Annotated in this window: 355 protein-coding genes, 2 rRNA genes, 35 pseudogenes and 4 CRISPR repeat arrays (2 of these 396 running past the window's edge); of the genes and pseudogenes, 235 read left to right on the top strand and 157 right to left on the bottom strand. The window is 69.2% G+C overall.

The features are described 5' to 3' along the window. From QEG98_RS40430 to QEG98_RS40420, 3 genes are all read left to right on the top strand, one after another. Positions 1-2,107 (top strand): 23S ribosomal RNA (locus tag QEG98_RS40430) (it extends 855 nt beyond the left edge of the window). 161 nt (positions 2,108-2,268) lie between these two features. Next, positions 2,269-2,385, top strand: a 5S ribosomal RNA gene (gene rrf / locus QEG98_RS40425). A gap of 386 nt (positions 2,386-2,771) precedes the next feature. Beyond that, on the top strand, positions 2,772-3,215 hold the full coding sequence (locus tag QEG98_RS40420; protein ID WP_090495655.1) for a hypothetical protein: 444 nt from the start codon (positions 2,772-2,774) through the stop codon (positions 3,213-3,215). A 3-nt stretch (positions 3,216-3,218) separates the two neighbouring features. Here QEG98_RS40420 and QEG98_RS40415 read toward each other — a convergent pair whose 3' ends face one another. Further along, complete coding sequence (locus tag QEG98_RS40415; RefSeq protein WP_002640911.1) at positions 3,219-3,419, bottom strand: SlyX family protein; 201 nt, start codon at positions 3,417-3,419, stop codon at positions 3,219-3,221. Positions 3,420-3,485: 66 nt separating this feature from the next. On the opposite strand from QEG98_RS40415, the gene QEG98_RS40410 reads away from it, so the two are divergent. Beyond that, a complete protein-coding gene (locus QEG98_RS40410; RefSeq protein ID WP_090495654.1) occupies positions 3,486-3,788 on the top strand; it encodes a hypothetical protein in 303 nt (100 codons plus the stop codon). Positions 3,789-3,806: 18 nt separating this feature from the next. On the opposite strand, the gene QEG98_RS40405 is transcribed toward QEG98_RS40410, so the two are convergent. From QEG98_RS40405 to QEG98_RS40395, 3 genes are all read right to left on the bottom strand, one after another. Next, positions 3,807-4,799 (bottom strand): tetratricopeptide repeat protein, encoded by a 993-nt coding sequence (locus tag QEG98_RS40405; RefSeq protein ID WP_316565150.1) that lies wholly within the window; start codon positions 4,797-4,799, stop codon positions 3,807-3,809. 11 nt (positions 4,800-4,810) lie between these two features. Then, positions 4,811-5,155, bottom strand: coding sequence for a putative signal transducing protein (locus QEG98_RS40400; protein ID WP_090495652.1), 345 nt, complete (start codon positions 5,153-5,155; stop codon positions 4,811-4,813). A 115-nt stretch (positions 5,156-5,270) separates the two neighbouring features. Further along, positions 5,271-5,696: a hypothetical protein gene (locus QEG98_RS40395; protein ID WP_141621583.1), complete on the bottom strand. Its 426-nt coding sequence runs from the start codon at positions 5,694-5,696 to the stop codon at positions 5,271-5,273. Positions 5,697-5,907: 211 nt separating this feature from the next. Between QEG98_RS40395 and QEG98_RS40390 the strand changes: the two genes are divergently transcribed. Beyond that, entirely contained in the window at positions 5,908-6,135 is a 228-nt protein-coding gene (locus QEG98_RS40390) for a hypothetical protein (RefSeq protein WP_090495650.1), read from the top strand. A gap of 105 nt (positions 6,136-6,240) precedes the next feature. Here the strand turns inward: QEG98_RS40390 and QEG98_RS40385 are convergent, their stop codons facing one another. The 4 genes from QEG98_RS40385 to QEG98_RS40370 all read right to left on the bottom strand — a co-directional run bounded on the left by QEG98_RS40385 (position 6,241) and on the right by QEG98_RS40370 (position 10,798). Then, positions 6,241-7,080, bottom strand: coding sequence for a hypothetical protein (locus QEG98_RS40385; protein WP_316565149.1), 840 nt, complete (start codon positions 7,078-7,080; stop codon positions 6,241-6,243). Continuing rightward, entirely contained in the window at positions 7,077-7,835 is a 759-nt protein-coding gene (locus QEG98_RS40380; protein ID WP_316565148.1) for a hypothetical protein, read from the bottom strand. The genes QEG98_RS40385 and QEG98_RS40380 overlap by 4 nt, the downstream gene beginning before the upstream one ends. Further along, complete coding sequence (locus tag QEG98_RS40375; protein ID WP_316565147.1) at positions 7,832-10,240, bottom strand: TonB-dependent receptor domain-containing protein; 2,409 nt, start codon at positions 10,238-10,240, stop codon at positions 7,832-7,834. Before QEG98_RS40375 ends, QEG98_RS40380 begins: the two co-directional genes overlap by 4 nt. A gap of 144 nt (positions 10,241-10,384) precedes the next feature. Continuing rightward, positions 10,385-10,798 carry a hypothetical protein gene (locus QEG98_RS40370; RefSeq protein WP_316565146.1) on the bottom strand — a complete coding sequence of 138 codons (414 nt, stop codon included), beginning with the start codon at positions 10,796-10,798 and terminating at the stop codon, positions 10,385-10,387. A 187-nt stretch (positions 10,799-10,985) separates the two neighbouring features. Between QEG98_RS40370 and QEG98_RS40365 the strand changes: the two genes are divergently transcribed. From QEG98_RS40365 to QEG98_RS40345, 5 genes are all read left to right on the top strand, one after another. Beyond that, a complete protein-coding gene (locus QEG98_RS40365; RefSeq protein WP_316565145.1) occupies positions 10,986-11,432 on the top strand; it encodes an FAD-dependent oxidoreductase in 447 nt (148 codons plus the stop codon). Next, a complete protein-coding gene (locus QEG98_RS40360; RefSeq protein WP_316565144.1) occupies positions 11,348-12,391 on the top strand; it encodes a glycerol-3-phosphate dehydrogenase/oxidase in 1,044 nt (347 codons plus the stop codon). The genes QEG98_RS40365 and QEG98_RS40360 overlap by 85 nt, the downstream gene beginning before the upstream one ends. Further along, on the top strand, positions 12,349-12,681 hold the full coding sequence (locus QEG98_RS40355) for a glycerol-3-phosphate dehydrogenase C-terminal domain-containing protein (protein ID WP_316565143.1): 333 nt from the start codon (positions 12,349-12,351) through the stop codon (positions 12,679-12,681). The genes QEG98_RS40360 and QEG98_RS40355 overlap by 43 nt, the downstream gene beginning before the upstream one ends. A gap of 450 nt (positions 12,682-13,131) precedes the next feature. Beyond that, positions 13,132-13,356: a hypothetical protein gene (locus tag QEG98_RS40350; RefSeq protein ID WP_316565142.1), complete on the top strand. Its 225-nt coding sequence runs from the start codon at positions 13,132-13,134 to the stop codon at positions 13,354-13,356. Continuing rightward, a complete protein-coding gene (locus tag QEG98_RS40345; RefSeq protein ID WP_316565141.1) occupies positions 13,323-14,684 on the top strand; it encodes a S8 family serine peptidase in 1,362 nt (453 codons plus the stop codon). Before QEG98_RS40350 ends, QEG98_RS40345 begins: the two co-directional genes overlap by 34 nt. Positions 14,685-14,700: 16 nt before the next feature. On the opposite strand, the gene QEG98_RS40340 is transcribed toward QEG98_RS40345, so the two are convergent. Both QEG98_RS40340 and QEG98_RS40335 read right to left on the bottom strand, forming a co-directional pair. After that, entirely contained in the window at positions 14,701-15,189 is a 489-nt protein-coding gene (locus QEG98_RS40340) for an anti-sigma factor family protein (RefSeq protein WP_316565140.1), read from the bottom strand. After that, a complete protein-coding gene (locus tag QEG98_RS40335) occupies positions 15,186-15,800 on the bottom strand; it encodes an RNA polymerase sigma factor (RefSeq protein ID WP_090495643.1) in 615 nt (204 codons plus the stop codon). The genes QEG98_RS40340 and QEG98_RS40335 overlap by 4 nt, the downstream gene beginning before the upstream one ends. A 159-nt stretch (positions 15,801-15,959) precedes the next feature. Between QEG98_RS40335 and QEG98_RS40330 the strand changes: the two genes are divergently transcribed. Beyond that, complete coding sequence (locus QEG98_RS40330) at positions 15,960-17,210, top strand: acyltransferase family protein (RefSeq protein WP_090495642.1); 1,251 nt, start codon at positions 15,960-15,962, stop codon at positions 17,208-17,210. Between the two features lie 54 nt (positions 17,211-17,264). Here the strand turns inward: QEG98_RS40330 and QEG98_RS40325 are convergent, their stop codons facing one another. The 3 genes from QEG98_RS40325 to QEG98_RS40315 all read right to left on the bottom strand — a co-directional run bounded on the left by QEG98_RS40325 (position 17,265) and on the right by QEG98_RS40315 (position 21,064). Beyond that, positions 17,265-17,558: a FruA-associating protein, FapA gene (locus tag QEG98_RS40325; RefSeq protein WP_090495641.1), complete on the bottom strand. Its 294-nt coding sequence runs from the start codon at positions 17,556-17,558 to the stop codon at positions 17,265-17,267. Between the two features lie 177 nt (positions 17,559-17,735). After that, on the bottom strand, positions 17,736-18,785 hold the full coding sequence (locus QEG98_RS40320) for an NAD(P)-dependent alcohol dehydrogenase (RefSeq protein ID WP_090495640.1): 1,050 nt from the start codon (positions 18,783-18,785) through the stop codon (positions 17,736-17,738). 137 nt (positions 18,786-18,922) lie between these two features. Next, complete coding sequence (locus tag QEG98_RS40315; RefSeq protein WP_316565139.1) at positions 18,923-21,064, bottom strand: BTAD domain-containing putative transcriptional regulator; 2,142 nt, start codon at positions 21,062-21,064, stop codon at positions 18,923-18,925. Positions 21,065-21,292: 228 nt separating this feature from the next. On the opposite strand from QEG98_RS40315, the gene QEG98_RS40310 reads away from it, so the two are divergent. The 3 genes and pseudogenes from QEG98_RS40310 to QEG98_RS40300 all read left to right on the top strand — a co-directional run bounded on the left by QEG98_RS40310 (position 21,293) and on the right by QEG98_RS40300 (position 24,973). Continuing rightward, positions 21,293-22,873 carry a bifunctional 3-(3-hydroxy-phenyl)propionate/3-hydroxycinnamic acid hydroxylase gene (locus QEG98_RS40310; protein ID WP_316565138.1) on the top strand — a complete coding sequence of 527 codons (1,581 nt, stop codon included), beginning with the start codon at positions 21,293-21,295 and terminating at the stop codon, positions 22,871-22,873. An 87-nt stretch (positions 22,874-22,960) separates the two neighbouring features. Further along, positions 22,961-23,362 (top strand): BlaI/MecI/CopY family transcriptional regulator, encoded by a 402-nt coding sequence (locus tag QEG98_RS40305; protein WP_316565137.1) that lies wholly within the window; start codon positions 22,961-22,963, stop codon positions 23,360-23,362. After that, a pseudogene (locus QEG98_RS40300) lies at positions 23,359-24,973 on the top strand (transglycosylase SLT domain-containing protein). Before QEG98_RS40305 ends, QEG98_RS40300 begins: the two are co-directional and overlap by 4 nt. A 12-nt stretch (positions 24,974-24,985) precedes the next feature. On the opposite strand, the gene QEG98_RS40295 reads toward QEG98_RS40300, so the two are convergent. Together QEG98_RS40295 and QEG98_RS40290 are read right to left on the bottom strand one after the other, a co-directional pair. Further along, on the bottom strand, positions 24,986-25,705 hold the full coding sequence (locus QEG98_RS40295; protein ID WP_316565136.1) for an outer membrane beta-barrel protein: 720 nt from the start codon (positions 25,703-25,705) through the stop codon (positions 24,986-24,988). A 166-nt stretch (positions 25,706-25,871) separates the two neighbouring features. Beyond that, positions 25,872-26,291, bottom strand: coding sequence for a TetR/AcrR family transcriptional regulator (locus QEG98_RS40290; RefSeq protein ID WP_316565135.1), 420 nt, complete (start codon positions 26,289-26,291; stop codon positions 25,872-25,874). Between the two features lie 316 nt (positions 26,292-26,607). Between QEG98_RS40290 and QEG98_RS40285 the strand changes: the two genes are divergently transcribed. Both QEG98_RS40285 and QEG98_RS40280 read left to right on the top strand, forming a co-directional pair. Continuing rightward, positions 26,608-27,423 carry an alpha/beta hydrolase gene (locus tag QEG98_RS40285; RefSeq protein ID WP_316565134.1) on the top strand — a complete coding sequence of 272 codons (816 nt, stop codon included), beginning with the start codon at positions 26,608-26,610 and terminating at the stop codon, positions 27,421-27,423. A 32-nt stretch (positions 27,424-27,455) separates the two neighbouring features. Continuing rightward, positions 27,456-28,442 (top strand): PHB depolymerase family esterase, encoded by a 987-nt coding sequence (locus QEG98_RS40280; protein ID WP_316565133.1) that lies wholly within the window; start codon positions 27,456-27,458, stop codon positions 28,440-28,442. Between the two features lie 12 nt (positions 28,443-28,454). On the opposite strand, the gene QEG98_RS40275 is transcribed toward QEG98_RS40280, so the two are convergent. Next, a complete protein-coding gene (locus QEG98_RS40275) occupies positions 28,455-29,396 on the bottom strand; it encodes an MBL fold metallo-hydrolase (RefSeq protein WP_316565132.1) in 942 nt (313 codons plus the stop codon). An 88-nt stretch (positions 29,397-29,484) separates the two neighbouring features. Between QEG98_RS40275 and QEG98_RS40270 the strand changes: the two genes are divergently transcribed. The 3 genes from QEG98_RS40270 (at position 29,485) to QEG98_RS40260 (ending at position 33,026) form a co-directional block, all read left to right on the top strand. Then, a complete protein-coding gene (locus QEG98_RS40270; protein ID WP_316565131.1) occupies positions 29,485-30,369 on the top strand; it encodes a LysR family transcriptional regulator in 885 nt (294 codons plus the stop codon). 94 nt (positions 30,370-30,463) lie between these two features. Further along, on the top strand, positions 30,464-32,140 hold the full coding sequence (locus QEG98_RS40265) for an isovaleryl-CoA dehydrogenase (RefSeq protein WP_316565130.1): 1,677 nt from the start codon (positions 30,464-30,466) through the stop codon (positions 32,138-32,140). Positions 32,141-32,204: 64 nt separating this feature from the next. Then, complete coding sequence (locus QEG98_RS40260; RefSeq protein ID WP_316565129.1) at positions 32,205-33,026, top strand: NAD(P)-dependent oxidoreductase; 822 nt, start codon at positions 32,205-32,207, stop codon at positions 33,024-33,026. 32 nt (positions 33,027-33,058) lie between these two features. Here QEG98_RS40260 and QEG98_RS40255 read toward each other — a convergent pair whose 3' ends face one another. Together QEG98_RS40255 and QEG98_RS40250 are read right to left on the bottom strand one after the other, a co-directional pair. Further along, positions 33,059-34,300 (bottom strand): hypothetical protein, encoded by a 1,242-nt coding sequence (locus QEG98_RS40255; RefSeq protein ID WP_316565128.1) that lies wholly within the window; start codon positions 34,298-34,300, stop codon positions 33,059-33,061. Positions 34,301-34,302: 2 nt separating this feature from the next. Next, entirely contained in the window at positions 34,303-36,990 is a 2,688-nt protein-coding gene (locus QEG98_RS40250) for a TonB-dependent receptor domain-containing protein (RefSeq protein WP_316565127.1), read from the bottom strand. A 1,639-nt stretch (positions 36,991-38,629) separates the two neighbouring features. On the opposite strand from QEG98_RS40250, the pseudogene QEG98_RS40245 reads away from it, so the two are divergent. Further along, positions 38,630-39,864, top strand: a pseudogene (locus QEG98_RS40245) (murein transglycosylase A). Here QEG98_RS40245 and QEG98_RS40240 read toward each other — a convergent pair. Continuing rightward, entirely contained in the window at positions 39,848-40,216 is a 369-nt protein-coding gene (locus QEG98_RS40240) for an OsmC family protein (RefSeq protein ID WP_316568043.1), read from the bottom strand. The pseudogene QEG98_RS40245 and the gene QEG98_RS40240 sit on opposite strands and share 17 nt — an antisense overlap. Positions 40,217-40,593: 377 nt before the next feature. Here QEG98_RS40240 and QEG98_RS40235 point away from each other — a divergent pair, with 377 nt between their 5' ends. The 3 genes from QEG98_RS40235 to QEG98_RS40225 all read left to right on the top strand — a co-directional run bounded on the left by QEG98_RS40235 (position 40,594) and on the right by QEG98_RS40225 (position 43,736). Further along, the gene (locus QEG98_RS40235) at positions 40,594-41,673 is read left to right on the top strand and encodes a 2-oxoglutarate and iron-dependent oxygenase domain-containing protein (protein ID WP_228565136.1); all 1,080 of its coding nucleotides are present in this window, start codon (positions 40,594-40,596) and stop codon (positions 41,671-41,673) included. 40 nt (positions 41,674-41,713) lie between these two features. Then, positions 41,714-42,082, top strand: a complete 369-nt coding sequence (locus QEG98_RS40230) for a DUF2845 domain-containing protein (protein ID WP_011557225.1) — start codon at positions 41,714-41,716, stop codon at positions 42,080-42,082. 73 nt (positions 42,083-42,155) lie between these two features. Next, a complete protein-coding gene (locus QEG98_RS40225; protein ID WP_316565126.1) occupies positions 42,156-43,736 on the top strand; it encodes a carboxypeptidase-like regulatory domain-containing protein in 1,581 nt (526 codons plus the stop codon). Between the two features lie 12 nt (positions 43,737-43,748). On the opposite strand, the gene QEG98_RS40220 is transcribed toward QEG98_RS40225, so the two are convergent. Next, positions 43,749-45,002, bottom strand: a complete 1,254-nt coding sequence (locus QEG98_RS40220) for a DsbA family protein (protein ID WP_316565125.1) — start codon at positions 45,000-45,002, stop codon at positions 43,749-43,751. A gap of 690 nt (positions 45,003-45,692) precedes the next feature. Here QEG98_RS40220 and QEG98_RS40215 point away from each other — a divergent pair. Then, positions 45,693-45,983, top strand: coding sequence for a hypothetical protein (locus QEG98_RS40215; RefSeq protein ID WP_316565124.1), 291 nt, complete (start codon positions 45,693-45,695; stop codon positions 45,981-45,983). A 69-nt stretch (positions 45,984-46,052) separates the two neighbouring features. Next, the gene (locus QEG98_RS40210; RefSeq protein WP_228558450.1) at positions 46,053-46,274 is read left to right on the top strand and encodes a hypothetical protein; all 222 of its coding nucleotides are present in this window, start codon (positions 46,053-46,055) and stop codon (positions 46,272-46,274) included. Positions 46,275-46,284: 10 nt separating this feature from the next. On the opposite strand, the gene QEG98_RS40205 is transcribed toward QEG98_RS40210, so the two are convergent. Continuing rightward, entirely contained in the window at positions 46,285-46,887 is a 603-nt protein-coding gene (locus QEG98_RS40205) for a CDP-alcohol phosphatidyltransferase family protein (RefSeq protein ID WP_090495622.1), read from the bottom strand. Positions 46,888-47,004: 117 nt separating this feature from the next. Between QEG98_RS40205 and QEG98_RS42615 the strand changes: the two are divergent. Continuing rightward, positions 47,005-48,019, top strand: a pseudogene (locus QEG98_RS42615) (DUF4846 domain-containing protein). Between the two features lie 87 nt (positions 48,020-48,106). On the opposite strand, the gene QEG98_RS40190 reads toward QEG98_RS42615, so the two are convergent. The 4 genes from QEG98_RS40190 to QEG98_RS40175 all read right to left on the bottom strand — a co-directional run bounded on the left by QEG98_RS40190 (position 48,107) and on the right by QEG98_RS40175 (position 52,069). Next, positions 48,107-49,159 carry a fatty acid desaturase family protein gene (locus QEG98_RS40190; RefSeq protein WP_316565122.1) on the bottom strand — a complete coding sequence of 351 codons (1,053 nt, stop codon included), beginning with the start codon at positions 49,157-49,159 and terminating at the stop codon, positions 48,107-48,109. Between the two features lie 310 nt (positions 49,160-49,469). Then, on the bottom strand, positions 49,470-50,747 hold the full coding sequence (locus tag QEG98_RS40185) for a cytochrome P450 (RefSeq protein WP_316565121.1): 1,278 nt from the start codon (positions 50,745-50,747) through the stop codon (positions 49,470-49,472). A 394-nt stretch (positions 50,748-51,141) separates the two neighbouring features. Further along, positions 51,142-51,555, bottom strand: coding sequence for an STAS/SEC14 domain-containing protein (locus QEG98_RS40180; RefSeq protein WP_174257193.1), 414 nt, complete (start codon positions 51,553-51,555; stop codon positions 51,142-51,144). Positions 51,556-51,649: 94 nt separating this feature from the next. Then, positions 51,650-52,069 (bottom strand): STAS/SEC14 domain-containing protein, encoded by a 420-nt coding sequence (locus QEG98_RS40175; RefSeq protein ID WP_011557215.1) that lies wholly within the window; start codon positions 52,067-52,069, stop codon positions 51,650-51,652. A gap of 373 nt (positions 52,070-52,442) precedes the next feature. Here QEG98_RS40175 and QEG98_RS40170 point away from each other — a divergent pair. From QEG98_RS40170 to QEG98_RS40160, 3 genes and pseudogenes are all read left to right on the top strand, one after another. After that, positions 52,443-53,590, top strand: a pseudogene (locus QEG98_RS40170) (ABC transporter substrate-binding protein). 117 nt (positions 53,591-53,707) lie between these two features. Beyond that, a complete protein-coding gene (locus QEG98_RS40165; protein WP_090495616.1) occupies positions 53,708-54,586 on the top strand; it encodes a carbohydrate ABC transporter permease in 879 nt (292 codons plus the stop codon). Then, the gene (locus QEG98_RS40160) at positions 54,583-55,392 is read left to right on the top strand and encodes a carbohydrate ABC transporter permease (protein WP_090495615.1); all 810 of its coding nucleotides are present in this window, start codon (positions 54,583-54,585) and stop codon (positions 55,390-55,392) included. Before QEG98_RS40165 ends, QEG98_RS40160 begins: the two co-directional genes overlap by 4 nt. Positions 55,393-55,401: 9 nt before the next feature. Here QEG98_RS40160 and QEG98_RS40155 read toward each other — a convergent pair whose 3' ends face one another. Then, positions 55,402-56,115, bottom strand: coding sequence for a hypothetical protein (locus QEG98_RS40155; protein ID WP_316565120.1), 714 nt, complete (start codon positions 56,113-56,115; stop codon positions 55,402-55,404). Positions 56,116-56,384: 269 nt separating this feature from the next. Between QEG98_RS40155 and QEG98_RS40150 the strand changes: the two genes are divergently transcribed. The 25 genes and pseudogenes from QEG98_RS40150 (at position 56,385) to QEG98_RS40035 (ending at position 88,471) form a co-directional block, all read left to right on the top strand. Next, complete coding sequence (locus QEG98_RS40150) at positions 56,385-57,248, top strand: nucleotidyltransferase (RefSeq protein WP_316565119.1); 864 nt, start codon at positions 56,385-56,387, stop codon at positions 57,246-57,248. Between the two features lie 60 nt (positions 57,249-57,308). After that, entirely contained in the window at positions 57,309-59,207 is a 1,899-nt protein-coding gene (locus QEG98_RS40145) for an SAVED domain-containing protein (RefSeq protein WP_316565118.1), read from the top strand. Positions 59,208-59,310: 103 nt separating this feature from the next. Next, complete coding sequence (locus QEG98_RS40140) at positions 59,311-59,838, top strand: RNA polymerase sigma factor (RefSeq protein ID WP_225909644.1); 528 nt, start codon at positions 59,311-59,313, stop codon at positions 59,836-59,838. Positions 59,839-59,894: 56 nt separating this feature from the next. Further along, positions 59,895-62,813, top strand: a complete 2,919-nt coding sequence (locus tag QEG98_RS40135; RefSeq protein ID WP_316565117.1) for a CHAT domain-containing protein — start codon at positions 59,895-59,897, stop codon at positions 62,811-62,813. Between the two features lie 47 nt (positions 62,814-62,860). Continuing rightward, a complete protein-coding gene (locus QEG98_RS40130) occupies positions 62,861-63,193 on the top strand; it encodes a hypothetical protein (RefSeq protein WP_316565116.1) in 333 nt (110 codons plus the stop codon). A 125-nt stretch (positions 63,194-63,318) separates the two neighbouring features. Continuing rightward, positions 63,319-64,614, top strand: a complete 1,296-nt coding sequence (locus QEG98_RS40125; protein WP_316565115.1) for a hypothetical protein — start codon at positions 63,319-63,321, stop codon at positions 64,612-64,614. Positions 64,615-64,670: 56 nt separating this feature from the next. After that, positions 64,671-65,774 (top strand): SMODS domain-containing nucleotidyltransferase, encoded by a 1,104-nt coding sequence (locus QEG98_RS40120; protein ID WP_011557205.1) that lies wholly within the window; start codon positions 64,671-64,673, stop codon positions 65,772-65,774. A 61-nt stretch (positions 65,775-65,835) separates the two neighbouring features. Continuing rightward, a complete protein-coding gene (locus QEG98_RS40115; protein WP_316565114.1) occupies positions 65,836-67,599 on the top strand; it encodes a ThiF family adenylyltransferase in 1,764 nt (587 codons plus the stop codon). Next, entirely contained in the window at positions 67,517-68,110 is a 594-nt protein-coding gene (locus tag QEG98_RS42610; RefSeq protein WP_410477912.1) for a Mov34/MPN/PAD-1 family protein, read from the top strand. Before QEG98_RS40115 ends, QEG98_RS42610 begins: the two co-directional genes overlap by 83 nt. A gap of 705 nt (positions 68,111-68,815) precedes the next feature. Continuing rightward, the gene (locus tag QEG98_RS40110; protein ID WP_316565113.1) at positions 68,816-70,306 is read left to right on the top strand and encodes an RAMP superfamily CRISPR-associated protein; all 1,491 of its coding nucleotides are present in this window, start codon (positions 68,816-68,818) and stop codon (positions 70,304-70,306) included. A 4-nt stretch (positions 70,307-70,310) separates the two neighbouring features. Continuing rightward, on the top strand, positions 70,311-72,113 hold the full coding sequence (cas10, locus tag QEG98_RS40105; RefSeq protein WP_316565112.1) for a type III-B CRISPR-associated protein Cas10/Cmr2: 1,803 nt from the start codon (positions 70,311-70,313) through the stop codon (positions 72,111-72,113). Then, positions 72,110-72,796 (top strand): type III-B CRISPR module-associated Cmr3 family protein, encoded by a 687-nt coding sequence (locus tag QEG98_RS40100; protein WP_316565111.1) that lies wholly within the window; start codon positions 72,110-72,112, stop codon positions 72,794-72,796. The genes cas10 and QEG98_RS40100 overlap by 4 nt, the downstream gene beginning before the upstream one ends. Further along, entirely contained in the window at positions 72,706-73,653 is a 948-nt protein-coding gene (locus QEG98_RS40095; RefSeq protein WP_316565110.1) for a type III-B CRISPR module-associated Cmr3 family protein, read from the top strand. Before QEG98_RS40100 ends, QEG98_RS40095 begins: the two co-directional genes overlap by 91 nt. Next, on the top strand, positions 73,632-73,925 hold the full coding sequence (locus QEG98_RS40090) for a hypothetical protein (protein WP_316565109.1): 294 nt from the start codon (positions 73,632-73,634) through the stop codon (positions 73,923-73,925). Before QEG98_RS40095 ends, QEG98_RS40090 begins: the two co-directional genes overlap by 22 nt. A gap of 11 nt (positions 73,926-73,936) precedes the next feature. Beyond that, positions 73,937-74,266 (top strand): RAMP superfamily CRISPR-associated protein, encoded by a 330-nt coding sequence (locus QEG98_RS40085; RefSeq protein WP_316565108.1) that lies wholly within the window; start codon positions 73,937-73,939, stop codon positions 74,264-74,266. Next, positions 74,263-74,673 carry a type III-B CRISPR module-associated protein Cmr5 gene (locus QEG98_RS40080; RefSeq protein ID WP_316565107.1) on the top strand — a complete coding sequence of 137 codons (411 nt, stop codon included), beginning with the start codon at positions 74,263-74,265 and terminating at the stop codon, positions 74,671-74,673. Before QEG98_RS40085 ends, QEG98_RS40080 begins: the two co-directional genes overlap by 4 nt. Next, a complete protein-coding gene (gene cmr6 / locus QEG98_RS40075; RefSeq protein WP_316565106.1) occupies positions 74,666-75,736 on the top strand; it encodes a type III-B CRISPR module RAMP protein Cmr6 in 1,071 nt (356 codons plus the stop codon). Before QEG98_RS40080 ends, cmr6 begins: the two co-directional genes overlap by 8 nt. Further along, positions 75,733-76,359: a type I-MYXAN CRISPR-associated protein Cas6/Cmx6 gene (gene cas6, locus QEG98_RS40070; protein WP_316565105.1), complete on the top strand. Its 627-nt coding sequence runs from the start codon at positions 75,733-75,735 to the stop codon at positions 76,357-76,359. Before cmr6 ends, cas6 (QEG98_RS40070) begins: the two co-directional genes overlap by 4 nt. 303 nt (positions 76,360-76,662) lie before the next feature. Further along, positions 76,663-81,041: a CRISPR direct-repeat array (repeat unit 36 nt; unit sequence GTGCCGCTCGCCGTGATGCCGGAAGGCGTTGAGCAC). Between the two features lie 62 nt (positions 81,042-81,103). Next, positions 81,104-82,207 carry a hypothetical protein gene (locus tag QEG98_RS40065; RefSeq protein ID WP_410477911.1) on the top strand — a complete coding sequence of 368 codons (1,104 nt, stop codon included), beginning with the start codon at positions 81,104-81,106 and terminating at the stop codon, positions 82,205-82,207. Continuing rightward, a pseudogene (locus QEG98_RS40060) lies at positions 82,110-83,789 on the top strand (SNF2 helicase-associated domain-containing protein); the annotation flags it as partial. The gene QEG98_RS40065 and the pseudogene QEG98_RS40060, both read left to right, overlap by 98 nt. Then, positions 83,753-84,187 (top strand): annotated as a pseudogene (locus QEG98_RS42605) (SNF2-related protein); the annotation flags it as partial. The pseudogenes QEG98_RS40060 and QEG98_RS42605, both read left to right, overlap by 37 nt. A 95-nt stretch (positions 84,188-84,282) precedes the next feature. Beyond that, a complete protein-coding gene (locus QEG98_RS40050) occupies positions 84,283-85,494 on the top strand; it encodes a DEAD/DEAH box helicase (protein WP_316565103.1) in 1,212 nt (403 codons plus the stop codon). Then, complete coding sequence (locus QEG98_RS40045) at positions 85,491-86,489, top strand: SWIM zinc finger family protein (RefSeq protein ID WP_316565102.1); 999 nt, start codon at positions 85,491-85,493, stop codon at positions 86,487-86,489. Before QEG98_RS40050 ends, QEG98_RS40045 begins: the two co-directional genes overlap by 4 nt. A 138-nt stretch (positions 86,490-86,627) precedes the next feature. Beyond that, positions 86,628-87,143 carry a hypothetical protein gene (locus QEG98_RS40040; RefSeq protein ID WP_141593719.1) on the top strand — a complete coding sequence of 172 codons (516 nt, stop codon included), beginning with the start codon at positions 86,628-86,630 and terminating at the stop codon, positions 87,141-87,143. 239 nt (positions 87,144-87,382) lie between these two features. Then, a complete protein-coding gene (locus QEG98_RS40035; RefSeq protein ID WP_316565101.1) occupies positions 87,383-88,471 on the top strand; it encodes an AI-2E family transporter in 1,089 nt (362 codons plus the stop codon). Between the two features lie 12 nt (positions 88,472-88,483). On the opposite strand, the gene QEG98_RS40030 is transcribed toward QEG98_RS40035, so the two are convergent. Both QEG98_RS40030 and QEG98_RS40025 read right to left on the bottom strand, forming a co-directional pair. Continuing rightward, complete coding sequence (locus QEG98_RS40030; protein ID WP_316565100.1) at positions 88,484-90,091, bottom strand: serine/threonine protein kinase; 1,608 nt, start codon at positions 90,089-90,091, stop codon at positions 88,484-88,486. A 276-nt stretch (positions 90,092-90,367) separates the two neighbouring features. Continuing rightward, positions 90,368-91,291, bottom strand: coding sequence for a DUF2381 family protein (locus tag QEG98_RS40025; RefSeq protein WP_316565099.1), 924 nt, complete (start codon positions 91,289-91,291; stop codon positions 90,368-90,370). 323 nt (positions 91,292-91,614) lie between these two features. On the opposite strand from QEG98_RS40025, the gene QEG98_RS40020 reads away from it, so the two are divergent. The 17 genes and pseudogenes from QEG98_RS40020 (at position 91,615) to QEG98_RS39945 (ending at position 109,408) form a co-directional block, all read left to right on the top strand. Continuing rightward, positions 91,615-93,084 (top strand): SAVED domain-containing protein, encoded by a 1,470-nt coding sequence (locus QEG98_RS40020; RefSeq protein WP_316565098.1) that lies wholly within the window; start codon positions 91,615-91,617, stop codon positions 93,082-93,084. An 87-nt stretch (positions 93,085-93,171) separates the two neighbouring features. Continuing rightward, the gene (gene cas6 / locus QEG98_RS40015; RefSeq protein ID WP_090495960.1) at positions 93,172-93,783 is read left to right on the top strand and encodes a type I-MYXAN CRISPR-associated protein Cas6/Cmx6; all 612 of its coding nucleotides are present in this window, start codon (positions 93,172-93,174) and stop codon (positions 93,781-93,783) included. Further along, positions 93,780-96,019, top strand: a pseudogene (cas3, locus tag QEG98_RS40010) (CRISPR-associated helicase Cas3'). Before cas6 (QEG98_RS40015) ends, cas3 begins: the two are co-directional and overlap by 4 nt. Next, positions 95,926-96,956 (top strand): annotated as a pseudogene (gene cas8a1, locus QEG98_RS40005) (type I-MYXAN CRISPR-associated Cas8a1/Cmx1); the annotation flags it as partial. The pseudogenes cas3 and cas8a1 (QEG98_RS40005), both read left to right, overlap by 94 nt. After that, positions 96,930-97,628 carry a CRISPR-associated protein Cas8a1/Csx13 gene (gene cas8a1, locus QEG98_RS40000; protein WP_410478100.1) on the top strand — a complete coding sequence of 233 codons (699 nt, stop codon included), beginning with the start codon at positions 96,930-96,932 and terminating at the stop codon, positions 97,626-97,628. The pseudogene cas8a1 (QEG98_RS40005) and the gene cas8a1 (QEG98_RS40000), both read left to right, overlap by 27 nt. Before the next feature lie 31 nt (positions 97,629-97,659). Then, positions 97,660-98,567 (top strand): annotated as a pseudogene (gene cas7i, locus QEG98_RS39995) (type I-B CRISPR-associated protein Cas7/Cst2/DevR). Next, positions 98,564-99,208, top strand: coding sequence for a type I-MYXAN CRISPR-associated protein Cas5/Cmx5/DevS (gene cas5 / locus QEG98_RS39990; protein ID WP_090495964.1), 645 nt, complete (start codon positions 98,564-98,566; stop codon positions 99,206-99,208). Before cas7i ends, cas5 begins: the two are co-directional and overlap by 4 nt. A gap of 45 nt (positions 99,209-99,253) precedes the next feature. Then, a complete protein-coding gene (gene cas4 / locus QEG98_RS42600) occupies positions 99,254-100,273 on the top strand; it encodes a CRISPR-associated protein Cas4 (RefSeq protein ID WP_410477910.1) in 1,020 nt (339 codons plus the stop codon). Further along, complete coding sequence (cas1, locus tag QEG98_RS42595; protein ID WP_410478099.1) at positions 100,158-100,913, top strand: type I-MYXAN CRISPR-associated endonuclease Cas1; 756 nt, start codon at positions 100,158-100,160, stop codon at positions 100,911-100,913. Before cas4 (QEG98_RS42600) ends, cas1 begins: the two co-directional genes overlap by 116 nt. 3 nt (positions 100,914-100,916) lie before the next feature. Then, a complete protein-coding gene (gene cas2 / locus QEG98_RS39980) occupies positions 100,917-101,210 on the top strand; it encodes a CRISPR-associated endonuclease Cas2 (RefSeq protein WP_316565095.1) in 294 nt (97 codons plus the stop codon). 250 nt (positions 101,211-101,460) lie between these two features. After that, positions 101,461-103,279: direct repeats of the CRISPR family, unit length 36 nt; unit sequence GTCCCGCTCGCCGTGATGCCGAAAGGCGTTGAGCAC. A gap of 286 nt (positions 103,280-103,565) precedes the next feature. Further along, the gene (locus QEG98_RS39975) at positions 103,566-104,030 is read left to right on the top strand and encodes a DUF4150 domain-containing protein (protein WP_316565094.1); all 465 of its coding nucleotides are present in this window, start codon (positions 103,566-103,568) and stop codon (positions 104,028-104,030) included. Between the two features lie 3 nt (positions 104,031-104,033). Further along, positions 104,034-104,543 carry a DUF6484 domain-containing protein gene (locus QEG98_RS39970; RefSeq protein ID WP_316565093.1) on the top strand — a complete coding sequence of 170 codons (510 nt, stop codon included), beginning with the start codon at positions 104,034-104,036 and terminating at the stop codon, positions 104,541-104,543. 87 nt (positions 104,544-104,630) lie between these two features. Next, positions 104,631-105,518: an AHH domain-containing protein gene (locus tag QEG98_RS39965; protein WP_316565092.1), complete on the top strand. Its 888-nt coding sequence runs from the start codon at positions 104,631-104,633 to the stop codon at positions 105,516-105,518. A 61-nt stretch (positions 105,519-105,579) separates the two neighbouring features. After that, entirely contained in the window at positions 105,580-106,152 is a 573-nt protein-coding gene (locus tag QEG98_RS39960) for an imm11 family protein (RefSeq protein ID WP_316565091.1), read from the top strand. Positions 106,153-106,477: 325 nt separating this feature from the next. Continuing rightward, on the top strand, positions 106,478-107,482 hold the full coding sequence (locus tag QEG98_RS39955) for a hypothetical protein (RefSeq protein ID WP_316565090.1): 1,005 nt from the start codon (positions 106,478-106,480) through the stop codon (positions 107,480-107,482). Further along, complete coding sequence (locus tag QEG98_RS39950) at positions 107,479-108,606, top strand: hypothetical protein (RefSeq protein ID WP_316565089.1); 1,128 nt, start codon at positions 107,479-107,481, stop codon at positions 108,604-108,606. Before QEG98_RS39955 ends, QEG98_RS39950 begins: the two co-directional genes overlap by 4 nt. Before the next feature lie 34 nt (positions 108,607-108,640). Next, positions 108,641-109,408: an Imm49 family immunity protein gene (locus tag QEG98_RS39945; RefSeq protein ID WP_316565088.1), complete on the top strand. Its 768-nt coding sequence runs from the start codon at positions 108,641-108,643 to the stop codon at positions 109,406-109,408. A 121-nt stretch (positions 109,409-109,529) separates the two neighbouring features. On the opposite strand, the gene QEG98_RS39940 is transcribed toward QEG98_RS39945, so the two are convergent. The 4 genes from QEG98_RS39940 to QEG98_RS39925 form a co-directional block, all read right to left on the bottom strand. Continuing rightward, positions 109,530-109,898 carry a hypothetical protein gene (locus QEG98_RS39940; RefSeq protein ID WP_316565087.1) on the bottom strand — a complete coding sequence of 123 codons (369 nt, stop codon included), beginning with the start codon at positions 109,896-109,898 and terminating at the stop codon, positions 109,530-109,532. Continuing rightward, positions 109,895-110,743 (bottom strand): hypothetical protein, encoded by an 849-nt coding sequence (locus QEG98_RS39935; protein ID WP_316565086.1) that lies wholly within the window; start codon positions 110,741-110,743, stop codon positions 109,895-109,897. The genes QEG98_RS39940 and QEG98_RS39935 overlap by 4 nt, the downstream gene beginning before the upstream one ends. A 168-nt stretch (positions 110,744-110,911) precedes the next feature. Beyond that, positions 110,912-111,637: a double-CXXCG motif protein gene (locus QEG98_RS39930; protein ID WP_316565085.1), complete on the bottom strand. Its 726-nt coding sequence runs from the start codon at positions 111,635-111,637 to the stop codon at positions 110,912-110,914. A 297-nt stretch (positions 111,638-111,934) separates the two neighbouring features. After that, a complete protein-coding gene (locus QEG98_RS39925) occupies positions 111,935-112,591 on the bottom strand; it encodes an SDR family oxidoreductase (protein WP_316565084.1) in 657 nt (218 codons plus the stop codon). A gap of 279 nt (positions 112,592-112,870) precedes the next feature. Between QEG98_RS39925 and QEG98_RS39920 the strand changes: the two genes are divergently transcribed. From QEG98_RS39920 to QEG98_RS39905, 4 genes are all read left to right on the top strand, one after another. Next, positions 112,871-113,356 (top strand): TIGR02265 family protein, encoded by a 486-nt coding sequence (locus tag QEG98_RS39920; protein ID WP_316565083.1) that lies wholly within the window; start codon positions 112,871-112,873, stop codon positions 113,354-113,356. A 36-nt stretch (positions 113,357-113,392) separates the two neighbouring features. Further along, complete coding sequence (locus tag QEG98_RS39915) at positions 113,393-114,061, top strand: exopolysaccharide biosynthesis protein (RefSeq protein WP_090493938.1); 669 nt, start codon at positions 113,393-113,395, stop codon at positions 114,059-114,061. Positions 114,062-114,329: 268 nt separating this feature from the next. Continuing rightward, complete coding sequence (locus QEG98_RS39910) at positions 114,330-116,630, top strand: protein kinase domain-containing protein (protein WP_316565082.1); 2,301 nt, start codon at positions 114,330-114,332, stop codon at positions 116,628-116,630. Positions 116,631-117,735: 1,105 nt separating this feature from the next. Then, positions 117,736-118,608, top strand: a complete 873-nt coding sequence (locus QEG98_RS39905) for a class I SAM-dependent methyltransferase (RefSeq protein WP_316565081.1) — start codon at positions 117,736-117,738, stop codon at positions 118,606-118,608. A gap of 70 nt (positions 118,609-118,678) precedes the next feature. On the opposite strand, the gene QEG98_RS39900 is transcribed toward QEG98_RS39905, so the two are convergent. The 10 genes and pseudogenes from QEG98_RS39900 to QEG98_RS39855 form a co-directional block, all read right to left on the bottom strand. Continuing rightward, complete coding sequence (locus QEG98_RS39900) at positions 118,679-119,506, bottom strand: SDR family NAD(P)-dependent oxidoreductase (protein ID WP_090493926.1); 828 nt, start codon at positions 119,504-119,506, stop codon at positions 118,679-118,681. After that, the gene (locus tag QEG98_RS39895; RefSeq protein ID WP_316565080.1) at positions 119,503-120,273 is read right to left on the bottom strand and encodes a lysophospholipid acyltransferase family protein; all 771 of its coding nucleotides are present in this window, start codon (positions 120,271-120,273) and stop codon (positions 119,503-119,505) included. The genes QEG98_RS39900 and QEG98_RS39895 overlap by 4 nt, the downstream gene beginning before the upstream one ends. Continuing rightward, on the bottom strand, positions 120,270-121,238 hold the full coding sequence (locus QEG98_RS39890; protein WP_316565079.1) for a 3-oxoacyl-ACP synthase III family protein: 969 nt from the start codon (positions 121,236-121,238) through the stop codon (positions 120,270-120,272). The genes QEG98_RS39895 and QEG98_RS39890 overlap by 4 nt, the downstream gene beginning before the upstream one ends. Beyond that, positions 121,235-123,097, bottom strand: a complete 1,863-nt coding sequence (locus tag QEG98_RS39885) for a patatin-like phospholipase family protein (protein WP_316565078.1) — start codon at positions 123,095-123,097, stop codon at positions 121,235-121,237. Before QEG98_RS39885 ends, QEG98_RS39890 begins: the two co-directional genes overlap by 4 nt. 69 nt (positions 123,098-123,166) lie before the next feature. Beyond that, positions 123,167-126,327: pseudogene (locus tag QEG98_RS39880) on the bottom strand (efflux RND transporter permease subunit). 9 nt (positions 126,328-126,336) lie between these two features. Next, on the bottom strand, positions 126,337-127,494 hold the full coding sequence (locus tag QEG98_RS39875) for an efflux RND transporter periplasmic adaptor subunit (protein WP_316565077.1): 1,158 nt from the start codon (positions 127,492-127,494) through the stop codon (positions 126,337-126,339). Further along, a complete protein-coding gene (locus QEG98_RS39870) occupies positions 127,482-128,000 on the bottom strand; it encodes a TolC family protein (RefSeq protein WP_316565076.1) in 519 nt (172 codons plus the stop codon). Before QEG98_RS39870 ends, QEG98_RS39875 begins: the two co-directional genes overlap by 13 nt. Continuing rightward, a complete protein-coding gene (locus tag QEG98_RS39865; protein WP_316565075.1) occupies positions 127,952-128,761 on the bottom strand; it encodes a TolC family protein in 810 nt (269 codons plus the stop codon). The genes QEG98_RS39870 and QEG98_RS39865 overlap by 49 nt, the downstream gene beginning before the upstream one ends. Before the next feature lie 20 nt (positions 128,762-128,781). Further along, positions 128,782-128,949 (bottom strand): hypothetical protein, encoded by a 168-nt coding sequence (locus QEG98_RS39860; RefSeq protein ID WP_316565074.1) that lies wholly within the window; start codon positions 128,947-128,949, stop codon positions 128,782-128,784. 197 nt (positions 128,950-129,146) lie between these two features. Beyond that, complete coding sequence (locus QEG98_RS39855; RefSeq protein WP_316565073.1) at positions 129,147-129,323, bottom strand: hypothetical protein; 177 nt, start codon at positions 129,321-129,323, stop codon at positions 129,147-129,149. Between the two features lie 710 nt (positions 129,324-130,033). Here QEG98_RS39855 and QEG98_RS42590 point away from each other — a divergent pair. The 3 genes and pseudogenes from QEG98_RS42590 to QEG98_RS39840 form a co-directional block, all read left to right on the top strand. Continuing rightward, positions 130,034-130,111 (top strand): annotated as a pseudogene (locus QEG98_RS42590) (hypothetical protein); the annotation flags it as partial. Between the two features lie 530 nt (positions 130,112-130,641). Further along, positions 130,642-131,274 carry an AAA family ATPase gene (locus tag QEG98_RS39845; protein WP_316565071.1) on the top strand — a complete coding sequence of 211 codons (633 nt, stop codon included), beginning with the start codon at positions 130,642-130,644 and terminating at the stop codon, positions 131,272-131,274. Positions 131,275-131,391: 117 nt separating this feature from the next. Beyond that, positions 131,392-132,219, top strand: a complete 828-nt coding sequence (locus tag QEG98_RS39840) for an alpha/beta fold hydrolase (protein WP_090493910.1) — start codon at positions 131,392-131,394, stop codon at positions 132,217-132,219. A gap of 32 nt (positions 132,220-132,251) precedes the next feature. Here the strand turns inward: QEG98_RS39840 and QEG98_RS39835 are convergent, their stop codons facing one another. The 7 genes from QEG98_RS39835 to QEG98_RS39805 form a co-directional block, all read right to left on the bottom strand. Beyond that, positions 132,252-133,004: a sterol desaturase family protein gene (locus QEG98_RS39835; RefSeq protein WP_316565070.1), complete on the bottom strand. Its 753-nt coding sequence runs from the start codon at positions 133,002-133,004 to the stop codon at positions 132,252-132,254. 42 nt (positions 133,005-133,046) lie between these two features. Further along, entirely contained in the window at positions 133,047-133,238 is a 192-nt protein-coding gene (locus tag QEG98_RS39830) for a hypothetical protein (protein ID WP_316565069.1), read from the bottom strand. A 120-nt stretch (positions 133,239-133,358) separates the two neighbouring features. Further along, positions 133,359-133,538 carry a hypothetical protein gene (locus tag QEG98_RS39825; RefSeq protein ID WP_316565068.1) on the bottom strand — a complete coding sequence of 60 codons (180 nt, stop codon included), beginning with the start codon at positions 133,536-133,538 and terminating at the stop codon, positions 133,359-133,361. After that, complete coding sequence (locus QEG98_RS39820) at positions 133,510-134,634, bottom strand: hypothetical protein (RefSeq protein ID WP_316565067.1); 1,125 nt, start codon at positions 134,632-134,634, stop codon at positions 133,510-133,512. Before QEG98_RS39820 ends, QEG98_RS39825 begins: the two co-directional genes overlap by 29 nt. Further along, on the bottom strand, positions 134,577-135,590 hold the full coding sequence (locus tag QEG98_RS39815; protein WP_316565066.1) for a hypothetical protein: 1,014 nt from the start codon (positions 135,588-135,590) through the stop codon (positions 134,577-134,579). The genes QEG98_RS39820 and QEG98_RS39815 overlap by 58 nt, the downstream gene beginning before the upstream one ends. Then, positions 135,587-136,363 carry a DUF3142 domain-containing protein gene (locus QEG98_RS39810; protein ID WP_316565065.1) on the bottom strand — a complete coding sequence of 259 codons (777 nt, stop codon included), beginning with the start codon at positions 136,361-136,363 and terminating at the stop codon, positions 135,587-135,589. Before QEG98_RS39810 ends, QEG98_RS39815 begins: the two co-directional genes overlap by 4 nt. Before the next feature lie 70 nt (positions 136,364-136,433). After that, the gene (locus tag QEG98_RS39805) at positions 136,434-137,231 is read right to left on the bottom strand and encodes an ABC transporter ATP-binding protein (protein ID WP_316565064.1); all 798 of its coding nucleotides are present in this window, start codon (positions 137,229-137,231) and stop codon (positions 136,434-136,436) included. Between the two features lie 240 nt (positions 137,232-137,471). Here QEG98_RS39805 and QEG98_RS39800 point away from each other — a divergent pair, with 240 nt between their 5' ends. Continuing rightward, positions 137,472-138,485, top strand: a complete 1,014-nt coding sequence (locus QEG98_RS39800) for an ABC transporter ATP-binding protein (RefSeq protein WP_316565063.1) — start codon at positions 137,472-137,474, stop codon at positions 138,483-138,485. 6 nt (positions 138,486-138,491) lie between these two features. Here the strand turns inward: QEG98_RS39800 and QEG98_RS39795 are convergent, their stop codons facing one another. Beyond that, positions 138,492-138,689 carry a hypothetical protein gene (locus QEG98_RS39795; RefSeq protein WP_090493897.1) on the bottom strand — a complete coding sequence of 66 codons (198 nt, stop codon included), beginning with the start codon at positions 138,687-138,689 and terminating at the stop codon, positions 138,492-138,494. A gap of 51 nt (positions 138,690-138,740) precedes the next feature. On the opposite strand from QEG98_RS39795, the gene QEG98_RS39790 reads away from it, so the two are divergent. The 5 genes from QEG98_RS39790 (at position 138,741) to QEG98_RS39770 (ending at position 142,659) form a co-directional block, all read left to right on the top strand. Then, positions 138,741-139,268, top strand: coding sequence for a hypothetical protein (locus tag QEG98_RS39790; RefSeq protein ID WP_316565062.1), 528 nt, complete (start codon positions 138,741-138,743; stop codon positions 139,266-139,268). 178 nt (positions 139,269-139,446) lie between these two features. Next, positions 139,447-140,340: a Kelch repeat-containing protein gene (locus QEG98_RS39785; RefSeq protein WP_316565061.1), complete on the top strand. Its 894-nt coding sequence runs from the start codon at positions 139,447-139,449 to the stop codon at positions 140,338-140,340. Beyond that, positions 140,289-140,603: a kelch repeat-containing protein gene (locus tag QEG98_RS39780; protein ID WP_316565060.1), complete on the top strand. Its 315-nt coding sequence runs from the start codon at positions 140,289-140,291 to the stop codon at positions 140,601-140,603. The genes QEG98_RS39785 and QEG98_RS39780 overlap by 52 nt, the downstream gene beginning before the upstream one ends. Before the next feature lie 153 nt (positions 140,604-140,756). Continuing rightward, positions 140,757-141,131 (top strand): hypothetical protein, encoded by a 375-nt coding sequence (locus tag QEG98_RS39775; RefSeq protein WP_011557140.1) that lies wholly within the window; start codon positions 140,757-140,759, stop codon positions 141,129-141,131. Positions 141,132-141,252: 121 nt separating this feature from the next. Continuing rightward, positions 141,253-142,659: a M24 family metallopeptidase gene (locus QEG98_RS39770; RefSeq protein ID WP_316565059.1), complete on the top strand. Its 1,407-nt coding sequence runs from the start codon at positions 141,253-141,255 to the stop codon at positions 142,657-142,659. Positions 142,660-142,863: 204 nt separating this feature from the next. On the opposite strand, the gene QEG98_RS39765 is transcribed toward QEG98_RS39770, so the two are convergent. Beyond that, positions 142,864-144,027, bottom strand: coding sequence for a cytochrome-c peroxidase (locus QEG98_RS39765; RefSeq protein WP_090493885.1), 1,164 nt, complete (start codon positions 144,025-144,027; stop codon positions 142,864-142,866). 173 nt (positions 144,028-144,200) lie between these two features. Continuing rightward, positions 144,201-144,611 carry a hypothetical protein gene (locus QEG98_RS39760; protein ID WP_316565058.1) on the bottom strand — a complete coding sequence of 137 codons (411 nt, stop codon included), beginning with the start codon at positions 144,609-144,611 and terminating at the stop codon, positions 144,201-144,203. Between the two features lie 424 nt (positions 144,612-145,035). On the opposite strand from QEG98_RS39760, the gene QEG98_RS39755 reads away from it, so the two are divergent. Further along, complete coding sequence (locus QEG98_RS39755; RefSeq protein WP_090493880.1) at positions 145,036-145,494, top strand: DUF2267 domain-containing protein; 459 nt, start codon at positions 145,036-145,038, stop codon at positions 145,492-145,494. Between the two features lie 59 nt (positions 145,495-145,553). On the opposite strand, the gene QEG98_RS39750 is transcribed toward QEG98_RS39755, so the two are convergent. The 3 genes from QEG98_RS39750 to QEG98_RS39740 all read right to left on the bottom strand — a co-directional run bounded on the left by QEG98_RS39750 (position 145,554) and on the right by QEG98_RS39740 (position 148,074). Further along, positions 145,554-145,847 carry a hypothetical protein gene (locus QEG98_RS39750; RefSeq protein ID WP_316565057.1) on the bottom strand — a complete coding sequence of 98 codons (294 nt, stop codon included), beginning with the start codon at positions 145,845-145,847 and terminating at the stop codon, positions 145,554-145,556. Beyond that, a complete protein-coding gene (locus QEG98_RS39745) occupies positions 145,805-146,230 on the bottom strand; it encodes a hypothetical protein (RefSeq protein ID WP_316565056.1) in 426 nt (141 codons plus the stop codon). The genes QEG98_RS39750 and QEG98_RS39745 overlap by 43 nt, the downstream gene beginning before the upstream one ends. 110 nt (positions 146,231-146,340) lie before the next feature. Further along, positions 146,341-148,074 carry a S8 family serine peptidase gene (locus tag QEG98_RS39740; protein WP_316565055.1) on the bottom strand — a complete coding sequence of 578 codons (1,734 nt, stop codon included), beginning with the start codon at positions 148,072-148,074 and terminating at the stop codon, positions 146,341-146,343. A gap of 349 nt (positions 148,075-148,423) precedes the next feature. Between QEG98_RS39740 and QEG98_RS39735 the strand changes: the two genes are divergently transcribed. Continuing rightward, the gene (locus QEG98_RS39735; RefSeq protein WP_316565054.1) at positions 148,424-150,766 is read left to right on the top strand and encodes a serine/threonine protein kinase; all 2,343 of its coding nucleotides are present in this window, start codon (positions 148,424-148,426) and stop codon (positions 150,764-150,766) included. A gap of 31 nt (positions 150,767-150,797) precedes the next feature. Here the strand turns inward: QEG98_RS39735 and QEG98_RS39730 are convergent, their stop codons facing one another. Next, positions 150,798-151,469, bottom strand: a complete 672-nt coding sequence (locus tag QEG98_RS39730; RefSeq protein ID WP_316565053.1) for a hypothetical protein — start codon at positions 151,467-151,469, stop codon at positions 150,798-150,800. Positions 151,470-151,879: 410 nt separating this feature from the next. Here QEG98_RS39730 and QEG98_RS42585 point away from each other — a divergent pair. The 4 genes and pseudogenes from QEG98_RS42585 to QEG98_RS42570 all read left to right on the top strand — a co-directional run. Continuing rightward, positions 151,880-153,451: pseudogene (locus tag QEG98_RS42585) on the top strand (two-component regulator propeller domain-containing protein); the annotation flags it as partial. A gap of 428 nt (positions 153,452-153,879) precedes the next feature. Beyond that, positions 153,880-154,059 (top strand): annotated as a pseudogene (locus tag QEG98_RS42580) (hypothetical protein); the annotation flags it as partial. A 63-nt stretch (positions 154,060-154,122) separates the two neighbouring features. Beyond that, a complete protein-coding gene (locus QEG98_RS42575) occupies positions 154,123-155,601 on the top strand; it encodes an ATP-binding protein (protein WP_410478098.1) in 1,479 nt (492 codons plus the stop codon). After that, positions 155,571-155,960, top strand: a complete 390-nt coding sequence (locus QEG98_RS42570) for a response regulator (RefSeq protein ID WP_410477908.1) — start codon at positions 155,571-155,573, stop codon at positions 155,958-155,960. Before QEG98_RS42575 ends, QEG98_RS42570 begins: the two co-directional genes overlap by 31 nt. Positions 155,961-155,977: 17 nt before the next feature. Here QEG98_RS42570 and QEG98_RS39720 read toward each other — a convergent pair whose 3' ends face one another. Next, entirely contained in the window at positions 155,978-156,949 is a 972-nt protein-coding gene (locus tag QEG98_RS39720; RefSeq protein ID WP_316568042.1) for a PDR/VanB family oxidoreductase, read from the bottom strand. Between the two features lie 279 nt (positions 156,950-157,228). On the opposite strand from QEG98_RS39720, the gene QEG98_RS39715 reads away from it, so the two are divergent. Continuing rightward, complete coding sequence (locus QEG98_RS39715) at positions 157,229-157,864, top strand: hemerythrin domain-containing protein (RefSeq protein ID WP_316565052.1); 636 nt, start codon at positions 157,229-157,231, stop codon at positions 157,862-157,864. A 169-nt stretch (positions 157,865-158,033) separates the two neighbouring features. Further along, positions 158,034-158,780 (top strand): SIMPL domain-containing protein, encoded by a 747-nt coding sequence (locus QEG98_RS39710; protein WP_316565051.1) that lies wholly within the window; start codon positions 158,034-158,036, stop codon positions 158,778-158,780. 144 nt (positions 158,781-158,924) lie between these two features. On the opposite strand, the pseudogene QEG98_RS39705 reads toward QEG98_RS39710, so the two are convergent. Next, positions 158,925-159,137 (bottom strand): annotated as a pseudogene (locus QEG98_RS39705) (tyrosine-type recombinase/integrase); the annotation flags it as partial. Continuing rightward, positions 159,073-159,378, bottom strand: a complete 306-nt coding sequence (locus tag QEG98_RS39700) for a hypothetical protein (RefSeq protein ID WP_316568072.1) — start codon at positions 159,376-159,378, stop codon at positions 159,073-159,075. The pseudogene QEG98_RS39705 and the gene QEG98_RS39700, both read right to left, overlap by 65 nt. 358 nt (positions 159,379-159,736) lie before the next feature. On the opposite strand from QEG98_RS39700, the gene QEG98_RS39695 reads away from it, so the two are divergent. Genes QEG98_RS39695 through QEG98_RS39685 form a run of 3 tightly spaced genes read left to right on the top strand, consistent with a single transcriptional unit; the run spans position 159,737 to position 161,650 of the window. Next, a complete protein-coding gene (locus tag QEG98_RS39695) occupies positions 159,737-160,099 on the top strand; it encodes a metalloregulator ArsR/SmtB family transcription factor (protein WP_316565050.1) in 363 nt (120 codons plus the stop codon). A 31-nt stretch (positions 160,100-160,130) separates the two neighbouring features. Then, a complete protein-coding gene (arsB, locus tag QEG98_RS39690; RefSeq protein ID WP_316565049.1) occupies positions 160,131-161,252 on the top strand; it encodes an ACR3 family arsenite efflux transporter in 1,122 nt (373 codons plus the stop codon). Continuing rightward, positions 161,249-161,650: an arsenate reductase ArsC gene (locus tag QEG98_RS39685; RefSeq protein WP_316565048.1), complete on the top strand. Its 402-nt coding sequence runs from the start codon at positions 161,249-161,251 to the stop codon at positions 161,648-161,650. The genes arsB and QEG98_RS39685 overlap by 4 nt, the downstream gene beginning before the upstream one ends. 77 nt (positions 161,651-161,727) lie before the next feature. On the opposite strand, the gene QEG98_RS39680 is transcribed toward QEG98_RS39685, so the two are convergent. Beyond that, a complete protein-coding gene (locus tag QEG98_RS39680) occupies positions 161,728-162,021 on the bottom strand; it encodes a helix-turn-helix domain-containing protein (RefSeq protein ID WP_316565047.1) in 294 nt (97 codons plus the stop codon). A 64-nt stretch (positions 162,022-162,085) separates the two neighbouring features. On the opposite strand from QEG98_RS39680, the pseudogene QEG98_RS39675 reads away from it, so the two are divergent. The 5 genes and pseudogenes from QEG98_RS39675 to QEG98_RS39655 all read left to right on the top strand — a co-directional run. Further along, positions 162,086-162,919, top strand: a pseudogene (locus QEG98_RS39675) (hypothetical protein); the annotation flags it as partial. Positions 162,920-163,241: 322 nt separating this feature from the next. Beyond that, a complete protein-coding gene (locus QEG98_RS39670) occupies positions 163,242-164,444 on the top strand; it encodes a DUF2380 domain-containing protein (protein ID WP_316565046.1) in 1,203 nt (400 codons plus the stop codon). Beyond that, positions 164,441-164,911, top strand: a complete 471-nt coding sequence (locus tag QEG98_RS39665; protein ID WP_316565045.1) for an NUDIX hydrolase — start codon at positions 164,441-164,443, stop codon at positions 164,909-164,911. Before QEG98_RS39670 ends, QEG98_RS39665 begins: the two co-directional genes overlap by 4 nt. A gap of 258 nt (positions 164,912-165,169) precedes the next feature. Beyond that, on the top strand, positions 165,170-165,307 hold the full coding sequence (locus tag QEG98_RS39660; protein ID WP_316565044.1) for a hypothetical protein: 138 nt from the start codon (positions 165,170-165,172) through the stop codon (positions 165,305-165,307). Positions 165,308-165,771: 464 nt separating this feature from the next. Beyond that, the gene (locus QEG98_RS39655) at positions 165,772-166,302 is read left to right on the top strand and encodes a hypothetical protein (RefSeq protein WP_316565043.1); all 531 of its coding nucleotides are present in this window, start codon (positions 165,772-165,774) and stop codon (positions 166,300-166,302) included. Between the two features lie 34 nt (positions 166,303-166,336). Here QEG98_RS39655 and QEG98_RS39650 read toward each other — a convergent pair whose 3' ends face one another. From QEG98_RS39650 to QEG98_RS39630, 5 genes are all read right to left on the bottom strand, one after another. Continuing rightward, positions 166,337-169,354, bottom strand: coding sequence for a putative Ig domain-containing protein (locus QEG98_RS39650; RefSeq protein ID WP_316565042.1), 3,018 nt, complete (start codon positions 169,352-169,354; stop codon positions 166,337-166,339). A gap of 163 nt (positions 169,355-169,517) precedes the next feature. Then, positions 169,518-171,431, bottom strand: coding sequence for an Ig-like domain-containing protein (locus QEG98_RS39645; RefSeq protein WP_316568041.1), 1,914 nt, complete (start codon positions 171,429-171,431; stop codon positions 169,518-169,520). A 161-nt stretch (positions 171,432-171,592) separates the two neighbouring features. Beyond that, positions 171,593-173,011 (bottom strand): IgA Peptidase M64, encoded by a 1,419-nt coding sequence (locus QEG98_RS39640; protein WP_316565041.1) that lies wholly within the window; start codon positions 173,009-173,011, stop codon positions 171,593-171,595. Between the two features lie 156 nt (positions 173,012-173,167). Beyond that, complete coding sequence (locus QEG98_RS39635) at positions 173,168-174,685, bottom strand: PEGA domain-containing protein (RefSeq protein ID WP_410478097.1); 1,518 nt, start codon at positions 174,683-174,685, stop codon at positions 173,168-173,170. A gap of 46 nt (positions 174,686-174,731) precedes the next feature. Then, positions 174,732-176,546 (bottom strand): Ig-like domain-containing protein, encoded by a 1,815-nt coding sequence (locus QEG98_RS39630; RefSeq protein ID WP_316565039.1) that lies wholly within the window; start codon positions 176,544-176,546, stop codon positions 174,732-174,734. Between the two features lie 365 nt (positions 176,547-176,911). Here QEG98_RS39630 and QEG98_RS39620 point away from each other — a divergent pair. The 8 genes and pseudogenes from QEG98_RS39620 (at position 176,912) to QEG98_RS39585 (ending at position 185,995) form a co-directional block, all read left to right on the top strand. Beyond that, a pseudogene (locus QEG98_RS39620) lies at positions 176,912-177,915 on the top strand (SDR family NAD(P)-dependent oxidoreductase). Positions 177,916-177,998: 83 nt separating this feature from the next. Continuing rightward, positions 177,999-179,005: pseudogene (locus QEG98_RS39615) on the top strand (diacylglycerol/lipid kinase family protein). Between the two features lie 71 nt (positions 179,006-179,076). Next, positions 179,077-179,766, top strand: a complete 690-nt coding sequence (locus QEG98_RS39610) for an NUDIX hydrolase (protein WP_410477907.1) — start codon at positions 179,077-179,079, stop codon at positions 179,764-179,766. A 207-nt stretch (positions 179,767-179,973) separates the two neighbouring features. Then, positions 179,974-180,777 carry a protein phosphatase 2C domain-containing protein gene (locus QEG98_RS39605; RefSeq protein ID WP_316565036.1) on the top strand — a complete coding sequence of 268 codons (804 nt, stop codon included), beginning with the start codon at positions 179,974-179,976 and terminating at the stop codon, positions 180,775-180,777. 4 nt (positions 180,778-180,781) lie between these two features. Next, positions 180,782-182,659: a hypothetical protein gene (locus QEG98_RS39600; protein ID WP_316565035.1), complete on the top strand. Its 1,878-nt coding sequence runs from the start codon at positions 180,782-180,784 to the stop codon at positions 182,657-182,659. 58 nt (positions 182,660-182,717) lie between these two features. Further along, positions 182,718-183,782: a nicotinamidase gene (locus QEG98_RS39595; RefSeq protein WP_316565034.1), complete on the top strand. Its 1,065-nt coding sequence runs from the start codon at positions 182,718-182,720 to the stop codon at positions 183,780-183,782. A gap of 107 nt (positions 183,783-183,889) precedes the next feature. Further along, the gene (locus QEG98_RS39590) at positions 183,890-184,687 is read left to right on the top strand and encodes a hypothetical protein (RefSeq protein WP_316565033.1); all 798 of its coding nucleotides are present in this window, start codon (positions 183,890-183,892) and stop codon (positions 184,685-184,687) included. A gap of 114 nt (positions 184,688-184,801) precedes the next feature. Continuing rightward, the gene (locus tag QEG98_RS39585; protein WP_316565032.1) at positions 184,802-185,995 is read left to right on the top strand and encodes a glycosyltransferase; all 1,194 of its coding nucleotides are present in this window, start codon (positions 184,802-184,804) and stop codon (positions 185,993-185,995) included. Here the strand turns inward: QEG98_RS39585 and QEG98_RS39580 are convergent. Further along, the gene (locus tag QEG98_RS39580; RefSeq protein WP_316565031.1) at positions 185,926-187,167 is read right to left on the bottom strand and encodes a glycosyltransferase family 4 protein; all 1,242 of its coding nucleotides are present in this window, start codon (positions 187,165-187,167) and stop codon (positions 185,926-185,928) included. The genes QEG98_RS39585 and QEG98_RS39580 overlap by 70 nt on opposite strands. Before the next feature lie 113 nt (positions 187,168-187,280). Here QEG98_RS39580 and QEG98_RS39575 point away from each other — a divergent pair, with 113 nt between their 5' ends. From QEG98_RS39575 to QEG98_RS39555, 5 genes are read left to right on the top strand one after another with little or no spacing between them, the layout of a single operon-like run. After that, positions 187,281-188,195 (top strand): hypothetical protein, encoded by a 915-nt coding sequence (locus QEG98_RS39575; protein ID WP_316565030.1) that lies wholly within the window; start codon positions 187,281-187,283, stop codon positions 188,193-188,195. An 8-nt stretch (positions 188,196-188,203) separates the two neighbouring features. Further along, the gene (locus QEG98_RS39570) at positions 188,204-188,482 is read left to right on the top strand and encodes a hypothetical protein (RefSeq protein WP_316565029.1); all 279 of its coding nucleotides are present in this window, start codon (positions 188,204-188,206) and stop codon (positions 188,480-188,482) included. Beyond that, the gene (locus QEG98_RS39565) at positions 188,428-188,889 is read left to right on the top strand and encodes a hypothetical protein (RefSeq protein ID WP_316565028.1); all 462 of its coding nucleotides are present in this window, start codon (positions 188,428-188,430) and stop codon (positions 188,887-188,889) included. Before QEG98_RS39570 ends, QEG98_RS39565 begins: the two co-directional genes overlap by 55 nt. Further along, positions 188,886-189,245, top strand: a complete 360-nt coding sequence (locus QEG98_RS39560; protein WP_316565027.1) for a hypothetical protein — start codon at positions 188,886-188,888, stop codon at positions 189,243-189,245. The genes QEG98_RS39565 and QEG98_RS39560 overlap by 4 nt, the downstream gene beginning before the upstream one ends. Continuing rightward, a complete protein-coding gene (locus QEG98_RS39555) occupies positions 189,245-190,303 on the top strand; it encodes a hypothetical protein (RefSeq protein WP_316565026.1) in 1,059 nt (352 codons plus the stop codon). The genes QEG98_RS39560 and QEG98_RS39555 overlap by 1 nt, the downstream gene beginning before the upstream one ends. Here the strand turns inward: QEG98_RS39555 and QEG98_RS39550 are convergent. Then, the gene (locus tag QEG98_RS39550) at positions 190,293-190,676 is read right to left on the bottom strand and encodes a serine/threonine protein kinase (protein WP_316565025.1); all 384 of its coding nucleotides are present in this window, start codon (positions 190,674-190,676) and stop codon (positions 190,293-190,295) included. The two genes, QEG98_RS39555 and QEG98_RS39550, sit on opposite strands and share 11 nt — an antisense overlap. Before the next feature lie 274 nt (positions 190,677-190,950). On the opposite strand from QEG98_RS39550, the gene QEG98_RS39545 reads away from it, so the two are divergent. Together QEG98_RS39545 and QEG98_RS39540 are read left to right on the top strand one after the other, a co-directional pair. Next, positions 190,951-192,411, top strand: a complete 1,461-nt coding sequence (locus QEG98_RS39545) for a HAMP domain-containing sensor histidine kinase (RefSeq protein WP_316565024.1) — start codon at positions 190,951-190,953, stop codon at positions 192,409-192,411. A 121-nt stretch (positions 192,412-192,532) separates the two neighbouring features. Beyond that, entirely contained in the window at positions 192,533-193,138 is a 606-nt protein-coding gene (locus tag QEG98_RS39540; RefSeq protein WP_316565023.1) for a hypothetical protein, read from the top strand. 12 nt (positions 193,139-193,150) lie between these two features. On the opposite strand, the gene QEG98_RS39535 is transcribed toward QEG98_RS39540, so the two are convergent. The 4 genes from QEG98_RS39535 to QEG98_RS39520 form a co-directional block, all read right to left on the bottom strand. Further along, complete coding sequence (locus QEG98_RS39535) at positions 193,151-193,516, bottom strand: response regulator (RefSeq protein ID WP_316565022.1); 366 nt, start codon at positions 193,514-193,516, stop codon at positions 193,151-193,153. Then, positions 193,513-193,851: a PEGA domain-containing protein gene (locus tag QEG98_RS39530; RefSeq protein WP_316565021.1), complete on the bottom strand. Its 339-nt coding sequence runs from the start codon at positions 193,849-193,851 to the stop codon at positions 193,513-193,515. Before QEG98_RS39530 ends, QEG98_RS39535 begins: the two co-directional genes overlap by 4 nt. A 349-nt stretch (positions 193,852-194,200) precedes the next feature. Next, positions 194,201-195,724: a GspE/PulE family protein gene (locus QEG98_RS39525; RefSeq protein ID WP_316565020.1), complete on the bottom strand. Its 1,524-nt coding sequence runs from the start codon at positions 195,722-195,724 to the stop codon at positions 194,201-194,203. Positions 195,725-195,858: 134 nt separating this feature from the next. Continuing rightward, positions 195,859-196,149, bottom strand: coding sequence for a helix-turn-helix domain-containing protein (locus tag QEG98_RS39520; protein WP_316565019.1), 291 nt, complete (start codon positions 196,147-196,149; stop codon positions 195,859-195,861). Positions 196,150-197,118: 969 nt separating this feature from the next. Here QEG98_RS39520 and QEG98_RS39515 point away from each other — a divergent pair. Then, entirely contained in the window at positions 197,119-200,157 is a 3,039-nt protein-coding gene (locus QEG98_RS39515; RefSeq protein WP_316565018.1) for a serine hydrolase, read from the top strand. 38 nt (positions 200,158-200,195) lie between these two features. Here the strand turns inward: QEG98_RS39515 and QEG98_RS39510 are convergent, their stop codons facing one another. After that, positions 200,196-200,627, bottom strand: a complete 432-nt coding sequence (locus QEG98_RS39510; protein ID WP_316565017.1) for a hypothetical protein — start codon at positions 200,625-200,627, stop codon at positions 200,196-200,198. A gap of 210 nt (positions 200,628-200,837) precedes the next feature. On the opposite strand from QEG98_RS39510, the gene QEG98_RS39505 reads away from it, so the two are divergent. Beyond that, positions 200,838-201,602, top strand: a complete 765-nt coding sequence (locus QEG98_RS39505; RefSeq protein ID WP_316565016.1) for a YIP1 family protein — start codon at positions 200,838-200,840, stop codon at positions 201,600-201,602. Positions 201,603-201,617: 15 nt separating this feature from the next. On the opposite strand, the gene QEG98_RS39500 is transcribed toward QEG98_RS39505, so the two are convergent. From QEG98_RS39500 to QEG98_RS39490, 3 genes are all read right to left on the bottom strand, one after another. Next, the gene (locus QEG98_RS39500; RefSeq protein ID WP_316565015.1) at positions 201,618-202,715 is read right to left on the bottom strand and encodes a hypothetical protein; all 1,098 of its coding nucleotides are present in this window, start codon (positions 202,713-202,715) and stop codon (positions 201,618-201,620) included. Positions 202,716-202,851: 136 nt separating this feature from the next. After that, positions 202,852-204,000 carry a leucine-rich repeat domain-containing protein gene (locus QEG98_RS39495; RefSeq protein WP_316565014.1) on the bottom strand — a complete coding sequence of 383 codons (1,149 nt, stop codon included), beginning with the start codon at positions 203,998-204,000 and terminating at the stop codon, positions 202,852-202,854. A 65-nt stretch (positions 204,001-204,065) separates the two neighbouring features. Next, positions 204,066-205,412, bottom strand: a complete 1,347-nt coding sequence (locus tag QEG98_RS39490) for a nicotinate phosphoribosyltransferase (protein WP_316565013.1) — start codon at positions 205,410-205,412, stop codon at positions 204,066-204,068. 210 nt (positions 205,413-205,622) lie between these two features. On the opposite strand from QEG98_RS39490, the gene QEG98_RS39485 reads away from it, so the two are divergent. Further along, on the top strand, positions 205,623-206,681 hold the full coding sequence (locus QEG98_RS39485; protein ID WP_316565012.1) for a 2-hydroxyacid dehydrogenase: 1,059 nt from the start codon (positions 205,623-205,625) through the stop codon (positions 206,679-206,681). A 35-nt stretch (positions 206,682-206,716) separates the two neighbouring features. Next, positions 206,717-208,008: pseudogene (locus QEG98_RS39480) on the top strand (universal stress protein). 25 nt (positions 208,009-208,033) lie between these two features. Here QEG98_RS39480 and QEG98_RS39475 read toward each other — a convergent pair. The 5 genes and pseudogenes from QEG98_RS39475 to QEG98_RS39455 form a co-directional block, all read right to left on the bottom strand. Next, complete coding sequence (locus QEG98_RS39475; protein ID WP_316565011.1) at positions 208,034-208,699, bottom strand: metallophosphoesterase; 666 nt, start codon at positions 208,697-208,699, stop codon at positions 208,034-208,036. Positions 208,700-208,759: 60 nt separating this feature from the next. Further along, entirely contained in the window at positions 208,760-210,769 is a 2,010-nt protein-coding gene (locus QEG98_RS39470) for a tetratricopeptide repeat protein (protein WP_316565010.1), read from the bottom strand. Continuing rightward, positions 210,748-210,984 (bottom strand): hypothetical protein, encoded by a 237-nt coding sequence (locus QEG98_RS39465; RefSeq protein ID WP_316565009.1) that lies wholly within the window; start codon positions 210,982-210,984, stop codon positions 210,748-210,750. The genes QEG98_RS39470 and QEG98_RS39465 overlap by 22 nt, the downstream gene beginning before the upstream one ends. Before the next feature lie 104 nt (positions 210,985-211,088). Continuing rightward, positions 211,089-211,697 (bottom strand): annotated as a pseudogene (locus QEG98_RS39460) (protein kinase domain-containing protein); the annotation flags it as partial. Positions 211,698-211,748: 51 nt separating this feature from the next. Beyond that, on the bottom strand, positions 211,749-212,642 hold the full coding sequence (locus QEG98_RS39455) for a sigma-70 family RNA polymerase sigma factor (RefSeq protein ID WP_316565008.1): 894 nt from the start codon (positions 212,640-212,642) through the stop codon (positions 211,749-211,751). Between the two features lie 204 nt (positions 212,643-212,846). On the opposite strand from QEG98_RS39455, the pseudogene alr reads away from it, so the two are divergent. Beyond that, positions 212,847-214,075: pseudogene (gene alr / locus QEG98_RS39450) on the top strand (alanine racemase). Here the strand turns inward: alr and QEG98_RS39445 are convergent. Further along, positions 214,032-215,153 carry a lysophospholipid acyltransferase family protein gene (locus QEG98_RS39445; protein WP_316565007.1) on the bottom strand — a complete coding sequence of 374 codons (1,122 nt, stop codon included), beginning with the start codon at positions 215,151-215,153 and terminating at the stop codon, positions 214,032-214,034. The pseudogene alr and the gene QEG98_RS39445 overlap by 44 nt on opposite strands. Before the next feature lie 17 nt (positions 215,154-215,170). Here QEG98_RS39445 and QEG98_RS39440 point away from each other — a divergent pair, with 17 nt between their 5' ends. Next, positions 215,171-217,924: a M1 family metallopeptidase gene (locus tag QEG98_RS39440; protein ID WP_316565006.1), complete on the top strand. Its 2,754-nt coding sequence runs from the start codon at positions 215,171-215,173 to the stop codon at positions 217,922-217,924. A 63-nt stretch (positions 217,925-217,987) separates the two neighbouring features. Here the strand turns inward: QEG98_RS39440 and QEG98_RS39435 are convergent, their stop codons facing one another. Continuing rightward, positions 217,988-218,740 carry an enoyl-CoA hydratase gene (locus tag QEG98_RS39435; RefSeq protein ID WP_316565005.1) on the bottom strand — a complete coding sequence of 251 codons (753 nt, stop codon included), beginning with the start codon at positions 218,738-218,740 and terminating at the stop codon, positions 217,988-217,990. Positions 218,741-219,076: 336 nt separating this feature from the next. Between QEG98_RS39435 and QEG98_RS42565 the strand changes: the two are divergent. From QEG98_RS42565 to QEG98_RS39420, 3 genes and pseudogenes are all read left to right on the top strand, one after another. Then, positions 219,077-219,256, top strand: a pseudogene (locus QEG98_RS42565) (hypothetical protein); the annotation flags it as partial. A gap of 247 nt (positions 219,257-219,503) precedes the next feature. Further along, positions 219,504-219,743, top strand: coding sequence for a hypothetical protein (locus QEG98_RS39425; protein WP_316565003.1), 240 nt, complete (start codon positions 219,504-219,506; stop codon positions 219,741-219,743). Between the two features lie 478 nt (positions 219,744-220,221). Next, positions 220,222-222,114, top strand: coding sequence for a M12 family metallopeptidase (locus QEG98_RS39420; protein WP_316565002.1), 1,893 nt, complete (start codon positions 220,222-220,224; stop codon positions 222,112-222,114). Positions 222,115-222,368: 254 nt separating this feature from the next. Here QEG98_RS39420 and QEG98_RS39415 read toward each other — a convergent pair. Beyond that, positions 222,369-223,524, bottom strand: a pseudogene (locus QEG98_RS39415) (IS4 family transposase). 265 nt (positions 223,525-223,789) lie between these two features. Between QEG98_RS39415 and QEG98_RS39410 the strand changes: the two are divergent. Further along, positions 223,790-225,685: a M12 family metallopeptidase gene (locus tag QEG98_RS39410; RefSeq protein WP_316565001.1), complete on the top strand. Its 1,896-nt coding sequence runs from the start codon at positions 223,790-223,792 to the stop codon at positions 225,683-225,685. A 486-nt stretch (positions 225,686-226,171) separates the two neighbouring features. Here QEG98_RS39410 and QEG98_RS39400 read toward each other — a convergent pair. After that, positions 226,172-227,075: pseudogene (locus tag QEG98_RS39400) on the bottom strand (ribose-phosphate diphosphokinase). Between the two features lie 134 nt (positions 227,076-227,209). Here QEG98_RS39400 and QEG98_RS39395 point away from each other — a divergent pair. Genes QEG98_RS39395 through orn form a run of 5 tightly spaced genes read left to right on the top strand, consistent with a single transcriptional unit; the run spans position 227,210 to position 230,891 of the window. Beyond that, on the top strand, positions 227,210-227,893 hold the full coding sequence (locus QEG98_RS39395) for a phosphoribosyltransferase (protein WP_316565000.1): 684 nt from the start codon (positions 227,210-227,212) through the stop codon (positions 227,891-227,893). A 26-nt stretch (positions 227,894-227,919) separates the two neighbouring features. After that, entirely contained in the window at positions 227,920-228,612 is a 693-nt protein-coding gene (locus tag QEG98_RS39390; protein WP_316564999.1) for a dienelactone hydrolase family protein, read from the top strand. After that, positions 228,609-229,100: an archease gene (locus tag QEG98_RS39385; RefSeq protein WP_090493772.1), complete on the top strand. Its 492-nt coding sequence runs from the start codon at positions 228,609-228,611 to the stop codon at positions 229,098-229,100. Before QEG98_RS39390 ends, QEG98_RS39385 begins: the two co-directional genes overlap by 4 nt. 3 nt (positions 229,101-229,103) lie before the next feature. After that, on the top strand, positions 229,104-230,300 hold the full coding sequence (locus QEG98_RS39380; RefSeq protein WP_316564998.1) for an alpha/beta fold hydrolase: 1,197 nt from the start codon (positions 229,104-229,106) through the stop codon (positions 230,298-230,300). A gap of 39 nt (positions 230,301-230,339) precedes the next feature. Then, positions 230,340-230,891 (top strand): oligoribonuclease, encoded by a 552-nt coding sequence (gene orn, locus QEG98_RS39375; protein ID WP_090493768.1) that lies wholly within the window; start codon positions 230,340-230,342, stop codon positions 230,889-230,891. Here orn and QEG98_RS39370 read toward each other — a convergent pair. From QEG98_RS39370 to QEG98_RS39360, 3 genes are all read right to left on the bottom strand, one after another. Next, positions 230,888-231,256 (bottom strand): response regulator, encoded by a 369-nt coding sequence (locus tag QEG98_RS39370; RefSeq protein ID WP_316564997.1) that lies wholly within the window; start codon positions 231,254-231,256, stop codon positions 230,888-230,890. The genes orn and QEG98_RS39370 overlap by 4 nt on opposite strands. Next, the gene (locus QEG98_RS39365; protein WP_316564996.1) at positions 231,253-232,797 is read right to left on the bottom strand and encodes an ATPase domain-containing protein; all 1,545 of its coding nucleotides are present in this window, start codon (positions 232,795-232,797) and stop codon (positions 231,253-231,255) included. The genes QEG98_RS39370 and QEG98_RS39365 overlap by 4 nt, the downstream gene beginning before the upstream one ends. 101 nt (positions 232,798-232,898) lie before the next feature. Continuing rightward, positions 232,899-234,458 carry an AMP-binding protein gene (locus QEG98_RS39360; RefSeq protein WP_316564995.1) on the bottom strand — a complete coding sequence of 520 codons (1,560 nt, stop codon included), beginning with the start codon at positions 234,456-234,458 and terminating at the stop codon, positions 232,899-232,901. A 182-nt stretch (positions 234,459-234,640) separates the two neighbouring features. On the opposite strand from QEG98_RS39360, the gene QEG98_RS39355 reads away from it, so the two are divergent. From QEG98_RS39355 to QEG98_RS39315, 8 genes and pseudogenes are all read left to right on the top strand, one after another. Further along, the gene (locus QEG98_RS39355; RefSeq protein ID WP_316564994.1) at positions 234,641-235,885 is read left to right on the top strand and encodes an HlyD family secretion protein; all 1,245 of its coding nucleotides are present in this window, start codon (positions 234,641-234,643) and stop codon (positions 235,883-235,885) included. A 343-nt stretch (positions 235,886-236,228) separates the two neighbouring features. Further along, positions 236,229-236,534, top strand: a pseudogene (locus QEG98_RS39345) (ABC transporter permease); the annotation flags it as partial. A 124-nt stretch (positions 236,535-236,658) separates the two neighbouring features. Beyond that, a complete protein-coding gene (locus QEG98_RS39340) occupies positions 236,659-237,939 on the top strand; it encodes an FtsX-like permease family protein (RefSeq protein ID WP_316564993.1) in 1,281 nt (426 codons plus the stop codon). Beyond that, positions 237,924-238,310 carry an FtsX-like permease family protein gene (locus QEG98_RS39335; protein ID WP_316564991.1) on the top strand — a complete coding sequence of 129 codons (387 nt, stop codon included), beginning with the start codon at positions 237,924-237,926 and terminating at the stop codon, positions 238,308-238,310. The genes QEG98_RS39340 and QEG98_RS39335 overlap by 16 nt, the downstream gene beginning before the upstream one ends. Positions 238,311-238,367: 57 nt before the next feature. After that, positions 238,368-239,129, top strand: a complete 762-nt coding sequence (locus QEG98_RS39330; protein ID WP_020478064.1) for an ABC transporter ATP-binding protein — start codon at positions 238,368-238,370, stop codon at positions 239,127-239,129. Between the two features lie 7 nt (positions 239,130-239,136). After that, complete coding sequence (locus QEG98_RS39325) at positions 239,137-239,814, top strand: ABC transporter ATP-binding protein (protein WP_011557063.1); 678 nt, start codon at positions 239,137-239,139, stop codon at positions 239,812-239,814. Positions 239,815-239,876: 62 nt separating this feature from the next. Next, positions 239,877-241,310, top strand: a complete 1,434-nt coding sequence (locus QEG98_RS39320) for a sigma-54 dependent transcriptional regulator (RefSeq protein WP_316564990.1) — start codon at positions 239,877-239,879, stop codon at positions 241,308-241,310. Continuing rightward, the gene (locus QEG98_RS39315; protein WP_316564989.1) at positions 241,307-242,650 is read left to right on the top strand and encodes a sensor histidine kinase; all 1,344 of its coding nucleotides are present in this window, start codon (positions 241,307-241,309) and stop codon (positions 242,648-242,650) included. Before QEG98_RS39320 ends, QEG98_RS39315 begins: the two co-directional genes overlap by 4 nt. Positions 242,651-242,653: 3 nt before the next feature. On the opposite strand, the gene QEG98_RS39310 is transcribed toward QEG98_RS39315, so the two are convergent. Beyond that, positions 242,654-243,184, bottom strand: a complete 531-nt coding sequence (locus tag QEG98_RS39310) for a hypothetical protein (RefSeq protein WP_140869432.1) — start codon at positions 243,182-243,184, stop codon at positions 242,654-242,656. A gap of 1,139 nt (positions 243,185-244,323) precedes the next feature. Between QEG98_RS39310 and QEG98_RS42560 the strand changes: the two genes are divergently transcribed. Continuing rightward, complete coding sequence (locus QEG98_RS42560; protein WP_410477906.1) at positions 244,324-245,961, top strand: glycoside hydrolase family 15 protein; 1,638 nt, start codon at positions 244,324-244,326, stop codon at positions 245,959-245,961. Between the two features lie 97 nt (positions 245,962-246,058). On the opposite strand, the pseudogene QEG98_RS39300 reads toward QEG98_RS42560, so the two are convergent. Continuing rightward, a pseudogene (locus QEG98_RS39300) lies at positions 246,059-247,965 on the bottom strand (penicillin-binding transpeptidase domain-containing protein). A 239-nt stretch (positions 247,966-248,204) separates the two neighbouring features. Between QEG98_RS39300 and QEG98_RS39295 the strand changes: the two are divergent. The 6 genes from QEG98_RS39295 to QEG98_RS39270 all read left to right on the top strand — a co-directional run bounded on the left by QEG98_RS39295 (position 248,205) and on the right by QEG98_RS39270 (position 252,193). Next, positions 248,205-248,699, top strand: a complete 495-nt coding sequence (locus tag QEG98_RS39295) for a CinA family protein (RefSeq protein WP_316564987.1) — start codon at positions 248,205-248,207, stop codon at positions 248,697-248,699. Positions 248,700-248,770: 71 nt separating this feature from the next. Then, positions 248,771-249,328, top strand: a complete 558-nt coding sequence (locus QEG98_RS39290; protein WP_316564986.1) for a DUF6484 domain-containing protein — start codon at positions 248,771-248,773, stop codon at positions 249,326-249,328. Positions 249,329-249,345: 17 nt separating this feature from the next. Next, a complete protein-coding gene (locus QEG98_RS39285; RefSeq protein ID WP_316564985.1) occupies positions 249,346-250,032 on the top strand; it encodes an AHH domain-containing protein in 687 nt (228 codons plus the stop codon). A gap of 16 nt (positions 250,033-250,048) precedes the next feature. Then, entirely contained in the window at positions 250,049-250,651 is a 603-nt protein-coding gene (locus QEG98_RS39280; protein WP_316564984.1) for an imm11 family protein, read from the top strand. A 149-nt stretch (positions 250,652-250,800) separates the two neighbouring features. Beyond that, positions 250,801-251,403: an imm11 family protein gene (locus QEG98_RS39275; protein ID WP_316564983.1), complete on the top strand. Its 603-nt coding sequence runs from the start codon at positions 250,801-250,803 to the stop codon at positions 251,401-251,403. A 46-nt stretch (positions 251,404-251,449) separates the two neighbouring features. Then, positions 251,450-252,193, top strand: coding sequence for a hypothetical protein (locus tag QEG98_RS39270; protein WP_316564982.1), 744 nt, complete (start codon positions 251,450-251,452; stop codon positions 252,191-252,193). 8 nt (positions 252,194-252,201) lie between these two features. Here the strand turns inward: QEG98_RS39270 and QEG98_RS39265 are convergent, their stop codons facing one another. The 4 genes from QEG98_RS39265 to QEG98_RS39250 form a co-directional block, all read right to left on the bottom strand. Beyond that, positions 252,202-254,736, bottom strand: coding sequence for a TIGR02270 family protein (locus QEG98_RS39265; protein ID WP_316564981.1), 2,535 nt, complete (start codon positions 254,734-254,736; stop codon positions 252,202-252,204). Positions 254,737-254,811: 75 nt separating this feature from the next. Beyond that, on the bottom strand, positions 254,812-255,276 hold the full coding sequence (locus tag QEG98_RS39260) for a DUF4150 domain-containing protein (RefSeq protein WP_090493726.1): 465 nt from the start codon (positions 255,274-255,276) through the stop codon (positions 254,812-254,814). Positions 255,277-255,392: 116 nt separating this feature from the next. Beyond that, positions 255,393-256,385, bottom strand: a complete 993-nt coding sequence (locus QEG98_RS39255) for a DUF2169 domain-containing protein (protein WP_316564980.1) — start codon at positions 256,383-256,385, stop codon at positions 255,393-255,395. A gap of 144 nt (positions 256,386-256,529) precedes the next feature. Next, positions 256,530-257,156 carry a hypothetical protein gene (locus QEG98_RS39250; RefSeq protein WP_316564978.1) on the bottom strand — a complete coding sequence of 209 codons (627 nt, stop codon included), beginning with the start codon at positions 257,154-257,156 and terminating at the stop codon, positions 256,530-256,532. 175 nt (positions 257,157-257,331) lie between these two features. Here QEG98_RS39250 and QEG98_RS39245 point away from each other — a divergent pair, with 175 nt between their 5' ends. The 4 genes from QEG98_RS39245 to QEG98_RS39230 are packed head-to-tail and all read left to right on the top strand — an operon-like array spanning position 257,332 to position 263,822. Then, on the top strand, positions 257,332-260,199 hold the full coding sequence (locus QEG98_RS39245; RefSeq protein WP_316564977.1) for an FG-GAP-like repeat-containing protein: 2,868 nt from the start codon (positions 257,332-257,334) through the stop codon (positions 260,197-260,199). Continuing rightward, positions 260,196-260,969, top strand: a complete 774-nt coding sequence (locus tag QEG98_RS39240; protein WP_316564976.1) for a hypothetical protein — start codon at positions 260,196-260,198, stop codon at positions 260,967-260,969. The genes QEG98_RS39245 and QEG98_RS39240 overlap by 4 nt, the downstream gene beginning before the upstream one ends. A 7-nt stretch (positions 260,970-260,976) precedes the next feature. Further along, positions 260,977-262,644, top strand: coding sequence for a GH3 auxin-responsive promoter family protein (locus QEG98_RS39235; RefSeq protein WP_316564975.1), 1,668 nt, complete (start codon positions 260,977-260,979; stop codon positions 262,642-262,644). Then, positions 262,641-263,822, top strand: a complete 1,182-nt coding sequence (locus tag QEG98_RS39230; protein ID WP_316564974.1) for an aromatic ring-hydroxylating dioxygenase subunit alpha — start codon at positions 262,641-262,643, stop codon at positions 263,820-263,822. The genes QEG98_RS39235 and QEG98_RS39230 overlap by 4 nt, the downstream gene beginning before the upstream one ends. Positions 263,823-263,835: 13 nt before the next feature. Here QEG98_RS39230 and QEG98_RS39225 read toward each other — a convergent pair whose 3' ends face one another. After that, the gene (locus tag QEG98_RS39225; protein ID WP_316564973.1) at positions 263,836-265,182 is read right to left on the bottom strand and encodes an ATP-binding protein; all 1,347 of its coding nucleotides are present in this window, start codon (positions 265,180-265,182) and stop codon (positions 263,836-263,838) included. Positions 265,183-265,463: 281 nt separating this feature from the next. Between QEG98_RS39225 and QEG98_RS39220 the strand changes: the two genes are divergently transcribed. Continuing rightward, positions 265,464-265,589, top strand: coding sequence for a hypothetical protein (locus QEG98_RS39220; protein ID WP_316564972.1), 126 nt, complete (start codon positions 265,464-265,466; stop codon positions 265,587-265,589). Positions 265,590-265,635: 46 nt separating this feature from the next. Here QEG98_RS39220 and QEG98_RS39215 read toward each other — a convergent pair whose 3' ends face one another. After that, complete coding sequence (locus tag QEG98_RS39215) at positions 265,636-266,034, bottom strand: ATP-dependent DNA helicase (protein WP_316564971.1); 399 nt, start codon at positions 266,032-266,034, stop codon at positions 265,636-265,638. A 264-nt stretch (positions 266,035-266,298) separates the two neighbouring features. On the opposite strand from QEG98_RS39215, the gene QEG98_RS39210 reads away from it, so the two are divergent. Next, positions 266,299-266,718, top strand: a complete 420-nt coding sequence (locus QEG98_RS39210; protein ID WP_090493709.1) for a 2TM domain-containing protein — start codon at positions 266,299-266,301, stop codon at positions 266,716-266,718. 13 nt (positions 266,719-266,731) lie between these two features. On the opposite strand, the gene QEG98_RS39205 is transcribed toward QEG98_RS39210, so the two are convergent. After that, a complete protein-coding gene (locus tag QEG98_RS39205) occupies positions 266,732-267,709 on the bottom strand; it encodes a UDP-3-O-(3-hydroxymyristoyl) glucosamine N-acyltransferase (RefSeq protein ID WP_316564969.1) in 978 nt (325 codons plus the stop codon). Positions 267,710-268,012: 303 nt separating this feature from the next. On the opposite strand from QEG98_RS39205, the gene QEG98_RS39200 reads away from it, so the two are divergent. Beyond that, a complete protein-coding gene (locus QEG98_RS39200; RefSeq protein ID WP_316564968.1) occupies positions 268,013-269,467 on the top strand; it encodes an MATE family efflux transporter in 1,455 nt (484 codons plus the stop codon). 63 nt (positions 269,468-269,530) lie between these two features. Continuing rightward, positions 269,531-271,339 carry a hypothetical protein gene (locus QEG98_RS39195; RefSeq protein ID WP_316564967.1) on the top strand — a complete coding sequence of 603 codons (1,809 nt, stop codon included), beginning with the start codon at positions 269,531-269,533 and terminating at the stop codon, positions 271,337-271,339. A gap of 5 nt (positions 271,340-271,344) precedes the next feature. Here QEG98_RS39195 and QEG98_RS39190 read toward each other — a convergent pair whose 3' ends face one another. Further along, positions 271,345-272,451 (bottom strand): hypothetical protein, encoded by a 1,107-nt coding sequence (locus QEG98_RS39190; RefSeq protein WP_316564966.1) that lies wholly within the window; start codon positions 272,449-272,451, stop codon positions 271,345-271,347. Positions 272,452-272,661: 210 nt separating this feature from the next. Between QEG98_RS39190 and QEG98_RS39185 the strand changes: the two genes are divergently transcribed. Next, positions 272,662-272,865, top strand: coding sequence for a hypothetical protein (locus QEG98_RS39185; RefSeq protein WP_140795974.1), 204 nt, complete (start codon positions 272,662-272,664; stop codon positions 272,863-272,865). Positions 272,866-272,934: 69 nt separating this feature from the next. On the opposite strand, the pseudogene QEG98_RS39180 reads toward QEG98_RS39185, so the two are convergent. From QEG98_RS39180 to QEG98_RS39165, 4 genes and pseudogenes are all read right to left on the bottom strand, one after another. Further along, positions 272,935-274,607: pseudogene (locus QEG98_RS39180) on the bottom strand (ABC transporter permease). Continuing rightward, positions 274,604-275,649, bottom strand: a pseudogene (locus QEG98_RS39175) (ABC transporter substrate-binding protein). The pseudogenes QEG98_RS39180 and QEG98_RS39175 overlap by 4 nt, the downstream one beginning before the upstream one ends. A gap of 117 nt (positions 275,650-275,766) precedes the next feature. Next, positions 275,767-277,023 carry an SO2930 family diheme c-type cytochrome gene (locus QEG98_RS39170; RefSeq protein WP_316564965.1) on the bottom strand — a complete coding sequence of 419 codons (1,257 nt, stop codon included), beginning with the start codon at positions 277,021-277,023 and terminating at the stop codon, positions 275,767-275,769. A gap of 21 nt (positions 277,024-277,044) precedes the next feature. After that, positions 277,045-278,589 (bottom strand): parallel beta-helix domain-containing protein, encoded by a 1,545-nt coding sequence (locus QEG98_RS39165; RefSeq protein ID WP_316564964.1) that lies wholly within the window; start codon positions 278,587-278,589, stop codon positions 277,045-277,047. Between the two features lie 199 nt (positions 278,590-278,788). On the opposite strand from QEG98_RS39165, the gene QEG98_RS39160 reads away from it, so the two are divergent. The 3 genes from QEG98_RS39160 to QEG98_RS39150 all read left to right on the top strand — a co-directional run bounded on the left by QEG98_RS39160 (position 278,789) and on the right by QEG98_RS39150 (position 281,698). Beyond that, on the top strand, positions 278,789-279,730 hold the full coding sequence (locus QEG98_RS39160) for a DUF3445 domain-containing protein (protein ID WP_316564963.1): 942 nt from the start codon (positions 278,789-278,791) through the stop codon (positions 279,728-279,730). Positions 279,731-279,918: 188 nt separating this feature from the next. After that, a complete protein-coding gene (locus tag QEG98_RS39155; RefSeq protein WP_090493683.1) occupies positions 279,919-280,698 on the top strand; it encodes an FKBP-type peptidyl-prolyl cis-trans isomerase in 780 nt (259 codons plus the stop codon). A 169-nt stretch (positions 280,699-280,867) separates the two neighbouring features. Continuing rightward, entirely contained in the window at positions 280,868-281,698 is an 831-nt protein-coding gene (locus QEG98_RS39150) for a dienelactone hydrolase family protein (protein ID WP_316564962.1), read from the top strand. Here QEG98_RS39150 and QEG98_RS39145 read toward each other — a convergent pair. From QEG98_RS39145 to QEG98_RS39125, 5 genes and pseudogenes are all read right to left on the bottom strand, one after another. After that, complete coding sequence (locus QEG98_RS39145) at positions 281,692-282,267, bottom strand: CAP domain-containing protein (protein WP_316564961.1); 576 nt, start codon at positions 282,265-282,267, stop codon at positions 281,692-281,694. The genes QEG98_RS39150 and QEG98_RS39145 overlap by 7 nt on opposite strands. Before the next feature lie 90 nt (positions 282,268-282,357). Next, positions 282,358-283,035 (bottom strand): CAP domain-containing protein, encoded by a 678-nt coding sequence (locus QEG98_RS39140; protein ID WP_316564960.1) that lies wholly within the window; start codon positions 283,033-283,035, stop codon positions 282,358-282,360. Between the two features lie 77 nt (positions 283,036-283,112). Next, positions 283,113-284,453, bottom strand: a complete 1,341-nt coding sequence (locus QEG98_RS39135) for a DUF1552 domain-containing protein (RefSeq protein WP_316564959.1) — start codon at positions 284,451-284,453, stop codon at positions 283,113-283,115. Continuing rightward, positions 284,450-286,138: a DUF1592 domain-containing protein gene (locus QEG98_RS39130; RefSeq protein WP_316564958.1), complete on the bottom strand. Its 1,689-nt coding sequence runs from the start codon at positions 286,136-286,138 to the stop codon at positions 284,450-284,452. The genes QEG98_RS39135 and QEG98_RS39130 overlap by 4 nt, the downstream gene beginning before the upstream one ends. A 258-nt stretch (positions 286,139-286,396) precedes the next feature. Beyond that, positions 286,397-288,456: pseudogene (locus tag QEG98_RS39125) on the bottom strand (M3 family metallopeptidase). 133 nt (positions 288,457-288,589) lie between these two features. Here QEG98_RS39125 and QEG98_RS39120 point away from each other — a divergent pair. The 5 genes from QEG98_RS39120 to QEG98_RS39100 all read left to right on the top strand — a co-directional run bounded on the left by QEG98_RS39120 (position 288,590) and on the right by QEG98_RS39100 (position 291,379). Then, on the top strand, positions 288,590-289,411 hold the full coding sequence (locus tag QEG98_RS39120) for a CheR family methyltransferase (RefSeq protein WP_316564956.1): 822 nt from the start codon (positions 288,590-288,592) through the stop codon (positions 289,409-289,411). A 120-nt stretch (positions 289,412-289,531) separates the two neighbouring features. Then, positions 289,532-290,428, top strand: coding sequence for a hypothetical protein (locus tag QEG98_RS39115; protein WP_316564955.1), 897 nt, complete (start codon positions 289,532-289,534; stop codon positions 290,426-290,428). 3 nt (positions 290,429-290,431) lie between these two features. Next, a complete protein-coding gene (locus QEG98_RS39110; RefSeq protein WP_316564954.1) occupies positions 290,432-290,809 on the top strand; it encodes a hypothetical protein in 378 nt (125 codons plus the stop codon). 22 nt (positions 290,810-290,831) lie between these two features. Further along, on the top strand, positions 290,832-290,999 hold the full coding sequence (locus QEG98_RS39105; RefSeq protein WP_316564953.1) for a hypothetical protein: 168 nt from the start codon (positions 290,832-290,834) through the stop codon (positions 290,997-290,999). After that, on the top strand, positions 290,987-291,379 hold the full coding sequence (locus QEG98_RS39100) for a hypothetical protein (RefSeq protein ID WP_316564952.1): 393 nt from the start codon (positions 290,987-290,989) through the stop codon (positions 291,377-291,379). Before QEG98_RS39105 ends, QEG98_RS39100 begins: the two co-directional genes overlap by 13 nt. Positions 291,380-291,512: 133 nt before the next feature. On the opposite strand, the gene QEG98_RS39095 is transcribed toward QEG98_RS39100, so the two are convergent. Continuing rightward, on the bottom strand, positions 291,513-291,914 hold the full coding sequence (locus QEG98_RS39095; protein ID WP_316564951.1) for a hypothetical protein: 402 nt from the start codon (positions 291,912-291,914) through the stop codon (positions 291,513-291,515). A 163-nt stretch (positions 291,915-292,077) separates the two neighbouring features. Here QEG98_RS39095 and QEG98_RS39090 point away from each other — a divergent pair, with 163 nt between their 5' ends. Continuing rightward, complete coding sequence (locus tag QEG98_RS39090; protein ID WP_228560931.1) at positions 292,078-292,737, top strand: hypothetical protein; 660 nt, start codon at positions 292,078-292,080, stop codon at positions 292,735-292,737. Between the two features lie 60 nt (positions 292,738-292,797). On the opposite strand, the gene QEG98_RS39085 is transcribed toward QEG98_RS39090, so the two are convergent. Continuing rightward, positions 292,798-293,025, bottom strand: coding sequence for a hypothetical protein (locus QEG98_RS39085; protein ID WP_141257040.1), 228 nt, complete (start codon positions 293,023-293,025; stop codon positions 292,798-292,800). Positions 293,026-293,659: 634 nt separating this feature from the next. On the opposite strand from QEG98_RS39085, the gene QEG98_RS39080 reads away from it, so the two are divergent. From QEG98_RS39080 to fghA, 5 genes are all read left to right on the top strand, one after another. Next, positions 293,660-294,169 carry a hypothetical protein gene (locus QEG98_RS39080; RefSeq protein ID WP_316564950.1) on the top strand — a complete coding sequence of 170 codons (510 nt, stop codon included), beginning with the start codon at positions 293,660-293,662 and terminating at the stop codon, positions 294,167-294,169. Positions 294,170-295,016: 847 nt separating this feature from the next. Next, on the top strand, positions 295,017-295,919 hold the full coding sequence (locus QEG98_RS39075) for a hypothetical protein (protein ID WP_316564949.1): 903 nt from the start codon (positions 295,017-295,019) through the stop codon (positions 295,917-295,919). A 201-nt stretch (positions 295,920-296,120) separates the two neighbouring features. Continuing rightward, complete coding sequence (frmR, locus tag QEG98_RS39070; protein WP_011557014.1) at positions 296,121-296,396, top strand: formaldehyde-responsive transcriptional repressor FrmR; 276 nt, start codon at positions 296,121-296,123, stop codon at positions 296,394-296,396. A gap of 43 nt (positions 296,397-296,439) precedes the next feature. Then, positions 296,440-297,549, top strand: coding sequence for an S-(hydroxymethyl)glutathione dehydrogenase/class III alcohol dehydrogenase (locus QEG98_RS39065; protein ID WP_090493652.1), 1,110 nt, complete (start codon positions 296,440-296,442; stop codon positions 297,547-297,549). Positions 297,550-297,644: 95 nt separating this feature from the next. Next, positions 297,645-298,496 carry an S-formylglutathione hydrolase gene (gene fghA / locus QEG98_RS39060; protein WP_316564948.1) on the top strand — a complete coding sequence of 284 codons (852 nt, stop codon included), beginning with the start codon at positions 297,645-297,647 and terminating at the stop codon, positions 298,494-298,496. A gap of 62 nt (positions 298,497-298,558) precedes the next feature. Here fghA and QEG98_RS39055 read toward each other — a convergent pair whose 3' ends face one another. The 3 genes and pseudogenes from QEG98_RS39055 to QEG98_RS39045 form a co-directional block, all read right to left on the bottom strand. Further along, positions 298,559-299,056 carry a hypothetical protein gene (locus QEG98_RS39055; RefSeq protein WP_011557011.1) on the bottom strand — a complete coding sequence of 166 codons (498 nt, stop codon included), beginning with the start codon at positions 299,054-299,056 and terminating at the stop codon, positions 298,559-298,561. A gap of 148 nt (positions 299,057-299,204) precedes the next feature. After that, positions 299,205-300,711, bottom strand: a pseudogene (locus QEG98_RS39050) (HAD-IG family 5'-nucleotidase). A gap of 95 nt (positions 300,712-300,806) precedes the next feature. Continuing rightward, entirely contained in the window at positions 300,807-301,358 is a 552-nt protein-coding gene (locus tag QEG98_RS39045; protein WP_011557009.1) for a glutathione peroxidase, read from the bottom strand. Between the two features lie 132 nt (positions 301,359-301,490). Here QEG98_RS39045 and QEG98_RS39040 point away from each other — a divergent pair, with 132 nt between their 5' ends. The 6 genes from QEG98_RS39040 to map all read left to right on the top strand — a co-directional run bounded on the left by QEG98_RS39040 (position 301,491) and on the right by map (position 304,913). Continuing rightward, entirely contained in the window at positions 301,491-302,111 is a 621-nt protein-coding gene (locus QEG98_RS39040) for a hypothetical protein (protein ID WP_316564947.1), read from the top strand. Next, entirely contained in the window at positions 302,108-302,347 is a 240-nt protein-coding gene (locus QEG98_RS39035) for a hypothetical protein (protein ID WP_011557007.1), read from the top strand. The genes QEG98_RS39040 and QEG98_RS39035 overlap by 4 nt, the downstream gene beginning before the upstream one ends. A 156-nt stretch (positions 302,348-302,503) precedes the next feature. Continuing rightward, the gene (locus QEG98_RS39030) at positions 302,504-303,151 is read left to right on the top strand and encodes an START domain-containing protein (protein WP_316564946.1); all 648 of its coding nucleotides are present in this window, start codon (positions 302,504-302,506) and stop codon (positions 303,149-303,151) included. Between the two features lie 164 nt (positions 303,152-303,315). Next, positions 303,316-303,579 (top strand): TraR/DksA family transcriptional regulator, encoded by a 264-nt coding sequence (locus QEG98_RS39025; RefSeq protein WP_090493634.1) that lies wholly within the window; start codon positions 303,316-303,318, stop codon positions 303,577-303,579. A 120-nt stretch (positions 303,580-303,699) separates the two neighbouring features. Then, positions 303,700-303,921, top strand: coding sequence for a hypothetical protein (locus tag QEG98_RS39020; RefSeq protein WP_171410092.1), 222 nt, complete (start codon positions 303,700-303,702; stop codon positions 303,919-303,921). Next, positions 303,918-304,913, top strand: coding sequence for a type I methionyl aminopeptidase (map, locus tag QEG98_RS39015; RefSeq protein WP_090493632.1), 996 nt, complete (start codon positions 303,918-303,920; stop codon positions 304,911-304,913). The genes QEG98_RS39020 and map overlap by 4 nt, the downstream gene beginning before the upstream one ends. Positions 304,914-304,973: 60 nt before the next feature. Here map and QEG98_RS39010 read toward each other — a convergent pair whose 3' ends face one another. Next, positions 304,974-305,690: a class I SAM-dependent methyltransferase gene (locus QEG98_RS39010; RefSeq protein ID WP_316564945.1), complete on the bottom strand. Its 717-nt coding sequence runs from the start codon at positions 305,688-305,690 to the stop codon at positions 304,974-304,976. 197 nt (positions 305,691-305,887) lie between these two features. Continuing rightward, the gene (locus QEG98_RS39005) at positions 305,888-306,763 is read right to left on the bottom strand and encodes an AraC family transcriptional regulator (protein WP_316564944.1); all 876 of its coding nucleotides are present in this window, start codon (positions 306,761-306,763) and stop codon (positions 305,888-305,890) included. A gap of 57 nt (positions 306,764-306,820) precedes the next feature. Here QEG98_RS39005 and QEG98_RS39000 point away from each other — a divergent pair, with 57 nt between their 5' ends. Together QEG98_RS39000 and QEG98_RS38995 are read left to right on the top strand one after the other, a co-directional pair. After that, complete coding sequence (locus QEG98_RS39000) at positions 306,821-307,810, top strand: Xaa-Pro aminopeptidase (protein WP_316564943.1); 990 nt, start codon at positions 306,821-306,823, stop codon at positions 307,808-307,810. 106 nt (positions 307,811-307,916) lie between these two features. Beyond that, positions 307,917-309,218 (top strand): hypothetical protein, encoded by a 1,302-nt coding sequence (locus tag QEG98_RS38995; protein WP_316564942.1) that lies wholly within the window; start codon positions 307,917-307,919, stop codon positions 309,216-309,218. Positions 309,219-309,249: 31 nt separating this feature from the next. Here the strand turns inward: QEG98_RS38995 and QEG98_RS38990 are convergent, their stop codons facing one another. Both QEG98_RS38990 and QEG98_RS38985 read right to left on the bottom strand, forming a co-directional pair. After that, positions 309,250-310,026, bottom strand: coding sequence for a hypothetical protein (locus tag QEG98_RS38990; protein WP_316564941.1), 777 nt, complete (start codon positions 310,024-310,026; stop codon positions 309,250-309,252). A 35-nt stretch (positions 310,027-310,061) separates the two neighbouring features. Continuing rightward, positions 310,062-310,403, bottom strand: coding sequence for a DUF2917 domain-containing protein (locus QEG98_RS38985; RefSeq protein ID WP_316568040.1), 342 nt, complete (start codon positions 310,401-310,403; stop codon positions 310,062-310,064). Between the two features lie 172 nt (positions 310,404-310,575). Between QEG98_RS38985 and QEG98_RS38980 the strand changes: the two are divergent. After that, a pseudogene (locus tag QEG98_RS38980) lies at positions 310,576-312,035 on the top strand (PLP-dependent aminotransferase family protein). A gap of 8 nt (positions 312,036-312,043) precedes the next feature. Here QEG98_RS38980 and QEG98_RS38975 read toward each other — a convergent pair. Next, positions 312,044-312,760: a hypothetical protein gene (locus tag QEG98_RS38975; protein WP_316564939.1), complete on the bottom strand. Its 717-nt coding sequence runs from the start codon at positions 312,758-312,760 to the stop codon at positions 312,044-312,046. A gap of 1,482 nt (positions 312,761-314,242) precedes the next feature. Between QEG98_RS38975 and QEG98_RS38970 the strand changes: the two genes are divergently transcribed. Next, a complete protein-coding gene (locus QEG98_RS38970; protein ID WP_316564938.1) occupies positions 314,243-315,190 on the top strand; it encodes a VCBS repeat-containing protein in 948 nt (315 codons plus the stop codon). A gap of 181 nt (positions 315,191-315,371) precedes the next feature. On the opposite strand, the gene QEG98_RS38965 is transcribed toward QEG98_RS38970, so the two are convergent. Then, positions 315,372-317,207: a metallophosphoesterase gene (locus QEG98_RS38965; protein ID WP_316564937.1), complete on the bottom strand. Its 1,836-nt coding sequence runs from the start codon at positions 317,205-317,207 to the stop codon at positions 315,372-315,374. Positions 317,208-317,392: 185 nt separating this feature from the next. Between QEG98_RS38965 and QEG98_RS38960 the strand changes: the two genes are divergently transcribed. From QEG98_RS38960 to QEG98_RS38950, 3 genes are read left to right on the top strand one after another with little or no spacing between them, the layout of a single operon-like run. Then, entirely contained in the window at positions 317,393-317,857 is a 465-nt protein-coding gene (locus QEG98_RS38960) for an acyl-CoA thioesterase (RefSeq protein ID WP_194862939.1), read from the top strand. After that, positions 317,854-318,114 carry a hypothetical protein gene (locus QEG98_RS38955; RefSeq protein WP_316564935.1) on the top strand — a complete coding sequence of 87 codons (261 nt, stop codon included), beginning with the start codon at positions 317,854-317,856 and terminating at the stop codon, positions 318,112-318,114. Before QEG98_RS38960 ends, QEG98_RS38955 begins: the two co-directional genes overlap by 4 nt. An 11-nt stretch (positions 318,115-318,125) precedes the next feature. Next, positions 318,126-318,659 (top strand): class I SAM-dependent methyltransferase, encoded by a 534-nt coding sequence (locus tag QEG98_RS38950; protein ID WP_316564934.1) that lies wholly within the window; start codon positions 318,126-318,128, stop codon positions 318,657-318,659. A gap of 21 nt (positions 318,660-318,680) precedes the next feature. On the opposite strand, the gene QEG98_RS38945 is transcribed toward QEG98_RS38950, so the two are convergent. Then, a complete protein-coding gene (locus QEG98_RS38945; protein WP_316564933.1) occupies positions 318,681-319,283 on the bottom strand; it encodes a malonic semialdehyde reductase in 603 nt (200 codons plus the stop codon). Positions 319,284-319,454: 171 nt separating this feature from the next. Between QEG98_RS38945 and QEG98_RS38940 the strand changes: the two genes are divergently transcribed. Then, positions 319,455-319,808: a winged helix-turn-helix transcriptional regulator gene (locus QEG98_RS38940; RefSeq protein ID WP_141588926.1), complete on the top strand. Its 354-nt coding sequence runs from the start codon at positions 319,455-319,457 to the stop codon at positions 319,806-319,808. A gap of 3 nt (positions 319,809-319,811) precedes the next feature. Here the strand turns inward: QEG98_RS38940 and QEG98_RS38935 are convergent, their stop codons facing one another. Then, on the bottom strand, positions 319,812-320,375 hold the full coding sequence (locus tag QEG98_RS38935) for a hypothetical protein (RefSeq protein ID WP_316564932.1): 564 nt from the start codon (positions 320,373-320,375) through the stop codon (positions 319,812-319,814). Positions 320,376-320,637: 262 nt separating this feature from the next. Beyond that, entirely contained in the window at positions 320,638-320,967 is a 330-nt protein-coding gene (locus QEG98_RS38930) for a hypothetical protein (RefSeq protein ID WP_316564931.1), read from the bottom strand. A 182-nt stretch (positions 320,968-321,149) separates the two neighbouring features. Between QEG98_RS38930 and QEG98_RS38925 the strand changes: the two genes are divergently transcribed. The 3 genes from QEG98_RS38925 (at position 321,150) to QEG98_RS38915 (ending at position 323,370) form a co-directional block, all read left to right on the top strand. Then, positions 321,150-321,533, top strand: a complete 384-nt coding sequence (locus QEG98_RS38925; RefSeq protein ID WP_090495666.1) for a DUF962 domain-containing protein — start codon at positions 321,150-321,152, stop codon at positions 321,531-321,533. Between the two features lie 126 nt (positions 321,534-321,659). Beyond that, a complete protein-coding gene (locus QEG98_RS38920) occupies positions 321,660-322,526 on the top strand; it encodes a methyltransferase domain-containing protein (RefSeq protein ID WP_316564930.1) in 867 nt (288 codons plus the stop codon). Positions 322,527-322,647: 121 nt separating this feature from the next. Next, on the top strand, positions 322,648-323,370 hold the full coding sequence (locus tag QEG98_RS38915) for a YebC/PmpR family DNA-binding transcriptional regulator (RefSeq protein WP_011556981.1): 723 nt from the start codon (positions 322,648-322,650) through the stop codon (positions 323,368-323,370). Positions 323,371-323,506: 136 nt separating this feature from the next. Here the strand turns inward: QEG98_RS38915 and msrA are convergent, their stop codons facing one another. Together msrA and QEG98_RS38905 are read right to left on the bottom strand one after the other, a co-directional pair. Beyond that, on the bottom strand, positions 323,507-324,163 hold the full coding sequence (gene msrA, locus QEG98_RS38910) for a peptide-methionine (S)-S-oxide reductase MsrA (RefSeq protein ID WP_316564929.1): 657 nt from the start codon (positions 324,161-324,163) through the stop codon (positions 323,507-323,509). A 95-nt stretch (positions 324,164-324,258) separates the two neighbouring features. Then, entirely contained in the window at positions 324,259-326,304 is a 2,046-nt protein-coding gene (locus tag QEG98_RS38905; RefSeq protein WP_316564928.1) for an ATP-binding protein, read from the bottom strand. Positions 326,305-326,536: 232 nt separating this feature from the next. Between QEG98_RS38905 and QEG98_RS38900 the strand changes: the two genes are divergently transcribed. From QEG98_RS38900 to QEG98_RS38890, 3 genes are read left to right on the top strand one after another with little or no spacing between them, the layout of a single operon-like run. Continuing rightward, the gene (locus QEG98_RS38900) at positions 326,537-327,358 is read left to right on the top strand and encodes an ornithine cyclodeaminase family protein (protein ID WP_316564927.1); all 822 of its coding nucleotides are present in this window, start codon (positions 326,537-326,539) and stop codon (positions 327,356-327,358) included. Then, entirely contained in the window at positions 327,343-327,498 is a 156-nt protein-coding gene (locus tag QEG98_RS38895) for a hypothetical protein (protein ID WP_316564926.1), read from the top strand. The genes QEG98_RS38900 and QEG98_RS38895 overlap by 16 nt, the downstream gene beginning before the upstream one ends. After that, positions 327,495-328,883: an MFS transporter gene (locus QEG98_RS38890; RefSeq protein WP_316564925.1), complete on the top strand. Its 1,389-nt coding sequence runs from the start codon at positions 327,495-327,497 to the stop codon at positions 328,881-328,883. The genes QEG98_RS38895 and QEG98_RS38890 overlap by 4 nt, the downstream gene beginning before the upstream one ends. 4 nt (positions 328,884-328,887) lie before the next feature. Here the strand turns inward: QEG98_RS38890 and QEG98_RS38885 are convergent, their stop codons facing one another. Then, a complete protein-coding gene (locus QEG98_RS38885) occupies positions 328,888-329,130 on the bottom strand; it encodes a DUF2171 domain-containing protein (RefSeq protein WP_090495672.1) in 243 nt (80 codons plus the stop codon). 243 nt (positions 329,131-329,373) lie between these two features. Between QEG98_RS38885 and QEG98_RS38880 the strand changes: the two genes are divergently transcribed. Then, positions 329,374-329,667 carry a YgaP-like transmembrane domain gene (locus QEG98_RS38880; protein WP_228559447.1) on the top strand — a complete coding sequence of 98 codons (294 nt, stop codon included), beginning with the start codon at positions 329,374-329,376 and terminating at the stop codon, positions 329,665-329,667. 31 nt (positions 329,668-329,698) lie between these two features. Here the strand turns inward: QEG98_RS38880 and QEG98_RS38875 are convergent, their stop codons facing one another. Continuing rightward, positions 329,699-330,541, bottom strand: coding sequence for an NmrA/HSCARG family protein (locus QEG98_RS38875; protein ID WP_316564924.1), 843 nt, complete (start codon positions 330,539-330,541; stop codon positions 329,699-329,701). Between the two features lie 314 nt (positions 330,542-330,855). Between QEG98_RS38875 and QEG98_RS38870 the strand changes: the two genes are divergently transcribed. Continuing rightward, on the top strand, positions 330,856-331,470 hold the full coding sequence (locus QEG98_RS38870) for a hypothetical protein (RefSeq protein ID WP_026114088.1): 615 nt from the start codon (positions 330,856-330,858) through the stop codon (positions 331,468-331,470). On the opposite strand, the gene QEG98_RS38865 is transcribed toward QEG98_RS38870, so the two are convergent. The 8 genes from QEG98_RS38865 to QEG98_RS38830 form a co-directional block, all read right to left on the bottom strand. After that, positions 331,463-331,864, bottom strand: a complete 402-nt coding sequence (locus QEG98_RS38865) for a DUF2203 domain-containing protein (RefSeq protein WP_316564923.1) — start codon at positions 331,862-331,864, stop codon at positions 331,463-331,465. The genes QEG98_RS38870 and QEG98_RS38865 overlap by 8 nt on opposite strands. A gap of 623 nt (positions 331,865-332,487) precedes the next feature. Further along, positions 332,488-333,504, bottom strand: a complete 1,017-nt coding sequence (locus tag QEG98_RS38860) for a hypothetical protein (RefSeq protein ID WP_316564922.1) — start codon at positions 333,502-333,504, stop codon at positions 332,488-332,490. Between the two features lie 115 nt (positions 333,505-333,619). Further along, positions 333,620-334,114 (bottom strand): endonuclease V, encoded by a 495-nt coding sequence (locus QEG98_RS38855; RefSeq protein ID WP_316564921.1) that lies wholly within the window; start codon positions 334,112-334,114, stop codon positions 333,620-333,622. A 16-nt stretch (positions 334,115-334,130) separates the two neighbouring features. Next, the gene (locus tag QEG98_RS38850; RefSeq protein ID WP_316564920.1) at positions 334,131-335,432 is read right to left on the bottom strand and encodes a DUF1444 family protein; all 1,302 of its coding nucleotides are present in this window, start codon (positions 335,430-335,432) and stop codon (positions 334,131-334,133) included. A gap of 76 nt (positions 335,433-335,508) precedes the next feature. Beyond that, the gene (locus tag QEG98_RS38845; RefSeq protein WP_316564919.1) at positions 335,509-336,213 is read right to left on the bottom strand and encodes a c-type cytochrome; all 705 of its coding nucleotides are present in this window, start codon (positions 336,211-336,213) and stop codon (positions 335,509-335,511) included. 10 nt (positions 336,214-336,223) lie between these two features. Next, positions 336,224-337,474 (bottom strand): hypothetical protein, encoded by a 1,251-nt coding sequence (locus QEG98_RS38840; protein WP_316564918.1) that lies wholly within the window; start codon positions 337,472-337,474, stop codon positions 336,224-336,226. Continuing rightward, on the bottom strand, positions 337,471-337,635 hold the full coding sequence (locus tag QEG98_RS42555; protein WP_410477905.1) for a hypothetical protein: 165 nt from the start codon (positions 337,633-337,635) through the stop codon (positions 337,471-337,473). Before QEG98_RS42555 ends, QEG98_RS38840 begins: the two co-directional genes overlap by 4 nt. Positions 337,636-337,643: 8 nt before the next feature. Next, positions 337,644-339,422 carry a WD40/YVTN/BNR-like repeat-containing protein gene (locus QEG98_RS38830; protein ID WP_410477904.1) on the bottom strand — a complete coding sequence of 593 codons (1,779 nt, stop codon included), beginning with the start codon at positions 339,420-339,422 and terminating at the stop codon, positions 337,644-337,646. Positions 339,423-339,564: 142 nt separating this feature from the next. Here QEG98_RS38830 and QEG98_RS38825 point away from each other — a divergent pair, with 142 nt between their 5' ends. The 4 genes and pseudogenes from QEG98_RS38825 to QEG98_RS38805 all read left to right on the top strand — a co-directional run bounded on the left by QEG98_RS38825 (position 339,565) and on the right by QEG98_RS38805 (position 343,172). Beyond that, a complete protein-coding gene (locus QEG98_RS38825) occupies positions 339,565-340,605 on the top strand; it encodes an aldo/keto reductase (RefSeq protein WP_316568039.1) in 1,041 nt (346 codons plus the stop codon). Positions 340,606-340,754: 149 nt separating this feature from the next. Continuing rightward, a pseudogene (locus QEG98_RS42550) lies at positions 340,755-341,935 on the top strand (cyclic nucleotide-binding domain-containing protein). Positions 341,936-341,949: 14 nt separating this feature from the next. After that, the gene (locus QEG98_RS38810; protein WP_316564914.1) at positions 341,950-342,360 is read left to right on the top strand and encodes a tetratricopeptide repeat protein; all 411 of its coding nucleotides are present in this window, start codon (positions 341,950-341,952) and stop codon (positions 342,358-342,360) included. Then, complete coding sequence (locus QEG98_RS38805; RefSeq protein ID WP_316564913.1) at positions 342,357-343,172, top strand: cyclic nucleotide-binding domain-containing protein; 816 nt, start codon at positions 342,357-342,359, stop codon at positions 343,170-343,172. The genes QEG98_RS38810 and QEG98_RS38805 overlap by 4 nt, the downstream gene beginning before the upstream one ends. Positions 343,173-343,256: 84 nt before the next feature. Here QEG98_RS38805 and QEG98_RS38800 read toward each other — a convergent pair whose 3' ends face one another. The 4 genes and pseudogenes from QEG98_RS38800 to QEG98_RS38785 form a co-directional block, all read right to left on the bottom strand. Further along, positions 343,257-343,853, bottom strand: coding sequence for an OmpP1/FadL family transporter (locus tag QEG98_RS38800; protein ID WP_316568038.1), 597 nt, complete (start codon positions 343,851-343,853; stop codon positions 343,257-343,259). A gap of 130 nt (positions 343,854-343,983) precedes the next feature. Continuing rightward, a pseudogene (locus QEG98_RS38795) lies at positions 343,984-344,448 on the bottom strand (OmpP1/FadL family transporter); the annotation flags it as partial. 27 nt (positions 344,449-344,475) lie between these two features. Then, positions 344,476-347,469 (bottom strand): hypothetical protein, encoded by a 2,994-nt coding sequence (locus QEG98_RS38790; RefSeq protein WP_316564912.1) that lies wholly within the window; start codon positions 347,467-347,469, stop codon positions 344,476-344,478. A gap of 375 nt (positions 347,470-347,844) precedes the next feature. After that, a complete protein-coding gene (locus QEG98_RS38785; RefSeq protein ID WP_316564911.1) occupies positions 347,845-349,101 on the bottom strand; it encodes a flagellar motor protein MotB in 1,257 nt (418 codons plus the stop codon). 511 nt (positions 349,102-349,612) lie between these two features. On the opposite strand from QEG98_RS38785, the gene QEG98_RS38780 reads away from it, so the two are divergent. Continuing rightward, positions 349,613-350,302, top strand: a complete 690-nt coding sequence (locus QEG98_RS38780) for an NTP transferase domain-containing protein (RefSeq protein ID WP_316564910.1) — start codon at positions 349,613-349,615, stop codon at positions 350,300-350,302. 64 nt (positions 350,303-350,366) lie between these two features. Here the strand turns inward: QEG98_RS38780 and QEG98_RS38775 are convergent, their stop codons facing one another. Further along, the gene (locus QEG98_RS38775) at positions 350,367-351,302 is read right to left on the bottom strand and encodes a hypothetical protein (protein ID WP_316564909.1); all 936 of its coding nucleotides are present in this window, start codon (positions 351,300-351,302) and stop codon (positions 350,367-350,369) included. Between the two features lie 333 nt (positions 351,303-351,635). Here QEG98_RS38775 and QEG98_RS38770 point away from each other — a divergent pair, with 333 nt between their 5' ends. After that, positions 351,636-352,061, top strand: a complete 426-nt coding sequence (locus tag QEG98_RS38770) for a response regulator (RefSeq protein WP_316564908.1) — start codon at positions 351,636-351,638, stop codon at positions 352,059-352,061. 15 nt (positions 352,062-352,076) lie between these two features. Here QEG98_RS38770 and QEG98_RS42545 read toward each other — a convergent pair whose 3' ends face one another. The 4 genes from QEG98_RS42545 to QEG98_RS38755 form a co-directional block, all read right to left on the bottom strand. Next, complete coding sequence (locus QEG98_RS42545; protein ID WP_410477903.1) at positions 352,077-352,499, bottom strand: hypothetical protein; 423 nt, start codon at positions 352,497-352,499, stop codon at positions 352,077-352,079. After that, positions 352,484-352,936 carry a hypothetical protein gene (locus tag QEG98_RS42540; protein WP_410477902.1) on the bottom strand — a complete coding sequence of 151 codons (453 nt, stop codon included), beginning with the start codon at positions 352,934-352,936 and terminating at the stop codon, positions 352,484-352,486. The genes QEG98_RS42545 and QEG98_RS42540 overlap by 16 nt, the downstream gene beginning before the upstream one ends. A gap of 79 nt (positions 352,937-353,015) precedes the next feature. Next, a complete protein-coding gene (locus QEG98_RS38760; RefSeq protein WP_316564907.1) occupies positions 353,016-354,260 on the bottom strand; it encodes a hypothetical protein in 1,245 nt (414 codons plus the stop codon). Continuing rightward, complete coding sequence (locus QEG98_RS38755; protein WP_316564906.1) at positions 354,257-354,526, bottom strand: hypothetical protein; 270 nt, start codon at positions 354,524-354,526, stop codon at positions 354,257-354,259. The genes QEG98_RS38760 and QEG98_RS38755 overlap by 4 nt, the downstream gene beginning before the upstream one ends. An 898-nt stretch (positions 354,527-355,424) precedes the next feature. On the opposite strand from QEG98_RS38755, the gene QEG98_RS38750 reads away from it, so the two are divergent. Continuing rightward, complete coding sequence (locus QEG98_RS38750; RefSeq protein WP_316564905.1) at positions 355,425-356,273, top strand: HAD family hydrolase; 849 nt, start codon at positions 355,425-355,427, stop codon at positions 356,271-356,273. A 78-nt stretch (positions 356,274-356,351) separates the two neighbouring features. On the opposite strand, the gene atpA is transcribed toward QEG98_RS38750, so the two are convergent. The 4 genes from atpA to atpH form a co-directional block, all read right to left on the bottom strand. Beyond that, positions 356,352-357,899: a F0F1 ATP synthase subunit alpha gene (atpA, locus tag QEG98_RS38745; RefSeq protein WP_316564904.1), complete on the bottom strand. Its 1,548-nt coding sequence runs from the start codon at positions 357,897-357,899 to the stop codon at positions 356,352-356,354. A 291-nt stretch (positions 357,900-358,190) separates the two neighbouring features. After that, positions 358,191-358,691: a HAMP domain-containing sensor histidine kinase gene (locus QEG98_RS38740; protein ID WP_316564903.1), complete on the bottom strand. Its 501-nt coding sequence runs from the start codon at positions 358,689-358,691 to the stop codon at positions 358,191-358,193. A gap of 4 nt (positions 358,692-358,695) precedes the next feature. Further along, complete coding sequence (locus QEG98_RS38735) at positions 358,696-359,625, bottom strand: PAS domain-containing protein (protein ID WP_316564902.1); 930 nt, start codon at positions 359,623-359,625, stop codon at positions 358,696-358,698. 146 nt (positions 359,626-359,771) lie between these two features. Then, on the bottom strand, positions 359,772-360,320 hold the full coding sequence (gene atpH, locus QEG98_RS38730) for an ATP synthase F1 subunit delta (protein ID WP_011556945.1): 549 nt from the start codon (positions 360,318-360,320) through the stop codon (positions 359,772-359,774). A gap of 189 nt (positions 360,321-360,509) precedes the next feature. Here atpH and QEG98_RS38725 point away from each other — a divergent pair, with 189 nt between their 5' ends. The 8 genes and pseudogenes from QEG98_RS38725 to QEG98_RS42535 all read left to right on the top strand — a co-directional run bounded on the left by QEG98_RS38725 (position 360,510) and on the right by QEG98_RS42535 (position 367,370). Next, positions 360,510-360,617, top strand: coding sequence for an Hsp70 family protein (locus tag QEG98_RS38725; RefSeq protein WP_316564901.1), 108 nt, complete (start codon positions 360,510-360,512; stop codon positions 360,615-360,617). 17 nt (positions 360,618-360,634) lie between these two features. Next, on the top strand, positions 360,635-362,335 hold the full coding sequence (locus QEG98_RS38720; protein WP_316564900.1) for an Hsp70 family protein: 1,701 nt from the start codon (positions 360,635-360,637) through the stop codon (positions 362,333-362,335). 70 nt (positions 362,336-362,405) lie between these two features. Further along, positions 362,406-362,711, top strand: a pseudogene (locus QEG98_RS38715) (response regulator); the annotation flags it as partial. 116 nt (positions 362,712-362,827) lie between these two features. Continuing rightward, complete coding sequence (locus QEG98_RS38710; RefSeq protein WP_316568071.1) at positions 362,828-363,319, top strand: hypothetical protein; 492 nt, start codon at positions 362,828-362,830, stop codon at positions 363,317-363,319. Then, complete coding sequence (locus tag QEG98_RS38705) at positions 363,217-363,567, top strand: TIGR02266 family protein (RefSeq protein ID WP_316564899.1); 351 nt, start codon at positions 363,217-363,219, stop codon at positions 363,565-363,567. The genes QEG98_RS38710 and QEG98_RS38705 overlap by 103 nt, the downstream gene beginning before the upstream one ends. A gap of 155 nt (positions 363,568-363,722) precedes the next feature. Next, positions 363,723-364,352 carry a beta-propeller domain-containing protein gene (locus tag QEG98_RS38700; RefSeq protein ID WP_316564898.1) on the top strand — a complete coding sequence of 210 codons (630 nt, stop codon included), beginning with the start codon at positions 363,723-363,725 and terminating at the stop codon, positions 364,350-364,352. Beyond that, positions 364,295-365,830: a beta-propeller domain-containing protein gene (locus QEG98_RS38695; RefSeq protein ID WP_316564897.1), complete on the top strand. Its 1,536-nt coding sequence runs from the start codon at positions 364,295-364,297 to the stop codon at positions 365,828-365,830. Before QEG98_RS38700 ends, QEG98_RS38695 begins: the two co-directional genes overlap by 58 nt. Positions 365,831-365,976: 146 nt before the next feature. Continuing rightward, positions 365,977-367,370 (top strand): annotated as a pseudogene (locus QEG98_RS42535) (MATE family efflux transporter). Between the two features lie 13 nt (positions 367,371-367,383). On the opposite strand, the gene QEG98_RS38680 reads toward QEG98_RS42535, so the two are convergent. After that, complete coding sequence (locus tag QEG98_RS38680) at positions 367,384-368,097, bottom strand: esterase family protein (RefSeq protein WP_141617058.1); 714 nt, start codon at positions 368,095-368,097, stop codon at positions 367,384-367,386. A 486-nt stretch (positions 368,098-368,583) separates the two neighbouring features. Here QEG98_RS38680 and QEG98_RS38675 point away from each other — a divergent pair, with 486 nt between their 5' ends. The 8 genes from QEG98_RS38675 to cas2 (QEG98_RS38640) are packed head-to-tail and all read left to right on the top strand — an operon-like array spanning position 368,584 to position 376,180. Then, positions 368,584-369,222: a CRISPR-associated endonuclease Cas3'' gene (locus tag QEG98_RS38675; protein ID WP_316564895.1), complete on the top strand. Its 639-nt coding sequence runs from the start codon at positions 368,584-368,586 to the stop codon at positions 369,220-369,222. Further along, entirely contained in the window at positions 369,132-370,829 is a 1,698-nt protein-coding gene (locus QEG98_RS38670) for a CRISPR-associated helicase/endonuclease Cas3 (RefSeq protein WP_316564894.1), read from the top strand. Before QEG98_RS38675 ends, QEG98_RS38670 begins: the two co-directional genes overlap by 91 nt. Before the next feature lie 21 nt (positions 370,830-370,850). Then, complete coding sequence (gene cas5c, locus QEG98_RS38665; protein ID WP_316564893.1) at positions 370,851-371,507, top strand: type I-C CRISPR-associated protein Cas5c; 657 nt, start codon at positions 370,851-370,853, stop codon at positions 371,505-371,507. Then, positions 371,507-373,249 (top strand): type I-C CRISPR-associated protein Cas8c/Csd1, encoded by a 1,743-nt coding sequence (cas8c, locus tag QEG98_RS38660; protein WP_316564892.1) that lies wholly within the window; start codon positions 371,507-371,509, stop codon positions 373,247-373,249. The genes cas5c and cas8c overlap by 1 nt, the downstream gene beginning before the upstream one ends. Positions 373,250-373,287: 38 nt before the next feature. Next, a complete protein-coding gene (cas7c, locus tag QEG98_RS38655) occupies positions 373,288-374,202 on the top strand; it encodes a type I-C CRISPR-associated protein Cas7/Csd2 (protein ID WP_316564891.1) in 915 nt (304 codons plus the stop codon). Continuing rightward, the gene (gene cas4 / locus QEG98_RS38650) at positions 374,199-374,840 is read left to right on the top strand and encodes a CRISPR-associated protein Cas4 (protein WP_316564890.1); all 642 of its coding nucleotides are present in this window, start codon (positions 374,199-374,201) and stop codon (positions 374,838-374,840) included. The genes cas7c and cas4 (QEG98_RS38650) overlap by 4 nt, the downstream gene beginning before the upstream one ends. A 12-nt stretch (positions 374,841-374,852) precedes the next feature. After that, positions 374,853-375,881: a type I-C CRISPR-associated endonuclease Cas1c gene (gene cas1c, locus QEG98_RS38645; protein WP_316564889.1), complete on the top strand. Its 1,029-nt coding sequence runs from the start codon at positions 374,853-374,855 to the stop codon at positions 375,879-375,881. Further along, the gene (gene cas2, locus QEG98_RS38640) at positions 375,881-376,180 is read left to right on the top strand and encodes a CRISPR-associated endonuclease Cas2 (RefSeq protein WP_225888307.1); all 300 of its coding nucleotides are present in this window, start codon (positions 375,881-375,883) and stop codon (positions 376,178-376,180) included. The genes cas1c and cas2 (QEG98_RS38640) overlap by 1 nt, the downstream gene beginning before the upstream one ends. A gap of 182 nt (positions 376,181-376,362) precedes the next feature. Beyond that, positions 376,363-377,968: direct repeats of the CRISPR family, unit length 37 nt; unit sequence GTCGCTCCTCGTGAACGCGGGGAGCGTGGGTTGAAAC. 101 nt (positions 377,969-378,069) lie between these two features. After that, positions 378,070-380,026: direct repeats of the CRISPR family, unit length 37 nt; unit sequence GTCGCTCCTCGTGAACGCGGGGAGCGTGGGTTGAAAC. A gap of 778 nt (positions 380,027-380,804) precedes the next feature. Here cas2 (QEG98_RS38640) and QEG98_RS38635 read toward each other — a convergent pair. Together QEG98_RS38635 and QEG98_RS38630 are read right to left on the bottom strand one after the other, a co-directional pair. After that, entirely contained in the window at positions 380,805-381,521 is a 717-nt protein-coding gene (locus QEG98_RS38635; protein WP_316564888.1) for a YqiA/YcfP family alpha/beta fold hydrolase, read from the bottom strand. Between the two features lie 36 nt (positions 381,522-381,557). Then, the gene (locus tag QEG98_RS38630; RefSeq protein WP_090487099.1) at positions 381,558-382,151 is read right to left on the bottom strand and encodes a hypothetical protein; all 594 of its coding nucleotides are present in this window, start codon (positions 382,149-382,151) and stop codon (positions 381,558-381,560) included. A 204-nt stretch (positions 382,152-382,355) separates the two neighbouring features. Here QEG98_RS38630 and QEG98_RS38625 point away from each other — a divergent pair, with 204 nt between their 5' ends. From QEG98_RS38625 to QEG98_RS38605, 5 genes are read left to right on the top strand one after another with little or no spacing between them, the layout of a single operon-like run. Next, on the top strand, positions 382,356-383,651 hold the full coding sequence (locus tag QEG98_RS38625) for an AAA family ATPase (protein ID WP_316564887.1): 1,296 nt from the start codon (positions 382,356-382,358) through the stop codon (positions 383,649-383,651). A 6-nt stretch (positions 383,652-383,657) separates the two neighbouring features. After that, positions 383,658-384,161 carry a hypothetical protein gene (locus QEG98_RS38620; RefSeq protein ID WP_316564886.1) on the top strand — a complete coding sequence of 168 codons (504 nt, stop codon included), beginning with the start codon at positions 383,658-383,660 and terminating at the stop codon, positions 384,159-384,161. Further along, complete coding sequence (locus QEG98_RS38615) at positions 384,158-385,978, top strand: hypothetical protein (RefSeq protein ID WP_316564885.1); 1,821 nt, start codon at positions 384,158-384,160, stop codon at positions 385,976-385,978. The genes QEG98_RS38620 and QEG98_RS38615 overlap by 4 nt, the downstream gene beginning before the upstream one ends. Next, on the top strand, positions 385,975-386,739 hold the full coding sequence (locus QEG98_RS38610) for a bpX6 domain-containing protein (RefSeq protein WP_316564884.1): 765 nt from the start codon (positions 385,975-385,977) through the stop codon (positions 386,737-386,739). Before QEG98_RS38615 ends, QEG98_RS38610 begins: the two co-directional genes overlap by 4 nt. Next, entirely contained in the window at positions 386,736-388,745 is a 2,010-nt protein-coding gene (locus QEG98_RS38605) for a hypothetical protein (protein WP_316564883.1), read from the top strand. Before QEG98_RS38610 ends, QEG98_RS38605 begins: the two co-directional genes overlap by 4 nt. Positions 388,746-388,749: 4 nt before the next feature. Here QEG98_RS38605 and QEG98_RS38600 read toward each other — a convergent pair whose 3' ends face one another. Together QEG98_RS38600 and QEG98_RS38595 are read right to left on the bottom strand one after the other, a co-directional pair. Then, complete coding sequence (locus QEG98_RS38600) at positions 388,750-388,956, bottom strand: hypothetical protein (RefSeq protein ID WP_316564882.1); 207 nt, start codon at positions 388,954-388,956, stop codon at positions 388,750-388,752. Positions 388,957-388,964: 8 nt separating this feature from the next. After that, complete coding sequence (locus tag QEG98_RS38595) at positions 388,965-389,243, bottom strand: hypothetical protein (protein ID WP_316564881.1); 279 nt, start codon at positions 389,241-389,243, stop codon at positions 388,965-388,967. A gap of 89 nt (positions 389,244-389,332) precedes the next feature. On the opposite strand from QEG98_RS38595, the gene QEG98_RS38590 reads away from it, so the two are divergent. Next, positions 389,333-389,605: a hypothetical protein gene (locus tag QEG98_RS38590; RefSeq protein WP_316564880.1), complete on the top strand. Its 273-nt coding sequence runs from the start codon at positions 389,333-389,335 to the stop codon at positions 389,603-389,605. 332 nt (positions 389,606-389,937) lie between these two features. Here the strand turns inward: QEG98_RS38590 and QEG98_RS38585 are convergent, their stop codons facing one another. Further along, a complete protein-coding gene (locus QEG98_RS38585) occupies positions 389,938-392,346 on the bottom strand; it encodes a sensor histidine kinase (RefSeq protein ID WP_316564879.1) in 2,409 nt (802 codons plus the stop codon). Positions 392,347-392,573: 227 nt separating this feature from the next. Here QEG98_RS38585 and QEG98_RS38580 point away from each other — a divergent pair, with 227 nt between their 5' ends. Then, the gene (locus QEG98_RS38580; protein ID WP_316568037.1) at positions 392,574-394,973 is read left to right on the top strand and encodes a PAS domain S-box protein; all 2,400 of its coding nucleotides are present in this window, start codon (positions 392,574-392,576) and stop codon (positions 394,971-394,973) included. 5 nt (positions 394,974-394,978) lie between these two features. Here QEG98_RS38580 and QEG98_RS38575 read toward each other — a convergent pair whose 3' ends face one another. Beyond that, positions 394,979-395,347, bottom strand: a complete 369-nt coding sequence (locus tag QEG98_RS38575) for a response regulator (RefSeq protein WP_090487127.1) — start codon at positions 395,345-395,347, stop codon at positions 394,979-394,981. A 447-nt stretch (positions 395,348-395,794) separates the two neighbouring features. On the opposite strand from QEG98_RS38575, the gene QEG98_RS38570 reads away from it, so the two are divergent. Then, the gene (locus QEG98_RS38570) at positions 395,795-396,949 is read left to right on the top strand and encodes a CARDB domain-containing protein (protein ID WP_316564878.1); all 1,155 of its coding nucleotides are present in this window, start codon (positions 395,795-395,797) and stop codon (positions 396,947-396,949) included. An 88-nt stretch (positions 396,950-397,037) separates the two neighbouring features. Here QEG98_RS38570 and QEG98_RS38565 read toward each other — a convergent pair whose 3' ends face one another. Beyond that, the gene (locus QEG98_RS38565) at positions 397,038-397,679 is read right to left on the bottom strand and encodes a DUF2378 family protein (protein WP_090487133.1); all 642 of its coding nucleotides are present in this window, start codon (positions 397,677-397,679) and stop codon (positions 397,038-397,040) included. 614 nt (positions 397,680-398,293) lie between these two features. Here QEG98_RS38565 and QEG98_RS38560 point away from each other — a divergent pair. The 13 genes from QEG98_RS38560 (at position 398,294) to QEG98_RS38500 (ending at position 416,042) form a co-directional block, all read left to right on the top strand. Beyond that, the gene (locus tag QEG98_RS38560) at positions 398,294-398,695 is read left to right on the top strand and encodes a helix-turn-helix transcriptional regulator (protein WP_316564877.1); all 402 of its coding nucleotides are present in this window, start codon (positions 398,294-398,296) and stop codon (positions 398,693-398,695) included. Between the two features lie 351 nt (positions 398,696-399,046). Further along, a complete protein-coding gene (locus QEG98_RS38555) occupies positions 399,047-401,827 on the top strand; it encodes a TonB family protein (protein WP_316568036.1) in 2,781 nt (926 codons plus the stop codon). Positions 401,828-402,004: 177 nt separating this feature from the next. After that, positions 402,005-404,326 carry a GAF domain-containing protein gene (locus tag QEG98_RS38550; RefSeq protein WP_316564876.1) on the top strand — a complete coding sequence of 774 codons (2,322 nt, stop codon included), beginning with the start codon at positions 402,005-402,007 and terminating at the stop codon, positions 404,324-404,326. Next, a complete protein-coding gene (locus QEG98_RS38545; protein WP_316564875.1) occupies positions 404,313-404,498 on the top strand; it encodes a hypothetical protein in 186 nt (61 codons plus the stop codon). Before QEG98_RS38550 ends, QEG98_RS38545 begins: the two co-directional genes overlap by 14 nt. Before the next feature lie 243 nt (positions 404,499-404,741). Further along, positions 404,742-406,001: a HAMP domain-containing sensor histidine kinase gene (locus QEG98_RS38540; protein ID WP_316564874.1), complete on the top strand. Its 1,260-nt coding sequence runs from the start codon at positions 404,742-404,744 to the stop codon at positions 405,999-406,001. Between the two features lie 181 nt (positions 406,002-406,182). Further along, complete coding sequence (locus QEG98_RS38535) at positions 406,183-407,208, top strand: hypothetical protein (RefSeq protein WP_316564873.1); 1,026 nt, start codon at positions 406,183-406,185, stop codon at positions 407,206-407,208. Between the two features lie 1,072 nt (positions 407,209-408,280). Beyond that, entirely contained in the window at positions 408,281-408,745 is a 465-nt protein-coding gene (locus QEG98_RS38530) for an SMI1/KNR4 family protein (protein WP_244171477.1), read from the top strand. Positions 408,746-408,801: 56 nt separating this feature from the next. Beyond that, positions 408,802-409,059 carry an acyl-CoA dehydrogenase family protein gene (locus QEG98_RS38525; protein WP_316568035.1) on the top strand — a complete coding sequence of 86 codons (258 nt, stop codon included), beginning with the start codon at positions 408,802-408,804 and terminating at the stop codon, positions 409,057-409,059. Between the two features lie 30 nt (positions 409,060-409,089). Beyond that, positions 409,090-410,301: an acetyl-CoA C-acetyltransferase gene (locus QEG98_RS38520; protein WP_316564872.1), complete on the top strand. Its 1,212-nt coding sequence runs from the start codon at positions 409,090-409,092 to the stop codon at positions 410,299-410,301. A 40-nt stretch (positions 410,302-410,341) separates the two neighbouring features. Beyond that, positions 410,342-412,519: a 3-hydroxyacyl-CoA dehydrogenase NAD-binding domain-containing protein gene (locus QEG98_RS38515; protein ID WP_316564871.1), complete on the top strand. Its 2,178-nt coding sequence runs from the start codon at positions 410,342-410,344 to the stop codon at positions 412,517-412,519. Positions 412,520-412,544: 25 nt separating this feature from the next. Then, positions 412,545-413,951, top strand: a complete 1,407-nt coding sequence (locus tag QEG98_RS38510; RefSeq protein ID WP_316564870.1) for an aldehyde dehydrogenase family protein — start codon at positions 412,545-412,547, stop codon at positions 413,949-413,951. A gap of 161 nt (positions 413,952-414,112) precedes the next feature. Further along, complete coding sequence (locus QEG98_RS38505) at positions 414,113-415,624, top strand: ABC transporter substrate-binding protein (protein ID WP_316564869.1); 1,512 nt, start codon at positions 414,113-414,115, stop codon at positions 415,622-415,624. A 268-nt stretch (positions 415,625-415,892) separates the two neighbouring features. Further along, the gene (locus QEG98_RS38500; protein WP_410477901.1) at positions 415,893-416,042 is read left to right on the top strand and encodes a GNAT family acetyltransferase; all 150 of its coding nucleotides are present in this window, start codon (positions 415,893-415,895) and stop codon (positions 416,040-416,042) included. Positions 416,043-416,057: 15 nt separating this feature from the next. Here QEG98_RS38500 and QEG98_RS38495 read toward each other — a convergent pair whose 3' ends face one another. After that, the gene (locus tag QEG98_RS38495; protein WP_316564868.1) at positions 416,058-417,269 is read right to left on the bottom strand and encodes a DUF1624 domain-containing protein; all 1,212 of its coding nucleotides are present in this window, start codon (positions 417,267-417,269) and stop codon (positions 416,058-416,060) included. A 350-nt stretch (positions 417,270-417,619) separates the two neighbouring features. Further along, positions 417,620-418,099: a helix-turn-helix domain-containing protein gene (locus tag QEG98_RS38490; protein WP_316564867.1), complete on the bottom strand. Its 480-nt coding sequence runs from the start codon at positions 418,097-418,099 to the stop codon at positions 417,620-417,622. Positions 418,100-418,175: 76 nt separating this feature from the next. On the opposite strand from QEG98_RS38490, the gene QEG98_RS38485 reads away from it, so the two are divergent. Continuing rightward, positions 418,176-419,039, top strand: coding sequence for a class I SAM-dependent methyltransferase (locus tag QEG98_RS38485; protein ID WP_316564866.1), 864 nt, complete (start codon positions 418,176-418,178; stop codon positions 419,037-419,039). Between the two features lie 56 nt (positions 419,040-419,095). Here the strand turns inward: QEG98_RS38485 and QEG98_RS38480 are convergent, their stop codons facing one another. Both QEG98_RS38480 and QEG98_RS38475 read right to left on the bottom strand, forming a co-directional pair. Then, positions 419,096-419,713: a hypothetical protein gene (locus QEG98_RS38480; RefSeq protein WP_167371043.1), complete on the bottom strand. Its 618-nt coding sequence runs from the start codon at positions 419,711-419,713 to the stop codon at positions 419,096-419,098. A gap of 87 nt (positions 419,714-419,800) precedes the next feature. Then, positions 419,801-419,806: pseudogene (locus QEG98_RS38475) on the bottom strand (response regulator transcription factor); it runs 557 nt beyond the window's last position.

Below are 419,806 nucleotides of genomic sequence, written 5' to 3'. Positions count from 1 at the left end.
AGCTGGTTCTCCCCGAAAGATATTTAGGTATCGGCTCGGGCAATTCAATGCCGGAGGTAGAGCACTGGAACGGCTAGGGGTCTCACCAGATTACCAAACCGTACCAAACTCCGAATGCCGGCAATTGTTATCCCGGGACGCAGTCAGTGGGTGATAACGTCCATTGGCAAGAGGGGAATAACCCAGACCGACAGCTAAGGCCCCCAAATCTAGTCTAAGTGAACACTAGAAAGGATGTGGCAGGTCATTGACAACCAGGAGGTTGGCTTAGAAGCAGCCATCCTTTAAAGAAAGCGTAATAGCTCACTGGTCAAGACAGGCCGCGCCGAAAATGTAACGGGGCTCAAGACTAGTGCCGAAGCTTCGGGTCACACGTAAAGCGTGTGGCGGTAGGGGAGCGTCCCAGTTGCAGCGAAGGTCGACTGAAAAGGCGGCTGGAGCGGCTGGGAGTGCTGATGCCGAAATGAGTAGCGTTAAAGGGGGTGAGAAACCCCTCGCCGTAAGCCCAAGGTTTCCTGGGTCAAGTTAATCTTCCCAGGGTTAGTCGGAACCTAAGCCGAGGCCGAAAGGCGTAGGTGATGGAAAGCGGGTTAATATTCCTGCACCATCTTGTGAGCGTTGAACTAAGGGAGGACGGAGAAAGCTAGGCGAGCTGACCGGTGGTTGTGTCAGTCTAAAGGCGTAGGGGTGTCGCGTACGAATAAAGGCGCGGCAGCTATCCCCGAGACTCGATGGCGCCCCGTAAGGGGTAAGTCGCTGATGCTCTGCTTCCAAGAAAAGTCCCGTAGGGAGCTTACAGGGTGTCCGTACCGTAAACCGACACAGGTGGGCGAGGAGAAAATCCTAAGGCGCTTGAGAGAACTCTCCTCCAAGGAACTAGGCAAATTTCCACCGTAACTTCGGAAGAAGGTGGGCCTCTGGTAGGTGAAGGCGTACAGCCGGAGCTGAGAGAGGTTGCAGAGAAATGGCGGTAGCGACTGTTTACCAAAAACACAGGACTCTGCGAAGGCGACAAGCCGACGTATAGGGTCTGACTCCTGCCCGGTGCTGGAAGGTTAAGGGGATTCGTCAGCCGCAAGGTGAAGCGATGATCCGAAGCCCCAGTAAACGGCGGCCGTAACTATAACGGTCCTAAGGTAGCGAAATTCCTTGTCGGGTAAGTTCCGACCTGCACGAATGGAGTAACGACTTCCGCGCTGTCTCGGAGAGGGACTCAGCGAAATTGAAATAGCTGTGCCGATGCAGTTTACCCGCAGCAAGACGGAAAGACCCCGTGAACCTTTACTATAACTTGACAGTGACACTAGGGATTGACTGTGTAGGATAGGTGGGAGCCTTTGAAGCCGGGCCGCTAGGTTCGGTGGAGGCAACGGTGAAATACCACCCTGTTGATTTCTGGTGTCTAACCATGTCCCGTCAGCCGGGATTGGGACACTGTCTGGTGGGTAGTTTGACTGGGGCGGTCGCCTCCCAAAAAGTAACGGAGGCGCGCGATGGTTCCCTCAGCCCGATTGGAAACCGGGCGTCGAGTGCAATGGCATAAGGGAGCTTGACTGCGAGACGGACACGTCGAGCAGGTGCGAAAGCAGGTCATAGTGATCCGGTGGTCCTGAATGGAAGGGCCATCGCTCAACGGATAAAAGGTACTCCGGGGATAACAGGCTTATCTCCCCCAAGAGTTCACATCGACGGGGAGGTTTGGCACCTCGATGTCGGCTCATCGCATCCTGGGGCTGGAGCAGGTCCCAAGGGTTTGGCTGTTCGCCAATTAAAGCGGTACGCGAGCTGGGTTCAAAACGTCGTGAGACAGTTTGGTCCCTATCTGCTGTGGGCGTAGGATACTTGAGAGGCTCTGACCTTAGTACGAGAGGACCGGGTTGGAGGCACCGCTGGTGTACCAGTTGTCTCGCCAGAGGCATCGCTGGGTAGCCATGTGCCGATTGGATAACCGCTGAAAGCATCTAAGCGGGAAACCGACCTCAAGACCAGGTATCCCGGGCGCAAGCCCCTGAAGACCCGTCGAAGACTACGACGTTGATAGGCCGGGTGTGTAAGCGTGGTAACACGTTCAGCTAACCGGTACTAATTGGTCGTGAGGCTTACTTTCCCCATTCTCTTGCATGCCCCCTCAAGGGGAGTAAGGGACTCGGGGCCAAGGCCGAGGCTTGAGTGCTTTTGGCACTCGCCTGGAAGACTCACACTGCGCACAGCGAGACTTCGCTCAGCAATGAATTGAAACTTACCCTTTGTATGCACTGTCGCTTGTTTTCCGGTGGCTATGTCGGAGGGGTCCCACCCGTTCCCATCCCGAACACGGAAGTTAAGCCCTCCAGAGCCGATGGTACTTCGCGGGAAACCGCGCGGGAGAGTAGGTCGCTGCCGGATTCTTTGAGAAACCCCCGGTGTCCCTCGTGGACACCGGGGTTTTCTGTTTGGGGCCGTGTGGGGTTTCCGCGCGTCACCGCGGGCGCTGGGCCAGGCGCCGCATGCGCAGCCGGCGCACGCCCCCACCGCCAGCAGGGCCGCCGTCGTGGCCAGCACCAGCAGGTGCTCGGCTCGCGCCGCCCCTTTCGCGACCCCCAACTGGTTCCACAGCTGCGACGCGCATCCTCGAGTCACGCGTCGTGTTGCAGTGAACGTCCTCCGTCCGCTGCGAGTCGCTGCCTTCCGTTGCGACTGCCTTTGCTGATTTGGAGCTCCATGTGGCTGGCATCGACGCGCTCGGCTTGGTTGAGTGTGGGCTCCCCGCTGTGTTGAGAGGAGCCTCTCGAATGAAGCTGCTTCGTCCTTGCCTTGGCGCGCTGCTCGCGGCCGGCCTCTTCCTCGTACCCACGAACTCAGAGGCCGCTGTCCGTGTCGGGCTTGGGGCTGATTACTGGATTGATGACAGCGCGGTCTTCAACTTCACGCTGGGCGTTGAGACGCCGCTCGCGGGGCCGCTGTCTGTTGGGGCTCGGTTCGGTGCAATGCTCATCACCGAGGGCAATGACATCGGTGTTCCGTTGGACCTGGTCCTGCGCGCGAACCTCGGCAGGTCCGGCGTCTATATCGAAGGCATGGTCGGCCCCTGGCTCGTGTTTGGCCGTGGCGACACCTTCCGAGCGCATGCCGCGTTTGGCTTTGGCCTTCAGGGCAAGGCCGCGAGCATTGGTCTCGAGGTGGGTTACCTGGAGCCCAATCCGACCATTGGTCTGCGGCTCGGCTACAAGTTCTGAGCCTCAGTAATGCGGTGGACGCTCGTCATGACGGGCGTCCACCAGGCCAGGCTCGGCTTCCAGCTTCTGCTTGAGCCGGTCCACCTCTGCGCGCAGCTGGTCGATGACCTTCTGCTGTTCGTACAGCACGCCGCTGAGCTCCTGCAGCAGTTCCTGCTGGTGCATGTAGCGGATTTCCAGCTCGGCGATTCGCTTCTCGTCCATGGGCACCCACCCATATCCCGGCGAGGCGGCCTGCGTCCCTACCAGGTTGAACCTTGCTCCCTCCGCATGAACGTCGACGAACACATCCAGCGTGCTCGTGAGCTGCTCGCCCGGAACCAGCCCGAGATGGCCGAGTCCGCTCTCAGCGACGCCATTGATGCCGCTGTCGCCGCCGAGGACATCGTCCTGCTGACGCGGGCTCGCTTCGCTTTGGGGGAGTTGCTCTTCCATCAAGAGCGTGATGCGGAGGCGGTTCCTTACCTGCAGGCCGTCGTGCGCACCGAGCGCGTCGATGGCGCCGTGGACGTCGAGGTGAAGGCCTCCGCCCGCATGCTCCGACAGATCCGCGGCATCGAGCCTCGGGAGTAGGTCTCCGGCCCCTTCGCGTCAGGGGATGCTGCAGGACTTTCGAATCAGCTCCGGCTGGCCGGAAAAGCGCCGCTCAAGGTCCATTCGCGTGAGTCGGGCATCGTCGATGCGCCGCTCCTTGACCTGAATCGCGCAGAGGGCCGCCAGCGCCCTGGGGTCTGCCCGGTCCAGCCGGTCCGCTTGGCGCAAAGCCTCTTCCGCGGTGTCCACCTTGCCCAGCCGATGCCAGGCGAGCCCAAGCTCGAAGAAGCCCAGGCTGAGCTTCGGGTCCTCGGCCACCGCCGCGCGGAAGAGCTTCACCGCTTCGGCGTCGTGCCCTTCCCGGCTGTGCACCCGGCCTTGTTCCACCAGGAGCCTGGCATGCGGCAGGCGCCCTTCAAGCTTTCGGAGGACGGCCAGCGCCTCTTCGCCCCGCTTCGCGGCGCTCAGCAGGTGGACGTAACGCAGTCCGACCAGCGGGTCGCCGGGCGCCTTGCCATGCGCCCGCTCCATTGCCTCGGCCGCGCCCACGACGTCCCCGTCCTTCTCTTGGAGCTCCGCTCGGAGCAGGTCCGGCCGCGCGTCTCGTGGGGCCAGCGTCTCTGCGCGTGACAGGGCCGTGCTCACACACCGGCTCATCCGTTCGACGTCGCAGATTCTCGCCAGCAGGAGCTGGGTTTCGACCTCCTGGGGATTCCGGCGTTCCGCCTCCAAGGCCAGCGCATGGGCGTCATCTGGCGCCCCCTCCAGCAGCAGCGTCGCGGCCTCTCGCAGCTCCGCCGGCGTGGCCTTGGCGTCGTCCTTCAGCGGCCGCAGGAAAGGGACGCGCTGCGACACGCTCGACATGGCCCGTGCGATGGACAGCTGCTGCTCGGGCATGTTCCTGGAGATGAAAAGCGGAATGAGGTGGATGAGCGTCACCACGGTGCACACGATGAGCAGGCTCCGGGTCCCCCGGTTCAGCCTGCGGCGACGCGCTCCCTCTGCTTCCTGCACTTCCGATTCTCCTGGAGGCGCGCTCCGCCTCACCATGCATCCCGCTACTACACTGCCCGCAGTATTGGACGTAGCCCCGAGGGCAGCTCCAGGCCACAGCTCCAACACAGCTCGAAGTTGCCGGGGTTCTCTTCGCGGCACCGTGGACACTCCACCGACCGCTCGGCGTGCTCTTGATTCTCCTGGAGCTCCGCCAGGAGGCCTTTCGCGTGCTCGAGGTCTTGCGGCTCCACCCACAGCTCTATCCAGGTCTCCGCGCTCGGAATCTCGCCGCTCAACGGGGCAAGGGCTTCTCCGCGAACCTCTACCGCAACGCCCATGGCTTCCAGCGCACCCGCCAGAAGCCGTGCTTCTCCCACCGTGCGATGCACGGACAACTGCACGCGCCTCATGCTCCTGTCTTCACAGAAGCCGAGCTCGGCAGCAACCCCGGCTGCGGGCTCGCTCCCGCCCGCCCGATGGGCGGCTTGCCTGGGCGGGTGACACGAGGCGCCGGGCCCTGAGGCGCTACTGCTCTTCTTCGCGCAACTGGTGCGGCAGCACCGCGTGTGCGCGACGCGGTGCCCGGGCATGCAGCTCGGTCGTCAGCAGGCGGTCCAGCTCCTCGAGCAGGGCGTCATAGAGGGGGCCAGCGCCCTGGGCTGGAAGTCGCTCGGCCGCGACGCGCACGCGAGGGGATTCTTCGTCCTCGAACGCGAGCGTCACCGCGAGACCGTCTGGCCCACCTGCCTGCGGAACCATGACGACGGGGGCGGGGGCGCGGCTGGCTTGTTCGAAGAGCGGGCCCAGGCGCTGGATTTCCGCTCCCGTGAGGTCGCGCTCGCTGACCACCTCACCCTGCTCCAGCACCTTCAGGTGCTTCATTCCTTCCAGCCGGAGCGCCTGTGCGCCCGTGTTCGTTCGCCCACTGCGCTCGTACGTGACCGTCCTCACGCCGCGTCACCTCCTTGGGCACGAGGTAGGCACCCTTGCTCGCCGCCGCATCCGGCAAAGCCGCGGCTCGCGCATTCCGTGTCCGGCGCCGAGCGATGTCGTGTGCTTCCCGACACCGGACGAACACCTCCGCACGAGTGTTTCCACCTGGGCCGCTTCCTAGTTTCAGGCCTCCCCGGCACTTTCGCTTGGGGACTCCCGAGGTAGGTCCATGAGCAAGGACAGCGGCAAGAACCAGAACGACCAGCGCGCCAACTCCAAGAATCCCAACAACCCCGCGCACAAGGCGTCGCAGGACAACCGCTCCAACCAAATGAACCCCAATAGCCCTCGGCAGTCGGGCAACAACCCGAACGGCGGGAGCAACAACAGCGGGAACAACTCGACGGGGGGGAACCCCGCGGCGAACTCGTCCGGCTCCTCGCACAACAAGAGCTGAGCTTTGAAGGCTCCAGGCCCAGGGAGGGTCGGCCCCGGGCCTGGGGGCTCATGCTGGCGCGGTGGCCGGCCGTTCGTGCCACCGCGCCAGCATCCCACCGCGTGGTCAGCGCGCCCGGGGCTCGCACTCACCTTCGCCGCGGTAGTGCCCCAGGTTGCGCGTCAGCGCCGTGACGAAGTCGCGCAGCGTCTGCACGTTGCCCACGCCACCCGTGCCGTACTGCCCCGACGGCAGCTCCGTCAGGTCCACCGCCGCCAGTTCCTCGAGCGTCACCTCTCCGTCCGGACCCGCGATGCCCATGCTGTCCGCGGCGGCCAGCGCGTCGAAGCGCATCTTCGCGTCCGGCGACTGCAGGTCGTCGAAGAAGAGGTGGTCACCGTGGATGGTGAGCTGCACCGTCTCCTCGCCGTCCTTGGGCACCGTTACGCCCGCGCCCAGGCCCGGGCTCTCGCAGTGCTCGTAGACGGTGTTGGTGGTGAAGCCCCAGGCGAAGCGCTTGGTCTGCGCGCCCTTGGTCGCCGTGCCCTCCAGGTAGACGGAGTATCCGCCGTCCTTCATCCGCGTGACGTCCGCGGCGTCCGCGTTGCCAGCAACCGCGTTGGCGTTGGGCGCGATGGCGAAGCTGACGTGGTCCCACTCCTGGGCCGGCACGTCGCGGAACGTCTCCACCACCACCGGGCCGGGCTTGTGCACGTCGAAGACCCGCGCCTGCGTCATCTCGACGGCGGTCTCGTCGTGGTTGCCGACCTTCACCTCGCCGAGCACCACGAGGAACTTGCTGAAGCGCACCGTCCAGCCGTCCACGATGCCGTCCTCGTCACCCACGGCCGCGGGAATCTCCTTCTCGATGTAGTCCTCGCCATAGGTGGTGAACGTCACCGTGCCCGCGCCGTCGCTGCACGCCATCAGTCCCAGACAGGAAAGCCCCAGCATCCACTTCTTCATTGCGCAGCTCCTTCCACCCACGTCACGACGTAGGCAGTGGTGTCTTCCACGCCGCGCACCAGCGCGTTCTGCGCCTGGCTGTCGGCGGGGAAGGTGTAGACGCCATCCGCGTCCAAATCGGTCGCGGTGGCGAAGTCAATGCGGCCCAGCCACGTCCCCAGCTTCACGGCGATGCGCACACGGCCCGCCTCCATCCCCAGCGACTTCTCGAAGCGCACGCCCTGGATGGGCTTGGGCAGGCTCGTCAGCGCGTCGAAGCGCCGCTCGACGCCCTCCGCGTTGCGCGCCGTGCCGCGGACGCGCATCGCCTGGCCGCTCAGCACGCCCTGGGCGTCGGTGGCCTGCGTGGGGGCCGTCAGCGTCAACTCCAGGGAGCCGTACTCGCCCGTCACTGCGCTCGCGTCGCCCAGCGTGGCGCCGGTGAGCAGGTCCACGGTGTGGGTGGTCAGCATCTCGGCCAGCGCGTCGCCCGGTGAGTAGTGTCCGGGGTGCGCATGGGCCGTGCCGCCGATGAGCGTGTACCAGTCGAAGCGGCGGGCCGTCAGCGCGCGGCCTTCAAAAAAGCGCACCGGGCCCACGGAGAGGTGCGCGGACTCCACCGTCACCGTCCAGCCTCGCTCGTTGGCGCCCGTCATGGGCGTGGACGTCACCTCCACGGGAAAGGTGCGCCGCTCCGCTTCGCTGCCACAGCCGCTCAGGACCGTGGCAGAGGCGGCCAGGGCCAGCGCGCCGGTGAGGATGTGTCTGCGATTCATAGGTGGACCTCCAGGGAGAGCGAGGCCATTCGAGGCGACCCCGCGGTGAAATGTCTTGCCGGGACGAGGCTCGCCGCGGCGGCAGGGTCGAAGCGCGAGCCGTAGACGAACTCGCCATCCCTCCAGCGCGCGTCGAGCAGGTTCGAGACCTCCAGCCTCAGCCCCAGCTCGCCCCGGCGGATGGCGACGTGCGCATCCGCGAGGAACACGGTGGCGCTGCGCTCGCTGAAGGGCAGCGGGCGTGGACCGATGAAGGTGAGCCCCGTGCCCAGCGACAGCGTGCTGCCGCCGAACCCCGTCCAGGTCAGCGGGCCTTCCCAGCCCACGTCGGCGCGCGCGACGAATGGCGCGAAGTAGGGCAGCAGCGTGTCCGAGGCTCGCACGTAGGCGTGGGCGAACGTGGCGCTGACCGAGGTGACGAGCCCTGGCAGTGGACGGGCCTGGAGCGCGGCGGAGACGCCCGAGCGCAGCGTCTGGCCCGTGTACACAGTCGTGCCCACCGTGTGGTCGAAGAAGAAGTCGTTGTCCACCTGCGAGCCGAAGAGGCTGAGCTGCAGGGCCCAGTGCTCGCCGTCCTTGCGCGAGCCCAGCTCCGCGCCTCGGATGGAGACGAAGGGGGCGCGCTCGCCCTCCGAGAGGCTGCGTGCCTGCGGCGAGCGGAAGCCGTCACCGTAGCTGGCGAACAGGCGCCAGGCGTCCGCGTCATCTCCCAGCGCGTACTCCACGCCCGCCTTCGCGCCCAGGTGGACGCCGAAGGCACTGCGCGAATAGCCCTGTCCGTCGTAGTAGCGCGGGTCCCGGAAGGCGAGCGCGTCGAAGACCTCCACACCCAGCGCGTCCGCGCGCCCCCCCAACCGGAAGCTCCAGCGGCCCAGTGGCATGCGGGCCTCGGCCCAGCCCCAGACGTCCGTCTGGGTGAAGGTCGCGTCAATCTCGTCCGAGAAGAAAGTGCCGTCGGATTCGCGGTAGCGCCGCTGTGTCTGCTCCACGCTGTCTCGCCGTGCGCCCAATCCCAGCTCCAGCGCGACCGGGCGACCGAAGGCCGTCACCGACCTCCGATGCTCGGCGCGGGCGCCCAGCGTGGTGGCGTTGTTCGTCTGCTCCAGGCCGTCACCGCGCTCGTCGACACGGAAGCCCGTGAAGTTGTTGCGCAGCCGCAGGTCCGAGAGGATGCCGAAGACCTCCAGCTTCGTGCGCCCGTTCCCCGTGCGCGGCAGGTCCACGCCGAGCAGCAATTGGTGCCGTGACACCGAGCCGCCCTGCCGCCCCAGTGCGGCGGAGAAGAAGTCGCTGCGGCCCGAAAGCAGGTCGTCCTCGCGCACCACGCCCGGGGAGTCGAAGCGTGTGACGTAGCTGCCTGCGAGTGCGCGGACCGTCAGCCCATCTCCGAGTGTCGCATTGGCCTGCGCGAGGAGCGAGGCGCGGCCGTAGCCTCGCTGAGCGCCGAACCCTCTGCCTTCACCCAGCTCCACCGCGGCGAAGGTTCCCGCGTCGTCTCCCGGCCGCACCGTGGCCACGAGCCGACGCTGGCCGTACTGGCCGAGTGTCCCCAGGAGGTGGACGCCGGGCTCGGCGACGCCCAGGTCCATGCGGACCGTTCCCGCGACGGCGAAGTCACCCTGCGCGGCGCGGTAGGAGCCTTCCGTCACTTCGAGCGCCTGCACGACCTCTGGGATGACGAAGTTGATGTCCGCGTAGCCCAGCGCGTGGATGTGGCTCACCTCGTTCACTGGCAGGCCGCCGACGTCGAGTTCCACGTCCTGGCCGTGCAGCGCGTCGAAGCCTCGGAGGAAGAGCTGTTGGGCCTTGCCCTCTCCACTGTGCTGCGAGGCCACGAGGCCGGGAACGGCTCGCAGGAGGTCCACTGCGTTCCTGCGTGGCGCAGCGTCCAAGATGTCCCGGCGCAGTGTCACCTCGGACGCGCTTTGCGCGGGACGCGCGCCGCGCACCACCGTGGACTTTGACGGCGGTTCCTCGGCCTCGAGGTCGGATGCGCTGGTGAGGGATTCTTCCTGCTCCGAGGGGAGAGGATGGGAGCTTGCCTCCGACGAGGGGACGTCGGCGGTTTGGGTGATGGGGTGAGGGGAGGATGCTTCCTTGGGAAGCTGTCCGGGCTCGTTGGCTGGGGACGTGTCCGCTTCCGCCGGAGACTTCACGGACGTGATGGCGCTGGCTGCGGGTGGGGCTTGGCGCTCCGTGTTCACGAATGGCGGCACGTCGTCATGTGCGCTCGTGCCCGTGCCTGCCGCGGCACGCTCGGACGCGGGAGATGGCTCTCGTGCCGCATCTGGCGGCCGGTTCGAGGGCGACAGGGCGAGGACACACGACGACATTGCGGCAACGAGGAGCACGGGCACGTACGGACACACAGCGGCGCAGGCCCCATGCTGCGGCGTCTTGCTCACGCTCGGACTTCGCGCGGCGCACGACGCCCCAGGGAGTGACCCCACCGGGACGGGTTCAGAAGTGAGTCAGCAAGCAGGACACACGGACCCATGCGTGCTCCGCACGCGTGGCTCCTTGCGTTGGTTGCGCGAGGGTGATGACGGCTACGGGCCCTGGGGCATCGCCGTCGGGCGCACCGCGGAGCCGGGGACCCTCGTGGGGCCGCGCTGGAGCTCCGCCAGCCACGACACTTCACGCACGCGCGGCAGCTTCATCACCGCCCAGGTCAGCGCGACCGCTTGCAGGTGCTCCACGGAGCCCGTCAGGTGCTCGTGCTCGCTCTTCCGCTCACCGTCGGGGGCGGGTTCCCCCGCGCCCTCATCGCCACGGTGTGCGTGCTCGTTCCCCGCACCGTGCGCGTGGGCGCGCCCGTGCGGGTGTGAATGGGCATGGGAGTGGTGATGACCTCCATCGCCGTGCTCCACCACCGCGTGCAGCACCGGCGCCACCACGAGCCCGTACACCAGGACCATCAGTCCCAGGCTGGCCAGGTCGCGTCGGTCGTGGGGGTTCAACAAGGCCGTGGAGCCCGGGGTGAGGGGAGGGGTCGGTCGCCTCCTATCTGTCTTCATCCAGACGCGCAAGGCACCGTCCCCCCTCGGATGGGTGCCTCGCGGACACATGTCGCCTCGCTCCGTGTAGGGCGCTTGACGCAGCGCATTGGTTTCCGCTGCCCTCGCCGGCCAACGCCGCTACACTTATGCCGTGCGTTCTGAATCCGTCGCGCTCAGCCGTGTTGTCTCCGAAGCAGATGTGCCCCCGCCTCCGTCCCGCGCAGCACGCCTGCGGGCCCTGGCCACGGAGACCTTCGACGTCCTCATCATCGGGGGCGGTGTCACCGGCGCGGGCTCGGCGCGGGATGCCGCGCTCCGGGGCCTCAAGGTGGCGCTCGTCGAGCGTGACGACTTCGCCAGTGGCACCTCCAGCCGCTCGTCCCGGCTCATCCACGGCGGCCTGCGCTACCTGGAGCACGGCCACCTGGGCCTCGTCTTCGAATCCAGCATCGAGCGCCAACGCCTGCTGCGGCTCGCCCCGCACCGGTGCGCCCGCTCGCCTTCATCTGGCCCGTGTACGCGGGCGCCCGCGTGCCCCGCTGGAAGCTCAACGCGGGCCTCATGCTCTACGACGCCCTCTCCCTCTTCCGGAACGTGAAGGGCTACCGCCGGCTCAACGCCCGGCAGGTCCACGCGGCCGAGCCCGGCCTGCGCACCGACCACCTCAAGGGCGGTGCCCGCTACTACGACGCGGCCACGGACGACGCGCGCCTCACCCTGGCCAATGCCGTGGGCGCGTCCGAGGCGGGAGCCGTCGTCCTCAACCACGCGTCCGTGAAGGCGCTCGTCCTGGAGCAGGGACAAGCGCACGGCGCGACGGTGGTGGACCACCTCACCGGCGAGGAGGTCACCGTGCGCGCACGGGTCCTCGTCAACGCCACGGGCCCGTGGAGTGATGAAATCCGCCGGCTGGATGCACCGAATGGGGCGAGCCCGGCCGTGCGCGGCAGCAAGGGCGTCCACCTCGCCGTGCCGCGCGAGCGCATCAACCACCGCGACGCCTTCACGCTGCTGTCCCCCAAGGACGGCCGGGTGATGTTCGTGCTGCCCGCCGACAACTTCACCATCATTGGCACCACGGAGACGTCCACACGCGCGCACCCCGCGGAGGTCCGCGCCAGCGAGTCCGACGTGGCCTACCTGCTGGAGTCCGCCAACGCCTTCTTCCCCGAGGCGCGCCTCACTCGCGCGGACGTGGTGAGCGCGTGGGCCGGCATCCGTCCCCTGGTGGCCAGCGGCTACCACGGCACGCAGGCCGACGCGGGCAGTGCCAGCCGCGAGCACGCCATCGACGTGAGCCCCTCCGGCGTGCTCGCCATCAGCGGTGGCAAGCTCACCACCTATCGCGTCATGGCGCGCGACGTGGTGGACGCCGTGGAGCGCCGCCTGGGCCAGCCTCGTCGCCGCTCGCCCACGGATGTGTTGCCCCTGCCGGGGGAGACATCCGCGCGCTGGACGCCGAGTTCGCCGCGGCGCGCGCCGAGGTGGGAGACGACGCCACAGCCGTCCACCTGGTGCGCGCCTATGGCAGCCGCTGGCGCCGCGTGTGGGCCCTGACGCGAGAGGACGCCGCGTTGTCCCGGCCGCTCGCCGAGGGGCTTCCCTACCGGGCCGCCGAGGCCGCCTGGGGTGTCACCCACGAACTGGTGCACACCCTGTCGGACCTGCTCATCCGCCGCCTCAAGGTGGCGTTCGAGACGCGCGACCAGGGGCATGCGGCCGCGCGTGTGGCGGCCGAAGTCATGGCGCCCCGGTTGGGCTGGGACGCCGCGGAGACACAGCGGCAGCTGGATGTCTATGCCGCCGATGCGCTCCGCCTATTCGGCGTGGATCCAGCCGAGGCGTGAAAGGGCGAACGCTCCCCTGTCCGCTGCTCGCCGGGCACGTCCTGCCACGGACAGGGGCGCGAGCGGCCGATTCGCTGGCGTGGTTAACTTGCGCTCCGGGAACGGAATCAGGTGTCCTCCCGTTCATGCGCGTCCCTGGAAATTTATCAGCCGCGCCGTGACGTACGACGCCTGCTGGACGGGCACTCGAGGAGCGTGAAATGAAGCGTTGCGTCTGGCTGGGTCTGGTCGGGGGGCTGATGGCATGTGGCTCGGAGCAGGAGCCCAAGGCGTGCCCCGGTACCGAGGGGTCGTCCCAGTTGCCGGCGGTGGTGTCCGCGGCGCGAAGCGAGGCGGCCCTGACGGACGATGGCGGGGAGGACGTCATCATCGCCTTCCGGCAGCGCGTCTTCGCCTCCGCGCAGGCCAACACGGATGCTTTCGCCAACGAGGTGACGCGCGCTGGAGGCGGTGAAGCAGCGCGTCCCGTCGCTGAACATGCTGTCCGCCCGGGTGTCTCCCGAGGCGCGCGCGGCGCTCGCCCGGAATCCGGACGTGGTGTCGGTGTCGCCCAACCGTCCGGTGTACGCGCTCGGCATGTCGCGGCCACCGCTGCCCGCGCAGGCGTGGCTGGGCGCGGAGCCGCGGCCGCCCCCAACACCGTGGGCTCCGTGGGGGAGTACACCGACGGCCTGAAGATGGTGCGGGCCAACAAGGTCTGGGATTTCAACGACGACGGTGTCCTCGATGAGGGCCGGCCTTCGGGCACGGGCATCAAGGTGTGCGTCATCGACAGCGGTTGGGACAACCGCCACCCGGAGCTGCAGGCCGCCTTCATTGGAGGCAAGGACTTCATCAGCGGGTCCGCCAACTCGCTGGCCCTGGACGCGCAGGTGGACTCGAAGGGCAACGTGCTGCTGTGGGGCGGCGGACACGGCACGCACACCGCGGCCACCATCGCCGCGCAGCTGGGCGGGGGCGGCCGGGTGCGGCTGGGCGAGGACCCCAACGGCACGGTGGGCGTGGCCCCCACCGCGTCGCTGCTGATCGCTCGGGTGCTGAACGAGCGCGGCACGGGCGACACCCTGAATGTCATCGCCGCGCTCCAGTGGTGCCAGGAGCAGGGGGCGAACATCGTGTCGCTGTCGCTGGGCGCCGTGTCGAAGAACGAGGCCGAGGAGCTGGCCTTCAACCAGGCCAGGGCGAATGGCGTGCTGGCCATCGCGGCGACGGGCAACTCCGGCGCGGGCGAGGTGTCCTTCCCGGCCGGGTATGACTCCGTCGTGGGCGTGGGCGCGGTGACCTTCTCGGGGGAGTGGGCCAGCTTCTCCCAGTACGGCCAGGGCATCAACCTGGTGGCCCCCGGCGTGGGCGTGTTGAGCGCCACCATCATCGGCGGGGCGCCGTATGGCGAGGTGGCCGCGAGCGGCCAGCAGTTCGCGTCCAACCCCCTGGAGTTCTCGGCCGTGGGCGCCTATTCGGGGCGGATGGTGGACTGTGGCCTGGGCGGCAGCATCTCCGACTGTGGAGAGGCCGCCACCTGTGATGGCTTCGTCGCCTATGTCGACCGCGGCGGCGGCATCCTCTTCGAGGAGAAGGTGCGCAACGCCATCCGCGCCGGAGCGAAGGCCGTCATCATCGGCAACCACAACCCCGACGAGGGCACGGGCAACTTCACGCTCAACGGGCCGTCCAAGCTGTGGGTGCCCACCGTCTCCGTGTCCTTGGAGTCGGCCAACGTGCTCCGCGAGCTCATGGGGCAGGAGGTGACGTTGGACGTCGCCGGTCTGGACTACACGCTGCAGACGGGCACCTCCATGTCGACGCCGCACGTGGCCGGGGTGGCGGCCCTGGTGTGGAGCCTGAGTCCCCAGCAGCTCGATGCGGAGAAGGTCCGCAGAGCCCTGCTCGAGACGGCCCGGGATTTGGGGCCGGCTGGGTGGGATCCGAACTACGGCAACGGCCTGGTGGATGCGGTGGAGGCCGTCCAGCACGCAGAGGGCCAGCTGACCCCGGTGCCGTAGGTCACCGCGGCCGGCATCAGCGCAGGGTTATCAAGGGGGAGGCCACCAGGCACGCCCCCACGCGGGCTTCCAGCGCCGCCACGGCTTCCCGTGAAGGGTCGTCACACCAGTCGACGGCCCAGGTGGCGGTGGTGAGCGCGTCGTTCCGGGGCCAGGGCTCGTCGGCGCTTGGGAGGCGCGTCACCTGGAGCGTGGTGATGCCCACGAAGGCCACCGATGCCAGGGCCGCGGTCAGCATCTTCCCCCAGTGCATCCAGCTGACCTTCGGGGCGGCGGGCACCACGGGCTTTCGCAGCCGGGACTCCAACGCGGCGAAGTCCAGGGCGGTCCGCGCCGGCATGCGCCGCGCTCGCTGCGCCATCCACCCACGCTCCGCGCGCAGCCAGCTCAGCGCGTGCTGACAGGCGGGGCAGGCCTGGGTGTGAGCGCGGACCCGCGCGGCGTCCTCGGAGGAGAGTTCGTCGGCCAGCAGCGCGTCCAGTTCGGTTTCGCGACAAGCGCTCATGAGTGGCCTCCAACGTGTGCGGCCAGGTGCTCGCGCAGTTGGAGCCGTGCGCGGTGGATTTCGTTCTTCACCTTCTGGAGGGACCAGCCCATCACCGCTGAAATCTCCTCGTAGGGCAGGCCGTGGTCGATGCGCAGCAGCAACGCCGCGCGCCGGTCCTCGCGCAGCGTCCCCAGCGCGCCCGCCAGCAATCCTTCCAGTTCCCGGTCCAGGAGCAGGTCCTCCGGCGTGGGCGTGGGCAGCACCGCCTCCACCTGGCTGCCATGGACTTCATCGTCCATGTCCACGTGGACGCCCCGGTGCCGCAGCGACTCCAGGTACACGTGCCGGGCGATGCCCAGCAGCCACGCCCCCAGCCGGTCCTCGTCGCGAAGCGCGCCCAGCCGCGCATGGGCGCGGACGAAGGTCTCCTGCGTGGCTTCGTCCGCCGCGGCCTCGTCGCGCAGCAAGTCCTTCAAGAAGCGCCACACTCCCGCGGCGTGCCGTTCAAACAGCCAACGGAAGGCCGCGGGGTCACCCGTGCGCGCCCGGCGCAGCAACGTCCGCTCCCGGTCCGTGTCGGACGGGGGCGCACCTGCCAGCACCATTTTCATCGCGGAAAGGAGGGCCACGGCACCAAGGTGTCACGGGCGGCCCGGGAGTTTCACGCGCGCGTGCGTTTTTCCCGCGCCCGACTGCCTGGTGGCAGGACTGACACCCCGAACCGCAATCCCACGCACGCCGGGTGGTGGTCTTGTTGAATGACAGTCGTTGTTGGTAAGAGAACTTTCATGTCCTTGAACTCTGGCCGTGTGGATGCACCCACGGCGCACGCTCCGCGCCTGCAGGGTCACCTGCCCGTGCTGGACGGTGTGCGGGGCCTCGCCGTCCTGCTGGTGGTGTTCTTCCACACGACCCACCTGAGCGACCAGAGCGTGGCGGGACGCGTGACGTGGTGGCTGGCCGGCGCCGGATGGACGGGCGTGGACCTGTTCTTCGTCCTCTCCGGCTTCCTCATCACCGGCATCCTCTGGGAGGCGAAGGGACAGCCGTACTTCTTCCGCAACTTCTACATGCGCCGCTTCCTGCGCATCTTCCCGCTCTACTACCTGGCGTTGGCGGTGTCGTTCCTGGTGCTGCCATCACTGGCGGGCCGACTGGGCCTGGACGAGCGCATCACCACCGACGGCGCCGTCTGGTACCTGCTGTACTTCTCCAACTTCTACCAGCTGTGGGTGGACACCACGCACCCCATCCTCGGCGTGGTGTGGTCGCTGGCCATCGAAGAGCAGTTCTACATCGTCTGGCCCTTCCTCATCGCCGCGGTGTCGTACCGGGGCGCCATCCGGTTGTGCCTGGGCACCATCGCCCTGGCCATCCTGGTGCGCGTGGGGCTCACGCTGTACGGGGCCAGCATCGAGAGCACCTACGTGGTGACGTTCTGCCGCGTGGACTCGCTGGCGATGGGCGGCCTGCTCGCGATGGCGCTGCGCCACCCGGAAGGGCTGGGCCTGAAGGCGTTCCCGTGGATGCGCTGGGCGGTCTGGGCCTCGGTGCCGGTGGTGCTCGCGCTGGTGGTGCTGCCGGTGGGCCCCACCTTCGAGCTGGTGAAGCGCACGGGCGGCTACACCGCCATCGCCGTGCTCTACGCCGTGTGCGTGTACAAGGCGGTGGCCGTCTCCAAGGGCCATGTCCTGTACCGCTTCCTCACGACGCGGCTGCTGCTCACCTTCGGCAAGTACAGCTACGCCATCTACCTCATCCACTCGCCGCTGGACGCCATCCTGCGCCGCACGGTGCTGAAGACGCCGCTGAAGACGGTGGCGGGCTCGGACATGCCCATGCAGCTGGTGTTCTACGTGGTGGCCGCGGGGCTCTCGCTGGGGCTCGCGCTGGTGAGCTGGAACCTCTTCGAGAAGCACATGCTGAAGCTCAAGGACTACTTCCCCTACGGCCAGCGCCCCGCTCCGGTGCCGCTGCCGGTATCGCTGCCGGAGGACGCCCGGGCCGAACGGACCGAGGCTTCCGCCCGGGTGGCGTGACGTCCGCTGGGGTGCTCGGCGCCGTCGTCCAGCGCCGGGGCCCCCGGCGCGTCGTCAATCACGGCGCATGGAGAAGGCTTCCGCGACGCGCAGGGCCCACGTCTCCGCCGAGTCGAGCTCCGCGCGGGCGCTGGCATAACGGTCCAGTCCGGCCTCCGAGCCATCCCGCGCGAAGATGGCGTCGTGCAGCTCCTTCTGTGCGCGACTGAGCCAATGGCTCGCCTTCTGGCGAAGCTGGGCTGCCTTCTGGGGCGTGGGGGCGGCGAGCGCCGGATCCAACAACTCTTGCTCCTCGGGGTACGGGGACGTCACCTTCACGAAACCGGCCTGCGCAATCGTCGTAGTCATGCTCTGAGAATTCGCACCAAACGGCGAGCAGGCACCTGACCAGTGGGGCAGGACGGTGTGCAATGGCGTGCACTGTCCTGCCCTCCAGGGCCGGTGGGCGGGGCGCGACTTCGAGCCGAGGCAGTCGTTGCCTATCGGCTGTTGTCCCGCGAGGTGGGAGCCGGAGCTCCCGGGCGGCTACTTCCGCAGACTCGCGAGGTCGATGACGAACCGGTACTTCACGTCTCCCTTCAGCAGCCGCTCGTAGGCGTCATTCACCTGCTGGATGGAAATCAGCTCGATGTCGGAGACGATGTTGTGCTTGCCGCAGAAGTCTAGCATTTCCTGTGTTTCCTGGATACCCCCAATCATCGAGCCCGAGAAGCTCCGCCGCGTGGGGATGAGGGAGAAGGGGCGGACGTCGAGCGGCTTCTCCGGGGCGCCGACGAGGACCAGGTGGCCGTCCCGTCGCAGCAGCCGCAGGTACGCGTTGATGTCGTGCTGCGCGGAGACGGTGTCGAGGATGAAGTCGAACCTGCCCGTCTGCGCGGCCATCTCCTCCTTGTTCGAGGAGACCACGACGGCGTCGGCGCCCAGGCGCGCGGCGTCCTGCTTCTTGCGGTCGGTGTGGCTGAAGACGGTGACGTGGGCGCCCATGGCCTTGGCCAGCTTCACGCCCATGTGGCCCAGTCCGCCCAGGCCCACCACGCCCACGCGCTGACCCGGCTGCACCTTCCAGTGCCGCAGCGGCGAGTACGTGGTGATGCCGGCGCACAGCAGCGGCGCGGCGGCGGCCGGGTCCAGGTTCTCCGGAATCTTCAGCGTGAAGGCCTCGTCCACGACGATGGCCTCGCTGTAGCCGCCCTGGTTGAGCGTCTTCCCGTCCTTCGCCTTGGCGTTGTACGTCTGGACGTTGCCCTTCTCGCAGTACTGCTCCAGGCCTTCCTGGCAGCTGGGGCAGGTGCGGCAGGAGTCGACCATGCAGCCGACGCCGGCCATGTCACCGACCTTGACCTTCGTCACCTGGTCCCCCACGCGGACCACGCGGCCGATGATTTCGTGGCCTGGAACCATGGGGTACAGGGAGCCGCCCCATTCGTCGCGCGCCTGGTGCAGGTCGGAGTGGCAGACGCCGCAGTAGAGGATTTCAATCTGCACGTCGCTGGGGCCGGGCTCGCGGCGCTCGAACTGGAACGGGGCGAGGGGGGACTTGGCGTCCTGGGCGGCATAGCCGCGAACGGGAATCATGAGAGGTGCTCTCCTGGGCCTTGGGGTGTTGTTGTCACTGCTCGACGGAACGGAATATGCGTCTGCTCTCGCTCGCGCGTCACAGCTGAAATCGGGACGCGCTGATTAGAAAGTCTTCACAATGGCCTTGGCGCCGCTCAACGCCCTGAATGCCTTCCTGGACGTGGCGCGCGAGGTGACCGGCGGCACCTCGCTGAGCCGAGCAGACTACGCGGAGGGGATGTTGCGCACGCGGCCCCGCACGAGCGCCGCTTCGTCGGCGTTGCCCGTCTCGTCCAGCAGCGCGGCGGCTCGGTGGTAGAGCAGGGCGGCCTCCAGGTGGCGCAGGGCGGCGGCCTCCGCGTTGGCGGCGGAGACGAGGAAGGGGCCGCGCGGCGTGGCTCGTGGCCGTCCAGCCAGTGCTGGGCCACGACGACGGGCGCGGCGCCGCGCTGCTCCAGGGCCACGGCGAGCCGGCGGTGGAGCAGCGTGCCCAGCGCGCCGGGGACGCCCTGGCGCACCACCTCGAAGAGCAAGTCATTGGTGAAGCGCTCGCCCCTCAGAATCTGCGCGCCTTCCAGCTCCGCCACGTGCGTGACGAGCGCCAGCGGGTTCATCTCCAGCACCTCGCTGGCCAGCTCCAGCGTGAAGTCCGTCTTGGCCAGCGCCGCCAGCCGGGCCACCAGCAGCGCGGAGGGGGACAGCCGCTCCAGCCGCTGCTGGATGAGCTGCTGGCCCCGGCCGGAGGCGGGGACGTGTTCGGGCCAGCCGCGTTCCAGGCCGCCGGTCTCCAGCAGGTACTTCAGCGTCTCGGTGATGAAGAGCGGGTTGCCGCCGGTGTGCCGCGTCACGTCCTGCACCAGCTTCTCCGCGCCGGGAAGCTCCAGGCTCTGGAGCAGCGCGCCCACCGCCGAGGAGCCCAGGGGCTGCAACTCCACCAGGATGGCCAGCCCCGCGGTCACCAACTGCTGGACGAAGACGGTGGCCTGGGGCGACAGCTCATCCGTCCGGTAGGTGTCGATGAAGCGCGGGAAACGGCCGCCGGGCTCGGGCGCGTGGCGGCGCGACAGCATCAGCACCGCGAACTCCGCGGTGGCGCTGTCCATGAACTGGAGGTCGTCGGCCACCATGGCGTCCACGCTGGCCGCGAGCTGGTAGACGAGCTGGCACTGCGCTTCCAGGAAGCGGCTGCGATCGGCCTCATCCGCCATGGGCGGGGGCAGGCCTTCCTGCCCGGCCTGGTCCGGCAGCAGGCGAGCCAGCTCGCGCCGCACCCAGCGCGGCAGGTCCGGGTCGGGAACCCGGGCCAGCATCTGCCGCACCAGCCGCACGTGCGAGGCGTAGGGCACGCTCTGTTCGCCGGGCCGCGCCTCCAGCAGCAGGTAGTTACCCCGCGACGCCGCGAAGTCATGGGCCAGGCGCGTCTTGCCCACGCCCGGCTCGCCAGCGATGAAGATGGTCTGCCCCGCCTCCCAGGCGGCCTCCATCCGCGCCCACTCGCGCTCGCGGCCCACCAGGACCGGTGGCCGGAGCACGGAGAGGGGCAGCCGGCTCGTGGGTGGGGGCACCTGCCTGGGGGCGGGCGGGCCCCGCTCGATTTCGCGCGCGAGGGCCACCGTCTGCGGCAGCGGCGTGGTGTCCAGCTCCTCGCGCAGCAGGCGGCGGCACCGCTCGAAGGCGTTGAGCGCGGCCATGCGGTCGCCCGCCACGTAGTGCAGCCGCATCAGCCGGCGCCACGCTTCTTCCGAATACGGGTCCATGGCGAGGAGCTGCTCCGCGAGCGCCAGTGCACCCGTCAGGTCCCCTCGCTTCTCCCGCGACTCCGACTCCGCCACGGCGGCCCGGCGGCGAAGCTTGTCCAACCGCTCACGCGCGCCTTCCAACCATGTTTGGAATTCTGAGCAATCTTCGTATTCCAGGACACCCAGGAGAACGCCTTCCAGCGCGAGGGCTTCCGCGTATCGCCCCTCGAGCACGTGGGCCTGGAGTTCGGCGGCGTCCGAGACAACCCCCTCACACAGCGAGAGGACATCGGTGCCCTGGACCAGCTCCGCGCCGCAGGCGAGCCGCAGCCGGCGCAGCAGCTGGCGCATGTTGTTGCGCGCGGTCGCCTCCCCGGACTCCGCCCACAGGAGTCCGGCCAGACGGTACTTCGGGTGAGGGCCTTCCAATGCCAACCATGCGAGCACCGCCGCGGTCCGCCGCTCCAGCGGGATGCGTGTGTCGCCGACCCGGAGCCGGGCTTCGCCCAAGAGTTCCAGGCGAAAGCGTTGTGTATTTACCAGGCCGTCGGCTGCCATGTCCTCCGGGATTCCTCGCATGGGCGGGGCTCTAAGGTAACACGTCCGCCGAAAACCTCCGTAACGGGTAGGGATTGCCCCAGCAGTGACAATTTTTGCGTGTGGTTTTTCCGTCACACGGCAGCTCGCCGCTCTGAGCGGATGCTGATCCAGGCTTCCGGACCCGTCACACCGTGGTCACACCTGATTCGTTATTAAAAATGCCAGACATTGCCCCGGGAGGCATCCATGGGTTGTGACAGTCAGCAGACGGACACGCAGGTGGACGTCATCATCAGCGGGTGTGGTCCGGTGGGCGCGTTGACGGGCAACCTGCTGGGTCTCATGGGTGTGCGCACCTTGCTGCTGGAGCGGGACGTGGCGCCGCACGGCGAGCCCCGGGCCTTCTCGTGCGACGACGAGGGCCTGCGCATCTACCAGTCCACCGGACTGTTGGATTTGTTGCAAAGCGACATGCGGGAAAGCCGTTTCGCGGAGTACGTGGGCGGCACGGGCAAGCGCTTCGCGGAGATTCACACCGGCGAGACGGACTTCGGCTTCGGCCACACGCCGCTGTGGTTCTTCCACCAGCCGCTGCTGGAGGGCGCGCTGCGCGACGGGCTCAACCGCTTCGAGCATGTGGAGCTGCGCAAGGGCGTGAGCGTGGAGGCCGTGGTGCAGGACTCCGACGGGGTGACGGTGCGCTACCACGACTCGTTCACGGGCGAGCAGCGCTCCGTCCGCGCGAAGTACCTGCTGGCGTGTGACGGCGCGCGCAGCACCGTGCGCAAGGCGCTGGGCATCTCGATGTCGGGGCGGGCCTATGGCGAGCCCTGGCTGGCGGTGTCCGGCACCGTGGTGGAAGGGGAGGTGCCGGAAATCTGCCGCTTCGTGTGCGACCCGAAGCGTCCGGCCTTCGTGGCCACCGGCGCGGTGAACCAGATTCGCTGGGAGTTCATGATGATGCCCGGCGAGACGCGCGAGCACCTGGAGAAGTCGGAGACCATCTCCGAGCTCATCGCGCCGTACGTGGACCCCAAGCGCGTGCGCATCGAGCGTGCCTCGGTCTACACGTTCCACTGCCTCAACGCGGCGCGTTGGCGCCAGGGCAACGTCTTCCTGCTGGGCGACGCGGCGCACACCATGCCGCCCTTCATGGGCCAGGGCCTGGTGTCGGGGATGCGGGATGCATCCAACCTGGCGTGGAAGCTGAAGCGCGTGCTGCACGGGCAGTCCTCCGCGTCGCTGCTGGACACCTATGAGCAGGAGCGCCGGCCGCATGTGGAGGCGGTGCAGAAGCTGTGTGTGCGGGTGGGGCACCTGTTCCTGGCGCGCAACCCCCTGGTGGCCTCGGCGCGTGACGCGCTGCTGCGCACCCTTCAGCGCATCCCCCGGGTGCGCAAGTTCATCGAGGGCTTCGAGTTCAAGGAGGCCCCGGCGCACGCGAGCGGCTACTACTTCGGCGACAAGGGCGAGTACTTCATCCAGCCGCGCGTGAAGCTGCCGTCGGGTGAGGAGGTCCTGCTGGACGACACCCTGGGCAATGAATTCACGGTGCTGTGCCGGGGCAACGCGCCGTCGGCGGAGCTGGAGGCGGCGCGCGAGCTGGCCGAGTCGCTGGGTGGCCGCATGATGACGTTCCATCCTCCGGCGGAGGCGGTGGACGAGGCCTCGGAGGATGCACCCGCGGTGGTGGACGTCACCGGAAAGCTGGCGGACTGGTTCTCCAAGCACGCCGCGGACGTGGTGGTGCTGCGTCCGGACCGGTTCGTCTACGGCGCGGTGCGGTCGCGGCGTCTGCCGGAGCTGCGGGAGGCGCTGGGGGTGTAGGGGCAGGAGCTCCATTAGCGAGCAACTAAGTGGTTAGTTGATTTGGAACTAATCTCTTAGTAGATTGCGCGTCACGGAGGTTCGCTCGTGACTCGCAAGCCTGAGCCCGAAGTGGCTCCACGGCCGTTGACGCCGGTGGAGCTGGAGTTGATGCACATCGTCTGGCGCCTCGGTGAGGTGAGTGTGGCGGACGTGCTCGCCGCGCTGCCGCCGGAGCGCGAGCTGGCGTACACGTCCGTCTCCACGGTGCTGCGCATCCTGGAGCAGAAGGGCGTGGTGCACAGCCGCAAGCAGGGCCGTGGCCACCTGTACTCGGCGGTGTTGCCGCGCGACGCCTATGAGGCGCAGAGCGTGCGCCACCTGGTGGAGACGGTGTTCGACGGCACGCCCTCCGCGCTGGTGGCGCGGCTGGTGGAGGCAGTGCCCCTGTCCGCCTCGGACGTGGACCAGCTCCGCAAGCTGCTCGACGCGAAGGGGCGCAAGCCGTGAGCGCCGCGCTGCGTGGGCTCGCGTCGCTCTATCTGACGCAGGCGCTGCTGCTCGCCGTAGCGCCGCCGCTGGCCTGGCTGGCGCTGACGCTGCTGTCGCGGCTGGGCCGTCCCCTGTCGGCGCGGCAGTCCTTGAAGGTGGCGCGTGGCGTGTTGCTGCTCGCGCTGGTGCTGCCGTTGTTGGCCGCGGCCGTGCACGCGCTGGTGCCCACCGGGCCCCGCTTCACCTTCGAGCGTTCCGTGGCGCGCCACGCGGGACGGCTGCCCGCGCCCTTGTGGGAGCCGCGTCCGGTGGCGGAGCCTGCGCGGGCTCGGGAGTCCGCGCCCGCGCTGCCGCCCGTGCTGCCCGCGGCGGCGCTGGCGCTCTTGGTGGGAGGAGGCGCCTCCATCACACGGGCGCTGGTGCGGCATGCGCGCCTGCTGCGTCAGTTGGAGTCGCTGCCCCGCGTGCGCGGCGTGGGGCGCGTCGCTGTGGTGGTGGGGGAGGCGGGCATGCCGGCCTTCTCCGCGTGGTTTCCTCGCGCCGGGCGTCAGCCTTCCGCGTGGGTGGTGGTACCGCCCGCGCTGCTGGAGGACGCGGAGTCCTTCCGGCTGACGGTGCTTCACGAGCTTCAACACCACCGTCAGCGCGACACGCACCGGGCCTTCGCGCGGCTCGTCCTCACGGGCGCCTTCTTCTGGCATCCGGGCGCATATGCCCTGTCCCGGTGGATGGCCTCGCTCCAGGAGTTGGCGTGTGACGAAGCGCTGGTGGCCACTGGTCGGGCCCAGGCGCAGGCCTACGCGCGGTGCCTGCTCCAGGCGGCCTTGTCGGTGCGGCCCGAGTCCCCCTTCCCGCCGGTGTCACCGGCATGTCCCACCCCACCACCCGGAGAATCCAGATGCTCTTCCAGCCTCGTCCCGCCCGTGCCCAGGGTGTTTCCGCGCTCCTGGCCGCGCTGTGTCTCGTCCTGGTGCCGCTCGCGGCGCTGTCACAAGGCGCGGCGCAGGGCCGCGCGGTGACGCTCGCGGAGGCGCAGGCGCTCGCCCGGTCCAGCCAGCCGGAGGAGATTTGCCGGTGGTGGTGGACGCGCATGTGTTGGCGCGGCTCAACACGCTCACCGGTTCGGAGAAGGGCCGCGCGTTCATGAAGCGCGCGCTGGCGAACCTGGTGACGCAGCGGGAGGCGCTCTCCGCGCCGTTGCGCGCTCGGGGCCTGCCCGAGGGACTGCTGGCCGTGGCCGTCGTCGAATCCGCGGCGACGAACATGCCGGAGACGGATGGCCGGCCCTCGCTGGCGCCGGGCCTGCGCGGCGCTGGCGTGTGGATGTTCATCCCGGAGACGGCGCGGCGCTACGGGCTGGAGGTGAGCGACGCGCGGGACGAGCGGCTGGACGTGGCGCGTGAAACCGAGGCCGCCGCCTCGCTGCTGTCGGACCTGCACGCGCGCTATGGCGACTGGCGGCTGGCGCTCGCCGCGTACAACCAGGGGGCGAAGAAGGTGGATGCGGCGCTTGCTGCGGGCGGAAGCCGGGATGCCACGGTGCTTGTCGACGCTGGGCATCTCAACGACTACGCCGCCACCGTGCAGGCGGGGTTGCTCATCCTGCGCAACCCGCACCTGCTGGACTGAGGTGGGCGCGGCCTAGAAGCGGAACTGCGCCCGCACGCCGCCGGACAGCCAGGCGTGGACCGTCTTGTTGTCGATGCTCTCCGACTCCGACTCGGAGACATCACCAATGATGGGCACGTTCTTCATCTCCATGCTGGAGGTCGACGACTGGTAGACGCCGGCCGCCAGCGACAGGTAGGGCCCGATGGAGAACGTGTCGTTGATGCGATAGTCGGCGCCGGCCTGGAGGGCGGCGAACTCGATGCCGCGGACGCCCGTGCCAATGGTGGCCTCCACGCCGGCCTCGCTCGAGGATACTTTCAGGTTGAGCATCTCGTAGCCGATGCCCAGGCCCATCCAGGGCCTGAGCTTCTCTCCCGCCCGGAAGTGGTAGGACGCGTTGATGCCGAAGCGCATCTGATCGGCGGAGCAGCTGACGTCCGATTCGCAGTCCTCGGCGAGCAGCACGGGCGCGTACTGAAAGTAGGCCCCCAGGTAGACATTCGAGTTGAAGAAGTATCCCGCCTCCACCTGCAAGGGGATGGCGCTCTTGAACACCTCGCTCATCTTGGGGGTTTCGCCGAGGTCGGAGCCCGCGGCGTGCCCCAGTGGGACGCCGTAGCCCGCACGCAGTCCCAGCGCGAAGCCCCGGTCCTCCTGGGCCTGTTCGACATCGTCGGCGCTCTTGAAATTCTTGCGCCCGACGTTGCCGTCATCGCGCCAGTCCGCAGCGAAGGCGGGAGCGGACAACATGAGGGAGAGGGTCGTGAGCTTCCAGAGCGTGCGGGGAGTGGTCATGTGAGGGTATCCAGCGTGAGGAAGGATCCGCCGTTGCGGTGGATGCGCCTGCTGACGCGAGCGTGTTGGGAAAATTCAACGGTCGGCAACCCGCCGTGCAGACGAGCCTTGTCGCCCGGCCTCACGCGCCGGAGACACTTCCCAGCATCCGCAGCGCCAGCTCGGCGTGGGTCTTCGCCAGGGTCTCCACCGCGATGGGGCCGCCGGGTTCGAACCAGTGGGGGATGCGCGAGCCCATCCCCACAATCGCCGCGGCGGTGATTTGGGGATGGAGCGGGGAGAACTGCCCCTGGGCCATGCCGCGCTGGATGGCGTCCAGCAACATGGCGTTGGCCTTGTCCCGCAGCGCTTGCGCGGGCGCCGCCAGCTCCAGGCTCAGCGCGTAGAACTCCTCGTTCACCACCAACGCGAGCTGCGGATGCTCCGCGTGGACGCGCGTGTGCGCATGAACCAGCGCGCGCACCTGGTCCGCGGGCGTGGGCTTCGCGCCCCGGAACGCGGTCTCCAGCGCCTCGAAATGGGCCTCGTGGCCAATGCGCACCAGCTCCGCGAGGACGTGGTCCTTGGCCGCGAAGTGGGCGTACAGCGCGCTGGGCCGCAGCTCCAGGGCTGCCGCCGGTCCCGAATGGACGTGTCGTGATAGCCGCGGCTCGCGAAGAGCTGCAGGGCCGTCTCCAGGATGCGTCGGCGCGTGCCTTCGGGAGGGGCTGCCGCCGTGGGGGGGAGGCGGGCATCCGTGGCGCGCAGGCGAGAGCGGGGGGAGGTGCTCATGGGGTACTCTTGAAAAACGAACGTTCGTTCATGTAGCTTCGGACCTGCGGTTCGACACGCTTCCTACCTGAATCTGGGGTCCGAACATGCCGTTGCTCCAGCTCGAGGAGCTCTCCCTCTACTTCGAGGAATCGGGTGAGGGCACCCCCGTGCTGCTTCTTCACGGGCTTGGCTCCTCTGGCCGGGACTGGGAGTCCGTGGCACCCAGACTGACGGGCCGCCATCGCGTCATCGTTCCAGATGCGCGGGGGCATGGCCGCAGCGGAAAGCCACCGGGCGCCTATGGCGTGCCGCGCTTCGCTCAGGACATCGCCGGGCTGTGTGACGCGCTGGGGCTCACCGGCGTCCACGTGGTGGGCCTGTCCATGGGCGGGATGATGGGGTTCCAGCTCGCGGTGGATCGGCCAGAGCTGGTGCGCAGCCTGGTCATCGTCAACAGCGGGCCGGAGCTGGTGGCGCGCACGCTGCGCCGCAAGTTCGAGTTCGGCCTGCGCCTGACGCTGCTGAAGCTGCTGGGGCCCTCCGTGCTGGCGAAGGTCCTGGCGCCCAAGCTCTTCCCCAAGCCCGAGCAGGAAGCGCTTCGTCAGCGCGCGCTGGAGATATTCAGCGCCAACGACCCGGACGCGTACCTGCGCGCGACGAAGGGGCTGGTGGGGTGGAGCGTCATGCGGCACCTGGGCGGCATCACCTGCCCGGTGCTGGTGCTCGCGTCCGACAGGGACTACACGCCCGTGGCCACGAAGCAGGCCTATGTGGACCTGCTGCCGAACGCGCGGCTCCAGGTGTTGAGTGATTCCGGCCATGCGTCACCGCATGACCAGCCCGACAAGGTCGCCGACGCAGTGGAGGCCTTCCTGGCCGGAGTCGAGGACGCCGCGGCGGATGCGCGGCAGCCGGGCTGAGCGCGGTTCCCCCACCCCGAAGGAGTCAGCCAATGAAGCGGAACGCTGTCACGTGCTCGCGCACGGGGTTGTTGCTGCTCGCCGTCCTCACGCTCACCGCCGCGGCCCCCGCGCGCGCCGGCACCTGGGTCCATGGCGTCGAAGGGACCCGGGGCTTCCAGCTCTGGGTGCCCACGGGTTACCAGGCGGACACGCCGCTTCCCCTGGTGGTGGCGCTGCACGGCTGCTTCCAGAACCCGAGCCAGTTCGCCGGCCTCTCGCGTCTCAACGAAAAGGCGGACGCGGAGAAGTTCCTGGTGCTGTACCCGAACCAGGCGACGTTCGCGAACCCCACGCAGTGCTGGAACTTCATGCTGGTGCTCAACCAGACGCGGGGCCACGGGGAGCCGGCGCTCGTCGTGGGCATGGTGGAGCAGGTGAAGCGGCACTACGCGGTGGATGCGCGCCGCATCTACGTGGGCGGCGTCAGCTCCGGCGCGGTGCTCACGGGCACGCTGCTGGCCTGCTACTCGGACGTGTTCGCGGCGGGGATGATTGGCGCGGGCGCCATGTACAAGGCGGCCACCACGATTTCGGGCACGGGCTTCGCGATGCTCTTCGGCAGCATCTACCACCCGGATGACCGGGGCCGGGACGCGTGGGAGTGCTCGGGCCGTCCGCGTCACACGGTGCCGGTGCTCGTCGTGCACGGGACGAAGGACAGCGTCGTCAACATCGTCAACGGCCGGCAGGCGACGCGGCAGTTCCTCCAGACCAGCGACTACGGCGATGACGGGGTGGCCAACGACAGCATCCGTCCGGTGGCCACGCAGGTGACGCGGGCCCGTGTGCCCGGCGGGCGCGCGTATACGGTGGACGACTACGTCTACGGCGGCTCGCTGGTGGCGCGGCACATCGAAATCCAGGGGATGGACCACGCCTGGCCCGGCGGGGATTCGCGCTATCCCTTCGCAGACCCGTCCGGACCGGACGGCACCTCCATCATGTGGGACTTCTTCCGGCAGCACACCCGGAACTGAGGCCTCCGCGCGTCAGTGTTGGTGGCCCATGCGCACCTCGACCTCGGGGTGTGCCTGGGCGAACGCGCGCAGCTTCTTGAAGCTCACCGTGGCCCGGTCCGCGTCGTTGTTGAACGAGCCGGGCTCCACGTCGTGCTCCCAGCCCCAGCGGGTGTGGCTGATGTCCCCCGCGAGCAGCACCGGGCCCTTCGTGGAGCGCACCAGGTACGCGGTGGTGCCGGGCGTGTGGCCGGGCAGCCAGAGCGCCCACACGGAGCCGTCCCCGAAGATGTCCACCGCGCCGTCGAACAGGCCGGCGTCCTCCCTCGCGTAGGTCCACTCCGACAGCGGCGGCTTGCCGGCCAGGGCCCGGTCGCTGTTGCCCTGGACGACGAGGTTCACGAAGGCGCGGTCGGAGGCCTCACCCGGTCCGGTGTAGACGGGTGTCCCGGCGGGCACGTCCGCCATGCCGGTGATGTGGTCCAGATGCAGGTGCGTGAGGAACACGCCCGCCAGCGGCTGTTGCTGCTTCGCCAGCCACTCCCCCAGCGGCGCGTGCACCGTCATCTTCTCCATGTTCATGGCGCTAGCGACGAGCCCGCGCATCGCGGCCTTCTCCGGCGCGTCCCGCAGCGCCGTCTCCACGCCGGTGTCGACGATGAAGAGCCCCTTCTCCGGGTGGCGGAGGGCGTGGAAGAAGACCTGGACCGGTTCATCCCCGTCCTCCAGGCCCGCGCGCTTCGCGGTGGGGTGGTCCAGATTGATGAGGCCGCCGCGCTCCACGGCCCAGTCGCAGGAGACGACCGTCTCCAGCTCCACGGGGCCGGGTTGCGTCAGCATCGGTAGCAGCTCCGACGAAGGGCGCGCCTTGCCGAGCGCGGAGGGCTGCACGCCATGTGAGGTGACGGCGCAGCCCGTGAGGGCGGCGGTGGCGAGCACGGTGGCGAACGAGAGGGCAAGGGAACGGTTCCGCATGGTGGGGCTCCTGCACGTCGAGACAGGCGCAAGGTAGCGATGCAAGAATGGATGGAAAATGGCGATTCAGGCATGAGGTCATGCATTCATGGATATCTCCTGGGATGACGCGCGGCTGTTCCTCGCCATCGCGGAGACGGGCAGCTTCAGCGGGGCGGCGCGGCAGCTCCGCATCGGTCAGCCCACGGTGAGCCGGCGGCTGGCGGCGCTGGAGTACGCGGTGGGCGCCTCCCTGTTCCGCCGGGGCGTGGACGGGGCGGTGCTGACGGCGGCGGGCGAGCGACTGGTGCTACCGGCGAAGAAGATGGCGGAGTGGGCCGGAGAGCTGCACCGCGCGGCGGAGTCGTCGGACACGTCGCCTCGGGGGCTGGTGCGGGTGACGGCGGCGCCGTACCTGTGCTTCGACTTCCTCGCGCCTTTTTCGGGGGCGGTGGCGAAGAAGCACCCGGGGCTGCGCTTGGAGGTGCTCTCCGGGATTCAGTACCTGGACCTGGGGCGCGGCGAGGCGGACCTCGCGCTGCGAGCCCGGTGCCCGCCGAACGCGGACTTGAAGCGCGTGTATGGGGTGCAGATTCGCAACGCCGTCTTCGTGGCGAAGTCGCTCAAGGCGAAGCTGCCCAGGCGGCCCACGCTCCAGCAGATTCCGTGGGTGGCCTGGGCGCCGCCGTTCGATGCGACGCCGCCCAATCCCCAGTTGGAGTCCATCATCCCCGGCTTTTCGCCCGTGTTCACCGCCGACAACTACCTGGTGATGCTGGCCGCGGCCGAGGCGGGCGTCGGGGCCATGGTGCTGGGCGACCTGCGGCACCGCTTCGTGCGGGAGCGGAGCCTCGTGCCGCTCGACCTGGACCTGGGGCCCTATGCCACCAGCGAGCTGCATCTGGTCTGCGCGAAGTCCGCGCTCGACATACCGCGTGTGCGGAAGGTTTCGGAGCTGCTGGTCGAGGAGCTGGAGCAGGCGAAGAAGCGGTGACACGCCGCATCCGCCCCTCGGGTTGCGATGGCCTGCCGCGCGTGTTCACGGTAATTCAGGGGCACCGGGCATCGTCCCCAGGAGGACCTTCATCATGACTGAACGCAACGCCATTGCCGCCGGTTTCCTCACGCACGAAGTCACGAATCAGCCTCCGCTGCTTGAGTACGACGCGTGGACGACGGACACCGTGCTCCGCGAGGTGGTGGCCCGCGAAGGCGGCGGTTGGGCGGAGGCCGACCTGGCGAAGTACGGCCCCGTGGTGGGCGGGGAGATGCAGCAACTGGCGTTCCTCGCCAATGAGAACAAGCCCAAGTTCCGGCCCTTCGACCGCTATGGCAACCGCCGAGACGAGGTGGAGTTCCATCCCGCGTATCACCGGCTGATGGAGCTGGGCATGGCCCACGGCGTGTCCGGTTTCGCCTGGCGCAACGAGGACAAGCCCGGCGCCCACGTGGCGCGCATGGCCCTCTTCTATCTGCACAACCAGGCGGACCAGGGGACGAGCTGTCCGCTCACGATGACGTATGCGTCGGTGCCCGCGCTGCGCCACCAGCCGGAGGTGGCGATGGAGTGGCTGCCGCGCGTGAGCTCGGCGTCCTACGACAGCCGCTTCATCCCCGCCGCGCAGAAGTCAGGCGCCACCATTGGCATGGGCATGACGGAGAAGCAGGGTGGCTCCGACGTGCGCACCAACACCACCAAGGCGCACCGCTTGGGTGAAGGCCGCGGGCCCGGTCAGCCCTACGCGCTGGTGGGCCACAAGTGGTTCTTCTCCGCGCCCATGAGCGACGCCTTCCTGGTGCTGGCGCACGCGGAGGGGGGCCTGTCGTGCTTCCTGATGCCGCGCTTCACGCCGGACGGCGCGCTCAATGCCATCCGCGTCCAGCGGCTGAAGGACAAGCTGGGCGACTGGAGCAACGCCAGCTCGGAGGTGGAGCTGCACGGTGCCTACGCGGTGATGGTGGGCGCGGAGGGCCGCGGTGTCCCCACCATCCTGGAGATGGTCGCGCTGACGCGGCAGGACTGTATGATTGGCTCCAGCGGCCAGATGCGTCAGGCGCTGGTGCAGGCCATCCACCACACGCGCCACCGCGTGGCGTTCGGCAAGCGGCTCATTGACCAGCCGCTGATGCGCAACGTGCTGGCGGACCTGGCGCTGGAGCTGGAGGCCCATGTCGCGCTCACCGGGCGCGTCTCCCGCGCGGTGGACGCCACGCCTCGGGACGAGAAGGAGGCCGCGTTCTGCCGCATCGCCACGGCGGTGGGGAAGTACTGGGTGTGCAAGCGCACGCCATCCTTCGTCAACGAGGCGCAGGAGTGCCTGGGCGGCGCGGGCTACGTGGAGGAGACGAACCTGCCGCGCCTGTACCGGCAGGCCCCGCTCAACTCCATCTGGGAGGGCAGCGGCAACATCCAGTGCCTGGACGTGCTGCGCGCGGCGTCGCGCGAGCCGGCCAGCCGGGAAGCCCTCTTCGCCGAGCTCCTGGCCGCGCAGGGCGGGCACCCCGCCTACGACGAGGCCACCGCGCGGCTGGGCAAGGAGCTGGCGAACACGGACTCGCTGGAGGCGCGCTCGCGCACCATCGTGGAAGGGCTGGCGCTGGCGCTCCAGGCGTCGCTGCTGATTCGCGCGGGCAACACCGCCGTGTCGGATGCCTTCTGCGAGTCCCGCCTGGGCGGAGCGCATGGACAGACGTTTGGCACGCTACCGGCCCACGCGCCCATGCAGATGCTCATCGAGCGCGCCTTCTCCGAGGGCGCGAAGTGATGGGGCCCGTCGCCCAGGTGGCGCCTCGGAAGCCATCCTTCCGTTCGTGATAGGAGGACACCCCATGTCCAATCTCCAGGGAAAGACGCTGTTCATCACCGGTGCCAGCCGTGGCATCGGCAAGGCCATTGCCCTCCGCGCTGCCCGGGATGGCGCCAACATCATCATCGCCGCCAAGACGACGGAGCCGCACCCCAAGCTCCCCGGCACCATCTACACGGCGGCGGAGGAAATCGAGAAGGCCGGTGGCAAGGCGCTGCCCTGTGTCGTGGACATCCGCGACGAGCAGCAGATTGCCGCCGCCGTGGCCAAGGCGGTGGAGACCTTCGGCGGCATCGACATCCTGGTGAACAACGCCAGCGCCATCAGCCTCACGGGCACGCTCGAGACGCCGATGAAGCGCTTTGACCTGATGCACGGCATCAACACGCGTGGCACGTATGCGTGTTCGCAGGCGTGTATTCCGTACCTGAAGAAGGCCAGCAACCCGCACATCCTCAACAACTCGCCGCCGCTCAACATGGAGGCGCGCTGGTTCGCGCCCCACGTCGCGTACACCATGGCGAAGTTCGGCATGAGCATGTGCGTGCTGGGCATGGCGGAGGAGCTGCGCTCGGACGGCATCGCGGTGAACGCCATCTGGCCGCGCACCGTCATCGCCACCGCGGCGGTGCAGAACCTGCTGGGCGGGGATGAGACCATCCGCGGCTGCCGGACGCCGGAAATCATGGCGGACGCGGCCTACGCCATCCTCACCAAGCCGAGCCGCGAGTTCACCGGCAACTTCTGCATCGACGAGGAGGTCCTCCGCGGCGTGGGCGTGACGGACTTCGACAAGTACCAGATGGTGCCCGGGGCGGAGCTGCTCCCCGACTACTTCATCTGAGTCCCTGCTGCCCCACGTTCCCGCGCGCGGAGTCACTGGAGCCCGCGCGGGGGCGTGGCACGCGGACCAGGATGGACTGCGTCCTCCGTGGTGATGAGGGAGACCTCGCGGAGGGTGCTGAGGCTTGCCTTGAAGGGCGGCGGCTCGCCGTTCGAAAGCGGCTTCCCGAACCACACGCGCACCTCGCGGACCTCGGGCACGTCCACCGGCAACTCCAGCCGAACATAGAGTTCCTGGCTGCCCGAGTCCGAGTTCGTCTCGTCCAGGTAGGGACCTGAGGTCGGGTCGGGAAGCACGGGGCTCGTATTCAGGAGCTGCCAGTCATTCCCGTCCACCAAGCCCTCTACGTGGAGCACCTGGCCGGGGGCGCCCACCACCCGGGCGCCTCGGATGACGACCTGCCGGGGCCGCACCGGCTGCGGCAGGATGAGCGTGAGCTCCGTGGCCAGCGCTTGAGGGGGCCCTGGGACGTTGACGGCTTCGAGTCGGCCATCGGTGAAGGGGCAGGGGCTCACGACGTTCCGGCCGCCGCGGCAGTCCGCGCCCCGGCTGATGGGCACGCGTCCTGCGAAGGGCAGCCGGAAGGGCGGCGCGTCGTGGACGGCGAAGTAAGGGAGCGACGTGTGCACCCAGACGCGCGTGCCCGAGGAGAAGGCCTGGACGTGGGCGTGTCCATCCGTGAAGTCCTCGAGGATTTCCGGGCCCAGCCAGGGCGCCTCCTTCTCGCCGGTCCGGATGAGCCACGCACGGCCCGTGGGGCCGCGCGCCTCCACGAAGTAGCGGGGCTCGGGGATGTCCGCGACCTGCGGCATGTCATCCCACGCCAGCATGACGCCGCCTGGGGCCTCGGTGGTTCGCACGTTGCTGTTCCAGAGGCGCAGGGGCGGCGCGTCCGAGTCCCGGCTGAGTTCCATGGCAATCAGGTCCCTGCCACCGTCCGTGCGCGGCGGCAGCAGGAGCTGGAAGGCATTGGGGGCCGACCAGGGGATGGGACGCACAATCTCGTCCGCGCCGGTCTCCCTCGCAGTGAGGCGGTGGAGGAAGCGGCCGTCCGCGTCGGGTGTCACCTCGGCCCAGGGCTCGAAGCGCACGCGGGGTGGTGTGTTCGGCGGGACGGGAACGGGCAGTGGGCGAGTGAGGAGGAGCGGCCCTCCGCGCCAGGGCGAGCCATCCGCTTCCAGCGCGGTGCCGGAGAGGAACACGGGGTCATCCGGCTCCATCGCGCACGCCAGGAGCGACAGGCACAGGGGGAGCAGGGGCGTGAGGCGAAGCATGGTCAGAAGGTCCCCTTCGCGCCCAGGGTGGGTAGGATGACGGGCACGCCGATGGTGCTGACGCGCAGCTTGTCGATGGCCCCCGTGGAGGCCTCCTCGAAGCCGTACTTGCGGCTGATGACCTCACTGCGCGCGGTGACGTTGAAGACGTCCAGGTAGACGTCTAGCACGAAGTTGTTGAAGGCCCAGCTGTGGGAGGCGCGCACGTCCAGCCGGAAGAAGGGCGGCAGGCGCCCCACGGCGTCGCGGCTCACGGGCCGCCACTCCGGCGTGCCGTTCTCCGTGGTCCCCGGCTGCATGGTGCGGTAGCCGAACTGGCCGCTCTCCGGACGGCCAGTATTGAAGTGCGCCACCGCGCCCACCGTGACGAAGGGGAAGCGGTAGCTGAGCGCGGCCTTGAATGTGTGGGCCTGCTCGAAGGCGTAGGGCAGGTAGCCTTCGGCCTGGCCCACTTCCTCGCCGTTGGGGCCCATGCGCGCGTAGCGTTCGAAGCGCTGGCTCTGGTTGAAGCCGTAGGTGGCCCAGCCGAACCAGTTGCGTCCCAGCGGCCGGCGCACCATCAGCTCCACGCCGTAGGTGTGGCCGCGTCCCTGGATGTCGTCCGCCTCCAGGCCCCGGCGGCGCAGGTTGCTCAGGACGTCCTCGAAGTTGAACTCGAGCGTGCGCTGCAGCGGGTTGAAGTACGCCTCCGCGAGGATTTCCAGCTCCGGGCTCGGACGCCACTCCGCGCCCGCAGAGAACTGCATCGCGCGTTGCAGCCCCCGGTCCAGCGCGAGCATCTCTCCGGCGGGTACCGGCAGCAGCACGGTGGCGGGCTGGTGGTAGAGGCCCGCGCCCGTCTTGAGGGTGACAGTGTCCGTGAGGGCATGGCGCACCGCGAGCCGGGGCTCCACCGCGAGCATCGTGGGGCTTCCGAAGCCGTGGTAGCTGTCCACCCGCACGCCGGGCACCAGCGCCCAGCGCGCAGACGGTTTCAGCGTGAGCTGCGCGCCCACGCCCGCGAAGGTGGCGAGGATGTCGGGCCGGTTGTACGCGTCCGGGCCCTCCACGGGGCCGACGGGCCGGAAGATGCCGACGGCCACCACGTCCGCGCTGCGCCGTTCGAGCTGCCCGAAGAGCTCCAACCGCGCGGCGTCCGACAGCTCGCGCGTGAAGCCCGCGCGCAACGCCACGTTGCCCTGCCGCAGGATGTATTCGCCGTCGTACTTGCCGTCGTCGGCGAAGTCGATGCCCAGCTTGTCGTAGCCGAACGTCAGGCCCAACTCGGCCTCGCCGCCCGCGATGGGGTGACGGCCGCGCACGTCCAACCGATGGAACAGCAGGCCCACGCCGCCGGAGTCCTGATTGGGCGCGCGCGCCGTCAGGCCCACCGCGTCCGAGCTCCCCAGCGCGAGCATCCGGAGCTGGCCCTGTCCCACGCGCTGGTCCACGCGGGCCTGGTAGTCCCAGTAGTCCGCGTACATCTTCGGGTCGCCGCCGCTGGTGAACTGCCTGCCGTCGGATGACGTGAAGGAAGAGGGCGCGGTGATGGCGTTGGCCACGCGCGTGACGATGAGGCCCGTGTAGCTGATGCGCGCGGCGGCGGCGACCACCGTGCCCGTGTCCTTCAGCGGTACCTCGAGGAAGACGCCGCTGTGGATGAGGTCCAGGTAGGCGCTGCCGTGGATGCCGTCCTCGCGAGGCCGGCTGATGTGCGCGTCCACGGCGCCGCCCAGCAGGCTGCCGTAGCGCGCGGAGGGCACGCCGACCTGGAAGTCGAGCGTCTCGATGAGGTCCGGGTGCACCACCGCGCCGCCCACCATGAGGTGGTAGAGGAAGGGCACGCGCACGCCGTCCAAGTAGAAGGCGCTGGCGGAGGGCTGCACGCCGCGCACCACGGGGTAGGAGAGGCCGGAGGCCAGCGTCGTCACGCCGGGCATCAGCATCACCACGCGGAAGGGGTCGCCCATGGTACCGGGGACCTCGCGCAGCTCCTGGTCATGCAGGGTGATGCGGGAGACCTCGGTGCGGGGCCGGGCGCCACGCACCACCGTCTCGTAGGGATTCAGTGCGAGCGGCTCCAGGGCGTAGACGACCTCCAGGCGCTGGTCGGCTTCCAGGGTCTCCTTCAAATAGAGCAGCCGGTGTCCGGGCGAGGTGATGTGCAGCGAGTGCTCGCCGGGCGGGAGGGGCAGCTCGAAGTGGCCCTGCGGGTCGGCTTCTGCGACGTGCTCACCGCTGCGCACGACGGCGCCCGAGAGCGGCTTGCGGGTGCCCTTGGCCCGGATGCGGCCGGTGAGCACGGCGGCGCGGATGGCGGGCTCGAAGTGGTAGGTGAAGGGCAGGCGCACCGCGACCGGGGTGTCCCCGGACATGGCCGGGTGGAAGCGCAGGCCCGTGGCCGCATGCAGCGCGGCGCGGACCAGCTCGGGCGGTGCGCCGTCTCGCGCGACGCGCACGTCCGTGACCTCGCCCGCTTCGTCGAGCGTGAGCTCCAACTCCACGTCCACGGGGTGGGTGAGCGGGAAGCCTTCGGGCAGTTTCGCCGGAGAGTTCTCCAGCAGCCTGGGCGGAATGGGTGGGGCGCTCGTGGCCGGCACTTCGCCGGAGGCTGCGGCAGGGGGCGTCTCATCCGTGAGCGGGGACGCCTGGGATTGTGCAACCGGCGACAGCGCGAGCAAGGCCGATGCCGCAAGGCCAATGCCTTGCATGCGGCGGACGGACCGTGGCCAGTCCATCCACGAGCGGCGCGAAGACCGGGCTCCCACATGCGAGGCGTGCGCCGGCATTCCTCGACTGGATGACCCACCCATCTGGCCTGCTCCCACTCACCGTGGCCGGGGTCGCGCTCCATGCGCGCCGCGGGTCTGCCTACACCCTGGGACACCGTGTCATACGCGCCGAGCCTCCCATCCGGGTTGTCCCGGGCCGCAAAGACGCTCGGCCGCGCGATTTTGATCAACTCTTGAGAGGCATAGGGCCATTTGTCTGGCCTGGGTGTGAAGGGCAGTCCCTGAGCAATCCCCTCATTTGAAGATTCCCCTCGGAGAACGCATGGGCAGCCGAGCAAGCAAGCTCCGAGGGAAAATCGCAAATGAGGGGATGCTTCAGGGGCAGTCCCCCGCGGCCATGCCTGAAATTCGCCTCGCCGAGCTGCGCGCCGAGCTGTCTGGTACCTACCATGATGCTCGCGTTCGCCGGATGGTGGAGCTGGGGCACCTGGCCCTGAAGGACGCCGGTGTCCGCGAGATTCTGGGGGCGTTGTCCCGAGGTGATGCGTATGAGCGGCGCCTCGCCCTGTTCGCCCAGTTCACCTGGCGCCGCTCGTGTGCACCTGGTGCCGGGCCTGCCGGAACTCTTCGCTGCCATGCGCGATGCGTCGCCCTTGCCCTCGCAGGCGCTGGCGATGACCCAGTGGCAGTCCAATCACGACCGCGCGGGCTTCGAGTCCACCGTGGGCGCCACGGTCCGGCGTTTCCTGGACCAGGGTTGGTTCGCGGAGCTCATCACGTTGGCGCGCTCGGAGGGGAATGGGCGTCCGTTGCACACCGAGCTCGTCTTCGGTCTGGAGCGGGTCGCACGGCGCCTGGGTGAGGAGACACAGGATGCGCTGAATGTGCTCCGTCAACGCGCCTCGGCCAACTTCGCTGCGTTGCTGCCTGACCTGCTGGAGGCCGATGCCAGCGTCCTCCGCTTCTCAGTCGTGAACGAGTACCTGTACCGCTGCCGGCAGGACCTGCTGACGCCTTATCTGGACGCACCTGTCATCACCGGTCGCTTCGCGAAGGGGGAGGGGCTGGCTGATGGCGTTCGTGTCCCATGGTTCCATCGGTGGACGCCGGAGCAGAGCGTCATCTATGTGCGCGCGGTGCGGCGCCTGATGGAGCAGCCGGACCTGAACACGTGGACGGTGCTCTGGTGTGTCACGACGCTCGCGGCGCTGGATTGGGCGCCGAAGGAGGCGCTGTTCGCGCTGGTGGATGACGCCCGGCCCGTGGTGCGAGAGAAGGCCATTCGGGTCCTGGCCCGGTGCGACCAGGGCGAGGGGCTCCCCACGTTGCTCCGCTGCCTGGAGGCGGTGGAGGCCCGGCTCACCGCGAGCCGGAGCGCGGAGGCGCGGCGGGTGGCCGTCTGGTGCCTGGTGCGCGACGCGGGACCGAAGCGCGGATGGACGCCCGAACGGCTGGTGTGGCTGGTGCGGTTCCAGCAAGACGCCTCGCCTCTGGTCGCCGGCGCCGCGCTTCCGCGAAGTCGGTCGCCCAGGGCCGCTGACGCCTGGCCGCTCGCTCATCCCGGCACACGCCGTTCCCATTCGCGCACTGGGGCAGGTGCGATAGGTAGAGGAGCCACATGGACATGCGGCACCTCCGAATCCTCCTGCTGTCGGCGCTGGGGCTCCTCGCCTTGGCCTGTCCCAGCCCCACCCGCGCTCCCGTCACCAAGCCCGAGGACGCGCTCGTCGGCCTGTCTCGCAAGATGGAGCCCCGGGATGACGGTGACGTCGCGTCCCTGCGCACCGCCGTCGCGGAGAGCCTCGTGTGGCTGCGCAGCCGCCCATCCGACCACCGCTTCATCTACGGCGCGCGGCAGGTCTCCATCGCCGAGCTGCGGACCGCCCTGGAGCGCCTGCACGCGCGGCTTCGCGAGGACCTAACGCCGGAGGCGCTGTGGGCCCTGGTCCTGGAGGACTTCGAGCCGATGGAGGCCGCCGGAGGCGAGGACGGCCAGGTGCTCTTCACCGGCTACTACGAGCCGACCATCGAGGCGAGCCTGACGCGCACGGACGTGTACAACGTGCCCATCCACGGGCCTCCGTCCGATTTGATTGAGGTCCCACTGGAGCCCTTCGCGGAGCGCTTCAAGTCGGAGCGCGTCTTCGGCCGGCTCGACGGGCGGAAGGTGGTGCCGTACTGGTCGCGCGGGGACATCCGTGGGGGGCGGCTCAGCGGACGGAAGCTGGAGCTGGCATGGGCCAAGGACCCGGTGGCGCTCTTCTTCCTGGAGGTGCAGGGCAGCGGTTCGTTGCTCCTGCCGGATGGGAGCCGGCGCCGCATCGGCTACGCCGCGTCGAATGGGAAGCCGTACCGCAGCATCGGCTCGTTGCTCATCCAGGAGGGCGCCATCCCCAAGGAGGAGATGTCGATGCAGGCGCTGCGCGCGTGGCTGGCCGCGAATCCCCAGCAGTGCCACCGGGTGCTCGACCACAACGAGTCCTACGTGTTCTTCCGCTTCCTCAACACCGCGTCGGTGGGTTCGCTCGGGCGGCCGGTGACGGCGGGGCGCTCCATCGCGACGGACGCGCGGCTGTTCCCCAAGGGCGGCCTGGCCTTCATCCACACCGAGCGCCCGGTGCGCATGGCGGATGGCTCCGTGCAGTGGAAGCCGCTGTCGCGCTTCATGCTCAATCAGGACACGGGCGGGGCCATCCGGGGCGCGGGCCGGGTGGACGTCTTCTGGGGCGCGGGCCCGCAGGCGGAGCTGGCGGCGGGGATGATGAAGCAGAAGGGGCGGCTGCTCTTCCTCGTCCCCCGGCCCGGCCGCGCCGCGCCCTGGTGGCGCCGGTGCCTGTCACGCCTCCGAAGTAGCGGCCTTCAAGGTGAGGTGCACCGGCGTGGCGTTGGCGAGGTTGTCGCTCACCGGGCAGCGCGCCTCCACCTCGCGCTTGAGGAGGGCGAGTTGATCCGCATTCGCGGGCGTGTGGACCTGGAGGGTGACCTCCAGGGCCTGGTAGCCCGCGCGGGCGCCGCCACCCTTGCCGGCGAACGTCGACGGGTCCAATGCGCCGCGCACGGTGATGTCCGTGCGCGTCACCGGGATGCCCAGCTCCCGGGCGATGTAGAAGGTCATGTAGTTCAGGCAGCCCGCGTGTGCGGCCAGGATGAAGTCGAGCGGACTGGGGGCGCCATTGCGGCCACCCAACTCCACGGGCTCGTCCATGAATATCTTGAAGGCGCCCGCGTCGGTGATGCTGCGCGCCATGCTCTCTCCGACGGTACGGACCTCTCCGGTATACAGCGGGCTTTCCATCGCGGGGTTCTCCTTGTGAGAGGAAATACGACTCCCCATGTGAATCCTGGTGGGTTCCGCGCGCGACTGCCCTGGGGGACGAGGGAGCGGGGCCTGGCACGAGAGCAGGGATGGGAGCAGGGGTTTCCGCCCACCACCGAGAGACGCAGGTGGCACGCATGCGCCCAAACCGGGCAGTATGGCGCCCGTCTCCCTTGTCACGGGTGGCCTGTGCACACCCTGCCCGGCGCGGATGCCGGTGTGGCACCGTGGGGAGAAGACACGAGGCACCTGGGATGAGCAGCGACGTGGCGGAAACGAAAGACGGAGTGGTTCTTCTCGACTATGCGCAGCTCGTGGCGGGCGCGGACCTGAGCGCCGCCATCGAGCGCGCCTACGGGCATGACGGCATTGGCCTGCTCGTCGTTCGGGGCATCCCCGGGCTGTCCGAGCTGCGCGACAACCTGCTGCCCCTGGGCTTCCGCTTCGCCGCGCTGCCCACCGAGGTGAAGGACCGCTACGTCCACGCGCGCAGCAGCTACTCGTTCGGCTGGAGCCACGGGAAGGAGCTGCTGCGCCCCGGCCAGTTCGACGAGTTCAAGGGCTCGTACTACAACAACCCGCAGTACGACGTGCCGCACACCGACGCGGAGCTCATCGAGAAGCACCCGGAGAACTACCACCCCAACGTGTGGCCGGACGCGGACTTCCCGGAGCTGCGGCCCGCCTTCATGGCGCTGGGCCAGCGGATGGTGGACGTGGGCGTGCTGGTCGCCGAGCAGTGCGACAAGTACGTGCAGGCCAGGCTGGGCAGCCGCCTGGCACCGGACGCGGCGCTGGCGAAGACGATTCGTGATTCGCGCGCGTGCAAGGCGCGGCTGCTCTACTACTTCGCCATCAACGAGGACGCGACGCCGCGCACGCGCGACTCGTGGTGCGGCTGGCACAGCGACCATGGCTCGCTCACGGCGCTGTGCCCGGCCATGTACTTCGAGGCCGAGCCGGGCGCGACGGAGCCGGCGCGCAAGGACATCCCGGTGCCGGACCCGGAGGCGGGCCTGTACGTGCGCACGCGGACCGGCGAGGAGCGCAAGGTCGTCATCCCGAAGGACAGCCTGGCCTTCCAGATTGGCGAAAGCTCCCAGATTGTCACCGGCGGGCTGCTGCGGTCCACGCCGCACGCGGTGCAGGCGCTGGCCCATCCGGCCAGCCGCAACATCTCCCGCGCCACCTTCGCGGTGTTCATGCAGCCGGACAATGACATGCACCTGCGTCCGCCGGAGGGCGTGGACCCCGCCGAGCAGAAGGTGGGCGCCTTCCAGCCTGGAATGACTTTCGGCGATTTCGCCAAGGCGACGTTCGCGAAGTTCTACAACCCCTACGCGTAGCGTGCTCCGCCCACACGGACATCCTGCGCCGTTGACCTGAATGGAGAGGAGACACCCCATGCGAGCTCTTGGATTGGCGGTCGTGCTTTCAATGGCCGGGGTGCCGGTGGCGGCGGAGGCGGCCTCGCTCCGCTGTGGCCAGGCGCTGGTGGCGGATGGAGCGCTCAAGACCGAGGTGCTCGCCAAGTGTGGGGAGCCGGCGGCGAAGAACTTCCGCACGGTGACGGACTCTGCGGGCTCGGTGACGCCGGACAGGAACACGGGGGGCGTCACGACGGAGCGGCGGTCCGTCACCCGGGAGTACGAGGAGTGGACCTACAACTTCGGGCCGCGCCGCTTCATGCAGGTGGTGACGTTCGAGAACGGCCGCCTCATCGACGTGCAGAGCGCGGGCTACGGCAGCGAGTAGCCGGGCCGGGATGTGCCACCCGGACGGAGAGTGGTAGCCTCCCGGTTCCACTGCTGGAACTGGGGGCCGTTCAATGATGCACGGGTTTCGCTGGGGCATGGGGCTGAGTGCCATGGCGGCGGTGCTCGGAGGACTGGGCATGTGGCGCGCGGAGCGGGCGGCGCAGCCGGTGCTCGTGGAGGTGCCCTTTCCAGCGTTCGCGCAGCTCCCCTCCCTGCCGCCGCTTCCCCCGCCGCCGCCGACGATGGATGGCGCGGCGGACTCGATTCAGGTCCGGGCCGTCTCCCAGGGCAGCGGTGCGCCGCTGGCGGGCGCTCGGGTATCGCTCCTCCGAGGGTTGTTCGCGTCCGGCCTGGGAGCGCAGTTGCCCGACGAGACAGCGCTGACGGACGCGTCGGGCGTGGCGACCTTCATGGCGCCTGGCGCGGGCGTGATGGCCGTCTGCGCACGAGGGGCCGGTCACGCCGAGCGCTGTGAGCGGGACGTGGGCGTGGTCGCCGGGGGCTCGCTCGTCGTGGAGCTGAAGCTGCCGCCAGGGGCCTTCGTGGAAGGGCAGGTCCTCCTGCATGACGGGACGCCGGCGGAGGGTGTCCGGCTGGTCGCGCCCGGTGACCCGATGTTGCTGGAGATGACGCCCGTCTGGGCCACGACGGATGCACGGGGGCGCTACACGCTGGATGGCGTGACGCCGGGCTATCCCGTCAGCATGACGCCTTTCGCCCCCGAGGGAGAGGGGCTCAGCCGGTCCGTGGGCGCGGAGCTGACCGCCGGCGAGGTGCGGCGGTTCGACTTCCAGCTCGGGGCGTTCGTTCCCGTCACCGTCAAGCCGGTGATGGGGCGCCGGCGTGGGGCGGAGTCGGTGGAGTCCGTCCACGTGAATGTCCAGCTCCAGCCCCAGCAGGACGGCACCTTCACGGGCGTCACCGAGTCGGGGCGCCACTCCCTCTCCGTGTGGGGCCACCGGAACGGGCGGGCGGTGTCGGCACGGAAGGACGTGACGCTGGCGCCCGGTGCTCCGGCGGTCATCGCGTTCCCCTTCTCCGCGCTCGAGGAGGGCGGGAGGGTGTGGCAGCTGTACACCAGCGATCCTGGCGAGTTCGAGGTCTCCGGTCGCGTCTTCCTCCCGGACGGCACGCCGGTGAAGGGGGCCTGGATTGGGTCGCAGAAGCCCGGTCCACGGGGGCGGGGGTGTGGCAACTCGGCCGAGGACCACGCGCAGGTCCGCTTCGATGGCCCCGAATTCGTGGTGACGCCCCGGGTTGGCGCGGGGCGAATCTTCGCGTGGCTGCCGGATGGCCGCGCGGGCAGCGCCGTCGTCCGAGGCGGGAAGGGGGAGCGCGTGTCCGTCGACATCCACCTGGAGGAGACGGGCGCCGTCGCCGGGATGATGGATTTCGGGGACGACCACCCCTGGGGCTCCCGCGAGGCCATCACCGTCAACGATGAGTGGGTCGGTGCGTCGCACTACACACGGTTGGATGGCAGCATCTTCGTGCCGGGGTTGAAGCCGGGGAGACACGTGCTGCGCACCTCTCTTGGGACGGTGGAGTTCAACGTCAACGCCCGCGAGGTGACGAACGTGGGCGTGTTGAGACGGCCGCCGGAGCCGGAGGCCGCGGTCTCTGATTCAGAGGTCGCGGCCTCGGCGCCGTGAGTCGCTGCGCGACTACCGCGCCGCCTTCCGCAGCTCGTCGTCGATGATGGCGCGGAAGTGCTCCACCGGCCGGGCGCCCGTCACCGGACGGCCGTTGATGAAGAACGTGGGCGTGCCCGTGGCGCCCACGCGCATGGCCTGGGCGACGTCCGCGGACACGTGCGCGTCATGCTTGCGCGAGTCCAGCGCCGCGTTGAAGCGGCCCACGTCCAGGCCCACCTGCCGCGCGTATTCCTCCAGCGACGCCCGGTCCAGCTTGCGCTGGTTGGCGAAGAGCACGTCGTGGAACTCCCAGAACCTGCCCTGCGCGTGCGCCTCCATGGCCGCCTCCGCCGCCACCTGTGCGTTCGCGTGCTGCGCCAGGGGCTGGTGCTTGAAGACCACCCGCAGCTTGCCGGGGTACGCGGCCTCCAGCGCCTTCATCGTCGGCACCACGCGGGCGCAGAACGGGCACTCGAAGTCCGAGAACGCCACCACCGTCACCGGCGCGTTGGCCGGGCCCCGGGTCGGCGCGGTGCCCACGTCCACCTGCTGGATGGCCGGCTCCTCGGGCATCATCTGCTCCGTGGGCGGGCTGTCCTTTCCGGCGGAGATGGTGCGCGCGTAGACCTCCGTCGGCCGCACGCCCGTCCGCACCAGGGCCTCCGCCTTGCTCAGCTCCTCGTCCACCACGCCCGTGAAGACCTCCAGCGGCTGGGCCCCGCTGATGAAGCGGCCATTCACGTAGAAGGCCGGCGTGCCGGTGGCGCCCAACCGCATCGCCAGCGCTTCGTCCTGGCGGATGCGCTCCGCCAGCCGCGGGTCCGCGCGGTCCTGGTTCCAGCGCGAGATGTTCAAGCCCACCTTCATGGCGTAGCGCTCCAGGTCGGCCTCGCTCAGCGCTCGCGGGTTGGCGAAGAGCGCCTCATGCATCTCCCAGAACTTGCCCTGCTCACCCGCCGCCAGCGCCGCCAGCGCCGCCGGCCGCGCGCGAGGGTGGTTGGCCAGCGGGTGGTGCTTCATCACCACGCGCAGCTTGCGGCCATAGCGCTCCTGGAGTTGCTTCACCGTGCCGTTCGCACGTGAGCAGAACGGGCACTCGTAGTCGGAGAACTCCACCAGCGTGACGAGCGCGTCCTCCGCTCCCGCCGTCGGTGAGTCATTGACCGGCACCTTGTAGACGGTGGGCGAAATCGGCGCACGCGGACGCGCGCCGGGGGCGGGGGCCTTCGCCGCGAGGTTGGCCGCATGGGCCGTTCCCGTGGCCAGCTCCGTGGGACGCGCCACGCGCCCCCACGAAACCCAACGCCAGACCGACACTCAGGCTCACCCAGACAGACGACTTGGACATGGTGTTCTCCAGGAAAAGACACACCCGTGGCGCCGCGGTCCGCCGCGTGACACCACCGGACCAGGCTTGCTCAGGCCCGGCGCCCCAGGAGTGACGCGAGGCGATTGGGAGTTTCAGCGTGGCCTCGAAGAATTTCCGCGCAGCGGGCGCTCCCCATGGGGGCAGGCGGTGGCCCGCCGGGTGGGTGGCTCTCCCTGCGCATCCCGGCCGGGCCGGTGGTTGTCCGTCACCCGGCAGGCCCCACCTTTGAAACGGAAAGGAGGTCAGGGCCTCATGCTGCGCAGAGCAAGCTTGTGGGTGTTGGGTATCGTGGGGCTGTCCATGTTGCTCTGTGGCGGCGTGGCGACGGCGCAAGGCACGCAGCAGAGGCCCGCGCGGACGGAGCAGGCGCCAACAGGACAGGCCCTGACTTCGACGGATGCCGCGGCGCTCCAGCGTGAAGTGGACCAACTGCGCGCGGAGCTGTTGCAGCTTCGCCAGGAGGTGACGCAGCTCCGGGGGCAAGTCACGGGCACGGGCGGCGCGGGCATTCCCCCAGGCGCGAGGGTGGTGAGCCCTCGGCGGGAAACGGCTGACCAGCAGGACACAGGCACGGGCGGCACGGGGGCGCGGGCGTCGTCGATGACGTGCCACCCGAGGGCTCGGACGTGCCGTCGCCTCCGGGGACGGCCGTGGTGGACGCCGTCTATACCGGCGTGGTGCGCTCCGTGGGCGACACGGAGGTGGCCATCGCCCTCGGGGAAGGTCCGCCGCTGACGCTGCGCGTGGACCCTCGGACGCGGGTGTTTCGGGATGGGCGCAATATCGCCTTGCGGAAGCTCGAGCCCGGCGACCACGTCCGAGCAGTGGTGAACCTGCTGGATGAAGAGCGGACGATGGAGATTTCCGTGCTCCCTTCCACTCCGGCTGGGAAGTGAGGTGCCAGGCCCATCCACGCTTCGTCAGTCGCACGCCCGATGCTCGTCCCCGAGGGGGAGGTTCCCATCATGTCTGCTTACGACCGTTACCGTGCACTCCTGAACAAGCTGCGGCTCGTCCGCGTCCGGCACCCTGAAGGCGACTCACCCGAGGAGGACGGTCTGCTCGACGACATGGATGAAGTCTGGATGGAGATGAGCGAGGGCGAACGCTCCGCCATCGCCACCGAAAGGGCCCGGGTGCTGGGGCTTCCCGAAGCCCAACCCGCGGACTCGGCGGCGCAGCCCTGACGCCGCGGCCCTACTTGCGCACGGGCGGCAGGGAGGAGCCCGAGGAGGTCGCGCCGCCGGACTCCGGCTTCATCCGCCGCGGTCCGGCGTCCCGCTCCCGGGCCTTCAGCACCGCGTGGGAGTAGTCCACCACGGACGCGAAGGACAGGACGCCGATGAGCGCGACCAGGGGCACCACCGCGGGGGGAAACAGCAGCACGCACAGCAGCGTCACCAACTGCAAGGACGTGACGGCCTTGCCCAGCATCCGCGCCTTCAGTTCCACCGAGCGCAGCCTGGGCGCCAGTCGGGCGACGAAGAAGCCCACGGTGGTGCCGACGTCGCGCAGCACCAGCAGCAGCACCGCCACCCCGCTGATGAGCCCGTCGAGGTAGCAGACGAGGATGGCCGTCACCATGAAGGCGCGGTCGGCCACCGGGTCGATGAGCGCGCCCAGCCGCGTGGCGAGCCCCTTGTGCCGGGCAATCCACCCATCCAGAAAGTCCGTGAAGGCGGCCAACACCACGAGCCCCGCGCGAACCCAGGCATCCGGGACGAGGATGAAGGCCACCGCCAGGGGCAGCCGGGTCAGCGACAAGGTGTTGAGCAGCGCGAGGCTCGCCTGTCGGCGCATAAGACTCAAGGTAGTGCTCGGTCCCAGCCGCGCACGTTCCGGGGGCGGCGAGCGTTCAGCGGTAGACCCACCCCCGGGAACGCGGGGCAGTCAGGGAGCGATCGGACTCGAGCGAGCGTGAGGGAACTCCAGGCCCGTGAGAAACCTCCAACCCGCGGCGCCACCTGTCGTGCCGCCCTGACTCCTGGAGATGGCTGCTTCGTGTCCGCGTTCGACTGCTCGCCGTGCTCGTCCTCCCCGTCCTGGTCCGCCACCGAGGGCCGCTTTCGTCCGTGGGCCTGGACGCTCTTGTGGGCCTTGTGCCTGCTCCCTGTCTCCGGATGGGCCGTGGAGGAGGGGCAGCCCCGGCCCGCGACGCGAGAGGAGCTGGCGCGCTACGCATGGCTGCCGGCCCAGGCGGTGGTGCGCCCCTTGGAGGCTGCGGTGGCGCCGCCGGAGGGCTACACGCGGGTGTCGGTGGTGAAGGGCTCCTTCGGGGCCGGCTGCGAGGCCTGCCGCTGCGGCCGGACGGCACGCCGGTGCTCAGCCACCAGGGCGGGCGGATTCTGGCGCCGGAGGACGCTCGGCTGGCGGCGGTGGCGGAGCTGGACGTGGGCACCGCCAACCTCCAGCAGTGCGCGGACTCCGTCATCCGCCTCCATGCGGAGTGGCTCTGGGCCAGCGGCAAGCGGGAGCGCCTGGCCTACCGCTTCACCAGCGGGCACCGGCGGAGTGGCCTCGGTACGCGGAAGGGGACCGGGCGCGGGTATCGGGCTCGAAGGTGTCGTGGGTGCGCGGCGCGGCGCCGGATGCCTCACGCGCCAGCTTCCGCGCGTGGCTGGACCTGGTCTTCACCTACGCGGGCACGCACTCACTGGAATCCCTCAAGGGGCGGCCCTCGCGCGAGGACGTGCGGCCCGGGGACTTCTTCGTGCTGGGTGGAAGTCCCGGGCACGCGGTGCTGGTGCTGGACGTGGCGGCCAACGCGGCGGGGAAGCGGGTGGCGCTGCTGGGGCAGGGTTTCATGCCCGCGCAGGACTTCCACGTGCTCTCCGCGGGAGGCGACACCGGACCCTGGTTTCCGCTGGAGGGCGAGGACGTGGTGACGCCCTTCTGGAAGCCCTTCCCCTGGTCCTCGCTGCGGCGCTTCTGACCGCGGGCCCAGACCTCGCCGGCCATCCTGGGTGGAGCCCCCGGCTACACCTGGACGGCACGGGGCGAGGCCGGCTCGCGGCGACCACTACGAGTGGAGCGGCTGGCTCAGGCGCGACGGCTGGGCCGCGGCGGCCGCGGCGGCGGAGGCCTCCGGCTCACGCGTGAGGTACTGGATGAGGCTGTTCTCCTTGCCCAGGTACGTGTCGAACTGGTTCACGCCGTTCTCCAGCAGGCCGGCCTTGTCGAGCTGCGCGTGCATGGCGGGCAGGTTGTAGAAGGGCACGGAGGGGAAGGCGTGGTGGGTGAGGTGCAGGTTCACGTTGAGCGGCGCGATGAAGAAGTTCTCCAGCGCGGTGCCCAGGATGTCGCGCGTCTCGCGCGTCTCGTCACCGGACGTCGTCTCCTCGATGGGGTGCTCACCCAGGGCGCGCATCCGGAAGAAGGCCATCATCACCGTCGTCGTCGGCAGCACCCACAAGAGCAGCCAGTGCAGCCACGCGCCCGTCGTCACCAGCACCGTGACGAGCGTGGCCACGTACAGCCAGTAGCGCAGGTGTTCGCCCGCGGAGATGCGGGGCTGCGCGCGGCCCACCAGGCGGCCCCAGTACGTCCAGGGCAGCACCACCTTCAGGTGATTGGGGGCGTACAGGCCCAGCGCGTCCGCCAGGAAGACGGCCGTGGCGCGCATCGGCGTGCGGGGGAAGTGCCAGGAGGCGTCCACCAGCTGGCCAGCGAGGTACGGGTCCTTCGGCGTATTCACGTAGCGGTGGTGCAGCATGTGCTCGTGCCGGTAGCCCGCCGTCGTCATGTTCAGCGGGAAGGCGCAGAGCAGATCGCTGACCACGTCCGACACCTTGCGGTTGGACAGGAAGTGGTAGTGCGCCGCCTCGTGCATCAGCGCCAGCAGCGCGTGCTGCCGGGTGGCGATGAGCACCGCCGCCAGCGGCCAGGCCCACCAGCGGTCCACGAATAGAACGAAGGCAAATGCCGCCGCGATGACGAGCCACTGAGCGGCCATGGCCCACAGCGCACGACCATTGTTCACCTTCGACAGCTCCCGGGTGATGGCCGCCAGCGCCTTGCGGTCCACTCGGTGCGCGTACTGAATGTCGGCCTCATCCACCACTTGAGCGTACATGTCGGGGGGCTCCTTCTGCTTTACTCGGAAGCAGGGTGTTCCTGGACTCTTTCGCGCGGAAATGGGTGGTGAGGCAAGAAAATTCTTTCTGGAATGCACGTGTTCCAGAGTGAGCGCGCCTGTTCGGGTCATCCTGTACCCCATGGGGGTCTGATTTGTCCCGCCCATTCACTCAAAGTGGGGTGGGTTTCTACCCTTCTTTGTAGGAAATCATCCGCTTGGCGCTGGAAATCGCGGGTCTCCGGACATGACAAGGGCCTGGAGACCGGTGTCGGTCGCCAGGCCCTCGTTCACTCCCGGGTGGGTGGGCTCAGGTGGGGGTCCACTCCACTTTCAGGTGCTTCATCTGCCGCAGCACCAGGCTCTGCCAGGTGCCGAAGTCCTGGCCGGGGACGAGCTTCGGGTCCGGCAGCCGGTCCAGGAGGATGTTGGTCGTGATTTCGAACTGGAGCCGGGCCAGGGGCGCGCCCAGGCAGAAGTGGGTGCCGCGGCCGTAGGTGAGGTGCTGCGGCACTTTCTCCCGGTCCACGTCCAGCTTGCTGGAATGGGGGCAGAGGGATTCGTCCCGGCTGCCGGCGGCGAAGAGGAGCAGCAGGCGTGAGCCCTGGGGAATCTTCACCCCGCCCAGCTCCACGTCCTCCTTCGCGGTGCGAATCATGGCGTGGGAGACGGAGTCGTAGCGGCTGGACTCCTCGAGGAACTTCGGCACCAGGTCGCGGTTGTCGCGCAGCCGCTGCCACAGGCCATGCTGCAGGGCCAGCCTCCAGGCGTTGGCCATCAGCGCGGTGGTGGACTCATGGCCGGCCGACAGCATGGACGCGCCCACGGCCATGACCAGCTCGTGCATCGTCAGGGCCTCGCCGTCGCTCTCCACGGCCACCAGGTAGCTGGTGAGGTCCTCCTGCGGGTTCTTCTTCCGGTCCTCGATGAGGCGGATGCAGTACTGCTGGAACTCGATGACGCCCTTCGCCATCTCCACCTGGAGCTCGGGGGCCACGTACTCGAAGACGAGCTGCTGCCAGTCGGAGCTCCAGCGCTTGATCTTCCAGACGTCCTCTTGCGGTACGCCCATGACGCCGAGGATGACGTGGACGGGGAGCGGCCAGGCGAGCTGCTTCACCAGGTCCGCCTCACCGTCCTGGGAGAAGCGGTCCACCAGGGTGGTGGCCATCTCCCGGATGAAGGGGCCCATGCCGGCGATGCGCTGCGCGGTGAAGCCCCGGTTCATCAGGCGGCGCAGGCGGGTGTGCTCGGGGGGGTCCATGCCCAGCAGCACGTGCGCGGTGGGGAAGCCCTGGTCCAGGATGGCCTTGGCCTCGTCCGTGAGGTGGGTGCCGCTCGCCAGCATGTCCCGGTTGGAGTACTGCGCCGGGCTCTTCAGCACCTGGGAGATGTCCTCGTAGCGGCTGACCAGCCACATGTTCAGCATGGGGCTGAAGCTGACGGGCTCGTCCTTGCGCAGCTTCTCGAAGAAGGCGTGCGGGTCCTCCGCGTGGGGGCCCGTGAACGGGTTGTACTGGGCACCCAGGTGGGGACAACGGCCCGCGGACGCGTGGGCTGGGACTCCGGTCTCTTCCTGCTTTTGCACGGACACAGGCATGGCGTGGCTCGCCAGACGAGCGCGGCCCCCCGGCACGCGGTTCGTCTGCAACGGGTGAATGGCAATGGAGGGGCCAGGCCCCTACAGGCGGTGGGTCAGGGGTGTGGGGAGCCAGCGAGGAACGACCGGGCAGGGTGGGGCTCCCCTAATCCGCCTATACAACGAATTCTGGCTTTATTGCCAGCAAGGGCACACTTTTTCATCTTCACTGGTTTCCAGTACTGACGTTTGATTCCAGTAAAAATGTGGCAAGGGCCAGGCAGTGTGCAGAGGTTCACTCAGCGCGCGTCATTTGGGCGGACTGAGGGCGCACCTGGAGCGTGCCCACCGGATGGCGGTGGTCAGGACTCCAGGGCATGAGGGGGGGAAATCGGGCGGAGGCTCAGCCCAGCTTCTTCTTGTTCTTCTGGCGGTGCTGCGCCACCCAGGCGCGCGCCTCTTCGTGGTCCTTCACGAAGGTCGTCTCGAAGCGCGCCTTGCCGGTGAAGAGCATGCCCAGCGCGATGACCTTGCCGAAGGTCTGCTGCACCACGTCCGCGCCGACGTACACGGTGCCCTTGAACCAGTCCGCCTTGCCGTTCTCCGACAGGTAGCGCCGGGGCTCCGCGCCCAGCTGGGAGCGGCCGATGTCGGCGATCAGGTAGTAGGGCCCGTATTGCTGGGCAATCTCCCCGTACACGTCGACCGCGCGCTTGATTTCATCCAGGTCGATGGGGCCGACGAAGGTCGCCTGCACGACGTCGGGCGCCTCGTAGCGCACCGAGTGGGAACCGAATGTCCATTCCAGTTGCTGCATGTCACTCCCTCCAGAAACCCTGGTGAGCATAACGCCCACCAGGGAATAGCGCGAGATACATGCCTGTCAATTTGGGCGTGGATTTCCTGACCTGCTAGCCTGCCTTGCTCTTGAGCCGGAGCCGGTGCTGGGCCACCCAGGCGCGTGCTTCGTCCTGCGTCTTCACGAACACCGTCTCGAAGGTCGACTTGCCGGTGAAGAGCAGCGCCAGGGCAATGGCCTTGACGAAGGTCTGCATGACGATGTCGGCGCCGACATAGAGGATGGCGTGGTACCAGTCGGAGCTGGCCTTCTCCGACATGTACCTGCGGCCGGCTGCTTCGAGCTGCGAGCGGCCGATGTCCGCGATGAGGTAGTACTGGCCATGGTCGGTGGCCGTCTGCTGGTAGAGCGTCACCACCTCCTTCACCTCTTCCAGGGTGATGAGGCCGTTGAACTCCGCGACCAGGGTGTCCGGCTCCTCGAAGTGGGCCCGGTGGGCTCCGCACTGCCAATCCCGAGGCTGCTGTTTCATCGCTTCCCCCTCCCAGTTGTTCCTGCCTGGATGAGAATACCGCTGAGACAGCGTCCAAGCGAATCGTGGCTCTCCCTTGGTTCATGATGACTCATCGGGCGTGATTGTTTTTGCAGGACGCGCATGGATGCCTGGAAGGTTTGTTTTCATTCAGTGTGCAAGACTTCCGGGATGTTGACGCGCGGACCGACCCTGGATTCCCGGGCTTGACGGGGGTGGGGGTGGCTGGAGTCATGCCTGCGCATGAGACGCGTCTCCTCCATCGTGCTCGCGCTGGGCCTCGTCGTGGGCCTGGGCGTCTGGGGCTGCCGGCGGCAGGACGCGGCGGGCGAGGCCGGGGCCGCACGCGGCTGGTCTTCAAGTATCAGCCGCTGTGGGGGCCGCCGGAGCCGTTCCGCGAGCTGCTGGCGCGCTTCGAGCGGGAGAACCCGGGGTGGAGCTCGTCACGGAGGCGCTGCCCAACGCGTCCGACCTGGCGCACCAGTTCTTCCTCACGGCGCTGGAAGGCGGGGCGAGGGATTTCGACGTGCTGGTGGTGGACGTCGTCTGGGTGCCCGAGTTCGCGCGCGCTGGGTGGATTGCCGACCTGTCCGCGGAGTTCCCGCCTGAGCGACTGCGCGAGGACTTCTTCCCCGGCCCCGTGGAGGCCGTGGTGGTGGAGGGGCGCACGTACGCGGTGCCCTGGTACCTGGACGTGGGGCTGCTCTACTACCGCACGGACTGGTGCCGCGCGCGCCGCGCACCTACGCGGAGCTGGAGCGCTTTGCGCGCGAGGCGATGGCGAAGACGCCCGGGCTCCAGGGCTACGTGTGGCAGGGGCGGCAGTACGAAGGCCTGTCCTGCAATGTGTACGAGGCGCTGTGGGGGCACGGCGGCCGGGCGCTGTCGGAGGATGGGCGGGTGCTGCTGGATGACGCGCCCGCGCGCGAGGCGCTCGCGTATCTGCGAGGGCTGGTGGAGCGCGGGGTGTCGCCCGCGACGGTGACGGGCTTCTCGGAGGAGGAGTCGCGGCGGGTGTTCCAGGAGGGGCGCGCGGTGTTCATGCGCAACTGGCCGTATGCGTGGAGCGAGGCGCAGAAGCCGGACTCACCGATTCGCGGCAAGGTGGGCATCGCCCCGTTGCCGACGGTGAGAGGTGAGCCGGGGTCGGGGGCGCTGGGCGGGTGGCAGCTGGCTGTGAATGCCCATGTGTCGCCGGAGCGGAGGAAGCTGGCGGCGCGGCTGATTGCGCACCTCACGTCCCCGGAGGCCAACCGGGTGCTGGCGCTGAACTACGCGCGCAACCCGCCGCGGCCCGCCGTGTACCAGGATGCGCGGCTGCGCGAGGAGGCGCCCTTCATCGCCGGGTTGCTGCCCATGGTGGAGCGCGCGAAGCCTCGGCCGGTGACGCCGTACTACAACCTGATTTCGGATGTGCTCCAGAGCGAGTTCTCCGCCGCCGTGGCCGGGCTGCGCACGCCCGAGGCCGCGCTGAAGCGCGCGCAGCGGCAGGTGGACCATCTGACGGGGGAGGGGCCGTGAGCGCGCACCGTTTCAGCGAAGGTGGGTCGCGGCGCGCTGGCGCGATGGCGGCGGGTGGTGGCGCCCTGGATGCGTGCGGCGCGTTGGTGGTGGCGGCCCCTCCGGGGAGGCGCGGCGATGAATCCAAGGGGCTCGCTGGCGCGGGAGCGGAGGCAGGCGTACCTGCTGGTGGCGCCGGCGGTGTTGGTGCTGGGGGGCGTGGCGCTGTACCCCATCCTGGCCGCGGTGTGGCTGAGCCTGCACCGCTTCATCCTCGTCTTTGGCGAGCGGCGCTTCACGGGGCTGGAGAACTACGCGTACCTGCTGGGGGATTCGCGCTTCTGGGCGGCGCTGGGGAACACGGCGTACTTCACGGCGGTGGCGGTGACGGTGGAGTTGTTGCTCGCGGTGCCGTTGGCGTTGCTGCTTCAGAAGGCGTTCCCTGGAAGGGGGCTGCTGCGCGCGTCGGTGCTGGTGCCGTGGGCGATTCCCACCGTGGTGAGCGCTCGGCTGTGGGCGTGGATGTTCAACCCCGAGTACGGCGTCATCAACCGGCTGCTCCCCGGGCAGGACATCAACTGGTTGGGGGCACCCGGGTATGCGTTGCACGCGGCCATCCTGGTGGACGTGTGGAAGACGACGCCCTTCGTGGCGCTGTTGGTGCTCGCGGGCCTGCAGGGCATCTCCGAGGACCTGTACAAAGCAGCGCGGGTGGACGGGGCCTCGCCGTGGCGGACCTTTGTGTCGATAACGCTGCCGTTGCTCAAGCCGGCGCTGCTGCTGGCGTTGCTGTTCCGTTCGTTGGATGCGTTCCGGGTGTTCGACGCCATCTACGTGCTGACGGAGGGCGGGCCGGCGAACACGACGGAGACGCTGAGCATCTACGCGTACAAGACGCTGATGCGTTCGGGGGACTTCGGGTACGGGAGCACGCTGTCGGTGGCGACCTTCCTGTGCGTGGTGTTGCTGGCGGCGGTGTGGCTGCGGCTCTTGGGGCGTGAGGAGGCGGCGCGATGAAGCGGCCAGGGCTGGGCACCGCGCTGGCGGTGGTGGCGTTCCTGACCTTCTTCCTGGGGCCCTTCTGCTGGCAGGTGCTGACGAGCCTGTGGCCGGATGGCGAGCTGACCCGGCCGTGGCCCTCGCACCTGACGCTGGAGAACTACGCGAGCGTCCTGTGGGGCCGGCCCTTCCTGCGCGTGGTGTTGAACTCGCTGGTGGTGGCGGCGCTGACCACGGGCTTCTGTCTCACGGTGGGGGCGGCGGCGGCGTTCGCCCTGGCGAAGCTGGAGTTTCGTGGCAAGGGGTTGCTGCTGAGCGCGGCGCTGGCGGTGAGCATGTTCCCGCCGATTGCCACGGTGAGTCCGCTGTATCTGATTCTGCGCACGGTGGGGCTGCGAGACAGCCTGGTGGGACTGGCCTTGCCGTATGCGACGTTCGCGTTGCCGCTGACGCTGTGGGTGCTGACGTCGTTCTTCCGCGCGCTGCCCGACGAGCTCTACCGCGCGGCGCGCGTGGATGGCTGCACGCCGTTCCAGGCCTTCCGGCAGGTGCTGCTGCCTTTGGCCGCGCCGGGGCTCGCGACGACGGCGATTCTCGTCTTCATCTTCGCGTGGAATGAGTTCCTGTATGCGCTGACGTTCCTCTCCACGCCGGAGAAGCGCACCGTGCCCGTGGCCATCAGCCTGTTCGCCAGCGAGTACCGTGAGCCCTGGGGGGAGATTGCCGCGGCCTCCGTGGTGGCCACGCTGCCCCTGGTGGCGCTGACGGTGTTGTTCCAGCGGCGGATTGTGTCCGGGCTTACGGCGGGCGCGGTGAAGGAGTAGTGGGTGAGCTCAGTGCCCCTGGCGCGTGAGGACGGCGCGCAGCTCGGTGGCCGCGGTGTCTGGGGTGGCGAGGGCCTTGTTGACGAGGGCTTTCAGGGCCGTGGCGCCGAGATGGGAGAGGCGTTCCTCGGCATCGGGCGGCTGGGGAATCCCGCGTACGTTGGCGAAGGTCAACAGCGTCTCGACGCGCTCGTGCACCTCGACTCGTTTTCTCTCCAGTGCGCGTTGCTCTTCCCAGAAAGGTGAATCAATCATGATGTTCCTCAAGTGCTGACTGAGCCTGTCCTGCCCGAACCGGCGGGACGCCAGCGTGCCGAGTACCACGAGCAAGTCTAGGCGTTCCTCCGTCGAAAGGCTTGGTGCCTGACGGATGCGGAGCTCGGCCCACGCGATTCGCTCGGGCCCCGCGCGCGATTCCAGGACAGACAGGGGGAGCAGGGCTACGGCTGCTTGCAAGGCGGGCTGGAGGTAGTCCACTTCCCACAGGCGAACCACCTGGAAATCGAAGGTGAGGACGCGAATTCCGGGGCAGTCGAAGCCATATGGCGGTGGTGCGCCCTCGGCTTCCGGTACGAGGTAGATGGCGACGGGAAGCACCGGCAGTTTCTCCCGGAGGTGAATGCGGACTGTGTAGTCCAGCAGCCGCGCGGCGAAGTGTGGGTCTGCCTGTGCCTGGATTTCGATGTCGACGGCGAAGCGCACCCCGTTCGCTTCCAGGACCATGACCGTGTCCGCTCGCCGTTCGGATTGGGGGAGGCTGGAGTCAGCCATTCGGACGAAGGCCGGTGTCTGTCCGCCGAAGAGGAGGAGCAGCAGTTGCTCGGGATGGCCTTGCACCAGCCTGCGAAGGATGAGGTCGAAGACGGAGGTCATGAAGGGTAGGGACCCTACAGGTAGGGGATGACATGCCCACCCTCGAAGCCGCTGTAGGGGCCACCTCGTAATTTCTAGGCACTCCATCGTTCTTTATGGCGAAGGAGGCCATATTGCCCATGCTGACGGTTGCTCAGGCATTCGAGACGTTCATGAACTCCCTGCGTCTCCATGATGGAGACGCACGAGATGCAACGCGACAAGAGCAGTACGTCTTCAACGCAATGCGCCGACAGTTGCGGCCCACCGAGTCCTTTATTTCAGGGTCCTATGGTCGGAACACGGCGATTCGACCACTCCACGATATCGATCTCTTCCTCGTTCTTGCAGATGATGGAAGGAATCCACCTGAACCTGAGGATGCGCTAGCCCGCGTGCAACGGGCGCTCCGTGCGGAGTTCCATGATAAGGAAACGCGACTCCAGAATCGCTCGGTCAATATCAATTTCACTGGGACCGAGATCGGCTTCGATGTTGTTCCTGCGCTCTACGATCCGTGGGAACAGGGGGGCTACCTGATTCCAGATAGGCGAGCCGGTCAATGGATTCGCAGTAATCCTCGCAAGCATCAGGAAGCGTGCGACGATGCGAATGACGTAGCGAAGAAGAAGCTGAAACCTTGGATCAAGGCCATCAAGCGCTGGAATGTTCGCCACGACAAGCCGGTGCCTTCATTTCTCCTAGAAGTCTTGGCCTGCCGAGGAGTGACCCACTCGCTAGGGGATAAGAGCTACGCGGAGGGACTGGCGCAGTTGTTTGATTATGTGTGCGCCAATATTTTGAATCAGTGCCCTGTCCCTGGAAGCTCTGGACCAACCATTACCAGTTGGATTCATCAGGGACGCCTCGTTCAAGCGCACCAGCGGTTGACGCAAGCCGTGCGTGTGTCCAAGCGAGCACTGGAATTGGAGTATTCGGGATACACGGTCGAAGCACTTGCGCTCTGGCGAGAACTCCTGGGAACGGACTTCCCGGTTCGGTAGGTGTCCATGACAAGGCCAACTGGAATCGAATTGACTCTTGAGTTGATGAGTCCGGCCGCAGTGAGCGCGCCATACGCATTCGACGGTCAACCAAGGCAGTACATCGCAAGGGACGCAAATGGAAAGACGGGCGCCGCGACCTTCCAATGGGGCCTCGTTGAGGAGTTGAGACCAGAGTTCCTGACCCCGACGCCCAGCCCCAATGCCCAAAAGAAGATGGGGAGGGTGTTGCGAGATTTCCTTGAAGACGTCTTGAAGGCGCTGGGTGGGTGGTCCGCCTATGAAGATGAAATCCTCGATGCGAAGAGCCGCGGTTGGCCCATTGGGCTGCATTTGAGATTCAATGCACTGGAGTTGTTCAGTCTCCCATGGGCACTGACTCTGCTCAGGAACAACATGCGGCTTGCATCTCTTGAGCCCTGCCCTCTTTCGTTCGAATGGGAGACGGCGGATTCTTCAGCGCGTGTATCAGGGGCACCGGGGCGGTTGCTCTTCGCCTGGTCGGACGCCGCGGACGGAGTATCTGAGGATAATCACCTCGCCGAGATTCAGCACGCATGCCCCGAGTTCGATCGGGCGAAGGACGTCCTGGCGCATGTCACACTGGACTCTCTCCGGGACAAATTGCGGCAAGCTAAGGTTGAGCGCCGTCCCTATCGCGTCCTTCATTTCCTGTGCCACGGCGGCCCTGTACCTGGAGGCTCATTTGGCCTTTGCTGGGACGACCACCATCGGCCCGGAAGGGAATTGCGCATCCATGGAAACATGCTCGTGGATGTGCTGGGGGAATTCAGGGACGACATTCAGGCCGTGGTGTTGAGCGCGTGTCACGGTGGGAACCCCGGTGAGGCGGGCAAAATGCTTGGCGGAGTGGCACACGACCTTCACCAGATGGGCATTCCGGCAGTCATTGCCTCACAGATGCCGCTGTCCATCGATGGTTCGATTCGCGTGACCCGGGCGTTTCACTCGTCGCTCTATCGCGAGAAAACCTCGGTGAGAAAATCATTCCAGGCGGCGCATGCCTCACTGAGTGTCAGTACACTCGACTGGGCTTCTCTCCAGCTCTTCGTCGTGACTCCGGAGAAAGTCCCACCAGGGCAGAGATGGCTCTTCTCCGAGGAGCATGGGCTTCCAGCCTCGGTGCGGAGGGAGGTAGTCGTGGCCTACGAAGTAAACTTCGACGTGTCGACCTCCGGTATCGCGGAAGCCCTGGAGGGCCGTTTGGGGCCTGAGCCGGATGTCGTGTTGCTACGGCCACTCGGTCGCGTCGCGGACGGCCTGCCGTCGAAGCGAAGGGAGTGGCAGAGCGCCATCGACCAGGCCGACAAGCTTGTCTCTGCGCTGGGAGCGCGTGTCTCCCACGTGGACCTCTTTGGCTGCGCGCCGCTTCCTCTCATGTTCCACCTCGGGTGGGGCCTGGCACGGCGCAAGGTTCGCGTCTACCAGCAGCAGCGCGGCCAGAGTGGTGTCTGGTCATGTGGCTATGACTCCGAGCTCCCGTTGCCTGAAGGGGAGCCCTTCTTCCGGCTGGAAGCCTGGCCAGATCTTGCCTCGTGTGTTGAGGCGGGTGGGCGTGTCGTCATGACGGTGGAGGTTCAGCCGGCCATTCGTTCCGAAGATATGGAGGAATGGTTGAGATGCGCGACGCCGCCCGGATGGGTCAGGCTTGTGGCCGCACGTGGGCCTTCACCTACGGTGGTGAGAGGACCCCAGGACACAGCCCGTGCCGTGGCTGAGTTTCGCGGATACCTTGATCGCATCCACCAAGAGCTTCCCTTCATCAAGGAGATATGGCTTGCGATGACGGGCCCCGCCAGCCTCGCGGCAGCACTGGGCAGGGCCTACAACCCGAAAGTACACGCGACGCTCAAGCTCTTCAATTTTCGCAAGGTGGAAGGATACGTGGAGGTACCCTGGAATGGTGGCGTTCAAGGTCAACCGGCCCGCCGCCGCTAAAGGCCCCGGAAATTCGCAGAGTCCCACGTAACATTCCAGATGACCTGCGTTTTCCTATTCGGGAGCAGCAAGGGACGCTGTCATGACGAGCGCCGGGGAGACCGTGGCCAGCAACTTCGACGAGTGGCATGAGAGGTACTACGGGCGTTTGATGCCCACTGCCGAAAAGCTCTGCCGGGGCGCGGTCGGGATTGACCCCAAGGACCTCGTGCAGGAAACCTTGTTGCGCTTCATCGAGCATTACGAAGCCGCGCCGAGCGAGCCCAAGGACGGGCCAGCCGAAGGCTGGCTCATCAAGGTCATGACGCATCACTTCTATGACCTGATTCGAGGGGCCATGGGTCGGAAGAAGGCAGAGGGCGATCCGACGATTACTCGCTGGACCTTGGCACAGCAAGGGGCGAGCGGCGCGACCTACGAACGGATTACCGAGGAGCGTTTCGATTGGGCCATCGGAAAGCTCCCTCAGCAGCAGCGCCTTACCTTCCTGCTTCGATCTCAGGGGCTGCGCAACCAGGAGATTGCCTTGAAGCTAGGCGTCTCTCCCGGCACCGTGGCCAAGCGACTGTTTGACGCGCGTCAGCGGCTCAGCGAACTGCTCAAGCCTTACGTTGATGAGGGAACCCACTGATGTCTTCCTCTCCCTGCGACCAGCTCCAGTCCTTCGCGGATGGGGATCTTCCACCCATGGAGGCCCAGGCGTTTGGTCAGCACCTGGCGGATTGTGAGAAGTGTCAGGTCGAGCTGACTCGACTCTTGCAGCTTGACCAACTCGGACGAGGCTATATCGAGCGACATGGGCCGGTGGACATTCCCTGGCATGCGCTGCCTCGGAACCGCTGGATGGCGGGCGGTTTCGCGCTTGCTTCCATGGTGGCCGTTGCCTTCATTCTGTTGGGAACGTTGCGGCCACAGGCACCTCGCGCGTTGCCGGAACTGTGGGCGCAACCTCAGCGGACGCTGGAGGCGCGCGTCACATATCTGGCGGCGGACCGGTACCGGCGGCCGCCTCAGGTGATGATGGGCGGCGCGGCCGCGCGCTCTGGACCAAACCGCTCACTCGCGTTGCTGAGCGAGTTGGAGAAACGCGGAGATCTTCATCAGCTCGCGGTCGCTTATCTGGCAACGGGTGTCCCCGAGCCTTCCAGCGCTAAGGCGATCCTGGAAGGAATGAGGGGCGACCTGCGGTGGCAATCCGCGGATGTGCTCTGTGACCTCGGAGTGGCCCACTACGTCGCGTCGAAGCCGCTGGATGCCGCAAGAGCGACGGAAGAACTCAGGGAGGCGTTGCGTCTCTTCGACACGGTGCTCGCCATGCAGCCTGGCCATGTGCAGGCATTGTGGAATCGCAGCCTCGTCTATCGTGACCTGGGGCTTCCACTCTCGGCGATGAAGGACCTGACGGAGTTCGAGCACCGAGAAACCGACGAGGGGTGGCGCAGTGAGGCGCGTGACCGAAGGGCCAGACTGTCGAGCACACTGCGCCGCAAGGAACGCTGGCTGGCCGCGGACCAGACGGGCGCGGACCTCATCAATCGTGGCGCCCAAGAGCTCGCGAGGGCGTTGACCTTCGTCGATGTCCCGTTGCTGCGTCGCGACTTCTACCATGCGGTGCGTGCGCGGACCTCCTCGACGGACGTGCTCGCGCTGTTGCCTCTGGCAGAGCGGCTCGATGCGTCCGTGGGTAGTGGCACCGTTCTGGCTGACTATGTTCATCAGGTCGCCGCACGGGACTTCTCTCGTCGTGCTCCCCTGGCGGAGCAGTACGCAAGGCTCATCTCGGGCCGTATCCCCGAGAGTGAGCAGGATGTCTTGCTCCAGCGCTTCTTGACCTCGGACGAGACGGACCTGGCGCTGGGGGCACTCGCGCATGTCATGCAGCGCCTGCCTGCCTACGCAAGCGAGCTGGTGCGCCGAACCCAGCACGATGAAGACCCCTGGTTTCGGGTCTTGGGACTTCAGGCACAGGCGATGCTCGAACGTCAGCAGGAGCATTACAAAGAGGCGCTTGCACCGTTGGAGCAGGCACTCGACATCTGCCGCCGGGAACGGCTCGTCTACCGATGCATCTTCATCGAGAACGACCTGTCGCACGTGAAGAGCTGGCTCTTTCGGGTCAACGCCGCCGCGCAGCACGCCCGTGATGGGCTGGCCTTGGCGAGGCCGAACCAGTGGGACCTTGAAGGCGTCATGCTCCAGGCCTTGGGGAATGTCGCGCGCCAGGCTGCGGACGTGACTCTAGGCCGCGCCTATTACGGGGAAGCGCTGTTGATGGCTGAGGGCGATAAGTGGAGCACTCGCAATATCCACCAGAACCTGGCGCACCTCGCCATCTGGGCGCTCGAACTGGATGAGGCGCGGGCTTCCCTGGACCGGGCAATGGATACAGGTCTGCCCCTGACACAGCATGGAGTCGCGGCGCTGGTGGACGTCGCACGAACACGCCGCTCGCCACGTGATGCCCTCATGGTGGAGCAGGCGTTGGCTCGGGAACCAGGCAACACTCCTGGGCAGCGTGCGTATGCGAAGTTCCTTCATGGTCGCTTTCTCGTGGAGGTTGACCCGGCGCGTGGGCGAATGCTCCTGGACGAGGCCATTCGGCAAGCAGAGGCCCTTCCGCTGGATGGCGTCTCAGCGGCACATGCGCGCGCGTATAGCTACACCTCCCTCATCTTCGCGGATGCCGACACCGGGGACTTCATCGCTGCGCTGGCCCGGTTTGGTGCCGAACTGGGCTTCGAGACGCCCGCCAGGTGCGTGCTGGGGCTCACAGCGGACACCGAGCGCAGCTTGCTGGTTGCTCGCGGCGCTCAGGGGCAACTCCTGAGTGCATACGTGCCGTTGCGAAGCAGCAGATTCGAGGCAGCGAGTATGGAGGGGGCCGTCCCACCGGAGATGTTGGCGGCGCTCCAGTCGTGCACCTTGGTGGACGTCCTGGCACGACCTCCTTTGCAAGGACGCTCAGGGCTCCTGCCGCCGGGTATCGCTTGGCGCTACCGCACTCGCGCCGCAGCGCCTCCGCCTCCAGCAGGTCCGGGCACGCACCTGGTCGTGAACGAGGTGCGTTACAGCGAGGAGCGAAACGAAGTGCCCTTGCAGTGGTTGCCGCGCACTGCGCCTGGGGCCGAGGCTCGGTTTCTCAGAGATCTGGCGGCAACGCCGACCCAGGTACTCGAGGCCATCTCGACTGCCACCGAGATTGATTTGGCGACACATGGGAAGGTGGATCCTGATTCGAACTTCGCCTACCTGCTTCTCGCTCCTGGTGCGGATGGGAGGGACACGCTGTTCGAGGACAGCATCCGGGCCAGCCAACTTACCGGTGCGCCGCTCGTCGTGCTTGCGGCATGTGAGGGGGGGCGGCCCAACGCGGCGCTCCATCGCGCTGGAAGTCTACCCAGTGCCTTCCTGGCTGCGGGAGCGCGAGCGGTTCTGGCCGCCACGCACCCGATTCCGGACCTGGACTCATCCGCCTTCTTCGGTGCCGTGCGCGATCGCGTCCTCGCGGGGGCGAGTCTGGCCGTGGCGGTCCGCGACGAGCGCCTCCAGTGGCTGAGCGCGGGAGGCGATTCGGAGTGGGTGAACGCAGTCCTTGTCTTCGAGTGAGTGCTCGTGCCGCGGGCAGCGCGGTCGATTGATGCAGAGAGGGAAACATGCAAGGTCCTACGGTGCCGGTACAAGAGTTCTCCGAGTGGAATGGTCAGCCCTTCTTCGACGGGTATCCCCCAAAAGGTCGGGTCGTTTACATCGTCAAGTCTGAAGAGACTGAGACGTTCAAGGCCTACGGGGCAATGGACGATTCCACCCAGGCCATCTTCGCGGTTCAAGGCTCCCTCTCCGAGCTTGATGGCTTCGTTGCGCAGATGAACATCGAGGGTGCCCGGGTCCTGTATCAGCTCCCCCCTTTCAGTACGGATACCAACACGGGGGGGGATCCATCCGGTTCGGCAACCACTCGCTCCGGAAGGCGGGAGGAGACGAAGTGACGCTGAGTCTCCTGCTCGCTTCTGCGGAGGATGGGAGTCAGGTGTTGGATGCGCCACTGTCGCCTGAGTCCTTGTGGAGGGCTCCGCGTCCGGTTCCTCTCTCCACGCCCACGCATCTGTCCAACATGGCTGCCGAGCCTGATTCGCTGCCGCAGCAGCGATGGGCGCTGCTGGTCCCCAGTGGGGCGCGCGGCGCACGCATCGCGGCCAACCTCGCCCCGTTGTGTGAGCTGCGAAGCGCGCAGCAAGGCGCGGTGGTCGATATCCATGCGGTGCCGCCCGGGCTGGACAGTACGAGGGCGCACGACTTCAGGGACCGTGTGCTGCATCCTCGCGCAAGGCCCACCCGCGAGCACCCTCGGTACGTCCTGCTCGCGGGCAGTCCAGAGGACCTGTCGCTGGAGCTTCAGGAGTCGCTGACGGGCGATGGCGCTTGTTTCGTCGGGCGCTTGGCCTTCGCCGAGGACGAAGACTACGCGGCCTACTCCAGCAAGGTCGTCGAGAGCGAGCAGTCCGTGGCGCCCACTCGCAAGGCTCGCGTCCTTTTCCTTTCCGTGGATGATGGGACGACTGCTGTACGCGTTGGCCAGGAGTATATCGTTTCGGTCGTGGGGCGACGCTGCGGCGATGCTCGGGGGCGGGGGTATTTTCCAGCAAGCGCGTTGGTTCAAGAGAAGCTTCGAATGGGTTCTGCGAACCGGCTTCTGGAGCTGGCGGGGGAGTCGGAACCAACTTTGCTCTTCAGCTTGAGCCATGGCATCGGCGGCAGCGCGCAGGGATGGGCAAGTCCGGCGGAGCAGCGGCACGTCCAGGGGAACTTGTCACTCGGCGCGGGGCAGACCTTGACGGCGTCGGACATCCGGCAGCGGCCATTTCTTCCAGGCGGCATCTGGTTCTATTTCGCATGCTTTGGAGCTGGCACGCCCGTGCGGAGCGTGTACCTCCCTTGGATGGAGCAGCTCGTGAGAGAGGGTGTGGTTCCTCCGCGAGAGCTGGCTGCGCTCATTCGCTCAAGGCCCGTAGACGGTCAGCCCTTCATGGCCGCGCTGCCACAGGCCGCCTTGGCCAATCCGAAGGGGCCGCTGGCAGTGGTGGCTCACATGGACCTTGCCTGGACCCATGCCTTTCACGACGCCTCGACAGGACGATCCCATTCGCACAGGCTGGAAGCTGTGCTGTCCAGTTTGGTGGATGGACACCGGGCGGGGCCGGCGCTCGAGACATTGTCCCGCTTCGCCAGGCAGGCGGACGAACGTCTCCGCAAGCAGTACCAGGCGGAGGCCGAGGCTGTGTCCAGAGGACATCCGACTTCGACGGATGCGATGGAGAGAGCCTTGCTGTGGCTGGAGCGGCACGACGTTACGAACTACGTGCTCCTCGGTGACCCTGCGGCACGGCTGGTGGTACCGAGTCCTTGCTGAATTTAGTCTGAAATTCGGCAGGTAATGATTGCCATGTCTTGCGTGATTAATGTGACATGGCACTTCCACTTCCCACCTATTTCGAAGACTTCCTCCAGGGCATTCGTCCTACGGCAGCTCAGCGCCAGGACATGATTACCGGGCACTCGACGCTGAAGGAGCGCCTCCTGGCCGACGAAAAGCTCTCACCTGGGTTCGTGAGCTTGTTCCTGCAGGGGAGTTACAAGCGGCGCACGGCAGTCCGTCCGAAGGATGGCAAGAGGGCCGACGTCGACCTCATCGTCGTGACCCGAATGAAGGAGTCCGAATTCACGCCCGCGCAGGCGATGGCTTGCTTCAAGCCCTTTCTGGACCAGCACTACGCCGGCAAGTATCGGCAGCAGGGCCGCTCTTTTGGTATCGAGTTGTCGTACGTCGAAATGGACCTGGTCATCACCGCTGCACCGTCGGAAGCGGAAGCCGGCGTCTACAGTGAGTTGGCCAAGAGTGAAGGGCAGTTGCGTGCCGACGAGGACACGGACCAATCCCTGCTGAAGGTCGTCGAGGAGTCAGCCTCACTTTGGAGGTCGCAGCGGCTTCGCATTCCTGACCGTGACGCGGGAGCCTGGCAGGACACGCATCCGCTCGCGCAGTTGACCTGGACCAGCCAGAAGAATGCCCGGTGTTCGCGGCATTTCGTCAACGTCGTCAAGGCGCTCAAGTGGTGGCGACTCGTTCACCTGGATGAACTACCGGAACGGCCCAAAAGCTACCCGCTCGAACACCTCATCGGTGATTGCTGCCCGGATGGAATCACCTCGGTCGCGGAAGGGGTCGTCCGGACGCTGGAGAATTTCGCGCAGCGATACGCCATTCATGCGGCGGCGCATCAGTCACCCCACTCCCCGGACCGTGGCGTTGACCAGAATGTCATGGCGCGTATTTCCGGCTCGGACTTCGCGAAGTTTCACGCTCAAGTCGTGAAGGCCTCGCAGACGGCGCGACAGGCGTTCGATGCTCCAGATGCCCAGGCGGCCGCACCACTGTGGAGGGAACTCTTCGGCGACAAGTTCCCCAACGCGCCCGATGCAGGAGGGGGCGGCTCTCCCTCGAAGGGAGGCTTCTCCAAACATGAAGGCGGTCCGGGCACCGTGGGGGGAGGCCGGTTCGCACGTGAGTGAGGCTCCCGAGTTGACGGATGCGCTTCGGATGGGACGGCGCGCGTTGGATGGGGGCGCTGACGTGGATTTGCTCGCCGACATACAGTGGCACCCGGAAGCGCAATGCTGGGTGCTACCACTGCGGCTTCGCGCGAACACGGAAGGCAGCACGATTCCGGAGTGGACGCCTTGGCACGTGCTCGTTGATGCGAGCTACCCCTTGGGAGACATCGATGTCCATCCGTCGAAGCAAGGGGGAATCGAGGAGACGCGTCCCCACCAGAACCTGAATCGGCGCGGACCCGAGACGAGGCCCTGGCGGGACGGCAAGCTGTGTCTGCAGACCGGGCTTGCCGCACTGGGGCTTCGGGCCCGGGATGAAGAGCCGCTTGATGCTGCATCGAGGCTGGGATGGCACATTGCCCGGGCCCGGGAGTGGCTGGAGGACGCTGCGCGTGGCCAGCTTCTGCCGAATGGGGCTCCGTTCGAGTTACCGGCCTTGCCACACATGGATTCGACTCAGGTGGTGTTCCGTGAGGACGCGGAGTCGCTCGCGACTTGGGAAAGGATTGAAGAAACGCAGGGCTGGGTCGAGCTGGCGCCGCTGCCGGGCAATCCTCGTGTATTCGCCGCGACGGCGTTCTATACAATCGATGGGCGCTGGCTGTTTTCTTTCGAATGGGGGGACCTGCTTCGTCGCGTTCACAAGAGGCGGCGCTTTCGGGTTCCGTGGCTGCGGTGTCGACAGATTCCGGTGCTGCCACCGTATGCGCCTCCAGTGCTCTGGACGGAACTGGAGGCGGCGGCTCACCAGTTCGAATGGAGCCTGCGTGACGCCCTGCATGGGCTGGCCACTCGTCTCCGAGATGGTGAGCGTCATCTCTGTCTTCTGGGATTCCCCATTCCGGAAACCCAAGGGGCTCCCTCGGCGCGCCTGCATTGGTGGGCGATGCGATTGCCGCGCTTCGCGTATCGAGACATCGCGCCGCGTGGATTCCGGCGCACGGAGCAGAATTACTGGCGTCACGACCAGGCGGTGATGTTCCAGCGGTCATTGCCCATCGATTGGATACGAACCGACAACTGGGCCGCTTCCGACCTTCGGAGTCGAGGAGCATTGCCAGAGGTGCTTCGTGGGAGATGGGTTGCGCTGCTCGGCGCTGGCTCGTTGGGCTCGAGCGTGGCGGAGTTGCTCGTTCGTGGCGGCGTGTCTCGCCTGGCCATCCTGGATGGTGATGACCTTGAGGCAGGCAATCTCGTCCGTCACTCACTGGACCTCGGTTCCGTGCGCTATTCCAAGGCCCATGCGCTCGCTGCTCGGCTGCGGAACCTCAATCCAGACTTGCGTGCACAGTCGTTTCGCCAAACATTGAGGGTGGGAGGTTTGCCACTTCCAGAGCTCGTTGGGCAGTGTGAGACGATCATTGACTGCACGGCCTCCGACGAAGTCATTGAAGTGTTGGGGCGGCTGAGTCCCAGCGTATCCTGCCATTTCTTCTCGGCCTCCTTCGGCGTAGGTGCCCGGCGATTGCTGTGCTTCAACGCCATGGGAGACCGCTTTCCGTCGGACGCGTACTGGGCCCAGGCCCAGGAGTGGATTCGCCGCGACCATGAGGAAATCCGGCGCACAGTGCTCCCCCGAGAGGGCGTCGGGTGTTGGCATCCTGTTTTTCCTGCCCGGTCCGATGATGTCGTGCTGGCGGCAGCCATCGCGGTGAAGTCGTTGGTTGCCGCCGTGACAGAGCGTCCCGCCGCACGACTCGATGTCTACGAACGGGATGAGCAGGGCGTGTGCTTTCGAGGGGTCCGGCATGTGTCCCTTCATGAATCCCATGCGGCACCTTGAGCTCTGTTCGGAGGATGCGCGTTTCCGCGTGCGCATTCCCGCTGCGACTGTCAGCCGTTTGCTCTATCTCTGCCGGGTTGCAGGGCGTCTCGAAACGGGAGGCATTCTTGTTGGCCGGTATGCCGACGCGCTCGACTGCGCCTTGGTGAGTGCTGCATCAGGACCTCCCCCGGATTCGAAGCGGGGGCCTACGTGGTTTCAGCGTGGCACCCGAGGGCTCCAGGCGTGGCTGGAGCGCCGTTGGGCGTCACGTGGAGATCACTACCTGGGGGAGTGGCATTTCCATCCCCATGCCGAGCCGACGCCAAGCGCGGCGGACCTGCGGCAGCTTGATGCCATCGCGCTGTCCACCCAATACCGCTGTCCGGAGCCCCTGCTGCTCATCGTGGGCGGTGACCCTCGCGGTGCATGGTCGCTCAGTGGCCACGTCGTGCCTCGGAGCGGACTGCCCATCCAACTCCAGCGTGAATCCATATGTAATTTCCAGAACCATTCCCGTTTCAAGAGATGAGACCACGAGGAGGTGATGGCTTGGAACGTGCCGATGACGAGGAATCATCTGCTGCGGCAACAGGGGCAACGCTTCCTGACCCTGCGCCGCGACAGCGGCGGTCCGTGCGCGGCCCCGACCTGACTCGTTTCTCCGTGAGCTTGAGAACCGTGACCCACAGCTTGGGTGGCGCGGCGACACTCCGTCAGCTGGACATGGTGGAACCTGTGCGCGTGCCAGCGCTGCGAGGCCAACTGCGTTTCTGCTGGCATGCCTTGAATACGCACGCTTGCGCAAGTCCCATGGAACTGGCCTCTCGTGAGCGGGCGCTCTGGGGTGGCACAGGCGGAGGCGTTGCCATTTGTTCGAAGGTAGAATTCGGAGGGGGCATATGCGCTGTGGCCTGCACGAGCCACCAGGACAGGCTCAGCGCCAAAACCCCCAGCCGCATGTTGGAGCGATGGGTTGTCCTTCACGCTTCATGTCGCCGTTCCATCGGAATGGCTCACTGCATTCGAGAACGCGGTTCGTGCTTGGAGCATTTGGGGCGGACTCGGGGCGCGCACACGCCGCAGGCTGGGAAGTCTGATGCTGACCTCTCAGCAGTGTTGCCGCGCACGGTTGTTGATGGCTCGGTGAACCATCTGGTTGCTGGCATTGGGACTCCTGGTCCCCAGTCGCGTCTCGCTCTCTCTTCTCAATCCTTCCTCCTGCTGAAGGGGCGCCATGTCCTCTCTGGTTCTGCCTGACCCACCTTCATCCGAAGCCATTCACTTGCGCCGGCGCTTCGCCAAGGGGCCGAAGCTGGCGTCCTTCACGCTGGCCTTGAAGACCTTCACGCCCATCCTGGGAGGAGGGCCAGTGGCGCGAAGCCCGGACCTCCCCTCCGTGGACATCATCCGGGTCCCCACGCTGCGCGGGCACCTCCGCTTCTGGTGGCGCGCGCTGTACGGCCACGCCTACGTGGGGCAGGGCGCGGAGGCGCTGGCGCGTCGGGAGCGCGAGCTCTGGGGCGGCATGGGGCGGGCGAAGAAGGGGCCAGGGGATGATGAGGCGCGTGCCTGGCGCTCCCAGGTGGAGCTGCGGGTGTTGGAGGTTCGTCCCGCGGGAGAGGACACGAAGCCCATCAATCTCGGCACCATGGCGGGGTATGCGCTGTGGCCGGCGCGCAAGGGGAAGAACGAGCAGGCAGACATCCCCCGCTGGGCTCCGGGGCTTCAATTCACGCTGGAGGTCATCGCACCCGAGGGCGAGGACATGGCCCAGGTGCGCAACGCGGTGCGGGCCTGGATTCTGTTTGGGGGGTATGGCTCGCGTGGCCGGCGCGGCTGCGGCTCCGTGTGTCTGGCGTCCTCGGGCCCCCATGCCGCGGAGTGGCTCCCGGCCTCCGCGGACCGGGCATCGCTTCGGCGCCTCTTCGGGGACGTGCCGCTCTTCGCGCCTGAGCAGGCGGCGGATGCCTGTGACATGCCTCTGCTGCGGGGCGCGCGCCTCTTCCAGGGGAACGCGGGCGCAAAGCCGCGTGACGGGAGCGAGGTCTGGTTGATCGCGCTCAAGTGGCTGCGGGAATTTCGCCAGGGCACCGAGCCCGCGGCCGCCGGGAGTGCTGAACGGGTGGGAATCGCGCGCAAGCCTGGTGAGGGAAATCGCGCGGGCCGCTCCAACTGGCCGGAGGCCGACAAGATTCGCCGCTTCGCCCGGCCATCTGGCAAGGACAGCCGAGGCGGCTTCGCTTCAAGGTCCGAGGGCAACGCCTATCCCGAGGTCCACGCTCCGCGCCCACAGCACTCGGCGACGGCGGCCTGGCCGCGCGCCGGCTTCGGGCTGCCCATCGTCTTTCATTTCCAGCAGAAGCGGCGCGAGGACGGCGAGTACTACCAGCCGAAGGAGCCCGAGGACATCCAGCTCCAGTGGGAGGCGGGTGGTTCGGAGAAGCTGATGGACCGGCTCGCATCGCCGCTCATCGTCAAGGCCCTGCCGCTGGCGGATGGCCGCTTCGAGCCCATCGCGCTGTGGCTGGAGCGCGGAGCGCCCCGGGATGGACAGGTCGTCATGACGCAACGGGGGACGGCAGTTCCTCGGACGCGGGTGCCATTCGAACGCAGCTTCCGGGCCCGCGATGACCAACCCCTTTTCCAGACACTCCAGCAGGCGGACAACCTTCGCGACGCCTTCTTCTGGTGGCTGGAGGAAACCCGCCGTGCCCAGGAGGCGTGAGCCCATGAAATACGTCGTCGTTCTCAAAGAGGGGCCGGTGCAGGGCTACATCGCCCAGTCTCGCCGCACGCGCGACCTCTGGTACGGCAGCCACCTGCTGTCGAATCTGGCACGAACCATGGCGGTCTCCCTCACGGAGTCCGGTGCGACGCTGGTCTTCCCGCATCCGGAGCAGGCGAAGGATACGAGCACCGGCGTGGCCAACAAATTGGTCGCGCTGGTGGAGGACGCGCCCGAGCAGGCTGCACGGAACGCGCGGCGCGCGGCGAAGGAGCGGTTGCTCGAGGACTGGCGCCGCGTCTTCAAGACGTGCGAGAAGACGTGCGAGTCCATGCTCATCCCCGAGGCGTCCGCGCTGGCCGAGGAGCAGCTCGACACCTTCCTGGAGATTCACGCTGCCTGGGCGCCCATCGCGGACACGCCCATGGGTTACGCCGACGCGTTGCTCGAGGCGGAGCGTGCCCTGGAGGCCCGCCGGGGCTTGCGTGAGTTCGTGCCATGGAAGCAGCCGCCGCCGGCGGGCACGCACAAGTCGAGCCTCGACGGCGCTCGCCCGTCCTTGCTGCGACGCGAGCGTCACGTGGGGCACCTCTGGCGAGACTTCCGCATTGGCCTGCGCGAGGAGCTGGATGCGCTCGGGGTGCTCAAACGTGTCGGCGGCAATCCCGGCCAGTTCGTGCCCGTGCCCTCCATCGGGATGGCGGCGTGGCTCCAGACCGCGGCCACGCGACACCCGGCGCTCCTCGCCGCACTCAAGGCCGAGTGCGCGCGCCGCGGGTTCCAGACGGTGAGCGTGAGGAATCGCCCCTGGGTGGAGGCCTTCCCCTACGACGGCCAGTTGGTGCTGCCCGAGCGCGTGGCTCCGTACTTCGAGGAGTACGCCGTCCCCGATGCGCGTCAGGCCGCCGCGCGTTTCGTCCACGAGTTCGTGGAGCCGCTTCGAGACGCTGTGCGCGCCGAGCCCTTCCCTTACGTGGCCTGCCTGGTGGCGGATGGAGACCGCATGGGCCGCGCGCTGGAGGCGCTCGCGAGGCAGTCGGACGGCCACGCCGCGCACCAACGCATCTCCCGGGCGCTCGCGGACTTCACGCGGCAGGCGAAGACGATTGTCGAAGTGGAGCATCGGGGCGTGCTCGTCTACGCGGGCGGCGACGATGTGCTCGCCTTCGTCACGCCCATGGACGCGCTCGCGTGTGCCCAGGCGCTCGCCGCTGCCTTCCGCGCCACGCTGGAGGCGGCGCTGACGGGAACGCACGCTGAGGTGCCCACGCTCTCAGTGGGACTGGGTATTGGTCACGTCCTGGAGAGCCTGGGTGAGCTGCTGGAGCTGGGCCGCCGGGCGGAGCGGGCCGCGAAGGACGCGGGCCGCGACGCGTTGGCTGTGCTGATGGCGAAGCACGCTGGACGCGAGCGGCTGTGGACCGCGCCCTGGGCCACCGACCCCGTCGAGCGGCTGACGCGGGACATGGCGCTGCTTTCTCGCGACACCCAGCCCTTGCCCTTGACGAAGGTTCACGAGGTGGCGGCCCTCGCGCGCCGCTTCCCGTCTGGCACCACCAGCGCGCCCGAGCTGGCTGAGCTGCTGTCGGATGAGGCCTCGCGCATCCTCGCCCGGGCGGAGGCGGGGCGTTCGCCCGTGAAGCTCACCCCGGAGGCCGTGGGCTTGGAGCTGCCCACGTCGCCGAACTCCCTCGAGCCACCCCATGCATCGCTGGATCGATGGGCATCCCGGCTGCTGGTGGCGGATGTCCTCGCCCGGGCCAGCGGAAAGCTCATTCCCGCGAGCGACAAGGCAGGTGTGAGATGAGTGACGCGAGCTTCGCGCTGCTGCCGCGCGACGGCCTGTCGGCCAAGGACGGGCGAGGTTGGTACACGTCGGAGGTGGGGCGGGGGTACTCCTTGCCATGGCCCCTGCCCACCACCGTAAGGGGGGCCCTGCGCGCCGCCTGGGGGCATGACGCCATGGCGGTCAGCGGTGAGGTCCTGGCCCCGGATGAATGGGAGCGCTGCTCAGAGGAGGTCCGGTTGCGGCACCTCGTCGCGCTGCGCCGCCCGTTGGGCGAGTCCTTCTCGTTGGCCCATCGCATGTGGCCATTTCCCGCGGATGCGGTGTGCGTGCGCGACGCGGACGGGGCCGAGCATCTGGAGCGGTTGGAGCCACGCCCGGATGGGGCCGCCACGCTGGGCCCGGATGACGACGACGCGCGCGAGGCGCTGTGGCACCCGCGCCGGAACTCGAGCGGAAAGCCCATGGCCGCGCCCCTGTTCTGGCCCGAGGCGCGGATGATGGCGTGGCTGCGCGGTGCGATTGGGTCGTCCTCCGAGACACCGGATGCGTTGACCCCGCGCACGGACATCCACCGGCCATCGACGTGGAGACGCAGGCGTCGCAGGACTCGATGCTGCACTCTCGTGAGGTGGTGGAGTTGCTGCGCCTCCAGCGCCACTCGGGGCGAACTCCCGTGCTGGAGGAGTGGGCGCTGGGACTGAGCTGCGCGTGGCCGGCCCCCGCGAGCGGCGCTCCGCGCGGGCCGCTGGGCCTGGGCGGCCGGCGCCGGCTGTCGGCCGTGGAGCCACTGAAGGTGGACCTCTTCGCGATTACGGATGGCGTGGCCCGGGCGACGCGAGGACTGCGCCTGGTGCTGGCCACGCCCGCGGAGTTCCAACGTGGCTGGTTGCCGGACGGTTTTGAGCGCGTGGCTGGGACACCCCCACGTTACGTGGGCCGGCTGCCGTGCATCGACGCGCCCGTGGTGCTTCGGGCCGCGCTGGTCCCCCGGCCGCTGGACGTGTCCGGCTGGGACATGGTGCGGCGGCGGCCCCGGCCCACGCGGCGGTGGGTGCCCGCAGGCGCCGTCTACTTCTTCGAGAAACACAGCGGTGGGGACTTCACCGCCAACGAGCTGCGAGCGCTGTGGCTGGCCTCCTGGGGCGGCGGCCACGCGGAGGCGCTGGGCAGTGCTGCCCGGCGTGTGGCAACCGCCCCGTCACGGACAAGGAGCCTGAGCATGGAGAGCCGACCCTATCTTCTTCACGCGCTGTCCCCGCTGCACGTCGGCACTGGGCAGAGCGTGGGTGTCATCGACCTGCCCCTGGCGCGGCTGAAGGCCACGGGAATCCCCTTCGTCCCAGGCTCGTCGCTCAAGGGCGTGCTGCGTGAATTGCGGCGGCCTCGCGAGGAGACGGGCGACGCGCGAGGGCTGCACGACGCCGTCTTCGGCCCCCGGCGGGCGAAGGCGGGTCCGGAGGGGACGAGCCGGGGGACTACGCGGGCGCGCTGGTGGTGGGGGACGCACGGCTGCTCGCGCTGCCGGTGCGCAGCTTCGTGGGCACCTTCGCGCTGGTGACCTCGCCCATGCTGCTCGCGCTCGCGCGGCGGGACCTGGGCGGGCTGAGCGGGAAGGAGGGGGCCTGGCCGAAGGTGGAGCCGCTGGCCCAGCGCGGCGCGCGCGTGGCGTCCCTGCGAGACAGCGCCGTCGTGTACGGCGCGGGCACGTCGGAGGCTTGCGTGTACCTGGAGGACCTGGACCTGCAGGTGGCCTCGAAGGATGACGCGGCTCTGGGCGCCTGGGCCCAGGGCCGGCGGGGCTGCTGCCGGAGGCGGAGCGCGCGCTGCTGACGAAGCGGCTGGTGCTGGTGGACGACGAGACGATGTCCTTCCTCTGGGAGACAGCCACACAGGTGGACACGCGCGTGAGCATGGACCCGGAGACGGGCACCGCGGCAAAGGGGCAGCTCTGGACGGAGGAGAGCCTGCCCGCGGAGACGCTGCTGGTGGGCGTGATGGGCGCCACGGGTACCTTCAACAAGGCGCCGCGCAAGTTGGCGGCGGACGCGGTGCTGGATGCGGCGTTTGGCGGCGAGGGCACGGTGCTCCAACTGGGAGGCAAGGCCACCGTGGGGCGCGGCCGGTGCCGGCTGCTGGCCTGGATGGCTCCGGATGCGCGAGGTGGGCGATGACGGCGCAGACGCGGGAGCAGCAGCGGGCGCTGGATGTCTATGCGCGGGTTCGCACGGCGCGTGACAAAGGCAAAGCGTTGTGCGCGGAGTACAAGCCTCGGGTGAACGGCCTGGGCGCGGCGGTGTTGCGTGATGGGCTGGCGGCGGCGCTCGCCTTCCTGGAACGAGAGGTCAAGAGCAACGCGGCGGCCCAGCACCTGTTGGAAGACCTGACGTGGTGTCTGGAGCGGGCGCGGTTGCCGGGGTTGTCGGAGCCGTCCCTGAAGAGGCTGGGCTTGCCTGGCGCCGTCCGCGCGCTGGGGCTGAACGAATACATGCTGGCCACGCGCGAGTCGCTCCGGCTGTTGGTGTGGTTCCGCCGCGCGGCGCAGGCCACCTTCCCCCTGGAGGAGCGCGAACATGCGTGACGCTTTGGGCCGAGTCGCGGGGCGCGTCGAGAAGACCTCGCACGCGGGGCTGGTGTACGAGCGGTATGCCCCGGAGAAGAAGCATGAGAGCCAGAGCGGACCCTGGGAGGCGTGGCTGGCTCGTCTGGAGGCGCACCCCGAGCCAGACGATTACGCCGACGCCTTCATTCGCTGGAAGGACTCGCTCCGGCAGTCGTACACGGCGACCTTCACGGCGCGCGCGGAGAGCCGCCTCTTGGTGGGGCATGGCAACGCGTCACCCACGGGGGTGGGGCTGACGCTGCACCACACGTGGGGCGTCCCCGTCGTGCCGGGCTCGTCGTTGAAGGGCGTGCTCGCGGGCTACCTGCGCGCGGTGTACGGCGATGCCGCGATGGAGGCGCGGCGCAGGCTCTTCGGTGTGCCGGGGGAGGATGGCGAAGGCGCGCACGCTGGCGAGGTCATCTTTCATGATGCGCAGTGGGTGCCGTATCGGCGTGTCACGGGCGCGGACCGTTCGCCGACGTTCCTGTCCCGGGACGTGCTCACGGTTCACCATGCGGGTTGGTATGGCGGCACGTCCTCGTGGCCGAATGACTACGAGTCGCCCAATCCGGTGGCCTTCCTCTCGGTGCGGCCACGAGGTTGTTTCCTCGTGGCGCTGAGCCTGGCGCCAGGGATGGAGGCGGATGCACAGGCAGAGGCGTTCCTGAAGTGGACCGCGCAGAGGCTGGACGAGGCCCTGCGCCACTGGGGCGTGGGCGGAAAGACGGCGGCGGGGTACGGCAGGCTGGTGCGCGAAGGGCCGTTGGAGCTTCAGCATCCCCAGCGCCCGGTCCGCGCCTCGCCCGCGCTGACGGAGTTCCTGTCATGGGTGGAGGCTCGGCGCGCCGACAAGGTGGAACAACGGCAAGTCCTGGTGGGCTTCGAGGCGGAGTGGCTGGAGCGGTTGGTGTCGCTGGCGCCGGAGGCGCGTGAGGCCGGTGCGAAGGCGCTGCGTTCACTCGTCAAGAACCCCAAGCTCGAAGCGCGCAGGGATGAGTTGCTCGCGAGGATGGGCGTGGCCGTGGGAGGTCGTCGGTGACGTCACTCGACCTGCTCTATCCGGTCCGGGGTGGCCCGGTGCCGCTGGACCATGGGTATGCGCTCTTCTCCGCGCTGTGCACCCGGGTGCCCGCGCTGCATGAACGCTTGGACCTGGGCGTGTTCACGCTGCGCGGTGAGCGCGCCGTGGGGGACCTGCTGCACTTGGGCCGGGGAACGCTGCGCTTGCGCTGTTCACCGGAGGTGGTGCCGCTGCTGCTGTCGTTGCCGCTCACGCCACTGAACGTCGCTGGGCGGGAGGTGGTGCTCGGTGCGCCGGTGCTCCGCGCGTTGGAACCCGCGTCGTCACTCTTCGCGCGGATTGTGACTTTCAAGCATGCGCTCGACGCGGCGTCGTTCCTGCGGGGCGTGTCCCGTTCGCTCGAGGCGCTGGCGTGTGATGCACGTCCGGTGCTGGGCCGTCGGCGGGTGGTGCGTATCGCCGGGAAGCGGGTGGTGGGCTACGCGCTCGAGCTGCATGGCGTTTCTGGAGAGGACTCGTTGCGCGTGCAGGCACAAGGCCTGGGCGGGCGCCGCCACATGGGGTGTGGCTTGTTTCTTCCGCCGCGTCCCGTGGTGCGGGGCGTTGTGCCGCTTCGCGGGGGACTCGCGCGGGCCGCGTGAAGGCTTGCCGGTGGAGCAGGGGCCTTGCAGGAACGTAGGACCGGGGGCTGTGCGGTGCGTGACATTCATGCACCTCGCCGTGGCGAAGGCCTGTGCCGGTGAAATCGTTGAAATCCCCAACGAGTTAATGGGGTTGGAGCTCTTTGACAGGTGAATAGGTGCATGGTTGATGAAAAACCGAGTGATTCCATGGGGTTTGGAATCTTGGGTAGGGCCTAGGAGGCCCAACCTGGGGCCGGGAGGGGGAGGTGCTTGAAAAGACGGGAGTAAGTTGCCGGAACTGCTGGGAGATTCAGATGGGCTGTGCCGCTCGCCGTGATGCCGGAAGGCGTTGAGCACCCAGCGTGCGCGCGTAATGGTCATTGACGGGGGGCTTTCCGTGCCGCTCGCCGTGATGCCGGAAGGTGTTGAGCACCCCCATGCCGCCGCTGTACTCGCCTGGGCGGGGAGTGCCGCTCACCGTGATGCCGGAAGGCGTTGAGCACGTCACCAAGTTTTCCGCGAGCTGCACGCGGCCGGCGAGTGCCGCTCGCCGTGATGCCGGAAGGCGTTGAGCACCCTTCACCGCCGCGATGACGTCAGGATGGAGGCGGGGTGCCGCTCGCCGTGATGCCGGAAGGCGTTGAGCACCTGCTCAGCGCCGCGTCCGCGTTGTCCTTCTCGGTGCCGCTCGCCGTGATGCCGGAAGGCGTTGAGCACCCGTCCCGAACACGGCGGACGTAGGTGTCACTGCATCCCGTGCCGCTCGCCGTGATGCCGGAAGGCGTTGAGCACTAGGCCGCGACCTCTGGTGACACGTCAGGCGCCTGTGCCGCTCGCCGTGATGCCGGAAGGCGTTGAGCACCGCCCGGACAAGGTGGTGGTGGGGCGCGCGGTGAAGTGCCGCTCGCCGTGATGCCGGAAGGCGTTGAGCACTATTTTTTGCGGATGCGCTCAATGTCAGGCGGGCTCTGTGCCGCTCGCCGTGATGCCGGAAGGCGTTGAGCACTTGAGCGGCGGCACCTCCGGCGTGGGCGTGGGGTGCCGCTCGCCGTGATGCCGGAAGGCGTTGAGCACCTGCCGCGCCGGGCCTCGCCCTTGGGCGCTGCGGTCTGTGCCGCTCGCCGTGATGCCGGAAGGCGTTGAGCACCGGGCGTAGTAGTCCTCCCAGACGGCGACGAGCTTGTGCCGCTCGCCGTGATGCCGGAAGGCGTTGAGCACGAGTCGATGGTGGCGGGAATCATGTCCCCGCGGTAGTGCCGCTCGCCGTGATGCCCGAAGGCGTTGAGCACCGGAGCTGGCACGCATGCTGGGCGCCCTCGGCTTGGTGCCGCTCGCCGTGATGCCGGAAGGCGTTGAGCACGCCCTCCTGGCCACCGAGCCCACACCAGCCGAGCGTGCCGCTCGCCGTGATGCCGGAAGGCGTTGAGCACTCTTCAAAAAGGCCGAACTCAAGACGCGGCACGGGAAGTGCCGCTCGCCGTGATGCCGGAAGGCGTTGAGCACTGAGTCCGCTTGAGATGCCGCATCGCACGGAGCCGCCGCTCCGTGCCGCTCGCCGTGATGCCGGAAGGCGTTGAGCACCCTGCCTCGCTTGATTGATGATGCAGCCCGGCACATGTGCCGCTCGCCGTGATGCCGGAAGGCGTTGAGCACGCGAATGCGAAGATCGTCCCGTTCTTGCCCTTCTTCGTGGGTGCCGCTCGCCGTGATGCCGGAAGGCGTTGAGCACTCCCGGCCCGTGTCGTTGCCCACGGCGATGAGGCGTGCCGCTCGCCGTGATGCCGGAAGGCGTTGAGCACGAGGAAATCCTCTTTTTGAACTCAAGCTTCGAGTGGTGCCGCTCGCCGTGATGCCGGAAGGCGTTGAGCACGGCACATCCACGATGACGTAGTTCATGGTGACGAGTGCCGCTCGCCGTGATGCCGGAAGGCGTTGAGCACCGAGGGTGGAGATTTGGTGCCAGCCTGAACCGGACGATGTGCCGCTCGCCGTGATGCCGGAAGGCGTTGAGCACCTGGAGCGCATCGCCAAGGCCCTCCAGACGACTCCGTGCCGCTCGCCGTGATGCCGGAAGGCGTTGAGCACACCTGCACGGCGCCAGGCGTACCCGCCGAGGGAATCGTGCCGCTCGCCGTGATGCCGGAAGGCGTTGAGCACCGGATGCTGTCCTCAATGACATCAGTCTGCCGAGTCCCACGTGCCGCTCGCCGTGATGCCGGAAGGCGTTGAGCACTTGTGCCCAGGCACATCACCCGGGCGTGGTGGGGTGTGCCGCTCGCCGTGATGCCGGAAGGCGTTGAGCACCGCCACCGAACGGCGGGCCACCACCACCAGCCGCCGGTGCCGCTCGCCGTGATGCCGGAAGGCGTTGAGCACGAGTTCATGCTGGTCTTGGACTCCGGGAAGGCCTCGAGGTGCCGCTCGCCGTGATGCCGGAAGGCGTTGAGCACACATGCGTCTGTCCAACAGGCTTGATTTTGCCTGTTGTGCCGCTTGCCGTGATGCCGGAAGGCGTTGAGCACCTCCAGCAGCGCCGCCAGGGAATGAAGGTGGCGACCGTGTGCCGCTCGCCGTGATGCCGGAAGGCGTTGAGCACAAGTCCTGCACCTGCTTCTCGGTGTGGATAGCCAGGTCGTGCCGCTCGCCGTGATGCCGGAAGGCGTTGAGCACCAGCTGGAATCCGACCTGAGCGCCCACGGCGCAACGGTGCCGCTCGCCGTGATGCCGGAAGGCGTTGAGCACTCCTCTACCGTGTTCGGGGGAGCGGGCCCCTACCGTGCCGCTCGCCGTGATGCCGGAAGGCGTTGAGCACCCGTAGGACTTCACGTGCACGACGCGCGGCGGTGTGCCGCTCGCCGTGATGCCGGAAGGCGTTGAGCACCTCCAGTCTGGCGCCGCACTGGCGGGACAGGTTCGGTGCCGCTCGCCGTGATGCCGGAAGGCGTTGAGCACCCAAACGAGACAGCCAACGTCACCAGGCGCGGGAGGGTGCCGCTCGCCGTGATGCCGGAAGGCGTTGAGCACCCGGACACTGCGGCTCAGACTTCAACCAAGCGTAGTGGTTGGTGCCGCTCGCCGTGATGCCGGAAGGCGTTGAGCACTCGAGTCGCTCGTTGAGGTGGAACTTCGGGTTCTGTGCCGCTCGCCGTGATGCCGGAAGGCGTTGAGCACTCCTGCATGAGGTCCGCCGCGAGGCGTTCACGAGTGTGCCGCTCGCCGCGATGCCGGAAGGCGTTGAGCACTTCACGTTGGTCTTGAAGCGCAGGTACGTGAGGCCGTCGTGCCGCTCGCCGTGATGCCGGAAGGCGTTGAGCACTGCGCGATGAAATCGAGGAACTTCCGGGTCCGCTGTGCCGCTCGCCGTGATGCCGGAAGGCGTTGAGCACTCCCCCTGCGGCTCGATGTTTTTCCCGCTCGCGAGGTGCCGCTCGCCGTGATGCCGCTCGCCGTGATGCCGGAAGGCGTTGAGCACACTGCGAGTCCCCACCTGTATCTCACAAGTGGGGAACGTGCCGTTCGCCGTGATGCCGGAAGGCGTTGAGCACAACAGCGACTGCGCTACCTCTGGCTGGCAGAGGGACTGTGCCGCTCGCCGTGATGCCGGAAGGCGTTGAGCACACCTGATGACCGGCCGCGGCTTCAACCCGGCCAACCAGGGTGCCGCTCGCCGTGATGCCGGAAGGCGTTGAGCACTTGCGGGGCATCTCGTTGACCACGCCGGGCTTGTTGTCGTGCCGCTCGCCGTGATGCCGGAAGGCGTTGAGCACTCTCGCGCATCGCGCGAATCTCCTCGCGGTCCGCCTGTGCCGCTCGCCGTGATGCCGGAAGGCGTTGAGCACCCCCCTGCCGCTGAAGCGCCCTCGACTCCGGCGCCGTGTGCCGCTCGCCGTGATGCCGGAAGGCGTTGAGCACCGCCTGAGTTGTACGGTTCGCTTCATCGGCGGTTAGTGCCGCTCGCCGTGATGCCGGAAGGCGTTGAGCACTTGTAGATGAAGTCACCGGCATGCAGGTCCGTCGTGCCGCTCGCCGTGATGCCGGAAGGCGTTGAGCACTTTGAAATTTCCATACGGACACCAATGAATGCCGATTGTGCCGCTCGCCGTGATGCCGGAAGGCGTTGAGCACGTCTCGTAGTCCACCACCGCCCGCTGGAGGTAGTTGGTGCCGCTCGCCGTGATGCCGGAAGGCGTTGAGCACACACTGACGGATGCCGAGCAGCGCGTGATGGTGGAGTGCGCTCGCCGTGATGCCGGAAGGCGTTGAGCACGTCGGTGAGCCGCTCGACGCGGAGGGACTGCGCTGGTGCCGCTCGCCGTGATGCCGGAAGGCGTTGAGCACTGCAGTCGCATTGGTGCTCCGTGTGTGTGATTGCTGCGTGCCGCTCGCCGTGATGCCGGAAGGCGTTGAGTACTCCACCATCGCCTCGGAGGTGGGGTGCGTCCCCTGTGCCGCTCGCCGTGATGCCGGAAGGCGTTGAGCACCCGCCCTTCTCCGCGAATGCCGCCCAGTTCTCGACGGGGAGTGCCGCTCGCCGTGATGCCGGAAGGCGTTGAGCACGCTTGCTTGAAGTCACCCTTCCAGTCGTCCGCCGTGAGTGCCGCTCGCCGTGATGCCGGAAGGCGTTGCGCACTAGTCGGTTCCGCCATTCTGGTGCTGCCAGACGTGGCCCGCTCGCCGTGATGCCGGAAGGCGTTGCTCACATCTGGAAGCTGCGAGGCCATCCTGCTTTCCATCGAGGTCGCGCTCGCCGTACAGGGCCTCCATGAGCGAACATCAGGTCTACGAGTTCGTGGCGCTGGACCGGCCCTTGACGGCAAAGCAGCTGGTCGAGCTCCGGGCCATCTCGACGCGGGCCGAAATCACACCGACCCGGTTCTGGAACGAATACCACCGGGGTGGCTTGATGGCGGACCCAGCCCAGCTCCTCCTGCGCTACTTCGATGCGCACCTGTACCATTCGAACTGGGGCGACCGTTGGCTGATGCTGCGCCTGCCGCGTGAGGGGCTCGACATGAAGGCGCTCAAGGCCTGCTTTCCGGCACGAGGTCCATCAACGATCACGGTGTCTGGGACCTCCGTGTTGCTCGACTTCCAGGTGGGGGATGAGGAGCCCCCGGACGAGGATGCTCCGCCCGCCTCGCTCGCGGCGCTGGTTCCGCTCCGGACCGAACTCCAGCGTGGAGACCTGCGCGGGGCCTATCTCGCGTGGCTGGGCGCCGTTCAGGCGGGCAGGGTGGCGTCATCCGCGAAGGAGCCCTGTGTTCCCGAGGGACTGGGCACGCTGTCCGCTGCTCAGCAGGCGCTGGTGGCGTGGCTCCGGCTCGACGAGGACCTGCTCGCGGCGGCGGCGCACGGTGGGAAGAAGCATGAGGATGACAGCCGCGCCTTCCGAGCCTGGGTTCGTGACCTCGCCCCAAAGGACCAGATGCGCTGGCTCCTCCGCGCGGTGGACGCGCCGGAGCGCCCGCTGGGCTCCGAGTTGCTCCGTGCCTTTCGCGCGGAGCACGCGCCAGCAAGCCATCGGCCCGCGCGGACCGTCCACGAACTCCAAGCGCTCATGGTGGCCCAGCAAGCCGAACGGGAGCGAGCCGAGTCCGCCCGCGCCAGCGCGGCCACCGCCGCCGCGATGAGGCGCCTCCAGCGGCGGTTGACGGCCCTGTCGCGGGACGTGGACGGGGCCTGGGTTCGGCTCGAGGACCGGGTCGCTGCCAGCGAATACGACGAGGCGGTGAAGCTCGCCGAGAACCTGCGGGCACTGGCCGCGCGTGATGACGACCTGGCCGGGTTCGCCGCCCGTTTCGCGGCCCTGCGTGGGCGGCAATCCCGACGCCGTGGGTTCTTCGACCGGTGGAAGCTGCGCGACTGACTCCCCAGTGCGAGCCTGGAGGGGCGTCCTCCGCTGGGCTGCCGCTGGCCTCTCCCTGTCCGCGGCTCGGAGTCCGACCGGCCACCTCCCAGTGTTTTCAGGTTTTTCCGTGGCGACCGATGGCGTCGGGCTGTTCGCGGGTCTGTCTGTTCGCGCCCTTGTCCATCAAGGGCCTGGAGGAGGACCGCTACGAGCGCCTCACGGACAACCCGGCAGGCCTGCGGCTCACGGAGCCGGCAATCCCGTGCAGGGGCGCTCGCAGGCCTGCTTGCGTGTGCCGCTTGCCCGGACGGAGTTTACATTCGCAGCGATGCCCCTCGTGTTCCTGCCCGACGCCGAGACGCTGTTCCTCTGGGGGCCCGACCGGCTGCCACGTGAGCTCGCCGGCCTGCCGGAGACGGGGGACCGCGCCTCCGCGCTGCTCGTAACGCCCGAGGGATTGCGTGAGTGCGAGGGGCACGGGCTGCCCCTGGCCGCCACCGTCGAGCGGCTCGCGGTGGTGCAAACCTCCGAGGCCGAGTCCTTTCCTGGCTCCATCGCCCTGTGGACGCTGGCCAGCAAGCTCGCGCTGGAGTTGGTGGCGCGCGAGCGCGTGGTGCCCACGCTCCTGCGGCGGGGCGAGCGCATCGAGGCTCGCTGGGCGGCGGCCCTCTCCGCCACCGAGGACGCCGGCCGCGTCGCCGCGCTCGCCCGGAGCATGCCGCCCGGCGCGCACGCCGTCCCCGCGGGCGCCAAGCCAGGCCGCGCCGTCTGGGCCCCGGACGCCTTGCTGCGCGCCTTCCTCGACGCCACCATCGATGCCTTCGTGCGCGCTGCGCGCGGTGCGCCTTCGTTGCCGGCCCGGCGCGCAGCCTCGTGGGACGAGCGCTGGCGCGAGGCGCTCACCGGCGCGCGACGCGACTTCGCGCCGGAGGGCTTCGCCGAGCGCTCCGTCGTCGATGAGCTGACGCGCTGGAGCGAACCCGCGCTCGGCGCCCGGGACAAGCTGCGCGCCTGCTTCCGGCTGGAGCCCCCGACGGAGGAGCGTGAGCCCTTCGTGCTGAGCTTCCACCTCCAATCCCCCGACGACCCGAGCCTGCTCGTCCCGGCCGCGGACGTCTGGAAGACGCGCGGGCGCAGCCTGGAGAAGCTCGGTCGCGCCTTCCGTGACCCGCAGGAGGCACTGCTCGAGGCGCTCGGCCGCGCCGCCCGGCTCTTTTCCCCGCTGGCGCTCGTGCTGGAGAGCCCACGTCCCCAGGCGCTCCTGCTCGAGCCCGACACCGCGTGGACGTTCCTCTCGGAGGGCGCCCGCGTGCTCTCCGACGCTGGTTTCGGCGTCATCGTCCCTGGCGAGCTCACGACCTCGGGCCGGCGCCGCCTGCGTCTGCGCATGCGCGTGGGCGCGAGCGCGAAGGCCGCGGGGGCCGTCGGTGGCACCGCGGGGCTCGGGCTCGACGCGCTGCTGCGCGTGGACTGGGACGCCGTGCTGGGCGACCAACCTCTCTCCGCCCAGGAGCTGGCGCTGCTGGCCCAGCGCAAGGCCCCGCTCGTGCGCTTCCGCGGCGAGTGGGTCGCGGTGGATCCCCTCGAACTCGACGCCATCCAGCGCCACCTCGCCCAGGGCCCCGGCCGCATGGCGCTGAGCGAGGCTGTGCGGGTGTCCCTGCTCGGCGAAACGCGCCACGGACAGCTCCCCGTCACCGTCCTCGCCACCGGGGCGCTGGGGGAGCGCCTGCGCCTGCTTCGGGAGGGCGGGGCAACCGCTCAGGACGCCCCCGCGCGCTGCGCGCCACGCTGCGGCCCTACCAGTCGCGCGGTCTGCATTGGCTGGACACGCTGGCCTCATTGGGGCTCGGCGCTTGCCTCGCGGACGACATGGGCCTGGGCAAGACGGTGCAGGTGCTGGCCTTCCTGCTGCGGCGGCTCGAGCAGGCGCCTGTCGAGGCGCGCCCCACGCTGCTGGTGGCCCCAACCTCCGTGGTGGGCAACTGGGAGCGTGAGCTCGCCCGCTTCGCCCCCACCTTGCGCCTGACGCCGCACTACGGCGCCGAGCGCGCCCGCGCGGCGAACCGCTTCCCCGCGCGCCCGGCGCCGTCGTGCTCACCACCTACGGCTTGCTGCGCCGGGACGCCGCGCTGCTCGCGCGTGTGGACTGGGGCGCGGTGGTGCTCGACGAGGCGCAGAACATCAAGAACGCGGCGTCGGCCACCGCCCGCGCGGCCCGGGCGCTGCGCGCCAGCCAGCGCTTCGCGCTCACGGGCACGCCGGTGGAGAACCGCCTGGCGGAGCTGTGGTCCATCCTCGAGTTCGCCAACCCGGGCCTGCTCGGGCCGCTGGAGACGTTCCGGTGCGAGCTGGCGCTGCCCATTGAACGCCATGGCAATCAGGAGGCCGCGGCCCGGCTGCGCCGGCTCGTGAGCCCCTTCGTCCTGCGCCGCCTCAAGAGCGACCCGGCCATCATCACGGACCTGCCCGCGAAGAATGAGATGAAGGTCGTCTGCACGCTCACGCGCGAGCAGGCCTCGCTCTACAAGGCGGTGGTGGACGAGGAGTTGCGGCGCATCGAGGAGGCCGACGGCATGGAGCGCCGGGGCCGCGTGCTCGCGCTGCTGCTGTACACGAAGCAGATCGCCAACCACCCGGCGCAGTACCTCGGGGAGTCCGGGCCCCTGCCGGGGCGCTCGGGGAAGCTGGCGCGCGTGGTGGAGATGCTCGAGGAGTCCCTGGCCGCTGGCGACAAGGCGCTCGTCTTCACGCAGTTCCGGGAGATGGGCGACAAGCTGGTGGCGCACCTGTCGGAGCACCTGGGCCACGAGGTGCTCTTCCTCCACGGCGGCACGCCCCGCAAGGCGCGCGACGAGATGGTGCGGCGCTTCCAGGAGGACGCCCACGGTCCGCACGTGTTCGTGCTGTCCGTCAAGGCGGGAGGCACGGGGCTCAACCTGACGGCGGCGAGCCATGTGTTCCATTACGACCGCTGGTGGAACCCGGCCGTCGAGGACCAGGCTACCGACCGCGCGTACCGCATCGGGCAGAAGCGCACGGTGCAGGTCCACAAGCTGGTGTGTGCGGGCACCGTCGAGGAGAAGGTGGACCGGCTGCTCGAACAGAAGCGCCAGTTCGCCGAGAAGGTCGTGGGCACGGGCGAGCACTGGGTGACCGAACTGGACACGGCGGCGCTGCGCGAGCTGTTCTCGCTGTCCGAGGGCGCCGTGGCGGACGATGGCGACGCGGAAGGGGAAGACGACGCGCGGGTGCGCGCCCCGCGACGGCGCGGCCGTGCGAGCGCGAAGGCGGTGTCGCGATGAGCTACCGGGAGTTCTGGGGCTGGACGTCCGCGCCGAAGCGGCCGCCGCCCGAGCATGGCATCAAGGCGAAGAAGGCTGGTGCCACCTGGTGGGGGCAGCGGTGGCTGGAGGCGCTCGAGCGCGTCCTGAAGGGAGAGTCGGGACGGCTGGCCCGGGGCCGGACGTATGCGCGGGCGGGGCGCACGCATGACCTGGTCATCCGGCGCGGCAAGGTCACCGCGCGGGTGACGGGCTCGCGCCCGACGCCCTACGTTGTCTCGCTGGCGCTCAGGCCGCACGGCGAGGCCGTTTGGGAGAAGGCCATCGCGGAGATGGCTGGCAGGGCGCAGTACACAGCGGAGTTGCTCGCTGGGTCGATGCCCCAGGCCATCGACGAGGTCTTCCGCGCGGCGGGTGTCAGCCTCTTCCCGCGGAGCCGGGAGGAGCTGGTGACGGACTGCTCGTGTCCGGACTGGGGAGACCCGTGCAAGCACGTCGCCGCCATGCACTACGTCCTGGGCGAGGCGTTGGACCGAGACCCATTTCTCCTGTTCGAGCTGCGCGGTCGGACGAAGGAGCAGGTGCTGAGCGCGCTGCGGGCCGCGCGTGGGGCTGGCTCAGCCGGGGCGGCGCTCGAGCCGCGCGGCGAGGCGAAGCGGAAGCGGGCGGCGCGGGGCGCGAAGGCGGAGGCGCCCGAGGTCCCGAGCGTGAAGCCGGGCAAGCTGACGCGGGACAGCTACGACGTCCCTCGCGAGCCGCTGCCGGCGCTGAGCTTCTCGTTCGACGCGCCCGTCACCCATGGCGCGGTGCTGCGGCAGTTGGGGTCGCCGGCGTCATGGGGTGCGAAGGCCTCGCCGGAGGATGTGCTCGCGCCGCCGGTCCGCGCGGCGGCGGAGGTGGCGCGGCGCATCGCGCTTCGGGAGCCGGGAGATGCGAGCGCGCCAGACATGGCGCCGCGTGGCCGGAGCCGCGCGAAGCAGCCGGCCCGGCGCGCGAAGCGTGGGCCCTCAACGTAGCCGCCTCAGCAGCCTCTCCACACTCCCTCAACATCTCGACGCGATGGTGGAGCCAGGTCGAAACGGTCGCCCATGGGGGCGCCGTGAACGCATGGGGAATCGACCTGAGGGGAACGCGAAATCATGAGAAACGTCTGGATGGCCACTGCGGTCATGTGCCTCGCCGTCAGCCCGGCTTTCGCCTCGGATTGCGAAGCGCTGCCCGCCAAGGGGCAGGTGAGCCTCGAGAAGAAGTACATGAAGATCAAGGCCGAGAGCGCGCACGCCGCCACGGACTGCGTCGCCATCCGAAACAACGACGCCCTGGGAACGGGCCACGGCATCAAGCTCAACTGCCGGATCCACTTCCGCCCCCGGAACGGAGGCTGCTACGTGGACTACACGCCCTACGGCGAAACGAACAAGAGCCTCTCCCGGCATCCAGGCTGTGATGCGAGCAAGTGGACCTGGGCCAGGAGCGTGGGCATGTCCACTGGCGATTCCGCCTCGGATCCACGAGGAAAAACGTACACGGGCAGCGTCCGCTTCAACATGATGAACGCCGAGTACGAGCTGAAGTACACCGTCCTGGTCGGTGACAAGAAGAGCGACAAGGCCTTGGAAGACACCTACGCGGCGACCTTGAAGAAGATCTGCATCCGTAAGTCCAGTTGACGCCCGGGCGCGGCGAGGCCTTGGTGTGGTGACTGGGCTCATCAGGGCGCGAACTCCCGTCACCAGTTCCGCGCCGTGGATGTGCCTTGAGTTTCCTCGGGGCGCGCCATTGAGGGACGGGCCGCCCTGGCCATCCGTTGGATTCCCGCCGCGCGCCCGCCGCGTCCGTTCATGAGGCCACACCGTCAGGTGGCCTCCCGGTGCCATGCGCCGCTTCGTGCATAGGGTGCGCACGACGTATGGCCACCCTGGACCCGCCCTCTGCCTCCTGGCTCACGCGCTGCGCGCTGTTCAGCGGCAAGCTGCTCGTGGTCGCGGCCGCGGTGGTGGCGCTCGTGCTGCTGCTGGCGCGGCTCTACCTCATCGTTCTGCCGACAGTGGCGGCGCTGCTGCTGGCGACGTTGCTGTATCCGCCCGTCCGGTGGCTGTCCGCCCACCGGGTGCCCCGGGCGCTTGCGACGCTGCTGGCGCTGCTGGTGCTGCTCCTGGTGGGGGCGGCTGGGGTGTTCCTGCTCGTGCCCAGCATCGTCCAGCAGGTCAGCGCGGCGGGCTCGAACGTGCGGGCGGGATTGGAGGGCCTCGTCGGAGGGGTGACGCAGGAGCTCCCCGTGTCCCGGGAGCAGCTCGACGGCCTGCTCGAGCAGGGGCTCGGCTTCTTGAAGTCGAACCTGGGCCGCATCACCACCGGCGTCCTCGCGGGCGCCAACTTCGCCGCGCAGGCCGTGGCGGGCGGGCTGCTGACGGTGACGCTGCTGTTCTTCTTCGTGAAGGACACCGAGCGACTCGGGGGCTGGGTGCTGGCTCGGGTGTCTCCGTCGCGGCGTGACACGGTGCGCGCCGTGGGTCTGCGCGCCTGGGGAACACTCAGCGGATACCTGCGTGGCGTCGTCATCGTCGCGCTGGTGGACGCGGTGGGCATTGGCGCGGGCCTGGCCATCATCGGCGTGCCGCTCGTGCTTCCGCTGGCGGCGCTCACCTTCGTGGGCGGGTTCTTTCCCGTCATTGGCGCCACCCTGGCGGGTGTGGTCGCGGTGCTGGTGGCGCTCATCACCAACGGGCCGCTCGACGCGCTCCTGGCATTGGCCGTAGTGCTGGGCGTGCAGCAACTGGAGAGCAACGTCCTGGAGCCCGTGGTGATGGGGCGCGCGGTGCCGCTGCACCCGGTGGTCATCCTGCTGTCCATCACCGCCGGGGGCGTGCTCTTCGGCGTGGCGGGCGCCTTCCTCTCCGTGCCCGTCGCCGCGGTCCTCTCCGCCGCGGGCAACGAGCTGCGCCTGCGCGACGAGGCGCGCGTCCTCGAGAAGCCTTCGACGATTGCGCCGCCGTGAGCCGGAGCGGCGTCAGGGGAAGTGGTCCACCACCTGGGCGTTGGACCACGGATGCGCGCGGGTGTGGCCGGGCCGTGAGCCCCGGTACTTGGACATGCCTGTCTCGTTGCCCAGGATGAAGCACACCGGGTACTCGCTGCCGTCTGGCGTCCGCGCGCGTGTGTAGCGGCCCTGGATTTTCTCGCCGCCGGTCCAGATGCGCCCGTACAAGAGCGTGTTGGCCGGGAGGCGATCGATGGGCCCATCGAGCCGACTGGTGATGGGGCCGTCGCTGACGACGATGCTGTAGTTCGTCTGGTACGAATCGTCCGGCTGCTGGATGTCGAGCTGGATGTGCCCGCGGGACCTCAGGTCGAGCCCGAGTTGACGCATGGACTCCAGGGCTTCTGCAGGGCAGCGCGCGGGCTCGGGCCGGACCTGCGTGCCTGCGCAGGCATTGAGACTGGTCGCGGTGAATGCTGCCAGCAGGTAACGGTGGAGTCGGAGGACACAGCGCGCGTGGGGCTCGGTCGTGGACATGGCATCTCCCGGCCATGGCGGCTCGGCGGTGGAAAACGGAAGGGCCGTGGCGGGCGAACCAGTGTCGGCTGGTCCTCCGGTCCGCGCCAGTTGCTGAACGGGATGAGACGGAGTGGGGGCGGCATGAGGTGGGCCCGCGAGCGTCAGTCCCCAGGCCACGCACGCAACCAACGTCAGGGCTCCAGCGACTCGCACCCATCGGCTCTCGTGCCTCGGCTCCGGCGGGCTCGCTGGCTCCATGCGAGGTTGCGTCTGGACCTCCGAGAACACCCGGCGCCGCAGCCAGCGGCCCATTCGATGGTGCTGAACCCGGGCCGCGCGTAGGGCCCTCGCATGGAGAAGGGCCGCTTCTTCTCCCGGTGCCACAAGGCCCCAGGTGTCCTCGTCGCGTGTCGTGCGTGTCGCCGTGGAGGGCCCCTCGTACCAATCGAACAGCGGGACGTCCCAGTCCGGTCCCGCGTGCGCCTGGGCCTGTTGGACTTCCCGGGCGAGGTCCCCCGCGCTGCGCGGCCGGGCTTCAGGGGTGAACGCGAGCAGTCCCTCAATCCAGCGTGCGAGCAGCTCGGGCACACGCGGGTTGAGGGCTCTCAAGGTGGTGGAGGTCACTGGGGAGTGCGCCTTGTCCAGGACGAGCGGCGGATACTGCTCCACCACCAACCGGTGAAAGGTGACGCCCACCGCGTACAGTTCGTCCGCGACCGTGTAGGGGTAGTGCTCGGAGCGGGCGGTCTGCCGTGGAGCCTTCATGCTCCAGAGGATGGCCTGGGGGCTGCGATAGGGCCCGGTCCCGGGCGGCAGCCGCGCGGCGGAGGTGATGGGGGCAGCACGGGGATGCCAGCATGCGCCCCAGTCCAGCACCACCAGTCTTCCGTGTTCCTCGACGCGAAGGTTCTCCCCCTTGAAGTCGCGGTGAAGCACCTGCCTGCGATGCGCGGCGTCCAAGGCCCACGCGGCCTGCGCCAACAGGCCGGCGACGTGCCGCGCCGTTGGATTGCGCGCCCGAGACCAGTCATAAAGCGTGCTGCCTCGCACGTACTCCAGCACGAGGTATGGGTAGGCGGCGGTCCCTGCGCGCCAGGTCCCCGTTGCTTGCAGCCGCACAACTCCAGGGTGGCGGAGCAGGTGCAGCGTCCGCGCCTCGCGCTGGAATCGCGGATCGCCGGGGAGTGGGCCAGTTTGAGCGCGTAGCTGCGGCCTTCGGAGCGCGAGCGCACTTCGTACACCGTGCCGTTGCCGCCGCCTCCGATGCGGCGCTCCACGCGCCAGCGTTCCACGCGCGTGCCGGCAGGCAGGGCCTGTGGAGACATCACGAGGGGGCCTGGGGAAGATGCGCTTGGCTCCAGTCGCATGACGGATTCCTTCGGGGCTGTCGCACGTCTACGGTTTCAGTCGCGCCCATCGCACGCCGCGGCGCCGGCCCGTGTCCCAAAGCTCCAGCGCGTAGGCGGGTGGAGGGCGCGTGGGAGCGGGCCACTGCACGACGGCGACCGCGCTCTGGCCAGGCAACAGACGCGGCTCCTGCAGCAACAGGGGCAGCTCCATCGGCTCGCCTGTTGGCCGCCCGTTCGAGTCCAGCGAGGTCAGCCGCGCAATGCCCGGTTGCCAGGGCGCCTCGCCCGGCGGGTTCTCCAGATTCACCGCGAGCGCTACCCACGAGCCGGAGCGATAGCTATCAAGCTGACGGACCTTGAGCTCCGCCTCGCTGGCTGGGGTATCCATCCACGTGCCGAGAACTCCCGTGGTGCCGATGGCGCCAGAGAGAATGGCGCCCGCAAGGCCCGGGTGTGGCACCTGCCGACGCGCTGTGGCCAGCCGGGCCTCCAGCAGTGCGTTGCGCTCACGCAGTGCCACCAGCTCGGCTTCCAGTTGCGCCACGGTGGCGGGGTGGCGCCGGACGTCGATGACCGAGTCCACCACGTTGGCCTCGGTGGTCAGCTCCAGGACGAGCCGTTGTGGCGCGGCCGCGTCCGTGAAGCGCAGCACCAGCGGCGGAACGCCCCGTGCGGGCATCGCGACGGCGGGCTGGAGCAGCAGATGCGTCCCCGTGACGTCCAGCCGGGTGAACAGCCCGCGTAGGGCCTCGGGAAGCTCACCTTCCAGCACGGCGTCCGAGTCGAGCAGCACCGTCGTCACGACACCGGGCGCCAGCCTGAGTCGCTGGACAGGCTCACCCGCGCCCGCGCTCAGGGCCACGGCCCGCTCGATGCGCCGCCACCGCTTCGTGTCTGGCGCCTGGGCCAGCGCTGCCGTGCCCAGCAGGAGCACCACTGCCGTCATTACCAACGAGCCAGGGGGGAACACGGCGGGGCAACCTCCAGGGTTCTAACCTACTCGAAGGGGATGACACGGCGGGGCGCTTGGACGAGCGCGAATGTCCCGCCTTCTTCGAGGAAGAACGCGCCTCCGTCTGGCACCTCGGAATGGGCGATGTCTACCTGAAAGGTAGTCAGATTCGCGCAGGACGTTCAGCGGCCGTCGGGAACACTCCCGCCACGCGCGGAAGAAAAATCACCGGGCCCGCGATGGGTTGTCCCGCGCGTTGGCGTCTTCCTTTTCGAGCGCCGCCTTCCATACCCCTGGGGAGGTATCCACCGCCGTCCCTGGCGTCGCTATGAGGGAGCGTCATGGGAGAGCAGAGCGCGTCTCGCCTGGAGGGCGATCGCTATCAGCATCTGTTGGGCTGGTACGAGCTGCTCCGGCTGCTCGACGCGGGCAGTCCCTTCTCGCACGGCTATGTCGAGCACCCGGAGGCGGGCTCGGCGGATGACGTGACGCTGCACGCCCGGCCCGGTGCCGGCGTGGCCAGTCGATACATGCAGGTGAAGTGGCACGTCGACCACCGGGATACCTACTCTCTGGCGGGGCTGGTGACGCCGCCTCGGGTGGGCAGCTCCTTGCTGCGCAAGCTGCTGGAGAGCTGGTTGCTGCTGCGGCTCCAGGGGCCTGTCGAAATCTGGCTGTTGAGCAACTGGGCGTCGGCGGCGGACCTGGGCCGCTATCTGCATGGCCGGGACCACTGCTTCACGGATGCGTTCTTCGAGCAGCCGCCACGAGGCGCCCTGAAGAAACACTGGGCGGAGTGGGAACAACGGCTCGGTGTATCGGCTGAGATGCTGCGGGCGTTCTGCAAGGACTTGCGCTTGCGGCTCGGCGTGGGCGGCATCGCCGACCTGGAAGAGCAGGTGGATGACCGGATGGGGCGGCTTGGCCTGCGCATGGGACGGCAGCCGCGCGCCATCGCGGTGGACGGGCTTCGGGAGTGGATTGAGGTCGGCGGCGGCAGGAAGCACGTCACCCCCGACTCGCTGCGCGACGCCATTCGCGCATGGGGACTGCTGGCCTCACGGGAGGACGCGCCCGCCGTGAGCCTCTGGATTCATGGGTGGGCGCGACGTGAGTGGGCGCAGCCTCCCACCGAGGAGCTGGACTGGACGCCTCACTTCGACCGCGACACGCGGGCGGTGCCGTCGGAGTCGGTGTGGCGCGACGTGTTGCTGCCTTCGTTGCTGGCTGTGCGACAGCGGCTGTCGAGGCGGCCTGACGGTGCGTTGATTGACCTGCGGGGCAAGCTGCCGCTGAGCACGGTGCTGGCGGTGGGCTTCCACTTCCCGGAGGTGGGCGGCTACCGCTTCCGCGTCGAGCAGCCCACGCGAGGAGAGACCTTCTTGTGGCGCTCGGACGCGAAGCCGTCTCCGCGCAGGTTGCGTGTCACTGGGCACGAGGGCAACGCGGATGCCACGGGACTGCTGGTGGTGTTCCAGATGACGGGGGATGCCCGCGTGGACGTGGAGCGCTTCATGGCCGAGCGGCCAGGGCACTTCCGTGCCGTGCTCTACCTGGAGCCGGAGGATGGGCCCCACGACGGCGCCGTCGGCTCGGATGCGGACGCGGTGGCGTTCGCCGTCCAGGCGCGCGAACAACTCCGGCGCGCGCGCAACGAGCTGCGCACTGCGGTCACTCATCTCATCCTTTACGCCCCCTCGGCGTGCTGCGTGTTCCTGGGCCAGCGGCTCAACGCCGTGGGCCCGGTCGTGGCCTACGAGCGCACCGGCTCAGGTGGCTACGCGCCCGCGCTCACGTTGCAGACAGGGTGAACGCCATGCCGCCGATTTCCGCCCGCACGTTTCGTACCGCGTTCAGCACTCCTCGTTTCATGACGCCGCTCCGGAAAGGTCCCTCACATGCCTGCCATTGACCTGCTGTTCCCCGTGCAAGGCGGTCCGGTGCCGCTCGACCACGCCTATCTCTTGTTCTCCGCGCTCTCCCGTCACATCCCCGCGCTGCATGAACGCACGGACATGGGGGTGTTCTCGCTTCGAGGTGTGAACAACACGCGGGAGTTGCTCTACCTGGGGCGAGGCACGCTGCGCCTGCGGTGCCCAATCGAAGCCGTGGCTACGCTGCTGCCGCTGGTGAGCGCGCCGCTGGAGGTCGCGGGGAGGCGCCTGTCCCTGGGCGCGCCCTCGCTCCATGCGCTGGAGCCCGTGCCCGCGTTGTCCGCACGGCTGGTCACCTTCAAGCACGCGATGGATGAGTCTTCGTTCATCGTGGCTGTCTCCCGGGCACTGGAGGCGCTTGGCGTCCAGGCCACGCTGAAGGTGGGGCGCAGGCGCATCGTGCGCATCGCTGGCAAGAAGGTCGTGGGCTTCGCGCTCGAACTTCATGGCTTGTCGGCCGAGCACTCGCTGCGCGTGCAGGAGCAGGGCCTGGGAGGCCGCCGTCACATGGGCTGCGGCCTTTTCCTCCCGCCCGGCCGGGCGGCCCGTGTCCAGTCTCGTGGGAAGGCCGCGTGAAGCGGCTGTTGGCCAAGAGCACGGCCACGCCCGACAGACCCGAGGGCGAGGCCACGTTGTTGGGCCACACGGCCCTGGTGCTGTCAGCCGCGCGGAAGCTCCTGGAGCACCGGGGGCGCGCGTCGCTGCTGGCCGCGGGCCTGGACCCGGCGTTGGAGCCCCGGCTGCGGCGCATCGTCCTGCTGGCCGCCGCGCTCCATGACCTGGGCAAGTGCAGCGAGCACTTCCAATCCATGCTGCGCCGCCAGCGCGAAGCGCCGCAGCTTGTCCGTCACGAAGCGCTCTCGCTGTGGCTCTGCTGGCCAGGGCAGCCGCTCTCCGCATGGCTCCAGCGGGACGTGAGCGAGCTGGACCTGTGCCTGGCGCTGGTCTGCGTGGCTGCACACCACCGCAAGTTCCAGACAGAGGCCTTCGCGCCCGACGGCACCGGAGCGGGGCTGTCGCTGGAGTTGCGGGTCCAGCATGAAGACTTCGCCCGGACGCTGGGGCGCATCGCCGAGGAGTTGGCGCTGTCCGCTCCGCCACTGTTCACCACGCCCATTGTGCTTCGAGCCACGCGGAAGGAGCACCCGCGCGACCAACTCCAGTCGTGGCAGGACGACTTCGAGCGGACCGTGCCCGCCGGCTCCGTGGACGCGCGGCTCCTGGCCGTGTGCAAGGCGTTGGTGCTCGCGGCGGACGTTGCGGGCTCGGCGCTCCCCGGAGCGGAGAGAAGCAGGACTGGGTGGACCGTCAGCTTACGGCGCCCCATCCCGCCGAGGCCCTGCGCGCCGTGGTCGAACGCCGCCTCGCGGGACGCACACCGCGACCGTTTCAGGAGGAGGTGGCCCGCAGCGCCGCGCCGCTGACCCTGGTCCGCGCGGGCTGTGGCAGTGGCAAGACGGCCGCTGCGTACCTCTGGGCCGCAAGACAGCACCCCGGCCGTCCGTTGTGGCTCACGTATCCGACGATGGGCACGGCGACAGAGGGCTTCCGGGACTACCTCCACGGCGCGGACGTGGAGGCCCGATTGCAGCACTCACGCGCGGCGGTGGATTTCGACATCTTCGGACTCCGCGACGGCGCGGCGCCGGGGACGGGCTCCCGCGACCAGGACCGGCTCGACGCGCTCCGCTCCTGGGGCGCCGACGCGATGAGCTGCACGGCCGACACGGTGCTCGGGCTTGTCCAGAGCCAGCGGCAGGGGCTCTATGCTTGGCCCGGGCTCTGTGCGGCCTGCGTCGTCTTCGACGAAGTCCACGCCTATGACGACCGGCTCTTCGGCTGCCTGCTGCGCTTCCTGGAAGCCCTGCCGGGAATCCCCGCGTTGCTGATGACCGCCAGCCTGCCCACCACGCGGGTCGACGCGCTGCGCGGCGTGTGCGAGCGCGTTCATGGCCGGAGCCTCGCGGAAGTCGAAGGGCCGGAGGATTTGGAGACACTGCCGCGCTATCAGCGGCTGGACGTCGCGGAGCCGTGGTCCCTCGTGGCGGAGTGCCTGCGAGACCACGGCAAGGTGCTGTGGGTCAGCAACACGGTGGATCGCTGCATGCGGACCGCCGAGGCCGGCACGTCGCACGGTGCGCGCGCGCTGCTGTACCACAGCCGCTTTCGTTACGAGGACCGCGTCCGTCGCCACGGTGACGTCATCGAGGCCTTCGCCACCGAGGGCCGCGCGGCCTTTGCGTCGACGACGCAGGTCGCGGAGATGAGCCTGGACCTGTCAGCGGATCTGCTCGTCACGGATTTGGCGCCCATCCCGGCGCTCATCCAGCGCTTGGGGCGGCTCAATCGCCGCAGCACTCCGGAGCGGCCCGCGCCCGTGCGGCCTTTTGTGGTGCTCCCCTTCGATGGGCCGCCTTACGCCGCGCCGGACCTGCGCGACTCGCGTGCATGGTTGGAGCGGCTGGGAACGGGGCTGCTGAGTCAGCGGGACCTGGTGGACGCATGGGGGCCGCCCGGGATGACGGATGCGCCGCGGCGGCAGTCCAGCACCTGGCTGGATGGACGCTTCGACACCTGGCCCGCGCCGTGCCGCGACGGGAGCCCCAGCCTCACGGTCCTCCTGGAACAAGACGCCCGTGCCGTCCTGGACGGAGCGGTGAGCGCTCACCGGGTCACCCTGCCCATGAACCTGCCACCCGAGTCCTTCAAGTGGCGTGCATGGCCCCGCGCGGGCCGGCTGCCATACCCCATCCCTCCAGCGAACGCGCTGGACTACGACGGCCTGCGAGGTGCGCGATGGCGAAAGCCGTGAACCCACGGAAGAAGGCCTTGCCCGCTCCGCTCTCCATCCGGTTGTACGCACCGGGGATGACGCCGCTGCTGCGCGCGGGCGCGGGCGGGTTGGCGGCATCGCTCCGCGCCATCCTCGGGAGCGCTTCACCCGCCGCGCCGTGGCCTTCTCCGGTGCGGCTGGGGCCCGGGGCGGCGACGGTGGGGCGGGAAGCCATCCACCTGGACTGGGGCGGCAAGGCACCGGAGGCCACGCTCCGGGCGCTGTTCGGCGCGTCATTCCAGGTGAAGCAGGGCTTCATCGACCTGCCGGGCACGCGTCCACCCGGAGCGCCGGAGCCACCGCCCGAGCTGGCCGCCGCGCTCCACGACGCGCTCAAGGTGACGTTCCTCCAGCATGGCAAGTCGACGCAGGGAGGAGCGCGAAGGCGCGTCACCTTCGAGGTGGACGCGCGGCCCGTCATCGTCGAATCCCAGGGCTACGAATCCTTCGTCCACCAGACGGCCTGGCAGAGCGTGCTCGAGGCGTTGGAGGCGGGAGCGACGTCGTTGGCGAGCTGGGCCTATCCGGGCGCGGCCGAGCGGCACATCGGTGTGCGCGTCACCAAGGTGGAGTACACGGCGGCGGAGGCGCTCTGCGCGTGCTTCGCGCTGGTGGGGTGTGTCTCCTACAAGCTGCCGCAGCTCCGGGGCGGGGCCTTCGTGGCGCTGGCGCCCACGAACTGGTCCGCTTCGCGGAGCTGCGCCCTGGGCTGACACCCAAGCGGCTCCGTGACGTGGCGGTGGCGGGGGCGTCGGACGCGGTGCTCGCGGCTCAGTTGGTGATGGCGCAGGAGGCGGGGAAGAAGCGGCTGGGGGCCGTGCTGGGGACCACCGAGGCCGTGGCGCTGCGGCAGATGCCGTGGAACGCGCAGCAGAAGATTCGCGGTGCGGTGGTGCGGCAGGACGCCGTGCGCGAGGCGGTCCTGGACCGCTACGAGGCCGCCGCAGCCGCGCTGCCGCACACGCTGCGAGTCCGCAAGCCCGAGGGCAAGGCGAATGGCGAGGCGGGCTACTTCATCGCGACCAGCGCGCTGCGCGCCTTCATCACGGAGAACCTCGCGGCTTCACGCCCCTGGTACGCGGACTTCGCCACCGCGACGACGGCGGAGGGCCGCTTCATTCACGACTACCGCGACCGGGACAACCTGGGCGCGCTGCTGTGGCACGAAAGGAAGGGACTCATCGCCATGCATCCGTACCTGGGAGAGGCCGAGCAGTGGCTCGTCCAGAGCGTTCACCTCGCGCTCCGGAGCCGGTTCAAGAGCATTTATTCGGACACGAAGGAGAGCGCTCCGGCCACACGCTCCAACCGGCTCAAGGGTGAGCGTGAGCGTTGGCGGCTGAGCTTCGCGGGGGCCAAGACGCCGGAGCAGGTGCGCGCGGCGCTCGCGGACCTGTGGAGCCGCGCGGGCACCAACCGTGAGCTCCAGGAGCATTGGCGGGACATCCTCCCACTGCTGGGGCCCGAGCGGTGGCGCGCGGCCCGCGACCTCGCGCTGGTGGCGCTGGCGAGCTACCAGGGCAAGGGGGGCGAGGCCGCGGAACTTGAGGACGCGGACGAGGCCGCTGGCGCGTCCGAGCAGTCCTGAGCAGCTCCACACACCTTCCCGGAGTCCATTCATGAGCCTTCACGTCTTCGCCGCCTTCGTCACGCCGCTGGGAACCGCCGCCAACAACCGGGGCCTCACCGAGGGAAACATCACCAGCCTCCAGAAGCTGGTGTGGAACGGACAGGTCCACACCACCGTCTCCGCCGAGTCCATCCGCTTCGCCTTGCGGCGGCGCTTGAATGAGCAGGAGCCGTGCAACCGCACCTATGACGATGCGTCACGCGCCAACGCGTGGAAGGACGCCGCCTTCAGCGCCTGGTCGGGGAAGTCGAAGGAGAAGACCTATATCGATGATGACCTGCTGGGCTTCATGTCCGCGGAGGGGGCGAAGCAGGAGAAGGAGAAGGGCACGGCGAAGGTCCGCCGCGCGGTGCTGGAGGTGTCCCGGGCAGTGAGCCTCACGCCGTGGTCCGGGGACGTCACCTTCAACGCCGCGAGCCCCGGGGCCACGCCCTCCGCGCAGAAAAAGGGCAGCAACCCCGTGCCCTACGGGACGGAGATGCACGCGACACGCTACCAGTACGGCGTGGCGCTGACGCCAGCGGCGCTGCGAGTGCCGGCCCGTGCCGTGACGGCGCTGAACCAGCTCTGCGCGCTGGGGCCCGTCGCGGGCAACCACGGCCGCTTCCTCTTCGACTTCAGTCCGGAGTCGGTCGTCTTCCGGCTCACTCAGGAGGCCGCGCCGCGCATTCTGTATGCCTTCGAGCCGTCCTCCCGCGCGGGGGCGTGGAGCTCGCCGCGCTGCTGCGCAAGGTGAAGAGCGGCGACGTCCCCGCGAAGGAGTTGGTGTTGGGCGGGCAGGTGGTGGAGGGGCTGGGCGCGGAGGAGCGCGAGGTGCTTTCGGGCGCGGAGCTCCACGCGGGCGTGGTCGCCGCCTGCCGCGCGGCGTGCAAGCGGCTGGAGGCGAGGAAGAAGTGATCGCGCTCGAACTGTCCGTGCCCGTGGCGTGCTGGCGCAAGGGCCGGGCGCGCGAGCTGGTGGAGACCGAGGTCCTGCCGCCGCCCGCGACGTGCTACGGCGCGTTGCTCTCGCTCGTCGGTGAGCAGGACCGGGAGCGGCACCGGGGCTGCCGCGTGACGGCGGGGTTGTTGAACGCGCCTGTCATCAGCACGGTGCTTCGCACCTTCTGGCGGTCGAAGAACCTGAAGGTCGCGAAGGGGAATGAGGAGAACGCCGCGCCGGACCAGCAACAGCTCGTCATCGACGCGCGCCTGGTGGTCTGGTGCGACAGCCGGGAGGAGCCGGACTCGGGTGAATCGCTGGAGGACCGCGTCATCCGGGCGATGCGTGAGCCCGGCTCCGTGACGCGGGCCGGGGCGTGGTCGCTCGGGGAGTCCACGCACCTCATCAATGACGCGCGTCTGCTCCCGGAGGGGCGGCCGCCAGCGGGCTGTCGGGCCTTCCTGACCGCGTCCACCGGCGCCCTCACCCTGCCGGTCTGGGTGGACCACGTGGGCACTCGTGGCACTCGTTACGAGGTGGGGCGGCTCGAAGAGGTCTTGGCTGCTCCCGAGGTCCAACGGCTTCCGCGCATCCCGCTCGCGGAGGGCGCTGGATAGGTGTCTGTCGTTGTCACGCGGTACCGGGGCGGGGGGCCCCAATACATGAACGCATCATCCACGAGTCCGAAGCCTGTCGTCGGCGAGCCGTCCATCCGCACGCACGCGTTGCACGCGTTGGCGTACTGCGAGCGGCTCTTCTACCTGGAGGAAGTGGAGGAGTTGCGCGTGGCGGACGCCGCCGTGTTCGCGGGACGGCGGCTGCACGTCCAACTCCAGGAGGAAGGCGAGCGCGTCGAGCTGGAACTGGCGAGTGAGGCATTGGGCCTGCAGGGAAGGGTGGACGCGGTGAGGACGCGGGAGGGGACGCTGGTCGTCTACGAGCACAAGCGCGGACGCCATGCGCCTGGAGGGGACGCGCCAGAGGCATGGCCGAGCGATCGGCTCCAGGCGGGGGCCTACGCGCTTCTGGTGGAGGAGCGCTTCCCGGGGGCGCCCGTGGAGTGCAGGGTCCGCTACCACCAGACGGACACGACGGTGCGCTTCCCGCTGGATGAGGCGCTGCGGGGCGATGTGGCGGCGGCCGTGGCGCGGGCCCGGCTGCTGCGCGCGTCGCGGGAGCGGCCACCCGTGACACAGGAGGAGCGCAAGTGTGCGAAGTGCTCGCTGGCGCCCGTGTGCCTGCCGGAGGAGGAGCGGCAGGTGGCGGGGGAGGAGCGGCCCCGGCTCTTCCCGGAGGATGATGTGCGGCAGGTGCTGCACGTCGCGACGCCTGGGACGCGGGTGGGGCGCGCGGCGGAGGAGCTGGTGGTGACGCCACCCGAAGGGGAGGGCGCGCCGTCGAGGCAGCCCGGGCGCATGGTGTCGGCGCTCATCGCGCATGGAGCGGTGCAGGTGAGCGCGCAGGCGCTGGCGTACTGCGTGGAGAACGACATCGGCGTGCACTGGTTCACGTCCGGGGGCGCTATCTGGGGGGATTGGGCGGAGGGGAGGCAACGTCCACCGTCGGCTGCGGCAGTTCGAGGCGCTCCGGCAGCAGGACGTGTGCCTGGGGCTGGCCCGCCGCCTGGTGGCGGCGAAGCTGGATGGGCAGCTCCGCTTTTTGCTGCGCTCCTCGCGCGGTGACTCGGAGTCGCGTCAGGTGCTGGCCTCGGCGGTGCGGGACCTCCGGGCGTTGCTGCCGAAGTGCGAGGAGGCTCCGTCGCTGGAGGTGCTCCTGGGGTTGGAGGGCGCGGGCGCGGCGCGGTACTTCGGCGCGCTGCCGTACCTTCAAGGCGACGACGTGGACACGCGGCTGCGCTTCGAGGGGCGCAACCGGCGGCCTCCGAGGGACCGGTTCAACGCGGTGCTCGGCTTCTTGTATGGGCTGGTCCACCGGGAGGTGGAGGCGGCCATCCGGGCGGTGGGGCTGGATGTGGCGTTTGGCTTCTACCATCAGCCCCGGGGCACGGCGGGGCCGTTGGGGCTGGATGTGATGGAGCTGTTCAGGGTGCCGCTGGCGGACATGCCGCTGGTGGGCTCGGTGAACCGGCGGGCGTGGGACGCGGACGCGGACTTCGAGGTGACGTCCGAGCACGTCTGGCTCAGCAAGGCGGGGCGGGCGAAGGCCATCGAGCTGTACGAGCGGCGCAAGCGGGAGACGTGGAAGCACAACGTGCTGGGGTACTCGCTCAGCTACGCGCGGCTGGTGGAGCTGGAGGTGCGACTGCTGGAGAATGAGTGGACCGGCAAGCCGGGGCTGTTCGCGACGTTCCGCTTGAGGTGAGCCATGGCCGAGCTGAGGCGCTGGTATTTGATTACCTATGACATCCGCGACCCGCGGCGGTGGCGGAAGGTGCATGCCCTGCTGAAGGGATACGGGGAGTGGTTGCAGCTCTCGGTGTTCCGCTGCTCACTGACGGACCGGGACCGCGAGAAGCTGCGCTGGGAGCTGTCGCGGCGGATGGACGCCGTGGATACGTTGCTGGTGATTGGGCTGTGCGGCGGGTGCGTGGAGCGAGTGCGCGCCATCAACGCGAAGGAGGACTGGCCGGAGGAGCCCGCACCGTTCAAGGTGCTGTGAAGCAGGCGACAATCAAGCACCTCGCCGTGGCGGAGGCCCGCGATGGCGAAAGTGGCGGATTCCCCTGTCGTTTCATGGGGTTGGGGCTCTTTGACAGGTGAATAGGTGCATGAACGATGAAAAGCCGAGTGATTTCATGGGGTTGGCGATTTTGGGTGGGGTCTGAGACAGCCAACCTGGGCGAAGGAGGGGGAGGTGCTTGAAAAGGGGCTTGTAAGGTGCCGGAATTGCTGGGAGATTCAGGCGGGCTGTCCCGCTCGCCGTGATGCCGAAAGGCGTTGAGCACGCGTCAGCAGCGCCTTCTGGTCAACGCCGGCCTGGTCCCGCTCGCCGTGATGCCGAAAGGCGTTGAGCACTCCTCGTTGTCGAACGGGCGCCCCACGGTGAAGGGGTGTCCCGCTCGCCGTGATGCCGAAAGGCGTTGAGCACAAAATCCGTGGCTTCTGGACTTTGCCTTTGCTTGGCTTGTCCCGCTCGCCGTGATGCCGAAAGGCGTTGAGCACAACTTCTCTGCGTTGTTGAGGATTTGGTCGGTGTGTCCCGCTCGCCGTGATGCCGAAAGGCGTTGAGCACAACTTCTCTGCGTTGTTGAGGATTTGGTCGGTGTGTCCCGCTCGCCGTGATGCCGAAAGGCGTTGAGCACAAGCACCCTGACGTGGAGGATTTCACCATCACTTATCGTCCCGCTCGCCGTGATGCCGAAAGGCGTTGAGCACCTTTCCGTCGCCACGCTCACACCCCCAGTGGTCCCGCTCGCCGTGATGCCGAAAGGCGTTGAGCACCCTGAGCTGGCCCCTCGCTTTGAATGGCCGGGTAAGGTCCCGCTCGCCGTGATGCCGAAAGGCGTTGAGCACTCCTGAGCGGCTGTGGAGCCGCTTCGGTTTTCGAGGTCCCGCTCGCCGTGATGCCGAAAGGCGTTGAGCACCCCACCCGACAGCTCGCCGGTGCCAGAATTCGGTCCCGCTCGCCGTGATGCCGAAAGGCGTTGAGCACGGCCTCGCAGTCCAGATACGCGGCAACGGCCACACGTCCCGCTCGCCGTGATGCCGAAAGGCGTTGAGCACCTTCCAGAGCGTGTTGTCCCAGACGCCAGTGGCGAACGTCCCGCTCGCCGTGATGCCGAAAGGCGTTGAGCACGTAACGACGTGGCGTCCGTCATCAGCCCCTGGCCAAGTCCCGCTCGCCGTGATGCCGAAAGGCGTTGAGCACTTTCCCCTCTCTGGTTAGAAACAGCAAAGGCCCGGGTCCCGCTCGCCGTGATGCCGAAAGGCGTTGAGCACGAACTTTGGGACGATCGCGCAGTGCAGGTGGTGCCCAGTCCCGCTCGCCGTGATGCCGAAAGGCGTTGAGCACTCTGAATGCTTCCCCAGCACCTCTCCGAAGTAGAGAGTCCCGCTCGCCGTGATGCCGAAAGGCGTTGAGCACCTCAGACCTGCGCCAGCGTAGGCGGCGGGAGCTGCGTCCCGCTCGCCGTGATGCCGAAAGGCGTTGAGCACCTCGTTCGACGGCGGGAGTACCTGGGTGCAGACCGTCCCGCTCGCCGTGATGCCGAAAGGCGTTGAGCACAGCTGGAACAGGTGCAGGCCGAGGTGGCCGCCGTCCGTCCCGCTCGCCGTGATGCCGAAAGGCGTTGAGCACGCTGGTCTCAGCGCCGCCCCTACCTCGGACACCGCGCGTCCCGCTCGCCGTGATGCCGAAAGGCGTTGAGCACAAGGCCACCTGGTCCGGCTTCCGCCCTCCCTCCTGGTCCCGCTCGCCGTGATGCCGAAAGGCGTTGAGCACACGTTCCCGCAACATAGGTGTTTTGGAATGCAGGCTGAGTCCCGCTCGCCGTGATGCCGAAAGGCGTTGAGCACCTGTCCTCTTCTCCGGCGACACGCGGATGGGTCCCAGTCCCGCTCGCCGTGATGCCGAAAGGCGTTGAGCACACGCAGTTGCCCACCTCCAGCTCGCCGTAGCAGAAGGCCCGCTCGCCATGATGCCGAAAGGCGTTGAGCACTCTTCGGGCTTGTGCGTGTTGTAGACGGCGATTCGTCCCGCTCGCCGTGATGCCGAAAGGCGTTGAACGCGTTGGGGCCGCGTCTGGGCGGTTGCACTGTCCCCTGGGAAGGGTGACCGCACGACGGGGCCTCCAGCCGTTCTTGCGCGGCGGGTCACTGCCCCATTGCCGGAGTCCCCGGAACGAAACACCCACAAAGTGCGCCAATTACTAGCGGGTTGGGGCGGTGCCTAGGGGTGATTGACTGTGCTTGATTCAACACAGGCGCGGGCTTAGCAGGGTTCTTGAGGTGATACAGGCGTCTATTGGTCGCCGCGAGTCGCCAATGGAATTTCAAAAGAGATAGGCTTTCGCCCATGGCCAATGCCGTTGGCGTGAACAAGATGTCCGTTGTCACCAAGGACTCCAATGGTGTCACCGTCGCCTTCCCGGACGTGTGCAAGACGCCAAGCCCCGCCGGGCCGGTTCCCATTCCCTATCCCAACATCGCCAGGTCCTCGGATACCGACCAGGGCACCAAGAAGGTCTCCGTGGGGGGCAACCCGGTGTGCGTGAAGGACTCCAACTTCAAGATGAGCACCGGAGACGAGGCTGGCACCGCGGGCGGCGGCGTGGTTTCCGGCAAGACGAAGGGCAAGGCCGAGTTCGTCAACTACTCTTTCGATGTGCAGTTCGAGGGCAAGAACGTGGCGCGCGCCTTCGACCTCATGCTGCACAACGACAAGAACACGCCTCCGGCGCCGCTGCTGCAGCCGCCCGTCGTCGGGCTCGGAAAGCGGCCCGAGGAACTCCCCTGCGATACCTGTGGGAAGGAGCTCTAGGCCATGGACGCGTCCCATCGCAGCGGCAAACCCCGCGCGGCCTTCTCCGAAGAGCTCATCCTCGCGCCGCGAGTGGGGTGGGTGGCCGGGGCGAGCGCGAACGGGGTGCTGCTGGTGGACTTCGAGGGCAACCGTCGCGGTCCGCTCCCGGTGCGCACCACGGTGGCGCTGGCGCCGGACGCCATCCGGCGCGCTTCGGTGGAGCGGCAGGGAGCGCTCCTGCTCTTCGAGAAGGGGGACCCCGCCCTGCCCGTCCTCGTCGGGCTCGTTCAGAGCAACAGCCCCGCGCCGCTCACGGAGGCCCTCCTTGAGTCACTGGACGCCGGTCCACGGGAAGCCCAGGTGGATGGCAAGCAGGTGAGTCTCGAGGCGCGGGAAGAAGTCACGCTGAAGTGTGGGAAGGCGAGCCTCACCCTGCGTCGCAACGGAGACGTCATCCTGCGCGGCGTCAACATCCGGACCGAGGCGGAGCAGGTGCAGCGCATCAAGGGCGGGAAGGTCCAGATCAACTGAGCAGGTGCCCAGGATGCCGCTGATGCAGGCAATGGGCCGCGGCTCCTGAATACGGCTCCGGGCGTCGCAGCCCTCTTGGAGGCAGCCATGGGGAAGACGTCGCAGACCCCGGCGAAGAAGAACTCGGTCAAGAAGGTTCCCCTCAAGAAGAAGATCATCAAGAAGAAGGCCGATGGAGGGACTGCGGGCAAGAAGAGCGCGGCCGCGAAGAAGCCGAAGCCTCCGCCTTCACCCCACTCCTGGGAGGGCTCCTACCTCGCGGATGACCACGAGCATGGTTGCGTCAACCGGCACATCAGTGACTACCGCACGAGCAACCCGTGCAGCCATCGCCACCAGGCGCGGCTGAAGGCGCAGCAGACCCCGGCGAAGTACACGTGGCCGGCGGATGCCGCCAGGCAACCCGACACCGCTGGGGCGTGGGACATCACCGTCGACGGAAACTTCGAGACCAGCGCGCGCATGCCCTTCTCCCATGAAGCGCATCACATCGTGGCCAACGCGGAGCTCAAGGCCGCGGTGATTGATGCGGGCGAGGGCATTGAACCCAAGGGCCGGGTGCCGCTGATTGTCCGCTCGGGGCTGATGCGCGAGGGCTACAACCTCAACAATCAGCTCAACATGATCATCCTGCCGATGGTGAAGTACGCTGCGGTGGCGCTGGGCCTGCCGCTGCACCGCAAAACGCCCCTCCACTTCCACCACGCGACCTACAGCTCGTTCATCAGGAATCAGTTGGTGAAGGTCTTCGCCTGGGTCAAGAAGGCCGCTGCCGACCACGAGGTTCCGGAATACGAGTACACGCGGGCGGCGGTCGAAACGCTCTCGACGGATGTCTATCCGCAATTGGTCGCGGCTGGCGAAGCGATGAAGGCTGGCGACATGGCGGGAGATGCGCTGGAGGACATCCCTCACGACTTCCTCGGCAAGAACCGGGACCAGAGTGTAGGCATGATGGATGGCCCGGTGCCCTGAGCCAGGGAACCTCACCTCCCAAGGGACTGACCGAATGATGCGATTCCGCCTTCTCGACACGATGGGAAACGCCAACGACCGGGACCTCTGCTTCCTCATCCGGTTCGTCGAGGGTATCGAGGGTAAGTCCTATGCCACCAACCTAGGCGAGCGGCTGAGCCCCTTCTATCCGAAAGATGCCCGCATCCCGATGAGCCCGGAGCACCCGGGCATCAAGCTGTCGGCCCTGATAGGCAATGAGCGGAGCATGTTGATTGCCTCCTCCGCGTTCAAGGAGGCCATCCAGAAGCACTGCACGAATGAGATCGAGTACCTCCCGTTCACGCTCCACGACCACCGCAACCGCCCCTATAGCGACGACTACTTCATCATCAATCCGATTGGCACCTTCGACTGCCTTGACCTTGAGGCGAGCGATATCTCCTGGAGCACGAAGGCCCCGAAGAAGATCCTCCGCATTCGCAAGTACGTCCTGGACCGAGCGAAGATGCAGAACGCGCCCCAGCTCTTCCGGGTGGACGGGGATCCGTCCGAGTATGTCATTGGCCGGGAGCTGGCGCGGGAGATGTACGACCGCAAGCTCACCAACATCCGCTGGACGGAGCTGCGCTTCAGCGACGAGCCGAAGACATGAGCGAGGCACTCTCTCCGTCCGCCCGCCGCGCCGTGACGCGCCGCCTGCCGCTGCTGTGGGACGTGCTCGCGGAGCACCTGGAGGAAGCCAGCTTCCTCTGGACGCAGCGGGAGCGGGCGATGGACTCTCCGGATGACACCCTGCTCGAAGTCGAGGCGGGCGACGAGGCCCGGTTGCGAGCCCATCTGGACGGGCTCCATGTGGGCGGACCGCCGGCCGCGCTCCGGCTGCTGCGGCCCGCGCTGGAGAGCGAGGAGCCCGGATGCGTGGCCTCCGCCGCCTTCGTGCTGCTCGCGTCCGGCGAGCAGGCGCTGGTGCTGGAGCGATGGGGGAAGACGCGGAGCGGCGCCCCTGGCTGCGGCATGCGCTGGCGCTGTGCGAGCACCAGGGACTGGACGCCGCGCTGCTCGACCTGCTGCCGCGTCTGGCGCCGGCGCTCCAGGCCGAACTGCTCGACCTCCTCGCCTTCCGGCAAGTCGACGCGGGCTCGCTCCTGGAGCGCCTGGTCCTCGCGGACACGGAGCCGGTGCTCCTCGCGGCCGCCTTCCGCGCCGCGCGGGTGACGAAGCCGCCGGTGCTGGCGACCTGGCTTCGCAAGGGGATGGAGGACACCCGGCCCCTGGTGCGCGATGCCGCCATTGAAACAGGGCTGCTCCGGGGATTGCGCGCGGCCTGGCAGTCCTGCCAGCGGCTCGCGACAGCGGGGGCGGAGCCCCGCCTGACGATGCTCGCGCTGGCGGCCGGAGGGGCTGTCGCCGACGTGGAGAAGCTGGTTCGGGCGTTGGACAGGCCCGAATTGCGCGCGGAGGCACTGTGGGCGCTCGGCTTCAGTGGCCGGTTGGCGGCGGCGGACGCGGCCCTGACCGTGCTGAAGGAGCAAACGCCGGAGGTGGCGTGGCTGGCCCTGCGGACCTTCTCCGTCATCACCGGCCTGTCCACGGAGGGCCTCTTCATGCGCGAGGAGGACGAGGACGACGTAACGTCGCCTTCCGGCGCCGTGTCCTCCGGGCTGCCGCCCCCGAGCACCGTCCTGGCCGGGTCCAAGTGGCCGAGGTGGAGCGGTGGTGGGCCCGGGTTCGCGAGCGCTTCGAACCGGAGGGCCGCTACCGGGATGGCGTGCCGTGGACACCCGAGGCCCTGCTCCAGGCCCTCCACCGGCGCCGATGCGCCACCGTCCGGCGCTGGCCTTCGAGCTGGCCGTCAGGAGCCGGGGGCCTGTCAGGTGGATACCCGAGGCTGGTGCGGACACCAGCGCGCGCAGCTCCGGGCAGCCGGGGCGCTGTCGCTGGAGCGGCTCACGCGCGGCTTCGATGGGTGGATGAACGCATGAGCGCTCCCAGCGAGTTCCACCCGCGAGACGTGCTCGGCGTCATCACCGCCATCGGGGCCGTGACGTCGGTTGGGCGCAGTGCCGCTTCATCGTGCGCGGCCATCCGGGCAGGCATCTCCCGCCCTCGAAGGGTGAGCCACTTCCAGGTGCTGGATCCGGAGACCCAGGACACCCTTCCGCTCACCGCACACCCCGTCCAGGGCTATACGGACGGCTTCGTGGGGATGGGGCGATGGCTGCGCCTGGCGCGAGGTTGCCTCCGCGAAGTGTTGGAGACGCCCGGACTTCCTCGCCCCTCCGACGCGAGGTTCTGGAGCAGCACGGCCCTGATGATGGTCGCCCCCTCCCGTGATGATGGGGTGTTCGAGGTGGAGGGGGACGATGGCCTGGACGGCATCCGCGAGTACTGCCTCCGCCCGCTCCGCGACGCGCTGGGGCTGTCCCTCCCCGACGCGAATGTGCGGGTGGTGGACCAGGGCCCCGCGGGAGCGGCGGCGGCGGTCCAGCAGGCTTCGGGCGAGCTGTGGCGGGCCGGCTTCGAGCGGATCCTCGTGCTCGCGGTCGACTCGCTGCTGGACCCCGAGGCGCTGCGGGTGCTCGACGAGGAGGGCCGCCTGAAGGTGGGCGACAATCCGGTGGGCCTGATGCCCGGAGAGGCTGGCGCGTGCTTCCTGTTGGAGCAGGAGGGAGGGGCGCGCCAGCGCGGCGCCGCGCCCCTGGCTCTGGTGACGGGCGTGGCCACCGCCCAGGAGCGCCTTCACTTGTACGCGGGCCACGTCAGTCAGGGAGATGGGCTCGCGGCCTGCATCCGCGAGGTGCTCGCGCGAGGCTCGCGCCCGGCTCGCTTCGAGGGGGACCTCTACTCCGACTTGAACGGCGAGGAGTGGCGCGCGCGGGAGTGGGGGACCGCGCTCATCCGCCTGGGGGAGGAACTGGACGCGCCGAACGTTCATCTCCCAGGTGTCTCGGTGGGGGATGTCGGCGCCGCGAGCGGAGCGCTGGGGGTCTGCCAGGCGGTCCACGCCTTCGTCCGGGGACATTCCCGGACGAGGCAGGCCCTGGTCGTCTCCAGCTCCCCCTGGGGCACCGTGGGCTGTCTGCGTCTCCACTCCGCGGGGACCTGAATCCCGGCCCTCATTCCCGCTTCCAGGTGCGCCCATGGCCTCCCGCTTCCTGCCCGCCGTCATCGAAAACGCCCTGCACCAGAACCGGGCCCTGCGACGGGTGCTCGTCCGTGGGGCGGGACGCTCGCGGCACATCCTGACGTTCTGTGACAACTTCCGCGTCGCGGGTATTGGCTCGCTCTTCCTGACGGGCACCTCGGAGCCCTTCCTCCACAACCTCCATCAGAGCGGCCGGGCCTTCGCCCACTATCTGCGCAACGCGGGGAACGCCGACGTGCGACTGAGCCTCTCGCGGCCCTTCTTCGACGCGGTCGGCGTGGGGGACTTCGACGGCGCGGCGCTGATTGCGCGGCACGCGAGGCGGAGCTGGGCGCAAGGCGAGGAGTACGAGGAGGACTTCCTCTTCATCGAGTTCCTCATCCAGCATGGCGTGCTGGCGGCGCCGGTGTCCGCCTGCGAGGACCTCCTCGCCCGCTATGAGCGCGTGCTGAGCGGCGCCGAGGACCTCCGGCTCGACGTGTGCCGGACACTGCTTCAAGCGGACTCGGACGCCTTCAATCAGGCGCTCGCGTTGTTCCTCTCGGACAGGAAGGACAGGCTGGAGGCACAGGCGGAGACCACTCCCTTCCCCGAGGAGTTTCTCGCCACCGAGTGGAACTTCTCCCTCGAGGGACTGGCGCTGGCGCGCTTGGCCGAGCGCAACGGGCTGGAGACCGAGGAGGACTATCTCCACATCCCGTCACTCGCACGCGCGCCGGACCGGACGCGGCCAGGTGACGACTCGTGGATGGAGGTCGACTGAGGTTCATGCCGGCCCTGGCCTCCGAAGAGGGGGCTCCCCGGGAGAGGAGGCGCGATGATGAGGACTTCGACCTGGGCCGGTTTGCTGGCGGACCGGTGCTCTCCCAAGAGGGCAGGCCATGTCACTCCCTGGCGAGCGCCTTCCCCACGAAGTCCTGCCCCGGTCCTCCCGCCGCGAGCAGCGCTCGGATGCGACCCTTCGCGCCATCGGCGTCACCCAGTCGCTCGGCCGCCGCGAGCGTTGCCTGGTACGCGTCCCGCACATCGAGGCTCGTGACCTCGTAGCCATAGCCCTGCACGAGCCAGTGGAGCGCGAGCAGGCCCGCTCCCAGGGCGAAGGCGGGCTGCGTCTTCGCGAAGGCGTGGGCCGCGCGCGACAGCGTCTTCGGGTCGCAGGGCGTCTGGCGCGCGAGGCCGAGGGCCTCGTCGTAGAGTCCTGCGTCCTTGGCGGCCGCGAACCACTTGCCCTCGTCTCCCGGTGTGCTGCTCACGAGGTCCGCGAGCACCTCGCCCGCGGCCTTGTGTGGATACTTCCGGGCGACGGCGCGGAAGGTCGCCGGTAGGTGCCGCCTTGGTTCGCGATAAGGCCATACCGCTGGTACGCCTCTTCGGAGCGCCCCGCGGCGAGCAGCAGAGCCTCGCAGGCGCGCGCCACGGCGAAGGGGTTGTCGTTCAGCCCGCGCTCCGCCTCGGCGTAGCGGAGGGCCTCCTCCGTCCAGCCCTGCGCCGCGAGCGCCTTCACTCCGTACTGGCGGTCATGCCACGACTTGTACGGCGCCAGCTCCAGCAGCGCGAGCACCTCGTCGTAGCGCCCGGCGGCGACGAGCGCGCTCAGACAATTCGTGGTGCCCTTGAAGAAGCCGCGCAGGTCGGGCGAAGGCGACCAGGACCGCCGCACCGTGCCGATGAGGTTGTCGGCCCAGGCCGAGGCGACGTCTGGCGCCGCGCACAGCGCGCCCCAGTGGTGGCCGAGCGCTTCGATGTAGGGGATGTCGTCGGCCTGATAGGCCTCCCAGAGCCGCTCCAGCCATGCGTCGCGGGTCGCCGCATCCACGGGCGCGCTCGCGATGAGCGGCACGAGCTCGTCGATGGCGTGGTTGACGGCCGTGCCAATGGCACCCGATGAGCTGTCGACGTGCGCCAGCGCGGGGGACAGACGCTCCAGGAAGAGGACCGCGCCTTCCGCCGCGAGCGCGGGGGCCTTCCTGGCGGCCTGCTTGATTTCCGTCACCGCCTGCTTGATTCGGGTGATGGCTGGCTGCGACTTCCAGCCGAACGCGTGACGGCGAAAGCGCGCCTTGAACTCCCACTTGTGTGACACGGCCTTCACCATCACCGAGTGTCCTCCTGGCCGTGAAGGCGGGCTGGCGCATCCGGCACGGCGCCCGAGCGCGGCGCGCGAGCTTGCCGGTGTGGGGAGCGAGGAGCGGGGCATGGCACCAGCCGGTCGCCGGAGCTCGCTTCATGGGCCTTCCCACTGGACGCCATGCTCATCGCAACATGCTCATCGCAACGGAAGTTCGCGGAAGCGAATGCCCTCTAGTCCCAAACGGAGCGCAGCCTCCCTGAAATGCCCGGTGCCAACAATCATCGTGGCGAAGTTCCCCACGCGGAACATGTCGCGGTCCCGAGGGAGTGAGGCTGCGTCCAGCACAGGCTCCTCGGGGCGGGACAAGTCAAGGCGTCCGCACGGTCCACAAGGCGGGAAGGCATCGTCGGGTATGCAGGCGGCGTGTAGACGTCCGTGCGGCTCGAGCTGGAGTTCGAAGAACTCGGGCGGCGACTTCTGTCGAAAGCGCAGCAAGGCCCTGCTGCCGAGCAGTCCGCGCACTCCTTCAGCGTGGAACTGTTCCAGCGTATCGCGGCGCAGCAGCACCAGTGAGTTCCCCTGCCAGGTCACCGCGCCCAGTTCGCCCCGCGCCGTGCCTTCCAGAGGACCGAATCGAGTTCCTGGGGGGAGTTGCACGTGCGGCGGCGCGAGCGGTCGTACCAGTTCACGCAACCGCATGTACTCGGAGAAGGGCTCGGGTCGCGCCTTCAAAAAGGACTGCTGCTCAGGGAGCGCGGACAGGTCAACAGCGGGGTAGTGGTGGCCGACGCTCGCCCAGGTGGCGCCACAGCCAGGGCACGCCGAGAGTCCTGGCAGCTTCCACCGGTGCGTTGCGTTGAAGTCGCCGTTGTAGCGGGCCGTCGCGGCGGTATCTTCGACGAGCCAGTAGTAGCGGGTCATTCGTCCTCAGTTGATCCTGCAATACTCCTTTCGCCGCGCTGTCCTCGGCAATCAACGTGTGCATCGAGAAATGAGGCCGGATGTGGATGTTTGGCTGTTCTTGCTTGGCCTGAATTGGTCGTTGGCACAAACAGAACCACCTGACAGTCCTCATGCACGCGGGCAACGAGAGACCGCACCTACGTGCACACGGCACCCCTTTCAATGTCGGTCCGTTCTTCCAATCCCAGCCTGAGAGCGTTCCTGGGCGCTTTGCGCTGAGCGTGGTTCTCCGCGGGCCCTGCGCTGGAGGACGGCTCAGGCGCCCGCGGCAGCGACCTCGGCCCAGAGCGTGTCGCCCTCCAGTACCTGGTTCAGCGGCGCGCGTTGCTCCGAGACACGCAGCAGCACGGCGGCGAGCTGGTCCAGGTGGATGGGTCGCATGTTCCTCAGCGGTGGCAGGCGGGTGAGGGCGCGCAGCACGGGGTTGATGTGGTGGTACTCGCCCTCGAAGGCGGGCGGGCGCACCACGGTCCAGGGGATGCCACTGTCGCGCACCAGCCGCTCCGCCTCCGCCTTGGCCTTGAGGTACGCGCCCACCGGCCGGCCCGCGCCCACGGAGCTGAGCAGCACCAGGTGGTCTACCCCCGCGCGCTTCGCGGCCTCCACCAACTGCCGCGTGGTGCCGATGTCGCTCGACTCGTACGTGTCGCCCGACCCGAAGCGCTTGCGCATGGTGCCAATCAACTGGAGCACCGTGGTGCAGCCGCGCATCATCTCCACCAGCGTCTCACCGTCAGACAGCTCCACCACGGCCTTGTGGGGCCAGGGGCGGACCAGGTCGCTGTCCGCGCTCTTCGGCCGCACGTGCGCGAGGACAGGCGGCGCACCGCGAGACAGCGCCTGTCGCATCAGCGTGCGGCCCGTGGCACCCGTGGCACCAGCGACGAAGAGATGACGAGAGGGCGTGTTCATAAGGGCGGACTCCGGTGGAGATGGGCAGCGCGTCGTGTGGGCCCGAGCGATGACGCGGGCTGTCGGCTCTTCACCACACTGCGTCGCGTGAGCCCAGCGCGGCGTTGCGCTCCGTGTCGAAAGAGGCACACGCCGCGCCCCAAGCCGGGTGTTGAATAGCCATCGATAGACAGTCACCCGATGGGTTGAGACCCTGTCCTCCAGGCGATACATTGCCGCGCCTTGGAAAATCCCGAACCCCTTGTATTCCAGCAGAGCTTCCAGGGACTGCTTCGCGCCTTGGGTGATGACCTGGATGACGCGTGCGTGGGCCGTCTGCGCGAGGCGGGCCTCGATGCGCGAGGCTCGCTGGCTCTGGCCTATCCCTTGAAGGTCTGGGTGGCCGCGCTGAAGGTCGCCGCAGCCACGCTGGCTCCGGAGGCGCCGTTGGACGAGGCCGCCGCGGTGGTGGGGCGGCGCTTCGTGGAGGGCTTCAGCTCCACGCTCATCGGCAGCGCGCTGCTAGGCACCGTGCGGCTCCTGGGGCCGCAGCGCATGCTGGCGCGGATGACGCGCAACCTGCGCACGGGCACCAACTATCTGGAAACGCACATGGAGCAGCGGGGGCCCACCCGGTATGAGCTGACGTGCCGGCCCGTGGTGGTGGCGGGCTTCTACGTGGGGCTCTTCCTGGCAGGGCTGGAGGCCAGCGGGGCCAAGCACCCCTCGGTCCAGATTGTCCGGAGGGAGGGCGAGGAGGCGGTGTACGACATCGCTTGGAGCTGAGCATTGACGGGGAGGCCGTGCTAGTGACGGCCTGAAATGTCGACGCCTTCGCCCACCCCCTCTTCGTCCACGGGTTTTTCGGACACCCATGCCCAGCTCTCCGCCACCCTCCGCGCGCTGTCCGCGCGGTTGCCCGAATCCCTGACGGTGCGGGAGCTGATGCAGGCGTGTGGTGAGCAGGGCCTGCTGCTCTTCTGCTGCATCCTGACCTTCCCCTTCCTGCTGCCCGTGTCGATTCCGGGCGTGTCCACGGTGTTCGGCCTGCTCATCGTCCTCATCGGCGTGGGCGTGACGTTCAACCGGACGCCCTGGCTGCCCCGGAAGCTGCTGGACAAGCCGCTGCTGCGCACCAACCTGGCCCCGGCGCTGGACAAGGGCGCGGACGTCTTCACCAAGTACGTGGACAAGATGAGCAAGCCGCGGCTGCTGGCGCTCACGCACGGCTCCAGCACCAACCGCTTCAACGGCTTCATGCTCTTCTTCGCGGGCGTGCTGCTGATGATGCCGTTCGGCCTGATTCCCTTCAGCAACACGTTGCCCGCGCTGGCCGCGCTCTTCTTCGCCATCGGCATCCTGCAGCGCGACGGCTACTTCATCCTCATGGGGCATGGGATGACGGTGGGGTCGCTCACCTACTTCACCGTCATCATCTACGGCGCCGTGCAGGGGGGCCGCAGCCTGGCCAGTGTCTTCGGCGGGGGCTGAGCCCGCGCCTGGGTAGTGGCTGACCTGCCGCCCAGGCTCGCCTTATTTGCCCGGTGAGCCGGGGATTACGGTGCGTCTGGAATCAGTCCTACCGCCGCCAGGGGTTCCCGTTATCATCGGGGGCGGGCGGCCCCCCTCTGATGCGGCAATTTCCTCATGAAACCCGGCACCGGCCGGAGGATGCGACGCGTCGCGACGCGGAAGGCGAGGTCGTGGGCGGGCGCTACCGCATCCTCGGCTTCCTGGGCCGGGGCGGGGCGGGCACGGTGTGGCGCGCGCAGGACCTGCTGGCGGGCCCCGTCGCGGTGAAGCGGCTGCACCAGACGCTGGAGGACTGGCGCGGCTGCCTCGGCTGCCCGAAGGCGAGTACACGCCGTCGTCCATCGCCCGGCATGAGCTGGCGCTGTCGCTGGCGCACGAGTTCCAGACGCTCGCCTCGCTGCGCCATCCGCATGTCATCAGCGTGCTGGACTATGGCTTCGACGCCGAGCACCGGCCCTATCTGGCCATGGACCTGCTGGAGGACGCTCGGCACCTGGTGCAGGCGGGCACGGGGCAGCCATTGCGTGTGCAGGTGGGGCTGCTGGTGCAGACGCTGATGGCGCTGGCGTACCTGCACCGGCGCGGCATCATCCACCGCGACCTCAAGCCCGCCAACGTGCTGGAGGCCCACGGGCAGGTGAAGGTGCTGGACTTCGGCCTGGCGGTGGGGCGCGAGCACGTCCACCGCGCGCAGCCAGGCGGCACGCCGGGCTACCTCGCGCCGGAGCTGTTCGAGGACCAGCCGCCCTCGGAGGTGACGGACCTCTTCAGCGTGGGCGCCATGGCCAGCCAGATGATGTTCGGCCGGCTGCCGCATGCCGGACAGGTGCCCTCGCCGCCGGACTTCCCACCCGCGCTGAAGGCCGTGCTGGAGCGGCTGGTGTCGCCGGACCCGAAGCTGCGGCCCCGCAGCGCGGACGCGGTGATTGCCGAGCTCTGCGCCGCCACCGGTGAGCCGGTGCCGCCCGAGTCCGCCGCCACGCGCGAGAGCTTCCTCCAGGCTGCGCGCTACGTGGGCCGGGTGGAGGAGCAGGCGCGGCTGTCCACCGTGCTCGAGTCGGCGATGGTGGGCCGCGGCGGCGCGTGGCTGGTGGGTGGGGAGAGCGGCGTGGGCAAGTCGCGGCTCCTGGAGGAGCTGCGCGCGCTGGCGCTGGTGAAGGGCGCGGTGGTGCTGCGCGGCCAGGGCGTGGCGGCGGGTGGCAGCCCGTACCAGGAATGGCGTCCGGTGCTGCGCTGGCTGGCCATCCTCACCACGCTGAGTGAGCGCGAGGCCAGCATCCTCAAGCCGCTGGTGCCGGACATCGAGGCGCTGTTGGGGCACCCCGTCGCGGACCCCGCCGAAGTGGGCGCGGACATGGTGCAGGCGCGGCTGCTCCACGTGGTGGAGGACGTGTTCGCGCGGCTGACCCAGCCCCTCGTCGTGGTGCTGGAGGACCTGCACTGGGCGGGCGATGAGTCGCTGCACCTGCTCTCGAGGCTCGCCACGCGGGCGGCGCAGCTGCGGCTGTTGCTCATCGGCAGTTTCCGTGACGACGAGGCGCCTTCGCTTCCCTCGGCGCTGCCGGGCCTGTCACTGCTGCGGCTGCCTCGGCTGGACGCTCGGGAGGTCTCCATCCTCAGTGAGTCCATGATGGGGGCACCCGGGGCCCGTCCCCATCTGGTGGATCTGTTGCTGCGCGAGACGGAGGGCAATCCCTTCTTCCTCGTGGAGGTGGTGCGGGCGCTGGCGGAGGAGGCAGGAGGGCTGGACCGGCTTGGCGACATGTCACTGCCGGAGCGCGTCTTCGCTGGCGGCGTGCGCAGGCTGGTGCAGCGGCGGCTGGAGAAGGTGCCGGTTCCTTCGCGGGAGTTGCTGCAGGTGGCCGCCATCGTCGGGCGGCAGGTGGACGTGCCGCTGCTCCAGCAGGCCGCGCCGGATGTGGACGTGGAGCACTGGCTGACGGACTGCGCGGCGGCGGCGGTGCTGGACGTGGCGGATGGGCGCTGGCGCTTCGCGCACGACAAGCTGCGCGAAGGCGTGCTGGACGATTTGCCCGTGGACGCGCGGCCCGCGTTGCACCGGCGCGCCGCGCTAGCGATGGAGGCGGCGCATGGACAGCGGGCGGAGTGGACGGCGGCGCTCACCTACCACTGGGGCATGGCCGGGGACGCGCTGCGTGAGGCTCGCTATGCGCTGCGCGCGGGTGAGGATGCCCTTCGCGTGGGCGCCTGCCGCGAAGCGCTGCCGTTCCTCACCCGGGCGCTGACACGGGTGACTGAAGTGGGTGGCGACGCCATGACGTTGGGGCACCTGGAGGCACTCCTGGCGGAGACGCGCTTCCAACTGGGGAGCTCCAGTCCTTCCGTGAGCATGCGGAGCGCGCGCTGCGGCACTTCGGCTGGCCCGTGCCGTCCAGCCGCATGGGCTGGGCGCTGGGGACGCTGGGGCAGGGTCTGCTGCGGCTGGCGCAGAGCTCCCGGCCGGAGGACTACGACGAGGAGACGGAGGAGCAGCGGCGGGTGCGGCGCGTGGCGGGGCGGCTGTTGATGCGGCTGCTCGATGCGTTCATCTATGCGCACCAGGCGCTGCCCGTTCTCTGGGCCGGCCTGCGCGCGTTGAATCTGTGCGAGCCGGCGGGCGCGTCGCCGGAGCTGGCGCGGGGCTACACGAGCATGGCGGTGGTGGCGGGCACGCTGCCCATCCGGTCGGTGGCGGAGACGTGGTCCCGCCGCGCGTTGGAGGTGGCCGAGCGCGTGGGCAACCCCGCGGACCTGGCCTTCGTGCTGTGCCGCAACGCCGTGTATGGCGCGTACGTGGCGCGGTGGGCGGAGGCCGAGGCGTGGCTGGAGCGGGCCATGGGCATCGTCGACTCGGTGGGCGACGTGCGGTTGGCGGAGGAGTGCCGCGCGCTGCTGACGGTGGTGTCGTGCTACCAGGGGAAGTTCGCGCGGGGGCTGCCGCTGATGGCGTGGCTGGAGCACTCGGCGCGGCGGCGCGGGGCGCTCCAGACGGAGCACTGGGCGCTGCACTACCAGGCGCACATCCATTTGCGGCTGGGCGACTACGCGAAGGCTCGCGCCGCGCTGGAGCAGACGCTGGCGTGGACGGAGGCGCAGGGAGGGCAGACGGACCGCATCATCGTGGAGGGGGCGCTGGCGCTGCTGCGGCTGCGTGAAGGTGACGCGGAAGGGGCCCGTGCCGCGGCGGAGCAGGCGCTGGCGAGGATGTCGTCTGGCAAGCCGGTGGCGCACTTCGTCTACTTCGGCGTGATGACGGTGGCGGAGGTGTTCCTGACGCTGTGGGAGCGGGGCGCGGATGCCTCGCTGGTGACGAGCGCCAAGGCCGCGCGCCGGGAGGCAGAGGTTTTCGCCAAGGTGTTCCCCTTCGGTGAGGCCGCAGCGCGCTTGTGGCGTGGGCGAGAGGCCTGGCTGGATGGCGACGCCACGCGGGCCTTCGAGGCGTGGCGCCGGTGCATCGCTGTCGCATCGAGGAAGGGACAATCCTTCGAGGAGGCCCACGCGCGTCTGGCGCTGGCCAGGCACTTGCCATCGGAGGACCCGGCGCGGTGTGCCCATCAGCAGCGCGCGGTGGAGTTGTTCTCCCGGCTGGGCATGTGGGATGCACAGGCTCGCACGGAGGCGCTCGCGCGTTCATGAACGGTGTGCGCGTCGGGGACGTGACGTTGCTGGCGTGTCCTGCTTGTGGTGGGGCGTTGGTGTTTCACGGGCTCGAGGCGGAGGGCTGCATCCGCGACGGGTGGCTGCGCTGCGGTGGCTGCGGCGAGGCGTGGAGCGTGGCACGCGGCATGGCGCGGCTGTATCGCGAGGACGCGGTGCGCGGTACGGACCGGCTGATGCGCGTCATCTACGACGGGCTGCCCGTGTTGCATGACCCGCTGACGACGTTGCTGACACCGCTGTTTCAATCTGTCTCCGAAGCGCGGATGCGCGCGGGGTACATGCGCCGTGTGGCGCTCGGCTCGCTGACGCCGCACGAGGATGGGAGCCCGGTGCGGGTGCTGGAGGTGGGCGTGGGCTCGGGGGCGAACCTGCCGCTCCTGCGTGATGGCTTGCCGCCGGGGCTCGACGTGGACGTGTGGGGCGTGGACCTGAGCGAGGGCATGCTCGGGCACTGCAAGCGGCGGCTGCTGTCTGGCGGTCATGCGGGCGTGCGGCTGATGATGGCGGATGCGCACGCGCTGCCGTTCCCGGACGCGTCGTTCGACCGGGTGTTTCACGTGGGAGGCATTGGCGGCTACCGGGCACCCGAGCGGGCCCTGGCGGAGATGGCGCGCGTGGCGAAGCCGGGCACGCCGCTGGTGGTCGTGGACGAGCAGATGGACCCGGCCTTCCGGCCCTCGCTGTTCCAGCGCGCCGCGTTCCGCGCGATGACGTTCTACTCGTGGGATCCACACTGCCCCCGGGAACTGTTGCCTCCGGGCGCGTTCGACGTCACCGAGGAGCAGGTGGCCCCGTTTTATTACTGTCTGTCGTTCCGGATGCCGGAGCAAGACGCACGGGCCTGACGGCCGATGCACATGTGTGTCTCGAGGGAGATTCCGAGCCCTGTCTCTCAGCCATTTGACAGGGCTGACCTCACGGATTCAGCACCAGGTCCAACAGCCGCAGCGTCATTCCGCCGGTGAAGTCGATGGTGGCTCCGTTGAACCAGCCCGCCTCCTCACCGGCGAGCACCGTGACGAAGCGGGCCACGTCCTCCACGGTGCCCATGCGTCCCGCGGGATTCATCTTCGCGTGGGCCGCCTCCAGGCGCGCCAGGGCTTCGGGTGAGTACACGTGCTTCAGCGCGGGCGTCATCACCGTGCCGAACTTCAGCAGGTTGACGCGGTGTCCTCGCGGTCCCAGCTCCATGGCCAGGTAGCGCACGTACATCTCCAGCGCCGCCTTCGACGCGCTGATGAGCCCTGTGTTCCCCAGGTGCGTTTCATCCAGCGGGTTCTGCAGACCGAGGAGCCGTGCCTCCGGCGCCAACATGTCTTCATTCACCAGGGCCTGCACCCAGAAGACGAACGAGTGCGCCATCGTGTCGAAGGTCCTGCGGATGCGCCGCGCGTGCAGCCGGTCCTCGCCCTCGGACAGGAAGCGCCCCACCGAGGCCCCCGCAATCGAATGCACGAAGAGCTTCACGCTCCGAGGCCCGGCGACCTCCCGCAGCGCCGCCACGCCCGCCTCCGCGGCCTCCGGTGAAGACGCATCCGCCTGCCACAGCACACTGCGTCCACCGGCGTCCCGAATCCGCTGCTCCAACTGCGTGGCGCCGTCCGCGTACCGGCCCCGGTGGACACCGAAGACATTCAGCCCGGGCTTCCGAGTCACCGCCTCCGCGATGGCCGCGCCCGTGCCAGACGAAGCTCCCAGGATGAGCGCCCACTCCCGCGCCTCGGAACCTTCACCTTCGCTCATTGCACCGCCTTCCGGGTGCTGCCCTTGTCCACGCCGCGAGCCCTGTCGAGCAGCCCCTGCACCGCGTCCGCCACGTCCTGGTGCACCGCGCGCATCGCGTCCCGGTCGCCCGCGTCGAAGCCTGGCTCCAGGTGGCGCGTCAGCGGCTCGCCCACCCACTGCGTCATCTTCACGGGGAAGGGAAGCGACAAGGGCCACAGGCCCGTGGCACCCACGCCCAGCCACAGCGGCAGCCGCGCGGGCATGCCCACGCGCCGGCCCAGCGCGTACCCGTCGTTGAGTCCCACGTACGCGTCGTCCATGCCACTGCCGCCCACGGGGACAATCGGCAGCCGGTAGCGCACCGCCAGGCGCAGGTAGCCCATGCGCTCGCCCCAGTCGACGCGGTAGCGATGGCGGAAGTCACGGCAGCCCTCGCGCGTGCCTCCTGGCTGCAACAACACGTGCTCGCCGCGCGCCACCGCCTCCGCCAGCCGCGGGTCATCCCCCGTGACGAAGCCCAGCCCGTCCGCCACCGCGCGCATGCCCGGAATCGAATCGAACGCGCCGTGCGCCACGCTGTGCGGCAGATAGCCCAGGCGTTCGTGGAGCGTCACCGTCAGCATGCACAGGTCCACGGCCAGGGGGCGCCCGTGGTAACCGACGATGAGCTTCGCGCCGGGACGGAGCAGCGGCTCCAGGTTCACCACCTCGTAGCGGTGATACCGGCGCAGCAGCCGGAACGTGGTCAGCCAGGCCCTCAGGGGCCAACCGCCCGCCTGTTTCATCCGCCCACCTGGTACAGCACCGCGCCGTGAGCCACGCCCGCGCCCACGCCCACCAGGAGGATGCGGTGCCCTGGCTTCACCGGACGCGTGCGCAGCAGCCGGTCCAGACTGGTGCCCAGCGAGGCCGAGCCCACGCTGCCCACCGTGTCCACCACGCGCACGCTCCGTTCCGGTGACACCTCCAGCGCCTGGAGGATGGCCTCCAACATGCTGCCATTCGGCTGGTGCGTGAGCACCCACTCGACGTCGCGCAGGGCCACGCCGGACTCGTCCAACGCCGCGCGCGTCGCCCGCACCAGCGCGTCCAGCGCGACGCGGGTCATCTCCTGGCTGGGCGTCAGGAAGCGCATCCGCTCCAGCTTGCCGGTGGCCGTCGGGTTCTCCAGCACCACGTCCGTGGGCAGCGTGCCGTCATTGCCCAGGGCCACGCCCAGGACGCCTTCTCCCGGACGGCCCGCGCCCAGCACGGCGGCGGCGGCGGCGTCGCCCAGCACCAGGTAGGGGCGGGGCTCCTCGGGCGTGGTGGTGCGCGACAGCAGCTCCACGGACACGATGCCCACCGGCCCCAGCCCCGTGGCCACGGAGCGCGCCGCCAGGTCGAAGGCGCTCAGGAAGCCCATGCAGGCGTTGCTCAGGTCCATCGCGTCGCAGCTTCCCGACAGGCCCAGCGCCGCTGCCACGCGGTTGGCGGTGGCGGGCGTGGTGACGTCGCCGCCCATGGAGGTGACGCAGAGGATTCGGCGCAGGGCCCGGGCCTCCAGTTCCGCCGCGTCCAGCGCGCCCCGCAGCGCCTGTGCCGCCACGTCCGCGGCCTTCGTCCCCGGTGGCGCGAAGTGGCGGGTGAGGATGCCTGTCTTCCGTGTCACCTCCGCGGCGTCACGTCCCACGCGCGCGCACAGCTCCGCGGTCGTCACGGCGGGGCCGGGAAGGACACTGGCGGTGCCCAGGATGCGAACGGGAATCATGCGGCTTGCTGTCCTCCTGGATGCGCGTGGGCACGGGCACCCCGGGCTTTGACCTGGAGCCAGTGCTGCTTCATCTCCTCCAGCCGCTTCGCGAGCGACGCATCCGCCGCCGCCCGTCCGAGGATGTCCCGGGCCTTGGTGAACTCCATGGCGGTCAGCAGCGGTGCCTCCGCGGATTGGATGTCGTAGCGGACGTCCGCGAGCAGGCTCTCCGCGTCCCCACTGCGGTGCAATAGCAGCACGCCGCTGGCCGCCAGGTCCAGCGCGCGGGCCACCGGATTGAGCCCCGCCAGGAAGCGCCCCAGGCCGGACTGCCGCCGCGGGGACGCATGCCGGACGCCGAAGGGGAAGATGTTGCTGGAGAAGATGACGTCCGCGCCCGCGTTCAACAGCACGTGCGCGGGCACCATGCTGGTGAAGGCGCCGTCCACGTACCGCGCGGGAGGCACCACCGTGGGGCCCCAGATACCCGGCGCCGAGCCGCTGGCGCGCACCCCCAGGGCCACCGGGCCCTGCTCCAGCGCCACGCAGTCTCCGCTGGTCAGGTCCGTCGTGACAGGCAGGAAGCGGATGGCCAGCTCCTCCAGGCAGAGCCGGCCCAGGTCCTGCTCCACGAAGCGCTCCAGCGAATACGTGGTCACGATGGCGGCAGTGGCGGCCAGGGTGAGCTGCCAGCTCATGGCCCGCTCCTCCAGCCGTCGCAGTCCTTCCAGTCCGTCGTGCCCATCCAGCGCGCTGCCGCAGAAGTACGCGCCTACCAGTGAGCCCATGCTGGCGCCGCTGACGATGTCGATGGGCACGCCCTGGCTCACCAGCCAGCGCAGGATGTGGACATGGTAGAAGCCCCACACGCCACCGCCACTGAGCGCCAGGCCCACGCGCCGGTGGGTGAGGGCTCGGGCCCAGCGGGAGAGTGCGTCCCGCTCGGCGGGGCTCAGCACCGTGGCGTCCAGCGGACGGTCATCCACGAGCACCCGCGCCATCCTGTCCAGGTTCAACCGCAAGGGGCAGGGCGGCAGCCACTGGGGATGCAGGGACTGGCCACTCAGCTCCGACGCACGTGACGCACGGCGAGGCTCCACCACCACGGTGGGAAGCACGCGAGGGGCCGACGCCTTCCGCGCGTCCAAGGTCGTCACCAGCCGCGCCGTCTTCCCCGGCATCCCGACGTCCGCCACGCCGCAGCCGTCGAGCAGGACGTAGTGGAGGCCGTGCTCGGCTGTGAGCCGTTGGAGCACCGATGGGGTCAGCAGGCCGGGACCGCCAGCTTGAGCTGGAGGCAGCGTGGCGCGCAGGACGCCATCCGCCCCCTTCGTGACGGGCGCGTCATGCCCGCCCGGTGCGCTCCGGAGCAGCAGCACGCGGTCGCCGAAGTCATGGTGGATGACCTTCGCCACCAGCTCGATGAGGGAGGACAGGGGCGCGCCGCGCACGTCGCTCTCGAAAGCGATGACCTCCGCTGGCGGACGGGGCCGCTCCTGCATACCGGTGGGCGCGTGCAGCAGGCTCGCGACAGCGTCCTTCGGAAAGAAGAGGCCCTCGGAGTCCGTCGTCGCGCGGATGGTGAAGGCGTTGCTGCCGCTCGACAGCGCCTCCAGTCCCAGGGGCGTGCCGGGCTGGAGCGTCATCAGGAGTGCGTCACCGCGCATGACCTCCAACTCGCCCTCCAGGAGAAGGGAGAAGCCCTCAGGGGGCTCGCCTTCCCGGCACAGCACCTCGCCGCGAGCCCAGGACACGTCCTGGCCCTTGCCCAGCAGTTGGAGCAGCGCGGTGTTGCCATGATGCCGGAGCCCGGGCGCACGTTTGAGCGCATAGAGCCGCTGGCGCCGCCGGTCATCGCGTGACGGGAAGTGAGACATGGCACCCCGCAGGATAACGAAGCCCCTCCGGCGGGGCATCCAGGGGGCCCCCAGGCCCCAGGTCAGCACTCAGGGTGCGTGGGGCTCTGGTGGGCGGACGGGGGGCTGCGGCGTGTTGACATCACCCTGCCGGCGGACGCGGAGCCTGGCGGCCTCCATCACCACGTACAGCACGGGGATGAAGATGAGATTCACAAAGGTGGACAGCAACATGCCGCCGAACACGGTGGTGCCCAGGGACTTGCGCGCGGAGGCCCCCGCCCCCGAGGCCAGCATCAGCGGCACCACGCCCATGAGGAACGCGAAGGACGTCATCAGGATGGGCCGCAGGCGCGTCTGGGCGGAGTGAATGGCGGCGTCCACGACGCTCCGGCCTTCGTGACGGAGCTGCTCGGCGAACTCGACGATGAGGATAGCGTTCTTGCTGGCCAGCCCCACCAGCATGACGAGCCCGACCTGGCAGAACACGTCGTTCTGGAGGCCGCGCAAATTCTGCAGCCCCAGCGCGCCCAGCATGGCCACGGGGACGCCCAGGAGGATGATGAGGGGCAGGGCGAAGCTCTCGTACTGCGCGGACAGCACCAGGAAGACGAAGACGACGCCCAGCCCGAAGATGACCAGCACGCTGCGGCCCGCCTCCTTCTGCTCCTGGGACAGGCCCGTCCATTCGAAGGTGTAGCCCACGGGCAACGTCTTGCGCGCCACCGCCTCCATCGTGTCCAGGGCCTGCCCGGAGCTGGAGCCCGGAGCGGCCTGCCCGTTGATGGTCGCCGAGCGGTACAGGTTGTAGTGCTGGATGTTCTGCGCGCTGGTGATGGGCCGCACCTGCACCAGCGACTCCAGCGGCACCATCTCTCCCTTTGCGGAGCGGACGTAGAGCGCGTCGATGTCGCGCGGCTCGTTGCGGAACGGGACGGCGGCCTGCACGTACACGCGGTACACGCGGCTGGCGAAGGTGAAGTCATTCACGTACTGGCTGCCAAGGTAGACTTGCAGCGTGGAGAAGACGCCATCCAGCGGGACGCCCATCGCCAGGGCCTTCTCCCGGTCCACCTGCACGTCCAGGAGCGGCGTGTTGGCGGTGTAGGAAGAGAAGACCCCGCGCAGGCCCGGGGCCTGGCTGGCCGCGCCCACCAACATGTCCGTCGTCTGCGCGAGCTGAGCGAGCGTTCGGCCGCCTTGCTGGTCCTCCAGCACGAACTCGAAGCCGCCCACGCTGCCCACGCCGCGGATGGCGGGGGCTCGAAGGGCAACACGCGCGCGCCGCCAATGGCCATCAGCGGGCGTCGCAGGCGCTCCACCAGTCCCGCCACGCTCTGCTCCGTGCGCTTGCGCTCGTCCCACGGGTGCAGGTTGACGAAGAGGGTGCCGTAGTTGACGCCCGTGCCCAGCAGCGAGAAGCCGCCCACGGTGAAGATGTCCGCGACCTCCGGCTGCTGGCGCATCACGTCCTCCGCCTGGAGCAGCACATTGCGCGTGTAGTCCAGCGACGTGCCCTCCGGCCCCTGCACGGCGATGATGAGGTAGCCCTGGTCCTCGCCCGGGATGAAGCCCGTGGGCGTGAGTCGGTACACCAGGATGGTGCCGGCCAGACACACGACGAAGGCGATGACCACCGGCCAGCGCAGCGGTCCGATGAGCTTCGCCAACATCCGGCCGTAGGCGTCTCGGAACGCGTCGAGCCCCCGGTCGAACATGCGGAAGACCTTCCACTTCTGGCCTTCGTGGGGCCGCAGCAGGATGGCGCACAGCGCGGGGGACAGGGTGAGCGCCACCAGCGCGGACAGGCTGATGGAGAAGGCCAGGGTGAGGGCGAACTGCCGGTAGATGATGCCGGTGGTGCCGGGGAAGAAGGACACCGGTACGAACACCGCGGACAGCACCAGGGCAATGGCCACCAGCGCGCCGGCCACCTGCTTCATGCTCCGGTGGGTGGCTTCGCGAGGGCCCACGTTGTCCTGCTCCATGGTGCGCTCGACGTTCTCGATGACGATGATGGCGTCATCCACCACCAGGCCCGTGGCCAGCGTGAGGCCGAAGAGCGTCAGCGTGTTGATGGAGAAGCCGAACGCGTTGACGAAGAGGAAGGTGCCCACCAGCGACACGGGCAACGTGGTGGCCACTACCAGCACGCTGCGCCAGCCGTGCAGGAAGATGAAGATGACCAGCACCACCAGGAAGATGGCCTCGCCCAACGTCACCAGCACCTCCTCGATGGAGGCCTGCACCGCCGCCGTGGTGTCGAAGGCGCGCTGGTAGCGCATGCCCGGCGGGAAGTTGCCCTTCAGCCGCTCCAGCTCGGCGATGACGCCGTCGCGCACCTCCAGCGCGTTGGAGCCGGGGAGCTGGAAGATGCCCAGGCCCACGGCCTCGCGGCCGTTGAAGCGCAGAAGCTGCCCGTAGTTCTCCGCGCCCAGCTCCGCGCTGCCCACGTCCTTCAGCCGCACCAGCGAGCCGTCCGGCCCCTGCTGCACCACGATGTTGCCGAACTCCTCCGCGGACGTGAGCTGTCCCAGCACGCGCACCGTGAACTGGTACGTCTGTCCCGGCGGCGCTGGCTGCTGACCCACCTGTCCCGCGCCGATTTGAACGTTCTGCGCGCGCAGGGCGTTCACCACGTCCGTGGCGGCGAGCCCACGCCGCGCCAGCTCCGAGGGGTCCAGCCACAGCCGCATGGCGAAGCGCCGCTCGCCGAAAATCCGCACGTCGCCCACGCCCGTCACGCGCAGCAGCGCGTCCCGGATGAAGACGTCCGCGTAGTTGCTGAGGAAGCCCGTCTCGTAACGGTTCTCCTCGTCGAACAAGCCGAAGGCCATGAGCAGCTGCGTCTGGGCCTTGGTGATGGTGACGCCCAGCGCGTTGACGGCGGCCGGAAGCTGCGCGGACGCGGTGGCCACGCGGTTCTGGACGTCCACCGCGGCGATGTCCAGGTCCCGTCCCGGGTCGAAGGTGACGGTGATGGTGCTCACGCCCGTGTTGCTGCTGGTGGAGGCGATGTAACGCATGCCCTCCACGCCGTTGAGCTGCCGCTCCAGCACGGTGGTGACGGCGCTCTCCACCGTCTCCGCGGAGGCGCCGATGTACGTCGCCGTCACCTGCACCACGGGCAACGACAGGTCAGGGTACTGCTCGATGGGCAGGTTGGGGATGGAGATGGCCCCCACCAGGGTGATGATGATGGACACCACGCTGGCGAAGACGGGACGGCGGATGAAGAAGTCGGTGAACATGGCGGCCCCTCACTGTTCCGGCGGGGTGCCGCCGTCGGTCCCGCTGCCGCCCACGCCCTGAGGTGGCTTGCGCGAGGGGGCCTTGGGTTGGATGGGCTGGCCATCGCGGAGCATCTGGATGCCGCTGAGCACCACGGGCGTGCCCGCGTCCAGTCCGCCCGTCACCTCGTAGTCATTGCCAGAGACGAGTCCCAGGCTCACCGGCGCCCGCTGCGCCACGGTGCCCGCGTCGGAGTCCCGCATCACGAAGACGAAGGACTGACTGCTGATGCGGGTGACGGCGGCGGTCGGGACGCGTAAGGCCTCCCGCGTGGCATAGACGACCCGGGCGCGCACGAACTGTCCCGCGCGCAGGCCCAAGGTGTTCTCGAAGACGCTGCGTATCTCCACCAGTTGCGTGGTGGCGTTGGGCGTGGGCGCTACGAAGAACACCGGTGCGGACACCACGAGCCGGCCCTCCGGGTCCAACACCTCCACTGGCGTGGTGCCCACCCGGACGGTGCCTGCCCGCTCGACGGGAATCTGGACGGACAGCTCCAACGTGTTGCTCTGGTCCAGCGTGGTGAGGGCCGTCTGCTGCGTCACGAAGTCGCCCACGTTCACCGGGTAGTCGCCCACGATGCCGGCGAAGGGCGCGCTCACTTCGTAGAAGCCGAGCTGGACCTCCTGGGCCTGCACCTGGGCTTCGATGGCGCGCGCGCTGGCCTCGGCTTGCAGTGCCTGCGCCACCGCCTGGTCATAATCCTGGCGGCTCTGGAGTCCCTCTTTCAGCAGCTGCTCACTGCGCTTGCGCGTCTGTTGGGCGTACGCTCGCTGCGCCATGGCGGCGGCTTGCTGCGCCTGGGTGGCGCGCAGGCCCGCGCTTTCTCGTCGGGGATCCACCACGAGCAGCACTTCACCCTGTTCGACGCGTGCTCCCGGCTTGAGTGGAATCGACTTCACGTAGCCAGCGACCTGCGGATAGACGGTGATGCTGCTGCGGGAGATGAGCGCGCCCAGGTACTCGTTGGACTCGCGCACCTCGGCGGGAACCAGGCGCTCCACCTCCACCGGCATGGGCTGGTTCGTGGCCGCCTGGCCTCCCTGCGGCCCTGAGTCGCCCTGCGAGCGGCAGCCCACGAGGAGCAGAACGGCGAGTCCCGTGCTCCACGTCCTCACCAATCGCATGCCGCCTCCGTGAGAAACGCCGCGACCCGCGCCTGCTCCAGCTCGAACTCGCGCACCACCAGCAGCAGCTCCGCCTGGCGGAGGTCCGACGCTGTCTGGATGAGCTCCAGGCTGGTCCCCGTTCCCACCTCGAAGCTGCGCCGGGTGAGCCGGTCGTTCTCCTCGGCCAGGGCGCGTCCCCGGCCCGCGATGCGCGTGGCCGCCTCCGCCACCTGTACGGCGCGCCGTGCCTGCAGCACCTCCACCGAAGCTGTGCGCTCCAGCTCCACCAGCCCCTGCTTCGCCACCTCCACGCCCGCGCGCGTCTGCCGCAGTTGGCCCTCTCGTGCGCCGCCATCCCAGAAGGGCAGCACCAGGCTGGCGCCGATGTTCCACACCGGCACCGTCACGAAGCCCTCTTCCACGGTGAGGGCCAGGGTGGTGCTGGTCAGCGCGAGCGTCGGGGCATAACGCGCCTTCACCTCCGACACCTGCCGCTCGGCCAGCGTGCGCCGCGAGCGCGCCACCGCGATGTCCGCGCGCCGGTCGAGCGACTCCAGTTGCTGGCAGTCCCGCCGCGAGTGCTGGAGCAGGGTCTCCAACTGGACGCCCCGGGCCGGCCCACGCCTCGAGGAATGCCCAGCACGAGCCCCAGCGTTTCACGGGCCTTGCGCAGGGTCTCGTCACCCAGGACGACGAGGTTGCGCGCCGTCTCCGTGTCCTGCTGCACTCGCACGACGTCCAGCCGCGTGCCCGCGCCCAGCTCGAAGCGGCGCTCCGTGAGGGCCAGCCGCTCCAGGGCGGTGCGCAGGTTGATGCGGTTGACCTCGGCCATCCGCTCCTGCGCGGCGACGAGCACCAGTGACTGGGCCAGTGCGCTGGTGAGCTGGCGCCGCGTCTCCGCCAGCGACAGGTTGGCGGTGCGTCGGGCCTCGCGGGCGGTGCCCAGCGCGATGATGGACGAGAGGCTGAACAGGGGCTGGGTGGCGTTCAGCAGTCCCAGGAAAGGCGGGCGGGTGAGGCCCGGGGACTGGGCGCCTCCGACGTCGCCGCCAATGCCCCCGCCGATTCCGCCTCCCGCTCCGCCGCCACCACCCAGGAGCGGCGTCGCGTCGGGATTGAGCACGTTGGACTGGACGGAGACGGTGCCGGTGAGCGTGGGCAGCAACGCGGCCAGGGCGATTCGCTGCACGCCCGCCGCGGCCTCCACCTGGGCGAGCGCGGTGTACAGGCGGGCGGAGCGTTGACGCAGCAGTTGCAGCGCCTCGTCCCAGGTCGCCACCTGCATGTCGGCTGGGGGAATGGGCTTCAGCAGTGGGTCTGACACTGGGAACCGCGGTGGTTCGGGTGTCTCCGGGGAGAGGGCGGGAGCGCGGGCCGCGGGGGCTCCACGCCCGCGTCGGTGCCGGGGCCCGCCTGGGCCAGCAGGAGGCTGGAGGCGTGGGACAGCAGGGCTGCGAGCAGCAGGGCATTCATGGGAGCGCGCGCACAGGTAGGAAGCGCGTTGCCCAGCCACCACGGCCGGCGGGGCTGCCTTGCGTCTGGTGGACAGAAAAAGGGACGGGGCTGCGTGTCAGTGCATGAAGAAGGGCAGGACAGGCAGCCCGTGGGGCAGGGCTGCTGTCATGCCCGGCCTCCGGGGGCGATGCGACTGCGCGGGCTTGGACAACAGCTCAGCGCTCCGCGTCCCAGTCGTCGTCGAAGCGCAGCATCCCCGTGAGGGGGCGTGCGTCCGTTCCCGGGAGGCTGGGCGCGAGGGTGGTCCTGCCACCGGCCGACAGTGGCACTGGGGGCAGCACGCCTGGGAAGCCTCGCGCGTTGACGTGCTCGCAGTCGAGGTTGGCGGTCATGTCGAACGAGGGGCCCAGGATTGGTCAGCCGTCCGCCCGCGTGGTTGTACAGGTCGGTGTCCGGCCCGTTCTCCGCAGTCATCTCAATCGCAGGGGGGAAGATGCAGGCTTCACCGGGGCCGGTGTAGATGCCAAGGAGCTAGACTGGGCGCCCCGTGTCGCTGCGTCACAGCACCCTCATGGATGGCGCATCCCTGCGCCCTTCCACCGCTGCCATGGAGTCGGGATGAGAGTGGAAGAGTTTCGCCGTGCCCTCGACAAGCGGAGCGCCTCTCGTGGGCTGGAGGTGGTCTTCCACCCACCCGCTTCAACCGAGGCACTCCAGGCGCTCTCGGAGCGGCTCGGCGGACCGCTTCCATTCCAGGTAGAGCTCTTCTGGCGCGCGCATGATGGACTCGTCGTGCGGGAGCCCGCGCTGAGCGTCCTGCCCTGTTCGCAGTGGGTTCCGGTGGGTGGCTTCGTGCATTTCGCCACGTTCGACGGCCAGCATCGGCTGGGCTTCGACACCCGGAGTCGGAATAACGCGGACCAGTGGGACATCGTCCATGTCGATACGGGCGACTGCGTGACGCTGACGATGGCCAGCTTCTGGTCCAACAAGGTCTTCGCGTGGGTGGACAAGCGCCGGCCCATCTGGGAGTCCCGGGGGGCCGTGCCGCCGTGCGGCGCGAGTTGACGCTGAAGCGTCCTGGGAGCCAGTCTTCCGGTTGATGCTCAAGCTCCAGTGGCTCCAGGTCCACCAGTTCCGCTCCGTGAAGCCCGGGACGCGGTTGCTCTTCAGCCCGTCCCTCAACGTGCTGCTCGGGGAGAACGGCACCGGGAAGTCCACGCTGTTGGACCTCGCCGCCGCCGTGGTCAGCTCGGACTTCACGCCGTTGCGGCATGAGGCGTTCGACCTCGAATATGCGCTGGCCGCGGACACCGGCCGCATCACCGTGCGCGTGCGCAACGTGCCCTCGGGCACGGAAGGCACGAGCGGCCTGTCCATGGACATCACCGTGGCCCCGCGCGACATGGCCTGGCCGCTGGTCATCCACCGCGAGGGCCAGCAGCTCCGCGTCTCCCGCGAGGACGACACCACCGACGTCGTGCATGAGCGCATCGCTCCCGAAGTCGGTGGCCGGCTCTGGCTCGTCTTGATGACGGGCGGCATCGCCTGGGTGGAGAAGACGGGCGAGGGCACCGCCGCCGTCGAGCCGATGCTCGCCATGGCGCGCGAGGTCTCCGCGCAGGCCGACCTCCGCCGCTTCGACGAGGGCTCGCGCACTTCGACCAGCTCTGGCATGCCGAGCTGCGGCTCTCCCGCCGCACGGAGGGCGTGCTCGCGACGGGCACGGGCGTGGCATCGGAAGACCTGCTCGACGGCCTGCGCAAGGTCGCCGCCGCGCAGTGGGGCGCCTCCCGCTACGTGCTGTCCTCGGAGAACGTCCCCTTCCTCCGTGACGCCGCCCGGCTCCTCGGCTTCGCGTCCGCGGAGGCGCTCCTGTCCCCGCTGGAGACCCAACCCCAGGGCAAATACGAAACGCTGTCCCTGGGAAACCTGGACCTCTGCTTCGTCACCGCCGCCGGCCAGCGCCTCTCCGCCCGTCAGCTCGGCTACGGCCAGAAGCGCCTGGTGGCCTTCCTCCACTACCTGGCCCACGCCCGCGCCGTCGTCATCGCGGATGAGATCGCGCACGCCTTCCACCCCCGGCAGGTCCGCGCCATCCTCGAACAGCTCGAACCCCGGCAGGCCCTGCTCACCAGCCAGAGCCCGGAGCTGCTCGACAGCCTCTCCTTCGACTCGCCCGAACAGGTGCGCTCCACCTTCGTGCGCTGCCGCCGCGAGGAGGACACCGGCCGCCTCGTCTGGGAGAACCTGTCCCCCGACGCCGCTGAGGACTTCTTCACCGCCTGGCGCGCCGAGCCCCGCCGCGTGGGCGAGCTGCTTCAAGCCAAGGGTCTCTGGTAGCCAGTCGCGTGGGCCCCGAGGGCAGCGGGACGTCAGCCGGCCAACGGCTCCGCGAAGAGGTGTACCCGTCCGCGCGTGTCGCTCGCCTATCCTCGCCAGCCGGGGAGGGTGCCGCGCATGCCGATGCTGACCGTCAACAGAACGGAGCTGTACTACGAGGACTCGGGTGGCACGGGCGTGCCCATCGTCTTCAGCCACGGCTTGCTGTGGAGCTGTCGCCTCTTCGATCCGCAGGTGGAAGCGCTGTGCGGACGTTACCGCTGCATCGCCTATGACCACCGGGGCCAGGGCCAGAGCGCCGTGCCTCCGGCGCGCGTCATCGACATGGAGACGGTGTACCTGGACGCGGTGGCGCTCATCGAGCGGCTGGGCGTGGGGCCCTGTCACTTCGTGGGCCTGTCCATGGGCGGCTTCGTCGGCATGCGCATCGCCGCGCGGCGGCCGGACCTGCTGCGCTCGCTGGTGCTGATGGAGACATCCGCCGACCCGGAGCCCCTTCACAACGTGCCGCGCTACACGCTGCTCAACCTCACCGCGCGCCTGGCGGGCCTGCGCCCGGTGGCGGACCCGGTGATGCGCATCATGTTCGGCCGCAGCTTCATGACGGACCCCAACCGGGCCGAGGAGCGCAGCCGCTGGCGCACGCGCCTCATGGAGAACCGCCGCGACATCTGGCGCGCCGTCAACGGCGTCATCGAGCGGCGCGGCGTGGCCCACGAAATCCCACACATCCGCGTGCCCACGCTCGTCGTCGTGGGCGCCGAGGACACGGCCACCGTCCCCGCCAAGGCGCAGCGACTGCACCGGCTCATCCCCGGCTCACGCCTGGTGACCCTGCCGCGCGGAGGGCACTCCTCCACCGTGGAGGAGCCCGCGCTCGTCAATGCCACCTTGGGAACATTCCTGGACGCGCAATCCGAGACGCGGACCTCCAGGGCGGTGTGACGGACTGCCGCCAGCGGGAACGAAGTTCCAGCTCAGCGTGGCGTATTCCTGCTGTCAGTCGCCTGCGTCACGGGCGAGAGGAGCTGGGCCCAGAAGCGCCGGGGAAACGGCTCCACGAGCCCGAGCGGATACTGCTCGGGCCCGGTGGGCCGGTGGTAGGTGCCGAAGAGCCAATCCGTCCACGGCGCGAGGTTGCCGAAGTTGTGCCGTGTGTGCCGTTCGCGCGCGTGGTGCCAGTGGTGTAGCTCGGGCGCGCCGAAGAGGAAGCCCAGCGGCCCCAGCGGCAGCCGGACATTGGAGTGGATGAAGATGGCCCACATTCCGCGGAAGGCGATGAGCATCGCCAGCGTCTCGAGCGGAAAGCCCATCAGCATCGCGGGGAGGTTCACCACCAACTGCGTGAGCAGTCCGTCCACGGGGTGCTCGCGGTGCGCGGCGAGCCAGTCGAGGTGCTCGGCGGAGTGGTGGACGGCGTGGAAGCGCCAGAGGAAGTCCACTTGGTGTGACAGTCGGTGGAAGCCGTAGACGAGCAGGTCGCAGAGCACCACCGCTTCGAGTGCCTGAAGCCACCAGGGCTGGCGTGCCACGGCGGCCTGGAGCCCCGACAGCAGGTCCAGGTGCAAGAGCGCCTGCACGTGGCTCAGCATCAGCAGCGCCAGCGGCGCGAGCACCAGGTATTGCGCCACGAAGTAGGCGAGGTCGGTGCGGAAGGCAGGGCGCAGCAGCGGCTGTCCCGGCCGCGCGGCCCAGGCCTTCTCCAACGGCCAGAAGACACACGCGAGCACCCCGAAGGAAATCGCGGCCCCCGCCTAGGACCTCCAGGCTCATCACGGCGTGGCCGGGGGCGCCGCGTCACCGGCGTCGAGGGCGTGCAGGCCGCCCTCCGGCATGCCGAACAGCGGGCGGATCTTGGTCCCACCGAAGAAGGTTCCAGCCGCCGTCAGCACCACGAAAACCAGCAGGACGACCGCGAGGACCACCGTCACCGTACGAAGAACCTTGTTGCCTTGTGATTGCATGGACACGTGTACTCCCGTTGTCCGGGAGGCTACACCACGCGTGCCATTCGAGCGCAAACGCACAGCCTCTCAGCCCGACCGCATCCGCCAGGCCACCCAGCGCGTGCTGTAGGCGGGACGTCAGTACACGTAGGGCGTGCGCTTCGCCCAGCTCGTCTTGCCGTAGTGCTTGTGGAGATAGCGGAAGGCCTCGCGTGCCTCGCGCGTGGCCTGTCCGCAGCCGCGCTTGCTGGCGCGGACCGCGCGGAACAGGGCGATGGGCGAGCGCGGGTCATCCGGGTGGGTCTGGGCCCAGGCCATGGCGACGCGGGCGAAGTAGGGCACCGAGTTGCCCGCGTCCTGGAGGGCCTTCCACTCCCGCGCCGCGTCCGGTGCGTCGGGCGTGTCCTCGAAGTGCACGGGGGCACGCTCGCGTCCGGCTTCGGACCGCACCACCAGTTGCGCTGGTAGGACATGTCCATGGTGAGGCTGAGGTTGGGATGGGTGTTCGCCAGCCGGTCCTCGCCCGCGTTGAGCCGAGCGGAGACGGCGGGCAGTCCCATGAGGAGCAGTTGGGCCTCGAACTGACGCTCCTCGGGCGTGGGCTTGCCGGCGAGCGCCAGCAGCTCCGCCTTCGCCTTGGGCTCCGTCGCCGCCGGCGCTTCGCCACGGCCTGAATCGTCGCGTCGTCACCCGCGACGGTGGCGCGCGCGAAGGCGGTCCACATGAGCTGCCGCCGAAGGGCGGGAGGCAGGATGTCCCCCGCCGCCAGCTCACCCATGCGCTTCGCTGTCAGCCGGGGCTCCAGCATGGCCACGGCGCGCGGGCTGAAGAGCCGGGGCCGTTCGGCCAGCGGCGTGGTGTAGGGCTCGGAGTAGCTGCTGCTCATTTCATAGTCGGCGATGATGTTGACCGCTTCCCGCATGGCCTCGTCCGGGTCTCTGGCCACCGCGAGCCGCTCCTCGCGCAGCAGGTTGTCCGTGGAGGGAAGGTCCCGGGTCAGCTCGGCGGGTACCGTCGCAAGCCGCGCCCGCGCCGCCTCTATCTCGCCTCGGCCATGCAACAGCCGCGCGGCATGGTACGCCACCGTCAGGCCGGCGGGAGACGTGGGCGCGACCTTCGCGGAGGCGGCGAGCAGCTCCGGCACGCCCGGAGCGTCCGGCGTCGCCTTGGCCAGCGCGGCGACGAGCCACGGCATGTGCGCCGTCTTCTTCCAGCGGGCCAGGGCTCCGTCGTATTGCGCGCGGCGCTCCGCATCGGGCGCCGCGCTGTAGGGCGTGTCCTTCATGGCGTGGAGCCACGCCTGGAGCGCCTCGGCGGGCGCGGGGAGGCCCTCGCAGGTGCTCGCTTCCCGCAACATCAGGTCGAGGTCGCCCAGCTCCGAGGCGAGGGCGGTGCCCGTCCCGGGTTCGAGCACGTGCGACAGCAGCTCACAGTGCCGGTCTTGGGCCGCAGCCGGTAGCGCACCAGGCTCCGCAAGCCGCGCGCGGGCGCATGGACGCTCCGCAGCTCCGGGGAGGCGAGCACGCCATCGAGCACCCGGTCCGCCTCGCCCAGCCGCGAGAGGAAGACGGCGTCTTCCCGCGACTCGAAGTGATACTCACCCTTCTTCTCCATCAGCGCCTGCCGGACATGGGTGCGCGCCACGAGGTAGGCGGCGAGCGCCCGGTAGGGCGATTCCTGCGACGCAGCGAGCTTCTGGAACGAGGACAGGGCGCCGGGATAGTCGTCGCAGTAGAAGCGCGAGGCCGCCTCCTGGTAGGCGCGCTCGTCCCGCCGGCGGGCCTGGTGCTGCGCGCTCACGCCTTCATCCAGCTGCGGGTCGGGCTCCGGCAGGATGGCGCACGGGCCGAAGACGGTGTCCTGGTTGCGCACCCACTCCTCCACCAGCGCGGGGTGCTTCTTCCACGCCTGGGCCAGGTCGGTGGCGGTGTTCGCGGCGCGCTGGAACGCGTCACCCTGGATGCGGGGGACCTGTGCGTATCTCACCTGCCGGGAATGCTCGGGCGAGGCTTCTGGGAGCTGAGGCGCCACCTGCTTCCGTATCGCCAGCCAGCGCTGGAATCCTGGTGTCAGGGAGAGGTGCTCCGGCAACGCCTGGTGCATGAGCTCCCAGCGCGTCACCAGGGGCTGTTGCTCCTCGGGCGTGGTGGGAATGCCCATCATCGTCCGGTAGGCGAACGCGAGGTAGGCGGTGCGCATCGAGCCATGCACCACGCCCAGCCGCCCGGCCGCGAAGGTGGAGAGCGGCCAGTCGGGATGGCTGCTGGTGACGAACACGGCCCCGGCGGAATCGTAGGCACACGCCCGCGCTTCGGTGGGGGTGAGCAGGAACGCGAGGCCGCTGGTGACGGTGATGAGCAGCTTCTTCATGGATGGAGCTCCGCGACCGCGCGCGTGAACGCCTCGGGCGTCCAGGGGCGGGGGTTGAAGACATAGAGGGTGGAGACGCCAGGGGGCACGACCTGCCACTCATCGAGCGCCAGCCCCACGCTGCCCCGGCAAGGGGCGGGCAGTCCGCGCGCGAAGCGGGCGCGCCACGTGGGAGCCTCCGGGCCCATGCGGAAGAGCTGGGGCACCACTTCGTCCACGGGCGCGTGCGTCAGCCAGCTTCCGGGCGTGCACCATGAGGCGAGACCGGTGATGGACAGCGCCATCGATGGGGGCAGCTTCTGGCGGAGCGCCTGGAGCAGCGCGACGTAGGCGTCGTATTCGGACGCGCGGGCATCGAAGTCAATCTGGAGCGCCGTCAGCTCCGGAAGGCGCGCCAGCGTGGCGAGCCGGTCCGCCAGCGCGTGCAGTCGCTCGGGCGGGTACTTCGCGAGCGACGCGCCCGGATGGGCTTCCATCCGCACCGTGGCCCTCAAGGGTGTCCCGGGCGGAACGTGGAGCGGCTGCCGACGCGGGTGTTCGCGCACCTCCGTCTCCGTGAGCGCGAGCGTGGCGCGCAGGAAGGCCACGCTGACCGGGCGCCCCGTCCGCGCGAGGAAGCGGAGGTCCTCCGGCCGCTCCCAGGCCCAGAGCACCACCCGTGGAGGCTCCGGCGGCGGCGTGGGCGTGCTGCACGACAGGAGCACAACGAGGGTGGCAAGCAGGCCGCGCCGTGTCCGGGGTGCCACGAGGGGCGAAGGGGATGGGGGAAGCATCGTGGTCGTCGGGCCGCACTCGCGCGGTGGACCGGACTGTTTGCAACGCGCGTTCCGGGGGCGCGCCGCCTCAGGCCTGGGCCGCGCGCTTGTTCTGGGCGCGGCGCCGGAGCCAGTTGCGGAGGAAGGCCATCACCGCGGGGTGCTGTGACTCACGGAAGGCGTCTGGCGGGCCGTACTCCACGATGCGGCCTTCGTGCATCAGGGCCAGATGGTCCGCCATGCCAAAGGCGGAGGCCACGTCCGGCGTAATCACCAGCGAGGTGGCGCCGAGCTGCTGCTTGCCGGTGGTGATGATTTCATTCACCGCCGCGGTGGTGAGTGGGTCCAGTCCGGCGGTGGGGTCGTCGTAGAGGAGAATCTTCGGCTGGAGGATGGTGGCGCGCGCGAAGCCCACGCGCTTCTGCATGCCGCCGGACAGCTCGCCAGGGAAGCGCTGCGTCGCATGCGACAGGCCCACGCGCTCCAGCGTCTTGTTCACCGTCTCGGCGATTTCCGCCTCGGGCATGCGGGTGCGCTCGCGCAGGGGGAAGGCCACGTTGTCGAACACGGTGAGCGAGTCGAAGAGGGCGTTCGCCTGGAAGAGGATGCCCTGCTTGCGGCGCATCTGGTCGAGCGAGGCCTCGTTCATCCGCGCGACGTCCTCGCCATCCACCAGGACGGTGCCCCGGTCCGGCTGCAAGAGGCCCATGATGTGCTTCATCAGCACCGTCTTGCCCGACCCGGACACGCCCATCAGCACGCAGGTGGTGCCCTCTGGCACTTCCAGGTTCACCCCCCGCAGCGCGTGCTGGTCTCCGAAGGACTTGTGGAGGTCCCGCACTTCGATGGCCAGCTTGTGGGAGGACGGTGGGCTCGAGGGACTCATGGCCGCGCGAACATAGTGCGCGTCCGCCGCCTTCCGCCTCCAAGAAGCGGCTGCCTGGCGCGGGGAAGGGGCGCCCGGCCGCCCGGCTTCCATCCCGGTGTGGGATGGCGGTCAGAGGCGGGGCGGCCCCTCGCCATGAGGCTTGCCCTGGGCGCGGAGGGCGCGATGCTTCGAGGTCCGTGGGTGAGGCGGAATGACACATGGGGCGTCCAGAGGCCGGGCGCCCGGGAGGCAAGGCGTTTGGCGACGGTGTCCCTGGAGGACGTGCGCAAGGTGTACCGGGGCGGCGTGGCCGCGGTGAAGGGCGTGAGCCTGGACATCGCGGACGGCGAGTTCATCTCGCTGGTGGGCCCGTCAGGCTGCGGCAAGTCCACGACGCTGAACCTCATCGCCGGGCTGGAGGAGATGTCGGGCGGCACGCTGCGCATCGATGGCGCGGTGGTGAATGACATGTCACCGCGGGAGCGGGACATCGCCATGGTGTTCCAGAGCTACGCGCTCTATCCGCACCTGGACGTGGCGCGGAACCTCGCATTCCCGCTGAAGGTGGCGGGGATGGCGAAGGCGGACATCGACGCGCGCGTGCGCGAGGTGGCCTCGCTGTTGGGGCTGGAGGGCCTGCTGTCGCGCAAGCCGAAGGAGCTGTCGGGAGGCCAGCGGCAGCGCGTGGCATTGGGGCGCGCGCTGGTGCGGCGACCCAAGGTGTTCCTCTTCGACGAACCGCTGTCCAACCTGGACGCGGCGCTGCGCACGCAGATGCGGGGGGAAATCAAGAAGCTGCATGAGCAGCTCAAGGCCACCTTCGTCTACGTCACCCACGACCAGTCGGAGGCGATGACGCTGTCGGACCGCGTGGTGGTGATGAACCAGGGTGAGGTGCAGCAGGTGGCTCCGCCGCGCGAGCTGTACGACGCGCCAGCGAACCTGTTCGTGGCGGGCTTCTTCGGCGCGCCGCGCATCAACCTGGTGAAGCCCCGGACGCTGGGCCTGCCGGACGCGGACGTGGTGTTGGGGCTGCGTCCCGAGCACCTGGAAGTGGGGCAGGGCACGCCGCCCCCAGGCGCGCTGGAGGGCCGCGTGTACCTGGTGGAGCTCATGGGCGCGGAGAGCTGGGTGACAGTGGACGTGGCCGGGGAGCGCATGGTGGCGCGCGCCGCCGGGGACTTCCGTGTGCCCACGGGCGCTCCGGTGTGGCTGCGGTATGACGCGGCGAAGCCGCGGCGCTTCGACGCGAAGTCGGGCCGGGCCCTGTAGCGGGCCTCAGGCGTAGACCTGTTCTCCCTCCAGGCTCATGTCGAGCCGGCGGTTGAGTTGGTCCAGCCGCTCATATCGCTCGCGCAGCAGGTCGCGATGGGCGCGCGGGTCCGCATGGGCCATCTCTTCCAAGAGCGCGCGCAGCGCTGTGTCCAGCGCTTGCTTCACGTCGCGCGCCTCCACGGCGGACAGTTCCAGCAACATGGTGCACCTCCTGCCTGGAACGTTAGGCACGCACCTGCCCATGTGGCCTCGATGCCTGCCCGGAGTACGCCAGGGCTGGCGGCCTGGCGCCTCGCGTTCTCCTGGCAGGACATGCGGCTCGGCGGCCCCTGCGTTCGCGCGGTGGTGGAGCGGCGGGCCGTCGTCGCGAGCGCTCCACCGCGTGCGCCGTCGCAGGTGCGTCCCGTCATGCCCGCTCGCACTGTTGTCTGGGAGTCCCGGACGGGCCGGGCACCCGAGCGCGAGGAGGCCGGAATGATTCGGACAGACGACGTACACGAAGGCATGACCGTGCGGACGGCGACAGGCCGTGTCATCGGGCGCGTGGCGGGCATCGGGGACACGCACTTCGAACTGGAGCAGGGGCTGGTGCCCATTCCCCGGCGCGACTACCTGGTGGAGTTCTCCGACGTGGACTTCATCCGCGGCCACGACGTCTACCTGGTCAACGCGGACCATCCGCTCCTCGTGCTGGAGGTGGATGACGACGGCGGCGCGCTCCCGCCTCGCCATTCCGAGGGACTGGAGCGCGAGCCCGTGAATGTTGACGTGGAGTCTTGAGCCGCGAGAAAACGAGTGACGCAAGGCGTTGCACGTTCGCTCCGGCCCGCTCTGGACGGGTCGCCGGACGGGCCTCGGGTGCCGGGTAAGCGTCGGGAATCACTCAGGTTGGGCCGCCCTGGAATGTCAGACGGTCAGTCTAGACATGACTGCTTCGACGGGCATTCCAGGTGGGGTCATGCAACGGTTTTCGGCATCATGTGTCACGGTCATCCTCTTCGCTGTCTCGTTCGCTTGCAGCGCGGGTCCGCGCGCGGAGGACGGGGGGAGCGGGGCGGCGGAGCAGGGCCTGTTCTTGTCCACACCCCGCAAGCTCCTGCCCTTCGTGGTGATGGAGGGTGGGCGTGTGCTGGCCTCGGGCGGGCATGACGGGAGCCGAACGCTGGGGAGCTGCGAGGTGTTCGAGCCGGAGACGGGCCGCTGGCGTGAGACGGGGGCCATGCACACGCGCCGGCGCAACCACGCCGCGGTGCGGCTGACGGACGGCCGAGTGCTGGTGATGGGCGGCTCCAACGGCGTGGCGATGGGCGCGCTTGCGGACGCGGAGGTGTATGCGCCGGACACCGGGACGTGGACGGAGGTTCGCCCCATGGGCGTGGCGCGCAATGACCCGGCCGCGGTGCTGCTGGCGGATGGGCGCGTGCTGGTGGCGGGTGGGACGGATGTGGACCAGCGGCCGTTGCGCTCGGCGGAGTTGTTCGATCCTGCGACGGGGATGTGGAGCGCCGCGTCGCCTCCGGGCTTCTCACGGGGTGGAGCCCAGACGGCGGTGGTGCTGGCCAACGGCAAGGCCCTGTTCGTGAGTGGCCTGCAGGCGGAGCTGTATGACCCGGTGACGGGACTCTGGGAGAAGGCGGGGCTCACCGGTGGGGCGGCGGGCACGCACCGGCTGGCGCACTCGGTGACGTTGCTGCCGGATGGGCGCGTGTTGGTGGTGGGGGAACCACGGCACGCGCGGCGGCCACGGCGGAGGTGTATTCGCCGGAGACGGGTGCGTGGACGCTGGTGGGCGCGCCCAAGGTGCCTCGTGAGCATCATGCGACGGTGGTGCTGCCGGATGGCGCGGTGCTGATGATGGGCGGCGAGCACTACACGACGGGGGCGCTCGCGTCGGTGGAGCGCTTCGATTTGAAGACGGAGACGTGGTCTTCCGCGCCCGCGCTGGACGCGCCGCGCGAGAAGCTGGGCGCCCTGGCGCTGGGAGACGGCGCGGTCCTGGTGATGGGCGGTGGCAACGAGGCGGCGGGCATGCTGTCCGAGAGCGAGCGCTATGTCCCGGACGCTTGTGTCGTGGCGCCGTGTGCTGCGCGAGAGTGGGGGGCGCCGAGGCCGTGATGGAACTCTCCGTGGCCGGGCCGGTTGAGTGACGCGCGTCTCGCGGGCCTCGCTGTGTGTGGACAAGCGCGGCGAGGCTCGAGGTCGCTGGGGGCGAACGGGCAGGCAGGCGTTGAGGGTGACTCCAGCGCTAGCGCCGGGTGAGATGCGGGCATGAACCCGTGGAAGGCGTCGCTGGTGGTGTGCGTGTGGCTCGTGGCGTGTGGTGGCTCGGAGGCACCGCAGCGCTCCTACGCTGGCTGGTCGGAGCGCGTGGCTGCATCCGCGTGCGCGTATGAGGAACAGTGCGGAACCCTGACGGTGTCACGCGAGCAGTGCGAGGCGGACCGCATCGCGGCCTACGCGGCGGTGGAGCCGGACCTGTCGCGAACCGAAAGTGGCGCGAAGGCGGGCTGCGTGCAGTGCATGCGCGCGCGCATCGATGAACTCGACGCGGCCACCGCGAGCGGTTGCCAACAATCCATCGACGAAGCCCGTTTGCTCGCTGTGTGCGGCGTGGATGGCGCGGCCTGTGCGGGCGTGCCCTGACTCCGGCGATTTCACGGCTGCTCCCTGCGTTCCGGAGTCGCGGGCCTCTCGGGGCGTGAGCCGCTGACGGCGTGCGGACTCCGCGCGCGCCGCGCGCCGGTGCGTGACAGACTGCGCGGCCATGCGCACTCGGACCCTGTTGCTTGCCCCGTTGCTGCTCTCCACTTCCTGCGCCACCGTCTCTCCGAAGGCACAGGCACCGGACGCCACCACCGCCGAGGCGAAATCCCCGGCCCCCGAGCGTCCCTTTGGCACCCTGCGTGAGCAGGCGAAGCGCCAGCAGGCCTGGCTGGCCGAGCGCATGGAGAAGGCCCTGCCCCAGCTCATGCGCCAGTACGGCGTGGACATGTGGGTCATCCCCATGCGCGAGTACAACGAGGACCCTGTCTTCAAGGCGCTCGTCTCGCCAACGACGTTCGCCGCGCGCCGCCGGACCATCTACGTCTTCTTCGACCGAGGTCCGGAGCAGGGCGTGGAGCGGCTCGCGCTGGGAGGTGGCTCGCAGGGAGGCATCTACACGCCCCGCCGCGCGCAGCACCAGGTGGACGGCGGCGGTGTGAGCCGGCAGGCGGAGCTGTGGGGCCCCGAGCAGTGGCAGGTGCTCAAGCAGGTGGTGGAGGAGCGCCAGCCGAAGCGAATCGCCCTCAACGTGTCGCGCACCTTCGCCTTCGCGGACGGCCTCACTCATGGCGAATACGAGGGCATGGCGGAGGCGCTCGGCCCGGACTGGGTGAAGCGCTTCACCTCCGTGGATGGGCTGGCGGTGGACCTCCTCGCCTGGCGCAGCGCGGATGAGGCCCGCTTCTACGAGGAGCAGACGAAGCTCGCGTGGAACATCATCGAGACGGCCTTCTCCAACCAGGTCATCACGCCGGGCGTCACCACCACCCGTGACGTGGAGTGGTGGATGCGCCAGCGCCTGGCGGACCTGGGCTTGGAGACGTGGTTCCAGCCCTCGGTGGACATCCAGCGGCACGGCGTCACCGAGCAGGAGCTGGGCGACGACCCCATCATCCAGCGCGGAGACGTGCTGCACTGCGACTACGGCATCACCGCGCTGGGCCTGAACACGGACACCCAGCACATGGGCTACGTGCTGCGCGAGGGCGAGAAGGACGTCCCCGAAGGGCTGAAGGCCGCGCTGAAGACGTCCAACCGGCTGCAGGACATCGTCTTCGAGGAGCTGCGTCCCGGCCGCACGGGCAACGAAATCCTCCGCGCCTCCCGCGAGCGGATGCGCGCCGAGGGCATCGACGGCACCGTGTACTCGCATCCCATTGGCCTCCACGGCCACGGCGCCGGCCCCATGGTGGGCCTGTGGGACCGCCAGGAGGGCGTGCCCGGCAATGGAGACCACAAGGTGATTGCGAACCAGTGGTACTCCATCGAGCTGCAGGCCACGTCCGCGGTGCCGGAGTGGAACGGTCAGCGGGTGCGCTCGGCTCAGGAAGAGGACATCACCATCGACGCCGAGGGCCGCGTGCACTGGGGCTGGAAGCGCCAGACGGACTTCCACCTGGTGCGCTGAGCGCAGGGCGCGTGAGGCACGCGGATGCAGGACGCCTGCACCGCGTCCCTGGCATCCGCCTCCCGTTGGAGCAAGGCGAGGTCCCGGAGTTCCTTGGCGCTCAACCCTGGCGGCATCTTCGCCACCTTGGACATGGGGGCTGGGACAACTGGGACATTCCCCGTGTGAAAAGGTGCCGGGGCCCCAGGGGCCGCCCCGCCTGCCTCAGGGGGGCGTCGCGCCCGTCATGGACTGGAGCAGCGTCACCAGCGCGCGCTTCTCCTCGTTCGTCAGCTCCAGCGGAACGATGGTCACCGTCTTCTGACCCACGAAGCTGCCGGCCGCATCGCCGCCCTCGTTGTAGAAGTCGACGACCTCCTCCAGCGTGGCCTGGGCGCCGGTGTGCATGTACGGCGCCGTCAGGGCCACGTTGCGCAGCGACGGCGTGCGGAACGCGCCTTCCAACGTCGCCGGGTCCGCCTGGGTGCGCAGCGTCTGGAGCCGCGCCGCGATGGTGCCGGTGGGCGCGTCGCTGTAGCGGCTGGCGGCGTTGAACTCCCAGTCCAGCAGCGGGGTCAGCGCGCTCCACTGCCCGCTCGCGCCCGGGCTGCTGTCCTGCACGCCGATGTTGTGGAACAGGTCGTCGGTGAGCGCCGGCCCCTTGTGGCAGACGATGCACTGGCCCTTGCGCAGGAACGTCTTCAGCCCCAGGTACGCCGGGTCCGCCTCCGCCTGGCCGGCCTCGGCCGCCGTGATGAAGCGCCGCACGTCCGTGTCGAAGGGCGCGTCGATGCGCACGAGCGTCCGCTGGTAGGCCGCCATCACCTTGCCCACGTTGGCCAGCAGCGCCGGGTCCGTCTCGTCCGCGGGCGCCTTGCCGAAGAGGGCCTGATACTCCGTGGTGTACGACTCCACCGCGGTGAGCCGGGCGCGCACCACCTGCGCGTCCGTGTTCATCTCCACCGGGTTGAGCAGCGGCAGGATGGCCTGGTTCCAGAGCCGGTCCGCCCGTCCGTCCCACATGAACCAGCGGTTGTAGGCCACGTTCAGCAGGGTGGGCGGGTTGCGCTCGGACAGGTGCCCGTCGCAGCCCTTCGCCTTGGCGGTGGGCACCGTGAGGCCCTCGCCGCCATGGCAGCTCGCGCAGGACACCGTGCCGCAGCGTGACAGGCCGCTGTCGTGGAACAGCACGTCGCCCAGCGCCTCGGCGCGAGCGAGCCCGTCCATCCGGTTGGTGCTGTCCTTCGGCGGCTGCCGCCCCAGGCTGTGGAGGCTGCGGAGCTGGTCCAGCTCGTCGAGGTTGGGGAACGGCTCTTCGGATTCACACGCCATGCCCGACCCGCCCAGGGCCAGGGCGAGCGTCACGGCGCGCAAGCGGTACGAATTCATCACCCAACTCGTCTTTCTGCGAAGGACCCGGGAAGCTTCGCGTCCCCTTCGACGCGAATCAATCCACAAGGGCCTCTTGCCCGCCGGACGAGTTCGTGCTGATGGCGTGACGCCGCTACGCCTGCCCCATGGGGAGGGCGGGACGGGCGGCGTCACGGGCGTGCTTCAGAACTTCAGGCGCCGCAGCTCAGGGCGAAGTCGCGCGTGGCGGTGCCGTAGTCGCCCACCTTCACCGTGGAAGGCTCCGGGGTGATGGCCGGCGTGGCGCCCGTCTCGCACTTGAGGCCGCCGCCCGCCGCGAGCCCGACCTGGAGGTCGGTGTTGCTGGGCACGCCCGACACCGTGAAGGAACAGCGGTTGCCGCGGCTCGGCTTCACCATCGTTCGGCCCAGCCCGTTGGTGGGCGCGTCCGGCGAGGCCACGATGACCTGGAGCTGCCCGCAGGCGTCATCGGCACGCAGCCCGCTCTCCGGCAGGCGGATGACGCCGGCGATGGTGGCGTTGCCCTCACGGCCACCGCCACCGCCCGTGGTGGCGCAACCGGACGCGGCAAGGACCAGGGCGGCTACGGCAATGCGATACATGAATTCCTCAATTCTTGATGGTTGAGATGGCGGCAAGGTCGCCGTGCAAGCGGTCTACGATGCGCGCTCAAGACAATTGCGATGGGAATTCATTCCAGCCACCCCTCGCATTCTTCGTGGGGCCGGGATTTGAACAGTTCCCCAGGAGTTCCGGGCAGTTTTGAACGCCAAGTGTTTCCGGCAGAGCACGCCGCGTGGCGCTCCATCAGATGAAATCATCGGTCGAATCAAACACAAACGCTTGACGCGTTTGGCTGTCACCCCGGTCCCAAAGACGGACACGCAAATCCCGAATCCGGGCATGTCTGGTCTTGGCGCGCGGAGGTTCTTCCCACGGAACGGGCGGCCCTGCCTCCGCCGCGCGGTCTGCTGTCAGCGCTCCCGCGCACCCCCACGGTGAAGGGCAGGGAGAGGAGACGACACCATGTCGATACAAAAGCAGGAGCGCACGCCTTCGTGGACGGGACTGGGCGTGGGGACGGACCGCAAATCGTTTCTGGACGCAATATCCTCCCAGATTCCGGATTACGAAGCGGACAAGGCCGCCGAGGCGGTGTTCTGTGCGTTGTCGGAGCGCCTGTCCGGTTCGTGGGTGGCGCACCTGCGCGAGCAGCTCTCGCCGGACGTGCGCGAGCTGTTGCGCGGTTGTCACAGGCACCACGGCGAGGCGCCCGCGAAGCTGGACCGCGACGACTTCTACTTGATGGTGGCCAACCACCTGAACGCGGAACCGGAGAACGTGCGGCTGGTGCTCCACGGCGTGTTCTCCGCGCTCCATGCCCAAATCACCGAAGGGGAGGCGAAGAAGTTGGAGCAGCAGCTCCCCGCCTGGCTCCAGGGGACGTGGGCCGCCGCGCGGATGCATGTCGACCGGCCCTACTGAGGCCGTTCAAGGGGTGGGGCACCCGGGGGAGAAGGCCCCGGACGCTTCCGCCGCCGCCGTCAGTAGGTTCCGCCCAGCGAGAGCATCGCCGAGTAGCGGCCGTCCAGCGCGCCGGGAGCCCGGCCGCCCGGGGCGAAGTCCTGGTCGAACAGGAAGTTGTAGTTCACCCGGGCGTCGGCGGTGATGAGGTTGCCCATCTGGTAGCGCAGGCCCGCGCCGGCGGGCACGTAGCCGCTGGTGTCATCGGAGAAGCCGCGGACGGCGCCCCGGGCGTCGTTGCGGACGTTGTAGCGGTCCAGGCCGATGCCCGTCAGGACGTAGGGTTGGAGCCGGGTGTCGGTGAAGTTGCCCACGATGACGGCCGGCCGGCGTTGCGGACGATGTCCGGTCCGCCCTCGCCGTCGTCGAGCAGCCCCATGCGGCTGTCGATGTCGCTCAGGCCGCCGCTGTAGCCCAGCTCGACGGCGAAGAATGCGTGCGGCCGGTAGCCCAGCGCGGCGCCATAGGAGAAGCCCGGGGTGACTTCCGGGGCGAGCTGACCGGTGTAGCCCTCCAGGCCGCCGCCCAGCTGGGCATAGATGCCGGTGTCGGCCCGCTTCCGCCCGCTGTCGTTGAACTCCACTGTCTCCGCGGACCGCATGCGCGGCTCCGCGATGGGGCGGTCCTCCGCCTGGGCCAGCGCGGCGCCGCCCCAGAGCGCCGCCGCGCACAGCGCGCCACGTACGAGTGCCTTCATGACGGACTCCTTGGTTTGCGTCCGAAAGGCAACGTGGTCCGCGCGGGAGGGCCTGGCAATCAGGCCCACGCGGGCCGTGGGGCACCTGGTGCGGCTGTCCTTCCCACCCGTCAGGGCAGCTGGGTGAGGACCTCCAGCGCGCCGCGGGCCTGCACCAGCCCATGGCCAAAGTCCTCGTCATGGCCGGAAGGCCCCAGGTCCTTCGCCGAGGACAACAGGGCGTGTTTGACCTGGTCCGGCGTGGCGGAGGGACGGGCGCTGAAGAGCAGCGCGGCCACGCCGCTCACGTAGGGCGCGGCCATGGAGGTGCCGGACATATAGGCGTAGTCCGCCGGGCTCATGCTGATGCGGGCCAGCTCGCCCAGCATCCGGTGCAGCACGGTGCCACCCGCCTGGGTGATGGTGACGGCGGGCACCCACTGCCCTCGCCGAGGCATGGTGAGGATGTCCACGCCGCCCTCCCAGCTCGAGTTGGCGAAGATGACGGCGCGCGCGCCCTGCTTCATCACGTTGACCATGGCCATGTCGGTGGGCACCTCGCCGTGCCGCACGTACGCGACGAAGCCGCTGCATGTGCTGCCCTTGCACGAGTCCAGCGTCGCGCCGCCCCCGCAATCCACCAGCTTGCCCCACTTGTTCTCGATGGGGGCATACAGCAGTGAGCGCGACAGCGGCCGGGTGTCCCGCACGTCCACCGTGGAGAACGCGCCCTGTCCGCGCGGGAAGGTGGACAGCACGTCCACGCCCGGGGCCACCAGCGCGAGCTGGCTTCCGCCGGAGGAGAAGGTGGCCCGCTGGTCCAGGGAGTCCACCGCGCCCACCGCCAGCACGTGTGGGTCCGACGCGGGGTAGTCCACCCGCTGGGCGTTGCTGTTACCCGACGCGGCCACCACCAGGATGCCCTGCGCGTGGGCCGCCGCGAAGACCTCGAACGTCGTCTTGGAGGGCACGCCGCCGCCCAGCGACAGGGAGATGACCTTGGCGCCCTGCTCCGCGCAGTACTCCACCGCCGCCAGGACGAAGCTCATGTGCGTGCGGCCGTGGATGTCCAGCACCCGGGTGATGATCAGCTCCACGCCCGGTGCCACGCCCATCACCCCGGTGTCCGACAGCTGGGGCGAGCCGCGCCCGCCGTGGCACGGCCGCGCCGCGATGATGCCCGCCACGTGCGTGCCGTGGCCGGTGCCCCAGCCGTGGCCGCTGCTGAAGTCGGACGGGTCGTCATCGTCCTCCAGCAGGTCGCGGCCGGCGACCACCGCGTCGCGCAGCTCCGGGTGCTCCAAATCCAGGCCGCTGTCGATGACGCACAGCCGCACGCCCGCGCCCGTGGGCCGGTCCGGGTCCGGCAGTCCGTCCCCATCCACGTCCCACACCTCGTGCGCCTGGACCTTGCGCAGCCCGGGGGTGAACTCGCGCGGCGTGGCGCCCCGCGCCACCGAGGCCAGGACGGGATGAATCGGCGCGGTGGCGGGGGCCAGGGCGCGCCACTCCTGGTCCTGCTCGATGCTCTCCACTGTCGGGTCTTCGGCCAGGAGCGCGCGCTGCTCCTGGAGCGACATGCGCGCCGCCACCGCGGGCGTGGAGCGGAAGGTGGCTGTCACCTGTCCACCCACTTGATGCACGCGGGCGGTGGCCATCACCCCCTGATTCCGATAACGGATGATGACTCGCTGCCGGCCGTCGTCATCCGTCAGGGGGGCCCGGACGTGCCGTGTCTCCACGGGTTCGGACAGGGAGCCCGCGATGATGTTCGGGCAGACCTGGCTCTGGGCTCCCTTGTCCGAGGAGTCGTCCGGCCCACATGCCGCGAGTGCCAACAGCCCCATGAGTCCCCACCGCTTCATGAGCCGCTCCTTCTCGAACGGCACCCGGCGGAGACACCGGGCGCGCATTCCCCAGGGAGCGCATTTCACGAAAGCGTGGCAACGGACTGGGGGGCGCCCCCCTGCCTGAGGTGCGGCGGTGCACACCGCATGTGTTGAGCGGCGGATGGGAACCCCAAATCAGGGTTGCCTTCACGCACGCACCCGGCATTCACCGCGCTCCTGAACACCCACCCTGCCCGACGGGTACGCGGCGGGCGCACTGTCGGAGGGCGAGTTTCCGTCCAAGGCCCTGGCGGTGTCAGAGGGAAGGAAGTTGCCCGCTTCTTGATTCCGTCCGCTTTCGGGTGCTTCGCTGCCGCCAGACGCCATGAGTACCGTCCCTACAGAGTCCTCCCGCTTCCTCGGGCGCTATGAGCTCGTCCACCCCCTGGGCCAGGGGGGCATGGGGGAGGTGTACCTGGCGAAAATCAGCGGCGCGGCCGGCTTCGAGAAGCCGTGCATCGTGAAGACGATTCTGCCGGCGCTGCTGAAGGACCGTCAGTTCCTGGACCGGTTCCACCACGAGGCCAAGGTGCTGGTGCACCTGGTGCACTCGTCCATTGCCCAGGTCTACGACATGGGTGAGGCGGACGGCACGTACTTCATGGCGTTGGAGTACGTGGCCGGCGTGGACCTGGCCTACCTGTTGGAGCAGGCGCGCTCGCAGGGCGTGGCAGTGCCGGTGCCGGTGGCGTTGTTCCTCGGCCAGCGCATCGCGGAGGGCCTGGGCTACGCGCACCGCAAGACGGGGCCGGACGGCTCGCCGCTGGGCATCGTCCACCGCGACGTGTCCCCGCACAACGTCATGGTGTCCTACGAGGGCGAGGTGAAGGTCATCGACTTCGGCCTCGCCAAGTCCGCGGCGCGCAGCAAGTACACGCTGCCGTCCACGGTGATGGGGAAGCTGGGGTACATGTCCCCCGAGCAGGTGCGCGCCGAGCCCCTGGACCACCGCAGCGACATCTATTCGTGTGGCGTCGTGGTGTGGGAGATGCTGGCCGGCCGCTCGCTCATCCCCCACGGGACGGTGGGCGAGATGATGGCGGCCATGTCGCAGCCGGTGGTGCCATCGCTGAGCGAGCTGCGGCCGGACGTGGACGCCGCGCTGGACGCCGTCGTGCGCCGCGCGCTGGCGGCCCGCCCGGACGACCGCTACATGCGTTCGGACGAACTGGCGCGCGCTCTCAACACGGAGTTGGTGCGCTCGGGGACCGCGATGGGCGCCGAGGAGGTGGGCCACTTCGTGCGCGCGCTGTGCCCGGAGGCGTTCGACGCCCAGCGCAAGCTCATCTCCAAGGTGTCTTCGTCTTCCAACCACCGCCGCACCCCCGCGCCGGGTTATGGCACCGGGCCGCAGCCGGCCGTGGGCTTCGAGCCCACGCTGATGCGCGGCCCGGCGGCGCAGCCCGGGTTCGGCTCGGGAGGCGTGGCCCGTCCCGGCGCCATCTATGCGGACGGCGATGACCTGGGCACCGGGAGCACCACGGTGCGGCCGCCTTCTGACTCGCCCTCCGGCGTCGGGGTGGCTCCGGGTGGCGAGCCCGCCGCGTCCCAGTCCGTCGTCGCGCCCATCGTCGTGTCCGCGGCGGCGCTGGAGGAACGGACGTCCCGGAAGCGGCCGGTGGGGCTCTATGCCGCCATCGCCGTGTTGCTGGTGATTGCCACCTCCGCCGTCACCGCGCTCGTCGTCCAGTCGTCGGGCGTGGCGCCGGTGGCCACCGGGCCCGTGGCCGGTGCTTCAGGGCAGGTCGCGTCGCCCCCGGCTTCGGACGAGGGGGTGGAGACGCCCGTCGCCGCCGCGCGGCAGGGGGCGAGCGCGGAAGCAGCGCCCTTGTCCGACGCGGGCACGGGCGCTGACGCCGGTGCGGCGGTGGTGGCCGCGGGCGGGCCGGGTGCCGCAGAGGTGGCGTCCGCGCCGTCCTCGATGCGCGCCGAGAACGACCAGGCGGAGCCCGAGCGGGCTCGGGCGCCACGCCCCGCGTCGGTGAAGACGTCCGCGAAGAAGCCGGCGGTCCCCGTCCAGCCCGCCGTCGTCTATGCCACGCCGGCGAAGGTGCTCCCGATTCAGAGCGCGAACGGGCGCTACTATGTCGACCGGAGCATCATCGGGCGGGGCTTCCTCCCGGGTGTGGAGATGGACGTGCTGGGGCCGTTGAAGAGCGGCAAGCGCGAGGTGCTGGGGCGGGCCCGGGTGGTGCGGCCAGGACGCGGTGCCGTGATGCGACCCACGCGGGCGTTCATCGAACTGGATGACCGTGCCCTGGCGGCTTCGGAGGACCTCTTCGTGGCGGCGCCTGGACGGGATGACGCCCCCGCTGACGCGTCGGCGACCGAGGAGTCCCAGGCGCAGGCCGCCGAGCCCGACAAGGGCGAGGTGGAGGCCGTCGTGGCCGCGGCCCCCGCGAAGCGCACGCTGCGCGGCCACGCGAGCGAGCAGGGCGGGGTGGGCGGCTTCCTGGACCCGGGGGTGGAGGTCCAGAACCACGAGTCCATCGACTGGACGGACTGCTACGTGGTGAAGGACATCCGCAAAGCGGCGTGGCTGGGCGTCGTGAAGGCCGGGGAGCGGAAGACGGCCAGCCGTTTCCGCCACAACCCGAACTTCGACGTGGGCTCCGGCTACCTGGGCGTCATCTGCAAGGAAGGCGAGCTGCGGGTGAAGGCGCGCTGAGGCGCTCCGCGCCGTGACGGACGCGGAAGGCTCAAGGCCCCATCCGCGCGCGGGCGACAGGGCAGTCGGCGACGAGCGTCTTCACCTCGGCGTCTCCACTCCGGGCGTTGCGCACCGCGCGGTCCAGGGACGTGCGGCACTGCCACGTCACCTCGCGCGTGCCGTGGCAGCAGTGCCAGCCCGTCAGCGTGCGGCCCAGGTACTGGAGCATCTCCGCCTTGGTGGGGGTGACGAGCAGCCACACCGCGCCCGCCAGCACCGCCAGCCAGGGCAGTTGGAGCGCCACGCCCTTGATGCGAGGGCCCGCGCCGGGGACGACGGGCTCCGCATGGAGCCCGAGCAGCGTGTCCAGGGGACGGCGCATCAGCACCGCGTTCAGCAGCAGGTCCAGCGGCGTGGTGAAGGCGCGGGCCAGGCCGCGGAGCAACCCGGGCGTGTGCTCCGCGTGCGCCAGCTTCACCCCGGCCACCTGTCGCCAGAAGGTCCGGCCCGTCAATCCGCCCACGGCGGACGCGGTGAGCCACGCCAGGGCCATGGCCAGGGGCATCGATAGTGGGGTGCGGTCCTGCTCCAGCGCGCGTAACGCGCCCCAGCCCACGAGGACGGACGTCCCCAGGTCCAGCACATCCGCCACCCACAGGTGCCACTGGTACCGCGCCTGCGTGGTCACCTGGTCCGTCGCAAACAACGACCTGTTGCTCATCCACCCTCTTTTCGGCGCGCGGAGCATAGACCGGACGGGAGGACGTGCGCCTCATGGCTCCGCTGGGTTCGACCGGGGGACACCCAGGGTGTCGCATTCCCGCAGTGGCGCGGTGGGGGCGTGGCTCGCATCTTCACCTCTGCGCGACGCGTCGGAGGCCTCCGCCACCACCGGGGCCTCCTCGCCGGGCGCGCAATGGCCAAGGCCATGACGGAGCCGGGGGTGCGGTTCCCGGCTCCACAGGTGGTGGCGGCGCGGCGGCAGCGGCGGGGGGAAGTCGGTGGGGCTGTACAGGGGGAGGAGGCCGGTCCCTCGCCGCTGCCGCCAAGACCGTTCACTGAACGTTCCACCTCCGGTGAATTCGGCGGCGTGTGGCCTCTGGGCCGTTTCTGCTGGACACTGCGTGCGACATGCGCACTCCGGGGCAGCGAGCCCGCGCTCTCGGGCGGGGGTTCATCGGGTGGTTCTTCTTCGTGGGACTCATCCTGGCGACGCCGGGCATGGCCCTGGACCCCCAGCGTCGTGTCTCGCAGTACAGCCAGGACATGTGGCGCAGCGACGACGGGCTGCCGCAGAACAGCCTGCTGTCCATGGTGCAGACGCGCGACGGCTACCTCTGGCTGGGCACGTGGGAGGGGCTGGCCCGTTTCGACGGCGCGCGCTTCACCGTGTTCGACAAGCGCAATACGCCGGAGCTGCGCAACCACACCATCAAGGCGCTCGCGGAGGATGCGTCGGGCACGCTGTGGGTGGGCACGGGCCAGGGATTGGTGGCGTACCGCGACGGCCGCTTCGAGCGCGCCCCGGGCGCCGCCGGGCCGCTGGAGACCGCGCGGGTGGAGACGCTGGTGGCGGCGGATGGCTTGCTGTGGGTGGGCACGACCGCGGGGCTCTGGCAGGTGCGCATGGGCGAGAGCGTGACGCGCCAGTTCACGGTGGCGGATGGCCTGCCCGCCTCCCACATCACGGCGCTGACGCCCGGTGAGGGCACGTCGCTCTGGGTGGGCACGCCGGAGGGGCTGGCCCGGTGGGTGGATGGGCGCGTGGAGCCGGCGCCGTTCCCCTTCCCCGGGCCGGAGTCCCGGCCCTATGTGATGGCGCTGCGTCGCGATGCGACGGGCGTGCTCTGGCTGGGGACGAAGGCGGGCCTCTATTCGTGGAATGGCGTGGTGGCTCAGCGCTTCACGACCGACGATGGCCTGCCGTCCCTGTCCGTCAACGCGCTGTACGCCGACGGTGACGGCAACCTCTGGGTGGGCACGCATCGCGGCGGCCTGACGCGGCACAACACGAAGGGCTTCAGCGAGCCGGTGCCCGGCATGGAGTGGATGGCGGAGTCCGCGGTGCTGTCGCTGCTGGAGGACCGGGACGGCCACCTCTGGGTGGGCACCTATTCGGGCCTGATGCGCCTGCGTGACGGCCCCTTCGCCACATATGGCATCCCCGAAGGGCTGGCCGACGAGACGGTCAGCGCCGTGCTGGAGGACCGCCGCGGCACGCTGTGGGTGGGGACCACCAGCGGCTTGTTCCGGTACGAGAACCACACGTTCCACCACGTGGGCACCGAGCAGGGCCTGCCGGAGAGCGTCATCCCCGCGATGCACGAGGCGCATGACGGGACGCTGTGGGTGGGCACCCTCACCGGTGCATACCGGTATGACGGCCAGCGCTTCACGCGGGTGTCGCGCGCGCAGGGGCTGCCACACGACGTGGTGACGGCCATCCTGGTCGACTCGCGGGGGGACACGTGGTTGGGCACGCAAGCGGGCCTGGCGCGGATGCATGGCGGCGGCGTGACGGTGTACGGCCCGAAGCAGGGCTTCACCAACCCCATCATCGTCATGGTGGAGGACTCGCGCGGCCGGGTGTGGTTCGGCTCGGACACGGGGTTGGTGCGCTGGGACGGCGAGCAGAAGGGCTTCCAGCGCTTCACGCAGCAGGACGGGTTGCCGGGCGACCTGGTGCTGGCGCTGCACGCGGACCCTGACGGTACGGTGTGGGTGGGCACGGAGACGGGGCTGGGCCGGTGGCGCGAGGGCACCTGGGCGCGCTTCACCGTCGCGCAGGGCCTGTACGACGACGCGGTGTTCAGCCTGGTGCCGGACGGGGACGGCTCGCTGTGGATGAGCAGCAACAAGGGCGTGTCCCGCGTGTCCCGGCGCGACCTGGAGGACGTGGCGGCTGGCGTGCGTCCGCGTTTGACGACGCTGGACTTCGACACGCGCGACGGCATGCGCAGCGCGGAGTGCAACGGCAACACGCAGCCGTCGGCGTGGCGGGGGAGGACGGGCGGCTGTGGTTCACCAACCTGCGCGGCGCCATCGTGGTGGACCCGGTGCGGGTGCGCGAGAGCCGGCAGCCGCCCGAGGTGCGGATTGAAGAGGTGCGCGTCCAGGGCACGCCGGTGCCGATGGAGGGGCCGGTGGAGCTGGAGCCCGGGGCCTCGCGGCTGGAGATTCGCTTCACGGCCTTCACGCCGGTGGACGCGGCGCGGCTGCCCTTCCGCTACCGGCTGGCGGGCCATGACGACACCTGGGTGCACGCGGAGTCGCGGCGGGCCCTGTACAACGGCCTGCGGCCAGGCAGCTACCGCTTCGAGGTCCAGGCGAAGGGCCGGGACGGCGGATGGACCGAGCCGGTGTCCCTGGACGTCGTGTTGGAGCCGAAGCTGTGGCAGCGCACGGGCTTCTGGCTGCTGTGTGTCCTGGGCGTGGGGATTCTGGGCGTCAGCGTGTACCTGCTGCGCGTGGGGCAGTTGAAGGACCGCGAGCGGTGGCTGGCGGAGCGCGTGAAGGACCGCACGCAGGCGCTGGCGCGGGCCAACGCGGAGCTGGAGGCGAACATGCGCACGCTCCGGCAGGCGCAGGCGCAGCTCGTGCAGACGGGGCGGCTGGCGGCGGTGGGACAGCTCGCGGCGGGCGTGGGGCACGAAATCAACAACCCGCTGGCGTACATCGTGTCGAACCTGGAGCACGCCAGCGAGGAGGCGGACGCGCTCGCGCGGGAGTTGGACGGGACGCGCGACGTGGGTGCTCGCTTGAAGGATGTGAATCAGGCGCTGCGTGACGCGCTGCTGGGCGCGGACCGCGTGCGGCGCATCGTCCAGGACTTGAAGATGTTCTCCCGGCCGGATGACGAGAAGCAGGGGCCGGTGGAGTTGCACGCGGTGCTCGACTCGGCGGTGAAGATTGCCATGGGCGAGCTGCGCCCACGCGCGAAGCTGGTGCGCGACTACGGTGACGTGCCGCGCGTGGAGGGCAACGAGGCGCGCCTGGCACAGGTGTTCCTCAACCTGCTCATCAACGCGGCGCAGGCGCTGCCGGAGGGACAGGCGGAGTCGAACGAGGTGCGGCTCGTCACGCGCAGGGGCCTGGATGGGCGGGTGGTGACGGAGGTGCGCGACACGGGCAGCGGGATTTCGCCGGAGCTGCTCGGCCGCATCTTCGACCCCTTCTACACGACGAAGCCGGTGGGCGTGGGCACGGGGCTGGGGCTGTCGCTGTGCCACGCCTACCTGACGGCCATGGGCGGCACCATCGCCGTGGACAGCGAGGCCGGGCGGGGCTCGGTGTTCCGCGTGACGCTGAGGGCCGCGGCGGAGGCGCAGCGGGTTGGTGGGGACGGTGCCTCGGTGGAGCCTCCCGCGACGTCGGAGCGAGGCGTGCCGGGGACAGCGGTGCCTGTGACTCCAGCGTCTTCGGGACACATCGCAACGGCGCCCGACGTGTCTGGCGAGCACGGCGTTGCGGCGAGCGACGCGACCACGATGTGCCTGCGTGGCGAACTGGACTCGGCGTCGCGGGCCTCTGCTCCGGAGCGGGCGCAAGGCGCTGGGGGGGCATCACGCCTCCACAGGCGAAGTCCACGGACGGCCGGGCAGCGGATTCCGACGCCCCGGCGGCAAGCCAGGAGAACGGAGGGCGGATGGCCGCGCAGGACGCCAGTGTCACATCCGGCATGTCACGGTCATCGGAGGCGGGCACCGTGGGCTCGCACCAGGGAGCGCCGTCGTCCACCCACGCGAGCGCGGACGGGCCGCCTCCAGACCGCGTGGGCGAGGATGGACGGCTCTCCGCTACCGAGGCGGCAACGCGAGGCCGCGTGCTGGTGGTGGACGACGATGCCCTGGTGAGTGGCGCCATCCGCCGCACCCTCGCGCGAGAGAACGACGTGGATGTGTTGGTGAGCGCGCGGCGAGCCCTGGAGAAGCTGACCGGGACAGAGGCCCGTTACGACGTGGTGCTCTGCGACCTGATGATGCCGGAGATGACCGGGATGGACCTGTACGACGCGCTCGCGCAGGTGGACTCGCGAGCGGCGGAGCGCATCGTGTTCATCACCGGCGGCGCCTTCACGGCCACCGCGCGGACATTCCTGGAGCGCGTGGGCAATCCGCGCGTGGAGAAGCCCTTCGACCCGGAAGCCTTGCGTCAGCTCGTCCGGTCCGAAGTGGCGCGTGCTCGCCGGGAGGCGTCGGGCCGGGCGGCATAGCTCCCGGCCCGGCCGTGTCAGAGGTCCAGCACCAGCCGCTTGGAGCGGGCGCGTGACACGCAGACGAGCATGCGCTGGTCACCCGCGGGCTCCGCCTGGAAGAAGGTGTCGCGGTGGTCGGGCTGGCCATCGCAGACCCGTGTGACGCAGGTGCCGCACGTCCCGGCCTCGCAGTCACTGGGGATGCGCACCCCGTTGCGGCGCAGCACGTTGAGCACCGACTGGCCAACGGGCACCTGCAGCACCTGGCCCGTGCTGCGGATGGTCACCTCGAAACCCTGCTCCTCCCGGCCCGTGGCGGCGCTGGTGCCCTCGGCGGTGAAGGACTCGAAGTGCACCTTCTCCCAAGGCCAGCGGTGCAGGGTGGCCGCGTCGCGCACGGCTTTCATCAACCCCGTGGGACCGCAACAGTACAGCCGGGCCCCCGGCAGTCGTGTGGCCAGCAGTCCCTTCACGTCCAGGCCCCGGGCCGGGTCCCCTCCGTCGAAGGAGAAGCGCACGTGCTCGGCGAAGGGCGCCTGGGAGAGCAGCTCGTGGAAGGCGGTGCGGCCGGGCTCGCGCGCGCAGTAGTGCAGCGTGTAGTCCGCGCCGGTGCGCTGGAGCATGCGCGCCATGGACAGCATGGGGGTGATGCCGATGCCTCCCGCCACCAGCACGTAGCTGCGCGCGAACAGCAGGGGGAAGTTGTTGCGAGGAGGCTTCACCTCCAGCACGTCCCCCTCGTGCACCCGTTCGTGCATGGCGTTCGAGCCTCCGCGGCCCTTGGCGTCGCGGGCCACGGCGATGACGTAGCGGTGGGTCTCCTCCGGGTCGTTGCAGAGTGAATACGCGCGCAGGAAGTCTCCCGGACCTGGGACGCGGACCTCCAGGTGGGCGCCGGCCTCGAAGGGGGGCAGGGTGCCTCCCTCCGTCGCGACCAGCTCGTACGACAGGATGTCCTCGGCCTCGCGAGTCACGCGCGCGACCTGGACGCGCAGGATGTCATTCATCACGGTGCTCTCCCTTCCCCAGTCCCACCAGCGGCGCACCCCATCCTCCCGAGGTACGGTGGCACGGACATTGGCCCGCGAAACGCCCACGGGTGATTGCCCGGGAGTCTCGGAGTCCGTCGCATCCCCAGCGGCGTGGCGGGTTGCCCGTTGAGCGGCCGTGCGGCCAGGCCGTCCATGCGCCGCTCGCGCATCCAAGCGGCGTCATCCCCACCATCCACGACATGTCGCGCTGCGCCAGGACGCCAGCGGCCAACGAACTCTCAGGGAGGTGAGTCCATGGATGCCATCGCGTTGCTGAAGGCGGACCACAAGACGGTGGAGCAGCTGTTCCGGAAGTTCGAGAAGGCGGGCCCCAATGCACACAAGTTGAAGCGTCGGCTGGTGGACCAGATGGTCACCGAGCTGGCCGTGCACGCCGTCATCGAGGAGCAGGTGTTCTACCCCGCGGTTCGTTCACGCTCGGAGGAGTTGGGGCCGGACGTGCTGCGCTCGCTGGAGGAGCACCACGTGGTGAAATGGCTGCTGGCGGAGCTGGACGGAATCTCCCCAGAAGCAGAGCGTTTCGACGCGAAGGTGCAGGTGTTGATGGAGAACGTGCGCGCGCACGTCCTGCAGGAGGAGAGCGACCTCTTCCCGGCGCTGAAGAAGGTCTTCCGTCCGCAGGAACTTCGGACGATGGGCGACGTGCTGGAGATGTCGCGGAAGGCGGCGCCCACGCGGCCGCACCCGATGGCGCCGGACGCGCCGCCCGGCAACCTGGTCGTGGGCGCGGTGTCTGCGGTGATGGACATGGGCCGGGATGCGCTGAGGGCCGCGCGGCGCAAGGCCACCACGAAGGTGCGTTCGGTGGCGAGCCGGGGCCCCGGTCAGGTGGTGCGGGAGATGGCCGGCGCCGAAGCCGCCGGTCCGTGACATTCCGCCGGGACAGGATTCCGGCCAGTCCGGCGCTCCTTCTTCCAGGAGGGAGAAGGAGCGCCCCGGGCATGGGCACGAGGAATATGAATGTCACCCGTTGACGGCCGTTCCAAGGGGTAAGGACGTTGCAGTACGACCCGCAGCGGCCCATTCCTGAGGAGACACCATGTTCGCTCGACCTGTTCGACCCCTGTTGCTGACAGCGATGTTGCTCACTGGCCTGACGGCCTTCGCACAGCCCCAGCCCGTCTCCGCGCCGCGTGCGCAGGCCCCGGCGGGCGTGCGGACGATTCGCGTGGAAGGCACCGGTGAGGTGAAGGCGCAGCCCGACGAGGCCTTCATCGACGTGGCGGTGGAGACGCTGGCGCCGAACGCGAAGGCGGCGGGCGAGCAGAACGCGAAGCGGATGGAGAAGGTGATTGCGGCGCTGACGTCCGCGGGCATCGCGCGGCGGGACATCCAGACGCGTAACTACTCGGTGTACCCGGAGTACGCGCCGCCGCTGCCGAACCAGACGGAGCCGAAGCTGAAGGGCTACCGGGTGAGCAACCTGGTGAGCGTCCACGTGAAGGACCTGTCGCGGGTGGGGAACCTGCTGGACCAGGCCCTGGCGGCGGGCGCGAACCGGGTGGACTCGGTGCGCTTCGGGCTGAGCCGCCAGGAGGCGGTGCAGGGTGAAGCCCTGCGGCAGGCGGTGGCGCGGGCGCGCAAGTCGGCGGAGGTGCTGGCCGCGTCGCTGAACGTGAAGCTGGGCGCGGTGCTCGACGCGAGCACGGTGACGGAGCCGCCGCAGCTCTACCCGGCGCGCTTCGCGATGGCCGAGGCAGCGGATGCCCGCGCGATGGCGACGCCCATCCAGCCCGAGGAGCAGACGGTGCAGGCGAAGGTGACGCTCATCTTCGCCATCGAGTAGCTGCGGTCGTCAGCCGCCCAGCAATATCAAAGGCTTGCTGGGGTGCTCCATTGCCGTGGTGCAGGCGTGTGCCCCCCAGTGTGCCCCTTCGGTGGCGTGACCCGAAGCGGCCTGTTGGAAAGGGCTGGGCTGGTCGAGTTACTGCACGGCGTTCTCGCGTGTCTCTGGGGAGAGGTGGGCGTACCGCATCCTCATGTCGATGGTGGCGTGGCCCATCAACTCCTGGATGACCTTCAAGGGGACGCCGCGCATGGCGAGGTGGCTGCCATAGGTGTGACGCAGGTCGTGCCAGCTAATGTGGCCTTGCTTGCGGTGGATGTTTGCGCGCCGCAAGCAACGCTCCAGAGGGCGCCGCATCAGCCCCGACGCCCCTCGCGACGATGCTGTAGGCACGAGGCACCGCCCCGCGAACGCCGGGCTGATACTTGGAGAACTCGCGCACCACGCCAGCAACGACGAGCACTGCGAGACAGCGCCGGATGGCCTGCTCCCCCAGTCCGAGCGTGCCGCACAGCTCCTTCACCGTGAGGCCTTGGGATGCGGCCTCGGTGAGCGCGGCGATAACGTGGGGGCGGTACTGCTCAACCTGTTCAAGCATGTGCTGGGCTCCTCTAACGGTGTTGATGGGGATGCCCGCCGCGCGTGGTCCGCTGGTCAGTGGCGCTTCTGGTGCCGTGCCTCGACCACGTTTAGCTGAGTCCCGTACCCTCTAAATGGGTGCGTTTCCCGTGGGTGGCTCGGGCGACCTGTGGGAAGGCCCCCCGGCTCGGATTTCCGACGGGCGGCCACGCTGGACCGTGCTTGGCGGTCCCCCACGCTCGAAAAATTCTCAGAAAATTCGTGGGGCCATTTGTTCAACGCACCTCCTGAATTCTTGCGAATCGATCTCCCGCCTACTTAGCGAGCCTCGCGACGGCGTTGCCGGGATGGTGACATGTGGATATGTTCATGTCGACATGTCTCCCGGTCCTTCTCTCGACGTGCGCCCGCTGACCCGTGTTCTCAAGGCCCTGGGCGATGAGACGCGCCTGCGCATCGTGTCCCTTCTCTCGCACTCGGAGTTGTGCGTCTGCCATCTGGAGAGTGCCCTCTCCATTCCTCAGTCCAACACCTCCCGGCATCTGTCCGTCCTCAAGGCGGCTGGGCTCGTCGAGGCACGTCGCGAGGGCAGTTGGGTCTACTACCGGCTGGCGCCGCAGACGGACGCGCTGTGCGCTTCCCAGGTGCAGGCCCTTGTCTCGGCCTTTGCGACGCGCGCGACGCTCCAACGCGAAGTGGCGCGCGTCCTGAAGTCCTGCGGCCCTGACGCCTGCAAGTAGCGCCTACTTCTTTCCCTGGTTGCTTCCGTCCATGTCCTCGCTGACCGCCTCCGAAAACATCGTCAAGAAGCTCTCCCTCATCGACCGTTTCCTGCCGGTGTGGATCTTCGCCGCCATGGGCCTGGGCATCGGACTGGGGCGCGCCTTCCCGGACCTCGGGAGCCGATTGGACACGGTGAAGCTGGACACCGTTTCGCTGCCCATCGCAGTGGGCCTCTTGTGGATGATGTACCCGGTGCTCGCGAAGGTGCGTTACGGCGAGCTGGGGGGCCTGCGCACGCGAGGGAAGCTCTTCACCACGTCCCTGTTTCTCAACTGGGTGGTGGGGCCCCTGCTCATGTTCGCGCTGGCGTGGCTCTTCCTGCCGGACCTGCCGCACTACCGCAATGGCTTGGTGCTCATCGGGCTTGCCCGCTGCATCGCCATGGTCCTCATCTGGAACATGCTGGCATGCGGCAGTAACGAGGTCGCCGCCGTGCTCGTGGCCCTCAACTCCGTTTTCCAGATCCTCTTCTATTCAGTGCTCGGCTGGCTCTTCCTCACCATCATTCCGGGCTGGCTTGGAGCGGATGTCGCGGCGTTCGACGTGTCCATGTGGAGCATCGCCAAGAGCGTGCTCATCTTCCTGGGCGTGCCGCTGGTGGCGGGCGCGCTGACACGCGTGGGCCTGACCCGTCTCAAGGGAGAGGCATGGTACGAGCAGCGCTTCTTGCCGCGACTGGGGCCCACGGCGCTGCTGGGCCTGCTCTACACCATCGTGCTCATGTTCGCGATGCAGGGCGAGAAGATCACCCGCCTGCCGTTGGACGTGGTGCGCATCAGCATTCCGCTGCTGGTCTACTTCGTCGTCATGTTCGCCAGTGCCTTCTTCCTCTCGCGCAAGCTGGGCTTCAACTACGAGGAGACCGCGTCGCTTTCCTTCACGGCGGCAGGCAACAACTTCGAACTGGCCATCGCCGTCGCCGTGGGGGTCTTCGGCATGTCTTCTGGAGAAGCGCTGGCCGGTGTGGTGGGCCCGCTCATCGAGGTGCCCGCCCTCATCGCGCTCGTCTACCTCTCGCTGTGGCTGCGACGTCGGCTGTTCCCCACGGCCGGAAACGCAGTCCTTCCTCGCCGTTTCGGTGAGAGCCCGTTCGAGGAGTCTTCCCGATGAAGAAGGTCATCTTCGCCTGTGTGCACAACGCTGGCCGCTCTCAGATGGCGGCTGCGTTCTTCAATGCCTTGGCAGACCCAGCGCGGGCGCAAGCCGTGTCCGCAGGCACGCAGCCGGGAATCCGTGTCCATCCCGAGGTCCAGGCCGTCATGGCCGAAGTGGGGCTCGACCTGTCAGGGGCCACGCCCCAGCACCTCACGGATGAACTCGCCCAGGGAGCCCAGTGGCTCATCACCATGGGATGCGGTGATGCGTGCCCCTTCGTGCCTGGGCTGAAGCGGGGCGACTGGCCCTTGGAGGACCCCAAGGGCAAGCCGGTGGAGCGTGTGCGCGAGATTCGCGAGGAGGTGCGGACGCGCGTCGTGGATCTGCTGACCCAAGAGGGGTGGGCCCGCTAGCGCAGCCATCCGAAACGGGCGGACACCTGTTGCACCCCGAATTGGCGATGAATGAGCTGGGCCACTCTCTTCAGGGTCTACCTCTCGGTGGCGAAGCCTGCGGCCTTGGCTCCGGCTTCCACCAGCCGCTTCACCTGGTGCCCCTGCGCATCCGTTAGCCTCGAGGGCCGGCCGGTCCGAGGGCGTGACTTCAGCGCACTCACGCCCTCCTGCTGCAGACTCCGAGCCCACTCGCACACCGTGCTCGGGCCGACGCCCAACTGTCGTGCCACCTCCGCCTGCGTGTAGCTGCCAGAGCGGAGCAGTCGGGCCGCCTCCAACCGGCGCTCCTCCAACTGCTCTGCCGACAGCTTCCTCGGCTGCCACGCCATGAGAAGCCTCCTGCCTCCTCATGGCGTAACATCCTTCTCCCTTCGGGAACTTCCCTGAAGGGGATTAGGGCCCCTCTACACGGAAGCGTTCGTCTCGGACGTGCTGGGCGCGCGGCTGATGGGTGCGGAGTTCTCCCTGGACATGGAGCACGTCTTCTTCGGCAAGGCCAAGGAGCACAGTCGGTACACCCTGGCGCTGTCCGCCGTGCATGACTGGGGGCGAGCGGGTGGACGCGCGCCAGCGGTGACGCTGGCCCATGCGGATGCAATGGCGGTGGTGGTGGTGCGACCTGACTACGAGGTCCACTTGGTGGCGGGCTGGGGCGGGCGTCCTGGCGAGGGCTGCGCATGGGGGGCTGTCGCGGGCGCGGGGTTGGACGCGGGGACGGAGGCACTCAATCTGCGGCTGCGGGTGGAGGCGCGGCGCCAGCGTGGCGGCTTCCGGCAAGGCTTCTTCGGAGCGGACTACGAACTGGCGCGCTTCCAGGCGGCGGGCCCGGATGGCGTGCCGCTCGCGGATGCTGGCTTCCCGGATGGCTACTCGGCTTTCGGTGAGGCCGAAGTGGGCTGGGACGCCGTCAGCTACGGGGGACTTTACAGGCACCTGAAGCTGTCGCTGGGCGCGGAGTCGTTCTCCTGGGGGCGCTTCGACGTCGATGGGCGCGTGGCGGTGCAGCTCTTCGAGCGCAGCCTGGAAGTGGCGTTGCAGGGCCTGGGCGTGGGCATGGGGCAGCCCGGGGCGCGTTACCTGGGGGCGGCGGAAGTGCGCTGGAGGTTCCTGGGCGGGAAGCTCTACGCGATGGGGACGGGCGGCACGCTGCTCTTCCCCACGAGGGAAGGGACGCTGCGACCGGGGGCCTTCGCTTCGGTGGGCCTGGGGGTGGACAATGCGCGCTAACGCCTTGCTGTGGGTGGTGGTGTTGGCCGTGGGGGCCGCTTCGGTGGCGCATGCCTCCGGGCTTGGCGGAACGTTGAGCTACGCGCCGCGCGTGGCCACGTCCCCCGCGTGGGAAGACGCGCCAGACGATGAGCCTCTGCGTTCCTCGGACGCTTCTCCGTTCTCAATCTCGGGGCCCGAGGAGGACCAACGGCGAGCGCGCCAGCGGGGGCCACGGCACGACGCAACAGGGGCCGTGCCTGGCACTGCGTCCGTAGCTGTCGGGGGTGGAGTGCAGAGTGCCGCAGCGGTGCGTCAGGCAACACTGGACGCCATTGATGAGGTGAAGCGCTCTCTGGAGGGCATCGAAACCACGCGCGCTCGACTTGCGTCGCGTCCTTCCTCTCTCGGTAGCCGGGGCCTCGACGGTGTCTTCACGCGCTATCTCGACCACAGCTCCAAGCAACTGACGTGGCTCCGAGGAACGCTGGGGAGTGCCACGGCGCTGGCGGGAGTGGCTTCGGAGGTAGGGGATTCAGGAATGGAGCTGAGCATCCTCCAGATGACTGGGCCCCGGCTCCAGGCCGCGATGTTCGGAACCCTGCTACTGGCCACGTGGGTGGACTTCCTGCAACTCGCTGATGCCTTGCTCCGCAACTGCCCCATGTGCGGTTCCGAAAAGCTATTCGCGGACCTGCATCGAGTTCAAAGCAAGCTGACTCCGACGCTTGCGGACCTCTCATCGGGGGACTCGGAGCGGATAGAGGCGGCGGCGACCGCGATGCCCGTGCTGATGGGGGAGCTGACTCACGAGTTCGACACGATTCGTCGGGATGCGCACTCGGCCATGGAGGTGGGCGGCAAAGTCATGGTGGCGGCGCAGGTGATGGAGCTGCTCGCCCTGATTTCCACGCTGAAGATGTCATTCCCCCGGCCACCCCCAGTAGCCTCCACGACGCTCGGCATGGGGCTCGTCATGAGTTCGGGGGGCGTCATGGCGGGCTCGCGGCTCGTCGTCTCGGCGGAGTGGGTGGAGATGATGCGGAGGCTGGTGCAGGCGGGCGTCATCTCCCTCCCAGCCGTGAGCGCCGCAGTCCGCATCCATGGTGGTCAGGTGCTGATGGCCCAGGCGCAACAGGACTTGCCCGAAGGTGTGCGCGAGGCGCTGGGGGACAGTCCCGAGGTGCGAGGCATGCGCGTGACGGGCAAGGCGGGGGCCGGAATGTCCGAGGCCCCGAAGCACCACGTGTTGCCGAAGGAGCACCGCGAGTGGTTCGAGGCGCGTGGCTTCAAGGGTGACATGGACATCGACCAGTTCTGTGTCCGGCTGGAGCAGGCCCACCACGAGGCGATTCACGGAGGGGGGAACTGGAAGCTGGGGCGCATGTGGCCCGCCGAGTGGAGTAGAAGGATTATGCGCGCGCTCCAAGATGCTGAAGTCAGCGCCGGGAGGCCGTTGCCGCGAAATGCGATCCTCAAGATCGTCGGTAAGAATATGAAGGCCTACGATATTCCAATGAACTTCACTCCCGGGAGAAGCCGATGACCGATGGACGTTCGTGGGAGGGGAATTGGATCGCCCGCCTGTATGAGCGCGTCCGTGAGCGGGGGTACGACTCGGTCACCGCCTTTGCTGAAGATCGTCCCACGGCATCCCTAGTCGCTCTTGCAGAGGAGCTTGGCCCGGACGACGTTGCCGGCGTCCAGGTGTTCAAAGGGTTGGTCGCTGAGGCTGAGCGCAGCAAGAAGCTCACTCGAATGGCTCGCGGACAGCTTGTTCGCGAACTGTCGGAGGTCCTCCCCAACGGCTGGCCAGCCGTGCTGGATGATGATGCCCGCTTGGAGGTCGCGATAGCACTTGGCCAATGGTCGGCATACACCCCGGAACCCCTCGTGGAGCGTGTAAGGAGTGCTAGCGGCGCGCTCCTCGCCAATCCGCCTCCGGCCGGCTGGCGCCCGCTCGGTCCTGACGACGAGCTTCTCCGGACGCTTCTTCCCGACGACGAAGCATGAACGGCGCTGGAGGCCCCGCGAGTCAGTGACGGAGCCGCCATGTGCCCCCAGTGTGCCCCTCCAGCGTGGTTCGAGGTGGCACACCGGGGAAAACAGCATGGGACCGGGGCGGGATGACGTCTCCGAGCGAAATCAAGGCTCCAGCGGGTAACAGCGCGTCCTGCTTGGGGTTTCCTGGTGCCTTGGCGAAGGTGACGCTCATCTTCGCCATCGAGTAGTTCCGAGGACCGTCGGGGGCTGGCCGGGGCCCCGACGGGAGTGCGCGCGTCGAGTGGTGGGACGACGTGCGACTTCTTCCCCTTCCTGCACGGCGGTCCGGACGAGCGCAGGGAAGTCGATGCGCTGCTGTTTGAACTCCGCTCCCTCCGCTTCACGAAGGGGCTCGGCACGCCGTAGGCAGCCCCTCCGAGTTGCTCCTGCGAAAGCCCGAACCCGTCCTCATGCGCTTTGTTGACGCGGCCGTAGCGCTCGTCCGCGCTGACGAACGAGACCAGGGCGGTGATTCGTCGAGCCGCATGGCCTGCTCCTCCTCACTGGCGCGCAGCCGCTCCGAGAGGGCTTTGTTGCGCTGACACACCCGCGCGGGAAGTCCTCCTCGGGCAGGCTTTAGGAGGATGCTGGCCGGCTGGTGCGTTCGAGGTCGAGGCATCCACGCAGGCCGAGGGGCCGTGAGACGGAGCGCTCTACCGCCTCCCTGGTCGCCTTCAAGGCGCGCCTTGGGAAACATTGGGTTCTCGGCCGCCAGGGCCATCCGCATGTTGAGGAAGAGACAGGCGCGGGCCGGTGCGGGCCGGCCGTCGCGATGAACTTCCACACGCGGGGGACACGAGCGCATGAGGGCAACGCGCGGTTGGAGGCTGATGGCATTCGGGCTGTTCGCCGTGTGGCTCGGTTGCGGCCAGCGGAGTGAGAGCCGGGGGCCTCCATCCGCGAGCGAGCGAGAAGGCCGCTCGGATGTCCTTCGCGGCCTCATGGCCTCACGCGAGCGGCCCCCGGAATCCGGGGCGCCTGGCTCCGGCTCGGTTCCAGTGGGAACGCTGGGGGCGGGTCAGGGCGGTTCGGGACGGCCAGCGCCCACGGACCAGCTCCATGGCCGCGTGGAGTGGGTGGGCGACAACGAGCTGCTCATCCGCGGCGATGACGGCGTGGAATACGACGTCGGAGTGGATGAGCAGACCCGCCTCTTGATGAAGGGCGAGCTCGTCACGGGCCTGCGGGAGTATCACGAGGGAGACGAGGTTCGTGTCACCTACGGTGATGGTCCCGGAGGTCTGGTGGCGCACCTCGTGGATGGGATGCCGGGGACCGGTGCCGAACCGCCGCGTCCGCAAGAGTCAGCCCCACGCGAGGACACCGCGGGCCCAGGCGCGCCGCTCGATTCACTTCGCTGAAACCGAGGCCGGAGGCGCCTATCGCGGGCGCGGGTCAGAACGCCCGGCCATCCACGCGGAGGCCCGGGGATGAGTTGAGCCCTGGGGTTATCAGGTGGTGGTAGTCGAACGCCGCGCCGGGCGTGGCATCGGGCGACCGGTTGAAGGAGATGTTGTCGAAGGTGCCTCCGTAGGACATCTCATTGACGCTGCTCCCATCGGGAGAGAGGAGCCTGACGACGTCGCCATCGTTGTTGAGGCCCAGGCCGCCCGAGGATGCGGCCACGGTATCGGGCGTACCGGCCGGGAAGCCTCGAGCACCACCAAAGACGACGAAGACCCGGCCGGGAGCGAGCGTGGTGCCGGGGGCGAAGACATGCCGCACGGATGCGGAGTCCGACAGGCTCCAGCGGGACAGGTCCGCGGTGGAGGTCCCCGCGTTGTACACCTCGATGAATTCGTAATGGGTGTCCGACACGGTCTGCCCGGGCGGGATGGGCTCGTTGGGCAGGACCTCGTTGATGATGAGGTTGGACAAGGGCTCCGGGTCCGTGACGCCGCCGGAGTCTCCCAGGTCGTAGCTGCTGATGACGGGATAGTGGTCGCTGACGATGTCGCCGTAGTTGGGAATCCACGCGTCCGGGCGCAGGATTTCGACGGAGCCGGGCAGGTAGTTCGCGGCCATCTCGTTGGAGGCGAGCGTGTGGTCGATGGTGTCGTGATAGTCGACGGTGGTGCGCAAGCCGCGCAGGGACAGTGGCTCGGTGATGAAGGTGTAGCGCTGCGTGTCGGCCACGAACGGAGCGAAGGGGCTGGGCAGAGGGTCGCCGTCGCTGCCTTGGGTGATGGACTGGTCGACATCGTCATTCCAGTCGCCAATGACGAGCACGCGTTCGGTGGGCAGGGATGTGTCGAGGTACGACTTGAGCGCCGCGCTGGAGCGTTGCCGCTGTCCGTAGGCGGTCTCGTTGTCGAACGCCTTCAGGTGAACGACGATGACGACCAGTGGGGTGCTCACGCCCTGGACGGTCGTGGTGAAGTCCACGCGCAGCGGCGGCCGGCCACCGAAGTCCGCGGCGTTCGCGGTGAGGATGAGCTGCGCCTCCTGAAGCGTGAGGGTGCTGTCGTAGAGGATGCCGGGCTTCTGCTCGCCATGGCTGTAGTAGGCCGTTCCGTTGGGGACGAAGGACGTGTCATTGGCGAGGAAGCCATTGAAGCCGGGGAGCTGCTCCTTGAGGGTGGCGAAGTCCGCGGCGTCCACCATCTCCACGAGGCCCCACACGTTGGCCCCCGAGTCGCGAATGATGTCGCGCGCGTGGGCAATCTGAAGGTCGTCCGGCGTTCCGCCCTCCGAGGTGGAGTCCGGCGGGCCCTGGGTGGGGGCACCGAACCACTCGAGGTTCCAATGGCCCACTGTGAGGGGCGCGCTGGCGGTGCGCACGTGGAGGACCATCGCATGCCAACCCTGCTGGCCCGTGGCGTCCGTCACTGTGACTGTGAATGCTGAGTACCCGAGCTCCGAGAGGGTGCCGCTGAGGGTTCCTGATGTTGAGAGCGTGAGCCCCGAAGGCGGCATCCCCGACACGATGTGCCAGGAAAGCGGCGCCTTGCCGCCGGATGCTTGCAGTTGGGTGGCGTAGGGCAGGTCCTTGCGCGCATCGGGCAGCGATGTGGTGACGACAGTGGGGAGTTCGTAGACCGTGAGGGTGAAGGCGCGTGTGCCCGTCCGTCCGTTCGCGTCGGTGACGATGGCCTGTCCGCTGGTGGTGCCGGGAGCGGGGGGCGTGCCTGAGAGTAGTCCGGAGGCGGAGAGCTGCAGCCAGGAGGGGAGGGGGCTGGCTGGAGCGAACGAATACGGCGCCTTGCCGCCGGTGACGGAGTACGTGGCGCTGAAGGACTGCGAGACATACCCGTCGAGCTGAATCGCAGGTCCACCTACGGACGGAGGCCGGTACACGACAAGGTCGAGCGCCCGGGTGGCGACGCGTGCGTCGGCGTCGGTGACTTGGACGGAGAAGGAGAAGGTCCCCGTCGTGGACGCGGTGCCTTCGAGCAGGCCGGCGCTGGTGAGGCGGATGCCGGCGGGAAGCGAACCCGCGCTGAGCACCCAGGCATAAGGCGCGCGTCCCCCCAACACCAACAGGCCTTGTCGATACGCGGCATCGGTATAGGCATCCGGTAGCGCGCTGGGGGTGAGGGTGATGCCGCCCTGGACGGTGAGGTTGAACGTGGCGGACGCCGCACGGCCATTGGCGTCCTGGACCTCGACCGTGAAGAAGTCGGCTCCTGGTTCGCTGGGCGTCCCTCGGACAAGGCTGTCATCCAGTTGGAGGCCCGTGGGCAAGGCACCCGAGGTGATGCGGAACGTGAGCGGTGGTCGCCCGCCAACGGCGTGAAGCTCCGTGGAGTAGGCCGCTCCGAGCGCGGCGGAGGGGAGCGTGCCGCCTGCGAGATAGGGCGTGGTGAAGGCGGAGAGCGAGAGGACACGCTGGCTCGAAAGCCCGGTGGCGTCCTGCACGTGGACGGTGACGGAGAAGGTGCCGGAGCTGGCGGGAACGCCGGAGATGTGCCCCTGTGCGTCGAGGCGCACGCCCGACGGGAGGGTGCCCTCCGCGAGCGTCCACGTGTACGGCGCCGTGCCGCCCGAAGCGTCGAGTTGCGCGGCGTAGTTGTCGCCGACGTATGCATCGGGGAGCGTGGGCGATGCGACCTGGAGGCCGGCGTTGAGCACCTCGAGCTCGAACGTGGCGCGAACAGTCCGTCCGCGGGAATCACGGACCTCCGCGTCGAAGGAGGCGGTGCCTGCCGATTGGGGCGTCCCGGTGATTTCGCCCAGGGTGGAGAGGCTGAGTCCGGTGGGCAGTGCGCCCTGCGCGACGCGCCACGAATAGGCAGGCGTGCCACCCGAAGCGGTGAGGGAGCTGCGATAGGCCTGCGCGACGGATGCGGCGGGGAGCGTCTCCGTGGTGATGGCCAGTCCCGGTCCGGTGTCGTCAGTGCGGTGAGGCGCGGAGTCAGAACATGCGGTCAGCAGCAGCGCGAGGATGGGGAGCAGGGCGTGATGGGCGCGCATGAAGACTCCGGCCCGCGAAGGAGTCGGGCCCACGGATGAAGTGTCGGCACTGTAGAGGCAGCCATGACGACGACGCACAGGGTCCTACCGAACCCAGGGCAAAGAAAAGGGCCGCGGCTCACAAGGAGCCGCGGCCCGGATGCTTCATGTGGAAGCCGTCAGACTAGAAGTTGGGCAGGCCCCACGAAGGAGCGCCCACCGCCCAGTCTTCCTTCGTGTTGGTGTCCGTCGCGCTGATGCGGCGGATGGTATTGGTCGTGGGCGTAACACTGCCGGCTGACGCGGGAATGGCCGTCCAGTCCGCCGCGACCGCTGCGGCGGTCGGGGTGGAGGTCGTCGTGCAGGGCGCTCCACTGCAGTCCGCGGGGAGCCAGTGGCCCGCAGCCTGAACCGCCTGGATGTTGCCGATGAACGCCGCGGGCGGGGTGCCCGTCGTCCTGGCAAAAGGCACCGCGTCCTGGATGTTTCCGGCGACATCCTTCACCAGCAGGATACGGCTAGAGAACGTAATGGCGTTGGCTCCCTCACCTTGGAAGTCCCACGCCGTGTCGTAGTGAGTCGAGGCAGTGCTCTGGGGGACTTCGTCCTTCGCCTGAGTCTCCGCAATGAAGCCCGCAGCTGGATTGAGGTGGACGACGATGATGTCGCCCGCCGCAACAGTTACATCCTTGAACTTGGCAAGCTCCACCACGGGAGAGTTCACGTCCTGCTGAAGGATGATGCCAGCAGTCGTACCGCCCGTGATGACCTCGAGCTCGACCAGGTCCCGGGCATCAGCCATGTTCGGCTGCACCTCGGAGATGCGGAGCACCGCGGCCGTACGGAAGCCACGGAACGCCTGCGTGTTGCCCTCGGCGGCCACAACGCCACCCGCCAGGTCCGTCACGGTGTTCGCAACGGTGACAGAGTAGTTGGTGCCCGGGGTCTGCTCGCTCGTGGTCAGGAAGACCTGCTTGCCTTCAACGCGGGCCGAGGAGACCGTCAGCCCCTCGGTGAGCGTGAACTGCTCCTGCGCGTTGGTGATGCTTGCCGCCGAGATGTTGCGGCTGAAGCTGAGCACAAGCTCCGTCAGCGAAGTCGCCGCAGCGGACTCGAACGCCGGGGCCGCGCAGTTCGAAAGGGTGAGCTCAGACGCCGTGAACGCGGACGGCTGCGCATTGGTGTCGAACCGCCAGATGGGGCCCGCGTTCAGCGTGAACGTGCAGCCCTGGGTGATGTCGAGCGCGGTGGCGAGCGTCGCGGGCACGCGGAGCCGGAAGTTGGCGGCGCCAGCGATGACACCCTCGGTGGTGATCTGGAACCCAGTGAAGCCGGCGCCAATGCCACTGCCGGCCGCGGCAATCGTGCCCGTCAGGTGGGTGAGCTCGGACTCCACGGAGTCCAGGCCGTTCACCAGCGTGTCCGACGTGTCCGCGGAGCGGTTGACCGCGAGGCCGGCCGGGGTGGCGGTCGACTGGTTCTGAACCGGGTGGCCCTGGCTGATGACCGTGGTCCCGGTGACGGTGGCCGCGGAGCGCAGGCCGCCGGTGGTCGCCTTCGACGACACGGAGAAGCTGACCCGGTCACCCACGGCGACCGCGGCCAGCGCCGTCGCGTCGGACACGAACAGGGCGGGGCCCTGGGCCTCGGCCTGGACGAAGAAGCCGGGGAGTTCGTTGCTGCCCGTGACGGCAGGCTTGATGAACGTGACGAACGCACCCTCGATGGGCAGCGCGGGGTCGAGCGCGCCATCCGCCGCATCCCGGACCGCCTGGATCTGCGTGCTGGTCGTCGCGACCGGCGTGGCAAAGCCCGAGTCCTCGCACGTGCTCGTCGTGGTGTTGCAGGTCTCGGTCAGACCGCAGGTCGCGTTGCTGGTGCAGCCCTCCGGGTCGGTGCCCGCGTCACCTTCGCCGGCATCCGGCTCGGTGCCCGCGTCTTCCTCGGTGCCCGCATCCGGGCCCTGGGTGATGTCGCGCTGCTCGCACGTGCCAGAGTTACAGGTCCACTGCTTGCCGGCGGCCGGGGGGCCCTTGTCCGTGCGGCAGTCAAACTGGTCAACGCATTCGTCGCCACATCCCGTGCCCATCGTGACCATCACGGCCGTGACGACCGCCGGGAGCCAAAATCGTCTCTGCATGAGTTCCCCTCCATGGGAAGCAGGTTGCGTCCCCCTTACACCTGAACCGGAGGGCAATCCAATGTCCGCTCCTGGTGACATGGGCATTTCACACAAGAGGTGCCCGGATTTTCAGGCGTTCAGGGATTGGCCTGGGGAGACCTGGCCGGAGGGCCGGAATACAGGTCGATGACTTCGGAGATGGCGCTCTGACACACCGCGCAGAATGGGACGCGATCCCGAGTGAACATCACGCAGTCGACCTGTGGCCGGTAGTAGCCCTTCGACTCGTACATGGCCCCCTCGAAGGCCCCGACCCGGCCTGAATACTTCTGTGAGGAAAGGAACTTTTCCTCCCAGTCCCGCTGGGTCAGGAAGAGCTTGTCCATGTCTGACTCGGGCTTTCGCTGCGCCCGAATCTGGCCGCGCTGCTTCTGCACGGCGGTGGCATGCTTTTCGTATCCCTCCTTGTTCCAGGGGGTAGGCAGGGGTGTTCCTGGTGACACCAGGTGCTTCCACTTCAGGTCTTCCGGGGAGTGGAGCGCGGTGACGTTCTTCTCCCAGGGCTCCAGGCGGTCCGCGGCGGGCGCATAGACGGATTCGGACGTGTAGTACTCGTCCGCCAGCCCGGCGAAGTGGTGGCCGAACTCGTGCACGAAGACGTAGGGCGCCCACAGGCTGTCCGAGGCGACGGTGCCGTAGAGCCCGAAGATGCCGCCGCCGCCGTAGGTGTTGCCGTTGACCAGGACCTCCACGAACTCGTAGGGCGCGAAGGCCGCTGCCTCGCGGAAGGCCTTGTTGTCGAAGGTGAGCACATAGCGCTCACTGCCAAAGGCGTCGTAGGTGGCCCCGATGGGCGAGCGCCGGTGGACGCCGGTGGAGGGGCGCGAAATGCCGGACTGGGCCGCGGCGGGGACGAGCCCCCACACGTTGAAGTCCGACTTGCGCTCCTTGAAGGGAGAGAAGGTGAAGAGGATGTCCACCATGTGCCGGGCATCCTTCTCGAACTTGGCGTGCTCGGCCTTCGTGTAGCCGTCCCCCAGGATGAGCAGGTCGACCTTCTGCGCTGACGGCCCGTTCTCCAGCAGTATCAACAGCGGCCCGGGCGCGGGAGGAGACGAGGAGTCGACGAACATGTCCTTCGGGTCGACAACCAGCGACCACACTTCGCGGAAGGCATTCTGGGCATCCCGCTTCTTGAGGAGCACCTGCACGGGGCGCTTAGGCGCGGGGAAGCGGAGGGACTCATGGAAGGTGCGGTTGCTGCTGCGCGCCTCGTTCGTGACCTCCCACTCGCCGTAGATGGACGCAAAGCCTCGCGAGAACAGGAGCCGGTTGTTCTCCCGGTCTCGGACCTCGAAGAGGTACTTGCCGAGGTTCGTCTCGTCGATGGCCCGTTCCGGGTGGCCGGGCCAGGGCAGCGGCTCGACGACGACCTTGTCGAGGCTGAACCGTTCCTCGGTGGCGTTCCCGGTGTGGAAGTAGTCGACTCGGAGGGTTCGGGGAGAGGCCGCGGAGGCGCTCGTGGCCAGCAGCAGGACGAAGAGGGCTCGCATCATGGGCGGCACTCTATGCGCCGTGAGGGCCCGGCGGTGTTTGTTGACGCGTCTCTCCTATCCAGCACTCGACGTGTCTGCTTGCCTGCGCGAGAGGTGGACTGACTCGGATGGTCCACCTCTCGCGGAATGCGTGTCTTTGGATTCGTGAATAGTGCGTCAGAACGAACCAGACAGTGAGGCCGCCGCGCCGTGGCTGTCCGCGGAGAGTCCGACTGAGACGGGTGGTGCCGAGCTCGAATCAGGAGACAGGAGGTAGAGCACCGCGCCCGTGACAACTGCCGCGCCTCCGCCGATGAGCAACCCATTGAGGACGTTGCTCTTCTGAACCAGCGAGTCGCGAAGCCCCATCGCCTCCTTGTCACTGGACAGAATCCGGCCGTTGTCCAGCCGCTTCTCCAGTGCGTTCACATCTTTCTGGGCAAGAAGCCGGACGATGCCCGCGCCACCGAATGCGGCCACACCCGTTCCCAGCGCGACATACGAGGCCGTGCGAAGTCCGGAGGTGGAGCGTGTCCCGGACGCGTCGCCCTCTGACATGAGGTTGGGGGCCGTCAGGTCCATGCCGCCTGCTGACGCGCTCCCGTTCCGGCCCACGTTCCCGGAAGATTCCCACGGGGCCTTTCCATTGGCGTTCATCACCACGAGGTTGGAGGGGGAGCGGCCGGTTGTGACGAAGTCGACCAGCGCCGCGAGTGCCTCGTCCGGCGCGTCCGCGCCCTGGGTCTTGAAGCCGCCTTCGCGGAGCTTCTGTCCTCCTTCGACATTGAGGACGGTGGCCGCGAACCACTTGGGCCCGCTGCTCGGGCGCTCGAGCCGGACGACGATGACTTCCTCCACGCCGAGCGTGCCGCCCAGCCGGACCGCATGGCTCAGCGTGCGCTCGTCGTTGCCGTCGGAGGTGGCGAGGCAGGGGAAGGGGCTCGCGGAGACAGCGCCCTCATAGGCCACGTCGACGAGTAATGGCGTCTCCGTGCCCTGCACCTGGATGTGCCGTGGGAAGCTCGTGGTGGCGCCTTTGACGAGCGTGAGGTGATAGGTGCCCGGGACCGCATCGAGCGACAGCGGCGTCTGCCCCAGCTTGAGCCCATCCAGGTACACGTCCGCAGCGGGCAGCGTGGACTTCACGGACAGCTTCACCTTGCGCGTCTGGGCGAGTTCCTTCCGGAGCTTGTCGAAGTTCTGTCGAACGGAAGGGGCGAAGTAGTCCGGGTTGAGCTGGTACTCGGGCTGGAGCCGCAGCACGTTGCGGAACGCGGTGTCGCTCTCCTTTGGCTTGCCCATGGCGCGGTAGTTGAGGCCGTGGAGGAGCTGGGCTTCGACGTAGAGCTTCCAGCGGGCGTCTCCCACGGGGAGTCGAGTGATCTGCTGCAGGGCTTCGTCGACGGCCTGGAGCGTCCTGGCGTTGCGGCCTTCGTAGAATTGGTCCTGGGCCGCTTCGAGCTGCCGCTGAAGGTCCTCATAGCTCTTGGTGGGCTGCGGGAAGAGCCGGTCGCTGAACTGGCTGGCGCTGAGTGTGTCCTGCTCAGGGCGCGAGGCGAGGGCACCCAGGAATGCCTTGGCCTGCCCGCTCAGCTCCGCGTCCTTGCAGTCACCACTGGCCACCACCGTACGACGGGGGGCCGCGTAGGCCTGAGTCGACAGGAGAAAAGCGACGATTGCTGATGTGATCCTCATCATTAAGTCTCTTTGATGTATCTGGCGGGCATGGGAATGCTCGTGGCTACCGGTTACGGCGATAGACGAAGACGTTTTTAGCTCCGTGGGCTATGGCATCCACCCATGCCACTACGATATTCCCACGGGAGTCTACAGCCATGCTTGGTCTTCCGTGGGGGGACTTGCCTGTCTTTCTTTCGTAGTGCCTGCTCCAGACTTGGCCCCAATGCCCATTCGTACGACGGTTGAGATTTATTAGTGTTTTCTCGGCGTTGGACTCGATCGATAGAACGAAAAGTCCTTCCTGTGGAGTGAACTTGGCCTCATAGATGGCTCTGTTGCTCGTAGCCAGTTGTCTTGGTGGGGAGCCCAGCGAAGCCCAGCGGGTTGGAGACCATTCGCTCGAATGAAAGTCCATACGCGATGTTCCTGTCTCGGTTCCGATCCAGGAGACAATGGGACTGTTATCTGCGGAGAGCGCTAGTTTGAGTCCATAGGGGGAGTGGAGGTAGGTGTTCGTGGCGGTAGGGTCGCCCAGTTGCTCCCAGTCGTTCCCGGTCCAACGCCAAGCGAGAGTTCGGTTCAGGCTTCCGCCTGTGGCGAATGTCACGAAGGGGTTGTCGTTCGAATCCAGGACCAATGCCGGATAGCGAGTTCCGGATGGAGGGTCATCCCGAAGCGCGGAGCCAAGGCGGTGCCACTGTTCTCCAGTCCATTGGTGGATATGTACAGCTTCTCCTTCAATGTCCTCTGGATTCATTGCAACAGCGATGGTTGGATGCCCTTGGGAGGTTAGCTGAAGCGCGACACCAGAGGCATGAGGACGCTCGGGAATAATGCCTTGTTCTCCGCCATAACGGACCCAGGCTGTCCCGTCCCATTTGGCCACATGGATATAGTTGTTAAACTCCGCGCCGAAGTCCTCTATCCATGCGACAACAGGGGTCCCGTCTGGAAGGAGTTGAATGCTGGGTGTGTTGATTGAAAATTCGGTCGAGCTTGTTTTTAGCCCCGACCCAATCTGCTCCCAGTGACTGCCTGTCCATCGGTTTACGAATAGATTTAGGTGGACTTGCTCGTCTGCCCTGTCCAGGCGCAAAGTCAATACTGAGGGGTTTCCGTTCGCATCTAGCTGGATGTATGGCTCGATATCGTCATGGGGCCCTGTCGGGCCCGGTGGATGAGGCGGATACGGCACGAACTCAGGAACAGCCCAGCTCCACGCCTCCCCCAGATTCACAGCGGCATTCCCAGCCAGGTCCGTCACCGTCCCAGAGAAGGCCAGCGCCACGGTGCTCGGCGCGGTCATCTGTGTCACGGGCACCACTGTCACCGTCTTCCCGTCCTCCGACAGGGACACCGTGTGCGCCACGGCCACGTCGCCCACTGTCAGGTGCACGGACTCCGTCGTCACGGTGCTCTGCTTCACGGGCTCGGAGAACTCGGCGCGGATGGGGCTCTGCACCCAGACCTCCTGGGCGCCCTGCTCTGGAACACGGGACACCACCCGCGGCGGCGTTCGGTCCACCACCACCTCGCGGCTCGCGCTCACATGCGCGACATCTCCCAGCGCCGCGCGTGCCTCCAGCCGGTACGTCCCTTCCGCTTCTCCCGCCGTGTCCCAGGTGTACGTGTATGGCGGCGCCAGCTCCGCCAGCACTTCGCCGTCCTTGAGCAGTTCCACACGGTCCGGCGCATGGCCCGTCACGTCGAGTCGGACCTCGACCACACCATTCGTGTAGGCCGTTCCCGCCGGCGCGGTGATTCGCACCTCTGCCTGTGCGGGCTCGACGGCTGGCACGTTGATGCACGCGGACGCACACAGGAGGACGACGGCCGCCGTCCAGGGCGGCGGAAGGAAGCGTTCGGAGATGTTCATGGCTCGCGGGCCGAGTGCAGGTTGCGTTCCGTTTCCTGCCCGACAGTCGCTCGCACATACCAAGCCCGCTCCGCTTCCTCCAACCCACCCGTGCTCCGCGAAAAGCCGAGCCATCTCCACCCCTTACCCGCGTAGCACCCCGCCTCCACGTCCTGTGCGGACGCACCGCTTCGCGCCCAGCCCCCGTCCCGGCAGTGGACCCCCATCCCCGGCGGCGGTCTGGGACATGGACCTTCGCGCCGCTCTGCCGCCTGCCCTCCGGCCAGGTGTTCGATGACCCGGTGCGTCGCTGTGTGCAATCGCCATCTTCGCGAGGGGAACTCAGGCCATGCGCTGGGGCTCGGCCCGACAAGGAGAACGCGGACATGAAGCGAGCCTGGAAGAACCAAGTCGTCGTCGTCACCGGCGCGTCCAGTGGCATTGGCCGCGCCACCGCGCTGGCCCTGGCGAAGAAGGGGGCCCACGTCGTCCTGGCCGCCCGGCGCGAGGAGCCGCTGGAGGACCTGGCTCGCGAGTGCCGGGGCTCGGCGTCCAGGCCCACGTCGTGCCCACGGACGTGTCCGACGTGGCCGCCGTGCAGCACCTGGCGGACGAGGCGCGCAACGTCTTCGGCCACTTCGATGCGTGGATCAACAACGCGGGCGTCTACCTCATGGGCCGGCTCGAAGAGACACCGGATGACGCCTTCCGGCAGGTGATGGAGACGAACTTCTTCGGCACTGTCAGCGGCGCCCGCGCCGCCGTGGCCCAGTTCCGCCGGCAGGGCTACGGCACCCTGGTCAACGTCTCCTCGACCTTCGGGACGGTCGCCGCGCCGTATGTCAGCGCCTACGTGGCCTCGAAGCACGCCGTGCGCGGCTTCTCGGCGTCTGTCCGCCAGGAGCTGCTCGGCACCGGCATCGACGTGTGCACCGTGCTCCCCGCGGCCATCGACACCCCGCTGTGGCAACACACCGCCAATTACACCGGCTGGCGCATCCGTCCCGTGGAGCCCGTCTACACGCCGGAGCGTGTCGCGCGCGCCATCCTCCGGGTCCTCCGCAGCCCCAGACATGAGGTCTTCGTCGGCCCCGCCGCTCGGAGCTTCGCCGCCATGCACGGCCTGCTGCCCCGCACCTTCGAGCGCACCATGAACGGCGTCACCGAGGCCCATCACTTCGAGAAGGAGCGCCAGGGCCACACCTCTGGGACGCTCTTCCGGCCGATGGCGGAGGGAACGGGGACCTCGGGGGGCCATCACGCTGCGGGCAAGCAATGGCTGCGCCGGCTGCTGGTCGCCGGGGGCGTGGCCGCGGCGGCGTTCTCCCTCGGAAAGAAGCGGGAGGCACGGGGGCTGAAGGCCCGTTTCGCCCATGCACTGGGAGTATGAGGGTCGTTTTTGCGTCACGACGCGTCACCGGTTGCTGCGCCGTGACCGGGCCATGACAAAGCGTGGAGAGAGTCCCGCTCGCCATGAATGACATCGCCGTCCTCGTCAACCTGCGTGCACGCCGGGGCTCCGAAGGCATGGGAGGGCTGGTCCAGCGCTTCCTTCCCCGGGCTCGCGTGGCGCTCACCCGTTCGCTCGACGAGGCCCGTGCCTGGATTTCGGACACGCTCCGGCCCAATCCGCCCTCCCTCCTCCTGGCGGGCGGTGGTGACGGGACGATTACGGGGCTGCTCAACGAGTTGCGCACCGCGGGGGTGGCCCTGCCGGCCATTGGCGTGCTCCCGATGGGCACCGGCAACGCCTGGGCCCGCGTCACCGGCGCGCCCCGGCCCGCGGAGGCCTTGAAGCAGATTGCCGCCGTGGGCGAGCGCCTGCCGCCCCTGCGCCCCTTCGCCCTGGTCCGCGTGGAGGGCAAGGTGGCCCCTTCGCCGGCACCGGCTGGGACGCGGAGATGATTCAGGACTTCAAGAACCAGCTCGCCGCCTCCGGTCCGCTGCGCAGCACCCAGGCCGGCCTGCGCGGCTACCTGGGCGCCATGTTCACCCGGACGGTGCCTCGCCACCTCTTCGGCGAGGGCAACCCCACGGTGTCTGTCTACAACCTGGGCGACCCCGCCCTCACGGTGGACGCGCGGGGCTCCGTGCAGCCCGTGTCGCATGGGGACAAGGGCGCGCTCCTGTACCGGGGGCCCGCGGGCGTCGCTGGCGCGGCCACCACGCCCGAGTGGGGCTTCGGCTTCAAGGCCTTCCCCTTCGCTCAGGCGGTGCCCCACCGGCTGTCCGTGCGCGTCTATGGCGCCGGCGTCATCGAGGCCACCCGGAACATGTTCCGCCTCTGGCGCGGCGAGCACCCGATGCCCCACATGCATGACTGGTTCGTCCAGCGCCTGCGCATGGACTTCGACCGGGAAGTGCCCTTTCAGATGGGCGGCGACGTCATCGGCATGCGGCGCTCGCTGGAGTTCGACCTGGCCGAGGAGAGCGTTCAGCTCGTCGACTGGCGCCAGCTGTCGCGCATGGTCCGGACCTAGGCCGCGCGGGCCCGGCGGCCACTCCGTCCGCGACTTGACCCGGGTGTGTTCCGGACACTATGCCGGGACCCGTGAGCTACACCTATGAGTACCCGAGGCCGGCGCTGACGGTGGACTGTGTCGTCTTCGGTCTGGATGACGAGGACCTGAAGGTGCTGCTCATCCGCCGCGGCGTGGAGCCCTTCGCCGGGCGGTGGGCGCTGCCGGGGGGCTTCGTGCGGATGGAGGAGTCGCTCGACGACGCCGCGCGCCGGGAGCTGGATGAGGAGGCGGGCATCCGGCCGAACCACCTGGAGCAGCTCTACACGTTCGGCGCCCCGGGGAGAGATCCACGCGGGCGCGTCGTCACGGTGGCGTACTTCGCGCTGGTGAAGCTCAGTGACCATGTGCCGCATGCGGCGACGGACGCGCGGGACGCGGCGTGGTTCTCCGTCTGGGATACGCCGAAGCTGGCCTTCGACCACGTGGAGGTGCTCGGCACGGCGCTCCAGCGGCTCAAGGGCAAGGTCCGCTATCAACCCATCGGCTTCGAGCTGCTGCCTCCCAAGTTCACGCTGACGCAGCTCCAGCGGCTGTACGAGGTCATCCTGGAGCGGGAGCTCGACAAGCGGAACTTCCGCAAGAAGATCCTCGCCATGGACCTGCTCGAGGAGCTGGACGAGGTGGAGCAGGACGTCTCCCACCGGGCCGCGCGCCTCTACCGGTTCGACCACAAGAAGTACAAGCAGCTGGAGAAGGCGGGCTTCAACTTCGAGCTCTGACCCGCTGCGGGCTCGAGGGAGGCCCCAGCGGCTCGTGACGTTGACATCGTGTGATTTGGACACTATGTTGGTGTCATTGAGACACGAACATGGGCACGACCCAGGTTCGTGAGAGGCCGCTGCCCGTGGGGTGTCCACTGGCTGAAGCGTGCCGCCGTATCGCCGCCTGTCTCGCCGCACGTGCCCTTTCAGGGCCACGGGAGAGCCATGTCCGCGCTGCCCTTCGACGTCGCCGCTGCCTCGGTGCTGGGCCGGGAGCACGCCCGAGCCGGTCGCAACAACCAGGATGCGCTGTGCATCCGCGCCAGTGAGCATGGCCTGGTGGCCGTGGTGACGGATGGCTGTGGCAGTCAGCCCTGCAGTGAGCTGGGCGCACAGTTGGGCGCGCGCAGGTTGGCGCGGGCCGCGCTGGTGCGGCTCGCGGACGGTGAGCGCGTGGATGAGCCCACCTTCCTCCCAGGCCTTCGTGAGGATGTGTTGTGTCTGCTCAGTGAGCTCCGGGCGGACCTGGGGCGGGAGGTGATGGGGGACTTCCTCTTCACCGTGGTGGGCGCGGTGGTGACGCCCTCGCTGACGCTCGTCTTCTCCGCGGGAGACGGCGTGTGGGCGCTCAATGGCGAGGTGCATCCGCTCGGGCCGTTTCCGGGGAACGCGCCGCCCTACCTCGCCTATGCGTTGATGCACGGAGAGGACGTCGCGCTGACCCCGCGGGCCCTGGTGCCCACGGAGGACGTCCACGCGCTGCTGCTGGGCACCGACGGTGTGGCGGACCTGGAGCGGCTGGCCACCACGCGCATGCCGGCGGGGGACGAACTCGTCGGGCCGCTGTCTCGGCTCTGGACGGAGGACCGGTACTTCGCCAACCCGGATGCCCTGCGCCGCCGGTTGGCCTTGCTCAACCGGGAAGCCGTGCGCGCGGACTTCGCCTCCCAGCAACTGGCGCGAACTCCGGGCCTGCTGCCGGATGACACCACGCTGGTGGTGCTGCGCCGCCGCATGGGGAGGGCGTGAGGCCATGGACGTCTGGCTCGAAGGCAAGAAGGTGCGGTTGAACCCCGCGCGAGCGCTGGGCAAGGGCGGCGAGGCGGACGTGTTCGACCTGGGGGATGGCCGAGCGCTCAAGGTGTTCAAGCCACCCGAGCACCCCGACTACACGGGCCTGCCCGCGGAGCAGGCCGCGGCGCGCGTCCGGTTGGACGAGCACCAGCGCAAGCTGCGCGTCTTCCCGGCAGGACTGCCCGGCCGCGTGGTGGTGCCTCAGGCCCTGGCGACGGACAAGAAGGCGCGCGAGGTCCTGGGCTACGCCATGCGCAAGCTGGACGACGTGGAGCCCTTGCGGCGCTTCGGAGAGCCGTCGTTCCGCAGGGCAGGCGCGGCGTCCGGGCGGGTGGTGGACCTGCTGCGCGAGCTGCATCGGACGCTCGACGCGGTGCATGCGTCGGGCGTGGTGGTGGGGGACTTCAACGACCTCAACGTGCTCGTGGCGGGGACGTCGGAGGCGTACCTCATCGACGCGGACAGCTTTCAGTTCGGCGGGTTCCTCTGTCCGGTGTTCACGGAGCGCTTCCTCGACCCGCTGCGGCTCGGGAGCACGGGCACGCAAGGGTTGGTACCCAGCCGCCCCGCTTCCATCGAGAGTGATTGGTATGCCTATGCCGTCGCGGTGATGCAGTCGCTGCTGTGCGTGGGGCCGCACGGAGGCGTCTACAAGCCCAGGAGCGCGGCCGCTCGGACGACGCCCGCGGGCCGGGTGCTCCAACGCATCACCGTGTTCCATCCGGAAGTGCAGTATCCCAAGCCCGCGCTGCCGCTGGCGACCTTGCCGGACGACGTGCTGCACCACCTGCACCGCGTCTTCGTGGAGGACCTTCGCGGCGTCTTTCCGTATCCGCTGCTGGAGGGGCTGCGCTTCACCCCCTGCGCGTCGTGCGGCGTGGAGCATGCGCGAGCGGCCTGCCCGACGTGTCAGCCTCACGCCACCGCGGCCGCCACGCCGGTGACGTCGGTCCGAGGCCAGGTGACGGCGACGCGGTTGTTCTCCACGCGAGGCGTGCTGGTGCACGCGAGCAACGAGGCGGGCATCCTTCGCTGGCTCTACCACGCGGAAGGCGCGTACCGGCGCGAGGACGGACGCGTGGTGCTGCGCGGGGCGCTGGACCCGTCGCTGCGCTGGGCCTTGCAAGGGGACGTGACGCTGGTGGGCCGGGGCGGTGAAGTGGCGGTGCTGGCGCCCGGACGGCCCCCGGACCGCGTGGGCGTGGATGCGCCGGAGGGCCAGTCCGCTTACGCCACCAACGCGCGGCACCGGTACTGGGCCGTGGGCGGCGGGCTGTGGCGGGACGGCGCATATGGGCCGGAGCGCGTGGGCGCGGTGCTCGAAGGACAGACGCGGCTCTTCGTGGGGCCACGCTTCGGGTTGGGCTTCCATCGCGCGGGCGGCCTGCGCGGCGCCTTCGTCTTCGATGCGGAGCGCCTGGGCTTGAAGGATGGACTGTCGCTCCCCTGGCCCACGGGAAAGCTCGTGGACGTGGACTGTGTCTTCGATGGGCCCTCCGCCTGGCTGTTCCTGGTGGAGGAAGCCAGTGGGCGCACGCTGCATCACTGTGTGGTGGTGGGCCACGACGGCGCCGTGCGCGCGAGCGCGGTGGCGGAGGCCGGTGACGGCTCGTGGCTGGGCAGCGCGCCACGTGGACGGTGCGCGGCGGGCGACGCGCTGTTCTGCGCCACCGATACGGGGCTCACCCGTGTGGAGCTTCGGCAGGGCCGCCTGGAGGCGGTGCGCGAGTTCCCGGATGCCGAGCCCTTCGTGGACGCGGGCTGCTCGCTCTTCCTCGTGCGGCAGGGGCTGGCGGTGGTGGGGCGGCAGGACATCACCGTGCTGCGAATGAACTGAAGGGACGTTTCTCAACCGCGTGGAGCGGGTGCCTCCACGCCTCACAGGAGGTAGGACGATGAAGACGCAAGTGAAGGCGCTTCCGCTTCCGAGGTTCTACGACGCGGCCCATGCCGGGCAGTTCGGATACAGCCCTGACGCGGGGAAGCTCCAGGTGGAGGCCCAGCGCTGGCGCGCGGCGAACGACGTCTCCATGTCGGCGACGGACGCGTTCAACCTGCACCTGTTGCTCATCGACGTGCAGAAGGACTTCTGCTTCCCGGAGGGCTCGCTCTACGTGGCGGGACGCAGCGGGCGCGGCGCCGTGGATGACAGCCGTCGCATCGCGGAGTTCATCTACAGCAACCTCGGCGCGCTGACGAACGTGACGGCGACGCTCGACACCCACTTCGCATACCAGATTTTCTTCCCGTCCTTCTGGGTGGACCAGGACGACCAGCCGCTGACGCCGTACCGCGAGGTGACGCGCGAGCAGATTGAGCGTGGGCAGGCGCGGCCCAACCCCGCCATGGCGAAGTGGCTGTGCGGTGGCAACTACCCCTGGCTGCTCAAGCAGGTGAAGTACTACTGCGAGGAATTGGAGCGGGCGGGCAAGTACACGCTGTACCTGTGGCCGCCGCACTGCCTGCTGGGCAGCGACGGGCACGCGCTGGCGGGGGTGGTGCAGGAGGCGCGGCTGTTCCACGCCTTCGCGCGTGGCATGCAGTCGTGGGCGGAGGTGAAGGGGGGCAATCCGCTGACGGAGAACTACTCGGTGCTGCGCCCGGAGGTGCTGGGGCGGCATGACGGCCAGCCGCTGGCGCAGCGCAATACCCAGTTCCTCAAGACGCTGCTGACCGCGGACGCGGTGGTGATTGCAGGGCAGGCGGCGAGCCACTGCGTGAAGAGCTCCATCGACGACCTGCTCGGGGAGATTGTCGCGCAGGACGCGGCGCTGGCTCGCAAGGTGTACCTGCTGACGGACTGCATGTCGTCGGTGACGGTGCCGGACGGCAAGGGGGGCTTCGCGGCGGACTTCACCCCGCAGGCGGAGGCATCGCTGAAGCGCTTCGCGGACGCGGGGATGCACCTGGTGAAGTCCACGGACCCGCTGGCGAGCTGGCCGGACCTGCGCATCGCCTGAGCCTCGCGGCGCGAGGCGTGACGACACACAGCAATCGCTTCGCCTGCGCTCGCGCGAGCGGGACAGGCGGAGCCCTGCCCTCGGGAGAGGGAGAAGGAGCACGGGACATGAGCAGCAAGGCGAATGGCAGTGGCATCCGGAAGCTCTTCGATGATGCGCATGCGGAGGGCGTGCTGAGCCCGGCGGGATTGCAGGCGCTGACGGTGGTGGACCTGGGCGCGCAGATTCAGGCGGGGCTCGGCGTCTGCGTGGAGGACGTGCAGTCCAGCGAGGTGGTGCTGGTGACGGTGATGCCGGATGACTCGGGGAGCATCGACTACTCCGGGCATTCGAAGACGGTGTGTGACGGGCACAACCTGGTGCTGGACGCGCTGCTGGCGAGCAAGCAGAAGGACGGCGTCCTCTTCCACACGCGCTACCTCAACGGGTTCGTGCTGAACCCGTACCGGCCGGTGGAGGACGTGGTGCGGATGCATGGCAAGAACTACCGGGCGGACCATGGCACGCCGCTGTACGACCAGTCGGTGGTGCTGCTGGGCACGGTGCTGGCGAAGGCGCAGGAGTTCAGCGCCAACGGCGTGCCGGTGCGGACAGTGACACTGTTGATTACGGATGGCTCGGACCAGCACTCGACGTCGGCGAAGGCAAAGGACGTGGCGGCGCTGGTGAATGACCTGAAGCGCGCGGAGAATCACATCGTCGCGGCGATGGGCATCAACGATGGGAGCACGGACTTCCGGCGCGTGTTCCGCGAGATGGGCATCGACGACAAGTGGATTCTCACGCCAGGGCAGAGCGCGCAGGAGATTCGCGCGGCGTTCCAGGTGTTCAGCCAGTCCGCCGCGCGGGTGAGTCAGGGGGCCGCGAGCTTCAGCCGGACGGCGCTGGGGGGCTTCGGGCAGTGAGGGAGCACGCCCAGGGGGCGGTTGCCGTGCTCCTGGGCGTCTCACGCAAGACACCGGCTCCAGGCCCAGGTTGCGGGTGGCGATGGCGCGTGATGGAGGTAGCGTTGCGCGGCCATGTCTGACAGCCCGCGCGTCCTCCTCATCGCTGAACGCTTTCCTCCCGACATCGGCGGCCTGGCCCGCAGTGGCGCGCGCACCGCGGGCTCGCTGGTGAAGCTGGGCGCCCGGGTGGACGTGCTGGCCTGGACGCGCACGGCGGCGCCAGGCGCGCTCCAGACGGTGGAGGACGCCGGGGACGTCTCACCCTTCGCGCGGGGTGTGACGCTCCACCGGCTGGGGTTGTTCGGCAGCACGGACCTGTCCATGCAGCACACGCTCGACGTGCTCGGCTACCTGCACGCGAAGCAACGCTATGACCTGGTGTGGGGGCACTACCTGTCTCCGCCCGGGTTCCTCGCCGTCGCCTTCGCCGAGTCCGTGGGCATTGCCTCCACCGTCAGCGCCCGGGGCAATGACGTGGACCAGCTCATGTTCCCCCCGGGCGACTTCGCGCGCCTGCTGTGGACGCTGCAACGTGCCCGCGTCCTCACCGCGGCCTCCGCGGACCTGGGCCGGAAGATGTGCATGCTCCTGGGACGGGACGAAACCGTGGAGGTCATCCCCAACGCCGTCGACACCGGCATCTTCTCCCCCGGTCCCGCGGACCCGGCGCTCCGGGCGCGGTTGGGCATCGCCCCAGACGAAGCCGTGCTCGGCTTCTCCGGTGAGCTCCGGCACAAGAAGGGGCTGCCCTTCCTGCTCTCCGCCCTCACCGAGGTGCGCCGCGTCCGGCCTGCGTGCCTGCTCGTCATCGGCGAGGTGCGGCCGCGCGACGCCGAGCACCTGGTCGCCTTCCGCGCCGAGCATCCCGAGGACGCCGCGCGCATCCTCATCTCCGGGCCGCTGGACGCACCGGAGGCCATCGCCGCGCACCTGCGCCTGTGTGACGTCTACCTCCAGCCATCGTTGTGGGAAGGCATGCCCAACGCCTTGCTGGAGGCCATGGCCTGTGCCCGGCCCGTCATCGCCAGCGACGCTGGCGGCATCCCCGAGGCCGTGGACGCCGGACGCAACGGCTTCATCATCTCCAAGGCCCTGCTCAATCACCTGGGGCAGGCGTGCCTGGACGTCCTCTCCCTGCCGCTCGAACAGCGCGCCGCGATGGGCGCCGCCGCCCGTCAGCGCATCGAGGAGCGCTTTCAGGCGCACGCGGAGGCAGAGGTGCTCCGTCGCGTGCTGGCCCGCGCCATCCCGAGCCGCTCCTCATAGGCGCTCACCAGGGCTTCGCCCGCGCGGCTCCATGGGAAGTCGCGCTCCACTCGCGCCCGTGCCTTCGCGCTCAGCGCTGGGCCCAGGGTGGGGTCCGCCCGCAGGGCCTTCACCGCTTCAGCAATCGCCTTCGCGGAGCCCGGCCGTATCAGCATCACCTCGTCCGGCGCGGCCAGGGTGCTCACCACGGGGAGGTTGCTGGCCACCACGGGCGTCCCGGTGGCCATGGCCTCCAGCAGCTTCAGCGGACAGCAGCCCTGCACGCAGTTGCGGTCGTTGAAGGGCAGGGGCACCAGCACCACGTCGCAGGCATGGTGCAGCGCCGCCAGCTCCGCCTGGGGCAGGGGCTCCAGCAACTCCACTGTGCCCTCCAGCAGCAGGTCACCGCACCGGTCCATCAGCGCCCGTCGTGTGTGCCGGCGCAGCGGGCCCACCAGCGTCAGCACCGTGGGCATGTCCCGCCGCAGCAACCGGCAGGCCTCGATGGCATGGTGCACGCCCTGCCAGGACGTCATCGTCCCGCTGTACAGCATCCGCACGGGACGCCCGGGCTCCAGAGGGCGCGGCGGCGCGTACCGGAACACCTCCAGGTCGGCGCCGTTCGGAATCACCCGCACCCGCGAGGCGTCCACGCCCCGGGTCGTCACGAGGTACTCCGCCGTCACCGTGCTCGGGGTCACCACCAGGTCCGCGCGCGAGAGACAGATGTCCTCCTGCGCCACCAGCTTGCGCAAGAGCTCCGCGTCATCCGCCACGTCCGGGTAGTGATACTTCAGCTCGATGGAGGGCAGGCCGTTCACCTCGAAGACGAGCGCGTCCGTCAGCGCCTCCTTCCGGCAGGCGACGGGGTAGCCCTCGAAGATGGAGCGCACGTGTACGACGGAGGCTCGCGGCCTTTCGCGCCACCATGCCGCCAGGTGCGAGCGGAATGACAGGGCCTGGGCCATCAGGTCCTTCCCGCGTGATTCCAGCGGGTGGTACGTCACGCCCTCCGCCAGCGCGAGCGGCCCGGTGGGCGCGGTGGGGTTGTCCCGGATCGCGACCAGGTCGACCCGGCCAAAGGCCGCGCCCAGTGACTCCACGAAGGCCCGGATGTGCACCGCGGCGCCCTTGGGCGAAGGAAAGCGGTCGAACGACGCGTAGACGATGCCGGTGCCGGGAGGGGGAGACACACTCGCGTTGCTATCGCGGCTCGGCCGGGCCGGCAAACAGGAGGGTTTGACCCCTACGGCACGGGCCCTTACGCTTCCCTTTCTTTCGTTCCGCCGAGGGGGCGCGACTCACCGTGGCATTCAACATCGACCGCTTCCGCGAGGAACGCGTCTACAGATGCAGCGGCCCCATCAGGGAGTTGCAAGAAGACCTCGAGCGGCTGCGCCTCCTGGACATGGATGTGGAGCAGTCGCGGCGGAAGTGGCGGCAGTCGGCCTGGGTGTCTCTGGCCGCCACCGTCGCCATCTTCATCTACCGGATGACGCTGGATGAGGGGCTCGAGGACGCACTCGCACAGCGGCTCACCCTGTGGCCGGGCCTCGTGCTGCTCGCGGGGACCGTGGGGTGCTTCGTCGTGTACCTTCGCTTCCGGCGCCTGGACCTGGAGAACCGGCGGTACACGCTGGCCTCTCAGGTCATCCATCGGCTGCGCCGTGACATCGGCCCTGATGCGTCGGTGAGGCTGGAGCTCGACTTCACGCCCGCGGACAGCTCGGAGAAGCTGCTCGGCAAGCACACCACGCCCAGCGGCTGGAATGCGGAGAACTTCAGCGACCCGTGGTTCTCCCTCCAGACGCGGCTGCTGGACGGCACGCACCTGCGCATCGCCATGGTGCAGCGGCTCATGAAGCGGTCGCGCACCCGGCGCAGCGCCAGCGGCAAGTACAAGACGAAGCACCGGCAGGACAGCTGGGCGTTTCTCCATGTCCAATTGCGCGTGAAGGCGGCGCGTCATCAGGACCTGGCGCTGCTGGAGCCGGAGGCCCGTCAGGCGATGCGCCTGCCGGAGGACGTCGCCGTGGACAAGCTCCAGTTGGGCGAGGACCGGATGTTCCTGCGCACCCTCGTGGAGAAGGACTGGGATGCCGGGCCCAACGTGCAGGGGGACGCGGTGGATGCGCCGAAGACGGTGGTGATGATGCTGCTGAGCCTCTACCAGGTCCTCAACTACTCCAGACAACTGCGTCAGCAGGCGAAGGCTTCGTGATGATGGGCATGGGCCGGTTCCTTCTCTGTTGTTCCCTGGTCGCGCTCACGGGCGCCGCCGGGTGCTCCAAGCCCGGTGACGCCGAGGCGCCGCGAGCCGTTCGCGCTCAGGAGGCCGCCAGCGCCCCCGTCGCCGCCGCGGACGTGAAGGGCCTCGAGGGCAAGCTCAAGTTCAAGGACGACGCCGACCGCGAGCGCTTCTCCTCAAGCCGAAGGATGACGGCGCCAAGCTGGTGGATGGCGAGGAGCGCGAGCTGGCGCGTTACAAGTGGAAGGGCGCGGCGCTGAAGGTCTCCGGCCCGGATGATGTGGCGCTGGGGTATGTCGTCGGCTCCGCGGGCGGGGCGCTCACCGTGCGGGACGGTGAGCAGCGGCAGGTGCTGTTCACGCTCGCGCGGCAGGGGCCGGGCTGGCGCCTCAACGACATGAAGGGCACGCTCCTGTACTCCGTGTGGCCGGAGGACGACGGTGCTCGCATCCAGGACGGCGCGGGCGCGGACGTGGCCCGCGTGAAGGTGCGCGAGGGCAAGGTCTCCCTGCGTGATGCGCAGGGGCGCACGTTGCTCGCCACCAAGTCGCTGCTGGCGGCGGAGGCCGCCGCGTGTCTCGCTTTCGAGGCGCTGGAGCTGCCGCTGCGCATGGCGCTGCTCTTCCACCTCCAGGCGCCGCCGTCCCAGGAGCTGGCCCAGCCATGAGTGGATTGGTCTGCCAGGAGAACGTGGGCTTCCTGTTCTCCCATGGCTGCGGGAGCCCCGCTGCCATGACGTGCATGCAGTGCGCGATGCCGCTGTGTGAGCAGCACGTGACGTCCGTGGGCGCGGAGATGCTCTGCGCGACGTGCGCGCGGCAACACGAGGACTACACGGGCGACCGGAGCGGCGTGGACGAGGACCACCCGAGCTACTACTACGACGACTACGGGTACTACGGCGCCTCCGCCTCGTCGGGGAGCGGCAGGGCCCACGACGCCAACGATTTCACCGAGGCTGACGGCGAGAGCCTCCGCCACGAGGACGACGCCTCCTTCGAGGAGGACATGGGCGGGAGCTGATGGCTGGCCGCTGGCTCGTCTATGCGCTGGGAGGCGGCATGGGGCATCTGACCCGCGCCTCCGCGTTGGCTCGTGCGGCCTCGCGCCGAGGGCACGCCGTCGTCCTGCTCACCAACAGCCCGTTCGCGAGCGGGCTCCCACTGGAGGACGTGCTGGGCGCCGGTGTCGAGGTGTTCCGGCTCAATCCCGCGCTGGGGCGCGAGGCCGTGGGCGAAGTGGTGGAGCAGTGCCTGGCGGACGTGCGCCCGGACCTGTTCGTCGTGGACACCTTTCCCCGGGGGCTCGGTGGCGAGCTGGCGCCGCTGCTGCCCTCCGTGCGCGCGCGCAAGGTGCTGATTCACCGCGACGTGAACCCCACGTACGTGAAGCAGTACGGCCTGGCGCGGGCGGTGGACGCGTTCGACCTGCTGCTCGTCCCGGGTGAGGCCGCGCCCTTCGCGAACCATCCTCGCGCCGTGAGGACCGCGCCCTGGCTGCTCCTGCGTGCCAGCGAGCTGCTGCCCCGCGACAAGGCCCGCGCGCGGCTGGGCGTGCCCGCGGAGGACCCGCGCGCCCTGGTGGCGGTGATGGGCTGTGGCACCCCCGAGGAGGTGGGGGAGGCGGGGCACATCGCCGCCCGGCTGGACGCGATGCTGGGGCCAGAGGCCGTGGTCCGGTGGCTGGTGCCACCCGGAGCGGCGATGGATGTGCCCGCGCCGCGCGCGAAGCAGGGCGGCCGGGCAGGGGCTTCCCAGGAGGAGGGCCTGACCCTGCGCATGCCCACGTGGCCCGCGCTGGCGGTGCTCCCCGGCGTGGACGTGCTCGTCGGCGCGGGAGGGTACAACACCGTGCAGGAGGCCCGCGTCACCGGGACGCCCTTCGTGGCGCTCGCGCGGCCCCGGCTCTACGACAGGCAGGCCCTGCGGCTGCGCCCCGAGGAGCGGGCGGGCTCCGTGGAGGCGCTGGTGGCGCGCGCCGCCGGGCTCGCTCGTGCCCGACCGGCTCGGAGCACGAGGCCCTACGTCAACGGGACGGACGACGCGGTGACGCTCATCGAGCGCACCGTCCTCAGTGCTTGAGGTCCTTGTGCCCCGGCGCCGGGTCGATGCCGTGCGCCATGATGAAGTGGTAGAGCGCCTGCGGGTCTTCCTTGGGCCCGCCCATGAGCTCCACCAGGAAGTGGCCCTGGGGGCCCGTGTCCGGGTCGGGGGCGATGTTCACCTCCGTCACCTCGCGGCCGGGGATGACCAGCTCGCCCACCAGCACCTTGCCCTTGAGGACCTGCACGATGTGCTGGCGCTCCTCTTCCAGGAGGGCCCAGTGGAAGTCGTCGTGGTCATACAGCATGGCGTCCACGGAGCCGCACCGCAGGATGCAGTGCGTGTGCTCCTGGAGCCAGCGCCAGAAACCATCGAATTTCAAGGTGCGTACCGGCTGGGAGATGATGTCCATGGAGACCTCTCGCTCGTCGGCCAGGGCGCTTGCCGGCCACGTATCGCCCCTCCCTAGCACGGCTGGCGCCATCCGGTGATGTCCCCTTTCAGGGAACGGGTCAGGCGTGTCCGCTTGCTGTCCGGTCCGCGAATCCCGTGGGCATTGGCGGTGTTGCTCCTCTCAGCAATGGGGGTGGCCCTCGTGTCTGGGAACCCCGTGAGGAGCGTGCGTGAAGGTCTCTTCGGGTCTGCCCCGTGTTCCAGATGGCCCTCGTTCCGCCCGGGGCGGCTCCATGAGCCTGCGCTCCTGGCTCGCCGCCACCATGGGGGTGCTGACGTTGGTGACGTTGGCGGCCGCCACCCTGCTCATCGTCCTGACGAGCGTGCTCGACCGTTCGGCCGCGACCCTGGGGGTCGCCTTCGGGGGCATCCGGGTGTCCGAGGAGCTGGAGGTGGGGCTGCTGGCGCACGACCGGATGGTCCGGGAAGGCCCCGTCAAGGTGCCCCGTAGCCCGGGCGGGCTGTCGCGGTTCGAGCTGGAGGCCTCGCTGTACCGGCAGATGGGGGAGCTGCGGCGCATCGCCTCGACGGAGGCGGAGCGTCAGCGGCTCGACGCTGTCCGCGAGGACGTGGACGTCTACTTCTCCGCCCAGTGGGACCCGGTGCGCGCGGAGCAGGAGGCGGGCCCGGCGCTGGACGCCGCGTTGAGTGGCCTGGAGCAGGTCAGCTCCATCAACGTGGAGCGCGCGCGCGTGGCCCGCTCGGAAGCGGAGCGGTGGAACAACATGGCGGACTCCGTGGGCGTGGTGCTCTGCGGCTTGCTGCTGTTGGGCGTGCTCGTCGTAAGCGTGCTGCTGCGGCGCGTGGCGCTCCAGCCGCTGCGGGACATCAGCCAGTCCATGCGCCGCTTCGGCGCGGGCCGCAGGCGCGCCCGGGCCCCGGAGGCCGGGCCCACCGAGCTGCGGGACATGGCGCGCACGTTCAACGAGATGGCCAACAGCCTGGCCCACCAGCAGGAGCAGCAGCTCGCGTTCCTCGCGGGCGTGGCGCACGAGCTGCGCAATCCGCTGTCCGCCCTCAAGTTGTCCACAGCCCTGTCGGACCGCAGCCGCGCCCAGCTCACGCCCGAGCGCATGGACCGCACCCTGGCCCTGGTAGGGCGGCAGGTGGAGCGACTGGACCGCATGGTGGGCGACCTGCTCGACGCCACCCGCATCGAAGCCGGCAGGTTGGAGCTGCGCCCGGAGGTGCGGGACGCGCGTGAGCTGGCCCGCGAGGTGGTGGAGCTCTACCGCTCCGGCGACACCGGCCATGGCCTCCGTCTCAGCCTGCCGGACGTGTCCGTGCCGGTTCGCGCGGACCCGGCCCGGCTGGAGCAGGTGCTCCACAACCTCATCAGCAACGCGCTGAAGTACTCGCCGGCGGGCAGCACCGTGGAGGTGTCCGTGCGCCGCGAACAGGACACGGCTGTCCTTTGCGTGACGGACCAGGGCATCGGCATTTCCGAGGAGGAGATGCGCCTGCTCTTCGCGCCCTTCCAGCGCACCGGCAACGCCCGTCAGCGCGCTCCGGGCGTGGGCCTGGGCCTGTCGGTGGCCCGGCGCATCGTCGAGGGGCATGGGGGCAGCATCGACGTGACGAGCCAGCCCGGCCATGGCTCCGTCTTCTGCGTGCGGCTGGCCGTGGCCACCGAGGCCGCCCGGCATGTCGAAGAAGACGCGGGGCTGACGTCCCCCGAGGACACCCTGCACTAAGGGGCTGCCCCCGGGTTGGCGCGAAGCGTCGCATGGCGCGCGTCCGCGTGTAGACGGCGGATGCGTTCCCGCAAGGCCCGACGTACCTTCGGGGTCCAACCTTCAGGAGTCGCCTGCCCTTATGAAGACCCCGCGCCGCGCCGCGCCGCTCGCCGCCCTCCTGGCCTTGGGAGGGCTGGGGGCGTGTGCCTCCCGCCAGCAGGCACCGACCGCCGCCGCGAAGCCCGAAGCCCCGCGGGCCGCCGAGCCTGTCGTCCGGTCCACGGAAGGGGGCTTCTCCGTCGCGATTCCCGGGCCGGTGAGCGAGGAGCGCCGTTCGCAGGAGACGGATGTCGGCGCGGTGACACTCCACACCTTCGTCGCCGTGCGGCCGGAGGTGGATACCGCCTACTACGTCTCCTACACGGACTTCCCCGCGGCCGCGGTGTCCCAGGCGGACCCGCGTGACGTGGTGGCCCGTGCCAGCCACGGGGCGCTGGAGGCGCTGGGCGCCACCGGGCTGTCCGCGCGGCCGCTGGTGCTGAGTGGCTTCCCGGGCTGGGAGGTGGAGGGCGTGTCCGGCCCACGCCACCTGCGCGGACGCTTCTTCCTGGTGGGGCCCCGGCTCTACCAGCAGTTGTTGCTACACCCGGAGGGCAAGCCGCCCCAGGACGCGGACCGCTTCTTCGAGTCCTTCCAGTTGGACCCGCAGGTGGCCGCGATGTTGATGGGAGAGCGGCGCTCCTGAAGGGGACGTCCGTCAGTGGCGGTGTTCGCCCACCGTGCTCAGGAGCGCGTCCATGTCGAAGGGTTTCTTGAGGATGGCGCGGACACCGGGCAGGTGGGCGAGGCCGCTCGCCGTGACGAGGATGATGGGCAGCTCCGCCAGGCGCTGCTCCTGCTGAATCCGGCCGACGAACTCCTCGCCGTCCATGACGGGCATCATCAGGTCCAACAGGATGAGGCACGGCCGCACCGCGTGGGGCCCGGTCAGCAGCTCCAGGGCCTCCTGGCCGTTGGCGGCCTGGGCCACGGCGTAGCCTTCGAAGGACAGGATGTCCTGGACGGCCTCTCGGATGTCGGCGTCGTCGTCCACGACGAGCACGGTAGGGGACGCGGCGCTCACGGCTTCGCGCTGCTCTTCCCCTTGCGCAGCCTTCCGAAGAGCTGGGTCATGGTGTCGTGACGGCATGGGAGCGTGTGTTCCAGGGAGCTGAAGCCTCGGCGCGTGAGCTTCACCGTAACCGGCGCGTCTGTCACGCACTCCAGCGTCACTGACAGCGGCGTGGTGCCTTCGGTTCGACCGTTCACAGAGACTGTCGCGCCCGACGGAGCGGAGTCGACCATGAGCAGGCTGGCGCCTTCCATGAACGCGCGCTGCTCACGGACCTCTCCCTCGCGGACCTCCGAGGGTGGGTCGAAGCTCGGGGCCAGCGTCGTCTCGGGGCGGGCGGCGCCCACCTCCTCCGGGGTGACGGGGGCGCTCCGACGTGCCGGAGCGCGGGGAGCACGAGGAGGCTCGCGGCCAGCAGGCCCGCGGCCGCGCCGCAGAGCTTGAGGACGGCGGCCAGCGGGCTGGGCGGCGGCGGCGGTGGCGGCGCCTGGAAGGTCCGCTTCCGGGGCTGGGCCTGGGGCGCGGGTGACTCGGCGGGCTCGGCCTCCTGGGGCGTCTGCGCCTGGAGGTGGGCCAGCTCCTCGGTGCGTCCCATCAGCGACTGGGACCAGGCATCGGGGTCGGATGACGCATCCGTGACGGGGCCGCGGGGAAAGGGAGGGGTGTTCACGTGAGGTCGCTTCCTGGAGAGAGGGCTCAGCCGCCAACGACGCGGAACACTTCACGCAGCGACGTGTCGCCCGTGCGAGCGCGTTCGACGCCCGCGGCCAGCAGGGGCACCATGCCCTCCTGGACCGCGAGCTCCTGGATGCGGGAGCTGGGCACCTTGGCGTTGATGGCGTCGCGGATGCCCTGGGAGACCACGAGCATTTCGTAGAGGGCGGTGCGGCCCAGGTAGCCGCTGCCCTCGCAGCGTTCACACCCCACGGGGCCGAAGAAGTTCCCGCGCCGGATTCCGGCGGCATCCAGCCGCACCGCCTCCTCGGGCGTCAGGGGCAGGGGCGCGCGGCAGTGGGGGCAGAGGCTGCGCACCAGTCGCTGCGAGAGGGTGGCGACCGTCGCGGAGGCGAGCAGGAAGGGCTCCACGCCCATGTCGATGAAGCGGTTGAACGCGCCCGCGGCGGAGTTGGCGTGGATGGTGCTGAGCAGCAGGTGGCCGCTGAGGCCCGCCTGGATGGCCGTGCGCGCCGTCTCCGAGTCGCGAATCTCACCCACCATGATGACGTTGGGGTCCTGCCGCAGCACCGCGCGCAGGCCCTGCGCGAAGGTGAAGCCCTGCGCGGCGTTGACCTGCGTCTGCGCGAAGAGGGGGACGTCGAACTCGATGGGGTCTTCGATGGTGGCGATTCGCGTGAGCTCGCCGCGCGACTGCTGGATGTGGCCCAGCGAGGCATACAGCGACGTCGTCTTGCCGCTGCCGGTGGCGCCCGCCACCAGGATGAGGCCCTGCGGCAGCGCGAGCAGCTCCTGGTACTTCGCGAGCAACACGTCAGGGAAGCCGAGCGCCGGCAATTGGGGCAGCCGCACGCCGGTGCGGGCGATGCGCAGCGCCACCGCGGGGCCGTGGTTGGTGGGGAGGATGGACACGCGGATGTCCGCGGGTCCGTCGTCCGTGGTCCACGGGAAGTGCCCGTCCTGGGGCTTGTCCAGGTCGTACAGCGCCAGCTTCGCCAGGACCTTGACGCGGTTGATGAGCCGCGAGTGGTGCTCGCGCGGGAAGGAGAGCACTTCCTCCAGCACGCCGTGCAGGCGGAACGCGATGCGCGTGCCTGCTTCCAGCGGATGGATGTGGATGTCGCTGGCGCCCAGGCGGATGGCGCCATCCATCAACTGGCCCATGAAGGCGATGATGTCTGGATCCGGCTTCGCGGCGATGCGGCCCAGCCGCTGGCCCAGGTCCTTGAGCAGCGTCCTGACGGCGGTGGCCGTGTCATGGGTGAGCACCTCGAGCGGGGAGATGCTGGGGCCCTTGGGCAGAGGCTTGGGCCGGGGGGCGTGGTGCCGTGCGCGGCGAGCCACCACGCCGGAGGCGTAGCTCAGACCGAACGCCAGGGCCACGCTGCCCGCGAGCAGCGGTGACAGCACGGCCTGGAGGTAGCGTCCGCCTTCCTGGAGGAGCGTGGCGGCGCCCAGCGACGAATGCCGGTAGGCCCACATACCGACGCCGCCCACCACCACGAGGACCGTCAGGGTCCACAGCAGGCTCGCGACTCGATTCATCAGCGGGGTCATGAGACGCCGCACGCTACCATCGGGGTTGGCGCGCTCTCAAAAGTCCCCGGGGTCTGGCTGGCGGACCCCGGAGGGTCAGGACCGATGGGCGTGTCCTGACCCCCTGGGAACCCCTGTGAGGCTCAGCGCTCCTCGAACATGGCCTGGATGACGCGCCAGGCGAGCTCGACCTCGCGGCCCGAGCGCAGGGACAGGAAGTCGCAGATCTCCGCCACGGCGTTGGAGCGCTCGCGCTCGAAGCCCTGGAAGAGCGTCTTCAAGGAGACGTCGAGCCCCTTGGAGAGCTTGCCCAGGGTGTCCAGGGACGGAGAAAACGAACCGCGCTCAATCCGGCGGATGGCGTCCACGGACAGGTCGCTGCGTTCCGCGAGCGCTTCCTGCGTGAGCTCCCGGGTCGTCCGAAGCTTGCGCACGTGGTCGCCAAACCGGCGGTGCAACCGCGTCCAGTTCGCGACCCTGTTGTTCCGTTTCTCCATAAGAGGGAGCGGATAATTTGGGGTATCTCGGTCGCAAGTGAAGGGAGGATGTTCGGGGCTTGACCTTGCATTTGCGCCGGGCTGTTTCTCCCGCAACTTCCGTTGACTCACAGGCATCCACTCCGCCGCTGCCAGGACCGCGGAGCGTGGGCGCTGGGGCTGCTCCTCCAGCAGGCGGGGAGACGCTGGCCGGGAACATGCGCACGCAGGGGCTTTCGTCTACGCTGCCGACTACATGACGCATTCGGAAGTCGGGCGGAGCGGCCGGCGGACCTGGTTCCCGGTCCTGCTCGGTGGCCTGTTGACCGCCTGTGACATCGGGTCCTCGCCTCGCGCCGCCACACCCCTGCTTCCGCGCCAGAGGCACCGGTCGCGCGCCCCGCTGAACCGCCGCGACCGTCCCCCGCGCCAGAGGTCCGCCGGCGGATGCCTGTGCGTCCCGAACGGACCGCCGAGGTCCAGGCCCTGGCCGAGAAGCTGGGCGCGCCCGGTTCGAAGGTGGAAGACCCCTGCGTGGCACCCCTGGGGAACGGCTGCGCGCGCACGGCGCTGGCGCCCTTCTTCGCGTCGCTGGATGCGTTGGCCGCGGGCACCGCCACCCGTCCCGTCGTCATCGAGGCCTTTGGCAACTCGCTGATTGCGGGGACCGCATCGTGGACGTCCTGCGCGACGACCGGCCACGGCGTTCGGAAGCGCGGGCCGGGGCGTGTTGCTCGTGGACCGCATGGCGCCCTACGGCGGGCGAGGCCGCACCAGCGCCAGCAGCAGTGGGTGGCAGCCGCGCACCCTGGGCGAGCTGCGCGCGCCTCCGCACGCTTTCGGTATCACCGGCGTGTATCACGTGGCCACGAACGCCAAGGCCCGCAGCCGCTTCAAGCTGGATGGCGAGCCGCGCGGAACGCTGTGGTGGCTGGACGTGCCGGCGCGGGCGCGGTCAGCCTCTCCAGTGGCGGCAAGGTGCTGGCGCGGACCGAGCCCACGGGAAGCGGCTTGTCGCGCGCCACCCACTTCGAGCTGCCCGAGGACGCACAGACGCTGGACGTGGTGGCCGAGGGACAGGGCGCGGTGGTGCAGGGCGTGGTGTTGCAGCACGCGCGGCCCGGCATCGTCCTGGACACGCTGGGTGTGCCTTCGTCGGACGCGAGCCTCTATGCACGCATCGACGGCGCCACGCTCACGTCCCAGCTCGCGGAGCGTTCGCCCCAGTTGCTCGTCTTCTTCCTGGGGGGCAACGAGTCCAAGCGCATCGAATGGAAGCGCCTGGACATGGAGAAGCTGCGCACGGACCTGCGGGCGCTGCTCCGTCGCGCGCGGGAGGCGGCGCCCGGAAGCGCGTGTCTGCTGGTGGGGCCCATGGACGCGGTGAAGGGGCCCGGCGCGAAGGCTCAGGCGCTGACGCAGCGCCCCTCGCTGGAGGCGGTCAACGCCGCCGAGCGGGAGGTCGCGCTCGCCGAAGGGTGTGCCTTCTTCGACTTCTACGCCGCCATGGGCGGAAAGGGGCGCTCGCGCGCTTCCATGCGTCCGGCTACATGCATGACGACCTGGTGCACCCGCGCGGCGCGGGGCTGGACGTGCTGGGGCACCTGGTCACCGACGCGCTGCTGCGCGCCTATGTGGAGACGCCGCCGCCCGCGCGGGGGTCGCGGCGGTGATGCCCACGCCCTCGGGAGCGGGAGCCACGCCCACCGGGGTGTCCGAGCCCAGCGCGGAGGCGACGCCATGAGACTTGCGTTCGTGCGGTATGGGGCCGCGGTGCTCCTGGGGCTCGCGGGGCCCGTGTCCCTGGCGGCGCCTCGGGCCTCGCTGGGGATGGTGTGTGAGCCCGCCAGTCTCGACGCCGAGCAGACCCCTCGGGCCTTCTCCGAGGAAGTGCGCGGCGCCCTGGACGCGGTCGTCCGCGCCGAGCTGTCACAGGGGCCCGTCGCGGGGCTGTCCGTGGGCGTGACACGCGGCGCGGAGCGCTGGGTGTGTGCCTATGGCCTTCGCGACGTGGGCCGCAAGCTGCCCGCGACGCCGCGCACCACGTACCGCATGGCGTCCGTCACCAAGTCCTTCACGGCGGTGGCGGTGCTGCAGTTGGTGGAGCGGGGGAAGCTGAGCCTGGACGCGGACATCTCCACCCTGGTGCCGGCCTATCCGGCCAAGCAGTGGCCTGTCACGGTGAGGGACCTGCTGGGCCACGTGAGCGGCGTGCCCACCTATGACGGGGTGGCGTCCACCCGCAACGTGAAGGCGGTGAGCACGGAGGCGGCCATCGCCGCCTTCGCGGGCAAGCCGCTCGCCTTCGAGCCGCGCACCCGCTACCTGTATACGACGTGGGGCTACAACCTGCTGGGCGCGGCGGTGGAGATGGCCTCCGGCCAGTCCTACCGCGACTACCTGCGCGAGCACATCTTCAAGCCCGCGGGCATGCCGAACGCGGACCTGGACATCACCGCCACGCGCGATGAGCACCAGGCCAAGGGCTACCGCATCCAGGGGGCGGCGCTGAAGCCGTCGCGCTTCCTCGACGTGTCCAGCCGCTTCGCCGGTGGTGGCACCCGCGCCACGGTGGGGGACATGCTGGGCTTCGGCCGCGCCGTGCTGTCGCACACCCTGGTGTCGCGCGAGACGATGGGCCGCATGCAGACGTCCATGTCCACCGTCGACGGGCGCCTCACCGACTACGGCATGGGCTTCGCGACGTATCCGCTGCGCGGCCACTACGTGGTGGCCCACGCGGGCGGCCAGCCCGAGACGACCACGCTGCTGATGATGCTCCCCGCCGAGGACACGGTGATTGCCCTGGCCTCCAACGTGGAGGGCGAGGCGCGGCGCATGCGCCGGCTGTCCATCCGCTTGCTGGAGCAGGTGCTGGAGGAGGGCAACACCCGCCGCGATGCCTACGTGGCGGACCCGGTGGACGCGGTGGTGCACGAAGGGCTCAGCCGCGTCGCCAGCTATGGGCTGTCCTATCACCAGTGGGCCACGCGAGGCCCGGGCGTGCTGCCGGAGGAGACGGACCTGCCCGGCGCCTTCGCGCAAGTGTCCGCGATGCTGAACCGGAAGGAGATTGGCCGGGACACCCGGGCGGCGCTGGAGCGCGTCCGAAGCGGGCATGACCCGCGTCTGCGCGCCCTCTTCATCCGCGTGGGGGCGCACATGGCCCGCACGTTGGAGAAGGTCCACGGCGCGGCGCGGCTGAAGGACTACACCGTCGAAGGACCGCTGGCGTTCTTCGAGGATTATCTGGCCGCTTGTGACGCGAAGCAGGTTCCAGAGGCGGCGCGCATCGGCGAGCCGCTGCGCGCGGACGTGCTCCGCCTGGCCGCGAGCTGGAAGCGCGCGCAGTTGCCCGAGCTCCAGCGCCTGCGCCTGGACGAGGAGAAGAACCCGGAGGCGCGCTGGGCCGCGCTGCGCAAGTCCGTCACCGCGTCGCCGGGGTTCCATCCGGATTACTCAGACGAGTTGCTGCGCATCGCGGAGGGCTTCGCCTGGCGCAAGCAACCCGCGGCGCGGCGGCGCTGGTTGGAGCGGGCGGTGGAACTGCAGCCCCGGGGGCTGGATGCGCGCTGGGCCCTGGCCGAGGCGTTGCTCGCGGCGAACCCGGAGGAGGCCGTGCTGCCGCATCTGCGCGAGGCCGTGGCCACGCCGCAGGGCACACTGGCGCTCGCGCCTCGGAACTTCCTGAAGCGCCTCATCAACGCGGAGTCCACCGCGGTGGCGGCGGGCCTGCTGCGCGCGGGCGTGGCGCTGCATCCGGATGCGCCCGAATTGTGGGATGCGTTGGCGAAGCGGGAGCAGTCCCTGGGCCGGAAGGCGGCGGCCACCGCGGCCCTGCGTGAGGCGAAGCGGGCGCGTGAGGCGCCCAGGCCGGAAGCCGCGCCGGCGCCCTCCGTCCCCGAGGTGCCGGGCGCCAGCGGCCCCGTGCCGGATGACCATGGGCTGGTGCCCGCGGGGAAGTGAGCGTCACCGCCGGAGCTCGTGACTCCGGCGGAGGCGGCTCAGTTCTCCGGACGTGGCGTCAGCTTGCCGGACAGCATGCAGGTCGTCGCGATGGGCTTGTCCTTGTAGAGGGCCGGCTTGAAGCGCCACTGCTTGATGGCCTCCCGGTTCTTCGCGTCCAGGCCCACTCCGGGCTTGAGCATCAGGCAGTCGGTGGCCGTCCCGTCGAGCTGGATGGTGCACCTGAGCTGATAGGTGGTCGCCTTGATGCGGGTGAGTCGCGAAGGGTCGAACTGGAGGTCCTCTCCCTTGATTCGCTCGGGGCGCATCGGCGGGCGGCCGCAGGGGATGGGCGTGCTGCGGTCCATGTTCTGCTCGAAGGCCTCCAGGTTGCGCTGGAGTTCGGCTTCGAATGCCGCCTGGTCCTGCGTCGCGGGCTCGGCGGCCAGGACGGGCGCGGACAGCAGGAGGAGGGAGACAAGCCCGGGCATGTGCATGGTCTCTCCCTTAAGCGTGAGTGGGGTGGGGCGAAAACGTGATGCCGACACCCTGACTTCCTGGCGGGCGCCCATGCGAGGATGAGGGCACGTATGCGCATCCCGTGTCCTCGTTGTCAGGCCTTCGCCGTCCCAGGTGCGCAAAGCTGCGCGTGGTGCGGCGCGTCTCTTCTGCAGGAGGCCACGCCAGGCTCCGCGGACCCCGTGTGTGCCGTCCACCCGGAGCTGCTCAGCCTGCATGCGTGTGGCCGGTGCGGCAGCTTCGCGTGCGCGCAGTGTCTGCGGAAGGGGCCCGGGGACGAGCCCCTGTGCGCCGCGTGTCATGACCGCGTGCCCGCGGATGCCCTGCCGTGGGACCGGCGCGATGAGCTGGGGACCCTGCGGGCGTACTGGCAGACCTGTGTGGCGGTGATGCTGCGTCCCGCGGCCACCTTCGCGTGCGCGCGGCCGGAGGGGTCGGTGGGCAGCTCCCTGGGCTTCGTGGCGCTGTCCAACCTGGCCGCCTCCTTCACCACGGCGCTCTTCTACCTGGCCCTCCTCTTCTCCATCCCGCGTGACATGATGGATGGCGACAACGTCTCCCAGAGCGGGTTCCGGCTGGTCGGAGTCGGGGTGTTCGGGGCGATGATGGTGCTGGTGCCCGTCGTGGGCATGCTCGTCGCGCTCATCAACTCCGCGCTGGACCACGTCGTGTTCCGGATGGAGGGCACCGGTCAGCCCTTCGAGGTCACCCTGCGCGCCAATGCCCTGTCGCTGTCGCCCTACATGACGGGGCTGATTCCCTTCTGTGGCATGTATGGCGCGCCCTTCTGGGCCCTGGGGCTGCGCATCTACGCGTACCGGAGCCTGCACCGCACGGGCTGGGGCACCGCGGCGGTGGCAGCCCTGGCGGTACCGCTGCTCTCCTGTGGTCTGTTCTTCGCTGTCTACGCGGTGATTGCGGTCGTGGGCGCCAGCATCGGCGGGTAGTTCGCCGCGCGAGCGCTACGGCCCCGTCACCGTGCTGGCGGGCGCCGCCGCGGTGACGGTCCGCTGCTGGGGCCAGAAGCGCGTGCCGTGGACGTTCTCCAGCGCGGCGATGCGCTTCTTCGTCTTCGCGTCGTAGACGCGGGCGGCCTGCTCGGCGGAGACCAGCAGCAGGCGTCCGCGCATCCGCAGCGCCACGGTTGACGTGGGCGCGAGCGCCAGTTGCTCAGGCTCCACCAGCCGGTCGTTCACCTCCCAGCGCAGCGGGAGCATGAGCGTGGGCAGCTCGCCCGTGGCTTCCCAGGAGTAGAGCGGGCCCTGGTGCGTCTCCATGGAGACCCACATGCCGTAGGCCGTGTGGCCCCGGTCCTTCACCACCGCGTCCAGCCGGGCCGCGTCTTCGTTGCCTTCCTCCAGCTCCGACTCGGAGAGCCGGTCCGCGTCCTGGCTGAAGGTGGAGGACGTCAGCCGGCTGGCCGTGGCCAGGGCTTCCGTGCCCAGGGCACCGTCCATCTCATACAGCGTGGCCACCGTCTCCAGGTGCTTCCACTGGCCGGCCTCGTGGCGGTACGCGTGCGCCAGGCCCGGGCTGCCGTCCGCCTCCGGGAGGAGGAAGCGCTTGCCGTCGAAGAGGAAGTACTCACTGCCGCTCTCCATCTTCCGCGGCAGGTCCTCCAGCTGCGACACCAGCGCGACGACGTGGCCCGCTTCGTCGAAGCCCAGCGTGTCGGTGTGGCCGAGCTCGGGCAGCAGCAGCCGGGTGCTCTGGCCGGACTCGAAGTCCACCAGCCAGGCGCGCGGAGGCAGCTCGCCGTTGCCCCGGTCCATCACCAGGCCCTGCCGGCCACGCGGCCCCCAGGCCAGCTTGAGCCGCTCGCACACCGCGTCCACGGTGGCGAGCGGCTTGCGTGTGCCCGACGACTCATGGCGAATCCAGGTACATCCCGAGGGCGACGCCGCTTCGAGGAAGGACAGGGTGTAGCCAGGCGCGGGCTCGGTGGGCGCCGGCGGCGGAGTGGCGGAGGGCTCGGGGGCGGGGTCCTCGGACTTCTTGCAGGCGCTGCCCAGAAGCAGCGTCGAGCCAAGGATGACGGCGGGGCCGAGACGGAGACTCATGTTGCGCTCCAGCGGAAAAAACGGCCCTTCACCATGGCAGATGGTTGGGCCTCAGAGGAAGCCACCCCAGGAGTACCCGAAGGGTGCGCCGGGGTCATCTGGACCTCGTCGCTCGCCTCCCTGGTGGGTTCGCGCTTCAAGCCCGGAAGCCCACGTTGCATTCGGGGAGCGCCTTGCGCAGGGCCTCGACTTCTTCGGGGGGAAGGGAGGTCTGGTAGAGGTCCAGGTGCTTGAGGCTGCTCATCCGGGACAGCCATGGCGGCAGGGTCGTCATGGGCGTGGCCTTGAGGCCCAGGCTCCTCAAGCGCGTGAGCTGGCCCACCGCCTCCGGGAGCGTGCGGACGCCGGTGTTGTCCAGGCTGAGGGACTCCAGCCCCTCCAACTGCCCGAGCTCGGGAGGAAGCGTCTCCAGCTTCGGGTTCCAGGCGAGGTCGAGTTGTTTCAGCTTCGTGAGCCGGCTCAGCGTGCCGGACACCTGCGTCAGTTGTGCGTGCTTCAGCGTCAGGCGCTCCAGCTCGGAGAACTCGCCGATCAGCTCCGGGACGACGCCGAGCTTCCGCCCCAGGAGGAAGATGTCCTTCGTGTCTCGGGGGAAGGTGTCCAGGATGGCCGCGGCTCCCTGGTCGCGGGCCTTCGCGGCGGCTTCACCGAGAGACTCCTGCATCAGGCCCAGCGGGTCTCCCAGCGAAGGGACTTTCTTGCCGCTCGGTTTCGTGGAGGCGCCCTTGCTCAGCGCCGCGAGCTTCTTGGTGAGCCACGGCGTGAAGGGCCCCAGTTCGAGCGTGGGCAGGCTGTCTTCCACGGACCAGACGACCAGCGCGTCGTCGTGCGCGCTCCTGCCGAAGCAGTAGCCGTTGACGTCATTGAGGTCCTCGGACGCGAACATCACGAAGCGGTAGGTGTGCCGCCCCGCCTCGCGCTCCTCCCGGACGGTCGTCCACTGCCGTCCAGGTTCGCCCATGCCTTCCGAGGCCTGGATGCGCCAGCGCGGGGGCAGAAAGCTCAGGCCCTTCTTGCCGGTGGTCACCCAGCGATAGCCCAAGGCCTCGACGAAGCGCTGATAGTCCTCCGGAAGGAGCGAGCTCAGGTCGGGCGCATGCTCGAAGGTCATGTGCATGGGTTCCAGGTCCGCCGGGTGCTGGCCCGCGGCGTTCTGTCCCAAGGTGTTCCGCAGCGTCGCTTCCAGGTCCTGCCACGCGGTCTCGATGGGGACAGGCGGCGCCTTGCCTGGCTTCTTCGCCTTCGCCGCGGAGGCTCGTGGTGGAGGGGGCTTCTTGGTCGCCATGGCGTTGCCTACCGCCTTGGCGAAATGCCGGCAAGGGACTCCGTGCCCGTGTGCATCACCGCGGCTCACGTCGCCGCGGACCACAGCTCCACTTCGTGCTCGCGAGCCCGCAGCAGCGCCTGTCCCAGCTCCACGGGATAGGGCGGCCGGGCGGGTGACAAGGCGCGAATCCCGGGCGGAAGCCGTGAGAGTTCGCTTCGAGCGAATTCGCGGATGGCCTCCAGTGTCGGTGCCGCCTCGGGCAGCCGCTGTCCCCCGCGCATCACCGGTTGGAGCAAGGGCCTTCCGGGCGCGGTGTCCTGCCTGCACGTGAGCACGTCGCCGCGCGCCACGCCGTCCACCTCCCGCCGGTAGATTTGCTTCGCGCCCGGGAGCAGCAGCTTCCCCGATGACAGCTTCACTCGGGGCCGCCCGGCGTACGCCACCAGCTTGTAGGCCATGTCCACCGCGGGCGCGTCCGACGAAACGCCCATGGCTGTGCCCACGCCGAAGCTGTCGATGGGCGCCCCGCGCGTCACCAGCCTCTCCACTGCGTCTTCGTCCAGTCCGCCGCTCGCGTACACGCGCACCTGCTCCAGGCCGGCTTCATCGAGCATCTCCCGCGCCGCCTTCGACAACGCGAGCAAATCGCCCGAGTCCAGGCGGATGGAGCGCACCTGGAAGTCCTCGCCCAGCTCCCGCGCCAGCCGGATGACGTGCTGCACGCCGCGCAGCGTGTCGTAGGTGTCCACCAGCAGCGTGGCGTTGGGATGGACGCGCACGAAGGCGCGGAACGCCTCCAGTTCGTCGTCGTGCGACTGCACGTAGCTGTGCGCCATGGTGCCGGCGAGCGGAATCCCATACACCTTCCCCGCCAGCACGTTGGAGGTGGAGTCCACGCCCGCCACGTACGCAGCGCGCGCCGCCTTCATCCCGGCGTCCGTGCCGTGGTAGCGCCGCAAGCCGAAGTCCATGACGTGGCGTCCGGCGGCGGCCGTCACCACACGCGCGGCCTTCGAGGCCACGGTCGTCTGGAAGTGCACCTGGTTGAGGAGGTACGTCTCCACCAGTTGCGCCTCTGGCAGAGGCGCGCGGACCTCCAGCAGCGGCTCCTGGGCGAACACCGTCGTGCCCTCCGCGACGGCATCCACGTCACCGCTGAAGCGGAAGCGTTCGAGCCACCCGAGCAGCCGGTCCGAGAAGCGGCCTCGAGACGCCAGCCAGTCCAGCGCCTCCGCGCCGAAGCGCAGCTGCTCCAGGTACCTCAGCGCATCGTCGAGCCCCGCCGCCAGCAGGTAGTTCCGCCGGGGCGGGAGCTTGCGCGCGAAGAGGCTGAACACGGCCTCGTCCCACATTCCCTCCTCGAGATAGGCCTCCGTCATCGTCAGTTGGTAGAGGTCCGTCAGCAGCGCGGTGTCTTCCGGCCAGGTCATGTCGGGGGCTCCGCTCGAAGGGGCACTGGCGCCTGAAACTCAAGCTAGGCCCTGGCCTCGACGCGCGCTCCCACCAGTCCGCTGCCCGGCGAGCAGGCGCCCGCTGCTCGTGCAGCTTTTGCCGCACGCCCCCTGGCTGCGCATCTTTTGCGCGGCTGTCGAGGCCCGGCGGCCTGGGGGCTGCATGGAGCAGGCCTTGCACTGACGCTGGTGGCACGCGGCGAGGATGGCTCGCCGGGCAAGGGAGCGGGCATGCGGGTGGCTGTCTTCGACACACACCGATACGACCGGGACGCGCTGGAGGCCGCCAACGCACGTTTCGGACATGCGCTCACCTACTTCGAGCCGCGCCTGACGCTGCAGACGGCGCCGCTGGCGGAGGGCTTCCCCGCCGTGTGTTCCTTCGTCAACGACAAGGTGGACGCGGCCACGCTGGAGGTGCTGCACGCGGGTGGGGTGCGGCTCGTGGCGGCGCGCTCCGCGGGCTACAACCACGTGGACCTCGAAGCGGCGCGGCGGCTGGACATGCGCGTCACGCGCGTGCCGGAGTACTCACCCCACGCGGTGGCCGAGCACGCGGTGGCGTTGGTGATGTCCCTCAACCGTCACATCCCGCGTGCCTTCTCACGCGTGCGTGATTGGAACTTCTCGCTCGACGGGCTGGTGGGGTTCGACCTCGCCGGCAAGACGGTGGGCGTGGTGGGCACGGGCCGCATCGGCCGCGTGGCGGCGCGCATCTTCAAGGGCTTCGGTTGCAACGTGCTCTGCTACGACGTGGCGCCGGACGCGGCCTTCGAGCGCGAGCTGGGCGTGCGCTACGCCCCGCTCGACACGCTCTTCTCCGAGTCGGACATCCTCTCGCTGCATGTCCCGCTGACGCCGGGTACGCGGCACCTGGTGGACGCGGCGGCGCTGGCGCGGATGAAGCGGGGCGTGGTGCTCGTCAACACCGGCCGCGGCGCGCTCATCGACAGCAAGGCGCTGGTCGCCGCGCTCAAGTCCGGCCACATCGGTGGCGCCGGACTGGATGTGTATGAAGAAGAGGAGGGCGTCTTCTTTCAGGACCTCTCCGGGCAGGTGCTCCAGGATGACGTGCTGGCGCGGCTGCTCACCTTTCCGAACGTGCTCGTCACGTCACATCAGGCCTTCCTCACCCATGAGGCGCTCGCCAACATCGCCGAGGCGACCCTGGCGAGCCTCCAGGCCTTTGAGCGGGGCGAGCCCCTGGTGAACGAGGTGCGCGCCGAGCAGGTGCTCCGCGCGCGTTGATTTCCACTCCACGCCCTTTCGAACCTGGAGCTGCCATGTCCATTGTCTGTGCCACCAACTTCTCCGACACCGCGCGGCGGGCCTCCACGCTGGCCGCGGAGCTGGCTCGCAAGGCCGGTACGTCCTTGTGGCTGGTTCATGTCCTCAACCCCGACTCCGTGCGCGCCTTCGGCAAGGCCCTGTTGGGGTCCGCCGAGGCAGTGCTGAGTGACGAGACGAAGCGCCTGGCGCAGCTGGGGGTGAAGGTGGAGCCCGTGCTCCTCACCGGCGAGCCGGCGGTGATGCTGGATGGGTTCTGCCGGGAGCAGGGTGCCTCGCTGGTGGTGGCCTCGCGGGCCGCGGACGAATCCCCCTTCGGAGGCGAAGGTGGCACGGTGGACCGGATGGCGCAGACGCTGACGGTGCCCCTGCTCGTCATGCGTGACCCTGAACCGCTGGAGGCGTGGGTCCGGGGCGAGCGGTCCCTGAAGGTGTTCCTCGGCGTGGACCGCTCCCTGCCCTTCGAGGCGGCGCGCGACTGGGTGATGACGTTGAGCAAGGGGGCCGGGTGGACGTGGTGGGCGGACGCGTCTACTGGCCCGAGGAGGAAGCCCGCCGCCTGGGGCTGCGGCAGGCCTTGGCCTACGGTGAGGCCCTGCCCGAGCTGCAGCACGTGCTGGAGCGGGAGTGCGCGGAGTTGCTGGCCCCGCTGGCCCAGGGCGGAACGCCCGTGCGCACTCGCGTGGAGGTGGGCGTGGGGCGCATCGCCGACCACCTGGTGGACCTGGCCGAGCAGGAGCACGCGGACCTGCTGGTGGTGGGCACGCACCACCGCCGCGCGCTGGGGCGGCTGTGGAGCGTGTCGCGCCATGCGCTGCGGCTGGCGCGGATGTCCGTGGTGTGCGTGCCCGCGCAGGCGATGGCGGTGGGCACGGACACGCCGCTGCCGGAGTACCGGGAGGTGATGGTGGCCACGGACTTCTCGGAGACGGGCAACCGCGCGGTGGCCCATGCCTTCGCGTTGACGGCTCCGGGCGGCACGGTGCACCTGGTGCACGCCACGGAATCGAAGCCGTCACTCGAGGAGGAGGCCCGGATGCGCGAGCAGCTCTCGGCGCTCGTCCCCAAGAGCGCGACCGACCGGAACGTGCGGCTGAACATCATCCCCGGCAGCAAGGACGTGGTGGCCACGCTGGCGCAGACGGCCGAGCGGCTGGGCGCGAGCGCCATCGTCATGGGCACGCATGGGCGGTCGGGCTGGAAGCGCGCCGTGCTGGGCTCGGTGACGCAGTCCCTGCTGCTGCGCACGGACCGGCCCGTGCTGGTGGTGCGGCCCCCGGCGACGTGATGACGTGCGTGGACGCTTCCTTCGATTAGGAGGCGTCCACGTCCACGTAGGCGCGCTTCGCCAGGACGGACACGATGCGGCCCTCCGGCATCACGTAGGCGGAGAGCTTGCCGCCGTACACGCAGCCGGAGTCCAGCCCCACCGCATGCGGGTGCCGCTGGATGCCCCGCATGGCGTCATGGCCGAAGATGACCAGCTGCGGCCCCTGCCACAGGCTGGCCCAGGGCGCGCCCGCGTCCACGCGCTTCGACGGCGTCCCATCCGGCAGGATGCTGCGCAGGTTGAGCAGCTCGTCTTCCTTCTGCGCCTCCAGCGGCACGCCTGGCACCAACCCGCCGTGCACGGCGATCACGTTCAGCTCGGGGAAGAAGCGGTACAGCGGCTGGGAGTCCAGCCATGCCCAGTCCTCGGGCGTCAGGGTGTCCAGCACCTGCTGATGCTCGGGCTTCAGCTTCTTGCCGCGCGGCCCCCGGCCGGCGTGCCAGCGCAGCACGTGGGCGTCATGGTTGCCCCGCACCGCCAGGAAGCCCTTCTCACGCGCGCGGCGCACCACACCGGCGGAGTCCGGGCCCTTCGCCACCAGGTCCCCCACCAGCACCACGCGGTCGTCCGGCCGCCAGGCGCACTGCGTCAGCAGCGCGTCCAGTTCCTCCGCGCACCCGTGCACGTCTCCAATGAAGAGCGTTCGCATCCGCTCTCCCTTTAATGCGCTTTGCATCTATCCGGAAACCCTCTGTCGGGTGTCAGGCATTCAGGGGGCTCGCGCGGCGGGAATGTGTGTGGGCCTGGGCAGGCGTGCCCGCCAGGCATCCACTTCCTCCAGCGCCTCCTGCCCTGACGTCCCCAGCGTCACCAATGACTCACGGGCTTCCTCCGCCAACTGAAGCGCGCGAGGCCGGTCCCGCTTCGCGTCCCAGAGCGCTTGCGCCAGGAGGAATCGCGCGCGTGCCTGCTCGCTGGGCGCCTCCGGCGACCGGGCTCCGCTGGCCACCACCCGCTCCAGGAGCTCGGCGGCCTGAAGCGGCCGGTGCAGCGCCAGCAGCGTGCGGCCCAGGTCCATCAGCGTCCCCGTTCGGTAGCCATAGGCGTCGTCCTCGCGCGCGTCGAGGATGGCGCGGGCGCGCTCGAGGTAGGGCAGGGCTTCGGTGTAGCGCTGGTCCATCATCAAGAGTTTGCCCGTGGCCCGCAGCGTCTGGGCCACGTAGGGATGCTGGGCGCCCAGCCGCTGCTCCAGCGGCGCGAGCATGGTGTGGAAGCGGGTCAGGGCCTCTTCGGAGCGGCCGGCACGCGCCATCAACGAGGCCAGGTTGCCCGAAGTGATGAGCGCCCCCGCGCCGTCCGCGCCTTCGACCTTGAGCGCGATGTCCAGCGCGCGCTCCTGGAGCCGCAGCGCCTCATCGGAGCGGTTCATCCGCTGGAGGGCCGCGGCCAGGGGATTGATGGCGGAGGCGACGTCCGGGTGCTCGGGGCCGAGCGCGCGCTCGAAGACCTCCAGCGCGCCGCGGGCCAGGGCTTCCACCTGTTCGACGTCAGACCTGCGCCAGTGCGCATAGGCCAGCTCCAGTTGGGCACGTGCCACGTCCGGATGGCTGGGCCCCAGGGCCGCGCGGCGCGTGCTCAGTGCCTGTTCGAAGAGCCGCATCGCCTCGTCGGCGCGCAGTTGCGCCATGCGCGTGGCGCCCAGCTCGAGCCGGACGTCGGTGACCTCCAGGCTGTCAGGCCCATAGGTGGCTTCCAAGCGCGAGAGGGCGGACTCCTGCTGCTCGGCCGCCTCCGTGTAGCGCCCCTGCGCGAAGAGGAGCGCGCCGACCCGGGCCTGGAGCTGCGCGCGCAGCACGCCGTCACCGCCCAGCCGTTCAATGGCGGCCTCCGCGCGCTCACGCCACCGGTGTCCCAGGGCGTGCTGGTCCAGCACATAGCCGGAGGCATGCACCAGTCGCGTCCAGGCGCGCGCGGCTGCCACGTCGTTGCGCCCGGCCTCCGCGTTCCACACGGCGTCGAAGTAGGTGGTCTCCGCGTCGCGCGGCTGGCCTGTCTCCTCCCGCAGCTGTCCCATCAGCAGCAGGGCGTCCGCGCCGCCGTGGCGGTCATCCGCGTCCTTCGCCGCCTTCACCACGGGCTCCAGCAGCGCCACCGCCTCCGTGTACTTGCCCGCGGCCTTCAGGGCTCGCACCCGCACCAGCATCCGTGCGCGTTCAAGAGAGGCGCCGTTCGTGGGTTGGGGCTCACGCGCCGCCAGTGCCGCCAGGTCCGAGCACCTGCCCAGCGGCGGCAGGGCCTCCGCGGCGCGCGCGGCCAGCTCCACGGTGCCTGCGTCCGCCCGGGTGAAGAGCTGCGTGAGGGCGGCCACTTCCGCCAGCCGCCCATCCAGGCAGTGCATGCGCCGCGCGAGCACCTGCTCGGATTGCTCACCCCGCACGCGCGTGGCCTCGCAAGCGGAGGTTCGCATCGACGCCCACTCCGCGGTGTACGCATCCAGCGAGCGCCGCACGCGGAGCCATGCGGCGGGCGCGAAGGGCTTGCCTGTCGCGAGGAAGGCGGACTCGATGGTTTGCTGCGCTTCCGGCCCCCACACCGAGGCCATGGCCTCATCGGCGCGCTGGCATGCCCGTGCCCGGCTGGCGTGCACCGTGTGGGTGAGGCCCACCGCCAGCAGCAGCAGCGCCGCGCCGCCCACCGCGGGCAACCAGCGCTTCCAGCGCGAGGCCGGGTCGTGCTGAAGCGCGACCAGCAGGGCATTCAGGTCCGTGTACCGGTCCATGGCGCTGGCGGACAGCCCCGCAGCAGCACGCGCCGCAGCCAGGGCGGGACGTGTGTGCCCCGGGGCGCGGGCCGCACCTTGCCGGCGCGGACCTCGGTCAGCAGTTCGAGCGGGGTGGTGGCGGCGAAGGGGCGCTCGCCGTAGAGGGCCTCGTACAGCGTGACGCAGAAGGCGAACTGGTCGCTTCGGGCATCCGCGGGCGCGTGGGCCTCCATCTGCTCGGGGGCCATGTACGCGGGCGTGCCTCCCGCCAGGGGGACACGTCGTCCAATGGATTGGCGTTGCGCGCGAGCCCGAAGTCGGTGACGCGCACGCGGCCGTCCTGGCCCACCAGCAGGTTCTCCGGCTTGAAGTCCCCGTGGACCACACCCGCCGCGTGCGCCGCCGCGAGTCCCCGGCCCGCGTCCAGGAACAGCGCCAGCACCTGTCGCCACGTCCGGGGCGCGTCCTTCAGCCAGGGGCGCAACGTCCGCGCGTCCACCAGCTCCATGGTGAGGAACACCTGCGGCCCGAAGGTGCCCACGTCGTAGACGGGCACCACGTGCGGATGGGAGACGCGTGCCATGGCCTGTGCTTCGTGCAGCAGGTGCGCGCGGCCCTGCTCCGCCTCCAGGCCCAGGGCCGCGACGCGCAGCAGCTTGAGCGCCACGCGCCGGTCCAGCTCCGGGTCGTAGGCGCTGTAGACGACGCCCATGCCTCCGGAGGCCAGCCGCTCCAACACCAGGTAGCGGCCCACCGCGGTGCCTCGCTCCAGCGAGGGGCCTTTTCCCGAAGGCGGCCGGGCGTGCGTCAGCGCGGTGGTGGCCTCGGGCGGGTCGTCGTCGGGGGCCTGTGCCCGCAGGGCCTCGGCCACCATGCGGCGGCAGGCGGAGCAGGTGTCCAGGTGCGCATCCACCTCCGTCGCGCGCGCGGGAGGCAGGCCCCCCATCAGCAGCGCCACGAACGTGTTTTCATCCAGGCAGGCCATGGGACGCGCGCGTCAGTCGTTCATCCGCGAGCGCAGCAGGCGGCTGAGGCTCACGTCGAGCTGACTGGAGATGAGGCGCAGCACGCTGTCGAGCTGGGAGGACGTGAGGCGCAGGCGCTCGGTGAGCCGTTGCCGCGTCTGCTGGAGCAGGGTCTCCTGCGCGCCCAGCACCCAGCGCGCCGTGGTGGAGCGGTGCACGCCGTACAGCGCGGCGAGCTGGTCGATGCTCAGGCCGTCCAGGTACTTGAGGCGCAGCACGTTGCGCTGGCGCGGCTCCAGCGCGAGGAGCGCGGTGGAGAAGCAGTCGCTGAACTCGGCGCGGTACGTGCGCTTGAGGTAGGCCAGCTCGGGGTCGTCCTCGGGAGACACCAGCATCGACAGGTCGCCGTCGTCCGTGGAGGCCGCCGGTCCGCCGCGCTGCCGCTGCCAGTCCAGGGCGAGCCACAGCGCCGCCGCGCGCACCCAGCCACTCAGCGGACCTGTGCCCGGATAGGCCGCCAGCCGGGCCGGTGTCTCCGCGCTGCCCACGAGCATGCGCTGACGCAAGAGCTGGCGTACCTCGTCCAGGCCGGAGGGCGGCAGCTTCAGCCGGACCACCGCGAGGTTCACCTCCGGGAGGTAGCGCGCCTCGAACGCGGAGAGCGCCGTGGGCAGCCCGTCCGCCGCCGCGCGAGCGAGGTAGACGTCCGGCAGGCTCAGTGTCTCCACCGCAGTGCCGTCACCGGGGAGCAGCCGGGCGAGGTGGCTGACGAAGCGGCCTCCTTCCAGGTCCACCCCGGGCCAGGGCGCGCGCGCCATGTCCAGGGCCCGGGCCAGCCGTGCTTGGAGTGGGGCCAACGACTCCGGCGAAGACGCCTCCGCGCCACCGCGTGCCGCGATGAAGGCCTGGGCCAGGGATAAGTCCATGGGGGACACGCGCGAGTCGATGGCACCGCCTCCGAAAACCGCTCTGGGCGGTTCAACCGTCGGGGGCGACAATGCTTCCCCAGCGGCCCTTCCAGCAAGGAGGCGACGTGGACCCGGGGCGTTGCCACCGCCGTCCGCCTGCTCCGCGCGCGGGCGGGTGTGGCGTACGGGCCGCGCCTGGCGCATGGCCCGCGCATTGCTGGTATGGCTGCGAGCGTGGTGGAGGTGAACGTGGAGTCAATCGGCAGTGGCCCAGGAGACGCGGTCCATTCCTCGTGGCTGGAGTTGAGTGCGTCCGCTCTGCGGCACAACGTCGCCGTGTTCCGGGCCCTGGCGGGGCAGGGGCGCCTCGCGCCCTGGGGGTGGTGCTCAAGGGCAACGCGTATGGGCACGGGCTCGCGCAGGTGCTGCCCGTGGTCCACGGCGAGGTGGACCTCCTCTATGTCATTGCCCCGCAGGACGCGCTGAAGGTGCGGGAGTACGAGCGGGCACGGGGACTGGCGCCGCGGCAGGTGCTCGTCCTGGGCGCGGTGGCGCCGGATGAGGCGGTGGTGCTGGCGCGCGAGGGCGTGGACGCGGTGGTGGCGGACCGTGGCTGGGCGGACGCGGCGGCGGTGTTGCGCGCGGCGAAGCTGGAGCGTCCCCTGCGGGTCCACGTCCACCTCGACACCGGCCTGGGGCGCGAGGGCTTCACGCTGGAGGGGCTGCCCACGGAGTCTCGTTTCCTCTCGGAGTCCCGCGACGTGTTGGAGGTGGTGGGCGTGCTCAGCCACTTCGCCAACACGGAGGACGTGACGGAGCAGGGCTACGCGTTGGCGCAGGTGGACGCCTTCGAGAAGGGGCTGGCGTTCCTCTCCGAGCAACTGGCGCCGGCCCGGCCGCTGCAACGGCACATCGCCGCGAGCGCCGCGACGCTGGTGCTGCCCCGCGCCCGCTATGAGGCGCTGCGCGTGGGGATTTCGCTCTACGGGCTGTGGCCGTCGCCGGAGACGCGGCTGTCCGCGCGGCTGGTGCTGGGCGAGGTTCCGGTGCTCAAGCCGGTGCTGTCGTGGCGGTGCCGAAGCCAGGTGGTGAAGTGGCTGCCCGCGGGCAGCTACGTGGGCTACGGCTGCACGTACCGGTGTCCGGAGCCCACGCGCATCGCGGTGCTGCCGGTGGGGTACTACGACGGCTACCCGCGCCTCGTGTCGGGCAAGGCGCACGTGTTGGTGAATGGCCGCCGGTGTCCGGTGCTGGGGCGGGTGATGATGAATCACCTCATCGTGGACGTGACACGCGCCACGTCCGACGAGCGCCCCGTGACGGCCACCCTGATGGGCCGCGACGGCGAGGAGTCCGTGCCCGCCGAGTCACTGGCCGGCTGGGCCCAGACGATTCACTACGAGCTCGTCACCCGGCTGGGGGCGCACCTGAAGCGGACGGTGGTGGCGTAGTCCCGGCGGGCAGGGCGGCCTCTGGTGGCGGCTGCACCTTCCAGCGGCGGTGCAGCCACATCCACTGGTCCGGGTGCTTGCGGATGCAGCGCTCCAGCGCGGCCGTCACGCGCGCGGTGTGCTCCGTAATCGGGTCGGCGCACTCACCCGGCGCGGGCGGGAGGATGGGGCCTTCCACTTCCATGCGGAAGCGGGCGCCGCCTCGGCCGTTGCGTACGCCCATCACCACGAACACCGGGGCGTCCGTGCGCGCCGCCGCCACCGCCATGGCCGGCGTGGTGGAGGCCAGCTTGCCGAAGAAGGGCACGAAGGCCGCCCCCTTCGCCGGCAGCGCCTGGTCCAGCAGCATGAAGGGGGACTCGCCGCGATTCACCGCGTCGATGATTTCCTGGATGGCGCCTCGCGGATAGATGAGGCCCGCGCCGATTCTCACGCGGTTCTCCGCGATGCGCGTGTTGAGCGCGCCCTTCAGCGGACGCACCAGTGCATCGAGCGGGATGCCATGGCGGATGAGCATTTCCCCCAGCAGTTCCCAGTTGCCGAAGTGCGCCGTCACCAGCAGCGCGCCCTTGCCCGTGGCCACGCGCGCCTTCAGCGCCTGCCAGGCCGCATCGCCTTCCACGCCCTGCTCGGCCCAGTCCCGCGGCAGCCGGTCGCCGGAGGGCAGCGACTCCAGCACCACGCGCGACATGTTGATGTAGGCGCCGCGCGCAATCTCCCTGCGCTCCGCGTCACTCTTCTCCGGCATCGCCATGGCCAGGTTTTCCAACGCCACGCGACGACGGATACCCAGCCTGTATGCGAGGTTGCCCACGAAGCGAGCGAGCGCGTCGCGCGACTCCGGAGACAGCCACGTCAAGAACGCCCAGACAAAGCGCGTGAGGAATCCCACCACCCGTCCGGGTGGCGTGCCGACGATGCGGCGCAGGTGCTCTGACGGGAGCTTCTGCGTCACGGCGGGTGAGTCAGGGGGCGGGGATGCAGGCGCAATCTGGGACACGTGACGCACTCCACCTCGAAGTGGAGATGACGGCAAGGCCACACCTGCCTGTTGCGCGCTACCTTGCTCGCCCGGCATGGGACACACTGCGCGCCATGCCCAACCTGCTCCGTCCAGCGGCACTGGCCGCTGTCGCCCTCCTCAGCGCGTGCGGTGCCCGGCAGAACCCTCCCGCCACCGCTGAACCCCCTTCGGCCCAGGCGTCACGACAGGCCGTCTCCGCCACGCCGCCGTCACCGATGCTGCGCCTGCCCACGGATGTGCGCCCCACCGGCTACAAGGTGGCGCTCACGCTGGACCCGAAGGTGTCCTCGTTCCAGGGCGCGATGGACATCACGCTCGACGTGACGAAGCCCACGTCCGTGGTGTGGCTGCACGCCAAGCGCCTCAACGTGACGGGGGCCGTGTTCATCCAGAACGGTTCGGCCTTCATCGGGACGCCCGTGAAGGGCGAGGAGGACTTCCTCGGCTTCTCTGTGGCGAAGCCGCTGGCCGCCGGCGGGGCGAGGCTGGTCATCAACTATGAAGGCGTCGCGTCGGAGAAGGAGACGGACGGCGCCTTCCGCGTCAATGAAGGCGGGGACTGGTACATCTACACCCAGTTCGAGCCGGTGGACGCGCGCCGCGTGTTCCCCTCGTTCGATGAGCCCGGCTTCAAGGTGCCGTGGCAGCTCACCTTCCACGTGCCCGCGGGCGTCGTGGCCGTCACCAACACGCCGCAGGAGTCGGAGGAGGTGCGCCCGGACGGTGGCCGCACCTATCGCTTCGCGCGCACGCAGCCGCTGCCCAGCTACCTCATCGCCTTCGGCGTGGGGCCCTTCGACTTCCTCCCCGCCGCGGACGCGGGTCAGAAGAAGGTGAAGACGCGCATCATCACCCCGCGCGGTCGCACAGCGGAGGGCGCCTACGCCGCGCAGGTGACGCCGGAAATCCTCGCCGCGCTGGAGGACTACTTCGGCATCCCGTACCCGTACGAGAAGCTGGACGTGCTGGCGGTGCCGCTGCTGGGCGGCGCCATGGAGCACCCGGGCCTGGTGACGTTCAACTCGCGCCTCATCCTCGCGAAGCCGGAGGAAGACTCGCTGGGCCGCCAGCGTGCCTTCTCCGACACGCAGGTGCACGAGCTGGCGCACCAGTGGTTCGGCAACCTGGTCACCATGCAGTGGTGGGATGACCTGTGGCTCAACGAGGCCTTCGCCTCGTGGATGACCCCGCGCATCGTCGAGTCGTGGCGCCCTGCCTGGGACGCGCCCGTCGAGCGCGTGCACGACCGCGCCCGGGCCCTGGACGTGGACAGCCTCCTGTCGGCGCGCCGCATCCGCCAGCCCATCGAGAGCGCCAACGACATCCACAACGCCTTTGACGGCATCACCTACGGCAAGGGCGCCGCGGTGCTCAGCATGACGGAGGAGTGGCTGGGCCGGGAGGTCTTCCAGCGCGGCATCCAGCGCTACTTCCGCAAGCACGCGGGCGGAAACGCCACCGCGAAGGACTTCCTGGACGCCGTGTCCGCCGAGGCGGGCAAGGACGTGACGGGCATGCTGGGGACCTTCCTGGACCAGAGCGGGGCGCCGCTCGTCACCGCGTCGCTGGCGTGCGGCGCGGACGGCGCGAAGGTGGTGCTCACGCAGCAGCGCTACCTGCGGCTGGGGGCCACGTCGCCGGGCCCGCAGACGTGGAAGGTGCCGGTGTGCGTGGAGTACGCGGCGGGCGGCAAGGAGGCCCGGACCTGCACACTGCTGGAGGGCGAGCGCGCGGAGGTGGCCCTGAGCGAGGCGAAGACGTGCCCGGACTGGGTGTTCCCCAACGCGGAGGGGGCGGGCTACTTCCGGGTCCAACTGGATGGGGACGCGGCGGCGAAGCTGGCGAAGTCCGGGATGAAGCGACTGTCGCGCACCGAGCAGGTGACGTTCCTGACGGACGTGCGCGCGCTGGCCCTGGCCGGGACGATTCCCGCCGCCGAGGCCCTGGCCCTGACGAGCCGCCTGGCGAATGAGCCGGACCGCGTCGTCACCCTGGCCTCGCTGGACCTGCTGGAGCTGGTCAGCTCGCGGCTGCTTCCGGACGAGAAGCTGAAGGACCGGGCCCGCTTCCTGCGGGAGACGTATGGCCCCAGGGCGCGGCAGCTCGGCTTCGCCCCGCGCCAGGGCGAGAGCGAGGACACGCGCCTGCTCCGGCCCCGGTTGGTGCGGCTGGCGGGACGGGACGGCAGGGACCCGAAGCTGCTCGCGGAGGCGCGTGTCCTGGCGAACAAGTGGTTGAAGGACAAGCGCGCGGTGGCGCCGGAGATGGTGGACGTGGTGCTCGCCCTCGCCGCCACCGAGAACGACGCGGCCTTCCGGGAGCAGCTCGTCGTGGAGGTGCGCTCGGAGAAGGAGCGGCGCACGCGCCAGCACCTCATCGGCGCGCTGAGCAGCTTCACGGACCCGGAGCTGGTGAAGCAGAACCTGGCCCTGGTGTTCGAGAAGGGCTTGGACCCGCGTGAGACGATGTGGATGGCGTTCGCGGCCTCGCAGGGCCTGCGCACCCAGGACGTGGCCTTCGACTTCGTGAAGGAGAACTACGACCGGCTGGTGGGGGACTCACCCGAGGCGCTGCTGCCGCTCGATGCCGCCGGGCACATGGCCTACATCGGCAGCAACTTCTGCGATGCGGGCAAGCGTCAGCAGGTGGAGGACTTCTTCTCCGAGCGCAGCGCGAAGGCGCCGGGTGGCCCCCGGGTGCTGGCGCAGGTGCTGGAGCTCGTGGACCAGTGCATCGCGCTGAAGAAGACGCAGGCGGCCAGCGTCGAGTCCTTCCTCGCGAAGGGCACCCCACCGCGTCCGCCGCGGGCACCCGCGTCGCGGTAGTCGCGCGGACGGCCGGGCCCGGCATCCCGCATGGGGTATCCGGGCCCGGAGGTTCCGCCAGCCCTACTTCCGGCCGCGGGACATGAAGGACATGAAGGCTTCCTGCGCTTCGGTGGACTGGAGGCGCTGGATGAACTCGCCGCCCTCGCGGGCCAGCGTCTCGCGAATCTGGGCGCGCAGGGGCTCGCGAATCAGCCGCTTCGTCACGCGCACCGCCTCCGCCGGGCGGGAGGCCAGCGTGGCGGCGCGCTCGGTGGCCACCTGCTGGAGGCTGGCGTCCGGCACCACCTTGTTGATGATGCCCGCGCGCAGCGCCGTGGCCGCGTCGAAGGGCTCGCCGAAGAGCAGCAGCTCGCTGGCCAGCGCGAAGCCCGCCGTCCTGGGGATGAGCAGGCTGCTGGCGCCCTCCGCGCAGAGCCCCAACTGGACGAAGGGCATGTGGAAACGCGCGCGCTCGCTGGCCACCACGTAGTCACAGTGCAGCAGCATCGTCGTGCCAATGCCCACCGCCGGGCCGTCCACCGCCGCCAGAATCGGCTTGTCCGTGTCCACCAGCGCGCGGAGGAAGCGGAACACGGCGCTGTCCTCGCCCGCGGGCGGGTGCTCCATGAAGTCGCCAATGTCGTTGCCGGCGGTGAAGACGTTGCCCGCGCCGGTGAGCAGCACCGCGCGCACGTCGACGTTGCCCTCCGCGTCCTTCAGCGCGCGGGTGGCCGCTTCGTACATGGCATGCGTGAAGGCGTTCTTCTTCTCGGGCCGGTTGAAGGTGAGGGTGAGGACCCCCGAGTCGAGCTTCGTCAGCAGCGTGTCGGACATGGTGCCGGGGAGCCTAACCGACTCCGTGCGCACTGTTGCCGCCCATGCGCGTGGATGTTCCATGGCGGACCACGGTCCGGCTTGTTCATGGGGTTTTGCTGAAAAATAGTGGAGCGCGTGCAATCCTTCACGGGCATGTGCGGTGGGAGGCACCGCCGCTGATGGGGCATTGTGAGGTGATTCCCCTCGGGGGGCGCCGGTCGCGGCCTGCGCCGGAGCACGAGGCGGTTCACGGCTGCTTGGAGGGGGCCGAACTCAAGCGGAGCAGGGGGCTCTCGCGCCTCCATGTCAGTCCTTGCGACCATTCTCCCCGGAATAGAGGGGGAGGCAGGCGCCGTGTTTTTGGTAGACGTGCTGGAGGAGCACCTCGACGAGGCCAGATTTCGGTGGCTGCAGTGGGAGAGGGCGCTGGAGGCGGCTGACGTCACCGTCGAAGAGACGGCAACGGGCGAGGAGCGACTGCTGGCGCAGCACTTCCCCGGTCCGGTGCTGGTGGAGGCGTTGGAGTCCAGTCTCATGCGGCGCCGCCACGTGCTGGCCATCCGCACGGGTTTCCCACGAGAGGATTTACAAGAGCCTCTTCGTCCAGTCCCGTGGAGTGCTCAAGAAGGAGTTGCTCGAGCATCTGCGTTTCCGTTAGAAGATGAGGCGTTCGAAGTTGGCGATGGCGGCTGGCTGGAAACGCGGCCAAATCCGTGACACGGCGTCGATTCGCGATAGGCCACGAGAGGAGGGGGGCAGAGCGGAGTCGGGGCGCTGGGAAGTGGATTTGCTCGCTGGCGCGAATGACAGTCACATCGCCACGCTTTTTGAGCGACACTCTTGCTTCGCGATGCGTGTGAAGGTTGCCGGCAAGGATGGCGCCAGCATCGTCCGCTCTCTGCCGCAGGCAGTTCTCAAGTTGCCCTGGGAGTTGCGGCACTTTCTGACCTGGGACAGCGGAACGGAACTGTCGAAGCGCCGAGCGCTCGCGATGGCGACCGGCTTCTCTATTTGCTTCTGAGGGCCACGGAATCCCTGGCGGCGTGGGACGAACGAAAACACCAACCGGATCCTTCGACAGCACTTCCCTGGTGGAGCGCACGTCTAGACGTTCACTCAGAGGTCGTTGGGTGCGGTGTCGCTCATCCTGAATCGGCGCCCCCGGAAGGCATTGGAGTGCGAGTCCCCATCAGTCAAGCTGCAGCAGGTGTTGCTTTGAGCGATTGGGTGCACCATTTGGACGTAATTTCCTACGCGCATCAGGCATGAGGGCGGAGCTTGCGGCTTGTCACGCGCATCGCTCGATCGTCATGATGCGATTTCGATGCGTCTGTGATGCAGTGATTGAGTGGTTGATAGGCGATTCTGGTTTCGTCTATGGTTAGCCGCTCGCTGGCGCTCCGTGTTAGCGATGCTTGGCATTCCGTCTGTCGTAGGCGGCTCGTGTCGCGGGTGCCATTGTTTGGCTTGTTTTTACAGTAGGTCGGGGTTTTTTCGCCATGATTGACATTTCAGCCTGCTCGCGCAGGCGGACTTCGCTACGCCTGCTCCTCTCCACCACTGCCATGTTGGCGGGCTGCAGCGCCTCCGAGCCCGCCGTTTCCACGACTATCGACTCCGAAGCCGAGGCGGAGAGTCGTTGGGTCCCCACCGATGCTCCCGAGGGAGTCACCTACCTGCGCATCGGAACGAACTCCGCTCCAACTGAACTGAAGTACGCGACGGTTGATGGTCTCGCCGTCTTCCAGGGAGACATCATCCTGGGCGCGGTCTCCGAACTCCCAAAAAGTCCGGCGGAGGTGACCGCTCAGGGCGTGGCCATCACCGGTGTCGGCTACCGCTGGCCCAGCGCACTGGTGCCATTCACCATCGACGCGGGCCTGACGGATCAGGCCCGGGTGACCACCGCCATTCGACACTGGCAGGAACGGACCAACGTCCGGTTCATCCTGCGGGATGCGAGCAATGCGGCGCTCTTCCCGGACTTCGTCACGTTCCAGCCCGGCACTGGATGCAGTGCCCACGTTGGGAGGCAGGGAGGACAGCAGTTCGTTACCCTGGCGGCAGGTTGCAGCACTGGAAACACGATTCACGAGATTGGCCATGCCCTCGGCTTTTGGCACGAGCAAAGCCGCGAGGACCGCAACAGCTTCGTGACCATCAATCTGAGCAACGTCGAAGTGGGGTTGGAGCACAACTTCGGTCAGCACATCTCTGATGGCGATGACGTGGGGGACTATGACTACGGCTCCATCATGCATTACGGCACCCACGCTTTCTCTCGCAATGGCCTGCCGACCATCCAGGTGCTGACCCCCGGAGTTACCATCGGGCAACGTAGTGGCTTGAGCGATGGGGACATTGCCGCTGCCCAGTTGCTGTACCCGGTTCCTACATATGCCGTGGGCAATCGCTTCTTCACGATGGACTATGACGGGGATGGGGATGACGACCTCGTCATCCGTGGCCCGGGCGGCGAGTTCTTTGCTTACGTCGCCAACGCGGGCACCTTCACCCGCGCGCTCGGAGATCTCATGACGACGAACCTGTCGGACCGTCATGGCTGGAACGAGGAGCACCGTTTCTTCGTCGCGGACTACGACGGGGACGGCGACGACGATCTCATCCTCCGCAATGCTGGTGGAGAGTTCTCCGCCCTGCGCTCCGAGCGCACCCACTTCGTCAGCGCGGGCCCCCTCCTGACGGGCACGACCTACTCGGACGCCAACGGTTGGAGCACGGGCAACCGTTTCTGGGTCATGGATTACGATGGGGACGGCGACGACGACCTCGTGGCGCGCCACCCGAGTGGGGAGTTCGTGGGACTTCGCTCGAACGGCACTACGCTCACGAGCGTCCCCGCCCTCTCAATCACCATGCTTTCTGATGCCAATGACTGGAACAGCGGGCTGCGCTTCTTCGTGGCCGACTACGACGGTGACGGAAAGGATGACCTCATCACCCGGAACGCTGGCGGTGACTTCAACGCGCTGCGCTCGAACGGCACGCAGCTGGTTTGGATGTCGTTGCTGTACGGGAACACCGTGTTCTCGGACGCAAATGGATGGGTACCCGGCAACCGCATCTATGCCGCGGACTACGATGGGGACGGCGACGACGACCTCGTGTTGAGGCTCGCCGGTGGTGGGTTCCTCGCGCTGAACTCCAGCGCGGGTGCTTTGTCCCTGGTGACCCTGCTCTCCACCAGCTACATGTCGGACGTGGATAACTGGAACGACGCCAATCGCTTCTTCGTCGCGGACGTGGATGGCGATGGCGACGATGACCTCGTTGCTCGCGACTCCGCCGGCGCTTTCCATCTCGTGCGCTCCTCGGCCTCGGGACTGACGCTCCCTGGCATCGTCGCGAACACGACGTTCCGCGACCCCTGATGTCACACGCGCCGGCCCGGCGCAGCTCCGGGTCGGCGCTGTCTCATGCTCCCTTTCCCAAAACAAAGGGACGCGGTCGGCCTCGCGCGGGAGCCTGTCGGCGCTGCGCCTCCATTGGAGCGGCCCATGACAACGGCCTCGGGCGGCAAGGGACTTCGCTCGTGCGTCTTGTGTCCCGGCTGACCGCCAGGACGGCGCCCCATCGGCTTTTTGGCGGGCGCGGGGTGCCAGGGCTGAGGTATCCCCCATCTGAATTAGATGTAGCCGAAGGCTTGCTGAAAGACGGCGTGTTCGCGCAGCAGTTGGTTGAAGCGCTCCACCAGCGGCAACAGGCGCGCGTCGCTCATCCTCGGCATAGCCATGAAGTAGTAGGCGCCCTGGGTGAAGAGAGAGTGGGTGCGCTTCTTGGCTGTGTTCGCCTTCAGTTGCTTGTCGTAGCCGAGCGACTCCCCGGCGGCGCCCAGCAGCGTCAGCAGCGCCTGGGCGAGGGCGGAGATGAGCAGCAGCTTGTCACGCCGCTCGGGCGTGCTGACGCGCACCTCCTTCAGTCCCATGCCGAACTTCAAGTCTTTCACGTCGCGAAACGTCTCCTCCGTCGTGAAGCGGCGGCCGTACGCGTCCATGACTTCCTGGGCGGTGCCCTCCTCGAAGCTTGTCGCCAGGCACCACGCCTCCTTCATACCCTTGCGCTGCACGCACACCACCGCATTCACCGGCCTCTTTGCCGCTGTCACCAGTGCGCCCCTCAGCATCTTCGCCCGCCCACCCGCCGGTACCCACTCACGCGGCAGCTTCGACTCGCCGCCTTCCGCCGTGACGCGTACGTCCGAGCGGAAGCGCACGATGTAGTGGAAGCCCAACTTGTCGAGCAGGGCATACAACTCGATGTCGGCGAAGCCCCGGTCCGTCAGAATGGTTACCTGTACCTTGGGGCCAATCCACGCGCGCAGCCGCTCGAGCATCAGGTCCTCGGCCAACTGTCGGTTCCCCTTGGCGGCGGACTTCACCAGCGTCGTCCACATGAGGGGCGTGGAGCGGCCGTGCCGGGTGACGAGGCTGGCCACCAGTGTCTCCTGGTCGTCCGCCTCGAAGTCCGTCCAGTCCAGCGCGATGACGGCCTCCTGGCGCTCGGCCAGGACGAAGCGCACCCAGGAGGGGAAGAGTTTCTCGAACTCGACACCCCCCGTTGGAGAGCAGCCGGTCCACCTGCTTCACGGCGTGCTTGGGACTGATGTCTTCGCCGCGCGCCCACGCCATAGCCTTGCCGATGGCGGCGACGGAAAGGGACGTGGCCTGCACCGCACCCAGCGTCGCGTGCACGAGGGAGACGATGCGCTTGACGTGCAGGTCCTCCTCGAACGCCTCGGTGAGAAACCCTCGGACCTGCTCCTCGTCGATTGAGTGCGCCATTGGGGCGCAATTTCATACGCGCATCAAAACCGAGGGCGGGGCTTGCGGTTCGTCACGCGCGCCGCTCGATCGTCATGATGCGAGTTTTGACGCACCCATGATGCCGCGATTGCGTTGTTGGTAGGTAAGCCCGGTTCCGCCTATAGTCGATTGATTGCCGGCGCTCCATGCCGGTGATGTCCGAAAATCTGTCTGTCGTAGGCGGCTCGCATTTTCGGGTGTCCTTGTTTGGTTTGCATTTACAGTGAGTTGGGGTTTTTTCGTCATGATTGATATTTCAGCCTGCGCGCGCAGACGGACTTCGCTCCGCCTGCTCCTCTCCACGACTGCCCTATTGACGGGCTGCAGCGCCTCCGAGCCCGCCGTCCCCGCGATTATCGGCTCCGAATCCGAGGCGGAGAGTCGTTGGGTCCCTACCGATGCTCCCAAGGGCGTCACCTATCTGCGCATTGGAACGAACTCCGCTCCAACCGAACTGAAGTACGCGACGGTTGATGGTCTCGCCGTCTTCCAAGGGGACATCATTCTGGGCGCGGTCTCCGAGCTGCCCAAGAGCCCAGCGGAGGTGACCGCCCAGGGCGTGGCCATCACCGGTGCTGGCTACCGCTGGCCTGGCGCGCTGGTGCCATTCACCATCGACGCGGGCCTGACGAATCAGGCCCGGGTGACCACCGCCATCCGGCATTGGCAGGAACGGACCAACGTCCGGTTCATCCTGCGGGATGCCAGCAATGCGGCGCTCTTCCCGGACTTCGTCACGTTCCAGCCTCACGCCACCGCATGCAACTCTCCCGTCGGTAAGCGGGGAGGACAGCAGTTCATCAACCTAACGGTCGGGTGCACCACGGGGAATGCGATTCACGAGATTGGCCATGCCCTCGGCTTCTGGCATGAGCACAGCCGCGAGGACCGCAACAGCTTCGTGACCATCAATCTGAGCAACGTCAGAGTGGGGCTGGAGTACGCCTTCGATCAGCACATCGCTGATGGCGATGACGTGGGGGCTTACGATTACGGCTCCATCATGCATTACGGCACCCACGATTTCTCCCGCAATGACCTGCCGACCATCACTGTGCTGACCCCCGGAGCGATCATCGGGCAACGTATTGGCCTGAGCGACGGGGACATCGCGGCTACCCATCAGATGTACCCGGTTCCTGCATATCCCATGGGCAATCGCTTCTTCACGATGGACTATGACGGGGATGGGGACGACGACCTCGTTATCCGTGGCCCGGGCGGCGAGTTCTTCGCCTACGTCGCCAACGCGGGAACCTTCACCCGCGCGCTCGGAGATCTCATGACGACGGCCCTGTCGGACCGTCATGGCTGGAACGAGGAGCACCGCTTCTTTGTCGCGGACTACGACGGGGATGGCGACGACGACCTCGTCATCCGAAACGCTGCTGGAGAGTTCTCCGCCCTACGCTCCGAGCGCACCCACTTTGTCAACGCGGGTCCCCTCCTGACGGGCACGACCTACTCGGACGCCAACGGCTGGGGTACGGGCAACCGTTTCTGGGTCATGGATTACGACGAGGACGGCGACGACGACCTCGTGGCGCGCCACCCGAGTGGGGAGTTCGTGGGACTTCGCTCGAACGGCACCACGCTCACGAGCGTCCCCGCCCTCGCAACCACCATGCTTTCTGATGCCAACAACTGGAACAGCGGGCTGCGCTTCTTCGTGGCCGACTACGACGGTGACGGAAAGGATGACCTCATCACCCGGAACGGTGGCGGTGACTTCAATGCGCTGCGCTCGAACGGAACGCAGTTGGTCTGGATGCCGTTGCTTTACGGGAGCACCACGTTCTCGGACGCAAACGGATGGGGGCTCGGCAACCGCATCTTTGCCGCCGACTACGATGGGGACGGCGACGACGACCTCGTGTTGAGGTTCGCTGGTGGTGGGCTCGGCGCGCTGAACGCCAACGCGGGTGCTTTGTCCCTGGTGACTCTGCTCTCCAGCAGCTACTTGACGGACGCGGACGCCTGGAACGACGCCAACCGCTTCTTCGTCGCGGACGTGGACGGCGATGGCGACGATGACCTCATCGCTCGTGACGCCGATGGCGCCTTCCATCTCGTGCGCTCCTCGGCCTCGGGACTGACGCTCCCCGGCATCGTCGCGAACACGACGTTCCGCGACCCCTGATGTCACACGCGCCGGCCCGGCGCAGCTCCGGGCCGGCGCGGTCTCACGCTCTCTTTCCCAAAACAAAGGGATGCGGTTGGCCTCACGAGGGAGCCCGTCAGCTCTGCTCCTCTATTGGCGCGGCCCATGACAACGGCTTCGGGCGGCAAGAGACTTCGCTCGTGCTTCTTGTGTCCCGGCTGACCGCCAGGACGGCGCCCCGTCGGCTTTTTCGGCGGGCGCGGGGTGCTAGGGGCATCCGAGGAGCCGGTGTCTCGTCCTTTGTGAAAGTCAGTGCAGTGGATGCCGACGTCGAGCCCTCGAAGAAACCTCCGCTTCAGGTACTGCTCCGTCTCCTCCACTCCCGGATTCATCGCGTCAGGCAAGAGACGCGCTACAACGGACCGACGCACGGTCGTATCCCAGAGGTGGCAGCCCGCCCCGTCTCGGTGTCCGTGACGCCTTTCACCCTCCGGGCCAGGTGTGCTCGGAAGTGTCCGCTGGCTGTCAGGGCCGCAGGGCCCGGGCCACCAGGGGCGCGAGCGTCACCACCTGGTGTTGGAACGGCAGCCCCAGGACAGGCTCCACGCTGTCAGTGCTCACCAGCCGGGTGAGCGGCAAGGTGCGCAGGCGCTCCACGGCGGGGCCCACCAGCAGGGCGTGGGTCGTCGCCACCGTGAAGTCCTCCACGCAGCCCGCGGCGCGCAGGGTGCCCGCAGCGGCGGCCAGGGTGCCACCGGTGGACACCATGTCATCCACCAGAATCGGGCGGCGTCCCCGCACCTCGCCCATCAGCCCGCTGGCGTGGACCTCGTCCCCGCTCAGCCGCACCTTGTGAATCACCGCCCACGGCCGGTCCAGCAGCCGCGCCAGGGCCTCCGCGCGCTTCACCGCGCCCAGGTCCGGCGCCACCACCACGGAGGTGTCGGTGACGTGCTCGCGCAGCGCGTCCGCCAGCAGCGGCAGCGCGGTGAGGTGCTCCAGCGGCGCGCCGAAGCAGCCTTCCAGCGCGGGGCTGTGCAGGTCCACCACCAGCACGCGCGCGAAGCGGCCCTGTGACAGCAGGTCTGCCACCAGCCGGCCGCCCAGGGGCTCCCCTGGCCGGCGCGCCGGTCCTGTCGTGCGTAGCCCAGGTAGGGCACCACGGCTTCCAGGCGGGCGGCCCCCATGCGCCAGCACGCGTCCGCCATCAGCAGCAGCTCCAGCAGGTGCTCGCCCGCGGGGGCGTCGTGGACTGCACCAGGATGACGGTGCGGCCTCGCACCTGCTCGGGCACCTCGACGTGCATTTCCCCGTCGGGGAAACGTTCGAAGTGGCAGTCAGCGGGCGCGACGCCCAGGGCTTGCCCGAGCGCGCGTCCCAGGTGGGGGCTCGCCGTGCCAACAAGGAGGACAGGGTCCATGGGCCGCACCCTAGCGCGCCTGCCGGTCGGACGGCGCGTCCTCGGCGGTCCCCCGCGAGCATCCCTCCGGGACGGCCCCCGCATGGCCCTCCGCCGCCAGCCGCGCGCCCCGTGACTTCCTTGAGGGGAGGAGGAAGGACGCAATGCGCTTTCGGGACCGAGCAGATGCGGGCCGCCGGCTGGCGGCGCGGCTGTTGCCCTACCGGGGTGGCGAGGTGCGTGTGCTGGGCCTGGCGCGAGGCGGGCTCCGCGTGGCGTACGAGGTGGCCCACGCGTTGGAGGCGCCACTGGACGTCTGGGTCTCCCGCCGGATTGACGTGCCGGGCCGGATGACGGTGCTGGGCGCGGTGTCGGAAGGGGGCGGCATCTACCTGGACCAGGACGCGCTGCGGGGCCTGGGCCTGCCGGAGGTGGAGGCCCGGAGCCTGGCGCGGGCGGAGGCTTCGGAAGTGGACAGTCAGGTCCAGCGGTTGCGGGGCACCTCGGAGCCCGCGATGGGTGGTTTCACGGTGCTGCTGGTGGATGACGGGCTGGTGTCGGGCGCCACGGCCATGGCCGCGCTCCAGGTGCTGCGGCGGCAACACCCGGCCCGGTTGGTGCTGGGCGTCCCCGTGGGGACCCCGCATGGGCTGGCCCGGGTGCGCCCGGAAGCGGACGCGGTGCATTGCGTGGAGGTGCTGCCCGCGATGCGCGACGTGTCGGAGGCCTATGACGATTACCGGCCGTTGCCGGACGTGGAGCTGCGGCAGTTGCTCGTGCGCGCCCGGGAGCCCGTGCAGCCGCGCGAGGTCCTCGAGTCCACGGACCTGGGCGGCTTCTGGATGTGACGAGAGACCAAGGAGGCACGGACGACATGTGGCAGGAAGGAAATACGGACCCGGACGTCCGGGAGGTGCAGGTTCAGGTGGGCGACGTGGTGCTGGGCGGCAGCCTTGGCATCCCGGACGGCGCGCGAGGTCTGGTCATCTTCGCCCATGGCAGCGGCAGCAGTCGCTTCAGTCCCCGCAACCGCGCGGTGGCGCGTGCGCTGCGCGCGCAGGGGCTGGCCACGCTGCTGTTCGACCTGTTGAGCGAAGCGGAGGAGGTGGAGGACGCGCGCACCGGGGAGCTGCGCTTCGACATCCCGTTCCTCGCCCGGCGGTTGGCGGCGGTGACGGAATGGGCGCAGCGGCAGCCGGCGCTGGCCGTGCTGCGCATGGGCTACTTCGGCTCCAGCACCGGCGCCGCGGCGGCGCTCGTCGCGGCGGCCCTGCATCCGGACCTCATCCACGCCGTGGTGTCGCGTGGCGGGCGGCCCGACCTGGCCGGACCGGTGTTGCCCCGCGTGCAGGCGCCCACGCTGCTGCTCGTCGGCGGGCAGGACGTGGGCGTGCTGGAGCTGAACGAGGCGTCACTCGCGCGGATGGAGGGCCTGAAGGGCATCCAAATCATCCCAGGAGCCACGCACCTCTTCGAGGAGCCCGGCGCGCTGGAGCAGGTGGCCCGCCAGGCGGCCGCGTGGTTCCTCCGCTTCCTCGGCGGAGTCGGCGCGGAGGCGCGTACGTGAATCTGGCGTCGGGACACACCAACGAAGGAGGCGTCATGGAGACGGGGCAGGCGTCGGCGGCGCGCGAGGCGATGCCTCGGTGGGAGCACCTCACCCGCGGCTCGGAGCGCGTGGTGCGGGGGCGGGGGCGCTCGCTGGAGGAGTCCTTCGAGCAGGCCGCGGTGGCGCTGTGCGCGCTGGTCGTGGACCCCGCGTCGGTGGAGGTGCGCGAGGAGGTGGAGCTGGTGTGCGAGGCGACGGCGCCGGAGCGGCTGCTGGCGGACTGGCTGCGCGCCATCGTCCACAAGATGGCGGCGCGCCGCCTGTGCTTCCGGTGCTTCGCGGTGCGCATGGACGGCACGCGCCTCTTCGGCCACGCCTTCGGTGAGCCGTTGGACCGGGAGCGCCACCCCTTTGCGCGAGACGTGCGGGGCGTGTCGCTGGTGGACACGCGGGTGTCCCAGGGCGCGGATGGCCTGTGGACGGCTGAGTGCGAAGTGGAGTTGTGACGCATGGGCGCACGGGACGTGGTGCTGCGAGGCGCGGAGGGCTCGGTGGTGACGGCGCGGCTGGACCTGCCACCCGGCAGGCCCGTGGCCAGCGCGGTGCGGGTGGGGTGCTTCGCGTGCCTGGGGCCATCACCGGCACCCTCCCGGCTGGCCCATTCGCTGGTGGCCCGCGGCTTCGCGGTGCTGTCGCTGGACTTCACCGCGCCGGCGGCTGCTGGGACGCGGCCGGACACGGTGCCCTCGGTGGAGGCGGTGGAGGCCGCGGCGGCGTGGCTTCGGGATCGCTACCCGCCGGTGCGCCTGCTGGTGGGGCACAGCCTGGGCGGCACGGCGGCGGTCGCTGCGCTGCCCAGGCTTTCGGAGGTGGCCGCGCTGGCGCTGGTGAATGCGCCGGTGGGCGGTGGACCGTTGCTCGAACGGCTGTCTTCCACCGCGCGGGAGGCGGGTGAGGGCGAGCTCGACTTCGGGCCGGGCCGTCTGCGCCTCACGCGCCGCTTCCTCCAGGACATCGACGAGGCGCACCTGCGGCGGGCGCTGAACGCCTTTCCGGGCGAGCTGCTGGTGCTGCAGGCGCCGGCGGACCGGTACGTGCCGCTCGAACACGCCCGGCGGTGGATGGCCATGGCCCGCCGCCCGGCCAGCCTGATGCTGCTGGAGGGCGCGGACCACTTCCTGTCCCACGACGCGGACGCGGGTCACGCTGCCGACGTGCTGGGGGTGTGGGCCGCGCGGCAGGTGACACCGGTGCGGGAGCGTGAGGCGCCCCTGCCCCCGGGCGTGGTGGAGGTCCACGAGGCGGGTGAGGGCCGCTTCGCCCAGGACATCCGCGTGGGGGCGCACCGGCTGCGCTCGGATGAGCCGCTGTCGGTGGGCGGCGAGGACACCGGCCCCACGCCCTACGGACTGCTGACGGCCGCGCTGGGGGCGTGTACCGCGATGACGCTGCGACTCTACGCGGCGCGCAAGGGCTGGCCGCTGGAGCATGTCCACGTGCGGCTGAGCCACGAGAAGGTGCACGTGAAGGCGTGCGAGGAGTGCGAGACGAAGGACGGGAAGATGGACCGGCTGCAACGAACGGTGAAGCTGGAGGGCCCGCTGACGGACGCGCAGCGCGCGGCGCTGGTGGCCATCGCGGACCGCTGCCCGGTGCACCGGACGCTGGCTTCGGATGTGGATGTCCACACGGACGTGGAGCAATGAGCACCCCGGGCACACGCGCGGGCTGGTAGGGTCCGCCGCATGATTTCGAGTGAGCAGCGCTTCGTGTGGCTGGACCTGGAGATGACCGGGCTGGACCCGGAGACGTGTTCCATCATCGAGGTGGGCGTCATCATCACCGGTCCGGATTTGCGGCCCCTCGCGGAGATTGAGCGCGTCATCTGGCAGCCGGAGGAGGTGCTCCTGCGCATGGAGCCCGTCGTCCGGGAGATGCACACCCGCAACGGGCTCCTGGAGAAGGTGCGTGCCTCCAACACCTCGCTGCGCGTGGCGGAGCGGGATGTCATGGCGCTCGTCACCGAGCACTGCGCCCTGGGCGAGGGCATCCTCGCCGGCAACTCCATCCACACCGACCGGCGCTTCCTCATCCGCTACATGCCGCTGCTGGAGCGCTACCTGCACTACCGCATGGTGGACGTGACGAGCCTCAAGGTGTTGACGCGCGCCTGGTATCCGAACCTGGTGGAGCCGCGCAAGGCGCCCAGCGGGCACACCGCCCTGGCGGACGTGCGCGCCAGCATCTCGGAGCTGCAGTACTACCGCGACACCCTCTTCCGCGGGACGCCGGCCTAGGCGCTGGGCTGGGGCTCGACGAGCAGCTCGGCGATGGTGTCGAGCAGCACGTCCAGCTCGAAGGGCTTGGCGAGGAAGCGCGCGCTGGAGCGGCGCTCCTCTTCGGAGATGCGGCCGGCGCTCATCACCACCACGGGGATGCCTCGCAGGCCGTCGTCCTCGCGCATGCGGCGCAGCATCTCCCGGCCGTCCATGACGGGCATCATCAAGTCCAGCAGCACCAGGTCCGGCTTCGCGTCCGCCATGCGGTGCAGACCTTCGGCGCCGTTGAAGGCGGTGTCGACGTCGTAGCCCTCCACGGACAGGATGTCCTGGAGCGCCTCGACGATGGCCAGCTCGTCGTCCACGATGAGAAGCCGCTTCATACGCCACGCCCCCCACGCCGGGACGGCTTGCCGCGCCGGACCGGTTTGCTCCCTGTCTTGCGTTTCGGCTTCCGCGGGGGCGCCGCGTGGGACGGGGGCTGCCCGCTGAAGAGGGCCTCCGCGCTCTCGCTGTCCGCCGCGACTTCGATGCCCCGAGGCGTCATGGAGAACAGGCGCTGGGCCGTGTCGTGGTCGCTCTCCCGCGCCTTCAGCACGGAGAGCACGCGGTAGTTCCGCGAGCGCAGCGCCACCATCCGCAGCACCAGGACGTTGTCGACGAGCGCCTCCACGTCCAGCCGCGCGTCCGCCTCCGGTGCGACGAGCGCGCGCGTCTGCTGGAGGACCAGCGGGGTGACGCCCAGGTTGAGCAGTTCGTGCATGAGGGCGGCGAGGAAGCGGGGCGTGCGCTCGGAGTCCGTGAGTTCCTGACAGAAGGACTCCAGTCCGTCCAGCACCAGCCGCTGGATGCCGTGTCGTTTCACCCACCCGAACAGCTCCTCGGCCAGCGCGTCCGGCTGCGTCTCCGCCGCCACGCGCGACTCCAGGTGGACCCGGCCCGCTTCCACGTGTGCGCCCAAGCCCAGCCCCAGCCGCTCCGCCTTGTTGACCAGCCGGGCCGGCGGCTCCACGAAGCCGAGGTACAGCCCGGGCTCTTGTCGGCGCGCGCCCTCCGCCAGGAAGTGCAGCCCCAGCTGCGTCTTGCCGCAGCCGGGCGGGCCCGCCACCAGCGTGGACGAATCCCGCACCAGGCCGCCGGAGAGCATCTCGTCCAGCGCGGGGATGCCGAAGGCGAGCCGCGCGTCCGTCGAGGGCATGCGCGTGGGCAGCCGCGTGTGGAGGGCTTCGATGCGGGGATGGATGGACAGGCCGTTGTCGGAAATCTCGAAGCCGTGACGGCCGGGGACCTGGGGGCCGCCGCGGAACTTCGTCACCTCGGCCAGGCGCACCGACTTCACGCCCACGCGCTCCTGGGCCAGGGCGACGACGCCGTCCACCATGGCGTAGCGTGGGTCGGACGGGTCGCCGCGCTGCCCGGTGAGCAGCAGCGTGGTGCAGCCCGCGAGCGCGTTGTGGACGCAGAGGCCGTGGAGGAACTCCCGGAAGCTCAGCGGGTCCTCGGAGCGCTCCTCCATGGCGACCAGGCCGTCCACCACCAGCACCGTGGCGCCATGCTCGCGCACCGCGCGGAAGATGAGCTTGCTGAGGCCCGCCAGCCCTTCCGCCTTGAGCGCGGCGGAGCCGCTTTCGTAGCTCAGCGCGCGGCCGACCTCCTCCGCGTGGAAGAAGCGCATGCTCCGCAAGTGCAGCATCATCCGCGTGTGGGATTCCCCCAGCACCGTGAGGTAGATGGCACGGCCACCCTGGGCCACGGTGGCGAAGCAGAACTGGTTGCCGAGGATGGTCTTCCCCGTCCCCGGCGCCCCCGTGATGATGTACGTGCCTCCGCGAAGAAAGCCGCCGCGCAGGAGCGCGTCCAGCCCTGGCACGCCGCTGGGAACCCGCGCGTCGGGTTCGTCCGGCCGCTCAGAGGTGTCCGTCACACGATGCTCCTTCCGTCCTGGGCGCGAACCCTAGGCCAGCAAGGTGCCCACGCCATGCAATTGCGCGGCGTCTGTTCGGAACCGTGCGGTGGATGCGCGGCTCATCGCGTGCCAGGTGGCACCAGTGCTGCCCGGAGGAGGTGCTTCTGCACCTTGCCCAACGCATTGCGCGGCAGCGCATCCGTGAAGACGACCTGGCGCGGCTTCTTGAAGCTGGCGAGCCGGTCCTTGCACCAGTCCACCAGGGCCTGGGACTCCGGCGGGGTCGCCCCGGCGTGAGGCACCACCACGGCCACCACCTGCTCGCCCAGGTCCGCGTCCGGCAGGCCCAGCACTGCGGCTTCCGCGACGCCCGGGTGCATGGCGAGCACCTCCTCCACCTCGCGCGGGTACACGTTGAAGCCGCCGCTGATGATGAGCTCGCGTGCCCGCCCGGTGATGCGCAGGTAGCCGTCCGCGTCCACATCCCCCAGGTCGCCCGTGCGGAACCACCCGTCCGCGTCGAAGGACTCGGCGGTGGCGTCCTGGCGGCGCCAGTACCCGGCGAAGACGTGAGGCCCCCGCACCTCGATTTCGCCCGTCTCGCCGCGCGGCAGCGGCTGGCGCGTGCGCACGTCCACCACGCGGGCCTCCTGGCCGGGGTAGGGGAAGCCCACCGTGCCGGGGCGACGCTCGCCCTCGTAGGGGTTGGTGGTGTTCATGAGGGTCTCCGTCATCCCGTAGCGCTCCAGGATGCGGGCGCCCAGCTCCGCTTCGATGTCCGCGAAGAGCTGGGGACTGAGCGGCGCCGAGCCGGACACCCACAGGCGCAGCGCGCGCGGCTTCACGCGTGACGCGCGGGCCTCCTCCAGCAGGCGGCTGTACATGGTGGGCACGCCGAAGAACATCGTGAGCGAGGCGTCATCGCGCAGCGCGGTCAGGGACTCGGCGGCGTTGAAGCGGCGGCGCAGGTCCACGCTGGCGCCGGTGAACAGCGTGCCGTGCAGACCCACCATCAGGCCGTGGGTGTGGAACAGCGGCAGGGTGAGCAGCAGCCGGTCCTGCTCCGTCCACCGCCACGCCTCGGTGACGGCCCGCACGTTGGCCCGCAGGTTGCGGTGCAGCAGCATGGCGCCCTTGGAGCGGCCGGTGGTGCCAGAGGTGTAGCCCAGCACCGCCAGGTCCTCCGGACGCGGCATCACCAGCGGCGCGGTGGCGGAGGTGCCCTCCGCGAGCAGCGTGTCGAAGGGGACCTCCGTGAGCGACTCGGGCAGCGCGGTGGTGGGGCGCTCCACGGTGATGAGCCACTGGAGCGAGGGCAGCTGGGCCCGCAGCGGCACCAGCTCCGCGGCGCCCGCCGCGCCGGTGACGCAGCCGCAGACCTCCGCGTCGGACAGGATGTGGGCCAGCTCCACCTGCCGGTAGGCGGTGTTGACCAGCACCACCACGCCGCCCGCGGCCTGCACGCCCAGGTAGGCGATGGCGAAGCGGGCGCTGTTCTCCAGGAAGAGCGCCACCCGCTCCCCCGGCTGGAGCCCGCGCTGCTTGAGGCTCCGGGCGAAGGCCGTGACGTGCGTGGCGAACTGTCCGTAGGTGAAGCGCTCCTGCTCGAACGTCAGCAGGGGCCGCTCAGGCGCGCGGTGTGCATGGTCCAGGAACACTTCGAGAAGGGAGGCCGGCATGGGCGCGCACCTTAGCGCTGGCGCCCCCAGGGGCCTCCACCTCCTTCCGGGCGCTGTCCGCTTCTGGGACGGCACTTTCCGCAAGTGGGCACGGTCTCTACGAGGCAGTCCCTCACCCCGAGCAATTCCAAGAGGTTGGCGTGGGAGGTGGCTTTGGCACGCGCCTCGCTCTGGGCAGGGGCGTGGACATTCCCAAAGCCAAGAAGCCGCGTCGCAAGCCCTGGGTGCTCGCCATCGGTGGAGCCTGCGTGCTCCTGTTGGTGACGGTGGGCCTGTCACGGCTGCGCCCGGCGGCGCCCACGGTGGAGCGGGCCTCGGTGTGGTTGGACACGGTGAAGCGCGGACCCATGGTGCGCCAGGTGAAGGGCGCGGGCACGCTGGTGCCGGAGTACATCCGCTGGCTCACCGCGGACACGGCGGGCCGGGTGGAGCGCATCCACGTGCGGCCTGGGGCCACGGTGACGGCGGACACGCTCCTGTTGGAGCTGTCGAACCCGGACGTGCAGCTCCAGGCCCTGGAGGCCGAGCGCCAGCTGGCCAGCGTGGAGGCCGACCTCATCCAGGTGCGCATGGAGCTGGAGACGCAGCGGCTGGCCCAGGAGGCCATGGTGGCGTCGCTCATCAACGAGTCCGCCGAGGCGGGACGCCGCGCCGACGCGAACGAGGCCCTTCACCAGAAGGCACACATCGGCGACCTGGAGATGCAGCAGGCGCGCGAGAAGGCCGCGGAGCTGAGCCGTCGCCTGGAGCTGGAGCGCAAGAAGCTCCAGGTGGTGGCGTCCAGCATGAAGGAGCAGCTCACCGCGCAGCAGGGACAGGTGGAACGCCTGAAGGCGGTGGCCCGCTTCCGCCGCGCGCAGGTGGAGTCGATGAAGGTGCTCGCGGGGGAGGATGGCGTGCTCCAGGACCTGCCGCTGGAGCTGGGGCAGTGGGTGACGCCGGGTGTGCTGCTGGCGAAGGTGGTGAAGCCGGAGCGGCTGAAGGCGGAGCTGCGCATCGCGGAGACGCAGGCGCGCGACATCCAGCCTGGGCTGAAGGCGTTGGTGGACACCCGCAACGGCGTGGTGGAAGGCCAGGTTGCGCGGGTGGCTCCCGCGGCGAGCCAGGGCACGGTGCGCGTGGAGGTGTCGCTGCCCGCGGAGCTGCCCCGCGGCGCGCGGCCGGATTTGACGGTGGAGGGCACGGTGGAGCTGGAGCGGCTGGGCGACGTGCTGTCCGTGGGGCGCCCGGCTGGCGCGCAGCCCAATGCCACCATGGCCCTCTTCCGCTTGATGCCGGGCAGTGATGAAGCCGTCCGCGTGCCGGTGCAACTGGGCCGGGGTTCGGTGAACGCGGTGGAGGTGCTGCAGGGCCTTCAAGAAGGTGACCAGGTGGTGTTGTCGGACATGGCCGCGTGGGACGCCGTGGAGCGGGTGCGGCTGCGATGATGGACGCACTTCGCCGTGACGTGCGGCACACGCTGCGCTCGCTGCGCCAGAGCCCCGGCTTCGCGCTGGTGGCGGTGCTGGCGCTGGCGCTGGGGATTGGCGCCAACAGCGCCGTCTTCAGCGTGGTGAACGGGGTGCTCCTCACGCCGCCGCCCTTCTCGGAGCCCGAGCGGGTGGTGCACCTCCAGGGGAACATCGCGCAGGCCGGGCTCGAGGACATCTCCCTGTCCGTGCCGGAGTACTTCGACCTGGCGACGCTGTCGCGCGCCTTCGAGTCGGTGGCGGCCTACCGGGGCGGCAACCTGACGCTCACGGGCAGGGACACCCCCAGCAGCTCGCCGCGGTGGTGGCCACGCCGTCCTTCTTCGCCACGCTGGGCGTGTCGCCGGTGCTCGGCCGCGCCTTCACGGAGGCGGAGGCCGTCCAGGGGCGTGAGCGGGTGGTGGTGCTCACCGACACGGCGTGGCGCGTGCACTTCGCCCGGGACGCGCAGGTGCTGGGCCAGACGATGCAGCTCGACGGCGAGCCGTACACGGTGGTGGGTGTGTTGCCCGCCGGGGTGGCCTACCCCGCCTGGGCGGAGATGTACGTGCCCTTCGTGCCCACGGAGGCACAGCGGCAGGAGGACCAGCGCGGCGCCCGGTTCCTGTCGGTGGTGGGGCGGTTGAAGCCCGGCGTGACGCAGGACGCGGCGCGCACGGACTGGCGCGCGTGGGGCTGGAGATGGAGGAGGCCGTCCCTCGCGGTACCGGAAGGTGGGTTGGTCCTTCTCGGTGACGTCGCTGGACGAAAAGGTCGTGGGCAACGTGCGCGGCACGCTGTGGCTGCTGCTGGGCGCGGTGGGCTTCGTGCTGCTGGCGGCGTGCAGCAGCGTGGCCAACCTGCTGTTGGCCCGGATGGCGGCGCGCGGACGCGAGGTGTCCATCCGCGCCGCGCTGGGGGCGAGCCGGGGCCGGCTGGTGGCGCAGTTCCTCACCGAGAGCCTGGTGCTGTCCCTGGCGGGCGGGGTGTTGGGGATGCTGCTGGCGCTGTGGGGCACGGACGCGTTGGTGGCGCTGGTGGGAGAGGCGCTGCCTCGCGCGAGCCAGGTGCGGCTGGATGCGCGGCCGCTGGTGTTCACCATGGGCGTGAGCCTCCTCACGGGCGTGCTCTTCGGGCTCGGTCCGGCGCTGCATGGCAGCCGGGAGGACTTGAGCGTCGCCATGCGCGAGGGCAGCCGGGGCACGGAGGGCCAGGGTTCGGGCCGGATGCGCGCGGGGCTGGTGGTGGGGCAGGTCGCGGTGGCGCTGGTGCTCCTGGTGGGCGCGGGGCTGTTCACCAAGAGCTTCCTGGCCCTGCGCGCGGTGGACGCGGGCTTCACGCCCGAGGGCGTACTCACGGGCAAGCTCGTGCTGCCCTCCGCGCGCTACCCGGACGCGGCACACAAGGTGGCCTTCCAGCGGGAGCTGTTGGGTCGGCTCCAGTCGCTCCCGGGTGTGGAGGCCGTGGGGGTCACCAACCTGCTGCCGCTGGGAGGGCGCTCGGACAGCAGCTTCGACATCGAGGGACGGCCGCAGGCGCCGGGTGAGGTCTGGCCCGCGGTGGAGTTCCGCGCCGTCAGCCCGGGTTACCTGCGTACGCTGCGCGTCACCCCGCGCCAGGGGCACCTCCTGGAGGGAGACGGGACGGAGGGGCCGGACGCGCCCTGGCAGGTGGTCATCAACAAGACCTTCGCGGACCTCTACTGGCCCCAGGGGGATGCGCTGGGCCAGCGGTTGAAGCTGCACTGGGACGCGGCGCAGTGGACCACCGTGGTGGGCATCGTGGACGACGTGCGCGAATGGGGCCTGGATACGCCCGCGCGGCCCGCCGCGTACTACCCGGCGGCGAAGGTGCCCACACCCTTCCTGTCGCTCGCGGTCCGGGCGAAGTCCGGCGGTAGCCCGGAGGCGCTGCGCACCGCCATCGAAGCGGAACTGCGGGCCGTGGATGGCAACCTGGCGTTGTACGCGGTGGCGCCGCTGACGCGGCTGGTGGATGAGTCCATCAGCTCCCGCCGGTGTCGGCGCTGCTGATGGGCCTGTTCGCGGGCACGGCGCTGCTGCTGGCGGCGCTCGGCATCTCCGGCGTCATCGGCTACTCGGTGGCGCAGCGCACGCGGGAGATGGGCATCCGCATGGCGTTGGGGGCCTCGCGGACCCGCGTGCTGACGCTGGTGCTGGGGCAGGGACTGAGGCTCACCGCGCTGGGCGTGGTGCTGGGCCTGGGGCTGTCGCTGGGATTGGCGCGGCTGTTGGATGCAATGCTGTATGGGGTGGCGGCGTACGACGGGTGGACCTTCGTGGGCGTGGCGTTGCTGCTGGGCACGGTGGCCGTGCTGGCCGCCTGGCTTCCGGCGCGCCGGGCCACGCGGGTGGACCCGGCCATCGCCCTGCGAGCGGAGTAGCCCGATGGAGACTTCAGACATGACCGCGTGGAACGCGGTGGAGCGGGTGGGTCAGCGATGATGACGAACGACACGAAGACGGCTGCTTCCCCGGAAGGCGCGGTGGCGCAGGAGGACGCGGGCGCGGAGCCCGGCAAGGCGCTCATCCACCTGGACGGACTGACCAAGGTTTTCGAGACCGAGGACGTGGAGACGCACGCGCTCTCCAACATCCACCTCAACGTGCGCAAGGGAGAGTGGGTGGCGATTGTCGGCCCGTCGGGCTCGGGCAAGTCCACGTTGCTGGCGGTGCTGGGGCTGCTGGACACGGCGACGCGCGGGGCCTACCTGTTGGACGGGCGCAGCGTGTTGGACCTGTCCGCGACGGACCGGGCGCTGGTGCGCAACCGGCACATCGGCTTCATCTTCCAGAGCTTCAACCTCATCGGCGACCTGACGGTGTTCGAGAACGTGGAGCTGCCGCTGACGTACCGGGGCATGCCCGCCGCCGAGCGAAAGCAGCGGGTGGAGCGCGCGCTGGAGAAGGTGGGCATGGCGCACCGGGCCCGTCACATGCCGGGGCAGCTCTCCGGTGGTCAGCAGCAGCGCGTGGCGGTGGCGCGCGCGGTGGCGGGCGACCCGCTCATCCTCCTGGCGGACGAGCCCACGGGTAACCTGGACTCGAAGAACGGCGAGGCGGTGATGCAGCTCTTGACGGAGCTCCACAAGGGCGGCGCCACCATCTGCATGGTGACGCACGACCCGGCGCACGCGCGCGTGGCCACCCGCACGGTGAGCCTCTTCGACGGCCGCATCGTCCAGGACGAGCAACGCCGCTGAGACGGACATGCCATCTCCGCTCATCTCCCTGAGGAACGTCGAGAAGTCCTACCCCCTGGCTGGCGGCCGGGCCTGGGTGCTGCGCCGCATCGACCTGGACATCCAGCCGGGCGAGTTCGTCACGCTGATGGGGCCGTCGGGCGCGGGCAAGTCCACGCTGCTCTCCATCCTGGGCATGCTGGACGTGGACTGGACGGGCGAGTACCTGCTGGATGGCCAGGCGGTACATGCCATGAAGCCCAAGGCGCGCGGGGAGCTTTCCCGGCGCACCATCGGCTTCGTGTTCCAGCAGTACCACCTGCTGGACAACCTGACGGTGGCGGAGAACCTGGAGGTGCCGCTGTCCTACCGCGACCTCAAGCGCGGCGAGCGCGAGGCCCTGGTGGGCGACATGCTGGACCGCTTCCAGCTCGTGGGGAAGAAGGACCTCTTCCCCTCGCAGCTCTCCGGTGGGCAGCAGCAGCTCGTGGGCATCGCCCGGGCGCTCATCGCCAACCCCAAGGTGCTGCTGGCGGACGAGCCCACGGGCAACCTCCATTCGCAGCAGGCGAAGCAAATCATGGAGGTCTTCCAGGGCCTCAACCGGGACGGCACCACCATCATCCAGGTGACGCACTCGGAGGCGAACGCCGCCTACGGCCACCGCGTCATCCAGCTCGCGGATGGTTGGTTGCAGGGCGCCTGAGGTCCCTGGCCGCCCACAACCCGCGCGACCGCCGCCGGTTGTTTCTGGCACATTCCCCCCTATTGGTGTCCCCCGTGTCTGAATCCGCGCCCCCCCTCCCGAATCCCCCCAGCGCCGCCGCGCGGCCTCCGTGTGTCCTCGTCGCCGACGACCAGGCGGACGTCCTGGAGGCCCTCCGGCTGCTCCTCAAGCGGGACGGACTCACCGTCGTCACCTCGCAGTCGCCCGCGGGTGCGCTCGCCACGCTGGAGGCCGAGGACGTGGACCTGGTCCTGATGGACCTGAACTACGCGCGCGACACCACGTCCGGGCAGGAGGGCATCGACCTGCTTGGCCGCATCCGCGCGCAGGATGCATCCCTGCCGGTGGTGGTGATGACGGCGTGGGGCAGCGTGGAGGGCGCGGTGGAGGCCATGCGCGCCGGTGCTCGCGACTATGTGCAGAAGCCCTGGGACAACACGCGCCTGCTGGCCACGCTGCGCACCCAGTTGGAGCTGCGCCGGGCGCTGAAGCGCAGCCGCCGGCTGGAGGAGGAGAACCAACACCTGCGCCGGGGGCAGGGCAATCAGCTCGCCATGGTGTCCGAGTCGCGGTCCATGCAGCCGGTGCGGCGGCTCATCGAGCGGGTGGCGCCGTCGGGCGCCAACGTGCTGGTGACGGGCGAGCACGGCACGGGCAAGGAGGTGGTGGCTCGGCTGATTCATGGGGGCTCCACGCGCTCCGAGCGGGCCTTCGTCGCGGTCAACTCAGGCGGCCTGTCCGAAGGCGTCTTCGAGAGCGAGCTGTTCGGCCACGTGAAGGGCGCCTTCACGGACGCGAAGACGGACCGCATCGGCTGCTTCGAGCTGGCGGACGGCGGCACGCTCTTCCTGGACGAGATTGGCAACATGCCGCTGTCGCAGCAGGCCAAGCTGCTGCGCGTGCTCCAGACGGGCGAACTGCACCCGGTGGGCTCGTCGAAGACGCGGCGGGTGGACGTGCGCGTGGTGAGCGCCACCAACGTGGACCTGTCACGGGCGGTGGCGGAGGGCCGCTTCCGGGAAGATTTGCTGTACCGCCTCAACACGGTGGAGGTGCAGCTGCCGCCCCTGCGCGAGCGTCGCGAGGACATCCCGCTGCTGGCCGCGCACTTCCTGGCCGAACAGGGCCGGCGCTACGGCAGGCCCAACGTCCGGCTGTCCTCGGAGGCGCTGGAGGCCCTGCTGGCCTATGCGTGGCCGGGCAACGTGCGCGAGCTGGAGCACGCCGTGGAGCGCGCGATGCTGATGGCGTCGGGTGACGAGGTGACGCAGGAGGACCTGCTGCTCAAGCGGGCCGGCCGTGAGGGCATGACGCGGCTGGAGGAGATGACGCTGGAGGAGGTGGAGCGCTACCTCATCGAGCGGGCGCTGGCGCGGCACGAAGGCAACGTGAGCGAGGCGGCGAAGGGACTGGGGCTGTCGCGCAGCGCGCTGTACCGGCGGCTCCAGTACTACGGCATCAAGGGCGCTCGGTGAGCGAGGAGCGCCGGCCACCGCCGCATGACCTGCAGGTGCTCGGGCTCGCGTGGCTCGCGGGCCTGCCGGGTTCGGTGGCCGCGCTCGTGCTGGTGTGGTTGGGGGACTTCTCTTCCAAGGTGCAGTGGACGCTGACCTCCCTGGTGGTGGGCACCTTCCTGGGCGTGGGCCTGCTGGTGCGCGAACGGGTGATGCGGCCGCTGCACGCGGTGGCCAACCTGTTGGCCGCGCTGCGTGAAGGGGACTACTCCGTGCGCGGCCGGGGCGCGCGGGCGGGGGACGCGCTGGGCGAGGTGCTGCTGGAGGTGAACGCGCTGGGGGACACCCTGCGTGAGCAGCGGCTGGGCGTGCTGGAGGCGGGCGCGCTCCTGGAGCAGGTGATGGAGGAGATTGACGTCGGCGTGCTGGCCTTCGACGTGGCGGGCACGCTGCGGCTGGTGAACCGCGCGGGCGAGCGGCTGCTGGGCGCGTCACGCTCGCAGTTGGTGGGCAAGGGCGCCGGAGCCCTGGGCCTGACGGACCTGCTGGAGGGCGACGTGCCTCGCAGGCTGACGCGCTCCTTCGCGGAGGAGGGCGGCCCCTACGAGCTGCGGCGAGGCTCCTTCCGGCAGGGCGGCCTGCCGCACCAGTTGGTGGTGCTCGCGGACCTGCGGCTGGCATTGCGTGAGCAAGAGCGCGAGGCCTGGCAACGGCTGGTGCGGGTGTTGAGCCACGAAATCAACAACTCGCTGGCGCCCATCGGCTCCATCGCGGAGGCGCTGCGCGACACGTTGCTCATGGCGCCGCGTCCGTCCGACTGGGAAGAGGACGCGAAGAGCGGACTGGGCATCGTCGCCCGTCGCTCCCAATCCCTGGCACGCTTCATGTCCGCCTACGCCAGCCTCGCGCGGTTGCCGCCTCCGACGCTGGGCGCCGTGGAGGTGGACGCGTGGGTGCGCCGGGTGGCCGCGCTGGAGAAGCGCCGGAAGGTGGGCGTGCGCGCGGGCCCCGGGTTGGTGCTGCGGGGCGACGTGGACCAGCTGGAGCAGTTGCTCATCAACCTGGTGCGCAACGCGGTGGACGCGGTGCTGTCCGCGCCGGAGGCCGCGGGGGACGTCTGGGTGTCGTGGGCCGTGCTGTCGCCGGGCGCGGTGGAGGTCTGGGTGGAGGACGAGGGCCCCGGCATGACGGACACGGGCAACCTCTTCGTGCCCTTCTTCACCACCAAGCCCCAGGGCAGCGGCATCGGCCTGGCGCTCAGCCGGCAAATCGCGGAGGCCCACGGGGGCAGCCTGCGTCTGGAGAACCGCCCCGAGGGCAAGGGCTGCCGCGCGCGCTTGAAGCTGCCTCAGGGCGCGTGAGCCTCAGGCCACCTGGGCACGGCGCGTCGTCGTCGGAGGCGCGTCGTACTCGGGCGTGAGGTCCACCACGTCGTTGGTGAGCAGGTGATAGACGATGCAGTTGCTCACCCAGAAGAACAGGGCGCTGTAGTGGACGTAGACGAGCGGTGAGCCGGGCCACACCTGAAGCGGATGGTTGAAGACATTGGCCGCGACGTAGCCGCCCACCCATTCGCCCACCCAGCACACCCCGGCGCCAATGGCCAGCCGCGGCCAGACCTTCACGCGGCGTGGGTAGAACCAGAAGAAGTGCAGGCTCCACAGGAGCGCCACGCAGCCGGCCCACAGGATGAGGCTCCCGAAGGAGAACCAGTGGTACGGCGACTTGGGGAACACCCAACCCCAGTCCCCATTCATCCACCGCCAGGCCACGTTCTGCGCCAGCTCCATGAACCAGAAGAGCGGGGCGACGTAGAGCACCTGCGTCAGCAGGACGCGAAGGAAGGTGCCGCGGTTCTGCCAGGTCAGCCTCGCGGGCCGGGCGAGCGAAGTCATGAGGTCCCCTGCGGCGGGCGGTGGGTCGTCCGGTGCCGCGTCACCAGTCAGTACGTGATGAGTCCCATTTCTTGAGGGGAGGGTGGCGACAGGTGGTTGCGCGGAGGCGCCAGAGTCCCGGCTGAACCCCTGTTGAAACAGCCTTTTCCAGGAAGGTCAGCAAGACCGTTGGCCTGAGACGGGAAGGGTCCCAGAATCCGCCGGATGATTCCCACCCCCCGCCAGTATCACCGACCTGGCCAGCCGCCCGTGCTGCTCCTCGCGCTGCTGTGCACCGTGGGCGCCGGCGCCCGCGCGGAGGTTCCCATCCAGCGCTCCTTCCTGCGCCTGCCGTCGTCCAACGGGCATGGCGCGGTGATGTTGGACGTGGAGCAGCGCAAGGTGACGCACTTCCGCGAGCACCTGTTCGCCACCGAGGAGCCCGTCATCGACGCGGCGGGCAATGACGTCCTCGAGAATGGCCAGCCGAAGGTGATTCACGCCCGCGACCTGCTCTTCGACGCGTTCTTCGGGCTGCGCTCCGGGGGCACGCAGCGCTGGCTCAGCACGCAGGAGGCGGACCGGGACGCCAGCGGCTACGCGGCGTGGGCGCCGGAGAAGACGGGCGGTACGGGGCTGGGCGCGCTGGTGCAGCGGGTGGGAACGCTGGAGGCGACGACGTTCGTCTTCGCGCCGCAGGGCCTGCCGCACGCGTCCTTCGTCATGGCGCTGCGCGTGCGCAACACCGGCACGTCGGCCGTCACGGGCTTGAGTGCCTTCTCGCTCCACAACTTCCACCTGGGCTTCGGCCGTCCGGGCGTGATGGCGGACCTGGATGAGAATGGCGAGACGGTGGAGTTGAGCGGCAACGACTTCGTGGAGAAGGGCTTCGCGGGGGTGTTGGTGGCGCGGCCGCTGGGCACGGTGGCCCGGAAGTCGGCGTGGCTGTCCACGACGACGGGCTCGCAGAACGCCTACTCGGTGGTGAATGGGGGCGGCGGGCAGGACCTGCAGGACTTCACGGCGCAGCCCTCTGCGGGCACGGGCTGGGTGACGGCGTACCAGTTCAACCTGGGGGACATCCCGGCGGGCGCGGAGCGGTGGGTGGGCGTGGCCTTCGCGCACCACGGTGACCCCGCGGCCGGGGCTACGGTGCGGCAGTGGCTGACGGAGTACGCAGGCGCGTCCGGCGCCCAGGCGCTGGTGGACGCGGAAGTGGCGCGGTGGGCGGCATTCCAGACGGACACGGTGAAGGTGCCGGCGGGCATGTCGGCGGACGAGGAGTCCCTGCTGCGGCACTCGGCGGTGGTGCTGCACATGGCGCAGGTGCGTTCGCGCGACGTGTACCTGCGCGAGTTCCTGTCGAGGGATGGCGAGCCGCGCCGCACGCGCTTCAAGGCGCCCGGCGGAACGCCGGCGTCGCTGCCGGCGTGGTTCGCCACGCGGGCCACGGCGCGGTGCTGGCGAGCCTGCCGCCGGGGCAGTGGACGTACGCCTGGATTCGGGACGGGGCCTACGCGGTGGCGGCCATGGCCACGTTGGGCATGCAGAGCGATGCCCGCGACGCGCTGTCCTACTACCTCAACGCGGACAGTGGCCGCTTCCAGCACTGGCGTGAGCTGGAGCCGTATTCGATGCCGCCGTACATCATCACCCTCACGCGCTACCACGGCTTCGGCGTGGAGGAGACGGACTTCAACGAGGCGGGGCCGAACATCGAGTTCGACGGCTTCGGTCTCTTCCTGTGGGCGCTGCGGCACTACGAGCGGACGACGGGCGACACCACGCTGGTGGACCAGACCTGGCCCACGGTGTCCACGAAGGTGGGGGACGCGCTGGTGGCGCTCATCAACCCGGTGACGGGGCTCATCCGTCCGGACTCGTCCATCTGGGAAACGCACTGGAAAGGGCGGCAGCGGTCGTGGACGTACACCAGCCTCACGGCGGCGCGCGGCCTGTGTGACGCGGCGGAGCTGGCGCAGCGGGTGGGCGACACGGAGCGCGCGCAGCGCTACCGGCAGGCGGGCGAGTCCTTGCGCCGGGCGATGGCGGAGCAGCTGACGGACAGGAACTTCGCGCTGGCCTCGAACCTGGAGGAACTGAGGAAGGGCAGGGGCTACTGGGACGCGGCGGTGTTCGACGCGTTCGCCTTCGAGCTGTTCGACCCGGCGGGGAAGATTGCCCAGGCGACCTATCATGGACTGGACCTGCGCCTGTCCTCACCGGCGGGTGCGGGCTGGCAGCGCAACGATGACCGCTATGACCACCCGGATGGCGCGGACTTGAGCCCTTGGGGCGGCGAGTACGACAGCGCGGAGTGGGTCATCGTCAGCCTGCGCGGCGCGATGGCCAAGCGCATGGGCGGCGATGTGGCGCGTGCTGACCGCGTGCTGAAGTGGGTGACGGACCAGTCGCTGAAGAACTACCTGGCCGTGGCGGAGACGTATGACGAGCTGAACGGCACGTATAAGTACAACACGCCCATGGCGGGCTTTGGCGCGGGCGCCTATGCACTGGCGCTGGACCACCGCGCGGCCGGTGTGAGTGACCCGGCGTGTGGCGCGTACTTCGATGAGAGCACGCTGACGAAGCCGCCGGACGCGGGCACGGGCACGCTGGACGCGGGCACGCAGCAACCGGACGCGGGGCCGCAGACGCCCGACGCGGGCACTTCGTCGGATAGCGGCGCGGACGTGGGCGGTGGCGGCTGCAACGCGACGGGGCCGGGCGCGGTGGCGCTGTGGGTGACGATGGCGTTCGCGGGACTGGCCATGGCGCTGCGTCGTCGCGGGGCCTGAGCGTCGGCGGCGCGCGGCGCGAGGAGCGCCGCGCGCTGTGGACTCGCGTGGCGCTGCGCCGTTGCGGAGCCTGTGAGTGAAAGAGCGCTCGGGCGCGTTACAGCGCACCCGCGAACTTCGCGGCGATGGGCGCGGCGACGCGCCCGCCCACGCCGCCGCCTTCCACCAGGACGGCGAATCCCACGCCCTTTCGAAACCCGATGAACCACGCGTGCGTGGGCAGCGGCGCCACGGTGCCGAACTCGGCGGTGCCTGTCTTGCCGCCGAGCCCGGGCACCTGCCGGCCGGCCTTCCCGGAGCCTTCCATCACAACGGCGCGCATCAGCGCGGACAGCGGCGCCCGGACGCCGTCCGAGAGCGGGCTGCTCGGTCCGCCGTCCAGTCCTTCCACGAGGTAGGGCGCGCGCCACTCGCCAGACTCCGCCGCCGCGGCGACCGAGGCCATGTGCATGGGCGTCGCGAGCACCCGCCCCTGACCGATGGCGGCGGCCGCCAGTTCGATGGCATCCGCGGGCGCGGGGAACGATGCACCGGCGGAAGTCAGCCCGGGGAAGTAGGGCACATCGAAGCCGAACCGGCGAGCCGCGGCACTCAGCGCATCACCGCCGAGCCCCGTCGCGAGCGTCACGAACGCGGTATTGCACGAGTGGGCGAACACCTGTCGCAGCGTGGTGTCACCCAGGGACTCTCCCTCGAAGTTCCGGAAGGGCTTGGTGCGCACCATCGTCATCGGCGGGCACGCGACAGGGGAGTCCACTCGCATGCCTCGGGCGAGCAGCGCCTCCGTGGTGACGACCTTGAACGTGGACCCGGGCGGGTAGCGGCCGGTGAGGGCACGGTGCAGCGGCTGCGAGAGCGGCCGGCTGGCCACGGCGAGGATGGCCCCCGTGGCGCTGTCCACGGCGACGAGGGCCGCGGGGTGGGCCACACCGTCGAGCGCGGCCTCCGCGGCGGCCTGGACCTCGCGGCGCAGCGTGGTGGACAGGGGCGCTCCCGGCTCGCCCTCGAAGTGGAAGAGGACCTGCGTCTTGCCCGAGGGGCGCATGAGCAGGACGTCACCGGAGGGGCTGCCCGCGAGCTGGACCTCGTATGCCCGCTCCAGGCCGGACAGGCCCACGAGGTCTCCAGGCAGATAGGTGGGGCCCATCTGCGGCAGCAGCTCGGCCGTCACTTCGCCAACGCGGCCCAGGGTGTGCGCCGCGAAGCCGTCCGTCGGGGTACGGGCGCTCTTGCGGCGGAAGAAGATGCCGGGCACGGGGGCCAGCGCCGGGCGCACCTGTTGGTAGCGCGCGGGGGCAGGTCGATGATGGGCACGAAGCGGCTCGTCGCGGTGCCCGCCGCGCTCAGCGCCGCGTCGAACTGTGCGGTGCTCACACCGGTATGTGCCTGGAGCGCCGCCGCCACGTCCGCGCGGTTCCGGACGCGGGTGGGGTCGACGCCGATGGTGATGACCTCTCCGTGGAGGGTGAGTGGCGTTCCCTGCGCGTCGAGAATGTCGGCCCGCTGCGGGGCCGTGCGGGTGCGGGAGAAGAGGTCACCCTCGCGGGCCTCGGGGTGCAGCGTGGCGGGAGTCCACTGGACGCGCCACTGGCCTTGGTGACGGACGAAGCGCAGCGCTCCTTCCAGCTCCCATTCCCCGAGCCCGCGCAGCAGGTGCACGGCGCGGTAGGTGGCCACCCTGGCGTCGCCATCGCGCTGGAAGGGTCCGAGCTCGAACTGGGAGGAGACGATGCGCAGCCCGTCGCGGAACTGCTGGTGCATCACCTCGAAGTACGCGGGCGGGTTGACGACGGCGCGCCGCATGGAGGCGGTATCCCCCGCAGCCCAGGCGCGCAGATAGCCCTCGGCCTCGGCGACCGGGCCCGTGACGACCGGTTCTGCTGGGACTGGCACAGGGGCAGGGGCCACCGGCCTGGACGCACAGGCCGCCAGGAATGCGGCCATCAGGGCCAGGACTCCAACCTTCCACGCTCGCCAGGACACGGGCGGCACTCTGTTGCGCACGAGTGCGGATGGGTCAAGGAATCCGCCGTTGAGGGCACCCGGAGTGCGGCCAGGGTATGTCGGTCAACGGACTGCGCGACCGTGGACGGTGTCCCCGCCCCGGTGCGCCGACTGGGCCCCACGTCCGGCTGCTACGGTGGCCTCGGACGCGGCGCCCCGAGCGAGGACACGGCCGGGAACGCACGGCGTGACCGTTCTTGGGCGTGCAGGTCCGCCGCGGATGCGATGGAGTGGGGCGCATGACGGAAGCATCTCTGGAGGCCTTGGCGCGGCAGGCGCTGGAGCGGTGTCGCGCGGCGGGCGTGCGCCTGGCGTTGGTGGAGGCCTGCACGGGAGGGCTGCTGGGCGCGACGTTGACCGAGGTGCCCGGCGCCTCCGCGGTGGTCGAGCGTGGCTTCATTCCCTACTCGTATGAGTCCAAGGTGGAACAGCTCGGCGTGCCGCTGGCGTTGCTGCAAGCGCATGGCTCCGTCAGCGCCGAGGCCGTGGAGGTCATGGCCCATGGTGCCCTGGCGCGCTCCACGGCGGACTGGGTGCTGGTGGAGACAGGCATCGCGGGACCCGGAGGCGGCACGCCGCAGAAGCCCGTGGGCCTGGCCTACCTCGCGGTGCTCCAGCGGGGTGGACAGGCCACGGTGGAGCGGCACGTCTTCACTGGGGACCGAGGTCAGATCCGGCGCGCCATCGTGGGCCGGAGCCTGGCGCTGCTGGTGGAGTGGTTGGGAAGGGCCTGATATCGTTCAGGTCCGCCGTCTCCTTGGGGCGAAGGTCGCACTGTACGGCACGACGTCGGATTGGGGGGCCCATGGCCTCGAATGATGATGGCGCCAAGCCCGAGAAGACGCTCCAAGCCGCTCACCGGGAGCCCATCACCGGGGCGCGTGTTGGCAGGCTCATGGGGGTGAATCCGGAGGGGCTGGCGCTGGTGGACTTCGCGGGCAATCCGACGTCCATGCCGGTCGCGGCCCGGAGCTTCGTCTCGCTCGGGGCTGAGCAGTTGCGTTCGGCGGTGGAAGAGCGCCGAGAGGTCGTGCTGCTGTTCGAGGACGGTGACCCCGCACGTCCGCTTCTGGTCGCACTGGCTCAAGCCACCAGCGCTCCTTCGCTGCTGGAGCAGTTGCTGGAGGTGGCGAGCCGTCCCGAGGCCGCTGCTGGCGCTCCGGCGCCCTCCGTACCCGAGGCGAAGGACACCCCGAAGGAGGACCGGTTGGTGCTCGGCGCCGAGAAGGAAATCGTGTTGCGTGTAGGCGAGGCAAGCATCACGCTGCGTCGGGACGGCACCATCCTTCTTCGAGGGGTTCGAGTGGAGAGCCGGGCCTCGGGGCTCCAGCTCATTCGCGGTGGTAAGATTGAGTTGAACTGAGTTCCACGGGGGCACGCATGGCGAAGGCAGATCATCTCGCTGGAATGGGCAAGCTGAAGGCCCGGCTCAGGCGCTCGCGTGACTATCGGGATAAAGGCCACAAGCACATCAAGGGCAATGGTGGCCGGAACAAGATCTACGCGGACCTTGAGATCATCCAGGGCGTGCTCCAGGCGCGAGGCACCCGTGTTCGTGGGGACAAGCGAATCAAGCCTGGCAGCCTGACGCATGCGCGCCGATACACCTTCGTCCACGGCCAGAACTTCAAGATTGGCCAGTCCCCGTACATCAACCAGGCACACCATCTGCTTCCGGAGGAGGCCTTCTCCGATAAGTACTTCGACAGTGACCAGATGCGGATGCTTCGGGGCGTGGACTACAACATCAACAATGGGGAGAACATCATCTTCCTCCCCGCAGTATCGCGTGACTCTGAGTTCCACCGCTTACCCTACCACATGGGTAGTCATCCGGCCTATTCAAAACGGGTGGATGCCGATATGCTCGCCGTTCGCAAGTCGCTGGATTCCGCGCTGGAGAAGGACAAGAAGCACAAGGAGTGGAATCCTCCGACAGACGTCAAGGGTTTGCTGATGAGGCTCCAGGTGAAGTACTGGACCATGGTGTCCACGGCAGGCCCCATCAACATCAACTTGTTCACCAAGCCCGCTCCGAAGAAACGGGCCTTGGGGAAGAAGCGCTGAAGTGGAGCGGATTGGCGTGAGCTACTACCCCTGGGTGGACGACGACGAGGACGAGTCCTTCGCGTGGCTGGAGGCTTCCCGCAAGGAAGAGCTGGATGGACGCAGTCACCTCCTCTCGGAGGGCGTCCGCTGTGCGGAATGGTTCCCGAAGGGCCTTGTCTTCGACTTGTCGAAGGAGGGAGGACGCACGCTGACGGACAGCATCCCGAACGCGTTCGGAATGCTGGTGGTCTCCGAAAAGCTCAAGGGCATCCTGGAGCAGGAGACGCCGGCGGATTCCATCGAATACCTGCCCATGCGCCTCCGGACGCCCCGCAAGAAAGTCCTGACCACGCCCTATTACATCGCCAACGTGCTGGGGTCGGTCGCGTGCATGAACGCGAAGAAGTCCGACTTCGACATGAACGACATCACCAAGGATCAGGTGCTGTATTTCCGGCGGTTGGCCCTCAACGAGAAGAAGATCCCCAAGGACGTGAAGATCTTCCGGCTCGCGGAGCAGACCAGTCTCATCCTGGTTCGTGAAGACTTGGGGCAGCGAATCGTGGACGAAGACTGCTTGGGAATGTTGTTCCAGGAGTTGGAGGATTTTGGCTCCGAGTTCCGCGAGCGGGCCTGAGTCATGCATTAGCGGTGAGGCTTGAGTCGTCTCCTTCCTTCGGTGTCGCGCGACTCGGGGCTCCACCGGTTGCCCCGCAACGAGTGAGAAGTCATCAGCTCCGAAGAAGCAGGCCTTCGCGAAGTAGCGCTGAAGTGGAGCGGATTGCCGTGAGCTACTACCCCTGGGTGGACGACGACGAGGACGAGTCCTTCGCGTGGCTGGACTCTTCCCGCAAGGAAGAGTTGGATGGGCGCGGTTACCTCCTCGCGGAGGGTGTCCGCTGCGAGGAATGGTTCCCGAAGGGCCTTATCTTCGACTTGTCGAAGGAGCGGGGGAGCACGCTGACGGACAGCATCCCGAACACGTTCGCAATGCTGGTGGTGTCCGAAAAGCTCAAGGGCATCCTGGAGCAGGAGACACCGGCGGATTCCATCGAATACCTGCCCATGCGCCTCCGGACGCCCCGCAAGAAAGTCCTGACCACGCCCTATTACATCGCCAACGTGTTGGGGTCGGTCGCGTGTATGGACGCGAAGAAGTCCGACTTCAGCATGAGTTCCATCGTCAAGACGCAGGTGAGGCGTTTTCGACGATTGGCCCTCAATGAGAAGAAGATCCCCAAGGACGTGAAGATCTTCCGGCTCGCGGAGCAGACCAGCCTCATCCTGGTTCGTGAAGACCTGGGCCAGCGAATCGTGGACGAGGACTGCCTGGGCGTGTTGTTCCAGGAGTTGGAGGACTTCGGCTCCGAGTTCCGCGGGCGGGCCTGAGCCGTGCACTCACCTTGAGGCTGGAACAGTCAGCGGGAGCTCGTCGATGCTGAAGATGGACTTCATTCGCGAGAATGCGTTTTTTGCGGTTGAGGAGCTGGAGAAAGGGCTGAAGCAGCCGCTCACAGCGATCCAGCGAGAGACGCTGCTGACGCGGCTCTCTACGTACCTTCGCATCGCCGCCATCAGCACCTTGCTGGTGGAGGCGGACACGCCCGCCTTCCGGCGGTGCCTGCGTCAGTCCGCCACCGCTCGCAGGGACTTGCTGGCCGAAGCCCAAGCGCGTTCAGACGCGACTCCAGGGCGGTTCGCGTGTGCCAGCCGCACGGCGCCGCTGTTCGATGCGCTCGCCGCGGGCGAGGCCGGTCTGGCGCAGGAAATCGCCCGGCATTCGCCCCGCCAATGGTCGGAGAAGGACGAGTTCGAGGATGACTTCCGTTACGCGGACTTCCTCCACGAACTCCTGCTCGCGGGAACCCAGGGGCTCTCCGCTGGGGCCGAGCGTGCCCTCTCCGCTTTCCAGCAGTGCTCCGCCGACACGGGCTCCACGCGGCTTGCCGTGTGCGAAGCCCTCGCGTCAGCGGACCAGGACGCGTTCGACATTGCGCTGGATGAGTTGCTGGTTGAGCGGGCCCAAGAGTTCAAGGACGCGGGCGTGCCGTCCCACCCAGAGCGCTTCCAGACCGAGCGCCACATCTTCGTCGAGGGTCTCGCCCTGCTCCGGTTGGCGGAGGGCCGGCAATTGCGGACCCACCCCGAGTACCGGATGCTTCCTCGGCTCGCGCGCTGACGTCTGCCTCAGCGTGCGGAGGGCGGGCGCAGGTGGAAGGCTGCCCGCTCCCCGTTCCATCCCCAGAGCCAGGTCAGGACGCCCGACGTGGGCAGGTAGCCTCTCGCGAACCCGCGCGCCGCCATGCAGACCGCGACGGCACCGGTCGCGGCGCCCAACCCTCCCCACACATCCGCGGGGTACCAGGTGACAGCCTCCTTCAAGGGCGCGCTGTTCAGCCGTAGCTGCGCGTAGCCCCAGTCCTGCGCTCGGGGCACGGTGCCGTCGAGGTCCGCGATGACGAGCCCCGTCGTCTGGCCACGGTCCTCGAGGCTCCCGAGCACCTCCGCGATGACGGAGGACAGGGCCACGCCGACGTGCGGCTTGCCTGCGAACAGGTGCTCGGGTTCAGAGGACGCAGCCATGGCGTCGACGTAGGCGACGGCCGGCGTGCCGCGGCGAGAGGCCGCGTCCGCGAGTTCCAGGAGCACGAAGGCCGCGCCCTCGCCGTGCATCAGCCCGGTGGGCCGCTCACGCGTCTTCAGCATTCGGAGCGCGTCCAGTGCGTCCAGCCACTCGAGTTCGACGATGCTGTCGATGCCTCCCACGATGCATCGGTCCAGCGCGCCGGACCGCAGCGCGCGTTCCGCGGCACGCATGGCCGTGACGAAGCCGGGAGAGTCGCCGAAGAAGACGGCCTGCTGGGTGACGCCCCCCGGTACGGCGGCCTGCGCGAGCAGCCGGGGCAGGAGTGTCTCGGCGTAGCGCTCGCGAAGTGTCTCGGCGAGCAGCGGCGTTTCGTCGAAATCAGAGGAGGCATCAGTGTCCTCTGCCTCACCGTCGGGCTCCGTCTCTTCGCTGGCAGCCTGTCGCTCCTGTCGCTCCGCGGCCTCCAGGAGGAAGCCACTGGGAAGGTTGAGGAAGATGCCCGTGCGCGGCCCCGCCTGCATGCCGGAGTGATGTTGGAGGTCCGCCAGGGCAACCGTCCCCAGCCGTACCAGGCGCCCCACACCCGCGTACCCTTGCGTGAGATGCGGGATGGCATGTCCCGTTACGGGGAGCGACTCACCCGAGTCCTCGTCCACGAAGGTGAGGTCCTCGAGCCCGTCTGGCCGGGCCACGCCCACGCGAGCGGCCGCGCAGCTCCCCACCACGCCATCGCCCAGCGACGACACCATCCCGAGACCCGTGATGGCGAGCGCACCCGGTGGGGGCGGGCGCTGCCAGACCACGCGCTGGAAGAGCGCGTCCGCTTGCACGGGGGACTCGTCGACCAGGACGGCCGACGGCGAGAAGGCGCGGAATGGCCCCAGCGGCAATCGCCCCTGCAAGCCCGCCTTCGCTGCCTGGAGTGTCTTCCATTGCCTCGGAGCCCAATCGCGGACGCGAAGCTGGAATGCGCCCTGGCTCCGGATGGCCAGCTCGAGCGCAAGTGCTGAGCGTCTGCGCATGGGGCCCGTCATCAGGGCCTCAAGGAGCGTCTCGGTGCTGAAGGGCTTCCCGCTGAGGTATCGGACCTGGGGCGAGAAATCCTTCTGGACCTGCTGCCACCAGTTCGCCACGGCTCCCGGGGCAGGCACGGGGAGGCCGTGCTCAGGGCCCAGGGGCGGCGCTTCTTCATCTTCGGGTGTATCGGGGGTCCAGGGCTCCGCCTCCGACACGAACGGTCCGGTGAGGACGAGGCCGGTGATGGCGCAAAAGGCCTCCGCCGCCACCTGCGCGACCGACTCGTCCTTCATGGCCTCCAGGAGGGGGCCCACGGCGGTGACGCGCCCGCTGAGCCCCAGCGCCCAGAGCGCCTCTTTTCGCAGCGCTGGCTCCTGGAGTGCCTTCAGGAGCAGGTCCAACTCTTGAGGGTCGCCCCCCATCGCGAGGAGTGCCGCGGAAGGTCCCCAGCCTGCATCCTTGCGACGGACGGCGTCGACACAGTGGGGCCATGCGGAGCCGTGGCCCAGACGCAAGGCGGTCTCCAGCGCCGTGTTGCGGACCTCCGCGTCGTTGGACTCCAGGGCCCGTTGAAGCGCGGCGCGTTCCAGCCGGGAAGGGAAGCGACGGGCGGCGCGCAGTCCCGCCTGGGCCAGGGCGCTGTCCTTCGACGTAACGGCCTCATCCAGTTTCCGGGAGGGAGCCGTCCCCCACGCCGTCAGGATGTCGAGCACCCGCGCCTGTACGGCGGGGGCGCTTTCATCGAGCAAGGCGAGGAGCTGGGGAACAGCGCGAGGGCTCGGGTGGAGCTCCAGCGCCCATGCGGCCCCCTGGCTCGAAGGATGGGCGCCGCCGTCGCCTGCCAGCGTGGACAGCACGGCGCCGAGGTGTTCCTGCCCGGGCTGTGACAGGAGGACGCTGGCGGCACAGGCCACCTGCTCCGGCTCGTCCGATGACAGCGCTGGCAGCAACAACTCCCGGGTGACCCGAGGACCACCGAGCAGCAACGCGTCCAGGCACGCGAGCAGCCGTTGCTCGGGCCCTGCTTGGATTTCCTGCAGGGAATAGTCGGGGGCGAGGAGCCCTTGCTCACGCAGCGTCCAGAAGAAGGACGCGTCCGCGAGGAAGTCTCTGGCCATGTCCATCCGAATGGATGCGTCGTGCCGCTCGGAGGGAAGGGGGCTACCGGGAGGAGGTGACATCGTGGCGCGTTGTTAGATGTCTTCTTCGCAGACAAGGCACTGGGGCTTGCCTTCATTGCCGCCCATGGCGATGACGGGCCCCTGCATGACGGGGAACGGCGGCGTGTTCTTGTCGTTGTGGAGCATCAGGTCGAAGGCGCGCGCCACGTTCTTCCCTTCGAACTTCACGTCGAAGGAGAAGTTGACGAACTCCGCCTTGCCCTTCGTCTTGCTGGAGGCCACGCCCCCGCCCGCGGTGCCGGCTTCGTCGCCGGTGCTCATCTTGAAGTTGGAGTCCTTCACGCAAACCGGGTTGCCGGCCACGGAGACCTTCTTCGTGCCCTTGTCGGTGTCGGAGGACTGGGCCACGTTGGGGTAGGGGATGGGCACGGGCCCGGCCGGGCTGGGTGTCTTGCAAACATCCGGGAAGGCCACGGTGACGCCGCCGCTGTCCTTCGTCACCACGGACATCTTGTTCACACCGGTATTGACCGCCATGCCAGTCACCTCCAGGGGAACAGAATACCCTGGCGGGGCCACGCGGTGCGAGCCAGGCCCCCGCGAAGCTGGAGCGCGGCGGCGCCGCTGGAGACATGTCCCTACGCAGGCTCCGTTCAGGCCGCCTTGGGCGCGCGCGCACCCTGGGCGGTGACCTTCAGGCCCCGCACATCGTGGAGTCCCTCGGCCAGGGTGACGTGTCCACGCCAGAGGAGCGTCACCTGCTCCTCATCGGTGTCCAGGGTCACGGTGTCCAGGTGCATGGGGGGCGTCGCGTCCTTGCCGCCCGCGAGCGTCACGATGACGACCGGCGCAGTCTGCCCGGGGAGCGAGAAGGACAGCCGGCCCTTGGGGGAAGCGCCGGCGATGATGACCGGCTCGTCCCCCTTCAGGTAGCCGGGAGCGATGAGGCCCGGCGCGGCGGCGTTGAAGAACCGCCGGTCGAAGTCCTTGGGCAGCAAGGGCTTGCGCGTCTTGTTCCAGGCCTCGTCGTAGGTCCCGCCGTATCGGGCGCGAGGCTGCCAATGGGGAGACGTGAAGCCGAAGCCCGCGGGCACCACCTTCTGGCCGAAGTGGCGCAGGGGCTCCGTGGCGGGGTCCTCCAGGTTGGGCAGCTTCAGCCCCTCCTCGAAGTGGCGAGGACTGGCGCGGAAGCCCACACCCACGGGGTTGCGCGGCTCGAAGGCCGGCTTCGCGGTGTCTGTCTTGTCCCTGCCGCCGAAGGCGCGCTCCCACGTGAGCGGGATTTTGTCGAAGGGGAGCGGCTTGGTGGCCGTGACGTGCCCCATGCTCTTGAACCAGGTTCGCTCACCCACGACGCGCACGGCCTTCTTCAGCGGCCCGACTTGGAGCGCCACCAGCGCCTCGGTGGCGCCTTTCTGGGGCGGGTAGGCATGGCCAATCAACGCCACGTCCGTGGCCAGCTTGATGAAGGCGCTCTCGGGTTCGAACTTGTCGCTGGACTCGCCGGGCTTGCCCCAGGACTCACCGCTCCACGTCACCGGCACCTGCGTGTCGGCGAGCTTCAGCCCGGAGGGTCCCATGGCATAGGTGGCCTTCACGACGAGCAGCAGCAGGGGGCGCCCGTCCTCGTCGGCGAGGCCCATCATGTCGAAGGCAAAGGGCGTTTCGTTCTCGAGGGTGGGGTGTCCCATGGCTTTTCGACTCGGCGGGCAGGAGGTCCGGCTGCGCCAGCGCAGACGCGCAGTGTAGCAGTCATGCCCCAGGCTGTTCCGAGCGTGCCGTCACTTGGCCTACCACGCCCCCACTGCCAGCAGGCCCACCAGTCCCGCGTACAGGGGCACGTTGAGCGCCAGTGTCAGCCGGTTGATGCGGCGGAACCGGGCCTGCTCTTCGTCCGCGAACCAGATGCCGTCCTCGCCCGTGGTGCGTCCCTCCACGGCGTGGAAGAACAGGGCCGCGTAGGCGACTTCGACGAACAGACTCACGAGCACCAGGCCCAGGAAGGCCAGGGCCCACAGGTCCTCGGGGCCGAGCACGCCCAGCCACCGCGCCCGGCCCCAGAACAGGCCGCCGAGCACCAGCGCGATGCACGCCACGTCATGGGCCACGCCATACGGAGGCCGCCAGCGCTTCACGCCGTAGAGCAGGTACAGCTCCGCCACGCCACGCAGCCACATGAAGGCGGCGAACGCGCCCAGCACGCCTCGCGCCTCCGCCGGCACCGCCACGTCCAGCGCCACCAGCGGGCACGCGAGGAACCACAGGAACACCGCGTAGAAGAGCCACGCCAGCTTGGGTCCGGAGATGCGTCCGCCGCGTGAGCCCTTCACATTCTGCGCGTGACGGAACCCGGCCGCCGCCACGATGCAGACTGCGGCCAGGATGGCGAGAAGGGCTCGGGTGTGCGGAGAGGGCATCGGAAAGCGCGCGTGCTGAAGGACCTGTGCCCGGAGTTTGCAATGCCCCGGGCATGGCATGGATGCATGGACAGGAGGGGCGCTTGCAAGCCCCTGACCTGATTGGACAGGGCGCGCTCCACGGGGCACGCTCCGCACGCGCGCGGCGACGCGCTTCGGCGGGAGGCGGGCTTCCATGAGCGTTGGTCCCGGGGTGAGCCCGGCTGCACAGGTGTACATCCCGCAACACACGGCGCCGCGCGTCGAGCGCTGGGGTTGGGTCTGGCCTCGTTGGAACGACCCGCGCCTGCCCTTCGCCTTCCTGCTGACGCTCTACGGCGTGCTCGGCTTCACCTTCTTCGGCTTCAACCGCAGCCCGTGGCAGATGGCCGCCATCGTGGTGACGGGCAGCGCGCTGGACGTCGCGCTGGGTTGGGGGCTGAAGCGGCAGAAGGTCGTCCCCCTGAGCGCGTACATCTCCTGCTGCTCGCTGGCGCTGCTGCTCAACTACTCGCATTCGAGCTGGCTGCTCCTCCTGCCGGTGTGGATCGCCATCGGCTCGAAGTACGTGCTCACCTTCCAGGGGCGCCACGTCTTCAACCCGTCCATGTTCGGCGTGGCCATGTCGCTGCTCTTCACGCGCGAGCTCATCACCGCCGCGCCCGCCTACCAGTGGGCGAACGGCGAGGTGGCCCTCTCCGCCTTCATCCTCATGGCGGCGCTGGTGCTCTTCTTCTTCCGGGTAGGGCGCGGGTGGCTGGTGGTCAGCTTCCTCTTCTTCTACGCGCTCCAGACGGCGCTGCGCGCCTATGTGCTCCGGCACCACCTGCCGCCGGAGGTCCTCTTCCTCGGTACGCTGGGCGCGCCGTCGTTCTTCATCTTCGTCTTCTACATGCTCACCGACCCGGCCACGTCTCCGGGCACGCGGCGCGGGCAGATACTGCTGGCGCTGGCGGTGACGCTGGTGGACCTGGTGCTGCACTTCAAGGAGAGCGTCTACACGTTCTTCTATGCGGCCCTCACGTGCGCCACGGTCCGCTTCCTCTTCGTTCACGCGCGAGCCGCCTGGCAGCGCGGGTGGCGCGAGTCGCTGAGCACGCTGGTGTCCTCCGGCTGGCTGACGCGCGCGGCGGTGGTGGGCGGGCTGGGAGGTCTCATGATGGGTGGCTACACCCTGGCCGCCACGCCCGGCGTCCGGACCACGCCGCTGGACTTCCGTATGGAGCGCGTGGAGGCGCGGGCCGCGGGGCTCGACTCCACCATGGGCAACACGCTCGAGGAGCTGGACCCACGGCTGGGGCACGTCGCGAAGTGGCTGGTGGCGGTGGGGGATTCCGTCGCCGTGGGGGACTACGACGGGGATGGCCGGCCGGACCTGTTCCTCACGCACCCGCTGGCGCGGCCCGAGGACCACGCAAGCCTCTATCGCAACCTCGGCGACCTCCGCTTCGAACGGGTGCCCGTGCCCGCGCTGGAGCGCTTCGCCACGCGCTACAAGGAAGAGGGACTGCCGGGCGGCGGCACCTTCGTGGACTGGGACGGTGACGGCGACCTGGACCTCGCGGTGGCGGTGGCCTTCGGGCCCGTCCGGCTGCTGCGCAACACGCTGCGCGAGACGGGCACGGCGGGCTTCGAGGACGTGACGGAGGCCGCGGGCGTGACGGACCACGCGGTGAGCCTGGGCCTGACCTTCCTGGACTATGACCGGGACGGGCACCTGGACCTCTTCGTGCTCAACGTGATGACCACGCACCTGCCGGGCTACGAGCCGCCGGTGCCGCTCAACCTCTTCCGGCTGCCCGAGCCCGAGCACCCCGACGACCGCCGCATGTTCCGCTTCATGCATGACGGCTGGCACAACGCGGCCAACGGTGGGCTCAACGCGCTCTATCGCGGCAAGGGAGACGGCACCTTCGAGAAGGTGGACATCGCCGCGATGGGCATGCCGGAGACGCACTGGTCGCTGGCGGTGAGCACGGTGGACTTCAACCGCGACGGGTGGACGGACCTGTACGTGGCCAACGACTTCGGGCCGGACGACGTCTACCTCAACGAGGGCGGCAAGCACTTCCGCCGCGTGGCGGGCCGGCTCTTCGGCGAGATTGGAAAGGACACGTACAAGGGCATGAATGCCTCCGTGGCGGACTTCGACCGCAACGGCTGGTTGGACCTGTACGTCTCCAACGTCCACCACTCGCTCCAGGCGGAGGGCAGCCTGCTGTGGATGGTGGGCCCCGGGAAGGACGCCTTCACGCCGGAGTTCCGGGACGAGGCCACCTTCCGCGGCGCGCTCAACGAGCGGCGCTTCGGCTGGGGCGCGGCGGCGGGAGACCTGGACAACGACGGCTGGCCGGACCTGGTGCAGGCCAATGGCATGGTGGATGACCGCCTGGACGCGGCGCGGTGGCGCATCCCCGACGGCCAGCGCAAGGACTACTGGTACGTCAACCACAAGCTGATGCAGTCCGGCCCGGAGGTCCACACGTACGCGGACAAGTGGGGCGACATCCGGGGGCGCACCATCTATCCGAATGAAGCGCGCCGCGCGTACCTCAACCTGGGCGACGCGAAGCCCGGACACTTCGTGGACCTGGCGCGCGAGCTCGGGTTGGATGACCCGGACAACTCGCGAGGTGTGCTGCTCTCGGACCTGGATGGGGATGGCGACCTGGACGCGCTCATCACCAATCAGCACGGGCCCGTGTCGCTGTATCGCAACACGCTGCGCTCGGAGGGGCGTCAGGATGCGCACTTCGTAGGGCTCTCGTTGGTGGGCCACGGTGGGCGCACACACCGGAGCGCGGTGGGCACCCGGGTGGTCGTCTCCTACGAGGAGGCGGGCAAACGCGTGGAGCAGGTGCAGGAGGTGGGGTTGATGGGAGGCTTCTCCGCATCGGCGGACGCTCGGCTGCATTTCGGGCTGGGCCGGTACTCGGGGCTCGTGACGGCGCGGGTGCACTGGTACGGGGGCGACGTGCAGGAGGTGTCGCTGTCGCCGGACCGCACGCATGAGCTTCGGCAGCCTCCTGACGCGGAGGTGTTGCAGGGGAGTGCCCGGCCATGATGTCGCCGCTCAAGGGTTCGACGGTGCGGCGTGATGCGCTCACGGAGGCGCAGCGTGGGCAGATGCTGGCGCTGATGCAGCTCTGCTACACGGGCGTGTCGCCGGAGCGCTTCGCCGAGGACCTGGACGCCAAGCAATACGTCATCCTCCTCCACACGCGGCGAGGCGGGGAGTTGGTGGGGTTCAGCACGCTGCGCGTCGCCGAGGAACTCGCGAGCGGGCAGCGGGTGGAGGTGGTGTATTCGGGCGACACGGTCATCCACCCCGACTGGTGGGGTCACAAGGTGTTGCAGGTGTGCTTCGGGCGCTTCGTGCTGTCGCGCAAGCTCCGCCATCCCCTGCGCCCGGTGCACTGGCTGCTGTTGAGCGCCGGCTTCAAGACGTACCTGCTCGCGGTGAACTACTTCCCCAGGACGATGCCTCGGCGGGACTGGACGCCGCCTCCCGGCCGCGCCGACTTTCTGCAAGCGCTGGCCGCCCGCTGGTTCGGCGCGCAGTACGACGCGTCGCGAGGCACGCTCCGTTTCCAGGGCGCGCACTACCGCGTGCGGGATGGCGTCGCGCCCATCGACCGCGCGGCGGCGCTGCACCCCGACATCGCCTTCTTCGCCGAGCGCAATCCGCGCCATGGCGAGGGCGAGGAGCTGGTGTGCCTGGTGGAGATCCGCTGGTGGGACCTCTTCCTGGCGCTGGGGCGGAGCGTGTCCGGACAGCTTCGCGGCTGGGCCCGGCGAGGGCTGCGGAACGCCGGTGTCCGCGTGGGGACGTGAGGCCGTCGTGAGTGCTTCCTCCCTGCCGCTGAGCGGCCTGCGGACCGTGCTCGCTCCCTCCGCGCTGCGCTTCTACCGGGCCTTGCGCCATCCGGAGGCCGCGCAGGCGGTGTGTCTGCAGCGGGTGCTTCGTTCGGCCGTGGGCAGCGTGCAGGCGGAGCGCATTCCTGGCTTCCACCGCATTCGCGACGCCCGTGACTTCCAGGCCGCCGTGCCGTGGGTGACACCGGACGCGCTGACTCCGGACGTGGAGCGCATCGCCGCGGGCGAGACCCGGGTGCTCACGCGTGAGCCGGTGCTGCGCTTCGAACTCTCTGGAGGCTCCTCGGGCGCCAGCAAGCGGGTGCCCATGACACGCGGGCTCCTGGCCGAGTTCCAGCGCGCCCTGGCCCCCATGCTCTTCGAGTTGCTCCACCGCCGGCCCGCGTTGCGCGAGGGCGTCAGCTACTGGTCCATCTCCCCACTGGCGCGAAAGCAGGCCCGCACGGCGGGCGGGATTCCCATGGGCAGCGCGGAGGACAGCGCCTACTTCTCGCACGTGCTGCGCCCCTTGCTGTCCCGCATCTTCGCGGTGCCCGGTGAAGTGGGGGCATTGCCGGATGTGGAGTCCTGTCGCTACGTGACGCTCTGGCATCTCGTCGCCCGCGAGGACCTGTCTCTCATCAGCGTGTGGAACCCCAGCTTCCTCACGCTCCTCATGGACGCGCTGGAGCGGCACGGGGAGCGACTGGCCGATGACCTGACGCGAGGGCGCTGCCGGCCGCCTGCGTCCGGCGCCGCGCACGATGAAGCCGCGATGCAAGCGGTGCTGGCCCGGATGCGCTTCTCTCCGCGCCCGGAGCGGGCTTCGCTGCTGCGTGAGGTGCTGCGAGGTGGCTGGAGCGCTCGCGCGCTGTGGCCTCGATTGTCGCTCCTCAGCATGTGGACGGACGGACAGGCCGCCCACGCACTGCCCGCCGCATGCCGCCGCTTTCCGGGCGTGGAGGTGCAGGGCAAGGGGCTGCTGGCCACGGAGGGCGTCGTCACCGTGCCCCTCTTCGATGCGCCCGCCCCCGTGCTCGCGGTGCGCAGCCACTTCTTCGAGTTCATCGACAGCGAGCAGCCCACCGCGCGACCGCGCCTCGCACACGAGCTGGAGCAGGGCCGCACGTACACGGTGCTGTTGTCCACCTCGGGCGGCCTGCTGCGCTACCGCCTGGGCGACCGGGTCCGCGTGGAGGGCTTCCAGCACGCGACGCCCTACCTTCGCTTCGTCGGCCGAGCGGACGCCGTTTGTGACCTGGTGGGCGAGAAGCTCGCCAGCACGCGCGTGGGGGCCGTGCTGGATGCCGTGCTTCCGGACTTCTTTGGCGGCGCGCGCCCCGGCTTCTCCATGCTGGCGCCCGAGTGGACTCCCGCGCCGTCCTACGTCTTGTTCCTGGAGACGGACGCCCCCGTCTCACGGCTCGCAGCCGCCGCGGAGGCCGTGGAGCACGCCCTCTGCGAGGGACACCACTACCGCTACGCGCGCGCCCTGGGACAGCTCGGTCCGGTGCGTGCCGTGCGCGTGGCGGACGGGGTTCGCCGCTATGAGGCTCGCTGCGTCGCGCTGGGCCAGCGCGCGGGCGACATCAAGCCCGTGGACCTGCACCGCCTGACGGGCTGGTCGGACCATTTCTCCGGAGTCGCTACATGAGACCGCCACTGCGACTGCACTCGCGCGACACCTCGCCCACCCCCAACGTGGACCTGGAGGCCGAAGCCGACCTCACGCGCTGTGGCGCGCTGAAGGACTTCTGGTACGTCGCGTGTCTCTCCGCCGAACTGAAGCCAGGCGAGCCTCTGGCGCGGACTCTCTTTGGCACGGGGGTGGTCCTCTTCCGTGACGTACATGGGCAGCCCACCGCTCTCCGGGACCGGTGTCTGCACCGCAACGCGCGGCTGTCTCGGGGCGCGGTCTTCAATGGCCACATCGGCTGCCCGTATCACGGCTGGGTCTACGACGCGTCGGGCGCCGTGGTGGAGGTGCCCTCGTTGGGGCCCTCGCAGCGAAGCGAGTTGCTCGACGCCGACGCCTGCGCGCGGGAGGGACTGGCGACCGCGCCCTGCGCGCTGGGACGCCTGACGCGCTTTCCCACCGTGGAGCAGGATGGCCTCGTCTTCGTCTACATGGGCGGCGCCGAGCCCGCGCGGTCCGCGCCGTTCCGCGTGCCCTACTGGGACCAGGAGGGGTGGACCGTCTACTTCATGGTGACGCGCTTCCCGAACGGGGTGACGAACCTCGTCGAGAACTTCATGGACGTCCCGCACACGCTCTTCGTGCATCCGGGCTGGTTCCGCAGGCCCGCCAGCAAGCGCGTGCCGGCCACGGTGCGGCGCACGGCGGGCAGCGTGTTGGTGACGTACAAGCAGGCACAGGACACCGTCACGGGCCTGGGCCGGCTCTTCAATCCGCGCGGATTGCCGCTGCTCCACACGGACAAGTTCTACGTCCCCAATGTCACGCGCGTGGACTACCTGTGGGGCGAGCACGGCTTCGTCATCAACTCGCAGTGCACGCCCATCGGGCCCACGGACAGCCTCGTCTACACGGCCATCAGCTATCGGTTGCCGGTGGATGTCCCCGGTGCGCTGGTGGGGCGCGCCATGATGCCGCTGGTGCGGTGGTACACGCGGCAGGTCATCCAGCAGGATGTGGTCATCATGGACATCCAGCGCGAGGCCCTGCTGGACGGCCCGGGTGGAGGCGTCTACTCCGGCACGGAGGCGGACCTGCACCACGCCGACATCGAGGCGTATCGCCGCTGGCTGCGGGATGGCGGCCAGGGCTCGGGGCCCGAGGACGCCGAGCGCGACATGGCCTTCTGGATTTGAGTCCGCCGCCGCGCTACTGCGGACGGTAGGGCAGCTCCACGATGAAGGTGGCGCCCTGGCCCAGCTCGCTCTCCACGCGGAGGGTGCCGCCGTGCGCCACCACGACCTGGCGGGCCGCGTAGAGCCCCAGGCCCAGCCCTCCAAAGGCGCTCGAGGGAACGGCGCGTTCGAAGCGGTGGAAGATGCGCTCCTGGTGCTCGGGGGCAATGCCGATGCCGTGGTCTCTCACGAGGATGCGTGCGTGGTCCGGCGCGCCGTCCACCCGCACCTCGATGGGGCGGCCCTTGCCGTACTTGAAGGCATTGACCAGGAGGTTGCCCACCACCTGCTGAATCCGCAGCGGGTCCCACACGCCTTCGATGGGGACCTCCGCCCTCAACTGGATGGGGCAGTCCGCCTCGGCCGCCGGAGTCATGGCGCGGGCAACCGTTTCCCGGACGAGCCGCGACAGGTCGAGCGGCTCCATCATCAAGGGCACCTGGCCCTCTCCTATGCGGGAGACGTCGAGCAACCCATCGATGTGCGTGGCGAGCCGCTCGGTATGGCGGATGGCCTTGTCCAGCCGCTCCAGCAGGCGTCCGCCACCATCCTTCCGCGCTGCCGCGGAGGGGAGTGATTGGAGTTGGAGCTGGAGCGCGGTCAGGGGCGTCTTCAGCTCGTGGCCGGCCAGGGCCAGGAATTCATCCCGGCGATGGAGGGCCTCGAGGAGGGCCTGCTCCGCCTGCTGCCGCTGCTTGACTTCCGCCTCCAGTGCCTGGGCGCGCTGCTGGAGGAGGCTGACCTCTCGCAGCCGTCCTTCCGTATCCGCGAGCCGAGTGTAGCGCTCGGTGGGAATGACGTGTGCGTGCGCCTTGCAGACATCGAGGAAGGGCCGCGCGTGCGCCGCCTGGCCGAAGTGGCCGATGGCGTAGGTGCACAGGAGGGACAGGGGGTACAGCACGCTGAGGTCATTCCACAGTGCCTCCAACTCCACCGCCACGTCCGGCATCCCATCCAGGCAGAGGACATCCACCATCTCGCCGTAGGCGCGGACCTTGGCGCCGGGGCGCGCGGCCGTGCGGCTGTGCTCAATCACGGTACCGATGACTTCGCGGAAGCGCTCCCAGTCCGGGCGCCCCCCCACCATGAAGCGCGCGAGTGTCTCACGGGCATCGAGCAGGGTGAGTTGCCCGCTCGCGATGACCGCCGCGGTGTCCACGCCCGCGGCCACCAGCCGCGCGATGAGCTGCTGCCGGTGGCTCGTCTGGGCGATGATGATGAGCGGGTCTCCTCGTTCGAGCCCGCCCGTGATGTAGGCCTCGACGATGTCGATGACGATTGCCTCGTCCTCATAGAACTGGACCGTGTGGGCATGCTCCAAGGGATACCCGACGGGGGTTTCGCTGGCTGGCTGCCGGTGGCTGCTCCCGAGAGCTGCGGCGTCGGATGGAGGCATCGTCCTCACCATGTGCGTGGGCGCCTCATTATTCTGTCGGGGCCTTTCGACGCGGAACGACCCCCGGGGGCAGTGGAGCGCACGGAAGCCGTCACTGGTGGGCTGGCGCGCTTGACTCGGGTTCACCGCTGAAAGGCGCAGGCGGCTGTCTGGGGCAGCAAGTTCCTGCAAGCGGTGGCGGCGCGTGGATTGAGCGCCTGGAGTTCGTGCACCGGCCGTCGTTCCGGGCAAGGGGGCCGCGCCATGCGCGCCGCGAGTCGCTCACTACGGAGGAGGTGGGCCGGCACGGCGTGGACCTGCTCCACCGCTGGGTTACGCGGATGCGCGACTGATGCGTCCACCCCACGGGGGCTGTCCGTGGGGCGGATGCGCTGGAGCCTATCCGCGCCGAGAGCTGCTCGCGGAGCGCCCGTGCATGGGATTGCCGCGGTTCCAGCGCGCGCGCTCCTGCCGCTCACGCTCCAGGCGGGCGATGCGTTCCCGCTCCTGGCGCTCGCGCTCCAGGCGGGCGATGCGTTCGCGCTCCTGCCGCTCACGCTCCATGCGGGCGATGCGTTCGCGCTCCTGGCGCGCGCGCTCCAGGCGAGCCAGCCGTTCCCGCTCCAGCCGCTCGTTCTCCGCGCGCTGCCGCGCGGCATCCACGCTGCCACCCCGTGCCCAGGCCTGGGTGTTGTTGGGGGCCTGGATTCCGGAGGCGCCATGCACGCCCTGCGCGAGGACTGGGCTTCCGACGGACATTGCGATGACCACAAGCACCCGCATCAGCTTTCCGCGCATGACTGCCTCCCGTTCATGGCCACCGTGGCCTTGTTTCGTCGTCTTGCTTTTTCTGACGGGAGGCCCCGGGAGGAATTCAGTCCCCTTCAATTACGGCCGCGGGACGCGCCCCCTGCCACGGGCGCGCGTCCCGGAGCGTCACTCACGGATAGAGCGACTTGAATCTGGCCCGGGCTTCCGTAGCAGCCGATTTCGATTTCCTGGTGGGCATGGGGGATTGCTTCTCTTTTCGTGGCGGATACGCCGCGCTAGCGTCCCAGTCCCATGGCGGACACACGGCAGCGCAGTGCACCTCCGAGTTTTTCCCAGAACGAGGCCGCGGACATCATCCGTGAGGCCACGGCTCGCGCGTTGGCGGGCAAGGACGTAGATCGCTCGCTCACCCGGGAGGACCTGCTCGCCATGGCCCGGGAGATGGGCGTGAGCGAAGCCGCCGTGGAGAGCGTCATCTCCGCGCGCGCGGGACGTGACAAGGCGCAGCGCCGCATGCGCAGGGCCTACATGGGCCTTGCGTCACACGCGACGAGCTACACCATCGTCATGGGAGGGCTCACCTTCATCGACCTGTTTTCGGGGCCAGGCTGGTGGGTGCAGTACCCCGCCATCGGCTGGGGCATGGGACTGGCGTTCCATGCCATGGGCACGCTGCTCGCGGCCTTCAATCACGCGGACAAGCAGCGGTGAGCCGGCGCGCGCCCTAGCCGATGCGCCGCAGCCCCGGCAGGTCTTCTGGCCGCAGCGCCCAGCGGGGCACCGGCGGCAGGGACGCCAACGTGCCCGTCTGCGTCGCCGGGAAGCCTTCGATGTGCGCACCATCCGCGAAGGCGCTGCCCTGCTTCACCAGGCTGCCCGCGCCCACGAAGCTGCCGCGTCCCAGCCGCGTTCCGTCACAGAGGATGGCACCCGGCTCCACCACGGTGTTCGCGCCGACGTGACTGCCATGCACCGTGCAGCCCGGACCGATGATGGCGCCGTCCTCCAGCGTCAGCGTGTGGTCCGACAGCCGGTGCAGCACGGTGTTGGCCAGCACCTGCACGCCCGCGCCGATGCGGACTGGACCATTGCCATCCCCGAGGATTTTGACCCCGGGGCCAATGATGCAGCCCGGGCCGATGATGACGTCCCCTGTCACCTCGGCCGAGGAGAAGAGGGTGGCGGTGGGGTGCACCAGTGGGTGCTTGTCGCGAAACGTATAGAGCTGTCCCATGGGAGCGTCCTCTGCGCGATCTCTCGCGGAGAATGCGGTGAGTGGCTGGCCCGGCAGGTCGAGGCTTCCGCCGCGGCGCTTCCGGAGCCGTTCCAGGTCATCCGCGGTGGTTCGACGGAGAATGCGGCCGGGGCGGCCCACGACGACGGAGTCGTCCGGCACCACGGTGCCCGCTGGAATGAGCGTTCCTTCCGCCAGCAGGCAGCGCGTGCCGATGCGCGCGCCGGGCATGAGGATGGAGCCACCTCCCACATTGCAGAGCGCGCCGACCTCCGCGCCGATTACGACGCTGCGGTGGTCCAGGAAGGTACGCTCTCCCACCGTGACGGGCTGCTGCGGCAGTCCGATGATGACACCGTTCTCCAGCACGGCCGAGCCGGCGCCCAACCGCACGGCGCCTTCGTGCGAGCGCACCACCGCGCCTTGCGCGATGTTGGCTCCCGGACCCAGGTGGAGAGTTCCCAGCACCCGCGCGCTGCTGGAGAGGCTGAAGTGCGCGCCCCCCGACAGGCACCGCGGGCGCACTTTCGTGCGGCAGGCTGATGACCATTGACGCGGCACCCTACACCCACGCGCTCGACGGCCCGACGGCCCGACGGCGCAGGTAGGTTGTCCAGCGTCCGACGCTCTCTGGGCCGGGCCTTGCCCTGGGGGCGGTTGCCCGCTCGCCGCGCAGGGGGCCTGGAGGGGAGAGGCGTCAGGTGTCATGGGGTATGGCGTCCCTGGACCTCTTTCGGCCTTCCTGACAGAAGGGCGCCAACGGAGGCAGGCATGTCTGAGTCATCCCCGGTCCGGTTCGAACCCGTTCCGGCGGAAGCAGGAGGTCCGCCCGAAGAGGGGCCTCAGGGGTTCTGGGCTTCGGTGAAGGAAGCCATTCACGGGACCGAGAGGGACCTCACCCGGCTTCCAGTTCGCAGCGCCATCTTCCTGCTCGCCGTACCGATGGTGCTGGAGATGATGATGGAGTCCGTCTTCGCCGTCGTCGACGTCTTCTTCGTCGGCCGGCTGGGGGCGGACGCGGTGGCGGCGGTGGGACTGACGGAGTCGCTGCTCACCATCATCTACGCGGCGTCCGCGGGGCTGAGCATCGGCGCCACGGCGCTGGTGTCCCGCCGCATCGGTGAAGGCGACCCGGAGCGGGCCGCGCGCACGGCGGTGCAGGCGGTGGGGCTGGGCGTCGTGTTGTCCATCCCGGTGTCGGTGGCGGGCGTCTACTTCGCGCGGCCGTTGATGGCGATGATGGGCGGCTCGCCGTGGGTGCTGGAGCACGGCATCCGCTACACGCAGGTGATGCTGGGCGGCATGGGCAGCGTCCTGCTGCTGTTCCTCATCAACGCCATCTTCCGCGGCGCGGGGGACGCGGCCATCGCCATGCGCGTGCTGTGGCTGGCCAACGCCATCAACATTGTGCTGGCGCCGCTCCTCATCTTCGGCGTGGGGCCCTTCCCGGAGCTGGGCGTCATGGGCGCCGCGGTGGCCACGACCTTCGGGCGCTCCTGCGGCGTGGTGTACCAGCTCTACCGGTTGGCGCGGGGCTCCGGCCGGCTGCGGCTGCGGCGCGAGCACCTGCGCCTGGAGCCAGGGACGATGCTGGCCATGCTGCGGATGTCGGGCGCGGGCACGGCCCAGGCGTTGGTGGGCACGACGAGCTGGGTGGTTCTGGCCCGCATCGTGGCCACGTTCGGCAGCGCGGCGGTGGCGGGCTACACCATCGCGTTGCGAATCGTGCTGTTCGCGCTGCTGCCCTCGTGGGGGCTGAGCAACGCGGCGGCCACCATGGTGGGACAGAGCCTGGGCGCGGGAAAGCCGGAGCGGGGCGAGCACGCGGTGTGGACGGCGGGGCGCATCAACGCCGTCTTCCTGGGCTCGCTGGGGCTGCTGTTCGTCCTCACGGCCAATCCCGTGGTGGGCATCTTCACGAACGACGCCGCGGTCATGAAGGAAGCGGTGCTCGCCCTGCGCATCCTCAGCGCCAGCTTCCTGTTCTATGCTTTCGGCATGGTGTTGACGCAGGCCTTCAACGGAGCAGGGGACACCACCACGCCCACCGTGCTCAACATCTGTTGCTTCTGGCTGTTGGAGCTGCCCCTGGCGTGGGTGCTCTCCGGCCCCCTGGGCTTGGGGCCGCCGGGGGCATTCCTTTCCATCTCGGTGGCGTTCTCGGTGATGGCGCTGGTGGCCGTCGTCCTGTTCCGGCGCGGAACCTGGAAGCACCGGGTGGTCTGAATGGGAGGGCGGAACGTCATGGTCCATGCACGGCGTTCCGCCCGGTCCCCGGGGCTGCTTCCGGTGGTCCTGCTCCTCGTCCTGGGGCTGGCTTCGTGCCACACCGTGGAGATGCCCGGGGATGAGGTGGCCTGCGCGGGGCTGCGGTGCACCGCGGGCACCTGCTTCTCCAACGCGGGGCAGCCCATGTGCCGCTGCGGAGCGTGGGAGCGGGCCGCGGGGCTGACGTGCTCGGTCGCCGCCTTCACGCAGCCGGATGACCATGGGGGCTCGCCTGACAGCGCGACAGTGCTGACGCTCCCCATGTCGCCCCAGGAGGGCCGTATCGACGAGGGCCGGCGGGAGGCGATGCTGGACAGGGACTTGTTCGCCGTCACCGTGGAGGCGAGCGGCCTGTATCGCTTCTCGTGCACGCGGCTGATGCTGGTGGAGTGCCGGGTGCGGTTGCTGGATGTGGCTGGGAACGCCCACGACATGCCTTCCGCTGTCGAGGGGGCGAGGGTGTCGTGGTTCCCCACGCTCTCCGAGGGCACCTGGTACTTCGAGGTCTCCAGCAGGGACGCTTACGGGCGCTACACGTACGAGCTGGCGTCGCTGGGCGTGGACGACCATGGCGATACGTTGGAGGATGCCACCGTCCTGGAGGCCGGCTCCGGCACGTCGTTCCCCATGCGGCTCTCCTCGCCCTTTGACGCGGATGTGTTCACCTTCCGCTCGCGGGTGGGGCATGGCTACCGCTTCATCTGTGAGCAGGCGCCCAACCCGTTCCTTCAATTGACGCTGCAGTCCGCGACCGGCTTGCTGATGGATGCGGTGCAGGGCACGTCAGGGGAGCCGCTCACGGTGAGCCTGCAGGCGACGTCCGAGCGAGACTGGCTCCTGATGTTGGCCGCCGACCATGGCACCTTCCCGGTGGATGCCGCCTGCCGCTTCGAGGACCTGGGGCCCGATGAGCATGGCGACACACTGGCGACCGCCACGCCCGTGACGCCGGGTGTCCCGGTGGCGGTCACCCTTCAGTCGCGTGATGACGTGGATGTCTTCTCCTTCACGGGGGAGCCCGGGCATGTCTACACGGTGCGGACGGAAGGGGCCGGGCGGTGGTCGGCCCAGGTGGTGGACGAAGAGGGCGCGAACGTGGCGCTCACGACGACCGACCAGTTGCGGGTCCGCATGAATCGCTGGGGCACCTACTCCCTTCGCGTCCAAGGAGGGACTCCCTGGGAGCATTCCTTCGTGCTGACGCTGGTGGATGCGGGAACGGATGACCATGGCGATTCTCCAGAGACGGCGACATTCATCTCCCCGGGAACCACCATCACGGGCCGCTTCGACTCACCTCAGGACACGGATGCCATCGCCTTCGACACCCAGGCACGTGCCATCTATCTTGCGTCCTATGCGCCGTTCGCCGACCTGTCCCTGAACCCGCGAGGCGCCGTGGGCATCCTGGGGTTGGAGGGAGGCCGCCATCTCTTCAGCGCGAGGGACGCCCGGCAGGTCACCTTGATGCTCCAGCCCCTGAATGGCGTGGAGGGTTTCTCCCTGACGCTGGAGGAGGTGGCCATCGATGACCATCCGGACTCCAGCGAGGATGCGCAAATCCTGGAGCTGCCGGCTTCGAGGTCCGGCGTGGTCCAGTCGGCCGTCGACACGGACGTGTTCTCCGTCTGGCTGGAGGAGGGGCGCGCGTACCGGCTGGGCCTGGACGCTGGCACGCTCCGCGCGACGCTCATCGCGCCTGGTGGTCTCCTGGCGAATCTGCGGGACGGACGGTTCGTGGCGAGCCGGAGCGGTCTCCATACGCTGTTTCTCGCCGGTGCTTCCGGCCTGGAGCAGGTCCCCTGGCGCTTCACGCTCCAAGCGGAGTGAGTGCGTCAGGGCAGGCAGATTTCAAAGCCGGTCCGCCCGGCGGGGAAGGTGTCCCGGGGACGTGAGGCGGGCGTCACGGCGTAGAGGTGGAAGTCGAGGCGCCGCTGGAGGAAGCCCTTCAGCGCGGGCGCCAGCGGGTCCAGTTCGTCCTGGTACAGCGTGAAGAAGTGGAAGCCCTGGCCGTGAAAGTCCGCGTACACCCGCTCCACGAGCGCGCGGAAGACGGCCGGGTCTTCTCCGCGCACGCTGGTGTTGCAGAGATAGAAGTAGCGGAAGTCATTTCCCGGCGCAGGCAGGCGCGGCGCGCGGAGCGCGGTGGCCAGCGTGTCCCAGCCCCACCGCACCCAGCGCATGCCTCCACGGTAGGCATGGACGCGGTAGCGCTTCACGGCCTCCGGGTTCCAGGCGGTGGTGCAGCCCACCAGCGCGCCGGTCGCGTCGAAGGCCAGATAGGTGTCTTCGATTCGCAGCCCGGGCCAGTGGGCGAGGCGGTGCTCCAACTCGCCCGTGTCGAAACGGTAGCCGAAAGGACGCGCGCGGTGGTCGGCGTCCAGCAACGCCGAGACAGCGGGGACGTCCGCGGGCGTGGCGCGCCGCACGGTAACGGCGCTTCGCCGGGGACGGCGGCGGAGCAGGAACTGGATGGACACGGCGGAGAAGCGACGGAGCAGGGTGTAGTGCGGCTGGCTCACACGCCCGGGCCGCCGCCGCACGAGCGCATGGAGCGCGGTGGCATTGGAGGCCATGACGGCCGTGAGGAAGGTGTCCACACCCAGGCGCTGGGCGCTCTCCTCAATCATGGGCCCGTAGAAGCGCGCGAGGCCGCGGTTCCGGCGCGCGGAGAAGCGGGTGCGCAGGTCTCCCAGGTAGCCCACCCGGCACGGACGGCCCTCCAGCCAGCCATCGCGCACATGCACGGCGCCCATGCCGTCCAGCCGGCCGTGCTCGCCGTGGACCCAGACCTCCGTCTCTCCGCGCTGCATGGTGTAGAGGCCGAAGTAGTCGGGCGCTCGCTGTGCGGAGAGGACCAGGTCTCCCTGCATGGGCACCGTGCCGAACAGGTCGAGCAGCGCGGTGTTGTCGTCACGGGTGGCGCGTCGAAAGTTGCTCATGCGGCGGTGACGGAGTCTACCCTGGCCGCCGCCGTTTGCCGTGAGTCCCTCGGCTTTGGCGCGACGGTGCTTCGAGGTCGTGTCCGAAACACCATGTCGCTGTGTGTCAGGAAGTCTGCTGTTGTGTCGCGGAAGCACGCGGCGTGTGGATTGGCTGCCTCGTGTCTGAGTTTGGAGTTAGGCTGAGGGCTCCCCGAAAGGAGTCACGCGATGAAGAAGAATGGAATTGCGATGCTGATGGCGCTGGGTGTGGGACTGGCGGCGGGTTTCGGAATGGCGTTCATGCCGTCCACGGCCGAGGCCAACGCGCCTGAATTCACCCAGTCCATCTGTGAGCGCAACTCGGACTGTGACCACTTCTGTGGCGAGGGATTCGGGCACTGCATCCGGGGCATGTACTGCGCGTGCATGTAATGGCGAGCAGGTCCTGAAGGCATCGCCAGGAAGCCGCCGGCTCCCTGGCGATGTCGGACACCTCCGCCATCACCGCGTGTCCAAGGGCCGCCGGGTCAGCAGCGCGAGCAGCGCCTGTCCCACCACCACCAGCGCGATGAAGGCACATGCCAGCACCGCGGCGGCGGCGGGGTCCGCGTAGCTCTGGAGTTCGAACAGCAGCGTCCCGAGCACCTCGGTTCCCGCGGGCACGAGCAGGACGGACATCGTGATTTCCGTCGCGCATGCGAGGAACGCCAGGACGAAGGCCGCGGTGAGCGCCGGCCGCAGCAAGGGCAGGGGCGCATCCACGAACGCGCGCCAGGGGCCGGCACCACTGACCCGCGCGGCCTCGGTGAGCGAGGCGTCCAGTTGCGCGAGCGCCTCCTCGCTGTTGCGCGCGCCCAGCGCGAGGTACTTCGCCACGTAGGCGATGAGCAGCAGCCACGGCGTGTGTGCCAGCGCGAGCACGAAGGCGACGCGGTCCAGGAGGATGAAGCGCAAGTCCCGGGAGAACGCGAGCAGCAGCGCCAGGGCCAGCACCGTCCCCGGCACCGCGTAGGGCCATACGGCCAGTGCCTCCACGCCCGTGCCCAGGCGGCGCAGCTCGCGTCGCAGCACCGCCGCCGCGAGCCCCAGCCCACACACCAGGACACCCGCGCCCGCCGCCAGCAGGACGCTGCGCCCCGTGGCGTGCAGCGTGCGCGGCTCCAGCAGCACACCCGCCCAGTGCGTCAGCGTCAACGTCTCCCAGGTCAGCGCCGCGCCGAAGCTGCGCTGGAGCGACGTGAGGAGGATGGCCCCCAGCGGGAGCAGGACCAGCACCGCGGCCGTCAGGCTCACCGCGCCCAGGACGAGCCGCGTGCGCGCCCCAGCAGGAAGGGACGGGACGACAAGCCCTTGCCCGCGCTGAGGCGGACGCGGCCGGCCCGGCCCAGCGCCCAGGTCACCAGCATCGCCATGGGGGCGAGCAGCAGCAGCGGCGTCGCCAGTTGCGCGGCGCGCGCCAGGCCCTCGTCACCGCCCATCAGCACCAGTTCATAGATGCGCGTGGTGAGCACCCGCGTGGGCGGTGAGGCCGACACGCCCAGCAGGTACGGAACGCCGAAGGACGAGGCCGCCATGAGGAACACCATCACCGCGCCCGACAGCAGGGAGGGCAGCGCCAGCGGCAGCGTCGTCGTCAGCAGCGCCCAGGGCGTCGACGCTCCGCAGACGCGCGCGGCTTCCTCCACCGCCGGGTCCACGCGCCGCAGGGCCGCCGCGCCCGCCAGCAGCACCAGCGGGAGGCCCGACACGCCCTCCACGAAGGCGATGCCCGCGGGGCCGTAGATGTCGAAGGTGTCATCGCCGAGCAGCCGGTTGAGGTACCCCGCGCGAGGGCTCGCGAGCGACAGCCAGCCCATGCCCCAGATGAACGCGGGCACGGCGGAGGGCAGGGTGAACAGCACCGTGAAGGCCCCGCGCAGGGGCAGGTCGGTGCGTTGCAGCACCAGCGCCAGTGGCGTTCCCAGGACGAAGGCCAGCACCGCCGCGCCCGTGGCGATGAGCAGCGTGTTCCCCAGCGCGCCACCTTCGGCGAGCAGCCAGTCCAGGCCGCCCGTCCCGGAGTGGCCCAGGCCTCGCCAGAGCAGCGCGGCCACCGGGAGCACGGAGAAGCAGAGCACCGGCACCAACCACAGGCCGAGCCCCAGCCATTGGGATTTGGGGGCCGCCGCGCTCATTGTGAGAAGGCCTGGCGGAAGCGCTCCTTCACGGCGCCGTCCTGTGTGAGCCCGCGCTCGAGCAGCTCGAGCGTCCAGGGCGCGCGCGCTCCAGCAACTCCGAGACACCGGCCTCTCCCCGAGGGCCCGCGAGCCTGGGGTCCACCGCGTGCATGTCTCCCTTCTCCACGATGATGCGCTGGCCTTCGGGCGACAGCAGCACGTCCACCACCGCCTTCGCGGCGACGGGGTTGGGCGTCGTCGCGAAGAGGGCCGCGGGGCCAGGGATGACGACCGCGCCATCGACGGGCCACACCACCTGGATGGGACTGCCGCGGGCCTGGGCCGCGAGCGCGTTCTCCAGGAGCAGCACGCCCGCATCCGCCTCGCCGCTCTCCACCTTCTGGAGCACCGCCGCGTTGCCTCCCGCGACGATGGCGCCTCGCTGGCGCAGCCCGGGGAAGAAGGACTCGCCGTACTTCGCGTCGCAGAACACGGCCCAGGTGAAGGCGGTGCCCGACGTCAGCGGATCTCCAATCGCCACACGTCCCGTCCACGGTCCTTCCGCGAGCGCCGCGAAGGAGGTAGGCGGCGGTGGCCCGTCCTGCCGGTGCACCAGGACCATGGTGGACAGGCGCAGGGCTGCGTAGCGCGCGTCCAGGTCCACCAGGGCGCGGGGCACCCGGAGCACGTTGGGCGAGGCGTAGCGGAGCAGGGCGCCTTCACGGGCCAGCCGCTCGTAGAGGAACGGGTCCGACGTGGCCAGCAGGTCCGCGCGGATGGCCCCGGCGGCGCGCTCCGCCTCCAGCCGGCTGGCCACCTTCTCACTGCCTGCCTGATACCAATGCACCCGGACGTCCGGGAGCCGCGCCTTCAGCAGCGGCTCCAGCGCGTCCAGGACGTGCCGGTACATGGACGTGTAGACCCAGACGTCTCCGGAGGGCGTGCCCTCGCGCGCCAGCGTGGGCCCGGCCGCGGGCGCGGCGGACTCGATGCGGCAGGCGGCGAGCAGGACGAGCGCGGCGGCGACCCCCGCGGCCCGGAGCAGCATGGGCAGGGACATGTCCCTGCGATTATGCGGCACGCGCGCGCCCTGTCACGCGGCGCGGCCGTCACGCATCGGAAACGAGAAGCCCCTCCGCGCACCGGGCACGGAGGGGCCGCTCGTCTGAGCGAGGACCTACTTGCAGGCCCGCGCCGGCATGGCGTCAATCCAGTCGGCGATGAGTCGTGAGCCCTGGTCGTGGCGAAGCACGCGGCCCAGCTCCGGCATCATCTTCCCCGACTCCTCGGTGTGCAGGCGGTACCAGAGGATGGACACCGAATGGCTGCCGGGGACGATGTCGAACTCACCGCCCACGCCACCGCCCGCGGAGCCCGGCCGCTTGCACACGCCCAACGTGAACTCCTCCGTGTTGTCCACGTTGAGGAACAGCCGGCTGGTGGTGCCCGCCGTCCCCTTGGGGTTGTGGCAATGCGCGCAGTTGATGTCCAGGTAGGCGCGTGCGCGCTGCTCCAGCGTGCCGTCCTTCTCGTTGAACGCGTTCGGCGCGCGGGGAATCTGGTCGACCGGAGGCAGCCCCGTCAGCCGGCCCAGGTTGGCCAGGTGCTGAAGCTGGTTGATGGGCCCGTCGCCATAGTCATGGTCCTGGTTGAGGTAGCGGGCCTTCACGCCAATGGGCAGCAGCACCTGGTTCTCCTGGGCGTCCTGGAGATGGTGGCACTTCAGGCACTGGTTCTTGCTGGGCACCAGGTAGTCCAGCGTCCGCTCCACGCCGTCCTCGCCAATGAAGCGCACGCCGCGGACGACGCGGCCGCCGTTGGCCAGCGTGGCCTCCGTCTGGGCCTCGTTCCAGAAGTAGGGAAAGGCCTCCCAGCCTCCGGGCCTGTGCACCAGCACGCGTGTCTCGATGGCGCGCACGTTCTCTTCCGGGACGCGGAGGTCCGCGGGGAAGGAGAACGTCTTGGTGATGATGGTGCCCACCGGCAGGTCCAGCACGTCGGTGGCCGAGTACCCGGCCTGCGCGTCTGGCGGGATGTACAGCGTGCGCGACTTCACCGAGTAGTCGGAGAAGAGCGGCGTGGTCAGCGCATAGGGAATGTTCCCCTCCACCGGCTGGAGCCCACCCGTCGCGGGTGTCCCGGTGAAGAGGCCGAAGCCCGACAGGGTATTGGGCGGAAACGCAGGCCCGGCGTCTGGCGTCCCCGCGTCCTCGTTCGTCCCTGCGTCCTCCGGGGTGCCGGCGTCCTCGCCCGCGTCACCCGTGCCCGCGTCCGGGGTGCCGCTGTCCTCGGGCGGAAGCCCGGAGTCGACCATGGAGCCGCCTCCGCCGTCCGGGGTCGGCGTCACGCCGTCCTCGTCACCCGAGCACGAGGCCAGCGCCGCGGTCACCAGCACCGCGGCGAGGCCCAGTCCTGGGATGAACGGCCTGTACATGCGTCCGTTCTTCACGATGTCTCAGCGGATGGTCAGGGCCGGGGTGAAGCCCGAACAGTTGTAGGGCTCGGCGCCCTGGGCATAGCGGCGCGTCTCTCCCCAGGCGGCGGCCGCGTTTTCGGGGGTGGGGCCCGCCGAGAGGTGGCCACCGACGGCCTGCAGGTCGAAGTCCACCACCGAGGCCTGCGTGCCCTCCGGCAGCGTGTTGCGGGTGAAGCAGATGTTGATGGGGTTGGCCAGGCTCTCATCGCGAGGCGCCGGGTCGAGGCCGTCCCACAGCACGTGCTCCACGCCCGTCACGCCGTGGGCCGCGGCGCCGTACTGGTAGACGGCGCCCACCAGCGCGCCCAGCGGACGGCGCTCCGGGTCCGGCGTGCCGTTGTCCACCATTTGGCCGCTGCCACCGGTGAAGGTGTTGTCGTGGATGGAGATGTCCTGGCTGGGGAAGTTGAAGAAGCCGGCCGCCCACTGGACGGGGTCGGGCTCGATGGCCAGACCGCTGAGGATGGCGATGTCCACCGTGTTGTTGTTGCCCCACGTGTTGCGCTCCATCTCCACCCGGCGTGAGGCCAGGATGAAGGTGCCGGTGCCGGCCGGGACCTGGGACACGGTGCTGCTGCTGGCCTCCACGGAGGCGAAGTTGGGGCGGTTGTTCCCGGTGATGGTGTTGTGGGCGACGTAGATGTCCGTGCCCCGAATGGGGTTGCCCGGCAGGTCGAACACGACCAGGCCCGTGGTGTTGTCCTCGGCGACGTTGTGCGTGACGTGGGCGTACTTCGTGTTCTCGATTTCGATGCCCGCCACGTTCTTCTTCGCCACGTTCCGCCGGACGATGGTGTGCTGCGTCTGACCGACGTAGATACCCGCGTCGGCGGCGTTGTACGCCTCACAGTCCTCGACGAGGACGTACGTCGACTTCACGGGGTAGATGCCGTACTTGCCGTTGCTCTCCTGGTTCTCCTGGGCCCACTCGGTGCGGAGGCGCTGGATGTTCACGTTGACGGAGGACTCGATGCGCAGGCCATCCTTCTTCGCGTTCCAGACGGCCAGGTCGCTCACCGTGAAGAGCTTGCTCACCACGTCGAAGCCGTTGGTGTTCGCCGCCGCGTGCGTGAAGTCCAGCACGGTGCTGGACTCGCCGCCGGTGGCCTCGCCCTGGGTGCCCTTGCCCGCGCCCTTGACGGTGATGCCGTTGGCGCGGATGGTGATGGCGTTGTCGAACTGGAAGGTGCCCGCGCCCAGGTGGATGGTGGTGCAGTCGTCCAGCGCGTTCACCGCGTCCTGGAGGTCCTGCTCCTGGCCCGGATTGAACGTCAGCTCGGTCTGCTCCTTGCCTTCGCAGGAGAACTCCTGCGGCCAGGCCATGGAGCCGCCGGCGTCCGGGGTGCCCGCGTCACTGCCCGCGTCACTGCCTGCGTCGCTGCCTGCGTCCGCGGGCACGCCAGAGTCCGGCTGGCCCGCGTCCGGACGGTCATCGCCGTCATCCGAACAGGCGGGAAGGACCATCAGTCCCACGAGGGCAAGAAGCACGGCACGGGGCGCGCGCGACGGCGGCAGAGGATGCATCAGGTATCTCCTGTGGAAGTGCTGCGCCTTCTGGCTTCTGAGCACGAGGCTCCAGGGCGCGGCCCGGAATGCGAATCCTCCCCGTGAAGATGAACAACCTCAAGGGTGAGACATCGAAAAACAGCCACCCTTCCGTGACGCGATGCGTTCTGCAACGCGATTGATAAATTGCTCCAATCCTTCATGAGAGGTCGACGCGGTGCTGCCTTACTTCCCCTTCGAGCAGGATGTCTTTTCAATGTCGCTGGGCGTGCGTGCGCTGAGGCCCGAAGAGACACTCATTGAAGTAGACGCGCCGCGCTATGCGGACGAAGTGGCATTGAAGGCGGCGCTGCTGACGGCGGGGCACGCCGAGCGCTTCCAGGGAGGGCCCGGAACAGAGGAACTCCAATGGGAGACGTTGACGGTGCTGCTGCCTGCCATGGCGCGTCAATCGCCGGAGCACTTCTCGCTGGAGGTGGAGGGCACGCGCTGGTGCTGGCACAACCGCCTGCTGGGCACGCGGACGCACTTCACGCCGGGGGACGCGGCGAGCCTGCCGCTGGCGCCGCTGGACTGGTTTGGCCGGCAGGTTCAGGAGGACCTGCTGCTGCTGGACGGCACGCATGAGGGGTTCCCGCTGGTGGCGGGCCAGTTGTGTTTCCCTTCCGGGTGGTGCTTGGGGGACAAACTGGGCCGGTCGCTGCTGGCCGTCCACGAGCCGGTGCCCCAGTTCAACGCGAAGCTGGGGCCCTCCACGCTGAAGTTGATGGAGGGCCTGAAGCCCGGGCGCCCCGTCACGCGCTGCAACTGGGCCATCAGCGTCACGGAGCGGCTGGACCTGGAGCCGCGCACGCTGCCGGAGTGGCGGCACTTGTTCGACGGCATCACCCCGGACAATGCGGGCGAGCGTTGCTTCCTCCGCCTGGAGCGTCAGACGCTCACCCGGCTGCCCCGCACGCGCGCCATCCTCTTCACCATCCACACCTACGTGGCCCCGGTGGCCTCGGAAGTGGAAGCGCCCGGTCGGCGGCAGCGGCTGGCCCGCGTGCTGCGCACCGTGCCCGCCGACACCGCGGCCTACAAGCGCGTCGCGCCCGTGCTGGCGCCGCTGCTGGGCTACCTGGAGGCGGGAGAGGCTGACGCCGGGTGGAAGGGGTAATGAAAAACCCCACCTCCTGGAGAGGACACGAGGTCGCCCTGGGGGCGGGCGGGGTGTCGCTCAGGAACGGGGACGCTTCTGGGGTGCCGTCGAACCGGAAGTCAGGCCATTTCTGTAGTAAGTCGCCCCTCAGAACTGACTGCGGCGATGTCTCACTGCCGCTCTAAAAAGCAAGGAAGGGCAACGACATGCAGAAGACGTGGCTGGTCGCGGGAATGCTGGTGCTGGCGGGCTGCCAGCAGCAGGGCAAGACGGATTCGACGCCGGCGGCGACGGCGACGGCGCCCGGCGCGAGCGCGAATCCGCAGACGGAGGACCAGAAGACGCTGTACGCGCTCGGCCTGTCCATTGGCCGCAGCGTGAGCGTGTTCGACATGACTCCTGAGGAGCTGGAGTACGTCAAGGCGGGCATCTCCGCGCAGGTGAAGGGCGAGAAGCCCGCGGTGGAGCTGGAGACGTACGGCCCGAAGCTGCAGGAGCTGGCGCGCGCGCGCAGCACCCGCAAGGCGGAGGCTGAGAAGGAGAAGGCGAAGGCGTTCCTGGAGACGGCCTCGAAGGAAGAGGGCGCCCAGAAGACGGAGTCCGGCCTCATCTACAAGGAGCTGACCGCCGGTACGGGCGCGTCGCCCCAGGCGTCGGACATCGTGAAGGTGCACTACCGTGGCACGCTGCCGGACGGCACCGAGTTCGACAGCTCGCACAAGCGTGGCGAGCCCACGCAGTTCCCGCTCCAGGGCGTCATCAAGTGCTGGACCGAGGGCGTGCAGAAGATGAAAGTGGGCGGCAAGGCCAAGCTCGTGTGCCCGTCCGACATCGCCTACGGTGACCGCGGCGCGCCGCCGAACATCCCGGGCGGGGCCGCCCTGGTGTTCGAGGTGGAGCTGCTGGAGATCGTCAAGCCGCCGGAGATGCCGGCCATGGGCGGCACGCCGCCGGCGGGCAAGCCCTCCGCGGCCGAGAAGAAGTAGTCACCGTCTTCACGCAGGACGCCCAGGGGGCTGGCGGGGGATTCTTCCCTCCCAGCCCTCTTCGCGTTCGCGGGCACCGGGGTGGCGGCGGGGCGCTGCCTCGGGGTAGTCCACCCGTCGCCAGCGTCTCCGCCTCGGGGACGGGCCAACCCACGGAGGTCGACACATCATGCGCCAGGGCCTGCTGTTGATGATGGGAGCGCTGCTGCTGAGCGCCTGTGTCCAGGGCCGCGCCCGGGAAGTGCTCCGCGAGCCGTCCGCCACGGGCGCTGTCTCCGAGTCGGAGTTCAAGGCGCTGCACACGCTCCGGGAGGACGCGCCGCCAGTGCTCAAGGGCCAGGAGGTGGAGGTGGCCGGCACGAAGGCCTACCTGAGCCTGCCCCAGGGCGCCCAGGGGCCGCTGCCCGCCATCATCGTCATCCATGAGTGGTGGGGGCTCAATGACCACATCCGCCACTGGACGGACCGGCTGGCCGCGGAGGGCTACGCCGCGCTGGCGGTGGACCTGTATGGCGGCAAGGTGGCCACCACGCGGGATGAGGCGCTGGCGCTGCTGAAGGCCGTGGACCCGGCGCGTGCACAGGCGATGCTGACGGCCGCGCACACCTTCTTGCAGCAGGACGCGCGGGTGCAGGCGCCGCGCACGGGCACCATCGGCTGGTGCTTCGGGGGCGGCTGGTCCCTGCACGCGGCCATGGCCATGCCGGAGCTGGACGCGGCGGTCCTCTACTACGGCAACCCGGTGACGGAGGCGCGGGAGCTCGCCGCCATCCGCGCGCCGGTGCTGGGCATCTTCGGCACGAAGGACCCGTCCATCCCCCTGGAGACGGTGCAGGCCTTCCGGCAGGCCTTGGATGATGCGGGCGTGCGGCACTACATCCTGGAGTTCGAGGCAGAGCACGCCTTCGCCAACCCGTCGAGTGAGCGCTACGACGCGCAGGCCGCCGCGGGTGCCTGGCAGCAGGTGGCGGCCTTCCTGGACCAGCACCTGCGTCAGTAGGGGCGCTGGCCCACGTAGTTGCCCGGCGGCGCGTAGTTGCACACCCAGAGCGTCCAATGGGGGAACTGGGAACCGAAGGGCGAGTTCGTCGTGCACTCCTGGACGGCGCAGCCCAGGGCCCGCGTGTTGCGCCACACCACCTGGGTGTAGTGGCCGCAGACCTTGCCGCTCGCGCAGGTGTTGGCGGCGTGGTCGTAGTGGACGGCCTCGTCCACCCAGCCCTGCACCACGCCCTGGGCGCCCATGGCGCTGGACGATGCCGCGGTGAGGTTCTCCCCCAGGTTGCCGCGATTCGGGTTGTGCGAGAACTGGCACTTCGCTGCGTAGGCCTTCGCCGTGCGCGTCGCCTGCTCGTCCCACGTCAGGTCCTCCAGCGCGGGGGAGGCCGCGGGCGACACGTTCCTCCGCGCGGCGTTGTGCGCGGCCAGCATGTCGCGGTCGAACTGCGTCATGACCAGCGGCTCGGTGTCGCCGTCCTCCTCTCCGGGTGTGTCGGAGCCACAGCCGGTGAGGAGCAGGGGGATGAGCAGGCCAAGCGGTCGAAGATGGCGGGGCGTGGGGCGGAGCATGGGGGGATTATCCGCCGCCAGGCGGAGGGCCGTCACCTCCCGCCGCGTGAGTGTCCGGCACCCGGGACACACCGGCCCCGTGGGGCGCGGTCAGTAGGGCCGCTGACCCACCCAGTTGCCCGGCGGCGCGTAGTTGCACACCCAGAGCTGCCAGGTAGGGAACTTCGCGCCGAACGGTGAGTTCTTGTTGCACATCACCGTGGCGCACCCCACGGCCGCCGTCTTGCGCCACACCACCTGCGTGTAGTGCCCGCACACCTTGCCCTTCTGGCAGGTGTTGCGCCGGTAGTCGTAGTCCGCGGCTTCATCCGCCCAGCTCTTCACCACCTGGGACGTGGTCCACGTGCCGGGCGTGGCGGCAGCGAGGTTCTCTCCGAAGTCGCCCCGGTCTGGGTTGTGCTCGAACTTGCAGGCCTTCGCCCAGGACGCGGCCTTGCGCTCGGCCTGGGTGGACCAGGCCAGCGGCGGCAGCGCGGGCTTGGGGGCGGGCTGGGCCCGGGAGCGCGCCAGGTTGTGCGCGGCCACCATGTCCCGGGAGAAGTCCTTCGCATCGGGAAGGGCCGCGCGTGGCTCTTTCGGCTTCGCGGACGCGGCGGGCTGCCTTGTGGCCACGGCCTGCCGGGAGGTGGCGTTCTGTCGCCGCCCCTGTTGGGTGCCACCGCTCCCGCAGCCGAGCAGCGGCGGCAGCAGGAGCAAGGCGGACCAGCGGGAGACGCGGGAGAAGGAAGGCATGAGGGGGATGATGCGCCAGGACGCCCGCTCATGCATGTGAAGCGTGCGCGGCGGGGCATTGCGCGCGGTGGGCCGCCCGCTCGCATGCTCCGCCGCGCACGGGAACGCCGGCGCTACACAAGGCCCGGCAGCGGGCCCGTCCCGTCGTCACCGAAGGTGGTGATGTTGGGCACGCCCATGGCCTGCATCAGGTAGATGTACAGGTTGGCCAGCGGGTCCTCCTGGTAGACGATGTGCCGGCCCGGGGTGAGCGCGCCGCCGCCCCTGCCCGCCAGGATGATGGGCAGGTTGACGTGGTTGTGAGAGTCCCCGTCGCCGATTTCGCTGGAGAAGTAGACCATCGAGTTGTCGAGCATCGACAGGCCGTTGGCCTCGATGACCGACTTCATGCGCTCCAGCAGGTACTGGAGGAGCGTCACCTCCCATTTGTCGATGGTGGCGAGCGCGTTGTAGTTGGACTGCGACTTCTGGTGGTGCGAGTACGTGTGGTGTGCGCCGCTGAGCCCCAGGAAGGGGTAGACCTTGTTGGCGCGCGCGTTGGCCAGCATGAAGGTGGCCACCCGGGTGAGGTCACACTGGAAGGCGAGGATGATGAGGTCCATCATCGCCTTGGTCTTCTCCGTCGGGTCCTCGGACACGATGGGAGCGGCTCCCGTGGCGCAGGTCATGGATGGGACGGACACGTCCTCCACCCGCTTCTCCAACTCCCGCACGCTGGTGAAGTACTCATCCAGCTTCTGCAGGTCCGAGGTGCCCAGCCGGCCCTTCAGCGCGGTGGCGTCATCGCGCACGACGTCGATGATGCTCTTGCCGTAAGCGCGCCGCTTCTCGATTTGTGCCTGCGTCTCTCCGGGGATGCCGCCCGCGAAGAGCCGGTTGAACGCGGCCTGCGCGTTGGTCTCCTTGGCCACCGGTGTCCGAGGCCCCGCCCACGCGATGTTGTTGGCATACGGGCACGCGTAGCCGGAGTCGCAGTTTCCGATGCCGCGGCCCGCGTCGATGCCCAGCTCCATGGACCCATAGCGGGTGGCCCGCGTCGCCGTCATGTGGTTGGCGATGACCTGGTCCATGGAGATGCCCACGCGGATGTTGGTGCCCTCCGTCTTGTACACCTTGGCGCAGGACAGGAACGCGCCGGTGGCGGCGGCATGGTGCCCGTCACCATCCGGGAAGGCAGGCCTGTTCGCCAAGCCGGTGACGACCAGCAGGTCGTTCTTCACCGCGGCCAGGGGCTCCAGCGTGGGCGTCAGCTCCCACGCGGGGCCCTCTATCGTGGGCGTCCACTTCTGCATGTGGATGCCGTTGGGCGTGTAGAAGACGGCCAATCTGCGGGGCACGGTGCCCGGCGCGCCATGTGCCTTGCTGGGAAGCATCTGCTCCAACAGGGGCAGCGCCATCAGCGCCCCCGTTCCCCGCAAGACGGTCCGTCGCGAGAGTCTGAATTTCTTGCTCATGGCGTCTGCTCCTCCTCGGCGCCACGCTGCGTGAAGTGGCTGCTCGAGACGATGCTGAGGATGTAGTCGACGAGCCGCCCACCGCGGGCCTCGGCCTTTTCGGCGACATCCTTCACCGCGCAGTGGTCGGCCTCGTCCAGGCCACGGCCCGTGGCATAGGTGAGCATGTGCTCGGTGATGCAGTTGGTCAGCTTCGGGTCCTCCTTCAGGTAGGTCTGCATGTCGCGCACCCCGTTGAGGATGGCGCCGTCGGGCAGGTCACCCGTGGCGTCCACGGGCGCGCCGCTCACCTCCTGGAGGCGCCAGCGGCCAATGGGGTCGAAGTTCTCCATCGCCAGCCCCAGCGGGTCCATCAGCCGGTGGCAGCCCTGGCACGCCGGCGCGCTGCGGTGGAGCGCCATGCGCTCCTTCATCGTCATGTCCGGCGTGATGGGCGGCGGCAGGTTCTCCACGTTCGGCGGCGGCGGCGGCGGCGCCGAGCACAGCAGCTGCTCCAACACCCAGACGCCGCGCTGCACCGGTGAGGTGCGGTCCGGGTTGGACGTGACGGTGAGCAGCGAGCCCTTGCCGAAGATGCCGCTGCGCTCCGGGTGGCCCGTGAGGTCCACGCGCTTGTGCGTGGGGCTGCCGGGCAATGGCAGGCCGTAGTGGGCGGCCAGCTGGTCGTTCACGTAGGTGAACGGCGCGTCGATGAGGTCCTTCAGCTTGTGGTCACCGGAGAGGAACTCCGCGAAGAAGAGCTCCGTCTCCGTGCGCATGGCGGCGCGCAGTTCCTCGTTGAACGCGCCATAGAGCGTGCCGTCCGGGACGGCGGTACCCAGCGCGCGGGTGAAGAGCCACTGGCCGGCGAAGTTCTCCACCAGCGCGCGTGCCTTCGGGTCCGCGAGCATGCGCCGCACCTGGGCCTCCACCTCCGCGGGGTCGCTCAGCTTGCCCGCTTCGGCGGCGGCGAACAGCGCGTCGTCCGGCATGCTGCTCCACAGGAAGTAGGAGAGCCTGCTGGCCAGCTCGAAGTTGTCGAGCGTGTACGGTTCGGTGCTTCCTGGCGGCGCGTTCTTCTCCACCCGGAAGAGGAAGTGCGGTGAGACGAGCACCGAGCGCAGGGCCAGCTTCACGCCCACCTCGGGCGGGTCCGCGTGCTGGCTCGACAGGTTGACGAAGGTCATCAGCTTGTCGACCTCTTCCTGCTGCACCGGCCGGCGCCAGGCGCGGCGGGCGAAGTTGGAGAGGATTTCGTGCGCGCACGGCGCGGGGTTGAGCGGGTCCAGCGCGCAGGAGTTGAAGACGCCGCGCGTCCAGGCGTCATTCACCAGCCGCTCCGCCGCGGCGGAGTACTTCTCCATCAACAGCGGCGACAGCGAGAGCACGTCGGCGATGTTGTCGAAGCCGTAGCCGTGGTCGTCGATAGGGAAGTCCTGGGCCGGCTGGGTGGTGTCTCCCAGCAGGTCCCGCACGGTGGCGTTGTATTCCGCGCGGTTGAGACGGTGAAGCGTGACGCGTCCCGGATTCTGGGGCGCGTTCTCGCACTCGCCTGCCACCGGGGGCTGCCCCGGTGGACCCGGTTCTCCTGGCACATCCTCGTCGGGTTTGACCCGGGCCATTGGGTTGTCATCGGTGCAGCTGGTCACCAGCAGGGCGAGACTTGCGCCCGCAAGGAAGAGCCAGCCCCCTCTTCGTCGATGCATGGGTGTCACGTCGGCTACCCCCCTCCACACTGCCCCATCCGAAGCCGGGACAGCTGAAGCCGTAGCAATGTGCTCTCCACCCAGGCGCGTCGCCTGGTGGACCTCTCCGTTGTTTCAGGGGGCAGGACGGCGTTGGCTACCCGGAAGCGCGCTGGGAAGAGATTGGCGCGAATGGGTAACGAAGTTCCCGGCGAAGGAACCGCGGACGAACGCAGCCTGCGGCGTGCAAGCTGCGTTCGCGTGGATGCCGCGGGCTCCTTACTTCGCGTCGAGATACGCGCGGTACGCGTCGAAGCCGTACTCGCGCCCGAGGAAGTCCTTCACCAGCTCGGCGGCGGGCTTGGAGCCGCCGGGCTCCAGCACGGTGCGGCGGTACTTCATCGCCGTCTCCCGGTCGAGGAAGCCCTTCTTCTGGAACTCGGTCTCCAGGTCCTTCGCGATGACGGAGGACCAGAGGTACGTGTAGTACGCCGCCGAGTAGCCATCCAGGTGCCCGAAGGCCACCTCGAAGTGCGTGCCGTCACGGTGCTCGTGCTTGAAGGGGCTGAGCCGGGTCTGCAGGGCAACCAGGGCCTCGGTCGTGTCGAAGCCCGGCTCGCGGGAGTAATAGTCCAGGCTCACCGCGGACAGGAACAGCTGCCGCCGCGCCCACAGGCCCTGGCCGAACTCCTTCGACGCGCGGAGCTTCTCCACCATCTCTGAAGGGATGGGCTGGTTCGTCTCGTGGTGCTTCGCGAACTCCTTCAGCACCTCCGGGTTGCCCGCCCACTGCTGGAGCAGCATGGACGGCGTCTCCACGAAGTCCCACTCCACGCGGGTGCCCGCGATGCCCGCCCACTTCAGGTGCCCGCCGAAGATGGCGTGCAGCAGGTGGCCGAACTCGTGGAAGAAGGTCTCCACCTCGTCGTGCGTCATCAGCTCGCCGGGGCGCGCGAAGTTGCACACCAGCGAGGCCTCCGGGTAGCGCTTGCCCGCCTGACCCGCGACGAGGTCGAACTGCGCCGCGTGCTTGTACTTGTCGTCACGCGGGTGCATGTCCAGGTAGATGCGGCCCAGCAGCGTGTCGCCGTCGAACACGTCGTAGGTCTCCACCTCCTGCTGCCACACCCGGGCGTCCTTCACCGGCTTGTAGGTGATGCCCCAGATGCGCGAGGTGATGTCCATCACCCCCGCCTTCACCCGGCCGTACTCGAAGTAGGGCCGCACCGCCTGTGAGTCGAAGCTGAAGCGCTCCGCGCGCAGCCGGTCCTCGTAGAAGTCCTGGTCCCAGGGCTCCAGCACCTTGGCTCCCTTGACGTCCTTCTGCTTGCGCGCCAGGAGCTGCGCGTACTCCTGCTTCGCGCGGGCCTCGGTGGCCACGCCCAGCCGGTCGATGAAGTCCGCGGCCGCCTGCTGCGTGCGCGTCATCTTCGTCTCGGTGGTGTACGCGGCCCAGTTCGCGTAGCCCAGCAGCGTGGCCAGCTCGTGGCGCTTGGCGATGAGCTGCGCCAGCACGTCCTGGTTGGCCGGGTACGCGCGCTGGCGGTAGGTGCGCCACAGCTTCTCGCGCGCCTTCGCGTTCTTCGCGTACGTCATGAAGGGGAAGTAGTCCGGGTAGTTGGTGGTGATGACCACCAGCCCGTCCGCGCCCGGCGGGTGCGCCTTGCGGTAGTCCTCCGGCAGGCCGTCCAGCTCGGCGGGCTTGAAGGTCACCTTGCGGACGTCCTCGGCGATGTTCTTGCTGAACTGCTGCCCCAGCTTGAGCAGCTCCTCGTTGAGCGACTTCACCTTGGCGCGGGTGGCGTCGTCGCGGTCCACGCCGGCGCGGCGGAAGTCGAGCAGCGCGCGGCCCATCCAGTACCGGGTCGCCGCGTCCGCGCTGGACAGGTCCACCGCGGCCAGCACGTCATAGACGCCTCGGTCCTGGGACAGCGCCACGTTGGCGGAGTCCACGCGCTGTTCGCACTCGCGCGCGGCGTCGCGGAAGGCCGCCTCCGGATGCACCTCGCGCGCGAGGCTGGAGCGGTTGGCCGCGGCGAGCAGCGAGCCCAGGGCCTCGTCATAGGCGGCGAGCACGGCCGGCCGTCCTTGCGCGCGTCCAGCGCCTTGATGGCGGACACCTGCGCGCGGGTGCGCTCGAGGTCCGCGTCACACGCGGCGGTGAAGTCGGCCAGGGGGCCAGAGAGGACGCTGGCGCCTTCGGGAGGAGGCACGGGCTTGGGCGCGGCGGCGGGGGCCGGGGCCTGCTGCGCGGTGGGCTCGGGGGCCGCGGCGGGGGTGTGCGTGCAGCCGGCCGACGCCAGTGCCGCGGAGAGGGTGAGGGCGCTCAGTCTCTTCAAGGGTGGGTTCCTCCGGGGTCCAAGGACAATGCCGGAGCGTCATGCCACATCCCGCCTGCCTCCGCCCGGTGCAAGCGGCCTTCCCTTGCCCGGACGCGGCGGCCGTGCCGACATCCAGGAGGAGGCCGACCCGATGACGGACCGTGAATGCGTGGAGCTGTTGCAGTGGGCCGCGCCCCGCCTGCGCCTTCGCTGGGAGGGCTTCCGGCGCGTCCGGGGGCAGGTGTGCAAGCGCATCGGCCGCAGGCTGAAGGCGCTGGGCCTGCCAGACGCGGGGGCCTACCGCGCCCGGCTGGAGGCGGAGCCCTCGGAGTGGGACGTGCTCGACGCGCTGTGCCGCGTCACCATCTCCCGCTTCTACCGGGACGCGCGCGTCTTCGAGGTGCTGCGCCAGGACTTGCTCCCCGCCCGGCTGGAGTCCCTGCGCTCCCGGGGCGAGGCCACGTTGCGGGCGTGGAGCGCGGGCTGTGCTTCCGGCGAGGAGCCCTACACGCTGTCGGTGCTCTTCCAGCTGGGGCTCGAGCCTCGATTCCCGGGAGCGCGCCTGGCGTTGGTGGCCACCGATGCGGACGCGGGGCTGCTCGCGCGGGCGGCGCGGGGCTGCTATCCGCGCGGGGCCTTGCGTGAGCTGCCGCGTGACTGGGCGGAGCGGGCCTTTCCGGGGCCCGGTGACGAACCGTGCCTTGCGCCGGAGTACCGGCGGGCGGTGGACTTCCTCCAGCAGGACTTGCGCTCCCAGATGCCCGACGGGCCCTTCCACCTGGTGCTGTGCCGCAACGTCGCCTTCACCTACTTCGCGCCGCCGCTTCAACGCGAGGTCCTGTCACGGCTGGTGGCGCGGCTGGTCCCTGGCGGGCTGCTGGTGATTGGCGGCCATGAGTCCCTGCCCGAAGGAGACTTCGGCCTGACGCGCGCCGCCGGCCCGCTGCCTGTCTTCGCGCGGACAGACGTCTGAGACCGCCGGGCTCTATTCACGAATTCGTCCGGTGCGAGCATTCTCCGTCGCTGGGCCGTGCTCCCCTGACGTGAGCGGGACGGAGGACTCGGGCCTGCGCGTGGCCGGAGGAATCCGAGGATGCGCACGAAGCTGTGGTGGAGCGCGGTGCTGGCGGCGTGTGCGTGTGGCGGCGCCGCGAAGACGGGCGACGAGCTCCGCTCACGGCAGGCGGGACTGTCGCTCTCCGCCACGCCAGGCGACGCCCGGGGCACCTTCGTCCATGAGGACGAGGCGGTGACGTTCTCCTCCCGCGAGGTGGAGCCAGGGGTGTACCGGCTGGAGGTCCGGCTGCGCGGGTTGACGCTCACCGGGTTGATGGAGCCGGCCCGCGGCGTCTCCACGCTGGATGGTTTCGCGGAGGCGAATGCCATGGACGCGCAGATGCGCGCCGCGGACCGCGCGCTGCTCACCGCCCTCTATCGCGAGCTCGATGAGACGCTTCCCTCCGGAGACGCGGCGGCCCCCGCGGCGATGTATCTGCGCCGCGCGGTGAGCATGTGGTCCCAGTACCCGGACACCGTGGGGCTGCGGCGCGCGGTGATGGGCGAGAAGGGGCGTGGCTACACGATGTTGTGCAGCTATGCGCAGTGCAACGGGCGCAACTCGGGCAGCTGCGAGGGGCGCTACAACTGGTACGCCCACGCGACGCACGACTGTGACCGGGGCGGCTTCGACTGGCCCGGCAACCAGCAGCTGGCCCAGCTCGGTGACCACTACTCCTGCAGCGGGGACGAGTTCTTTCTGGCCGGCGATACCTGGCACTGCGGTTCGCCCAACCACTGGCACCGGCCGAAGGTGGTGGGCAACTGCTTCGGGCGCTGCGGCAGCACGTGCGGCGGGGACACCCAGTATACGGTGGACGCCACCAACCACGACAGCTGCGTGCGCAATGGCCACATCCTGGTGAGCGGCTGGTGCAATGACCAATTCACCGCCGCCGTGGATGACGAGCTGTTCGCCCCCAATTGCTACTGAGCCATGTCACGACGGTTCGCGCCAGTGAGGTGGATGGGGTGGCTGATGCTGGCCGCGCTCGGCTGTTCTTCCGACGCGTCGAAGACGCGGGCCGCGGAGGCCGTGGTGCGCCACTTCTTTTCGGCGCTGCCCGAGGGCGACTGCGAGGTCCTGGCACCGCTGCTGGTCACGGGAGGAAGCGCGCGACCGTGTGTGGAGACGGTGCGGGAGCTGCGGGGGCATGGCCTCACGCTGGTGGGGATTGTCGAATCGACGGTGGACGGGCGCGACGCCGAGGCCGTCCTCGTGCGGGCCCGGGTGGCCCATGGTGGACGCGAGCGTCCGGCACCGTGGTTGCTACGGGTGGAGCGCCAGGATGGAGACTGGCGGGTGCGCTTCTGAGCGCCGGGGCGGGGAGGGGGCCATGCGGATTCGTTACCGTTTGATTCTGACCGGTGCGGGCGTGCTCGCCGTGGCACTGGGCGCCGTGGAGCTCTGGCCCCAGCCCCAGCCGCTGCCCGCCGCGCTGCTCGCCATGGCCGTGCCTCCGCCGCCGCCTCCACCCGCGCCGCCCCCCGTGTGGTGCCGGTGAAGGCCCACGAGGTGGCGCCGCCCGCTCCCGTGCCTCGGGAAGAGGCGCCCCAGGTCACGGTGGCCCGGATGGCGCCCGAGCCCGTGATGCCCTCGCCAGAGGAGTCCTTTCCTCCGCCTGAGGACAACGACGACATCGAGCCCGAGCTGCCACAAACAGCCCAGTGGGAGCTGGAGAAGACGGCGCGACTGGCGGCGCTGGTGGAGCGAGACGTGGTGCGGTTGGCGCGCGAGCGCGAGGCCGCCGCGGCAGAAGGCGACGTGCGGCGGGGCGAGCAGCTCGACGTGCTCCTTCAGCGCAACCTGGAGCAGTTGCGCGAGCTGCACGACGAGGTTCGCAGGCTGGCCGAGGAGGTGAACGGCGTCGCCCCCGAGGAATGAGCGCGAGGGGGAACGGACGCCGCGGGTGGGCTACACCGCTCGCGCGGAGGTCCGGCCGCCGCGCAGGCACCGGCGGCGCCTTCCACGGCCTGGAGTCATGACTCATCGCGCATGGCTCCAGGCTGGGAGGGCCTCAGGCGCGGATGCTCGTCTTCCGGGCACCCGCGCGCTTGTAGACCTTGCCCGCCTTCAGCGGGGTCGTATCGCCGCGTCCTGTCGTCTTCTTGGGGCGGCCCTCCTTGCGGTAGGCCACGGCGGCCGCGGACGGTAGTGTCTTGCGCCGCGAGGTGCTGCTCTGGCCTGGCTCCGGCTCGGGCAGCTTGCGGCTTTTCGCCGTGAGGCCCCTTCCTGGCGCGTGGCGGGGACTGACGCTGCGATCCGCGAAGGTCCGTTTCCCCAGGGCCCGCCGGCCGCTCTTCTTTGCATGGTGCGTGCTGTCCGCGCTGGCGAGATGCATGTCGGAGGGCTTGAGCTCCAACGTCGTTCCCTGCCGCTTCGCGCGCTTCACCCGCTCCGTCTGACTTTTCTCTGGCATGCGACCTCCAGCGACACAGGTAGGAATGCCGGGTGAGGGATGCCAGGGAGCAATGGAGCAGCCGGGCCCCGGTGCCCAAGTCTGGTGGTGTCGTGGAAAGTCCGTCATGGCATCCCGGGACGGGTTGCGGCGGCGCGGGGCGAGGTGCTCCGATGGTGGCGCCATGCGCCGCGGTGGAATCGTCCTGGACGTGCCGTACCTCTCGCCTGAGTCGAGCGAGTTCCGCATCGTCTGTCCTGGATGCGGGCACGCCGTCACGGTGGGCGCCGAGGCACGCTGTATGAGGTGTGGCGCGAGCCTGGAGGCGGCCTTGAGCGCTGCGCGAGGTCCGCCGCCTCCGTTGCCACCGCGTCGGTTGACCCGGGCCCAGCGCGCGGCCGTCTCGCGGCCCAAGCTGCACAAGCATTACATGCTGGGGACGTTGGCCCTGTGGGCGGGGGTGATGCTGCTCCCGGTGGGGCTGTTCTTCCTGCGACCCCTGCTCCTTCAGTCCGTCATCTTCATCGGCATGGGGCTGCTGTTCCGGCGCACAAGTTGGCCGGTGGCGCTGCGGCGCGAGCAGCAGCGCCAGTTGAAGGCGTTGGTCTGGGGACTGCCGGCGGCGGCTGAAATCACGCGGGTGGAGCGTCAGGTGGCGCCCACGCTGCATGCCGGCCGCCTGGTGCAGCTCGATTACGTCTTCACGGTGCATGGCCAGCGCGTCGAAGGAGGCCTGCCTTCACCGCACGCGTTGGACCTGCTGCGGCGCCCCGGAGAGCGCGTGTGGGCCGTCTATGTGGCGGAGGACCCTGGCGCCAGCGCGCTGTGGCCACCGGGCCCCTGAAACGGGCACGGCCCCTGCCCGGAGGTTGTGGGGCAGGGGCCGCGTCACGACGTGTACGTGCTAGCCGCCATGAAGAGGCAGGCGCTTCTTTGGCCCGCCAAGGTGCTTCACGTTCATCTCGCTGGGGGACTTCTTGCGGCCCTTGAGCGTCGTCGCGCGTCGCCGATGGCTCTTGGGCTCATGTGCCTCGGCGGCGGGGCCTAGCGTCACGCGCTCCAGCGTCTTCTGCCGCCGCAGCACGGCCGCGTCATCGTGAGGCAGCGTCTTGCGCCCCTTGCTGGCCTGCACGCTCGGTTGGGCTCCGTGCGCGCCGACCCGCCGCCTGTTCTTGATGCCTGCCACTATCGTCCGAACGGCCATGTTGCCTCCCTGCGGGTGAGGTAAGGACGGCGCCACGGCTTTTCCATCCCCCTCCGTGGGACGGCGGAGGTCATTGCCTCCCCTGTCGGGAGGCAGAGGTGCACGGGACCCCTCCGTCTTCCGGATGCGTGTTCCCGCGCACTCTCGTTGAGGGGTGTGTGAGCCGATGGGTTGATGGCCACCCCGGGAGGCTCACGTCAGCGCGCGAGCCGTACCGCCTCTGCTGTGCTTGATGAGGGCCCCGCGCCCTCCGTCCGTCACCCCGGGGCGGACTTGAACGTTCGCCTGAGACAACCTGTTTCGCAGCCCAGCGCTGTACTCAAGTCCACCGCAAGGGACGTGCCACTTCGTGGTCTGTGGAAATCATTACTAGGAATGTGAAGCTTTGGCCCCCTGAGTAGCATGCGGTTTCCCTTCACGACCGGTGTCATCTGTCCGGCGGGAGTCGGCAACCGTCCTCGTCCCGATACTCGCCATTCAGCCAGACCATGAAATCCACTGGCACAAGGGGTGCTCTCGCCATGCGCACGACCGCTTGTTCGGTCGACAGGAGAGAGCCCCAATGAAGAAGAGCATCGGCCTTGCGCTCGCTTTGGCAATCATTGCCTGCGGCAAGGCCCAGGATGATGAAACGCCGCCGCTCGACCCCGTGGAGGAGAATACGGCGCAGACCGTCGCGGTGCGGGTGCTTGGCGTCCGTGCCTCGGGGCCGGTGCGCGTGCAGGTCGCCGCGCTCGAATTGACGGTCGATGGCACCGCGCTCCCGTCTCGGATCGGTGGCAGTGAGATTGATCTCGGCAATGATCAGAATGCGTGGGCCGTGACAACGTTTGACCTCCCTGTCGACGCGCGCAAGGTCGGGCTCAGGTTGAAGTTTCAATCGGAAGGCATTGTGGAGCGCAACGGGAAGTCGCAATTGCTCGACCTGAGTGGGCCACCGGTCTCATTGACCGCGGACGCCGCGCAGATGCGGAAGCGCGGCAAGGTCGTGCTCGAGATCGACATCGCGCGCTCGTTGGTCGACCGCGGCGAACAGGTCTTCATGCTTCCGGAGTTCATCGTTCGCTACTGACAAGACCTCAAGCATCACGACCACGTGCTGTGAATTCGAATTGAAGCGGCAAAGGAAGGCAGATGGGGGGAAGTATGCGTTTGGGATGGTTGTTGGCAACAGCGGGCCTGCTCACGGGCAATGTCGCGCTTGCGCACGAATTGGCATGCGACAAGCGAGTGAATGGTGAGCTCATCTACGAGATTCAGTCGTACCCGGCGACACTCGAATGGACGATGAAGGTGCGCAATGTGCACCAAACGGGTGCGTCGGATGTCGATGCGGTGGAGGATCGACTGCTCAGCGATGCATTCGGTTGGGTACCCACGCGGACGCCGCCGTACACGCTGGCCGTCGGAGAATCCTATACAGAGCGCTACACGGTCACGGTGAACTCGTTCGAGGAGTGCCAGCAGCTCGCGCTGGCTGACGGCTCGAACGATGAGCTCATCGACAACGTGTTCTCCGCGTCCTGGGACGATGGTGAGACGCAATGCCGGGCTCGCGTCGTCTGCCTGCCGCTCTGTCCGCCCCAGACCTGCATCGGCGAGCAGGGCCCCCCGGGGCCCCAGGGGCCGGCGGGCGAGGAAGGGCCGCTAGGGCCCGTGGGGCCTCGAGGTGTGCCAGGCGTCGCTGGACCGCAGGGGTGCCCGGCGTCGCCGGTCCGGTGGGTCCAGCAGGTCCGGCGGGTCCTCCCGGAGCGACGGGTGCCATCGGCCCAGCAGGTCCGGCGGGTCCGGCGGGTCCGGCAGGTCCGGCAGGGCCTTCCGGAGAGACGGGTGCCACCGGCCCAGCAGGTCCGGCGGGTCCTCCCGGAGCGACGGGTGCCACCGGCCCAGCAGGTCCGGCGGGGCAGTCCGTGGTGGGGGTGCCCGAGCCGCCCGGGGCGAATTGCCCCAATGGTGGCATCCAGTACACGTCCGCGTCTGGAATCAATTACGTCTGTGACGGTGAAACGGGACCCGCTGGCGCCGTTGGCCCCCAGGGCCCGGTGGGGCCGGCGGGTCCTCCCGGAGAGACGGGCGCCACCGGCCCAGTGGGGCCTCCGGGCGCCACCGGACCGGCGGGGCCTGCTGGGCCCGCTGGTGAGACGGGCGCCACCGGCCCGACGGGGCCTCCGGGCGCCACCGGCCCGGCGGGGCCCGCTGGGCCCGCGGGGCCTGCTGGTGAGACGGGCGCCACCGGACCGGCGGGGCCTGCCGGACCTGCGGGGCCCGCGGGGCAGTCCGTGGTCGGTGCGTCCGAGCCCCCCGGGGCGAACTGCACATATGGGGGCATCCAGTACACCTCCGCGTCGGGCGTCAATTATGTCTGCAATGGGGCTCCGGGACCTGCCGGTGACGCCCTGGCCTTCGGGTACTTCTATGCCCTGATGCCGCCCGACAACGCGGCGACCGTTGCGGCCGCGTCCGCGGTGGACTTCCCTCGCGACGGCGCCACGAACGGAATCAGTCGGGCCAGCGCCAACGAGTTCATCCTGCCCGCGATTGGTGTCTACGAAATCTCCTGGCAGGTGAGCGTCACCGAGGCCGGGCAACTCATCCTCGGGCTCGACAGCGGTTCGGGCGTCGTAGAGCAGATCAGCACCGTGGCTGGACGCGCTACCGGAACGTCTCAAATCATGAACCACGTCTTGATCACGACGACCTCGGCGAACTCGATTCTCACCGTCCGCAATCCCGCGGGGAACTCACCGGCACTGACGATTACGCCCCTCGCTGGCGGAACGCGCGCCGTCTCCGCTTCGCTGCTCATCAAGCAGATTCAGTAACTGGACCCCGGAGAGGCCATTCGACACGAGTGACCTCTCCCCAGGGGATGGTCAGTGGGGCTCCGCGGGCAACCTTCAAGAAGGCCGACACAGTCTCCGCGCCGTTCACCGAGGACGCCTTCATTCCTTCCTTGTCGAATACCCCCCGGGGGTATATATCCGCCGCGGCAGGATACTCCCACCCAGTATGTCGTCACCGCCATGCCCCACTCGCCGGAAGAGAAGAAGAAGGCGCTGCTCCGCGTCCGCCGCATCCGCGGTCAGACCGAAGCCCTGGAGCGTGCGTTGGAGTCCGGAGCCGAATGCGGCACGGTCCTCCAGCAACTCGCTGCCATCCGGGGCGCCATCAACGGACTGATGTCCGAGGTGCTGGAGTCACACATTCGGGAGGAGTTCGGCCCGGCGTCCGACGAGGATCCGCGCCACGCCCAGCGGGTGCGGGACATGACGACGCTGGTCCGCACCTATCTCAAGTGAGCGGGAGTCCCTGCCTTCATCCCCTAGCCCCAGGAGCATCCTCATGAAGTCCCGTGCCGCTGTTGCCTTCGAAGCCGGAAAGCCCTTGAGCATCGTCGAACTCGACGTCGCGCCTCCGCAGAAGGGCGAGGTCCTGGTTCGCATCACCCACACGGGCGTCTGTCACACCGACGCGTTCACCCTCTCCGGGGATGATCCGGAAGGTCTCTTCCCGGTGGTGCTCGGCCACGAGGGGGCCGGCGTGGTGGAGGCGGTGGGCGAGGGCGTGACGTCCGTGAAGCCCGGCGACCACGTCATTCCGCTCTACACCGCGGAGTGCGGCCAGTGTCTGTTCTGTAAGTCCGGCAAGACCAACCTGTGCGTGGCGGTGCGTGCCACCCAGGGCAAGGGTGTGATGCCAGACGGCACCACGCGCTTCTCGTACAACGGCAAGCCCGTCTACCACTACATGGGGTGCTCCACCTTCAGCGAGTACACCGTGGTGGCGGAGGTGTCGCTGGCCCGCATCAACCCGAACGCCAACCCCGAGCAGGTCTGCCTGCTGGGCTGCGGCGTGACGACGGGCCTGGGCGCGGTGAAGAACACGGCCCGCGTGCAGGAAGGGGATTCGGTGGCGGTGTTCGGCCTGGGCGGCATCGGCCTGGCGGTCATCCAGGGCGCCCAGATGGCGAAGGCGGGTCGCATCATCGCCATCGACACGAACCCCGCGAAGTTCGAGCTGGCGAAGGCCTTCGGCGCCACCGACTTCGTCAACCCCAAGGACCATGACCGTCCCATCCAGCAGGTCATCGTGGAGATGACGGGCTGGGGCGTGGACCACTCCTTCGAGTGCATCGGCAACGTGGGCGTGATGCGCGCCGCGCTCGAGTGCGCGCACCGCGGGTGGGGTCAGTCCATCATCATCGGCGTGGCCGGCGCGGGACAGGAGATCTCCACCCGTCCGTTCCAGCTCGTCACGGGCCGGACCTGGAAGGGCACCGCCTTTGGTGGCGTGAAGGGCCGCTCGGAGCTCCCCGGCATGGTGGAGGACGCGATGGCCGGGAAGATTCAGCTCGCGCCGTTCGTGACCCACACGCGTTCGCTGACCGACATCAACGAGGCCTTCGACCTGATGCACGAGGGCAAGTCCATCCGCACCGTCGTCCGCTACTGAGTCAACCGCCAACCCCTTCCCCGAGGCGCAGGACCTGCGCGTATCGGCCACGCACAGCGCCCAGGCGAAGGGCATCTTCCGGGAGGACTGAGAACATGGAACGCATCGAACACCACGCGAGTTTTGGCGGCCGGCAGGAAGTGTGGAAGCACACCTCCTCCGCGCTGGGCGGCGAGACGCGGTTCGGCATCTACCTGCCGGAGGCCGCGCTGCGTGGCGAGCGCTGCCCGGTGCTGTACTGGCTCTCCGGCCTGACCTGCACCGAGCAGAACTTCATCACCAAGGCGGGCGCGCAGGAGCACGCGGCGCGCCACGGATTCATCGTCGTCGCGCCTGACACCAGTCCTCGTGGCGACGCGGTGGCCAACGACGCTGCCTACGATTTGGGGCAGGGGGCGGGCTTCTACCTCGACGCCACGCAGGCTCCCTGGGCGCCGCACTTCCGCATGCAGGACTACGTGGCCCGAGAGCTCCCCGCGCTGGTGGAGCAGCACTTCCCGGCCACGGACGCACGAGGCATCTTCGGCCATTCGATGGGCGGTCATGGCGCGCTCGTCACCGCCCTGCGCCACCCGGGCCGCTACCGCAGCGTGTCCGCCTTCTCCCCCATCGTCGCACCCTCACAGGTGCCGTGGGGCCAGAAGGCCTTCACCGCCTACCTGGGCGACAACCGTGACGCGTGGGCGGCCTGGGACGCCGTCGAGTTGGTGAAGACGGCGAAGGAGCGTCTGACGCTCCTGGTGGACCAGGGCGAGGCCGACGAGTTCCTCGCCACCCAATTGCGCCCGGAGTTGCTGGCCGCCGCCTGCGCGGCCACCGGCCACCTGCTCACGCTGCGGCGGCACGCGGGGTACGACCACAGCTACTACTTCATCGCCACGTTCCTCGCGGACCACTTCGCGCACCACGCGAAGGCACTCGTCGGTTCCGAGAAGGCGCGTTCGTAGTCGCGACGGTCATCCCAGGTTCCGGTCAGCCCCGACGTGACATGGTCGGGGCTGGCCGTGTCTCAGCGGGACTGTGTCGACGAACCTTTGCCACGCCGGGGCGGGCGGGTGCTGGTGGTGCTCTCGGGCGGGAACAGCCAGCCGTCCGCGCCGCGCGGGGCGGTGTTGCTGGTCCGCGCCGTCTCCGTGGGCTCCAGGTGCAGGCCACGGCAGCCGCGGCACCAGGATTGGGGCCGGCGCTCACCGCGCATGGTGCGGTAGCCGAAGTCCTGCGCCGTGGGGCCCATGTGGCCGCAGCGCGGGCAGCGGCTCAGGGACGTGACGCCCGTCTCCTTCGCCTTCTGCTTGCCATGCTCCACCACCAGCGCCAGCGCCGCGGCGAACCCCACCCGCCGCTCCGAGGCGACGTGGAAGCGCCGAGCGCGCTTGCGGCCCTTGCCGCCCAGCACCGGTAGCAGGTCCATGCCCCCAAGCAGGTTGCGCTGCTCGAGGACGCGCGTCGAAGAGCTGTTCGTGGTCGAGTGGCTCACAAGAGCACTCATACCGGGGCGGTCTGACATGCCCTGTGGAGGGGGATGCCTGCCTGCCCGCTCCTCGGAGGGGTACTGAACGAAAGTTCAATGAATCCGAGGATCTACACATCCACCCCGATTGGTAGGACGCCGGCGGCACCGGGAGGCCCCGTGCCGCCGAGGCCCAGGGGGCCGGTTACTCCCCGCCATCCGTGCCGGACATGCCGCCGCCGGCCTCGCCGGCGCCGAAGACGGGCGTGCCGCCGGGCAGGCTTGGATCATGCGGGAGGCTGCCGCGCGGGCTGCGCAGGTAGACGAAGGGCGTGGCGAACAGGAAGTTGGACACGCGCGACGTGTAGATGTCCGCGTACCGCTCCACCTGCCGGGCGGTGGCTCTTGTCATTGCCCGCGCGCGTCAGCAGGCCCCAGATGGGATTGGACAGCTCGGTGGCCGCGCGTGCCAGGGGCCCCAGCTCCGCGTCCAGCGCCTCCAGCTCCGTGCGCAGCGTGGCCAGCCGCGCCACCAGCTCCGTCTCCGACGGCGTGTCCGTGCGCGGGCCGTACTGGAAGCGCCGCCGCTGGAGCTCCAGGCGAATCTGGCAGCTCTCCGCCTCCAGCCGCTCCTTCACCACCATGCGCTCGGCCAGCCGGGTCTCCGTGGCGCGGAACGAGGCGATGGAGCGCACCTCGTCCTCCAGCTCGCGCAGGATGAGCGCCGTGCGCCAGCGCAGCACATTCTTCGTCACGTGCACGTCGCCGAACATGTGGTCGCCCACGTAGAGAATCTGGTCACCGCTCATGCCCAGGTGGCGCTCCAGCTCCACCGCGCTGCCACCGAAGTACGGCGTGCCCGGCTTGAAGGGGCCCGAGTGCGGACGCAGCAGCGCCTCGCCGCTGGACTCCACCACCTCGAAGAGCGACGAGCGCGTGGTGAAGAACTCCGGCTTGCGCGCGGAGACAATCACCACGTCGAAGAGCTGCCGCCACGTCATGCCTTCCGGCAGGTGCCGGTCGAAGGCGAAGTGCATCATGGGCTCGGTGTAGGCCCACTCGCTGTTGGTGATGAGCAGCAGCTTCTTGCCGGCGTTGCGCTGGTCCAGCAGCGCCAGCGGCGTCTCCGGGTCGTCGATGACGTAGCGCTCCGGGTCGGCGATGATTTCCGCCTTCAGCCGCCCCTGCATGTGCGTGGCGTCCAGGTTCTTCCGCACGTGCTCGTAGAGGTCCGAATAGCCCATGGGGCCCGGGAGCTGGCCGGCGTCCAGCCGGTCCACGAGCTGCGCGTAGATGCACGCCTCCGACAGCGAGAAGAGCGTGTTGAGGAACACCCAGCGCTGCTCATGCAGGTCGATGATGGTGCGCGCGTATTCGTCGCGCTGGGCCTCGAAGCTCATGGCCTGCGTGCCGTGCAGCGCCTTCTTCACGAAGCCGAAGCGGTTGGCCTTGAGGAGGTTGCCCTTCTCCGTGTCGATGATGAGGCCGCGCATCGACAGCTCGGGGTCGAACGACAAGTCCGCCACCGGCCAGCCCTGCTCCACGAGCCGGTCGCGGATGTGCTCGTAGGCACGGCGCTCCCACGCCTCCACATGGTAGTGGATGAGCGTGTAATCCATGTCGTAACCCACCGCCTTGATGGCGCGCAGGTTGAGGGTGCGGTTGCAGAACAGTCCGCGCTCGGGCGGGGGACCAGGAATGAACGTGCTCATGGCACCCCTGGCTTGCCCCGGAGCGCGCGAAAAGTCACTGCTTTCGTCAGGGCCCGTCCGCTGGACGGCAGAAGTCCAGCGGCACCCCGGCCGGGTCAGGCCTGCTTCGCGAGCTCCGCGTCGATGGCGGACAGCAGACGCGCATCGTCCGCGGCGACGTCCGGCGCGAAACGCGCGGCAACGCGGCCGTCACGCCCGACGAGGAACTTCTCGAAGTTCCACTGCACTTCCGGCACGGGGTTGGCGGTGATGCCGTAGCCTTGGAGCCGGCTGCGCATGGGGCCTTCGCCCACGGCGTCCGGGATGGCGCCCGTCAGCGCGTGATAGAGCGGGTGCTTGTCCGCGCCCACCACCGAAATCTTGGAGAACAGCGGGAACTTCACGTCGTAGGTCAGCGTGCAGAACGCCTTGATTTCCGACTCGCTGCCCGGCTCCTGGCCCAGGAAGTTGTTGGCCGGGAAGCCCAGCACCTCGAAGCCCTCGGCGCGCTTGCGCTCGTAGAGCTTCTCCAGGCCTTCGTACTGCGGCGTCAGCCCGCACTTGGAGGCCACGTTGACCACCAGCAGCACCTTGCCCTTGAACTGGCCGAGCGACTGCGGGGCACCGTCGATGGACTTGAGGGGAATGTCGTAGAGGTTCTGGCTCATGCCGCACCCTATAACCGCTCCGGGGGGGCAGGCCGGGGAGATTATAAAATCAAGAAATGACGACTATCCGTGGGCCGACAGGAGGTAGGTTCCGCCACCTCTTTCACTCCTTCCTTATCTGGAGGTCTGCCCATGACGTGGACGATTCGGAGCCTGCTCCTTGGTGTCTTCCTGCTGTCCGGCTGCAAGCACACGGGAGGCGGCAGCGTCACCCCCACCCCGACGCAGCCGCAGGCCTGTGATGCGCAGCAGGCGCAAATCTCCCGCGAGGCCGATGAGCGCGCCAGCCCGTGGAGCGTGGAGCAGCACCTGGCGAAGAACTTCCCTGGCAAGAAGGTGTCGTGGCTGATGACGGACTCCGCGTACCAGAACTTCGTGGTGAAGCCGAACGCGCAGAACTTTGGCCGCTGCAATGACAGTGGTTGTTACCTGTTCGCCGCGCCGTCGGAGACCATCCAGGCCGCCGTCGAGAAGTCGATGGTGAACGGCGCGCATGACCCGGCGGTGATTGGCCAGGCGCTGGGCCTGCCGGCGAAGAACTTCGAAGGCCCGCTGCGGATGATGACGCTGGACCTGGCGGCCACCGGCGTGTGCGTGCGCCTGCCCGTGGACAGCGACCCGGGCGTCTGGAAGTGCACCAGCGAGGAGGACACGGACTGCTTCAAGTTCGGCGGCTACACCTCTGGCGGCGTGCCGGAGCTGATGGTCATCGACGCGCCCGTCTCCCAGGCGGTGGTGACGGAGATTCCGTGAGCGAGGAGCAGGTCCTCATCCAGAGCCCCCTCATGTACCGGCTGGTGCGCTCGGCGGAGGGGGCGCTCTTCCTCGACGTGGTGGTGGGGGGCATCGCCCAGTTCACGGTGCGCGTGGTCCTCACCGAGCAGGAAGCCGAGGCCTACGGCCGGCTGGGCCGCCCCTACGCGGACCGTCTGGCAATGGATGTCATGGCCAGCCCGGCGTTCGGCGGGCGGGCCGTCCGCGTGCCGTAGGGCGCGGCGGGGGTTGCCGCCCCGGGCCACCTTCGGAAGGTGGCTCGGGGACGGTGCTTGCGTGGGCCCGTTGCGCATTCATGAATGCGCCGCCGCGCCTGGGTGTCGGAGGCTGACGTGACGTCACACCCGGCCCGAGCCGCGAAGGATGCTTGCATGAAGATGTCGTGGAGTGGTGCGGTCCTGTCCACCTGCGTGCTGGGGCTCGCCGCCGGAGCAGCCCGCGCGGAAGAGGCGTGGAAGACGGTGGCGGAGAAGCCTTACGTGGTGAAGGTCCGCGCGCGCCCGGGCTCCGAGGCCAAGGACGTGTGGGCGGAGGGCGAGCTGGCCGCGAGCGCCGCGGATGTCCAGTCGGTGCTGCGGGACGTGGACGCCTACCGGCACTGGATGCCCTATGTGAAGGAATCCCGCATCCTGAAGGACCTGCCGGACGAGGGGCAGCTCACGTACACGAAGCTGGACCTGCCGGTGGTGTCCTCGCGCGACTACATCTGCAACGTGGTGTTGGAGTCCAGGCTGGCGGAGGACGGCTCGGGCGTGTTCGCGCAGCGCTGGCAGGCGACGCCGGACGCCATCCCCCAGCGGCGCGGCACCGTTCGCATCCGGCTCAACGAGGGAAGCTGGCGCGTGGAGCCTCGGGGCGAAGGGAAGTCCCATGCCGTGTACCGCTTCACCGTGGACCCGGCCGGCTCCATCCCGGGCTTCCTGGCGCGCATGGGGCAGAAGGACGCCGTGGAGGACACGTTCCGCGCGGTGGAGAAGCGCGCCCGGGAACACGCCGCATCCCGGGCACGCGCGGAGTGACGCTGGTGCGCCGCAACCGATGCAGGGCCCTGGCCGGGGTGCGCAAGCCTTGCGCGTTTTCAGGGCTGTAGCGCCGCGCACCGCAAGGCACGCTTCCTGAAAGCATAATCTCCTGCTGGGCCGAGGGTCCAAAGTGGCCGGGGTGGCCGCAGTGGGAGACGAACATGGAGCTGCTGGCTCGGGAGGCCCAGGAAGCATTGCGGCAACGCAGCCACCGGCTGCGCGCTCGGGCCTCGTTGGGGGTGGGGGGCCTGTCCTTCACCCAGGCGGAGGAGCAGGAGTTGCGGGACATCGAGGAGGCGCTGACGCGCATCGCCCATGGTGAGTTCGGCCGGTGCGCACGCTGCGGCGGGGCGATTGGCCGGCACCGGCTGCGCGCTGTTCCAGAGGCCCGGCACTGCCTGACGTGTGCCGCCCTGGCGCGCTGAAGGCCCGCTCCCTGCCCGGGCGGGCGGCGTCGCCTGGCGAGCAGTGCCGCCGCCCCGTCTGGGAAAGAAGCCGTGCATGGGTGTATGTCTAGGGGTATAGACACGCCCGAAATGTGTCCCATGGTGAAGACCGAAGACCTGATTGACGCTCAGGCGGTGGCCGGGTTGCTGCGCCTGCGCCACGCCAACAGCGTCAGCACCTACCTGCGCCGCTATCCCGACATGCCCCGGCCCGTCCTGGACCTGGGCACGGGGCGGCCCCGGCTTTGGCTTCGTCCCCAGGTGGTGCGCTGGATGCGCGCCCGTAAGCCCGAGCAGCTCCGCGCTGGAGGTGAGTCATGACTACCGCTGTTCCCCGTTCCCCGCCCGCCGTGCTTCCGGGCCCCAACGACACCTGCTGGTGTGGCAGTGGCAGCAAGTACAAGAAGTGCCACCGCGGCGCGGACGCCGCCGAGGCGCGCAAGAAGGGCCCGGACGTGCTTCGCAAGGGCATCCGCCCGGGCGTCATCAGTCCGCGCCGCGAGGTGCCGCTCCACATCCCCCGTCCGGACTACGCGCTGACGGGCCGTCCGTCGCGCAAGGACGCGGGCTCCGACATCAAGACGCCGGACGTCATCGCCCGCATGCGCAAGGCGTGCAAGGCCGCCGCCGAGGTGCTGCAAGAGGTGGCTTCGCACGTGCGTCCGGGCATCACCACGGACGAGCTGGATGCGATTACCCACGAGGCCTACATCAAGCGGGGCGGGTACCCCAGCACGCTCAACTACCACCGCTACCCGAAGTCGCTCTGCACGTCCGTCAACGAGGTCATCTGCCACGGCATCCCGGACAGCCGGCCGCTGGAGGACGGCGACATCGTCAACCTGGACGTCACCATCTACCTGGATGGTGTGCACGGTGACTGCTCGGCGACGTACTTCGTGGGCAACGTGGACGAGGAGAGCCAGCGGCTGGTGCGCGTGACGCGCGAGTGCCTGGAGCATGGCATCGCCGCGGTGAAGCCGGGCCGGCCCATCAGCGACATCGGCCGCGCCATCGAGACGCACGCCACGCAGCACGGCATGAGCGTGGTGCGCGCGTACTGTGGCCACGGCATCGGTGAGACGTTCCACACCGCGCTCCAGATTCCGCACTACTACGAGGCCGAGGCCGACACCGTCATGCAGCCCGGCATGATTTTCACCGTCGAGCCGATGATCAACCTGGGCGGCTGGGGTCACCGCACCTGGGATGACGAGTGGACCGCCGTCACCGCCGACGGCAGCCGCAGCGCCCAGTTCGAGCACACCCTGCTCGTCACCGAGCAGGGCGCGGAAATCCTCACCGTGGCGTGAGCCCGTGGACGCGCGCGGCCGGACTCCTCCGGCCGTGCGCTCCGGGTTCGGCGGTCGCTGTCAGGGCGCGTATCGCGCCAGGAACACCTTGAACTGAAGCGACACGAAGATCGGCTTCGGCGCGACCAGTCCTGCATGGGCGAGCATCGCGAACAGGGCGGCATCGGATTCGATGGGCCGCAGCGTCATGAAGCGCTCGCGCCGGCGCTCCAGTTCCTCCCGTGGGGTGCCATAGGCCCGCCATCGCCGGAGCTCCACGTTCAACAGCTCGGGGTCCATGCCGATGCGGCAGCCCACGACGAGAGGGGCTCCGGGCTTGAGCCGACGGGCGACTTCCCGGAGCAAATCGAGGCGGGCTGCTTCACCCTCCACGTGGTGGAGGACGCCCATCATCTGCGCGCCATCAAAGAGGGGGCCGGACGGGAGCGTGTGGAGCTCGCCGTGGTGCAGGTGCGTGCGCGAGAGGAGGCCCTCCGCCTCCAGGCGCTTTTGCGCGACGCCGAGCATGGCGTCGGAGGGGTCCACGCCCGTGAAGCGCCAGCCGGGGACGTCGAAGCGGGTGTAGGGCATCAACTCCGCACCTGTGCCCACTCCCACGAAGAGCAGCGAGGCCGCGTCCTGGCCGTCGAGCTGGGCCGTCAGCGTGCTGACGCCGAGTTCATACAGGGCCTGGGTGCCCGCGAGCGCGACGGACGCCTGGGCGTCGTAGTGAGCGGCGCGGTCCGCGCCAAATCCTGGAACGATGTGGTGGGCGGGATGGTGGTGGTCGTGAGCCATGAGAGGTCCTCGGAAAGTCGTAGTGGGCTTCGAGAATGCGTTCCGGCTCGGGGGAATGGGAGGGCGGGGATTCAGGTGGGATCGGCGGAAGCACAGGTCCGTCCCACGGCGGCTATCCAGGCGAGAGAGGGCGGCGGCGCGTCTCACTTCGAAAGGGGTTCCCCCATGGTGAACGCGAGCCGCGCCTGCCACCGCGGTCAGGCGTGTTGGCGCGCGCGAGCGCGGTAGGCACGAGGCGAGAGACCGAACGCTCGCGTGAAGCTCGTCGTGAAGTGGGACAGGTCCCCGAAGCCGGCTTCCAGGGCGACGTCGGTGATGCGCGCACGGCTGCCGCGCAGCGCCGTGGCCGCCATGCCCAGTCGTGTGGCGATGACGAGCTGGCGGGGTGTCTGCCCCGTCACGGCTCGGAACATGCGCAGGAAGTGAAAGCTCGTGAGCCCCGCGACGTCCGCGAGCGTGTCCAGCGAGCAGTCCTCCATGAACCTTGATTCGAGATACCGCAGGACCCGAGCCACTCTGCGCGCCTGAAGGTCGGAGACCTCCACCCGTGTCTCCGTCGGGTTGCTTCCCAGCGTCACCGCCGCATCCACCACCGCCAGTGCCGCCTCTCGCAGGTCCTCCACCTGGCCACTCTCGAGTGCTTGTCGCGCCAGGAGGACGGCATTCACTGATGTGAGCGACGCCGGAGCGCAGACGCGCGCGAAGGGGCGCGTTCCTCGATGGGAACGCCCCATCGAGCGGAGGGCATCGTCCAGCAGCGCGTCGGAGCACTCGATGACGAGCGAGCGGTCTCCTCCATCATCGACGTGCCGGAACTCATAGGGCGCCGACCGGTTCCCGAGCACCAGCGCGCCCGGCCCCACCACCGCGGCCCCCTCGGGGCTCCGGACATGGAACACGCCGGACAGCACGACACTGATGCAGACCTGTGCGTGCTCGCCGCCGAAGATGGGACTGCGGGCGCCTGCTCGACAGACACAGTCACTGATGTCGAAGGCCTCGCCCTCGCTGAGCGCGTGATAGCCGGGAGCCCGTTCGGGCAGCACCGCAACATTCCCAAAGTTTCGCCTCATGGGTCGATGCTATCCCGACCGCCGTGGTGCTGAAGCAACGTCCAGGAGGAGCCGTACATGGCGGGGATGTCGTCGATGCGAGGCGTGCTCTTGATGATGACGCTCTGGGAGCTGGGCTGTGGCGCACACGGTGGACGGCCCGCGGAGGCGCTGGAGAATCACGGGAGCACCTGCACGCCCGAACTCTACGGCGCGGGGCTCTTCACCACCGGGGCCTGGGACTTCTTCATGGCCTTCTCTCCAGACCAGCGACGCGTGCTCTTTGGAAGGGCAGATGACCGTTTCCAACACTATACGCTCTACGAAACGCAGCTGACCGATGAAGGGCACTGGTCCCGTCCGGTGCTCCCGCGCTTCGCCACCGAGTGGAGCAACGCGGACCCACACTTCTCACCCGACGGGCGCACGGTGTACTTCATCTCCAACCGTCCCGAGCCTGGGGAGCAAGGTCCCCGCAGCTCGTATGACATCTGGGCCGCGTCGCTGGACACCGACGGAGCATGGGAGGACGCGCGACGCCTTCCGGCTCCCGTCAACGACAAGCACCGCGACGAGTGGTCACCGGCCGTGGCCGCCAATGGCAATCTCTACTTCGGGGGTGAGCGAGACGGCACATTGGGTGGCAGCGACCTCTGGGTCTCCCGCTGGGTCGACGGCGCCTACCAGCCGCCAGAGAACCTGGGGCTCGCCATCAATTCGTCGGTCCATGAGCTCGAGCCGTGGATTGCGCCTGATGAGAGCTACCTCATCTTCAGTGCACTGCGGCGGGAAGACGGCCTGGGCGGATACGACTTGTTCCTCAGCCGCAAGGTGGATGGCGCATGGACACCTGCACGCCGGCTCTGCGAAGGCGTCAACACGCCCGCGAGCGACTACAACCACAGCGTCTCCCCCGACGGAAAGTGGCTCTACTTCAGCAGCACGCGCCCCTTCACGGGCGACGTGGGGGCACGTTTCGATGCGCCACGGGATGACAGTGCCGTCCAGGGCATTGGCCGCGGCACGGGGGACATGTACCGCATCCCCATGAGCGCGCTGGGGTTGTGAAGCCGGCTGCGGACGGAGCACGTCCTGGCCGGCTGCGCGCGCGGCTCGGGCCGTTGAGCCGGTGCTTCCGTTGACCCCTCATCAGTCTCATGCGAGAGGGGGGCGCATGTCCGACTGGAAGCGCCTACAGGAACTCAACGGCGGCGACGCCATCTGGTACTCGGAGCCTCAGCTCGATGTGAAGGACGAGGTCTGGCTCTACTCGGCGGGAGGCGAGCTGCGAGTCTGGAGCGCGGGCACCCTCTACAAGCCGGAGCCCAAGGCACTGAAGGTGTCCGCTCCCGTGACGGGGCGCTTCACGCTCTTCAAGCTGCTGTCCCAGCTCTTCGTCGACGTGGAGGTGCGCGGAGAGAAGGCCGTGGTCCGCCGAGGCACCCTGAACGGCGCCCACCTCGTCTCCCTCTGCGACGCGTCGGACGTCGAGGCCTTGGTGGCGCGCTACCGGAAGCTGGGCTTCCGCGATGGCACGCCCTGGAACGCGAACCGGAAGCGCATCACGGTGCGGGAGTATCGCAAGGGTGCCTCAACCCAATGGGTCATCTGGGTCGATGGGAATCGGACCGTCGAGAACTACCGCAAGGAGACGGCCGCCGGCAGCCGCGAGGCCGCCATCCAGCGGGCGGAGCAGCGCATCCGTGCCCAGGAGAAGGCTGGCTTCGTCCTGCGCAACGTGGAGCTCCGGGACGCTGCCCATTCCAACCCCGAGCCCGCGGCTCCAAAGGGCGCGCCGAAGAAGCCCGCTGCTCCCAAGGCGCCCACCTTCTCCAAGCCGCAGGACGCGTTCGCGGCGGTCGACACCGCCATCGCCATGCTCAAGGACCTTCACGCGCGCTACCCCAAGGCGCACTTCGTCGCGGAGCACCTCGACGTGAAGAAGGAGCCCAAGCGCATGGGCTCGCTCGACCAGAATCTGTCCTTCTTCAAGCGTGTCTACAAGCACCGCATCGGACGTTGGAATGGCGTGAAGGCGCTCAAGCCCAGGAAGACAGAGTCGAGCTGGGATTACTTCCTGCGCGTGTACGGCTCCATCACCTGGATTGTGGACAACGCGGTCGACAATGGCCTGCCCACGTTCCCGTGCGGAAACGTTTCGGGTGGAGGCTGGAGCTGCCTGGAGATCGCCGACGACGTCTATGACCTCGACGGCCTCGTCGAGGCGACTGGAAACGAGGAGCTGGAGCGCCTCACCGTGTTCCACGGCGGCTGGCACACCGGCAGGTCCTTCGCCTTTGACCTGCGCACGAAGTCCCCGACGCGCGAACACGCCGTGGTCGGCTTCGATGAGAGCATCCAGAAGCTGCCCAGGATGACGAAGCCCGAGCGCATCCAGCCCTTCGGGTTCTGGCTCCACAAGCGCGTGACGCAGTTGACGCGCATCGTGGATGGCAACCTGCGCGAAGTGCTCTGAGTGGGCCGGCGAGGAGGGGCCGGCCTGGGGCTCACCCCTCCTTCACCCAGGCGCGGAGCTTCGGGCATGGAATGGTCGTGGCGAGCGACTCTTCCATGCTGCGCTCATAAATCGAGATGGCGCCTGGCAGGTCGTGGCCCGCGATGTCTCCGACCGCCTGCATGGCCGTGCCGATGCGTGGGTCGACGCGCGCGCCGTGCTCGGCGAGGAAGCGTTTGATGGTGGCGCGCCACGCCACGCCTGCCTGAGGCTGCTGGGTGACTTTCAATGCGGAAAGGGCCTTGCAGAAGTCGCCGTAGAATTCACGCAACCGGGTGGCTGCCGCCGTCCGTTCCGCCTCCGTGGTCCGGAACCGCGCCCACAGTTCCACCTGCACCCGCTCGTCATGGTTCCCTGGAAAGGTCGGGAAGGACCAGGTCTTCACCCGCTCCTCCACGCAGCCTGGGTCGAGGAACATCGACCGCACGCCCCATGCCTCCGTCTGTCTTTCTTCTTTCTGGACCTTGCCGTCTGGGGCCAGGGTGAAGCGCACCCGGATGCGATCATCCGTGTCGGGTCCGGCCTTCCAGGGAACGAACTCAATCGAATGCGGGGCCTTGTCCTTCCCGCGCTGGATGGAGACCAGACGCATGCAGGACGCGAGCGTCTGGCGTTGGCTGTCGAAGGCGCGTCGTACGGCATCAGGTGACAGGCCCGGCGAGGTCTCCACCCGTTCCGCCGGGGAGACCTCCGCGGCCTGCGCGGTGAGGAGCGAAGACACGAGCGTGAGGACCGAGGCGAGGCGGCGACAGTCAGGGAGGCTGGGCATGGCGCAGACGATAGCAAGGCAGGGCATGGCACCGACTATCGGACGAGCCCCTCATGCTTCCTCACGGGAGGCGTGCACGGCGTATGGACCGGAGCGCGCTGCATCAGGCAGAAGCGCGAGGGCTTCAGTGCCTGCACCACCACGTGGCCGGAGCGCTCCATGCGCAGCGTGTCGCCGGGGTGCAGCACGTAGTCTTTCGCATCGCCCTCGCAGGTGAGCCACAGCATGCCTTCGCGACACGTCAGCGTCAGGGGATGTCCGCTCCGGGTGCGCTCGCTCCACAAGGCGCCCTGGGCCAGGTGAACCGGGCCCACGTTCCGCGCTGGCGCTGCTTCGAACCGCAGCCCGCTCACCACCGTCCTCATCCAGTCCCACATCACCGCGTCCTCCAGGGCGCCAACATGCGCCCCCGAGCGGTTGCGGAACAGATTCAGTCAGGTGAGATTGTTATCGGTACAGTTCTACTCCAGCGAACTGTGCCGGTCGCCGTCGATGGGAGCTGTATCTGGGCAACGGGCCCGTTCTCGTCTCCGATACCGGCCGTGGTGGATGCGGCTCACCTTGGGAGGAGCGATGGGCGCGGTGGCACACAAAGCAAAGCTCTATGAGCAGGTGGCCGAGCGGCTCGCGGATGCCATCTCCGCGGGCACCTTGCAGCCTGGAGACAGGCTGCCGTCCGTGCGGCAGCTCAGCCTGCGCGAGCGGGTGAGCATCTCCACGGTCCTCCAGGCCTACCTGCACCTGGAGTCCCTGGGGCTCATCGAGACGCGCCCCCAGTCCGGCCACTACGTGCGCCGCCGTGAGCGGCCCCGGCTGGCGGAGCCCCAGGTGTCCCGGCCCGCGTCCAGCGCCACCGCTGTCACCGTCAGCGGGCTCGTCGCGAGCGTCTACCGGTCCATGGGGGATGCCCACATGGTCAAGCTGGGCGCCGCCTCGCCCGCGCCGGAGCTGCTGCCCGTCCGCAGGCTGTACCGCGAGCTGAACGCGCTCAGCCGCGAATCGCGCGACCGGAGCATCCAGTACGACGCGCTGCCCGGGTGTCCGGAGCTGCGCCAGCAGCTCGCGCGCCGTTCCATGGACTGGGGCTGCTCGCTGGCCGCGGACGACTTCATCACCACCTTCGGCGCGTCCGAGGCCATCCACCTGTGCCTGCTCGCGGTGGCCCGCCCGGGAGACACCATCGCCATCGAGTCCCCCGCGTACTACGGAACGCTGCAGTCCATCGAAGCGCTGGGCCTGCGCGCGCTGGAGATTCCGTGCTGCCCGCGCAACGGCATGCAGATGGAGGCGCTGGAGGCGGCGCTGACGCGGCGGCGCATCGCCGCGGTGCTGGCGGTGCCCAGCTTCAGCAACCCGGTGGGCAGCTGCATGCCCGACGTGCGGCGCCAGCGGCTGGTGAACCTGCTGGATGCTCACGACGTGCCGCTCATCGAGGACGACATCTACGGAGACCTGCACTTCGGCGCCGAGCGTCCGCGCGCATGCAAGGCATTCGACACGCGCGGCAACGTGCTGCTGTGCAGCTCGTTCTCGAAGACGCTCGCGCCGGGCTTCCGCGTGGGCTACGTGGCGCCGGGCCGCTTCCGGGAGCGGGTGGAGTTGCTCAAGTTCTCCACCTCCGTGACGACCGCCACCGTGCCCCAGTATGCGATTGCGCGGTTCCTTCAGAATGGAGGCTATGACAGGCACCTGCGCTCCTTGCGCCGCCGGCTCGCCGCGCAGGTGGAGTGCATGGCCGAGGCGGTGGCGGAGTTCTTCCCCGAAGGCACGCGCGTGACGCGGCCCTCGGGCGGCGCGCTGCTTTGGGTGGAGCTGCCGCGGCAGGTGGACTCGCTGGCGTTGAGTGCGAAGGCCCTGGAGGCGGGCATCAGCATCGCCCCGGGGCCCATCTTCTCCGCGCGGATGGATTCCTATCGCCACTGCTTCCGGCTGAACTGTGGCCACCCGTGGACGCCGCGCATCGAGGCGGCCATCTCCACGTTGGGGCGCTGGCGCGCAGCCTGACCTGACGTCGGGCTCAGCGCGCGAACAGCAGCCCCGCGCCTTCTCGGACCGCCCGGTCCACGGCGCGGGAGATGGCCTCAAGCGCCGGGGCGGGGGCTGCTGCCCGGCCGGTCCGTGTCAGCTTCAGGCGGAGCGACGTCATGAAGCGGGCCCAGTTGTTCATGGGCATGTAGTCAGGGGGCCCGCTCAGGTGCTGGCGCAGGTCGTCGCGCACGTGCCGGACCTCCGCGGCCGTCCAGTAGCCCATGGAGGGGAAGTTGCGTCGCAGGCCAATGCCCTCCGCCACGGTCCGGTCCGGCGCCCGGCCCCAGACGAGGTGACGCCACAGCTCGAATGTCCGCTCGGGACAGTTCTCTCCGATGACGACGTCCGAGGCGCGGACCTGCTTGTCGGTGGGCTTGAGGTCCGTCGCCAGCTCCATGCCCTCTGGAATGCCCAGTTCCTCGCAGGTGAAGTAGTCGGACAGCTCATCGAGCAGGTCCAGCATCGCGTCCGCGTGGCGGGTGGGGGGCTTGCGCAGGGACTCGGCGCCCTGCTGGAGCAGGTGGTCCACGAGGCCGAGGATGGCCATCAGCTCCTCGTCCGACTCGATGTCGGCCAGCTCCTCCGCGTTCAGGTGCTCCGTGTTCTCACGCCAGAGCCAGTCGCGGAAGGCCGCGAGCCGCGCCGGCGTCAGCAGGGGGACGAGTCCGTCGGGCGGGGTCAGGTAGATGAAGACAGGGGGGCTCATGAGCCCTGTCTACTCTGGACCGAGGCGAAATGGGCTTCGGATGTGGGGCGTCGCTGACTCTCCTGGGAGTCCGTTTTGGTCTTGCCTTCGCGATGAAGCCGCCGCTTCGCGTGCAGTGCCGGGTTTGGGGCGACGTCCGTGAACGGGTTCCAGTATCTGCGAGTGAATAGTGCTAATGCACTTGGCTCTTCCAAGTGAGGCTTTGGCGGCGCTTGTTGTGGGAAAGCCAGATTTTCTGGTTGTGGATTTGGGTGTTGAGTGATGTCAGACCCCTTTGTTAGACACGGTCATCCTCATCGACTGCTCGGCTTGAGGGGCGGTGAAGAGTCTTGAGTTGGTGGCTTGTTCTGCTATTTCAGGTTTTGGGGCGGCTGGTTCGCTGCTGCGCGAATGGAGTGGTCTGTGAGACGAATCGTAGGTGTTTGGTCATGTTTGGCGGCGCTGGCGACGGGTTCCTTGGGCTGTGGTGAGGGGGCACAGGAACTGGCCCCGAGTGAAGCGGACGAGACCGTGAGGGCTCCGACGTGGGAGGAGTTTCTTGCGTCCTCTTATTTCGCTCCTTCACGTGGCGTCTACATCGCGAATGGCGATGAAGTTTTCAGGAGCCAGGAGGAACTCCGGAGCTATTACGATGCTCGCGTTGAAGCGTCGGCTCACGGAGTCACGCGCAGCCCGCTAGCTGTTCGTATCTCTGGTGGGCAGCGAAGTGTTTGGAGTGCAGCTCAGAAGCGCCACTTGACCTACTGCGTGGACAGTGCGTCGTTGGGAGCCCACTACGCTCAGGTGGTTCATGACCTGGGGATTGCGATGCGCAAGTGGGAGGCTGCTGCTGATGTGAAGTTCGTTCACCTGAGTCAGTATGATGGGGATTGTGGGCCGACGCAGGAGAATGTTGTTTTTGATGTGTTCATGAATAAGGAGCCCATTGATTTTTGCGAGGAGCATCCGGTCGCGTGCTGGATTCCCGTGGAACCAAGCGGACCTGCTCTTCCGTCTGGTTACTCCAGGGTCGTGGCAATGGCGTTTTACCCGGACTTTGAGCGGTCTGATCGGCGCGTCGAGTTGAATAGGCGCTATGTGATCTATGATTATGCTCTCGTCGCTAAGGTACTTACGCACGAGGTGGGGCATATTCTTGGTTTTTCACATGAGCATCTTCGCATTTCTTCTTCGAATCCGGATTGTTCTGGGAGTGACGTCTGGGAAGGTTTGACTGCGTATGATTCGGAGTCGGTGATGAACTATCCGCAATGTGGCGGTTTGTCGACCTACTCCCGCCTTTCATTGCTCGACCGAATCGGCGCCCGAAGTGTTTACGGGCCTCCCCAAGGGCTTGGTGCGGATTTCAATGGTGACGCCTACGCAGACATCTTCCGATACGATACCGGTACCGGTCAGGTGGAGACTCGGTACGGCAATGCTGGTACGGGGGAACTCCTTTTCAGTGCCTCGTCCCAGAAGACATGGATTGCAAATCTGAAGATGCTCCCCGGTGACTTCAACGGAGATGGCAACACGGACATCTTCCGCTACAACACCAGCACCGGTGAGGTGGAGATTCGCTACGGTCGGCCCGAAATGGACGAGTTCCTCTTCAGTGCTCTATCCCAGGTGACGTGGATTCCTGGACTGGAACTGATTCCCGGCGATTTCAACGGGGATGGCTTCACGGACATCTTCCGGTACCGCCCGAGCACGGGCGAGGTGGAGATCCGCTACGGGTCGGCCATCATGACCGAGCTGCTCTTCAGTCCTTCGTCACAGCAGACGTGGGTTGGAAACCTGAAGATGATTCCCGGCGACTTCAACGGGGATGGCTATACGGACATCTTCCGCTACTACATGCCTACGGGCGAGGTGGAGATTCGCTACGGCAACTCTGGAATGGGCGCACTGAGCTTCAGTGCCACCTCGCAGGAGACCTGGGTTTCGAATCTGAATCTGGTGGCCGGCGACTTCAACGGGGATGGCTATACGGACATCTTCCGCTACTACATGCCTACGGGCGAGGTGGAGATTCGCTACGGCACCACTGGCTCAGGGGCTCTGCTCTTCAGTGCGTCGTCGCAGAACACGTGGATTGCCAATCTGGCCATGGTGCCTGGTGACTTCAATGGGGATGGGTACACGGACATCTTCCGGTACAACACGTCCACTGGCGAGGTGGAGACCCGCTTCGGAGTTGCCGGCATGGGGCCGCTGCATTTCAGTGCTTCGACCTTGGAGACGTGGGTTGCGAATCTGAAGTTTGCGCCTGGTGACTTCAACGGCGACGGTCGCACGGACCTCTTCCGCTACTACACCCCGACCGGTGAGGCTGAGATTCGCTACGGCAGCCCAGGCACGGCGCCCTTTGTCTTCAGCGCGGCGTCCCAGAACCTCTGGATTCCCGGTTTGGAGACCATCAGCGGCTACGTGCCCAGCCACTGATTCTGGGCGAGTCGTCCTCCGCGTGCGCGGATGACGGAGCGCGGGCTGGAGCGGCGCACCACCGCTTCAGCCCGCGTCGTTGATTGGCTTGGCGGACGTGGCGCTCCCACCTCAATCCGGCGTCATCGCCACGACCGCCACCCCGACAATCCCTCACGGCACGTCGTTGGTCGGACGGTTATCACACGCGGATGGGAGGCTCGATGAGTACGGGCGCGGTGGCCTTCGGGTCATCCGGGTCGAGCGCGGGCGCGTAGGGACCGGCGTGGGTCTCCTTCCACTTGCGGGGCACGCGCTCGATGCCCACCGGGAAGACGGTGAGCCGTCCGTCTTCACCGATGCGCATGCGGAGGAAGTTCTTCCAGTCCGGAAGCGCCAGCGAGATGAAGGCTTCGTTGGAGTGCGCGCCGAAGCGATTCACGCTCAGCCACAGGTACAGGCCCATGACGAAGGGCCCCACCAGGAAGCCGCCCAGGAAGGTGAAGCCCGAGGACAGCAGGAACTTGCCCGCCAGGTGCCACCAGCCCGCCTCGCAGTGGATGCCGTCCGCGGCGAGCTCGGGGCACACGCCCAGGCCGCTCACCGTGAAGTAGGTGGCGCCCCAGGCCACGAAGAAGGCCGCGGCGATGTGTCCAAGCCCGTGGAGCGTGCCCGCCAGCGTGCGCCACTTGCCGAAGGCCGAGTCCGCCAGCCCGATGAGCCCGCCGATGGTGGCCATGCCCAACACCAGCGTCCACGGCCGGGCCACCATGCTGTTGGCCACCGCCAGGATGACGTCCGAAAGCTGCGATATTCCGAACGAGCCCACCTCCGCGTAGGCCGCCAGCGCCAGCAGCAGGTACAGCATGCCGGTCATCAACCCGAACAGCGGACTGTGGCGGATGAGGAGCAGGTTCTGCCGGGCCAGCTTCCGGGACGTCCATTCGTCCGGGAAGCTCTTCTGCAGCGTGTAGCCGTCCCGCAGGACAGGGGCGGAGGGCGCGTGCGTGGGGTGGAGGAAGGCCCCGCCACCGCCCGCGGTGATTTTCTGCCGCCCGCCGGCGTCCTCGTGCCGCCGGTAGTGGTGCAGGTCCCCGGCGAGGAAGACGTTGATGCGCCGGCCGAACACCTTCTCCTGGAGGTACTCCAGGTTGTTCTCCAGGTAGCTGCCCTTGCGCCGCTCGGTGGCGGCCAGAATCCACGCGGGCTCCGCGTTGCAGAGGATGATGCGGTCGTCGGGGCCCATGTGGCTGGCCACTTCGCGGAAGTACTCCACCTGCGGCACGTCGATGTCGCTGTTGAGCTGTACGTCCGTGCCGATGAGCCACCAGCGCTGGGGCAGCTTCAGCGCGAAGTAGCTGCGGCTCTGCCGCGTGCGCCGGCCAGCAATCCACCGGTTCGCGCAGAACAGCCGCAGGAAGGCGCCGAGCCCGTCGTACCAGTCATGGTTGCCCGGAATCACGAACAGGTCCGGGCTGGGCGCATGCGAGCGCCGCATGGCCGCCTCATAGGGCTGGACGAGCCGCTCGTCGTACACCTCGCGGCTGGCGCCGGGGTACACGCCGTCACCGCCATGGACGAGGAGCCGTCCTCGCTGTGTGGCGTGGGACTCCGCGTGGGGCTGGCCCTGCACGGACAGCGTCAGCTCCGGCAGCGCCAGCAGCCGCGCCACCGCGTAGGTGGAGTTCCAGCCATCGCCGGTGTCCGACACATAGTCCAGCCAGAAGCCGCCCTCCGGCATCGGCTCCTGCGAGTAGTCGAAGTAGGGCACCTGCGGCCGCACCACCGCTTCGATGAGCCGCTGGTCCGCGCGCGCGCCGAAGACGGCCGCCACCACCGCGTCCAAGCCCGTGCGCAGCAGCTGTGTGGGATGAAGCCAGCGCACCATGTCCGCCCGCTTCCGCGGATGCGCCGCCATGCTCTGGTCCGACACCGGCAGGCCCTCGCGCGGAGACAAAGCGTAGGGACGCAGGTCCTCGGTAGGGATGTCCTCACGTGGCGGCTTCAGCGGCTCCAGCGGCTCGCGCTCAGCGGCCATGTGCGGGCTGCTCCAGGAAGAGGCCGGAAAGGACGGTGAAGCCGAGCCCGGGGGCCGCGGGCGAGGACGTGTGGAATCGTGAACGCATGGCTGTCCTGGATTACCACGGCCATGGCCCTCGGCTGGAGGCCAGGCGGGCGCGGTTCACGGTTCCCTGGGGCCGCCGGGTGGGGCACCCTGGGGACATGCCGGACTCGCCGCTCAAGGATTTCCCGGTGGTCGTCTCCTTCCCTCTCCACTGGGGGGAGATGGACGCCTTCGGCCACGCCAACAACACGCGCACGTTCACCTGGTTCGAGACCGCCCGCATCCACTACTTCGCGCGCATCGGCCTGACGGGGCCGTCCGGCGCGGGGGACGAGCGGACGAACCGCGACGGCGTGGGGCCCATCCTGAAGGCCACCAACGCGGAGTACCTGCGTCCCATCCTCTTCCCCACGCGCCTGGTGGCCGGTTGCCGCGCCACCCGCATCGGAACGTCGTCCATCACCCTGGAGCACGCGGTGGCCGGAGAGGACGACGGCGTCCTCTACACCCGGGGGAGCTGCGTCATCGTCACCCTGCGCTACGCCACCCACGAGAAGGTCCCCGTGCCGGCGGAGCTCCGCGCGGCCATCGAGGCGCTCGAAGGGCGCTCCTTCAGCTCGTGAGTGAACAGCGGTTTCTGGGCATCGCGCCGTCCACGAGCGACCTGGCGCTGGGGTTCTACGAGGGCATGGCGGAGGAGTACCACCTGCTCTTCGCCAACTGGCCGCAGGTGGTGGAGCGGCAGGGCGCCATGTTGGACGCGCTGCTGCGCCGCTGCGAGGCGCCGCCGCCCCGGCGGGTGCTGGACTGCGCGTGTGGCATCGGCACCCAGGCGCTGGGCCGGCGGGCCGTGGCTACACCGTCCACGCCACCGACTTGAGCCCGGCCGCCGTGGCACGTGCCGAGCGCGAGGCTCGCGCGATGAACGTGCACCTCACCACGGGCGTGGCGGACATGCGCACGCTGGACGCGCAGGTGGAGGGCACCTTCCCGGTGGTGCTGGCGCTGGACAACGCGGTGACGCACCTGCTGACGGACGAGGACCTGGACGCGGCGGCGCGCGCCATGGCGTCGAAGCTGGCTCCCGGTGGGCTGGTGGTGTTGAGCGTGCGCGACGCCGACGCGCTGGTGCAGAGCCAGCCTCGCTTCACCTCGGAGCGGCTCTTGGATGCACCCGAGGGCCGCCGCATCCTCTTCCAAATCTGGGACTGGGCCGCGGACGGACGGACGTACACGGTGCACCAGTTCATCCTCCGCCCCGAGGGCAAGGGCTGGCACACCACCGAGCACACGGGCGTGTACCGCGCGCTTCATCGCGTGGACCTGGAGCGGGCGCTCACGCGCGCGGGGCTGATGGATACGCGCTGGCACACGCCGGAGGAGACGGGCTTCCATCAGCCCATCCTCACGGCGCGGCGGGCCTGAGTTCCGCGGGATGGCGGGCCGCTACTCGATGCGGCACGCCTCGCTGAAGTCCAGGCGCGGATTGCGCGGGAAGAGCTTCTCCGCGTCGCCGTAGCCGAGGTTGATGAGGAAGTTGGACTTCCACTTCCCCTCCGGGAAGAACGCCGCGTCCAACTTCGCGTTGTCGAAGCCCGCCATGGGGCCGCAGTCCAGGCCCAGCGCCCGCGCGGCGAGGATGAAGTAGCCCCCTTGCAGCGAGCTGTTCATATAGGCCGTCTTCTCGCGGGCCTCCGCGGGCATGGCGAGGAAGCCCGTCTTCATGTCGCGCGAGGGGAAGAGCTGGGGAAACTTTTCGTAGAACGCGGTGTCGTACGCGATGATGGCCGTCACCGGCGCGTTCATCGTCTTGTCCACGTTGCCCGGGGACAGGGTGGGCTTGAGCCGCTCCTTCGCCTCGCGGCTCTTCACGAAGACGATGCGCACCGGCTGCGAGTTGGCCGCCGTGGGCGCCATCCGGGTGAGCGCGTAGAGCTGCTGGAGGACGTCGTCCGCCACCGGCTTGTCGAGCCACGCGTTGTGGGTGCGGGCGTCGAGAAAGAGCTGGTTGAGGGCGTTGGCGTCGAGGCCTGCCTGCTGCGTTGCCATGGGCGAGTCCCTTCCTGGAGTGATTCGGCGCGTGACCTTCATGGGCCACCGCCACGGTTCTTCAGGTAATGGGTTCACTTTTAATCCGCAAGTGACTTCCAAAAAGTAAGTAGCTTGGGACTTCCGTGCCGGTGGCGGGGCGGCTCGCTATATTCGGGGGAGGAGGCGCCAATGGAGCATCCGCTGACACGGTGTGCGCGGTTCGAGAAGGCCAGCGAGCTGATGGGGAAGCGCTGGACGGGCCTCATCCTGCGCATCCTGCTCGCGGGGCCCCGGCGCTTCGGCGAGCTGACGGACGAGATTGGCAGCATCAGCGAGCGCGTCCTGTCGGAGCGGCTCAAGGAACTGGAGGCGGAGGGCGTGGTGTCGCGTCACGTGGACGCGGGGCCTCCCATCCGCGTGGCGTACCAGCTCACGGAGAAGGGACAGGCGCTGTGGAAGGTCGTGGATGAGCTGGGGCGGTGGGCGGAGCGCTGGGTGGACGTGAAGCCCGCCTCGCCCGCTCGCAAGCGCAAGTCCGCGTGAGGTTCAGGCGCCGCCGCGCTTCGCGTCCGCTGGGGCGTTGGGGTGGCGGGCCAGCAGCATGCGCAGCTGGGGCTGACGCCGCACCGCTTCCTGCTTCAGCAAGTGCGCGATGAGGGCCGGCGGGGCCGCGCTCCAGCGGGCGATGTTCTGGATGAGCATGGGCGAACGGTAGGTGCGTCCGCACAGCAGCGACGCTGTCTTCCCATCCACCGGCAGGCCGATGAGCGCCGCCAGCGCGCGGCCTTCCGTGTTGAGGATGAGCTCCACCTTCTCCTCCGCGGGGCCGCTGGCGAAGCGCTGGCGGAGCACCTCGCGCGCCGCGCGCCGTGTGGATTCCGGCACGTCGCGGTCATTGCCCACCTTGTGCAGCTCCATGAGCCGGCGTGCACTCCACAGTCGCCGGAAGAGGCTGGCGGGGAGCTGCGGGTTGCGCACGAGCCAGCGCCGCACCCCGGTGTCCGCCGCGAAGGCCGCCCGGGCGCACAGGGCCTCCAGGCCGACGGGGTTGCGGTGGTAGCGCGCCACGAGTCGCGCATGGGGCAGACCCGTGCGCGCGTTTTCGAACACGGCCTTGATGACGGCGGGCACCGGGTCGAAGCACAGCGCGGAGAGGATGGGGTCCTCCGCCGCGTGGGCATGGGCGATGCGCTGGTCCTCGGGGAGCGGGTGCAGCCGCAGTTCGAAGAGCTGGCGGTAGTTGCCCAGGGCGGCTTCGGGCTCGTCTTCGGGGGCGGCTCGGTGTCCGGTGCGGTGTCGGGGGCGGGCGCGGCCTCCAGCGGTAACAGTTCGAGCACGGGGAGGTCTGCTTCGGGCGCGGCGTCCAGCGGCGTCAGGTCGAGCACGGGGAGGTCTGCTTCGGGCTCGGGGGCCGAGGGGGACGTCCGTCGCTGGGGCTCGAAGGCCACAGGCGGAGCGGCGACAGGTGCCGCCGGGCTCGCGGCGGGCGTGGGCAGCAGCGCGCCCTGGGTGACGAGCCGGGAGAGGATGGTCCGCAGCCGCTCGGGGGCAGGCCCGTCAGCGCGGGCAGGTTCCGGGCCGGGGTGGCGCCGTCCAGGCGGGAGAGCACGAAGCCCTCTTCTGGGCTGAGGGCCAGCGTCCGCAGGTCGACCGCCGGGTTCGGCTTGGGCATCCACTCCGTCATGGCTCCAGAGTCTTTCATGACCTGGAGGAGTCCGGCAGGCCCGGGCCAAGGAGGGCGGCACCGGACTGGAAAACATGACGGATGCTGGACGGCCTGCTCGGCTGGTGGGCGTGCGGGGAGTACCCTTGCCTGTCCATGCCTACACGCTCTGCGTCGAGCCGGGTTGACGGGAGGGCGCCCGGGGGCCCTAACTTCCCACCATGTCCGACCGCATCGAGACCTATGCCGAGTTCTGGCCGTTCTACCTGCGGGAGCACGCGCTGCCGTCCACGCGCTGGCTTCACTTCACGGGCACCTCCCTGGGACTGGGGCTGGGCGTGACGGCCGTCGCGACGGGCCGCGCCGCGCTGGTGCCGGCCGCGCTCGTCGCCGCCTACGGCTTCGCGTGGTTCAGCCACTTCGTCATCGAGCGGAACAAGCCGGCGTCGTTCAAGTACCCGCTCTGGTCGTTCATCTCCGACTTCCGCATGGCGGGGCTGATGGCCATTGGACGGCTGGCCCCGCACCTGGAGCGTGCCCGGGCGGGCGGTGTGGGCTCGGGTGAAGTGGCCCGCGCGGTGCCCGCGACGCAGCAGGTCCGCTAGCGAGCAGGCTCGCTGGCACGAGGGAAAGCGGGCTTCGGGCCGCATTGACGCATCCGGGGCCCTCTCCCAGAATCCCCACTCGTTTCGGGCATCGCCCGGGGGATCTCCGTGAACCTGCTGACCCGCGTGAAGAAGAGTGTCCGGCACCGCGCCGCCTACAAGGCGTCGGAGCCGTTGTCGAAGCTGCTCAGCCTGGCGGGCTTCGGCCGTTATGGCCCGGGTCCTCAGCTCAAGCAGCCCGAGCCCTTGCGCCAGGCCGGCATCCCCGTCGAGACCTACCGCTTCGATGTGGCGGAGCTGGAGCGCTTCTGGGACGGGCTCCAGGCGCAGAACGCCGTGATTCGGCACTTCTGCGGCTTCCAACCGTATTGGGAGAAGCGGCCGCAGTACTACTTCACCTGGAAGCAGATTGAACCGCTGGTGGCGCGCGAGGACGCCGTCTACGTGGACATCGCCTCCACCCCGAGCAGCCCGTACCTGGACGTGGTCCGGATGCTGGGGCGGACGCGGAACATCTACGCGCAGGACCTGGTCTTCCCGCCGGGCATCCACGGCCACCAGATTGGCGGCTCCGCGGCGGAGCTTCCACTCGAGGACGGCTCCGTGGACGCGATGACGCTGCACTGCTCCTTCGAGCACTTCGAGGGGACCGCGGACACGGGCTTCATCCGGGAGGCGGGGCGCGTGCTCCGGCCCGGCGGCAAGGTCTGCATCGTCCCGCTGTACCTGGGCGAGTACGCCTTCACCATGTGTGACCCCGCGTGGGGTTACGACATCCGCCGGGACGCGGAGCCCATCATCCACCTCTTCCCCCGCTGGGGAGAGCGGCACGGCCGCTTCTACGACGCCGTCACCCTGAAGGAGCGCGTCCTGGCGCCCGCGCATGCGGCGGGACTTCAGTCTCGCGTCTTCCACTTCGAGAACATCATGGACCTGCACCCGACCTGCTACACGCACTTCGGGCTCGTCCTGGAGAAGCCCGCGAAGGTGTGACGTGCGGGGCGCTGGGGGGGGACAGGCCGGCGACCGTGCGGCCTGTCCTGGTCAACATCCGCGCTCCGGGGGGCTACAGGGAGTAGCCACGCGGAATGCGGCCGACCTATACATCCCTCCCATGGGACGCATTTTCGAGACACGCAAGGCCACGATGATGGCCCGCTGGAACAAGATGGCGAAGGTGTTCACGCGGATCAGCAAGGACATCGCCATCGCGGTGAAGGCGGGTGGGCCCAATCCCGATTCGAACTCCACGCTGCGCCGGGTGCTCCAGAACGCCCGCGCCGCGAACATGCCGAAGGACAAGGTCGACGCGGCCATCAAGCGCGCGAGCGGCCAGTCGGCGACCGACTACGAAATCGTGCTCTATGAGGGCTACGCGCCCCACGGCATCGCGCTGCTGGTGGAGACGGCGACGGACAACGTCGTGCGCACCGTGGCCAACGTGCGCATGCACTTCAACAAGCACAGCGGGAACCTGGGCACCGCGGGCAGCGTGGCCTTCATGTTCCAGCGCATGGGCGTGTTCCGGTTGAACCCGGAGGGGTTGGACCTGGACTCGCTGGAGCTGGAGCTCATCGACCATGGCCTCCAGGAGATGGGTGAGGGCGTGGGAGAGAAGGGCGAGAAGCAGATCATCATCCGCTCCGCCTTCGCCGACTTCGGCCAGCTCCAGGCCGCCATCGAGGCCAAGGGCCTGGTGCCCGTCTCGGCGGACTCCGAATACGTGGCGCTGAATCCCATCGAGCTGCCCGAGGACAAGGCCACCGAGGTGCTGGAGCTCGTGGACGCGCTGGAGCAGGACGACGACGTCCAGCGCGTGTTCCACAACCTGGCGTGAGGCAGGAGGCCGGGCCGGCCCTCGAGTCAGGGCCGGTCCAGCCGTGCTCTCAGGCGGGCGTCAGCCGAGCCTGGCGCGGAAGCCAGTCGAGGTTGGTGTGTTTGTCTTTGTTTGCGTCCAACGCAGGCGTCCGGCTTCATGCGTTGACGCCCACGCCCACCGGGCAGCTCACGCCGGTGCCGCCCAGTCCGCAGTAGCCGCCCGGGTTCTTCTCCAGGTACTGCTGGTGGTAGTCCTCGGCGAAATAGAAGGGCGGAGCGGGGAGCAGCTCGGTGGTGATGGCGTCGAAGCCCTGGGCCGCCAGCGCCTTCTGGTACGCGTCACGGCTCGCCACGGCGGCGCGCTGCTGGGCTTCGTTGGTGAAGTAGATGCCGGAGCGGTACTGCGTGCCCACGTCGTTGCCCTGGCGCATGCCCTGCGTCGGGTCATGGCTCTCCCAGAAGATGCGCAGGAGCTGCTCGAAGGACACCTTCTTCGGGTCGAAGACGACGCGGACGACCTCGTTGTGTCCGGTGAGACCGCTGCACACCTCGCGGTAGGTGGGGTTGGGTGTCAGGCCTCCGGCGTATCCCACCGCCGTGCTGTACACGCCAGGTGTCTGGTAGAACTTCCGCTCCGCGCCCCAGAAACACCCCAGGCCGAAGTAGACCTCCTCCAGGCCTTCCGGCACGGGGCCCTTGATGGGCGTGCCCAGCACCTCGTGCTTCTCCGGGACGGGCATCACGTCCGAGCGGCCCGGCAGTGCTTCCTCCGGGGTCGGAATCCTCAGCTTCTTGGTCGGATTGAAGAACATGCCCCAGGCATAGCGGCCTGGCGTGCGCGATTCACCCCCAGAAAGGGCAGGCGTGCGGGCAGCGGGTGCCCGGCCGTCCCGCCTGCCGCGCTGCTTCACGCGCCCCCGAGCGTCGTGAGGGTGCGGGGCCAGTGGACGGTGAAGGTGGTGCCCTGCTCCCGGTTGGAGCGGACCTCCACGCGGCCCCCGTGTGCGCCGACAATCTGGCTGACGATGTAGAGGCCCAGGCCCAGGCTGCGTTTCTTCCTCGCGACGTCCTGCGGTGGCGCCGTTGCGGGCATGTTCTTGAACGGGTCGAACAGGCGCGGCATCAGCTCAGGCGCAATCGGCTCGCCGATGTTGTGGACCTTCAGCACCACCTCATCCGCCTCTCCGCGCACCGTGACACACACCGGTCTGTCTTCCTGGCCATGCTGGAGGGCGTTGGCCACCAGGTTGCCCAGCACCTGTGACACGCGGTCCGGGTCCCAGTTCCCTCGGGTGTCTCCGCTCGCCTCGAACACCAGCGAGCGCTCCGGGGCGCTGACCCGGAGCTCCTCCAGCGTCGCCTGGCATACCTCCGCGAAGTCCATGGGCTGGCGGGCCACGGGAAGCCCCCCGCCCAGGCGGGTGCGGGCGAAGTCGAGGATGTCCGTAATCATGCGCCCCATGCGCGCGGTGGCCTTGCGGATGCGGTCCACGGCGCGACGCTCGGGTGGAGTCAGGTCCTCGGACCGCGTCAGCTGGAAGGCCGAGGCGTTGATGGCGTTGAGCGGGTTGCGCAGGTCGTGTCCCAACACCGCCATGAGTTGTTCCCGGAAGTCCACCGCTCGCTGGAGCACGGCCTCGGCCCGCTTGTGGTGGGAGACATCCACCACCGTGCAGCTCAAGCCCAGCACCCCTTGGTCGGGCGTGCGGACCGGGTGGAAGCTGGCCTGGAAGGTCCGGGCATCTCCAGGGATGGTGAACTCGACGGCGTCCACGGGTTCACCTGTCTCAATCGTGCGGCGGAACATGGGCTCGAACGTGCCCACGGCCGTCACGGGGGCCATCTCCCGGAAGCAGCGGCCCAGGTGGGCTTCCGGCGAGTGGCCGTCGATGTCCGCCATGGCCTGGTTGATGCGCACGAAGCGCAACTCCCGGTCCAGCTGGGCGATGCCCAGAGGTGTGGAGGCGAGCAGCGCGTCCAGTTGCGCCAGCGAGCGCTGGGCGTCCGCGTGGGCCTGGCGCTCGCGGGCCCGGAGCCGGCCCTGCACCAGGTGCGCGGTGGCTCGCTGCGCCATGGTCCGGAACAAGAGGGCGTCCGGCTCGGAGAAGACGAAGGCGGTGCGCGAGCACATGTACGCCATGCCCAGGAGCTGGTCGCCATCCAGCAGGGGCACGCCGTACACGGCGCGCAGCCCTTCCTGCTTCAGCGTGGGCAGCGCCACGCGAGGGTCCGTGGACGCTGAGCGCAGCGTCAGGGGCTGACGCTGGCGGAGCACCTCGCCCACGAATCCTTCCTCCCGCTCCAGCGACACGCCGAGCGCCTCGTCCGCGCCCAGGCCCACCGCGGCGCGCACCACCAGCGCGTCGCCTTCCACCAGCACGAACGCCGCCGAGTCGACCGAGAGCGCGGACTCCACCAGGACGGTGAGCAGCCGCGAGGGGAGGCTGGCCATGGAAGGACTGTCCAGCGCGGCCTGCGTCATCCGGTCCAGGGCCTGGAGGATGCGCTGCCGCCCCTGGGAGAAGGACGTCACCGTCCGGGTGACAATCCGGTCCAGCGCGTCCTCCATCCGCTCCAACTCGCCCGGCGCGGGGCAGGCCGCTTCGGCTTCCATCCTGTGGAGGATGCACTTGCGCAGGAGCGCGTACTCGGACGCCACCTGGCCCAGGTCGAAGCCGGCGTCCAGCCGGGACATCGCGTGCTCGTCCGGCACCGTGGTGAGGATTTCGTCCGGGCCGTGGTCGATGAGGTCCGCGAGCATGTTGAGCAACTGGGGCATGTGGTCCAGCAGCCAGGAAGGCTGCGCCGCGTGTCCCACGTGAAACGCTCGCATGGCCCGCTGCCAGTCCTCCAGCACCTCCTCCTGGTGGGCGCGCAGGAACTCCGCCGCCTTGAGCGTCCGAGCCCCGGAGGCCTCCTTGTCACCCGCTGTGCGTGACTCTGTCTCCAGCATCACCGGCCTCCCGAGGCCCTGGGGCCGCCCACCCCGCCGTTCACTTCCATTCTGGGGATGATGGCGCCTGCGTGCCTCGTCCCACCGTCGCTGGAAGCGGGCCCGGTGGACGCCACCCCGGGCGGCACGGCGGCGCACTGTCCGCTCGGACGTCCAACTTCGGGCGCTTGCCACCGTGTCCGTGCGCTGGGGAGCTGTGGGCCCGCACGGGCTCGGTTAGGGTGTCTGCAAGATGCGCACGCTCCTGCTGACCCGCTCCGACGTCTCCCGCAACCTGCAGGCTCCTCTCTTGCTGGAGGACATGCGAGAGGCCTTCCGCACCGACGCCCTGGCACGCACGGTGGCACCGCAGCGCGCCCGGGCTCCTCTCCATGCCGAGGGCACCGCCCTGGTGCTGTTCCCTGGCAGCCTGCCCTCCATCCCCGCCTACTCCGTGAAGGTGCACGCGAAGTTCCCCGGCCAGTCGCCGGCGATTCGAGGCGTGCTGCACCTGCACGACGTCGCTACCGGCGAGATGATGGCGGTGATGGACGCCGGCCACCTGACGGCGGTGCGCACGGGCGTGGTGGGCGCGCTGTCGGCGGACGTGCTGGCGCGGCCGGACGCGGGCCGGGTGGCGCTCATCGGCGCGGGCCGGCAGGCGGTGTTGCAGCTCAAGTCGTTGCGGCTGGTGCGCTCGCTGACGCACGTGCGGGTGTTCGACACGGCGCCGGAGCGCTCGCTCGCCTTCGCCACGCGCATGTACCAGGAGTTGAACCTGCCGGTGCGGATGGCGGAGTCCATGGAGGAGGCCGTCTCCGACGCGGACATCATCGTGACGGCGACGTGGAGCCGTCACCCCTTCCTGCACCCGGGCATGGTGCGGCCGGGCACGCACATCATCGCGCTGGGCGCGGACGAGCCGGGCAAGGCCGAGTTGTCCGCGGAGCTGCTCCGTCAGTCCCGGTTCGTCGTCGACCACCGGGGCCGGCGGTGTCCACCGGCGCCGCGGGCGCGGTGGGGCTGGGTGAGGAGTCCATCCACGCGGAGCTGGGCGAGGTGCTGGCCGGACTGAAGTCCGGGCGCACGTCCGAGGAGGACGTCACCGTCTTCGCCGCGGTGGGACTGCCCTTCCAGGACCTGGCGGCGGCCTGGCACGTCTACCAGTCGGCCCAGGGCGATGACGCCGTGAGCGGGGTGGACTTCGACGCATGAGGCACAGGGTGCGGGGGCTCTTGTCGCGCATCGGCCTGACGCGGCCTGCGCTGCGCGCGTGGGCAATGTACGACTGGGCGAACTCGGCCTTCATCACCACCGTCGTCACGGTGGTGTTCCCGCTCTACTACGCCTCCGTGGCGGCGGAGGGACTTCCGCGCGAGGTGGCCACCAGCCGCTTCGCCACCGCCACCGCGGTGGCGCTGAGCGTGGTGGCGGTGTTGTCACCGGTCCTGGGCGCGCTGAGCGACCGGGCCGGACGCATCAAGCACATGCTGGGCATCTTCGCGGGCCTGGGCATCGTGTCCACGCTGGCGCTGGCCACGGTGGGTCCGGGTGACTGGGAATGGGGCCTGCTGCTCTTCGGTCTGGGCAACGTGGGCGTGACGGGCAGCATCGTGTTCGCGGACGCGCTCTTGCGGCACATCGCCCGGGACGACGAACTGGACCGTGTGTCCACCGCGGGCTACGCGCTGGGCTACCTGGGCGGCGGTCTGCTGCTGGCCGCGCAACTGGTGCTGCTGATGAGGCCCCAGTGGTTCGGACTGGCGGACGCGGGGGCCGCCTCGCGCGTGGCCTTCGCCTCCGTGGCGGTGTGGTGGGCTATTTTCTCGGTGCCCCTCTTCCGGCGCATCCCCGAGCCGAAACCGGACGTGTCCATCCAAGGTCCCCCGCTGTCCCTGCGCGGCATCTTCACGCAGCTGGCGGGCACGCTGGGCGGGCTGCGCCAGCACCGTCAGGCCTTCCTGCTGCTGGTGGCCTATCTGCTCTACAGCGACGGCATCGGCACCATCATCCGCTTGTCCACGCTGTACGGGACGGAGCTGGGCATTGGCCGGGGCGCGCTGATTGGTGCGTTGCTGCTGACGCAGGTGGTGGGCGTGCCGTGCGCAGTGCTGTTCGGCCGGGCCGCGGGGCGGGTGGGGGTGAAGCGCGCGCTGATGTTCGCCCTGTCGGTGTACGTGGGGGTGACGTTCCTGGGCTACTTCATGCGCACGCCGGTGCACTTCTTCGCGCTCGCGTTGCTGGTGGGCATGGTGCAGGGCGGCAGTCAGGCCTTGAGCCGTTCGCTCTTCGCGCAGATGGTGCCCCGGGACAGGGCGGCGGAGTTCTTTGGCCTCTTCAGTGTCTTCGAGAAGGTCACCGCGGTGGCGGGCCCCCTGGTGTTCGCGGCCACGGTGGAGCTGACGGGCTCCAGCCGACAGGCGGTGCTGTCCCTGCTCTTCTTCTTCGTGTCGGGCGCGGCGGTGCTGTCCCGGGTGGACGTGGCCGCGGGGCGACGCGCGGCCCGCGAGGCGGAGGCGCGTGCCGGATGGCGCGGTGACGGTGCACCGGTGGCCACCGCTGCCCCGGAGGGCGCGCCGGACGCGAGCCGCGGCGTCTGAGCCGTCAGTGCTTCGTGGGCGGGACTTCCCGGGGCGCGGAGAAGAGGCTGTCCCGCCCGTGGTTGAGCACGACTTCTCCGCCCACGACTTCACGCACGTCCGCCAGGGCCACCGCGAAGTCATGCCGGCGGATGAGGCCCTTCTCCACGATGAGTTCATCCCCCTTCATCTCGATGATGCGTCCGAGAACGTGCCCGTCGTTGCCGCGCACCTTCATCCCCTTGTGGATTTCCGAACGGCTGAACATGGTTGCCTCCCCCAGGGCGGTCCGTGGAGCCCCGTGCGCGAAAGCTGGCTTTCACCCCGCAAGCTGGCAGCGGACAGGCGGGGCGCCGCACCGGTGAAGCCCGCGTGAGATGCACGGCGAGCAGGCGCCCGGTCAGGGCGCCCGTGGGTGCCTGCCTGGCTGCCCGGCGTTCCACCCGTGCGGGGCTCTGGCCCGGGTGGCCGCCCGCCAGGACGTGGCCATCTTCGGCCCTGGGAGGTGCACATGGTCGTTGGTTTCTTGGCGTCGCGGCCGGGGCGGTGGCTCCGCATCGTGACGGGCGCTGGGATGGTGGTGGGCGGACTGGCGGCAGGGACGTCGCGAGGCGCGGCGGTGGCGCTCGTGGGCCTGGGGCCCCTGGTGGCCGCGGCCCTGGACTGGGTGCCCACGGCGGCGCTTTTCGGTCTGCCCATGGACGGCCCGACGCTGCGGCGCGAGCTGGGGGTGTCCGACGAGGCGTCGTTGTTGGAGGGCTTCCCTCGCGCGTCCATGCGGGACGTCTCGCCGACGCTTCACTGAAGGACGGCCCGCCGCGCCGGGCCTTGGGGGCTCATGGGGAGACGGGCTCCGCGGCGGCATGGGGCCACGCGGGAGAAGTCAGGGCGCTCCAGTCCTGTCCGCGCGCCCAGTCCTCGAAGGTGTGCCAGCGGACCTCCGGGAAGCGGTGCCGCAGCGTGAGGATGTCCGCCTGGTAGCCCTTGCGGTCCAGCCACTCGTACATGGCGGCCAGGTCCTCGCTGCGCTCGCGGATGTAGTCCAGGGGAAGCTGCTCGTAGTGGATGCGGTGGCCGCTCACCATGGACAGCAGCCCGGCGGCCTGCTGGCCCGTCACCTCGTCGGAGGCCACCTCGATGCGTTGTTCCTCGAAGCGCTCCGGCTCCTCCATGACGCGGACGGAGAAGGCCGCGAGGTCCTCCAGGGCCACCATCTGCAGGCCGCGCGTGGGCCACAGGCCCATGGCGAGCACGCCCGCCTTCAGCCCCTCTTCGAACATGCCGCTGGTGAAGTTCTCCATGAAGAAGGTGGGCCCGAGGATGGTGTAGGGCAGGCCGCTGCCGCGCACGTGCATCTCGATGCGGTGCTTGCTGTCGAAGTGGGGGATGCCCGTCAGGCGGTCCGCTCCGGCCACCGACGAGTAGACGTAGTGCTGTACGCGCGCGAGCCGGGCCGCGTCCGCCAGGTTCTTCCCGTGGCGGACCTCCGCCTGCACGCCGCCCGGGCCAAAGGGCGTGGCGGTGGCGAACATGGTGTCCATGTCCTGGGCCGCTTGGGCGATGGCGTCCAGGTCGTCGTAGTCCCCGACGACCAGCTCGGCGCCGAGCGACTCGAGCTCGCGGGCGGTGGGGGAGTCCGCGTGGCGGATGAAGGCGGTGACGCGGTGGCCGCGCTGCAAGAGCTTCCGTGCGACGGCACCCCCTGCTGGCCAGTGGCGCCGGTAACGAGCACGGAGCGTGAGAAACCCATGGGCATGTGTGCACCTCGTGACGTCAGATGTCCGGAAGTTGGGGATGACGGACGCCGCTGGCGAGCACACCGTGGGCGCATCGAGCCTCACGGCCAGGGGTTGCCGGGCGGCCAGGCCAGCAGGCGACCTGGGGCGCCTGCTTCCTTCGCGCGCTACCGCGTCGTTCCGAAGACGCTTGGGGGCGCTCGGTGCTTGCTTGGGTGCGGCGCCTTCTCTTGGGAAATGTCATGGTCCTGCCCACGATGAGCAAGCGTGACAAGCTTCAGGACTCCGAGCTGGTGGTTGCCGCCCGGGCACTCGACGCGGAGTTGGCGCGCTTCGAGTCCCAGGCCGAGCAGCTCGAGAAGGCGCCACTTCAATCCGAGAAGCATCTGGAGCGCGCGTCGGCGATGCTGCAGGGGCTGGCGGACCTGGATGAGCAGCTCCGGGGGCGGGTGACGGCGCTGGTGGGGGCCATCTCGAAGGTGAGAGATCGGCAGCAGGCGCAAGCCGAGGCCATCCACCTGCGTGCGCAGGAGCTCCAGCGGCGCACCGAGGTCTTCAAGGACCTGCTCGTGCGTTACGGCGCGTTGGGACAGAACGCGGGCGAGCTGAACGTGCAGATGCAGCAGTTCGCGCAGCAGCGGCAGGCGGCGAAGACGCCGGAGGAGAACGCCGCGCTGGCGGGGACCTTCCAGGCACTCCAGGAGCGGATGTCCCTGGTCGCGGACGAGGCCCATTCGCTGGCACAGGCCGCGGAGGAGCAGGCGTTCCTCGACGTGGCCCGGCAGGCGGACTCCCTGCGTCAGCAGCTGTTGTCGGCGCGGAACAAGATGTCGCTCTTGCAGAAGAGCTTCGGCGGCGGGGCGGCTAGCTGAGGTACGTGGGGGCGAAGTCGTCCGGGCTTTCGATGGGACGCCGTCCCGCGAAGCCTTCGAGCAGGGGGTGCCAGTGGGAGACGGCGGGGTCTCCGAAGCGCCAGCACAGGTAGACCTGCTCTCCGCCCCGGTTCGCGCGGAAGTCCACGAGGCCTTCCGCGCCCTTGATTTCCAGGCCCATCTCCTGGAACTGGAGGAGCTCGCCGCGGATGCGCTCGAGGAGGGTGTCACGCTCGTCGCGCAGGGCGGCCAAGCTCGGGTCGTTGGGCCTGGGCGCGGCGCCCAGTTCATCCGCGAGCTGCTGGGCACGTTCCACCCACGGGCGGACCCGTTCGAAGGTGCGCGTCAACAGCGGCACCAGCCGGTTGGCTTCTTCCACGCTGAAGTAACGCATTCCCCGAGCATGCATCGGCAAGGCCCATCGCCGCTACTGTTCCGGCGCACGGGGGGGGGACGTCAGCCTGTCGCCCATTCAGCGCTGGGCTGTGTCACGCGGGGACAAGCCTGCGCTATCTGTGGGCGTCATATGTGTATGGGAATGCAGTCGAGGTTCATGGGGGCGCAGATTGAATGTTGGCTATTCGTTCCGCTCTGCTTGGTGTTGCTCTCGGGCTGTGTGTTGTCGCGGGCGCCTCGGCCCGCGACGGCGCCTCCCGACGAAGCGGCTCGCTACCGATTTCCCGTTGTGCTTCCCACCGATGGGCAGCACGTCCTGCCAGGCGCGATTGCCGCTGCCGTCGCATTCGCAATGGAGGACTTTCTTCCGTTGGGGGCGAAGCCGCGTCGAGGCGCTACGCCCACGGAGGTTTGTGCCTCCCAGCGCCAGTCCTACGACGTGACGGCTGTTCCTGGGGCGAATGCCGTGGTCTTCGTCAGCTTCTTGGCCCGGCCGGACGCATGCCGCGACATGGAAGGGCCACCTCTCTCGGACGTTCCCGTCGTGTACGCCGTGGATACGGCTACGTGGGTCATTCTCTCCGTGCAGAAGTAGCGCGGCCCGTGCGAGCCGCCTCCTCGCTATCGGCCGCGCAGAAGGGATGCGTGATTGTCGCCCAGCCAGCGCTGGGCTGTGTCACGTAGCGGGAACAGGGCTTCGCGCTCGCGGAAGGCCGACGTGTGCTCGGGTGCGCAGCGGCCCTCGTTGCCCGTTCCGTCGTCGAGGTCCGCGTGCAGCATCGCGTGGAAGACGAGGTAGTCCACCACGAAGGCGGGCACATGCGGCCGGTCCAACGCGGGGTGGATTCGAATCTCGCGTAGCCGCGCGTCATAGCCGCCCACGTGGATGCTGCGACGCTTTGTGCCCGCCGGCTTGCGCGCCCAGCCCACGTCCACCTGCACTCGGCCGTCGAACCAGCTCGCGTTGAGCCGCGTGAAGATGGCCTGCAGGTCGAAGCAGCGGCCCCGCGTGCGCAGCGGCTTTCCCGGCCGACGCTCCCTGCGGACGCGCTCGTTGTGCGCGTGCGCGTAGGACTCCAGCACCTCGCCCGCCTGCGCATCCGCCCGGCCCGCATAGGCCGCCATGGCCTGCACCACCGCGTCCGGTGCTCCCAGGAAGAGGTGGTGGATGCGCAGCCGCAGCCCCTCCTCACCCCGGCGGAAGCTCACCAGAGTGGCCCGGTTGTCCGTCAGCCGTAGGTGAACCGGCAAGCCAAGAATCGAAGACAACCGCCGTGCCAGGTCCGCCGCCAGCGGCAGGGCTTCCTCGCGCGCGGGGAGTCGGCTTTCCGGCACGCCGCTCGCGCGCTGCTCCGTCGCCAGTGGCAACGCTTCATCACGCTCATACACGGGACGCCGGTCCTCCACGCCGGTGGTCGCGCGCCGCTCTGTCGCCAGTGGCAACGCTTCATCACCCGAGGGATGTCGGCGCTGCACGCCAGTGCTTACAGGCCGCTCCGCCGCCAGTGGCCGCGCTTCCTCACGCGCCGGAAGCCTACGCTGCACGCTGGTGCTCGCGCGCAGGTCCGTCTCCACGTCCGCGCGCTCGGGCGCCGCCGTGTCGAACAAGCCCAGCTGTGAGGTCGGGTGCGAGGACATCCACTGTCAAAGGTAAGCCCCCTGGCGCAAGGATTCCAGGAGGATGGTTGCTCCTCGGGCGGAGAGGCGACAGTCGCTGTTCGGAAATGTCGGGGGTTTGGCTTCGCCGCCCCGCTCAGGACATGCGGCAGAGCCGGTCCACCCGGTTCAACATCGTGGGCGTGCGAGATGGCCCATGCATTCGCCGGATGTGCTCCGCCGCTGTGGCCGCGTCCATACCCGCTGCTCCGACGAACAACGGCCGCAGGCTCTTCCCCCTCAGCACGGGCACAGAGGGCCCGGTGGTGACATAGGCCGTCTTCGCCACGCCGATGACGGGCACCTCCCGGTTGAGCGCTTCGTACAGGTGCGCCCCCAGGCCGGGCCGGTCCTCGCCGAGCCACACATAGCCATCCACGATGATGGCCTCCAGTGGCACCTCCACCCGCGCTAGCACCCGGAGCAGGTGTGGCAACTCGCGGCGGTAGAACTGCCCGGGCTCGTAAGGCGCGGCGGCTGGCCCATGCTCCACCAGGTGCGAGGCTTCGTTCGCATCCGCCCAATTTCGGAACAGCACGCACGCGGCCACGGTGAGTTCGGGGCGGTAGTCCACGTCCACGCAAGCGAGCATCGTGCGGTCCTCCGACTCAGGGTGCCTGGTAATCCTCGAAGGTGACCTGCGCGGCGCGAAGTTGCTTCACCATCTCCGGGGATGGCTGCTCCGTGGTGCGGTAGCGCGGTGGCCACAGCTCCGGCACTGGCGTGAGACAACGGCCCGCGATGCGCTGCACCTCCCGCCACGGCACGGTGAAGAACTCATCACCTTCCCCCGCGGGACGCACGGCTACCATGTCCGCCTCCGGCAGCAGGGCGTCCACGTCGTGCGACCAGACACACCAGGAGATGGGGAACTCGTCCCGCTTGCGCGCCGTCGCGCTGTAGCTGGCGACGAACAGGTCCACCTCCTGTTCCGCATGGAGCGCGTCGAGCTCCTCCTTCTGGGCGCTGTACTCCGCCAGCGCCAGACGGACGTGGGCCAGCCGCACCCGGTTCGCCAGCACGTCCTGACCGGGGTGCACGTAGGGCACCACGCGTCCCGCGTCGTCCACCGTGTACAGGGCGGGCGTCAGGCATCGGGACGCGGCCGCGTACTCCCGCTCTGCGCTCTCGGTCAGCCGTGCCACCAGCTCCGGACGCGCGTCGCCACCGATGAGCAGGGTGGAGCGCTCCGGGAGGATGGCGATGGGCCGGCCCTCCACGCGACTGGCGAAGGACGCGAGGAACCCCGGGCGCAGCAGCCGGGACGTCTCATAGGTATCGCGCGTCTCCACCGTCCATAGCGGGCCGTGCTCCTCGTCGTAGAGCTCCACGCCTTCGTCCGGGAGCCGGGCCAGGTTCGCGTGGGCCGCCGTGAAGGCTTCGTCCTCGGTGACGCCCCAGGTCTCCAGGTGCCGGCGCTGGACGAACATGGCGGACTCCGGCAGGTCCATCACCAGCAGCTCGCGCAGGAAGGGCAGTGTCCGCCGCCCCACCATCTCCCGGTCCGCCTCCGCCGGCTTCTGCAGCGACATGCCGAAGGTGGACGCGCGCAGTACGGGCAGGAGCAGCTCGCGGGCCTGCTCCCAGTGGAGCGAATCCGGCGACTCCTGCCACAGCGCGCGCAGGTAGCGCTGGATGAGCTGGACGCGTTGCTCGGGCGGCAGCTCGCGCGTGTCCGCGAAGAGGTTGTCCAGGAAGAAGGTGCCGTCACTTCCGGCGCGGGTGATGTCCAGGCCGTAGTCCTGCGTGCGCCGCTCCACCTTCTCCACCGCCGGGTCGGCGCGCAGCAGGGCCTCCACCTGCCGCATCAGCGCTTCGCGCGGCTCCACCGCCCAGGCCTTGGAGGAGCCGGGAGGAACCTCGCCGGCCGCTGGTGTCTTCCTCCCGAAAAGCCTGCCCCAGAACCCCATTCTCGCTCCCACGTGTGTGTCCGCGGCGAGGTTATGTCCGGTGGCCCGTGGGCTCCACCGGAACACGCAGGTCCCGTCACAAAGCCAGGAATGCCAGCAATGCGCCCAGGTCCTCGTCAGACAGGGACTCCAGGCTGTAGAGCGGCATGTTGCCCCCGACACCGAAGAACTGGCCGTGCCTCACCTTCTCGATGACGACCAGTGACTTGGGCACGCCGGGGAACAGCGCGTCGTAGTCGTTCGTCACCTCCGGCAGAATCGACGCCAGCTCGGTCAGCCGGCCCGCGCCGGTGTGGGGCTCGCCGTGGCAGCTCTGGCAGGCCTCCACGTAGACCTGCTGTCCGCGCGTCACGTCACCGCGCGTGACTTCGACGATGTCCTTCACCACCGTGAAGGGACGGGCCGGCGCGGACGGGCTCGGGCTGATGCTCACCAGGTATTCGTACAGCGCCCGGCTCTGCGGCGAGTCCTTCGGCAGCGGCGTCACACCCCGCATGAAGTTGACGTAGCAGAAGTTCACCGCGTCCAGCAGGCGCGTCTCGAAGCCGCCCCACCAGCTCTCCCGGAACGCCGAGTCATACAGCGTGTAGCCGGAGTCCATCCGCCCCGCTGGCGCGGTGGGCGTCGTCGCGTGGCATGTCGCGCACGAGAAGCTGTTGAAGCCGCTCTCCGACAGCCGCGAGTCGTTGAACAGCACCTCGCCGTACTCCGCCGCCGGCACGCGGCCATCGCCGCTGTCGTCGCAGCCGGTCAGCACCAGGGCCAGCGCCACCACCCCCATGCCGCGCGCTTCATGGCTGCCCCCGCAGGATGCTCACCGAGTCCGGGAAGATGCCCACCTCCACCGTGCCCACCACCGTGCCTTCCGTCAGGTCCACCGCGTGCAACGTGCCCGGCCCCACGTGGTCGCCTTCGCAGACGACCAGGCCGATGCGCTCGTCGGGCGTCAGCGTGATTTGATGCACGTTGAGACAGCCGGCGTCCGCCAGCTGCACCTCGCGCAGCACGGTGCCCGTCTCCGGGTCGATGACGGCCAGCGCGTCCACCAACTGGTAGGGCATGTACAGCGTGCGGCCATCCGCGGTGAACGCGCCGAACATCGGCGGCCCGCGCAGCGGCACGGCGCGCTCGGGCATCATGGTGCGCGTCTGGGGATTGAGCACGTGCACCTGCCGGCTGGCCATGGAGCTGACCCAGACCTCGCCCGTGGTGGGGGACTGGGTCAGCGCGTAGGGCTGGTGCCGGGGCGCCTTCGCGTCGCCCGAGCCCGCCGCCACCTTCACCCGCGTCACCGGCGTGTTCGCCTCGGCGAGGTCGACGATGGCCACCTCGTCCGACCAGCAGGCGATGTAGGCCGTGCGCTCGTCGGCGGACAGGCGCACCGCGTGCGGCGCGGGGCACACCTCCACCATGGCCTTTCGGGTCATGGTCCGCGCGTCGATGATGGCCAGGTTCGCGTTCATGTCCGACTCGGGGCGGCCCTGGCGCGCCATCTCGGCAATCTTCAGCGTGTCGAAGTGCGTCTGGTACAGCGTGCTCCCATCCGCGCTGATGATGACGTCGCCGGGATTGGGATTCACCCGCACCGAGCCCACGAGCCGGTTGTCGCGCGCGTCCAGCTTCAGGCAGTAACCGTCATCCGCGCCCGTGCCGTGGGCACCATGCGGCCCCGAGCCACCCCCTGGCACGTAGTTGGAGATGCCGACGTAATAGAAGTCCCCCGCGGGTGACACGGCGGTGTGGTGCGGCCCCTCCAGCTCCACCGGGTTGAGCCCCACTGGCACGCGCACCAGCTCGCGGAAGTCCGGCGTGCCCACGGTGGCCAGCTCCACCAGGCTGAGGGTGTCATCCAGGCTGTTGGTGACCAGGATGCGTCCGCCGGGGCCCGGCGGCGGAATGAACGTTCCTTCCCGCCAGGGCTCCTCGTGCGCGTAGTCCAGCCCGTCCGGTGGCGCCACGCCCACCACCCGCGCCGAGTTCTCATCACAGCCGGCCATCAGCAGCGCCAGCGCGGGCATCCACCACGGTGTCCGGTGGCTCATCGCGAATCCTCCACGCGGATGGTGCGTGGTGACTCCAGGCGATACGGACCTTCACGCAGCCGGTTCTGGACCAGGTAGGCGCTGGTCACCTGGACGCGGAGGTCCTGACCCGGGGCGGCACGGAGCGTGTCCCATGTCGCCGCGTCGAGCTGCCACTCCATGTTCGACGTCAGCAGCTCCACCGGACATCGCCGCCCGGGCACGGTGACCTGCACCCAGTAGAAGTCGCCGGTGACGGGCGGCAGATGTGCCTGGGCGGACGGCAGCAGCAGGTTGCCCAGCCACGCCAGCATGGAGCGGGGCGTCTCGCGCGAAGGCAGCCGGGAGGCCAGCGGAGACGTCCAACGCCACGTGGGCGGCGCCGCGTCCATCGCATAGGTCTGGCCCGGGACGGGGACTCCAGCGTCACCGCCTGGGAGCTGTCCGTGGGCCGGCCTTGCGCGTCGACGAAGGTTCGCCACGCCTCGTCGGTGGCCTCGCCGCCGTAGAGGGGTTCGCCGCACGCTTCGTCCCGTGGCGCGTCCTCGCCGTCGCAGGCGGCGCCCAGCATCAGCAGCACGGCCGCGCAGGGGGCCCACCGCCGCTTTCGAATCGGGAGTGTCATCAGAAGCCTATCGATGTGGACGCCGTGGGCCACGGCGCCTCGGGAGGAGGGAGGACAGCAACAACAGCAGGGGCAGGGCGGGGCCCGCCGCGGCGGCGCAGCCACCGGACTTCGGCTCGGGTGGGCGCTGCTCGGGCGGCTGTTGCCCCGCGTCGGACGTGCCCGCGTCCGGGGTCCCCGCATCCGGCGGCGGTGGCGGCTCCTCCACGCCACCATCCGGGTAGAGCGGAGCGCCCAGTTGCTCCGCGAGCTGCGGCCAGCGGGTCGGGCAGAGGTCCCGCACGGGGTTCCGCGTGGGCACAGCTGCGTGCCCTGGATTTCGTACAGCGCGAAGATGTGCTCCCACGTGCGCCCCTGGTCCGTGCTGCGCGCCAGGGCCCAGTCGTGCAGCCAGGTGGAGCCGCAGCCGTAGAGCGTCTCGCCGTCGCGCAGCACGCACGCGTTGCCGGTGGGCAGGGGCTGCTTCTCCAGCGGGCCGGTGCTCGAGCCCATGAAGAAGTAGTTGAGGGTGCCCACCCAGGCGGTGCCGCCGTCGGAGGACAGGTCCATGTTGATGAACGTGTCATCCAGCACCGTCACCTGCGTCAGCGTGCGGCCCCCGTCATCGCTGCGCAGCAGGTGCGTGTAGCCCTGCGCGGAGACACGCACCCACACGACATCCACGGCGACGGGGTCCACCGCCACCACGGTCAGCGCGTAGGGCCGCAGCAATTCTGGGAGCGCATGGGGGAACTCCTGCCAGGTGTCGCCCGCGTCGTCGCTGCGCAGCACCACCATCTGGTTGTTGGAGACGCCCGACACGTAGAGGCGGCGGGGGTCCACCGGGGACACGCGGACCGCGTTCAGCTCCAGCCCCGTGCGCAGCAGCGGCGAGGCGGTCCACGTCTCTCCGCCGTCGTCGGAGCGGTACAGGCCGTTGGCGATGCCGGGCCGTCCGGTGACGGCATGGAAAACGCGGTCATCGGTGGGGTGGGCCGCCAGCCCCGTCACCCAGGTCGACTTGAAGAAGGGATGCGTGCGCCAGGAGCAGCCTGCATCCGGCGAGTGCAGCAGGGCGCTGCCGGTGGCGGCGAGGATGTCGCCGGTCTCCCGCCAGAGGTAGGCCTCCGGGCGCCATCCGCCGTACCCCATGGCATCCGGACACACCCAACGCCAGGTCTTGCCGCTGTCGCGGGAGATGACCGCACCGAACGTCGTCCCGGAGAAGAAGTCCTGGGGGTGGCCTCGGCGGAGGGTGATGTTGGACGTCTCCGGGAGGCCGGCGTGGGCATGCGCCGCCGCTCCAGGCAGCACGGCCAGGAGGGACGCGACGGTGCTCCAGGCAACCGTGATGCGCGACTTCATTCCAATGGACTCCGGGAGAACGTGCCGGCCCCCACGTTAACGTTCACTGCGTTGGAACATAGCGGGGGGAATCGCGCCCCAGGTCGCGCATTCCGATTGAGCCCCTGGGGCGCGCCCGTTACCAGGAGGCCCCTCTATGGGAATGGAATATCGGCAGCTCGGCGGCTCTGGCTTCAAGGTCCCGGTGTTGACGCTCGGGACGGGGACCTTTGGAGGCCAGGGGGACTTCTTCAAGGTGTGGGGCAGCAGCGGGGTCGAGGAGGCCACGCGTCTGGTGGACATCAGCCTGGAGGCCGGGCTGAACATGTTCGACAGCGCGGACAACTACTCGGGCGGCCTGGCGGAGGAGATTCTCGGCAAGGCCATCTCCGGTCGTCGGGAGAAGGTCATCCTCTCCACGAAGGGCACCTTCCGCTCGGGTGAGGGACCGAACGACGTGGGCTCCTCGCGCTTCCACATCACCCGCGCGGTGGAGGCCAGCCTGAAGCGGCTGGGCACCGACTACATCGACCTCTACCAACTGCACGCCTTCGACGCGCTCACGCCCGTCGAGGAGGCGCTGCGGGCGCTCGACGACCTCGTGCGCGCCGGGAAGATTCGCTACATCGGCGCGTCGAACTTCTCCGGCTGGCACCTGATGAAGTCGCTCGCCACCTCGGAGAAGTACGGCCTCGCGCGGCACGTGGCGCACCAGGCCTACTACTCGCTGGTGAGCCGGGAGTTCGAGTGGGAGCTGATGCCCCTCGCCCTGGACCAGAAGGTGGGCACCGTCGTGTGGAGCCCGCTCGGCTGGGCGCGGTTGACGGGGAAGATTCGCCGGGGACAGCCCCGGCCCGAGGGCTCCCGCATGCAGTCCTCGCTCAACGCCCAGGGGGCGCCGCCTCTCTCCGAGGAGTACCTCTTTCGCGTGGTGGACGCGCTCGATGCCGTCGCCGCGGAGACGGGGAAGACGGTGCCCCAGGTCGCCATCAACTGGCTGCTCCAGCGCCCCTCCGTGTCCACCATCGTCATCGGCGCGCGCAACGAGGAGCAGCTCCGGCAGAACCTGGGCGCGGTGGGGTGGAACCTCACCCCGGACCAGGTGGCCCGGCTCGACGCGGCCAGCGCGGTGACGCCCACCTACCCGTACTGGCACCAGCGCGGCTTCGCCGAGCGCAACCCGTTCCCGACGAAGGTGGACTGAACGCGGCCTGGGGCGGCGTCTTCCATGTGGAAGACGCCTGCCTCGCGAGGACGCTCGCCTCCCTTCATGGGGTCTGCTACGCACGGCGCCAATCCGGCACGTGGAGAGCCCAGGGGGTGGGCCCAGGGGTGCCTGGGGGAGTTCACGGCATGGCGCGTTCCACGGTGGAGCCGGGGCACGGTGACGAGCTGCCCGCCAGCACGGGCACGCGGCCCTTCTGGGAGGCGGTGGCGCAGGGGACGGTGGACGTGGCCGTCCGCATCTACGAGGCCCTGGCGGCGTCGCAGCGGGACGTCGTGCTGGAGGAGTCCTCGCGCGCGTCCGCGTCCGCTCGCGTCACCCTGGTGTCGGTGCTGCGGCGGGCGCGTGACTTCGCTGGCGCCGCGCGGGTGCTGGAGGTGGATGGCGCCGCGGCCGAAGTCGCACAGCTCCACGAGCAGGCGGGTGCGCTGCTCCCGGCCGCGGAGGCGTGGCTGCGCGCGGGTGAACCGGCCCGGGCGGCGACGGCCTTCGAGCGCGGCGGCGCGCTGGAGCGGGCGCTGTCGCTGTACGAGTCGCTGCAGGCGCGCGAGGCCATGGCCCGCTGTCTCACCCGGCTGCGCCGTCCCATGGAGGCCGCCGCGGTGTACCGCGAGCTGGGCAACCCGCACGCGGAGCTGGAGTCCCTGCGTGCCGTGTCTCCGGAAATCGCGGTGGCGCGGCGTGAGGCGGTGCTGCGGATGAGCGCGCTGCTGGACGCGCAGGGGAGTCGTGGCGGGCGCTGGTGCTGCTGGCGGATGCGCTCCAGGAGCCGGAGCTTCGGGGTGACATCGCGCTCCAGGCGGAGCACACGCGGCTGCTGCGTCACCTGAACCTGAATGGCGGTCCGTCGGTGGAGCCCGCCCGCGCGCCGCCACCGCCGCCGCCGGACGGCTACGAATACCTCAAGGCCATTCCCCTCTTCGGCGAATTGTCCCTGGTGGACATGAAGGACCTCTACCAGCTGGCGCGGCCGGTGCAGTTCGCGCAGGGGGCCACGGTGCTGGAGAAGGGCGCGCCCGGCTCGGGGCTGTTGGTGCTGTTGGAGGGGACGGTGGACGTGCTCGCCGGTCCGGGGCCCGGCGCCCGGTTGCTCAACACGCTGGGGCCTGGAGCCTTCATCGGCGAAGTCTCCCTCATCCTGGACGGAGACACGTCCGCGCAGGTGTGCGCGCGCACGGACGTGCGGGCCCTGCGGGTGACGCGCGTGGACTTCCAGCACTACCTGGACACGCACGAGGCGGCCGCGCTGCGCATCCTCCGCCTCTTCACGGAAAAGCTCGCGGAGCGCGTGCGCGCGCTCAGCGCGTAGCAGGGGAGACGGCCATGGCGCACGTGCACGGCGCGGACAGGCCGCGGGCCGTCCAGCTCGCCAGCGAGGGCAGGTTGGAGGAGGCCCTGGCGGAATACCAGGGCGTGGTGAAGGACGCCCCGGACGACGCGGAGGTGCGTCAGAAGGTGGCGGAGCTGCTGGAGTGGCTCGGCCGTCCCGCGGACGCTGTCGCCGCGTACCAGGAGGCCGCGCTGGCTTGGGCGAAGGCGGGCCAGCCCCTGCGCGCGGTGGCCGCGTGCGTGGCCTTGCCTCGACTGGGCGCGCCCCAGGCCGCGCTTGTGCGCACCGCGCGCGTGCTGGCGGAGCGCTTCGCCCTGCCGCCGGGCGCGGCGGTGCCCGAGGAGGCCACCCGGGCGCATGTCGCGGAGGAGGGGTCACCGGGCTGCCCATCCTCTCGCAGGTGAGCCGGGAGACCTTCGTCGCGTTGCTCGAGGTGCTCCAGGTGCGCGCCTTCTTTCCGGGGCAGACGGTGGTGGAGGAGGGGACGCCGGGCGCCTCCATGTTCGCCCTGGTGGAGGGCCGCGCGGACGTGGTGCGCGCATTGGAGGACGGCCAACGGCGGAGCGTGGGCACCGTGACGCCCGGGGACTTCTTCGGGGAGCTGGCGCTCATCTCCGAGGGGCCTCGGCTGGCCTCCGTGGTGGCCACCGAGCGCGCGGTGCTGCTGGAGCTCACGCGCCAGCACATGGAGGCGGTGGCGGCGCGGCACCCGGACGTGACGGCGGTGGTGGACGCCTTCTACCGGCGGCGGATGGTGGAGAACCTGCTGCGCAGCAACCCGCTCTTCAATCAGCTGTCGCCCGCGCAGAAGGCCGCGGTGTCGCGCGACTTCGAGCTGCGCTCCGTCGCCGCGGGCGAGGCGCTGATGACGCAGGGCCAGCCGGGAGACGCCTTCTACGTGCTGCTGCGTGGGCGCTGTACGCCGTGGCTGGAGCAACCTCATGGACGGCGCGTGGCGCTGTCCGCGCTGCGCGAGGGCGACGTCTTCGGTGAAATCTCCCTGCTGCTGGACAAGCCGGTGTCCGCCACGGTGCGCGCGGACGTGGCGGGCGTGGTCCTGCGGCTGGAGCGCGACGCCTTCCAGAAGCACCTGCTCAGTCAGCCAGGCCTCAAGGGCCAGTTGATGCGCATGGGCACGGAGCGGCTCCAGCGCACGGCGCAGGCGCTGGCGCTGGCCTCCGGGCGGGTGTTGCACGACGGAGACCTGCGCGTCTGACGCGAAGGGCTGGCGTTGGAAACACAACGCCCGGGCCTCCGTGAGGAGACCCGGGCGCGGTGAGGTCCGGACGGTGCCGGAAGACTACATGGTGTAGCCGAGCGTCAGGCCGAACACCTGGGCCGTGCCGTTGTAGGTACCCGTCATGCCCGGCGCGGTGCTGTTCTTGTCGGACAGGGTGACGAACTGGTAGGCCGCGTCGACGCGCACGGCGCCGAAGCTGTAGCCCACGCCCGCCGACACGCCGAAGCGGTCCGCGTCCGGCAGGTCCGGCGTCAGCGTGTCATCCGGGCTGGGCGCCGGGTCCAGCAGCACGCCGGCGCGCACCTGCAGCGCGTCGGTGATGCCGTACTCACCGCCCAGGTGGAAGTTCCACGTCGAGCGCCAGTTCTTCGGCAGCGGGTTGTTGATGGCCGGGTTGTCCGGGAACTCGATGGCGAGCTCCGGGAAGCTGGACCAGCCCACCCAGTTGGCGTCGAACGCAATCGTCAGGCGGTCCAGCGGCGTGACGGCGATGCCCGCCACCACCGACTGCGGCAGCTTGACGTCACCCTCCACGCGGGTGTCCGGCAGGCGGCCCTGGAAGGCCGGCGGCACGTTCTGGAAGTCCGCGTCGCCCTTGAACGTCATGCCGATGGCGCTGCGGTACTGCACGCCCAACGTCACGAGCTTGGGGACCACCACGGCCTGGACGCCGGCGTTGAAGCCGAGGCCCCAGCCCGCGCCGCCCAGGTGCACCGCCCTCGCTGGTGACGAAGCCCAGGGCGCGCTTCAGCTCCAGCGTGCCGCGGGTGATGTTCAGGCCCGCGCCCACGCGGAAGCGGTCGTGCAGCTGGTACGCCACCGTGGGGTTGATGTTGTAGATGGACAGCGCGGACTCCTGGGCGCGGAAGCGGCCCACGAACCCGTCTTCCCACCGGCTGCTCGCGCCGAACGGCGTGTAGAAGCCCACGCCGGCCGCCAGCGAGTCCGTGATTTTGTACACGGCGAACACGTGCGGCGGCGGGGACAGCGTCGTCTTCTGCCCCTGCACCAGGCCATCCGTGGGGGTGAACTGCAGGCTGGGGAGGATGCCGGTGACGCCCGCGGTGACGTCCAGCTTCTCCACGCCCAGGATGTTGGCCGCGTTGGAGTAGATGGCGGACGAGTCATCCAGCCACGCCGCCGCCGCGTTGGCCATGCCCGAGGAGCGTGCGCTCTGGGTGTTGACCTGGAAGCCCGCGGCCTGGGTCGTCCCGGCGGCGAGCAACGTGATGAGGGAGAGTGTCTTCTTCATGTGGGTTCGTTCTCTCTCTGGAGGCCGTTACGGGGTGGGCGACGCGACGCCCGTGTTCAGGAACTGGATGACCTGGTTCTGCGCGGTGTTGCGCACGGACCGGAGGAACTGGCTGGCCGCCGAGCTGGGGTCCAGCGACGGGTCCACGATGCCGAAGAACGCGTGACGCACGTCCGTCGGCAGGCCCATCCCGTCCTTCGCCAGGTACGTCTGCACCGTGGGGGGCTCGGAGACGCCGACCAGCGGGCGGTTGGCCGCGCTGATGAGGCCCTCGGTCACCGCGTTGGGGATGACCATGTCCCCCTCGATGTACTGGATGAACGCATCGCGGTTTTCGGGGAGCGACGGCTTGGAAGCGTCCTCGGGCCAGTGCTCCAGGTACTTGCCGTAGTTGCGGGGCGAGGCCGGGTCCAGGATGGTGCGCGCCAGGGTGATGAACTCGTAGAACTCCGGCGTGCCCGGGGCGCGGCCGATGCCTTCCAGGGTTTGGAAGAAGCCTGAGCGGTACCGCACGAACGCCGGGTCCGTGGCCGTCAGGAGGATGTCCACCAGGTCACCGCCCACCGTGTTGAGCGCCGTGCGGCCCACGACGGGGGACACGGAGGCGGACAGGACGCCCTGGATGCCGCCCAGGCTCTGGCCCACGTAGCTGAACTGGCTGGTGTTCAGCGTACCGGCGCCCGCGGCAACCAGGCGGCCGTTGAGGGTGTCGGTGTCCAGCGCGCGCACCAGCTGGGCAAAGTCCACCACGTGGTGGCGGAAGTTGTCGCGGGTGGCGAACAGGTTGACCAGGTTCAGGAAGCCCGCGCCAGAGACGTACGGCGGCTGATTGGTACCCGGGCGGGCGAAGTCGCCGCCCTCGCAGGTGCCGGTGGCGCTACCCGGCGCGGCCACGCAGCGGCCCAGGCCCTGGCTGGAGCAGAACAGGTCACCGTGCGGCGACGCGGTCGGCCCCACGTTGCAGGCCGGCGTGTTGTTCGACACGCAGCGGCCGAAGGTGGGGCTGCCCGCCGTCACGTCGCAGGTGTCGCCGTCGTCGCAGGCCTCGTCCGGCGTGGTGATGGTGAGCTCGGGGACGCCATCACGGTTCGCGTCGATGATGACCGGGGCGTTCTCGCTGATGCCGGCGCAGCTGGCGCGCTCACCGTGGAACACGGTGTCGATGGCCGCCACGGCGTAGCCCGCCGCGTTGAAGTTGTTGGCCACCGTCATGATGTTGGTGCGGTTGCCCGTCAGCCCATGGCCGTAGATGACCACCGGGTAGCCGTCCGCGGGCACCGGGCCGGCGGGCGTGAAGAGCATGAACGGGACGCGGTCGATGCGCGGCGTGGCGCGGTTGAGCGTGCCCTGTGCGTCATCCAGGAGGAAGGGCGAGTGGTACGCGCCGATGAAGACACGGCCCACCGCGTTGTTCTCCAGCGTCAGGGCGTCCATCGTGCCCTTGATGGAGGCCGTCTGGTCCACCAGGTAGACGGGGTCGGCGGGCACCGGCGTGGGGGCCGCGTTCAGCCGCTCGAGGATGGAGCGGGTGCTCTGGGTGGTGAAGGCCCACGCCAGGTTGATGTCCTTGCGCGGAATGCCCGCGGCCTCCAGGCCGTCGAACAGCGACTTCATGCCCAGACGCACCGGCTCCAGGTCCTGGGCGAGCGTGTCAGGAACGGCGGCCACCTGGCTCTTGCCGTTGGCGTCCACCAGCGGGTTGGCCATGCGCATCAGCGCCTGCGCGGCGGTGGGCGCCACGGTGCGGCCCATCGTGTCCTTCATGCCGCGCAGCATCACCACGCCATACTGGGTGGCCTCGTCCAGCGGCACCTCCGGGACAATCTGGAGCTGCTGCGGCGAGTTCGGCGCCGGCGTCAGGCCCTCCACGACGGGCTCGCAGTTGAAGCACACCTTCACCTGGGGGTTGGTGCCCGAGGTGTGGTTGTTCAGCTTGACGAAGCGCAGCGTGGTCTTCGGCTCCGTCTCGTCGTCCGGCGTGAAGCCGATCTTCAGGCGCACGGTGTTCGCGTCCAGCAGGGAGCCCGTGTCGATGGCGCCGCGTTTCGCGCCGTTCTCCGACACGATGGGCGCGGTGGTGGACCAGCCGTCCAGGGTGTTGAGGCCCAGGATGAGGCTCTGCGCGGGGCCGGCCCCGGGGGGCACCGGCAGGGCCAGTTTCCCGGTTTCGGGGTTGCGCAGCAGGTCATTGGGGAAGGGGACGACGCCGTTGCCCGGATCGAAGGTGGCCTCCGGGTGGTCCATGATGGAGAAGGTCCACAGGAGGACGATGTCCTCGCGCTTCACGCTGAACTGCTCGGACACCTCCTTCAGGATGGGCGCGTAGCCGCGGCGCAGCTGCTCCAGCCGCAGGGCGCTGGCCGTCTGGTCCGCCAGGCGGGCGGCGGGCTCCGTCTCCGTGGAGGGGATGAGCTCGGTGGCCGTCTGGCAGTTGGGCGCATCCAGGTCGTCGCAGGTGACCAGCGGCTCGGTGGAGCTGGCGAAGGCCCACGTGGCGGACGGGATGACCGGCTTGCCATCCGTCGTCTTCACGCCGTTCTCACCGCCGATGATGGCCACGGCGTAGCGGCCACCCTTGGGCCAGCCTCCGGGCAGCGGGGGGATGATGGTGACGAGGTTGGTTTCCTCGTTGTACCCGATGTAGCTGGGCGTCGCCGGCTTCGCCAGCGGCGTACCCGCGTACACGTCGATGACCTTCACCGTGTTCGCGTTGACCGTTCCCGCCTCCAGGCCCCGGATGCGGGTGGTCGCGGTGACCGTGGTCGGGAAGCCGTTGAGCGTGTTCACGTAGTCGCGCGTGAACTCCTGCTCCGCGGGAGAGGCCTGAGGGTTGATGGGCGCGTTGACCAGACCGTTGACGATGGCCAGGTCGTTGGGAGACGGGACGACGGGCGGAGACCCGGTCGGATCGAACTCCGCGACGACGGAGTCTTCGGGGCTCCGCGGCGGATCCTGGGCGATATCGGGAGTACAGGCCGAGGCGCCCAGGGCAAAGGCCCCGAGGAACAACACCTTTCTCATGGGTACAACCCCCTCCAAGTCCTGGGTTGGGATGACTGGACTGGAAACGTCCGTGGCGTACCACGTCCATGGGTTGGCAGGAAGACAAGGGACTTGACGCGTCGTGTCACTTGTGATGGCGCGTGCGAGGTTGTGAGACGGGCGGTCGTTGACACGCTGCGCAGTGGGCCCCGGGCGGTTACGCTGCCGCGCATGAACCGACTATTGGGTGTGCTGGTGGTGGCCGTTGCCGTGGTGGCGCATGCGGAGGAGGCGGGGGCCTGAAGTGGACGGCGCCCGCGGACTGGGCGGTGCAGGGGCTCGGCCGATGCGCGCGGCGACGTACAAGATTCCCGCGGCGAAGGGCGACACGGAGGGCGCGGAGCTGGCCGTCTTCTACTTCGGCCAGGGCCAGGGCGGCGCGGTGGACGCCAACGTGAAGCGCTGGGTGGGCCAGTTCCAGACGGCGGACGGCAAGCCCATTCCCCAGGAGAAGTCGAAGACGAAGGCGGAGAAGGTCAACGGCATGCCGTTGACGACGGTGGACGTGAAGGGCACGTACACGGGCGGCGGGCCGATGATGGGCCCCTCGACGCCCAAGCCCGGCTTCCGGCTGCTGGGCGCCATCGTCGAGGGCGCCCAGGGCGCCGTCTTCTTCAAGCTGACGGGCCCGGAGAAGACGGTGGCCGCTTCGGAGAAGGCCTTCCGCAAGCTGCTGGAGTCGGTGGAGAAGCAGTAGCGGAAAGGCGCGGCCTGCGGCGCGCGGCTACTTCGCCCCGCGCGCGGGCTTCGCCTGGGCCTTGGCCGCGGTGCCACCCGCGACCGCGCGCTGGACGGCCGCGGCCGGCGTGCGCTTGGAGGGCAGGTCCGGCATGAGGAGCACCTCGATGCGCCGGTTGCGCGCGCGCCCTGCGGGGTCGCGTTGGTGGACACCGGCCGCATCTGCCCGTAGCCCGCCGCCACCAGCCGGCGCGCGGGCACGCCGCCAGTGTCCTGGAGGAAGCGCACCACGTTCACCGCGCGCGCCACGGACAGCTCCCAGTTGGACGGGAAGGTGCTCTGCAGCTTCTGCGACGGGGGCGAGTCATCCGTGTGGCCCGACACCTGGATGGACTTGTCCTCCACCTTGGCCAGCACGCTGCCCAGCCGCGTCAGCACCTCCTGGCCGCGCGCGCTGATGCTCGCGTCGCCGGAGTCGAACAGCACCTTGTCCACCAGGTCTACCTGGATGCGGCCCTCGGCCTGGGACAGGCGGATGGCGCCATCGGCGATCTCCGCCTTCATCTTGTCCTGCAGGTCGTCGTAGGTCGCCTTCAGCTTCGCCAGCTCCGCCTCCTGCTCCTGCACCGTCTGGCTGAGCTGTTCCTTCTCCGAGCTGAGCTGCTCTTTCTCCGTGGCGAGCTGGGCGCGCTCGGCTTCCAGCGCCGCCAACTTCTGCTCCAGCTGCAGCCGCGCGGCCTCCGCGTCACGCGCCCGCGTGGCGGCCTCCACCGCGGACTGGCGGGACTGCTCCGCCAATGCCTCGGCCTGGCTCGTTCCGCGGTGCGCCAGATACATCACGCCGCCCGACATCAGCACCACCAACGCCGTCACCAGCCAGGGCACCCAGGGTCGTCCGTGCTGTGCCTGGCCGTGTTGCGTGGACTCCGTCATGTCGCGACCTCCCGAGTGGCTGAACGGGGGGCACCGTAGCCAGACGCCCAGGGTGTGCCTCAAGGCGCCCCAGTGTGCGCAGGTGTCTGGCGGTGCAAGGTTGCAGCGGTGTCAGAAGGGCGCGCTCCGCTTCGCACGCCGCGTCCGGAGGACACGGCCTGGGAGCGGAAGTCCGCGCCGGAGCTGGTGCACCTGGCGGCGAGGATGGCCACGTTGAGCGCGGGGAGGCATCCGCCATGGCCCTCCAGGGCGACCCCGGTTCCGTCCCGGAGCCCTTCTGCAGCTTCGAATTCCTGCGGGAGCCCCACGACAGGGCACGGTGTTTCGGATGACGGATAGGGGACGGAGCGCCTGGCTGGATGCTCATCCAGCGAACACCCGTCCGGAGTGACTGGCGTCTGGCTGACGGCTGGGACCCAGGGGTGGGCTGCAATCCCACGCGGACGCCACAGCCTTTGAGAGGAGGCCCCCGGGCCTGCGGCGTTCATTCATGGGGGCGGAGGAGGCTGGCATGAAGGCAGTGGCGATCATCCTCGCTGCGGGTGAGGCCCGGCGGATGGGCCACCCCAAGGCGCTTATCGAGCACGAGGGAGGCAAGAGCTTCCTCCAGTCCCTGGCATCCACCTTTGGCAAGGCGGGTTCCATGGTGCTTGGCGTGGTGGGGAAGGACTCCGAGGCGGTGCGCGAGCAGCATCCGGGGATGGAGCTGGTGGAAGCGGAGCGGTGGCAGGAAGGGCCCCTCCTGTCGATAAAGGCGGGGCTGGACGCCGCGCTGGAGGCGGGCGCGGACGTGGTGTTGCTGCATCCGGTGGACATGCCGGCGCTGCGAGCGTCCACGCTCAAGTCGCTCCTGAAGATGGCGGGGGACACGGATGAGCTGCTGCGCCCGGAGTTCGAGGGCGCGCCCGGCTGGCCACTGGTGCTCTCGCGGAGCGGAGCGGAGCGGCTGCGCGCCGCGGAGGGCCAGCAGTTGGAGCCCGCGCTGGCGACGATGAAGGTGCGCCGCGTGCCGGTGAAGGACCCGGGCGTGGTGGTGAACATCAACACGCCGGAGACGTACGAGCGCCTGTTCGGCACGCAGCCGCGGCTGGCGCCTCCGCCCAAGCGGCGCGGCGCCAAGCGTGGCACCGCGCCTGCGACGTCCAACGTGGCGGAGCTGGGCGGTGGTTCGGCGCCCATGGCCGCGGCGTCCGAGGAGTAGCGCGCGACGGGCGGCTGGCTGGGGCCCGTGAGAGAATGGGCTCCGGCCAGCACCACCCGAGGCGTCAGAACGTGAGGCCCAGCCCCAGGTACGGGCCGGTGAGCCGTTCGATTTGCTTCTCCCCGGTCGTGTGCCCGGCGTCGTTGAGGTAGAGGGCCCGCCAGCCGCCGCGCAGGTGGAGTGAACCCACGTGCACGGCCAGGCCGGCCTGGGCATCCACCTGACGGTGCGGGAAGGGCACCGCCTGGATGCGGGCCTCGAGGTCCACCGGCGAGGGGCCGATGCAGGCCTCCACGGACGCGGCGAAGCTGGGGCCCACGAAGAGGATGTCCGGCGCATGCGCGCTGGCGACGCCGCCCTCCAGCCGCAGCCGGCCCCGCTCCCCCGCCCACAGCGCCGCGGAGGCGTGCGCGCTCAGCAGGGTGATGCGGTCGGTGGCATCCGAGCCATCCATCGCGGGCAGCGACATGCCGGTGATGCGCGCGTCCAGGCCCAGATGACGGCCATCCATGGCCATGAAGAGCCCCATGGCCCCGGCGTCGCCCAGCAAGTCTCCCTGCACGCCCATGCGCACCAGCAGCGGCACCGTGTCCTCGGGCTCGCGCACCACCCGCTGGGCGGGCCGCGCGGCGGCGAAGCCCGGGTGGGTTGCGCCGATGACGGCCCCCGCGACGATGGCGCCCGGAGGCGGCCGGCGCACGCGCATGGCGCGCCGCCGGGGCGCGTCGTCACCCCGGGGCGTGCGCTCGCGGCCAACGGCGGAGGCCGGGTGCGTGCGGCGGTTGCCATGCGAGCCCTCGTGGGGCTGGTCAATGGCGGACGCGGGATGGGCTCGGGCGCCGCGTGACTCCTGGGATGAAGAGGCCTGGCGGGACGTGCTCCGTGACGAGGACGAAGACGAGGAGGTGTCTCGCTTGCCGAAGCGCGCCTGCGCGGGGGAGGTGCCCAGCAGGGCACAGACCGCGAGCGCGGCGCACAGCACGGCCTTGGATGCGGGCAAGGTCCACTCCTCGTGGGGATTTCGGGGGCGGGCGGATTCAACCGACTTCCCTCCCCAGGGACCATGGGCCTCCAGGCGCGAGGAGTCGTCCACCAGCGCGTGCTGTGCGGCGCCGGACACCGCGCCGGTTCGCCGTCGCTGCGAATGCCACCCGGTGGAAGCTCACGCCGCGCGTCTGTGCAGGAGGCCGTTTGGCTCGCGGTGCCGGAGGGGCCGCGGCGGCCTTTCGCGTGCTGTAATATCTGCATGCGCGGGCCCGGCAGATGCTCATGCTTTGACAGTGAGCGGAATGCGGCGAAGTCGCTCGTGCCTGGGCGCGAAGGAGGGACTAGGGTGCCGGGTGTGACTCATCCCGTGGTGCAGCCGCAGGTCCTGATTGTGGAGGATGACCCGGACGTTCGGGGGGCCATGGCGGAAGCGCTGCATGACGAGGGCTTCGAGGTGTCCATGGCCATCAACGCCGTGGAGGCGCTTCGCGTGCTCGCGGCGCTGGAGTCCGCCTGCCTGGTGCTGCTCGACTGGGAGATTCCGCGCGTGGACGGGCGAGGTCTGCTCGAGCGGCTGCGGTCCGATGAGCGCTTCGCCGGGACGCGGGTGGTGGTGATGACGGCGGAGGCCGGGCCGTTGCCGCCTGGCGCGGTGGGGGCTGCGCAAGCCCGTGAGACTGGAGATGCTGCTGGAGGCGACGCGGCGGCACTGCCCGGTGGCCAGCGGCGCGGTGAAGACGCCCGCGTGAGCGCGGGCTGCGCGCTGACGTGAGGACTTCAGCGGACGTCAGTAGGTGAGGCCCAGGCCCAGGAAGGGGCCGTGGAAGGTGTCGACGTGGGAGACGCCATCCACGTAGCCGGCGTCGTCCAGCACCATGCCGCGGTAGCCGCCGCGCAGCACCACCGCGCCCAGCTTCAACGCCAGCGCGGCGTTCGCGTCCACCTGCCGGTAGGGGAAGGGCGTCACCTGCAGGCGCGCCTCCAGGTCCAGGGGGCCGGCGATGCAGGCCTCCAGGGAGGCGCCGAAGCTGGGGCCGACGAAGGTGATGTCCGGCGCGTGCGCGGTGCTGACACCGGCCTCCGCGCGCAGGCGGGCACGCTCGTGGGAGATGAGCGCCCAGGTGAGGTGCGACTGCGTCAGGGTGATGGAATCCGAACCGCTCGTCCCGTCATCCGTGGGCAGGCCCAGGCCCGTCAGCCGCAGGTCCACGCCGAAGCGCCGGCCCTCCAGCCCGAGGAACAGGTCGGCGCCGCCGCCCCTTCGTTGAGCGGCCCTCCCTGGATGCCCACGCGGAAGGACACCGCCGCTGCGTGGCGCTCTCCACGCAGCTCCGGCGACACGCCCATCCGATGGTTGCCGGTGATGAAGAGGTAGGAGAGCCAGCTCACCGTCACCGTGCTCGAGCCGTCACTCACGTGCCGCCGGTTGCTCGAGGAGCGCCGCCGGGAGGAGCGGCGGGGCGCGTCGTCGTCATCGTCGTCGTCCGAGCCGATGGCGGAGGCCCCGTGCTCCTTGTCATCCCTGTCCCGGTTCGAGTCGCTCTGGGACGGCCGCGAGCGCTTGCCGAAGCGGGCCTCCGCCGCCGTGGGACCCAGGCCCAGCGCGAGCGCGAGAAGGGCACACAGCAGGGTCCGGATTGGGAACACGGGTCAGCTCCTGACGATGGGCCGGGGATGCGGCCGCCGGAGACCTGGACGCCTGGCGGCCTGCTTTATTCAATTCGCCTCACTGTTGCGGTGGTGCCGGGCAGTTCTTGGGGTTGTTCAGGCACGCGTCCGTCTGGAGGCACTGGCCCGGGGACTTCTTGAGCTTGCACGTGTCCGAGCACTTGGGAGGGAGCTCGGAGTAGTCACACGTCACCCCGCAGGTGGTCTGCTCCTTGGGGGAGACGACCTCGCAGGGCGAGCGCAGGTACACGGTGATGGGCTCGGGGTGCTGGAAGCCGGCCTCGTCCATGCAACCCTCGAAGTCGCCGTCCCCCCACACCGCGGTGCCGTCGTTCACCTTGCAGCGGGAGGGGCGGGGGTTGTAGCTGCCCGGCTCGCACGGGCCCTCCGCGCGGGCCATGCAGCCGGCGATGCGCTCACCGCCGATGTCGGCGTTGGCGCAGATGCGCGAGCGCAGGTGGCTGTCGCCGTCCACCCAGTCCCGGCCGTGGCAGGCGTGGACGTTGTCATGGACCACGCCCTTGAAGCGCAGGTTGACGAGCTTGGGCTGGAGGGTGTCCTGATTGAGGACGACCTCCACCGTCAGGCCGCGCGAGTCGAACATGTTCCCGTAGAAGGCGCCCTCCCGGAACGTGTACGCGCCGAAGGGCCCGGCCGGGTAGGTGCCGGAGGTGGCCACCGGGGCCACCCACGAGCCCGGAATCGCGGCGCGGCTGTAGGGCGCGGACATGACGCTGTAGCGGCCGCTCGCGGGGCACTTGAACTCGACGCTGGGCTCGATTCCGCCGCAGGGGTTGCCGAGCGTGTCCGCCAGACGGTCCTCCCAGGCGCAGCCCCGCGGGTCTTCGCACACGCGCAGCACCCGGTCTCCAAAGATGCGGCCCAGCTGGCCCGTGCACGTGGCCGGGTGGGGCGCGCCCGCGGCCACCGTCACGTTGTCGCCCGGGTTGCAGGTGCCCACGTTCTCCCCCAGCCAGCCGCACTCGGCATGGAGCCCCGCCTCACCCGACGCGCAGGGCAGGAACATGGGGCTCCACTCCTGGCGGGCGCCCGAGGGGTTGAAGCGCCGGGGCTCGTTCGGGTCCTCGCCGCGCATGGACACCATCACGCGGCGGCCGAAGGCGTTGTTGCGCGCCAGGAGACAGGCCGTCACGTAGCCCAGGCAGGCCTGGCTCGGCTTGTCCTTCTCCCACTCGGGGCACAGCCCCACCTCGCCCTTGAAGGTGTACGTGTCGCCGGCGCGGCTGGTCCACTCCACGGCGGCGCCGGACGGCAGCGCGCACTCGGTGAGGTACGCCATCACGTTCCGGGCAGGGGGTGCTCCAGCGCGTGCTTGAGCCGGCCGTCGAAGACGAACGTCTCCGAGTGCAGCGGCATCTCGGTGAGGGCGTCCAGCGCGGCCCGGTTGCTGGTGAGCGCGTTGAAGGCCAGCTCCTCGGCGCGGAGCGAGTTCAGGATGCGGATGCCGGGCTCCGCCCGGGCCGGGGCTTGGGGAAGCAGCAGCGCGGTCAGGAACAGGAGCGCGGCCCGCAGGGAGCGCGAGGAGGGGCGAAGCGCGAAGGGCGACATGGAGCGTAGACCTCGGAGCGAAAAGGGACTCGGTGGCTCCGGCGGTAGCACGTCGCGGGCCGGACACTCTGGCCCGCGGTTTCGCGGGGTTGGCGGTGGGCCCTGTTGCCTGGGGGGCCACACCCTCTCAGGGGGTGTGGACGTGGGGGCCACGCGCCGTCAGCGCCGGCCCTGCTTCTTGGCCTTGGCCGGCGCCGGGGTTCGGGCTTGCCCGGCGCGGGCGGCGGCTGGAGCGCCGTGGTGCACGCGGCGGTGGCCGTCACCGCGGCGGCATAGGCGGCGTGGTGCTGCTGCTCCAGCGTGCGCAGCCGGCGCGACATGGCTTCGCGCAGGGCCTGGAGCTCGGCCACGCGGGCCTCGGACTCGGCCGCCTCGCGTGTCAGCGCGTCGTTGCGTTCCACCAGGGCGGAGATGGAGCGCGAACCCGCCCAGGCCCCTGTCGTGGCGAGCAGCACCGCGCTCACCAGCAGGCCCCATGGCAGCCACGCCCGGCGCGGGGGCGCCGACTCGTTTCGCTGCATCGCTTCCATGCCCGTGAGGTTAGCGGCCTGGGCGGGGTAGGCTTCAAGGGGAGGACGTGGGAGCCCGCGGCACCTGGGCCATGGGCAGGCGCAGCACGAAGCGCGCGCCGGGGCCCACGGGAGGCGCTTCCACCGTCAGCTCGCCGCCGTGGGCGCGGGCCAATCTGGCGGACCTGGGCGACAGGCCACGGGTGTGGCCTGGGCTGTACGTTGGGCCATTCCGCGGCGGGATGACAACCCGGGGTGCAGGGGAACATCCGCGGGGGGATGCTCATGGGGGCGCGGTGGCTGCCCGTTGATGCGGGCGGGCTTGATTCGAGGCCCGTGGGTGAGGCCTCATCCGGCCCCTTTCTTCATCTTCGGGAGCTGGTGGTCTGATGGCGATTGCGTGCGTGGTGCTGGACTTCGACGGAACCTTCACGGACGTGGCGGCGGAGAGCGCCCCCTTCCTCCGGCATTTCCGGCAGGGCCTGGCGGCGGCGCTTGGCGAGGATTTGGAGGCCGCGTGGGAGGAGGAGGTCGCCGCGTTGCGCGCGGGCGCGGACGCGCTGGGTTGGGATTTGGGCGGCCGGGTGGTGGCGCCCGCCACGGCGGACCCGTACCTGACGGCCACCTGCGCGGCCCACCGTCTCATGCAGCGCTTCGGGCAGGGCCAGGACGAGGCCCGCCGCTCCGACGTGGTGCAGAAGCTCTACCGCGAGGCCTACGCGCACTCGGCCACGGCCTTCAAGCCGGAGGCGAAGGAGGTGCTGGAGGCGCTGGTGGCCACGGGCCTGCCGGTGACGGTGGTGACCAACGCGCACACCGACCTGGTGGAGAAGAAGCTGGACCAGCTGGCGCCCAAGGGGCGCGAGAAGCTGACGGTGTCCGGGGACGCGCGCAAGTTCCTCCTGGACCCGCCGGACGCGGCGGATGCCCGCTTCACCGCGGTGCCGGAGACGCAGACGCTGGACGGCGTGCTGCGCCGCCCCGTCTACCTGCGCCGGGGCCGGTACTTCGAGGCCCTCAAGCGCGTCTGGGAGTCCACCGGCACCACGCCGGAGCAGACGCTGGTGGCCGGTGACATCTACGAGCTGGACCTGGCGCTGCCCGCCGCGCTGGGCGCGCATGTGCAGCTGGTGGCCCGTGACAACGTGCTGCCCTACGAGCTGAAGGCCATGGAGCTGCTGGGCGCGCGCGGCGGCGTGGACCGCAGCCTGCACGGCGTGCTGCCCCGCCTTCGCTGAAGGCCGGGCCCGCAAGCACGAAGCCCCGCCTCCCGGTGAAGGGAGCGCGGGGCTCGTGGGCTACCACCGGCGAGGGCGTTAGACCTTGGCGCCCGGCGTCGGCTGGAAGACCTCGTTGAACTCGGTGATGGCCTTGCTCAGCGCCGTCTTGATGTCGGCGGTCAGCTCGCGCTTCGACGCCAGGTCCTTGGCGACGTTCGGGTGCTTGCCGTCGGCGAACTCCAGGAACTCACGCATCCAGCGCACCACGTCGGCCACCGGGATGTCGCGAATCCAGCCGCGCTTCTTGGGGTCGTCGCGGTTGGTGGCGGCGTAGATCTGCATGACCTGCTTCTCGACGGGCATGGGCTCGTACTGGCCCTGCTTGAGCAGCTCCACCATGCGGGCGCCGCGCGCCAGCGTCTCCTGGGTGGCCTTGTCGAGGTCGGAGCCGAACTGGGCGAAGGCGGCCAGCTCGCGGTACTGCGCGAGCTCTAGCTTCATGGTGCCGGCGACCTGCTTCATGGCCTTGATCTGCGCGGCCGAACCGACGCGGGACACGGAGAGGCCCACGTTGATGGCCGGGCGGACGCCGGCGAAGAAGAGGTCCGTCTCGAGGAAGATCTGCCCGTCGGTGATGGAGATGACGTTCGTCGGGATGTACGCCGACACGTCACCGGCCTGCGTCTCGATGATGGGGAGCGCGGTGAGCGAACCGGCGCCCTCCTCGTCGGACAGCTTGGCGGCGCGCTCCAGCAGGCGGCTGTGCACGTAGAACACGTCGCCGGGGTAGGCCTCGCGTCCCGGCGGGCGGCGGAGCAGCAGCGACAGCTGGCGGTACGCCACGGCCTGCTTGGACAGGTCGTCGTACACGATGAGCGCGTGCATCTTGTTGTCGCGGAAGTACTCGCCCATGGCCACGCCGGCGTACGGCGCGAAGAACTGCATGGGGGCCGGGTCGGAGGCGTTGGACGCCACCACCGTGGTGTACTCCATGGCGCCGTAGCGGTTCAGCTTCTCCACCACCTGGGCCACCGTCGACTGCTTCTGGCCGATGGCCACGTAGATGCAGTAAACGTTCAGGCCCTTCTGGTTGATGATGGTGTCGATGGCGACGGCCGTCTTGCCCGTCTGGCGGTCACCGATGATGAGCTCGCGCTGACCACGACCCACCGGCACCAGCGCGTCCAGCGCCTTGATGCCCGTCTGCAGGGGCTCGTGCACGCTCTTGCGGGACACGATGCCGGGCGCCTTCACTTCCAGGCGGCGCGTCTCGGTGGCGGCGATGGGGCCCTTGCCGTCCAGCGGCTTGCCGAGCGGGTCCACCACGCGGCCGAGCAGCTCCTTGCCCACCGGCACGGAGGCAATCTGCTGGGTGCGCTTGACCGTGTCACCCTCGCGGATGGCCTGGAAGTCACCCATGATGGCGACGCCGACGTTGTCCTCTTCCAGGTTGAGGACGAGGCCCTGCACGCCGTTGGCGAACTCCACGAGCTCACCGGCGAGCGCACCCTCGAGGCCGTAGATGCGCGCGATACCGTCACCGACGGACAGCACGGTACCCGTCTCCGCGACGGTGACCTTCTTCCCGTAGTCCTTGATCTGCTCCCGGATGATTCTGCTGATCTCGTCGGCGCGGATTTCCATGAGCGTATGCGTCCTTGCGCAGGGGCGGCCGACGTGGAGCAGGCCGCCGAAACCTTGAAGTCGGGGCCCCTTACCACGCACACCCACCCGCTGCAATGCGGTCCGCGCCACCCGCCACGGGGTGGGAGAGGACGCCCGTTCAGGGGTGGGACAGGCGGCTGCGCAAAGGCGCTCCAGGCGTGGGCCAGAATCGCTCCTGGCTACTCTGGTGCATCAGCCGCCGTTGAGGCGGCGCCAGGCACGGAGGCCCTCAGTGCCCCGGTCCCTCGCGGGGCAGCCAGGCGGTGAAGCTCATGCCGCCCCCGGAGCAGGACTCCACCGCCAGCTTCCCGCCGTGGGCCACGGCGATCTGCCGGCGATGTAGAGCCCCAGGCCCAGGCCCTCTGGCGTGGCGCCGCGCTCCCTGCGGAAGGGCTCGAAGAGGGAGGAGCGCTCCTCCGCCGCCACCGTGAGTCCGGGGCTCCTCACACATAACGTGACGCCGCCCACCGCGCCCACCGCGCGCAGGGTGACTGGCGAATCCTCGGCCCCTTGATGGAGCACGCTGCTCAGGAGGTTGTCGGCCAGCTGCGCCAGCCGGTGGGTGTCCCAGTGGCCGCGCAGGTCGCCTTCCGCCTCCAGGTGGAGGGTTCGCCCGGGATGCTCACGGCGGCGCTCCTCCACGACGCGCGCCACCACCGCGTCCAGCACGGCGGGCTCTGGCCGCAGCGCCAGTCCGCCCGCCAGCCGCGTGCGGGTGAAGTCCATCAACTCCTGGAGCATCCGCTCCATGCGCCGGGCGGACCGGGCCACCGGCTCACCAGGGTGCGCTGCGGTTCCTCCAGCCCGTCCAGCCGCTGCAGGAGCGCGTGCCCTCCCGCAGCGATTGCAGGGGCGCTCGCAGCTCCGCGTCCACGGCGCCCAGCATCTGGTGCCGGAACTGCTCGGTGTTCGCGGAGAGCTCCTCCGCGGCCTTGCGGCTGCTGATGTCCCAGACGGCGACCAACCGCACCTGCCGGCCTTCCCACGTCACGTAGCGCCCCAGCACCTCCAGGGGCAGCCGCTGACCATCCCGGCGGAGGACGACCACCTCATAGGGAGCCTCCAGCCCGCGGCTGAGCACCAGCCCCACCTGCGAGCGGAACTCCGGGGCGACGTAGTCCACCAGGTGCCGGCCGATCATCTCTGAGGGGGACGCGTAGCCCAGCAGCTGCGACATCGCGCGGTTGGCGTCCATCACGATGCCGTTGTCATGCAGGAAGTGCCCGTCACAGGCCACGTCCGCCAGGCTGCGCATGTGAGACTCCCGCGCGCGCAGCCGCTGCTCCTCGAGGAAGCGCTCCGTCTCGTCGCGCACCCACAACGCCACCCCCGCCAGCGCGCCGCCCTGCAGCGCCGGGGACAGGCCCACCCGCAGGTACCGCTCACCCGCGGCGGGGGCCAGCACGCCCCGCACGGGGGCATCCGTGACGTCCTCTCCGGAGAGTGCCCGGGCCAGCAGCGGTGACAGTGCCTGCGCCACCTGCGGCCACAGCTCCGCGAGAGGACGGCCCACGTGCGCGCGCGGCTCCAGGCCGGACAGCGCCGCCAGCGTGGCATTCACCCACACGGGACGCAGCTCCCGGTCCAGCAGGGCCACCCCACAACCCGCCGCACTCAGGAGGGCCCCCAGAAAGGGCCGAGCCTCCTCGGGCGCCGCCAGCGTGGACGGACCTTCGGAATACCGGTGGAGTAGGGACTGCGACATGTTCAGGTCATCCAGGCGGCGCGGGGCTGTCCCGCACCACCTGAGAGTATACCGCTGTCAGGGTCCGCTGGAAATACCGGTTAGCCCTGGACTGCGGGGTGATAAAGACGACCTGGAACGTTGGTTGCCCGGCGAGCGGGCGGGTTTCAGCGCTGCTTCAGTTCGCGGCGCATCTCTTCGAGCTGGGTCCGGATGCTGCCGTCGTAGAGGATGCTGCCCACCTGGGCGGAGACACCACCCAACAGGCTGGGGTCCACGCGCGTCTCCAGAAGGACGTTGCGCTGGGTCAGCTGCTGTAGGGTCTGCTGGAGCTGGGCCAGGGCGTCGGCCGGAAGCGGCGCGGCGCTGGTGACGTGGCCCCGGACGCGGCCGGCACGGGCGTCCGCCATGTCGCGGAAGAGGCGGGCGATGTCCGCCAGGTAGCCCAGGCGGTTGCGGTCCACCAGCAGGCGGAGGGTGTTGGCCAGCGTGGCCTCCACGCCGCCGGGGATGGCCTGCATCACCGACTCCACCACCCGCAGGCGCTGCTCGCGGGTGTAGGCGGGGTTGACGAGCACATCCGTCAGCTCGGCGTTCTTCGCGATGACGTCGGCGAAGGCGGTGAGCTGCTCGGCGACGGCGTCAGTGCGGCCCGCCTCCGAAGCGACATCGAGGAGGGCGCGGGCGTAGCGGCGGGCGATCGACACGTTCACCATGGCGGTCGCGCCCTTAGCACGGGGATTTCCCCGGGCAACGTCCCTGGCATCGCGAAGCCCTGTCACCGGGGGCACGCTTGCCGGCCCGGGTCGTGGCGTGGGAAAGCGGCGCTTATCGGCACGCCGGCGAGGGAAGGGGCTTGGCGAGCTGGCGCGAACACCCGTAGGGTGGTGTCCTCTCGGCCCCCCATGCATGACCCCGTCATCGGCATCGACCTGGGTACTACCAACAGCGCCGTGGCGACCGTGGAAGACGGACGCCCGCGCATGATTCCCCGCGCGCGGGTGGCCGGTTGACGCCGTCCACGCTGGGCGTGAACAAAGCTGGCGAGCGCGTGGTGGGCGCCGCGGCACAAGCACTGGGCGAGGAGCATCCAGACGCCGTGGTGTGGGCCACCAAGCGTTTCCTGGGGCGCCGCTACACGCCGGAGCTGGTTCAGGAGGCGAAGGCGCTGGTGCCGTATCCGCTGGTGGCCGGGCCCTCTGGCGACGTGCGCGTGCGGCTCGCCGGGCGGGTGATGCCCGTCACGCAGGTGTCCGCGATGATTCTGGGTGAGCTGGCCCTGGACGCGCAGGCGCACTTCGGCCGCCCCGTCACCAAGTGTGTCATCACGGTTCCGGCCAACTTCGACGACAACCAGCGGCAGGCCACGCGCGAGGCGGCCAGCATCGCCGGGCTGGACGTGGTGCGGCTGGTGAACGAGCCCACCGCCGCGGCGCTGGCGTATGGCCTGTCACGCGGCTTCGAAGGCAACGCGCTGGTGTTCGACCTGGGCGGTGGCACCTTCGATGTGTCCATCCTCGAGGTGAAGTCCGGTGTCTTCGAGGTGCGCGCCACCGGCGGCGATCCGCGGCTGGGTGGCGAGGACTTCGATCAGCGCATCGTCCAGTGGCTCCTGGCGCAGGTGGACGATGAGCTGCGGCACGTGGTGTCGCAGGACGCGCAGAGCCTGCGCCGGCTGAAGGTGGCCGCCGAGTCCGCCAAGCGCGAGCTCACCGAGAAGGAAGAGGCGTCCATCTACGTCGCCGGGTTGGGCGACCATTCGGCGCCCGGTAAGCGGATGGCGGAGCTGGAGACGGTGCTGACGCGCTCCTTCTTCGAAACCCTTTCCGAGCCGTTGTCGCGCCGCTGCCTCGAGGTCTGCGAGTCGGTGATGCGCGAGGCGAAGATGGACCCCCACGCGGTGGACGTGGTGCTGCTGGTGGGCGGCATGACGCGCGTGCCGCTGGTGCGGCGGTTGGTGGCGGACTTCTTCGGTCGCGCGCCCTCCACGGACGTGCACCCGGAGGAGGCCGTCGCGCTGGGCGCCGCGGTGCAGGCCGACGAGCTCGTCCGCCAGTCCGGTCAGGCGCTGCTGCTGGACGTCGCCGCCCAGAGCCTGGGCGTGGGCGTCATGGGTGGGCGCGTGAAGCGGCTCATCCCGAAGAACACCGGCGTGCCGGTGGTGGCGCGGGACATCTTCTATCCGGGCAGCTCCGGCCAGCAGGAAGCGCGCATCCCCGTGTACCAGGGCGAGAGCGAGTTCCAGGACGAGAACTACAAGCTGGGCGAGGTGGTGCTGAAGCGCCTCCACGTCGCCGCGCGCGGAGAGGTGCCGCTGGAGGTCGTCTTCGAGCTGTCCAGCGAGGCCATCCTGTCCGTCAAGGCCACGGACCTGACCTCCGGCAACATGGAGGCCGTGCGGCTGGAGGCCCGTGCGGGGCTGCCGCAGGGCGAGGCGGAGAAGCTGGGCGCGGAGCAGGCCCACTACGCGCGCTCGCAGGGCGTGGTGGACGCGAAGCGCGCGGAGGAGCTGTTCCGCAAGCTGCTGGAGCGCGGGGAGAAGCTGGCGCGGCTGCTCCAGCGCAGCGCGCAGGAGAACCCCAGCCCGGAGGCGCAGGCCACCCTGGGCACGGTGCAGCGTCTGTTGGAGGGTGGCCGCTCTGCCCTCGACAGCGGCAACGCGGCGCAGTGCGCCACCATTGCCAAGCAGCTCACGCGGCTGTTGTCCGGTCGCCAGGAGCCTCGCGCCTGAGCGTCCATCCCCGAACGGTGGCCCCGGGCGCCGGTGGCCTTGGCACCCCTTTCCACCTATCCGTGAACGTATGAGCCCTCCTCCCAACGCGCGTGACACCGTGTTCGTGGTGGATGACTCCCGTACCGCCCGGGAGGTGGTGCGCCTGCACCTGACACGGCTGGGCTGCGAGGCGGTGGCGCTGGAGGGCGGCGAGGCGTGCATGGCCGAGCTGGCCCGGCGCACCCCGGCGCTCATCCTGTTGGACCTGCGCATGGAGCGCATGCAGGGCGACGAGGTGTGCCGGCTGGTGAAGGCACACGCCGCGGGGCGCAACGTGCCCGTCATCATGTTCACCTCCGGCGGCGAGCCCCACGAGGTGATGCACTGCTGGCGCGCGGGCGCCGACGACTTCCTGCCCAAGCCAGTGGCGCTGGGCGCCCTGGAGGCGAAGCTGGCCGCGGTGCGCCGGCCCGGGAGCGTGTCCGCGAGGGCCTGCCGCGTGGGCGCCGGGTGCTGCTGGTGGAGGGCGGGCGTTTCCTGCACACCTTCCTGGGCGGCTCGTTGGAGCAGGAGGGCCTCCACGTCCTCTACGCGCGGGACATGGGGGACGCGGCGAACCTGGCGGCGGAGCACGGCGCGCAGTTGGATGGCTTCGTGGTGGACGTGTCGCGCACGCCGCGCGAGGCGCTGGCCCTGGCCACGAAGCTCCACGACGCGCACCCGCGCAAGCCGCTGGTGCTGCTGTCGCGCGCGGAGGAGTCGCAGGAGGTGCTCGCCCGGGCGCAGGCGCTGGGGGCGCGCCGCTCCTGGAGAAGCGTCACATGGGCGCGGACGAGCTGCTCGGCTGCGTCCTGGGGCGACTGCTTCCGGGCCACGCCCCGCTGCGCGCCGCGGAGCGCGTGCCCTTCTTCACGGTGGTGGAGTTCACCACGCCCAACGGGGCGACGCTGTCGGGCTTCAGCCATGACGCGGGGCCGGGCGCGCTCTTCGTGCGCACCCTGACGCCGGCGCGCGAGGGCACCCGGCTGACGCTGAAGGTGTTGCTCGCGGGCCAGCGCGCGCCCTGCACCGCCGAGGCGACGGTGGCGTGGTCCAACCCGCCCCTGCCGCAGGGCGTCTTCCGGTCCTCGGTGGGCATGGGGCTGCGGCTGGAGCACATGGACCCGGTGCTCACCCAGCAGTTCGTCCGCTTCGTGCCCCGGGGCCTCGGTTTTCCGGCTCCAGGTTCGCCGCGCGCCTCAGGTTTCTGAGAGGCGAGGACGCCCGCACCGGGTGGCGGGGCCGGGGTTTCCCAGGGGGCCAGTGCCCTGGCACGCCGGTGGCAGATGTCCCGGCCGCCGCTGGCGTGTCACCGGGGAGGCCCGGGGGGGCCGTCAGTGGGGCCGAAGTGCAACGGGAGGGTCGAATGCGGCAGTGGAAACGCTGGAGCTGGGCCGGAGTGGTGGCTGTCGTCGCGGTGGGGTGTGACGAGGGCAACAAGCCGTTGTCCCCGGTCGACAACGAGCCCGTGCAGCAGGAGGCCCGGCTGGAGAGCTTCCCTGGCTGTGAGGCCCTGGAGCAGCACATCGAGGACACGGCGACGAAGCAGATGCGCGCGTCGCTGGAGGTCTACAAGCAGTACGCCTACGGCGGTGGCCGTGGGGGCGAGGCGCCGCCCATGACGGGCGCGCCGCAGGAGGACAACTCCGGAGGCGGCGACAGGCCCAACGACTACACGGGCACGAACAACCAGGTCGCCGGCGTGCACGAGGCCGACTTCGTGCAGAACGACGGCACGCGCATCTTCGTGCTGTCGGGCCCCCGGCTCTACATCCACCGTTCGTGGCCCGCGGAGCAGCTCACGCGGACGGCCGTGCTGGAGGTGGAGGGCTGGCCGCATGAGATGCTGCTCGACGCCGAGCGCAACCGGCTGGTCATCACCTCGGGGGTGGCCGAGGACCGGCCCGGGACGGTGGCGGGGGCCGCGGCACGGAGGACATGCCGGTTGTTGGCTGCGCCGGCTTTGGTTGTGGCCCTGCGTACAGCAACACCGTGAAGGTGACGGTGGTGGACGTGGCGGACCTGGAGGCGCCTCGGGTGCTGGAGCAGGTCTACCTGCCCGGCGGCTACATCAACGCCCGGCGCGTGGACAGCGCGGTGCGGCTGGTGTTCTCGGACGGGTTCCGCTGGCCGGCGGACGTGCGCTTCTATCCCGAATACTCGCCGGGGTTCTTCGATGACCGCTCCCGGCTGGTCGCGTCCATCGACGCGCTCATCAAGCAGAACGAGCAGCGCATCCGCGCGCAGTCGCTGGAGGACTGGCTACCGAAGGGCCGGCGCGTGACGGCGGACGGCGAGGTGAAGCCGCTCGCGTATGACTGCACGTCGTTCTACCGCGCCAACGGGCCCACCGGGCTGGGCCTGATGTCGGTGCTGTCGCTGAACCTGGACGCGGAGGATTCGTCGCCCAGCCGGACCAGCGTGGTGGGCACGCCCGGCGAGGTGTACGCGTCCCATGAGGCGCTCTACGTGGCGTCTCGCCACTGGTGGTGGTGGCCGGAGCCCGGCCAGACGCCGCACACGTACCTCCACAAGTTCGACATTCGCGACCCGGACCAGGCCACCTACGTGGGCAGCGGCACGGTGGAGGGATACATCGTCAACCAGTTCGCCATGGACGAGCGCGAGGGCGTGCTGCGGGTGGCCACCACCGTGGAGCTCCCACCGGAGAACCCGGGGACCGGGAACGGCGGGGACACCGTGTGGACGCCTCCGGAGACGGTCAACCGCGTGGTGACGCTGCATGCGCGGGACGGGCACCTGAAGGAGCTGGGCCGCAGCGAGGACCTGGCCCGAGGTGAGCGCATCTTCAGCGCGCGCTTCATGGGCACGCGCGGCTACGTCGTCACCTTCCGGCAGGTGGACCCGCTCTTCACCTTCGACCTGAGCGACCCGGCGAACCCGCGCAAGGTGGGCGAGCTGAAGATTCCGGGCTTCTCCACGTACATCCACCCGCTGGGTGACACGCACCTGCTCACCTTCGGCGAGCACCGCAACGAGGACGGCACCTGGCAGGACCGCGCCCTCAAGCTGTCGCTCTTCGACGTGAGTGACCTGGCGCAGCCCCGGGAGACCTTCACGCAGCAACTGGGCTCGATGGGCAGCCACAGCGAGGCGCTCTACGAGCACAAGGCCTTCACCTACTTCCCCGCCAAGGGATTGCTGGCCCTGCCCTTCACGGACTGGGACTACAACGCCTCCGACTACTGGTCCGGCTTCCGCAGCGAGCTGCGCGTCTTCCGCGTGGACACGGCCACGGGCTTCTCGCCGGTGGGCACCGTCTCTGTGCGGGACATGTACCAGTCGTTCAACTTCCGGAACTGGAGCTGGTACTGGCAGCCCACGGTGCGCCGCAGCATCATGGCGGACGACTACGTCTACACCATCTCCGACGCAGGGCTGCGCGTGTCCCACGTGGACAGTCTCCAGACGCCGCTGGTCACCGCGCCCTTCCATCCGCCCATGCTGCCGTAACGTGGGCTTGCCCCCTGGGACGCCGGGTGTCCCAGGGGGACGCATCACGGGTGTGTGACCGGGCCTTCCGGTCAGGCGAGGGAGGCGTGGCGCGTCGGACGTGGGCAGCGCATTCCCTGCCGGAAGGCGCTATAGGCGCACTTCCCATGTCCACCGCCGTGTTGCCAACGTCCTCCGTGAATTCTCCCCGCACCGAGCTCCGTGAGCTGGCTCGGCTGGCGGTTCCCATCGCCATCGCCCAGGGCGGACAGGCGCTCATGGGGTTGGTGGATACGCTGGTGGTGGGCCGCGCGGGGACGTCCGCGTTGGCGGCGGTGGGCCTGGGCAACGGCCTCTACTTCGCGGTCAGCTCCTTCGGCATGGGCTTGATGATGGGGTTCGACCCCATGATTTCCCAGGCCATTGGCGCACGGCAGTTCACCCGGGCGCGGGCGCTGTTGTGGCAGGGCGCGTGGATGGCGTTCTGCGCGGGGGTGATGCTGGCCACGCTGATGGCGCTGGCGCCGCGGCTGCTGCCGCTGGCGGGCATCAGTGAGACGGAGGCCGCGGGCGCCAGCCAGTACCTGATGTGGCGCGCACCCGGCATGCCGATGATGCTGATGTTCCTCACCATGCGCTCCTATCTCCAGGCCACCGCCTTCACGCGGCCGCTGGTGATCGCGACGGTGGTGGCCAACATCTTCAACCTGCTGGGCAACCTGCTGCTCGTCTTCGGTGGCGCCAATCTGCCGGCATGGCTCGGCCCGCTGCGGTCGGTGCCGGCCCTGGGTGTGGCGGGCTCCGCGATGGCGACGTCGGCGAGCATCGGCATCGAGCTCCTCATCGCGGTGCTGTTCATTCGCAGCCGCAAGGTGGAAGGGCGCCCGCGCGGCGCCTGCCGGTGTGGGCGGACCTCTCGCGAGCCATCCGGCTGGGCCTCCCCATTGGTCTGCACATCTGCGCGGAGGTCGGCGTGTTCGCGCTGGCGGGCGTGCTGGCGGCGGGGCTGGGGCCGGCGAGCGTGGGCGCGCACCAGATTGCCATCTCCTTCGCGAGCGTCTCCTTCACCGTGGCCATGGGCATTGGCAACGCGGGCAGCGTGCGGGTGGGCTGGGCGGTGGGCGCGCACAACACGCCGCAGGCGCGGCTCAGCGGCTTCATGGCCCTGGCGGGCGGCGCGGGCTTCATGGCGCTGAGCGGCCTGGTGTTCGCGCTGTTCCCTCACACGCTGGCGAAGCTGGCGGGGGCGCCCGCGGACGTGCTGCCACTCCTGATTCCGCTGCTGATGGTGAGCGCCATCTTCCAGGTGTTCGACGGGGCGCAGGGCGTGGGCGCGGGCGTGCTGCGCGGCGCGGGCGACACGCGCTTCACCTTCCTGGCGAACATGGTGGGGCACTACGCCATTGGTCTGCCGGTGACGCTGCTGCTGGCCTTCAAGCTGGGCCTGGGCGTGGTGGGCATCTGGTGGGGCCTGTGCGCGGGCCTCATCAGCGTGGCGGTGGCGCTGGTGTGGCGCTTCAACCGGATGAGCGCGGGCACGCTGCGTCCGGTCGAAGTGTAGCGGCGCGCGGCGGCTACCAGGGCAGGTACTGCTGAATCATCTGCCGCCACACGGGCCAGTCGTGCGTGCCTCCCTGCCACACGGCCAGGTGGTTGCCGATGTCCTTCTTCCACAGCAGGTTGGAGAGGTGCTCGTTGGAGGGGCGGCAGAAGTCGTGCTCCCCCACCGCCAGCACCATCTCCACACGCTGAAGGGCGGAGAGCTGCGCGGGGTCCGTGAGGTTCGGCAGCCACTCCGTGCACGAATGGAAGTAGACGTCCGAGTCGTGGTGTCCGTCGAGGAACTCGTTCGTCTCGAACTTGCCGCCCATGGACAGCAGGCGCCGGAAGACGTGCGGGTGGCGCAGGCCGACGTTGTACGCGTGGAAGCCGCCGAAGCTGCACCCGGCCAGGGTGAGGCGCCCGCCGGTGCTGCGGCTCTTGAGCAGGGGCACCACTTCGTGGAGGAGGTACTCCTCCCACTGCTGGTGGCGCCGGACGCGCTCCGCCGGGTGGATGCCGGTGTTGAACCAGGACTCCTCGTCCACCGAGTCCGGGCACACCACGATGTACCGGCCGGACTGGACGCGGTCGGCGATGGCGCCGATGAGGCCGAAGTCCTCGGCCTGGAAGAAGCGGCCCTTGCTGGTCGGCAGCAGGAGCACGGGTTCGCCCGAGTGACCGAAGATGAGCAGCTCCATGTCGCGGTGCAGTCGCTCGCTGTACCAGCGGTGGTATTCGCGGTTCATGGCGCGCAATCTAATCGCAATGCGTCAAAGGCAACGACTGGAGTGCGATGCCCGCCCGCCGGACTGCCGGGATTGAACACCTGGGCGGATGTCTGCCTTTGCCGAGTCGGCGGCTACCCGCCCGGGCGTTCGTTGCGGCTCCCACTGACGGTGTCGAGCTTTGAACGCGAGGCTTCCAGGCCATTCGTGCGCGTGCATGGCCAGGGGAGGAGAGTCCGCCAGGACAAGGTGATGGCGCAGGGGCGCTGAGCGCTGCATCGGTTGGCCCGTCGCGGCGGATTCAGCCGTCTGGCACGCATGGGTTGCCGCCTGTGTGGCCAGAAGCCTGCCCGCATTCCTCGCGCTTGGGCATACCACCCCAGGGGGAGCGCGCGTCCCGGGCTTTCGTAGGACAAGCCATCTTGTGCCAGTCACCAGACGGAAACGAGAATGCAGACGCACGTGCTCGCTGGTGCGGCCAGACACGCGGGCGGTGGGGGGAGTGCCATGAAGAAGGACCTCGGGCTTCCGGAGCAGCCCGCCGTGCCACGCGTGGTCACGGCGGAGCCATTGGCGCACGTTGCAGAAGACAGCCGGGCTCATCTGCTGCGCGAGCACTTGGAGGCCGTGGGGCAGTGGGCTGCGATGCTGGCGCCGCGAGAGGATTTGCGTGCGCCGGCCCTGGCCACCGGGCGCTGGCATGACCTGGGCAAGTACACCCGGGACTTCCAGATACGCATCCGCAAGGAGAATGGCTTCGAGGCGCACTTGGAGAAAGAGGGCGCGCTGGAGCGAGACCACTCGACGGCCGGGGCGCTCTGGGCGCTGAGCCGGGATCCCCGCTTGCTCCCGCTGGCCCTGGCGATCGCCGGGCACCACGCGGGGCTGCCGGACCTGGCGGCGTTCAAGGCGCGCCTGGGGCGCGAGGGGAAGCAGGCGTTGCTCGCGGACGCGAGGCTCGCTGTGATGTCCCAACCCTGCTGGACGGCCCACTCGGCTTCGAGCCGGGCGCGCTGCTGCGGCTCGAGCCGCTCCGGTTGGAGCTTTGGACGCGGATGCTCTTCTCGCTCCTATGCGACGCGGACTTCCTGGACACGGAAGCCTTCTTCGATGCGAGCCGGGGCGCGAAGCGCGAGGTACCGGTGACGCTGTCCCAGCTCGCCGAACGCCTCCGTGGTTTCTTGGATGAGAAACAGCGCGTGGCCCCGGACACGGAGGTCAACCGGGTGCGGCGCGAGGTGCTCTCGGCCGCGGTGGAGGCGGCGTCCCTGCATCCGGGCGTCTTCAGCCTCACTGTGCCCACGGGCGGAGGCAAGACGCTGACGTCCATGGCCTTCGCGCTCGAGCACGCGCGGCGGCATGGGCTCCAGCGCGTCATCGTCGCCATTCCCTATACGTCCATCATCGAGCAGAGCGCGGATGTGTACCGCCAGGCTTTCCAGGGGCTGGAGCACGCCGTCATCGAACATCACTCCGCCGTCGACCCGGAGAAGGAGACGGCGCTCAACCGCGTCGCCAGTGAGAACTGGGATGCGCCCGTCATCGTCACGACCACGGTGCAGCTCCTGGAGAGCCTCTTCGCCCGCCGCCCGTCGGCGTGCCGCAAGCTGCATCGGGTGGCCCGGAGCGTCATCGTGCTCGATGAGGCCCAGACGCTGCCGCCGTCGCTGCTGGCGCCCATCCTGGATGGCCTGGGCGCGCTGGTGAAGGACTACGACTGCTCCGTGGTCATCTGTACCGCCACGCAGCCCGCGCTGGGCCGCCGCCCGGACTTTCAGGAGGGCCTGCCGGGCGCGCGCGAAATCGTCCCGGCCTCGGTGCGCGCCTTCGAGCGGCTGCGCCGGGTGCGGGTGCGGTGGCCCACCCTGGGGCGCAAGCTCCCCTACACCGAACTGGCCGACGCCGTGGCGGCCGAGCGGGATGTCCTCGCGGTGGTGCACCTTCGGGACGACGCACGGCGGCTCTGCGAACTCGTGGATGAACGGCTGGGGCACCAGGAGACGCTGCACCTGTCCGCGCTGATGTGTCCGGAGCATCGCTCGGAGGTGCTCGCGGACATCAAGGCCCGCAAGAGGCGTGGGGAGCCGGTACGACTGGTGGCCACTCAGCTCGTCGAGGCGGGTGTGGACCTGGACTTCCGTGTCGTCTTCCGTGGATTGGGAGGACTGGATTCGCTGGCCCAGGCCGCGGGCCGGTGCAACCGGGAAGGGTTGTTGGACGGGCTCGGCGAGCTGCGCGTCTACGAACCCGAGACCCAGCCACCCCGAGGCGTTCCGCGCGCCGCCCAGGATGTGACTCGCGGTTTGCTGGAGCAGGCGCCCGACCTGGACCTGTTCGCGCCCGCGAGCTTCCAACGGTACTTCGAGCGGCTCTATGCCACCCGCAAGCTGGACGAGAAGGGCATCCAGGACCTGCGCGCGAAGCTCCAATTCGAAGCGGTGTCCAAGGCCTTCAAGCTCGTGGAGGACGACTGGAGCGCGTCGGTGGTGGTGCCTTACGGGAACCGCGAGGCGCTCCTCGATGTGCTGCGTCAGTTGGGCCCCTCGCGAGAGCGCCTGCGTGCGCTGCAACGCTTCACGGTGACGGTCCCCCGCAAGGTTCGGGACGCCTGGCTGGTTCGGGAGTTGGCCCGGCTCGCGGCGGAGACGGTGGCGTACCTGGGGCCGGAGCACACGTCCGCGTACCACGAGCGCTTCGGCCTTCTTCTGGACCGGGTCGGCATCCTCGACCCGGCCTTCCTCATTCCCGGCTGAGACACGCATCAGGAGGTGTGGATGAAATCGACGGCAGACAGGCGGTTTCGCGTGAGGGCCCGGGGGCCCGTGGCGTGCTTCACGCGACCCGAGATGAAAGCGGAGCGCGTCAGCTACGAGGTGATGACCCCCTCGGCCGCGCGCGGCGTGCTGGACGCCATCCTGTGGAAGCCGGCCATCCGCTGGCACATCCATGAAATCGCCGTGCTCGCGCCGGTGAAGTGGACCAGCTTCCGCCGCAACGAGGTCAACAGCCGCGCGACGGTAGGCAGGTTCGACTACGCGGCGGACGAGGACCGGGCTCAGCGCAACACGGTGGCGCTGCGCGATGTGGATTACGTCATCACCGCGTCCTTCACGCTGGTGCCCGGGAAGGCGGGGGCCGAGGACAACGCGCGCAAGTTCGAGGACATGTTCGAGCGGCGCCTGGAGCGGGGCCAGTTCTTCCATGCGCCCTACTTGGGCTGCCGTGAGTTCGCGGCCCGGGTAGAGCCCGCCGAGGACGGTCTGCTGCCTCATGAAGCGGGCAACGGGCGGCGGCCATTGGGGCTCATGTTCTACGACTTCGTCTTCGACGTGCCCGGTGAGCCCGTGCGCCCCGAGTTCTTCCAGGCGTTCCTGGAGGATGGCGTGCTGCGCGTGCCGCCCCGGGCCCAAGTGTTGGGGGGAGGTCGCTGATGATGCTGACGGCACTGAATGACTTCGCCCGTGAGCGCGGGCTCACGGACGACCCGCTCTACGAAGTGAAGCCCGTGGACTTCTTCATCCGCATCAGCGCGGCGGGGAAGTTCGTCTCGCTGGAGAGCACAGCGGGAGAGGACGGGCGGGGAAAGCCCCTCTCGATTCCTCGGCTGCCCCAGCGCTCGGTGAACATCGCGGCGGGCTTCTTCGCGGACAACCCGAAGTACGTCCTTGCTTACGAAAAGGACGCGCCCAAGGCAAAGGCGGGGGGCGTGGAGAAGCGCGTGGCCCGGCTGGACGCCTTCTTGAAACCGGTGCGCGAGGTCGCCGCGGAGACGAAGGACCCGGAGGCCCGGGCCGTGGAGTCCTTCCTCACGAGCGAGGCCGAGCGGCGCAAGGTGCTGGCGGCGCGCGACGCGGATGAATGGACGGGCTCTGAGTTGCTCGCCTTCGTCGTCGGCGATGCCACGGCGCCCGTGCATCAAAACCCGGCCATTCGCGCCTGCTGGGAGCGGCGCTCCGGCGAGAAGCGCGCGCTGGGACGGACGGCGCGGTGCCTGGTGACAGGTCTGGAGGGCGTCGTGGCCCTCACGCATCCCAAGTTGAAGAACGTCCCGGAAGCCCAGTCGTCGGGAGCTTCACTGGTGTCCTTCAACGCGCCCGCGTTTTCGTCACACGGTTTGGAGCAGGGGGACAATGCCCCCATCTCCCAGGAGGCGGCGCTGGGCTACGTGCTGGCGCTCAACGACATGCTCCGGAGGACGGAGCAGCGCCGCTTCCGGCAGGGCATCCAACTGGGGGATGGCTCGGTGCTGGTCTTCTGGACGCGCGCTTCACCTTCCGAGGAGAGCCTCCTGTTGTCGTGGATGGACCCGACGGAGGAGGACCTCCAGCGCTTCACCGAGTCGCCGTTTCACGGGTTGCAGCCTGGGGCGCTGGATGACCGGGCCTTCTATGCCGTGACGTTGACGGGGAACGCGGGGCGCGTCGCGGTGCGTGACTGGTTCGAGTCGCGCGTGGGCGAGGTGAAGCGGAACATCCTGCGCTACTTCGATGACCTGCGCATCGGCAATGCGCCAGCGGGGCCAACGCCCATCTACCGGCTGCTCAAGGCCGTGGAGGCTCCGTCCGGACGGGGTCTGTCTCCGGACGTCGCGACCCGGATGGTGGGGGCGGCGCTGCGGGGGCTGCACTTTCCGCGTCAACTCCTGACCTCCGCGCTGGACCGGCTGCGGCTGCCACCCGCCGACGACAGGTTCGAGCGCGAACAACTGCGGCTCCGCGTCGCGCTCATCAAGGCCACCCTGCTGCGACTCCCTCGAAGTGGAACCACTCCCCTGGAGGTCACCGTGTCACTGGACAAGAACAACGCCTCACAGCCCTATGTGCTCGGCCGCCTCTTCGCCGTGCTGGAGCGGTTGCAGGGCGCGGCGTTGAAGGACCTCAACGCCACCATCCGCGACCGTTACTTCGGCGCCGCGTCTCGCAATCCCGTCACCGTCTTCCCCCGGCTGCTCCAACTCTCCGTCCACCACGCCTCCAAGGCGGGCGAGAACGGCAGGTGGCTGGAGCGCACGAAGGGCGAGGTCATGGCGCTGCTTCCTCCAGAGCGATTCCCACGGGTGCTCGGCCTGGAGGACCAGGGCCTCTTCGCCGTCGGCTACTACCACCAACGCGAGGCGTTCTTCACCAAGCGCGAGGCGCCGGCTCCAGGGGAGTCCGACGCGTCCTCCTCCTGACGTTCCACTGTCTTCACCTCATTCCCAGAGAAAGCGCCATGACCGACCTCAAGCAGCGCCATGACTTCGTCCTGTTCTTCGACGTGCTGGATGGAAACCCCAATGGAGACCCCGACGCCGGCAACCTGCCCCGCATTGATGCGGAGACAGGTCACGGGCTGGTGACGGACGTGAGCCTCAAGCGCAAGGTGCGCAACTTCATCCTGCTCACGCAGGAGGGCAAGCCGGGGCTGGACATCTTCGTGAAGGAGAAGGCCATCCTGAACAACCGCATCGCGGACGCGTACAAGAGTCTGGGCATCGACCTGACCGAGAAGCCCACCCGCGCCGAGGATGGGAAGAAGCGCAACGACAAGGGGTTCGCTCAGGGCTCCGAGGTGGACAAGGGCCGCGCGTGGATGTGCAAGACGTTCTTCGATGTCCGCACCTTCGGTGCCGTCATGTCCACGGGGGCCAACGCGGGGCAGGTGCGAGGGCCGGTGCAGCTCACCTTCGCGCGCTCGGTGGACCCCATTGTGTCCCAGGAGCACTCCATCACCCGCATGGCCGTGGCGACGGAGGGCGAGGCCGAGAAGCAGGGCGGTGACAACCGCACCATGGGCCGGAAGAACACCGTGCCCTACGGGCTCTACCGGGCGCACGGCTTCGTCTCACCGCACCTGGCGAAGCAGACGGGGTTCGGCACGGCGGACCTGGAGCTGCTCTTCCAGTCCTTCACGCACATGTTCGAGCTGGACCGCAGCGCCGCGCGGGGGCTGATGTCCATGCGTAAGGTGGTGGTGTTCAAGCATGGCTCGGAGCTGGGCAACGCGCCGGCCCACGCGCTGTTCGACCGAGTCCATGCGGTGCGCGCCCAGCCGGAGAAGCCAGCTCGAAGCTTCTCCGACTACGAGGTGCGTGTGGACAAGGCCGGGCTGCCCCAGGGCATCGAGGTGCTGGAGCTGGTGGGATGAGCACGGACCGCGAGACGTGGGTGGCGCTGTCGGCGCTCCAGCACCTGCTGTACTGCGAGCGGCAGGCGGCGCTCATCCACGTCGAGCGGCAATGGCGCGAGGACGTCAACACCGCCTCCGGCAGACTGCTGCACGAGCGCGTGGACCTGCCGGGGCATGACGCGCGGGTGGGACGGCGGGTGGAGCGGGCCGTGTTGCTGGGCTCGCAGCGGCTGCGCGTGTCCGGGCGCGCGGACATGGTCGAGTACCAGCGGGACGCGACGGGGGCCGGCTGGCGGCCCTATCCGGTGGAGGTGAAGCGCGGCCGGCGCAAGGCGGGTGAGGCGGACCGCGTGCAGCTCTGCGCGCAGGCGCTGTGCCTGGAGGAGATGCACGGCGTGGACGTTCCGGAGGGGGCGCTCTTCTATGGAACGGAGCACAAGCGTGAGGTGGTGCGCTTCGACGCGCGGCTCCGCCAGCGGACCGAGGACGCCATCGCGCGCATGCACGAGGTGCTGCGCCGGCAGGAGGTCCCTGTCGTGGCGCGCGCGCCTCGATGTGACAAGTGCTCGCTGGAGCCGCTGTGCCTCCCTGGGGTGACTGCGGGGCAGCGGAGCGCCCAGGACTTCCTGTCGCGGTGGATGGACGAGGCCGGCTGAACGGAGGAACGCATGACGACCGCGCTGAACACGCTGTTCATCACCGCCGAGGGGACTCGCCTGAACAAGGAAGGTGAGTGCGTGGTGGTGACGGTTCAAGACCAGAAGAAGGCGGAGGTTCCCTTGCGGCACCTGCGCTCGGTGGTGTGTCTGACGCGTGCGTGGCTGACGCCGGAGTTGATGGAGAGCTGCCTGGAGGCGGGCATCCATGTCTCCTTCTTCGGGATGACGGGGCGCTTCCTGGCGCGGGTGGAGGGGGTGCCGGGTGGCAACGTCTTGTTGCGGCGCCAGCAGTACCGGGCGGCGGATGATGTTGCTCGCTCGGTGGCCATCTCCCGGGCGCTGGTGGTGGGGAAGCTGGGGAACGCGCGGCAGTTCGTGTTGCATGCGCGGCGTGACGCTGCGCCCGAGCGACAGGAGGCCCTGTCGGAGACGGCGCGGCGGCTGTCGGAGCACCTGCGCGCGCTGACCCGCGTGGAGGACTTGGAGCAGGTGCGGGGGCTGGAAGGCATCGCGGCGCGTGACTACTTCGAGGCCTTTCCCGCGCTGCTGAAGAAGAGTGCCCAGGGCTTCGAGTTCGATGGCCGCAACCGCCGGCCTCCGATGAATCCGCTGAACGCGATGCTCTCGTTTGGCTATGCGTTGCTGGCGCAGGATTGCGCGGGAGCGCTCACGGGTGTTGGACTCGACCCCGCCGTGGGATTCCTGCACGAGGACCGCCCTGGGCGCCTGTCCCTGGCGCTGGATTTGATGGAGGAGTTCCGTGCGCCGGTGGTGGACCGGCTCGTCTTCTCGCTGGTGAACCGGGGGCAACTGAAGCCCGGGGACTTCCGCAAGGAGTCGGCGGGGGCCGTGTTGCTGAAGGACGATGCGCGCAAGACGTTCCTCGTGGCGTACCAGGAGGCGAAGCAGGTGGGGGTGCGGCACGCGTTCCTGGGGCAGGAGACGACCTGGGGCATGGCGCCTCACCTGCAAGCGCTGCTGTTGGCACGCCATCTCCGAGGGGAGCTGGACGGCTACCCTCCCTTCGCGATGCGCTGATGCGTAGATTGACCGTGCTGATTTGTTACGACGTGCGGGTGTCGGACCCACAGGGGCCTCGGCGCCTGCGCAAGATTGCGCGGGCTTGCAGAGACCATGGCGTGCGAGTGCAATACTCCGTCTTCGAGTGTGTCCTGGAGCCCAAGGACTGGGTCGTCCTGCGCGCCCGCCTGCTTGGCGCGTTCGATTCGGAATGCGACAGCCTGCGCTTCTACTTCCTGTCGGAAGACGATGCCCGGAAGACGGAGCATCATGGCGCCAGAGCACCCTTGGACGTCGAGGGGCCGCTGGTCCTGTAGGCCTCCGCGAACCTGTCCCGGTGTACGCTCCGCCGAGGGTTCGCGCTCATTGAAATCCCGAATAGAATCATGGAGTTGGGTGAGTGGGCGTCAGGAACGGCGAGGCGCTTTCGTGGCCCCTCGGGCCGGTTCGCGAAGTTCGGCCGGATTCCGTAGTCAGAACGGTATGTTGGAAGGGCAGGGTCGCTCCTCGTGAACGCGGGGAGCGTGGGTTGAAACCGCCAGGATTTGACCGGCACGCCAATCTGCGCACCGGTCGCTCCTCGTGAACGCGGGGAGCGTGGGTTGAAACGAAAAGCTCATGGTCGGTGTTGAGGGTGGAGACCGTCGCTCCTCGTGAACGCGGGGAGCGTGGGTTGAAACGCAGTGGACGGGAGAGGCTCCCATCCTCCATCAGTCGTCGCTCCTCGTGAACGCGGGGAGCGTGGGTTGAAACATGCCGCGCATGTACGCCGAACGCGTTGATGGCGTCGCTCCTCGTGAACGCGGGGAGCGTGGGTTGAAACGGTGCAAGCTCGCCGGAAGACAGCAGCCCCCTGTCGCTCCTCGTGAACGCGGGGAGCGTGGGTTGAAACAGCTGCCGCACCTCGAACCGGAGCGCCATGGTCTGGCGTCGCTCCTCGTGAACGCGGGGAGCGTGGGTTGAAACCAATACGCGTCCGGACATGACCACTGTGCTCTGGCGTCGCTCCTCGTGAACGCGGGGAGCGTGGGTTGAAACAGCGAGGCTGAGCGGGCGTTGCTCAGGGAAACGTCGCTCCTCGTGAACGCGGGGAGCGTGGGTTGAAACAAAACGACGATGACCACCTCTGGGACGGGTGGAGGTCGCTCCTCGTGAACGCGGGGAGCGTGGGTTGAAACCCTGACTTGGGAGGCGCGGACCCGACTGCGCCACGTCGCTCCTCGTGAACGCGGGGAGCGTGGGTTGAAACAGCGTCAATTGGGAGTTGTGGGTCGAGCGCTGACGCGTCGCTCCTCGTGAACGCGGGGAGCGTGGGTTGAAACCGTCGCAGGCTCGGGGTCTCCGAACCCGCCCTTATGTCGCTCCTCGTGAACGCGGGGAGCGTGGGTTGAAACACTAATGCACCCGCACCTTTCCGGTCCGGGCGAGGTCGCTCCTCGTGAACGCGGGGAGCGTGGGTTGAAACATTCCCATCGTCATCTACTTGACCCCCACCGCCGTCGCTCCTCGTGAACGCGGGGAGCGTGGGTTGAAACGCTTCAACCCACGGTTCGAGCACCCAGCCCTTATGTCGCTCCTCGTGAACGCGGGGAGCGTGGGTTGAAACTTACGCGTGCCGTTCGGGACGCCCTTGTTGCCATGTCGCTCCTCGTGAACGCGGGGAGCGTGGGTTGAAACGCCACGACGCCGGCGAGCAAGGACGAGCCGGCCAAGGTCGCTCCTCGTGAACGCGGGGAGCGTGGGTTGAAACTGGAGTGCCCAGGCTCGTCGCGCGGGCTGCTCCATGTCGCTCCTCGTGAACGCGGGGAGCGTGGGTTGAAACGAAGATGCCCGGGCGTGGCTGGAGGAACGGCGCCGTCGCTCCTCGTGAACGCGGGGAGCGTGGGTTGAAACGCCAGCATGTCCTCGGCCATCCGGTCCAGTAGCGTCGCTCCTCGTGAACGCGGGGAGCGTGGGTTGAAACACGCCGAAGAAGTGACGAGGGGCGCGGCGACCAGGTCGCTCCTCGTGAACGCGGGGAGCGTGGGTTGAAACGCGCGCGGAACCCGAGACCACCCATGACCACGAAGTCGCTCCTCGTGAACGCGGGGAGCGTGGGTTGAAACCCCTGTACGCGCAGCGTCGCAGCGGGGAGGGCAGTCGCTCCTCGTGAACGCGGGAGCGTGGGTTGAAACACACCGCTGCCCCTGACGGGGGCAGGTAGCCCGGTCGCTCCTCGTGAACGCGGGGAGCGTGGGTTGAAACGCCGACCAGGTGCTGGAGGCAGCACAACGAGTGCGTCGCTCCTCGTGAACGCGGGGAGCGTGGGTTGAAACTGCTGCATCGCCGTGCTGTGGCTGCGCGTGACGTCGCTCCTCGTGAACGCGGGGAGCGTGGGTTGAAACGCTGTTGCGCGTTGGCCCGCTCGGATTGGGCCTTGTCGCTCCTCGTGAACGCGGGGAGCGTGGGTTGAAACGTGGACCCCGAGGCGGTCTACCTGCACCGCAAGAGGTCGCTCCTCGTGAACGCGGGGAGCGTGGGTTGAAACGGGAGAACGTCTCCTGCCGAGGGAAGAGAGGAACCGTCGCTCCTCGTGAACGCGGGGAGCGTGGGTTGAAACGTGGACCCCGAGGCGGTCTACCTGCACCGCAAGAGTCGCTCCTCGTGAACGCGGGGAGCGTGGGTTGAAACGATTTCCGGGTGGCTGACGGTGGTGGGGCGGTGGTCGCTCCTCGTGAACGCGGGGAGCGTGGGTTGAAACCCGTCCGCTACGGCAGCCTCCATCTTCGCGCGCGTCGTCGCTCCTCGTGAACGCGGGGAGCGTGGGTTGAAACGGTCGTGCGCATCTCGGAGCGCGCCGACCTGCGCGGTCGCTCCTCGTGAACGCGGGGAGCGTGGGTTGAAACTTGGTCACGGAGGGCAGGGGGCTTCCGCGCGTGGTCGCTCCTCGTGAACGCGGGGAGCGTGGGTTGAAACGTCCCAAGTCGGACGTGGGGATTGGGCCCCACGCGTCGCTCCTCGTGAACGCGGGGAGCGTGGGTTGAAACAGCGCGCGCTGCATCGGGAGCTGAGCGAGGACGAGTCGCTCCTCGTGAACGCGGGGAGCGTGGGTTGAAACGTTGCGAAGGCGGCGAAGGCTGTCGGCAGTGCGGTGTCGCTCCTCGTGAACGCGGGGAGCGTGGGTTGAAACCGTGGCGTTGCGTGCGTCGACGTCGTGCCAGGTCGGTCGCTCCTCGTGAACGCGGGGAGCGTGGGTTGAAACGTGGACAGGTAGCGCCACCTACCTGGGGATTCTTGTCGCTCCTCGTGAACGCGGGGAGCGTGGGTTGAAACGGGCGCAAGCGCAACCAGCCCATCGCAGGGTGCGGTCGCTCCTCGTGAACGCGGGGAGCGTGGGTTGAAACCGTTATGATGGGCCGAGCCATATCGGCCTTGCCCAGTCGCTCCTCGTGAACGCGGGGAGCGTGGGTTGAAACATCTGGAGCGAGTTGGCGAAGGTGGACCAAATGGTCGCTCCTCGTGAACGCGGGGAGCGTGGGTTGAAACCGCGCAGCACCTTCCGCACCGCCCGGGCGATTTGGTCGCTCCTCGTGAACGCGGGGAGCGTGGGTTGAAACCGCTTCTGGGCGATGCCCATTGTCCTGCTGCTGGTGTCGCTCCTCGTGAACGCGGGGAGCGTGGGTTGAAACACGTCATCTGTCCGCGCTGCCCCGTCCACCCGGTCGCTCCTCGTGAACGCGGGGAGCGTGGGTTGAAACTCACCGTCCATCAGAGCAACGATGACGCCGGGGATGTCGCTCCTCGTGAACGCGGGGAGCGTGGGTTGAAACATCATCACACACGTTGAATCTCAATCGTGCATTGTCGCTCCTCGTGAACGCGGGGAGCGTGGGTTGAAACACGGTGTTGCTGACGGCTGACGTGATGGGCCCGCCGTCGCTCCTCGTGAACGCGGGGAGCGTGGGTTGAATCGAGAGCAGGGGCGGCACCAGTGCGCTGGACGGCGTCGCTCCTCGTGAACGCGAGGAGCGTGGGTTGAAACGGCAGGTGACGAAGGACCAGGACGTTGACCTCGTCGCTCCTCGTGAACGCGGGGAGCGAGGGTTGAAACGACCCCGAGGAGGTTCTGCAATGACGTGCCCCGCTGGCCGTTCCTCATGAACGCGGGGAGCGTGGGTTGAAACGGGGAGGGCGTCGGCCTCCTCCAGGCACTGGCGAGCCGCTCGTCGTGACGCGGGGCGCGTGGGTTGAAACACGCCGGCGCGTGGTGGATTCTCATCGACCACGGGCCGCCGCTCCTCGTGAACGCGGGGAGCGTGGGGTGAAACAAGGCGCTGGCGGACCTGCTACCCACCGAGCTGTCGTTCGCTCCTGGTGAACGCGAGGAGCGTGGGTTGAAACTGGTGCTCGGGCCGGAACCACGGCGGCGATAGCGTAGCTCCTCGTGAACGCGAGGAGCGTGGGTTGAAACTACGCCATCCTGGCCCAGTGGGCCGACGCTCGCCGCGTCGCTCCTCGTGAACGTGGGGAGCGTGGGTTGAAACGCGGATGGAGAACGGCGCTGAAGCCTGCAGCGGATGGTCGCTCCTCGTGAACGCGGGGAGCGTGGGTTGAAACCTGGGTGTTTAGACACCTGGCGCCTACCCTGTGTCGCTCCTCGTGAACGCGAGGAGCGTGGGTTGAAACCGGAGGGTCCCGTCATGAGCCGCTCAAGTTCAAGTCCCTCCTCGTGAACGCTAGGGATGTGGGTCGAAACGTTAGTGATTGATGCTAAAGGTTGAGGCTGACGTTGTCGCTCCTCGTGAGCGCGAGGAGCGTGGGTTGAAACCACCCAGAGCATTGGAGTCCCGGTGCCGCGTCCGGGTCGCTCCTCATGAACGCGAGGACTCTCTCGCTTCAACTGGTCCGAAGAACGGGGGCAGATCACGATCTCCTCCGCTTCATGAATCCGGCGGCTGCCGCTTACGGCATCGAACTTTGAGCGCGAGGACCCCGGGCACCCCAGGGCTGGAGGAACACCTCCGTCTCCTCCAGGATTCGCGGCAGTGACGCGGTGAGCTCGTGGCCATCGTCCACCTCCACCAGCCGGACGTGGCGCTTGCCCTCCGCCCACTGGCGCGAGTTCTGGACGTCACAGGTGTCATCCTGACGGCCGTGGATGATGAGCGTCGGGACGCGCACGTCGGGCCAGCCACCGGTGCGGGCGTCCACTGCCTCCGCGTCGGCGATGAATCCCGAATGGATGCGCGCCTTCTGCTGCGTCACGAAGTCGTCCGTCTCAATCCAGCCCGACGTCTGCCAATGCCGCCACGCCGCGTCTCCCATTCTCCGGCGCAGCTGCGGGACGACGCGGAAGGCGGGCGCCAGCAGCACCAGCGCACACACGCGGGCGTCCTGCTCCGCCACTCGGGCCGCCGTGAGGCCTCCCAGGCTGGAGCCGATGAGCACCACCCGCTCCTCGGGCCCGCCCATCGCGGCCAGCACCGTGTCCAGCATGACGCTCAGGCGCAGCTGCTCCAGGGAGGGGACGCGGAGGTTCAACCGCTCCACCGGAATGCCCTGGTCCGCGTAGTGCCTCGCCACGGCCACGCCCTTCTTCGAATCCGGACCCGAGGCGAAGCCGTGCAGGTACAGCCAGCGAGGACCCACGGCGGAAGGCGATGTCGTCGAAGTGCTCATGACAAGCCACTCTAACGGGCGCGCGGGGCCGTGGCTTCAGATGCGCAACACCGGCCCGGCAATCACCGACTGCATGAGCTTGGCGCACTGGTTGAGCGCGTTGGACGTCAGCTTCACGTCACAGAACTGGAAGCCCGTGGAGACGGACACGCCCCAGCGGTCGCTGAACCAGCCGTCCACGCCCACCCGGAAGGCCATGCTCGTGGTGTCGATGTTCTGCCGCAGCCAGGTGCCCACGTCGTCCGGCGTGAAGGTGCTCCCCCAGCTCTTCGACAGCCGCGCGCCCACCCACGGCGTGATGGGCTTGTCCTGGAAGAAGCGCAGCCGCGCCTCGATGCCCACCGCCCGGTAGTCGAGCTGCGAGCGCTCCAACTGCCCCGGTCGCATCGCGTCCGGGAACTGCTGGCCCCACGTCTCGGAGATTTCCGCCAGCAGGCCCACCGACAATCCGGGTGGGGTCTCCAGGCCCAGGTATCCGTGCAGCGCCGGGCCCTTCGCGCGGAAGTTGCTCAAATGGTCCAGGGTGATGCCGGCGCCCAGCGATGCATAGCCATTCCAGCCTGCCGCCACCGCGTCCGTTCCCACACACAGCACGCCCACCACCGCCACCCACATCGACTGCTTTCTCATGCGTTGCAGTCTATGCCTGGAGGTTCCCGTGGGGGACTCCGAGTGCCGCCGCGTGTCATGAAATCATGCAGCCGCGCGTGCCTCGATGTGGCCATGCGCATCCCTGCGGACAGTCCAACTACTGCCGCCCTGTCGGAGGGAGGGGAGGGGTGGGGACCTGCATGCGCTTCCGGAGGGCAAGTCCGAAAGCTAGGGTGGTGTTCCATGTCCAGCTCCTTCGAAGCCGCCGCCTCTGCCGTCCGTGACGCACTCTCCAGTGCGGGCCGGGGCCTGGTCGAACGCGAGGCGATGGTGGAGCTCGTCGCGCTCTCCGCCGTGGCGGGGGAGCACCTGCTCGTCATCGGTCCGCCGGGCACCGCGAAGAGCGAGGCGGTGCGGCGCACCGCACGTGTCCTGGGCGGCTCGTACTTCGAGTACCTCCTGGGTCGCTTCACCGAGCCCTCCGAGCTCTTCGGCCCCGTGGACCTCCGCAAGCTGCGCGAGGGCATCGTCGAAACGGAGACCCAGGGCATGCTGCCCGAGGCCGAGGTCGCCTTCCTCGATGAGGTGTTCCTCGGCTCCACCGCCATCCTGAATACGCTGCTGGGCCTCCTCAATGAGCGCACCTTCCGGCGCGGCCACACCCGCATGCGCTGCCCCCTGCGCGTCTGCGTGGGCGCCTCCAATGCCTTGCCGGAAGACGAGTCGCTGGCCGCCTTCGCGGACCGGTTCCTCGCACGCATCTTCGTCGAGCCCGTGCCAGACCCGCGGCTGGAGGAGCTGCTCGCGGGCGGCGCTTCACTGTGGGGGGACGCGGACGCGCCTGTCACCTCGCTGGAGTCCCTGGACGTGGTCGCCCAGGCCGCGCGTGAGGCGGACCTCTCCGGGGTGCGCCCTCATCTGGCGCATGCGCTGCGCACGTTGCGCGCCGCGGGCGTGGCCTTGTCCGACAGCCGCGCGGTGAAGGTCCAGAAGCTCATCGCCGCCGCCGCGGCGCTCGCGGGCCGGCGCACGCCTGGGACCGCGGACCTGTGGCCGCTCGTGTATGCCGTGCCGACGAAAGAGGCCCAGGCGCTCGCTCGGGACGTGCTGCGGGACGTGCTCGCCGGGACGGAGAACCCGGCCCTGCCGGCGGCGGCGTTGGAGGCCAGCGCGGGCCCCCTGGTGCGGGCTCGGCGCATCGCTTCCGCGGGGCAGGCGCTGCTGGCGGAGCGGCCCGTGGATGGCAATGGCGAAGCGCTCGCCGCGTGGCGACTCAAGCTGGAGGGCGTGGCGCGAGAGATGGACGCGGGCTTCGCTCCCGAGTCACTTCCCGATGACTTGAAGGTGCTTCGCGCGGAGGTGACAGGGGTGCTCGCCTCCGGCGCTTCAGGCTCGAGTCATCCGAAACGGCGGTGGCGGTGTGAGCGCGCAGGGTTCCCGCGCTGTCTCCGCCACGGCCTGGACGCAGGCCCGCGAGCCTGGAGGCTCCGCGCATCGGTTTCCGGAGGCGCCGCCTCGGGGCCGGGGTGCGGTGGCTGACGTGCCGTGAGCGCAACGGGAAGAGATTCGCGGACGGGGGACGCGCTGGAGACGCGCGGCGAAGACGCCGCGCGCCTGCCGGTGCGGTGGCGTTCGCGCGCCGAGCCGCTGGAGCCGCTCGCCGTGGCAGGAGAAGGCCCCGTGGCGGTGGCGCTCGCGCGCCGGGTGCTCGCCGAGGACGATGCACGCCTTGCCAGTTGGGAAGGCGTCGCGGGGCGGGGCCTCCTGGTGCTCCTCGGGGCCTCGGCGTCGCTGCCATGGGTCGACGGCGCCGTGTACCTGGGACGGGATGCTGCGGCGCCCTCGCTGTTGCTTCCCTGTACGTTGGCGCCAGACGTGGCGGCTTCGCTGCTGGAGCGTGCGTTCGTGGTGCATGTGCACGGGGGGGGAGCGAAGTTGGCGGTGCTGCCCGCGTCCATGTGTCTCGTCCGCGTGGACGCCGCGCGGCCCGTGTCCCGTGTCACGCTTCAGGCCTGGCTGGACACGGAGTCGCCGAGGGACACGCCGTGAGCACGTTGCCCCATGCGTTACGCCCCTGGGCGTCGCTCCTCGCGAAGTTCCCGCTGGAGGTGGCGCTGAACCTGGGCCCGCTGGTTGCCCGGTTGTCCGCCGCGCTGGGGCCGCTGCGGGCGCCCTCGGAGAGGGAGGGCGGCGAGCCTCAAGGGTATGACGGCCTGTCGCGAAGAGGCTCCTTCGACCGGCTGCTGGTGAGTGAATGGCTGTGGGCCCTGGAGGCACCCGACGAACTGGTGCGCCGTGCCGCCTTTGGAGAGCTGTCCTATCTCAAGCCCTCGTTCCGCCAGCCTCAGCGCGCGCATCGCACGGTGATGTTGCTCGATGCGGGACCCGACCAGCTTGGCGCTCCGCGCATCGCGCACCTCGCGTTGCTCATCGTCATGGCGCGCAGGGCGGAGGCCGCGGGCGCCACGTTCGCATGGGGCGTGCTTCAGGCAGACCCGCGGCGTGGCTGGTTCACGGACGTGACGCCCGCCACGCTGGGCGCCTGGTTGAACGCGCGTAACATCGCGTCGCCCTCGGCTGAGCGGCTCTCGGCCTGGCGCGAGGCACTCGCGCTCGACGCGCGGACGGCGGACGCCTGGCTCGTGGGGTCCTCCCGCCTGTCCCGGCTCGTGGGGGCGGAGACGCTCTCGCGCATCGACGTCTCCGAAGTCCTGGCGCCCGACGTGCGCCAGCTCGCGGTGGAGGTGCATCCCGCCGCGCGCGCGCCGCGCTCCGTGTTGCTCGACCTGCCGTCTCCGGATGACAGCGTGCGTCTGTTGAGAGACCCGTTCCGCGCGCGCGTCGCCGCGCCCGGGAAGACAATCCAGCACACGCGGGTGTCGGGGTTTGCCTTCTCCGCGGATGGCCGCCGGCTGATGCTCTTCTATGAAGGGGGCGGCGTCGGCGCCATGGCGCTGCCCAACTCTCCTCGCGCCACCCTCGCGCGGCCCCAGCGGATGATACCTCGGAGTGATGAGACCTTCCTGGGCGCGGGCTGGCGGCGTCAGGGGGGCCTGCTCGTGCTGACGCGGAAGCAGGGCGCCTATGCCTTCCGGGGGCAACTGCAACATCAATTCAGGCCCCATGGGCCCAGTGCGTTTCCCTGGACACTGCGCGATACGCAGGCGCATCCACCCATCCCTGCTCGAGGACAGCCCCCCGGCCGGCTGACGACCTATCTCGATGCACTCAATCGGGAGTGCGTGCTCCTGTCCGGCCTGGACGACACGCTCTATTTCTTCGAGGAGGACTACGCCTCCCGCCGCGTGGTCTCCGCCCAGGTGACTCAGCGGGTCATCGCCGCCGCTCACGTGAAGGGCTCCAGCATCGTCGTGACGCGCGACGAAAGTGAGAGGGTTGCGAATTGCATGCGGCTGGGCATCGTGGGTGCGAAGGAGGTGCGCCAGGTTCGCCTGCAGGACTCGAGGGGCGACACCCTCTGGTTCGGTGCATCGCACCACTCGGGGCATCCGGATGCTGGGTTGCTCGCGGTGAACAAACTCCCAGGCATGTGGTGTTTGCACCATCGGGACTCGGTGCAATTCGTGACGCTGCGCTCGGGATTGCGAGCCGTGGGCGTCGGGGTCTGTCCTCAGGCGAAAGGAGAGGCCGGACTGTTGGCGCTCGACCCGGACCAGCGAACCTTCTGGAACGTGGGGGCCCAGCACCAGTTCAGGCTGGCGGTGGCCGCCGCTGACGTGGTCCACGCGGAGGCCAGCCATGCGGTGCCTGTGCTCGGGTGGCTGACGACGGAAGGCGAGCTGGTGCTGTACCACCTGGAGCATGAAGCCGTGCTGTGCCGTATCCATACGGGAGGCGGGGGATGAGCACGGCACGTGCGGGGCTACGGCCCCGGCAGCAGGTGCACCGGGGGACGGTTCGGGCCTCGGCTTTCTGGCTCGACCCGGCCCTGCTCGGTGACGCGGAGGCTCGCCGCCGGATTCTGGCGGAGTGGACGCCCGGCATGTCCGTTCACGCCGTGGCGGGTGGATATCTTGTGGAGATGTCCGCGCCACGCGCGGTGGTGTGCGAAGCCGCGCCGGGGCTGCCGCTCACTCGGGAGCACGGCGTCCTCTCCTCGGCGCCCTTGTCTCCAGCGGAGCGTCGGCACCCGAGTCTCCATGAAGGCGCGGTGTTGCTGGTGCTCAGGGGACGGTCCCTGGTGTTCTCCGCCGGTGCGATGCCGCGGGTGGATGTGTCCACATGGCTCGACGTGTCCGCGTGGAGCATCCGAGCCCCGGAGACGCTGGGCGCGCCGCCGCCCCCATGCCCGTGCTGGAGCCTGTGCCGCCGCCGTCGCGCGAACGCTTCGGTCCCGGCGTGCCCGAGCCGTCACCTGAAGCACAGGAAATGCTCGCGCGCATGGAGGGGCGCCGCGCTCCCGTCGCCGCTGGGGCGCGCCGCCCGGGATGGTGGGCGTGGCTGCGCGAGAAATTCTCCCGTCAGGGCGCGTCGGTGCGCGGAGGCGGCGAGTCCGAGCGTGGCCGGCCAGGGTGGATGGCGCGGCTTGGGGCCGCGCTCTTGGGAGCGGTGGCCCCCGGAGCACCACAGGGTCCGAGTCCCTGGAGCTGGCTGTCCGACTGGATGATGCGCAACATCCTGCTCGGCGCGTGGGCGCGGCAGCGGAAGGCGGAGTACGTGCGCCGCCTCTTCGACATGTTCGAGGAGGGCAACCTCCATGAGGCACTGCGGCACGCCATTCCACTGGGCAAGGCGCTGAGCGAGAACGCACGCGAGGCCTTGGGGCTGCCAGGGCCTCGTGCGCAACTCACCGTCCAGACGGAGGCGCGGGGAGCGGCGGGGGCCGTGTTCGGGGGAGGCTCTGACCTCTACTCCGCGCTCCAGCAGCGCTACCGCGAGGCCTTCCGTCGCTTCGAGCGCGAGGGACGCATCGATGAAGCCGCGTTCGTCCTCGCGGAGCTGCTGGGCGCCGTCGAGGAAGCCGTGTCCTTCCTGGAGCGGCATGGCCGCTTCAAGCTGGCGGCGGAGCTGGCCGAGGGGCGCAAGCTGGCTCCAGGGCTCGTGGTGCGTCAGTGGTTCCTGGCTCAGGACGTCGCGCGCGCCATCGCCATCGCCCGACGCAGTGGGGCCTTCGGGGACGCGGTGGCGCGGCTGGAGCGTTCGAATCCACCGGAGGCCCGTGCGCTCCGCCTGCTGTGGGCGGAGACGCTCGCCGAGGCCGGCGACTACGCGCGCGCCGTTCAGGTGGTGTGGCCGGTGGCGAAGAATCGTGCCCCGGCGCGCGAATGGCTGGAGCGGGGTGTGGCGAGTGGTGGCGCGACGGGCGCTCGGCTGCTGGCGATGTGGGCCACGGCGTTCGCGGATGGGCTGACGGTGGCGGGTGCACGGGTGCGTGAGTTGCTCGACGACGACGCGCCGGAGCGCGCGTCCGAGCGCTTCGTCTTTGGACTGGCGCTCGTGGAAGAGCCTCCTTCCGCCAACCGCACCGCGCTGGTGGTGCCCACGCTGCGCGCGTTGCTTCGGGACCGGGCGGCGGGCAATGCCCGCTTCACCTCGGACCTGAGCCTCATCAAGCGCTTGTTGGGCGCCGCGCCCGACGGCACCTTGCGCACGGACCTGCCGTCGCTGGCCGACGGTATCTCCCCCGCGTGGCGCGATACCCATGAACGGCCGCGCATCGAGGTCACCGTGCGGGCCTCCGAGGCGGGGACCTTCACGCTTCATGACGTGGTGGTGCTGCCAGACGGTCGGCTGCTGTACGCCCTGGGGGAGGCGGGGGCGCGACTGGTTCGCGCGGACGGCCGAATGGTGGCGCACTTCGACGTGCCGGCCTTCCACCTGGTGCCTTCCATCCATGGAGATCGGGTCCTGGCACTCGCGCGGCGGGACGATGTGTGGCGCCTGTCCCGGCTGGACCTGGTCGCACGCAGGTGCAGCCCCTGGGGTGACATGATGTTGACTAACTGGTCTCCCAGCTATGACGGCAATGTCTGGTTCGTGTCCTCTGAAAACACGGTGATGATGGTGGATGTGCTCGCTGCTGACTGCCGCGCGCTCTGGCGAGTCCCGGAACTTGCCGGCCGTGCGCTTGCCATTGCGGCGGATGCCACGCACATGAGTTTCTTCGTCGGAACACAGGAGCGGTGGACGTATACGCTCGCGGACGGGCCCACGCTGCGCGACCGGTCGGAGCTGCCTCCAGAGGCGTCGGACCTGAAAGTGGTGAGCTGGTGTCTGTCCGTGGTCCCGGACGGTGAGGCTGCTGTCTTGAGCATGGAATATCCCCCTAACCCCGAGGATGTGGCACATGGATGGAATAATCTGAGGGGCTCGCTGGCGTGGATAGAGCCTGTGTCCCTTCGCAATCGGGTTCGGACGGAGCGCGACCACGAGACGCTCAAGGGCATCTTTCTCTCGAGGGAATGGTGTTTGGAGTTGAGGACTTTGGGGCCGGATTGGCAGCTTCAGTTGACGGACAGGCGCGGGTTTCCCCGCGCCGTGTTGACGTTCGAAGGGAATGTCCGCCCGATGGTGCGGCTCACGGACAGCATGTTGCTGGTATTCGGCAGGGGAGGCCGGGGGCTGTGGCTGGATTTGGAACGCGGTGAGGCCCGGCACTTGCCAGTGCCTTGAGCTGTCAGGCGCCGTTGCGCAGGTTCGGTGACAGGGTGACATCGCTGACGGTGAGCCGTCGCTGTTCGTCATCCACTTCCAGCTCCACCTGCACGCCGTCCACCGTCACCAGGAGCGAGGGGGGCGTCCCGGGGAGCGCCATCAACCAGGTGGAGGCCAGGGGGAGCTCCGTCCCCGTCAGCTCCGCGGCGCGCAGCAGGTGCAGGCGCACCGCGTGGCTCAGGGCGCCGGCAGGGTGCGCAGCGGGAAGGACACGTCCTCGGGCAGGTGCAGTGCGTAGGGCTCGGCGGAGTCCCTCGCGGGAAGCTCAGGGAGCCCGCGAAGCTGGGCGCGCAGGGCCCCGTCCACGGCTTCGGGCGCGTGCGGCTTGCGCAGGTAGCCCACCACGCCGTCCAGCGGGGGCTCCTGGCCGCTCAGGGCGCCGGAGAACATCAGCACGCCCAGATGGCGCAGCCGCGCGTTGGTCCGGAGCTGTCCGTAGAGTTCCCACCCAAGCATGGGTCCTAGCCAAAGAGGTTGGATGGCATCGCAGCTTGGCGCTACGACACCCCATCCGTGTTTCGCGTCCAGATTCAATTCCATAACGGGTGCCGGAAGATGAAACAGGTTTTCAGCCTCTTGCGCTCGACGACTTCCTGCCCCTGGACGTGAAGCCCCACAACGGCGCGACCGACGTGGAGCGCTGTCTCTACCGGCGTGAATCGTACGAAGTGATTGCATCCCCGGGCCCCGAAGGCGTGACATTCGTCCGTGTGACATTGCGCCCGGATGTCTGTGAAAAGCAGAACATCATCATGGACATGGAAGCGACCTACGCCATCGATGTCGAAGGGCGGCGTATCCTCGCGCGGCAGCGGTAATCTTGGCCCGGGCGGCGTCTTCACCGTCTTGGGTGTCTGGCACTCCACAGCGAAGTGAGGGGTGGTCCCCTCATGGGGCTGGAAGCCGACGTCAAATATGCACTTCAGGTACAGCTTGTCGTCATCGCCACGGCTCGTCAGTGTGAAACGACCATGGCCCTTCGACTTCAGCTCGCTCCCCGGGCACTCCGGACCCTGGCAGGATGTTCGACTCCGGTGCGAGAGAAGCTCCAATGTGAGCTGGGCGCTCTCGCCGCGGGCCTTCCGCTCGACGGGCCTTTGATGTCGGACCAGGGTGGGTTGGTGGTGCTCGACTCGGGTTTTCGCGTCCGCTACCAGCTCGACCTGGGGCGCGGCTTGTTACGGCTGACACACGTGGCCGCGCCCTCCTTGCCGCGGCCCTGGCCCGACGTGCCACCCGTCGACCCATGAGCAGTGTGCACGTCACGCCTCGCGCGGGTCGTTCCGGGGCAGGCGGACGATGGCGCAGGTGCCGCCGCCCTCGCGGGCCGCCGGTGGATGCTGCCGCCATGGCGGGTGATGATTTCACGGCTCAAATACAATCCCACGCCCAGGCCCTCCACGCGGCTGATGGTGGACAGCGTGCTGCCGCGAAGCGCCCGGCTGAAGAGCTCCTCGCCCCCGCGCGGCCCCAGGCCCACGCCCCGGTCCTTCACCTCCAGCAGCGCGTCACCGTCCTCCCGCCGGAGCACCACCTCCACCGGTCCGCCCTCCGGGCTGTAGCGGATGGCGTTGTCCACCAGGTTGTAGACGACCTGCTCCAGCCGGGGCTCGTCCCACCAACCGTCCACGCGCTCCAGGCTCAGCTTCAGTTGGTGCTGGGGCGCGGACGCCGCGCGCCGCTCCGACACCCGTCGCACCAGCGCGGACAGCTCCAGGGGCACCTGCGCCAGTGACAGCCGGCCGCTGGCCAGCTCGGACACATCCAGCAGTTGGTTGACCAGCCGCGCCAGCCGGTCCACCTGCCGGTCCATGAGGACCAGGTCCTGCTGGCGCACGGTGTCCGGACGCAGCCGCTGCAAGCGCAGCTTGAGGGTGGCCAGGGGCGTCTTCAGCTCATGGCTGGCGATGGAGAAGAAGGCCGCCTTGGCCTGGCTGACGCGCTCCACTTCCTCCAGGTGCCGCTGGAGCCGGGCCGCCATCTCGTCGAAGGCCAGGCCCAGCTTCTCCACCTCGATGGCGCCTGCGCGGTGGAGCGTTCCGAAGGTGCGCACGTCGCGTTCGCCCGCGGCCATGCGGCCGGCGGCCTGGGACACGGCTTCCACGGGCCTGGAGAGCATGCGCGTCAGCAGGCGGGTGATGGGAATGGCCAGCACCAGCGTCAGTGCCAGCGTGGCCAGCAGCGCGCTGTAGGTGCCGATGACGCTGAAGTCCATGTCGCGCATCGGATGCTCCACCAGGACGCGCCAACCCGGTTGGAACAGCGGCGCGGTGGCGGTGCCGCGCCTCCAGGGTCCGCCGCAACGGGGGGCCTGGGGCTCCGTGTCGTAGGTGCGGGTGCCCGTGGCGGGCAGCGTCGATAGCAGCTCCCCCAACGCGGTGCCCTTCAGGGACCGTGGCTCCGGCCCGGGCGTGGCGCCGGTGTCAAAGGCCACGTTGCCGTCCGGGTCCACCAGCAGCGCGCGCTGACCCGGAGCCAGACGCTCCTGCGCCACCGCTCGCATCCGAGGCAGGTTGATGGCCACCAACGTGAAGCCTTCGAAGCGCTGCTGCCGCAGCAACGGCGAGACGGCGACCATGACGGGACCCGTCACCGAGCCCCGGCCCGCGAACACGCCACTCACCACGGGCTCGCGCTTGCCGCGGACGTCCCGGAAGTAGGAGCGGTCGGCGAAGTTGGAGCCCGCCATCGGCTGGGCCTCCACGCCCAGCGGCGGCCAGATGGCCACCAGGTTGCCGTCGCTGTCCCCGATGCCGAAGTTGAGCGCGAACGCGGAGTGATACACCCAGTCGCGCAGCAGATTCTCCAACTGTGGCTGGGGTGGACGCTCCCCTTCGCGCTCCCACCAATTCATGACGAGGCTCGCCAGCAAAGCGGTCTGGGATTGGGCGGTGGACAGCTCCGCGTCCACCGTCTCCGCCAGCAGGTGGGCGGTGGAGAGGCCCTGGTCGTCCATGCGCCGCCGCTCGGCGGCATAGCGGGCCCGGCCCTCCAGCGTTCCCACCATCAGCAACGGCAGCACCAGCGCCAGCAGCAGCGCCGAGCCCACCGCCGACGACAAGGTGAAGGTGCGCAGCGCGGGCGTCAGCAGGGGCCACAGGCGCGCGCGCGCCATGGGCGTCATCAGCACCACCTGCGTCAGCAGCGCCGGCACCAGGCTGTTGAGCGCCTGCTTGAGGGCAATGGCGAGCGTGCTCGTCGCCGTGACGTCCACGCCCACGTGATTGCCGACGATGATGAGGTAGGGGATGCCTCCCAGCCAGAAGAGCCCGTCCGCCTGAAGGGGCCAGTAGCGCCGGGTCAGCGCGCCCAGGACGACTCCTTCCATCATCGAGACCAGCATGCCCCAGGGGTGGCCCCACATCTGGACGGTGACGGACGTGGCGATGCCGGCCGCGAGCCCCGCACACCAGGGCCCCAGCAGCGGGGCCGCGGGGATGATGAGGAAGAAGCCCAGCAGGATGTCGATGCCTGGGACGAGCTCCACGGGAAATCGGTTGAGCGCATGGCCCAACAGCCCCACCACCAGCGCCCAGGCAAACCGTGCGCGCCCGCTCATGTCGAAGGGACCCTAACAGCGCCGCCCCTGGCGACCTCCAGCGCTCTTTTCAAGGAGTGTCCGTGACACGCACTCCGGACGTGCGAGGTGGCTGCACGCTTTCGGACATTTCCGCTGCCGGGCACTCGGAGCGCTTTGCTGTTGTCGTCGGCCGCGCTGACGCCTACATCCACGAGATTGTGCCCATCCTCCTGGCCGAGTTCCTTCTACAGCAGCGGGAATCCATCATGTCCGCGTGGGAGGTGGAGGTGCGCCGCATCCCCGCGGCGCAGGCGCTGCCAAGGCTCGCGCTGCGAGATGGGTTGCCCCGGCTGCTGGAGGTCGTCGCCTCGCTGATGCAGCGCAGCTCGCCCGGCGGCGTGGGGGATGGCCTGGGGGATATTCCGGACCGGCATGCCATCGAGCGGCTGGGGGAAGGCTTCGACCTGCGGCAGGTGGTGACGGAGTACCGGCTGCTGCGCGCGTGCGTGCTGCGCCTGTGGACGTCCCGGGAGAACGCCACCCACCGCCCGGAGGCGGAGCTCGTCTTCCACGAGGCCATGGACGAGGCGGTGGCGGCCTCCGTCAGCCGCTACTCGCTGGCGCGCGAGCGCACGTTGCAGGCGCTGGACCGCATCAGCACCGCGGCCCTGGGCAGCGCCGACGCCGCGGAGCTGTTGCCGGCCCTCCTCCAGGTCCTGCGGGAGACCGTGGCCGTGGTGGACGTGGCGGCCGTCCTGCTGCTGGAAGAGGGCGTCCTGCGGGTGGAGAGCGTGGTGGGCACGGGGATGGCCGTGGGGGACGTGGTGCGCATGGGGGAGGGCTTCACGGGCACCATCGCGGCCACGCGAAAGCCGCTGCTGGTGCGCGCGGCGCGCACGGACAGCCGGGTGAGCGAGCCGTCCTTGCGGGATGCGGACCTGTCCGCGTTGTTCGGTGTGCCGTTGCTCTTGGGAGGGCAGTTGATGGGCGTGGTGCTGATGGGCAGCCGCGCCACCCATGAACTGTCGGAAGAGGACCAGTTCCTCTTCAGGGCCATGGCGGCGCGCACCACCGCGCTGCTGTTGCAGGCCCAGGCGCATGCCCGCGAGCGCGAGGCGCGCGCCGTGGCGGAGGCGTCCCTGGAGCGGCTCCGGGAGAGTGAAGCGGGCCTGCGGCGGTGGGCGCAGGTCTTCAAGCGGCTGGGCGTGGGCGTGGCGGTGGTGGACGCGACCGAGGAGCGGCTGCGCGAGGTGAACCCCGCCTTCGCTCGCATGCATGGCTACTCGCCGGAGGAGCTGACGGGACGGCGGCTGGAGGACACCTATGCGCCGGAAGCGCGCGGCGTGTTGCCTCGGCACATCGCGGCGGCGAACTCCAAGCCGTCGCACGAATATGAATCCCTGCACATGCGAAAGGATGGCACCCGCTTCCCCGCCTTCACGCACGTCACGGCTTTCAAGGATGAGTCCGGCCGCGTGGAGCAGCGGGTGGCCACCGTGGTGGACATCACCCAGCGCCGCGCCATGGAGATGGACCGGCAGCGGCTGCTGGGCGCCATCGAAGCCGAGCGCGCGCGGCTGGCGTCGGTGCTGGACCAGATGCCCGCGGGCGTGTTCATCGCGGACGCACCGTCCGGCCGGTTGGTGATGGCCAGCCGGCAGGTGGAGGTCATCACCGGCAGGCCCTTCCATCCCTCCACGTCGATGCAGGACTACATGGCGGACAATGGCGTCTCGCTGCACCCGGACGGGCGGCCCTACGCCGTGGAGGAACTGCCGCTGACGCGCAGCCTGCGCCACGGCGAGGTGGTGCAGGGCGAGGAGATGCTCATCCCCCGCGAGGATGGCCAGAACATCGCCGTGCTGCTCTCCAGCGCGCCCATCCTGGACCGGGAGGGCACCATCGTCGCTGCGGTGGCCACCATGGTGGATGTCTCCGAACGGCGGCGCGCCCAGGAGGCCTCGTTGCAGGCGGCCCGCTTCGGCGAGCGGCTCATCGCCATTGTCAGTCATGACCTGCGCAACCCGCTCAATGCCATTCAACTGTCCGCGACGCAGTTGTTGCACAGCGAGGCGCTTCCGGAGCGCGAGCGCCGGCTGGTGACGCGCATCGCCCGCTCCGGCGACCGGATGAAGCGCATGATTTCAGAGCTGCTCGACTTCACGCGCGGGCGGCTGGGCGGCGGCATTCCCATCCAACGCACGGCCGGTGATTTGCGGGCCGTGGTCCGGCTGGGGGTGGATGAGTTGGAGGCGGCCTGGCCCGAGCGCAAGCTGGCGTTCCGGGTGGAGCCGGGCCGCTACGAAGGGGAGTGGGACGGGGACCGGCTGCTCCAGGTGGTCAGCAACCTGGGGGGCAACGCGCTCCAATACAGCCCCGCGGACGCGCCCGTGTCCTTCAAGTTGTATGACGATGGCGACTTCGTGGTGCTGGAAGTCCAGAACCCCGGCGAGCCCATCTCCCCGGAGATGCTCCCCCGGCTCTTCGACCCTTTCCGGCGCGGCGCCATGGCGGGCGGCGGCGGAGGGAGCAGCGGTGGGCTGGGGCTGGGGCTCTACATCGTCGAGCAGGTGGTGAAGGGCCACGGCGGACGTATCGAGGTGACCTCCACCGCCCAGGCGGGCACCACCGTCCGGGTGACGCTGCCCCGCCTGCCGATGGAATGACGCGCTCAACTGGGGCTCACCACCCGCTCCAGGGTGGCGCGCAACTCGAATAAATCCACGGGCTTGGGCACCGTGGCCCGGATGCCCTCCGGCAGGGGTTGGGAGCTTCCCGCCCCGGAGACCACCACCACCGGCAAGGTGCTCAGCCGCGCGTCCTCGCGCACGTGGCGCATCAGCTCCCAGCCACTCATCACCGGCATCATCAGGTCCAGGAGGACGGCAGCCGGCAGGGGCGGGCGGCTCAGGCGCTCCCAGGCGGACAGCCCGTTGCCCGCCGTCTCCACGGTGAAGCCCTCCAGGGTGAGGAACTCCTCCAACAGCTCTCGGCTGTCGGCGTGGTCTTCCACGAGGAGGACGAGGTTGGGCGTGGACATGAGGCCGTAGCCTTGTACTGAAGTCCAATGTCCGCCAGGGCCCCAGGGCGATGCGTCCGCCCGTGGACGTCTCGGATGTCCACCGCGACACGATGCGGGGGTTGGCCGTGATGTCTGTTTTTCCGTGGATGTGTCTGGGTTGACTCATGGGGCCGTGGATACACGGCGCCTGTCTTGGGGGGTGTGTATTCATCGTCGATAATGACACCCAGGGGTGTCAGACATGCATCGCCCCATATCTGGATTATCAAGAGTCGAGGTGAGGTGTCGTCCATTACCCCGGTGGGAGCGCGGACTTCATACAGGCTGGTGAAAATAATTGCCTCCGCGTACACTGGGAGTCCGTGGTATCCGGGGAAATGAATCGACATAAAAGCGTTGCCTCGTTGAGAGGCATTTCCCCCCCCCTGCAGAGCAGGCGTGCTCCCGGCATGCCAGGAACCAGACATGACACGGAATCATGGCGTCTCGACGCTGACGGCGTTGTTTCTTCTGACGGGCTGTGAGGGCACGCTTCCCGAGCAGGGCCCGGCAAACATCGACATGGAGGTCCAGCGTCAGGAGGCGAAGGAGACGGGTCTGGACCTGAGCGTGGTGGACCTGTCCGCCTCGTGCGCGGCGACGGCGCTGACGCTCTCCGCGGCCATCAAGAACGAGCGGCCCACGGGCATCGGGAACTCCACCGCGGCGGTGTACGCGGGGACGCCGGGCGCTGGCGGCGTGCGGCTGGGCACCATCAGCGTCCCCTGGCTGGTGGGGGGGGAGACCTTCCCCTTCTCGCTGTCGTACACGGTGCCGGAGGGCACCACGAAGGTGGTGGTCGTCGCGGACGAGGACGGCACCTATCCGGAGGACGACGAGGACAACAACTTCGCCTCCATCGATTTCGAGATGCCCTGTGCCACCAACCAGCAGCCGGTGGCCAACTGCCAGAGCGTCACCGTCCCCGCGGACGCGGCGTGTCAGGGCAGCGCCAGCATCGACAACGGCTCGTTCGATCCAGATGGCTTCCCGGGGCCATTCTCCGTGGAGCAATTGCCCGCGGGCCCCTATGGGCTGGGCACCACGAGCGCGCAGCTCCGGGTCTCCGACGGCGCGGCCACCAGCACGTGCTCGGCGAACGTGACCGTCGTGGACGTCAGCGCCCCCACGCCGGGCGCCAACCGCGGCCTGGTCATCCAGCCGGTCCTGGGGTCCGACTACGTGCTGGTGCCCCTGTCTGACTGCGCGATGCCGGCCGTCGACAACTGCGGCGGCGAGCTCGACCTGGATGCGTCGGCCCGCATCATCCGCGTGACCTCCGACGAGTCCAACGACGCCCTGTCCCTGCTCCGGCTGCTGGCGTGTGACGACATCAAGCTGACCCCGGACCGCAAGTCCGCGATGGTTCGCGCCGAGGCGGCCCTGCTGGGCAACGGCCGGGTCTACAACTTCACGTACTCCGTGCAGGACGTGTCTGGCAACAGCGCCATCGGCACCTGCAACGTGAAGGTTCCCGCGCTGCTGGCCAACCCCGCCATCGATTCGGGCGTCGTGTACTGCCAGGGCGACAACTGCCCCTCCGGTTCGCGCTTCCCCGGGCTGCTCTGCTCGCTGCTGTAGTCGAAGCGCCGCCCCGTCCCCTTTGAAGTGGGGCGGGGCCTTTCCTCCGCCGAGGCCCGGAGCACTGGGCCCCTGGCGTTGTTGCGCTTCAGCGCCAGGACAGCGCGTACTCCGTGTCGAGCAGACCCAACTCGCGCCCCTGCACCCCGATGTCGCGCGCGCCCACGGCTTCCAGGACGGCGTGCAGGACCCCCTCGTGGTACGCGGTGGGCATGAAGTCCCGCTTCATGACGAAGCGGCCGCTGCGAGGCCCCGTCCACACCATGCTCCGCTCGCCGTAGCTCACCGCCGCGAGGAACCCGGTGGGGAGCTGTCCGAGCAGCAGCCGGGGCTCGTCATAGGCGAGCATCAGCAGGGTGCGGCCCGCGACGGACTCCAGGAAGTCATGCGCGGCCTTCTGGCCCATGACGCGATGAGCGGCGGCCAGACCCCCGCAATGTTCGGAGAGCAGGCCGGCGGCCTGGAAGGCCAGCGGCAGGAATTGGGTGATGGGGTAGCTGAAGAAGTCGATGTAGCGCTTCTCCGGCAGGGACTGGCGGCAGAGCTGCTCCATGGCGGAGCCGCCCACGCGCCGCACCGTCTCCAGGACCCCTCGGAAGAACATGCCGCGCGCGGTGTCCTCGGGGGTGGCGAGCGCGCAGCGCTGACGCAGCTCGCGCAAGGCATCCGGCTCCAGGGGCTGCGGCGGCGCGGGGTCTCGCACCAGGCGCGAGGTCAATCTCAATTCCATTGCGGGGGGACTCCAGAAGAAAGGGGGGCGCCGTCAGGCCGAAGCCAGACGTGCTGTGCTCCAGGGTGGATGCTGGCCCCCACATGGGCGGCGAATGCCTTGGCCGCCGCCCATGCCCAAACTCACGCGTCCGGCCGCGGGCCTCCGGTCCAGGAGGCTGCACAGACAGGTCGCGGAAGTGTTGCCGTAATGATGCACATTGCATGGAGTGGTTTCGCGAGGCAACCCTGGTCAGCGAATTTTGGTGGAGGGATTGGCCGCTCCCTCAATGACAGACATGGCGAGTAGGGCCGGACGGACCCGGTGCCGGACGGGCCACGCGGGCTGACGCCTGGACGCCTGTCTGGTGCATGGCGGCGCACCGGCGGGAGAGCGTGTGGTGCCGGGTACGACACTTTCCGCTGCGGGTGCGGGGCAGGAGACTACCCTCCATATCGGTATTTCGCCTGAGGACGTACCGGGTTATAAGTCGCGGGAAAACTCGTGACCGAGCGCGACCTGTTCCCGGGCAGGGCGTGAGCTTGGCCCGTACTCACAAGGTTGACGCAGTGAAGACCCACCTTGAAGGTCCTGCTCCTCCCCGCCAGCGGCCCCGGTCCCAGCCTCGGAGCCCGGTGGATCGCGCCCGGAAGTCGCGCGAGCAACTGGAGAGCCGTCTGGCGGAGAGCGTTGGCGAGGCGGCGCGAGGCGCGCGGCTGCTCGCGGGGCTCACCCAGGCGGAGGTCGCGGGGCGTGTGGGGATCGCCGCGGAAGTCTATGGGCGCATGGAGCGGGGGAAGATGATGCCCAGCGTGCCGACCCTGTTCCGGCTGTGTCTGGCACTGCGGTTGTCGGCGGACGTCGGGCTGGGGCTCGCCACGGCGGCCAGTGTCGGCGCCGCGCTCTGGGAAGGGGACTCCGGGCACAGGGACCAGTTGCCGGAGATGCGGAAGGTGCTCCGAACGCTGCGGCGCATGTCGCGCAGCCAGCTCAACCTGATGAACCAGGTCGCGGCCGCCATCCTGCCGGAGCGGTGAGGGCGGGGCTCCGGACGGTGAGGCATTGACCGTCCGGAGGTGGTCGCTTCCCAGGTGTGGATGCCGCTGACGGTGTGCGTGCCGTCCAGCAGCGGCCGGGACTCCGGGCACGTTGGGGAACCGAAGGCTGTGATTGTCATTGCGTCGAGAGAAGGGCTGGCAATGCGCCCCGCCCAGGGCTGACGCGGCCCGCGCGGGTCCACCCCGAGGCGCTTGTCACTCCGCCGTCTCCCTGGCCTCATGGGGGACAGGGTGCGCAGTGCCCCGCTTGGTGAGGAAATGACCCGCGGACTTGGGTGGTGGACAATCAGGCCAGCAGCGCGAACGGCGGTCGCCGTGGTGGCCCTGTTCATGCTCGGGACTCGGGCACACGCACAGGACGCGGGGACGCCGGAGGACGGAGGCGCCGCCCGGGCCGAGCGGGAGCTGCAACGCACCGACGCGGGCTGGACCGTGGAGACGGGTGCGCCCTTGTTGGAGGACGCGGGCGTGCCCGAGCCCGCGTTCACTCCGCCCGCGATGGTGCAGGACTCGCCCGCTCCCTATCCGCCGGGGCTGGCGTCCGACGGCGTCGCGGGGGTGGTGAAGCTGGAGCTGCTCATCGACGACGCGGGCGAGGTGGAGTCCGCCACGTTGATGGAAGGGCTGCATCCCTTGTTGGACCGGGCGGCGCTGCACGCGGCGCCGTCGCTGCGCTTCGCCCCCGCCACCCTGGACGGCCTGCCGGTGGCCGTGCGCATCTTCTTCGAGTACCGCTTCGAGGCGCCCGCGCCGGCCAGGTCCGAGGGGACCACGCCCGCGGCGCCCATCACCCTGAAGGGCCTGGTGCGCGCCAAGGGCAACCGCCGGCCGCTGGTAGGGGCCACGCTGGTGTCGGACGCGCACCCGGACGCGCCGGTGCAGGCGGACATGGACGGACGCTTCGAGGCGCGCTGGCCCGCGGGCGTGCATGCGGTGCGCATCACCGCCCCCGGCCACAAGCCCGGCGTCTTCCGCGAGGGCCTGAAGGCGAACGAGGCGCTGGAGGTGGTGTACGGGCTGGAGCCGCTCATCATCAACCCGTACGAGACGGTGGTGCGGGGAGACCGCGAGCGCACGGAGGTGAGCCGCGTCACCCTGCATGACGCGGAGCTGCGCGAGGTGCCTGGCACCATGGGGGACCCCTTCCGCGTCGTCATGCTGCTGCCCGGCGTGGGCAGCATGGTGTCCGGCGTGGCCTACCCGGTGGTGCGCGGCAGCCAGCCCGCGGCCACGGGCTACTTCCTGGATGGCATCCGCGTCCCCATCCTCTTCCACCTGTTCCTGGGCCCGGCCGTCATCCACCCGGACTTCATCGACGCCATCGACTTCTATCCAGGCTCGCCGCCGCCCCGGTATGGGCGGTTGATGGGGGGCGCCATCGACGGGCGTCTCAGCCGCCCGCGGGATGACGGCGTCCACGGCAGCGCCTACGCGGACCTCATCAACGCGGGCTTCTTCATCGAGACGCCGTTCAAGGACACCGGCACCAACGTCAGCCTGGCCGGCCGCTATTCCTATACGCCCTGGCTCATCGCCCTGGCGGCGAACCAGCTCCAGTCGCCGCCCCCTCCCGGGCGGGAGAACCCCAAGGTGGTGCTCGACTTCTGGGATTATCAGGGCCGGGTGGAACAGCGACTGGGCGAGGGCACGCTGCGCCTGTTTGCCTTTGGCTCCTCGGACACCTTCGGTTCGGAGGCCCAGGACGCATGGGGCGACACCGCGATGCAATCCATCATCTTCCACCGGGTGGACCTGCGGCACCGGCACCCCGTGGGGCCCGGTGAGCTGGAGGTGGGCGGGACGTGGGGGCTGGACCGCTTCGCCATCGTCAGCCGCAGTCCCCCTGGCGAGGCCACCGAAGTCCATATCGACCAGGGGCACTGGTCCGCGCGCCTGGGCTACACCGCGACGCTGTCACCCAGCGCCACGCTGCGTGCCGGGGCGGACGTGGAGCACAAGCGCGCCATCGTCGAGCTGCTCCAGCAGGACGGCGGCTCCGACGCGGACGTCGAGGTGGCGCCCGTGGCGCTGGGGACCTTCATGGGCGCCTGGACGGAGCTGGTGTGGCAGCCCCATGAGAAGTGGGCCGTGGTGCCCGGCCTGCGCGTGGACAACTACCACCTGTCGCCGGGGATTGATCGTCGCGCGCTGGAGCCGCGTCTCACCGTGCGTCACAAGGTGTCGGAGGCGCTCACGCTCAAGGGCGGGGCGGGCCTCTTCCATCAGCCGCCCACCACCCTCATCAGCCTGCCCGTGGTGGACGTGGGAAGCCTGCTGCTGGGGCTCCAGCAAGGCGTGCAGCTCTCCGTCGGCGCGGAATGGAAGGCGTGGCGCGGTCTGGAGGTGGGGCTGGACGTCTATCTCAACCCCATGCTGCGGACCCTCGAGCTGACGCCCTTCGCCGACGAAGGCATGGTGGACGACGACACGCCGGACACCGGCGCGCCTCCTCCAGCGGGCCTGCGCCGCGGCATGCAGTTGGGGGACGGCGGCGGCATCCCCGACCGCTCGGACTTCGACTTCCCGGACTTCCGCGGCAGTGGCATGGCCTACGGCATGGAGTTCCTGCTGCGCCACCCGCTGGGCGACAACTGGTTCGGCTGGCTGTCGTATTCGCTCCAGCGCAGCACGCGCCGCACGCGCTTCCACCGCTACGACGCGGAGGGCCACCGGGTGGGCGAGGCGGAGGCGGACCTGCCCTTCGCCTTCGACCAGACGCACATCCTCAACCTGGTGCTCAGCTACAAGTTCGCCAACAACATCACGCTGGGCGGGGTGCTGCACTTCAATACCGGGCGCCCTGAATACGGCACCCTGGGCACGCAGACGCACCGCCCTGGCGAAGACGCCTCCGGCCGGCCCGCCTGGGTCAAGGCAGACCGAGATCGCGTGGACCGGCTGCCGGCCTTCCTCCGGTTCGACGTGCGGCTGTCCAAGTCGTGGGTCTACGACACCTTCAGCCTGGAGGCGTATCTGGACATGCTCAACGTCACGCTCCGTCGGGAGACGTTGGGCTTCGAGTACGAGGGCGGCAACGGCTTCCCGCTGCGCAAGGACGCGGTGGGGCTTCCCATCGCCCTACCCATCCTGGGCGTGAAGGGTCGTTACTGAGCACGCGGACTGATGGATAGCGCACGCTTGGCGCCGCGCCTCCGCCTTCATCCGGGCACGATGGCGCGCCTCGCGGTGTAATCCCACGCCGCCAGTTGTTCCGGGGGCCGGTCCGCTCCTGGGGGCCCGGAGACGCCGGGCCGAGTTCCTGACCACCGCACACCAGGTGACTTCTTCATGTCGCAGGACGGGATTCCGACGATGGTGCCGTTGCAGCGGGGGGGCATCCCTTTCAGCCGGGGGGCCTCCGTGGCCACCCGGCTGCCGCTGACGCACCTGCGGATTTCGGATGAAGACCCCCACCGCCAGGCGAAGGCCGTTTCGGATGCTCCCGCCGTGCTGCTGGTGGATGACCATGTGTCGAACCTGGTGTCGCTGGAGGCCATCCTCGAGCCGCTGGGCATCCGCATGGACAAGGCCTGTTCGGGGGAGCAGGCCCTGCGCTTCCTGCTGCGCGAGGACTACGCCGTCATCCTGCTGGACGTGCGGATGGCGGGGCTGAGCGGCTTCGAGACGGCGGCGCTCATCAAGCAGCGTGAGCGCACGCGCAACGTCCCCATCATCTTCCTCACCGCCTACGGCCGCGATGACGCGGAGCTCGTCACCGGCTACGCCACCGGCGCGGTGGACTTCCTCCAGAAGCCCTTTCCGCCGGAGGTGCTGCGCTCGAAGGTGTCCGTCTTCGTGGAGCTGTTCCGCGCGCAGCAGCAGGTGCGGCGCCAGTCGGAGCTGCTGCGGCAGAAGGAGGCCGAGGCGCGGGATGCCGCGCTGAGGGCCGCGGGCTACATCGACCGGTTGCGGGACTTCACCGCCCGGCTGTCGGAGGCGGCCACCGTGCCGCAGGTGTGCCGCGCGCTCTTCGAACAAGGGCTGGTGGCCGCTGGCGCGAAGGCGGGCACCGTCAACCTCCTGGACGCGGAGGGCGAGGCGCTGGAGGTGGTGGATGCCATTGGCTACCCGGAGAGCGTGCTGAGCCGGTGGCGGCGCATCCCGATGACGGCGGCCATGCCGCTGGCGGAGTCGCTGCGGGAGCAGCAGGCCATCTGGGTGGGGTCGTCGGAGGAGTGGAGCGCGCGTTATCCGCTCATGGATACGCGAGGCCTTCACGAGGCGGCGCTCGCGCTGCCCTTGCTGGTGAAGGGACGGGCGCTGGGCGCCATTGGCCTGTCCTTCGCGCGGCCCCGGACCTTCACGGAGATGGACCGGGCCTTCTTCACCGCGCTGGCGCATGCGTGTGCCCAGGCGTTGGACCGGGTGCACCTGACGGCGGAGGAGCGCCGGGCCCATGCCGTGGCCCGGGCCGCCGCCGCCCGGCTGCAGATGCTCACGGAAGCGTCCGATGCCTTCGATGCGACGAACCGCGACCTGTCCGTGCTGCTGGACACCATCACCCGCCAGGTCGCCTACTTCCTGGGGGACACGTGCACGCTGTGCCTCCTGTCCGACGACGCGACGCGGTTGGAGGTGGCGGCGAGCCATTCCAACCAGGGGGAGGAGGGGGCGCCGCTGCTCCCCGGTGATGGGCTGAGCGACTTCGTGCTCCGTGGCGGACGGCCGCTCCTGGTGCCCGAGCTGTCGGAGGACCAACAGCGGGAGCTGGGACAGGGCGAGGCGCTGCGCAGCTTGCTGTGCGTGCCGCTGCGGACGCAGGGCAAGGTGGTGGGAACGCTGTCGGTGGGGCGCATGGGCCCGGGCCGGAGCTTCACCCAGGAGGACCAGGAGCTGGTGGAGGAGCTGGCGGCGAAGGCGGCGCTCTCCATCGAGAACGCGCGCCTGTTCGCGGAGCAGCAGCGGTCACAAGAGGAGCTGCGCCGGCGCGCCGAGTTCGAACAGCAGCTGGTGGGCATCGTCTCCCACGACTTGCGCAATCCCCTGGCGGCCATCTCCATGTCGGCGGGGCTGCTGGAGAAGAAGGGGGAGTTGACGGAGCCGCAGAAGCGCATGGTGTGGCGCATTGGCCAGGCCACCGAGCGCGCGGCCCGGATGATTCGCGACCTGCTGGACTTCACCAAGGCCCGGCTGGGCGGCGGCATTGCCCTGCACCGTCAGACCACCGATTTGCGGGAGGTGGTGCACCAGGTGGTGGATGAGCTCCTGGTGGCCAACCCCGGGCGTCGCGTGGAGGTGGAGGTCCAGGGCGAGGTGCGCGGCGAATGGGATTCGGACCGCATCGCCCAGGTGCTCACGAACCTGCTGGGCAATGCCCTGGCCTACAGCCCCGCGGACGCCCCGGTGCGGGTGGAGACGCGGCTGGAGGGCGAGGCCGCGCTGCTGTCTGTCTTCAACGGGGGCGCCCCCATCCCCCGTGAGTTGTTGCCTCGCCTGTTCGAGCCGCTGACACGGGGCGCGTTGAAGGAGGGCCAGTCCACCCGCAGCATCGGCCTGGGGCTCTACATCGTGCAGGACATCGTGCGCGGCCACGGCGGCGGCGTGGAGGTGGTGTCCTCCGAGCAGCACGGCACCACCTTCACCGTGCGCCTGCCGCGTGCGGCGGGCTGAGTCGCCCGTCCCGTCCATCGATTGGCTCTACTCCGCGGGAGACCTCAACGGTGACGGCCCATACGTCCTGTATCAGGTCAACCGGATGACAGGTGCCGCCACGACGCCGGAGCAGGCCATCTCCGGCGGTGCCTCCGGACCCGAGCTGCGCGACATTTCCATCATGGATTGAGCCGGAGTCCTGGGCGAGCGCGCCGGGGCCCTGGCCGTTCGCGCAGGGCCATTGCGGAATGAGGACACCGCGGCGGGTGCCGGGCCGCGAGGCGCGTTGGCACTGGCGCGGAGTGAGCACTGAAGGTCGCGCCAGTACCCTCGTACAAGTTCGCGCTCCCGGAGATTTGTCACTCTTGTCCCGTGTGCGTTCCGCGACCGGGCGTCGAGCATCGGAGCTGGAGGGCGTGCCAGGGGGACGTCGATGGGGGTTTGTCTGTCGTCGAAGTGGGGCTCCGCCTGGACCTGGACGACGCATGCGGGAGGCGCCGCGCCCTGTCTGCGCTTCGAGACGGTGCGAGGGACGGCGGGGGAGGTGCTCGACTTGCGCCAGGCCGCGCTCGAGGCGTCCGCCGAGCCGGTGGCGCACGATTGGGTCCTGCCTCCATGGGTGTCGCGCTGGGAGCAGGAGGGCGTGCGAGGGCTGTGCCTGGAGGACTGCGTGCGCGTGGTGGACACGGGCGAGCCGGTGTCCGTCGTGCTGCGCATCACCCGCGAGGGCATGGAGGCGCGCTTCCGGGCCGTGGGCATGAAGGCGTTGGATGCCTTCGTGCTGTGGCTGCTGCCCGATGACACGGACGACGCGCAGGCGCTTCGCGAGGCGCTGGAGCGTGAGCGCGAGGCCCGCCACCGGGCGGAGGGCGCGCTGGAGCACGCGACGGCCCGGCTGACCCGCGAGGCCCTGGACGGCAATGCGCGCCACCTCGCGCTGGAGCGGCTGACCGAGGAGGCGGAGTTTCGTGAGCGGTTCATCGGCATCCTCGGGCACGACCTGCGCAACCCCCTGAATGCCATTGCCCTGTCCGCGCGAGCCCTGGCGCAACGCACGCTGCCGGCGGCCCAGCAGCAGCAGTGCGCCCAGCGAATCGAGGCGAGCGCCGCGCGGATGGGCGCCATGATTTCCGACATCCTCGACCTCACCCGCGCGCGTCTGGCGGGCGGCATCCCCCTGCACCTGGGGACGGTCAGCCTAGCCATCGTCTGCCGGATGGTGGTGGAGGAGCTGTCCGCCGCGCATCCGGACCGGCACATCACCCTGGACGTGGAGGGCGCGTCGGAGGGCTTCTGGGACGCGGACCGGATGGCGCAGGTGCTCAGCAACCTGGTGGGCAACGCGCTGGAGCACGGCGCCGAGGACACGCCCGTCCGGCTCAAATGTATCGCCGTGAACGGTGAGCAGGTCCTGGAGGTCCACAACACCGGGACGCCCATTCCGCCTCAACAGCTGGAGACATTGTTCGACCCGTTCCGCCAGGTGGGCACTGCTCCTGGGAAGGGCCACCGTCGTGGCGCCGGTGGCCTGGGGCTGGGACTCTTCATCGTGAAACAAATCGTCCAGGCGCACGGAGGCGCTGTGTGCGTGTCTTCCTCCGAGGCAGAGGGAACGACCTTTACGGTGAAAATGCCACGAGACGCGCGACAGTCGCAGGAGCCCGCACCCTTGGGTGTGAGACATCGCGTGTAACTGCAACGTTGGCGGCTGGGCGGATTGAACGCTGAGCGTCAGCCGGCGCACGGACTACGTGTTTGCCGCATGACCGACGTGCGCGAACTGCCCGAGAGGGCACCTGTCAGAGGGGAAAAGAAGGACTACCGGTTATCTTGGCCGCGAGAAACGCGGCTACCCCCAAAAACCGGAGGCAGCCATGTATCACCACCCCACCTCGAAGACCTGTTCCAGCTCCAAGGTCACCTACGCCGGACGCCGTTGTGCGCACCGGTGGGAGCTGCTGCCAGCGTTGCTTCTTGTCGCCGCCGTGGGGTGTGGCCCGGCGGAGCCAATGGATACGGCGAGCGAGACGCTGGGCACCCAGTCGGACGCGTTGGTGTCGTCCAATGGCTTGTCCACCAATGGCTTGTCGACGAACGGGCTGTCGACGAACGGCTTGTCGACCAACGGCCTGTCCACCAATGGCTTGTCGACGAATGGACTGTCGACGAACGGCTTGTCGACGAATGGTTTCAATACATGGTTCAGCGCGGACCCCGTCAAGGCCGAGGAGGTGATGCGATACATCGTCCGGTGCGCGCTCGCCTCCGGCCAGTCCCTGACGTACACGCATGCGGGCACCACGCACACCTGGCATGGCTCCCTGGGGCTGGCGCCGACGTGGTCGAGCCCCACGCCTCCGCCTCCGTCGAGCCCGGGCGCCCCGGTTGCCCCGGAGCCCGAGCAGCAGCTGGTGTCGAGCTGCCTGGCGGCACACGTGAACAAGTACGGTGTGCATCTGAACATCTCCGTGCAGGGCAAGGACTCGCAGGGCGTCCTCATTCCGACGACGGCCGAGGAGCTGCAGACCTACAACCAGAATGAGGCCGTCTTCTTCGGCAACCTCTTCAATGGTCAGGGACTCTTCGCGGCCAATGACGCGCCCTACCTGGCCTACGACGAGAGCACGGTGCGCGCGTGCGGCCTGTCGTCGTGGAGCGGGGACCCGGACTGCGCGGCCGTCATCACCCACGTGGGGGCTGCCCTGACGCACTGCCAGCAGGATTCCACGCGGACGTACTACACGCGCTGCACGTACAACGGCGTGACGTACCGCCCGCTCACCACCCGCATCCGTCCCCAGGACATCTACAAGTGCGGTGATGGGACGTGCCAGCTCTCCGAGCGCTGCGGCACCAGCAACACGCCGGACAGCTGCGCCGCGGACTGTGGCGCCTGCTAGGCGCTGATGTCTTCGCGGCGCCCCCGTGCCGCGCGCAGTGGCGGCCTTTCCTCCTACCCCTCGGGAGGATGCCATGGAAGTCCCAGTCTGTCCGAGCGCGGCGGCCGCCGCATCCAGGCTGAAGATGTGGGTTGTCTCCGGGCCCTCCCCGCACGCCCGGCTCATTCAAATGGCTGTCGCGAGATGCATCCACACCTCCCGCGCTTCGCTGGGGGCAGGGAGCGGTTTGCCTGATGCGTCGTTGTTCACGGCCGTGGGTCAGCGGACCGCGACCTGACGGAAGGACGGCAGTCCCTGAGTGGAGCCTGGCAGGCGGGGTGGGCCGCCATGGCCGCCACGCTATGCCGGCCATGCCTGCCTGGCGGGATGGTCATCAACGGGCGATGCCCTACCTTGCGGTTCTGGTATTGGTGCTATATCTGGTTTTGGATGTTATGGCGATTCGCGCTGGTGGCGTGTGTGGGCGTGCCGCTCGTGAGTGCGTGCGGCTCGTCAGCGACGGCTGGCAGTGTCGGTCCGCCCGCTGCTGCGAAGTGGGTTGGACCGCCGGTGCCCAGCCCCGCTGGGGGCACCGTGCGCTTCGCGCTCTACTACGGACCCTGGTCTTGCAGCGCAGGGTTGTATGCCCGCTGTGAGCGGCGCTGCGCCGCAGAGGGGCATGTCCCGTTGTTGGGCTGCATCTGGCTCGCGGACATCAAGGGTGCCTGGACAGGCCGCTGGGCCGCACTGCCAGCCGAGGCAGGTGGGCGTCTGGCCATTACCCACTGCTGCTGTAGTTTCCCTGAGACGAATTCCGCCAACTTGCGGCGGACGTGGAACAACGCACGCAAGGGCTACCGGAATGAATGGGCTCGCGAGTTTGGAGAGTGGCCGAAGGTACCCGGCGGCGACATGTGGCCAGGACATCACACACGAGACCTCATGCATGGAGGACACCCCACAGCGCGGGACAACGTGCTGCCGGTGCCCCCCGCCGTTCACGAAGTCATCAACGAAGCGTATCCAGCATGCTACGCGAGTGAGCCACGGTGGCGGACCATCGGGCCGGACAGGCCGTATGCCGACTGAGCACATGAAACAACTGCTGGCCGAGGTGACAGCGCACCACTTCCCGAACGCACCCGCTACGCCCGCTCAGATCGCCGCGTTCGAGGCTCGCGTGGGCTGGCGCCTCGATGCGGACCTCCGCGCGTTTTATCTGCACTGCGACGGCGGCACGCTGTTTGAGCCACGGCCGGACCAGAACTTCCGCATCCTGCCCCTCAATGAAATCCAGCGGGCTCGCGTCGCGATGCGCGGGAAGGACGACGACTCCCGGGGGCTCGCGTCCTGGTGGACGCTCGTCTACCTCGGTGATTCCGACTACTGCTTGTTGGACGTGGCAGCTCAGCCGGGGCCGTATCCCATCCTTGATGCCTTCCACGAATCGTATCCACGGTTCGTGGACCCGATTGCACCGTCGTTCGGGGCATGGCTGGAGCGCACGTTGTGCAGCAATAACCAACTCTGGTGGCTCCCCGAACCCGAGAACGACTGAGGGGCCCCGGCTCACTCCTGCGCTTCACGGCGGAGGTTCAGGGACCACGCTTGAAGATGTCGCTGCCGGGCATGCTGTCCCCGCCGGTCAACCTCTCGCCGCGCTGGCTGGGGCCGCACCCTGCGTACAGGATGGCGACGTATTGGGTGACGGACCCTGCGTGCATCGTCGCCGACCGTTGCTTGCAGTCGTTCCTGGGGGAGGGGTACATGAAGGCGTACCCCCATCGCCCACCTGTTCGCGGACACCGTGTGCTGCGAATCCTTGCCGGCGCGAACGAGATCATGAAAGAGCTCGTCGCCCGTTCCCTGTAGACCCACATCCCCGTCCCAAGGAGGCTCTTCGTGAGCCAGGAAGCATTCATCTTCGACGCCGTCCGGACCCCTCGCGGCAAGGGCAGGAAAGGCGCGCTGCACGGCACCAAGCCCATCACGCTGCTCACCGGGCTGGTGGACGCGCTCAAGAAGCGTCACCCGAACCTGGACCCCCAGCGCATCGACGACGTGGTGCTCGGCGTCGTGTCGCCGGTGGGTGAGCAGGGCGCCGACATCGCCCGTACCCTGGTGCTGGCGGCGGGGCTGCCCGAGACGGTGGGCGGCGTGCAGCTCAACCGCTTCTGCGCGTCCGGCCTCACGGCGGTGAACATGGCCGCCCAGCAGGTGCGCTCGGGCTGGGAGCACTTGGTCATCGCGGGCGGCGTGGAGAGCATGTCGCGCGTGCCCATGGGCTCGGACGGCGGCGCCTGGGCCATGGACCCGGCCACGAACTTCGACACCTACTTCGTCCCGCAGGGCATCTCCGCGGACCTCATCGCCACCATCGAGGGCTTCACGCGCGAGGACGTGGACCGCTACGCGGCCCGTTCGCAGCAACTGGCGGCCCATGCGTGGGCCGGCGGGTACTTCAAGAACGCCGTCGTCCCGGTGGTGGACCAGAACGGCCTCACCGTGCTGGACCATGACGAGCTCATGCGCCCGGACTCCACCGTGGCGTCGCTCGGCAAGCTCAACCCGTCCTTCTCCGTCATGGGCGAGGCGGGCGGCTTCGACGCGGTGGCCCTGCAGAAGTACCACTTCGTGGAGCGCATCGAGCACGTCCACACGCCGGGCAACTCGTCGGGCATCGTGGACGGCGCGGCGCTGGTGCTCATCGGCTCCGAGCAGGTGGGCAAGTCGCTGGGCCTCACGCCGCGCGCGCGCATCGCCGCGGTGGCCACGTCCGGCTCGGACCCCACCATCATGCTCACCGGCCCGATTCCGGCCACCCAGAAGCTGCTGGAGATTGCGGGCCTGTCGGTGAAGGACATCGACCTGTTCGAACTCAACGAGGCCTTCGCCTCGGTGGTGCTCAAGTACCAGAAGGACCTCGGCATTCCGGACGAGAAGCTGAACGTGAACGGCGGCGCCATCGCCATGGGGCACCCGCTGGGCGCCACGGGCGCGATGATTCTGGGGACGATGGTGGACGAACTGGAGCGACGCAAGGCGCGCCGCGCGGTCATCACCTTGTGCGTCGGTGGTGGCATGGGCGTGGCCACCCTCATCGAGCGCGTCTGAGCTTCTCTTCCAACACTTCGACAGGATTCGAGCGAACCCCATGAGCGAGCAGAACACCATCCGCTGGGACAAGGACGCCGACGGCATCGTCGTCTTGACGTTGGATGACCCGAACCAGTCCGCGAACACCATGAACGCCGCGTACCTGAAGTCCATGCGCGCGACGGTGGATCGGTTGGTCAAGGAGAAGGACACCGTCACCGGTGTCATCCTCACCTCCGCGAAGAAGACCTTCTTCGCCGGTGGTGATTTGAAGGACCTGCTGAAGGTGCGCAAGGAGGACGCGAAGCAGGCCTTCGAGCTGGGGCAGGAAATCAAGGCGCAGCTGCGCACGCTGGAGACGCTGGGCAAGCCCGTGGTCGCGGCCATCAACGGCGCGGCGCTGGGCGGCGGGCTGGAGATCGCACTCGCCTGCCACCACCGCATCATCGCGGACGTGAAGGGCGCCCAGGTGGGCCTGCCGGAAGTCACGCTGGGCCTCTTGCCCGGCGGCGGCGGCGTGGTGCGCACGGTGCGGATGCTGGGCATCGTGGACGCGCTGATGAAGGTGCTGCTCCAGGGCCAGCGCTACCGCCCGCAGGAGGCGAAGGAGGTCGGCCTGGTCCATGAGGTGGTGGACTCCGTGGAGGCGCTGCTGCCCGCGGCCAAGGCGTGGGTGAAGGCCCATCCCACCGCGCAGCAGCCGTGGGACGTGAAGGGCTACAAGATTCCGGGCGGCACGCCGTCGTCTCCGGGGCTGGCGGCGAACCTGCCCGCGTTCCCCGCGAACCTGCGCAAGCAGCTCAAGGGCGCGAACATGCCGGCGCCTCGCGCCATCATGGCCACGGCCGTGGAGAGCACGCAGGTGGACGTGGACACCGCGTTCACCGTGGAGTCGCGCTACTTCACCGAGCTCGTCACCGGGCAGGTCGCGAAGAACATGATTCAGGCGTTCTTCTTCGACATGCAGCACATCAACTCCGGTGGCGGCCGTCCCAAGGACTACCCGCAGCACACCGCGAAGAAGGTGGGCGTGCTGGGCGCGGGGATGATGGGCGCGGGCATCGCCTACGTCTGCGCGAAGGCCGGCATCGACGTGGTGCTCAAGGACGTGAGCCTCGCGTCGGCGGAGAAGGGCAAGCAGTACTCCGTGAAGCTGGTGGAGAAGGCCATCCAGAGGGGCAAGTCCACGAAGGAGAAGGGGGACGCGCTGCTGGCGCGAATCCACCCCACCACCGACGCCGCCGACCTCAAGGGGTGTGACCTCGTCATCGAGGCCGTGTTCGAGGACGTGAAGCTCAAGCACCAGGTCTTCCAGGAAGTGCAGGACGTGGTCGCCCCGGACGCGGTGCTCGGGTCCAACACGTCCACGCTGCCCATCTCCGTGCTCGCCGAGGGCGTGAAGCGGACGGAGGACTTCGTGGGCATGCACTTCTTCTCGCCCGTGGACAAGATGCCGCTGCTGGAGCTCATCGCGGGAAAGAAGACGAGCGACGCCACGCTCGCGAAGGCCATCGACATCGCGGTGCAGATTGGGAAGACGCCCATCGTCGTCAACGACAGCCGGGGCTTCTTCACCAGCCGCGTCATCGGCACCTTCCTCAACGAGGCCATCGCCATGGTGGGCGAGGGCATCTCGCCCGCCTCCATCGAGCAGGCCGGCCTCCAGGCGGGCTACCCCGCCGCCCCGCTCCAACTGGTGGACGAACTCACGCTGACGCTGCCGCGCAAGATTCGTCAGGAGACGAAGGCGGCCACCCTGGCGGAGGGCAAGCCCTGGGTGGAGCACCGCAGCTACGCCGTGATGGACGCGATGATTGACCAGCACCAGCGCAAGGGCCGCTCCACGGGGGGCGGGTTCTACGACTACGTGGACGGCAAGCGCACGGGCCTGTGGGCGGGGCTGGCGCAGCACTTCACCAAGCCCGGCCACACCATCCCCTTCGAGGACATGAAGGAGCGGATGCTGTTCGCCGAGGCCATCGACACGGTGCGCTGCTTCGACGAAGGCGTGCTGCGCTCCGCCGCGGACGCGAACATCGGCTCCATCCTCGGCATCGGCTTCCCGGCGTGGACGGGCGGCGTGGTGCAGTTCATCAATGGCTACGAGGGCCGGACGGGCAACGGGCCGCGGGGCTTCATTGCCCGCGCGCGTGAGCTCGCGCAGCGCTACGGTGCGCACTTCGAGCCGCCGGCATCGCTCGTCGAGAAGGCCGAAAGAGGCGAACTCTTGAAGTAGCAGCTCACACACAAGGAGAGGTCCGATGACGCAGGGCTCCAGTCGTCTCGCCGCTGTTCCGCCGTCGTTCGATGCGAAGGCGCTCGTCGAGAAGCAGCGAGCCCGTTTCGAGACCCGTGCCACGCTGCCGCTGGCGTGGCGACGGGAGCAGTTGCAGGTGCTCGAACGGGCGGCACGCAAGTACGAGGCGGAGATTCTCGCCGCCCTGCAGTCGGACCTCTCCAAGAGCCCCGAGGAGGCCTACCTCACGGAGGTGGGCAGCATCTACGGGGAGCTGAAGGACGCGCTGAAGAACGTGAAGGCGTGGATGGCGCCGCGCAAGGGGGCGGCGCCGCTCGCCATCCAACCCGCGCGCGTCTTGCAGTACTCGGACCCGCTGGGCGTGACGCTCATCATCTCCCCGTGGAACTACCCCTATCAGCTGGCGATTGCTCCGCTCATCGGGGCGCTCGCCGCGGGCTGTACCGCCGTGCTGAAGCCCAGCGAGCTGTCCCCGGCGACGTCCGCCGTGCTCGCGCGGATGCTGAGAGAAGCCTTCCCCGAGGACGTCGTCGCCGTCGTGGAGGGCGGCGCGGAGGTGAGCCGGGCCCTGCTCGACGAGCGCTGGGACCTCATCTTCTTCACCGGCGGCCCCCAGGTGGGCCGGGTGGTGGCGGAGGCCGCGGCGAAGCACCTGACGCCCACCGTGCTGGAGCTGGGCGGCAAGAGCCCCTGCATCATCGACAAGAGCGCGGACCTGGAAGTCACCGCGCGCCGCATCGCCTGGGGCAAGTACCTCAACGCCGGGCAGACCTGCATCGCCCCGGACTACGTGCTCATTCCACCCGAGCTCAAGGGCCGCTTCACGGAGCTGGTCCAGAAGGCCGTCACCGACTTCTACGGCGCGAACACGCGTGAGAGCCGCGACTATGGCCGCATCATCAGTTCGCGGCACTTCGAGCGCGTCTCGAAGCTGGCGCAGGACGGGACCGTGGCCTTTGGCGGTGAGCGGGACGCGGACAGCCGCTTCTTCGCGCCCACCGTCATCACCGACGCGCCGCTGTCCAGCCCGCTGATGCAGGAGGAGATTTTCGGGCCCCTGCTGCCGGTGGTGGACTGTCCGAGCATCGACGAGGCCATCCGCTTCGTCCGCGCGAGGCCGAAGCCGCTGGCGCTCTACACCTTCTCCAAGGACGCGGCGGTGAACGAGCGCGTCCTCACGGAGACGTCGAGCGGCGGCGCGGTGGCCAACGACGTGTGCGTCCACTTCGCCGCGAAGGGCCTGTCTTTCGGAGGCGTGGGGGAGTCCGGCACCGGTGGCTACCACGGCCAGGCCAGCTTCGACGCCTTCAGCCACCGCAAGGGCGTGGTGAAGCGGCCCTTCCTGCTCGACATGAAGCTGCGCTACCCGCCCTACACAGGGAAGCTGGGCCTCTTCAAACGCTTCCTGTGACGCGGAGGCCGTTGCCGGGCGCATCTGCCGACAAGCGCGTTTGTTTTCATCTCCCCGAGGGAAAGTTGGAGTCGAAGCGCTCCCGGAAAGGTCAGACCGCCCCGATATGAATCTCCCTGCACGGCGCTATTCGGGGCGTCGCCGAAAGGGTTTCCTTCACAATGAATATGTCATTGATTTCCCTCGGGCTCTTGGTCGGCATGACAGGGGTCGGCTGCGCGGGGCTCGACGAGGCCGAGGCGGTGGACTCCTCCGTATCGACGGACGCGACCTCCCAGGTCACCCGAGACCTGGTCACCCAGGTCACCGGTACCAGCCCGGTCACCTTCGTCGCCATGTCGGGCAACGAGACGAAGCCTTACGACCAGTCCGCCACGTCGGTGGTGGCATACCTGCGGGACTCATCGACCGGGGCGTTCACGGCCTATCCGGGCACGGGCTCTGCGGATGGCACCATCTCCGTGCCGAACGTCCCTTCCGGCCGCGTCTACCTGAAGCTGGGCTCGCGCTACCTGGTGAGCACCGGCCGCGCGTTCGATCTGGGCTCCACGGAGTGGGGCCGCGATGGCACCTTCCCCTCGCTGCCCACTCCCGTGACGGTGTCCGCCACCGGCCTGTCTCCCTGGCAGCCGGGGGACTTCCTGGACATGTATTCGCTGAACCCGGGCGCGTTCGGCTACGTCGACAGCATCGCCACGGGGCGCCCCCTGGCGGGCGCCACGTCGCTCTCCGGGCTGAGCTTCGATTACGCCAACATGCTCAACCCGGTGCTGCTCGACAGCGGCCGCGGGGATGTGTTCTCGCTGGCGCAGATGCGGTGGCAGACGAGCGCGAATGGAGTGCCCTACCGCGCGATGCACAAGGTGCTCGACACGAGCATGACGCAGGTGGAGGGCCAGCCCGTCACCGTCAACGGAACCTTCACCCAGCCCGTCGCGACAGGCACCTTCTCGGTGGACTGGAGACGCTCGGCCTTCGAAGCCATGCGCACCCAGGTGAACCCGGACGCGGTCAGCACGTACAACGAGATATGGATGTCCGCCCGGCCGGCCACGCTGAGCTCGGCGCTCGCGTCCATCAGCGGGCCGCCACTGCTCGTGAAGCTCAATCCCGACACGCAGCGGACCGACATCGTCACGGGGAGCATGACCTACAACAACCCGCTCCCGGCGACGTGGCAGAAGGTGGCGCTCGCCGCCGCGGGCTTCACGAAGAGTTACGCGCTGGGAACCGCGACGCCCTACACCATGGGCGTGGACATCCGCGTGGATCAGGAGGCGAGCGCGTTCACCGCCGCGCCCGTGCAGCCCCTCGTCGGGCCGGTGCAGGCGCCCCAGGTGAACACGCGCGGCGCGTTCCAGAACCTCACGGGCGTGGGGACCGACGCCTCGCTGCGCTGGTCGAAGCCGCTGGTCGGCACGGCCACGAACTACGTGGTGAACATCTACCGGCTCGGCACGAGCAACGGTTCCACCACCGCGACGCGCGTGGCGGTGCTGCACACGGATCTCCAGAGCGTGTATCTGCCCCCGAACGTGCTGCAGGCGGGCCAGACGTACTTCGCGGAGATTCAGAGCTGGTATCAGCCCGGCTCGAGCCTCGCGACGAGCCCGTTCAAGCGCTCGCTGCCTCGAGGCCGCGCCAGTGTGCTCACCGGCATGTTCAGCCCGTAGGCGCTGAAGTCCTGGGAAGGAAGGGAGCCCGCTCCCTCTCTTCCTCATGAGCCGCATCGCTTCCGGGTGAAGGCTCGTCATACGCAGCGCGTTGGGGATTCCCGGTGCGGGCTCGCGTCCGTTGGCTGCTGGTGGGAATCGCGTAGGGTGGATGGATGGCTTCGAAGCGCGTTCCCACCGTCACTGAAATCGGGCCCGGCACCTCGGGGCTCCAGGCCGCGTTCTGCGACGACGTGCCGCAAGTCTTCACCCGCGCTGACTTCCGGCGTTGGACGCAGTGGGGTGGTTCGGCTTCACGCCGGAGCGCTGGTGGCCCGGCGCGGTGGAGGCGGGCGAGGACATGGAGGCCGACCTGTTCGTGCGGGGACTGCCGTCCCCCCGCGAGGCGAACCTCTTCCCCGTCATGGCGCGGACCTGAGTCCGGGGCCGCCGCTCAGAGGTAGCTCATCCAGGGACTGGAGGAGCGGGCCTTCAGTGCGGCGAAGGCGCGGCAGGCGAACCACATGGGCACCGTCGTCAGCAGCGCCATGAGCCAGAGTGCGCTGACATTCGGCAGGCTGAACAGCGCGCCCTGGTTGGGACCGAAGGTGAGCAGCGCGAGCTTGTTCATCGCGTGCAGCAGGTACAGGTGGACGACGTAGAAGAACAGCGGTGCGGCGCCGAACACCGCCAGGGTGGATGTCAGTGACGCAGGCGCTTTGTCCAGCAGCGCCAGCAGGCCCGCGCCCACGCCGAGCGTCAGCAGCAGGAAGTCGAGCGACGGCGGGTACTTCGTCAGATTGACGAAGGACATGACCGTTTCCATCGGCGTAGCGCCGGGCGACCACGGCAAGGGCTCGCCGTAGACGTTGATGAGGCGCAGCAGCACGAAGAGGCCCACCGATGAGGCGGACGCCAGCAGCAGGCGGCGGCGCCTCATCGCCGGGGCGACCTGGGACGAGAACCACGGTCCCACCGCGAAGCCCAGCGCGATGACGCCCATCCACGGCAGGACGGGGTAGGACGTCTTGAGCTGCGCGCCCCACGGAAGGGTGATGAAGCCCCGGTCATGCAGCAGCGCCCACAGGGCCTGTCCCGGCTGGCCCGCTTCGAAGTGAATCGGGTCGAGCAGGTTGTGGCCGAAAATCACGAGCAGCGCGAAGGTGAGCAGCGCGGGTCGTGGCAGGTAGAGCAGGGCGGACAGCACCATCATCGACAGGCCAATCGCGCCGATGACCTGGAAGTAATAGGTCCGGGGCAGGAGCGTGAAGGTCCAGGCGAAGTTGATGACGGTCAGCTCCAGCACGAGCAGGAAGAGGCCGCGCTTGAACAGGAAGCTCGAGGCCGCTTTGCGCCCTCCGTGCCGCTGGCCATAGAGCCAGGCTGCCACGCCCGTCAGGATGACGAACACGGGCGCGCAGAGGTGCGCGGCGAACCGCGTGAAGAAGAGGCTGGGCGGCGTGGCGGATATCACCACCGGGTCGCTCACCTGGGCGTGCAGGTAGAAGTACTCCCGCACGTGGTCGACAATCATCAGCGCCATGACCAGCCCTCGGAGGGCGTCGATGCCGACGATGCGGCGGCCTTTGGCGCCCACCGTCTCACGCGACGAGGCGGCGGAAGGGGCGGCGAAGTCGGGGCGTGGTGTCTGGGCGAGTTGTGTCATCGCGAGCGAGGGGAGAAGGCCATCCTCGTGGTGGCTCGTGGAACATGCATGCGCTCCTGGCCCTGGCCTGCTGCCCTGGTAACGCCCGCGGGGTCTGCGTTGGATAGCAGGGGCATGTCCCGCCTGCAGGAGGAAAGCAGCGGGAAGAATCCCCGTTCTTCCTCGTGGGGGAGGAGTATGTGGTTTTTTATTGTACTTGTATCATGATGGCAATAATCGGGCCTTGCCCAGGCGCGGACGTGCCCTGGAGAGGGCGTCCAGGCGGGCCCGCCGTCTGACGCCTGCTCTCTGAGTTGCGTGCCGCAGCCGTTCGCGAGTCCCTCTGCCCGCGAACCCACGGACGGCGGCACCTATTCGCGCGCCGGACGTGATGGGGCTTGCTTCCGGCGGCGCGTGCGCCCGCCTTCGCTCCCGTGCGACGCGTGCGACGGCCTTTGTCTGGAGGCCGTGGCAGCCGACAGGAGCTGGCGAAACCTGGGACATGCCATGTGGCTCGGAGCGGGACAGTTCGCCGCGTGCCGCAAGCCATCGCGCATGGCGCTCAGCCGCCGGATGGTGCGGTCGAGCTCCTCCGCCTTCGCGCTCAGCAGCTCCCGGTCAATGCGCGGTGGCCCGTCCGGCGCGAACATTCGAGCCAGCTCATCCAGTGAGAAGCCGGCTTCGCGCCCCAGGGCGATGAGTGCGAGCCGCTCCAACACGTCGGGATTGAACAGGCGGCGCAGGCCTCGCCTGCCCGTCGAGGAGAGCAGGCCCTTTGCCTCGTAGAAACGCAGCGTCGAGGCAGGAACGCCCGTTCGCCGGGCCACCTCGGTGATGTCCAAGTCTCTCACCCTGTTGACCTCAAGTCGACTTGAACTGGCACTGTACGGCCTTCACTTCTTGAAGGCATGCGAAGGGAGACGCGCGATGGCATCTGGTCACCAGCCCCCGGAGGGGCAGGCAGCGCTTTGGAATGGCCTCGCGGGACAGGCCTGGGTCGATAGTCGGGACCTGCTCGAAGGGATGTTCAAGCCGTTCGAGGACCTGCTCGTCGAAGCTGTCCAAGCCCGTGGCGCGCGTCAGGTGCTCGACGTGGGTTGTGGGACGGGCAGCACGACGCTCGCCGTCGCGCGGCGGCTCGGTGCCCAGGGACACTGCGTCGGCATCGACATCTCCGCGCCCATGCTCGCGGCGGCGCGGGCCCGGGCCGAAGCGGAGCATGTGGCCGCCAGCTTCATTGAGGCCAACGCGGAGCATCACGCCTTCGAGCGAGGGCGCTTCGACATGGTGATTTCACGCTTCGGCGTGATGTTCTTCGACGATGCCGTCCAGGCCTTCGTGAACCTGAGACGTTCCGCAAGGGAGAATGCCAGGCTGAGCTTCATCGCCTGGCGAAGCCCCTCGGGGAACCCGTTCATGACGACCGCCGAGCGGGCCGCGGCGCCCCTCCTTCCAAACATGCCCGCCCGCCAGCCGAACGCGCCGGGCCAGTTCGCCTTCGCGGATGGGGACCGGGTCCATCGCATCCTGGAGCAGAGCGGCTGGATGGACATCGGCATCCACCCCATTGATGCCACCTGCACCCTGCCTGAGCGGGGGTTGGTCCAGTACCTGACCCGGTTTGGGCCCCTCGGCCGCGTTCTTCACGAAGCCGACGAGAGGACCCGAACTCACGTCATCGAAACCGTCCGCGCCGCCTTCAACCCCTATGTGCACGGCGACGAGGTGCGCTTCACCGCCGCTTGCTGGCGGGTCGAAGCTCGCGCTCCCGCTGAGGTCCTCTCGGCGTGACGTGACGGGCGGCTCCCTGAAGGCCGCCGTCACCAGTCCGGGAGAAGGTTCGGGGACTACTGCTGCCGGCCCTCGATGGCGCACATGAGCACCGCCGCCGCGATGCCGAACCGCCGGTCCAGCTGGCGGTGGGTGTCCATGGAGAAGTCCAAATCAATCTTCTGGATGAACGGGTTGAAGCGCTGGTGGAAGGCGAGCACCTGGTTGAGGCCCATCGTCCCGGTGAAGGACTGGGGAATCAGCGCGGTCAGGAAGCGGCGCACCAGCGCCAACATCATGCTGTCCTCTTCAATCTTCCCCACCTCCTGGTCATTCGCGTCCAGCACCAGCCACTGGTCGCGGAGGATGGAGCGCAGGCCCTTGCGGCGCAGCGCGCCCACGCGCTCGCCCGTGGTGGCATCCGTCACGTCGTACGTCATGCCGAAGTCGAGGATGCCGCGCGCCTTGATGGTGAGCAGCTCCTCACGCATCTCCTCGTCGCTGTAGATGCGGATGTCCTCCTTCAACTTGAAGGCCTTCAGCTTCGAGTAGAAGGCGAGGTTGCCCGCCTCGTCGTAGATGTGGAACGCGTCGCCGAACAGCTTGAAGAACTTGCGGCGAATCATGTAGCGCGTCTGGCCGAAGCGGCCGGGGGCCAGGTGGCTGGGAGGACGGGTCTGGAGTGCGGTCGACATTCCGCCACCCATAGCAAAGGTCGCCAGTGACTGGCACGGGCCTCCCGCTCATCGCGAGCCCGGTAATTCCCGCGAGGCGTCAGCGTTTCAGCG

This window comes from Myxococcus sp. MxC21-1 (genome assembly GCF_032612255.1).
In the GTDB taxonomy this organism is placed as follows: domain Bacteria; phylum Myxococcota; class Myxococcia; order Myxococcales; family Myxococcaceae; genus Myxococcus; species Myxococcus virescens.
The sequence above is the reverse complement of the archived record's forward strand: the minus strand, read 5'-3'. Positions and strand labels throughout refer to the sequence as shown.

Excerpts from the sequence above, each read along its gene's own strand:
- QEG98_RS38870 (WP_026114088.1), top strand. The coding sequence starts at position 330,856 with ATGAGCAAGCGTGACAAGCTTCAGGACTCCGAGCTGGTGGTTGCCGCC.
- QEG98_RS39185 (WP_140795974.1), top strand. The coding sequence starts at position 272,662 with ATGAAGAAGAATGGAATTGCGATGCTGATGGCGCTGGGTGTGGGACTG.
- QEG98_RS39325 (WP_011557063.1), top strand. The coding sequence starts at position 239,137 with ATGCCATCTCCGCTCATCTCCCTGAGGAACGTCGAGAAGTCCTACCCC.
- QEG98_RS39290 (WP_316564986.1), top strand. The coding sequence starts at position 248,771 with ATGGCCTCGAATGATGATGGCGCCAAGCCCGAGAAGACGCTCCAAGCC.
- QEG98_RS40045 (WP_316565102.1), top strand. The coding sequence starts at position 85,491 with ATGAGCTACCGGGAGTTCTGGGGCTGGACGTCCGCGCCGAAGCGGCCG.
- QEG98_RS39605 (WP_316565036.1), top strand. The coding sequence starts at position 179,974 with ATGTCCGCGCTGCCCTTCGACGTCGCCGCTGCCTCGGTGCTGGGCCGG.
- QEG98_RS38990 (WP_316564941.1), bottom strand. The coding sequence starts at position 310,026 with ATGCCCAGCCTCCCTGACTGTCGCCGCCTCGCCTCGGTCCTCACGCTC.
- QEG98_RS38480 (WP_167371043.1), bottom strand. The coding sequence starts at position 419,713 with ATGTCGACCGCACTCCAGACCCGTCCTCCCAGCCACCTGGCCCCCGGC.
- QEG98_RS39095 (WP_316564951.1), bottom strand. The coding sequence starts at position 291,914 with ATGCCAGAGAAAAGTCAGACGGAGCGGGTGAAGCGCGCGAAGCGGCAG.
- QEG98_RS38905 (WP_316564928.1), bottom strand. The coding sequence starts at position 326,304 with ATGCTGGAGACAGAGTCACGCACAGCGGGTGACAAGGAGGCCTCCGGG.
- QEG98_RS39190 (WP_316564966.1), bottom strand. The coding sequence starts at position 272,451 with ATGAGCAACTTTCGACGCGCCACCCGTGACGACAACACCGCGCTGCTC.
- orn (WP_090493768.1), top strand. The coding sequence starts at position 230,340 with ATGATTTCGAGTGAGCAGCGCTTCGTGTGGCTGGACCTGGAGATGACC.
- atpA (WP_316564904.1), bottom strand. The coding sequence starts at position 357,899 with ATGGAAATCCGCGCCGACGAGATCAGCAGAATCATCCGGGAGCAGATC.
- QEG98_RS39135 (WP_316564959.1), bottom strand. The coding sequence starts at position 284,453 with ATGAGCAAGAAATTCAGACTCTCGCGACGGACCGTCTTGCGGGGAACG.
- QEG98_RS40190 (WP_316565122.1), bottom strand. The coding sequence starts at position 49,159 with ATGTACGCTCAAGTGGTGGATGAGGCCGACATTCAGTACGCGCACCGA.
- cas10 (WP_316565112.1), top strand. The coding sequence starts at position 70,311 with ATGAAATACGTCGTCGTTCTCAAAGAGGGGCCGGTGCAGGGCTACATC.
- QEG98_RS39240 (WP_316564976.1), top strand. The coding sequence starts at position 260,196 with ATGATGTCGCCGCTCAAGGGTTCGACGGTGCGGCGTGATGCGCTCACG.
- QEG98_RS38700 (WP_316564898.1), top strand. The coding sequence starts at position 363,723 with ATGCGGCAGTGGAAACGCTGGAGCTGGGCCGGAGTGGTGGCTGTCGTC.
- QEG98_RS40180 (WP_174257193.1), bottom strand. The coding sequence starts at position 51,555 with ATGCAGCAACTGGAATGGACATTCGGTTCCCACTCGGTGCGCTACGAG.
- QEG98_RS38855 (WP_316564921.1), bottom strand. The coding sequence starts at position 334,114 with ATGCTCGCTTGCGTGGACGTGGACTACCGCCCCGAACTCACCGTGGCC.
- QEG98_RS39065 (WP_090493652.1), top strand. The coding sequence starts at position 296,440 with ATGAAGTCCCGTGCCGCTGTTGCCTTCGAAGCCGGAAAGCCCTTGAGC.
- QEG98_RS39370 (WP_316564997.1), bottom strand. The coding sequence starts at position 231,256 with ATGAAGCGGCTTCTCATCGTGGACGACGAGCTGGCCATCGTCGAGGCG.
- QEG98_RS38915 (WP_011556981.1), top strand. The coding sequence starts at position 322,648 with ATGGGACGCATTTTCGAGACACGCAAGGCCACGATGATGGCCCGCTGG.
- QEG98_RS38890 (WP_316564925.1), top strand. The coding sequence starts at position 327,495 with ATGAGGCACAGGGTGCGGGGGCTCTTGTCGCGCATCGGCCTGACGCGG.
- QEG98_RS39110 (WP_316564954.1), top strand. The coding sequence starts at position 290,432 with ATGTCACGACGGTTCGCGCCAGTGAGGTGGATGGGGTGGCTGATGCTG.
- QEG98_RS39545 (WP_316565024.1), top strand. The coding sequence starts at position 190,951 with ATGAGCCTGCGCTCCTGGCTCGCCGCCACCATGGGGGTGCTGACGTTG.
- QEG98_RS38540 (WP_316564874.1), top strand. The coding sequence starts at position 404,742 with ATGGGGGTTTGTCTGTCGTCGAAGTGGGGCTCCGCCTGGACCTGGACG.
- QEG98_RS39955 (WP_316565090.1), top strand. The coding sequence starts at position 106,478 with ATGGGGGAAGACGCGGAGCGGCGCCCCTGGCTGCGGCATGCGCTGGCG.
- QEG98_RS39770 (WP_316565059.1), top strand. The coding sequence starts at position 141,253 with ATGCGCACTCGGACCCTGTTGCTTGCCCCGTTGCTGCTCTCCACTTCC.
- QEG98_RS39595 (WP_316565034.1), top strand. The coding sequence starts at position 182,718 with ATGAAGACGCAAGTGAAGGCGCTTCCGCTTCCGAGGTTCTACGACGCG.
- QEG98_RS39785 (WP_316565061.1), top strand. The coding sequence starts at position 139,447 with ATGCAACGGTTTTCGGCATCATGTGTCACGGTCATCCTCTTCGCTGTC.
- QEG98_RS42555 (WP_410477905.1), bottom strand. The coding sequence starts at position 337,635 with ATGGAGTGGCAGCTCGACGCGGCGACATGGGACACGCTCCGTGCCGCC.
- QEG98_RS39630 (WP_316565039.1), bottom strand. The coding sequence starts at position 176,546 with ATGAACATCTCCGAACGCTTCCTTCCGCCGCCCTGGACGGCGGCCGTC.
- QEG98_RS39255 (WP_316564980.1), bottom strand. The coding sequence starts at position 256,385 with ATGATGGGCCTCGCCGACGAGGACGGGCGCCCCCTGCTGCTGCTCGTC.
- QEG98_RS39720 (WP_316568042.1), bottom strand. The coding sequence starts at position 156,949 with ATGAATGACATCCTGCGCGTCCAGGTCGCGCGCGTGACTCGCGAGGCC.
- QEG98_RS40135 (WP_316565117.1), top strand. The coding sequence starts at position 59,895 with ATGGAGGCCCAGGCGTTTGGTCAGCACCTGGCGGATTGTGAGAAGTGT.
- QEG98_RS39040 (WP_316564947.1), top strand. The coding sequence starts at position 301,491 with ATGACGTGGACGATTCGGAGCCTGCTCCTTGGTGTCTTCCTGCTGTCC.
- QEG98_RS38865 (WP_316564923.1), bottom strand. The coding sequence starts at position 331,864 with ATGCGTTACTTCAGCGTGGAAGAAGCCAACCGGCTGGTGCCGCTGTTG.
- QEG98_RS38555 (WP_316568036.1), top strand. The coding sequence starts at position 399,047 with ATGCTCGGGACTCGGGCACACGCACAGGACGCGGGGACGCCGGAGGAC.
- QEG98_RS38965 (WP_316564937.1), bottom strand. The coding sequence starts at position 317,207 with ATGGCCGCTGAGCGCGAGCCGCTGGAGCCGCTGAAGCCGCCACGTGAG.
- QEG98_RS38510 (WP_316564870.1), top strand. The coding sequence starts at position 412,545 with ATGACGCAGGGCTCCAGTCGTCTCGCCGCTGTTCCGCCGTCGTTCGAT.
- QEG98_RS39360 (WP_316564995.1), bottom strand. The coding sequence starts at position 234,458 with ATGCCGGCCTCCCTTCTCGAAGTGTTCCTGGACCATGCACACCGCGCG.
- QEG98_RS39440 (WP_316565006.1), top strand. The coding sequence starts at position 215,171 with ATGCCCAACCTGCTCCGTCCAGCGGCACTGGCCGCTGTCGCCCTCCTC.
- QEG98_RS39930 (WP_316565085.1), bottom strand. The coding sequence starts at position 111,637 with ATGACCCGCTACTACTGGCTCGTCGAAGATACCGCCGCGACGGCCCGC.
- QEG98_RS40315 (WP_316565139.1), bottom strand. The coding sequence starts at position 21,064 with ATGGCAGCCGACGGCCTGGTAAATACACAACGCTTTCGCCTGGAACTC.
- QEG98_RS39455 (WP_316565008.1), bottom strand. The coding sequence starts at position 212,642 with ATGGACTTATCCCTGGCCCAGGCCTTCATCGCGGCACGCGGTGGCGCG.
- QEG98_RS38535 (WP_316564873.1), top strand. The coding sequence starts at position 406,183 with ATGTATCACCACCCCACCTCGAAGACCTGTTCCAGCTCCAAGGTCACC.
- QEG98_RS38575 (WP_090487127.1), bottom strand. The coding sequence starts at position 395,347 with ATGTCCACGCCCAACCTCGTCCTCCTCGTGGAAGACCACGCCGACAGC.
- QEG98_RS39855 (WP_316565073.1), bottom strand. The coding sequence starts at position 129,323 with ATGACCGCCAACCTCGACTGCGAGCACGTCAACGCGCGAGGCTTCCCA.
- QEG98_RS39260 (WP_090493726.1), bottom strand. The coding sequence starts at position 255,276 with ATGGCGGTCAATACCGGTGTGAACAAGATGTCCGTGGTGACGAAGGAC.
- QEG98_RS40340 (WP_316565140.1), bottom strand. The coding sequence starts at position 15,189 with ATGAGCGCTTGTCGCGAAACCGAACTGGACGCGCTGCTGGCCGACGAA.
- QEG98_RS39090 (WP_228560931.1), top strand. The coding sequence starts at position 292,078 with ATGCGCCGCGGTGGAATCGTCCTGGACGTGCCGTACCTCTCGCCTGAG.
- QEG98_RS39715 (WP_316565052.1), top strand. The coding sequence starts at position 157,229 with ATGGATGCCATCGCGTTGCTGAAGGCGGACCACAAGACGGTGGAGCAG.
- QEG98_RS38900 (WP_316564927.1), top strand. The coding sequence starts at position 326,537 with ATGCGCACGCTCCTGCTGACCCGCTCCGACGTCTCCCGCAACCTGCAG.
- QEG98_RS38830 (WP_410477904.1), bottom strand. The coding sequence starts at position 339,422 with ATGAAGTCGCGCATCACGGTTGCCTGGAGCACCGTCGCGTCCCTCCTG.
- cmr6 (WP_316565106.1), top strand. The coding sequence starts at position 74,666 with ATGCGTGACGCTTTGGGCCGAGTCGCGGGGCGCGTCGAGAAGACCTCG.
- QEG98_RS40325 (WP_090495641.1), bottom strand. The coding sequence starts at position 17,558 with ATGACTACGACGATTGCGCAGGCCGGTTTCGTGAAGGTGACGTCCCCG.
- QEG98_RS40405 (WP_316565150.1), bottom strand. The coding sequence starts at position 4,799 with ATGGTGAGGCGGAGCGCGCCTCCAGGAGAATCGGAAGTGCAGGAAGCA.
- QEG98_RS38605 (WP_316564883.1), top strand. The coding sequence starts at position 386,736 with ATGATGCGCAACATCCTGCTCGGCGCGTGGGCGCGGCAGCGGAAGGCG.
- QEG98_RS39875 (WP_316565077.1), bottom strand. The coding sequence starts at position 127,494 with ATGCGATTGGTGAGGACGTGGAGCACGGGACTCGCCGTTCTGCTCCTC.
- QEG98_RS38695 (WP_316564897.1), top strand. The coding sequence starts at position 364,295 with ATGCCGGTTGTTGGCTGCGCCGGCTTTGGTTGTGGCCCTGCGTACAGC.
- QEG98_RS38850 (WP_316564920.1), bottom strand. The coding sequence starts at position 335,432 with ATGGGGTTCTGGGGCAGGCTTTTCGGGAGGAAGACACCAGCGGCCGGC.
- cas7c (WP_316564891.1), top strand. The coding sequence starts at position 373,288 with ATGACCGACCTCAAGCAGCGCCATGACTTCGTCCTGTTCTTCGACGTG.
- QEG98_RS38725 (WP_316564901.1), top strand. The coding sequence starts at position 360,510 with ATGCATGACCCCGTCATCGGCATCGACCTGGGTACTACCAACAGCGCC.
- QEG98_RS38595 (WP_316564881.1), bottom strand. The coding sequence starts at position 389,243 with ATGCTTGGGTGGGAACTCTACGGACAGCTCCGGACCAACGCGCGGCTG.
- QEG98_RS40415 (WP_002640911.1), bottom strand. The coding sequence starts at position 3,419 with ATGGACGAGAAGCGAATCGCCGAGCTGGAAATCCGCTACATGCACCAG.
- QEG98_RS39585 (WP_316565032.1), top strand. The coding sequence starts at position 184,802 with ATGTCTGACAGCCCGCGCGTCCTCCTCATCGCTGAACGCTTTCCTCCC.
- QEG98_RS40410 (WP_090495654.1), top strand. The coding sequence starts at position 3,486 with ATGAACGTCGACGAACACATCCAGCGTGCTCGTGAGCTGCTCGCCCGG.
- cas1c (WP_316564889.1), top strand. The coding sequence starts at position 374,853 with ATGACGACCGCGCTGAACACGCTGTTCATCACCGCCGAGGGGACTCGC.
- QEG98_RS39735 (WP_316565054.1), top strand. The coding sequence starts at position 148,424 with ATGAGTACCGTCCCTACAGAGTCCTCCCGCTTCCTCGGGCGCTATGAG.
- QEG98_RS39830 (WP_316565069.1), bottom strand. The coding sequence starts at position 133,238 with ATGCAATCACAAGGCAACAAGGTTCTTCGTACGGTGACGGTGGTCCTC.
- QEG98_RS38785 (WP_316564911.1), bottom strand. The coding sequence starts at position 349,101 with ATGACGGAGTCCACGCAACACGGCCAGGCACAGCACGGACGACCCTGG.
- QEG98_RS38925 (WP_090495666.1), top strand. The coding sequence starts at position 321,150 with ATGTCCGACCGCATCGAGACCTATGCCGAGTTCTGGCCGTTCTACCTG.
- QEG98_RS40420 (WP_090495655.1), top strand. The coding sequence starts at position 2,772 with ATGAAGCTGCTTCGTCCTTGCCTTGGCGCGCTGCTCGCGGCCGGCCTC.
- QEG98_RS39435 (WP_316565005.1), bottom strand. The coding sequence starts at position 218,740 with ATGTCCGACACGCTGCTGACGAAGCTCGACTCGGGGGTCCTCACCCTC.
- QEG98_RS39030 (WP_316564946.1), top strand. The coding sequence starts at position 302,504 with ATGAAGATGTCGTGGAGTGGTGCGGTCCTGTCCACCTGCGTGCTGGGG.
- QEG98_RS39395 (WP_316565000.1), top strand. The coding sequence starts at position 227,210 with ATGCGCTTTCGGGACCGAGCAGATGCGGGCCGCCGGCTGGCGGCGCGG.
- QEG98_RS39890 (WP_316565079.1), bottom strand. The coding sequence starts at position 121,238 with ATGATTCCCGTTCGCATCCTGGGCACCGCCAGTGTCCTTCCCGGCCCC.
- QEG98_RS38960 (WP_194862939.1), top strand. The coding sequence starts at position 317,393 with ATGCCGGACTCGCCGCTCAAGGATTTCCCGGTGGTCGTCTCCTTCCCT.
- QEG98_RS39490 (WP_316565013.1), bottom strand. The coding sequence starts at position 205,412 with ATGACCTGGCCGGAAGACACCGCGCTGCTGACGGACCTCTACCAACTG.
- QEG98_RS40310 (WP_316565138.1), top strand. The coding sequence starts at position 21,293 with ATGGGTTGTGACAGTCAGCAGACGGACACGCAGGTGGACGTCATCATC.
- QEG98_RS39470 (WP_316565010.1), bottom strand. The coding sequence starts at position 210,769 with ATGGACCGGTACACGGACCTGAATGCCCTGCTGGTCGCGCTTCAGCAC.
- QEG98_RS40250 (WP_316565127.1), bottom strand. The coding sequence starts at position 36,990 with ATGCAAGGCATTGGCCTTGCGGCATCGGCCTTGCTCGCGCTGTCGCCG.
- QEG98_RS39200 (WP_316564968.1), top strand. The coding sequence starts at position 268,013 with ATGTCTGAGTCATCCCCGGTCCGGTTCGAACCCGTTCCGGCGGAAGCA.
- QEG98_RS40040 (WP_141593719.1), top strand. The coding sequence starts at position 86,628 with ATGGCCACTGCGGTCATGTGCCTCGCCGTCAGCCCGGCTTTCGCCTCG.
- QEG98_RS39080 (WP_316564950.1), top strand. The coding sequence starts at position 293,660 with ATGAAGAAGAGCATCGGCCTTGCGCTCGCTTTGGCAATCATTGCCTGC.
- cas2 (WP_225888307.1), top strand. The coding sequence starts at position 375,881 with ATGCGTAGATTGACCGTGCTGATTTGTTACGACGTGCGGGTGTCGGAC.
- QEG98_RS39105 (WP_316564953.1), top strand. The coding sequence starts at position 290,832 with ATGCGGATTCGTTACCGTTTGATTCTGACCGGTGCGGGCGTGCTCGCC.
- QEG98_RS39285 (WP_316564985.1), top strand. The coding sequence starts at position 249,346 with ATGGCGAAGGCAGATCATCTCGCTGGAATGGGCAAGCTGAAGGCCCGG.
- QEG98_RS40280 (WP_316565133.1), top strand. The coding sequence starts at position 27,456 with ATGAAGCGGAACGCTGTCACGTGCTCGCGCACGGGGTTGTTGCTGCTC.
- QEG98_RS38525 (WP_316568035.1), top strand. The coding sequence starts at position 408,802 with ATGTCGCTGCCGGGCATGCTGTCCCCGCCGGTCAACCTCTCGCCGCGC.
- QEG98_RS39170 (WP_316564965.1), bottom strand. The coding sequence starts at position 277,023 with ATGTACAGGCCGTTCATCCCAGGACTGGGCCTCGCCGCGGTGCTGGTG.
- QEG98_RS39700 (WP_316568072.1), bottom strand. The coding sequence starts at position 159,378 with ATGCTTGAACAGGTTGAGCAGTACCGCCCCCACGTTATCGCCGCGCTC.
- QEG98_RS40380 (WP_316565148.1), bottom strand. The coding sequence starts at position 7,835 with ATGAATCGCAGACACATCCTCACCGGCGCGCTGGCCCTGGCCGCCTCT.
- QEG98_RS39600 (WP_316565035.1), top strand. The coding sequence starts at position 180,782 with ATGGACGTCTGGCTCGAAGGCAAGAAGGTGCGGTTGAACCCCGCGCGA.
- QEG98_RS39145 (WP_316564961.1), bottom strand. The coding sequence starts at position 282,267 with ATGCTCCGCCCCACGCCCCGCCATCTTCGACCGCTTGGCCTGCTCATC.
- QEG98_RS39965 (WP_316565092.1), top strand. The coding sequence starts at position 104,631 with ATGGGGAAGACGTCGCAGACCCCGGCGAAGAAGAACTCGGTCAAGAAG.
- QEG98_RS38630 (WP_090487099.1), bottom strand. The coding sequence starts at position 382,151 with ATGAGAAAGCAGTCGATGTGGGTGGCGGTGGTGGGCGTGCTGTGTGTG.
- QEG98_RS39745 (WP_316565056.1), bottom strand. The coding sequence starts at position 146,230 with ATGAAGGCACTCGTACGTGGCGCGCTGTGCGCGGCGGCGCTCTGGGGC.
- QEG98_RS38565 (WP_090487133.1), bottom strand. The coding sequence starts at position 397,679 with ATGGAATTGAGATTGACCTCGCGCCTGGTGCGAGACCCCGCGCCGCCG.
- QEG98_RS40160 (WP_090495615.1), top strand. The coding sequence starts at position 54,583 with ATGAAGCGGCCAGGGCTGGGCACCGCGCTGGCGGTGGTGGCGTTCCTG.
- QEG98_RS39825 (WP_316565068.1), bottom strand. The coding sequence starts at position 133,538 with ATGGCCTGGGCCCAGACCCACCCGGATGACCCGCGCTCGCCCATCGCC.
- QEG98_RS40240 (WP_316568043.1), bottom strand. The coding sequence starts at position 40,216 with ATGGACGAGCCCGTGGAGTTGGGTGGCCGCAATGGCGCCCCCAGTCCG.
- QEG98_RS39120 (WP_316564956.1), top strand. The coding sequence starts at position 288,590 with ATGACGGACCGTGAATGCGTGGAGCTGTTGCAGTGGGCCGCGCCCCGC.
- QEG98_RS38825 (WP_316568039.1), top strand. The coding sequence starts at position 339,565 with ATGGAATATCGGCAGCTCGGCGGCTCTGGCTTCAAGGTCCCGGTGTTG.
- QEG98_RS40100 (WP_316565111.1), top strand. The coding sequence starts at position 72,110 with ATGAGTGACGCGAGCTTCGCGCTGCTGCCGCGCGACGGCCTGTCGGCC.
- QEG98_RS39215 (WP_316564971.1), bottom strand. The coding sequence starts at position 266,034 with ATGCGCGGAAAGCTGATGCGGGTGCTTGTGGTCATCGCAATGTCCGTC.
- QEG98_RS39740 (WP_316565055.1), bottom strand. The coding sequence starts at position 148,074 with ATGAAGCGGTGGGGACTCATGGGGCTGTTGGCACTCGCGGCATGTGGG.
- QEG98_RS39905 (WP_316565081.1), top strand. The coding sequence starts at position 117,736 with ATGAACGGTGTGCGCGTCGGGGACGTGACGTTGCTGGCGTGTCCTGCT.
- QEG98_RS39775 (WP_011557140.1), top strand. The coding sequence starts at position 140,757 with ATGAACCCGTGGAAGGCGTCGCTGGTGGTGTGCGTGTGGCTCGTGGCG.
- QEG98_RS39680 (WP_316565047.1), bottom strand. The coding sequence starts at position 162,021 with ATGGCGTGGCAGCCGAGGAAGCTGTCGGCAGAGCAGTTGGAGGAGCGC.
- QEG98_RS38880 (WP_228559447.1), top strand. The coding sequence starts at position 329,374 with ATGGTCGTTGGTTTCTTGGCGTCGCGGCCGGGGCGGTGGCTCCGCATC.
- QEG98_RS39755 (WP_090493880.1), top strand. The coding sequence starts at position 145,036 with ATGTCGATACAAAAGCAGGAGCGCACGCCTTCGTGGACGGGACTGGGC.
- frmR (WP_011557014.1), top strand. The coding sequence starts at position 296,121 with ATGCCCCACTCGCCGGAAGAGAAGAAGAAGGCGCTGCTCCGCGTCCGC.
- QEG98_RS39640 (WP_316565041.1), bottom strand. The coding sequence starts at position 173,011 with ATGATGCGAGCCCTCTTCGTCCTGCTGCTGGCCACGAGCGCCTCCGCG.
- QEG98_RS38635 (WP_316564888.1), bottom strand. The coding sequence starts at position 381,521 with ATGAGCACTTCGACGACATCGCCTTCCGCCGTGGGTCCTCGCTGGCTG.
- QEG98_RS38860 (WP_316564922.1), bottom strand. The coding sequence starts at position 333,504 with ATGTCCTCGCACCCGACCTCACAGCTGGGCTTGTTCGACACGGCGGCG.
- QEG98_RS38885 (WP_090495672.1), bottom strand. The coding sequence starts at position 329,130 with ATGTTCAGCCGTTCGGAAATCCACAAGGGGATGAAGGTGCGCGGCAAC.
- QEG98_RS39140 (WP_316564960.1), bottom strand. The coding sequence starts at position 283,035 with ATGCATGAGCGGGCGTCCTGGCGCATCATCCCCCTCATGCCTTCCTTC.
- QEG98_RS40095 (WP_316565110.1), top strand. The coding sequence starts at position 72,706 with ATGCTGCACTCTCGTGAGGTGGTGGAGTTGCTGCGCCTCCAGCGCCAC.
- QEG98_RS39795 (WP_090493897.1), bottom strand. The coding sequence starts at position 138,689 with ATGTTGCTGGAACTGTCCGCCGTGGAGGCGCGCGACGTGAAGCAAGCG.
- QEG98_RS38845 (WP_316564919.1), bottom strand. The coding sequence starts at position 336,213 with ATGGGGGTGGTGGCGCTGGCCCTGGTGCTGACCGGCTGCGACGACAGC.
- QEG98_RS38930 (WP_316564931.1), bottom strand. The coding sequence starts at position 320,967 with ATGAAAGACTCTGGAGCCATGACGGAGTGGATGCCCAAGCCGAACCCG.
- QEG98_RS39390 (WP_316564999.1), top strand. The coding sequence starts at position 227,920 with ATGTGGCAGGAAGGAAATACGGACCCGGACGTCCGGGAGGTGCAGGTT.
- QEG98_RS39265 (WP_316564981.1), bottom strand. The coding sequence starts at position 254,736 with ATGGCCAGAGACTTCCTCGCGGACGCGTCCTTCTTCTGGACGCTGCGT.
- QEG98_RS39465 (WP_316565009.1), bottom strand. The coding sequence starts at position 210,984 with ATGGAGGCCCACGCGCCCGCGGATGCCCGAAGCGACCAGTTCGCCTTC.
- QEG98_RS39555 (WP_316565026.1), top strand. The coding sequence starts at position 189,245 with ATGGCTGGCCGCTGGCTCGTCTATGCGCTGGGAGGCGGCATGGGGCAT.
- QEG98_RS39765 (WP_090493885.1), bottom strand. The coding sequence starts at position 144,027 with ATGAATTCGTACCGCTTGCGCGCCGTGACGCTCGCCCTGGCCCTGGGC.
- QEG98_RS38735 (WP_316564902.1), bottom strand. The coding sequence starts at position 359,625 with ATGTCGCAGTCCCTACTCCACCGGTATTCCGAAGGTCCGTCCACGCTG.
- QEG98_RS38810 (WP_316564914.1), top strand. The coding sequence starts at position 341,950 with ATGGCGCACGTGCACGGCGCGGACAGGCCGCGGGCCGTCCAGCTCGCC.
- QEG98_RS39815 (WP_316565066.1), bottom strand. The coding sequence starts at position 135,590 with ATGAAGAAGCTGCTCATCACCGTCACCAGCGGCCTCGCGTTCCTGCTC.
- QEG98_RS40285 (WP_316565134.1), top strand. The coding sequence starts at position 26,608 with ATGCCGTTGCTCCAGCTCGAGGAGCTCTCCCTCTACTTCGAGGAATCG.
- QEG98_RS39245 (WP_316564977.1), top strand. The coding sequence starts at position 257,332 with ATGAGCGTTGGTCCCGGGGTGAGCCCGGCTGCACAGGTGTACATCCCG.
- QEG98_RS39560 (WP_316565027.1), top strand. The coding sequence starts at position 188,886 with ATGAGTGGATTGGTCTGCCAGGAGAACGTGGGCTTCCTGTTCTCCCAT.
- QEG98_RS39250 (WP_316564978.1), bottom strand. The coding sequence starts at position 257,156 with ATGCCCTCTCCGCACACCCGAGCCCTTCTCGCCATCCTGGCCGCAGTC.
- QEG98_RS40165 (WP_090495616.1), top strand. The coding sequence starts at position 53,708 with ATGAATCCAAGGGGCTCGCTGGCGCGGGAGCGGAGGCAGGCGTACCTG.
- QEG98_RS39005 (WP_316564944.1), bottom strand. The coding sequence starts at position 306,763 with ATGAGGCGAAACTTTGGGAATGTTGCGGTGCTGCCCGAACGGGCTCCC.
- QEG98_RS38550 (WP_316564876.1), top strand. The coding sequence starts at position 402,005 with ATGTCGCAGGACGGGATTCCGACGATGGTGCCGTTGCAGCGGGGGGGC.
- QEG98_RS39475 (WP_316565011.1), bottom strand. The coding sequence starts at position 208,699 with ATGCGAACGCTCTTCATTGGAGACGTGCACGGGTGCGCGGAGGAACTG.
- QEG98_RS39945 (WP_316565088.1), top strand. The coding sequence starts at position 108,641 with ATGGCCTCCCGCTTCCTGCCCGCCGTCATCGAAAACGCCCTGCACCAG.
- QEG98_RS39330 (WP_020478064.1), top strand. The coding sequence starts at position 238,368 with ATGATGACGAACGACACGAAGACGGCTGCTTCCCCGGAAGGCGCGGTG.
- QEG98_RS40320 (WP_090495640.1), bottom strand. The coding sequence starts at position 18,785 with ATGATTCCCGTTCGCGGCTATGCCGCCCAGGACGCCAAGTCCCCCCTC.
- QEG98_RS39010 (WP_316564945.1), bottom strand. The coding sequence starts at position 305,690 with ATGGCTCACGACCACCACCATCCCGCCCACCACATCGTTCCAGGATTT.
- QEG98_RS39635 (WP_410478097.1), bottom strand. The coding sequence starts at position 174,685 with ATGAGGATCACATCAGCAATCGTCGCTTTTCTCCTGTCGACTCAGGCC.
- QEG98_RS39960 (WP_316565091.1), top strand. The coding sequence starts at position 105,580 with ATGGGAAACGCCAACGACCGGGACCTCTGCTTCCTCATCCGGTTCGTC.
- QEG98_RS39150 (WP_316564962.1), top strand. The coding sequence starts at position 280,868 with ATGCGCCAGGGCCTGCTGTTGATGATGGGAGCGCTGCTGCTGAGCGCC.
- QEG98_RS39925 (WP_316565084.1), bottom strand. The coding sequence starts at position 112,591 with ATGAACACGCCCTCTCGTCATCTCTTCGTCGCTGGTGCCACGGGTGCC.
- cas8c (WP_316564892.1), top strand. The coding sequence starts at position 371,507 with ATGATGCTGACGGCACTGAATGACTTCGCCCGTGAGCGCGGGCTCACG.
- QEG98_RS38570 (WP_316564878.1), top strand. The coding sequence starts at position 395,795 with ATGACACGGAATCATGGCGTCTCGACGCTGACGGCGTTGTTTCTTCTG.
- cas6 (WP_090495960.1), top strand. The coding sequence starts at position 93,172 with ATGCCTGCCATTGACCTGCTGTTCCCCGTGCAAGGCGGTCCGGTGCCG.
- QEG98_RS38505 (WP_316564869.1), top strand. The coding sequence starts at position 414,113 with ATGAATATGTCATTGATTTCCCTCGGGCTCTTGGTCGGCATGACAGGG.
- QEG98_RS40225 (WP_316565126.1), top strand. The coding sequence starts at position 42,156 with ATGATGCACGGGTTTCGCTGGGGCATGGGGCTGAGTGCCATGGCGGCG.
- QEG98_RS39420 (WP_316565002.1), top strand. The coding sequence starts at position 220,222 with ATGATTGACATTTCAGCCTGCTCGCGCAGGCGGACTTCGCTACGCCTG.
- QEG98_RS40400 (WP_090495652.1), bottom strand. The coding sequence starts at position 5,155 with ATGAGGCGCGTGCAGTTGTCCGTGCATCGCACGGTGGGAGAAGCACGG.
- QEG98_RS39915 (WP_090493938.1), top strand. The coding sequence starts at position 113,393 with ATGTCGACGCCTTCGCCCACCCCCTCTTCGTCCACGGGTTTTTCGGAC.
- QEG98_RS39445 (WP_316565007.1), bottom strand. The coding sequence starts at position 215,153 with ATGCCGGGCGAGCAAGGTAGCGCGCAACAGGCAGGTGTGGCCTTGCCG.
- QEG98_RS39650 (WP_316565042.1), bottom strand. The coding sequence starts at position 169,354 with ATGCGCGCCCATCACGCCCTGCTCCCCATCCTCGCGCTGCTGCTGACC.
- QEG98_RS38840 (WP_316564918.1), bottom strand. The coding sequence starts at position 337,474 with ATGAGCCACCGGACACCGTGGTGGATGCCCGCGCTGGCGCTGCTGATG.
- QEG98_RS40260 (WP_316565129.1), top strand. The coding sequence starts at position 32,205 with ATGTCCAATCTCCAGGGAAAGACGCTGTTCATCACCGGTGCCAGCCGT.
- QEG98_RS39860 (WP_316565074.1), bottom strand. The coding sequence starts at position 128,949 with ATGAATGCCCTGCTGCTCGCAGCCCTGCTGTCCCACGCCTCCAGCCTC.
- QEG98_RS39685 (WP_316565048.1), top strand. The coding sequence starts at position 161,249 with ATGAAGAAGGTCATCTTCGCCTGTGTGCACAACGCTGGCCGCTCTCAG.
- QEG98_RS40120 (WP_011557205.1), top strand. The coding sequence starts at position 64,671 with ATGGCACTTCCACTTCCCACCTATTTCGAAGACTTCCTCCAGGGCATT.
- QEG98_RS38680 (WP_141617058.1), bottom strand. The coding sequence starts at position 368,097 with ATGAACCGCGAATACCACCGCTGGTACAGCGAGCGACTGCACCGCGAC.
- QEG98_RS39115 (WP_316564955.1), top strand. The coding sequence starts at position 289,532 with ATGCGCACGAAGCTGTGGTGGAGCGCGGTGCTGGCGGCGTGTGCGTGT.
- QEG98_RS39510 (WP_316565017.1), bottom strand. The coding sequence starts at position 200,627 with ATGCCCGGGCTTGTCTCCCTCCTCCTGCTGTCCGCGCCCGTCCTGGCC.
- atpH (WP_011556945.1), bottom strand. The coding sequence starts at position 360,320 with ATGGTGAACGTGTCGATCGCCCGCCGCTACGCCCGCGCCCTCCTCGAT.
- QEG98_RS39540 (WP_316565023.1), top strand. The coding sequence starts at position 192,533 with ATGAAGACCCCGCGCCGCGCCGCGCCGCTCGCCGCCCTCCTGGCCTTG.
- QEG98_RS40150 (WP_316565119.1), top strand. The coding sequence starts at position 56,385 with ATGCTGACGGTTGCTCAGGCATTCGAGACGTTCATGAACTCCCTGCGT.
- QEG98_RS40035 (WP_316565101.1), top strand. The coding sequence starts at position 87,383 with ATGGCCACCCTGGACCCGCCCTCTGCCTCCTGGCTCACGCGCTGCGCG.
- QEG98_RS39155 (WP_090493683.1), top strand. The coding sequence starts at position 279,919 with ATGCAGAAGACGTGGCTGGTCGCGGGAATGCTGGTGCTGGCGGGCTGC.
- QEG98_RS38530 (WP_244171477.1), top strand. The coding sequence starts at position 408,281 with ATGAAACAACTGCTGGCCGAGGTGACAGCGCACCACTTCCCGAACGCA.
- QEG98_RS39310 (WP_140869432.1), bottom strand. The coding sequence starts at position 243,184 with ATGACTTCGCTCGCCCGGCCCGCGAGGCTGACCTGGCAGAACCGCGGC.
- QEG98_RS39295 (WP_316564987.1), top strand. The coding sequence starts at position 248,205 with ATGACGGAAGCATCTCTGGAGGCCTTGGCGCGGCAGGCGCTGGAGCGG.
- QEG98_RS40255 (WP_316565128.1), bottom strand. The coding sequence starts at position 34,300 with ATGCTTCGCCTCACGCCCCTGCTCCCCCTGTGCCTGTCGCTCCTGGCG.
- QEG98_RS38985 (WP_316568040.1), bottom strand. The coding sequence starts at position 310,403 with ATGTGGGACTGGATGAGGACGGTGGTGAGCGGGCTGCGGTTCGAAGCA.
- QEG98_RS39025 (WP_090493634.1), top strand. The coding sequence starts at position 303,316 with ATGGAGCTGCTGGCTCGGGAGGCCCAGGAAGCATTGCGGCAACGCAGC.
- fghA (WP_316564948.1), top strand. The coding sequence starts at position 297,645 with ATGGAACGCATCGAACACCACGCGAGTTTTGGCGGCCGGCAGGAAGTG.
- QEG98_RS40230 (WP_011557225.1), top strand. The coding sequence starts at position 41,714 with ATGGAGAGGAGACACCCCATGCGAGCTCTTGGATTGGCGGTCGTGCTT.
- QEG98_RS38625 (WP_316564887.1), top strand. The coding sequence starts at position 382,356 with ATGTCCAGCTCCTTCGAAGCCGCCGCCTCTGCCGTCCGTGACGCACTC.
- QEG98_RS39130 (WP_316564958.1), bottom strand. The coding sequence starts at position 286,138 with ATGCATCGACGAAGAGGGGGCTGGCTCTTCCTTGCGGGCGCAAGTCTC.
- QEG98_RS39570 (WP_316565029.1), top strand. The coding sequence starts at position 188,204 with ATGGGCCGGTTCCTTCTCTGTTGTTCCCTGGTCGCGCTCACGGGCGCC.
- QEG98_RS39790 (WP_316565062.1), top strand. The coding sequence starts at position 138,741 with ATGCCTGCCCGGAGTACGCCAGGGCTGGCGGCCTGGCGCCTCGCGTTC.
- QEG98_RS38585 (WP_316564879.1), bottom strand. The coding sequence starts at position 392,346 with ATGAGCGGGCGCGCACGGTTTGCCTGGGCGCTGGTGGTGGGGCTGTTG.
- QEG98_RS38755 (WP_316564906.1), bottom strand. The coding sequence starts at position 354,526 with ATGTCGCCCTTCGCGCTTCGCCCCTCCTCGCGCTCCCTGCGGGCCGCG.
- QEG98_RS39495 (WP_316565014.1), bottom strand. The coding sequence starts at position 204,000 with ATGGCGACCAAGAAGCCCCCTCCACCACGAGCCTCCGCGGCGAAGGCG.
- QEG98_RS38790 (WP_316564912.1), bottom strand. The coding sequence starts at position 347,469 with ATGAGAAAGGTGTTGTTCCTCGGGGCCTTTGCCCTGGGCGCCTCGGCC.
- msrA (WP_316564929.1), bottom strand. The coding sequence starts at position 324,163 with ATGTTCTTCAATCCGACCAAGAAGCTGAGGATTCCGACCCCGGAGGAA.
- QEG98_RS38780 (WP_316564910.1), top strand. The coding sequence starts at position 349,613 with ATGAAGGCAGTGGCGATCATCCTCGCTGCGGGTGAGGCCCGGCGGATG.
- QEG98_RS38675 (WP_316564895.1), top strand. The coding sequence starts at position 368,584 with ATGAAGAAGGACCTCGGGCTTCCGGAGCAGCCCGCCGTGCCACGCGTG.
- QEG98_RS38970 (WP_316564938.1), top strand. The coding sequence starts at position 314,243 with ATGCTCCCCGGTGACTTCAACGGAGATGGCAACACGGACATCTTCCGC.
- QEG98_RS38940 (WP_141588926.1), top strand. The coding sequence starts at position 319,455 with ATGGAGCATCCGCTGACACGGTGTGCGCGGTTCGAGAAGGCCAGCGAG.
- QEG98_RS38495 (WP_316564868.1), bottom strand. The coding sequence starts at position 417,269 with ATGACACAACTCGCCCAGACACCACGCCCCGACTTCGCCGCCCCTTCC.
- QEG98_RS39865 (WP_316565075.1), bottom strand. The coding sequence starts at position 128,761 with ATGCAGGTGGCGACCTGGGACGAGGCGCTGCAACTGCTGCGTCAACGC.
- QEG98_RS39810 (WP_316565065.1), bottom strand. The coding sequence starts at position 136,363 with ATGCTTCCCCCATCCCCTTCGCCCCTCGTGGCACCCCGGACACGGCGC.
- cas2 (WP_316565095.1), top strand. The coding sequence starts at position 100,917 with ATGGCCGAGCTGAGGCGCTGGTATTTGATTACCTATGACATCCGCGAC.
- QEG98_RS39230 (WP_316564974.1), top strand. The coding sequence starts at position 262,641 with ATGAGACCGCCACTGCGACTGCACTCGCGCGACACCTCGCCCACCCCC.
- QEG98_RS39410 (WP_316565001.1), top strand. The coding sequence starts at position 223,790 with ATGATTGATATTTCAGCCTGCGCGCGCAGACGGACTTCGCTCCGCCTG.
- QEG98_RS40270 (WP_316565131.1), top strand. The coding sequence starts at position 29,485 with ATGGATATCTCCTGGGATGACGCGCGGCTGTTCCTCGCCATCGCGGAG.
- QEG98_RS39525 (WP_316565020.1), bottom strand. The coding sequence starts at position 195,724 with ATGAATCGAGTCGCGAGCCTGCTGTGGACCCTGACGGTCCTCGTGGTG.
- QEG98_RS40020 (WP_316565098.1), top strand. The coding sequence starts at position 91,615 with ATGGGAGAGCAGAGCGCGTCTCGCCTGGAGGGCGATCGCTATCAGCAT.
- QEG98_RS38580 (WP_316568037.1), top strand. The coding sequence starts at position 392,574 with ATGTCCGCGTGGGAGGTGGAGGTGCGCCGCATCCCCGCGGCGCAGGCG.
- QEG98_RS39055 (WP_011557011.1), bottom strand. The coding sequence starts at position 299,056 with ATGTCAGACCGCCCCGGTATGAGTGCTCTTGTGAGCCACTCGACCACG.
- QEG98_RS40110 (WP_316565113.1), top strand. The coding sequence starts at position 68,816 with ATGTCCTCTCTGGTTCTGCCTGACCCACCTTCATCCGAAGCCATTCAC.
- QEG98_RS40330 (WP_090495642.1), top strand. The coding sequence starts at position 15,960 with ATGTCCTTGAACTCTGGCCGTGTGGATGCACCCACGGCGCACGCTCCG.
- QEG98_RS38750 (WP_316564905.1), top strand. The coding sequence starts at position 355,425 with ATGGCGATTGCGTGCGTGGTGCTGGACTTCGACGGAACCTTCACGGAC.
- QEG98_RS39655 (WP_316565043.1), top strand. The coding sequence starts at position 165,772 with ATGGCATTCGGGCTGTTCGCCGTGTGGCTCGGTTGCGGCCAGCGGAGT.
- cas4 (WP_410477910.1), top strand. The coding sequence starts at position 99,254 with ATGAACGCATCATCCACGAGTCCGAAGCCTGTCGTCGGCGAGCCGTCC.
- QEG98_RS39590 (WP_316565033.1), top strand. The coding sequence starts at position 183,890 with ATGAGCAGCAAGGCGAATGGCAGTGGCATCCGGAAGCTCTTCGATGAT.
- QEG98_RS39970 (WP_316565093.1), top strand. The coding sequence starts at position 104,034 with ATGGACGCGTCCCATCGCAGCGGCAAACCCCGCGCGGCCTTCTCCGAA.
- QEG98_RS39550 (WP_316565025.1), bottom strand. The coding sequence starts at position 190,676 with ATGGACATCATCTCCCAGCCGGTACGCACCTTGAAATTCGATGGTTTC.
- QEG98_RS39900 (WP_090493926.1), bottom strand. The coding sequence starts at position 119,506 with ATGAGCGAAGGTGAAGGTTCCGAGGCGCGGGAGTGGGCGCTCATCCTG.
- QEG98_RS38975 (WP_316564939.1), bottom strand. The coding sequence starts at position 312,760 with ATGAGCCCCCCTGTCTTCATCTACCTGACCCCGCCCGACGGACTCGTC.
- QEG98_RS39975 (WP_316565094.1), top strand. The coding sequence starts at position 103,566 with ATGGCCAATGCCGTTGGCGTGAACAAGATGTCCGTTGTCACCAAGGAC.
- QEG98_RS40210 (WP_228558450.1), top strand. The coding sequence starts at position 46,053 with ATGTCTGCTTACGACCGTTACCGTGCACTCCTGAACAAGCTGCGGCTC.
- QEG98_RS38610 (WP_316564884.1), top strand. The coding sequence starts at position 385,975 with ATGAGCACGGCACGTGCGGGGCTACGGCCCCGGCAGCAGGTGCACCGG.
- QEG98_RS39805 (WP_316565064.1), bottom strand. The coding sequence starts at position 137,231 with ATGAGTCCCTCGAGCCCACCGTCCTCCCACAAGCTGGCCATCGAAGTG.
- QEG98_RS38945 (WP_316564933.1), bottom strand. The coding sequence starts at position 319,283 with ATGGCAACGCAGCAGGCAGGCCTCGACGCCAACGCCCTCAACCAGCTC.
- QEG98_RS39270 (WP_316564982.1), top strand. The coding sequence starts at position 251,450 with ATGCTGAAGATGGACTTCATTCGCGAGAATGCGTTTTTTGCGGTTGAG.
- QEG98_RS40205 (WP_090495622.1), bottom strand. The coding sequence starts at position 46,887 with ATGCGCCGACAGGCGAGCCTCGCGCTGCTCAACACCTTGTCGCTGACC.
- arsB (WP_316565049.1), top strand. The coding sequence starts at position 160,131 with ATGTCCTCGCTGACCGCCTCCGAAAACATCGTCAAGAAGCTCTCCCTC.
- QEG98_RS39760 (WP_316565058.1), bottom strand. The coding sequence starts at position 144,611 with ATGTATCGCATTGCCGTAGCCGCCCTGGTCCTTGCCGCGTCCGGTTGC.
- QEG98_RS39885 (WP_316565078.1), bottom strand. The coding sequence starts at position 123,097 with ATGTCTCACTTCCCGTCACGCGATGACCGGCGGCGCCAGCGGCTCTAT.
- QEG98_RS39500 (WP_316565015.1), bottom strand. The coding sequence starts at position 202,715 with ATGAGTCTCCGTCTCGGCCCCGCCGTCATCCTTGGCTCGACGCTGCTT.
- QEG98_RS39730 (WP_316565053.1), bottom strand. The coding sequence starts at position 151,469 with ATGAGCAACAGGTCGTTGTTTGCGACGGACCAGGTGACCACGCAGGCG.
- QEG98_RS40125 (WP_316565115.1), top strand. The coding sequence starts at position 63,319 with ATGGCTGCCGAGCCTGATTCGCTGCCGCAGCAGCGATGGGCGCTGCTG.
- QEG98_RS38485 (WP_316564866.1), top strand. The coding sequence starts at position 418,176 with ATGGCATCTGGTCACCAGCCCCCGGAGGGGCAGGCAGCGCTTTGGAAT.
- QEG98_RS39665 (WP_316565045.1), top strand. The coding sequence starts at position 164,441 with ATGACCGATGGACGTTCGTGGGAGGGGAATTGGATCGCCCGCCTGTAT.
- QEG98_RS40275 (WP_316565132.1), bottom strand. The coding sequence starts at position 29,396 with ATGCGGAACCGTTCCCTTGCCCTCTCGTTCGCCACCGTGCTCGCCACC.
- QEG98_RS39045 (WP_011557009.1), bottom strand. The coding sequence starts at position 301,358 with ATGAGCCAGAACCTCTACGACATTCCCCTCAAGTCCATCGACGGTGCC.
- QEG98_RS39710 (WP_316565051.1), top strand. The coding sequence starts at position 158,034 with ATGTTCGCTCGACCTGTTCGACCCCTGTTGCTGACAGCGATGTTGCTC.
- QEG98_RS39840 (WP_090493910.1), top strand. The coding sequence starts at position 131,392 with ATGCCGATGCTGACCGTCAACAGAACGGAGCTGTACTACGAGGACTCG.
- QEG98_RS38995 (WP_316564942.1), top strand. The coding sequence starts at position 307,917 with ATGTCCGACTGGAAGCGCCTACAGGAACTCAACGGCGGCGACGCCATC.
- QEG98_RS39645 (WP_316568041.1), bottom strand. The coding sequence starts at position 171,431 with ATGGTCACGATGGGCACGGGATGTGGCGACGAATGCGTTGACCAGTTT.
- QEG98_RS39210 (WP_090493709.1), top strand. The coding sequence starts at position 266,299 with ATGGCGGACACACGGCAGCGCAGTGCACCTCCGAGTTTTTCCCAGAAC.
- QEG98_RS39165 (WP_316564964.1), bottom strand. The coding sequence starts at position 278,589 with ATGCATCCTCTGCCGCCGTCGCGCGCGCCCCGTGCCGTGCTTCTTGCC.
- QEG98_RS40265 (WP_316565130.1), top strand. The coding sequence starts at position 30,464 with ATGACTGAACGCAACGCCATTGCCGCCGGTTTCCTCACGCACGAAGTC.
- QEG98_RS40390 (WP_090495650.1), top strand. The coding sequence starts at position 5,908 with ATGAGCAAGGACAGCGGCAAGAACCAGAACGACCAGCGCGCCAACTCC.
- QEG98_RS42610 (WP_410477912.1), top strand. The coding sequence starts at position 67,517 with ATGTCTACGAACGGGATGAGCAGGGCGTGTGCTTTCGAGGGGTCCGGC.
- cas5c (WP_316564893.1), top strand. The coding sequence starts at position 370,851 with ATGAAATCGACGGCAGACAGGCGGTTTCGCGTGAGGGCCCGGGGGCCC.
- QEG98_RS39895 (WP_316565080.1), bottom strand. The coding sequence starts at position 120,273 with ATGAAACAGGCGGGCGGTTGGCCCCTGAGGGCCTGGCTGACCACGTTC.
- QEG98_RS39020 (WP_171410092.1), top strand. The coding sequence starts at position 303,700 with ATGGTGAAGACCGAAGACCTGATTGACGCTCAGGCGGTGGCCGGGTTG.
- map (WP_090493632.1), top strand. The coding sequence starts at position 303,918 with ATGACTACCGCTGTTCCCCGTTCCCCGCCCGCCGTGCTTCCGGGCCCC.
- QEG98_RS40175 (WP_011557215.1), bottom strand. The coding sequence starts at position 52,069 with ATGAAACAGCAGCCTCGGGATTGGCAGTGCGGAGCCCACCGGGCCCAC.
- QEG98_RS38515 (WP_316564871.1), top strand. The coding sequence starts at position 410,342 with ATGAGCGAGCAGAACACCATCCGCTGGGACAAGGACGCCGACGGCATC.
- QEG98_RS40065 (WP_410477911.1), top strand. The coding sequence starts at position 81,104 with ATGAGCGAACATCAGGTCTACGAGTTCGTGGCGCTGGACCGGCCCTTG.
- QEG98_RS39695 (WP_316565050.1), top strand. The coding sequence starts at position 159,737 with ATGTCTCCCGGTCCTTCTCTCGACGTGCGCCCGCTGACCCGTGTTCTC.
- QEG98_RS40080 (WP_316565107.1), top strand. The coding sequence starts at position 74,263 with ATGACGGCGCAGACGCGGGAGCAGCAGCGGGCGCTGGATGTCTATGCG.
- cas4 (WP_316564890.1), top strand. The coding sequence starts at position 374,199 with ATGAGCACGGACCGCGAGACGTGGGTGGCGCTGTCGGCGCTCCAGCAC.
- QEG98_RS39380 (WP_316564998.1), top strand. The coding sequence starts at position 229,104 with ATGGGCGCACGGGACGTGGTGCTGCGAGGCGCGGAGGGCTCGGTGGTG.
- QEG98_RS40155 (WP_316565120.1), bottom strand. The coding sequence starts at position 56,115 with ATGGTCCTGGAAGCGAACGGGGTGCGCTTCGCCGTCGACATCGAAATC.
- QEG98_RS38670 (WP_316564894.1), top strand. The coding sequence starts at position 369,132 with ATGCTCTTCTCGCTCCTATGCGACGCGGACTTCCTGGACACGGAAGCC.
- QEG98_RS40295 (WP_316565136.1), bottom strand. The coding sequence starts at position 25,705 with ATGTTGTCCGCTCCCGCCTTCGCTGCGGACTGGCGCGATGACGGCAAC.
- QEG98_RS40130 (WP_316565116.1), top strand. The coding sequence starts at position 62,861 with ATGCAAGGTCCTACGGTGCCGGTACAAGAGTTCTCCGAGTGGAATGGT.
- QEG98_RS39950 (WP_316565089.1), top strand. The coding sequence starts at position 107,479 with ATGAGCGCTCCCAGCGAGTTCCACCCGCGAGACGTGCTCGGCGTCATC.
- QEG98_RS39000 (WP_316564943.1), top strand. The coding sequence starts at position 306,821 with ATGGCGGGGATGTCGTCGATGCGAGGCGTGCTCTTGATGATGACGCTC.
- QEG98_RS40385 (WP_316565149.1), bottom strand. The coding sequence starts at position 7,080 with ATGAAGAAGTGGATGCTGGGGCTTTCCTGTCTGGGACTGATGGCGTGC.